Source organism: Amycolatopsis bartoniae (assembly GCF_014191255.1).
Taxonomy (GTDB): Bacteria; Actinomycetota; Actinomycetes; order Mycobacteriales; family Pseudonocardiaceae; genus Amycolatopsis_E; species Amycolatopsis_E bartoniae.
This window is the reverse complement of sequence record NZ_JACHWH010000002.1, coordinates 674217-1004614: the sequence shown is the minus strand read 5'-3', so window position 1 is coordinate 1004614 and position 330398 is coordinate 674217. Positions and strand designations below refer to the sequence as shown.

General features: G+C 70.8%; 313 protein-coding genes, 3 tRNA genes and 1 pseudogene (1 of these 317 only partly in view). 181 read left to right on the top strand and 136 right to left on the bottom strand.

The window, feature by feature from the left end:
- A partial coding sequence (locus tag FHX82_RS16675) for an ADP-dependent NAD(P)H-hydrate dehydratase (RefSeq protein WP_183176660.1) occupies positions 1–666 on the top strand: 666 nt, incomplete at its 5' end.
- A gap of 431 nt (positions 667–1097) precedes the next feature.
- Here FHX82_RS16675 and FHX82_RS16670 read toward each other — a convergent pair.
- The 13 genes from FHX82_RS16670 to FHX82_RS16610 all read right to left on the bottom strand — a co-directional run bounded on the left by FHX82_RS16670 (position 1098) and on the right by FHX82_RS16610 (position 13162).
- Positions 1098–1598, bottom strand: coding sequence for a universal stress protein (locus FHX82_RS16670; protein ID WP_229881377.1), 501 nt, complete (start codon positions 1596–1598; stop codon positions 1098–1100).
- 302 nt (positions 1599–1900) lie between these two features.
- Positions 1901–2860: a DUF6801 domain-containing protein gene (locus FHX82_RS16665; protein WP_183176659.1), complete on the bottom strand. Its 960-nt coding sequence runs from the start codon at positions 2858–2860 to the stop codon at positions 1901–1903.
- Positions 2861–3115: 255 nt separating this feature from the next.
- Positions 3116–3940 (bottom strand): SAM-dependent methyltransferase, encoded by an 825-nt coding sequence (locus FHX82_RS16660; protein ID WP_229881374.1) that lies wholly within the window; start codon positions 3938–3940, stop codon positions 3116–3118.
- A gap of 472 nt (positions 3941–4412) precedes the next feature.
- Positions 4413–4928: a YbaB/EbfC family nucleoid-associated protein gene (locus tag FHX82_RS16655; protein WP_145932625.1), complete on the bottom strand. Its 516-nt coding sequence runs from the start codon at positions 4926–4928 to the stop codon at positions 4413–4415.
- Positions 4925–5311, bottom strand: a complete 387-nt coding sequence (locus FHX82_RS16650; protein ID WP_145932626.1) for a type VII secretion target — start codon at positions 5309–5311, stop codon at positions 4925–4927. The genes FHX82_RS16655 and FHX82_RS16650 overlap by 4 nt, the downstream gene beginning before the upstream one ends.
- Before the next feature lie 10 nt (positions 5312–5321).
- Complete coding sequence (locus tag FHX82_RS16645; RefSeq protein ID WP_145932627.1) at positions 5322–7028, bottom strand: PPE domain-containing protein; 1707 nt, start codon at positions 7026–7028, stop codon at positions 5322–5324.
- 25 nt (positions 7029–7053) lie between these two features.
- Positions 7054–7461: a hypothetical protein gene (locus FHX82_RS16640; RefSeq protein WP_229881370.1), complete on the bottom strand. Its 408-nt coding sequence runs from the start codon at positions 7459–7461 to the stop codon at positions 7054–7056.
- Between the two features lie 17 nt (positions 7462–7478).
- Positions 7479–8318 (bottom strand): ESX secretion-associated protein EspG, encoded by an 840-nt coding sequence (locus FHX82_RS16635; protein WP_229881369.1) that lies wholly within the window; start codon positions 8316–8318, stop codon positions 7479–7481.
- 390 nt (positions 8319–8708) lie between these two features.
- A complete protein-coding gene (locus FHX82_RS16630; protein ID WP_145932713.1) occupies positions 8709–9482 on the bottom strand; it encodes an MHYT domain-containing protein in 774 nt (257 codons plus the stop codon).
- A gap of 24 nt (positions 9483–9506) precedes the next feature.
- The gene (locus tag FHX82_RS16625) at positions 9507–10088 is read right to left on the bottom strand and encodes a GTP-binding protein (protein WP_145932629.1); all 582 of its coding nucleotides are present in this window, start codon (positions 10086–10088) and stop codon (positions 9507–9509) included.
- Positions 10069–10443 carry a DUF742 domain-containing protein gene (locus FHX82_RS16620; RefSeq protein ID WP_145932630.1) on the bottom strand — a complete coding sequence of 125 codons (375 nt, stop codon included), beginning with the start codon at positions 10441–10443 and terminating at the stop codon, positions 10069–10071. The genes FHX82_RS16625 and FHX82_RS16620 overlap by 20 nt, the downstream gene beginning before the upstream one ends.
- A complete protein-coding gene (locus tag FHX82_RS16615; protein ID WP_145932631.1) occupies positions 10440–10844 on the bottom strand; it encodes a roadblock/LC7 domain-containing protein in 405 nt (134 codons plus the stop codon). Before FHX82_RS16615 ends, FHX82_RS16620 begins: the two co-directional genes overlap by 4 nt.
- On the bottom strand, positions 10841–13162 hold the full coding sequence (locus FHX82_RS16610; RefSeq protein ID WP_145932632.1) for a sensor histidine kinase: 2322 nt from the start codon (positions 13160–13162) through the stop codon (positions 10841–10843). The genes FHX82_RS16615 and FHX82_RS16610 overlap by 4 nt, the downstream gene beginning before the upstream one ends.
- 378 nt (positions 13163–13540) lie before the next feature.
- Between FHX82_RS16610 and FHX82_RS16605 the strand changes: the two genes are divergently transcribed.
- Complete coding sequence (locus tag FHX82_RS16605; protein ID WP_145932633.1) at positions 13541–14128, top strand: cysteine hydrolase family protein; 588 nt, start codon at positions 13541–13543, stop codon at positions 14126–14128.
- A gap of 326 nt (positions 14129–14454) precedes the next feature.
- Positions 14455–15246 carry an SDR family NAD(P)-dependent oxidoreductase gene (locus FHX82_RS16600; RefSeq protein WP_145932634.1) on the top strand — a complete coding sequence of 264 codons (792 nt, stop codon included), beginning with the start codon at positions 14455–14457 and terminating at the stop codon, positions 15244–15246.
- 1 nt (position 15247) lies between these two features.
- Here FHX82_RS16600 and FHX82_RS16595 read toward each other — a convergent pair whose 3' ends face one another.
- Positions 15248–16186: an SDR family NAD(P)-dependent oxidoreductase gene (locus FHX82_RS16595; RefSeq protein WP_145932635.1), complete on the bottom strand. Its 939-nt coding sequence runs from the start codon at positions 16184–16186 to the stop codon at positions 15248–15250.
- Between the two features lie 102 nt (positions 16187–16288).
- Here FHX82_RS16595 and FHX82_RS16590 point away from each other — a divergent pair, with 102 nt between their 5' ends.
- Entirely contained in the window at positions 16289–17134 is an 846-nt protein-coding gene (locus tag FHX82_RS16590; RefSeq protein ID WP_145932636.1) for a helix-turn-helix transcriptional regulator, read from the top strand.
- Positions 17135–17143: 9 nt separating this feature from the next.
- Here FHX82_RS16590 and FHX82_RS16585 read toward each other — a convergent pair whose 3' ends face one another.
- Positions 17144–18544: an MFS transporter gene (locus FHX82_RS16585; RefSeq protein ID WP_229881367.1), complete on the bottom strand. Its 1401-nt coding sequence runs from the start codon at positions 18542–18544 to the stop codon at positions 17144–17146.
- Positions 18545–18609: 65 nt separating this feature from the next.
- Between FHX82_RS16585 and FHX82_RS16580 the strand changes: the two genes are divergently transcribed.
- Positions 18610–19593 carry a CobW family GTP-binding protein gene (locus FHX82_RS16580; RefSeq protein ID WP_183176658.1) on the top strand — a complete coding sequence of 328 codons (984 nt, stop codon included), beginning with the start codon at positions 18610–18612 and terminating at the stop codon, positions 19591–19593.
- A 4-nt stretch (positions 19594–19597) separates the two neighbouring features.
- Here FHX82_RS16580 and FHX82_RS16575 read toward each other — a convergent pair whose 3' ends face one another.
- Positions 19598–20473: an RluA family pseudouridine synthase gene (locus tag FHX82_RS16575; RefSeq protein ID WP_221216124.1), complete on the bottom strand. Its 876-nt coding sequence runs from the start codon at positions 20471–20473 to the stop codon at positions 19598–19600.
- 176 nt (positions 20474–20649) lie between these two features.
- On the opposite strand from FHX82_RS16575, the gene FHX82_RS16570 reads away from it, so the two are divergent.
- From FHX82_RS16570 to FHX82_RS16550, 5 genes are all read left to right on the top strand, one after another.
- Positions 20650–22707: a DNA gyrase/topoisomerase IV subunit B gene (locus tag FHX82_RS16570; protein WP_145932639.1), complete on the top strand. Its 2058-nt coding sequence runs from the start codon at positions 20650–20652 to the stop codon at positions 22705–22707.
- 20 nt (positions 22708–22727) lie between these two features.
- Positions 22728–26033: a DNA gyrase subunit A gene (locus tag FHX82_RS37990; RefSeq protein WP_145932640.1), complete on the top strand. Its 3306-nt coding sequence runs from the start codon at positions 22728–22730 to the stop codon at positions 26031–26033.
- A 268-nt stretch (positions 26034–26301) separates the two neighbouring features.
- A complete protein-coding gene (locus FHX82_RS16560; protein WP_229881364.1) occupies positions 26302–27861 on the top strand; it encodes an ATP-binding SpoIIE family protein phosphatase in 1560 nt (519 codons plus the stop codon).
- A complete protein-coding gene (locus FHX82_RS16555) occupies positions 27858–28190 on the top strand; it encodes an STAS domain-containing protein (RefSeq protein ID WP_145932642.1) in 333 nt (110 codons plus the stop codon). The genes FHX82_RS16560 and FHX82_RS16555 overlap by 4 nt, the downstream gene beginning before the upstream one ends.
- Before the next feature lie 28 nt (positions 28191–28218).
- Positions 28219–29169 (top strand): TIGR03557 family F420-dependent LLM class oxidoreductase, encoded by a 951-nt coding sequence (locus tag FHX82_RS16550; protein ID WP_145932643.1) that lies wholly within the window; start codon positions 28219–28221, stop codon positions 29167–29169.
- A gap of 4 nt (positions 29170–29173) precedes the next feature.
- Here the strand turns inward: FHX82_RS16550 and FHX82_RS16545 are convergent, their stop codons facing one another.
- The gene (locus FHX82_RS16545; RefSeq protein ID WP_145932644.1) at positions 29174–30898 is read right to left on the bottom strand and encodes an IlvD/Edd family dehydratase; all 1725 of its coding nucleotides are present in this window, start codon (positions 30896–30898) and stop codon (positions 29174–29176) included.
- A 121-nt stretch (positions 30899–31019) separates the two neighbouring features.
- Between FHX82_RS16545 and FHX82_RS16540 the strand changes: the two genes are divergently transcribed.
- A complete protein-coding gene (locus tag FHX82_RS16540; protein ID WP_145932645.1) occupies positions 31020–32441 on the top strand; it encodes a DHA2 family efflux MFS transporter permease subunit in 1422 nt (473 codons plus the stop codon).
- Complete coding sequence (locus FHX82_RS16535; protein WP_229881363.1) at positions 32438–32938, top strand: MarR family winged helix-turn-helix transcriptional regulator; 501 nt, start codon at positions 32438–32440, stop codon at positions 32936–32938. The genes FHX82_RS16540 and FHX82_RS16535 overlap by 4 nt, the downstream gene beginning before the upstream one ends.
- Here FHX82_RS16535 and FHX82_RS16530 read toward each other — a convergent pair.
- On the bottom strand, positions 32866–33570 hold the full coding sequence (locus FHX82_RS16530) for a class I SAM-dependent methyltransferase (RefSeq protein ID WP_145932646.1): 705 nt from the start codon (positions 33568–33570) through the stop codon (positions 32866–32868). The genes FHX82_RS16535 and FHX82_RS16530 overlap by 73 nt on opposite strands.
- Positions 33571–33614: 44 nt before the next feature.
- Between FHX82_RS16530 and FHX82_RS16525 the strand changes: the two genes are divergently transcribed.
- From FHX82_RS16525 to FHX82_RS16510, 4 genes are all read left to right on the top strand, one after another.
- Complete coding sequence (locus FHX82_RS16525; RefSeq protein WP_145932647.1) at positions 33615–34283, top strand: hypothetical protein; 669 nt, start codon at positions 33615–33617, stop codon at positions 34281–34283.
- A gap of 274 nt (positions 34284–34557) precedes the next feature.
- The gene (locus tag FHX82_RS16520; protein WP_145932648.1) at positions 34558–35004 is read left to right on the top strand and encodes a carboxymuconolactone decarboxylase family protein; all 447 of its coding nucleotides are present in this window, start codon (positions 34558–34560) and stop codon (positions 35002–35004) included.
- Positions 35001–35903, top strand: a complete 903-nt coding sequence (locus FHX82_RS16515) for an NAD(P)-dependent oxidoreductase (protein WP_145932649.1) — start codon at positions 35001–35003, stop codon at positions 35901–35903. The genes FHX82_RS16520 and FHX82_RS16515 overlap by 4 nt, the downstream gene beginning before the upstream one ends.
- Positions 35904–35976: 73 nt before the next feature.
- Entirely contained in the window at positions 35977–36675 is a 699-nt protein-coding gene (locus FHX82_RS16510) for a GntR family transcriptional regulator (protein ID WP_229881361.1), read from the top strand.
- A 55-nt stretch (positions 36676–36730) separates the two neighbouring features.
- On the opposite strand, the gene FHX82_RS16505 is transcribed toward FHX82_RS16510, so the two are convergent.
- On the bottom strand, positions 36731–37531 hold the full coding sequence (locus FHX82_RS16505) for an alpha/beta fold hydrolase (protein WP_145932650.1): 801 nt from the start codon (positions 37529–37531) through the stop codon (positions 36731–36733).
- A gap of 31 nt (positions 37532–37562) precedes the next feature.
- Positions 37563–38621 (bottom strand): NADH:flavin oxidoreductase/NADH oxidase, encoded by a 1059-nt coding sequence (locus FHX82_RS16500; protein WP_145932717.1) that lies wholly within the window; start codon positions 38619–38621, stop codon positions 37563–37565.
- 208 nt (positions 38622–38829) lie between these two features.
- Here FHX82_RS16500 and FHX82_RS16495 point away from each other — a divergent pair, with 208 nt between their 5' ends.
- The gene (locus FHX82_RS16495) at positions 38830–40158 is read left to right on the top strand and encodes an MFS transporter (protein WP_145932651.1); all 1329 of its coding nucleotides are present in this window, start codon (positions 38830–38832) and stop codon (positions 40156–40158) included.
- A gap of 161 nt (positions 40159–40319) precedes the next feature.
- On the opposite strand, the gene FHX82_RS16490 is transcribed toward FHX82_RS16495, so the two are convergent.
- Positions 40320–41135: an IclR family transcriptional regulator gene (locus tag FHX82_RS16490; protein WP_145932652.1), complete on the bottom strand. Its 816-nt coding sequence runs from the start codon at positions 41133–41135 to the stop codon at positions 40320–40322.
- 115 nt (positions 41136–41250) lie between these two features.
- On the opposite strand from FHX82_RS16490, the gene FHX82_RS16485 reads away from it, so the two are divergent.
- The 4 genes from FHX82_RS16485 to FHX82_RS16470 all read left to right on the top strand — a co-directional run bounded on the left by FHX82_RS16485 (position 41251) and on the right by FHX82_RS16470 (position 43834).
- A complete protein-coding gene (locus tag FHX82_RS16485) occupies positions 41251–41493 on the top strand; it encodes a CapA family protein (protein WP_145932653.1) in 243 nt (80 codons plus the stop codon).
- A gap of 2 nt (positions 41494–41495) precedes the next feature.
- The gene (locus tag FHX82_RS16480) at positions 41496–41705 is read left to right on the top strand and encodes a CapA family protein (RefSeq protein ID WP_145932654.1); all 210 of its coding nucleotides are present in this window, start codon (positions 41496–41498) and stop codon (positions 41703–41705) included.
- 72 nt (positions 41706–41777) lie between these two features.
- The gene (locus FHX82_RS16475) at positions 41778–42677 is read left to right on the top strand and encodes a polysaccharide deacetylase family protein (RefSeq protein ID WP_145932655.1); all 900 of its coding nucleotides are present in this window, start codon (positions 41778–41780) and stop codon (positions 42675–42677) included.
- Positions 42674–43834: a M20 family metallopeptidase gene (locus tag FHX82_RS16470; RefSeq protein ID WP_145932656.1), complete on the top strand. Its 1161-nt coding sequence runs from the start codon at positions 42674–42676 to the stop codon at positions 43832–43834. The genes FHX82_RS16475 and FHX82_RS16470 overlap by 4 nt, the downstream gene beginning before the upstream one ends.
- A 242-nt stretch (positions 43835–44076) precedes the next feature.
- Here FHX82_RS16470 and FHX82_RS16465 read toward each other — a convergent pair whose 3' ends face one another.
- Together FHX82_RS16465 and FHX82_RS16460 are read right to left on the bottom strand one after the other, a co-directional pair.
- Complete coding sequence (locus tag FHX82_RS16465) at positions 44077–45282, bottom strand: cysteine desulfurase-like protein (RefSeq protein WP_183176657.1); 1206 nt, start codon at positions 45280–45282, stop codon at positions 44077–44079.
- A gap of 3 nt (positions 45283–45285) precedes the next feature.
- Positions 45286–46239: a GlxA family transcriptional regulator gene (locus FHX82_RS16460; protein ID WP_145932657.1), complete on the bottom strand. Its 954-nt coding sequence runs from the start codon at positions 46237–46239 to the stop codon at positions 45286–45288.
- 71 nt (positions 46240–46310) lie between these two features.
- On the opposite strand from FHX82_RS16460, the gene FHX82_RS16455 reads away from it, so the two are divergent.
- From FHX82_RS16455 to FHX82_RS16445, 3 genes are all read left to right on the top strand, one after another.
- Positions 46311–46538, top strand: coding sequence for a hypothetical protein (locus FHX82_RS16455; RefSeq protein ID WP_145932658.1), 228 nt, complete (start codon positions 46311–46313; stop codon positions 46536–46538).
- A 79-nt stretch (positions 46539–46617) separates the two neighbouring features.
- Entirely contained in the window at positions 46618–49581 is a 2964-nt protein-coding gene (locus FHX82_RS16450) for a GH92 family glycosyl hydrolase (RefSeq protein WP_229881356.1), read from the top strand.
- 74 nt (positions 49582–49655) lie between these two features.
- Entirely contained in the window at positions 49656–50993 is a 1338-nt protein-coding gene (locus tag FHX82_RS16445; protein WP_145932659.1) for a protein kinase domain-containing protein, read from the top strand.
- On the opposite strand, the gene FHX82_RS16440 is transcribed toward FHX82_RS16445, so the two are convergent.
- From FHX82_RS16440 to malQ, 10 genes are all read right to left on the bottom strand, one after another.
- Entirely contained in the window at positions 50990–51757 is a 768-nt protein-coding gene (locus FHX82_RS16440; RefSeq protein WP_145932660.1) for an SDR family oxidoreductase, read from the bottom strand. The genes FHX82_RS16445 and FHX82_RS16440 overlap by 4 nt on opposite strands.
- Positions 51758–51880: 123 nt before the next feature.
- The gene (gene glgB / locus FHX82_RS16435; protein WP_145932661.1) at positions 51881–54052 is read right to left on the bottom strand and encodes a 1,4-alpha-glucan branching protein GlgB; all 2172 of its coding nucleotides are present in this window, start codon (positions 54050–54052) and stop codon (positions 51881–51883) included.
- Positions 54049–55437: a maltokinase N-terminal cap-like domain-containing protein gene (locus FHX82_RS16430; protein WP_145932662.1), complete on the bottom strand. Its 1389-nt coding sequence runs from the start codon at positions 55435–55437 to the stop codon at positions 54049–54051. Before FHX82_RS16430 ends, glgB begins: the two co-directional genes overlap by 4 nt.
- A 2-nt stretch (positions 55438–55439) precedes the next feature.
- A complete protein-coding gene (gene treS / locus FHX82_RS16425) occupies positions 55440–57251 on the bottom strand; it encodes a maltose alpha-D-glucosyltransferase (protein ID WP_145932663.1) in 1812 nt (603 codons plus the stop codon).
- Between the two features lie 198 nt (positions 57252–57449).
- Entirely contained in the window at positions 57450–59429 is a 1980-nt protein-coding gene (locus FHX82_RS16420; RefSeq protein ID WP_145932664.1) for a maltotransferase domain-containing protein, read from the bottom strand.
- Positions 59430–59621: 192 nt separating this feature from the next.
- The gene (gene glgX / locus FHX82_RS16415) at positions 59622–61748 is read right to left on the bottom strand and encodes a glycogen debranching protein GlgX (RefSeq protein WP_145932665.1); all 2127 of its coding nucleotides are present in this window, start codon (positions 61746–61748) and stop codon (positions 59622–59624) included.
- Positions 61749–61816: 68 nt separating this feature from the next.
- The gene (gene treZ, locus FHX82_RS16410) at positions 61817–63532 is read right to left on the bottom strand and encodes a malto-oligosyltrehalose trehalohydrolase (RefSeq protein WP_145932666.1); all 1716 of its coding nucleotides are present in this window, start codon (positions 63530–63532) and stop codon (positions 61817–61819) included.
- Positions 63532–65787, bottom strand: coding sequence for a malto-oligosyltrehalose synthase (treY, locus tag FHX82_RS16405; RefSeq protein ID WP_145932667.1), 2256 nt, complete (start codon positions 65785–65787; stop codon positions 63532–63534). Before treY ends, treZ begins: the two co-directional genes overlap by 1 nt.
- Positions 65784–67913, bottom strand: coding sequence for a glycogen debranching protein GlgX (gene glgX / locus FHX82_RS16400; RefSeq protein WP_145932668.1), 2130 nt, complete (start codon positions 67911–67913; stop codon positions 65784–65786). The genes treY and glgX (FHX82_RS16400) overlap by 4 nt, the downstream gene beginning before the upstream one ends.
- A gap of 10 nt (positions 67914–67923) precedes the next feature.
- Positions 67924–69870, bottom strand: a complete 1947-nt coding sequence (gene malQ, locus FHX82_RS16395; protein ID WP_145932669.1) for a 4-alpha-glucanotransferase — start codon at positions 69868–69870, stop codon at positions 67924–67926.
- Positions 69871–69932: 62 nt separating this feature from the next.
- Here malQ and FHX82_RS16390 point away from each other — a divergent pair, with 62 nt between their 5' ends.
- Entirely contained in the window at positions 69933–71192 is a 1260-nt protein-coding gene (locus FHX82_RS16390; RefSeq protein ID WP_145932670.1) for an alpha-amylase family protein, read from the top strand.
- Here FHX82_RS16390 and FHX82_RS16385 read toward each other — a convergent pair.
- From FHX82_RS16385 to FHX82_RS16375, 3 genes are all read right to left on the bottom strand, one after another.
- Positions 71189–71794, bottom strand: coding sequence for a dihydrofolate reductase family protein (locus FHX82_RS16385; protein ID WP_145932671.1), 606 nt, complete (start codon positions 71792–71794; stop codon positions 71189–71191). The two genes, FHX82_RS16390 and FHX82_RS16385, sit on opposite strands and share 4 nt — an antisense overlap.
- 70 nt (positions 71795–71864) lie before the next feature.
- Positions 71865–72452, bottom strand: a complete 588-nt coding sequence (locus FHX82_RS16380; RefSeq protein ID WP_145932672.1) for an HdeD family acid-resistance protein — start codon at positions 72450–72452, stop codon at positions 71865–71867.
- A gap of 29 nt (positions 72453–72481) precedes the next feature.
- Positions 72482–73369, bottom strand: coding sequence for an NAD(+)/NADH kinase (locus tag FHX82_RS16375; protein ID WP_145932673.1), 888 nt, complete (start codon positions 73367–73369; stop codon positions 72482–72484).
- 63 nt (positions 73370–73432) lie between these two features.
- On the opposite strand from FHX82_RS16375, the gene FHX82_RS16370 reads away from it, so the two are divergent.
- Together FHX82_RS16370 and FHX82_RS16365 are read left to right on the top strand one after the other, a co-directional pair.
- Positions 73433–74650 carry an MFS transporter gene (locus tag FHX82_RS16370; protein ID WP_145932674.1) on the top strand — a complete coding sequence of 406 codons (1218 nt, stop codon included), beginning with the start codon at positions 73433–73435 and terminating at the stop codon, positions 74648–74650.
- A 51-nt stretch (positions 74651–74701) separates the two neighbouring features.
- A complete protein-coding gene (locus FHX82_RS16365) occupies positions 74702–76183 on the top strand; it encodes a phosphodiester glycosidase family protein (protein WP_145932675.1) in 1482 nt (493 codons plus the stop codon).
- 102 nt (positions 76184–76285) lie between these two features.
- Here the strand turns inward: FHX82_RS16365 and FHX82_RS16360 are convergent, their stop codons facing one another.
- Entirely contained in the window at positions 76286–76690 is a 405-nt protein-coding gene (locus tag FHX82_RS16360; RefSeq protein ID WP_145932676.1) for a hypothetical protein, read from the bottom strand.
- A gap of 812 nt (positions 76691–77502) precedes the next feature.
- Positions 77503–77575: transfer RNA gene (locus FHX82_RS16355), tRNA-Arg, on the bottom strand.
- A gap of 170 nt (positions 77576–77745) precedes the next feature.
- On the opposite strand from FHX82_RS16355, the gene FHX82_RS16350 reads away from it, so the two are divergent.
- Complete coding sequence (locus tag FHX82_RS16350; RefSeq protein ID WP_145932677.1) at positions 77746–78657, top strand: cation diffusion facilitator family transporter; 912 nt, start codon at positions 77746–77748, stop codon at positions 78655–78657.
- Position 78658: 1 nt separating this feature from the next.
- Here the strand turns inward: FHX82_RS16350 and FHX82_RS16345 are convergent, their stop codons facing one another.
- Together FHX82_RS16345 and FHX82_RS16340 are read right to left on the bottom strand one after the other, a co-directional pair.
- On the bottom strand, positions 78659–79357 hold the full coding sequence (locus FHX82_RS16345) for a DUF305 domain-containing protein (RefSeq protein WP_145932678.1): 699 nt from the start codon (positions 79355–79357) through the stop codon (positions 78659–78661).
- Positions 79357–80202: a thioredoxin-like domain-containing protein gene (locus tag FHX82_RS16340; RefSeq protein WP_145932719.1), complete on the bottom strand. Its 846-nt coding sequence runs from the start codon at positions 80200–80202 to the stop codon at positions 79357–79359. The genes FHX82_RS16345 and FHX82_RS16340 overlap by 1 nt, the downstream gene beginning before the upstream one ends.
- Before the next feature lie 94 nt (positions 80203–80296).
- Between FHX82_RS16340 and argS the strand changes: the two genes are divergently transcribed.
- The 21 genes from argS (at position 80297) to FHX82_RS16235 (ending at position 101669) form a co-directional block, all read left to right on the top strand.
- A complete protein-coding gene (gene argS, locus FHX82_RS16335; RefSeq protein WP_145932679.1) occupies positions 80297–81952 on the top strand; it encodes an arginine--tRNA ligase in 1656 nt (551 codons plus the stop codon).
- Between the two features lie 3 nt (positions 81953–81955).
- Positions 81956–83389, top strand: a complete 1434-nt coding sequence (gene lysA, locus FHX82_RS16330; protein ID WP_145932680.1) for a diaminopimelate decarboxylase — start codon at positions 81956–81958, stop codon at positions 83387–83389.
- A 2-nt stretch (positions 83390–83391) separates the two neighbouring features.
- On the top strand, positions 83392–84699 hold the full coding sequence (locus FHX82_RS16325) for a homoserine dehydrogenase (RefSeq protein WP_145932720.1): 1308 nt from the start codon (positions 83392–83394) through the stop codon (positions 84697–84699).
- 88 nt (positions 84700–84787) lie between these two features.
- Positions 84788–85852, top strand: coding sequence for a threonine synthase (gene thrC / locus FHX82_RS16320; protein WP_145932681.1), 1065 nt, complete (start codon positions 84788–84790; stop codon positions 85850–85852).
- The gene (gene thrB / locus FHX82_RS16315; protein ID WP_145932682.1) at positions 85849–86730 is read left to right on the top strand and encodes a homoserine kinase; all 882 of its coding nucleotides are present in this window, start codon (positions 85849–85851) and stop codon (positions 86728–86730) included. Before thrC ends, thrB begins: the two co-directional genes overlap by 4 nt.
- A gap of 391 nt (positions 86731–87121) precedes the next feature.
- Entirely contained in the window at positions 87122–89125 is a 2004-nt protein-coding gene (gene rho, locus FHX82_RS16310; RefSeq protein ID WP_183176656.1) for a transcription termination factor Rho, read from the top strand.
- A gap of 144 nt (positions 89126–89269) precedes the next feature.
- A complete protein-coding gene (gene rpmE / locus FHX82_RS16305; RefSeq protein ID WP_145932683.1) occupies positions 89270–89497 on the top strand; it encodes a 50S ribosomal protein L31 in 228 nt (75 codons plus the stop codon).
- A gap of 86 nt (positions 89498–89583) precedes the next feature.
- Complete coding sequence (gene prfA / locus FHX82_RS16300; RefSeq protein WP_145932684.1) at positions 89584–90654, top strand: peptide chain release factor 1; 1071 nt, start codon at positions 89584–89586, stop codon at positions 90652–90654.
- 25 nt (positions 90655–90679) lie between these two features.
- Positions 90680–91543: a peptide chain release factor N(5)-glutamine methyltransferase gene (gene prmC / locus FHX82_RS16295; protein ID WP_145932685.1), complete on the top strand. Its 864-nt coding sequence runs from the start codon at positions 90680–90682 to the stop codon at positions 91541–91543.
- A 43-nt stretch (positions 91544–91586) separates the two neighbouring features.
- Positions 91587–92237, top strand: a complete 651-nt coding sequence (locus tag FHX82_RS16290) for an L-threonylcarbamoyladenylate synthase (protein WP_145932686.1) — start codon at positions 91587–91589, stop codon at positions 92235–92237.
- Entirely contained in the window at positions 92237–93400 is a 1164-nt protein-coding gene (locus FHX82_RS16285) for a glycosyltransferase family 4 protein (protein ID WP_145932687.1), read from the top strand. Before FHX82_RS16290 ends, FHX82_RS16285 begins: the two co-directional genes overlap by 1 nt.
- A 5-nt stretch (positions 93401–93405) precedes the next feature.
- Positions 93406–93846 (top strand): Cg1360 family ATP-synthase-associated protein, encoded by a 441-nt coding sequence (locus FHX82_RS16280; RefSeq protein WP_145932688.1) that lies wholly within the window; start codon positions 93406–93408, stop codon positions 93844–93846.
- A gap of 312 nt (positions 93847–94158) precedes the next feature.
- Positions 94159–94944 (top strand): F0F1 ATP synthase subunit A, encoded by a 786-nt coding sequence (atpB, locus tag FHX82_RS16275; RefSeq protein ID WP_183176655.1) that lies wholly within the window; start codon positions 94159–94161, stop codon positions 94942–94944.
- 69 nt (positions 94945–95013) lie between these two features.
- Positions 95014–95271: an ATP synthase subunit C-like protein gene (locus FHX82_RS16270; protein ID WP_145932689.1), complete on the top strand. Its 258-nt coding sequence runs from the start codon at positions 95014–95016 to the stop codon at positions 95269–95271.
- Between the two features lie 29 nt (positions 95272–95300).
- Positions 95301–95846 (top strand): F0F1 ATP synthase subunit B, encoded by a 546-nt coding sequence (locus tag FHX82_RS16265; RefSeq protein ID WP_183176654.1) that lies wholly within the window; start codon positions 95301–95303, stop codon positions 95844–95846.
- 7 nt (positions 95847–95853) lie between these two features.
- On the top strand, positions 95854–96684 hold the full coding sequence (locus FHX82_RS16260; protein ID WP_145932690.1) for a F0F1 ATP synthase subunit delta: 831 nt from the start codon (positions 95854–95856) through the stop codon (positions 96682–96684).
- Positions 96685–96736: 52 nt separating this feature from the next.
- Entirely contained in the window at positions 96737–98380 is a 1644-nt protein-coding gene (gene atpA, locus FHX82_RS16255; RefSeq protein ID WP_145932691.1) for a F0F1 ATP synthase subunit alpha, read from the top strand.
- An 11-nt stretch (positions 98381–98391) separates the two neighbouring features.
- Positions 98392–99303, top strand: a complete 912-nt coding sequence (locus FHX82_RS16250) for a F0F1 ATP synthase subunit gamma (protein ID WP_145932692.1) — start codon at positions 98392–98394, stop codon at positions 99301–99303.
- A complete protein-coding gene (atpD, locus tag FHX82_RS16245) occupies positions 99304–100728 on the top strand; it encodes a F0F1 ATP synthase subunit beta (protein ID WP_145932693.1) in 1425 nt (474 codons plus the stop codon).
- Positions 100729–100843: 115 nt separating this feature from the next.
- Entirely contained in the window at positions 100844–101209 is a 366-nt protein-coding gene (locus FHX82_RS16240) for a F0F1 ATP synthase subunit epsilon (protein ID WP_145932694.1), read from the top strand.
- A gap of 25 nt (positions 101210–101234) precedes the next feature.
- Positions 101235–101669, top strand: a complete 435-nt coding sequence (locus tag FHX82_RS16235; protein WP_145932695.1) for a DUF2550 domain-containing protein — start codon at positions 101235–101237, stop codon at positions 101667–101669.
- Between the two features lie 44 nt (positions 101670–101713).
- Here FHX82_RS16235 and FHX82_RS16230 read toward each other — a convergent pair whose 3' ends face one another.
- Positions 101714–102286: a cob(I)yrinic acid a,c-diamide adenosyltransferase gene (locus tag FHX82_RS16230; RefSeq protein ID WP_145932696.1), complete on the bottom strand. Its 573-nt coding sequence runs from the start codon at positions 102284–102286 to the stop codon at positions 101714–101716.
- 9 nt (positions 102287–102295) lie between these two features.
- Positions 102296–103801: a M16 family metallopeptidase gene (locus FHX82_RS16225; protein WP_145932697.1), complete on the bottom strand. Its 1506-nt coding sequence runs from the start codon at positions 103799–103801 to the stop codon at positions 102296–102298.
- Between the two features lie 151 nt (positions 103802–103952).
- Here FHX82_RS16225 and murA point away from each other — a divergent pair, with 151 nt between their 5' ends.
- Positions 103953–105227 (top strand): UDP-N-acetylglucosamine 1-carboxyvinyltransferase, encoded by a 1275-nt coding sequence (murA, locus tag FHX82_RS16220; protein ID WP_145932698.1) that lies wholly within the window; start codon positions 103953–103955, stop codon positions 105225–105227.
- Positions 105228–105374: 147 nt separating this feature from the next.
- On the opposite strand, the gene FHX82_RS16215 is transcribed toward murA, so the two are convergent.
- Complete coding sequence (locus FHX82_RS16215; RefSeq protein WP_145932699.1) at positions 105375–105998, bottom strand: LysE family translocator; 624 nt, start codon at positions 105996–105998, stop codon at positions 105375–105377.
- Between the two features lie 115 nt (positions 105999–106113).
- On the opposite strand from FHX82_RS16215, the gene FHX82_RS16210 reads away from it, so the two are divergent.
- The 5 genes from FHX82_RS16210 (at position 106114) to ehuA (ending at position 111228) form a co-directional block, all read left to right on the top strand.
- Complete coding sequence (locus FHX82_RS16210) at positions 106114–108117, top strand: ethylmalonyl-CoA mutase (protein WP_261377071.1); 2004 nt, start codon at positions 106114–106116, stop codon at positions 108115–108117.
- 80 nt (positions 108118–108197) lie between these two features.
- Entirely contained in the window at positions 108198–109094 is an 897-nt protein-coding gene (gene ehuB, locus FHX82_RS16205; protein WP_145932701.1) for an ectoine/hydroxyectoine ABC transporter substrate-binding protein EhuB, read from the top strand.
- Positions 109095–109098: 4 nt separating this feature from the next.
- Entirely contained in the window at positions 109099–109806 is a 708-nt protein-coding gene (gene ehuC, locus FHX82_RS16200) for an ectoine/hydroxyectoine ABC transporter permease subunit EhuC (RefSeq protein WP_145932702.1), read from the top strand.
- Positions 109806–110462, top strand: coding sequence for an ectoine/hydroxyectoine ABC transporter permease subunit EhuD (gene ehuD / locus FHX82_RS16195; protein ID WP_145932703.1), 657 nt, complete (start codon positions 109806–109808; stop codon positions 110460–110462). The genes ehuC and ehuD overlap by 1 nt, the downstream gene beginning before the upstream one ends.
- 1 nt (position 110463) lies before the next feature.
- Complete coding sequence (gene ehuA / locus FHX82_RS16190; protein WP_145932724.1) at positions 110464–111228, top strand: ectoine/hydroxyectoine ABC transporter ATP-binding protein EhuA; 765 nt, start codon at positions 110464–110466, stop codon at positions 111226–111228.
- Positions 111229–111230: 2 nt separating this feature from the next.
- Here the strand turns inward: ehuA and FHX82_RS16185 are convergent, their stop codons facing one another.
- Positions 111231–111434 carry a hypothetical protein gene (locus FHX82_RS16185; RefSeq protein ID WP_145932704.1) on the bottom strand — a complete coding sequence of 68 codons (204 nt, stop codon included), beginning with the start codon at positions 111432–111434 and terminating at the stop codon, positions 111231–111233.
- 230 nt (positions 111435–111664) lie between these two features.
- Here FHX82_RS16185 and dctA point away from each other — a divergent pair, with 230 nt between their 5' ends.
- The 4 genes from dctA (at position 111665) to FHX82_RS16165 (ending at position 115391) form a co-directional block, all read left to right on the top strand.
- Entirely contained in the window at positions 111665–113023 is a 1359-nt protein-coding gene (gene dctA / locus FHX82_RS16180; RefSeq protein ID WP_145932705.1) for a C4-dicarboxylate transporter DctA, read from the top strand.
- A gap of 210 nt (positions 113024–113233) precedes the next feature.
- Positions 113234–113737 carry a carboxymuconolactone decarboxylase family protein gene (locus FHX82_RS37005; protein ID WP_145935651.1) on the top strand — a complete coding sequence of 168 codons (504 nt, stop codon included), beginning with the start codon at positions 113234–113236 and terminating at the stop codon, positions 113735–113737.
- Entirely contained in the window at positions 113734–114528 is a 795-nt protein-coding gene (locus FHX82_RS16170) for an SDR family NAD(P)-dependent oxidoreductase (RefSeq protein ID WP_145935652.1), read from the top strand. Before FHX82_RS37005 ends, FHX82_RS16170 begins: the two co-directional genes overlap by 4 nt.
- On the top strand, positions 114528–115391 hold the full coding sequence (locus FHX82_RS16165; RefSeq protein ID WP_145935653.1) for an amidohydrolase family protein: 864 nt from the start codon (positions 114528–114530) through the stop codon (positions 115389–115391). Before FHX82_RS16170 ends, FHX82_RS16165 begins: the two co-directional genes overlap by 1 nt.
- A gap of 401 nt (positions 115392–115792) precedes the next feature.
- Here the strand turns inward: FHX82_RS16165 and FHX82_RS16160 are convergent, their stop codons facing one another.
- Positions 115793–116563 carry an IclR family transcriptional regulator domain-containing protein gene (locus tag FHX82_RS16160; RefSeq protein ID WP_145935654.1) on the bottom strand — a complete coding sequence of 257 codons (771 nt, stop codon included), beginning with the start codon at positions 116561–116563 and terminating at the stop codon, positions 115793–115795.
- Between the two features lie 17 nt (positions 116564–116580).
- On the opposite strand from FHX82_RS16160, the gene FHX82_RS16155 reads away from it, so the two are divergent.
- The gene (locus FHX82_RS16155) at positions 116581–117219 is read left to right on the top strand and encodes a hypothetical protein (RefSeq protein WP_145935655.1); all 639 of its coding nucleotides are present in this window, start codon (positions 116581–116583) and stop codon (positions 117217–117219) included.
- 18 nt (positions 117220–117237) lie between these two features.
- Positions 117238–119292 carry an ATP-binding protein gene (locus FHX82_RS16150; RefSeq protein WP_145935656.1) on the top strand — a complete coding sequence of 685 codons (2055 nt, stop codon included), beginning with the start codon at positions 117238–117240 and terminating at the stop codon, positions 119290–119292.
- Here FHX82_RS16150 and FHX82_RS16145 read toward each other — a convergent pair.
- Positions 119223–119447 (bottom strand): hypothetical protein, encoded by a 225-nt coding sequence (locus FHX82_RS16145; RefSeq protein ID WP_145935657.1) that lies wholly within the window; start codon positions 119445–119447, stop codon positions 119223–119225. The two genes, FHX82_RS16150 and FHX82_RS16145, sit on opposite strands and share 70 nt — an antisense overlap.
- A complete protein-coding gene (locus FHX82_RS16140; RefSeq protein WP_145935658.1) occupies positions 119440–120621 on the bottom strand; it encodes a hypothetical protein in 1182 nt (393 codons plus the stop codon). Before FHX82_RS16140 ends, FHX82_RS16145 begins: the two co-directional genes overlap by 8 nt.
- Positions 120622–120795: 174 nt before the next feature.
- Between FHX82_RS16140 and FHX82_RS16135 the strand changes: the two genes are divergently transcribed.
- Both FHX82_RS16135 and FHX82_RS16130 read left to right on the top strand, forming a co-directional pair.
- Entirely contained in the window at positions 120796–123705 is a 2910-nt protein-coding gene (locus FHX82_RS16135; protein WP_183176653.1) for an AfsR/SARP family transcriptional regulator, read from the top strand.
- A 322-nt stretch (positions 123706–124027) separates the two neighbouring features.
- On the top strand, positions 124028–124798 hold the full coding sequence (locus FHX82_RS16130) for an enoyl-CoA hydratase-related protein (RefSeq protein ID WP_145935660.1): 771 nt from the start codon (positions 124028–124030) through the stop codon (positions 124796–124798).
- Here FHX82_RS16130 and FHX82_RS16125 read toward each other — a convergent pair.
- Entirely contained in the window at positions 124795–125337 is a 543-nt protein-coding gene (locus FHX82_RS16125) for an NUDIX domain-containing protein (protein ID WP_145935661.1), read from the bottom strand. The two genes, FHX82_RS16130 and FHX82_RS16125, sit on opposite strands and share 4 nt — an antisense overlap.
- Before the next feature lie 38 nt (positions 125338–125375).
- Between FHX82_RS16125 and nucS the strand changes: the two genes are divergently transcribed.
- The 7 genes from nucS (at position 125376) to dhaM (ending at position 131626) form a co-directional block, all read left to right on the top strand.
- A complete protein-coding gene (gene nucS, locus FHX82_RS16120) occupies positions 125376–126035 on the top strand; it encodes an endonuclease NucS (RefSeq protein WP_183176652.1) in 660 nt (219 codons plus the stop codon).
- A 214-nt stretch (positions 126036–126249) separates the two neighbouring features.
- A complete protein-coding gene (locus FHX82_RS16115) occupies positions 126250–127950 on the top strand; it encodes a sodium:solute symporter family protein (protein WP_145935662.1) in 1701 nt (566 codons plus the stop codon).
- A gap of 13 nt (positions 127951–127963) precedes the next feature.
- Positions 127964–128245: a hypothetical protein gene (locus tag FHX82_RS16110; protein ID WP_145935663.1), complete on the top strand. Its 282-nt coding sequence runs from the start codon at positions 127964–127966 to the stop codon at positions 128243–128245.
- A 45-nt stretch (positions 128246–128290) separates the two neighbouring features.
- Complete coding sequence (locus FHX82_RS16105; protein ID WP_145935664.1) at positions 128291–129268, top strand: DUF3558 domain-containing protein; 978 nt, start codon at positions 128291–128293, stop codon at positions 129266–129268.
- Between the two features lie 60 nt (positions 129269–129328).
- A complete protein-coding gene (gene dhaK / locus FHX82_RS16100; protein WP_145935665.1) occupies positions 129329–130330 on the top strand; it encodes a dihydroxyacetone kinase subunit DhaK in 1002 nt (333 codons plus the stop codon).
- 1 nt (position 130331) lies between these two features.
- Entirely contained in the window at positions 130332–130949 is a 618-nt protein-coding gene (gene dhaL / locus FHX82_RS16095) for a dihydroxyacetone kinase subunit DhaL (RefSeq protein ID WP_145935666.1), read from the top strand.
- Positions 130946–131626, top strand: a complete 681-nt coding sequence (gene dhaM, locus FHX82_RS16090) for a dihydroxyacetone kinase phosphoryl donor subunit DhaM (RefSeq protein ID WP_145935667.1) — start codon at positions 130946–130948, stop codon at positions 131624–131626. Before dhaL ends, dhaM begins: the two co-directional genes overlap by 4 nt.
- A 191-nt stretch (positions 131627–131817) precedes the next feature.
- On the opposite strand, the gene FHX82_RS16085 is transcribed toward dhaM, so the two are convergent.
- A complete protein-coding gene (locus FHX82_RS16085; protein WP_145935668.1) occupies positions 131818–132027 on the bottom strand; it encodes an FmdB family zinc ribbon protein in 210 nt (69 codons plus the stop codon).
- 57 nt (positions 132028–132084) lie between these two features.
- On the opposite strand from FHX82_RS16085, the gene FHX82_RS16080 reads away from it, so the two are divergent.
- On the top strand, positions 132085–133218 hold the full coding sequence (locus FHX82_RS16080) for an alkaline phosphatase family protein (protein WP_145935669.1): 1134 nt from the start codon (positions 132085–132087) through the stop codon (positions 133216–133218).
- Positions 133219–133244: 26 nt separating this feature from the next.
- Here the strand turns inward: FHX82_RS16080 and FHX82_RS16075 are convergent, their stop codons facing one another.
- A complete protein-coding gene (locus tag FHX82_RS16075; protein ID WP_308431618.1) occupies positions 133245–133811 on the bottom strand; it encodes a TetR/AcrR family transcriptional regulator in 567 nt (188 codons plus the stop codon).
- Positions 133812–133939: 128 nt separating this feature from the next.
- Here FHX82_RS16075 and FHX82_RS16070 point away from each other — a divergent pair, with 128 nt between their 5' ends.
- The gene (locus FHX82_RS16070; protein WP_229881399.1) at positions 133940–135370 is read left to right on the top strand and encodes an MFS transporter; all 1431 of its coding nucleotides are present in this window, start codon (positions 133940–133942) and stop codon (positions 135368–135370) included.
- Positions 135371–135661, top strand: a complete 291-nt coding sequence (locus FHX82_RS16065) for an Rv1322 family protein (RefSeq protein WP_145935671.1) — start codon at positions 135371–135373, stop codon at positions 135659–135661.
- 148 nt (positions 135662–135809) lie between these two features.
- Here the strand turns inward: FHX82_RS16065 and FHX82_RS16060 are convergent, their stop codons facing one another.
- A complete protein-coding gene (locus FHX82_RS16060; protein WP_308431619.1) occupies positions 135810–136307 on the bottom strand; it encodes a GNAT family N-acetyltransferase in 498 nt (165 codons plus the stop codon).
- A gap of 40 nt (positions 136308–136347) precedes the next feature.
- Between FHX82_RS16060 and FHX82_RS16055 the strand changes: the two genes are divergently transcribed.
- Positions 136348–137094 (top strand): alpha/beta fold hydrolase, encoded by a 747-nt coding sequence (locus tag FHX82_RS16055; RefSeq protein ID WP_145935673.1) that lies wholly within the window; start codon positions 136348–136350, stop codon positions 137092–137094.
- Here the strand turns inward: FHX82_RS16055 and FHX82_RS16050 are convergent.
- Positions 137091–137882 (bottom strand): phosphotransferase enzyme family protein, encoded by a 792-nt coding sequence (locus tag FHX82_RS16050; protein ID WP_229881402.1) that lies wholly within the window; start codon positions 137880–137882, stop codon positions 137091–137093. The two genes, FHX82_RS16055 and FHX82_RS16050, sit on opposite strands and share 4 nt — an antisense overlap.
- A gap of 109 nt (positions 137883–137991) precedes the next feature.
- Here FHX82_RS16050 and ctaD point away from each other — a divergent pair, with 109 nt between their 5' ends.
- The 4 genes from ctaD (at position 137992) to FHX82_RS16030 (ending at position 142335) form a co-directional block, all read left to right on the top strand.
- A complete protein-coding gene (gene ctaD, locus FHX82_RS16045; RefSeq protein ID WP_145935674.1) occupies positions 137992–139776 on the top strand; it encodes an aa3-type cytochrome oxidase subunit I in 1785 nt (594 codons plus the stop codon).
- A 96-nt stretch (positions 139777–139872) separates the two neighbouring features.
- Positions 139873–141102, top strand: a complete 1230-nt coding sequence (gene serB, locus FHX82_RS16040) for a phosphoserine phosphatase SerB (RefSeq protein WP_145935738.1) — start codon at positions 139873–139875, stop codon at positions 141100–141102.
- Entirely contained in the window at positions 141099–141854 is a 756-nt protein-coding gene (locus FHX82_RS16035; protein ID WP_145935675.1) for a peptidyl-tRNA hydrolase, read from the top strand. The genes serB and FHX82_RS16035 overlap by 4 nt, the downstream gene beginning before the upstream one ends.
- A 76-nt stretch (positions 141855–141930) precedes the next feature.
- The gene (locus FHX82_RS16030; protein ID WP_145935676.1) at positions 141931–142335 is read left to right on the top strand and encodes an OsmC family protein; all 405 of its coding nucleotides are present in this window, start codon (positions 141931–141933) and stop codon (positions 142333–142335) included.
- A gap of 485 nt (positions 142336–142820) precedes the next feature.
- Here FHX82_RS16030 and FHX82_RS16025 read toward each other — a convergent pair whose 3' ends face one another.
- The 3 genes from FHX82_RS16025 to FHX82_RS16015 all read right to left on the bottom strand — a co-directional run bounded on the left by FHX82_RS16025 (position 142821) and on the right by FHX82_RS16015 (position 146209).
- Entirely contained in the window at positions 142821–143330 is a 510-nt protein-coding gene (locus tag FHX82_RS16025) for a thioesterase family protein (protein ID WP_183176651.1), read from the bottom strand.
- Between the two features lie 446 nt (positions 143331–143776).
- Positions 143777–144112, bottom strand: a complete 336-nt coding sequence (locus FHX82_RS16020; RefSeq protein ID WP_145935678.1) for a hypothetical protein — start codon at positions 144110–144112, stop codon at positions 143777–143779.
- 51 nt (positions 144113–144163) lie between these two features.
- Complete coding sequence (locus FHX82_RS16015) at positions 144164–146209, bottom strand: ATP-dependent DNA helicase (protein ID WP_145935679.1); 2046 nt, start codon at positions 146207–146209, stop codon at positions 144164–144166.
- Positions 146210–146359: 150 nt separating this feature from the next.
- On the opposite strand from FHX82_RS16015, the gene FHX82_RS16010 reads away from it, so the two are divergent.
- Positions 146360–147004 carry a choice-of-anchor P domain-containing protein gene (locus FHX82_RS16010; RefSeq protein WP_145935680.1) on the top strand — a complete coding sequence of 215 codons (645 nt, stop codon included), beginning with the start codon at positions 146360–146362 and terminating at the stop codon, positions 147002–147004.
- 36 nt (positions 147005–147040) lie between these two features.
- Here FHX82_RS16010 and FHX82_RS16005 read toward each other — a convergent pair whose 3' ends face one another.
- Genes FHX82_RS16005 through FHX82_RS15995 form a run of 3 tightly spaced genes read right to left on the bottom strand, consistent with a single transcriptional unit; the run spans position 147041 to position 149573 of the window.
- Entirely contained in the window at positions 147041–147700 is a 660-nt protein-coding gene (locus tag FHX82_RS16005; RefSeq protein ID WP_145935681.1) for a bifunctional 4-hydroxy-2-oxoglutarate aldolase/2-dehydro-3-deoxy-phosphogluconate aldolase, read from the bottom strand.
- Positions 147700–148269: an isochorismatase family protein gene (locus FHX82_RS16000; protein ID WP_145935682.1), complete on the bottom strand. Its 570-nt coding sequence runs from the start codon at positions 148267–148269 to the stop codon at positions 147700–147702. Before FHX82_RS16000 ends, FHX82_RS16005 begins: the two co-directional genes overlap by 1 nt.
- A complete protein-coding gene (locus FHX82_RS15995) occupies positions 148266–149573 on the bottom strand; it encodes a nicotinate phosphoribosyltransferase (protein ID WP_145935683.1) in 1308 nt (435 codons plus the stop codon). The genes FHX82_RS16000 and FHX82_RS15995 overlap by 4 nt, the downstream gene beginning before the upstream one ends.
- 88 nt (positions 149574–149661) lie before the next feature.
- Here FHX82_RS15995 and clpS point away from each other — a divergent pair, with 88 nt between their 5' ends.
- From clpS to FHX82_RS15955, 8 genes are read left to right on the top strand one after another with little or no spacing between them, the layout of a single operon-like run.
- On the top strand, positions 149662–149958 hold the full coding sequence (clpS, locus tag FHX82_RS15990; protein ID WP_145935684.1) for an ATP-dependent Clp protease adapter ClpS: 297 nt from the start codon (positions 149662–149664) through the stop codon (positions 149956–149958).
- Positions 149955–150512 (top strand): DUF2017 domain-containing protein, encoded by a 558-nt coding sequence (locus FHX82_RS15985; RefSeq protein WP_145935685.1) that lies wholly within the window; start codon positions 149955–149957, stop codon positions 150510–150512. Before clpS ends, FHX82_RS15985 begins: the two co-directional genes overlap by 4 nt.
- Positions 150509–151495 (top strand): P1 family peptidase, encoded by a 987-nt coding sequence (locus FHX82_RS15980; protein ID WP_145935686.1) that lies wholly within the window; start codon positions 150509–150511, stop codon positions 151493–151495. The genes FHX82_RS15985 and FHX82_RS15980 overlap by 4 nt, the downstream gene beginning before the upstream one ends.
- A 31-nt stretch (positions 151496–151526) precedes the next feature.
- Positions 151527–151772 carry an ATP-dependent Clp protease adaptor ClpS gene (locus FHX82_RS15975; protein WP_145935687.1) on the top strand — a complete coding sequence of 82 codons (246 nt, stop codon included), beginning with the start codon at positions 151527–151529 and terminating at the stop codon, positions 151770–151772.
- Positions 151769–152245, top strand: a complete 477-nt coding sequence (locus FHX82_RS15970; protein ID WP_145935688.1) for a DUF2017 family protein — start codon at positions 151769–151771, stop codon at positions 152243–152245. The genes FHX82_RS15975 and FHX82_RS15970 overlap by 4 nt, the downstream gene beginning before the upstream one ends.
- Before the next feature lie 32 nt (positions 152246–152277).
- Complete coding sequence (locus FHX82_RS15965) at positions 152278–152685, top strand: M67 family metallopeptidase (RefSeq protein ID WP_145935689.1); 408 nt, start codon at positions 152278–152280, stop codon at positions 152683–152685.
- 53 nt (positions 152686–152738) lie between these two features.
- Complete coding sequence (locus tag FHX82_RS15960; RefSeq protein ID WP_145935690.1) at positions 152739–153017, top strand: MoaD/ThiS family protein; 279 nt, start codon at positions 152739–152741, stop codon at positions 153015–153017.
- A gap of 4 nt (positions 153018–153021) precedes the next feature.
- Positions 153022–153972: a PLP-dependent cysteine synthase family protein gene (locus FHX82_RS15955; RefSeq protein ID WP_145935691.1), complete on the top strand. Its 951-nt coding sequence runs from the start codon at positions 153022–153024 to the stop codon at positions 153970–153972.
- A 494-nt stretch (positions 153973–154466) separates the two neighbouring features.
- Here FHX82_RS15955 and FHX82_RS15950 read toward each other — a convergent pair whose 3' ends face one another.
- The gene (locus FHX82_RS15950; RefSeq protein ID WP_145935692.1) at positions 154467–154835 is read right to left on the bottom strand and encodes a group I truncated hemoglobin; all 369 of its coding nucleotides are present in this window, start codon (positions 154833–154835) and stop codon (positions 154467–154469) included.
- A gap of 143 nt (positions 154836–154978) precedes the next feature.
- Between FHX82_RS15950 and FHX82_RS15945 the strand changes: the two genes are divergently transcribed.
- From FHX82_RS15945 to rdgB, 5 genes are read left to right on the top strand one after another with little or no spacing between them, the layout of a single operon-like run.
- Positions 154979–155599, top strand: coding sequence for a rhomboid family intramembrane serine protease (locus FHX82_RS15945; protein WP_145935693.1), 621 nt, complete (start codon positions 154979–154981; stop codon positions 155597–155599).
- Between the two features lie 5 nt (positions 155600–155604).
- Entirely contained in the window at positions 155605–156405 is an 801-nt protein-coding gene (murI, locus tag FHX82_RS15940; protein ID WP_145935694.1) for a glutamate racemase, read from the top strand.
- A gap of 18 nt (positions 156406–156423) precedes the next feature.
- Entirely contained in the window at positions 156424–157191 is a 768-nt protein-coding gene (locus FHX82_RS15935; protein WP_145935695.1) for an MBL fold metallo-hydrolase, read from the top strand.
- Between the two features lie 18 nt (positions 157192–157209).
- Positions 157210–157989 carry a ribonuclease PH gene (rph, locus tag FHX82_RS15930; protein WP_145935696.1) on the top strand — a complete coding sequence of 260 codons (780 nt, stop codon included), beginning with the start codon at positions 157210–157212 and terminating at the stop codon, positions 157987–157989.
- Entirely contained in the window at positions 157986–158597 is a 612-nt protein-coding gene (rdgB, locus tag FHX82_RS15925) for an RdgB/HAM1 family non-canonical purine NTP pyrophosphatase (protein ID WP_145935697.1), read from the top strand. The genes rph and rdgB overlap by 4 nt, the downstream gene beginning before the upstream one ends.
- Here the strand turns inward: rdgB and FHX82_RS15920 are convergent.
- Entirely contained in the window at positions 158580–159218 is a 639-nt protein-coding gene (locus FHX82_RS15920; RefSeq protein WP_145935698.1) for a LamB/YcsF family protein, read from the bottom strand. The two genes, rdgB and FHX82_RS15920, sit on opposite strands and share 18 nt — an antisense overlap.
- Positions 159215–160519 (bottom strand): MFS transporter, encoded by a 1305-nt coding sequence (locus FHX82_RS15915; protein WP_145935699.1) that lies wholly within the window; start codon positions 160517–160519, stop codon positions 159215–159217. The genes FHX82_RS15920 and FHX82_RS15915 overlap by 4 nt, the downstream gene beginning before the upstream one ends.
- 154 nt (positions 160520–160673) lie before the next feature.
- Here FHX82_RS15915 and FHX82_RS15910 point away from each other — a divergent pair, with 154 nt between their 5' ends.
- Complete coding sequence (locus tag FHX82_RS15910) at positions 160674–161381, top strand: GntR family transcriptional regulator (protein WP_145935700.1); 708 nt, start codon at positions 160674–160676, stop codon at positions 161379–161381.
- 504 nt (positions 161382–161885) lie between these two features.
- Here FHX82_RS15910 and bcp read toward each other — a convergent pair.
- From bcp to FHX82_RS15895, 3 genes are all read right to left on the bottom strand, one after another.
- Positions 161886–162356, bottom strand: coding sequence for a thioredoxin-dependent thiol peroxidase (bcp, locus tag FHX82_RS15905; RefSeq protein WP_145935701.1), 471 nt, complete (start codon positions 162354–162356; stop codon positions 161886–161888).
- Positions 162357–162374: 18 nt separating this feature from the next.
- Positions 162375–162905 carry a hypothetical protein gene (locus tag FHX82_RS15900; protein WP_444541928.1) on the bottom strand — a complete coding sequence of 177 codons (531 nt, stop codon included), beginning with the start codon at positions 162903–162905 and terminating at the stop codon, positions 162375–162377.
- A gap of 198 nt (positions 162906–163103) precedes the next feature.
- Positions 163104–163286, bottom strand: a complete 183-nt coding sequence (locus tag FHX82_RS15895) for a hypothetical protein (RefSeq protein WP_145935702.1) — start codon at positions 163284–163286, stop codon at positions 163104–163106.
- 195 nt (positions 163287–163481) lie between these two features.
- Here FHX82_RS15895 and FHX82_RS15890 point away from each other — a divergent pair, with 195 nt between their 5' ends.
- Positions 163482–164219, top strand: a complete 738-nt coding sequence (locus FHX82_RS15890; RefSeq protein WP_229881406.1) for a hypothetical protein — start codon at positions 163482–163484, stop codon at positions 164217–164219.
- 1 nt (position 164220) lies between these two features.
- Here the strand turns inward: FHX82_RS15890 and dprE2 are convergent, their stop codons facing one another.
- The 5 genes from dprE2 to FHX82_RS15865 form a co-directional block, all read right to left on the bottom strand.
- Positions 164221–164961: a decaprenylphospho-beta-D-erythro-pentofuranosid-2-ulose 2-reductase gene (gene dprE2, locus FHX82_RS15885; protein ID WP_145935703.1), complete on the bottom strand. Its 741-nt coding sequence runs from the start codon at positions 164959–164961 to the stop codon at positions 164221–164223.
- A gap of 186 nt (positions 164962–165147) precedes the next feature.
- Positions 165148–165774 carry a DUF4383 domain-containing protein gene (locus FHX82_RS15880; protein WP_183176649.1) on the bottom strand — a complete coding sequence of 209 codons (627 nt, stop codon included), beginning with the start codon at positions 165772–165774 and terminating at the stop codon, positions 165148–165150.
- Positions 165775–165864: 90 nt separating this feature from the next.
- Complete coding sequence (locus tag FHX82_RS15875; RefSeq protein WP_145935704.1) at positions 165865–166686, bottom strand: ABC transporter permease; 822 nt, start codon at positions 166684–166686, stop codon at positions 165865–165867.
- Positions 166646–167443, bottom strand: a complete 798-nt coding sequence (locus FHX82_RS15870; protein ID WP_145935705.1) for an ABC transporter ATP-binding protein — start codon at positions 167441–167443, stop codon at positions 166646–166648. The genes FHX82_RS15875 and FHX82_RS15870 overlap by 41 nt, the downstream gene beginning before the upstream one ends.
- Positions 167440–167889, bottom strand: a complete 450-nt coding sequence (locus FHX82_RS15865; RefSeq protein WP_373308682.1) for a MarR family winged helix-turn-helix transcriptional regulator — start codon at positions 167887–167889, stop codon at positions 167440–167442. The genes FHX82_RS15870 and FHX82_RS15865 overlap by 4 nt, the downstream gene beginning before the upstream one ends.
- A 103-nt stretch (positions 167890–167992) precedes the next feature.
- Here FHX82_RS15865 and FHX82_RS15860 point away from each other — a divergent pair, with 103 nt between their 5' ends.
- The gene (locus tag FHX82_RS15860; RefSeq protein ID WP_145935706.1) at positions 167993–169453 is read left to right on the top strand and encodes an AMP-binding protein; all 1461 of its coding nucleotides are present in this window, start codon (positions 167993–167995) and stop codon (positions 169451–169453) included.
- Between the two features lies 1 nt (position 169454).
- Here FHX82_RS15860 and FHX82_RS15855 read toward each other — a convergent pair whose 3' ends face one another.
- The 3 genes from FHX82_RS15855 to FHX82_RS15845 form a co-directional block, all read right to left on the bottom strand.
- Positions 169455–169943 (bottom strand): pyridoxamine 5'-phosphate oxidase family protein, encoded by a 489-nt coding sequence (locus tag FHX82_RS15855; protein WP_145935707.1) that lies wholly within the window; start codon positions 169941–169943, stop codon positions 169455–169457.
- A 22-nt stretch (positions 169944–169965) separates the two neighbouring features.
- The gene (locus tag FHX82_RS15850; RefSeq protein ID WP_183176648.1) at positions 169966–170484 is read right to left on the bottom strand and encodes a GNAT family N-acetyltransferase; all 519 of its coding nucleotides are present in this window, start codon (positions 170482–170484) and stop codon (positions 169966–169968) included.
- Positions 170485–170575: 91 nt separating this feature from the next.
- On the bottom strand, positions 170576–171049 hold the full coding sequence (locus FHX82_RS15845; RefSeq protein ID WP_145935709.1) for a MarR family winged helix-turn-helix transcriptional regulator: 474 nt from the start codon (positions 171047–171049) through the stop codon (positions 170576–170578).
- A gap of 156 nt (positions 171050–171205) precedes the next feature.
- On the opposite strand from FHX82_RS15845, the gene FHX82_RS15840 reads away from it, so the two are divergent.
- Entirely contained in the window at positions 171206–172153 is a 948-nt protein-coding gene (locus FHX82_RS15840) for an alpha/beta hydrolase (RefSeq protein ID WP_145935710.1), read from the top strand.
- On the opposite strand, the gene FHX82_RS15835 is transcribed toward FHX82_RS15840, so the two are convergent.
- Complete coding sequence (locus FHX82_RS15835; protein WP_145935711.1) at positions 172131–173099, bottom strand: nucleoside hydrolase; 969 nt, start codon at positions 173097–173099, stop codon at positions 172131–172133. The genes FHX82_RS15840 and FHX82_RS15835 overlap by 23 nt on opposite strands.
- An 11-nt stretch (positions 173100–173110) precedes the next feature.
- On the opposite strand from FHX82_RS15835, the gene FHX82_RS15830 reads away from it, so the two are divergent.
- The gene (locus FHX82_RS15830; RefSeq protein WP_145935712.1) at positions 173111–173926 is read left to right on the top strand and encodes an acyltransferase; all 816 of its coding nucleotides are present in this window, start codon (positions 173111–173113) and stop codon (positions 173924–173926) included.
- Between the two features lie 130 nt (positions 173927–174056).
- On the opposite strand, the gene FHX82_RS15825 is transcribed toward FHX82_RS15830, so the two are convergent.
- A complete protein-coding gene (locus FHX82_RS15825) occupies positions 174057–175166 on the bottom strand; it encodes a glycosyltransferase (RefSeq protein WP_145935713.1) in 1110 nt (369 codons plus the stop codon).
- A gap of 60 nt (positions 175167–175226) precedes the next feature.
- Positions 175227–176651 carry a short-chain fatty acyl-CoA regulator family protein gene (locus FHX82_RS15820; protein WP_145935714.1) on the bottom strand — a complete coding sequence of 475 codons (1425 nt, stop codon included), beginning with the start codon at positions 176649–176651 and terminating at the stop codon, positions 175227–175229.
- Positions 176652–176876: 225 nt separating this feature from the next.
- On the opposite strand from FHX82_RS15820, the gene aceA reads away from it, so the two are divergent.
- The 8 genes from aceA (at position 176877) to FHX82_RS15780 (ending at position 186924) form a co-directional block, all read left to right on the top strand.
- Positions 176877–178157 carry an isocitrate lyase gene (gene aceA / locus FHX82_RS15815; RefSeq protein ID WP_145935715.1) on the top strand — a complete coding sequence of 427 codons (1281 nt, stop codon included), beginning with the start codon at positions 176877–176879 and terminating at the stop codon, positions 178155–178157.
- 84 nt (positions 178158–178241) lie between these two features.
- On the top strand, positions 178242–179846 hold the full coding sequence (aceB, locus tag FHX82_RS15810; protein ID WP_145935716.1) for a malate synthase A: 1605 nt from the start codon (positions 178242–178244) through the stop codon (positions 179844–179846).
- A 174-nt stretch (positions 179847–180020) separates the two neighbouring features.
- Positions 180021–180476, top strand: a complete 456-nt coding sequence (locus tag FHX82_RS15805; protein ID WP_145935717.1) for a nuclear transport factor 2 family protein — start codon at positions 180021–180023, stop codon at positions 180474–180476.
- A gap of 256 nt (positions 180477–180732) precedes the next feature.
- Positions 180733–182223: an aromatic amino acid ammonia-lyase gene (locus FHX82_RS15800; protein WP_145935718.1), complete on the top strand. Its 1491-nt coding sequence runs from the start codon at positions 180733–180735 to the stop codon at positions 182221–182223.
- Entirely contained in the window at positions 182223–183104 is an 882-nt protein-coding gene (locus tag FHX82_RS15795; protein ID WP_145935719.1) for a 3-methyl-L-tyrosine peroxygenase-related protein, read from the top strand. Before FHX82_RS15800 ends, FHX82_RS15795 begins: the two co-directional genes overlap by 1 nt.
- Positions 183040–183702, top strand: coding sequence for an O-methyltransferase (locus FHX82_RS15790; RefSeq protein WP_145935720.1), 663 nt, complete (start codon positions 183040–183042; stop codon positions 183700–183702). Before FHX82_RS15795 ends, FHX82_RS15790 begins: the two co-directional genes overlap by 65 nt.
- Positions 183703–183715: 13 nt before the next feature.
- Positions 183716–184741, top strand: coding sequence for a zinc-binding dehydrogenase (locus FHX82_RS15785; RefSeq protein WP_145935721.1), 1026 nt, complete (start codon positions 183716–183718; stop codon positions 184739–184741).
- 11 nt (positions 184742–184752) lie between these two features.
- A complete protein-coding gene (locus tag FHX82_RS15780) occupies positions 184753–186924 on the top strand; it encodes an SDR family NAD(P)-dependent oxidoreductase (protein WP_145935722.1) in 2172 nt (723 codons plus the stop codon).
- 35 nt (positions 186925–186959) lie between these two features.
- On the opposite strand, the gene FHX82_RS15775 is transcribed toward FHX82_RS15780, so the two are convergent.
- The 4 genes from FHX82_RS15775 to FHX82_RS15760 all read right to left on the bottom strand — a co-directional run bounded on the left by FHX82_RS15775 (position 186960) and on the right by FHX82_RS15760 (position 191491).
- Positions 186960–188210 carry a glycosyltransferase family 4 protein gene (locus FHX82_RS15775; protein ID WP_145935723.1) on the bottom strand — a complete coding sequence of 417 codons (1251 nt, stop codon included), beginning with the start codon at positions 188208–188210 and terminating at the stop codon, positions 186960–186962.
- A gap of 9 nt (positions 188211–188219) precedes the next feature.
- Positions 188220–189683, bottom strand: a complete 1464-nt coding sequence (locus tag FHX82_RS15770) for a glycoside hydrolase family 57 protein (protein WP_145935724.1) — start codon at positions 189681–189683, stop codon at positions 188220–188222.
- Positions 189680–190456 carry a class I SAM-dependent methyltransferase gene (locus FHX82_RS15765; RefSeq protein ID WP_145935725.1) on the bottom strand — a complete coding sequence of 259 codons (777 nt, stop codon included), beginning with the start codon at positions 190454–190456 and terminating at the stop codon, positions 189680–189682. The genes FHX82_RS15770 and FHX82_RS15765 overlap by 4 nt, the downstream gene beginning before the upstream one ends.
- 174 nt (positions 190457–190630) lie before the next feature.
- Positions 190631–191491, bottom strand: a complete 861-nt coding sequence (locus FHX82_RS15760) for a hypothetical protein (RefSeq protein ID WP_145935726.1) — start codon at positions 191489–191491, stop codon at positions 190631–190633.
- A gap of 206 nt (positions 191492–191697) precedes the next feature.
- Between FHX82_RS15760 and FHX82_RS15755 the strand changes: the two genes are divergently transcribed.
- Complete coding sequence (locus tag FHX82_RS15755) at positions 191698–192621, top strand: hypothetical protein (protein ID WP_145935727.1); 924 nt, start codon at positions 191698–191700, stop codon at positions 192619–192621.
- A 27-nt stretch (positions 192622–192648) separates the two neighbouring features.
- On the opposite strand, the gene FHX82_RS15750 is transcribed toward FHX82_RS15755, so the two are convergent.
- From FHX82_RS15750 to FHX82_RS15740, 3 genes are all read right to left on the bottom strand, one after another.
- On the bottom strand, positions 192649–193467 hold the full coding sequence (locus FHX82_RS15750) for an ATP-binding protein (protein ID WP_229881408.1): 819 nt from the start codon (positions 193465–193467) through the stop codon (positions 192649–192651).
- An 82-nt stretch (positions 193468–193549) separates the two neighbouring features.
- Positions 193550–193717, bottom strand: coding sequence for a hypothetical protein (locus FHX82_RS15745; RefSeq protein ID WP_183176647.1), 168 nt, complete (start codon positions 193715–193717; stop codon positions 193550–193552).
- 65 nt (positions 193718–193782) lie between these two features.
- Positions 193783–194625, bottom strand: a complete 843-nt coding sequence (locus tag FHX82_RS15740) for a DegV family protein (protein ID WP_145935728.1) — start codon at positions 194623–194625, stop codon at positions 193783–193785.
- A 214-nt stretch (positions 194626–194839) separates the two neighbouring features.
- On the opposite strand from FHX82_RS15740, the gene FHX82_RS15735 reads away from it, so the two are divergent.
- Both FHX82_RS15735 and FHX82_RS15730 read left to right on the top strand, forming a co-directional pair.
- Positions 194840–195625 carry an electron transfer flavoprotein subunit beta/FixA family protein gene (locus FHX82_RS15735; protein WP_145935729.1) on the top strand — a complete coding sequence of 262 codons (786 nt, stop codon included), beginning with the start codon at positions 194840–194842 and terminating at the stop codon, positions 195623–195625.
- A gap of 14 nt (positions 195626–195639) precedes the next feature.
- Positions 195640–196599 (top strand): electron transfer flavoprotein subunit alpha/FixB family protein, encoded by a 960-nt coding sequence (locus tag FHX82_RS15730; protein ID WP_145935730.1) that lies wholly within the window; start codon positions 195640–195642, stop codon positions 196597–196599.
- A 90-nt stretch (positions 196600–196689) separates the two neighbouring features.
- Here FHX82_RS15730 and FHX82_RS15725 read toward each other — a convergent pair whose 3' ends face one another.
- Positions 196690–197838, bottom strand: a complete 1149-nt coding sequence (locus tag FHX82_RS15725) for a mechanosensitive ion channel family protein (RefSeq protein ID WP_145935731.1) — start codon at positions 197836–197838, stop codon at positions 196690–196692.
- A gap of 188 nt (positions 197839–198026) precedes the next feature.
- On the opposite strand from FHX82_RS15725, the gene FHX82_RS15720 reads away from it, so the two are divergent.
- The 7 genes from FHX82_RS15720 to FHX82_RS15690 all read left to right on the top strand — a co-directional run bounded on the left by FHX82_RS15720 (position 198027) and on the right by FHX82_RS15690 (position 207063).
- Positions 198027–198797 carry a GNAT family N-acetyltransferase gene (locus FHX82_RS15720; protein WP_145935732.1) on the top strand — a complete coding sequence of 257 codons (771 nt, stop codon included), beginning with the start codon at positions 198027–198029 and terminating at the stop codon, positions 198795–198797.
- Positions 198794–199672: a lysophospholipid acyltransferase family protein gene (locus FHX82_RS15715; protein ID WP_145935733.1), complete on the top strand. Its 879-nt coding sequence runs from the start codon at positions 198794–198796 to the stop codon at positions 199670–199672. The genes FHX82_RS15720 and FHX82_RS15715 overlap by 4 nt, the downstream gene beginning before the upstream one ends.
- A gap of 501 nt (positions 199673–200173) precedes the next feature.
- Positions 200174–201589, top strand: a complete 1416-nt coding sequence (locus tag FHX82_RS15710; RefSeq protein WP_183176646.1) for an MFS transporter — start codon at positions 200174–200176, stop codon at positions 201587–201589.
- Positions 201590–201615: 26 nt separating this feature from the next.
- Positions 201616–202815: a cysteine desulfurase family protein gene (locus FHX82_RS15705; RefSeq protein WP_145938882.1), complete on the top strand. Its 1200-nt coding sequence runs from the start codon at positions 201616–201618 to the stop codon at positions 202813–202815.
- Positions 202815–203903, top strand: a complete 1089-nt coding sequence (gene mnmA, locus FHX82_RS15700) for a tRNA 2-thiouridine(34) synthase MnmA (RefSeq protein WP_145938883.1) — start codon at positions 202815–202817, stop codon at positions 203901–203903. The genes FHX82_RS15705 and mnmA overlap by 1 nt, the downstream gene beginning before the upstream one ends.
- Positions 203904–204073: 170 nt before the next feature.
- Entirely contained in the window at positions 204074–205117 is a 1044-nt protein-coding gene (locus FHX82_RS15695) for a chemotaxis protein CheB (RefSeq protein ID WP_145938884.1), read from the top strand.
- A 44-nt stretch (positions 205118–205161) separates the two neighbouring features.
- Positions 205162–207063 (top strand): CheR family methyltransferase, encoded by a 1902-nt coding sequence (locus FHX82_RS15690; RefSeq protein ID WP_145938885.1) that lies wholly within the window; start codon positions 205162–205164, stop codon positions 207061–207063.
- On the opposite strand, the gene FHX82_RS15685 is transcribed toward FHX82_RS15690, so the two are convergent.
- The 5 genes from FHX82_RS15685 to FHX82_RS15665 form a co-directional block, all read right to left on the bottom strand.
- The gene (locus FHX82_RS15685; RefSeq protein WP_145938886.1) at positions 206993–207793 is read right to left on the bottom strand and encodes an ATP-binding protein; all 801 of its coding nucleotides are present in this window, start codon (positions 207791–207793) and stop codon (positions 206993–206995) included. The two genes, FHX82_RS15690 and FHX82_RS15685, sit on opposite strands and share 71 nt — an antisense overlap.
- 98 nt (positions 207794–207891) lie before the next feature.
- Positions 207892–208335, bottom strand: a complete 444-nt coding sequence (locus FHX82_RS15680; RefSeq protein ID WP_229881412.1) for a GNAT family N-acetyltransferase — start codon at positions 208333–208335, stop codon at positions 207892–207894.
- Positions 208336–208419: 84 nt separating this feature from the next.
- Entirely contained in the window at positions 208420–209187 is a 768-nt protein-coding gene (locus tag FHX82_RS15675; RefSeq protein ID WP_145938888.1) for a S1 family peptidase, read from the bottom strand.
- Positions 209188–209297: 110 nt separating this feature from the next.
- Positions 209298–210338, bottom strand: a complete 1041-nt coding sequence (locus FHX82_RS15670) for an MBL fold metallo-hydrolase (RefSeq protein ID WP_145938889.1) — start codon at positions 210336–210338, stop codon at positions 209298–209300.
- Positions 210339–210425: 87 nt separating this feature from the next.
- Positions 210426–210956, bottom strand: coding sequence for an LURP-one-related/scramblase family protein (locus tag FHX82_RS15665; RefSeq protein ID WP_311733320.1), 531 nt, complete (start codon positions 210954–210956; stop codon positions 210426–210428).
- A gap of 210 nt (positions 210957–211166) precedes the next feature.
- On the opposite strand from FHX82_RS15665, the gene FHX82_RS15660 reads away from it, so the two are divergent.
- The 4 genes from FHX82_RS15660 to FHX82_RS15645 are packed head-to-tail and all read left to right on the top strand — an operon-like array spanning position 211167 to position 215544.
- Complete coding sequence (locus FHX82_RS15660; protein WP_145938891.1) at positions 211167–212192, top strand: methionine synthase; 1026 nt, start codon at positions 211167–211169, stop codon at positions 212190–212192.
- Between the two features lie 9 nt (positions 212193–212201).
- Complete coding sequence (locus tag FHX82_RS15655; protein WP_145938892.1) at positions 212202–212876, top strand: hypothetical protein; 675 nt, start codon at positions 212202–212204, stop codon at positions 212874–212876.
- 36 nt (positions 212877–212912) lie between these two features.
- Complete coding sequence (ligA, locus tag FHX82_RS15650) at positions 212913–215042, top strand: NAD-dependent DNA ligase LigA (protein ID WP_145938893.1); 2130 nt, start codon at positions 212913–212915, stop codon at positions 215040–215042.
- A gap of 7 nt (positions 215043–215049) precedes the next feature.
- Positions 215050–215544 (top strand): GNAT family N-acetyltransferase, encoded by a 495-nt coding sequence (locus tag FHX82_RS15645; RefSeq protein ID WP_145938894.1) that lies wholly within the window; start codon positions 215050–215052, stop codon positions 215542–215544.
- 414 nt (positions 215545–215958) lie between these two features.
- On the opposite strand, the gene FHX82_RS15640 is transcribed toward FHX82_RS15645, so the two are convergent.
- On the bottom strand, positions 215959–216612 hold the full coding sequence (locus tag FHX82_RS15640) for an ACT domain-containing protein (protein WP_145938895.1): 654 nt from the start codon (positions 216610–216612) through the stop codon (positions 215959–215961).
- A gap of 215 nt (positions 216613–216827) precedes the next feature.
- Here FHX82_RS15640 and gatC point away from each other — a divergent pair, with 215 nt between their 5' ends.
- The 5 genes from gatC to FHX82_RS15615 all read left to right on the top strand — a co-directional run bounded on the left by gatC (position 216828) and on the right by FHX82_RS15615 (position 222364).
- Positions 216828–217127: an Asp-tRNA(Asn)/Glu-tRNA(Gln) amidotransferase subunit GatC gene (gene gatC / locus FHX82_RS15635; protein WP_145938896.1), complete on the top strand. Its 300-nt coding sequence runs from the start codon at positions 216828–216830 to the stop codon at positions 217125–217127.
- Positions 217124–218617, top strand: a complete 1494-nt coding sequence (gatA, locus tag FHX82_RS15630) for an Asp-tRNA(Asn)/Glu-tRNA(Gln) amidotransferase subunit GatA (RefSeq protein WP_145938897.1) — start codon at positions 217124–217126, stop codon at positions 218615–218617. The genes gatC and gatA overlap by 4 nt, the downstream gene beginning before the upstream one ends.
- On the top strand, positions 218614–220119 hold the full coding sequence (gene gatB, locus FHX82_RS15625; protein WP_145938898.1) for an Asp-tRNA(Asn)/Glu-tRNA(Gln) amidotransferase subunit GatB: 1506 nt from the start codon (positions 218614–218616) through the stop codon (positions 220117–220119). Before gatA ends, gatB begins: the two co-directional genes overlap by 4 nt.
- Positions 220120–220400: 281 nt before the next feature.
- Positions 220401–220868 carry a hypothetical protein gene (locus FHX82_RS15620; RefSeq protein ID WP_145938899.1) on the top strand — a complete coding sequence of 156 codons (468 nt, stop codon included), beginning with the start codon at positions 220401–220403 and terminating at the stop codon, positions 220866–220868.
- A gap of 467 nt (positions 220869–221335) precedes the next feature.
- Entirely contained in the window at positions 221336–222364 is a 1029-nt protein-coding gene (locus FHX82_RS15615) for an IS110 family RNA-guided transposase (RefSeq protein WP_145939377.1), read from the top strand.
- Between the two features lie 181 nt (positions 222365–222545).
- Here the strand turns inward: FHX82_RS15615 and FHX82_RS15610 are convergent, their stop codons facing one another.
- Both FHX82_RS15610 and FHX82_RS15605 read right to left on the bottom strand, forming a co-directional pair.
- Positions 222546–223133, bottom strand: a complete 588-nt coding sequence (locus FHX82_RS15610; protein ID WP_145939265.1) for a DinB family protein — start codon at positions 223131–223133, stop codon at positions 222546–222548.
- A 33-nt stretch (positions 223134–223166) separates the two neighbouring features.
- The gene (locus FHX82_RS15605; protein WP_145939264.1) at positions 223167–224363 is read right to left on the bottom strand and encodes a PQQ-dependent sugar dehydrogenase; all 1197 of its coding nucleotides are present in this window, start codon (positions 224361–224363) and stop codon (positions 223167–223169) included.
- Positions 224364–224489: 126 nt separating this feature from the next.
- Between FHX82_RS15605 and FHX82_RS15600 the strand changes: the two genes are divergently transcribed.
- Complete coding sequence (locus FHX82_RS15600; protein WP_145939263.1) at positions 224490–225122, top strand: DoxX family protein; 633 nt, start codon at positions 224490–224492, stop codon at positions 225120–225122.
- On the opposite strand, the gene FHX82_RS15595 is transcribed toward FHX82_RS15600, so the two are convergent.
- Complete coding sequence (locus FHX82_RS15595; protein WP_145939262.1) at positions 225119–225730, bottom strand: NAD(P)-dependent oxidoreductase; 612 nt, start codon at positions 225728–225730, stop codon at positions 225119–225121. The two genes, FHX82_RS15600 and FHX82_RS15595, sit on opposite strands and share 4 nt — an antisense overlap.
- Positions 225731–225799: 69 nt before the next feature.
- Positions 225800–227644, bottom strand: coding sequence for a dihydroxy-acid dehydratase (ilvD, locus tag FHX82_RS15590; protein ID WP_145939261.1), 1845 nt, complete (start codon positions 227642–227644; stop codon positions 225800–225802).
- Between the two features lie 237 nt (positions 227645–227881).
- On the opposite strand from ilvD, the gene FHX82_RS15585 reads away from it, so the two are divergent.
- The 4 genes from FHX82_RS15585 (at position 227882) to FHX82_RS15570 (ending at position 232068) form a co-directional block, all read left to right on the top strand.
- Positions 227882–229516, top strand: a complete 1635-nt coding sequence (locus FHX82_RS15585) for a purine-cytosine permease family protein (protein ID WP_229880935.1) — start codon at positions 227882–227884, stop codon at positions 229514–229516.
- 154 nt (positions 229517–229670) lie between these two features.
- Entirely contained in the window at positions 229671–230405 is a 735-nt protein-coding gene (locus FHX82_RS15580) for a GntR family transcriptional regulator (RefSeq protein ID WP_229880934.1), read from the top strand.
- Entirely contained in the window at positions 230402–231820 is a 1419-nt protein-coding gene (locus tag FHX82_RS15575; protein WP_145939259.1) for an amidase, read from the top strand. Before FHX82_RS15580 ends, FHX82_RS15575 begins: the two co-directional genes overlap by 4 nt.
- 8 nt (positions 231821–231828) lie before the next feature.
- A complete protein-coding gene (locus FHX82_RS15570) occupies positions 231829–232068 on the top strand; it encodes a hypothetical protein (RefSeq protein WP_145939258.1) in 240 nt (79 codons plus the stop codon).
- Here FHX82_RS15570 and FHX82_RS15565 read toward each other — a convergent pair.
- On the bottom strand, positions 232016–232489 hold the full coding sequence (locus FHX82_RS15565) for a PH domain-containing protein (RefSeq protein WP_229880932.1): 474 nt from the start codon (positions 232487–232489) through the stop codon (positions 232016–232018). The genes FHX82_RS15570 and FHX82_RS15565 overlap by 53 nt on opposite strands.
- A 299-nt stretch (positions 232490–232788) precedes the next feature.
- On the opposite strand from FHX82_RS15565, the gene FHX82_RS15560 reads away from it, so the two are divergent.
- From FHX82_RS15560 to FHX82_RS15520, 9 genes are all read left to right on the top strand, one after another.
- A complete protein-coding gene (locus tag FHX82_RS15560) occupies positions 232789–234660 on the top strand; it encodes an acetolactate synthase large subunit (protein ID WP_183176645.1) in 1872 nt (623 codons plus the stop codon).
- Entirely contained in the window at positions 234657–235163 is a 507-nt protein-coding gene (gene ilvN / locus FHX82_RS15555) for an acetolactate synthase small subunit (RefSeq protein WP_145937224.1), read from the top strand. The genes FHX82_RS15560 and ilvN overlap by 4 nt, the downstream gene beginning before the upstream one ends.
- Before the next feature lie 27 nt (positions 235164–235190).
- Positions 235191–236204: a ketol-acid reductoisomerase gene (ilvC, locus tag FHX82_RS15550; protein WP_145937223.1), complete on the top strand. Its 1014-nt coding sequence runs from the start codon at positions 235191–235193 to the stop codon at positions 236202–236204.
- Between the two features lie 82 nt (positions 236205–236286).
- Positions 236287–236562, top strand: coding sequence for a DUF397 domain-containing protein (locus FHX82_RS15545; RefSeq protein ID WP_145937222.1), 276 nt, complete (start codon positions 236287–236289; stop codon positions 236560–236562).
- Positions 236563–236701: 139 nt separating this feature from the next.
- Positions 236702–238300: a phosphoglycerate dehydrogenase gene (gene serA / locus FHX82_RS15540; RefSeq protein ID WP_145937221.1), complete on the top strand. Its 1599-nt coding sequence runs from the start codon at positions 236702–236704 to the stop codon at positions 238298–238300.
- A gap of 102 nt (positions 238301–238402) precedes the next feature.
- The gene (locus FHX82_RS15535; RefSeq protein ID WP_145937220.1) at positions 238403–241690 is read left to right on the top strand and encodes a S8 family peptidase; all 3288 of its coding nucleotides are present in this window, start codon (positions 238403–238405) and stop codon (positions 241688–241690) included.
- A 206-nt stretch (positions 241691–241896) separates the two neighbouring features.
- Positions 241897–242940, top strand: coding sequence for a 3-isopropylmalate dehydrogenase (locus tag FHX82_RS15530; protein WP_145937219.1), 1044 nt, complete (start codon positions 241897–241899; stop codon positions 242938–242940).
- A 224-nt stretch (positions 242941–243164) separates the two neighbouring features.
- A complete protein-coding gene (gene cimA, locus FHX82_RS15525; protein WP_145937218.1) occupies positions 243165–244766 on the top strand; it encodes a citramalate synthase in 1602 nt (533 codons plus the stop codon).
- A gap of 16 nt (positions 244767–244782) precedes the next feature.
- On the top strand, positions 244783–245553 hold the full coding sequence (locus FHX82_RS15520) for a fumarylacetoacetate hydrolase family protein (RefSeq protein ID WP_145937217.1): 771 nt from the start codon (positions 244783–244785) through the stop codon (positions 245551–245553).
- 54 nt (positions 245554–245607) lie between these two features.
- On the opposite strand, the gene FHX82_RS15515 is transcribed toward FHX82_RS15520, so the two are convergent.
- Positions 245608–246828 (bottom strand): FAD-dependent oxidoreductase, encoded by a 1221-nt coding sequence (locus tag FHX82_RS15515; RefSeq protein ID WP_183176644.1) that lies wholly within the window; start codon positions 246826–246828, stop codon positions 245608–245610.
- Positions 246829–246916: 88 nt separating this feature from the next.
- On the opposite strand from FHX82_RS15515, the gene gltX reads away from it, so the two are divergent.
- The 4 genes from gltX (at position 246917) to FHX82_RS15495 (ending at position 249551) form a co-directional block, all read left to right on the top strand.
- Positions 246917–248395 carry a glutamate--tRNA ligase gene (gltX, locus tag FHX82_RS15510; RefSeq protein WP_145937215.1) on the top strand — a complete coding sequence of 493 codons (1479 nt, stop codon included), beginning with the start codon at positions 246917–246919 and terminating at the stop codon, positions 248393–248395.
- 173 nt (positions 248396–248568) lie between these two features.
- Positions 248569–249261: an HAD family hydrolase gene (locus FHX82_RS15505; protein WP_145937232.1), complete on the top strand. Its 693-nt coding sequence runs from the start codon at positions 248569–248571 to the stop codon at positions 249259–249261.
- Positions 249262–249354: 93 nt separating this feature from the next.
- Positions 249355–249426, top strand: a tRNA-Gln gene (locus tag FHX82_RS15500).
- Positions 249427–249478: 52 nt separating this feature from the next.
- Positions 249479–249551, top strand: a tRNA-Glu gene (locus FHX82_RS15495).
- A 79-nt stretch (positions 249552–249630) separates the two neighbouring features.
- Here FHX82_RS15495 and FHX82_RS15490 read toward each other — a convergent pair.
- The 3 genes from FHX82_RS15490 to FHX82_RS37000 all read right to left on the bottom strand — a co-directional run bounded on the left by FHX82_RS15490 (position 249631) and on the right by FHX82_RS37000 (position 250483).
- Entirely contained in the window at positions 249631–249906 is a 276-nt protein-coding gene (locus tag FHX82_RS15490; protein WP_145937214.1) for a hypothetical protein, read from the bottom strand.
- 89 nt (positions 249907–249995) lie between these two features.
- The gene (locus tag FHX82_RS15485) at positions 249996–250292 is read right to left on the bottom strand and encodes a hypothetical protein (RefSeq protein ID WP_145937213.1); all 297 of its coding nucleotides are present in this window, start codon (positions 250290–250292) and stop codon (positions 249996–249998) included.
- An 83-nt stretch (positions 250293–250375) separates the two neighbouring features.
- Positions 250376–250483 carry a hypothetical protein gene (locus tag FHX82_RS37000; RefSeq protein ID WP_229880930.1) on the bottom strand — a complete coding sequence of 36 codons (108 nt, stop codon included), beginning with the start codon at positions 250481–250483 and terminating at the stop codon, positions 250376–250378.
- Positions 250484–250526: 43 nt separating this feature from the next.
- On the opposite strand from FHX82_RS37000, the pseudogene FHX82_RS36995 reads away from it, so the two are divergent.
- The 4 genes and pseudogenes from FHX82_RS36995 to FHX82_RS15465 form a co-directional block, all read left to right on the top strand.
- Positions 250527–250789 (top strand): annotated as a pseudogene (locus FHX82_RS36995) (IS701 family transposase); the annotation flags it as partial.
- A gap of 682 nt (positions 250790–251471) precedes the next feature.
- Entirely contained in the window at positions 251472–252611 is a 1140-nt protein-coding gene (locus FHX82_RS15475; RefSeq protein WP_145937212.1) for a glycosyltransferase, read from the top strand.
- Positions 252612–252930: 319 nt separating this feature from the next.
- Positions 252931–256014: a S53 family peptidase gene (locus tag FHX82_RS15470; protein WP_145937211.1), complete on the top strand. Its 3084-nt coding sequence runs from the start codon at positions 252931–252933 to the stop codon at positions 256012–256014.
- 69 nt (positions 256015–256083) lie between these two features.
- The gene (locus FHX82_RS15465; RefSeq protein WP_145937210.1) at positions 256084–258006 is read left to right on the top strand and encodes a DUF6541 family protein; all 1923 of its coding nucleotides are present in this window, start codon (positions 256084–256086) and stop codon (positions 258004–258006) included.
- On the opposite strand, the gene FHX82_RS36990 is transcribed toward FHX82_RS15465, so the two are convergent.
- The 5 genes from FHX82_RS36990 to FHX82_RS15435 all read right to left on the bottom strand — a co-directional run bounded on the left by FHX82_RS36990 (position 257993) and on the right by FHX82_RS15435 (position 264039).
- Complete coding sequence (locus FHX82_RS36990; protein WP_229880927.1) at positions 257993–259501, bottom strand: glycosyltransferase; 1509 nt, start codon at positions 259499–259501, stop codon at positions 257993–257995. The two genes, FHX82_RS15465 and FHX82_RS36990, sit on opposite strands and share 14 nt — an antisense overlap.
- Positions 259488–259850, bottom strand: coding sequence for a DUF2304 domain-containing protein (locus FHX82_RS15450; RefSeq protein ID WP_145937209.1), 363 nt, complete (start codon positions 259848–259850; stop codon positions 259488–259490). The genes FHX82_RS36990 and FHX82_RS15450 overlap by 14 nt, the downstream gene beginning before the upstream one ends.
- The gene (locus tag FHX82_RS15445; RefSeq protein ID WP_145937208.1) at positions 259847–260605 is read right to left on the bottom strand and encodes a glycosyltransferase family 2 protein; all 759 of its coding nucleotides are present in this window, start codon (positions 260603–260605) and stop codon (positions 259847–259849) included. Before FHX82_RS15445 ends, FHX82_RS15450 begins: the two co-directional genes overlap by 4 nt.
- Positions 260606–260620: 15 nt before the next feature.
- On the bottom strand, positions 260621–261877 hold the full coding sequence (locus FHX82_RS15440; RefSeq protein ID WP_145937207.1) for a polysaccharide biosynthesis protein: 1257 nt from the start codon (positions 261875–261877) through the stop codon (positions 260621–260623).
- A 74-nt stretch (positions 261878–261951) separates the two neighbouring features.
- Positions 261952–264039 carry a tetratricopeptide repeat protein gene (locus FHX82_RS15435; protein ID WP_183176643.1) on the bottom strand — a complete coding sequence of 696 codons (2088 nt, stop codon included), beginning with the start codon at positions 264037–264039 and terminating at the stop codon, positions 261952–261954.
- 325 nt (positions 264040–264364) lie between these two features.
- Here FHX82_RS15435 and FHX82_RS15430 point away from each other — a divergent pair, with 325 nt between their 5' ends.
- Entirely contained in the window at positions 264365–264736 is a 372-nt protein-coding gene (locus FHX82_RS15430) for a winged helix-turn-helix transcriptional regulator (RefSeq protein WP_229880924.1), read from the top strand.
- Between the two features lie 57 nt (positions 264737–264793).
- Here the strand turns inward: FHX82_RS15430 and FHX82_RS15425 are convergent, their stop codons facing one another.
- Together FHX82_RS15425 and gabT are read right to left on the bottom strand one after the other, a co-directional pair.
- The gene (locus tag FHX82_RS15425; protein ID WP_145937204.1) at positions 264794–266161 is read right to left on the bottom strand and encodes an NAD-dependent succinate-semialdehyde dehydrogenase; all 1368 of its coding nucleotides are present in this window, start codon (positions 266159–266161) and stop codon (positions 264794–264796) included.
- Positions 266158–267465 (bottom strand): 4-aminobutyrate--2-oxoglutarate transaminase, encoded by a 1308-nt coding sequence (gabT, locus tag FHX82_RS15420; protein WP_145937229.1) that lies wholly within the window; start codon positions 267463–267465, stop codon positions 266158–266160. The genes FHX82_RS15425 and gabT overlap by 4 nt, the downstream gene beginning before the upstream one ends.
- Positions 267466–267547: 82 nt before the next feature.
- Here gabT and FHX82_RS15415 point away from each other — a divergent pair, with 82 nt between their 5' ends.
- Positions 267548–268432: a LysR family transcriptional regulator gene (locus tag FHX82_RS15415; protein WP_145937203.1), complete on the top strand. Its 885-nt coding sequence runs from the start codon at positions 267548–267550 to the stop codon at positions 268430–268432.
- On the opposite strand, the gene FHX82_RS37700 is transcribed toward FHX82_RS15415, so the two are convergent.
- From FHX82_RS37700 to FHX82_RS15400, 3 genes are read right to left on the bottom strand one after another with little or no spacing between them, the layout of a single operon-like run.
- A complete protein-coding gene (locus FHX82_RS37700) occupies positions 268402–269058 on the bottom strand; it encodes a helix-turn-helix transcriptional regulator (RefSeq protein WP_145937202.1) in 657 nt (218 codons plus the stop codon). The genes FHX82_RS15415 and FHX82_RS37700 overlap by 31 nt on opposite strands.
- Positions 269059–269067: 9 nt before the next feature.
- The gene (locus FHX82_RS15405) at positions 269068–269883 is read right to left on the bottom strand and encodes an SAM-dependent methyltransferase (protein WP_145937201.1); all 816 of its coding nucleotides are present in this window, start codon (positions 269881–269883) and stop codon (positions 269068–269070) included.
- A 3-nt stretch (positions 269884–269886) separates the two neighbouring features.
- The gene (locus tag FHX82_RS15400; protein ID WP_183176642.1) at positions 269887–270777 is read right to left on the bottom strand and encodes a helix-turn-helix domain-containing protein; all 891 of its coding nucleotides are present in this window, start codon (positions 270775–270777) and stop codon (positions 269887–269889) included.
- Between the two features lie 161 nt (positions 270778–270938).
- Between FHX82_RS15400 and FHX82_RS15395 the strand changes: the two genes are divergently transcribed.
- Entirely contained in the window at positions 270939–272306 is a 1368-nt protein-coding gene (locus FHX82_RS15395) for a CHASE3 domain-containing protein (protein WP_145937199.1), read from the top strand.
- Between the two features lie 62 nt (positions 272307–272368).
- Here the strand turns inward: FHX82_RS15395 and FHX82_RS15390 are convergent, their stop codons facing one another.
- Entirely contained in the window at positions 272369–272806 is a 438-nt protein-coding gene (locus tag FHX82_RS15390; RefSeq protein ID WP_229880922.1) for a DUF6292 family protein, read from the bottom strand.
- Between the two features lie 87 nt (positions 272807–272893).
- Between FHX82_RS15390 and FHX82_RS15385 the strand changes: the two genes are divergently transcribed.
- Both FHX82_RS15385 and FHX82_RS15380 read left to right on the top strand, forming a co-directional pair.
- Positions 272894–273730, top strand: a complete 837-nt coding sequence (locus FHX82_RS15385; RefSeq protein ID WP_145937198.1) for an MEDS domain-containing protein — start codon at positions 272894–272896, stop codon at positions 273728–273730.
- On the top strand, positions 273727–274668 hold the full coding sequence (locus tag FHX82_RS15380; protein ID WP_145937197.1) for an anti-sigma factor RsbA family regulatory protein: 942 nt from the start codon (positions 273727–273729) through the stop codon (positions 274666–274668). The genes FHX82_RS15385 and FHX82_RS15380 overlap by 4 nt, the downstream gene beginning before the upstream one ends.
- 13 nt (positions 274669–274681) lie before the next feature.
- Here FHX82_RS15380 and FHX82_RS15375 read toward each other — a convergent pair whose 3' ends face one another.
- From FHX82_RS15375 to FHX82_RS15360, 4 genes are all read right to left on the bottom strand, one after another.
- The gene (locus FHX82_RS15375) at positions 274682–275341 is read right to left on the bottom strand and encodes a hypothetical protein (RefSeq protein WP_145937196.1); all 660 of its coding nucleotides are present in this window, start codon (positions 275339–275341) and stop codon (positions 274682–274684) included.
- Positions 275342–275375: 34 nt separating this feature from the next.
- Entirely contained in the window at positions 275376–275879 is a 504-nt protein-coding gene (locus FHX82_RS15370; RefSeq protein ID WP_145937195.1) for a winged helix-turn-helix transcriptional regulator, read from the bottom strand.
- Positions 275880–275942: 63 nt separating this feature from the next.
- Entirely contained in the window at positions 275943–276797 is an 855-nt protein-coding gene (locus FHX82_RS15365; RefSeq protein ID WP_145937194.1) for an SAM-dependent methyltransferase, read from the bottom strand.
- 105 nt (positions 276798–276902) lie between these two features.
- Positions 276903–277574: a response regulator transcription factor gene (locus FHX82_RS15360; RefSeq protein ID WP_229880920.1), complete on the bottom strand. Its 672-nt coding sequence runs from the start codon at positions 277572–277574 to the stop codon at positions 276903–276905.
- A gap of 93 nt (positions 277575–277667) precedes the next feature.
- Here FHX82_RS15360 and FHX82_RS15355 point away from each other — a divergent pair, with 93 nt between their 5' ends.
- Positions 277668–280046 carry an ATP-binding protein gene (locus tag FHX82_RS15355; RefSeq protein ID WP_145937193.1) on the top strand — a complete coding sequence of 793 codons (2379 nt, stop codon included), beginning with the start codon at positions 277668–277670 and terminating at the stop codon, positions 280044–280046.
- A 551-nt stretch (positions 280047–280597) separates the two neighbouring features.
- Here FHX82_RS15355 and rraA read toward each other — a convergent pair.
- Together rraA and FHX82_RS15345 are read right to left on the bottom strand one after the other, a co-directional pair.
- Positions 280598–281080, bottom strand: coding sequence for a ribonuclease E activity regulator RraA (rraA, locus tag FHX82_RS15350; protein ID WP_229880918.1), 483 nt, complete (start codon positions 281078–281080; stop codon positions 280598–280600).
- 120 nt (positions 281081–281200) lie between these two features.
- Positions 281201–281494 carry a hypothetical protein gene (locus FHX82_RS15345; protein ID WP_183176641.1) on the bottom strand — a complete coding sequence of 98 codons (294 nt, stop codon included), beginning with the start codon at positions 281492–281494 and terminating at the stop codon, positions 281201–281203.
- A gap of 212 nt (positions 281495–281706) precedes the next feature.
- Between FHX82_RS15345 and FHX82_RS15340 the strand changes: the two genes are divergently transcribed.
- Both FHX82_RS15340 and FHX82_RS15335 read left to right on the top strand, forming a co-directional pair.
- The gene (locus tag FHX82_RS15340; protein WP_145937191.1) at positions 281707–282429 is read left to right on the top strand and encodes a GAF domain-containing protein; all 723 of its coding nucleotides are present in this window, start codon (positions 281707–281709) and stop codon (positions 282427–282429) included.
- On the top strand, positions 282426–283157 hold the full coding sequence (locus FHX82_RS15335) for a GAF and ANTAR domain-containing protein (protein ID WP_145937190.1): 732 nt from the start codon (positions 282426–282428) through the stop codon (positions 283155–283157). Before FHX82_RS15340 ends, FHX82_RS15335 begins: the two co-directional genes overlap by 4 nt.
- Positions 283158–283159: 2 nt before the next feature.
- On the opposite strand, the gene FHX82_RS15330 is transcribed toward FHX82_RS15335, so the two are convergent.
- From FHX82_RS15330 to FHX82_RS15315, 4 genes are all read right to left on the bottom strand, one after another.
- Entirely contained in the window at positions 283160–283684 is a 525-nt protein-coding gene (locus tag FHX82_RS15330; RefSeq protein WP_145937189.1) for a lytic polysaccharide monooxygenase auxiliary activity family 9 protein, read from the bottom strand.
- A 191-nt stretch (positions 283685–283875) separates the two neighbouring features.
- Positions 283876–284580 carry a 3,4-dihydroxyphthalate decarboxylase gene (phtC, locus tag FHX82_RS15325; protein WP_145937188.1) on the bottom strand — a complete coding sequence of 235 codons (705 nt, stop codon included), beginning with the start codon at positions 284578–284580 and terminating at the stop codon, positions 283876–283878.
- A gap of 7 nt (positions 284581–284587) precedes the next feature.
- Complete coding sequence (locus FHX82_RS15320) at positions 284588–285577, bottom strand: substrate-binding domain-containing protein (protein ID WP_145937187.1); 990 nt, start codon at positions 285575–285577, stop codon at positions 284588–284590.
- Positions 285574–286983 (bottom strand): MFS transporter, encoded by a 1410-nt coding sequence (locus tag FHX82_RS15315; RefSeq protein ID WP_145937186.1) that lies wholly within the window; start codon positions 286981–286983, stop codon positions 285574–285576. The genes FHX82_RS15320 and FHX82_RS15315 overlap by 4 nt, the downstream gene beginning before the upstream one ends.
- A 102-nt stretch (positions 286984–287085) precedes the next feature.
- On the opposite strand from FHX82_RS15315, the gene FHX82_RS15310 reads away from it, so the two are divergent.
- Positions 287086–287667, top strand: a complete 582-nt coding sequence (locus FHX82_RS15310) for a PadR family transcriptional regulator (protein ID WP_183176640.1) — start codon at positions 287086–287088, stop codon at positions 287665–287667.
- A 594-nt stretch (positions 287668–288261) separates the two neighbouring features.
- On the opposite strand, the gene FHX82_RS15305 is transcribed toward FHX82_RS15310, so the two are convergent.
- Complete coding sequence (locus FHX82_RS15305; protein WP_229880916.1) at positions 288262–289152, bottom strand: hypothetical protein; 891 nt, start codon at positions 289150–289152, stop codon at positions 288262–288264.
- Between the two features lie 365 nt (positions 289153–289517).
- Between FHX82_RS15305 and FHX82_RS15300 the strand changes: the two genes are divergently transcribed.
- Positions 289518–290126, top strand: a complete 609-nt coding sequence (locus FHX82_RS15300; protein ID WP_145938207.1) for an Rv1733c family protein — start codon at positions 289518–289520, stop codon at positions 290124–290126.
- 4 nt (positions 290127–290130) lie between these two features.
- Here FHX82_RS15300 and FHX82_RS15295 read toward each other — a convergent pair whose 3' ends face one another.
- Complete coding sequence (locus tag FHX82_RS15295) at positions 290131–290757, bottom strand: alpha-ketoglutarate-dependent dioxygenase AlkB (RefSeq protein WP_145938208.1); 627 nt, start codon at positions 290755–290757, stop codon at positions 290131–290133.
- A 33-nt stretch (positions 290758–290790) separates the two neighbouring features.
- The gene (locus tag FHX82_RS15290) at positions 290791–291672 is read right to left on the bottom strand and encodes an SDR family oxidoreductase (protein WP_145938209.1); all 882 of its coding nucleotides are present in this window, start codon (positions 291670–291672) and stop codon (positions 290791–290793) included.
- 86 nt (positions 291673–291758) lie between these two features.
- Between FHX82_RS15290 and FHX82_RS15285 the strand changes: the two genes are divergently transcribed.
- On the top strand, positions 291759–292331 hold the full coding sequence (locus FHX82_RS15285; protein ID WP_145938210.1) for a TetR/AcrR family transcriptional regulator: 573 nt from the start codon (positions 291759–291761) through the stop codon (positions 292329–292331).
- Positions 292332–292338: 7 nt separating this feature from the next.
- On the opposite strand, the gene FHX82_RS15280 is transcribed toward FHX82_RS15285, so the two are convergent.
- Positions 292339–293529 (bottom strand): RtcB family protein, encoded by a 1191-nt coding sequence (locus FHX82_RS15280; RefSeq protein WP_145938211.1) that lies wholly within the window; start codon positions 293527–293529, stop codon positions 292339–292341.
- Between the two features lie 133 nt (positions 293530–293662).
- Here FHX82_RS15280 and FHX82_RS15275 point away from each other — a divergent pair, with 133 nt between their 5' ends.
- The gene (locus FHX82_RS15275) at positions 293663–295090 is read left to right on the top strand and encodes an LCP family protein (RefSeq protein WP_145938212.1); all 1428 of its coding nucleotides are present in this window, start codon (positions 293663–293665) and stop codon (positions 295088–295090) included.
- A gap of 75 nt (positions 295091–295165) precedes the next feature.
- Here the strand turns inward: FHX82_RS15275 and FHX82_RS15270 are convergent, their stop codons facing one another.
- Positions 295166–295885, bottom strand: a complete 720-nt coding sequence (locus FHX82_RS15270; protein ID WP_183176639.1) for an IclR family transcriptional regulator — start codon at positions 295883–295885, stop codon at positions 295166–295168.
- Positions 295886–296022: 137 nt separating this feature from the next.
- Here FHX82_RS15270 and leuC point away from each other — a divergent pair, with 137 nt between their 5' ends.
- The 3 genes from leuC to FHX82_RS15255 all read left to right on the top strand — a co-directional run bounded on the left by leuC (position 296023) and on the right by FHX82_RS15255 (position 298920).
- Positions 296023–297435 carry a 3-isopropylmalate dehydratase large subunit gene (gene leuC, locus FHX82_RS15265; protein ID WP_145938213.1) on the top strand — a complete coding sequence of 471 codons (1413 nt, stop codon included), beginning with the start codon at positions 296023–296025 and terminating at the stop codon, positions 297433–297435.
- 20 nt (positions 297436–297455) lie between these two features.
- Entirely contained in the window at positions 297456–298055 is a 600-nt protein-coding gene (gene leuD / locus FHX82_RS15260) for a 3-isopropylmalate dehydratase small subunit (RefSeq protein ID WP_145938214.1), read from the top strand.
- 220 nt (positions 298056–298275) lie between these two features.
- On the top strand, positions 298276–298920 hold the full coding sequence (locus tag FHX82_RS15255) for an HU family DNA-binding protein (protein ID WP_145938215.1): 645 nt from the start codon (positions 298276–298278) through the stop codon (positions 298918–298920).
- 921 nt (positions 298921–299841) lie between these two features.
- Here FHX82_RS15255 and FHX82_RS15250 read toward each other — a convergent pair.
- The 3 genes from FHX82_RS15250 to cofC all read right to left on the bottom strand — a co-directional run bounded on the left by FHX82_RS15250 (position 299842) and on the right by cofC (position 303679).
- Positions 299842–300759: an NUDIX hydrolase gene (locus FHX82_RS15250; protein WP_229880953.1), complete on the bottom strand. Its 918-nt coding sequence runs from the start codon at positions 300757–300759 to the stop codon at positions 299842–299844.
- Positions 300759–302942: an RNA degradosome polyphosphate kinase gene (locus tag FHX82_RS15245; RefSeq protein WP_145938235.1), complete on the bottom strand. Its 2184-nt coding sequence runs from the start codon at positions 302940–302942 to the stop codon at positions 300759–300761. Before FHX82_RS15245 ends, FHX82_RS15250 begins: the two co-directional genes overlap by 1 nt.
- A gap of 116 nt (positions 302943–303058) precedes the next feature.
- Complete coding sequence (gene cofC, locus FHX82_RS15240; protein WP_145938237.1) at positions 303059–303679, bottom strand: 2-phospho-L-lactate guanylyltransferase; 621 nt, start codon at positions 303677–303679, stop codon at positions 303059–303061.
- Between the two features lie 73 nt (positions 303680–303752).
- On the opposite strand from cofC, the gene FHX82_RS15235 reads away from it, so the two are divergent.
- The 3 genes from FHX82_RS15235 (at position 303753) to FHX82_RS15225 (ending at position 306093) form a co-directional block, all read left to right on the top strand.
- Positions 303753–304460, top strand: coding sequence for a lysophospholipid acyltransferase family protein (locus tag FHX82_RS15235; RefSeq protein WP_145938216.1), 708 nt, complete (start codon positions 303753–303755; stop codon positions 304458–304460).
- Positions 304460–305470 carry an NAD(P)H-dependent glycerol-3-phosphate dehydrogenase gene (locus tag FHX82_RS15230; protein WP_145938217.1) on the top strand — a complete coding sequence of 337 codons (1011 nt, stop codon included), beginning with the start codon at positions 304460–304462 and terminating at the stop codon, positions 305468–305470. Before FHX82_RS15235 ends, FHX82_RS15230 begins: the two co-directional genes overlap by 1 nt.
- A gap of 143 nt (positions 305471–305613) precedes the next feature.
- Positions 305614–306093, top strand: coding sequence for a cysteine dioxygenase (locus tag FHX82_RS15225; protein WP_145938218.1), 480 nt, complete (start codon positions 305614–305616; stop codon positions 306091–306093).
- Here FHX82_RS15225 and FHX82_RS15220 read toward each other — a convergent pair.
- A complete protein-coding gene (locus FHX82_RS15220; RefSeq protein WP_145938219.1) occupies positions 306071–306727 on the bottom strand; it encodes a pyridoxamine 5'-phosphate oxidase family protein in 657 nt (218 codons plus the stop codon). The two genes, FHX82_RS15225 and FHX82_RS15220, sit on opposite strands and share 23 nt — an antisense overlap.
- 72 nt (positions 306728–306799) lie before the next feature.
- Here FHX82_RS15220 and pdxR point away from each other — a divergent pair, with 72 nt between their 5' ends.
- Positions 306800–308170 (top strand): MocR-like pyridoxine biosynthesis transcription factor PdxR, encoded by a 1371-nt coding sequence (gene pdxR / locus FHX82_RS15215; protein WP_145938220.1) that lies wholly within the window; start codon positions 306800–306802, stop codon positions 308168–308170.
- 25 nt (positions 308171–308195) lie between these two features.
- On the opposite strand, the gene FHX82_RS15210 is transcribed toward pdxR, so the two are convergent.
- Positions 308196–308735 (bottom strand): DUF3515 domain-containing protein, encoded by a 540-nt coding sequence (locus tag FHX82_RS15210; RefSeq protein ID WP_145938221.1) that lies wholly within the window; start codon positions 308733–308735, stop codon positions 308196–308198.
- Positions 308736–308738: 3 nt separating this feature from the next.
- Complete coding sequence (locus FHX82_RS15205) at positions 308739–308972, bottom strand: Lrp/AsnC ligand binding domain-containing protein (RefSeq protein WP_091516423.1); 234 nt, start codon at positions 308970–308972, stop codon at positions 308739–308741.
- A 116-nt stretch (positions 308973–309088) separates the two neighbouring features.
- On the opposite strand from FHX82_RS15205, the gene FHX82_RS15200 reads away from it, so the two are divergent.
- Entirely contained in the window at positions 309089–310057 is a 969-nt protein-coding gene (locus tag FHX82_RS15200) for a thiamine-phosphate kinase (protein ID WP_183176637.1), read from the top strand.
- Between the two features lie 17 nt (positions 310058–310074).
- Positions 310075–310578, top strand: a complete 504-nt coding sequence (locus FHX82_RS15195; protein WP_145938222.1) for a GNAT family N-acetyltransferase — start codon at positions 310075–310077, stop codon at positions 310576–310578.
- On the opposite strand, the gene FHX82_RS15190 is transcribed toward FHX82_RS15195, so the two are convergent.
- Positions 310542–310895: a ClpX C4-type zinc finger protein gene (locus FHX82_RS15190; RefSeq protein ID WP_145938223.1), complete on the bottom strand. Its 354-nt coding sequence runs from the start codon at positions 310893–310895 to the stop codon at positions 310542–310544. The genes FHX82_RS15195 and FHX82_RS15190 overlap by 37 nt on opposite strands.
- A 79-nt stretch (positions 310896–310974) precedes the next feature.
- Here FHX82_RS15190 and FHX82_RS15185 point away from each other — a divergent pair, with 79 nt between their 5' ends.
- Entirely contained in the window at positions 310975–311496 is a 522-nt protein-coding gene (locus FHX82_RS15185; protein WP_145938224.1) for a gamma carbonic anhydrase family protein, read from the top strand.
- On the opposite strand, the gene FHX82_RS15180 is transcribed toward FHX82_RS15185, so the two are convergent.
- On the bottom strand, positions 311493–312260 hold the full coding sequence (locus FHX82_RS15180; RefSeq protein ID WP_145938225.1) for a crotonase/enoyl-CoA hydratase family protein: 768 nt from the start codon (positions 312258–312260) through the stop codon (positions 311493–311495). The genes FHX82_RS15185 and FHX82_RS15180 overlap by 4 nt on opposite strands.
- Before the next feature lie 30 nt (positions 312261–312290).
- On the opposite strand from FHX82_RS15180, the gene FHX82_RS15175 reads away from it, so the two are divergent.
- On the top strand, positions 312291–312968 hold the full coding sequence (locus FHX82_RS15175; protein WP_145938226.1) for a uracil-DNA glycosylase: 678 nt from the start codon (positions 312291–312293) through the stop codon (positions 312966–312968).
- Between the two features lie 59 nt (positions 312969–313027).
- Here the strand turns inward: FHX82_RS15175 and rpmB are convergent, their stop codons facing one another.
- Positions 313028–313219 carry a 50S ribosomal protein L28 gene (gene rpmB / locus FHX82_RS15170; protein WP_145938227.1) on the bottom strand — a complete coding sequence of 64 codons (192 nt, stop codon included), beginning with the start codon at positions 313217–313219 and terminating at the stop codon, positions 313028–313030.
- A gap of 132 nt (positions 313220–313351) precedes the next feature.
- Between rpmB and FHX82_RS15165 the strand changes: the two genes are divergently transcribed.
- The 5 genes from FHX82_RS15165 (at position 313352) to FHX82_RS15145 (ending at position 322966) form a co-directional block, all read left to right on the top strand.
- Positions 313352–314929, top strand: coding sequence for a fatty acid kinase ATP-binding subunit FakA (locus tag FHX82_RS15165; RefSeq protein ID WP_145938228.1), 1578 nt, complete (start codon positions 313352–313354; stop codon positions 314927–314929).
- Positions 314930–314932: 3 nt separating this feature from the next.
- Positions 314933–317086, top strand: coding sequence for an ATP-dependent DNA helicase RecG (gene recG / locus FHX82_RS15160; protein ID WP_145938229.1), 2154 nt, complete (start codon positions 314933–314935; stop codon positions 317084–317086).
- A 57-nt stretch (positions 317087–317143) separates the two neighbouring features.
- Positions 317144–318082, top strand: coding sequence for a S8 family peptidase (locus FHX82_RS15155; protein WP_308431593.1), 939 nt, complete (start codon positions 317144–317146; stop codon positions 318080–318082).
- Between the two features lie 92 nt (positions 318083–318174).
- Positions 318175–321549, top strand: a complete 3375-nt coding sequence (locus FHX82_RS15150) for a pyruvate carboxylase (RefSeq protein ID WP_145938230.1) — start codon at positions 318175–318177, stop codon at positions 321547–321549.
- 118 nt (positions 321550–321667) lie between these two features.
- Positions 321668–322966, top strand: coding sequence for an SAM-dependent methyltransferase (locus FHX82_RS15145; protein ID WP_145938231.1), 1299 nt, complete (start codon positions 321668–321670; stop codon positions 322964–322966).
- A gap of 246 nt (positions 322967–323212) precedes the next feature.
- On the opposite strand, the gene FHX82_RS15140 is transcribed toward FHX82_RS15145, so the two are convergent.
- Positions 323213–324181 (bottom strand): LLM class flavin-dependent oxidoreductase, encoded by a 969-nt coding sequence (locus FHX82_RS15140; protein WP_183176636.1) that lies wholly within the window; start codon positions 324179–324181, stop codon positions 323213–323215.
- Positions 324172–326295 carry a HelD family protein gene (locus FHX82_RS15135; RefSeq protein ID WP_145938117.1) on the bottom strand — a complete coding sequence of 708 codons (2124 nt, stop codon included), beginning with the start codon at positions 326293–326295 and terminating at the stop codon, positions 324172–324174. Before FHX82_RS15135 ends, FHX82_RS15140 begins: the two co-directional genes overlap by 10 nt.
- 108 nt (positions 326296–326403) lie before the next feature.
- Here FHX82_RS15135 and rsmD point away from each other — a divergent pair, with 108 nt between their 5' ends.
- The 6 genes from rsmD (at position 326404) to rnc (ending at position 329932) form a co-directional block, all read left to right on the top strand.
- Positions 326404–326976 (top strand): 16S rRNA (guanine(966)-N(2))-methyltransferase RsmD, encoded by a 573-nt coding sequence (gene rsmD, locus FHX82_RS15130; RefSeq protein WP_145938118.1) that lies wholly within the window; start codon positions 326404–326406, stop codon positions 326974–326976.
- Positions 326977–326997: 21 nt separating this feature from the next.
- Positions 326998–327480, top strand: a complete 483-nt coding sequence (gene coaD, locus FHX82_RS15125) for a pantetheine-phosphate adenylyltransferase (RefSeq protein ID WP_145938119.1) — start codon at positions 326998–327000, stop codon at positions 327478–327480.
- An 86-nt stretch (positions 327481–327566) separates the two neighbouring features.
- Positions 327567–328286, top strand: a complete 720-nt coding sequence (locus FHX82_RS15120; protein WP_145938120.1) for a DivIVA domain-containing protein — start codon at positions 327567–327569, stop codon at positions 328284–328286.
- Between the two features lie 54 nt (positions 328287–328340).
- The gene (locus FHX82_RS15115; RefSeq protein ID WP_145938121.1) at positions 328341–328928 is read left to right on the top strand and encodes a YceD family protein; all 588 of its coding nucleotides are present in this window, start codon (positions 328341–328343) and stop codon (positions 328926–328928) included.
- 72 nt (positions 328929–329000) lie between these two features.
- Positions 329001–329183, top strand: a complete 183-nt coding sequence (gene rpmF / locus FHX82_RS15110) for a 50S ribosomal protein L32 (protein WP_091516752.1) — start codon at positions 329001–329003, stop codon at positions 329181–329183.
- A gap of 11 nt (positions 329184–329194) precedes the next feature.
- Entirely contained in the window at positions 329195–329932 is a 738-nt protein-coding gene (gene rnc, locus FHX82_RS15105; protein ID WP_145938122.1) for a ribonuclease III, read from the top strand.
- Positions 329933–329941: 9 nt separating this feature from the next.
- Here rnc and FHX82_RS15100 read toward each other — a convergent pair whose 3' ends face one another.
- A complete protein-coding gene (locus FHX82_RS15100; RefSeq protein WP_145938123.1) occupies positions 329942–330322 on the bottom strand; it encodes a winged helix-turn-helix transcriptional regulator in 381 nt (126 codons plus the stop codon).
- A gap of 72 nt (positions 330323–330394) precedes the next feature.
- Between FHX82_RS15100 and FHX82_RS15095 the strand changes: the two genes are divergently transcribed.
- Positions 330395–330398 carry the 5' portion of an NADP-dependent oxidoreductase gene (locus FHX82_RS15095; protein WP_145938124.1) on the top strand. The gene runs 923 nt beyond the window's last position, so only the first 4 of its 927 coding nucleotides appear in the window; the start codon lies at positions 330395–330397; its stop codon lies off the right edge, out of view.

The window sequence follows — 330398 nt, the reverse complement described above, 5'->3', positions numbered from 1 at the left end:
GCGACGCCCCTCGGGGTGGCCGTGCCGGAGGCTTCGGTGTTCGGGCTGCCGGAGACCGACGGGGGAGCGGTGTCCCGTGAGGCGGCCGAGGTGCTGCGGGACGTGCTGCCCGCGGCACGCGTGGTGGTGATCGGGCCGGGGCTGACGGACGTCGACGAGACGTTCGCGCTGCTGGAGCGGGTGCTGCCGCTGGTGGCGGAGGACGCGCGGCTGGTGCTGGACGCGTACGCGCTCGGGGCGTTGAGCCGGGAGCCGGAGCTGGTGAAGCCGTGGGCGGGGCGCGTCGTGATGTCGCCGAACCACACGGAGGCGGAGTACCTGCTCGGCGGCGAGGTCGAGGACTACGCCACCGCCGCGGCCGGCATCGCGGACCGCTACCAGGCGGTGGTCTCGCTCATGGGCGCGATCGCCAGCCCGTCGGGAGAACGCTGGTTCGACGGCGGCGGCCACATCCACCTGGCGACCTCCGGCAGCGGCGACGTGCTGGCAGGCCTGATCGGCGGCTTCCTGGCCCGCTCGGCGACCCCGGAACAGGCGGCTTGCTGGGCCACGCACGTGCACGCACTGGCGGGCCAGCGCCTGATCCCGAAGACCGGCGTGACGGGACTCCTGGCGCGCGACCTGGTGGCCGAGGTGGGCACGGTCATCTCGGAACTGACCCAGTAGGGGACAGGGCGCCGAGTCGCGACTGGCTCGGCGTGACGGCGCGCGACCAGGTGGCGGGCACGGTCGTCTTGGAGCTGACCCGGTAGGGGGCAATCGTTTGCGGGGACCGGCTGGGCAGGGCGGCGAGCCGGACTCGCTCGGCGTGACGGCGCGTGGCCTGGTGGCCGAGGTGGGCACGGTTGTCTTGGAGCTGGCCCAGTAGGGGCGATCGTTTGTGGGACCGGCTCACCGAGCGGGCCGCCCGGTGGGTCTGCTGGTGCGTGACTCGGAGCTGACCCGGTAGGCGGCAATCGCTTGCGGGGACCGGCTCACCGAGCGGCCCGCCCAGCGTGCCGTGGTGCCCGAGGCAGGCACGGTCGTCTCAAACCTGACCCAGTAGGCGGCAAACGCTCGCGCGAACCGGCCGTCCACCGAGCGGACCGCCGCCGCGATTACGGCACCACTGTCACCGGCCAGAGACCTGCCTTCACCAGGCGCGTCGCGACCGAGCCCACCAGGCGGTGACCGGCGCTTTCGGACGCCCCGACCACTACCAGGTCCGCCTGCCGTTCCGTCGCCACGCGGCGCAGCTCCGTGTACGCGTCCCCGCGGCGAATCTCCAGCGTCACCGGGATGTGCGCCTCCTGCGCGAGCCGCGCGATGGGCTCCCGCAGCTCCGTGATCAGCTCGTCGTGCGCCTGCTCCTGCGCGGCCGACAGCAGGCTCGCCGACATCCCCGTCCACACCGACGGCGACATCACGTACACCACCACCAGCCGGGACCGCTGCCGCCGCGCGAGGCCCGCCGCGTAGGCACCCGCCCGCAACGCCGTCGGCGACCCGTCCACCCCCACGAGGATCAGCTGCGGCCCGTCCGTGCCCCGCTCGAACCGCCCCGGCACCCACGCCGGTCCGAAGTCTTCGACCAGCGAAGGGGATCCACTGTCCGCCACACCCCCATTATCACCGCAACGCCCCGCTCCCGGGACCCCGCCCGCACCCCGGCAGTGTGACCGCGCTCTCGCAGTCCACATGGGACAGTTGCCGATCGAGCCGGAAACAGGAAACTCGTTGTCCCGCAACCACCGCCAGGGTGATTCTCGAAGCAGAACCCCCTCCCCGCAAGGAGAATCCCATGAAGATCCTCTGCCCCGTCTCCAGCCTTCTCCGCCTGGCCTGCTGGGTCGCCGCCCTCTGTCTCGTGGCCGGAGTCACCCTCGGTCACGAGACGAACGACACGCCCCAGCCGGTCACGTCATCGGTCGCTCGATGACCGGCGCCGGAACAGCAGCAGCGCACCGGCGGACACCAGCGCCAGCCCGGCCGCGATCGTGGCCAGCACGGGCACCCCGGTGTAAGCGAGCTCACGGCTGCCCGACGACGGCGTGTAGTTCGCCGGCACGACGCCACCCGCCGCGGACGAAGACGTCGTGGACCGCGTCGTGCTGGAGCCGCTCGTGGCCGAACTCGTGGACGAACGCGTGGTCGTGGTGGGGCTCGTCGTCGCCGACCCGCTCGTCGACCCGCTCGTGGTGGTGGGAGACGACGTGGTGGTGGTTGTCGTCGTCGTGCTGGTGGGCGTGGACGGCGTGGTCGAGCCGCCGCCCCCGCCGGTGATCTGGAACGTGGCGAGCACGTTGTTCTGCCCCGCGTTCTGCTTGCACTGCGAGGTGAACGTGCCCAGGCCGGTCTCCCCGCCGGACGCCGTGCGCGGAGTGAGCGTGAGCGCGATGTCGTTCACCCGGATGGTGCCCTGCCCGGCCTGCGAGAACGTCAGCGCGGGCGCGGTTCCGGTGGCCGTCACGTCGAACGAGCCCGACGCGGGCACGGGCGTCGACGGGATGGTCGCGGGCACGGTCACCGGCAGCGTGCCCTCGGGCACCTCGATCGTGGAACCGGCCTGCGCCGTGCCTTCGACCGTCGTCGCGCCGACGAGCGTGAGCCCCTGCGTGGCGGTTTCCGGCACGGTGGAGATGGCGGTGATCGAGAACTCGGGCGTCGGCTCGCCGACCGCGATCGTGGCGGGCACGTCCGACTTGATCACGACCTTGATCGCCTGGTCGCCGATAAGCGGGAACGGGCACGTGTAGTTCAGCGTCAGCTCGACCGGGGCCGCACTGCCGGTGCCGGTGCCGAGCACGAGACCGGTGACGGCCGCCGCGGCGCCGGCCACGGAGGCCAGTGCCAGAAAGCGCTTTCTGCTGGAGGAGTTCATCGCGTCCCGCTTTCGCCCGTCGGAAGTGCCCCGGAGCGGGAAGCTACCCACCCGCGCGGACCGCGGAAAGGCTCGCGGAGATATTCCGTACCAGCACGCCAATCACGCGCGCGATGACTAGCAGGGGCCCGACAAAACCGGTTCAGACCCGTGGCAGGGGATCGGCGAGCCCGGTGCCGACCGCGCCGATTCCGGCGCCCACGCCCCAGGCCGCGACGAGCCGCGCCGCCAGGCCCAGCGCACCCGCCGGCAACCTCACGGCTTGCGGCCCACGCCGACCCAGATCACCGACTCCTCGGGGGTCGTGAACTCCAGCTCCGGCGAGTTGGGGCTGCTCTCCTCGGGATGCCACAACGGGGTCCACGTCATGCCGGGCTCGACCAGCTCGAAGTCCCCCAGCAGGTCACGGATCTCGGACTGCTTGCGCCACACCACCGGGTTCGACGAGGCGTCGTACATCTGCTTCAGCTCGACCAGCTTGTCCGCCAGCTCGTCGGGCACACCCTCGTCGGTGACCTGCGAAACCACCAGGTACGAGCCGGAGTTCAGCAGCTCCCGGTAGCGCGCCACGCACTGCGGGCCGATGTCCTTGCCGTCGTGCCCTGGCTGCTCGATGTGCAGCACCGCCACGAGCAGCACGGCCACCGGCTGGTCGAAGTCGATCACCCCGGTCTCGGCGACGCTGTCCCACAACCCGTCCGGGTCACGCATGTCGGCCTGCACCACCGCGTGCCGCTTCGGGTCGCCGTGCTTCTCCAGCAGGTACCGCGAGTGCGCGACGGCGACCGGCTCGTGGTCGATGTACACGACCTTCGCGTCCGGGGCCACCTCGTCGGCGATCTGGTGCGTGTTGCCCATCGTCGGGATGCCCGAGCCGATGTCGATGAACTGCCGCACGCCCAGCCGCATCAGGTGCCGCACCGCGCGGTGCAGGAACAACCGGTTGGCGACGGCGACGGAACGCAGCACCGGGAAGCTCGTCAGCACCTTCTCGCCGAACGTCCGGTCGATCGCCCAGTTGGCCGTGCCACCCAGGAGGAAGTCGTAGACCCGCGCCACGCTCGGGTGTTCCAGGTCCACCCCTTCGGGTGGAAAGGGCTCAGGTCCCCGTTGGCTCACCGCAGTTCCTTTCGCAGCGCTTTCCGACATGGTAGCGCCTGCCGTGATCACGCGCCGTGACGGCTACCCTTCGGGGCGGAGTCCACTGTGGAGCGGCGATGGGCGGATGCCCCGGGAAGCAGGATCCGGGCTTCACCAGGGCAAACAGGTTGACGCGCAACGGGTTCGCGGGTCACCCGTCCAAGACGGCGGCGGAAAACACTCACTCCGGCAGGCGTCGGTGCCTCGCCCGAATCCGTGACAGTGCTCGACGATGTGTAACCACTGATTCCGCCGAACGGAGGTGAGTAGAACCCCCGGTCGGCAGGCAACTCTCCGGATGCAGCACTCGGATCGACAGATCCTCCGGTCCCCGCCGATCCACGTCCCCCGACGGACGAAGAGCCGGCCTTCCCCCGGGCGGAAGGCCGGCTCTTCCTCGTTCCGAGGGGGATCACCAGGGGTTGTTGTCCTCGTCGTCCTCGGACTCCTGCTCGGCGGGCCGCCGCGGCGGCCGGTCCTCGGCGGCGGGTGACTCGTCCGACTCCTCCTCCGGCACCTCGTCGTCCTCGTCCGGATCGGGGAAGCGGCTGCGCAGGTTGTCCACGAGCAGCGCCCGCGTCTGCGGGTCCTCCTCGCCGACCTCCTCGGTCATCACCTCGGCCACGCGCTCGGCGATCCCGGCCTGCGCGCGCCGCATGGTGGTGAGGATCTGCGCCGACAGCTCCTCCAGCGGCATGGTGCGCGCGCGGCCGGACAGGTCGAGGTCGGTGACGCTGCCGTCCGCGCGCACGGTCACCCGCACCGAGCCGTCGGTGTTGGCCGACGTCAGCCGGATCTCCTCCGTGCGCTCCTGCGCCGCGCGGTAGCGCTCGGCCTTGCGTGCGAAGCTTGCCGCCCACTCGTCGATCCGCTCGATCGCCTGGTCGGGGTCTCGCATCAGGTCGCCGAGCCCGTTTGCCGCGGTCATTCGCCCGCCCCCTCACGCGCGGACGCCTGCACCGGCTGGACGACCGTGCCGATGCGCGCCGACGCGACCGGCTCCTGCTCCCGCAGCTGCACCTCGAACGGCTGCGCGTTCGAGGTGTCCTGGTCGTCGTAGTTCGACGCCGCGGTGCGGACGTTGTCCGCCGTGGCGGTCATGCCCTCGACCGCGGCGTTCAGCGCCTCCGTCGCGTCGTCCTGCGTCGTCGCGTTGACGATGGGCGGCAGGAAGGCGCACAGCAGGCCGTACGCCGAGTCGCCCATCGCCACGGCGCGGGCCGCGTCCACGGCCGCGTTCAGCCGGTCGGTCAGGCCGTCCAGATGGCCGGCGTGCGTGCGCAGCTCATCCGCGACCACTTCGAAAGACATGTCGCCCCCGCTACTTCTTCTTGTCCGTCTTGTTCTTCTTCCAGTCCCCGATGACCGGCGGGGCGACGACCTGCTCGGCCTCGAAGAGGTCGGGCTCGCCTTCGACGTAGTCGGCGATCCGGTGCTCCTTGTCCTCTTCCCCCTTGCCCTTGCCGCCGTGGCCCCCCAGCCCGGCGCCAGACGTGCCGTTGCGGCCCGCCGCTCCGGCGGCACCGGCCCCGCTACGCGCGGCCGCGGCTTCCTCGGCCGCGGCGCCGGACCCGATCCCGCCCGCGAGCCGGTTTCCGGCGCCAGCGCCACCACCGCCGCCGATGCCCTTGACGCCACCGGAACCGCCGGAACCCCCGATGCCGCCGAGGCCCTTTCCGGCCGTGCCCGCGGTTTCCCCGATCCCGCCGACACCCTTGATGCCGCCCAGTGAGCTGCCGCCGATCCCGCCGGTGCCGCCGATGGAACCGATGCCTTCGAGCGGGTTGCCGGTGGGGACGGCCGTGCCGCCGAGGCGGCTGGCGATGCTGTCGCCGTTGATCCCGCCGGAGTAGCCGATCGTCGGCACGCGACCCGAGCCGGTTCCGGTGCCGGTGGTGGAGCTGAGGTCGGTGCCGGTGACCGACGCCGGCAGGGTGCTGTCGGGGATCTCCGGCACGGAGCCGCCGTACCCACCCGAACCGCCGTAGGACGTGGCGCCACCCGAGTAGCCGGACGCGCTCAACGGCAGCTCGCCGCCCGTCGTCCCCGAACTCCCGGAAAAGCGCGCAGCCTGGCCGTCCACATCGGATGGTGCTCCCGCGACAGTGCCCGGCTGGAGCTGCCGGTCGGCCGCGAGCCGCGGAGTCACGGCCGTCTCGCTCTGCGGCGTCGTGGAACTCCTCGGCAGCACCGCGCTCCTGGCGGTCAGCTGCGCCAGCTTCGGCGGCGCCGGGAAGACCGGGGTGGTGCTGGCCGAGGCGACCGTGTCGTCGTACTGCGACATGATCCGAGCCGCCTGCTGGCGCGCGGCCTGCTGCTGCCGCAGCGCCGCCAGGTCGAGCTGGGCCTGCTGCGCGTAGGCCACCGGATCGGTCAGGGCCTGCAGGCGCGCGTTCGCGCTCTGCGTGTCGAACTGCACCGGCGGGTTCACCGCCATCTGCTTCTGTGCCTCGTTCAGCGCCTGCGAGTGGATCTCCTGCTGGCGGCCGGTGAGCGTGGCGCCCTGTGCGGTGGTGCCGAGCCACTGACCGACGGAGGCCAGGTGCCGGCGGGCCGCGTCGCCGCCCGAGCCCTGCCAGTCGGAGAGGCTGTCGGCGATCGCGGAGGCGAGGTTCTGCTGGTGCTCGGTGAGGTCGTTGCCCAGCCGCACCCACTCCTCGGAGGTGACGGCCACCGTGGCGGGGTCGGCGTTCTCGGTGAGCGCCTCGACCATCTGCTCGTGGGTCGCGTTGTCCCACACCGTGCTGGGCGCGTTGCCGTTGTCGCGCAGCTCCAGCCCGTGGTCCAGACCCTGCCGGGACTGCGAAATCTGCTCCTCGTAACGGCGCTGGATCTCCTGGTCGCGCTGCAGCGGCGTGACCACGTCACCGAGCCAGCCGTGGGCGATCTCGTCGTCGACCTCGCGTGCCACCTCGGCGCGGATGTCGTCGCCCGAGGACACGGCGGACCCGATCGGCCCCACGTAGTAGGGCGAGTCGGGGTTTTCGGTGATGTCGTGGAAAAAGCCGCCGGGAGGGGTGATGGCCACGTTGGTTCTCCTCACTGCCCGCGCGTCAGCCCTGGGCGCTGATCCTGGTCAGCGCCGTCCCGCTCGCGCTGTCCTGTGACCGGTAGTTCGTCTTGGCGAGCTTGATTGCCTCGATGTACGTGGGCAGTTCTTCCTTCGCCTGCCGCAGCTGGGTGAGCAGGCCGTCGTCGTCGGTCGCCGTCTTGAGCATCACGTGCGACGCCCAGCGGGACGTGGCGGTGTTGCTCAGCGGCGGCGCCTGCTCGAACTGCTGCAGCGCGGCCCAGCGTGCCTCCAGCGTGTCGACGATGTCCTGCAGCGCCTGGATCATGCGGTCGCCGGTGCCCTCGTCGACCGCGAAACTCCCCGTCACGGCCAGCTGCTTCAGTTCGGTGCCGCTCAGCATCCGGTCGGCCGCCATCGTCGGCTGGGCGGCGTCCTGTCCGTCGCTCATGGCGCGGTTCCCCCTCCTCAGTAGACCGCGGAGATCATCGTGCGGACGGTTGCGGCGACGTCCGCGAAGCCCGCCGGCACGTAGTGCGCCGTGGTCGACGAGCGGTCCGTGGTGGTGTGGACCAGGTAGCGGCCGTCCTCGGTGTCGAGCCACGTGACGGGTTCCGCAGTGCGCTGCTCGCCGTGCCGTCCGCGGCCGCTCGCGGTGAAGTAGCCGCCGCCCAGCCGCGGCCCGGCGAGGATCTCGGTCAGGATTTCTTCGTCCTGCGTTCGCGTCCGGGTCCGGATGCCGCCACGCGGGCGCACCACGCTGTTCACCTGGAGGCTGCCGAACGCCTCGGTCTCCTCCCGGTCGAACTCCTCCTCGGCCTGCCGCCGGGCGGCGAACGCCGAGCGCGGCTGGTCGTCGCGGCGGGAGACCGCGAGCGGACGGGTCGGCGCCGGATCCGCCGCGGGCAGGGCACCGGCGAGGGTGCGCACCAGCTCCTCGTCGGGCAGCAGCGAGAACTCCAGCTTGTCCTCGCCGCCGGTCTGGGTGATCGTCAGCGCCTGCGCGCCGTCGGTGGCCGCGAACACGGCCAGGTCCCCGTGGCGGACGTCGGTGCCGCTCGCGGCGACCGAGACCCGGTGGTCGCGCAGCAGGTCGAAGGCCGCGCGGACCTGGCGGTTCAGTTCTCCGCGGACCGACAGCCGCCGGTCCTCGAGGTCGAAGTAGACCTGGCGGGCCAGGCGGGCGAACCGGACCGGGTCGACCGTCGTGTTGCTGATGCGCAACGGGAACACGCGGACGTCCGCCCCCACCGCGCGCCCGACGACCACGGCCTCCACGCTGCCGAGCGTGAAGTCGAACCGAGACACGGTCGTGTCACCTTTCCGGTAACGAAGAGCTGTGGACATGGCCGGCCGTTCCCCCAAGGTCAACCCGTCGGCAGTGGATGCTGCCTGTTCGCTGTTCAGTCTCCGCGTCACGGCGATCCATGTCGAGCGCCTGCCTCCCCGGAGTGGTGATCACAACTCCCACTGTCCCGCCCCCGACAATGAGACGAGAGAGCAGCCGTCGTGGTTCACATGCTTCAGTGACACGGCGCGCGGGGGAAAAATTCCGCGCGCGTTCGGGAAGAGAGCGGATCGTGACGGGATGGGGTGGAATGTCGGGATACGACGAGCGGGGGAAAGCGGCGGGTGCTGCACGTGACGCAGCCGCAGGCCCGGGGCGTGCCGGACCTGCGGCTGCGAGAACTGATCCCGTCAGGCGGGCTGCTTGGCCGGCACCTGCACCGGCGCGCGGCGGGAGCCCGGCGGCGGGGCCATCAGCACCGCGCAGATCGGCACCGCCAGCGCGACCGCCGCCAGGACGAACACCGGGAACAGGAACGAGAACACCTCGACGCCCGCCGGGTCCGGCGCGCCCATGTCCAGGTGCACCCGCATCGCCGCCATGCCCGTGTAGTGCATGCCCGTCACGGCGATCCCCGCGACCAGTCCCGCCGCGAGGCGGTGCAGCGGCTTGTCCACCGCGACCGTGAACCACAGCGCCGCGGTGGCCGCGACGACGGCGATCACGACCGACAGCACCACCAGGCCCGGCTGGTAGCCGATCGAGCCCTTGACCTCCAGGCCCCACATGCCGGTGTAGTGCATGAGGTTCACCGCCAGCCCGGTGATCACCCCGCCGGCGATCAGCCGCCACCACGCGAACCGCGTCCGCACGCCGAACACCAGCAGCCCCCCGAACACCGAGACCACCGCCAGCACCGCGGACAGCACCGTCCAGAAGACGTTGTAGCGCACCGGCATCCCCGGTGTGGAGAAACCGAGCATCGCCACGAAGTGCATCAGCCAGATCCCGACCCCGCCGATGGACAGCGCCGCCAGCGCGAGCCACGACAGCCGCGACCGCGCGCTCAGCGCGTACCGGGCCTGCAGCGTGCACGACAACCCGACCGTGCACCCCACCACCGACGTGAGGTACGCGAGCAGCAGCAGCCAGTCGCCCAGCGCGAAGTGCTGCACGTCGGTCATGTCCATCGGGGAGCCTCCGGGGAGTCAGTTCGCCGAGATCAACCGGGCCATGGCGTGCTCGGTGGCGGCGATGAGGGTCTGCTTCGTCGACTCCGCCGACCGCGCGTCGCACGTGAGCACCGGGACCCCCGGGCCCACCGCGAGCGCGTCGCGGACGTCGTCGATCGAGTGCCGCAGCACGGCGTCGAACTGGTTGATCGCTATCACGAACGGCAGCCGCCGCGACTCGAAGAAGTCGATGGCGGAGAAGCTGTCCGCCAGGCGCCGCGTGTCCACCAGCACGACGGCGCCGATCGCGCCGCGCACCAGGTCGTCCCACATGAACCAGAACCGGTGCTGGCCCGGGGTGCCGAACAGGTACAGCACGAGGTCGTCGGCGAGGGTGAGCCTGCCGAAGTCCATCGCGACGGTGGTGGTGACCTTGTCGGGCACGTCGGTCAGCTCGTCGATCCCTTCCGACGCCGCCGTCATCATCGCCTCCGTGCGCAGCGGAACGATTTCCGACAGCGCGCCGACGAAGGTGGTCTTGCCCGCACCGAACCCGCCGGCGACGATGATCTTCGCCGACGTGATGTGCTGCGAGCTGTCAGAGTGTGCGTAGTCCACTGAGGACCCTTTCCAGCAGGTCGTGACGCTCGTCCCAGGTTGCGTGATCGGAGAGAGTGTCTCGCACGATCACCCAGCCGGAGGCGAGCAGGTCGGCCACGAGCACCCGCACCACCTGCAGGGGTACGGACAGGTACGCCGCGATCTCCGCCATCGACCGCGGGTGCAGGCACAACTGCGTCACGGTCGACAGCGGGCTGGCGCGGTTGAACGGCACGGCCTGCCCTTCCGGTGTGGTCTGGACCAGAGCTTCTATGGCTAGCTCGACCGCCGGCCGGGTGCGGCCATCGGTCCAGGCGTACGGCCTGGCCAGCGAGGGTCCTGGCCGCCCGTCCGGCGGATTCGGGCCACTCACGGTCCCGCCTGCCGAAGCGGCGTGTCAACCATTTTGCCCACCCTGTCGACGAGCAGCGTCATCTCGTAGCCGATCAGCCCGATGTCGCAGCCGGGGCTCGCGAGCACGACCAGGTTGGAGCCGTCCCCGACGCTCATCAGCAGCAGGAAACCCTCCTCCATCTCGATCACCGACTGCACGACGCGGCCCGCGGTGAACAGCTCGGCGGTGCCCAGCGCGAGGCTCGACAGACCGGACGCGATCGCGGACAGCTGGTCGGCCCGGTCGCGCGGCAGCTTCTTCGACGCCGCCACCAGCAGCCCGTCGGCGGAGACGAGCGCGGCGTGGGCGACCCCGGCGACCTCCTCGCTGAACTCGGAGACGAGCCAGCTCGGCGAGGGCGCGGTGGATGAGTGGGTCACGATCTCTCCTCGTTCGCGGTGCGCTGCCGCGCCGCCCGCAATCCGTTGTAGTGCCTGGACAGGTTGTTCCGGACCGCTGCTGGATCACGGAAGTCTCGGGGGCCTTCGCCCTTGGTGCGGGGCAGCGCCGCGCCGGGTGCGAGCTGGGCGCCGGGCTTGCGCGTCGGCAGCCCGGCGGGGTTGAGCACGGCCGTCGCGGACTGCTCGACGGCGGCTTCGGCCTTGCGGCGGGCTTCGTCGGCCGGCGTGACCCAGTTCCGCGACGGTGGCGCCGTCTCGGAGCTCTCGTCCGCCGTGTGCTCGGTGAACCAGTTCGACACCACGCGGTCGAAGATCGGTGTCCGGGCGGGCAGCTGCGGCGGGATGGACGGCGCGGGCGCGGGGTGGGCGTGGCCGTTGACGGCGCCGTTGACGGCACTGGCCGCGGCGAGGGCCGGGGTGCGGGCGGACGTGCCGTCGGTGATGATCAGCTCGCCCGGCAGGTGCACGCTCGCGGTGACACCGGTGCGGCCCGCCCTGGTCATCGTGCCGCGCAGCCGGACGGTGACGCCGTGCCGGGCGGCGAGCCGCCCTACCACGAACAACCCCATGCGGCGGGCGGTTTCCGGGCTGACCGTGTCGCCCGAGGCGAGCCGCTGGTTGGCGGCGGCGAGGTCCTCGGTGGTCATGCCGAGCCCGTTGTCCACCACCTCGACGAGCAGGCCGCCGTCGCTGCCGCGGTCCGCCGTCAGGTACACCTTCTCCTCCGGCGGGGAGAAGCGGGTCGCGTTCTCCAGCAGCTCGGCGAGGATGTGCACGACGTCCGCGGCCGCTTCCGAACGCACCGCCCCGTTGGGCACGTTGACGAGCGAGACCCGCCGGTAGTCCTTGACCTCGGACGTGGCGCCGCGCAGCAGCTCGACCATCGACACCGGGCCGGTGTCGCGCCGCGCCGGGCTGCCGCCGGCGAGCACCTGCAGGTTCTCGCCGTTGCGGCGCAGGCGGGTGGCCAGGTGGTCGAGCCGGAACAGCTCGTCGAGCCGCTGCGGGTCCCGCTCGTTGGACTCGAGCCCCTCCAGCACCGTCAGCTGCAGTTCGACCATGGACTGGCTGCGCCGGGCCAGCGTCATGAACATCTCGCTGACCTGCTTGCGCAGCTCCGCCTGCTCGCCGGCGAGCCGGACCGCCTGCTGGTGCATCTCGTCGAAGGCGTGCGCGAGCTGGCCGATCTCCTCGCCGGTCGTGATGCCGACCGGTTCGACCGACTGCCACGACACCTCGTCGCCGCTGCGCACCCGTTCGATCGTCCTGGGCAGCTGCTCGTGCGCCGCGGACAGTGCCGCCGCGTGCAGCCGCCGCATCGGCGAGACCACCGAGCGCGCCATGAACAGCGCGATGGCGAGCGCGGCGAGCAGCGCGCCGATGACGAGCGAGGCGTCGCGCAACGCGGTCGAGCGCGCGTCGTCGGTCTGGTCGGAGATCGCCGTCGAAAGACCCGTGATCAGCTCGGTCAGCACGTCGCCCAGCCCGGCGCTCTCCGCCGCGATGGGCAGCAGCAGTGAGCTGAGCTCGGTGGTGCGGTCGGTGGCGAGCGCGGACTGCAGCGCGGCCTGGCGGTCGGCCGAGGACGCGGTCGCCGTGGCGAAGCGGGCCTGCTGGTCGCCGGTCAGCGACGCCTGCACCTGGTTGCGCAGCGCCGACTCCTCCGCGGCGGCTTGCGCGGCGGAGGTGATCACGGCCTGGTCGGTGCCCGGCCCGATCGAGCGCAGCAACCCCTCCTGCACGGCGAGCGACCCGCGCAGCTGCAGGAGGTTGCGGCCGGTGAAGGCCAGCCGGTCGAGCTCGCTGTCGGCGGTGGGGGTGGTGAACGCGGGCACGGTGTTGGCCAGTGCGAACACGATGTCGCGGTAGCCCGCCGTGGTGCCGACCGGGTCGCGGTTGCTGTTCACGTTGCGCAGCACGCCGAGCCTGCCGATGGCGGTGTTGAGCACGCGGCTGGTTTCCGGGGACAGGCTGCCGAAGTCGGCGTCGCGCTGGAGCTCCGCGGCCTTGGCGTCGACGGCGTCGATCTGCGCGGTGGGCAGCCCGGCGCGGCCCGCGGTCACCGTCGCGACGGATTCCTGGTTGACGAGGTCGGCGAGATCGGTGATGTCGCGCAGCACCGGCAGCTGGTCGCGCACGGTGCTGAAGTCGGTCGCCCGGGTCAGCTCGCTCTCGATGCGCGTGCCAGCCAGTGTCAGCGCGACGATCACGGGCAGCAGCAGGACGACGGAGATCTTGGTCCGGAGACTCCAGCCACTGGGTGGCCAGGCCGCCCGGCCCGGCTCGGTTCGTTCCATTTACGGGGCCGCCCGATTCTCACGCGTTGATCAGCAATTTCGAAAAAGTTCCCACCAGTGTGCAGCGAAGCGCGTAGGAGACAACCCCACCGGGCCGGGCCTTGTCAAGTGTTCAAGCTGATGTCCGATTAATCGGAACATGCCCTTGACCTGGTTCACTGCGGTGCGTGACGGGTGATCAACCAGCAGTGCCACCCGCCTCGGCCGGATCTACGGAAAGCGCTATCTCGGCCACCGGCCGTACTCGTCCGGAATTCGATTTCCGGGCCTCCCGACGGGTGTGTGCATTCCGGCGACCGGACCAGTGCGGCGGATTTTCCGGAAAGGGCCGGCAGTTGTTTTTTCTCCACCTCTCCGGGGAGGTGGGATGATCGCGACATGGCCGATGAACGGGGCAGGGCGGTGCTGGCGCTGCACTGGCAGGTGAACGTGATCTCGCCGCAGGGGTTCTTCGGCGGGCTGCTGGCCGGGCCGGTGGCGCGCAGCGGCGTGGTGGGCCGCGCGGCCCGGTTCCACCAGGCCGCGCGGGCGGCCGGGATGCCGGTGATCTGCACGCGCTTCACCATCCCGGAGGGCGAGGGCGAACTGGTGCGCAACACGGGTTTCATGCGTGCCGTGGGGGAGGCGCAGGAGGCGTTCCGGCCGGACGCGCCTGGTGCGCAGCTGATTCCGGAGGTGGCGGGGCTCGCGGACGCCGTGGTGGACAACCAGAAGCTGTCCGGGCTTGCCGGGAACGACCTGGCGGAGTGGCTGCGGGCCAACGATGTGGGCACCCTGCTGATCACCGGGGTGGCGACGAACCTGACGGTGGAGCAGACCGCGCGCCACGCGACGGACCTCGGCTTCACCGTGCACGTCGTGAGCGATTGCGTCGCCGCGGCCGACGAGACGACGCACGCCGCTTCGCTCGCGAACCTGGAGCTGACCACGGCGGGCTGCCTCGCGGCGCCGGACGCGCTCACCTGAGCATCCGAGTGTCCACAGAGGACTTCGCTGGGGTGGTCCCCGGCGGGGCAGGGGGAGCCCGCCAGGGACCACTCTGCGCCACAGCGCCCCGAGGGGGGAGGTTGGGCGCTGGGCGGGTCCAGCTGAGAAAGCGCTTTCACGCTCTGCTCCGGGACCAGTGTAGGGGCGTTTTCCCGGCGCGCACAGCGAATCCCCGCCACAACGGGCCGACCTGCGCTGATCGAACGGACGAACACGCAGCGTCAGACGGGGCTGGTGGGATCGTCACGCGCTGTAGACGGATCGGGTGCACGTTTGACCGCCACCCGCCGGGTATCCATCCCGGCATGACGGACACCACGAGCAAACCACTGGCGGTAGTGACCGGCGCGTCCACGGGGATCGGCCGGGAGCTGGCGAAGCAGTTCGCGCAACACGGGTACGACCTGCTCATCGCGGCGGAGAACCCGGAGCTCGACGAGGCACGGGAGGAGATCGCGCGGCTGGGCGCGCGGGTGGAGGCCGTGCGCGTCGACCTCGCCGAACCCGAGGGCGTCGAGGAGCTCGTGCGGCACCTCGGCGGGAAGCCGGTGGCGGCGCTGGCCCTCAACGCGGGCGTCGGCGTGGGCGGGTCCTTCACCGACGGCGGGGACCTGGCGGACCAGCTGCGGGTCGTCGACCTCAACGTCCGGTCCACCGTCCACCTGGCCAAGCGGGTGATCCCCGGGATGGCGGCCAGCGGCGGCGGCCGCGTGCTGTTCACGTCCTCGATCGCGGCGAGCATGCCCGGCCCGTACCAGTCGGTCTACCACGCGTCGAAGGCGTTCGTCGGCTCGTTCGCGCAGGCGCTGCGGGAGGAGCTGAAGGACAGCGGCGTCACGGTCACCGCGCTGATGCCCGGCCCGACCGACACCGAGTTCTTCACCCGCGCGGGAATGGAGGACACGAAGATCGGCAGCGGCCCGAAGGACGACGCGGCCGAGGTCGCCAAGGCGGGCTTCGAGGCACTGATGGCGGGCAAGGACCACGTGATCACCGGCGCCCGCAACAAGGTGCAGGCCAACGTGGCGCAGCACAGCCCGGACACCCTGAACACCAAGCTGGCGGCCAAGATGTCCGAGCCGGGCGGCGCGAAGTGAGCTAACGCGGCGCGCCCGCCCGGGCCAGCAGCTCGGCGGTCGCCTCCCACAGGCGCCGTTCCCGGGCGCGATCGTGGGCGACCGGCCGCACCGCGGTCGGCCTGGTCTTCACCACGAACGCGCCGTCGCGCAGGTGCGCCCACTTCTCGTCGAGGGCCAGCGCGGCCAGCAGCGGCCCCGAGCGCTGCGGTGTCGACACACCGGGGATCCGGGCCAGGGCCCGGCCCATCGCCTGGAACGCCGCGGGCGCGTCCCGGCTCAACGCGGTGCTGGGCATCCAGCCCGGCTCGAACACCGACACGGTGATCCCGTCACCGGCGTGGCGCTGCAGTTCGTGGGCGTAGTACAGGATCGCCAGCTTCGCGTTGGAGTAGGCGACGCCGGACGGGGTCATGCCCGGGGCCTGTTCGGCGGGAGCAGGGCGGGCCAGCTCGACGGGGTCGGCCCACTCGGCCGGGGGCACGTGCAGCAGCTTGCGCCAGAAGTTGGCGGCGTAGGTGTTCGAGCCGACCAGCACGATCCGCGCCGGGGCGGTGAACGAGCCGAGCAGATCGCCGATGAGCTGGGCGTGGGCGAGGTAGTTGACGGCGAAGGTCAGCTCGTAGCCGTCGGCCGAGGCCCGCCGGGTGTCGGGCGACATGGTGCCCGCGTTGGCGACCAGCGCGCGCAGCGGCCGGACGGCACCGGCGGTGAGCAGGTCCCGCACGGTGGCCGCGGCGGCACGCACGTCGGCCAGGCGTGAGAGGTCGCAGCCGATCTCGCGGACGTTGGCGCCGCGCGCCCTGGCCTCGTCGGCCACCGCGGTCAGGTCCCGTCCGGCGCGGCCGACCAGCAGCAGGTCGGGCCGTTGCCCCGGTGGGCGCTCGGCCAAGGCGAGGGTGGCGTGGCGGCCCAGGTTGCGGGTCGGGCCGGTGATCAGCACAGTTCCGGGTTCGGTCATGGCCCCAGGTTGCGCGCCCGGCCGGGCCGCAGGCAGTCGTCCGGTTTTCGTAGGACTGCCAGGGCCAGGACAACCCGGTGCGACCGGCGGAGACTGGGATTCGTGGAAGCGTGGGAGTTCGGCCGGACGGTGCGCCGCTGGCGTGACCGGGTGGCGCCCGAGGCCGTCGGCGTGCCGGCGGGCCGCCGGCGCCGGGCCAGCGGGTTGCGCCGCGAGGAGCTGGCCGGGCTCGCCGGCATCTCGGCCGACTACCTGACCCGCCTGGAGCAGGGGCGCGCGACCGCGCCGTCGGCGCAGGTGGTGGAGTCGCTGGCCCGGGCGCTGCGCCTGTCCGACACCGAACGCGACCTGCTCTTCCGGCTGGCCGGGCACGCCGCACCCGGCCCGGACGTCGTGCCGTCGCGGATTCCGCCGAGCGTGCAACGACTGCTCGACCGGCTGTCGAACACGCCGGTGGTGGTGTACGACGCGAGCTGGACGCTGGTGCTGGCCAACGCGCCCTACGACGCGCTGATGGGTGACACGACCGCCTGGCGTGGCCTGGCACGGAACGCCGTCTGGCGCAACGTGACCGGCCTGCCCTCGCGGGTGGTGCACACCGCGCAGGAGCAGGCCGAGCACGAGGCCCGCCTCGTGGCCGACCTGCGCCTGACGGCCTCGCGTTACCCGGCCGACCACGCCCTGCGGCGCCTGATCGCCGACCTGACCGCCGGCAGCCCGCGCTTCGCCGAGCTCTGGGACGCCGACACCCCGACGTCGCTGCCCGACCCGTCCCGGCGCAAGACCGTCGACCACCCGGCGGTCGGCCGGATCACCCTCGACTGCGACACGCTGCTCGTCGCACTGGACGACCTGCGCGTCTCCGTCTACACCGCCGAGCCCGGCACGGAGGACGCCGACCGCCTGGCGCTGGCCGTCGTACTGGGCACCCAGTCGCTGACCCTCTGACCGGTCCGCTCAGTGCTGGGCGTCGACGACCTCGCGGGCTTCCTGCCTGCTCTCCACGATCGGCGGCGACCCGGCGAGCGGCCGCTGTGCCGTCTCCCGCGTGAGCACGATGCTGATCGCCCCGATGACCCCGGCCGCCATGAGGTAGTAGGCGGGCCAGTTCAGGTCCCCGGTGCCCGCGACCAGCGCGCTCATCACCGTCGAGGTCGTGCCGCCGAACAGCGACACCGCGATGTTGAACGAGATGGACAGCCCGCCCGCGCGGATCCGCGTCGGGAACATCGCCGGGAGCGTGGACGGCAGCACCGCCGAGAAGCAGATCAGGGTCAGCCCCATGATCAGCAGCCCCAGCAGCGTCCGCACGTCACCGCCCGCGCGCAGCAGCAGCACCGACGGCAGCGACAGCACCACCAGCGCCACGCAGCCCGCGAGCACCACCTTCCGCCGCCCGATCCGGTCCGACAGCCTGCCGAGGAACGTGATGACGACCATCAGCACGACCAGCGTCACGATCTGCAGCACCTCGGACGCGGTCTGGCCGGTGCCGGTGTGGCCGTGGCCGGGCAGCGTCTCGGTGAGGTAGGTGGGGACGTAGCTGGTGAGCATGTAGTTCGTCACGTTCCAGGCCAGCACCAGCCCCGCGCACAGCAGCATCGCGCGCCAGTGGTCGACGAACACGCGGCGGAGCTCCGACTTCTCCGGCGGCTTGTTCGCGGCCTTCGACTGCTCCATCAGGTCCGCGAACGCCGGCGTCTCCTCCAGCTTCAGCCGCAGGTACAGCCCCACCGCGCCGAGCGGCAGCGCGAGCAGGAACGGCAGCCGCCAGCCCCAGCTCAGCAGCTGGTCGGGGGTGAGCACCGCGGTCAGCACGGTGGCGATGGTCGCGCCGAACGCGTACCCGGTCAGCGTGCCGAACTCGAGCCAGCTGCCCAGGAAGCCGCGCCGCCGGTCCGGGGCGTACTCGGCGATGAACGTCATCGCGTTGCCGTACTCGCCGCCGGTCGACACGCCCTGCAACAGGCGGGCGAGCAGCACCAGCAGCGGCGCGGCGATGCCGATCTGCGCGTAGCTGGGCACCACCCCGATCACGAAGGTGCCCGCGGCCATCAGGATGACGGTGAGCGACAGCACCTTCTTGCGCCCGATCCGGTCGCCCAGCGGGCCGAAGAACAGGCTGCCGAAGGGACGGATCAGGAACGACACGGCGAACAGTCCGAACGTGGCGATGGTGCCCATGGCGGGCGGCAGCCCCGAGAAGAAGACCTTGGTGATGGTCGTCGCGAGGTATCCGTAGACCCCGAAGTCGTACCACTCCGTGATGTTGCCGACAGCGGCGGCACCCACGGCTCTGCGGACCACGGAACGGTCCGCGATGGTCACGTCTTCGAGCTGCAGCTTTCCATTGTGCACGGTCCGCAGTATGCCCAGCGCCCGTCGACGTGAAACACCCCCTACTACCCGCTATGGTGCAGATTATGCAGCCGCGGATCCCCGTTCTCGTGCTCGCGGGTTTCCTGGGCGCGGGCAAGACGACGCTGCTCAACCACCTGCTACACAACGACCAGGGCGTGCGGATAGGCGTGCTGGTCAACGACTTCGGCGCGATCAACGTGGACGCGCTCACGGTCGCGGGTCAGGTCGACGCGTCGGTTTCGCTGGGCAACGGCTGCCTGTGCTGCGCGGTGGACGCGAGTGGTCTCGACCGCATGCTGGAGCGGCTCACGCAGGCGGAGCTGGACCTGATCGTCATCGAGGCGAGCGGGCTGGCGGAGCCGCGCGAGCTGGTGCAGCTCGTGTTGTCGGCCACACACGAGGAAATCGAGTACGGCGGTCTGGTCGAGGTGGTCGACGCCGCGGAGTTCGAGTCCACGTGCGACCGGCATCCCGAGCTGGAGCGGCATCTCGCGTTCGCGGATCTGGTGGTGCTCAACAAGATCGACCGCGTGTCCGCGGAGCAGGTGACGCGGATTCGTGAGCTGGCGGGGAAACTGAGCGGTGGACGGCCGGTGCTGCCGGTCGCGTACGGGCGGATCGACCTGCGCCTGCTGCTGGATCCCGTCGAGCGCCCGCGCCCGGCCGTCGAGCAGCTGTCGTTCGACGAGCTGCTCGATCACGACGGGCACCTGCACGCGGAGTACCAGACGGTGTCGTTCGAGACGCCGGAAGTGTTGCACCCGCGCAAGTTCCTGCGGTTGCTCGACGAACGCCCGGAGGGCCTGTACCGCGCGAAGGGCACTGTCCACTTCGGAGTGCGGGAGCGCTACACGCTGCACACCGTCGGCCGCTACCTGCGTTTCGAGCGGGGCGAGTGGCCGGGCGAGCCGCGGACGCAGCTGGTGCTCATCGGCACGGGCCTCGACGAGGAGGCGCTGCGGGCGGGCCTGGCCGCGTGCGTCGAACCGGACCCGGAGTCGATCGACGACAACGCGATGCTCCGCGTGCTGCACCACTCTTCCTGACCGGCTAGGCGGATTCCCAATCCGCGTAGGAACTCCACGCCTGCAACGCCCGGCGGCTCTCGAACCGCCGTTCTTCCCCCGTCAGCGGGTCGCGGAACTCCAGCGTCTTGGCCAGCAGCTGCAGCGGGCGGCGGAAGTCGTGCAGCGGCGTCTCCCGCACCACCGGGTAGAACCGGTCGCCGAGGATCGGCACGCCCAGCGAGTTCATGTGCACCCGCAGCTGGTGCGTGCGGCCCGTCGCGGGCACCAGCCGGTAACGGCCCAGCCCGCCCGAGTGCTCCAGCAGCTCGACGCGGGTCTCGGCGTTCGGCGGGCCCGGAACCTCTTCCGCCGTAATGGTTCCGCGCTCCTTCACGATCCGGCTGACCACTGTGCGCGGCAGTTCGAGCGCGGGGTCGTGGGGCGCGATCGCCTCGTACTCCTTGCGGACGCGGCGATCGCGGAACAACGTCTGGTACGCGCCGCGGTGCTCCCGCCGCCGCACGAACATCAGCAGCCCGGCGGTGACGCGGTCCAGCCGGTGGGCGGGGCTCAGCTCGGGCAGCTCCAGGTCGCGCCGCAACCGCACCAGCGCCGTCTCCAGCACGTGCTGCCCGCGCGGGATCGTGGCCAGGAAGTGCGGCTTGTCCACCACGACGAGGTGCTCGTCGGCGTGCACGACGTCGATCCGGAACGGAACCGGCGTCTCCTCCGGCAGGTCGCGGTGGAACCAGATGTACGCCCCCGCCTTGAACGGCGTTTCCCGCGTCACCGGCCCGTCGAGCCCGACGATCCGGCCCTCCGCGAGCATCTCGTCGAGGCGCCCCGGTGGCAGCCGCGGGATGCGTTCGACGAGGTGGTCCCGCACCGTCGCCCATGGGCCCTCGGCGGGCAGTTTCATCCGCGCCGGGTCCAGACCGTGCCGCTGAGGCAGCGGTGGTTCGGGCCGTTTTGTCACGTCCCGAGGGTACGGCACGCCTCGAGGAACGCGGTTTTGTCGGACCGGTCCGATACCCTGTCCTACCGTGGGTCGCCGGTTCGACGCCACATTCCGCCACGACCTGGGAGAAAGACCCTGTGACCGCCTCTGCTGAGCCCCTCTACGGGGCCGACGACCTGACGCACCTCGAGGGGCTGGAAGCTGTCCGCAAGCGGCCCGGCATGTACATCGGGTCCACCGACAGCCGCGGGATCAACCACCTGTTCACCGAGATCGTGGACAACTCGACCGACGAGGGTGTCGCCGGTCACGCCACCCGGGTCGTGGTCACCCTGCACGCGGACGGCAGCGTCCAGGTCGACGACGACGGCCGCGGCATCCCCACCGGGAAACACGCGAAATCCGGCCTTTCCGGCGTCGAACTGGTGCTCACGCGGCTGCACGCGGGCGGCAAGTTCGGCGGTTCCGGCTACAAGACCTCCGGCGGGCTGCACGGGGTGGGCGCGTCGGCGGTCAACGCGCTGTCACACCGCTTCGACGTCACCGTGAGGAACGACGGCAAGGTGCACGAGATGTCGTTCGCGCACGGCGTGCCCGGCGTGTTCGACGGGCCGGGCCCGAAGGCGAAGTTCACCCCGCAGCCGGGGCTGCGCGTGGTGGGGAAGATGAAGCGCGGCGAGCGCACCGGCACCTCGATCCGCTACTGGTACGACTCCCGCTACTTCGAGACGGGCGCGAAGCTCGACACCGAGGCGGTGCGCGCCAAGCTGCGCAACACCGCGTTCCTCGTGCCCGGGGTCACGTACGTGCTGCGGGACGCCACCGAGGGCTCGATCGGCGAGGAGACGTTCTCCTACCCCCACGGCCTGCGGGACATGGTGGAGTTCCTGACGCCCAGCGGCGACAAGCCGGTGTCGGGCATCATCATGATCACCGGCGAGGGCACGTACAAGGAGAACGCCGCCGACGAGAACGGCGTGATGAAGTCCAATGTGGAGCGTCGCGCCGAGATCGAGGTGGCGCTGCGGTGGAGCACCGGCTACGAGCGCACGGTCGAGTGCTTCACCAACACCATCCGCAACGTGCACGGCGGCACCCACCGCCGCGGGTTCGACCGCGGGGCGCTGAAAGCCTTGCAGGAGGCCATCTCCAAGACCCGCGGGCTGCTCAAGCCCAAGGAGGACCTGCCGACGGCCGAGGACGTGCTGGAGGGCATGACGGCCGTGATCCACGTGCGCATCCCCGAGCCGCAGTTCACCTCGCAGACCAAGGACGAGCTGTCCACGGCGGGCATCACGCGGGTGATCCAGGGCGTGGTCGAGAAGCAGCTCAAGGCGTGGACCGAGGACCGCAAGACCAAGTCCGAGGCCAAGATCGTGCTGCAGAAGGTGGTCGACGCGGCGCGCGTGCGGCTGACCCAGAAGCAGCAGAAGGACGCGGCGCGCCGCAAGACCGCGCTCGAAGGCGCGGCGATGCCGCCGAAGCTCGTCGACTGCCGCACCACGGGCATCTCGCGCAGCGAGCTGTTCCTCGTCGAGGGCGACAGCGCACTCGGCTCGGCGCGCATGGCCCGTGTGTCGGAGTACCAGGCGCTGCTGCCGTTGCGGGGCAAGATCCTCAACGTGCAGAAGGCGTCGCTCGGCGACACGCTGAAGAACGCCGAGATCGCGTCCATCGTGCAGGTGCTCGGCGCGGGCAGCGGGCGTACGTTCGACCTGTCGACGATGCGCTACGGCCGCGTGATCCTGATGGCCGACGCGGACGTCGACGGTTCGCACATCCGCACGCTGCTGATCACGTTGTTCGCGCGCTACATGCGCCCGGTGATCGAGGACGGGCGGCTGTACGCGGCGATGCCGCCGCTGCACAAGGTCATGACCAAGGGCCGCAACCCCGAGACGCACTTCACCTTCACCCAGCGCGAGATGGAGGCGAAGGTCGCGGAGCTGGAGAGGGCGGGCAAGACGGTCGTCACGCCGGTGCCGCGGTTCAAGGGCCTCGGCGAGATGGACGCCGACGAGCTGTGGGAGACCACGATGAACCCGGCGACCCGGTCGGTCCGCCGGATCACCCTCGACGACGCGGAAGCCGCGGAGGCCGCACTCGACCTGTTGATGGGCGAGAAGGTGGAGCCGCGGCGCAACTGGCTGATCGAGTCCTCCGGCCGGGTGGACCAGGCCGCCATCGACATCTGAGCACCAGGAGAAGCTGAGCCATGGCACGGCGCAAAACCCCCACCACCAGGGTCGACCCGGCGGCCTTCGACCAGGCCGGCGCGCAGGTCTTCGAGAACCCGGTCAAGACGGAGATCGAGGACTCGTACCTGGAGTACGCGTACTCGGTCATCCACTCCCGCGCGCTGCCCGACGCGCGGGACGGCCTGAAGCCGGTGCACCGCCGGATCCTGTTCGCGATGAACGAGGCGGGCTACCGGCCGAACCACGCGTACGTCAAGTCGTCCCGCGTCGTCGGTGACGTGATGGGCCGCTACCACCCGCACGGCGACACGGCGATCTACGACGCGATGGTCCGCCTGGCGCAGGACTTCTCGATGAACGCGCCGCTGATCGACGGGCACGGCAACTTCGGCAGCCCGGACGACGGCCCGGCGGCCTCGCGGTACTGCGTCGTCGGGGACACCCGGATCCGCCTCGCGGACGGGTCGAGCCCTCGCATCGCCGACGTGGTGAGCCTGCCCGCCGACAGCGAGGCCGACGCCGACTTCGAGGTCCTGGACAAGGACGGCAAGGCGGTCCGGGTCTCGAAGGTCTTCAACTCGGGCGTCCACCCGACGATCCGCATCGCCACCGAGTCGGGCTTTTCGTTGCGGGGCAGCGAGAACCACCTGGTCCTGTGCCTGGAAGCGCCGATGGGTGTGCCGCTGTTCCAGTGGCGGCGGCTCGACGAGCTGCGGCCCGGCGCGGTCGTCGCCATCGCGCGCAACGCCTGGCAGCAGGTGACTCCGACGGCTCGCGAGGCGGAGCTCGGGGCCCGCGCCGCCGCGGAAGCACACGGGTCGGTGCCGGAAGAGGTCTGGACCGGTGGCTGGGGCGTCAAGCGGGCGTTCGTGACGGCCCTGTCTGGAGGCGGCGCCACGATCTCCTGCGACAGCGAGCGCCTGGCCGCCGAGGTGCAGGAGCTGCTCGCCGAGCTGGGCGTCGTCGCGCGGCGTTCCGGTCGCCGTCTGGAAGTTTCCCAGGACCTCGGCGAGCAGGTCCCGTTCGTCGCGGAGTACCTCGGCTTCGAGCCGGGGGACCGGCAGGAGCTCCTCGACCGCGTCGAGGACACCGAGGTGCTGGCCACGGTCCTGCCGGTACTGGACTCCGGCTACCGGTTCGAGGAGATCACCGAGGTCGCCGTGGCCGAGCCGGCGGAGGTCTACTCGGTCCGGGTGGACTCCGAGGACCACTCGTTCCTCGCCGGTGGCTTCGTCAACCACAACACCGAGGCCCGTATGTCGCCCGAGGCGATGCTCCTCGTCGGTGAGCTGGGGGAGGAGACGGTCGACTTCCGGCCGAACTACGACGGCTCGCTGTCCGAGCCGACGGTGCTGCCGGCGGCCTACCCGAACCTGCTGGTCAACGGCACGTCGGGCATCGCGGTCGGCATGGCCACCAACATGATCCCGCACAACATGGGCGAGATCATCGCCGCCGCGCGGTGGCTCATCAACCACCCCAACGCGTCGCTCGACAAGCTCATGGAGTTCGTGCCCGGCCCGGACCTGCCCACCGGCGGGCTGCTGCTCGGGCTCGACGAGGTCCGCAAGGCGTACGAGACCGGCCGCGGCGTGGTGCGCATGCGCGCGAAGGTCGAGACCGGGCCGCTGGAGGGCAGCCGCGGGCGGCAGGCCATCACCGTCACCGAGCTGCCGTACGGCGTCGGGCCGGAGAAGGTGATCGAGAAGATCACCGACGAGGTCAACAAGTCCAAGCGGCTCACCGGCATCGCGGACGTGAAGGACCTGACCGACCGCGAGAACGGCACCCGGCTGGTCATCGAGTGCAAGGTGGGCGTCAACCCGCAGCCGCTGCTGGCCGACCTCTACCGGCTCACGCCGCTGGAGCAGTCGTTCGGCATCAACAACCTCGTGCTCGTCGACGGGCAGCCGCAGACGCTGGGGCTCAAGCAGCTGCTGGACGTGTTCCTGCAGCACCGCTACGACGTGGTCACCCGGCGCACCCGTTACCGCCGCCGTAAGCGCGAGGAACGACTGCACCTGGTCGAGGGCCTGCTGATCGCGCTGCTGGACATCGACAAGGTGATCCGGCTGATCCGCAACAGCGAGAACGCCGCCGAGGCCAAGGACGGCCTGATGAAGCGGTTCAAGCTCTCGGAGATCCAGGCGACGTACATCCTGGACACGCCGCTGCGGCGGCTCACCAAGTACGACAAGCTGGAACTGGAGGACGAGCAGGAGCGGCTGCGCGCGGAGATCGCGGAGCTCACCACGATCCTGGAGGACGAGCGCGAGCTGAAGAAGGTCGTCTCCAACGAGCTGGCCAAGATCGCCAAGGACTTCCGCACCGAGCGGCGCACCGCGCTGATCGACGGTGACCTCAAGGAGGTGCTCGCGGCGTCCCAGCCCGCGGGCCCGCGCGAGGTCGCGGACGACCCGTGCCAGGTGATCCTCTCCGCGACGGGCCTGGTCGCCCGCACCGCGGCGGAGTCCGAGGAGGCGCAGGAAGGCCGCCGCCGCAACGGGCGCGTGAAGCACGACGCGGTGGCGGCGCTGGTGCACTCGACGGCGCGGGGCCAGGTTCTGCTGGTCACCAGCCGGGGCCGCGCGTTCAAGACGGACGTGCTGCCGCTGCCGGTGCTGCCCGAAGGCGCGGGCACGGTGTCGTTGCGCGGCGGGATGGCCGCGCGGGAGCTGGTGCCGCTGGAGAAGGGCGAGCGGGTCATCGGCCTCGCGCCGCTCGGCGAGCAGGCCGCGGAGTCGCCGGGGCTCGCGCTCGGCACGCGGCACGGGATCGTCAAGGTGTGCGCGCCGGAGTGGCCCGTGCGGGCCGACGAGTTCGAGGTCATCTCCCTCAAGGACGGCGACGAGGTGGTCGGCGCCAGCTGGCTGACCAACCGGAACGAGACGCTCGCCTTCGTCGCGTCGGACGCGTCGCTGCTGCGGTTGTCGGTGTCGCTGGTGCGGCCGCAGGGCCTCAAGAGCGGTGGCATGGCGGGCATCAAGCTCGCCGACGACGCCCACGTGGTGTTCTTCGGCGCGGTGCGGACGGACGATCCGGAACGCGGCGTGCCGCTGGTGGTCACGGCGACCGGGCAGACGGTGAAGGTCACGCCGTTCACCGAGTACCCGGCCAAGGGCCGCGCGACGGGCGGGGTGCGTGCCCACCGGTTCCTCAAGGGCGAGGAGGAGCTGACCCTGGCGTGGGTCGGGCCGCGTCCCGCCGGTGTCTCCCGCAACGGAGACCCGGTGGAGCTGCCAGAACCGGTCGACCGCCGCGACGGCTCCGGCGCGGCGCACCCGGGCCCCGATCACGTGGGGCATCTGATCGAGCGCGGCTGAGGTGATGCCGGGGCCGGCCGGTGTCCGGCCCCGGCTGTACCGGACGCGAGGTGTTCCGCTCAGCGGCCCCCATCGCCGCCTCTACCTCCGGTTTCGCCGCTTTTGGTCACCGCAGTGGTACCCACCGTGACGAACCCGAGGCTCGGTGGCGGGCGGAACGAGCGGGGGTTACCGTGTCCGGAGTAAGTACCGTCGTTTTCTTCTCCCGAGGGCTGGTTAACTACCGATCATGGCAGCAGCGGCGAGCGCGGAAGACAGGCTCCGCCGGATGGGATCGGTCAGCGACCGCGCGCTCGCGCACATGGACAGCGACGACATCCTCACGGAGCTGCTCGAACGCATCTGCCAGGGGCTCAGCGCCGACACTGTCGCCGTCCTGCTCCTCGAACCCGGTGGCACCGAGCTGATAGCCACCGCCACGAAGGGCATCGAGACCGAGGTGCGCCAGGGCGTGCGGGTGCCGCTGGGCCAGGGCTTCGCCGGGAAGGTCGCCGCCGAGAAGCACCCGGTCATGCTCGACCGGGTCGACAGCACCACGGTCGTGAACCAGTTGCTGTGGGAGCGGGGCATCCAGACCCTCCTCGGCGTGCCGCTGCTGATCGGCGGACAGGTGATCGGCGTGCTGCACGTCGGTAGCCTCACGTCGCGCCGCTTCACCGACGACGACGTCGAGTTCCTGCAGGCGGCCGCCGACCGGGTGGCGCTGACCGTCGACGCGCAGCAGGCCCAGTCCGCGCGGGCCGCCGCGGCCAAGCTGCAGCGCAGCCTGCTGCCCGCCCAGCTGCCGCACGTGCTCTCGCTCGACTTCGCGGCCCGGTACGTGCCCGGCGGCCGCTCGATCGTCGCCGGCGACTGGTACGACGTGTTCACCCTGCCGAACGGCTGGATGGGCATCGTGATCGGCGACGTCGTCGGGCACGACCTGCCCGCCGCGGTGGTCATGGGCCGGCTGCGCAGCGCGTTGCGCGCCTACTCGCTGGAGACCACCGACCCGGCCGACGTGCTCACCCGCCTCGACCGCAAGGCGCAGCACTTCGAGCCCGGCATGATGGCGACCGTCCTCTACGGCACCCTCGAACCCAACTTCGACAAGCTGTACCTGTCGTCGGCGGGGCACCTCGCCCCGGTGCTGGCCCGCCCCGGCGCGCCCGCCGAGTTCGCGAAGCTGCCCACCGACCCACCGATCGGCGCCGTGCGGGAGGCCCGCAGGCAGACCACGGTGGTCGACCTGCCGCCGGGCACCATCACCTGCTTCTACACCGACGGCCTGGTGGAACGCCGGCACGCGCCGCTGGACCAGGGGCTGGAGGCGTTGCGCGCGGCGGTCGACATCGAGCCGTCCGACAAGGTGTGCGCGCACGTGATGGCGAAGCTCATCGGCGAGTACGTGCCGGAGGACGACGTCGCGCTGCTGGCGTTCCGGCGGCAGGGGCCGGACGAGGTCGGCCCGCTCGAAGTGACCGTGCCCGCGATCCCCGAGTCGCTCAAGGACATCCGCGCGGCGATGCGGCGCTGGCTGTCGGCGGTCGGCGTCGCCGGAGACGTCACCGGTGACCTGCTGCTCGCGGTCGGCGAGGCGTGCACGAACTCCGTGGAGCACGCGTACGGCCCCGCCGGGGGAGATGTCCACCTGCGGATCGAACTGCGTGACGACGAACTGGTCGTCACCGTGCGGGACGACGGCCGGTGGCGCGCCGCGCGGGGCAAGAACCGCGGACGAGGACTGACGCTGATGCAGAAGTGCGGCGACGACGTCCAGGTGAACAGGACCGAAGAAGGGACGACAGTCATGATCCGGCGACGTCTCGAGCCGGAGGCGAAGGCATGACTGCGGCTGAGATCACCAAGGAAGTCGACGGGGACGCGGTCCTCGTGCGGATAGTGGGCGAGATCGACCTCGCGAACGCGAGCGAGGTGCAGCAGCAGATCAACGACGCGGTCACCAACGACGTCACGACGGTCGTGCTCGACCTGGCGAAGCTGGAGTACCTCGACAGCGCCGGGCTGCGCATCCTGTTCACCCTCGCCGAACGGCTGCGGGTGCTGCAGATGAAGCTGGACCTGGTGGTGCCGCCGAGCTCCCCGGTGCGGCGCGTCGTGGAGATGTCCGGGCTGGAGCCCGTGGCGCGGGTCCTCACGGAGCGCGCGCGCGGTTGAGCGCGGTGGTGCGGGGTAGTCGCACCACATGGTGAGCATCGGCTATTTCCTTTCGTGCGAGGAGTTCGGTCCGCAGGAGCTCGTCGAGCAGGCGAAGCAGGCGGAGCAGGCCGGGTTCGAACGGCTGTGGATCTCCGACCACTTCCACCCGTGGCTGGACGAGCAGGGGCAGAGCCCGTTCGTGTGGTCGGTCATCGGTGCGCTGTCGCAGGTGACCTCGCTGCCGATCACCACGGCGGTGACGTGCCCGACGATCCGCATCCACCCGGCGATCGTCGCCCAGGCCGCGGCGACTGCGGCGGTGCAATGCCGCGGCGGGTTCACGCTTGGCGTGGGCAGTGGCGAGGCGCTGAACGAGCACGTGCTCGGCGACCACTGGCCGCCGCCGGACGAGCGGCTGGAGATGCTCGACGAGGCCATCGACGTGATCCGCGAGCTGCACACCGGCAAGCTCGTCAACCACCGCGGGAAGCACTACACGGTGGAGCAGGCACGGATCTACACGCTGCCCGAGGAGCCGGTGCCGATCTACGTGTCGGCGTTCGGCCCGAAGGCGATCAGCCACGCGGCGAAGACCGCGGACGGGCTGTGCACGGTGATGCCGGACGCGGAGCTCGTGAAGCGCTACCGCGACGAGGGCGGCCGGGGCCCGATCCAGGGCGGGTTCAAGGCGTGCTGGGCCGAGTCGGAGGAGCAGGGCCGCAAGACCGCGCACCGCAAGTGGCCGAACGACCTGCTGCCCGGCAACCTCCCGCGGAACCTGCCGATCCCGAGCGAGTTCGCCGCCGCCTCGACGCTGGTGACCGAGGAGGCGGTGGGGGAGTCGATCCCGTGTGGCCCGGACCCGGACAAGTACGTGCAGCAGGTGCGCAAGTTCGCCGACGCCGGGTTCGACGAGGTGTACGTCCAGCAGATCGGTTCGGACCACGACAAGTTCTTCGAGGCGTGGTCCAGCAAGGTCCTGCCCGAGTTCAGGTGAGCAGTCAGTGCGAGTCCCGGGGCACGGTGTGGCCCCGGCGGCCGCGGAGGAAGTCGAAGTCGGCTCCCGTGTCGGCCTGCCCGACGTGCTGCGTGTACAGCCAGGCGTATCCGCTCGTGATGGTGGACTCCGGCGGCTGCCACGCGGCGCGGCGGGCGGCGAGCTCCTCGTCGTCCACGTGCAGGGTCAGCGACCGGTTCGGCACGTCGAGCGTGATCCGGTCGCCGCTGCGCACGAGCGCGAGCGGGCCGCCCACGGCGGACTCCGGCGCGACGTGCAGCACGACCGTGCCGTACCCGGTGCCCGACATGCGCCCGTCGCAGATCCGCACCATGTCGGTGATCCCCGCCTTGAGCAGCTTCGCGGGCAGCGCCACGTTGGACACCTCAGGCATCCCCGGATAGCCCTTCGGCCCCGCCCCGCGGATCACCAGGATCGTGTCGGGGGTGACGTCGAGGTCGGGGTCGTCCGCGACGGCGTGGTAGTCCTCCACCGTGTCGAACGCGAGCGCCGGGCCGGTGTGGGTCAGCAGCTCCGGGGACGCGGCCGACTGCTTGAGCACCGCCCCGTTCGGCGCCAGGTTTCCGCGCAGCACAGCGGTTCCGGTGCCCGCGGGCTGGAACGGCTCGGCCACGCTGGTGATCACCTCGGGCCCGTAGTTCTCCGCCCCGCTCACCGTGTCCGCGACGCTCTTGCCCGTCACGGTCACGCACTCGCCGTGCAGCAGCCCGTGCTCCAGCAGCTCGCGCATCACCACCGGCAGGCCACCGGCGTAGCAGAAGTCCTCCATCAGGAACTTCCCGGACGGCATGAGGTTCACCAGCGTCGGTACCGCGCGGGCCAGCACGTCGAAGTCGTCGAGCGCGAGCGGCACCTCCGCGCGGCCGGCGATCGCCATCAGGTGCACCAGCGCGTTCGTCGACCCGCCGATGGCCGCGTTGACGCGGATCGCGTTCTCGAACGCCTGCCGGGTCAGGATCTGCGAGGGGCGCAGGTCCTCCTCGACCATTCCCACGATCCGCTGCCCCGCGGCCTGCCCGATCTCGAACCGGCGCGCGTCCACCGCGGGCCAGGCCGCCGAACCGGGCAGCTGCATGCCGAGCGCCTCGGCCAGGCACGCCATCGTGGAGGCGGTGCCCATGGTCATGCAGTGCCCGTTGGAGCGGGCCATGCAGCCCTCGGCGAAGAAGCACTCCTCCTGCGTCATCCGCCCGGCCTTGAGCTCCTCCTCGAACTTCCAGACATGCGTGCCGGACCCGACGTCCGTGCCCCGGTACTTGCCGTTGAGCATCGGCCCGCCGGTGACCATCACGGCGGGCAGGTCGACGCTCGCCGCGGCCATCAGCATCGCCGGGGTCGTCTTGTCGCAGCCCGAAAGCAGCACGACGCCGTCCAGCGGGTTGGCGCGGATGAGCTCCTCGACCTCCATCGCCATGAGGTTGCGGTAGAGCATCGCGGTGGGCCGCATGAGCGTCTCGCCGGTGGCCATCGTCGGGAACTCCAGCGGGAACCCGCCCGCCTGCCACACCCCGCGCTTGACCGCCTCGGCCACCCGGTGCAGGTGCGCGTTGCAGGGAGCCAGTTCCGACGCGCTCGTCGCGATGCCGATCACCGGCCGTCCGTCGAACACCTCCGGCCCGAAGCCCTGGTTGCGCATCCACGACCGGTAGATCATCCCGGCCCGGCCGGACGCCCCGAACCACGCCGCACTCCGCCGCTCACCCGTCACGACCAGTTCCTCTCCATCGAAGGCACCGACCACAAACGTTAAATCATTAGATGAATCCCGTCCAGAGCCAAAAGTTGTAGAGTGTTAACTGTTATAGATCTACAACTATCCTGGAGTGCTCTTGCCGGAGCTGACCTACCGCCGCCGCTGGCTCGTGCTGGCCATCTGCTGCCTGAGCCTGTTCGTCGTCTCGATGGACAACACGATCGTCAACCTCGCGCTGCCGTCGATCCAGCACGACTTCGCCACCGGCGTCTCGAGCCTGCAGTGGACCGTGGACGCGTACTCGCTCGTGCTCGCGAGCCTGCTGATGCTGTCCGGGTCGACCGCGGACCGGCTGGGCAGGCGCCGCACGTTCCAGACCGGGCTGGCGGTGTTCACGATCGGCTCGCTGCTGTGCAGCCTGGCGCCGAACGTCGGGCTGCTCGTCGTGTTCCGGATGGTGCAGGCCGTCGGCGGCTCGATGCTCAACCCGGTCGCGATGTCGATCGTCACCAACACCTTCACCGACCCGCGGGAGCGGGCGCGCGCGATCGGCGTCTGGGGCGGGGTGTTCGGGATCAGCATGGCGCTCGGGCCGGTGGTCGGCGGGGCGCTGGTGGACGCGGTCGGCTGGCGGTCGATCTTCTGGATCAACGTGCCGATCGGCGTCGTCGCGTTCGTGCTCGCCGCGCTGTTCGTGCCGGAGTCGCGCGCCGCGCGGGCCCGTCGCGTGGACCCGGTGGGGCAGCTGCTGGTGTTCGTGATCCTGGGCAGCCTGACCTACGGCATCATCGAGGCGCCGCACGCGGGCTGGGGTTCGGCGCAGACGATCGGCTGTTTCGTGCTCGCCGCGGCCGCCGTGCTGTGCCTGGTGCCGTACGAGAAGCGGCGCGCGGAACCGTTGATCGACCCGCGGTTCTTCACCAGCGCGCCGTTCTCCGGTGCGACGGTCATCGCGATCTCCGGCTTCGCGTGCATGGGCGGTTTTCTGTTCCTCAACGCGATCTACTTGCAGACTGTCCGCGGGTACTCTCCTCTGCACGCCGGATTGTTGACATTGCCCACCGCGGCGATGATCCTCGTGCTGGCCCCGGTGTCGGGCCGGATCGTGGGCAGCCGGGGCGCGCGGGTGCCGCTCGTGGCCGGCGGGGCGGGGATCTTCGTGTCGGGGCTGCTGCTCACCACGCTCACCGCGCATTCGCCGCTGCTCCTGCTGGTCGTGACGTACCTGGTGTTCGGGATCGGTTTCGGTATGGTCAATCCGCCCATCACGAACGCGGCGGTGTCGGGGATGCCGCGGGAGCAGGCGGGTGTCGCGGCGGCGGTCGCCTCGACGAGCCGGGTCGTCGGCGGTGCGCTGGGTGTCGCGGTGCTCGGCGCGGTGGTGACGTCGCGCGTGCGGGGGCCGATCGAGGCCGGGTTCGCGGCGGCGAGCGCACCGGCCTGGTGGATCATGGTCGGTTGCGGCGTCGTGGTGCTCGTGCTCGGTTTCGTCACCACGGGCACGTGGGCGCGCCGCACGGCGCAGCACTTCGTCGAGGAGGAGAGGGTCGCCGCGTGAGCGAGCTTGCGAGCGAACCATCGGGCACCACGCTGGCCGGGCGGGTGTGGGAGCGGATGCGGGAGCTGGTGGTCGACCGGTACGACCGCCGCAAGCAGGTCGTCGACGAGCTGGGGCTGAGCTTCGTCAAGGCCAAGGCCCTGCGGCGGCTCGCGGTGCGCCCGATGACGCTCGGGGAGCTGGCCGAGGAGCTGCTGATCGACCGGCCGTACGCCACGGTGCTGGTGGACGATCTGGAGCAGCGCGGGCTGGTGGAGCGCAGGGTGCGCCCGGAGGACCGGCGCTCGAAGCTCGTCGAGCCCACCCCGGCGGGGCACGCCGCGGCGGCCACGGCGTCGAGGATCCTGTCGGCGCCGCCGGCGGCGCTGCTGTCCCTGCCGCCGGAGGATCTCCTTGCCCTGGACGGAATTCTCGACCGGCTGCGTCAGCGGGAGGCGACGAACACGAACTCGCGGCCGGGCCGGTCGGGCGCGTCGCGGACGTCGTCGACCCCGTAGCCCGCGGCGAGGAGGTCGGCTTCGATCTCGTCCCGGGTGCGGAAGCGGAGCGTGGAGTCGGACGTGAGGGTTTCGCCGTCGGGGAAGACGTACGTCCAGCGGAACGTCACCAGCGGCAGGCTCACGTCGAGTAGCTCGACCCAGCTCTCCACGTCGCCGGTGACGTGGTGCGAAGCGGCGCGGTTCCAGCCCTCCCAGGCGCGGTAGGCGGGGTCGCGGCTCTCGAAGACCAGGTGGCCGCCAGGCCGCAACGCGTCGTGTACCCCGCGGAGCGTGCCCCGCCACGCCTCGGGCTCGACGATGGCCTGAGCGACGTTCGCGGTCATGGTCGCGAGATCGGCCCGCATCGGGGGCAGGGTGGTGGCGTCCCCGTGAATCCAGCGCACTTCCTCCGCACCAGGCTTGGCACGAGCAACGTCGAGCGACGCGGCGGCGGGTTCGACACCGGTGACGTCGAACCCGCGAGAGGCCAGCAGCAACGCGAAGGTCCCGGTCCCGCAACCGATGTCGAGGACGTGCTGCGCGCCGAGGTCCTCAGCCAAGGCCAGGTAGGGGCCGAGATCGTCGCGGTCGCCTTCGAGCAGGTCGTAGATCCCCGCGAGGCGGGGGTTGGCGAAGAGGTCGTCGGGCACGCCGCTGACGGTAACGGCAGCCCGCGCCCTGGCACAGTGAATTCATGACGGAACTGACGGCGGAGCTGGTCGTGGACGGGAAGACACCGCGCGAGGTGCGGCTCTCGCCACCTGCCCACTTCGGCGACCGGCACGTCGCGGAGGTGGTGCCGCGGCCCGTGCTCACCTGGACCGAGGACACGCTCGATCCCGGCGTGCAGGAGCCCGAGCTGCCCCTGCTGGACCCGGACGGCACCGTGCGCAACCTCGGCCCGGCGGTACGGGTCACCTGGCGGCAGACCGGCACCGGCTGGCGGCTGGTCTACCTGGCGAAGACCCCGCCGACGAGGGCGGGTCTGGCACAGTTGCCGGTTGTTTGCTGGGTTGCTGCCGTGTGTCGCGGTTTTCGATTGCTCTCGGAGATCAGAGGGCGTACCGGTGTGGGGTCGCGTGGCGTGATGTTCCGGCGGTGTTCGGTGCAGCGAGCACCATCACCCGCTCCACGGGGGGCTGGGGCGGATTACCCGCATCTGCGCAGCGAGCCGCCTGATTACGCGCTCGGGCGGCTCGCGGTGGCTGGAGCACGGAAGCGCGGCCCACGTGCGGGCCCAAAAGGGCGGCCGGAGCCCGATCGATCGCGGCAAACCCCGTCGGAAATCCACCACCGGCCCGCCAATCACGACCGGCATTTCCGCGGGCAACAACGAAGGAATCCAACCTCGTCTGTCGTGTGAAGGCATCGAATCCAAGGAACGTCCCGGCCGCTACCGATGGATCATCGATCGATGCCTGGCTGACCGGCTACCGCCACCTCGCCCTGCGCCACGAACGCCGGGCCGACACGACTCCAAGACGCCAGATGCTCGTCCCTCAGACAAATGGGTTCTCGTGCATTCCGACCCGGCGCGTGGGATCGAGCTGTCGATCCGGTTCTTGCCTCCGTGCGCCAGGCGGGTTGATCAGCCTATATTACTGTATTACAGTACTGCCTTGACGAAGGGAGTCATCATGGCGGCTGTGCGGGATCCGCAGCGCTACATCGACGACATGGCCCGCGAGCGGGGCTACGTCCTCGACTACCACAAGGTGATGGCCAAGCAGGATTTCGGCGTGCTGGAGGCGGCCAACGGTCTCGTCGGCGCGGCGTACCTCGACCAGCGGGCGCTCGACCGCAGGACGAAGGAGCTCATCTTCATCGTCAGCCTCACCGTGATGCGCGCTTCGAAGGGGCACATCCAGAGCCACATCAAGGTCGCGCTCGATCTCGGCCTCACCCCGCGGGAGATCCTCGAGGCGATCGAGATCAGCCTGCCCGAGGCCGGCATCGTGGCCTTCCAGGCCGGCTTCGATGCCTGGTGCGAGGTCGTGGGCGCAGACGGCCTGGAGCCGACCGTGGAGGTTTTCCACGCGGGTTCGGGCACCGCCACGCGTGACGGGAAGGCAGGACGGTCATGACTGACGCTGTCACCTTCATCGGCTTGGGCACCATGGGGCAGCCCATGGTTCGCAATCTCGCGCGATCCCTACCGGTAGCGGCCTTCGACGCCAACCCCGACGCGGCCGACGCCGCCGCCGGCAACCCCGGTGTCAGGGCGTTGACCCGTCTCGACGACGGCGCCGGCGCCGACGTAGTGATCCTCATGCTGCCCAGCAGCTCGGTCGTCGAGCAGGTGCTCGGCGATCCGGCAGACCCCGGGAGCTTCGCCGGCCGCTTGCGTCCGGGCGCGCTCGTCGTCGACATGGGCTCGTCGGTGCCCAGGACGACCCAGGAGCTGGCGAAGCGGCTCCGGGAGCGCGGCGTGGCGATGGTCGACGCGCCGGTCTCCGGTGGCCCGCGCAAGGCCGCGACCGCCGAACTGACGATCATGGCCGGCGGCGAGGCCGGGGACTACGAGCGGGCGCTTCCCTTGCTGCGCGCGATGGGCAGCTCGGTGACGCACGTCGGCCCCGCGGGCTCGGCGCACGCGCTGAAGGCGCTCAACAACCTGCTGTCCGCCATCGGCCTGGTCGGCGCGCTCGAGGTGCTCGTCGTGGGAACCAAGTTCGGTCTGGATCCCCGGACCATGCTCGACGTCATCAACTCCTCCACCGGCCGCAACCAGTCGACCGAGGTCAAGATCGGGCCGGAGGTGCTGGACGGGCGGTTTCAGGTCGGGTTCTCGCTTCCGTTGACCGTCAAGGACATCACCACCGCACTGGATTTGGCGACCTCACTGGGGTTGTCGCCCGAGGTGTCGCGAGCCTGTGTCCGGTTTTGCCAGGCCGCGCTCGCCGGCCTCGGCGAAGCGAACCCGGATCAGTCCGAGATCGCGCGTTACCTCGCGAAGGTGACCGGGGTCAACCTGACCCGGTGACGGCGCACGCCCTGTCGCCGCCCCGCGATGCCGGTATTACAGTGATAGCGTACTGGCGACGGAAGGAGGCCGCGTGGCAGGGCAACGGGTGCAGCGCGTCGCCGCGCCGCTGCGGTCCCAAGTACTCGAAGTGCTCCGTCAGGACATTCTGGCAGCGGAGTTCAAACCGGGGGAGCGGCTGGTCGAGGCGCGGCTGTGTGCGCGGTACGAGGTCTCCCGGACGGTGATCCGCGAGGTCTTGCGGCAGTTGGAGTCCGAAGGACTGGTGACCACGGTGCCCAACCGCGGGCCGGTCGTCACCGAGCTGACGGCCTTCGACGCCAAGGCGCTGTTCGAGGTGCGGGGCGCGCTGGAGGGCTTGGCCGGGGCGTTGTTCGCCGAACGGGCCACGGCCGGGCAGCGTGAGCAGCTGGGCAAGGTGGTGCGGCGGTTCGCCCGCACTTACCGCAAGGCCGACCTGGCCGAGCGGCTGGCGATGAAGGACGAGTTCTACGACGTTCTTATCGCCGGGGCGGTGAATCCGGTCATCGAATCGACCCTCCGCGGTATCCACGCCCGCGTCCAGATGTTGCGCGGGCTGTCCCTGCAGGCTGACGGGCGTGCGCCGGAGACGGTCCGCGAACTGGAAGCGATCCACGACGCCGCGGCTGTGCGCGCTGACGCTGACGCCGCTCGTGCGGCGTGTGAGCTCCACGTCCGCAACGCGGGGGCCGCCGCACTACGCGAACTCGCCGCGCGTCAGCGCGAGGACCAGGAGCCCGACGCCGGCTGAGCCCCGGCCCGCTCCGTCGGGTGAGGGCGGTGGCGGTCCGGGGTGCTTCACCGTCCTATTCGGACAAAGTGTCGACCAGCAGCTCGGCCGTGCCCTCGGGCGACTCGACGTGAAAGTGGTGCGTTCCGAGGTCCACGGGCACGATGTGGATGCGGTCGCCGTATCGTTCGATGGCTTCCTGGCTGAGGATCGAACGCACCGCGAACAGCGTGACCGGCCGCGTGACCTCGCGCAGCGCGGCGTCCATGTCCCAGTGCACGAGCCCTTCCAGCGAGCGCAGGCCCGCAGGCTGCCGCACCGTCACCATCTTCGCGAAGTAGGCGTCGTTCAGCGCCGGATCGGTGCCTTCCGGCGAACCCGCCTCGACCATGCCCCGCATCGCCGCGGCGAAGTCCTCCCGGAATGGCTGCAGCACCGCGTGGGCCTGCTGCTCGTCCTGTGCGGGAAACAGGGAGAGGTAGTGCAGGGCGTCGAGCGCGATCACGTGCGAGACGACCTCAGGCAGGATCCGGCCGGTCTCCACGGCCACCGCTCCGCCCAATGAGTGCCCGACCACCGCACAGCTGACCACTGCCTCGGCTGCCAGCACGGCCGCGACGTCACGGGCGAACTCCTCCATCGTCCAGACCTCGCGCGTGGACCGGGACTCGCCGTGTTCGGCGAGGTCGATCGCGAGGACGCGGTAGTGCGCGGGTAGGAAGCCGATCACAGCGTCGAAATCCCTGCGGTTGCAGCCCCATCCGTGGATGAAGGCCAGGGTCGGGCCCTCGGCCGGTCCGCTGATCGTGTACCGGATCGTCGTGTCGTGCGGCCGCTGGACCTCGCGGTTCGTGGTTGTCCTTTTGGGCACGGTCATGCGAGTTTCCTTTCCTCTTCCACGTCCGGTCTCACAACGCGCGGTGATACTGGCTCGGCCACGCCGTCTTGTCGCTGGGCCAGTTGCGCAGCGCGAGGTACGGGTCGCGAAGCAACGGGCGCCCGATCAGCACGGCGTCGGCCTGGCCACCGGCCACGACCTCGCCGGCCAGTGAGAGGTCGCCGATCTGCCCGACCGGGGCGACGGCGAGTCCCGATGCCTTCTTGAGCGCGCTCGCGAACTCGACGTTGACGCCGTCCCTGGCCGGTGGCCTGGCCTCCCGGTCCCGCACCAGCACCCCGGAGGTGACGTCGAGGAGGTCGATGCCCACGGCCGCAAGTTCCTTGGCGAACGTGGCCGCCTCCTCGACGGAGATGCCGCCCTCGACCCAGTCCGTGGCGGTAATGCGCACGAAGACGGGCTTTCCGGCGGGGAACGCTTCCCGGACGGCGCGGGCCACGCGCAGTGGGAGGCGCATCCGGTTCTGCAGGCTGCCGCCGTACTCGTCCGTCCGGTGGTTGGACAGCGGGGACAGGAACTGATGCAGGATGTACCCGTGCGCGGCGTGGAGCTCGGCGACCTCGTACCCCGCCAGGTGCGCCATCCTCGCCGCGTTGGCGAAGGCCGACACGACCTCGTCGAGGTCGGCGTGACCGGCTTCCCGGGGCACGGACAGGTCGCCGAACGGGATCGGTGACGGCGCGATCAGCTCCCAGCCGCCGTCGTCCATGCTCACCGGGCCGTTTTGCCCCTCGCCCACCCAGGGCACCTGGTGCGACCCCTTCCGGCCCGCGGCCAGCAGCTGGATCCCGGGAACCGTGCCCTGTCCAGACAGAAACGACGTCAGGCGGCGGTGTGCGGCGGCCTGGTCCTCGTTCCAGATCCCGAGATCCGCCGAGGTGGTGCGGTGCAGTGGTCCGACGGCCGCGGATTCGACCATGATCAGGCCGGCCCCGCCCACCGCTCGTGCACCGTAGTGCACGAGGTGCCAGTCGGTCGGCTTCCCGTCGGGGCCCGCCGAGTACTGGGCCATGGGAGACATCCACAAGCGGTTGGGCACCGTGACTTCGCGCAGTCGTAATGGGCTCATCACGGGGCCGCTGGATTCTGTGCTGGGCACAGCTGAACTCACTCCCTCACAACTTCGCATCCGGCGGTAGCGCCAGATCTTGACATACAAGATTAGCGTAATACGCTAATCCGATCTAAGCGAGGGTGTCCGTCGCTACACCCGCCGGGCGCCCTCGGCGAAGCACACCCTGCCCCCGTTTCTCCGCTGTGATCCCAAGGAAAAGCCCATGCCAGCAGAAGAAAACATCGTCGCCGCGGTCGACACCGTCGGCGGCGTCGTGCGCCCGACCAGGATCACCCGCAAAGGCCGGAAGGCGATCTTCGCCGGGGCGCTCGGGAACGCGATCGAGTTCCTGGACTGGGGGGTCTACTCCGCCCTGGCGCCGGTCTTCGCAGGCCAGTTCTTTCCGTCAGGCAATACCGTCACCGCGTTTCTGTCCACACTGGCGATCTTCGCGGTGGGATTCTTCGTGCGCCCGGTCGGCGCCGTCGTCCTGGGCGCCTACGCCGACCGGTACGGTCGCAAAAGGGCACTGGCGCTGACCGTGACCTTGATGTCGGCCGGTGGTTTCATCATCGCGGTGTGTCCGACCTACGAGCGCATCGGGGTGCTCGCACCCGTGGTGCTGCTGGTGGCCAGGCTCGTGCAGGGCTTCTCCGCCGGTGGCGAATGGCCCAGCGCGGTGTCGTACATAGTGGAGAGTGCGCCGCCGCGGAGGCGCGCGTTCGCGGGGTCTTTCCAGCAGGTGTCGACAGCGGCCGGCGTGCTGCTCGCCTCGTTGCTCGGGCTCGTCGTGACCTCGGCTCTGAACGAGGCGCAGATGCACGCGTTCGGCTGGCGGATAGCTTTCGCGGTCGTCGCCGCCCTTGGGCTGATCGTCCTGTGGTTGCGGTCCCGTACACAGGAGACCGAGCACTTCGGCAACGCAGAACTGTCCGGCAAACCGCACGGGCCGGTGAAGACGCTGTTCGCCGAACACAAGCTGGGCCTGCTCCGCGTCGTCGGGATCACGGTTCCCGGCACGATCCTCTACTACCTGTGGATCACCAACATGCCTGGCTACGCCAGCACTACGACCGGTCTCAGCCTGGACAAGGCACTTCTCGCGAACTCCCTCGCGGTCGTTGTCTTCATGCTGCTGCTCCCGCTCGGCGGACTGGTGTCGGACCGTCTGGGCCGGCGCTCCACCTTCATGTTCTTCCTGGTCGGTTTCGCGGTGTTCGCGTGGCCGGCCTACCACCTGCTCGACGGCGGCGGGTTCTGGACGCTGCTGCTGGTCGAGCTTGTCGGCGTGATCCTGCTCGTGGGCAATTCGGCGAACGTGGCCGCCATCTACGCCGAGCTGTTCCCGACCCCGGTGCGCACGAGCGGCACCGGAATCCCCTATGCGGCGGCGGTGGCCGTGTTCGGGGGCACCGCGCCCTACTTCACCACCTGGCTGGCCAGCATCGGACAGCAGGACAAAATCTGGATCTACGTCGTCGCCTCGGTGGCCGTCGGCGTGGTCACGATCATGACGATGCCCGACGGTGCGAAGAAGCGGGCACTCGACTGATCCATCCGGGGAAAGGTTCACCGGCATCCGGACTCCTTCGCGGTCCGCTGTCTGCGCAGATGCTGGACGCAACGGTTATGCTACAACTCAGCACGCCGGTTCGCCATGTGGCACGAAAGAGGACGGGTGATGGACCGGCACCGCGCCTGGTGGCGACGCGATCAGACGGACGAAAGCAGTCGGCCGATCTCGTCCGCCGCCGCGATCACCAATGGTGCCCAGACCTTCGCGTGCGCACGGTCGAAGCGCATCGCCGGCACGGACAGCGTCAGTCCCGCGATGGGCTGCCCGGCCGGGTCCGTGATAGCCACGCCGATCGAAGCCACCTGGGGCCGGTACCACGACGACGAGCCGTTGAGGGCGTACCCGCGTTCCCTGGTCCGCGCGATCTCCTCGCGGAGCTCGTCGGCGTCCGGCACCGGCGCCTGCTCGACCTCCCTGAGCTCACGCCGCAGCAGTTCGTTCACCTCGGCCTCGCCGAGGTGCGCCATGATCGCCCATCCTGCGGACGTCGCACGCAGCGGCACCCGCGAACCGACCTCCTGGACGACGCGGACGACCTGCGTGGTGTCCTCCCGGGCGACGATGACGTAGTCTTCGCCGTCGCGCACGCCGAGGAGCACCGTCTCATCGGTGTCGGCGGCGAGACGCTTGATGATGGGACCCGCCACTTCTCGGAGGTCTTGTTCGCCGGCGCTGCGCAGCCCGAGGGTCAGCGCCTTCATCGTCACGCCCCAGCGCGCGCGCTCGGGGTCCACGATCTTCAGCCATCCTGCCTGCTGGAGCGTCACCAGGCACCGTTGCACGGAACTCTTCGGGATCTCCGTAGTGCGGGCCAGTTCCGAAACGCCGATCGGCTGCCGCAGGGCGACCTCTTCGAACACGCGCAGCGTACTGAGCACGCTGTTCATCGACCGGACGCCGCTGCCCGGCTTGCCCTGTCCGGCGAGGTCATCGTCATCCTCTGGGTCCCGCATGAGGAGGGGAGCGTACCAACTTGCGCACCGCCATTTCTCATGACGGCACGCTTTACCGGGCTCATCTCTCGTATTACGATGTAGCACGCCATATCGCATTGCGGAACGGAGCGAGATGGATCTGACGATCATGGGAGACTTGGTGGTCTCGGGGCGGCCCCCGCGGCCGGTCGCGGAGCCCGGCGGCCCTGGCGATCCGGCGTTCGGGCTTCTCCAGGGCGGCGACCTGACAATCGGGGACCTGGAGGTTCCGCTCACCGAATCCGGGCAGCGCGCCGGGAAACTGGTCACGATGCGTGCGTGCGCCGGCCTCGGCGCGGGAGAGCTCGCGCATTCGGTTTCGACCTGGTGTCCCTGACCATGAACCACGCGCTGGACTACGGCGCCGAGGGCACGCGCGACACGGTACGGGCGCTGGACGCCGCCGGGGTACGGAACGCCGCGTTCGGTGAAACCTCGCCGAGGCGCCTCCCCCGCAAAGCCGCGTTGCCGGCGGAGCCCTGGCGCTGGAGCGCAGTGTTCCGCGTGTGGCCCGGGGAGGCCCGGCCCGCGGTGTTCACAAGAGCTTGATCCGTCCACCTCGGTCGAGGAGGACGGGCTTGTCCGGCGCACTTCGACGAACCATGACGTTCTGGAGGAAGCATGACCGAGCAGCAGCCGTGGCAGTGGGATGAGCGAACCTGGCGCGGGCACGTCGAGCGGGTGCGCGCCGGGCGTCCGCTGCGCCCGGAGTCCTGGCCTGGTGGGGCGAGAGTCGCTGTGGCGTTGTCGTTCGACTCCGACCACGAAACGCCCGCGCTACGGGACGGCGAAGTGCTGCCGGGCAAGTTGTCGCAGGGCGAGTACGGTGCCCGGGTCGGGGTGCCCCGGATCATGGAGCTACTGAGGCGCTTCGAGGCGCCGGCGACGTTCTTCATGCCCGCCGTGTCCGCGCTGCTCCACGACGGCGAGGCGAAGTCCTATGTGGACGAGGGGCACGAGGTGGCGTTGCACGGCTGGATCCACGAACGCAACACCCAGCTGTCGCCCGAAGCGGAACGCGACCTGGCGTTCCGGGCCGCGGACACGCTGGAGCGCCTCGTCGGAACGCGCCCGGTGGGCATCCGCACCCCGTCGTGGGACCTTTCCCCCCACTCGTTGCGGATCGTGCGCGAGCTGGGCTTGACGTACGACTCGTCACTGATGGCCGACGACGACTGCTACGAAGTCCTCGCCGACGGTGAGCCCACCGGCATTGTCGAACTGCCGGTCGAGTGGATCCGCGACGACATGCCGTACTTCATGATGGACCGGTTCACCTACCTGCGCCCCTACACCACCCCACGCGGGGTGCTGTCGATCTGGCGCGACGAGTTCGACGTCGCCTACGCCGAGCACGGGATCTTCCAGCTCACCCTGCACCCCCACTGCATCGGTCACCGTTCCCGCATCACCATCCTCACCGAGCTGCTCGAGCACATCGCCTCGCACGAGGGCGTCTGGTTCGCCACGCACGCCCAGATCGCCGACTACGTACTCACCGGAAAGGACTCGTCCCGATGACCGGCATCAAGGAGCGCATCGAGCGCGTGTTCGAGCAGAACCTGGACTCGGTCCTGGAGCTGTCGCACCGGATCAACGCCAATCCCGAACTGGCCTTCGAAGAGCACGAAACGTCGGCGGCGCTCATCGCGGTCCTCGGAGAGGGTGGGCGGTTCTCGGTGGAGAAGGGTGTGGCCGACCTGCCGACGGCATTCGTGGCCTCAACGGGATCCGGCGACCTGGTGATGGGTCTCTGCGCGGAAATGGACGCGCTCCCCGGCATCGGGCACGGTTGCGGCCACAACACGATCGCGGCCGCGGCGATGGGTGCCGCCCTGGCGCTGGCGCCCCACGCCGACGAGCTCGGGCTGACGGTACGGGTCTTCGGCACTCCCGCGGAGGAAAAGGGGACCGGCAAGGAGATCATGGTCAACCGCGGCGTGTTCGACGGCACCCACGCGGCCATGATGGTCCACCCGTCGCTCAAGGACGTCGTCATCCCGCAGTTGCGTGCTTCGCGGTCCTGGCAGGTGATGTACACGGGTCGTGGCGGGCACGCGTCGCGCCCCTGGAACGCGCTCAACGCCGCCGACGCGACCGTCGTCGCCCAGACCGCCATCGGTCTGCTGAGGCAGCAGTTGCGCGACGGCATCAGGGTGCACCACATCGTCAAGGAAGCCGGGTCGGCGGTCAACGTCATCGCCGATCGGGCGGTCGTCGACTGCATGATCCGCTGCGACACCATCGACGAAGTCGACCAGGTGTGGGAACGGGTCCGGCGCTGCTTCGACGCCGGCGCCGTCGCCACCGGCACCAGTGTGGAGTACACCTCGCTGCCCTCCATCTACCGCGAGTTCCGCCACGACCCCGACCTCGCTTCGGTGTTCGAGAAGAACGCCAAAGTCATCGGGCGGACGTTCCCCGACTACCCCGACAAGATGTTCGGCTCGACCGACATGGGCAACGTCTCGCTGCGCATCCCCGCGATCCACCCGATGCTCTCCTACGACCTCCCGCCCGAAGACGGCAACCACACCGCCGCCTTCGCCGCCGCCGCGGGTGGCCCCGAAGGCGACCGGTTCGTCCACGACGCCGGCCTGGCAATGGCACTCACCATCGCCGAAGTGGCTCAGTCCCAGTCCATCCGCGCGCGACTGCTCGCCAAGCGAAACCGGTGAGCAGAATCGCTTTCCCGGGCGTCCCCATGTGGCTGTCAAGCCGCGGCAGAACCGGGTGGGTGGTAGTGAGTGTGGTTGCGGAGCATGGCGTAGAGGACGTCGCAGCGGCGGTGAACCAGCCAGGTCAGCGCGCGTCGGGCATTCCGGTGGCGCGGAGTCGTCTACCCGCGGGAGAACCACGCCATCCTCGAACGCGGCCACCAGCTCGACCTGCTGCACCGGACCCGCGACTGGTTCGACCGCTACCTCAAGCCCTCGACCGCTGCCAACAGACGGTCCACATCGGACTCGTTCGTGTAGGGCGCGATTCCCGCCCGTACCGCGCCCGCGTCCCCCAGGCCGAGATGTCGGGAGCACTCGAGAGCGTAGAAGCTCCCCGCCGGTGCGTTCACGCCTCGATCGGCCAGACGGCGATAAACCTCGTCGGGTGGCACACCGTCCACTGTGAACAGTACCGTCGGCGTGCGGTGGCGGGTGGGGGAGCCGTAGCGGGTGACTTCGTCGATTCCGGCGAGGCCCTCGTCCAAGCGGAGCAGCAGCGCGTTCTCGTACTCCTCCAGCGCGCGCATCGACGCGAGCAGGCGTTCGCGCCGGGAGCCGGTGCCGGGGACGAGCCCGGCGAGGAAGTCGATCGCCGCCGTGGCGCCCGCGAGCAGCTCGTAGGGGAGGGTGCCCAGCTCGAAGCGCTCGGGCACCGCATCGGTGGAGGGCGCGAGCTTGTCCGGGTGCAGCGTCTCCAGCAGCTCCGGCGCCGCGGCCACGAAACCCAGGTGCGGGCCGAGGAACTTGTACGGCGAGCAGACGTAGAAGTCCGCGCCCAGCGACGCCAGATCAACGGGCGCGTGTGGCGTCAGGTGCACACCGTCCACATAGCACAGTGCGCCCACCTCGTGCACGCGCTCGGCGATCGCGGGCAGATCCGGCCGGGTGCCGAGCAGGTTCGACGCCCCCGTGACGGCGACCAGCTTCGTCCGCTCGGTCACCGGAATCGCGTCCGCCGGCAGCTCCCCGGTCGCCGGGTCGAAGTCGGCCCAGCGGACCGTCACCCCGCGCGCCTCGGCGGCCTGCACCCACGGGCGGATGTTGGCGTCGTGGTCGAGCCGGGTCACCACGACCTCGTCGCCGGGCTGCCACGTCTTCGCCAGCGCACGGGAGAAGTCGTAGGTCAGCTGCGTCATGCTGCGCCCGAACACGACGCCCTCCGCCCGCCCGCCCACGAGGTCCGCCGCGGCCTGGCGCGCGTCCCGCACCACCTGCTCCGCACGGCGCTCGGCGGCGGTCACGCTACCTCGGTTGGCGATCGCGGCGGTGAGCGTCGCCGCGACGGCCTCGCCGACGACGTCCGGCACCTGCGAGCCACCCGGCCCGTCGAAGTGCGCGGCGCCCTCACCGAGCGCGGGGAAGTGCCTGCGTACCGCGTCCACGTCATAAGCCACGGCAGCCAGCATGCCTCAAGCGTGCGCGAAAGTCCGCCGGTAGTCGTGCGGTGAGACCCCCACCACGCGGTGGAAGTGGTGGCGCAGCAGGGCGGCCGTGCCGAACCCGCACTCGCGCGCGATCTCCTCGATGCCCAGCCGCGTCTCCTCCAGCAGCGTGCGCGCGTGCAGAACCCGTTGCGCGGACAGCCATTTGTGCGGTGTCGTACCGGTCTCGGCGACGAACCGGCGGGCGAAGGTGCGCTCCGACATCTGCGCGCGGCGCGCGAGCGTGGCGACGGTGTGCTCCTCGGCGAGGTTCTCCTGCAGCCACAACAGGATCGGCTGCAGGCTGTCGGCCGTGCACTCGGGCACCGGGGTCTCCACGAACTGCCGCTGCCCGCCGTCCCGCTGCGGCGGCACGACCATCCGCCGCGCGATGACGGTGGCCACGGCCGACCCCAGCTCCCGGCGGACCAGGTGCAGGCACGCGTCGATGCCCGCGGCGGTGCCCGCGCTGGTGATGATGTCGCCCTCGTCGACGAACAGCACGTCCGGATCGACCTTCGCGTCGGGGAAGCGCTCCTGGAACTCGCCGATGTGGTGCCAGTGCGTGGTGCAGTGCCGGTCGTCGAGCAGCCCGGCGGCGCCGAGCAGGAACGCGCCGCTGCAGACGGACAGCAGCGTCGCGCCCCGGGCCGCCGCGGCCTGGACCGCGGCGACGACGGCGGACGGGTACTCGTCGCGGATCGCGACGGCGGGCACGGCGACGAGGTCCGCGTCTTCGAGGCCGTCCAGCCCGTACGCCGGGGTCAGGGCGACGCCGGGGATCGACGTGGGCACCGGCTCGCCGGGGCGTTCGCCGCACACGCGGAACTCGAACTTCGGCCCGCCGTCGTCGCTGCGGTCGATGCCGAACACCTCGCAGATCACCCCGAACTCGAACGGGGCCACGTCCTCGATCACCACCACGGCGACGGTTTTCAGCATGGCGGAATTTTAGCGCAGGTCGTCAGATCTGCCACTGTTGGCAGGATCTGGCTGCGCGGACAGTTGGTGCCATGACGAACCTGATCCTCTTCCTCGCGGTCCTGGTCCTGCTCGGCTACCTCATCGAGCGCAACCACCGGCGGCAGCGGCCGCCGCGGATGAACGGCAGCACACCACACGAAAACCGCGACGTGGAACGAATAGCGGCCGATCTCCGTGGCGGGTCGCCGTCCGCGCCCGCGGCAGCCGAACGGCGGGTACCCCTGCCCCGCGCGGAGTGGCATCCTGTCGCTCGATGAAAGCGAAGTTGACCTCGCCGACCCCTGGTCGTCCGCCGGAGTTCACGTTCCGGTCGAACCGGACGGCTGGGATCGGCGGGTGATTCGATCCCTGCTCGCGGTCGCCCTGGTGGGCGCGCTGCTCCCCGCCGTGCCGGCCGAAGCCGCGGCCGCCAAGGTCACCGATCCGGTCCGCTACGCCGATCCGCTCATCGGTTCTGCCAACGGCGGCAACACCTATCCCGGCGCGGTGCGGCCGTTCGGCATGATCTCGTGGAGCCCCACCAACACCGCGGGGGACCAGACCAACGCGGCGGGCGCCAACGGGTACTCCTACGCCACGCCCCGCACCCGCGGCTTCGCGCTGACGCACGTCAACGGCGCCGGCTGCCACCCGGGCGCCGCCGGTGACGTGCCGATCCTGCCGTTCGCCGGTGCGGTCACGTCGTCGCCGACCGCCGACACCACGGACGCGGTGTACGCGAGCAACTTCAGCCACGACAACGAAAACGCGCAGCCCGGCCGATACACGGTCACGCTGGACTCCGGGGTGAAGGCCGACCTGTCCGTCACCACGCGTGCGGGTGTCGGCGAGTTCACCTTCCCCGCGGGCTCCCCGGCGAACCTGCTCTTCCGCGTGTCCAACTCGCTCAATGGCAGCGAGGACGCCGAGATCACCATCGACCCGGCCACCCGCACGGTCACCGGTTCCGTTCTCACGGGCGCGTTCTGCGGCCGCCGCGCCAACGGCGGCGATAACAACCGCAAGACCTACTACCGGCTGTACTTCGTCGCATCGTTCGACAAGGCGTTCTCCGGCACGGGCACGTGGGTGAACGACCAGCTGCAGCCCGGTTCGACCACCGCGCACGGCGGCGAGGGTTACCTCACCGGCGCCGCCCGCGCGGGCAAGGGCTCCGGCGGTTACGTCAGCTTCGACGCCACCGACGTGCAAATGAAGGTCGGCATCTCCTACACGAGCCTCGACGCGGCCCGCGGCAACCTCGCCGCCGAGGTGAAGCCCAGAGACACCGTCGCCTCCGTCGCGGCCGACGCGCGGCAGGAGTGGAACCGGCAGCTGCGCTCGATCGAGGTCGCCGGCGGCAGCGCCGACCAGCTCACCACCTTCTACACCGCGCTGTACCACTCGTTCCTGGAGCCGAACGTCGCCAGCGACGTCGGCGGCACGTACCTCGGCAGCGACCAGCAGGTGCACCGGCTCGCGCCGGGACAGCGGGCGCAGTACGGCAACTTCTCCGGCTGGGACGAGTACCGCGCGCACACGCAGCTGCTCGCGCTGCTGGAACCCGGGATCGCCGGGGACTTCGCGCAGTCGCTGTACAACCTGGCGCAGCAGAACGGCGGCGTGTGGGACCGCTGGATCCACGTCAACGGGCCGACGCACGTCATGACGGGCGACCCGTCCGCGCCCACGCTGGCCGGGTTCTACGCGATGGGCGTGCGCAACTTCGACGTCCGCGGCGCCTTCGACTCCCTGTACCGACAGGCGACCGTGCCGAACCCGGCCGGGCTGTCCGACGCCGGCTGTCCCGGGCAGTGCGAAGGCCAGCGACCGAACCTCGCGGAGTACCTGAAGCTCGGCTACGCACCGCAGGACGTCTGCCACTGCTGGGGTGGCGCGGCCGAGACGCTGGAGGACTCCGCGGCGGACTTCGCGCTCGCCGACTGGGCGCAGCGCCTGGGCAACCGCAAGGTCTACCGCGAGATGCTGCCGCGGGCGAGCTGGTGGCGGAACACGTTCAACCCGTCTGCCGGGCCGGAGGGTGGCTACCAGCAGGCCCGCGACTCCGACGGCACGTGGGTGTGGCCGTTCTCCTCGACCTCCGACCTCGGGTTCGCGCAGGGCACGAGCGCGACCTACACCTGGATGGTCCAGCACGACGTGTCCGGTCTCGCCGCGGCCATGGGTGGGAAAGACGTTGCGGCACAACGACTTGACGCGTTCTTCCACCGCCCCGACGGTTCCTGGGCCACCGGCGGCGACGGCTTCCGCTACGACCCGACCAACGAGCCCGGCATCCACACGCCGTGGCTGTACAACGCGCTCGGGCAGCCGTGGAAGACGCAGGAGACGGTCCGCGCGATGGCGTCTCTGGTGTACAAGACCGGTCCCGGCGGGCTGCCCGGCAACGACGACCTGGGCACGATGTCCGCGTGGTACGTCTTCGCCGCGCTCGGCCTGTACCCGCAGACGCCGAGCCGCGCGGAAATGTTGTTGTCCAGCCCGATGTTCCCGAAGGCGTGGGTCAAGCGCGACGGCGGCGGCCCGACGATCACCATCAACGCCCCCGGCGCTTCCGCGTCGAACATCTACGTGCAGAACGTGCGGCTCGACGGGCGTGCCCACGCGGAGTCGTGGCTGCCGGAGTCGGTCGTGAACTCCGGCGGCGAGGTCACGTTCACGCTGGGCTCGACGCCGAGCACGTGGGGCACGCCGCCGGTGGATCACGTCCAGCCCGCACCCGCGGTGCCGAACCTGCCCGCCGCCTGCACCCCGGCGGGTGCCGACTGCCTGCAGAACCCGCAGTACGACATCGACGGCATCGCGACGGCGGACGCCAAGGCGCAGGGCAACCTCGACGGCAAGGGCTGGAGCTTCCCGGCCGAGCAGCTGCCCCCGTCGGGTGTGCAAACGCTTGCGTCGGTGCCGTACCTGGTTCCGCCGACCACGGGCACGGCGGGGAACTTCTCCAGCCTGCGTGGCCAACGCGACTACGTCACGCCGGGGAAGTACCGGTCCGTCGAGCTGCTGGCGACCGCGGTCAACGGCGACCAGCAGACCGACGTGACCTTCACCTACAGCGACGGCACCACGAGCACGGCGCACCTCGCGATCACCGACTGGGCGGCCACGGCCGCCCACTTCGGTGAGGAGACCGCCCTGACGGCTTCGACGCGTTACAACGTCAACGGCACCGCGGACGGCCGCACCGTGCGGATCTGGCACGTCAGCCTGCCGGCCGACCCCACCCGCACCCTCACGTCGTTCACCACCACCGCCGTACCGAACCTGAAGGTCTTCGCGCTCACGACGCGCGGCTGACGCGTTCGCGGTTCACAGCCGCCGCACCCGTGGTACCTAGAATGGCCGTCCAGGACCTCGGGACCGGAGGGAACGTGACCGCCGAAGGCGAGCTGATCGCAGGACGGTACCGGCTGGTGTCCCGGATCGGCCGCGGCTCGATGGGCGTGGTCTGGCAGGCGCGGGACGAGCGCCTGGGCCGGACCGTCGCCGTGAAGCAGCTCGTGCTCGACGAGACCGCGGGCGAGGAAGCGGCCCAGCAGGCGGTCCGGCGCGCGATCAGGGAAGGGCGCGTCGCCGCCAAACTGAAGCATCCGCACGCCATCACGGTGCACGACGTGGTCGAGCACGACGGCAAGCCGTGCCTGATCCTGGAGTTCCTGCCGTCGCAGAGCCTCGCCGCGCTCACGGCCGAGCGGGGACCGCTGCCGCCGGCGTACGTCGCGGGGATCGGCAGCCAGGTGGCGTCGGCGCTGGCCGCGGCGCACGTCGAGGGCATCGTGCACCGGGACGTGACGCCCGGCAACGTGCTCATCGCGGCCGACGGGACGGCGAAGCTCGCCGACTTCGGCATTTCCCGCGCGCTCGGCGAGGGAACCGTGACGGACGGCGGGGTGATCGCGGGAACGCCCGCGTTCCTGGCACCGGAGGTGGCGGGCGGGGAAGAAGCGTCCTTCGCGTCCGACGTCTTCTCGCTCGGCGCCACGTTGTACGCGGCGGTCGAAGGGGCGCCGCCGTTCGGGCGGGACGAGAACCCGTACGCGCTGTTGCAGCGGGTCGCGCGGGGTGAGGTCGTGCCGCCGCGTCAGGCGGGGCCGCTGACCGAGGTGCTGACGCGGATGCTGCGGCCGGAGCCGCTCGAACGGCCGCGGATGGCGGAGGTGCAGGAGGCGCTGGACGCGGTGGCGCAGGGCAGGCCGGTGCCGCCGCCACGGGAGCCGACGTTGCTGCTGCCCGCCCGCCGGAAACCGCCGCGCCGCCTGGTTTTCGCCGGAGTGGGGGCGGTGGCGTTGCTGGCGGTCGGGGTGCTCATCGGCAGCCTGGTGCACGGCGGCGCGGACACTCCGTCGACCGCCGCGCCGGTGTCCAGCCCTTCAGCGACGACCTCCAGCAGCGCCCCGGCCCCGGAACCGGAGTGCGTGGCGGACTACCGGATCGTCAACTCCTGGCCGAACGGCTACCAGGTCGAGGTCACCGTGCGCGACAACGAAGGACGGGGCCTGACTGGCTGGACCGTCCGCTGGCAGTTGCGCGCCGGAGACGCGATCAACGGCCTCTGGAACGGCACCCTCGCCCGGAACGGCGCCGCGGTGACGGTGACGAACGCGAGCTACAACGCCGTGATCGCCCCCGGCGGCACGACGTCGTTCGGCTTCACCGCGGCCACCACGGGAAGCGACCCGGTGCAGCCCGCGGTCACCTGCAGCCCTTAGGCCGCGTGGCCGCCGTCCACGGTGACGATCGTTCCGGTGGTGTAGGCGGAACGGTCCGAAGCGAGAAACGCGATCAGGTCCGCGATCTCCCGTGGCTTCGCGGGACGCCCGAGCGGGAACGCCGACATCAGCTCCCGGTAGCGGTTCTCGTCGCCGAACTCGGTGCGGGCCCTGGACTTCATGAGCTTGACGATGCGTTCGGTCTCCACCGGCCCGGGGTTCACGCCGACGACGCGGACGCCCTCGTGCAGGCTGCGGCCGCCGAGCGCGCGGGTGAAGGCCATCAACGCCGCGTTCCCGCTGCTGCCCGCGATGTAGCCGCCGTCGAACCGCTCACCGGCCGCACCGATGTTGTTGACGATCACGCCCTGCCCGCGTTCCTTCATGCGCGCGTAGACGAGCCGGGTGAGGTCGATGTAGCCGAACACCTTCAGTTCCCAGGCGTGGCGCCAGGTTCCCTCGTCGACGTCCGCCAGCCGCCCGCCGGGGATGTCACCCGCGTTGTTGACCAGGATGTCCGGCTCAGGCACGGCGTCGGCCAGGCCGTGCAGGTCGTCGGAGTCGCGCAGGTCCACCACGTGCACGTGGACCGCCACGCCGTGGGCCGCGCGCAGGCGCTCGGCCAACGCGTCCAATGTGGATCCACTGCGGGCGGCCAGATGCAGTGTGCACCCTTCCTCGGCGAGCACTTCGGCGGTCGCCGCGCCGATGCCCTGCGAGGCGCCGGTGACGAGCGCACGCTTGTCGCGGAGGTGGAGGTCCATGGGGAGTGCCCTTCGCCGGTGGAGATCGTTTGCGCCACCAGTCTCACCCGGGAACCGGCGGCTCGGCACGACGACCCCCGTCGTGCCGAGCCGGGACCGGAAATTCCGCCCGACGACGCCCGGTTACTCGGGCACCAGCCACAGCACCCCGGCCGGGGGCAGCTGGAGCACCGCGGACGCCGGCATCCCGTGCCAGGGCTCGGCCACCGCCTCCACCACGCCGAGGTTCCCCACGCCCGAACCGCCGTAGCCGGTCGCGTCCGTGTTGACCGCCTCGCGCCAGCGGCCCGCCACCGGCAGGCCGATCCGGTAGTTGTGATGCGGCCCGCCGGCGAAGTTGGCCACGCACGCCAGCCGCGAACCGTCCTCGCCGATGCGCAGGAAGCTCACCACGTTGTTGTTCGCGTCGTTCGCGTCGATCCACTGGAAACCCTCGGGCCGGGAATCCGCGCTGTACAACGCCGGAGACGCCTTGTACACCCGGTTCAGGTCCGCCATCAGCCGGCGCACGCCGGCGTGCAGCGGCTGCTCCAGCAGGTGCCAGTCCAGCGAACGCTCCTCCGACCACTCCTGCTCCTGCGCGAACTCCCCGCCCATGAACAGCAGCTGCTTGCCAGGGTGCGCCCACATGAACGCCAGCAACGACCGCACCCCGGCGGCCTTGTTCCAGTCGTCACCCGGCATCCGCGCCCACAGCGAACCCTTGCCGTGCACCACTTCGTCGTGCGACAGGGGCAGCACGAAGTTCTCGCTCCACGCGTACACCAGCGAGAACGTCATCTCGTTGTGGTGGTACATCCGGTGCACCGGGTCGTGCGCCAGGTAGTGCAGCGTGTCGTGCATCCAGCCCATGTTCCACTTGAAGCCGAAGCCCAGCCCGCCGAGGTGGGTCGGGCGGGAGACCCCGGGCCACGCCGTGGACTCCTCGGCCACCATCAGGACACCCGGGTGTCGCTTGTAGACGGTCGCGTTCAGCTCCTGCAGGAACCGCACCGCGTCGAGGTTCTCGCGGCCGCCGTACTCGTTGGGCACCCACTGGCCGTCGGGCCGCGAGTAGTCCAGGTACAGCATCGACGCCACCGCGTCCACGCGCAGCCCGTCCAGGTGGAACTCCTCCAGCCAGTACAGCGCGTTGGCCACCAGGAAGTTCCGCACCTCGTTGCGCCCGAAGTCGAACACGTACGTGCCCCAGTCCGGCTGCTCGCCGCGCCGCGGGTCCGCGTGCTCGTACAACGGCGTCCCGTCGAACCGGGCCAGCGCCCAGCTGTCCTTCGGGAAGTGCGCGGGCACCCAGTCCACCAGCACGCCGATGCCGCGCTCGTGCAGGCGGTCCACGAAGTACCGGAAGTCGTCCGGCGAACCGAACCGCGACGTCGGCGCGTAGTACGACGTCACCTGGTAGCCCCACGAACCGCCGAACGGGTGCTCGGCGACCGGCAGCAGCTCGACGTGCGTGAAGCCCGTCTCCTCCAGGTAGTCCGCCAGCTCGTCGGCCAGCTCCCGGTAGCCCAGCCCCGGCCGCCACGAGCCGAGGTGCACCTCGTAGATGCTCATCGGCGCATTGACCCAGTTGGTGGCGGCGCGCTGCGCGAGCCACGCGTCGTCGCCCCACTCGTACGACGACTCGGTGACCACCGACGCCGTCTTGGGTGGCCGTTCCGTCGCGAACGCCAGCGGGTCGGCCTTCTCGTGCCAGTGCCCGTCCGCGCCGAGGATCCGGTACTTGTAGACGGTCCCCGCGTCGAGCCCGGGAATGAAGATCTCCCACACGCCCGAGGAGCCGAGCGAGCGCATCATGTGCGACCGCCCGTCCCAGCCGTTGAAGTCGCCGATCACGCGCACGCCCCGCGCCGTCGGCGCCCAGACCGCGAACGACACGCCACGCACGACGCCGTGCGGCGTGTCGTACCGGCGCACGTGCGCGCCCAGCACGTCCCACAGCCGCTCGTGCCTGCCCTCGCCGATCAGGTGCCGGTCCAGCTCACCGACCGTCGGCAGCCACCGGTACGGGTCGTCGACCTCCACGACGTGCCCGTCGAAGTCCACTTCGAGCCGGTAGTCGCCGGGGTTCTCGGGCACCGTGCCGGAGAACAGGCCGTCCACCACGCGCGTCAGCTCGAACTTGTGGTCTGCGGCCACCACGGTGACAGACCGGGCGTGCGGCTGGAAGGCGCGGACCACCACCTGGTCGGAGACGGTGTGCACGCCGAGCACCGAGTGCGGATCGTGGTGCGACCCGTCCAGCAGCCGGTCGATGTCCGCTGGGGCCGGGGCGCCGTCGGGCAGTTCGGTCACGGGTTGCTCGCCTCCTCGGCGATCCGGGCGATCGACGCGAGCGGCACGCCGAGCCACTCCGGCCGGTTCGCGTGTTCGTAGGCGACCTCGTAGACCGCCTTGTCCAGTTCCAGTGCCCGCAGCAGGTGCACCTGCGAGCGGGGGTCTCCGATGGACTCCGGCGCGGCCTTGGCGTACCCGTCGCAGAACGCGTCCCGGTTGCGCCTCGACCACTCCAGTGCCCGTTCGGTGAGCTTCGGGTCTTCCGGCTGCCCGATCAGCATCTGGTGCGCCGCGTAGTCGAACGAGCGCAACATGCCCGCCACGTCTCGCAGCGGCGAGCGCAGCGCGGACCGCTCGGCGAGCGGCGCCGCCGGTTCGCCCTCGAAGTCCAGCAGCAGCCAGCCGGTGACCGTCCGCAGGACCTGCCCCAGGTGAAGGTCGCCGTGGATGTACTGCATGGGGACCGGACCGGAGAGCTCGCGCAGCTTCTCGAACGCCGCCCGCAGCGCGGGCGCGTACTCGGCGAGCTCCGGCACGACCTGCGCCACCGAGTCGAGCCGCGCCTGCATGATCTTCACGACCTCGTCGAGGTGCTCGGCCTCGGCCACCTGCTCGCCGAGCGCCCGCCGCAGGTCGTTGTGCACCTTCGCGACGGCCTGGCCGAGCCGCTGGGACTCGCCCGCGAAGTCGCCGCCCACCTGGTCCGGCGGCAGCTCCGGGTCGGCCATCAGATCGCGCACGCTCGTGGTGGCCATGGCCCAGCCGTCCACCGCGTCGGTGATGAACTGCTGCAGCATCCCGACCGTGGCCGGCTCGCCGTACAGGTCGCCGGTGATGCTGCCCAGCAGCGGCGCGATGTGCTCGCACCCCTGCTCCTGCAGCGCGCGGTGCAGCAGCAGGTCCGGGTTCTCACCCGGCGACAGCTTGCGGAACAGCTTGAGGATGTAGGAGTTGCCGTAGACGAGCGAGGTGTTGCTCTGCTCGGAGGTGATGGGACGGCCACGCAGGCCGCCCTTCACCTCGGCGCCCGGCTCGTGCCGGAACTTCAGCGAGCCGACGTCCGCGCCCTCCGCGATGAGGTCCAGCAGCCGGCCGGTGACGTCGGCGTCGCCGGTGGCCTCGTAACAGGGGCGGCCGCGCTCGGTGCCGATCCAGCTGGATCCCAGGTACTCCGGGAGCTGGTCCCGGCTGGCGACCACCAGCTGGTAGGGCGCCATGCGGTCGCCCTGGTACACCTCGACGATCATGTGCAGCAGCAGCGGGTCGCCCTCCTGCAGCACCGTCGTGCCCAGCGGCCGGACCGAGGTGATCGGCCGGTCCTTCCCACCGAACCACCGTTGGGTGGGCAGCCATTTCGGAAGTTCGCTCACCAGGGGGTCGATCAGTTCAGCCGGGTCGCTCACCGTCAGTCACCTCGCCTCGCCTTCGCGTCCTCGTCCAGCAGCTGGAACCAGTAGAACCCGTGGCCGGGCAGGGTGAGCAGGTACGGCAGCTCCCCGATGTCGGGGAACAGCACGCCTCCGGTGAGCTCCATCGGCGTGCAGCCCTCGTGCTCGGCCAGGTTCAGCTCCACCGGCTGCGGGAACCGGGACAGGTTGTTCACGCACAGGACCACGTCCTGCCGTCCGTCGGGCCTCGTCCACGTGCGCTTGTACGCCAGCACGCTCGGGTTGGACCCGCCGAGCTCGACGAACTCGCCCTCGGCGAACGCGTGGTGCTGCTTGCGCACCTCGATCATCCGCCGGGTCCAGTTGAGCAGCGAGGAAGCGCTGTCGCGTTGCGCCTCCACGTTGATGGCCTGGTAGCCGTAGATGGGGTCCATGATGACCGGCAGGTAGATCCGGCCCGGGTCGCACGAGGAGAAGCCCGCGTTCCGGTCCGGGGTCCACTGCATGGGTGTGCGCACCGCGTCGCGGTCACCCAGCCAGATGTTGTCGCCCATGCCGATCTCGTCACCGTAGTACAGGACGGGCGAGCCCGGGAGGGACAGCAGCATGGCCGTGAACAGTTCGAGCTGGTTCCGGTCGTTCTCCAGCAGCGGGGCCAGGCGCCGGCGGATGCCGATGTTGGCCTTCATCCGCGGGTCCTTGGCGTACTCCGAGTACATGTAGTCGCGCTCTTCGTCGCTGACCATTTCGAGCGTCAGCTCGTCGTGGTTGCGCAGGAAGATGCCCCACTGGCTGTTGTCGGGGATCTTCGGGGTCTGGGCGAGGATCTCGGAGATCGGGAAGCGGGACTCCCGGCGCACCGCCATGAAGATGCGTGGCATCAGCGGGAAGTGGAACGCCATGTGGCACTCGTCGCCGCCGGTGGCCGGGTCGCCGAAGTACTCCACGACGTCGGAGGGCCACTGGTTCGCCTCGGCCAGCAGCACGCGGCCCGGGTACTCGTCGTCGACCACCTTGCGGCAGCGTTTGAGGAACTCGTGCGTGCGCGGCAGGTTCTCGCAGTTGGTGCCCTCCTGCTCGAACAGGTACGGCACGGCGTCCAGGCGGAATCCGTCGATGCCCAGGTTCAGCCAGAACCGCAGGACGTCGATCATCGCCTCCTGCACGGCGGGGTTCTCGTAGTTGAGGTCGGGCTGGTGGCTGAAGAACCGGTGCCAGTAGAACTGGCCGCGCACCGGGTCGTAGGTCCAGTTGGAGGTCTCGGTGTCGACGAAGATGATGCGGGCGTCGGCGTAGCGGGAGTCGTCGTCGCTCCACACGTAGAAGTCGCCGTACGGCCCGTCGGGATCGGTGCGGGACTGCTGGAACCACGGGTGCATGTCCGAGGTGTGGTTGAGCACCAGGTCGGTGATCACCCTGATGCCCCGCTTGTGCGCCTCGTCCAGCAGGTAGACGAAGTCCTCCACGGTGCCGAACTCGGGCAGCACCGCGCGGAAGTCGGAGATGTCGTAGCCGCCGTCGCGCAGCGGCGAGGCGTAGAACGGGGGCAGCCACAGGCAGTCCACCCCGAGCCATTCGAGGTAGTCCAGCCGCCCGGCCAGGCCCCGCAGGTCGCCGGTGCCGTCACCGTTGGAGTCGGTGAAGGCGCGCACCAGCACCTCGTAGAAGACGGCGCCCTTGTACCACATGGGGTTGCTGGGAGCCTGTTTCGCCGACTGGAAGTCGTCGGCCTGGGGTTCGACCAGCATGCCTTCTTCGGTCATCGCCTCACCGGTATGAGGCACCCCGTCCAGCCCGAGTGCCGCGTCGGGCCGGGGTTCTTCAACCATCACTCCACCTCGTCCCGACTGTTGTTGCTGTGGTGCGTTGCTCGCCGGTGTGAGGGCTCGCTTCGATGCAGCCCGAGTGCCGCGTCGGGCCGGGGTTCTTCAACCATCACTCCACCTCGTCCCACCTGAAATCCGGGTACGTCCCCGCCACCCCCGTGCGCCTCGCCGGCACGGGGGTGCCCTCCTGCTCGTTCCGTGTCAGCCGGCCAGTCGTCGTTGCAGGCTCACCACGTGCGCGACCGCCCGCCAGGGTTCGAGCCGCACGTAGTTGGCCTGGCCCCAGTCCCAGGTCTCACCGGTGACCTCGTCGTGCGCGATCAGCCGGTCGTACCAGTCGAAACCGAGCGCGGGCAGGTCGAGCCACAACGTGCCCTCCTCGGCTCCGAAGGGGTTCAGCGTCGCCACGACGACGACCGTGTCGCCGGTGGCGGGGTCCTGCTTGGAGTAGGCGATCAGTCCGCCGTTGTCGATGTGGTGGAACTTCAGGGTGCGCATCTGCTGCAGCGCGGGGTGCGCGCGCCGGACGGCGTTGAGCTTGGTCAGCCACGGTTCGAGCGACCGGCCCTCGGCCAGCGCCTTGGCGAAGTCGCGCGGGCGCAGCTCGTACTTCTCGGAGTTGAGGTACTCCTCGCTGCCCTCGCGCACGGGCTGGCACTCGTACAGCTCGTAACCGGAGTACACGCCCCACGACGGGGACAGCGTCGCGGCGAGCGCGGCCCGCAGGGCGAACATGCCCGGCCCGCCCCGCTGCAGCGACTCGTGGAGGATGTCCGGGGTGTTGACGAACAGGTTGGGCCGCCCCTGGTCCCAGTGCTCGACCAGGTCCTCCCCGAACTCGACGAGCTCCTCCTTGCTGGTCCGCCAGGTGAAGTACGTGTAGCTCTGGGTGAAACCGAGCTTCGCCAGGCCCCACAGCCGCGCCGGGCGCGTGAACGCCTCCGACAGGAACAGCACGTCGGGGTGCGCGTCCTTGACGGTGGCGATCAGCCAGGCCCAGAAGTCCGGCGGCTTGGTGTGCGGGTTGTCGACCCGGAAGATCCGCACCCCGTGCCCGACCCAGTGGAGCACGACGCGCAGCACCTCGTTGTAGATGGCCTGCGGGTCGTTGTCGAAGTTGATCGGGTAGATGTCCTGGTACTTCTTCGGCGGGTTCTCCGCGTACGCGATGGTGCCGTCGGGGCGCGTGGTGAAGAACTCCGGGTGCTTGAGCACCCACGGGTGGTCGGGCGCGGCCTGCAGCGCCAGGTCGATCGCCACCTCCAGGCCCAGCTCCTCCGCGCGCGCCACGAACGCGTCGAAGTCCTCCAGCGTGCCCAGGTCGGGGTGGACCGCGTCGTGCCCGCCCTCGTCGGAGCCGATGGCCCAGGGCGAGCCGACGTCGTTCTCGTCCGCGACGACGGAGTTGTTGCGCCCCTTGCGGTTCACGCGGCCGATGGGGTGGATCGGCGGCAGGTAGACGACGTCGAAGCCCATCCGGGCGACGCGGTCGAGCTCCTTGGTGGCGGTGGCGAACGTGCCGTGCACCGGCTTGCCCTCGGCGTCCCAGCCGCCCGTGGAGCGCGGGAAGAACTCGTACCAGGACCCGTAGGCGGCGCGCTCCCGGTCGACCCAGATCTTGAACGGCTTGCCCTTGGTGACCAGCTCGCGCACCGGGTACTCGTGCATGACGCGCTCGACGTCGTTCGACAGCGCGGGCCCGATCCGCTCGGCGAGCAGCCGCACCGAATCACGCAGCGCGGCCGAAGCGCTGGCCAGCAACGCCCGTTCGCGGCGGCGGTCCGGACGGCGGGACACGCGGTCGAGCAGCTGCGCGCCGATCTCCAGGTCGTTGGCCAGCTCGTCGGCACCCTGCCCGGCGGCGACCTTCACCTTCACGTTGTGCCGCCACGTGGACCACGGGTCACTCCACGCGTCCACGCGGAACGTCCACATGCCTTCGCAGTCGGGCACGATCACGGCGCCGTAGCGGTCGAGTCCCGTGCCCTGCTCGGTCATCCGCGTCCGCCGCGCGACCCGGTCGTTCGGGCCTCGCCATGTGACTGTGGCGGCGAGGGCGTCGTGCCCCTCCCGCCAGACGGTCGCCGAAACCGGGACGTGCTCACCGACGACGGCCTTGGCCGGGTACTGGCCACAGCTCACCGCCGGGGTCACGTCGTCGATGCCGAGCCGGCCGGTCATCGGCAGCGCCCCTTCCCTTGATGTGCGTGTGTGATGCGCGGAAGCCGCAGCCTGTGGGTGAAGATTTTCAAGACCGGGAACAGGTCCTCGGCAGGTGGTACCCGGCTGCGGACAAGCGCAAACCTATCGGTTGCCACTTTGGGACGCCGGGCGACTCCTGTCCAGTGCCCGCGCCGACTGGTAACCCAGGCGTCACCGGCGCGGTGCGCGCAACAGCAGCAGGGACCGCGAGGTGAGGGTGAGGGTGTCGCCGGGCTTGAGCGGCTCGACGCGCGCCGGGTCGCCGTCGGGGCAGCTGGTGTCGAGCGTCGGCTTGAACGACGGCCCGTACTCCTCCGCGGGCAGCGTGATCTCCACCGGTTCGTCGCCGGAATGCAGCCACAGCAACCAGGAGTGGTCCGGGATCAGCTCGCCCGCCCGGGTGCGGGACTGGCTGTTGGAACCGTCGATCCACATGCCGAGCGTCCGGCGGTCGTCGTCGAACCAGTCCTTCTCGGTCATCTCCGTCCCGTCGGGACGCAGCCAGATCAGGTCCGGTTTGCCCGTGGGCGTCTTGCGGCCCTCGAAGAACTGCGGCTGGCGCAGCGCCGGGCTGTCCGCACGCAGGTGGATCACGCGGCGGGCGAACGCGAGCATCGCCTCGGCGTCCTCGCCGCCCGCCCAGTCGAGCCAGGACGTCTCGTCGTCGAGGCAGTAGGCGTTGTTGTTGCCGTGCTGGGTGCGCCACAGGTCGTCGCCCGCGACGATCATCGGGGTGCCGGTGGACAGCAGGAGCGTGGCGAGGATGTTGCGGGCCTGGCGGGCACGCAGCGCGGTGATGTCCGGGTCGTCCGTCGGGCCCTCGACGCCGTGGTTCCAGGAGCGGTTGTCGTTGCTGCCGTCCCGGTTGTCCTCGCCGTTGGCCTCGTTGTGCTTGCCGTTGTACGACACCAGGTCCCGCAGCGTGAAACCGTCGTGGGCGGTGACGAAGTTGATCGACTGCCACGGGCGGCGCAGGTTGTGGTCGTAGAGGTCGGACGAGCCGGACAGCCGGAACGCGAGGTCGTCGACCCGGACCGCGCCGCGCCAGAAGTCGCGCACGGTGTCGCGGTAGCGGCCGTTCCACTCGGCCCACTGCGCGCCGAAGTCGCCGACGCGGTAGCCCTCGCCCGTGACGTCCCACGGTTCGGCGATCAGCTTGCAGCGCGACAGGACCGGGTCGGTGGTGATGGCCGTGAGCATCGCCGAGTCGCGGTCGAACGCGCCGCCGTGCGGGCGGCCGAGCGTGCTGGCGAGGTCGAAGCGGAAGCCGTCGACACCCATCTCGGTGGCCCAGTAGCGCAGCGAGTCGGTGACCAGCCTGATCACGGTGGGGGAGCCGGCTTCGAGGGTGTTGCCGCAGCCGGTGAGGTCGAAGCCGCCGCCGCGGGGGCCGTGCAGGTAGTAGGCGGGCGCGTCGAGGCCGCGGAAACTCAGGGTGGGGCCTTCGAAGCCGCCTTCGCACGTGTGGTTGAAGACGACGTCCATGATCACCTCGATGTTCACCGCGTGCAGCGCGGCGACCATGGTGCGGAACTCCTCGACCTCGCGGCCCGGTTCGCTCGCGTACCCGGCGTGCGGGGCGAAGTAGCCGAGCGGGGAGTAGCCCCAGTAGTTGCGGCGGCCGGTGCGCACGAGGTACGGCTCCTCGGTGAACCAGTGCACGGGCAGCAGTTCGACGGCGGTGACGCCGAGGCGCACCAGGTGCTCGATCACCACCGGGTGCGCGATGCCGAGGTACGTGCCGCGCAGGTGCTCCGGGACGAACGGGTGCTGTTGCGTGTAGCCCTTGACGTGCAGCTCGTAGATCACCGACTCCTCGAACGGCACCTCCGGCTTGACGCCGGTGTCGGGCCCGCCGTGCGAGCCGACGACCGACAGCGGGACGCTGCCGAGCGAGTCCACTTTGGAGATTTTGCCGTGCATCGGGTCGCCGACGTACCCGAGCGCGGCGTCGAGGTCGGTGAGCGCGCCGGTGATGTGCGTGGCGTACGGGTCGACGAGGAGCTTCGCGGGGTTGCAGCGCAGCCCGCGCTGCGGCGCGTACGGGCCGTGGACGCGGTAGCCGTACTTCTGGCCGGAGGTGACGCCGGGGACCAGGCCGTGCCACACGCCGAAGGTGCGCTCGGTCAGCTCCACGCGGCGCTCGGAGCCGTCGTCGGAGATCAGGCACACCTCCACCGCCTCCGCGACGTTCGAGGTCACGGCGAAGCGGACGCCACCCCCTTCGGGGTGCGCGCCCAGCGGGAAGGGGCGGCCGGCGAGGACTGCGGTGTCGGCTGCTGACGGTGGGATGGCCATCTTCCGATCTTCCCAGCCTCCCCCGACATTTCGCACATCCGCAGCTCAGGAGTTATTTTTGGAGATGCTCAATCGAGCAGCTCCACCAGCGCGAAGGACTCCGGGGGCAGCGTCGCCGTCGCGCCCGTCGCCGTCGCCTCGCCCCACGACAGCAGTACCTGCGCGGCCTCGCCGTCCAACGGGATGGTCACCGGTTCCGGGCCGAGGTTGCACGCCAGCCGCAGGGAGCCGCGGTACAGCAGCAGCCACGAGCCCTCCGCGCGGACCTCCAGGCGGTCCAGGTGCGGGTCCGCCAGCGCCGGCCACTCCCGCCGCAGCCGGATCAGCGACCGGTACAGCTCCAGCACCTCCCGGTGCCCCGGCTCGGCCACCTCCACCCAGCGCAGCCGCGACCGCTCCACCGTCGCCGGGTCGATCGGGTCCGGCACCTCCGACTCGCCCCACCCGTGCCGCGAGAACTCCCGCCGCCGGCCCGTCCGCACCGCCTCCGCCAGCTCGGGATCGGGGAACGACGCGAAGAACTGCCACGGCGTGCTCGCCGCCCACTCCTCGCCCATGAAGATCATCGGCGTGTACGGCGAGCAGAACACGATCGCCGCCCCGCACGCGAGCAGGCCGGGGGACACCGTCGCCGACAGGCGGTCGCCCGTCGCGCGGTTGCCGATCTGGTCGTGGTTCTGCAGGTACGCCAGGAACCGGTGCCCCGGCACCGTCCGCGTGTCCACCGGCCGCCCGTGCGTGCGGCCGCGGAAGGACGACCACGTGCCGGCGTGGAAGAAGACCTCCTTGAGCGTCCGGGCCAGCGCGCCCGGCGCCGCGAAGTCCGCGTAGTACCCGCTCGTCTCGCCCGACAACGCCACGTGCAGCGCGTGGTGCAGGTCGTCCGACCACTGCGCGTGCAGCCCGTACCCGTGGGCCTCCCGCGACAGCACCAGCTTCGGGTCGTTGAGGTCCGACTCGGCGATCAGCGTCAGCGGACGGCACACGGCGGCGGAAAGCGCTTCCACCTCCCGTGCCAGCTCCTCCAGCAGGTGCGTGGCCCGGCGGTCGCTCAACGCGTGCACCGCGTCCAGCCGCAGCGCGTCGACGTGGAAGTCCCGCAGCCAGCCCAGCGCGTTGTCGATCACGTACCGGCGGACCTCGTCGGAGCCCTCGCCGTCCAGGTTGAGCCCCGGGCCCCAGTCGTTCTGCCCCGCGAAGTACGGCCCGAACCGGTCGAGGTACGCGCCCGACGGGCCCAGGTGGTTGTAGACCACGTCGAGCACCACGGCCAGCCCGCGCGCGTGGCAGGCGTCGACGAACCGCTTGAACCCGTCGGGCCCGCCGTACGGCTCGTGCACCGCGCCCCACAGCACCCCGTCGTAACCCCAGCCCGCGGTGCCGTCGAACGAGTTCACCGGCAGCACCTCGACGAACGTGATCCCGAGGTCGACGAGGTGGTCGAGGCGCTCGATCGCCGAGTCGAACGTGCCGCCCTCGGTGAACGTGCCGACGTGCAGCTCGTACAGCACCCCGCCCGGCAGGGCCCGGCCCGTCCACGACTGGTCGGTCCAGGAGAACGCGCCGTGGTCGTACACCCGCGAAGGCCCGTGCACGCCCTCGGGCTGCCACCGCGAACGCGGATCCGGCAACGGCTCCTCGTCCTCGCCCAGCAGGAACGCGTAGTCCGTGCCCGTCGCGTCGGAGTACCACCAGTCGCCGTCGCGCAGGGTCATGTCGTGGTCGGCGCCGTCGACCCGCACCCGGACACGGTCCTGCCCCGGCGCCCACACCGTGAAAGCCATCAATCTCCTCGCACCAGCAGTGCCACGGGATACCGCGACAGCAGACGGGACAACTCCCCGGCCGCGGAGGTACCCGTGAAGACGTCGGTCCACTCGCCCGGCGGCAACGGCAGCACGGTGTTCCGCCAGCCACCGCCGTTCGCGAGCCCGACCGGCAGCCGCGTCGCGACGACGACCAGCCCGTTGCGCTCGAACGCGAGCGCGTGCTCGGCCGCGGGACCTTCGGCGTGCAGCCGCTTGTAGCCGCGGAACAGCTCGGGGTGGTCACGACGCAGGGTCAGCGTCCGGTGCACGACGAGCAGCTTCGCCGCGCCCGTGTCGTCGACCTCCGGCAGCTCGCCCGCCTCGATCCGGTCGAGGATCTGCCGGCGCACGCCGTAGTCCACCGGCCGCCGGTTGTCCGGGTCGACCAGCGACAGGTCCCACAGCTCGGTGCCCTGGTACACGTCGGGCACCCCGGGCGCGGTGAGCTGGACCAGCTTCTGGCCCAGCGCGTTCGACCAGCCCGGCCCCTTGATCCGCTCGACGAACTCCTCGACGCCCAGCTCCGTAGCGCCGAGCACGCGGTCCGGCCACTCGGCGACCTCCTGCTCGAACGCCTCGTCGTGGTCGGTCCAGGTGGTGCGGATCTTGGCTTCCTTGGCGGCCTTGTCGAGGTAGCCGCGCAGCCGGTCGGCCGAAATCGGCCAAGCGCCGACGAGTGTCTGCCACGCCAGCAGGTTCAGCGACGGCTCGTCGATGCCGTGCGTCGCCGTCCACCGCTCCACCGCGTCGGCGAACTCGTCCGGTATTTCCGACAGCACGGCCAGGCGTGCCCGCACGTCCTCGGACCGCTTGGTGTCGTGGGTGGTCAGCGTGGTCATCGCCGTCGGCCAGCCCGCCTCACGGGCCGCGGCCGACTCGTGGAACTCCGCGACGCTCGTGCCGAAGTCCGCGGGCGAGCCGCCGACCTCGTTGAGCGCCGCGAAGCGGGTGTAGCGGTAGAACGTGGTGTCCTCGGTGCCCTTCGCGACGACCATGCCGGAGGTCTGCTGAATGCGCGTGGCCAGCTCCCCGTGCGGCTCGGCCCGCACGCGCCGGTCGATTTCGTCCACAGTGGACGCCAGTTCGGGCCGCTTTTCCTTGGCCCGCTGGACGGCCTGCGCCCAGTGCGGCTCGCCCTCGGGCAGGTACGACCGGTACACCGGGAACGCGATCATCAGCTCGGCCACGGCGGCGGGCGCGTCCGGCGCACCCACCAGCGCCCCGATCCGGCGCATCTCCGCGACCAGGATCGAGTCCGTGACCAGCCGGCGGGCCTCCTCCTCGACCGCCGCGTAGTCCGGCGAACCGGCCAGCAGCGAGAACCGCGGTGCGCCCGCCGGATCGACGAACAGGCCGGAGATCTCCCGCAATGCGTCGTAGCCGGTGGTGCCGTCGACAGGCCAGCTCTGCGGCAGGTCCTCGCCCGGATGCAGGATCTTCTCCACCACGAGCCACGCCCCGGGCGCGCCCTCGCGCAGCCGTCGCATGTACCCGCCCGGGTCGGCGAGGCCGTCCGGGTGGTCCACGCGCAGGCCGGTGACCTCGCCGTCGGCGACCCAGCGCAGCACCTCGCCGTGCGTGTCGGCGAACACCTCCGGCACCTCGACGCGCACCGCGGCGAGCGTGGTGATGTCGAAGAACCGGCGGTAGTTCAGCTCCGCGTTGCCGCGCCGCCAGCCGACCAGCTCGTAGTGCTGCCGCGCGTGCACCTCCTGCGGCGAGCCGCCCTCGGTACCGGGCGCGATCGGGAAGCGGTGGTCGTAGTAGACCAGCTCGTGGCCGTCGGGGGAGTCCTCGACCTTGAGCTCCGCGACGGCGTCGTCGTCGCCCAGCACCGGCAGCAGGATCCGGCCGCGGCTCCAGTCGATGTCGAAGTGCCCCGCGTACGCCGAATCCCGGCCGTGACGCAGCACGTCCCACCACCACGGGTTGGCCTTCGCGACCTCGACCGCCATGTGGTTGGGCACGATGTCGACGACGAACCCCAGCCCGGCCTCCCGCAGCTTGGCGGAAAGCGCTTTCCGGGCCTCCTCGCCGCCCAGTTCGGGCCGCGCCCGCGTCGGGTCGACCACGTCGTAGCCGTGCGTGGACCCGGGCGTCGCGTCCAGGACCGGCGAGGCGTACAGCGCGCCCACGCCGAGCCGGCGCAGGTAGTCGACCTGCGCTTCGGCGTCGGCGAAGGTGAACTCGGGGCGCAGCTGCAGGCGGTAGGTCGAGCTCGGCGGCGTCATTCCGCGGCCTGCTCGCAGCGCTGGAGCACCATCAGCGCCCTGGCGGGCAGGGTGATGCTGCCGCCCGCGGCCACGTGCGGCTCGGCCGTCTCCTCCGACACCTCACCCTTCGCGGTGTCGATCACGATCGCCCACTCCGACCCGTACTCGTCGTCCGGCAGGGTCCAGTCGATGTCCTCGTAGTGCGCGTTGAACGCCATGAGGAACGAGTCGTCCTCCACGCGCATGCCCCGCTGGTCCAGGTCCGGGATGCCCTTGCCGTTGAGGAACACGACGACCGACCTGCCGAAGCCGTCGTCCCAGTTCTGCTCCTTCATCTCCTGGCCCGCGGGGGTGAACCAGGCGATGTCGGCGACCTCGTCGCTCTTGCGGATCGGCCTGCCCTGGAAGAACCGCCGCCGCCGGAACACCGGGTGGTTGCGCCGGAACTCGGTCAGCTTGCCGACGAAGTGGACGAGGTCCGCGTTCTCCTCCAGCAGCCGCCAGTCCACCCACGAGAGGTCGTTGTCCTGGCAGTAGGCGTTGTTGTTGCCCTGCTGCGTGCGGCCCAGCTCGTCGCCGTGCAGCAGCATCGGCACGCCCTGCGACAGCAGCAGCGTGGCGAGGAAGTTGCGGCGCTGGCGCTCGCGCAGCGCGTTCACCTCCGCGTCCTCGGTCTCGCCCTCCACGCCGCAGTTCCACGACCGGTTGTCGTCGGCGCCGTCGTGGCCGTCCTCGCCGTTGGCCTCGTTGTGCTTGTCGTTGTAGGACACCAGGTCGTGCAGCGTGAAGCCGTCGTGCGCGGTGACGAAGTTGACCGACGCGAACGGGCGGCGCCCGTCGTCCTGGTACAGGTCGGACGAACCCGTGATGCGCGAGGCGAACTCGCCCAGCGTCGAGGGCTCACCGCGCCAGAAGTCCCGCACGGTGTCGCGGTACTTGCCGTTCCACTCCGTCCACAGTGGAGGGAAGTTGCCCACCTGGTAGCCGCCGGGCCCGACGTCCCACGGCTCGGCGATCAGCTTCACCCTGCTCACCGTCGGGTCCTGCTGCACGAGGTCGAAGAACGTGGACAGCCGGTCCACGTCGTAGAACTCGCGCGCCAGCGTGGCGGCCAGGTCGAAGCGGAACCCGTCGACGTGCATCTCGGTGACCCAGTACCGCAGCGAGTCCATGATCAGCTGCAGCGTGTGCGGGTGCCGGACGTTGAGCGAGTTCCCGGTGCCCGTGTAGTCCATGTAGTACTTCGGCTGGTCGTCGACGAGCCGGTAGTAGGCGTGGTTGTCGATACCGCGCATGGACAGCGTCGGGCCCAGGTGGTTGCCCTCGGCGGTGTGGTTGTAGACGACGTCGAGGATCACCTCGATGTTGGCCTCGTGCAGGGCGCGGACCATGCCCTTGAACTCCTGCACCTGGCCGGCCTGCTCGGGCAGCGCCGCATACGCCTCGTGCGGGGCGAAGAAGCCGATCGTGTTGTAGCCCCAGTAGTTGGCCAGCCCCTTCTCGACCAGGCCGTGGTCGGTGATGAACTGGTGCACCGGCATCAGCTCGATCGCCGTCACGCCCAGCTTCTGCAGGTGCTCGATGACCGCGGGGTGCGCGAGCCCGGCGTACGTGCCACGCAGCCGCGGCGGCACCTCGGGGTGGTTCATCGTCAGGCCGCGCACGTGGGCCTCGTAGATCACCGACTCGTTGTACGGCGTGCGCGGCGGCCGGTCGTCGGCCCAGTCGAAGAACGGGCTGACCACGGTGGCGAGCGGCACGTGCCCGGCGGAGTCGCCGTCGTTGCGCTCCCCCGGCGAGCCGAAGGGGTAGCCGAACAGGGACTCGTCCCAGTCCACCCCGCCCGAGATCGCCTTGGCGTACGGGTCGATCAGGAGCTTGTTCGGGTTGCAGCGCAACCCCTGCTCCGGGTCGTAGGGGCCGTGCACGCGGTAGCCGTAGCGCTGGCCGGGGCCGACGCCGAGCAGGTAACCGTGGTGGACGAACCCGTCCACCTCGGGCAGGGTGACGCGCTCCTCCTTGCCCTCCTCGCCGATGAGGCACAGTTCGACGCGGTCGGCGACTTCGGAGAACAGGGCGAAGTTGGTCCCGACCCCGTCGTAGGTGGCTCCGAGTGGGTAGGGCGTTCCGGGCCAGGGCGGCAACGTGGTCTCCTCAGCGGTTCAGCGGGCGCGCGGCCCGCAGGGTGGCGACCAGACGGCTCACGCCGGGGTCGGCGAAGAACTCGTCGACGGTGACGGGCAAGGGTAGCCGCCAGTTCGGGTACTGGTCGACCGTGCCCGGCAGGTTGGGCTGGCGGCGTTCGCCGACGACGTCGGCGGGTGCGGTCAGCAGCAGGCGGGACGCGGCGGAGGCGAGCAGCGTGTGCAGCGCCGCCACCATGTCTTCGTGCGGAATCCCTTGCTCTGCAAGGAAGTTAGTCAGTGCCTCCCGTTCCTCCGCGGCGCTTTCGTACTCCCGCTCGGCCGGTCCGTCGAGCAGGCCCAGCTCGGCGCGCACCCGCACGTGCTCCGAGGTGAGCCAGCCGGCCACCGTCGGGAGGTCGTGCGTGGTGATGCTCGCCATGGACTCAGAATCCCACTTTCCCGGCGGGACAAACGGATGTCCGGGTGTGTCGTAGTCGCGCTGGAACCACAGCACGGCCGAGGAGAGCATCCCGCGCTCGTGCATCGTCTCGGTCACTTCGGGCTCGACGGTGCCGAGGTCCTCGCCGACGACGACCGCGTTCGCGCGGTGCGCTTCCAGCGCGAGGATGCCCATCATCGCTTCGGCGTCGTAGTGCACGTACGTGCCGCGTGACGGCGGCTCGCCCGGCGGGATCCACCACAGCCGCCACAGTCCGGCGACGTGGTCGATGCGCACCCCGTCGGCATACTGGAGCACGCCGCGCAGCACGTCGCGGAACGGCGCGTAGCCGAGCTCGGCGAGCCGGTCCGGCCGCCACGGCGGAAGGTTCCAGTCCTGCCCCTGCTGGCTGAACGCGTCCGGCGGCGCGCCGACGGTCACCTTCGCGGCGAACGCGTCGCCGAGCGCCCACGTGTCGGCGCCGCCGGGGTGCACACCCACGGGCATGTCGTGCACGATCCCGACCGGCATCCCGGCGTCGTGCGCCGCCTGCCGCGCGGCGTCGAGCTGTTCGCGGCACAGGTGCTGCAGCCAGGCGTGGAACGAGATCCGGTCGGCCAGCTCCTCCCGCGCCGCGGCGACCTCGGCGCTGTCGCGGTCGCGCAGCGGCTCGGGCCACTCGCGCCAGTCCGGGCCGTGCCGCTCGGCGAGGGCGCTGAACGTCGCGAAGTCCCGCAGCGCCGGGTCCGGTTCCGCGATGTCCTGCGGCCACAACAGCTCCAGCGCGGCCAGCTTCGCGTCCCACACCGCGTCGTAGTCGATCAGCTCGGTGTCCGGGTCGGGCTTGAGCGCGAGGATCCGTCGGCGCGTGGCCTCGTCGGCGTCCGCAAACGCTTTCGTGGCCGTGACCCGCAGGTAGAGCGGGTTCGCGAAGCGGCGGCTCGCCGGGGAGTACGGCGAGCGCTCGATGGGGTGCGTCGGGCTGATCGCCTGCACGGGGTTGACCAGCAGCACGCCCGCGCCCAGCTCCTCGGCCGACCGCCGGGCCACCTCGGCGAGATCGCCGTAGTCGCCCGCGCCCCACGACTCGGCCGAGCGCAGCCCGTACAGCTGGAGCATCCAGCCCCACGCGGGCGGCACGTCGGGCAGCCGGTCCGGCACCACCGCCAGCACGACCTCCTGCTCGCCGGTCACCACGCGGTGCCAGCCCAGCGGCAGGTCGGCGGGAATGGTGCCGTCGATCTCGCGGCGCGTGCCGTCCTCCAGATGGAGCACGGCCGGGCCGCCCGCGTCGTGCCCGGTACCGGCCCGGAGCACGAGGGTCGGGGGGAGGGCGGTACGTTCTCGTGTCTCGCGGACGGCGGCGAGTTCGCGCCGGATGCTTGCGGGGCTCGACGCGTCGACCCCGAACTGGGCGAGCACGGCGACCACGACGTCATCGTCGACGACGACCTCGCGTTGTTCGGAGTTTTCGTAGCGGGTAGCCACGCCGTACGCGGCAGCGAGTGCCGAGAGGTCCGAGAGGTCCTGATCCACCCGTAAAGCATCGCGGTCGGCGGCGGCAGGCGCTACCGATAGGCATGAGACGAGGAGCACGGATGGTCCGCTGGGCGGAGCACGCGATCTTCTGGCACGTCTACCCCCTGGGGTTCACCGGGGCGCCGCGGGCCGCCGCGGAGAGCCCGGGCCAGCACCGGCTCCGCCGGCTCGCCGACTGGCTGGACTACGCCGTCGAGCTCGGCTGCTCGGGCCTGCTGCTCGGCCCGGTGTTCGCCTCCGAGACCCACGGCTACGACACGGTCGACCACTTCCGCATCGACCCGCGGCTCGGCGACGAGCAGGACTTCGACCGGCTGGTCGCCGCGGCGGGGGAGCGGGGCCTGCGAGTGGTGCTCGACGGGGTGTTCAACCACGTCAGCGCCAGGTTCGCGCAGGGACGGGACTGGTTCCGCCGCCGCCCGGACGGGGCGTACGACGTCTTCGAGGGGCACCACCATCTCGTCGCGCTCGACCACGCCAAGCCCGCCGTGGCCGAGTACGTGACACGCGTGCTCAACCACTGGCTCGACCGGGGAGTGTCGGGCTGGCGGCTCGACGCGGCGTACGCGGTGCCCCCGGAGTTCTGGCAGCGCGTCCTGCCCGCGGTGCGGGAACGGCATCCCGACGCGTGGCTCGTCGGCGAGGTCCTGCACGGCGACTACACGGCCTACGTCGAGCGCAGCGGGCTCGACTCGGTCACGCAGTACGAGCTGTGGAAGGCGATCTGGAGCTCGCTCAACGACGGGAACTTCTTCGAGCTGGCCTGGGCGCTGAAGCGGCACGTGGCGCTGCTCGACGTGTTCGTGCCGCAGACGTTCGTCGGCAACCACGACGTCACGCGCCTGGCCTCGCGGCTGACCGACGAACGCCACTTCGCGCACGCGCTCGTGCTGCTCACGACCCTCGCCGGGGTGCCGAGCATCTACTACGGCGACGAGCAGGCGTTCCGCGGCCTCAAGGAGGAACGCGAGGGCGGCGACGACGCGATCCGCCCCGCGTTCCCGCGTGAGCCCGGCGAGCTGGCGCCGTTCGGCTGGCCCACCTACCGCCTGCACCAGCGGCTGATCGGCATGCGCCGGCGGCACCCGTGGCTGGTGCGGGCGCACACGTCGGTCGAGCACCTCACCAACCGCGCGGTCGCGCTGCGGTCCCTCGCGGCCGAGGGCGAGGTGCTGACGCTGCTGAACATCGGGGATGAGCCCTACCGGTTCCCGTTGGACGTCACCGGTTTCTCGGTGATCGCCACCGCGTCACCCGGCGACCGCCCCGGCAGCACCGTGCCGGGGCACGGCTGGCTCGTGCTGGCCAAGTACGCCTAGCCGATGGTGCCGTAGGTCGGTGCGCCGGTGGGTTCGTAAGCCAGGTGGAGCATGCCGTTGGCGTAGGCCGTCGAGTCGACCAGCCGCAGCGCGGTGGGCGGCATCCCGTCGCCGAACACCTTCTTGCCGGTGCCGAGCACGAGCGGGTCGACCAGCAGGTCCAGCCGGTCGACGAGGCCGGCGCGCAGCAGCTGCTGCACCAGGTTGAGGCTGCCGATGACGTGCACCTCCTCGTGGCGCTCCTTCAGCGCGGCGACGCTCTCCTCGACGGGCTGGGCCAGCAGCGTCGTGCCCTGCCAGGACGGTTCGGTGAGCGTCCGGCTCGCGACGTACTTGGGCACGCCGTTGAGCAGGCCGGTGAACGGCATCTCCTCGGGAGCGGTCGGCCAGAAGCCGGCGAACACGTCGTAGGTCCGGCGGCCGAGCAGCAGGGCGTCCATCGACTGGGCTCTTTCGAACCCGGCCTTGCCCGCCTCGGGGTCCAGGAACGACGCGTGCCACCCGCCGTGGCGGAAGCCGCCGTCCCGGTCCTCGTCGGGCTGTCCCGGCGACTGCGCCACTCCGTCGAGGGTCATGAACTCGTCCACGATCAGCTTGCCCACGGTGGTTCCTCTCTCCGCTGTGTCTGTCGATCGGTGCAGACCCCGCGGAGGCTCGAAACTCACCGCCCGGCTAGACGGACCGGTGCGCCCTCCTGAGCAACAAGCCGAACGCGATCGCGCTGACGCCACGGACGACGAGTGTGATGCCGAGCCAGATGGCCAGCGTCAGGATCGTCAGCCCGGGCCAGGCGAGCGCGATGATCCCGATGACCAGCGTCAGCACGCCGAGCGTGAGCCACAGGCCCCACATCGGCAGGGCCCGGCGTGCCGCGATCGCACCGGCCGCTTCGATGACCCCGCCGACGACGAGACCGACACCGACGGTCGCGGCGAGCGCGAGCAGCGTGATCCCGGGCCAGGCCAGCGCGATCACGCCGACGACGACCCACACCACGCCGAGCGCGTAGGCGGGCCAGCGCCGGTGCTGCCGGTCGGCGGTGACGAGCTGGTTGACACCCTCCACGATGAGCGCGATCGCGACGAGTGTCGCCAGCACGCCGACCGCGGTGGCGAGGTTCGCGAGCAGCAGGACGCCCAGCACCGCGGTCGCGAGGCCCAGCAGCGTGACCAGCCACCAGCGCCCGGTCACGCGGCGGACCTGCTCGCCGAGGTCGGTGGGGAGCCCGAAGGGCCGGTACGTCTCGCGTGGGGTCGTCATGTCGCCTCTTTTCCCCGGCGGCGAGGGCCTCAACCCAGTCGCTTCCGGACGTGTTCGGGAACGAGGTCGAGCAGCTGGTCCGGTCGCAGCGGCAGGTCCAGCAGGCTCAGTTTGACGCGGCTGCGGCTCGCGTGGGTACCGGCGGACAGGCGCACCACCTTCGCGGCGTCCAGGAGCAGGCGGGCGGTGACCACCCCGTCCGGTGCCAGGTGCTCCGCCTCGGTGCCGTCGACCTCCAGCCCGACGGGCGCGCTGTCGGGCGCGAGGTGCAGGCGGATCTCGTCGCTGGGCCCGAGCACGACCGGGCGGCTGACCCCGGCCATCGGCGCGACGGGCGTGACCACGAGCGCGGGCGCGGACGGCGAGACGACCGGCCCGCCGGCGGCGTAGTTGTAGGCGGTCGAGCCGGTGGGCGTCGCGACCACCAGCGCATCGCAGCGGTAGTAGCCGAACTGCTGGCCGTTGACCGTCAGATCGACCGACACGGCGCCGCGGCCGAGCCGGGTGAGCACGAGGTCGTTGAACGCCGTGTGCTCCCCGGTGGTCAGGCAGCTGTGTGGTTCGACCGTGAAGTCCTCGCGCACCAGCTGCTCCAGCGCCATTTCGAGCTGGTGCGGCTGGACCTCGACGAGGAAGCCGAGGTTGCCGTGGTTGACGCCGAGCACGGGCACGGAGGTGCCGACGACGAGCCGCAGCGCGCCGAGCATCGTGCCGTCCCCGCCGAGGCTGAGGATGCCGTCCACCTGCCCGGCGAACTCCTCGTCGGGCACCGTTTCGGCCTCCGGCACCCGCGCGGCCTGGGACTTGCGCACGAGCACCCGGCACCGGTGGCCGGCGGCGAAGTCGAGGATCGTGCGCACGGACGAGTCGACGGGTTTGCTCGGGTGCACGACGAGCCCGATGTTTCCGATCCCCACGGGGCCGACTATAGGCAGGAAAACCGCTTCGCGTCGGCGCGCACGTGCTGGCAGGGTGACGCGGTGCTGTTGGACCTCACGCCGTTGCGCACTTCGCCCGCCTTCCGACGTTGGTGGACGGGCCGGACGTGCTCCGCGTTCGGCGGGCAGCTGACGCTCGTGGCGGTGCTGTTCCAGGTCTGGGGGGCCACGGGCAGCACGGTGTGGACGGGCGCGGCGGCGCTGGCGCAGGCGTTGCCGATCCTCGCGTTCGGACTGTTCGCCGGAGCGCTGGTGGACCGCGTGGAGCGGCGGAGGTTCTACCTGTGGACCATCACCGGCCAGGCGGTGTGCTCGATTGTCCTTGCGGTGCAAGGGTTCCTGGGCGGTTTGCCGATGCCCGTCCTGCTGGCGGTGCTGGCCGTGCAGTCCACTTTCGGCGCGGGAAGCGGGCCGGCGGCGCGCACGTTCGTCCCCCACCTGCTGCCCGCGGAGCAGCTCGCCGCGGGTCTCGCGCTGAACCGGATTTCCTTCCAGGGAGCCATGTTGCTCGGTCCCGCGCTGGCCGGGGTGGCGCTGGGCTGGCTCGGGCTCGGCGGCTGCTACGCGCTGGACGCAGCCACCTTCCTGCTGGCGTTCCACGGTGTTCTCGGGTTGCCGCGCGTGCGGGCGGAGGGTTCGCGGCCGGGCCTGCGCGGGGTGGCGGACGGGCTGGCGTTCCTCGTGCGGGAGCCGGGGGTGCGCGGCGCGTTGCTGACGGATCTCGCCTCGATGGTCCTGTCCATGCCGGTGAGCCTGTTCCCGCTGGTCAACGCGGAGCGCTTCGGCGACAACCCGCGCACGCTGGGCCTGTTCCTGAGCGCGATCGCCGTCGGGGGAGTGGTGGCTTCGGTGTTCTCGGGCACCTTCACGCGGCTGCCACGGCCCGGTCTGGTGATGGTCGTGGGATCAGTCGGCTGGGGCGTGTCGCTGACGCTGTTCGGGCTGGCGCCGAACCCGTGGCTCGGTCTCGGTTGTCTGGTCCTCGCGGGGGCCGCGGACACGGTGTCGGTGGTCTCGCGCAGCACGGTGATCCAGCTGCGCACCCCGGACGCGCTGATGGGACGCGCCGCGGCGGCGGAGCAGATGGTCGGGCAGGCGGGCCCGGACGTCGGCAACCTGCGCGCGGGCCTGGTGGCGAGCGCGACTTCCGGCACGGCGGCCCTGGTGAGCGGCGGGGTGCTGTGCGTGCTGGCGGTGGCGCTGGTCGCGTGGAGCACGCCACGGCTGTGGGAACCGGTGGTTGACGGGAAGTTCACGTGAGGGCCTCGCGGTGGCCACGTGCCGGTGGGTTGTGGTGACTGGACTTCCGGCGTGATCTCCCGTCTGCTCCCCGCACTCGCCCTCGCGCTGACCGTGCCGGCCGTCGCCCCTGTCGCGGCCGCCGCGGACGGCTCCGGCTGGCACTGGACCAGCCACGCCGTCGCGCCCGGCCTGGAGGTCAGGACAGGCGTCCTGAGCCGTCCCACCGCGCCGTATTGGACGGTGACCATCGGCGCGCCCACGACGAACGTCCTCACCGGCGCGGCGGCCGTCGCCGAGCTGGGCACGGCGGCGTGGGCCAGGGACACCGCGGCCCGGCTCTCCGCCGCCGGCTACCCGGCCCGGCAGGACACGATCGGCTGGCCGGCGTTCTCCGACACCCCGCACGGCCCGGAGGGCGTCCGGGTGCGGACCGGTTCGTACGGTTCGCAGGCCGAGGCGCAGGCCGCGGTGGCGGCGATCAAGGCGGCGGGCTTCCCGACGGCGGCCGCGGAGTGGACGGGCTACGACGCGGACCAGGCGCCGGACGCCGAGCAGGTCCACGTGGCGGTGATCGACCCGCGGCGGTACGACGTCGAGGCGACGCACGACGGCGCCGTCGCGCAGCGGAAGAAGACGTCGGAGGTGGCGGGGGCGCTGGTCGCGGTCAACGGCGGGTTCTTCGTGACCTCGGACGCGGACGGTTACCAAGGCGTGCCTTCGGGCCTGGCCGCGTACGACGGCCGGGTGGAGTCACTGTCGGCAGGTAACCGGGCGGCGCTGGTCCTCGGCCCGGGCGGTCCGCGCATCGTCGATGCGACGTCCCGCGTGACGGTGCGCAGTGGCCGTGACAGCCACGCGATCGAGGGCGTGAACCGGAAGCCGGGCGTGATCCGCGATTGCGGCCGCCCGGACGCCCAGCCGACGACAGCGCCGCGGCAGGACTTCACGTGCACGAGCACGGACGAGATCGTCGCGTTCACGCCGGAGTTCGGGGCCGCGTTGCCCACGGGCCCCGGTGTGCAGGTGACGCTCGACGCGCATGGGGCCACGGTCGGCCCGCGGGGTGGCTCGGTCCCGGCTGGTTCCGTTGTGCTGCAAGGAATCGGCGCCTCGGCGGGCTGGCTTGCTTCTCATGATCGTCTGTCAGTGGAGGGCCTGCGCCTGCCGGCGGGGGAGAGCATCGCGAGCGCCGCGCCGACCCTCCTGCGCCACGGCCACCTGTCGATCGACGCGGCGACGGAGGGCGTGGTGGACCCGCGTGACCTGTCGTTCGGCTACGCGTGGTCGGAGCAACGCCAGCCCCGCACCCTGGCGGGAATCGACGCGAGCGGCCACCTGCTGCTGGTCACGGTCGACGGCCGCCAGCCAGGGGTGAGCGAGGGTTTCACCCTGGAAGAGGCCGCCCGCTTCCTGCGATCCCTGGGCGCGACCGAGGCAATGAACCTGGACGGCGGCGGCTCAACAACCATGGCGGTGCGGGGTGTGTTGGTGAACCACCCGTCCGACGCAACAGGCGAACGCGCGGTGGGAGATTTCGTCACGGTGCGATGAGCGCCGGGGTCCTCACCGCCAGCAGTTGATGACGGTGAGGACCGGCCTTAGAAAACCGCGAGATCGGGGACGTGAGCGAGGCCCCGTGGCACATCGGTTCCGTCAGGACCTGATCTCCGCGATTTCGCCGAGTACCTCCGATTCGGCCCTCACAGGTTTTTCGCTGGAAGGTGTGGATGAGCGGTCGGGCGGCAGTTGCCGCGTCTTCGAGCCTCGCAGCAGCCAAAGAACTCCGGTCACCAACGGAACCGCCATCGCCACGGCGACCGACGGTGCCACCCAAGCCACGATGGCCAAAGGAACGACCAGGAGCGCGATCAGGCGCAGCGTGGACGGCCATCCGGCCCGGATGATGGCGGTGAGGCCGTCGTGGTCCAGGTCAGGACTCGCTCCCTGGTCGTCCACAACAGAGGGATGAACGGGCTTTCGGTATGCGTTCACGTTCTCGGTCGGGGTTCGGTCGGCGGATGAAGACCGGCCGAAATCACCCACCTCGGGTGGGGTCATATGGCTACGTCGCCAGCGTAAGCTGGGCATCGTTCTGTCTCTCCTCGCGCTAGGGGTGGAGCGGAACAACGGCGCGGGCCCTTCGGTGGAGCGAAGGGTCCGCGCTTCTCTTGCGCTGATCGCCACTACGGCGGTACTGCTCTCCTTCTGACTACTCACGGGTGTAATCCGGATCGGGTATCCCGACCTTACTCCCGTTCCGTTCGGAGTTCGGCGGCCCATCGGAGATCATTTCGGCACCACTCTCGAAATCCAGGCCAGCGGGCCTCATCACCAGCGCATATGGCGAGTTGCAGAAAGTGAAATGACCAGTTCAGGCGATTGATAGTATCTTTCGAAGAGTGTTAGCTCTGCGAAGGAAAATCGGAGATTAATCTAGTTGACCCTTGTTGCGCTACATTCAGTAGCTCTTTTTCGCCTCGTGTCAACAAAACGCGACCACCCAAAAGGCGTATCGCAAACAGTTGATCTTGCCACTCCGTGGGAAAATGTCGAAATCGATTGCGGTGTGCTGTGGCCACGGAGACTGTCGGTGAGGGAGTATTGCTCTAGGTGTGCCCGTCGCGCCTGAATGTGATCAGTGATCGATATTCCTTGCCGGGGAACGGGGCCCTTCTCGGGCCTCCGGTCCCATGCGGCTCTGCTGTGACCCGTGCTGCTTTCCGTTCGCGACATCGAAGTAACTCGGCGTCGTGCCGAAGCGAGGCTCGCCGTCTTGGCTGAGTGGGTGTGGGGTTGCCGCCGCTGTGTGCGCTGAGGCAAAAAAAGAAGCTCCCGTCGAAACGACGGGAGCTTCTGGGGCCTTCACTGGGTGCCCTCGGCAGGATTCGAACCTGCGACACCTGCCTCCGGAGGGCAGTGCTCTATCCCCTGAGCTACGAGGGCCACATCGCTGTGCGACGTGAGAACTCTAGCGCACCCCCCTCACTGCCCGGCATCCGGGACCCCGTGCGCGTGGCGCGCGAGAGCGGTACCTTCCGAGCAGGTAAGGCTACCCTGTATTGCACACATGCGCATATCGCTATATGTTGCCCACGACGAGAGGAGGCCGACCCATGGGCCACGGTCACGGCCACGGGCACGTCCCGAGCGCGTCCGGGCGGCACCTGCCCCGCCTCGTCGTGGCGCTCGTCATCGGCGTCGTGTTCCTGCTGCTCGAAGTGGTCGTCGGGGTGCTGACCTCGTCGCTGGCCCTCATCTCCGACGCCGCGCACATGCTCACCGACGTCTTCGGGCTCGGAATGGCCCTCACGGCGATCGTCCTGGCGCGGCGCAGCGGGCCGACCTACCGGCGCACCTTCGGGTTGTACCGGGCCGAGGTCCTCGCCGCCCTCGGTAACGCCGTCCTGCTCTTCGGCGTCGCCGCCTACGTGCTCGCCGAGGCGGTCGGGCGCATCAGCGACCCGCCCGCCGTTCCGGGGCTTCCCGTGCTGCTGACGGCTGTCGCGGGGCTCGTCGCCAACCTGGCCGCCTTCGCGCTACTCCGCTCCGGCGCCAAGGAGAGCCTCAACGTCCGCGGCGCGTACCTCGAGGTCCTCGCCGACCTCATCGGCTCCGTCGGCGTCCTCGTCAGCGGCGCGATCACGCTCACCACCGGCTGGCGCTACGCCGACCCCATCATCGGTGTCGCCATCGGGCTGTTCGTGCTGCCCCGCACCGTGGCGCTGGCCAAACGAGCCCTGCGCATCCTCTTCCAGCACGCCCCCGCCGAGGTCGACGTCGAGCGCATAGCCGCCGAACTCACCTCGCTCGCCGGGGTCCGCGACGTCCACGACCTGCACGTGTGGACCCTCACCTCGGGCATGGAGGTCGCCTCCGCGCACCTCGCCGTCGAGCAGCACGCCGTGCCCGCGCAGGTCCTCTCACAGGCGCAGAACCTGCTGGCCAACGGCTACGACATCAAGCACGCCACGCTGCAGATCGAGCCCTGCGAACAGGCCAAGCGCTGCGAGGAGATCACCTGGTGAACTACAGCGGCTGAGCGCCCCGCGCGGCGAGCTGCTGCTTCATCAGCGTCATCTCCGCCCCCTGCGACTGCAGGATGCTCTGCGCCAGCGTCTTCACCGCCGCCACGGAGGCGTGGTCGTACGCGTACTGCGCCATCCCCGTGCCGCCCTGGTGGTGGCGCAGCATGAGCTGCAGGAAGTACACGTCGAGGTCCTTGCCGGACAGCGAGCGCAGCTTCGCCAGCTCCGCGTTGGTCGCCATGCCGGGCATCGGGGCGTCGGCGGGCAACGCGCTCGACGACGCCATCGACATGCCCGCCATGTCGTGCCCGCCCGCCTGGGTCATCCACGTCATGTACCCGCCGGTCGGCTGCTCCGGCTGGCCCCACAGCATGAGCCAGCCCTTCATCCGCCCGACCTGCTCCAGCTGCGTGCTCTGGATGTCGAACGCGAGCTGCCGGATCTCCGGGTCGGTGCTGTGGTCCCGCGCCCAGTTGGCCATGGTGACGGCCTGCAGGTGATGCACCGACATGTCCTGCGCGAACCCGACCTCGACCGAGTTCGCGCCCGGGGTGGCCGAGTCGGACGAGCTCAGCGCGCGCTGCGTCAGGAACATCCCGAGCACCGCGCCCAGCAGCAGCACGGCGATCACCGACGCGCCGATCACCACCGGGCGCGACCACGAGGACTGCGGCGGGGCCGCTTCTTCTTCGACGGTCATCAGGGAGTGGCGCTCGCCGGCGCGCTCGACGCGGGCGCGCCGGTCGCGGGCGCGCTGGACGCGGCGCCGGCGCCCATGTCCTGCTGGGTGCCGCTGGAGCCCTGGTAGTTCATCGGCTTGGCGTCGGGCCCCGGCGGGGTCGGGTCGAACGGCGGCGGGTTGTCCGGGTCGAACGCGCCCGGGCCGAGCGCGTCACAGGAGGCGCCGACCTCGGGGTAGGTGTTCTGGTTGGTGCGCAGCGCCGTGATGAACTCGTCGATGCGCTGGTCGTCCGCGCTGTCGACCTTGAGCTGGTGCCCCCACGACTGCAGCGAGATCGGCTTGTCGAGGCCCGGGTACGGCGACATCATCGTGTACGGCTTGCCCTCGACCTTGGCCTTGAGCTTGTTCAGCGCGTCGCCGGTGACCTGGTCGGGGTTGTAGGCGATCCACACCGCGCCGTGCTCCAGCGAGTGGACCATGTTCTCCGTGCGCACCGCCTTCGGGTAGACGACGCCCGTGCAGGCGGCCCAGTACCCGTCGTGCGGCCCGCCGAACGGCGGCGAGTGGTCGTACGCGACGCGCTCGGTGGGCAGCACGTGCACACTGCCCTGGTAGTTCACGGTGACGATGCCGGCCAGCTTCAGCGACGGGTCCGGGTTGGACGCGCTGGGCACCCAGTCGGCCAGCGCGCGCTTGGGCGCCGACTGCACCAGGTAGTAGGTGATCACGACGGCGGCGAGCGCCACGACGCCGACGACGGCGATGACCGTGCCCCACGGGAAGCCCCGCCTGGTGACCACCGAGTTGCGCGCCGCTCTGACGGCCTTCTTCGAGGACGCCTTCTTCTTCGTGCCGCTGGCCATGGCTCCCGCATCCACTTGTGAACCGAATTTGACTCGGACTTGAGTCTAGGGACTGCGTGTCAGGCCCACGTCAACGGCCACATACACTCGCGGAGTGACTCCCGCCGTGCTCGCCGAACTCGTTCGCTCGTCCGCCGTGCAGGTCCTGACCGACCGTGGGCTCGACTCGTCGGTCCTGCCCGACCCGGTGACGATCGAGCGACCCCGCAATCCCGAACACGGAGACTACGCCACCAACCTGGCCCTGCAGGTAGCGAAGAAAGTAGGGCTCCAGCCGCGTGAGTTCGCGCAGGCGCTGGCCGACCGGGTGGCGGCGGACGAGGGTGTCGACAGCGCGGAGGTCGCGGGTCCCGGCTTCCTGAACTTCCGCCTCGCCGCCGGTGCGCAGGGCGAGCAGGTCCGTCAGGTGCTGGCCGCGGGCGAGCGCTACGGCTTCGGGGACGCGCTGGCGGGCCGCCGGATCAACCTGGAGTTCGTGTCGGCCAACCCCACCGGCCCGGTCCACCTCGGCGGTACGCGCTGGGCGGCGGTCGGCGACGCGCTGGGCCGCGTGCTGGCCGCGCAGGGCGCCGACGTCACGCGTGAGTACTACTTCAACGACGCGGGTGCGCAGATCGACCGGTTCGTCCGGTCGCTGATCGCCGCCGCGAAGGGCGAGCCCGCGCCGGAGGACGGCTACGCGGGCGCGTACATCTCCGACATCGCCGCCGAGGTGCTGCGCCAGGAGCCGAGCGCGCTGTCGCTGCCGGAGGCCGAGCGGCACGAGACCTTCCGCCGTATCGGCGTCGAGCTGATGTTCGCCGAGATCAAGCAGAGCCTGCACGAGTTCGGCACCGACTTCGACGTCTACTTCCACGAGGACTCGCTGCACCAGAGTGGCGCGGTCGCGCGGGCGGTCGAGGAGCTCAAGCGGTCGGGGAACCTCTACGAGGCCGACGGTGCCTGGTGGCTGCGCTCCACGGAGTTCGGCGACGACAAGGACCGCGTGGTCATCAAGAGCGACGGTAACCCGGCGTACATCGCGGGCGACATCGCCTACCTGCAGGACAAGATCGGCCGCGGCGCCGACCTGTGCATCTACATGCTGGGCGCCGACCACCACGGCTACATCGCGCGCCTGAAGGCCGCGGCGGCCGCGATGGGGCAGGACCCGGCGGTGGTCGAGGTGCTCATCGGGCAGCTGGTCAACCTCGTCAGCGACGGCAAGCCGGTCCGGATGAGCAAGCGCGCGGGCACGGTCATCACGATGGAGGACCTCGTCGAGGCCGTCGGCGTGGACGCCGCGCGCTACGAGCTGACGCGGTACTCCGTCGACTCCAGCATCGACGTGGACCTCGACCTGCTGCGCAAGCACAGCAACGAGAACCCGGTCTACTACGTGCAGTACGCGCACGCCCGGCTCGCTTCGCTGCAGCGCAACGCCGCCGACCTCGGCCTGAAGCTCGACGCGGAGGCCGACCTGAGCCTGCTGACGCTGCCGCAGGAGGGCGACCTCATCCGCACGATCGACGAGTTCCCGAAGGTCGTGCGCAAGGCCGCCGAGCTGCGCGAGCCGCACCGCGTCGCGCGCTACCTCGAAAGCCTGGCCAGCGAGTTCCACAAGTTCTACACCGTCGCCCCGGTCCTGCCGAAGGGCGACGAGGAGGCCACGCCGCTGACCTTCGCCCGGCTCGCGCTGTGCGACGCCGCGCGCCAGGTGTTCGCCAACGGTCTCCAGCTGCTCGGTGTCTCCGCCCCGGAACGGATGTAGTCGATGGCCCACCCCGCAGGACCGCGCCACGCCGACGTGCGCCCGCACGCCGACAACGCGGGCTTTCCCCCCACCACGGCCGAGGAGTTCGACCGGCTGTACCCGAAGGTGTGGCCCCGCAACACCTATCGCGCCCCGGACGGTGTCGTGCGCATCGCCGGTGTCGACGTGCGCGAGCTCGCCGAGACGTACGGCACGCCGCTGTTCGTGGTGGACGAGGCCGACTTCAAGGCGCGCTGCGCGGAGTACGCCGAGGCGTTCGACGACCCGTCGCTCGTGCACTACGCGGGCAAGGCGTTCCTGTGCACGGAGGTCGCCCGCTGGGTCGCCGCGCAGGGGCTGAGCCTCGACGTCGCCAGCGGCGGCGAGCTCGCCATCGCGCTGCACGCCGGGTTCCCCGCCGAGCGGATCACCTTCCACGGCAACAACAAGTCGATGGACGAGCTCGAAAGCGCGGTGGCCGCCGGGGTCGGCACGGTGGTGCTCGACTCGTTCTACGAGATCGCCCGGCTCGGCGACGTGGCGGCCCGCCACGAGGTCGTGCAGAACGTCCTCGTGCGCGTCACCGTCGGCGTCGAGGCGCACACGCACGAGTTCATCGCGACCGCCCACGAGGACCAGAAGTTCGGTTTCTCGCTGGCTTCCGGTGACGCCGCCGAGGCCGTGCGCCGGGTGCTCAACGCCCCGTCGCTGCGGCTGATCGGCCTGCACAGCCACATCGGCTCGCAGATCTTCGACTCCGACGGGTTCGAGGTCGCCGCGCGCCGCGTGGTCGGGCTGCTCGCCGAGCTGCGCAAGGAACACGGCGACGAGCTGATCCAGCAACTGTCCGTTGTGGACCTCGGTGGCGGTTTCGGCATCGCGTACACCGATCGGGACAACCCGCCGCCGCCCGCGCAGATGGTCACGCAGATCCGCGAGATCGTCCGCAAGGAGTGCGAGTTCGCCGGGCTGCCGGTGCCGCGCATCGCGGGCGAGCCGGGCCGCGCGATCGCCGGTCCCGGCACGATCACGCTGTACGAGGTGGGCACGATCAAGGACGTCTCGCTCGGCGACAACCTCAGTCGCCGGTACGTGAGCGTCGACGGCGGGATGAGCGACAACATCCGCACGGCGCTCTACGACGCGGTGTACGACTGCCGCCTGGTGTCGCGCTCGGCCGACGAGGGCGACGGCGAGGTGGGCGCCGCGCTGTCCCGCGTGGTGGGCAAGCACTGCGAGTCCGGCGACATCGTGGTGCGCGACTGCTGGCTGCCGGACTCGCTCGCCCCCGGTGACCTGCTCGCGCTGGCCGCCACGGGCGCGTACTGCTACTCGATGGCCAGCAACTACAACCGGCAGCCGCGCCCCGCGGTGGTCGCGGTCCGCAACGGCAGCGCGCGGCTGCTGCTGCGCCGCGAGACCGTCGAGGACATGCTGAACCTGGAGGTGTCGTGACACTGTCCACTTCGGACGGGCGGACCGTGCGCGTCGCCCTGCTCGGCTGCGGCACGGTGGGCAGTGAGGTCGCCAGGCTGCTCACCGAGCAGGCCGGCGAGCTGGCCGCGCGCGCGGGCGCGCCGGTGGAGCTGGCCGGTATCGCGGTCCGCCGCCCCGACAAGCACCCCGAGCTGCCGCAGCACCTGCTGACCGCCGACGCGGCCGCGCTCGTCGAGTCCGATGTGGACGTAGTGGTCGAGCTGATCGGCGGCATCGAGCCCGTCCGCACGTGGCTGCTCACCGCGCTGCGCAAGGGGAAGTCGGTCGTCACGGCCAACAAGGCGCTGCTGTCGGAGCACTCGGGCGAGCTGTCCGAGGCGGCCGACGCGGGCGGGGCTGACCTGTACTTCGAGGCGTCGGTGGCGGGCGCGATCCCGCTGCTGCGGCCGCTGCGCGAGTCGCTGGCGGGAGACCGCATCACGAAGGTGATGGGCATCGTCAACGGCACCACCAACTTCATCCTGTCCGCAATGGACTCCACGGGTGCCGGTTACGCCGAAACCCTCGACGAGGCAAGCCGCCTCGGCTACGCGGAGGCGGACCCGACGGCCGATGTGGACGGTTACGACGCCGCGTCCAAGGCCGCGATCCTCGCCTCGCTGGCCTTCCACACCCGCGTCACGGCGTCGGACGTGCACCGCGAGGGCATCTCGGGCGTCACGGCGTCGGACATCGCGGCAGCGAAGGCCCTGGGCCGCACCGTGAAGCTCCTCGCGATCTGCGAGCGGGTGACCGCGGACGACGGCACCGAGTCGGTCTCGGCACGCGTGCACCCGGTGATGCTCCCGCGCCCCCACCCGCTCGCGAGCGTCGGCGGCGCGTTCAACGCGGTGTTCGTCGAGGCGGACGCGGCGGGCGAGCTGATGTTCTACGGCCAGGGCGCGGGCGGCGCCCCGACGGCCAGTGCCGTGCTCGGCGACCTCGTGGCGGTGGCACGCAACCGTGTGCAGGGCGGCCACGGGCCGCGAGAGTCCGCGCACGCCAACCTGCCGGTGCGCCCGATGGGGCAGACGCCGACGCGCTACCACGTGAGCCTCGACGTGGCCGACAAGCCGGGTGTCCTGGCGCAGGTCGCGCAGGTGTTCGCCGACCACGGCGTGAGCATCGCGGCGGTGCGCCAGCGCGACAGGCTGTCCATGGCGAGCCTCGTGATCGTGACCCACCTCGCTCCCGACGCGGCCCTCGAAGCGACGGTCGAGGCGATCGGGAAGATGGACGTCGTCCGTGAGGTGGTCAGCGTGATGAGGGTGGAAGGCGAAGACACGTGAGCGAAGCTTGCGAGCGAACCATCGAGCACCATGCCGGCCGACGTGAAAATTTCTGCCGCGGCTTGCCGCGTCCGGTCGAGGAGGCCGCATGACAGCGAAGCCGGGTTGGCCCGGGATCATCGAGGCCTACGCGGACCGGGTGCCGATCCCGGCCGGGGCGAAGGTGGTCACCCTCGGTGAGGGCAACACGCCGCTGCTGCCCGCGCCGCACCTGTCCGGGCTGACCGGCGCCGAGGTGTACCTCAAGGTCGAGGGCGCGAACCCGACCGGCTCGTTCAAGGACCGCGGCATGACCGTGGCGATCACGCACGCGCTGGCCAGCGGGCTGAAAGCGGTCATCTGCGCCTCCACCGGCAACACCTCGGCCTCGGCCGCCGCGTACGCCGCGCGCGCCGGGCTCACCTGCGCGGTGCTCGTGCCGCAGGGCAAGATCGCGATGGGCAAGCTCGCCCAGGCCGTGCTGCACGGCGCGCGGATCCTGCAGGTGGACGGCAACTTCGACGACTGCCTCGAACTCGCCCGCAAGACCGCCGCGGACCACCCGGTGACGCTGGTCAACTCGGTCAACCCGGTGCGCCTCGTCGGGCAGCGCACGGCCGCGTACGAGGTGTGCGACGTGCTGGGCCGCGCCCCCGACATCCACTGCCTGCCCGTCGGCAACGCGGGCAACATCACCGCCTACTGGGCGGGTTATACCGGCTACGCGGCGGACAAGATCGTCGACAACACCCCGCGGATGTTCGGTTTCCAGGCCGCGGGCGCCGCGCCCCTGGTCGACGGTGAGCCGGTGAAGGAGCCGGAGACCATCGCCACCGCGATCCGCATCGGCAGCCCCGCGTCGTGGGAGGGCGCCGTGCAGGCGCGCAACGCGTCGGGCGGGCTGTTCGAGAAGGTCACCGACAAGCAGATCCTCGCCGCGTACCGGCTGCTGGCCAGCAAGGAGGGCGTGTTCGTCGAGCCCTCGTCGGCCACGAGCGTCGCCGGGCTGCTGCTCACGGCCGAGGACGGCCGCCTGCCGAAGGGCTCGACGGTGGTGTGCACCGTCACCGGGCACGGCCTCAAGGACCCGGCGACGGCGCTGGAGGGCAACGTCGAGGTCGAGCCGCTCGCGGTCGACCCGAACGCGGTAGCGGCGGCGCTGGACCTTCCGTGACCGCGTTCAAGGTGACCGTGCCCGCTTCGTCGGCCAACCTCGGCCCGGGCTTCGACGCGCTGGGGCTCGCGCTCGGGCTGCACGACGTGGTCGAGGTGCAGGTCATCGAGGCCGGGTTGAAGGTCGAGGTGTTCGACGCGGGCGCCGGCGGGGTCGAGGACGTGCCGACGGACGAGTCGCACCTCGTCGTGCGTGCGATCCGCCACACCTGCGAGCGGCTCGGAGTGCGCGCCCCGGGCCTGCACCTGCGCTGCTTCAACAAGATCCCGCACGCGCGCGGCCTCGGTTCGTCCGCGGCGGCGATCGTCTCCGGCGTCGCGGCGGGTTACGCCCTCGCGGACCGGGAGCTGGACGCGGACGCCGTGCAGCTGGCCGCCGAGTTCGAGGGGCACGCCGACAACGCGGCGGCGAGCCTGCTCGGCGGGCTGGTGGTCGCGTGGTGTGAGGAAGGCCGCTTCCGCGCCGAACGCCTGCGGGTGCACCCGTCGATCCGGCCGGTGCTCGCCGTGCCCGCCGTGAAGTCGTCCACCGCCACTACCCGCGGCCTGCTGCCCGCGCAGGTCCCGCACGCCGACGCGGCGTTTTCCGCCGGTCGCGCCGCGCTCGCCGTGCACGCCCTGACCTGCGATCCCGCTCTGCTGCTGGCGGCCACCGCCGACCGGCTGCACCAGCACTACCGCGCGCCCGCCTACCCGGAAACAGCGCGCCTGGTGGCGGAACTCCGCGATGCCGGAGTGGCGGCCGCCGTGTCCGGCGCGGGCCCCACCGTGCTGGCGCTGACCACGGACGGAATAATTCCCGGTTCGGTCGGTGTTGAGAAGTTCGTGGTCTCCGAACTGCCGGTGGATCCGGCCGGAGTCCAGGTCACGGCCCGATAGCGGCGGCGCCCCGATTTCGCGCCACGCCGGGGGTGGTTGTTGCACCTCGACTCCGCTCGGTCTACCCTCGGGGGCGTTCGATCACCGTGCGCAGTTCCGCACCCGGTGACGGTCCCGGGGGATCCTTCCCGGATCGCATCTTCAGTTTGAAGCCGATGATTCCGCACAGTTGATGCAGGGATGGACCTCAGGCGGGTTTCCGGTGGCCATGGTGACGAATTCCGCGTGCTCCCCAGGGGAGCAGGCATCCCGTGTGGCGGCTCCGCCGCTGTGACCTGCCGGTCTCGAGCTGGAGAAGCCGCACCGGGCAGTAGCGAACCGCTGCGCGATCAGACGCGGGCGGTAGTCCGCTGATCCACCTGGAGGCGTGGATCGGTCAGGAAGGACATGTGTGAGCAACACCGATCTTTTGAGCGGTGACCTGGACACCCAGGCCGCTCCGGTCGCGTCGGGATCAGCAGGGGAACAGACCAACGGCACCGCGCCCAAGCGGCGCACCGGCGGGCTTTCCGGCATGGTGATCGCCGACCTGCGGGAACTCGCGGCGGAACTGGGTGTCGGGGACACCAAGGGCATGCGCAAGGGCGACCTCATCGCCGCCATCCGCGAGCGTCAGGGCAAGGCGCCCCGCAAGCGCGCCGGGGCGGACGACACGCTGCCCTTCGACGGCGTCGCCGAGCAGCAGGCTGCCGCGGTGCCGGTCAAGAAGCAGGAGAAGCCCGCGGACAAGCCCGCCGAGCAGCCTGCCGAGCAGAAGGCGCCGCAGGTGGAGAAGACCGTCGAGGAAACCCCCCAGCAGGGGGAGGACGGCGCTCGCCGCGAGGGCGGCAACCGCCGTCGCCGCGGCTCGAACCGCCCCGCGGGCAGCCCCGACGGTGGCGGCCAGCGCGACGGTGGTCGTGACAGCGGTCAGCGCGACGGTGGTCGTGATGCTGGCCGTGATGGTGGCCAGCGCGACGGCGGCCAGCGTGACAGCGGCCGTGATGGCAAGGGCGACAACGCCCAGCAGCAGCGCGGTGACCAGCGCGAGCGCGGCGGTGACCAGCGCGAGCGCGGTGGCGATCAGCGCGACGACCGCCGCCAGCAGAACAACAACCAGTCCCAGAACAACCGCGGCCAGCAGGGCGGCGGCAACCAGGGCGGGGCGGACGACGACGAGGGCGGCCGCCGCGGCCGCCGGTTCCGCGACCGCCGCCGCCGTGGCAGCAGCCGGGGCGAAGGCGGCACGCCGGACACCGAGATCCGCGAAGACGACGTCCTGCTGCCGGTCGCCGGCATCCTCGACGTGCTCGACAACTACGCGTTCGTGCGCACCTCGGGCTACCTGCCGGGGCCGAACGACGTGTACGTCTCGCTGTCGCTGGTCCGCAAGTACGGTCTGCGCCGCGGTGACGCCATCACCGGTGTCGTCAAGCAGCCGCGCGAGGGTGAGCAGCAGCGGCAGAAGTTCAACCCGCTGGTGCGGGTGGACAGCGTCAACGGGCTGGAGCCGGACCAGGCCAAGAAGCGGCCGGAGTTCACCAAGCTCACCCCGCTCTACCCGAACGAGCGGCTGCGCCTGGAGACCGAGTCGCACAAGCTGACCACGCGCATCATCGACCTGGTGATGCCGGTCGGCAAGGGGCAGCGCGCACTGATCGTGTCCCCGCCCAAGGCGGGCAAGACGATGATCATGCAGGACATCGCCAACGCGATCACCACGAACAACCCCGAGTGCCACCTGATGGTCGTCCTCGTCGACGAGCGGCCGGAAGAGGTCACCGACATGCAGCGCTCGGTGAAGGGCGAGGTCATCGCCTCGACCTTCGACCGGCCGCCGTCAGACCACACCTCGGTCGCCGAGCTGTCCATCGAGCGGGCCAAGCGCCTGGTGGAGATGGGCATGGACGTGGTGGTCCTGCTCGACTCGATCACCCGCCTCGGCCGCGCCTACAACCTGGCGGCCCCGGCGTCCGGCCGGATCCTGTCCGGTGGTGTCGACTCGACGGCGCTGTTCCCGCCGAAGCGCTTCCTCGGCGCGGCGCGCAACATCGAGAACGGCGGCTCGCTGACGATCTTCGCCACCGCGCTGGTGGAGACCGGCTCCACCGGTGACACGGTGATCTTCGAGGAGTTCAAGGGCACCGGCAACGCCGAGCTGAAGCTGGACCGCAAGATCTCCGAGCGCCGGGTGTACCCGGCGGTGGACGTCAACCTGTCCAGCACCCGCAAGGAGGAGCTGCTGCTCTCGCCGGACGAGCTGGCCATCCACCACCGCCTGCACCGGGTGCTGACCGCGCTGGACTCCCAGCAGGCCATCGACCTGCTGCTGTCCCGCCTGCGCAAGACCAAGACCAACATCGAGTTCCTCATGCAGGTCTCGAAGACGGCTCTCGGCAGCGCCGACGAAGACTGATCGCCTCGCGCCCCCGTTCCCCGGAATAGCCGGGGGCGGGGGTGCGTTGTTCGAGACGTCAGCTGATCTGGCAAAATCAATCCGCTGAAGTCCGGCTCCGGTTCACCTCACGCGAGGACCCGGCGGCCACGATGAGAGGACCCCATGAAGAGCGGTATCCACCCCGAGTACGTCCCGACCACGGTGACGTGCGGCTGCGGTAACACCTTCACCACGCGGAGCACCAAGACCTCGGGCAACATCACGGTCGAAATCTGCTCCAGCTGCCACCCGTTCTACACCGGCAAGCAGAAGATTCTGGACACCGGTGGCCGGGTCGCGCGCTTCGAGGCGCGCTACGGCAAGCGTCAGAAGAAGACCGACGCCAAGTAGCTTGATCGACGGCGCCCGCACCCGGACCCCGGGGGCGGGCGCCGCTTTCATGTCCACGTCCTTCGCCGAAACAAGAGGTCTCTGAAGTGGAATCGTCCTCACTGCGCGGGCTGCTCGACGAGTACGCCGAGCTGGAGAAGCAGCTCGCGGACCCGGCCGTGCACGCCGACCAGTCGCGGGCGCGCAAGCTGGGGCGGCGGTACGCCGAGCTGGCACCGGTGGTCAAGGCGATCGGCGAGCTGGACGCGGCTCGTGAGGACCTGGCGGCCGCCCAGGAGCTGGCGCACGAGGACCCGACGTTCGCCGCCGAGTCGCAGGAGATCGCCGCGCGCATCCCGGCGCTGGAGTCCCGGCTCACCGAGCTGCTGCTGCCACGCGACCCGTACGACGGCTCGGACGTGGTCATGGAGATCAAGTCGGGTGAAGGCGGCGAGGAGTCCGCGTTGTTCGCGGGCGACCTGCTGCGCATGTACCTGCGGTACGCCGAGCGCCACGGCTGGAAGGCCGAGGTGCTCGACTCGGTCGACTCCGACCTCGGCGGCTACAAGGACGTCACGGTCTCGCTCAAGAGCAAGGGCGGCAACGCGGACGGCGTGTGGGCGCGGCTGAAGTTCGAGGGCGGTGTGCACCGCGTGCAGCGCGTGCCGGCGACGGAGTCGCAGGGCCGGATCCACACGTCCGCGGCCGGGGTGCTGATCTACCCCGAGCCCGAGGAGGTCGAGGTGGAGATCGATCCGAACGACCTGCGCATCGACGTCTTCCGCTCCTCCGGCCCCGGCGGGCAGAGCGTGAACACCACCGACTCCGCCGTGCGGGTGACGCACCTGCCGACCGGGATCGTGGTGTCGTGCCAGAACGAGAAGTCGCAGATCCAGAACCGGGCACGCGCCATCCAGGTGCTGCAGGCCCGGCTGCAGGCGCTGGCCGAGGAGGAGGCCGCGAGCAAGGCGGCCGACGCGCGGCGCTCGCAGGTCCGCACGGTCGACCGGTCCGAGCGGGTGCGCACCTACAACTTCCCCGAGAACCGCATTTCCGACCACCGGGTGAACTACAAGGCGTACAACCTCGACCAGGTGCTCGACGGCGAGCTGGACGCGGTGCTGGACGCGCTCGCGGCCGCCGACCGCGAGGAGCGGCTCGCCGCCGCCGGATCCTGACCGGTCCTGTGCGAAAGTTGGACATGTGAAGCGGCAACCTCTGCGCCTGGCCATCCTCGAGGCGACCAGGATCCTGGAGCAGGCCGGCGTCGCGTCCCCCCGGACGGACGCCGAGCTGCTCGCCGCTCACGTCCTGGGGGTCGAACGGGGACGGCTGCCGTTGATCCCGCTGGTCGACCCGCCTGTCATCGACGCCATCGGCCAGCTCGTGGCGCAACGCGCCAAACGGGTGCCGCTGCAGCACCTGACAGGCTGGGCCGCGCTCGGGAACATCACGGTGAGCGTCGGGCCGGGTGTGTTCATCCCCCGTCCGGAGACCGAGCTGCTCCTCGAATGGGGGCTGAACCTGCTCAAGGGCCGGGAGCTCCCCGTGGTCGTGGACCTGTGCACGGGGTCCGGCGCGCTGGCGCTGGCCGTCGCGCACGAGCGCCCGGACGCGATCGTCTACGCCGTCGACAACGACTCCACGGCGCTGGCGTGGGCCCGCCACAACGCCGACGCGCGCGCCGAGCTGGGGGACACTCCGATCCGGCTGTACTCCGGCGACGTCGGCGACAACACGATCTTCGCGGAGCTGGACGGGCTGGTGGACCTGGTCCTGTGCAACCCCCCGTACGTGCCGCCGGGCGGCGAGCTGCCGCCCGAGGTCATCGACTACGACCCGGCGCAGGCCGTGTTCGCGTCCGAGGGCGGGCTCGCCGTGCTCCGGCTGGCCGTCGCCACCGCCGCGCGGCTGCTCAAGCCCGGCGGCGGGCTGGCCATCGAGCACGACGACTCCCACGGCACGGCGGCCCCCGCCGTCGTGTCCGCGCGCAAGGTGCTGACGGACGTCCGCGACCACCAGGACCTGACCGGACGCCCCCGGTTCGTCACCGCTCGCCGGGCGTGACCCTCAACATGGGCCGCACACCTGAAGGAATAAGCTCCCCGGCATGAGCGCGGTGTACGACTGCAGCCGTCCGGAATCGCGGGCGGAGGGATTGGCCGAGGCCGCGAGCGCGGTGCGTTCCAGCCGACTGGTCGTTCTGCCCACCGACACGGTCTACGGCATCGGGGCGGACGCCTTCGACGCGGGTGCCGTGCGCGCGCTGCTGCGCGCGAAGCACCGCGGGCCGGACATGCCGGTGGGCGTGCTCGTCGGCTCGTGGTCCACTGTGGATGGTCTGGTGCTCGGGATGCCGCCCCACGCAAGGGCTCTCGTCGAGGCGTTCTGGCCGGGTGACCTGTCCATCGTGTTGCCGCACGCGCCGAGCCTGCAATGGGACCTCGGCACCACGCGCGGCACCGTGATGCTCCGGATGCCGCTGCACCCGGTCGCGCTGGAGCTGCTGCGCGACGTCGGTCCGATGGCCGTGTCGAGCGCGAACGTCTCCGGCCAGCCGCCTGCCGCCACCGCGCAGGAGGCGAAGGACCAGCTGGGCGACTCGGTCTCGGTGTACCTCGACGGCGGCCCGAGCGGTGAGCCCGTGCCGTCCACCATCGTGGACCTCACCGGCAGCGAGCCACTCCTGCTGCGCGAGGGCGCCGTGAGCGCCGCGGCCGTCTCCGAGGTGCTCGGCGTGCCGGTGGCCACCCGCTCCTGATGACTCCGATCGCGACCGCCGGACTCCCGATCCGGGAGTACATCCTCGTCGGCCTCATCTCGGCGACGCTGACCTTCCTGCTCACGGGTCTCGTCCGGCGGTTCGCCATCCGCGCGGGCGCCATCGCCAACCCGCGTGCCCGCGACGTGCACGTCATCCCCATCCCGCGGATGGGTGGTCTCGCGATGTACCTCGGCGTCGCCGGGGGCATGGCGATGGCCCACCAGCTGCCGGTGCTGCGGCGCGCGTTCGAGTACTCGCTCGACCCCGTCGGCGTGCTCATCGGCGGTGGCGTGATCGTGCTGATCGGCGCCGTCGACGACCGGTTCGAGATCGACGCGTGGACCAAGCTCGCCGGGCAGGTGCTGTGCGCGGGCATCCTGGTGATCTTCGGCGTGCAGTGGAACGTGTTCTGGGTGCCGTGGGGCGGCAACGGTGACGCGCTCGGCCAGGTGGTCATCCTCGACAGCAACCAGGGCAGCTTGCTCATGGTCATCCTGGTGGTGCTGCTGGTCAACGCGATGAACTTCGTCGACGGCCTCGACGGGCTGGCCGCCGGCCTGGGGTTCATCGCCGCCACCGCGACGTGCGCGTTCTCGCTCGGCCTGCTCCGCTCGGCGGGCGGCGACGTCGGCACGTACCCGCCCGCGCTGATCGCCGCCACGCTCGCGGGTGCCTGCCTGGGCTTCCTGCCGCACAACTTCCAGCCCGCGAAGATCTTCATGGGCGACTCGGGCTCGATGATGATCGGCCTGATGCTGGCCGGCGCCACCACGTCCGCCTCCGGGAAGATCAACTACACCCGGTTCGGCGGCTCGGACGCGCTCGCGCTGCTCTCGCCGCTGCTGGTCGTGGTCGCGGTGCTGTTCCTGCCGGTGCTCGACCTGCTGATGGCCGTCGTCCGGCGCACCCGCCGAGGTCAGAGCCCGTTCGCGGCGGACAAGATGCACCTGCACCACCGGCTGCTGGAGATCGGTCATTCGCAGCGCCGCGCGGTGCTGCTCATTTACCTGTGGGCCGGGCTGCTCGGTTTCGGTGCGGTTTCGCTGACGCTGTTCGATACGGCCGCGGTGCTGTGGATCGCGGGCGCGGGGCTGGTGCTCGCGGCGATCGTTTCGGTCATCCCTAGACTGAGGTCGAGGAACCAGCAGGGAGCGACGTGACAGTGATGACCGAGAAGACCGAGAACCCGCACGCCCAGTCCGTGCTCAAGCTCGCGGACGCGATGTACCGGGGTGCGCTGTGGCCGGGGATCGCCACCGTCGTCGTCGGCGCCGTGGTGTCGCTGCTGCTGGTCGGGCTGCACGGCCTGTTCGGCGCGCTCGCCGGCGGTGTCATCGCCTTCGCGTCGTCGCTGGTGACGCTGTGGATGATGCGCAAGACCGCCGCGATGGACCCGATGGCGCTGATGGCCGTGTCGCTGGGCGGGTACATCCTCAAGATCTTGGTGCTGCTCGGCGTGATGATGCTGCTGCGCCACGTCGGTTTCCTGCACGTGAAGGCGCTGGCCTTCACGATGCTCGCCGTCATTCTGGTGTGGGCCGCGGCCGAGTTCCTCGCGTTCCGGCGGACCAGGATTCCGACGATCATCCCCGCGAGCGACAGTTAAGGAGTACGGGCGTACGGCAGCCGTCTACCGGCTGGTATCGTCCGGAAATGTGGAGGCGGGAACGGCCGCGCTCCCCGAAGGCGGAACCCCGACCAGCACTGTCGCGATCGTGATGGAGCCTCGGGTATCGGTCCTCCCCGACCCCGTCCTCGGGAATCGTAGCGCCGGACTCCCCGGTGGCTGAGTGTTCACTACCAGTTCACCCACGGGAGCCGCTTCCAGGTACCCGAAACCTATCGGGTACGTTAAGTCCAGATCGTGACGATTCCCCCGGCGGAGTGACGCCGGCCGGGAGAACCGGAAGGAGCCCAGTTGGGCGCGCTGGTAGTGACCGAGGGCAGCACCTTCACGCCCCCCGGTGCCGGAGACTTCGACCTGCCGCCGATCTTCCTCGGCATCACGAAGCCGATGATCCTGATCGTGCTGTCGGTCGTCATCATCGCCGCGTTCTTCCTGATCAGCTCGCGGAAGCTGAAGGTCGTGCCGGGCAAGGGCCAGTTCCTGGCGGAGTACGTCTACGACTTCGCCCGCAACGGCATGGCCCGCGAGCAGATCGGTTCGAAGGACTTCCGGCCGTACATCCCGCTCGTGCTCACCCTGTTCAGCTTCGTGCTGGTCAACAACGTCTTCGGGCTGATCCCGTTCTTCCAGTTCCCGACGTTCGCGCACATCGGTTTCCCGCTCGCGTTGTCGCTGTTCGTGGTCTACCCGGTCTACCACTTCGTGGGCTTCAAGCGGCACGGTTTCGTCGGTTACCTCAAGCACCAGACCGTTCCGCCGGGCGCGCCCGCGGCGATCTACCTCCTGCTGACGCCGATCGAGTTCCTGCAGAAGTTCGTGCTCAACCCGATCACGCTCGCCATCCGTGTTTTCGCCGCGATGTTCGCCGGGCACCTCATCCTCCTGGTCTTCACGGTCGCGGGCGAGTTCCTGCTGGTCGAGGCCAGTGGCGCGATCGCGAAGCCGGTTTCGATCATCTCGTTCGCGTTCGCCATCCTGATGACCTTCGTGGAAGCGCTGATCCAGGTGATCCAGGCGTACGTGTTCGCGGTCCTCTCGGCGAACTACATCGGCGCGGCACTGGCCGAAGACCACTAACGAAGACCACCACAACCGCAAGCCCCCGATCCGCGGACTACGCGGACCGACTGGAAAGGGATATACCAAGTGAGCAACATCGTTCTCGCGCAGGCCGCCGAATCCGCGGTGAACCTCAACCCGGGTCTCGCCGCCATCGGGTACGGCCTCGGCGCGATCGGCCCCGGTATCGGTATCGGCCTGATCTGGGCCGCCGTCATCAACGGCACCGCCCGCCAGCCGGAGGCGCAGGGCAAGCTGATGGGTATCGCGTGGACCACGTTCGTGCTTACCGAGGTGCTGGCGCTGATCGGTCTGGTCGTCTACTTCATCGCCTCCGCCGCCTGAGTTGACCGCTCATCGCTGAAGGAGTCGTTGTGCTGAAGACCCAGATGGTGCTCGCGGCGGATTCGCCGAGCCCGGTGCTTCCGAACATCCCGGAAGTCATCGTCGGCCTGATCGCGTTCCTCCTCCTGCTCTGGCTGCTGGCGAAGTTCGCCGTCCCGCGCTTCGAGAAGCTCTACGAGGAGCGGGCCGCCAAGATCGAGGGTGGCATCGAGAAGGCCGAGCAGGCGCAGGCGGAGGCGGAGAAGGCGCGGGCCGAGTACAAGGCCCAGCTCGCCGACGCCTTCACCGAGGCGGCCAAGATCCGCGACGACGCGCGGCTCGAGGCCGAGCGGATCAAGGAAGAGCTGAAGGCCGAGGCCCAGGACGAGGCCGCGCGCATCATCGCGCAGGGCCACGCCGCACTGCAGGCCCAGAAGGCGCAGATCGTCGCCGAGCTGCGGGCCGAGCTGGGCCGCAACTCGGTCGAGCTGGCCAGCCGCATCGTGGGTGAGTCCCTGGAGGACGAGGCCCGCCGCCGCGGCACGGTCGACCGCTTCCTCGCCGAGCTCGGGACCGCCAACGGAGCAGGAAAGTAAGAGGCCCATGACTAGCCCGGCAACACTGCACGCCGCCAGCCGCGAAGCACTCGCCGCGGCCGAGCGCACCCTCGATGGGGTGCTCGGCCAGGCCGGTGTCGAGCCGGAGACCCTGGGGTCGGAGCTGTTCTCCGTGGTCGAGCTGCTGACCAGGGAGATCGGCCTGCGCCGGGCTCTGGGCGACGGCTCCTCCGACCCCGAGGCCCGCAAGCGGCTGGTCACCTCGCTGCTGGACGGCAAGGTGTCCGGGCCCGCGCTGCGCGTGCTCGAGGACGCGGTCGGCCAGCGGTGGTCCAGTCCGCGCGAGCTGCTGGACGGTCTGGAGTCGCTCGGCCGGTCCGCGCTGCTGACCAGCGCGGAAAAGGCCGGAAATCTGGACGCCGTCGAGGACGAGCTGTTCCGGATTGCCCGTATCCTGGTAGGTGAACCCGAACTCGACCAGGCGTTGTCGGACCAGGCCGCGCCCGTCGCGGCCAAGCGCCAGCTGGTCCGTGAGCTGTTCGGCGGCAAGGCCGGTGCCGTGACGCTGGCACTGGTCGAGCAGGTCGTGACCCGTCAGACCGGGCGCGGGGTCGGCTTCGGCCTCGACCGGCTGGTCCGGCTGGCCGCGGAGCGCCGGGAGCGTTCGGTCGCCTACGTCACCAGCGCCGCGCCGCTCACCGGCCAGCAGGAGCAGCAGCTGACCGAGAAGCTCACCGGCATCTACGGCAGGCAGATCACCCTGCTCGTGGAGGTCGACCCGAAGCTCGGCGGCGGACTGGTCGTCCGCGTCGGTGACGAGGTCATCGACGGCAGTGCGGCGGGTCGGATCGCGGCACTGCGCAGGCAGCTGGCATGAGCCCCACCAAGACTTTGAACACTGGCAAGAACGAAGCGAGAGCGGGACAGACATGGCGGAGCTGACGATCTCCTCGGACGAGATCCGTGGCGCGATCGAGAACTACGTCTCGAGTTACTCACCCGACGTGAGCCGGGAAGAGGTCGGCACCGTCATCGACACCGGTGACGGCGTCGCCCACGTCGAGGGCCTGCCCTCGACCATGGCCAACGAGCTGCTGGAGTTCCCCGGCGGCATCCTCGGCGTCGCGCAGAACCTGGAGCCGCGCCGGATCGGCGTCGTGATCCTGGGTAACTACGAGCAGATCGAAGAGGGCCAGGAGGTCAAGCGGACCGGGCAGATCCTGTCCATCCCGGTCGGCGAGGACTTCCTCGGCCGGGTCATCGACCCGCTGGGCAAGCCGATCGACGGACTCGGCGACATCGCGTCCGACGAGCGCCGGGCGCTGGAGCTGCAGGCCGCCTCGGTGGTCCAGCGGCAGCCGGTGTCCGAGCCGCTGCAGACCGGTATCACCGCGATCGACGCGATGACGCCGATCGGCCGCGGTCAGCGCCAGCTGATCATCGGTGACCGCAAGACCGGCAAGACCGCGGTCTGCGTCGACACGATCATCAACCAGAAGGCGAACTGGGAGAGCGGCGACCCGGCCAAGCAGGTCCGCTGCATCTACGTCGCGGTCGGCCAGAAGGGCTCGACCATCGCCGGGGTGCGCAAGTCCCTGGAGGACGCGGGCGCGCTGGAGTACACCACCATCGTCGCCGCCCCGGCTTCGGACTCGGCCGGCTTCAAGTGGCTCGCCCCCTACACCGGTTCGGCGCTGGGCCAGCACTGGATGTACCAGGGCAAGCACGTGCTGATCGTGTTCGACGACCTGTCCAAGCAGGCCGACGCCTACCGCGCGATCTCGCTGCTGCTGCGCCGCCCGCCGGGCCGCGAGGCGTTCCCCGGCGACGTCTTCTACTTGCACTCGCGGCTGCTGGAGCGGTGCGCGAAGCTGTCCGACGAGCTGGGCGGCGGTTCGCTGACCGGGCTGCCGATCATCGAGACCAAGGCCAACGACATCTCGGCCTACATCCCGACGAACGTCATCTCGATCACCGACGGCCAGTGCTTCTTCCAGTCGGACCTGTTCAACTCGGGTCAGCGCCCCGCGGTCGACGTCACCACGTCGGTCTCGCGAGTCGGCGGTGACGCGCAGATCAAGGCGATGAAGAAGGTCTCCGGCTCGCTGCGGATCGACCTGTCCCAGTACCAGGAGCTGCAGGCGTTCGCCGCCTTCGCCTCCGACCTGGACCCGACCTCTCGCGCCCAGCTGGACCGCGGTGTCCGCCTGTACGAGGTGCTCAAGCAACCGCAGTACTCGCCGGTGCCGGTCGAGCAGCAGGTCATCACCGTGTACCTCGGCACCAACGGGCACTTCGACGACGTGCCGGTCGAGGACGTGGCGCGGTTCAACCACGAGCTGCTGGAGAACCTGCGCCACAAGCACGACGACATCCTCGCCGAGATCCGCGACAAGGGTCAGTGGACCGACGAGCTCGCCGAGCGCGTCGTCAACGCGTCGAACGAGTTCAAGAAGGGCTTCCGCACCTCGGAGGGTCAGACGCTGACCAACGAGGCCGAGTCCGAGGCGATGGACTCCGACAAGGTCGGGCAGGAGACCGTCAAGGTCAACAAGCCGGCCCCGACGAAGTGAGCGGATAGCTCATGGCGCAACTTCGCGAGCTCCGGGCAAAGATCCGGGCGACCAAGTCGATCGGCAAGATCACCAAGGCGATGGAACTGATCGCCACCTCGCGCATCGGCCGTGCGCAGGCGCGGGTGGAGGCCTCCCGGCCCTACTCGACCGAGATCACCAAGGTGCTCTCGGCGCTCGCGAGCGCGGCGTCCAACCTGGACGACCCGTTCCTCGTCGAGCGGCCGAACCCGAAGCGGGCCGCGGTGCTGGTGGTGACCAGTGACAAGGGCCTGTGCGGTGCGTACAACCCCAATGTGCTGCGCACCACCGAGGAGCTGCTGTCGCTGCTGCGCTCGGAGGGCAAGGAGCCGTCGGTCTACGTGATCGGCGGCAAGGGCCTTGGCTACTACCGGTTCCGGGGCCGCGAGGTCGCCGACAGCTGGACCGGGTTCTCCGACCAGCCGCGGTACGAGAACGCGGCCGAGGCGGGCCGGGCGCTGACGGAGGCGTTCCTGGCCGAGGACGGCGTGGACGAGGTGCACATCGTGTACACCGAGTTCCGCTCGATGCTCAGCCAGGTACCGACCGCCAAGCGCATGGCGCCGCTGGAGATCGAGTACTCGGAGGAGGACGAGCAGCAGCAGGCCCAGCCGGGCGACCTGCTGCCGTCCTACGAGTTCGAGCCCAGCGCCGACCGGCTGCTGTCGGCCCTGCTGCCGAAGTACATCAACACGCGGATCTTCTCGGCACTGCTGGAGTCGGCCGCTTCCGAGCTGGCCGCGCGGCGCACCGCCATGAAGTCGGCCTCGGACAACGCCAACGACCTGGTGAACACCTACACCCGGCTGGCGAACCAGGCCCGGCAGGCCCAGATCACGCAGGAGATCAGCGAAATCGTCGGTGGGGCCGATGCGCTCGCCGCTGTAGGAAGTGATGAGTAGATGACCACCACTGAAACCCGGACCAAGGGACGGATCGTCTCCGTCGCCGGTCCCGTCGTCGACGTCGAGTTCCCGCGCGGCGCGGTGCCCGACCTCTACAACGCGCTCAAGGTCGACATCGAGTTCCCCGAACTGCGCAAGACCGTGACCCTGGAGGTCGCCCAGCACCTGGGTGACAACCTGGTCCGCACGATCTCCCTGGCCCCGCAGGACGGTCTCGTCCGCGGTGCCGAGGTCACCGACACCGGTGCGCCGATCTCGGTGCCGGTCGGCGACGCGGTCAAGGGCCACGTCTACAACGCGCTGGGCGACTGCCTCGACCAGCCGGGCTACGGCTCGGACCTGGAGCGCTGGAGCATCCACCGCAAGCCGCCGGCGTTCGACCAGCTCGAAGGCCGCACCCAGATGCTGGAGACCGGCCTCAAGGTCATCGACCTGCTCACCCCGTACGTGCAGGGTGGCAAGATCGGCCTGTTCGGTGGTGCCGGCGTCGGCAAGACGGTGCTCATCAAGGAGATGATCACCCGTGTCGCCAAGAACTTCGGTGGCACCTCGGTGTTCGCCGGTGTCGGCGAGCGCACCCGTGAGGGCACCGACCTGTTCCTGGAGATGAGCGAGGACGGCGTCATCAACGACACCGCGCTCGTGTTCGGCCAGATGGACGAGCCGCCGGGCACCCGTATGCGGGTCGCGCTGTCCGCGCTGACGATGGCGGAGTACTTCCGCGACGTGCAGAACCAGGACGTGCTGCTGTTCATCGACAACATCTTCCGGTTCACCCAGGCCGGTTCCGAGGTGTCGACCCTGCTGGGCCGCATGCCTTCGGCCGTGGGTTACCAGCCCACGCTGGCCGACGAGATGGGTGAGCTGCAGGAGCGGATCACCTCCACCAAGGGCCGTTCGATCACCTCGATGCAGGCGATCTACGTGCCGGCGGACGACTACACCGACCCGGCCCCGGCGACGACGTTCGCCCACCTGGACGCCACCACCGAGCTTTCGCGGTCGGTGTTCCAGAAGGGCATCTTCCCGGCGGTGGACCCGCTGGCGTCCACCTCGACGATCCTCGACCCGGCCATCGTCGGCGAGGACCACTACCGGGTGGCGTCCGAGGTCATCCGGATCCTGCAGAAGTACAAGGAGCTGCAGGACATCATCGCGATCCTCGGTATGGACGAGCTGTCCGAAGAGGACAAGCTGACGGTGCAGCGGGCGCGGCGCATCGAGCGCTTCCTGTCGCAGAACATGCTGGTCGCGGAGACGTTCACCGGGCAGCCCGGTTCGACCGTGCCGCGGTCGGAGACCGTCGAGGCGTTCGACAAGATCGCCAAGGGCGAGTTCGACCACTACCCGGAGCAGGCGTTCCTGGGCATCGGTGGTCTGGACGACCTCGAGAAGAAGTACCGAGAGATCACCAAGAAGTGACCTGACCGGAAGCGGCGGGGGCGAGTGTCCTTTAAGGACCCGGCCCCGCCGTTTTCGTCAGCCGATCCGGGCGTATTAGACTCTGGTAGCGACGCCCGAGGTGAAGGAGAGCTACGTGGCTGAGATTTCCGTCGAGCTTGTCGCCGTCGAGCGCCGCCTCTGGTCGGGCCAGGCCACGTTCGTGGTCGCGCAGACCACCGAGGGCGAGATCGGCATCATGCCGGGTCACGAGCCGGTGCTCGGGCAGCTCGTCGAGGGCGGGATCGTGAAGATCGAGACCACCGACGGCGAGACGGTCCACGCGGCCGTGCACGGTGGCTTCCTCTCCGTGACCAACGAGCGCGTCAGCGTGCTCGCCGAGTCCGCCGAGCTGGCCGAGGAGATCGACGTGGAGCAGGCCAGGGCCGCGCTCAACGCCGAGGACGAGGCGGAAAGGGCGAGGGCGAGCGCCCGCCTGCGAGCGGCCGGTCAGCCGGCCTGACGCGGGCGACGAGCGGGAGCCGGCCGTGGAGATCGCGGTGATTGTCCTGGTCCTCCTGCTCGGTCTTGTCGTCATTGCGGCCTGGTACGGGCTGCGCTGGGTGCGGATGCGCCGCGCCGGCGGCGTGAGCGTCGCGCTGAGGTGGAACCCGGACAACACGCGGGCGGGCTGGCATCTGGGCATCGCGCGGTACGAGGCGGAGATCTTCGCCTGGTACCGGGTGTGGAGCCTGCGGACGGGCCCGGACCGCGTGTTCGACCGCGAAACGCTGATGATCGCCGACCGTCGTGACCCGGCGGGCACGGAGGCGTACGCGGTCCCCGCCGACGCGACCGTCCTGAGATGCGAGTCGGAGGGCCACGAGCCGATCGAGATCGCGATGGGCCCGGGCGCGCTGACGGGCTTCCTGTCGTGGCTGGAGTCCGCCCCGCCAGGACGCCGGATCCCCCGGGCCAGCTGAGTTTCTGGAGAAGCGCCCCCGTGGTGGGGGCGCTTTTCTCGTGTCTAGCGCTCGCCGCCCGGTTGCCAGAGGACGTCGCCGTCCGGGTTGGCCAGGCGGGCGAGGATGAAGAGCAGGTCGGAGAGGCGGTTGAGGTACTTCACGGCGAGCGTGTTCGTGCGCTCGGCGTCCGCCTCGACGAGTGCCCAGCCGCTGCGCTCGGCGCGCCGCGCCACCGTGCGCGCCTGGTGGAGGAAGGCCGCGCCGGGGGTGCCGCCGGGCAGGATGAACGACGTCAGCTTCGGCAGGCGCTCGTTGAACTCGTCGCACCAGCCTTCGAGGCGCGTCACGTAGTCCTCGGTGATCCGCAAGGGCGGATAAGGCGGGTTTTCGACCACCGGCGCGCACAGGTCAGCGCCGACGTCGAACAGGTCGTTCTGCACCCGCCGCAGGACGCCGGTGATCTCGTCGCCCAGGCCGCCCATCGCGAGCGCCAGCCCGATGACGGAGTTGGCCTCGTCGACGTCGGCGTACGCGGCGAGCCGCGGATCCGTCTTCGGGACGCGGCTGCCGTCCCCGAGCGCGGTGGTGCCGTTGTCGCCGACCTTGGTGTAGACGCGGTTGATGCGTACGGGCATTGCCCCACTTTAGGACTGTTCGAAGAGCCGCATGGCGTCCGGCGCGTCGAAACACACCTCGGGGGAGAAGCGGCTCTGCAGCTCGCGGACCAGCGTGCGACCGCCGCGCCAGTCGCCGGGCCGGACGGTGATCATGCCGCCGTGCCTGCCGAACACGTGCAGGATCGGCAGCCGGCCGTCGGTGTGCTCGACGGCCACGCCGGCGAGGTCGTCGAACCGCACCACGGCCACCGGCACGGGGCTGGAGCCGTAGTACGAGGTCAGGCCCTCGTCGCCCACCACCAGACGGAAGCCGCGCGGGGCGGTCGAGCCGACCAGCGCGCGCTTGACCTCGCGGCCCGTCACCGGGGGGAGCGGGCTGCCGGGCAGGTCCGGCAGGTCGGCCGGCACCCGGCCGTCGGGCCCGCACAGCACGAGGTTCGCCGCGAGCTCCCGCGCGGCCTTCGTCACCGCCCCGGGGTCGACGCCCGCGAGCACCTCCTGCTGGTGCGCGGCGGCCGACGACCAGCCCGTCAGCTCGCTCATCGCCTCGTCGAAGGCGCGGTACTCGGCGAACTCCCGCTCGCCGAGCTGCTCCAGCAGGTTGTCGCGGTCCGCGGCCAGTTCCTCCGCGGTCGGCCCGGTCTCGCCCAACGCGGCCAACTCCGCGCGGATCGCTTCGAGGACGCGAGGCGCGTGCTTGTCGGGCACGTCCGTGCCGAACCCGAGCACCGCCTGTCGATCGTCGACAATCTGATGGTCGAAACCGATGTCGTAGACAAGCCCCTCGTCGTGTCGTAGACGATTCGTAAGTCGGGTTGTCAACACTCCGACAACACACCCCATCGCCGCCGTCCAGTCGACGAGCGCGCAGCCGACCACGCCGTTGGGCACGGTGGTGCGCGCGGGCGTCGGCAGGTCGAAGGGAGCCACGGCGGGTGGCCGCTGCCGCGGGCCGTCCGGCAGCGGCAGCCGCAGGCCCTCCGGCGGGGGCCCGGACAGCACGAGCGCCGCGTTGCCGCGGTGGAACCAGCGGGCACACCACTCGCGCACGTCCCGGCTGGTCGCGCGGACGGTGGCGACCTGGACGCTGCCCGCGAGGCCGTAGGAGTGGTTGCCGAACCAGATCGACGCGGGCAGCCACGCCGTGACGCCGGGGCCTTCGCTCGTGCGCTCCTCGGCGACCAGGATTCCGCGTTCGAGACTGAGCGGGCTGGTGTCGAGGTTGCTCAGCGACTCGCAGAGGCGCCGCAGGTGGTCGACGACCGTCGCCGGGTTGCTGGTGACGTCGAAACTGGTGTGCAGCATCTCGGTCGTCGCGTTGTTCTCGTAGCGGCTCGTGCGCAGCGGGCGCATCGCGAGGTGCTCGACGAGGTGCGTGATACCCGTTTCCAGGAACGTCTCGTGCGCGATGCCGACACCGAAGACCAGGCTCGCGTTCAGCCGACCGGGTTGGCTGTGCCAGAAGACGGGCACGCCGTCGATCTCGGTGCGGTGCACCGTCGGTAGACCGGGTGTCGTCGGGCGGGCCACCATCTCGCGTATCGCTCCCTCAGCCGGGTTACACGGCAGGCGTTTATCGCTCGGAAAGCGCGTAGTGTTTCACACTTTCGCCTGAAGCTTGTTGCGGTCTGTTATCGCCTGCCCTCCCGATCGGGTGGCATCCGGGGGAGGCATGATGACGCCCATGAGCGAGCACTTCGATGTGCATGGCGGGGCCCGTCTCGAGGGCGAGGTCGAGGTCGTCGGCGCGAAGAACAGCGTCCTCAAGCTGATGGCGGCGGCGCTGCTCGCCGAGGGCACCACGACGATCACCAACTGCCCGCAGATCCTCGACGTCCCCCTGATGGCGGACGTGCTGCGCAGTGTCGGTTGCGAGGTCGAGCTCGACGGCGACACGGCCAGGATCACCACGCCGTCCGAGCTGTCGCACCGCGCCGACTCGCCCGCGATGGGCAAGCTGCGGGCGTCGGTGTGCGTGCTCGGCCCGTTGGTCGGCAGGCTCAAGCGCGCCGTCGTGGCGCTGCCGGGCGGGGACGCGATCGGTTCGCGGCCGCTGGACATGCACCAGAACGGGCTGCGCGCGCTGGGCGCGACGAGCACGATCGAGCACGGCTGCGTCGTGGCGAAGGCCGACGAGCTGCAGGGCGCGCAGATCTGGCTGGACTTCCCGAGCGTCGGGGCGACCGAGAACATCCTGATGGCGGCGGTGCTGGCCGAGGGCACGACGGTGATCGACAACGCCGCGCGCGAGCCGGAGATCGCCGACATCTGCACGATGCTCATCGAGATGGGCGCGAAGATCGAGGGCGCGGGCACGTCGACGCTGACCGTGCACGGCGTGGAAGCGCTGCACCCGACCGAGCACCGCGTGATCGGCGACCGGATCGTCGGGGCGACGTGGGCGTTCGCGGCGGCGATGACGCGCGGCGACCTCACGGTGCGCGGGGTGAACCCGCACCACCTCGACCTGGTGCTGGACAAGCTGCGGCTGGCCGGCGCCGACGTGACGACGTACGACGACTCGGGTTTCCGGGTGCGCCAGGAGGAGCGGCCGAAGGCGGTCGACTTCGTGACGCTGCCGTACCCCGGGTTCGCGACGGACCTGCAGCCGTTCGCCGTGGCGCTGTCGGCGGTGTCGGAGGGCACGTCGATGATCACGGAGAACGTGTACGAGGCGCGGTTCCGGTTCATCGAGGAGATGCAGCGGCTGGGCGCGGACGCGCGGACGGACGGGCACCACGCGGTGGTGCGGGGGGTCGAGTCGCTGTCCAGCGCGCCGGTCTGGGCGTCGGACATCCGCGCCGGCGCGGGCCTCGTGCTGGCCGGCCTGTGCGCCGACGGGGTCACGGAGGTGTGGGACGTGTTCCACATCGACCGCGGCTACCCGCACTTCGTCGAAAACCTGAACCGGCTGGGCGCGCGGATCGAACGGGTGGCAGGCGAGCCGGAGCGCGCCTGACCGCGTCCGCGCGGTGAGTGCGCCCGGGGCGCGTGTCAACGTATCCCGGCGGAACGATCGCGAGTTCGGGGTTCGATGAGCGCACACGAAGACGATGGCCGTCACCGACCCTGTCGACGTCTCCATCGACCTGGCGGAGTTGCTCCGCTAACCCTCCGCCGCCAGGGCTATGCCGAAGCCGATCAGCGCGCCACCGGTCAGGGTGTCCAGGGAGCGGCGTACGCGGCGCTTCTGGAGCCACTCGCGGACGCGGTGCACGACCGCCATCAGGGCCACCAGGTACACCGCGCCCAGCACCACCACCGTGTAGGCCAGCACCAGCGCATCCCACGTCGTGGTGCGCTCCGGGTCCAGGAACTGCGGCAGCACGGACAGGTACAGCGCCAGCACCTTCGGGTTCGTGACGTTCGACAGGAACCCTTCGCGCCACCGCCGGAAACCGCTCACCCGCGCGCCCGCCGCGTCGAGCCCGCTGTAGTCGCCGCGCCGGGCGCTGCGCAGGGCCTGGATCCCCAGGAAACACAGGTACGCCGCGCCCGCCCAGCGCAGCGTGAGGAACACCGGCTCCGACCGGACGATGAGCGCGCCGAGACCGAGCGCCACCAGGGTGCCCTGCAGGAGGTTGCCCACCGCGATGCCGCAGACCGCGAGCAGCCCGCCGCGCGTCCCGCCGCCGAGCGCGTTCTTGAGCGTCACCATCGTGTCGGGCCCGGGCGCCAGCACCACGAGGACGACGAACACCAGGTAGGTGCCATAGGAACTCCACGTCACGAACGCCCACGTTAACCGCGGCCCACACCCGGGGCGGCGGAATTTCCGTGAGGTGCGCCACTGGGCGGGCATGTTACCGGAAAGTACGCTGGGCGAAACGCGATGGAGGTGCCCCGTGCCCTATCCCACCGACCGTGAGCGCGACCGCCCCTGGGTGATGCGCACCTACGCGGGGCATTCGTCGGCCACCGCGTCGAACGAGCTGTACCGCCGCAACCTCGCGAAGGGGCAGACGGGCCTGTCGGTGGCCTTCGACCTGCCGACGCAGACCGGCTACGACGCCGACCACCCGCTGGCCAAGGGCGAGGTCGGCAAGGTCGGCGTGCCGGTCGCGCACCTCGGCGACATGCGGCGCCTCTTCGACGGCATCCCGCTGGCCGAGGCCAACACCTCCATGACGATCAACGCCCCCGCGATGTGGCTGCTCGCGCTGTACGTGACCGTCGCGCAGGAGCAGTCCGGGCCCGGCGTACTCGGCGAACTCACGGGCACCACGCAGAACGACATCATCAAGGAGTACCTCTCCCGCGGCACGTACATCTTCCCGCCCGCGCCGAGCCTGCGGCTGATCACCGACGTGATCGCCTGGACCGTGCACCACGTGCCGAAGTGGAACCCGATCAACATCTGCAGCTACCACCTGCAGGAGGCCGGGGCCACGCCCACGCAGGAGGTCGCTTACGCGCTGTCGACCGCGATCGCCGTGCTCGACGCCATCCGCGACTCCGGCCAGATCGACGAGGCCGACATGGGCCGCGTCGTCGGGCGGATCTCGTTCTTCGTCAACGCCGGGGTGCGCTTCGTCGAGGAGATGTGCAAGATGCGCGCCTTCGCGAAGCTGTGGGACGAGCTGACCCGCGAACGGTACGGCGTAACGGATCCCAAGGCGCGACGGCTGCGCTACGGCGTCCAGGTCAACTCGCTCGGGCTCACCGAGGCGCAGCCGGAGAACAACGTGCAGCGCATCGTGCTGGAGATGCTCGCGGTGTCGCTCTCGCGTGACGCCCGCGCCCGCGCGATCCAGCTGCCGGCGTGGAACGAGGCGCTCGGCCTGCCCCGCCCGTGGGACCAGCAGTGGGCGTTGCGGATGCAGCAGGTGCTCGCGTACGAGACGGATCTGCTGGAGTACGAGGACATCTTCGCCGGATCGCACGTCATCGAGTCCAAAGTGGACGAGATTGCCGATGGGGCGCGCGCGGAGATCGACCGGGTGCAGGAGCTCGGTGGCGCGGTGGCGGCGGTGGAAAGCGGTTACCTCAAGTCCCAGCTGGTTTCCTCGCTCGTCGAGTACCGGCACGCGGTCGAGTCCGGCGAGCGGGTTCTGGTCGGGGTCAACAGGTTCGAGACCACCGAGCCGAGCCCGTTGCAGGCGGAGGGTGCCAAGGCGATCGAAACCGTGGACCCGGCGGTGGAGAAGCAGGCGGTCGCCGCGCTGGAGGAGTGGCGGCAGCAGCGCGACGACGCCGAAGTGACGCAGGCGCTCGACCGGTTGCGCGAAACCGCGAAGACCACCGAGAACCTGTTCGAAGCGACGCTGGCCTGCGCGCGGGCCGGGGTGACGACGGGGGAGTGGGCGGGTGCGTTGCGTGAGGTGTTCGGCGAGTACCGCGCTCCGACGGGCGTCTCGGCGGCCTCGGCGTCCGGGAACGCGGCGGATCTGTCGCGCGTGCGGGACCGGGTGCGGGCGACGGGCGAGCAGCTCGGCGAGCGCCTGCGGATCCTGGTGGGGAAGCCGGGACTCGACGGGCACTCCAACGGCGCCGAACAGGTGGCCGTCCGAGCCCGTGACGCCGGGTTCGAGGTCGTCTACCAGGGCATTCGCCTGACGCCACAGCAGATCGTGGCCGCCGCGGTGCAGGAGGGCGTGCACGTCGTGGGGCTCTCGGTGCTCTCCGGTTCGCATCTGGAGGTCGTGCCGGAGGTGGTCGACGGGCTGCGCGCGGCGGGGGCGGCGGACATCCCGGTGATCGTCGGCGGGATCATCCCGGCCGAGGACGCGAAACTGCTCGTGGAACGCGGAATCGCGCGGGTGTTCACCCCGAAGGACTACGAACTCACCGAGATCATGAACGAGATTGTCACAGTCATTCGCGAAACCCACGATTTGCCTGGAGAATGATCTCTTTCCGATAACGCACTTTGACCCGATCGGTGCAGGCGCCTACGTTCGGTAGCAACTCGATCGAACGGGGTGCTGCGATGGCGCAGGGAACGTGGACGAGACGAGATTTCCTCCGGCGCTCCGCCGTGGTGGGGGCGGCCGCGGTCGGCGGGCCGGCGTTGCTGGCCGCGTGCGAGAGCACCGGCAGCGGGGGTGACACGCTGACGTCGGCGCGCGACGCGAAGACGATCAAGATCGGGATCGCGAACGAGGCGCCCTACGGTTTCGCCGACTCCTCCGGCAACACCACCGGTGAGGCGCCCGAGGTGGCGCGCGCGGTGTTCAAGGCGCTGGGCATCGACAACGTGCAGGCCAGTGTGGTCCCGTTCGACCAGCTGATCCCGGCGCTGAACGCCAAGCAGTTCGACGTGGTGGCGGCGGGCATGAACATCACACCGACCCGCTGCAAGGCCGCGTTGTTCTCCGATCCGGACTACTCCGCGCTCACCGCTTTGCTGGTGCCCAAGGGAAATCCACAGGGGATCACGAACCTGCAGGACGCCGCGGCGAAGAAGGTCAAGATCGCCGTGCTGTCGGCCGCGGTCGAAAAGGGGTACGCCACCGGCGCCGGGGTCGCGGAGTCCGACATCGAGACGCTGGACAACCAGAACAACATGCTCCGCGCGGTCACCGCGGGCCGGGTGTACGCGGCGGCGCTGACCGACATCTCGTTGAAGTACCTGGCGAAGCAGAACCCGGACGCGGCCGTCGAGGTGACGCCGGGCTTCACCCCGACCGAGAACGGGCAGCCGGTGGTCTCCGCGGGCGGGTTCGTGTTCCGCCAGAGCGACGGTTCGCTGCGCGACGCGTTCAACCAGCAGCTGAAAACGTTGCACACCAACGGTCAGTGGCTGCAGATCGTGGCGCCTTTCGGGTTCGACCAGAGCAACGTGCCGAAGGCGGACCTGACGACCGACAAGCTGTGCGCCGCCTGAGTCCGTGTCCGACTCGACCTCCTACATCGTCTCGTCGATCCTGAGCGGGCTGAGCGCGACGGTCTCCGCCACGCTCGGCGGGATCGCGTTGGCGATCGTGCTGTCCTTGCTCGCCGGACTGGCGATGCTGTCGCGGTTGCGGCCGGTCCGGTTCGTCAGCCGGGTCTACGTCGAGGTGTTCCGCGGCACGTCCGAAGTGGTGCAGCTGTTCTGGCTGTACTTCGTGCTGCCGGCGCTGGTCGGGCTCAAGCTGGTCCCGTTGTTCGCGGGCATCCTCGTGCTCGGCCTCAACCACGGGGCGTACGGCGCGGAGATCGTGCGCGGTGCCGTGCAGTCGGTGCCGAAGGCGCAGCGGGAAGGCGCGGTCGCGCTGTCGCTTTCCCCGGCGCAGCGCATGTTGCGCGTGCTGCTGCCCCAGGCCGTGGTCGAGATGTACCCGCCCTTCAACAACCTGTTCATCCAGCTGCTGAAGAGCACCGCGCTGCTGACGTTCATCTCCGCCGGGGAGATCACGGAGAAGGGCGAGCTGCTGCGGCCGGTTTACGGCAGCCAGCTCGTGTTCATCTACGGCGTCGAGCTGTTGTGCTACCTCGTGCTCGCGGTGGTGATCACGCTCATCATGCGGGCGCTGGAACGGCTCGGTTCGCGGCGGCTCGGCAGGCGCCCGGTCGCGCGCAGCAGGCTGTTCGCCAGAACGGCGGGGGTGTCCTGATGAACTGGGACTGGGAGAACGCGTACGAGTCGCTTCCCTTGCTGCTCAAGGGTTTGCTGGTGACGGTGGAGCTGACGCTGCTGGGCTCGGCGGTGGCGTACGTGCTCGGGCTGGTGTTCGCGTTGGTGCGCCGCGCCCGGATTCCCGTGCTCAGCCAGGCGGTGTTCCTGTTCGTCGAGTTCGTCCGCAGCACACCGCTGCTGATCCAGGTCTTCGTCATCTTCTACCTGCTGTGGCCCGCGCTGGGCGTGCAGCCTTCGGCGTTCCTCACCGGTGTGATCGCACTCGGCATCCACTACGCCACCTACACGTCCGAGGTGTACCGTGCCGGGATCGAAGCGGTCCCGAAAGGACAGTGGGAGGCGGCGACGGCGTTGAGCCTGCCGCGTGGTCGCGTGTGGACGGGCATCATCCTGCCGCAGGCCGTGCCGCGCGTGCTGCCCGCGCTGGGCAACTACACGATCTCGATGTTCAAGGAGACCCCGCTGCTGTTGGCGATCGGGGTGCTCGACGTGCTCAACCGCGCCAAGGAGCAGGGCGCGGAGACGTTCCGGGTGATCGAGCCGTACACGCTCGCCGGGGTGCTGTTCCTGCTGGTCAGCCTTCCGGCCTCGGTCCTGGTGAGAAGGTTGGAACGCCGTGTCGGACAGCTCTAGCATGATCGTCTTCGAGAACGTGGAGAAGCGCTTCGGCGACCACGTCGTGTTGCGGGACCTGGACTTCACCGTCGCGCCGGGTGAGTTCGTCACACTGATCGGGCCCAGCGGGTCGGGCAAGACGACGATCCTGCGGCTGCTCATGACGCTGGAGCGCGTGAACGCCGGGCGCATCCACGTCGGCGGCGAATGCCTGACGCACATGCCCAAGGGCGACCGCGAGGTGCCGGCGAACGAGAAGCACCTGCGGCGCATGCGCAAGCGGATCGGGATGGTCTTCCAGCAGTTCAACCTGTTCCCGAACATGGACGTGCTGCAGAACGTCACCGAGGCACCGGTGCGCGCACTCGGGCTGTCCAAACAGGACGCGGAGGCGCGCGCGGTGGAGCTGCTGGAGCTCGTCGGGCTCGGCGACAAGGTCCGCGAGCACCCGAGCAGGCTGTCCGGCGGGCAGCAACAGCGGGTCGCGATCGCGCGGGCACTCGCGATGCGGCCCGAGGTGCTGCTGCTGGACGAGGTGACGTCCGCGCTCGACCCCGAGCTGGTGGCCGGGGTCCTCAAGGTGCTCAAGGACATCGCGACCACCACGGACATCACGTTCCTCTGCGTCACGCACGAGATGCAGTTCGCGCGGGACGTGTCGGACCGGGTGCTGATGTTCGACCGCGGTCAGGTCATCGAGGACGCGCCGCCGGAGAAGCTGTTCACCGACCCGGACCACGAGCGCACGCGCGAGTTCCTGCACGCGGTGCTGGACCGCCCCTGACGTCAGGGTTTGCCGAACAGCCGCCGTCCGAGCCGGACGCGCCGCCCGTTCCCGCCGCAGTGCGAACACGTGCGGAACGCCTTTCCGGACGGTGACCGGTGCTTGCCCGCCCCGCTGCAGCTGCGGCACGCGGCGAACGGCCAGATGAGGCACTGGATGGCGTAGATCCCGGCCAGGACGAGGCCGAGCACGATGAGCTGGGTCATCGGTTGTCCCTCCCCTCAGCCGCCGCGTCTTCGAGGCGGCCGGTTTCGCTGCCGGCCGCCACCGCGCTCGCGCCAGTGGAACGACCGTTTCTCTGGGATGCCCAAAGTCGAGCTGCTTTCACATCGGACGTCCACAGTGGCGTGCTTCTTGACGGGAACCACTCGAACAGCCCATCATGTTGTTCGTCAGACGAGCAAATGTGCGTCAGTCGAACACAACGGAGACGATGATGTCGGCCGGAAGAGTCCTGCGAAGCGCTTTCACCACGAAGCTGTACGTCACCGTCCTGGTGGCGATCGTCCTCGGCGCCGTACTCGGGTTCGTCGCACCCGGCGCGGGTGCGTCGCTGCAGCCCCTCGGGACCGGGTTCATCTCCCTCATCCAGATGCTCATCGCGCCGGTGGTGTTCTGCACGATCGTCACGGGCATCGCCTCGGCGGGGGAGCTGACCAGCGTCGGCCGCGTCGGCGTGAAAGCCCTCGTCTACTTCGAGGTGCTCACCACGGTCGCCCTGATCCTCGGGTTGGTCGTGATGGACCTGGTCCGCCCCGGCAGCGGGATCCATGCCGACCCGGGCTCGCTCAAGCTGTCCGGCTCGGCGCAGCAGTACGTGCAGACCGGCGAGTCGCAGCACTGGTACGACTTCCTGGTCAACGTCATCCCGAAGACCGTGGTCAGCGCGTTCACCGACGGCAACGTGCTGCAGGTGCTGCTCGTCGCGGTGCTGTTCGCGATCGCGGTCAAGGCGCTCGGCGAGCGCGGCGCCCCGCTGGTGCGCGGGATCGAGCGCGTGAGCGACGCGCTGTTCGGCATCGTCAAGCTCGTCATGTACCTGGCCCCGCTGGGCGCGTTCGGCGCGATGGCGTACACCACGGGCAAGTTCGGGGCGTCGACGCTCGCCAGCCTCGGCGGGATCGTCGTGTTGTTCTGGGCCACCGGCATCGTGTTCTGCCTCGTGGTGTTCGGCGTGGTCGCGCGGCTGTGCGGGATCCGGATCCTGAAGCTGTACCGGTACTTCAAGGACGAGCTGCTGATCACGCTGGGCACCGCGAACTACGAGGCCGTGATGCCGCAGCTGATGCGCAAGCTGGAGCACCTGGGCGCGCCGAAGCGGATCGTCGGGCTCGTCGTCCCGTCCGGGTACGCCTTCAACGGCGACGGCGTCTGCCTGTACCTGGGCTTCGCGTCGCTCTACATCGCGCAGGCGTTCGACGTGCAGCTGTCGCTGTGGCAGCAGATCGGGCTGCTCGCGGTCTTCATGGTCACGTCGAAGGGCAGCGCGGGCGTCGCGGGCGCGGGGTTCGTGATCCTCGCGGCGACGCTGTCCACGACGGGCGCCGTCCCCGTCGCCGGGATCATGCTCGTGCTGGGCATCGACCGGTTCCTGTCCACCATGCGCGGCCTCGTCAGCCTGTGCGGCCAGATGCTCGGCAGCATCGTCGTGAGCCGCTGGGAGGGCGTGTTCGACCTCGACCGGGCGCGGAAGGTGCTGTCCGGTCAAGATCCCGCGGGCGCACCGGAAACCGTGCCCGCGGCTAGAGACAGTTTTGGATCCGGCTTGGGTGCCGGTGCGGGTAGCGGAACCTGAGGCGGCCTCTCGCTGTGGGATCGCCTCCTCATGACCCCCCGCCCGCCAGCCCGACCACCACCCCTCATGGACGCTCCGCGACTGTGCCTCCCACCACGGAGGCGCTGTCCTCGCGAGAGGCCACCTCAGAACCCGCGGCGGTGCGAGCTGACGGCGCAGAAGCAAGCGGCTCCGCCGCTTTCAAAACGTGTTCCGATCGAAGGAGAGAAAGTGGCAAGGCTCGACTACGTGACCGGGGACGGCGAGGTCGCCGAGCGCATCCGCGCGCGACGCGGCGGCAGGCTGACCCCGCTCGACGGGATGCTGTTGCACAGCCCGCCTTTCGCGGACGGCTGGAACAGCCTGCTCGGCGCGATCCGGGGGCGCTCGACGCTGCCGGGGGACGTCCGGGAGCTGGCGATCCTGCGGGTGGCGGAGCTGAACGGCGCCGGGTACGAGTGGTCCGCGCACGAGCCCGTCGCGAAGGACGAGGGCCTGACCACGGAGCAGATCGCGGCCCTGCGCGCGGACGGCGACCCGGCGGTGCTCGACCCGCGGCAGCGGGCGGCGCTCGCCTACACCGATGCGATGACCCGTCAGGTGGCGGTCGGCGAGGAGCTGTTCCGCGCGCTCGGCGAGCACTTCGACGACCGGCAGGTCGTCGAGCTGACGGTGACCGTCGGTGCGTACAACATGGTGTCCCGGTTCCTGGTCGCGCTGGAGGTGGGGCGGTGACGGGCAGGCTCGAGGGCAAGGTCGCCGTGATCACCGGCGCCGGCAGCGTCGGCCCCGGCTGGGGCAACGGGCGCGCGGCGGCCGTGCTGTTCGCGCGCGAGGGCGCGAAGGTGTTCGCGGTGGACCTCGACCCGGACGCGCTGGCGGAGACTGTCCGATTGATCGAAAAGGGGATTGTTGACATTCATACGTGCGACGTCACGGACAATGCGGCTGTAGGACAAATGGTCGCGGCGTGTGTCGACACCTTCGGGCGGGTGGACGTCCTCGTCAACAACGTGGGCGGGTCACGGCCCGGCGGCCCGGTCGAGCTGAGCGAGCAGGACTGGCACGCGCAGCTGGACTACAACCTGACCAGCGTCTACCTGACCTGCAAGCACGTCATCCCGGTGATGAAGGCGAACGGTGGCGGCGCGATCGTCAACACCGCGTCCACCTCGGGCACGCGGTTCACCGGTTCGCCGCAGGTCGGTTACGCCGCGGCGAAGGCGGGCGTCATCCAGTTCTCCAAGGTCACCGCGGTGCAGCACGCCGCCGACGGCATCCGCGTGAACACCGTGGTGCCGGGTCAGCTGCACACGCCGCTGGTGGAGGCGCGGCTCGCGGGGCAGCGCGCCGGCGGGGACGTCGAAACGCTGCTGGCGCAACGCAAGGCCCGGATTCCGCTGGGGTTCATGGGAGACGGCCGGGACACCGCGTATGCCGCGCTGTACCTGGCCTCGGACGAGGCCCGGTTCGTCACGGGCACGGAGATCGTCGTCGACGGCGGCATGACCGCGAGGTGTGACTGATGAGCGACCCCGCCAACCCCGGCCCCGATCCCGATCCGAAGCCGCCGCTGTTCACGCTGCCACCGGGCAGCTGCGACTCGCACTGCCACATCTTCGGTCCCACGGCGAAGTTCCCGTACGCACCCGAGCGGACGTTCACGCCACCCGAGGCACCACTGGAAGATCTCCAGCGGCTGCACGGGTTCCTCGGTTTCGAGCGGGCGGTGATCGTGCAGTCCGCGTGCCACGGCACCGACCACTCGGCACTGCTGGATGCCCTGGGGCGCGGGGAGTACCGCGGAGTCGCGCTGGTGAAGCCGGAGACGCCGGACGTCGAGATCGCGCGCCTGCACGAGGCAGGGGTCCGCGGCGCGCGGCTGCACTTCACGCCCCACCTCGGGCCCGCACCGTCGGCCGAGACGATCCGGGCCATTGTGGACAAGATCCGGCCGTACGGCTGGCACCTCGCCCTGCACGTGGCGGGCGAGGGCATCGCCGACCACGAGGACCTCGTGCGGTCCCTGCCGCTGCGGGTGGTGATCGACCACCTCGCGCGGGTGGACCTGCGGCAGGGCCTGGGCAGCAGGGCGGTGACCGCGCTGCGGCGGCTGCTCGACACGGGCTCGGTGTGGGTCAAGCTCAGCGGCACCGACCGGATCGCCACGGCGCCGCCGGACCTCGGTGACGCGGCGGAGCTGGCGAAGCTGCTCGCGACGCACGCGCCCGAGCGGGTGGTGTGGGGCACCGACTTCCCGCACCCCAACACGCACGGGTTCGTCCCGAACGACGGCGATCTGGTGAACCTGCTCGCGGAAATCGCGCCGGACGAGGCCGCATTGCGGCGCCTGCTTGTTGACAATCCGACGATCTGTTTCGACTTCTAGTGGAGCGTCGGCATGTTCTCAAGTTTGATTGTTGACAATCCGACCTTCAGTGTGTCTTCGCGAGGGGCCGCGCATTGCGTGCGGGGAGGTTGGTTGAGGATCCGACCTGCCGGGCTGTCTTCGGGGGCATCCGTGCATTGCGGGCGGGGGAGTTTGTTGACGATCCGACCTGCTGTGTTGTCTCCAGGGGGTCCGCCCATTGGGCGCGGGAGGTTTGTTGACGCTCCGATCTTCTGTTTTGGCTTCTGATGGAGCCGTCAAATGTCCTCTAGCCTCCTTGTTGACAATCCGGTTGTCTGTTTCGACGCCGAGTGGAGCCGCGGAATGTCCTCGAAGCTGATTGTTGACAATCCGATGGGGAGAAGATCGACCCAGGTGGTTGTCGACGGCGACGGGCGGAACTAGTGGAGCCCCGCGATGTCCTTGGTGATGGCCTCGGCCGTCTCCAGCAGGCGCGGCACGAAGCGGGTGCGCAGCTCGGAAAGGGACACCCGGGCGGCGTTGGCGGAGACGTTCAGCGCCGCCAGCACCTGCCCTGCGGATCCGCGCACGGGCGCCGCCGCCGAGCGGACGCCCTCCTCGCGTTCCCCGTCCACCACCGCGTAGCCCTGCTCCCGCACGCGCTGCAGCTCGGCACGCAGCTCGGCGCGGTCGGTGATCGTGTGCGACGTCAGCCGCTCCAACTCCGTACGGTCCAAATAGGACTCCAGCTCGGCGTCGGGCAGTGCGGCGAGCAGCACGCGGCCCATCGACGTCGGGTACGCGGGCAGGCGCGAACCGACGTTGAGCGTGATGGTCATCGAGCGCGAAGCCGGTACCCGCACCACGTAGACGATCTCGCCACCGTCCAAAGTGGCCATCGAGCTGGCCTCCCTCAGCTCGTCGGAGAGCGCCCGCAGGTGCGGTTGCGCGTGCTCCCAGAACGGCAGCGCGGCGAGGTAGCCGTAGCCCAGCCGCAGCACCCCCGGCGTGAGGCGGAACTCGCGGCCGTCCGTCTCCGCGAAGCCCAGGCGCTCCAGCGTGAGCAGGATCCGCCGGGCGGTGGCGCGGGTGAGGCCCGTCGCGGCGGCGGCGCCGCTCACGGTCATCGCCGGGCGCTCGGCGGAGAAGCTCTGCAGCAACCGGAAGGCCTTCTCGACCGAGTCGATGACGTCGGGGTCTTCTCTCGACACCGGAAAGACGGTACCCGATGACCGAAGCACTCCTGTTCGTTCTCGCCGAGCCCGGCCGCGTGCCCGAGCCCGAGTTCCACGACTGGTACGACACCGAGCACGCCCCGAAGCGACTGGCCGTGCCGGGCATCCGCAGCGGGTACCGGTACCGCGCGCTCGACGGGGAGCGGCCGGGCTGGCTGGCGTGGTACGAGCTGGACACCAAGGCGCTCCACGGCGAGGCGTACCAGGCGGTCCGGAGGCGGAGCCCGCGCGAGCAGTCGGTGGTCGAGCGGCTCGACACCCTCGACCGGCGGGTGTACGAGCTGATCGACGACCAGGGCACGCCGGTCGCGGAAGCGCCCGTGGTGGTGTCGGTCGCCTTGTCGACCCCGGACGAGCGCGGGCTGGCCGACTGGTACCGCGAGGAGCACGTACCCCTGCTGCTCGCGATCCCCGGCTGGCACCGCGTCCGCCGGTACCGCCGGGTCGAGGGGACCGGCCCCGACCTGCTGGCCCTCCACGAGATCGACGACGTCGGCCTGTTCGGCCACCCGGACTACCGCACTGCGACGAGCACCCCGCGCCGCGCGGAGGTGATGGCGCGGGTGACCGCCCGCGAACGACGGGTCTTCGGCTTCCACAACACCGTTCGTCCTTGCCCGCCCCCGGAATGATGGGGTAGACCGGAAAGGGTGACGAACCGCCTCGACGGCACCGTCACCGGTCCCGTCGTCCAAGCCGGTTCGGTGCAGTCGCTGCACGTGTACACCCGGCGTGCGGTCGTGACCCCGGCACAGCTTCCCCCACCACCGCCGGTGGTCGCGGGCCGCGCGCGGGAGCTGGCCGGGCTGGACGCGTACCGGAGCTCGGCCGGGCGGCTGGTGATCCTGACCGGGCCCGCGGGCACGGGCAAGACGACGCTGGCCCTGCACTGGCTGCACCGCGTTCGCGACGAGTACCCCGACGGCCAGCTCCACGCCGACCTCGCGGCCTTCGACCCGGTGGGTCCGGCGACGCCGGACACCGTCCTGCACCAGTTCCTCACCGCATTGGGCGTCCCGGCCGACGAAGTGCCGGAGACGCGCGAAGAGCGCGAAGCGGCCTACAGGTCTCTCACGGCGGGACGCGACATCGCGGTCCTGCTGGACAACGCGGTATCGGCCGCGCAGGTCCGCCCGTTGCTGCCGGCGGCGGGCATCGTGGTGGTGACCAGCAGGTGGCGGCTGGCGGGGCTCGCGAACGAAGGGCAGTACGTCGAGCTGGGCCCGCTCGCGCCGGAGGACTCGACGGAGGTGCTGGCGCAACTAGTGGGCCGTGAGCGTGTCGAGGCCGAACCCGAGGCGGCGCGGTCGCTCGCCGGGATGTGCGGCGGGCTACCCCTCGCGCTGGCCGTGGTCGGCGCCCGCCTGCGCACCCGCCCGCGCCGCGGGTTGCAGCGCGAAGCCGCGTCGCTCGGGCGACGGTTCGCGCTGTTGCGGCTGTCGACGGAAGAGGTCTCACTCGACGGTGTGTTCGACGCGTCGGTCGTGCGCCTGTCCGAGCCCGCCCGGCACCTCTACCGCCTGGCCGGACTGCATCCCGGTGGCGGTTTCGACGCCGACGTGCTGACCGACGTGACCGAAGCGGAGCCCGAGGAGATCGACGACGCGCTCGAAGAGCTGCTCGACGCGAACCTGCTGAGCGAGGACGAGCACGGCCGGTTCCGGTGCCACGACCTGGTGCGCGCGCACGCCGCCGCCCGTGCGGAACAGGACCTGCCGCCCGAACGGTGCGAGGCTCTGCGGCGGGCCATCGTCGAGTGGTACCTCGCGATGACGGTCAAGGCCGACGCGGTCGTGCATCCGCACCGCTGGCGGCTGAGCCGGTACTACACCGAAGACCCGCTGCCCCGGCCCATCGAGGACGCCGGGGACTGGCTGGTCCGCGAACAGGCCGCGGTGCGCGGCGCGCTGCTGGAGGCGGCCCGGCGCGGCTGGCCGGACCTCGTGTGGCAGTTCTGCGAGGCGCTGTGGGGGCACTTCCTGCACCACCGGCACTACCAGGACTGGATCGAGCTGCAGCGGCTCGGCGTCGCGGCGGCGGAGCAGTGCGGCAACCGGCTCGCGGAGGCCCGGATCCGGTCGCAGCTCGGCTTCGCGTACGCGAAACTGGGCCGCTACCGCGAGGCGACCGCGGAGAACGAGCTGGCGTTGCGCCTCGGTCGCGTGGAGAAGCACGACCTGACGATGGCGACAGCGCTTTCCCAGCTCGGTCGCGCGGCCCGGGGCTCGGGCGACCTGCCGGCGGCACTCGACTACTTCCGCGACGCCGCCGGTGTCCAGGCGCGGATGGGGGTGCCGCGCGGTGTGGCGCTGTGCCGCCGGCGCGCGGGGGAGGTGCTGACGGACCTCGGCCGCCTGGACGAGGCGGCGGCGGAGCTGACCGCGGCGGCCCGTTCGATGGCGGAGCTGGACGATCCGATCCAGTACGCGCGGACGCTGACCGCACTCGGCGCGCTGCACGCCTGCCGAGGCCGCCCGGAGGAGGGACTGCCCCTGATGCGCGAAGCACTGGCGATGACCCGCGAGGTGGGCTCGCCGCACTACGTCGCCGAGGTCCTCTTCGCGTTCGGAGAGCTGGAAATCACCTGCGGACGCGGGGATTCCGCGCGGGAGCACCTGACCGAGGCCCGGGAGATCTACGAGTCGTCGGCCGATCCGCGGGCCGGGCAGGTGGCCGCGCGGCTGGCCGAGATCCACCAGGCGTAGCCGACGGCCGCCGCCACGACCGCGGCCTCGTCGTCGACCACCACGTCCGCGCAGGCGAGCCAGCGCGCGGATGTCTCGTGTCGCACCGCGACCAGGCAGTCGACCTCCTCGTTCCCGAAGCGCACCAGGACCCGGTACACGCCCGCCTCAGCCATGACGGGGCAGCGGAACGGCACCGGCGGCCGGTGCGTGGGAGGGCTCGGGGAGGCCGAGCAGCCGGTAGATCAGCGCGCGCAAGGCGGGCGCGGCGGCATCGGGCCGTGAGGTGATGGCCGGGAGGACGGCGTTCTGGAGGACGGCGGCGCGGTCGACGGCTTCGGCCCGTTGCCCGGCGAGCCCGCGGTTCCGCCGCAGCTGGGGTGCGTGCTCCCGGACGACCGCGGCGATGCTGCCTTCGCGGACATCGGGACACGTGGCCAAGGTGACGGGACGCCCGGTCGCGGCGGCGTAGGCGGTGGTGGAACCGTGGTCGCCGATCACCCAGTCGGCGGCGATCATCGTGGCCCGCCAGCCTTCGTCCGGCGGGATCAACCGGAGCCCGGGGCAGTCGGACAGCCAGGCGGCGATCTGCCGCCGGCCGTGCACCGTCCACACCTGTGGATGAAGGACGAGGGCGACGTGTGCGAACTCGTCGAGCAGTGCGCGGCACAGCCGTGGCAGCCGCCCGAAGAGCGAGTCGGGCGACCAGGTGGAACTGACGGTCACCAGCAGCTCGTCGTCGGGAACGCCGAGCGCCTGCCGGTACTGGTGCCGGAAGGGCAGGCTCGCGCGCATCCGGTCGAGGCAGATGTCCCCGGTGACCTCCGCGCGGTCGAGCGCTTCGGGGCAGAGCCTGCCGAGCAGGGACAGCTCGTCCTCGTGCGGCAGCGCGAGCGCCGCGGGCAGCGCGCGGCCGCGGTAGGTGAGCAGCTCACGGTCGAGGCCCGTAGTCGGCACCTGCGCCCCGCCGGCCTTCCGGCTGTAGCGGCGCGACATGGCGGCGCCCGCGCCGTGGGGCAGCAGGAGGATCGGCCCGTCGAGGTCGGGAAGGTGCCGGTGGCTGGCGGCGAGCACGAGGTCCCACCGGTGCCGGACGGCCTGCTGCCACGGGACGGCGAGCCCGCCCTGCGCCCGCACGAAGTCGCCGAGCCCGGGCCACACGTCGGTCGTGTGGGGCACGGTGAACAGCGCCTGGGCGCGGAAGTCCGCCTCGACCAGCGGAAGCACGTCGAGCAACCGCGTCCCGGCGGCCACGGTGGGAACGACGACGAGAACGTTCTTGCAGACGCGGGTGCGCCGAGCGGAGGCGTCCGGCCCGAGCGGCCCGCGGATCCAGAGGTTCGTGTCCATGCGGTGGAGCGTTTCCCGTGCACCTGACAACGCCCGGGCAGCTGGGTGGACAATGTCCTGACATCCCGGCGCGATTTCTGACAGGCGGATGTCAGGCCCGGGGAAATCGCTCTTTTCACCACGCATCACGGTTTACGGTGGCATTCTGGGATGGGGGCCGGGAGGTGGTGTCCGATGTCGGGAAAAATCATGTTCGGCATTCTGGGCGGCACGATCGTGCAGGTGCACGGTCAGCCGGGCGTGCACCTCGTCGGCTCCCGCAAGGTCCGCCAGATCCTGGCGGTGCTGCTCGCGCAGCCCGGCCGCCGAATTTCCTTCGAGCGTCTGGTGGAGTGGGTGTGGCCCGAGCGGCCGCCGAAAGACCTCAAAATCACGTTCCACACCTACTCTCACCGAATCCGGAAAGCACTGGAAAACCTCGGCCCGCAAGCTCGGCTGATCACCGCCGACGGCGGCCTGGTGCTCGAGGTCGAGAAGCGGCTGATCGATTACTGGCGATTCCGGGAACTGATCTTCCGCGCACGTTCCCATGCCGATCGCGGAGAGCACGAAGAAGCACTGGAGCACGCCGGTGCGGCGGTGGCGCTGTGGCGCGACCGCCCGCTCGCGGACCTGGACACCGAGCCGGCGCGGAACTGGCGGCGGCACGTCCTGCTGGACGAGTGGCTGCCGGCGAACCAGCTGCTGCTGGACGAGCAGATCGCGCTGGGCCGTTACGACCTTGCGCTGCTCCGGCTGCGCGAGCTGGAGCAACGGCACCGGCCCGAAACCGCCTTCGCCGAGCGGCGGCTCACCGTGTTGCACGCGCTCGGGCGGCACAGCGAAGCGACGGCGTACTACCTGAACGCGTACCGGCGACTGCAGGACGAGGGGCGTGACGAGGAAGCCAGGGAGCTGCGCGACCACCACGAGCGGCTGAGGCCGGTCGTCCACCGTGAACCGCCCGCGAAGCCGCCCCTGCCGAGGCGGCTCCCGCGCGAGGTCGTCGACTTCACGGGCCGTGCCGACCTGCTGGAAGCGCTGGACGAACTCAGCGGATCGGCCGTCGCGCTCTCGGGGCTGGGCGGGGTCGGCAAGACCGCCACGGCCGTGCGCTGGGCGCGGCACACCGGTCTCGGGGTGCTCTTCGCGGACCTCCGTGGCGTCTCGCGGACCAATCCGATGGAGGCGGACGAGGTCGTCGAGTCCTTCCTCGCCCAGTTGGGACAACCGGTGGAGCACGCCGCCGGTTCCGTGGCACGGGCGGAGAAGCTGCGGGTGCTGCTCGAAGCCCGGCCCATGGCCGTCATCCTCGACAACGCGCGGAACTCCGCGCACGTGCGCGGGTTGCTGCCGTTGTTCGGTTCCTGCCCGGTGGTGATCACCAGCCGTCATCGGCTGACCGAACTCGCGGTGCAGCAAGGGATTCCGGCGCTGACCGTCGGACCGCTCGCGCCCGCGGACGCGATGACCCTGCTGTCGGGCCGGATCCGCGGTCGCGCGCGGGAGGGCCTGCAGGAGCTCGCCGAGCTGTGCGGGGGCCTGCCGCTGGCGCTCAACCTGGTCGCCGAGCGAGCCGCGAGCCGCCCGGAGATCCCCTTGCGGGCGCTGGCGGACCAGTTGCGTGACCGGGAGCTGCTGCTGGGCATCGGTCACGACGGCGACGGTCCGGACGCGAGTCTCACCGCCGTCTTCACGCTGTCCTACGAGGCGCTGCCGGTCGGCACCGCGAGGCTGTTCCGGCTCCTAGGCGTGCATCCCGGCGCCGAGTTCGGGGTGCACGCCGCTGCCTCGCTCACCGGGGAACCGGTGCCGGAGACCCGGCGGCGGCTCGACGAACTGGTCGGCGCGCACCTGCTGGAGCAGCCGGGAGAGGTCGACCGGTACCGCATGCACGACCTGCTGCTCGCCTTCGCGGCCGGGCTCGCCGAGCGCGACCCGGAGAGCGACCAGGCGCGACGGCGGATGCTGGGTCACTACCTGCACAGCGCGTACCAGGCGCACCGGACGGTCTTCCCCCTGCTCGCCCGCCCGCCGTTGCCGGAGGACGGCGAACCCCGTGCGTTCGCGGACGAAGCGGACGCGATGCGCTGGTACCGGCTCGAACGCGCCAACCTCAGCGCGGTGATCCGCTGCGCGCTGCGGGCCGGGCTGCCCGGGTTCGCCTGGCCCGTGCCGCACCTGACGGCGCACGCCTTCGCGCGGATGGGGCATTACGCCGACATCATCAACGCGTACACCGCGGTGCTGGGCGCGGAGCTGGACGGGGGGACGCTCGCGACGACGTTGAACGACCTCGGGCACTACCTGACCATCACGGGCGACACCGCGGCCGCCGGGCGACACCTCCGCCGGGCGGCGGAGCTGGTGCGGCCGCTCGGAAACCCGACGGCGGAGCTGACCGTGCGGATCAACCTCGCACAGCTGGCCCGGCGCGAAGGCAGGAACCGGGCCGCGGCCGAGATGTTCCGGGAGTGCCTGAGGCTCGCGCGGGAGCTGGGAGACCGCGAGCGGGAGGCGAAGGCCGAGCACTGGCTCGGCGAGATCCTCGCGGAAAAGCGCTTGCTCGAACCGGCAACCGAGCACTTCACGCGGGCGCTGCGGTTGCGGGAACAGCTCGACGACACCGCGGGGCAGCTGGCGACCCTGACCGAACTGTGCGCGCTCGCCCGGTTCCGCGGCCGGCACCGGCATGCCGACGAGCTGGGTGTCAGCGCGGAAGCACTGTTCACCCAGGTGCAGGACGTCGCTGCCGGGCTGCGCCTGCACGTGGTGCTGACGGAGCTGGCGCTGGACCGGGATCGGGCGGCGGAGGCTGTTCGTACGGGGCGGCGGGCGCTCGAACTCGCCCTGGTGCTGGAGAACCAAGGCGCGGAAGCCGAAGCGCTCGACCTCCTCGGGCGGGCGTGGCTGCGGCTGGGGGAGCACGAGGAGGCCCGCGGCGCGTGGGAGCGGGCGGCCGTGCGGTACCGGCAGCATGGCGAGGAGTGGCGGGCGGAGGTCGTCGATCGCAGGGCTGCGGAGCTGGGCGCCACGCCGGTCATCCCGGTGGCCCGTGACACCGGGGCAGGGCATGCCTCAAAGCCGTATCACTCAAATAGGTGAGATCGACTTTTCACGCTTCGAAACTCAGTGCTCTACGCAGAGTTGCTCCTGACGGTGAAAGTCCTGATTGGATCACGTCTGGGTGCGGCTAAGCGCACGTTCAGTAGCTATAGCGCGGTACGACGCGCACGTTCGGAGTACACCGCGGACTGTTGCGGCCGGGTGATCATCGCGCCTACAGTCCAGCCGTCCATTCAGGACAAACACCCGATCGTGAGGAGCCCTAGTGCGTTTCGACTCGTCTGCAGCAGCCGACCCCACCGCGATGGCCGTGCCGCTGTGGTGGATCTGCACCATGCTGTGAGCGCGTACGGTCGACGTCATGGGCGAGTACCAGCATCTCCTCGTCAAGCGCGAGGACGCGACGATCACGATCACGATGAACCGGCCCGCGCGGCGGAACTCGCTGTCCGAGGAGCACCTGCGTGAGCTGCTGGCCGCGTTCCGCGAAGCCAGTACGGCCGACGCCACCGGCATCGTGCTCGCCGCGGCCGGGCCCGTGTTCTCCGCCGGGCACGACTTCGGTGACGTCGCCGCCCGTGACCTCGACGGGGTGCGTGCGCTGCTGCGGCTGTGCACCGATCTGATGCACACCATCCAATCCGTCCCGCAGGTCGTCGTCGCGCGCGTGCACGGGCTCGCGACGGCCGCCGGCTGCCAGCTCGTCGCGTCGTGCGACCTGGCCGTCGCGGCGGAGTCCGCGGGGTTCGCGCTGCCTGGGGGCAAGGGTGGCTGGTTCTGCCACACCCCGGCGGTGCCCGTGGCCCGCGCGGTCGGGCGGAAGCGCCTGATGGAACTGGCCCTCACCGGCGACCCGATCGACGCCGCGACCGCGCTCGACTGGGGGCTGGTGAACCGCGTGGTGCCCGACGAGCAGCTCGACGAAGCCGTCGCCGAACTGCTCGGCCGCGCGACGCGGGGGAGCCGCGCCAGCAAGGCGATGGGCAAGGCGACGCTGTACGCCCAGCTCGACCGCCCCGAGGCGGATGCCTACGCGATCGCACTGGAGGTCATGGCCGCCGCGTCGCAGACCCCGGACGCCCGCGAGGGCATGGCCGCCTTCCTGGAGAAGCGGAAACCGAACTGGGACTAGCGCCCTCGTTCGTGCAGCAGCAACAGACCGTACGCCGCGATCGACTGGGCGTCCGTGACCTCTCCGCGGGCGATGAGGCGTTCGAACTCCGTGCGCGGGAACCATCCGGTGCGCATGTCCTGTTCCTCGTGCTCCCGCTCGTGCGGGCCCTCCGTCAGGTCGGTGGCGAGGAAGACCCGGCCGCGCTGGCTCGCCATCCCCGGGGCGACGTCGAGCAGCCCGAGCTCCTCCAGCTTGCCCGCGACCAGCCCGGTCTCCTCGCGCAGCTCGCGGGCGGCCAGCTCCAGCGGCTCCACCTCGGCGAGATCGGGCGCCGTGCCCTGCGGGAACTCCCAGCGGCGCAGGCCGAGCGGGTAGCGGAACTGTTCGACCAGGTGCAGCCGGTCACCGTCGAGGGGGATGACGAGCGCGTAGTCGGGTTTGTCGACCACGCCGTAGATGCCGGGGGAGCCGTCCGGGCGGCGGATGCCGTCCTCGCGCACCGTCATCCAGTTGTTCCGGTACACCTCACGGGAGCTGACCTGTCGAATGGGATCCACCCGCACAGTGTGCCCAAGGCGTCTTCTACCCTCCTCGGGTGCGCCTCGTGATCGCTCGCTGCCAGGTCGACTACGCCGGCCGCCTGACCGCCCACCTGCCGATGGCCACCAGGCTGCTGCTCATCAAGGCCGACGGGTCCGTGTCCATCCACTCGGACGACCGGGCGTACAAGCCGCTGAACTGGATGAGCCCCCCGTGCTGGCTCATCGAGGACGGCGACATCTGGACGGTGCAGAACAAGGCCGGCGAGAAGCTCGTGATCAGCATCGAGGAGCGGATCGACGAGGTGACGCACGAGCTGGGCGCCGAGCCGGGCCTGCAGAAGGACGGGGTGGAGGCTCACCTGCAGGAGTTGCTGGCCGAGCACATCACCACCCTCGGCGAGGGCTACTCCCTCGTGCGCCGCGAATACCCGACCGCGATCGGCCCGGTGGACATCATGGCCCGCGACGCCGAGGGCCGGTCGGTGGCGGTGGAGATCAAGCGCCGCGGCGAGATCGACGGGGTGGAGCAGCTGACCCGGTACCTGGAACTGCTCAACCGGGACCCGCTGCTGGCGCCGGTGCAGGGCGTGTTCGCGGCGCAGCTCATCAAGCCGCAGGCGCGCACCCTCGCGGAGGACCGGGGAATCCGCTGTCTGACGCTCGACTACGACAAGCTGCGCGGCACGGAAAGCGACGAGTTCCGCCTGTTCTGAGGGCTTCCCGTCAAGCCCATCCGAGCTGCCCTTTTCCCCCTTCTTCGAGTTGCCGAACCCCGCCGGACGCGGTTGGCTGCTCACAGCCTCGGTCTCAACATGGACAAGGCGCACCGGCGAAGTTCACATGTCCGAACGCCAGGTAGTAATGTGCGCTCGTCAGCTTGATCCTGGTGTTTCTTGTTGAATGGTGTTGACTCGTGGAGGTGCACCGGTGCATGTCCTAGCCGCAGCGAACCTGCGACTTGATGCGAGCGCGATCGACTACGTGTTGCTCGCGTTCTACTTCGTGCTGGTGCTCGGCATCGGCTACCTGGCCCGGAGGCAGGTCTCGACCAGCCTCGACTTCTTCCTGTCCGGACGATCCCTGCCCGCCTGGGTGACCGGTCTGGCCTTCATCTCCGCGAACCTCGGCGCGATCGAGGTCATGGGCATGTCGGCGAACGGCGCGCAGTACGGCCTGCCGACCGCGCACTACTTCTGGATCGGCGCGATCCCGGCGATGCTGTTCCTCGGCGTCGTGATGATGCCGTTCTACTACGGCTCCAAGGTCCGCAGCGTGCCGGAGTTCATGCTCCGCCGCTTCGGCCCCACCGCCCACTGGGTGAACGGCGCCAGCTTCGCGCTCGCGCAGATCCTGATCGCGGGCGCGAACCTGTACCTGCTGGCCAACGTCGTGAACCTGCTGCTCGGCTGGAGCATCTGGGTCTCGATCATCGTCGCCGCGGCGATCGTGCTGGTCTACACCGCGCTGGGCGGGCTTTCGGCCGCCATCTACAACGAGGTGCTGCAGTTCTTCGTCATCCTCGCCGCGCTGATCCCGCTCACCATCGCCGGCCTGTACAAGGTCGGCGGCTGGCACGGCCTGGTCGACAAGGTGACCAACAGCCCCGGCGGCACGCCGCAGCTGCACTCGTGGCCGGGCAACCAGCTGACCGGCTTCGGCAGCAACTTCCTGTCCGTCCTCGGCCTGGTGTTCGGCCTCGGCTTCGTGCTCTCCTTCGGTTACTGGACCACGAACTTCGTCGAGGTCCAGCGCGCGATGGCGTCGAAGAGCATGTCCGCGGCCCGCCGCACGCCGATCATCGGCGCGTTCCCGAAGATGTTCATCCCGTTCATCGTGATCATCCCGGGCATGATCGCCGCGGTCAGCGTCACCGAGCTGATGGGCCAGAACAAGCAGGCGCTGCTGGACGGCAAGTCCGCGCCCAGCGGCGCGACGTTCAACGACGCGCTGCTGCTGCTCATGCGGGACGTGCTGCCGAACGGCATCCTCGGCGTCGCGATCGCCGGCCTGCTCGCCTCGTTCATGGCGGGCATGGCGGCGAACCTGAGCTCGTTCAACACGGTGTTCACCTACGACATCTTCCAGACCTACATCAAGAAGAACCGGCCCGACTCGTACTACCTGACGACGGGCCGCGTGGTCACCGTGGTCGCGACGCTGCTGGCGATCCTCACCGCGGCCATCGCTTCGACCTACTCGAACCTGATGGACTACCTGCAGACGCTGTTCTCCTTCTTCAACGCGCCGCTGTTCGCCACGTTCATCCTCGGCATGTTCTGGAAGCGGATGTCGAAGTCCGCGGGCTGGTCCGGTCTGGTGCTCGGCACGGCGGCGGCCGTCGTGATCTTCGTGCTGAGCAAGACGGGCGCGCTCAACCTGCCCGGCCAGGGCACGAGCTTCGTGGCGGCGATCGCGGCGTTCGTGGTCGACATCGTGGTCAGCGTCGTGGTCACCATGTTCACCCCGGCCAAGCCGGAGTCGGAGCTGGCGGGCCTGGTGTACTCGCTGACGCCGCGCGACACGCTCAAGCACGAGACCACCGGCGAGGACGCGGGCTGGTACCGCAAGCCCGTGCTGCTGGCGGGCATCGCCCTGGTCATCACCATCCTGCTGAACATCGCCTTCTAGGAGGACGACAGCCATGGCAACCCCAACCACCTCTCGGACGCGCAAGGCGGGCGCGTTCGACATCCGGCTGATCATCGCCCTGCTGACCGGCGTGTACGGCATCGTGCTGACGATCATGGGCGCGGCGGTCACCGACGACGCGGACATCGCGAAGGCGGGTGGCGTCAACATCAACCTGTGGGCCGGCGTCGGCCTGCTGATCTTCACCGCGCTGTTCGTGGTGTGGGCGCTCGTGCGGCCGATCCGCGTGCCGGAGGAACCCGCCGCGGAAGACAACACCCCCGCGGCCGAATAACAGGTTCGACGTACTGGGCGAGGCCGGTGCGGTTACGGTGCAGGCGTGCGTTTTCCTGCCCGTTCCGCCCGGCCTCGTCTCGTTGCGACGGTACTGCTGGCGGCGCTGCTCGCCACCGCGTGCGGCCCCGACCTGAGCAAGCAGAACTTCCCGCGCACCACGGTCACCGCCTCGGTCGCCCCGGACGGGCCGATCACCGACGCCGCCGTCTCGCTCGCGGCGCTGCGGACCGTCGACCCGTGCGCCCTGCTCGACGCCTCGGACCTCGCCGACCTCGGCAGTGTGGACACGAGCTCGCAGGACACCTCCTCGCTCGGCCAGTGCTCGGCCGACGTCACCGACGCGGGCGGCAAGAAGATCCACGTCAGCCTGCAGCTCGACGACATCGCGGTCAGCACCGGCGACACCTCCGGCACTGTCGAAGGTCTGCCGCTGCGCGTCTCCGGACCGGACGGGAACCTGTGCACGGCCACGGCCCTGACCTCGCGGAGCCCGGGGTACGGGATCTCCGTCGGCGTCACCTACGAGGGCGGCGACCCGTGCGGGGCGGGGCAGACCGCGCTGCGGAACGTGGTGCGGCGCCTGCACGGCAGCCCCACCAAGCTGTCGCGGCCCGCCGGTTCGCTCCTCGACCTGGACTTCTGCACGCTGGTCGACCAGACGACGATCACGAACGTGCTCGGCCGCGGCTCCGACCCCACCCCGTACGGCATGCACGGGTGCACCTGGGACGGTGGTGCCGCCACCGGTTACCTCGACTTCGACGAGAAGGTCCTGCCCTCCGCCGACGACGGTGAGACCCCGGTCGACCTCGGCGGCGGCGTCACCGGCTACCAGAAGCTCGACACCCATTCGGGCAAGGAGTGCACGGTGGAGTGGCTGCACCGGCCGACCTCGGACGGTCACGGCGAGGTGGTGTCGTTCGAGTACGACAACTTCCACGACGACGCCGGGAACGACGACGCGTGCGGCAAGGCGCTCACGGTGGTGCACGCGCTGCTGCCGAAGCTCCCGCACCCGTAGCGCGGCCAGGGAAACGAAGGTAGACAGAAGGCGGTAGATCGAAAGCCAACGGAGGCGCGCATGAAGAAGGTCATCAACGATCCGGCGGACGTGGTCACCGAATCCCTGCGTGGTTTCGCCGCAGCGCACGCGGACCGCGTGCGCGTCCAGTACGAACCGGACGTGGTGGTCCGCGCCGACGCCCCCGTGGCGGGCAAGGTCGCGATCATCTCCGGTGGCGGTTCCGGGCACGAGCCACTGCACGCCGGTTTCGTCGGCCCCGGCATGCTCGACGCGGCCGTCCCGGGCGCGGTGTTCACCTCCCCGACGCCCGACGCCGTGCAGGCCGCGGTCACCGCCACCACTTCCGACGCGGGCGCGCTGCTGATCGTCAAGAACTACACCGGCGACGTGCTCAACTTCGAGACGGCCGCCGAGCTGGCCGCCGCCGAGGGCCTGGACGTGCGCAGTGTCGTGATCGACGACGACGTGGCCGTGGCGGACTCGACGTTCACCGCGGGTCGCCGTGGCGTCGGCGGCACCGTGCTGCTGGAGAAGCTGACCGGCGCCGCGGCGGCGCGCGGCGACTCGCTGGACGCGGTGGAAGCGTTGGCGCGCAAGGTGATCGGGCAGGTCCGCTCGATCGGTGTCGCGCTCACCGCGCCGACCGTCCCGCACGTCGGTGAGCCCAGCTTCTCCCTCGCCGACGACGAGATCGAGTTCGGCATCGGCATCCACGGCGAGCCCGGGCGCGAGCGGATCAAGATCGAGCCGGCGAACGCACTCGTCGAGCGGATGCTGAACGCCGTCGTCGAGGACCTCCCGTTCGCCGAGGGCGACCGGGTCCTGCTGTTCACCAACTCGATGGGCGGCACCCCGCCGGTCGAGCTGTACCTGGCGCACGGCATCGCCGAACGGCTGCTGGCCGACCGCGGCATCGCGGTCGAGCGGCGGCTCGTCGGGCCGTACATCACGAGCCTGGAGATGCAGGGAATCAGCCTGACACTGCTCAAACTGGACGATGAGCTGACCGAGCTGTGGGATGCTCCCGTCGACACCGCCGCACTGCGCTGGAGGGCCTGACATGAGTTGCACCGCGAACGGGGTCGCGGCTGCGTTGCGTGCCGCCGCGAAGGTCGTCGCCGAACACCGCGCCGAGCTGGTCGAGCTGGACCGCGCGATCGGCGACGGTGACCACGGCGAGAACCTGAACAGGGGGTTCGCCGCGATCGTGGCGTCCCTCGACGCCGCGGTACCGGACACGCCGGGCGCGGTGCTGAAACTCGCCGCCACCACGTTGATCTCGAAGGTCGGCGGCGCGGCGGGTCCGTTGTACGGCACGGCTTTCCTGCGTGCGTCCACAGCGGTCGGCAACGCGTCCGAACTGGACGCCGCCGCCGTGGTCGCGGGCCTGCGGGCCGCGCTGGAAGGCGTGCAGGCGCGGGGCAAGGCGGTCGAGGGCGACAAGACGATGGTCGACGCGCTGCTGCCCGCGGTCGCGGCCGCGGAGAAGGGTACGGACGTCGCGTCGGTGCTGCAGGCGGCCGCGGAAGCCGCGGCGCGGGGTGCGGAGTCCACAGTGGACCTGGTGGCGCGCAAGGGCCGGGCGTCGTACCTGGGGGAGCGCAGCGCGGGTCACCTGGATCCGGGTGCGCGCTCCACGTCGTTGCTGCTGGGCGCGTTCGCGGAGGCGGCCCGGTGAACCGCGTCGGACTGGTGTTGGTGTCCCACAGCGCGAAGCTCGCCGAGGGGCTCGCGGAGGTCGCCGCGCAGATGGCGCCCGACGTGACGATCGAAGCCGCGGGCGGGCTCCCCGACGGCGGTATCGGCACGGACTACGACCGGGTCGTCGCGGCCGTGCAGCGGGCGGACGGCGGCGCCGGGGTCGTGTTGCTGTACGACCTGGGCAGCGCGCAGATGACGGCCGAGCTGGCGGTCGAGTCGCTGGCCGACCCGGAGGCGGCGGTGGTGGCCGACGCGCCGTTCGTCGAGGGCGCGGTGGCCGCCGCGGTCGCGGCGCAGGGTGGGGCGAGCCGGGCGGACGTGCTGTCCGCGGCGGCGGCCGCCGCGGCGCCGGACCTGGAGGCGCCGCAGGACACGGCAGGGGCGGACGCGCAGAGCGTCGAGCTGGAGCTGCGCAACGAGGTCGGCCTGCACGCCCGGCCGGCGGCGGTGCTGGCGCGCAGCCTGGCGGGCATCGAGGCCGACGTCAGCGTGGCACTGGGCGAGCAGGAGGCCGACGCGCACAGCGTGCTGGCGCTGATGTCACTCGGGGCCCGCAAGGGCGACCGGATCGAGGTCCGGGCCCGCGGCGCACAGGCAGCTCAGGCCCTCCGCACCGTCCAGGACCTCGTCGAGAGCAACTTCGGCGAGGAATAAAGAGGGTTTTCAAGGCTTGACGGCCGGTGCGGGTAGCGGAACCTGAGGAAGCTTCTCGCTCCGGGATCGCCGACTCATGACCTCCAGGTCACCACGTCGGCGCTGTCCTCGCGAGAAGCTCCCTCAGAACCCGCGGCGGTGCCGGTTGACGGCCCCACCTGAAGCGGCTGGCCGCCGTCCACTGTGGAGTGTCAGTTTCCGCAGCCGCAGGCGCCGCCGCAGCAGCCGCCGCCCGTGGGGGCCGGGGCGCCGGCCGAGCCGGTGAGGGCCACGGTGGTGAGCAGCTTGACGGTGTCCGCGTGCCCCTCCGGGCAGGTCGCGGGCGCGGCGGACTCGCTCATCGGGCGGTTCACCTCGAAGGTCTCCGTGCACTCGCGGCAGCGGTAGGCGTAGGTCGGCATGCCGCCATTATCCCGCTGGAAGTGCGCGGCGGGAGGGGTCCCTGCCAAGCTGGGACCGTGGAGCTGCCTACCGTCGGAAACCGCCCCCACCTGGCGCAGGTCGTGCCCTCCGTGCTCGCGGTGCTCGGGGTGCCCGGGTTCGCGAACACGCTGGACCTCCCGACGGTGTCGGCTGCCTGCGTGCTGCTCGTCGACGGGCTCGGCTGGGAGCTGCTGGAGCAGCACGCGGCCGACGCGCCGGTGCTGGCGGCGTTGAACCGCAGCCCGCTGCAGGTCGGCTATCCGTCCACGACGGCGGCGGGGCTGGCGGCGATCGGCACGGGCGTCGCGTCGGGCGAGCACGGCATGACGGGTTACACCTTCGAGGTGCCCGGGGCGGGCGTGCTGAACGCGCTGCGCTGGTCCGGGCACCCGGGCGGGCCGGACCTGCGTGACCGGCTGCCGCCGCAGGACGTCCAGCCGCTGCCGACGACGTTCGCGCGGGCCGCGGCGGCGGGGGTGCGGGCGACTGTCGTGTCGGAGGCCCAGTTCGCGAAGTCGGCGCTGACCGAGGCGGTGCAGCGCGGGGGCGAGTACGTGGGGGTGCACGCGCTCGGGGACCTCGCCGCGTCGGTGCTGCGGGTGCTGGAGACCGCGCCCGGGTTCTGCTACGCCTACCACAGCCAGCTCGACCAGCTCGGGCACCTGTACGGCCCGGGCTCACCCGCCTGGCGGATGCAGCTGCGCCAGGTCGACCGGCTCGTCGAGTCCATTGTGGACGGGCTGACGCCGGGGCGGGCGCTGGCGGTGGTGGCCGACCACGGAATGGTGGCGGTCGACCGGACGGCGGTGGACCTGGACGCGATGCCGCAGCTGCTCGACGGCGTGCGCACGATCGCGGGCGAGGTGCGGGCGCGGCACGTGTACGCGCGGGAAGGGGCGCTGGCGGACGTGCTCGCGGCGTGGCGCGCGGAGCTGGCCGGCTGCGCCTGGGTGGTGACGCGCGACGAGGCGATCGAGGCGGGGTGGTTCGGGCCGCGGGTGAGCGACCGGGTGCGGCCGAGGATCGGAGACGTCGTCGTGGCGGCCCGCGACCGCTTCGGCCTGCTCCGTCGCGAGGCGGAACCGATCGAGTCGTCGCTCATCGGCCAGCATGGCTCCCTCACGACCGCCGAACAGCTGGTCCCGCTGGCGCTGGCCCACCGCGAGTGAGCCCGGGCGGCGGCGTTACCCAGCCCTCACTGCGGCCGTAGACCGTCCAGCATCACCGTCAGCAGGCGTTCCGCCGCGTCGGGCGTCGCCTCCGTGGCCACGCCTATGCCGTGCGCCATCAGCTGCAGGTCGCGCGGCCGCACGTCCTGCCGGATCGCGCCCGCGTCCTGCGCCGCCTTCACCAGGGTCGCCGCAGCCTCGTTGAGCTTCGTCTTGCACAGGGCGAACCCCTCCGCGTCGCGGTCCATCGCGGCCTTGAGCTTCGCCGCGAGACCGCGCTTGTGCAGCGCGAAGCCCACCTGCACCCGCAGCCACTCGGTGAGCGCCTCACCGGGCTCCAGCCGCTCCGCGAGGTCGTACGCCTGGTCGGCCAGGGCCTCGAGGTCCGCCCGGTACACCGCCGCGATCAGCTCCTCCCGGTTCGGGAAGTGCCGGTACAGCGTGCCCGGCCCCACGCAGGCCCGCCGCGCCACGTCGTCCAGCGGCGCCTCGGGCCCGTGCTCTCGGAAGACCTCCCGCGCCACCTCGACGATCCGCTCGTAGTTGCGGCGGGCGTCGGCGCGCATCGGGCGTGGCGTCGGCGTTGATCCCACGGACCCTCCTCCTGGAAACGGACGGAATCTCCGAATAGGGTTGCACAACCGGAGACATCCTCCATATGATAGCTCCATGGAAGCGGAGAGTCCGTCCGCTTGATTTCGCGCATTCACTGGAGCACTTCTTGCCTGAAAGAACGCTGTCCGCGAACGCTGCGGCGCTCGCCCCGGACGTCCGGCCGCACCGGCCCGGCATCGTCCTGGCCACCCTGCTGGCCTGTCAGCTGATGATCATCCTCGACGCCACGGTGATGAACGTGGCGCTGCCGCGCATCCAGGCCGACCTGCACTTCAGCGCGACCTCGCTGTCCTGGGTGATCAACGCCTACACCCTCGTCTTCGGCGGCCTGCTGCTGCTCGGCGGCCGCGCGGGCGACCTGTTCGGCCGCCGCCGCGTCTTCATCGGCGGCCTGACGCTGTTCACGCTCGCCTCGTTCGCCGGCGGCTTCGCCGAGTCCTCGACGTGGCTGCTCATCGCCCGCATCGCGCAGGGGCTCGGCGCCGCGGCCGCCGGACCGAGCACGCTCGCCCTGCTCACCACCACGTTCACCGAACCCAAGGCGCGGCTGCGCGCCCTCGCCCTGTTCTCCGGCATGGCCAGCGCCGGTTTCGCGGTCGGCCTGATCCTCGGCGGCCTGCTCACCGAATGGCTGTCGTGGCGGTGGGTGCTGTTCATCAACGTGCCCTTCGGCGTCGCGGCGGTCGCGCTCGCCGCACGTCATCTCCGGGAGCCGGAACGCCACCCGAGCAGGCTCGACCTGCCCGGCGCCGTCACCGCGACGGGTGGCGTGGCCGCCGTGGTGTACGGCTTCATCCGTGCCGCCAGCGACGGTTGGGGCGATCGCACCACGCTGCTTTCGCTCGCCGCGGGCGTCGTCCTGCTCGTCGTGTTCTTCGTCGTCGAGCTGCGCACCGCCCAGCCGCTGCTGCCACTGCGCCTGTTCGCCGACCGCAACCGGGCATCGGCGTACGCGAACTTCTTCCTCGGGCCGATGGCGGGGATGTCGATGTTCTTCTTCCTCGCGCAGTACGTGCAGGAGGTGCGCGGCTACGGGGCACTCGCGACCGGGTTCGCGTTCCTGCCGATGGCGCTGCTGGTGTTCGGCACGAGCCGGCTGATCCCGCGCCTGCTGCCGCGCTTCGGGCCCAAGCCGGTCGCGCTCGTCGGCACCACGCTGATGGCCGCCGGGCTGGTGCTGCTGACGCGGCTTTCCGTGGACAGCGGGTACTTCCCGCTGCTGCTCGTGCCGATGCTGCTGATGGGGCTCGGCATGGGGCTGGCCTTCTCGCCGCTGAACGTGATCGTCATGGCGACCGTGCCGCCGCGGGACGCGGGCGCGGCGGGCGGGGTGCTGCAGACCATGCAGCAGACCGGCGCGACCCTCGGCCTGGCGATCCTGGTCACCGTCTTCGGCTCCGCGACCCGGCACGCCACCGGCTCACCGCGGGAGGTTCTGGTCACCGGCATGACGCACGCGTTCGTCGTCTCGGCCGTGATCGCCGGGCTCACGTTCCTCGTCGCGCTGACGTTCCGGCGCCCCAGTACTGTGCGGTAGGTGCCGCGCCGCAACAAACCACACCGTGGCCGTCCCGTCGAGCTCGGGGCGGCCACCGGCTGGGCCCGCACGGAGTCCGGTTCGGACGGCGAGTGGCTCGTGCGCACGGTGCCCGGCAGCCAGGCCACGAAGATCTACCGCTGCCCTGGCTGCGACCAGGAGATTCCCGCCGGCGTCGCGCACGTGGTGGCGTGGCCCGCGGACGAGACGGGCTCGGTGGCCGACCGCAGGCACTGGCACCGGGCCTGCTGGCAGGCACGCGAACGCCGCCGTCCCACTCGGAAGCGTTAACGAGCGGTCAGCGATCGCAACCGCTGCGTGGCCATGCGCAGGATGTCGCGCACGCTCACTTCGGCGGTCTCCCGCTGGTCGTGCCGGGCCTGGCGCGCGGCCCTGTGGCCGTAGGCCGGGATTTCCCTTGCGGCACACGGTCAAGTTCTCAGTCCCGGCGGAAGTGGCGCGTGATGGCGCCTTCGTGGAGCGTCTCGGCGAACGTCGCGAACCCCAGCCGCTTCGCGACGTTCAGCGACGGCTGGTTCGTCACGCTCACGCTGATCTGCACCGGGTACTCCGGTACCGCCTCCTCCGCCCACGCGATCACCGCCTCGGCCATCTCCGTCGCGTACCCGCGGCCCCACGCCTCGGGGAGGAACCGGTAGTAGAGGTTCAGCACCTCCTCCGCGCCGAACACCCGCAGCTGCAGCCCCCCGACGCCGAGCACCTGCCCGGACAACGCGCGCACCGGCAGGTAGCCGAACCCGTGCGTGGCCCAGTCGTCGAGCCACGAGTCGAACTTCGCGTCACTCTCCTCCTCGTCCGGCGGCCTGGGGTGGTGCACGTTGGTCCTCGGGTCGGTCTGGATGCGCACCACGTCCGCACGGTCGGCTTCGGTGAGCCGGCGCAGCAGGAGCCGCTCGGTGCGGATCTCGGAGAACACAGGCAGGACGCTAGCGCGCCCCTCCGACAGAATGGGCGTCATGGCCGACCTCCCGCTGCTCCTACTGCACGCCTTCCCCGTCGACGCCCGGATGTGGAACTCCGTGCGCGCGCCGCTGGCCGCCCACGGCCGGTTGATCACGCCGGACCAGCGGGGCCTCGGCCGCACGCCGCTGCCGGACACCGACCGCGCGCCCAGCCTGGAGGACGCCGCCAGAGACGTGGTCGCGCTGCTGGACCGGCTGGAGCTCGACCGGGTCGTGCTCGGTGGCTGCTCGATGGGCGGGTACGTGACCATGGCGGTGTTGCGGCTCGCGCCCGAGCGGGTCGGCGGGCTGGTGCTGGTCGACACGAAGGCCACCGCCGACGCGCCGGAGGCCGCCGAGAACCGTGAGCGCGTCGCGGCGCGGGCCGAGGCCGAAGGCGTGCGGGGCTGGCTCGCGGACTCGATGTTGCCGAACCTGCTGTCCGAGCGGACCCGGACCACCCGCCCGGACGTCGTGGAGACGGCGCGGGACCTCATCGAGTCGCAGCCGCCGTCCGGTGTGGCGTGGGCGGCACGCGCGATGGCCGCCCGGCCCGACTCCACCGACGTCCTCGCGGCGGCGGACGTTCCGGCGCTCGTCGTCGTGGGGGAGGAGGACGGCCTGACCCCGCCCGAGGCGGCGCGGGCCATGGCGGACGCGCTGCCGAAGGCGGAGCTGGCCGTGCTCGGCGGCGCCGGACACCTCACGCCGTTGGAGGCTCCGGAGGCGCTGGCCGAGGCGGTACTGGGGTGGTGGCGTTAGGCGAAGTACTCCGCCGCCGCGGCAAGCGCTTCGCCCCGCCGCTCCGGAAACCGCCGCGCTATCACGAAACGCCAGCAGACCCCGTACAGTCTCCGCAGCCGCCGGTACTCCGGCAGGCCCTCGACCTCGCCCGGATAGTCCGCCGCCGCACCGTCCGACGAGTTCGCCAGGCACGCCACGTCCCACGCGAGCGGGCCCCGCCAGCTGTCCTCGAAGTCCAGCCACTTCGGACCGTCGGCCGTGCCCATCAGGTTCCCGGTGTGCGCGTCGCCGTGCAGGGGCTGCACGGGCAGGTCCGGCAGCTCCGCCAGCACCCGCGCCACCTCGTCGCGCACGCGGCTGTCCTCGACGTACTCCAGCCACCGCGCCAGGTCCACCGCCGGGCCGCATTCCCCGTACTCGCCCGGAAACTCCGCCAGTACCGCGTGCAGCTCGGCGAGCAGCACGCCCACCCCACTCGGCACGGACGCGGTGCCGGGACGTGTGAAACGCCACAGCGTCACCGGAAGTCCCTGCGCGAAGTGCGGACCGGGGTTTTCGAAAGGCGGAATGACCGGTGCCTCCCGCTCCGCGAGGAACGTCGACAATGCCACGTCACGGGCCATCCAGTCGGCCACCGGGTCACGGGCCAGCAGGGTCGTCGCGGGCACCCTCGCCACCGCCGGACCCAGCCTGACCAGCACGTTCGACTTCCAGGCGAGCACCTCGGGGTCGTCCACGGGCAGCCCAAGCCGTCGCCCCACGGCGACCGCGGCGGCCAGTGCGCGGGCCACGTACGGGTCGTCCACTGTGTGATCCTCCCAGCCGGTGCGCAGCGTTGTCGGTACCGGGGGATACGATCCGATCGGCTGCCGAGGCGGCCGAGGACAGACAACGAGGCAAGTCTTGGAGGCAGGAGTGACAGCCGTAGCCCCGCAGCCGATCGCTACGCGGCCGTACCCGGCGCGCGAGGCGGCGAAGGGTTCGTTCCTGCTGCGGTTGTTCCGCACGACGGACCACAAGCAGATCGGCGTGATGTACCTGGTCACGTCCTTCGCTTTCTTCATGATCGGTGGCGCGATGGCGATGCTCATCCGCACCGAGCTGGCGCGTCCCGGGCAGCAGTTCCTCTCGAACGAGCAGTACAACCAGCTGTTCACCATGCACGGCACGATCATGCTGCTGATGTACGCGACGCCGATCCTGTTCGGGTTCGCGAACTTCGTCATGCCGCTGCAGATCGGCTCGCCGGACGTGGCGTTCCCGCGGCTCAACGCCTTCTCGTACTGGCTGTACCTGTTCGGCAGCACGATCGCGGTGTCGGGCTTCCTGACGCCGGGTGGCGCGGCCGACTTCGGCTGGTTCGCCTACACCCCGCTGTCGGACGCCATCCACTCGCCGGGCATGGGTGCCGACATGTGGATCGCCGGCCTCGCCGTCTCCGGTCTGGGCACCATCCTCGGCGCGGTCAACATGGTCACCACGATCGTGTGCCTGCGCGCGCCCGGCATGACGATGTACCGGATGCCGATCTTCACCTGGAACATCCTGGTCACGTCGCTGCTGGTGCTGATCGCGTTCCCGATCCTCACCGCCGCGCTGATGGGCCTGCTGGCCGACCGGCACATCGGGGCCCACGTGTTCGACCCGGCCACCGGCGGGGTGATCCTGTGGCAGCACCTGTTCTGGTTCTTCGGCCATCCCGAGGTGTACATCGTCGCGCTGCCGTTCTTCGGCATCGTGTCCGAGATCTTCCCGGTCTTCTCCCGCAAGCCGGTGTTCGGCTACAAGGGCCTGGTCTGGGCCACGCTGGGGATCGCGGCGCTGTCGGTCGCGGTGTGGGCGCACCACATGTACGCCACCGGCGCGGTGCTCCTGCCGTTCTTCTCCTTCATGACCTTCCTGATCGCGGTGCCGACCGGCGTGAAGTTCTTCAACTGGATCGGCACGATGTGGAAGGGGCACCTGACCTTCGAGACGCCGATGATCTTCTCGATCGGCTTCCTGGTCACGTTCCTCTTCGGTGGTCTGACCGGCATCCTGCTGGCCGCGCCCGCGATCGACTTCCAGGTGTCGGACAGCTACTTCGTGGTGGCGCACTTCCACTACGTGCTCTACGGCACGATCGTGTTCGCGACCTTCGCCGGGATCTACTTCTGGTTCCCGAAGATCACGGGCCGGATGATGGACGAGAAGCTGGGCAAGCTCCACTTCTGGACCACGTTCATCGGCTTCCACACCACGTTCCTGGTGCAGCACTGGCTCGGCGCCGAGGGCATGCCCCGCCGGTACGTCGACTACCTGGCCAGCGACGGCTTCACCACCCTGAACACGATCTCCACGATCGGCGCGTACATCCTCGGGGCGTCCACGCTGCCGTTCATCTACAACGTGTTCAAGAGCTACCGGTACGGCGAGATCGTCACGGTGGACGACCCGTGGGGCTACGGCAACTCGCTCGAATGGGCCACCAGCTGCCCGCCGCCGCGGCACAACTTCACCGAGCTGCCCCGGATCCGTTCGGAGCGGCCGGCGTTCGAGCTGCACTACCCGCACATGGTCGACCGGCTGCGCCACGAGGGTGAGATCACCTTCACCGGTAAGCCGAAGGAGCACGAGGGCGGCTACAAGGCCCCGTCGCAGCTGCTCACCGAGGCGGCCATCCCCGGTGACCACGACAAGGACAACGCGGCGGAGCAGTGACCCGGATCTGAAGGCGGCGGCCCGGTGCGTGTGGTTCACGCGCCGGGCCGCCCGTCTGTCCGGCACCGAAACGGAGGAAAGAGCACAGTGCACGAGCTGACCCCGGTCCTGATCACCACCACGGGCCCGGACAAGCCCGGCGTCACCTCCGTGCTGTTCGCGGCGCTCACCCGGCACGGGGTCGACCTGCTCGACGTCGAGCAGGTCGTGATCCGCGGCCAGCTGGTGCTCGGCGTGCTCGTCGGGGTCGGCGACGACCCCGAGGGCCTGCAGGAGGCGGTCGAGCAGGCCATGGCCACGGTCGGCATGACGGTCGACGTCCGCGTCGGCGAGGCCATCGGGGAGGACCCGTTCGCCCCGGCGCGGCAGGGCTCGACGCACGTCGCCGTCGTGCTGGGGAGGCCGTTGAGCGCCCGCGCGTTCACCGACGTGGCCCGCCGCCTCGCGGCCCTCGGCGCGAACATCGACGCGATCCGGCGGATCGCCGACTACCCGGTCACGGGGCTCGAAGTGCACCTGTCGGTGCCCCGCGACACCGACCAGTCCGATGTGGAGCTCCGCTCGGTGCTGGCGGACGTGGCTTCCAGCGGTGGTCTGGACATCGCGGTGGAGCGGGCCGGGCTGGCGCGCCGCGCGAAACGGCTCATCGTGTTCGATGTGGACTCCACGCTCGTGCAGGGCGAGGTCATCGAGATGCTCGCCGCGCACGCCGGGGTCGAGCCGGAGGTCCGCGAGATCACCGAGGCCGCGATGCGCGGGGAGCTGAACTTCACCGAGTCGCTCGAACGGCGGGTGCGGCTGCTCGAAGGGCTGCCCGAGTCGGTGCTCGACGAGGTCGCCGACGCGATCCTGCTCACGCCGGGCGCGCGCACCACGGTCCGCACGCTCAAGCGCCTCGGTTTCCGCTGCGGGGTGGTGTCGGGCGGGTTCACGCGCATCATCCAGCGCATCGTGGACGACCTGCAGCTCGACTTCGCGGCGGCGAACGAGCTGGAGGTCGTGGACGGCAAGCTCACCGGCCGGGTGGTCGGCGAGATCATCGACAGGGCGGGCAAAGCGACCGCGTTGCGCCGGTTCGCGGGTGAGTACGGCATTCCGCTGGCGCAGTGCGTGGCGGTCGGTGACGGCGCGAACGACATCGACATGCTGCGGGCGGCCGGGATGGGCGTGGCGTTCAACGCGAAGCCCGCGCTGCGGGAGGTCGCGGACACCGCGTTGTCCCACCCGTACCTCGACGCCGTGCTGTTCGTGCTCGGCGTGACCAGGGCGGAGGTCGAGGCCGCCGACGCGGCCGACGGGCTCGAACTCCTGCGGCCGACGTTGTGAGCGTCCTGGCGCCGTTGGCCGCCCGGTACGCCGAATGGCTCGGGTTGCCCGCGGAGGAGACGGCGCTGCCCGAGGCGTCGCCGGAGCAGGTGCAGGCGATGCCGGTGATCCTGCACATGGAGAAGTCGGCGCCGCCCGCGCGCACGCCGTTGCTGGAGGCGGCGGCCACCGCGGCGCTGGCGGTGTGCCTGGACGAGCGCGCCGAGCCGGGCGGGGAGTGGCACGAGGCCGTGCACGCCTGGGTTTCCGGGCACATCAGGAAGGTTTCGCGGCGCGCGCGGGGCCTGCACTGGCGGGTGGCGCAGGAGTTTCCGGGCGTCACGGTGACCGTCGGCGGCGCCGAGGCGCGGGCGCTGGTGCCGGGCCGGGTGGTGGACGTGCCGAAGGAGATCGCGCGGCTGCAGATCCAGGGCAGCGACCTGCCGCCGGACGAGCCGCCGCCCGCGCCGGACGACCTGCCGGTGCTGCTGCTCAACCCCGAGGTGGCGATGACGGTTGGCAAGGCGTCCGCGCAGGTCGGCCACGGCACGATGATCCTGGCGTCGCTGCTGTCCGAAGAGGAGCTGGCGTCGTGGCGCGAGCGCGGTTACGCCTGCGCCGTCCGCACGCCGAGCGTGGCGCTGTGGAAGCAGCTCCACCCGGGTGACGACCCGGAGGGCGCGTGGCGTTCCCGCCGGGTGGTGGCGGTCCGGGACGCGGGCTTCACGGAGGTCGAGCCGGGGACGGTCACGGTCCTGGCGCAGTTCCGCTAGCTGGACCTGCGCGCACTGCCGGGAACAAGGCGGTGCGGGTGGTGGTTCTCGCCGGTAGGAATCCGGAGGGAGCGAGATGGGTCTCGAAGTTGAGCGGGTCGGCGAGCACGAGTTCGTGGGGCGCAACGAGCGCGGTGCCGAGGTGCGGCTCGGCCGCAAGGGCGCCGAGGGGGCGTTCTCGCCCGCGGAGCTGCTGCAGGTCGCGGCGGCGGGCTGCTCGGCGGTCACCGCGGAGGAGCTGATCACGCGCCGCGTGGGGGAGGACTCGAAGTTCCGCGTGGAGGCGTCGGCCGACCGCCGCGAGGGCGCGTCGGAGCTGGACGCCGTGCACGTGAAGTTCGACTTGGACGTCTCGGCGCTTGCCGAGGCCGACCGGAAAGCGCTTGCGCTGGCCGTGGACCGCGCGATCGAGAAGCTGTGCACGGTGAGCCGGACGCTCAAGAAGGGCATCCCGGTGACGGAGGAGTTCCCCACCGCCTGATCGACCGCGCGCGGGAGGACGCAGGTCAAGGCGTATGCGGCGGCCAAGCCTGGTGGCGCGGTACGACAGCGGGCCGCTGGGGCCGGAGGTGGTGGACGTCCGCGTCACCCACTGCGGGGTCTGCCACACCGATGTCGACCTGATCGACAACCACCAACGGGATCAGCCGCTATCCCCTCGTGGCGGGGCACGAGGCGGTCGGGGAAGACGTCGGGCAGATCGAGGTGGGCGACCGGGTCGGCATCGGCGCAGGCCGCGCCGTTGCTGTGGGCCGGCACCGGGCACCTAACAGGACGCCTACGAGCTGGGCGCCACCGCGTTCGTCGCCTCCGGCGAGCCCGGCGCGGTCGAACAGGTGGCGAGGAGCTTCGACATCGTGCTGCCCGCCTTCGAAAAGGCGGCCGCGGGCGGCTAGGTACCGCCGGAAACCGATAGACACCTCGCCCGCCGGGTGCTGCCCGGCGGGCGAGGCGCGTCATCGGTGCTTACTGGCTGACTGGTTCCTGCCGGGGCTGAGTGGGAATCACCGCGGCGTGCTTCGGCGCGATCCGGCGGGCCTCGAAGTCGGCCTTGTGCACGACGGCGAAGGCCATCCAGCCGTCGCCCACCACCCCGTGGGAGTCCTCCACCACGACCTCCCACTTGCTGTAGGAACCCCGGGCCTCGGTGCAGCGGACCGTGAACGTGACCTCCGCGCCGATCACCACCGGCGCCCGGTGGTTCAGCAGCTGGCCACTGCCGACCGAGCAGTAGCCCTCCGGCATGTTCTCCAGCAGGGCCACCATGCAGTACTGCTCGCAGAGCTTGACCAGCACGTACGACGCCACCACGGGCGGTTTGTCGGACCACTCGCGGCCCGGCCCGCCCTGCTGCACGCAGTCGGCGGCCTGCGTGACGTACCGCGACTGCCGGACCGTTCCGACCTGGGCGAGCGCCGGCCGCCGGGGCGTCCGCCGGCTCAGCTTGAGCAGGTTCACGTTCGCCAGCAAAGGCATTTTCGCTCTCATTGCCTACGCGGCCGTCGGAATCGGTGCGAATTCGGCGAGGACCGCCGCTGGAAGGGCTTCGTCCGTGGGGAAGTAATAACGGACCACGGGTCGAGCATGTGGTGCGGACTCCGGTTCAACAGAAAGTACTGAGGCAAAAGGAAGGCTGAGGCGCACAAGGCGGCGAGAGCGACAATGCTCGGTGGACGGCCGGTGACAGGATTTCCGGCCGGAATGAAAAGGAAAGCGACAAGGCGTCGTAGCCGACGCCGGCTACATGATCAACGTTAGAAGTCGCCTCTTGTGCCGTCAAGCAGCTCGATCTGCCGGAAACGTTAAATGTCGATGACCACTGCCGAACGCCGGAACACCGGAAGAGGGGCAGCTCACAAGCCGGCGGAACCGTAAAGGAATGGTCTGCTTTTCGTATTGGCGAACTAGCTGCGCGCGGGCAGCTAGTTCGCCTTCCAGACCACGTAGGCCTCGTCGGCGTCGGTGGTCATCGCCTCGACGAACTTCTCGTTGTCGAAGCCCGGCAGGGTCTGCAGGCGCTCGATGAGCGCGTCCGCCGCCGGATCGCCGCTGGGGACCGCCGTGCCGTTGCCGTTCGCGCCGGCGAGCATCAGGAACACGTCCTCGTTCCACGGGCCCTCGGGAATCACCCTGACCACCACCGCGGACAGCTCCGCCCACGTGACCGACTCCTCGCGCCCGTCGGCGAGCTGACGGCGCACCCCGATGTCGTCGACACTGACCGAACGCGATCGCGCGCGAGGCGAGTCCTGGGACACGGTCCTCCTTAGTCCAAGTTCAGTCCACGGTAGCGCGCCCGGCCCGCGGCTTCAGGCCGGGGCGGCGGCGTCCAGCCTGCGCAGGGCGGCTCGCGCCACCTCCGGGTCCGTCGTGGGCCAGAACGGCGGCAGCGAAGCCTTCAGGAATCCCGCGTACCGGGCGGTGGCCAGCCGTGAGTCGAGCACCGCCACCACGCCGCGGTCGGCGACCGACCGGTGCAGCCTGCCGGTGCCCTGCGCTAGCAGCAGCGCGGCGTGCGTGGCCGCCACCGTGAGGAAACCGTTGCCGCCCCGGGCTTCCACCGCCCGCTGCCGCGCCGACTGCACCGGGTCGTCGGGGCGGGGGAACGGGATCCGGTCCACGATCACCAGCTGCAGCGACGGCCCGGGCACGTCCACGCCCTGCCACAGCGACAGCGTGCCGAACAGGCACGTGCGCGTGTCCTCGGCGAACTTGCGCACCAGCAGCGCCGTGGTGTCCTCGCCCTGGCACAGGATCGGATGCTTGACCCGGTCGCGCAGCTCCTCCGTCGCCTGCTTCGCCGCGCGCATCGACGAGAACAACCCGAGCGTGCGGCCGCCCGCGGCGTCGATCAGCTCCGCGATCTCGTCCAATGTGGACGGTGGTAGGCCGTCGCGGCCCGGTGCGGGCAGGTGTTTCGCCACGTACAGGATCCCGTTGCGACGGTGGTCGAACGGCGAGCCGACGTCGATGCCCGTCCACTTCAGATCCTCGCCGTCCGTGGGCGGCGCCTTGTCCGTGGCCGTGCCCTCGGCCTTTTCCACCTTCGCCTGCGGCGGCAGGCCCCACTGCCGCGCCAGCGTGTCGAACGCGCCGCCGAGCGTCAGCGTGGCCGACGTGAGCACCGTGGTGGTGGCGCCGAACAGCCGCTCCCGCAACAGGCCCGCCACCGACAGGGGCGCGACGTGCAGCGACGGCGGGCGGTTGCTCATCCCGTACCGGTCCGCGGACAACCACACCACGTCGCGCTGGTGCGCGGTGTCCTCGTCGAACGCCTCCAGCAGCCGGACCGCCGTGTCGTGGACCTCTTCCACCTGCGAGCGGGCGAGCTTGCGCGCCGTCGCCTCGTCGACGTCCTCCTTGCGGTCGGAACCCAGCGCCGACAGGCACGCGTGCGCCCCGTCGCGGACCGCCGCCACCGCGTTCCCCAGCGCCTTCGGCAGCGAGTCGATCCGGCCCGGCTGGAGGTCTTCGAGGATCATCGCCAGACCCTCGCCGGACTCCTCCAGCCGGTCGGCGATGTCGGCGTCGATGAGCTTTCCGCAGCGGCGCACGGCGATCGCGACCATCGAGGCCGTCAGCTCGCCGGTGGCCACGGACGTGACGCGGTCGACCAGCTCGTGGGCCTCGTCGACGATCACCAGGTCGTGCTCCGGCAGCACCTGGTAGCCCTGCAGCGCGTCGATCGCGAGCAGCGCGTGGTTGGTGACCACCACGTCGGCCCGCCCGGCCTCCCCGCGCGCCCGCTCGGCGAAGCAGTCGGTGCCCACCGGGCAGCGCGACACGCCGAGGCACTCGCGGGCGGTGACCGACACCTGCCGCCACGCCTGCTCCGACACGCCGGGCACCAGCTCGTCGCGGTCGCCCGTCTCGGTGTCGGACGACCACTCGCGCAGCCGCTGCACCTCCTTGCCGAGACGGGACACGGCGAACGGGTCGAACAGGCCCGGGTCCTCGGGCTCCTCGGGCGCCCCGCTGTCGAGCCGGTGCAGGCACAGGTAGTTCCGGCGGCCCTTGAGGATCGCGAAGGTGGGCTCGCGGCCCAGCGGCTTCTTCAGCGCCTTCGCGAGCCTCGGCAGGTCGCGGTCGACCAGCTGGCGCTGCAGCGCGATGGTGGCCGTCGACACGACGACCGTGGTGTCCTTGACGATGGCGTGCCGGATCGCGGGCACCAGGTACGCCAGCGACTTGCCGGTGCCCGTGCCGGCCTGCACCGCCAGGTGCTCGCCCGTGCGCAGCGCCCGCCCGACCGCCTCGGCCATCTCGACCTGCCCCGGGCGCTCCGCTCCGCCGAGCGCCTCCACGGCGTGCGTGAGGAGCTCGTTGACACCGGGGGGATCAGTGGGGGACGGCACGGGAAGCAACGGTACCGGCCCCCACCGACGGAACCGCGAAGGCCGGGCTGAGCCGGTTGTCCGCTGAACCACTCGTCCGTGTGTTGAGGTTCGCCTCCGGGGAGTCGATGTCGGAGGAGGACTACCAGGCGCGAGCGAGAGGAGTTGCTGATGGCGCGGGCGAAGGGGGTTCTGCTGGCGGCCCTGTGCCTGGCCGCCGTCCCGGTGACGGCACAGGCACAGGAGGTCACGGCGACCGGGTCCGGCTCGATCGGGGCGGCGGACGTCACGGTCGAGGGCGAGCAGAACCGCGCCGACCCGATCGCGCCGTGCGCGCTGGGCGCGACGGCGGAGAACCGCGCGGACCCGGTGTTCGTCGGGCCGACCACGAAGTTCGGGCTGGGGACGACGAAGTGCGTGCGCAACGCGGACGGCACCGCGTCCGTGCAGGTCGAAGGCTCGCGGTTCGAGACGAGCGCGCTGCGCCTGTACGGCGGGCCGAGGATCACCGTCCGCACCTACCAGGCGGGCTGCACCACGACGAAGAACGGCAGCTCGGGCTCGATGCAGCTGGGCGCGGTCAGCGGTATCACGGTGCCCGAGAACATCCCGGTGAACTACACGATTCCCGTTCCGGGCCGCGCCGAGGGCGACCCGCCGATGGCCGACATCGTGCTCAACGAGGTGATCGTGCCGCACCCCGCGGACGGCAGCCTCGTCACCCACGCGATGCACATCAAGCTGTTCCCGCAGGGCGGCCCGGCGTCGGGCGACATCTACGTCGGCACCGCGGCCTGCGACCCGTTCGGTAAGTGACACGTGCGGCGGGGCCCGCCGCGGGCCCCGCCGCCGTCAGACGAACTTCCCCGCCAGCGAGGCGAGGTACGAGGCGCGCTGCCCCAGCTCTTCGAGCCTGCCGCCGCACACGGCGTCGCCCAGCAGTGGCGCGCCGACCGCCACCGCGAACGCCCCCGCGCCCAGGTAGCCCTCCACCTCCGGCAGCGTGACGCCACCCGCCGGGACCAGCGGGATCTCCGGCAGCGGACCACGCACCTGCTGCAGGTACCGGACCCCGCCGGACGGGCCGATGGGGAACACCCGCACGACGGCGGCCCCGTGCCGCCACGCCGCGTCGACCTCCGTCGGCGTCAGCGCCCCGCACACCACCGGCAGCTCGTACTGCTGCGCCCGCGCCAGCACGTCCGGCGAGACGGTCGGCGTGGCGAGAAAGTCCACACCCGCGGCCGCGCAACTGTCCACATCGGACACGGTGCGCACGTTGCCCGCGCCCACCAGCGTGTCGCGGCCCAGCTCCACCTGCATCTGCCCGACCGCGTGGAGCGCGCCCGGCGTGGTGAGCGCCGTCTCGACCACGCGGAGGCCGGAGTCGTAGAGCACCTGCGCGACGTCGGGGAAGTACTCGGTGTCCTCCGCGCGCAGGACCGCGATCACCTTGCTCGCCGCGAGCCGCTCGCGGAAATGGATGTTGTGCCTCTTCAGCATCGGCCGCATCAGCCCACCTTCGGCGTGCCGGTCAGCGCGACCCCGGCCGCGCGCAGGTCCGCCAGCGCCTTGTCGGTCGTCTCGCGCGCTACGCCCGCGGTCAGGTCCAGCAGCACGCGCACGGAGAAACCGGCCCGCACGGCGTCGAGCGAGGTGGCGCGCACGCAGTGGTCGGTCGCGATGCCCACCACGTCGATCTCCGTCACGTCGTGGGCCTTCAGCCAGTCGCCAAGGCCCTCGCCGGCGCCGGTGTGTCCCTCGAAACCGGAGTAGCCGTCGCTGTACTGGCCCTTCGAGAACACCGTCGAGATCGGGCCGACGTCGAGCGCCGGGTGGAACGACGCGCCGGGCGTGCCGGCCTCGCAGTGCCGCGGCCACGTGCGCACGTAGTCCGGCTCGTCGCTGAAGTGCGCGCCCGGGTCGATGTGGTAGTCGCGGGTGGCCACGACGTGGTCGTAACCACCCCCGGCGAGGTGCTCGGTGATCTCCGCGGCGGTGGCCGCACCCCCGGCGACGGCGAGCGCGCCGCCCTCGCAGAAATCGTTCTGCACGTCCACCACGACCAGCGCGCGGCTCATTGGTCCTCCTCCACGAACACGGTGGGGATGGCGGGTTCGCCCTTGGACAGCTTCAGACCCTCCCACGGCAGGCTCACCAGGCAATGCCGCAGCCGCTCGCGGGCGTCGTCGAGGGTCGGCAGGTCGTGCACCGGGCGCCCCTCGCTGATCATCGGGATCTGCAGCGGCCGGTCGTACTGGCCCAGCTCGGGCTGCTTCTGGCCGTGGTACACGACCTCCTCCAGCGCCGTGCCGGTCGGCTTGTGCCGCCGCACCGCGATCTTCTGGCCGCCGCGCGACGCCTTGTTCTCGCTGCGCTTGGCCACCGGACGGCCGTCGACCTCGACGAGCTTGTAGACCATGCCCGCGGTCGGCGCACCCGAACCGGTGACGACGGAGGTGCCGACCCCGTAGGCGTCGACAGGCTCGGCACGCAGCGCCGCGATCGCGTGCTCGTCGAGGTCGCCGGAGACGACGATGCGGGTGTCCTTCGCGCCGAACGAGTCGAGCTGCTCGCGGGCCTTGCGGGCCAGCACCCCGACGTCACCGGAGTCGATCCGGATCGCGCCGAGCTCCGGCCCGGCGACACGGACCGCGGTCTCGATGCCCTGGGTGATGTCGTAGGTGTCCACCAGCAGCGTGGTGTCCGTGCCCATCTTCTCGATCTGGGCGCGGAACGCGTCCTCCTCGCTGTCGTGCAGCAGCATGAAGGCGTGCGCGACGGTGCCGCGGGTCGGGACGCCGTAGCGGCGGCCCGCCTCCAGGTTGGAGGTCGCGGCGAACCCGGCCAGGTACGCGGCGCGCGCGGCGGCGACGGCCGCGTACTCCTGCGTGCGGCGGCTGCCCATCTCGATGATCGGCCTGCCGTGCGCGGCGCCGGACATGCGCGCGGCGGCCGACGCGATCGCGCTGTCGTGGTTGAGGATCGACAGCACGAGGGTCTCCAGCACGACGGCCTCGTTGAAGGTGCCGCGCACGGTGAGGACCGGCGAGCCCGGGAAGTACAGCTCGCCCTCGGGGTAGCCCTCGATGTCGCCGGTGAACTCGTAGTCCGCGAGCCAGGCCAGTGTCTCGTCGTCGACCACGGCGGTCTGGGCGAGCTGGGTGATCTCGGCGTCGGTGAACCGGAAGTCGGTGATGGCGTCGAGCACCCGCCCGGTGCCGGCGACGACGCCGTAGCGGCGCCCGTCCGGCAGGCGGCGGGCGAACACCTCGAACACGCACGGCCGGTCGCCCGTGCCGTCGGCGAGCGCACTGCCCAGCATCGTCAGTTCGTAGTGGTCGGTGAGCAGTGCCGTGCTGCCCTGCGTCTCAGGCGAACCCATGGGGTAAGACTAATGAGGGAACGCGTGCTTCACCTGAACGGACCGACCGCTCGGCCACGCCGTACCGCATCCGTGACACCATGTGGGTATGACCACGCCTGTCGCAACCGAACAGACGCAGGTTGAGCCGGCCGGGGCCGAAGTGGGCGCCGAGGACAGTCCGTGGCAGACCGTCGTCTGGAACGACCCCGTCAACCTGATGTCGTACGTGACGTACGTGTTCCAGAAGCTCTTCGGGTACAGCCGGGACCACGCCACGAAGCTGATGCTGGACGTGCACCACAAGGGCCGGGCGACGGTGTCGTCGGGCTCCAGGGAGAAGGTTGAGGCCGACGTGACGAGACTCCACGCCGCCGGGCTGTGGGCCACCATGGAGAAGGCGTGAAAGGCTGGAAGCGCAAGGGCGGCCAGGTCGTCGCCGGGTTCGAGCAGCAGGAGGCCGCGGTGTTGCGCGGGCTGGTGAGCCAGCTCGAAGACATGCTGCAGGCCCGCGCCGAGGAGGCGCCGCAGGACCCGCTGGCGGAGCTGACGGGGATCAAGACGGGTCCCTCGGAGTCGCCCGACGACCCGGTGCTCTCGCGCCTGCTGCCCGACTACCACAAGCTCGACCCGGACAACCCCACCCAGGAGGACCTCGACTCGGCGGGCGCGCTGCGCTCGCTGCACGAGCCCGAGCTGGTCGACGCGAAGGTCGGCGTGGCGCAGGTGGTGATGGAGACGCTGCCGCGTGACGGCGGCAACGTCCGGTTGTCGGTGGAGCAGGCCGACGCGTGGCTCTCGGCGCTCAACGACGTCCGGCTCGCGCTGGGGACCGCGCTCGACGTCACCGAGGACATGCCCGACGACCTGCCCGAGGACGACCCGCGCTCACCGCACCTCGGCGTCTACCACTGGCTCACGTACGTGCAGGAGACGCTGGTCCAGGCGCTGACGGCATGATCACCGACGTGTCGGGGGTGCTCGTCGGGCACCACCAGCGGGTCGAACCCGGCTGGGCCACGGGCACCACCGTGGTGCTGGTGCCCGGCGGGGCGACGGGCGCGGTGGACCAGCGTGGCGGCGCGCCGGGCACGCGGGAGACGAACCTGCTGGAGCCGGAGAACCTGGTGCAGCGGGTGAACGCGATCTGCCTGTCGGGCGGGAGCGCGTACGGGCTCGCGGCGGCGGACGGTGTGATGCGCTGGCTGGGGGAGCGTGACCTGGGGTTTCCGGTGGGCGCGCAGCCACACGAAGTGGTGCCGATCGTGCCGGCGGCGGTGATCTTCGACCTGCCGCGCAGCGAGTGGGGCAACCGCCCGGACGCGGCTTTCGGCTACGCGGCCTGTGCGGCGGCTTCGGCCGGACCGGTGGAGCAGGGCACGGTCGGTGCCGGGGCGGGCGCGGTGGTCGGGTCGCTGAAGGGCGGCGTGGGCAGCGCGAGCGAGGTCGTGAACGGCTACACGGTCGGCGCGCTGGCCGTGGTCAACGCCTCGGGTGAGGCGGTGTCGCTCGCGACGGGCGTGCCGTTCGCGGCGGACCACGGTGACTTCGGGGTGACGTGGCCTTCGCGTCCCGGCTCGGTGCCGTCGGCGCGCACGGACCTGAACACGACGATCGGCGTGGTGGCGGTCGACGCGGCCCTGTCGAAGGCGGAGTGCAGGCGCCTGGCGGTGGCGGCCCAGGACGGGTTGGCAAGGGCGGTGCGCCCGGCGCACACGATGTTCGACGGGGACACGGTGTTCGCCCTGGCCACGGGCGATCGGGAGCTGCCGGTCGCGAAGGGCCCACTGGGAGAGGCCTCCCGCGCGGCGGCGCTGGACGCGCTGTGCTCGGCCGCGGCGCGGGTGTTCGCAAGGGCGATCGTGCACGGAGTGTTGTCGGCGACCGGGGCGGGTGGGGTGCCCGCCTACCGGGACGTGTGGCCGGAGACCTTCGAGGCGTAACGGCCGGTGGTCTCCGGAAGATCAGAAAGCCGTGGAAGCTGAGCGGCACTGGGCGGTTGTGGTGCACAACGACGACGCGAACACGCACGCCGGTGTGGCGTACGTCGTGGGGCGGGTGTTCGGCCTGCCGGTGGACCGCGGTTTCGAGTTCGCCGACGACGTGCACGAGAGTGGCAGCAGCGTGCTGACCTGGTGCAGCACCCAGGACACGGCGGAGGATCTCGTGGCGCGGCTGCAGGTCCACGGCCTGCACGCGACCGTCGGGATTCCGTCGTGAACGTCGACTTCGGTGCGCGCTCCGTTGGTGGCGGGCAGGTCGTCGTGCGAATCACGCCCGCCGGGGCCGAGTTCCTGGTGCGGCAGTTCACCCGGCTGCTCCAAGCCCTGGAGAAGGGGCTGCGTGACGAGCACCTGTTTCCGGACGCCTACGCCGCCCGTGTCACCAGCCGGGAATTCCGCGGGCGCCAGGGCGCGAGGATGCGCGAAGAGGTGACCGGTGCCGTGCGCCGGGTGCTGGCGCAATGCCGCCCCACGGAGCATCTGCTGCTCACCCCGTCGGAGGTCGCCGACTGGTTCGTCGCCGCCGGGCATGCCCAGACCACCTGCCTGACCCGCCGTCGCCGGTGGCAGCGGCCGCTGCGGCGGAACCACGCGATCGTGGTGCTGGCCGCGATCCAGCACCACCTCGCCCACGAGGCCATGCGCGCGCCCACCGGCGTTCTGCCACCCGTGCGCAGTCTCACTCTGTGAACACCACGTGTCCGGCCCGTAAGATGGCCAGCGTGCTTCGGATCCGCCGTGAACTCGTCGAGGAGATCGTCGCCCACGCTCGCCGGGACCACCCGGACGAGGCGTGTGGCGTGATCGCCGGGCCCGAGGGGTCCGACCGGCCTGTCCGGTTCATCCCGATGCTCAACGCGGCGCGCTCGCCGACGTTCTACGAGTTCGACTCGGCCGACCTGCTCAAGCTGTACCGCGAGCTGGACGCCAACGACGAGGTCCCCGTCGTCATCTACCACTCGCACACCGCCACCGAGGCCTACCCGTCGCGCACCGACGTGTCGTACGCCTCCGAGCCCGACGCGCACTACGTGCTGGTTTCCACGCGCGACCCGGAGCAGCACGAGTTCCGCTCGTACCGCATCGTCGACGGCGTGGTCACCGAGGAGCCCGTGGAGATCACGGAATAACGCGCCCGTCCCGAACGTCTGTCCCAGAGAAACCCAAGCGGAGGTAACTTCCCATGGCCGTGACCGTGTCCATCCCGACCATCCTGCGCACGCATACCGGCGGCGAGAAGTCCGTCGAGGCGTCCGGCAAGACGGTGCTCGAGGTGATCGACGACATCGAGTCGCGCCACAGCGGCATCAAGGGCCGCCTCGTGAAGGACGAGAAGCTGCACCGGTTCGTGAACGTGTACGTCAACGACGAGGACGTCCGCTTCGCCGGTGGCCTGGACGCCGAGGTCAAGGACGGCGACACCGTGACGATCCTGCCCGCCGTCGCGGGCGGCGCGCGCTGAGCTGATGGCTCGCTTCGACTCCCTGCTCGACGCACTGGGCGGCACCCCGCTGGTCGGTCTGCCCCGCCTGTCCCCGACCGACGAGGTGCGGTTGTGGGCCAAGCTGGAGGACCGCAACCCCACCGGCTCGATCAAGGACCGGCCCGCGCTGGCCATGATCGAGGCCGCCGAGCGCGAGGGCAGGCTGCGCCGGGGTTCGACCATCCTGGAACCGACCTCCGGCAACACCGGCATCTCGCTCGCGATGGCCGCGAAGCTCAAGGGCTACGGGCTCATCTGCGTGATGCCGGAGAACACGTCGACCGAGCGCAAGCAGCTGCTGCAGGCGTACGGCGCGCGCATCGTGTTCTCACCCGCCGCCGGTGGCTCGAACGAGGCGGTGCGGCGGGCCAAGGAGCTCGCCGAGCAGCACCCCGACTGGGTGATGCTGTACCAGTACGGCAACCCCGCCAACGCGGACGCGCACTACCGCACCACCGGCCCGGAGCTGCTGAAGGACCTGCCGACGATCACGCACTTCGTCGGCGGCCTCGGCACCACGGGCACACTGGTCGGCGTAGGCCGCTACCTGCACGAACAGAAGCCGGGCGTACAGATCATCGCGGCCGAGCCCCGGTACGGCGAGCTGGTGTACGGCCTGCGCAACCTCGACGAGGGTTTCGTGCCGGAGCTGTACGACCCGGACGTGCTCAACGGCCGCTACTCGGTGGGCGCGTACGACGCCCTCCGCAGAACCCGCGACCTGCTGGAACACGAGGGCATTTTCGCCGGGATTTCCACGGGCGCGGTCCTGCACGCGGCACTGGGCGCGGCGGAGAAGGCCGCGGCGAAGGGCGAGAAGGCGGATATCGCTTTTGTCGTGGCGGATGCGGGCTGGAAGTACTTGTCGACAGGTGCGTACAGCGGCACGTTGGATGAAGCGGCGGCAAGGCTGGACGGGGAACTTTGGGCGTGAGCAGGCATTAAAACCCAGAGTTGGGTGGTCATCCCGTCGCCTGAAACCAGCCGATCACTTTGAGCCAGACCCGCAACCTTTTTCGAGACCGCAGCCGGTCATGCCAAGCTTGCGGGTCTGGGTCAAAGTGATATGCACAAACCGCAGGCGACGGGATGACCACTCAACTCGACCACCTCGCCAAGGTGAGATCCCTTTGGGCCCGGCCATCCCGGAGCCTGCCCGCCGGCGAGGCATTCTTTTGATCTTTGAACTCGCGGGTATGTGCGTGAAAAGACCGCGCTGCGCGCGAAAAGCCGTGGTTGCGTTGGGCGCCCCGATTTTTGATTGTTTAACGGTTGACTCGCCGCGTCAAGGGCGCCTTCGGCGTCGCTTCGCGATCGCTGCGCGACCCTTGACACGGCGAGTCAACCGCTAATGACGGCTTTGTATCGGGGATGGGGGAGGACCGGGCGGTAGGGGGTGTTGGTTCCGGTTTTGTTGCCGGGTGCGGTTTAGGCCGCTGCTGTGCTTGAAACGATTTCCGGGGCTAAGGGTGCGATGGCGCCGATGATGGTGTCCACCGTTTCCTGGGGGACGCCTGCTCCTTGCAACGCCTCCGTCAGGTGCTTGGCGACCAGGTCGAAGTGGTGTTGTCCGATGCCTCGGCCTCGGTGGACCTCCTTCATCGAGCGGCCCTGGTACTCGTCCGGGCCGCCCAATGCCGCGGCGAAGAACTCGACCTGCATGCCCTTCAAGCGCGGCAGGTTGGTGCCCCGGAAGAACCCTGCCAGTTCCGGGTCCGCCAGCACGCGCTCGTAGAAGTCGTCGACGACGGTGATCAGTGCTTCCTGGCCGCCGATCTGTTCGTAGATGCTCGTCATGCCTGACAAGAGAAGCGGGTCGCTGTTTCCGGGGCGTAAGCACCGCATCAACGCGCCGCAACCGAATCCTCACCCGGCGTCGTCCCCGAATTCAGGGTTTTCACCCGAGGTCCGCGTTCTCGCAGGTCCGTACCGTGACGAGTATGAGCACAGCGACCGCACCCGTCGACCCCGCGAAGCGCATCCTGCCCGCGAAAGTCAAGCCCGCGGCCGTGGTGGTGCTCGCGTTCACCACGTTGCTGTACCTCGTGGAGCTGGTGGACGCCGGCCTGCACCACCGGCTCGACGACGAGGGCATCGTGCCGCGCACGCTGTCCGGGCTCGACGGCGTCGTGTGGGCGCCGCTCCTGCACGGTAGCTGGACGCACCTGTTCGCCAACACGATTCCCGTCCTGGTGTTCGGCTTCCTCGCGCTCGCGTCCGGGGTGGGGCGCTGGCTCGCGGTCACCGGCCTGATCTGGGTGGTCAGCGGGCTCGGCGTGTGGCTCACCGGTGTGGACCACACCTCGACCATCGGCGCGTCCGGCGTTGCCTTCGGGTGGCTCGCGTACCTGCTGGTCCGCGGCCTGTTCAACCGGGCGTTCGGGCAACTCGTCGTCGCCGGGGTGCTGCTGCTGGTCTGGGGCGGCACGCTGTGGGGACTGCTGCCCGGCAACCCCGGGATCTCCTGGCAGGCACACGTGTTCGGGGCGCTCGGCGGCATCCTCGCGGCGTGGTTCGCGGCGGCCGCGGACCGGGCGAAGGCACGCAAGCAGCTAGCCTGAACCGTGTGATCAGTCCCGAGGCTCCGATCGGCGTGTTCGACTCCGGTGTCGGCGGGTTGACCGTGGCGCGCGCGCTCCTCGAGCAGCTGCCGCACGAGCAGCTCCGCTACGTCGGCGACACCGCCCACAACCCGTACGGCCCACTCCCCATCGCCCGCGCCCGTGAGCTGGCGCTCGCGGCGCTCGACAACCTCGTCGAGGGCGGTGTCAAGGCGCTCGTGATCGCCTGCAACACCGCGTCCGCCGCGTGTCTGCGGGACGCCCGCGAGCGCTACGACGTGCCCGTCATCGAGGTCGTGCTCCCCGCCGTCCGGCGCGCGGTCTCCGCGACGCACAGCGGGCGCATCGGCGTGATCGGCACCGAGGGCACGGTCCGCTCGCGCGCCTACGACGACGCGTTCGCCGCCGCCCGGGACGTCACCGTCACCAGCGTCGCGTGCCCGCGTTTCGTGGACTTCGTGGAGCGTGGCATCACCTCCGGGCGGCAGGTCCTCGGCCTCGCCCAGGGCTACCTGGAGCCGTTGCTGCGCGCGCAGGTCGACACGCTCGTCCTCGGCTGCACGCACTACCCGCTGCTCAGCGGCGTGCTGCAGATCGTGATGGGGCCCGACGTGACGCTGGTGTCGAGCGCCGAGGAGACCGCGAAGGACGTGGTGCGCGTGCTGACCGAGCGCGACCTGCTCGCCGAGCGCGAAACCACGCCGCGGCACGAGTTCATCGCCACCGGTTCGCCGGAGCCGTTCGCCCGGCTCGCGCAGCGGTTCATGGGTTTCGCACCGGGCGTCCTTTCGCCCGCGACGCGCTGACGTGGGAGGGTGACGCTCGTGCGACTCACGATTCTGGGCTGCTCCGGCAGCATTCCGGGGCCCGGCAAGGCGGCGTCGGGTTACCTGCTGGAGGCCGAGGGCTTCCTGCTGGGCGTGGAGCTGGGCAACGGCACGCTCGCGGAGCTGCAGACCCGGCACGACCCGTTCGACCTCGGCGCGCTCGTGCTGTCGCACCTGCATCCCGACCACTGCGCCGACTTCGGCGCGCTCACCGTGCTGCGCCGCTACCACCCGGCGCCGCCGTTCGACGTGCTCGCGCGCCGCCTGCCGGTGCACGCGCCGGAGAACGCCCCGGCCCGGCTGGCGAAGGCGTACGCGCCGAACGACGTCGAGCTCGCCGAGACGGATCTGTCCGATGTGTACGACTTCCACGCCCTCGGTGCCGCGCCGGTCCGGATCGGGCCCTTCGAGTTGACCGCCGTCGCCGTGGACCACCCGACGGAGGCGTTCGGGCTGCGCATCAGCCACGGCGGCAGGACGCTGGCGTACACCGGCGACACCGGTCCCTGCCCGCAGCTCGACGAGCTGGCGCGCGGCGTGGACGTGCTGCTGTCCGAGGCGACGTGGACCGACGCGCCCGAGCGGCCGCCGGGCGTGCACCTGTCCGGCAGGCAGGCGGGGGAGCTGGCCTCCCGGGCGGGGGCCGGGCAGCTGCTGCTCACGCACGTGGCGCCGTGGAGCGACGCGGCCGCGATCCTCGCCGAGGCGAAGGCCGCCTTCCCCGGCGCCGTCCTCGTCGAGCAGGGCGCGACCTACGAACTGTGACGCTCTACCCTTCAGGGCGTGGCACGTAAAGACGGTAGGAACGACGACGAGCTCCGCGAGGTCAGGATCACGCGCGGGTTCCAGGACTGGCCCGCGGGCTCGGTGCTCATCGAGTACGGCAGGACCAGGGTGCTGTGCGCCGCGAGCGTCACCGAGGGGGTGCCGCGCTGGCGCGCCGGTTCCGGGCTGGGCTGGGTCACCGCCGAGTACGCGATGCTGCCCTCGGCCACCCACGACCGCGGCGACCGCGAGTCCGTGAAGGGCCGCGTCGGCGGGCGCACGCACGAGATCAGCCGCCTCATCGGGCGGTCGCTGCGGGCGTGCATCGACCTGTCCGCGCTGGGCGAGAACACGATCCACCTCGACTGCGACGTGATCCAGGCCGACGGCGGTACCCGCACCGCCGCGATCACCGGCGGGTACGTGGCGCTGCACGACGCCGTCACGTGGCTCGCGGCAGCCGGGCGGCTCGCCGACCCGAAGCCGTTGTCGGCCATGGTGTCCGCGGTCAGCGTCGGGGTGGTGGACGGCCGGGTGCGCCTCGACCTGCCGTACGAGGAGGACTCGCGCGCCGAGGTCGACCTGAACGTCGTCGCCACGGACGCGGGCACGCTCATCGAGGTGCAGGGCACCGGCGAGGGCGCCACGTTCACGCGGTCCACTTTGGACAAGATGCTCGACCTGGCGCTGGCGGGCTGCGAGGAGCTGACCCGCAAGCAGACCGCCGCGCTGGAGGAGGCGTACCCGGGCGAGCTGCCCGAGCCGCACACCGGCAAGAAGTCGAAGGGCTCGAAGTGACCCGGGTGCTGCTGGCCACGCGCAACGCGAAGAAGCTCGGCGAGCTGCGCCGGATCCTGGAGGCCGAGGGCGTTTCCGGCATCGAGGTGATCGGCCTGTCCGACGTGCCCGAGTTCCCCGAGGCGCCCGAGACGGGCGCGACGTTCGAGGAGAACGCGGTGGCGAAGGCCCGCGACGCCGCGGCGGCGACGGGCCTGCCCTCGGTCGCCGACGACTCGGGTATTTCGGTCGACGCGCTCAACGGGATGCCCGGCGTGCTGTCGGCACGCTGGTCCGGCAGGCACGGCGACGACCAGGCGAACCTGGAGCTGGTGCTGGCGCAGACCGGCGACACCCCGGACGACCGGATGGGCGCGGCGTTCGTGTGCGCCGCCGCGCTCGTCGTCCCGGGCGGCGAGGAGACGGTCGTGCGCGGCGAGTGGCGCGGGCGGCTCGTGCGGAAACCCCGTGGCACCAACGGTTTCGGCTACGACCCGATCTTCGTGCCGGAGGGGGAGACCCGTACGTCGGCGGAACTCGACCCGGCGGAGAAGGACGCGGTCTCCCACCGTGGGCGGGCTTTGCGGGCGTTGCTCCCGGCGCTGCGGGCGCTAGGCGAAACTGCGTAGCTCCACACCGGCGGCGTCGAGCAACGTCCGGACGGCGGCGGAGCTACTGCCGTGGACGTACAGCGAGTCCGCGCGCAGGGGAATCACCGTGCCGTCCACAGCGACGATCTCGCCCTGCGTGACGAGGCGGAGGCAGCGCCACGCGATCTCGTCCGGATCGGACAGTGCCGCGTCCGGCAGCGGGTGGCCGTCCGGGTGATAGTGCCGGGCGGGGAACGCCTCGGCCACCGTGACGAGCCCGTTCTCGGCCGCGTGCCGCAGCAGGGCCGAGCCCGGCTGCCCGAGCACGGGCAGCTGCGGGTCGTACTGCCACACCGCCTCGACGACCGCCGCCGCGTGCTCGTCGCGGACGCGGGCCTTGACGTAGCGGACCTCGCCGCCCGCCGAGCCCGCGATCGCGTCCAGCGCCCCCAGCTGGTACAGCACGTCGTCGACCAGCTCGCTGCCGTCCCCGTGCCGGTAGCCGACGAGCGCGCCGATCGCGACGCCGCGTTTGACGGCCGCCTCGCACACCTCGCGCATCGTGCGTGCCGCCCCGGCATGGCAGCCGCAGTGCACGTTCGCGGCCGTGACGACGTCGGGCAGGCGGCCGTCCGCGTCGCAGTTCAGGTCGATCCTCATGGCCGCGCCCCGGCGGGCTCGGCTTCCACCGCCCGTCCCGTGCGGCTCAGCAGCACCCCGCCGAGCGTCAGGATCCCGGTGAACGCCAGGTACAGCGCCACGACCACCCACGTGCCGAACCCGGCGAGCAGCGCCGTGAACACCAGCGGCGCGACCGCGCCACCGACGACCGCCGCGAGCGTGTACGCGAGCGAGCTGCCGGTGTAGCGCAGCCGCACGGAGAACTGCTCGGTGATCAGCGCGGCCTGCGGCCCGTAGAGCAGGGCGTGGATCGCGAGCGCCACGACGACCCCCACGATGATCAACACGACCGAGCGCGTGTTCGCCAGCGGGAAGAACAGGAACGGCCACACGACGGCGGCGATCGTGCCCACGAGGTACAGCGTGCGGCGGCTGACGCGGTCGGACAGCGCGCCGAACGCCGGCATCAGGAACAGCTGGCACGCCGAGCCGATCATCACCGCGATGGTGCCGTCGCTCTTGGGCAGGTGCAGCCGGTTGGTGAGGTACGTCAGCACGAAGACGGTGAACAGCGAGTACAGCACGTCCGGGCAGATGCGCACGAGAATTCCCGTGATGAGCGCGCGCGGCTCCTCCCGGAAGACCTCGCGCACGGGTGCCTTCGGCCGCTCGCCGCGCTCGGCGATCTTGCGGAACACCGGCGTTTCCTCCAGCCGCATCCGCAGCCACAGGCCGAACAGCACCAGCACGCCGGACAGCAGGAACGCGACCCGCCAGCCCCACGACTCGAACTGCGCGGTGGTCAGCAGCAGCGACAGCAGGGTCAGCACGCCGTTGGCCAGCAGCGTGCCCGCGGGCGGCCCGATCTGGGCGGCGGAGGCCCAGAAGCCCCGGCGCTTCGGGTCGCCGAACTCGCTGGAGAGCAGGACCGCGCCACCCCATTCGCCGCCGACGCCGACGCCCTGGGCGAAGCGCAGCAGCACCAGCAGCACGGCGGCCCCGCCACCGAACGCGGCGTGCGTGGGCAGGACGCCGATCAGGAACGTCGCGATGCCGGTCAGCAGCAGGGTGAACACCAGCACCTGCTTGCGCCCGAGGATGTCGCCGAGCCTGCCGAACAGGAACCCGCCGAACGGCCGGGAGACGTAGCCGACCGCGAACGTCGAGAACGCCAGCATGGTGCTCGCCAGCTCGTCCGACGACGGGAAGAACAGCTTGCCGAGGATGGTCGCCGAGGCCACCGAGTAGACAGCGAAGTCGTAGTACTCGAGGGTGGTCCCGGACAGGCTCGCCACGAACGCGCGCCGCAGGGACTTCCGGTCGGTGCTGGGTTCGGTCATCGCGGGTTCCGATCCGTGAGGGAACGCGGAAATGTCAAGGTAAGGATTGTTCAACGATCAGTCAATACCCTGATTGGTCGTGCGACACGTTGAATCAGGGGTGGATGTGCTGGTTAACTGGCCGTGACCCGCGTGTCGTAGCCCGGAGGCCCCCTTGCGCACCGATGCCCCAAGCTCGGATCCCATCGCCGGCCTGGAGGCGGACCGCTCGCTCCTCGGCCGCACCAGCACGGCGGAGCGGCTTGCGGACGTGCTCCGGACCCGCATCACGGAGGGCCACTTCGCACCCGGGAGCCGTCTCTCGGAAGAGGCGATCGGTGGCGCGCTCGGCGTCTCGCGAAACACGCTGCGTGAGGCGTTCCGCTTGCTGACCCACGAACGGCTGTTGGTGCACGAGCTGAATCGGGGCGTGTTCGTCCGGGTGCTGACGGTCGAGGACGTCGCTGATCTGTACCGGTTGCGGAAGATCGTGCAGTGCTCGATCGTGCGGGACGTGCAGAGTCCGCCAGGAGAGCGACTGGCCGCGGTGGAGGCCGCCGTGGAGGCGGGGGAGGACGCCGCTCGTCGGCAGGCGTGGCGTGAACTGGGGACGGCGGACATTCGTTTTCATCAGGGATTGTGCACGCTCGCCGAGAGTCCGCGGGTGGATGAACTGATGCGAGGGTTGCTGGCGGAGTTGCGGCTGGTATTTCATGTGATGGCGGATCCGCAGCCATTTCACGAGCCGTATTTGGCCCGGAATCGGGAGATCCTCACCGCGCTGCAGCAGGGGGATGGGGCCGAGGCGGAGCGGTTGCTGGCGAGGTATTTGGGGGATGCCGAGAGGCAACTGGTGGAGGCATACAGAACAAAGGCCCTGTAAGGGCGCTTTGAACACAAAGCCAGAGTTGGGTGGTCATCCCGTCGCCTGAAACCGGGCCATCACTTTGAGCCAGGCCCGCAACCCTCGTGCTCGCGTGAGCTGACATGCCAAGCTTGCGGGCCTGGGTCAAAGTGATATGCACAAACCGCAGGCGACGGGATGACCACACGACTCGACCACCTGCATGAGGTGAGATCCCTTTGGGCCCGGCCATCCCGGAGCCAGCCCGTCGGCGAGGCATTCTTTTGATCTTTGAACTCGCGGGTATGTGCGTGAAAAGACCAAAAGCCGCGCTGCGCGCGAAAACCGTGGTCACGTAGGGCGCCCCGATCGCCGATTGTTTAACGGTCGCCACGGTGCGTCAAGGGCGCCTTCGGCGTCGCTTCGCGATGAGGCTTCGCCTCACCCTTGACACACCGTGCCGACCGCTAATGACGGCTTTGTATCGGGGACGGGGGAGGTTTGGGCGTCCTTTGGTTGCGTTTTGTTGCTGCTGTCTTTTGGTTATTCCGAAATGGACAGGTCTCGCAGTAGTTTTGCTACGTGGCCGGTGGCTCGGACGTTGTACAGGGCCTTTTCGATGTTGCCCTCCGGGTCCACCACGAAGGTCGACCTGATGACGCCCTGGATTGTCCTGCCGTAGTTCTTCTTTTCCCCGAAGGCGCCCCATTCGTTGAGGACTTCCTTTTCCGGGTCGGACAGCAACGGGAAGGTCAACTGCTCCGCCTCGACGAATTTTGCCAGTTTCTCCGGCTTGTCAGGGGAGATGCCGAGCACCTGGTAACCGGCGTTGTTGAGTTGCGCGAGGCTGTCGCGGAAGTCGCACGCCTGCTTGGTGCAGCCGGGCGTCCCGGCCGCCGGGTAGAAGTACACCACTACCCGCTGCCCTCGATAATCCCTGAGCGAGACCTTGTTGCCTTCGCTGTCGGCAAGGGTGAAGTCGGGGGCGGGATCGCCGGGAGAAAGTCGCTGCATGGGCGCGAGCCTAGCCGCTCAGGCAGGCCCGCAGTACACGGCGACGACGGTGCTCGTGGTGTTCGGGCGCAGGGACAGCCGCATCTCCGCGGGCTGCTCCGGCACGGCGAACGCCAGCGTGAACCGGACGTCTCGACCGGTCGGGACGTCCTTGCCCGCGTCCACGATGCCGCTGTAACCCTGCGTGGGATCGACCACCTGCTTGGCCCCGCCCCCGGCGACCGTGGCCGACACGGACAACGCCGAGAGCCGGTAGGGCTGGTCGCCGTCGTTGCGGACGGCTATCTCGAACGCCGCCGCCCGATCACTGTGCGGGTACGCGCTTTCACTGGGGCGGAACGACTTCGGCGTCGACACCGAGATCGTCACACCGTCGTCGAAACGGTACTGGCCACCGAAGCCCAGAGTCTGCTGAGTGGGCGCAGCCGCCGCCTGGAGGGCCGGGCTGCCCGCCTCGTTCCTCGCCATCGGCTCGGTCTGCGCGGGCGCGCCGCACGCGGTCAGCCCGACCAGGGCGGCCGCGATCAGGACGTGCCTCGGGGTGCGCACAGCGGCAACTTCCTTCACTCGTCGAAGGTCACCTCCGGCTGCGCCGTTCGGGGTAGGCACTTCTGCCGGGGGGACTCGTTCACAATGGCGGGACTCGGCCCCGGCGGCGAGGCGTCGCGGGGGGTTGAGGCGCACCTGGTGTAGGGCTGTGGCCGATCCGTGATCGGAACGGTACCGCCGGTGAGCGCCACCACTCGCTCAGGTGGCGAGGGCGAAGAACAGGATGAAGCCGCCGACCGCGAGCACCCAGACGACGATGAGCCAGCCGAAGTCCCGCCACGGGTCGACGGTGTGGTTGTCCTCGCCCGGCACGTAGACCCCGCGCTGCTCGAACCAGTCCGCCCAGCGCAGCATCCAGCTGAACGGGTTCCGCTCCGGCATGGCTTGCACCTCCTCCCGCCCACGGTACGGCGTTGCCCGCGAGTGCACTTCCGCTACCTGTTCATCACAGAGCGTCGAAAATTGTCTCGAAGGGCTGTGACTGTCCCCACTATGTTGACAACGAACTGGTAACGACGGTTAAGTATGTTGCTGTTAGTGACGAACGAGGGGGCTGTGAACGTGCGGAGTGACGAGGTGAGTTCCCGACAGGGTGAGGGCGGCGAGCAGTTGACCGTCGCCGACCTGCTGCGCCGCGAGGGCATGACGCAGGAGTTGCCTGCCGTGAAGGACCCCCTCGCCGACGCCCCGACCGAACGCATCCCCGTGGCCGTGCTGCTGCGCCGCGAAGGCCGCTGGGACCGCCGCAAGGCCAGCCGCGTCGGTGCGCTGGCCGCGGGGGTCGCCGCGCTGGCCGGAGTCGCCGTGACGGCGCTGACCACGGGGCAGCTGCACGACTCGGCCATCTCCGCCGCGGGCGGTGGTGGTGGGCCCGTCATCGCGCCCGACGCGACCACGAGCGAGGTCACCAGCTCGCCGAACCTCGCCTCCAGCCAGTCGTCCACACAGGACAGCACCAGCGCCACGCCCGACGGCGCCGCCGAGACCCAGTCCGCGAGCACGCGCTCCGCGTCCAGCGGCGGGCAGGCCCGCACGGGCTCCATCGGGCAGGCGCCCGCCGGCTCGTCGAGCGACGCGACCACCGCGGACAGCACGTCGTCGACAACCACGACCACCAGCCGCACCGACCCGCCGCCGCAGGACACCACGAGCAGCAGCTCGCCCGCGCCGCACGCCCAGCCGCCGACCACCGCCACGCCGACCACCTCGACGTCTACGCCGAGCGAGGAGCCGCCGAAGGACAACAGCGGCCGGCTGGGCAGCGGCATCCTCGGCGGGCTGCTCGGCGGCCTCGGCGGAATCCTCGGCGGCTGAGTCAGCGCGGCAGACGCCGCCACACTGCACGCGGAAGCAGCCGCATCGCGAAGAAGACGGGACGGAGCACGGCGGGGACCCACACCTCGCCGCGCCCGCGCCGCAGCGCCGCGACGGTGGCTTCGGCGACCTGGCCGGGCGTGCTGGAGAACGGCGCGGGGCTCATGCCCTGGGTCATCCGGCCGACGACGAACCCGGGCCGCACGAGCAGTAGCCGCACGGGACCGCCGTGCAGCGCGTCGGCGAGGCCGCTGGCGAACCCGTCGAGCCCGGCCTTCGCCGACCCGTACACGTAGTTCGCCCGCCGCACCCGGATTCCGGCGACGGACGAGAACACCACGATCCGGCCGGATCCCTGTGCCTTCAACAGATTCACCAGCTCGGTCAGCAGGTGCACGTGGGCCAGGTAGTCCGTGTGCACGATCGCGGCGGCGTGCGTGGCGTCGGCCTCGGCGCGCTGCTGGTCGCCGAGGATCCCGAACGCCACCACCACGACGTCGAGCGGCCCGTGCTCGGCGAGAACGCCTTCGAGCACGGGCCGGTGGCTCGCGAGGTCGTCCGCGTCGAACTCGGCGCGGGCGACGTCCTTCGCGCCGGCCTCGCGCAGCGCGGCCTCCTGTGCGTCGAGGTCCGCGCTGCGCCGGGCGGCCAGCACGATCTTGTTGTCGGGCCCGACCAGCCTGCGTGCGACTTCCAGGCCGATCTCACTACGCCCACCCAGGACCAAAACCGTTCCACTCACGCGGAGCAGTCTGCCAGGACCTGTACCCGAAGCGGCTTGCGAGCCGGTGCGGGTAGCGGAACCTGAGGAAGCTTCTCGCTCCGGGATCGCCGACTCATGACCGCCAGGTGACCACGTCGGCGCTGTCCTCGCGAGAAGCTCCCTCAGAACCCGCAGCGGTGCCGGTTGACGGCCTCACCCAAGAACTCAGTGCGCCGCCGGCGTGTGGCTGCGCCGCAGCCAGGACGACCGGCGCCGGTGGCCCGGACGTTCCTCGGCCTTCGCCTGTTCCGGGACGTCCGCACGGGTGTCGCCACCGGTGGGGATCGGCTCGGTCACCGCCGTGGTGCTCGCCGCGGTGGTGGGAGCCGCCTCCGGCTCCACGACGTGGACGGTCTTGCGGGCCGGCATGACCGCGATGATCAGGCCCAGCACGGCGGTGCCGATGTGCAGCCAGTTGTCCGCGTTGTTGAGGTTCAGCGGGTTGCCCACGTTCGCAACGGGGTTGCGCGAGATCACGCCGGTGATCATCAGACCCCACACCGCGATCAGGCCGTACCCGAGGAACAGCACCCACCCGTAGGTCCGGGCGAGGCCGGAGTAGGTCGCGGTCAGCAGACCGAGCACGCCGACCACGACATGCACGAGGTTGTGCAACGGGTTGATCATGAACCCGAGCAGCATCTCGTGCTGGTTGCCGGTGAAGTTGCCGAGGCCGGTCCGCGCGAACCCGACGATGCCCGCCGCCAGGTACACCAGGCCGACCAGCCCGGCGAGCACCTGGACGGGCTGCAGCCCCTGCACCTTGATGTGCGCATCTTTCGAACGAGCCATGATCTCGTCCCCTTTGCCGGATGAGCGCCGCACTGCAGTAGTGCGGCTGGTGCGCGCAGGGGTACCCGAACGTGAATTCCGACAAACTCCTCAGCGCGCGAGCCGCCCCAGCAGCGCCGACGCGACACCGATCGCCGCGACCATGACGCCGATCAGCACCCCGAAGTCGAGCCCGAGCCGGGCGGGCGTGCCGATCAGCAGCCCGCGCAGGGCCTCGACCTCGTAGCTCAGCGGGTTGACGTGGTTGAGCACCTTGAGCCACGTCGGCATCAGGTCCACCGGGTAGAGCGCGTTGGAGCCGAAGAACAACGGCATGGTGATCGCCTGCCCGATGCCCATCAACCGGTCGCGCGAGAGCACCAGGCCCGCGATGACGATGGACAGGCAGCAGAAGAACGCCGAGCCGAAGACCAGCGCGAGCGCCATGGCGATGAGCTTCAGCGGGTTCGTCGTCAGCCCCACGCCGAGGATCGCGGCGAGGACCAGCACGATCAGCGCCTGCACGAGCGCACGCAACCCGGCGGCGAACGCCTTGCCCGTCACCAGCGCGGCCCGTGGCGTGGGCGTGACGAGCAGCTTCGACAGGACTCCCGCGTCGCGTTCCCAGATGATCTGGATGCCGTAGAAGATCGCGATGAACAACGCCGACTGGGCGAGGATGCCGGGCGCGAGGTAGTCGAGGTACGGCGTGTTCCCCGTGGGGATGGCACGCAGGCGCGTGAACGTCTCGCCGAAGATCAGCAACCACAGCGCGGGCTGGATCGCGCGGGTGACCAGCTCGGTGCGGTCCCGGCGGAGCTTCTGCAGCTCCATCAGGCACATCGTGCCCATCCGGGACAGCAGCAGCTGGACCTGCCGCAGCGGGCCGGGGCTAGCCCAGGCGGCGGGCGGTGCGACGAGCGGAGCGGACATCGCGGATTCCTCCTCCATCGAGCTGGTCGCCGGTCATGGCGCGGAACACGTCGTCCAATGTGGACCCCGCGCCGAGACCGGCTTCGAGTTCGGCCGGGGTGCCGAGCGCACGGATCCGGCCGCGGTGCATGAGCGCGATGCGTTCGCAGTACTGCTCGGCCTCGTCCATGTAGTGCGTGGTGACCAGCACCGTCATGCCGGTCTCGCGGCGGATCTGCTCGATGCGCTCCCACACGCTGGAGCGGGCGACCGGGTCGAGCCCGATCGTCGGTTCGTCGAGGATCAGCAGCCGCGGTGAGCTGATCAGCGCCTGCGCCAGTTCGAGGCGGCGGATCATGCCGCCGGAGTAGCCCGACGCCTGGCGGTCCGCGTCCTGGGTGAGGCCGACCGCGTCGAGCGCGCGTTCGACCTGCTCCTTGCGCTGCCGCCGCGGCACGTCGAACAGCCGCGCGAACAGGTTCACGTTCTCCCGGCCGGTGAGCGTCCCGTCGGCGGAAAGCTGTTGTGGCACATAGCCGATCAGCCGCCGCACGGCCATCCGCCGGTGCACGTCGATGCCGAACACGTCGATCTTGCCGTGCGTGACCGGCAGCAGCGTGGTGATCATCCGGATGGTGGTGGTCTTGCCCGCCCCGTTGGGGCCGAGCAGGCCGAACACCTCGCCCGCCGGAATCTCCAGGTCGAGCCCGTCGACCGCGGCCTTCTCGCCGAAGGAGTACCGCAGTCCCGTGCAGCGCACGGCGGGAACGTCCGTCATGTGTCCTCCTCCATGGCCGCGATCAGCCGGTTGAGGGCCGGCAGCGCCGCGGCGATGGCGTTCCGGTCCACTTCGGACAGAGTGGCGAGCCGGTCCGCCACGAACTCGTTCCTGGCGCGCCGCCACGTGCCGAGCCGGACGTGCGCGGCGGGCGTCAGCTCCAACCGGGCGGCCCGCCGGTCGGCCGGATCCACCGTGCGGTCGAGCATCCCGAGCTCGACGAGCTGGTTGACCAGCGTGCTCACCGAGTTGCCCGCCAGGTGCAGCTTGCGGGCCGCCGCGGCGACGCCGATGCCGGGCTCCGTCTCGACCGCCCGCAACAGCTCGACCTGCGCGCCCCGCAGGCTCGGCTGCAGTTGCGGGATCCGAGCGCGGACCTGGCGCCGGACGAGCCGGCGCAGCCCGGTCACGGTCAGCATCAGGTTTTCCGCGAGTGGTGTGCTCACAGCTCCGAATATAGCTCTTAGTGAGAGTTATTAGCAACGCTCATCTTCCGCGGAACGAGAAGGGGCTTGCCCTGCCACTCGCCGGAAGGCGAAGCTCGGGAGCGTGGACGGGAACCTCGCGACGGTCCTGGAACGCCTCGCCGACGAGCTGGGAGACCGGGACGCGGTCGTCTGCGGGAAGGCCCGGCTTTCCTGGCGTGAGCTGGACGAACGGGCCGCGCGCCGCGCCGCGTTGCTCGCCGGGCACGGGATCGGCCGCGGTTCGCGCGTCGGCATCGCGCTGTTCAACGGGCCCGGCTACCTGGAGACCGTGTTCGCGGTGCTGAAGCTGCGCGCGCTGCCGGTGAACGTGAACTACCGCTACCGCGAACGCGAGCTGGCCGAGCTGCTGGGCGGCGCGGACGCGCGGGCGCTGGTGTACGACCCGGAGCTGGAGCCGCGCGTGCGGGCCGCCGGGTTACCGGGATGCGCGCTGGTGCCGTTCGGGGACGTCGATCTGCCGCCGCTGCCGCGGATTCCGCGCTCACCGGACGACGAGTGGCTGATGTTCACCGGAGGTACGACCGGCAGGCCGAAGGGCGTGCTCGCGAGCCAGCGGTGGCTGGGCGAGGTGGTCGGCGCGAACGCGGCCAAGATCCAGGGCCGGACGACGCTCGTGGCGCCGCCGCTGATGCACGGAACGGGGCTGTACCTGAGTCTCGGCTGCCTGGTGAGCGGCGGGACCGTCGCGTACCTGCCGTCCCGGTCCTTCGACCCGGACGAGCTGGCGCGGGAGATCGAACGGCTGCGCGTGGCGGTGCTGGTGGTGGTCGGCGACGTGTTCGCGGCGCCGCTGAACGACGCGCTCGACCGCGGGCACTACGACGTGAGCAGCCTCCAGCGGGTGGTCAGCGCCGGCGTGACGTGGAGCAGTGCGGTGAAGGAAGGTCTGCTGCGGCACTGTGACGCGGAGCTGGAGGACATGCTGGCCGCGTCGGAGGGCGGGCCGTTCGCGCGGTCTGTCACGTCCCGGAAGCGGCGCGAGCGGTTCGAGCTGCTGCCGGGGTGTCGCGTGCTCGGTCCCGACGACCGCGACGTCGAGCCCGGTTCCGGCGTGGTGGGGCGGATCGCGGCGCCGACACAGCCGGAGACGCGCTACCTCGACGACCCTTCGGCGAGCGCGGCCACGTTCCGCGTCGTCGACGGCACGCGGTACGTGTTTTCGGGGGACTTCGGGACGATCGCGGAGGACGGCTCGCTCGTACTGCTCGGGCGGGGTAGCCGGGTGATCAACACGGGTGGGGAGAAGGTGTTCGCCGAGGAGGTCGAGCAGGTGCTCGCCACGCACCCAGCGGTCCAGGACGTGATCGTGGTCGGCGCGCCGGACCCGCGGTGGGGGCAGCGGGTGGTGGCTGTGGTCGTCGCGCGGGGCGAGCTGACGGCCGACGAAGTGAGCGACCACGTGGGCGCGGAGCTGGCGGGCTACAAGCGGCCGCGGGACGTGGTGTTCGTGCCGGAGATCCGCCGCAGCCCGGCGGGCAAGGCGGATCTGGCGTGGGTGCGGGAGGTCGTCTCGGCGTCTTGAGTCACTGCCCCCGCTGGGCGAAGTCCTCGGCCGTGCCGCCGCCGGGGAAGCGGGTCACGAAGTCGAAGGTGCCGACCCAGGTGGGGCGCACGACGATGCGCGCCATGCGGGCTCCGGTGGCTTCCAGCTCGTCGACCGCCTTCAAGGCTTCCGGGCCGTTGTAGCGTTCCTGTGCCCAGCGGTACTCCGGCGCGAGGCCGTCGACCTCGATCACCTCCGCGCGGCCACGCAGGAGGAGCACCTCGGGCGGCGGGCCTGCCCGGTCGATGGTGACCGCGACGTCCGGACGCGCGGTCAGCGCCTTGAGTTTCGCCGTGCCCGTGAACGTGGCGAAGACGATCTCCTCGCCGTTCCAGTGGAACAGCATCGGGAACACGCGTGGCGTGCCGTCGTGCGCCACGTATGCCAGCCGGGCCAGTTCGGTCGAGCCGAGCAGCTTCTGGGCGAGGTCGGTGTCCAGGAGGCCGAGGTCGCCCTGCGGAAGTGTCATGCCCTCAACCTAGGAGTGGACGCTACTGAGTTTCCCGTGGCAGGTCGAGGCGGTAGCCCAGCATCCGGTGGTTCCCGACGCGTGGCGAGTCCGGGGCCTCGCGCCCGTCCCGGTACCAGCCTTTCGCGAGGTAGAACGCGTGGGCGCGGGTGTTGAAGTCCCACGCCCACAGCCGTGCCGCGAGCACGTCCGCCGCGCGCCAGATCGACACCGCCTCCGCGTGCAGGGCCGAGCCGATGCCGTGGCGGAACCAGTCCGGGTGCACGTGGATCTGGTACAGCTGCGAAGTCACCGCCGGATCGGGTTCTGGGTGGTAGCACGGGCCGATCATGAGGAAGCCGACCAGCTCGTCGCCGAGGCGCGCGACCCGCACGGTCCGGCTGGGGTCGCGGATGATGCTCGCGTACAGCTCCGGGTCCCGCGTGTTCTGCTTCGCGAGCACCTCCTCGTCCAGGAAGCCGTGGTAGTACGCGGTGCGGGCCGCGACGTGCACGGCGAGGAGGTCAGCAGCATCGGCCACGCTCGCCGGTTCGACTCGCATCTCAGCCATGTTCCCAGGACGCCCCGTGATCACACCGGTTGCTTTCCGGCGCGGCCTCCCGGGAAGCGCTTTCCGGTTCCGGAACTCCTGGTTACCGAAGCGAACCTGGACTGTCCACAGTGGGCACCACGCGGTAGTTCGTAACCGACTCGGTGAGCGCCCGCAACGTCGTGCGCAGCTCGGCCAGCCCCGCGTCGTCCAGTCCCATCGCCTCGCCGATCGTCGTCGGCAGCGGGATGGCCTTCTCCTTCAGCGCCGCGCCTTCGTCGGTCAGCGTGATGCACACGGAGCGCTCGTCGTCGCTGCGCCGCTCCCGGCGCACGAGCCCGAGCTTCTCCAGGCGCTTGAGCAGTGGTGACAGCGTGCCGGAGTCGAGGCTGAGCGCGCGGCCCAGCTCCTTGACCTGGCTGCTGCCGTGCTCCCACAGCACCAGCATCACCAGGTACTGCGGATATGTCAGGTTCAGTTCCTCCAGCAGCGGCCGGTAGAGGCTCGTCACCGCCCGCGAGGCGGCGTAGAGCGCGAAGCAGACCTGGTCGTCGAGCTTCGGTGCTTCTTCGGACATCCGGTCACCTCCTTCCGGTTCATAGTCCTCTCCTACGGGGAAGTGGGCAATTCAAGTGGCCTGCATCTCATTGAGCCCAACTTAGTTGTGTACAACTTGATTGCGAGCTACCTTCTAGTCATCCGGTTCGACACCGGGAACCGCAAGGAGAAGGACATGAGCGCGAACCCCCGGAACCTGGCGCTGGAGCCCGCCGCGCAGGCGTTCACCGAGGCCACCGCGAACCCGCCGTACCTCTACGACCTCGGTCCCGTCGACGGGCACAAGGCCGTGGACGAGGTGCAGTCGGGCGAGATCGCGAAGCCCGAGGTCGACCTCGAAGACACCACGCTCGCCGACGTGCCGGTGCGCATCCTGCGGCCGAAGGGCGCGACCGGCCCGCTGCCGGTGATCGTCTACATCCACGGCGCCGGCTGGGTGTTCGGCAACGAGCACACCCACGACCGCCTGGTCCGCGAGCTCGCCGTCGGCGCGAACGCCGCCGTGGTCTTCCCGAAGTACAGCCTCTCGCCCGAAGCCCGCTACCCGGTCGCGATCGAGCAGAACTACCGCGTGGCGCAGTGGGTCGCCGAGAACGGCGCCGAGCAGGACCTCGACCCCAGCCGCATTGCGATCGCGGGTGACTCGGTCGGCGGGAACATGACCGCCGCCGTGACGCTGATGGCCAAGGAGCGCGGGGGCCCGTCGTTCAAGCAGCAGGTGCTCTTCTACCCGGTCACCGACGCGAACTTCGACACCGCCTCGTACGAGGAGTTCGCCGACGGCTACTTCCTCTCCCGCACCGGCATGAAGTGGTTCTGGGACCAGTACACGACCAGCGAGAAGCAGCGCGCCGAGATCACCGCGTCGCCGCTGCGGGCGAGCGTGGAGCAGCTCGCGGGCCTGCCGCCGGCACTGGTCATCACCGGCGAGGCCGACGTGCTGCGCGACGAGGGCGAGGCCTACGCGGCCAAGCTGCGCCAGGCCGGCGTGCCCGTCACCGCGGTGCGGTACCAGGGCGTGATCCACGACTTCGTGATGCTGAACGCCCTGCGCGAGACGCACGCCGCGGACGCCGCGATCGCCCAGGCGATCACGTTCCTCAAGCGGGCACTGACCGCCTGAGCCTGCCCAGCACGAACTCCCCGAGGCCGGCCACGTCCGTGTCCACCGCGACCTGGACGGTCTTCGGGGCCACGGCTCCGTCACCCTCGCCGCGCATGCCGGGCAACCGGCGGTCGACGAGGGTGGTGCCGCGTCCGGGGCCGAAGGTGCAGTCCACTTCGATCGGATACGGCTCGGTCCGCAGGATGCCCGGGTTGATCGCCTCGGCCACCGCGACGGCGTCGTGCAGCACGATCCCGTCCCAGCCGAGCGAGCGGCGGTAGGACGCGAGGTAGTCCGGGGTCAGCGCGGTGAGCGCGGCGCCGATCGGGCTCTGCGCGAGCTCGTTCAGCCAAGCCGTGGAGACCGCGCACCGGTGGGTCAGGTCCAGCGGCACCATGACGCAGGGCACGTCCTCGTCGACGAGCACGCGCCGCGCCGCCTCCGGGTCGCTCCAGATGTTGAACTCCGCGGTGGCCGTGCTGTTGCCGCGCGCGACGCCGCCGCCCATCAGCACGATGCGGCCGATCTTCGGCTTCACGTGCGGGTGCGCGGCCAGCAACAGCGCGATGTTCGTGAGCGGCCCGATGGGCGCGATCGTGACGGGCTCGTCGGCCGCTTCGAGCAGGGACACGAGGAGCCGCACGGCGCCGCCGGGCTCGGGTTCCCGTTGCGGCGCGGGCAGGGAGGCGGAGCGACCGGATAGTCCGTCCGCTCCGTGCACGTGCCCGGCGCGGGCGAGCTGCGGGTGGACCAGCGGCCGCGCGGCCCCGGCGGCGACCGGGACGTCCGGGCGGCCACAGAGCTGCAGGACGCGCAGGGCGTTGGCGGTGGTGTTCTCCAGCGGGACGTTGCCGAACACCGTCGTGACACCGAGGAGCCGGACATCCTCGCTGAGCGCGGCGAGCGCGATCGCGAAGGCGTCGTCCACGCCAGGGTCAGTGTCGATGATCAGTTTCATGCCCATACCCTCAAGGTATGACATCGATGTGGGGATCACCGGTGCTCTCCCGGCTCGGCGCGTGGCGGCGCGCCCGGCGTGACCCGCGGCAGGCGAAGTTCCTGACCGCCGACTCGCTGCGCTGGGTCCTGCGCAACCACGCCTACACGCCCTGGTACCTGGTCCGGTACTGGCGGCTGCTGAAGTTCCGGCTGGCGAACCCGCACATCATCCTGCGCGGCATGGTGTTCCTCGGCAAGAACGTGGAGATCCACTGCCGCCCCGGCTACGGCAGGCTGGAGATCGGCCGCTGGGTCCACATCGGCGACGGCAACGCCATCCGCTGCCACGAGGGCTCGCTGCGCATCGGCGACAAGGCGGTGTTCGGGCGGCAGAACGTGGTCAACGGCTACCTCGACATCGAGCTGGGCGCCGCCACGCTCGTCGCGGACTGGGTGTACATCTGCGACTTCGACCACATCACGAGCGACATCACCCTGCCGATCAAGGACCAGGGCATCGTGAAGTCGCCGGTGCGCATCGGGCCGGACACGTGGATCGGCACAAAGGTCTCGGTGCTGCGCGGAACCCGCGTCGGCCGCGGCTGCGTCCTCGGGGCGCACGCGGTGGTGCGCGGGGACATCCCGGACTACAAGATCGCGGTCGGCTCCCCGGCCCGCGTGGTCCGCGACCGCCGCGCGGACTACGAGGCGGACGCGGAACGCCGGGAGGCCGTGAAGGACATGGCCCGCAAGGCGGACAAGGCGCTGCGGAAGACCCTGGAGAACGAGAACCCGAGCGAAGCCGGAGCTAAAGCAACCCCGCCTCGACGCGATCCTTCAACGCCGCGTTGAAGGCGGCGAACCGCGCGCCCCTCGATGGACCAGATGTACGTCGCCCAGTCCGGATAGGCGGCAAAGTCCGTGAGCACGTCCCGGACCTGCTGCGGACTCGCCGCGATGTCGGTGACGGCTTCGACCGGTTTCATCGTTCCTGCGCCAACCGCCGGTGCAGCTCGGCCCACGCGGCTTCCGGGGCGGGCAGCTCGGCGATCCGGGCGGCCACTTCGCGGGCCGCCGACCGGGGTGCCGGATCGTCGAGGACGGTGCGGAGTGCGCTCGCGAGCCGGTCCTCCGCTTCCGACGGGTCGAGGACGAGGGCGGCACCCGCTGACGCCGCCCGCTCCGCGAGGACCGGCTGGTCGGCGATCGTGGGCAGGGCGACCATCGGGATGCCGTGGCTCAGCGAAGCGATCACCGTGCCCGCTCCACCGGCCGTGACCACCGCGTCGGTTCCTTCCAGCAGATCGGCCAGCGGGGTGAACCCGACGAAGCGAACGTCCTCCGGGGCGTCCGGAACGGCGGCGCCGGTGACGACGACCTCGACGTCCAGAGCGGACAGCGAGGCGAGCAGCTTGCCGGTGATGATCGACATGTCGGCCGTGGTACCCAGCGTGATCAGCACTCGCGGCCGCTCGCCCCGGGGCAGCGGTGCCGGTGCGCTGCCCGGCGGCCGGTAGGGCAGGGGGCGCAGTGCGATCCCGTCGTCGGGCAGGCGGTAGCCGTCGTGCTGCAGGAATGAAGGCCACAGCTCCAGCAACGCGGCCCGGGACGGCACCCGCAGGCCGCGGGCCTCGGCCTGGCGAGTCATCCCGTCGAAGAAGCTCTGCACCATCGGCGGGGGGAACTCGACGGTGATGCCGTGGACCACCCACGGAATCCCGAGCGCCGCGGCCACGAGCGGGGCGACCAGGTCGACGACGTCCGAGACGATCACCTCGGCCTGGAACCCCTTCGCGGCGGCCAGCGCCGCGTCGAAGCCGAGGTCGATGCGCGTGTCGGAGAACAGCCCGGTCACTCCCGCCAGGTCCGTCGCGTCGGTGGGGTCACCGGCGCCCGGCCGCCGTGCCTGCTCGGCGAACAACTCCGGTATCTCCGGCCCGGCGGGCAGGAACGGCAGGTCCCCGACCGTCGCCCCCATCGATGCTCCGGTGGAGACGGCGACCTCGTCGCCCGCGGCCCTGGCGGCCACCGCGGTAGGCAGCAGCGGCAGGAGGTGCCCGTACGCGGGCACGCTGGTGAACAGAACGCGCATACCAGCGAAGATAGAGAGCCGCCCGCACGGGCACCCCCGGCCGCACGGGATGATGTCCGTTCAGCCCTTCGGCACCGCCGGATAGGGCACGAACGTGCTCGTGTTCTCGTCCACCGTCAGCTGCTTGCCGATCGTCGGGAAGGCGCGCTGCGGGCAGGCCGGGCGGTCGCACACCTTGCAGCCCATGCCGATCGGCGTCGCGGCCGCGCGGTCGTCCAGGTCCAGGCCCGTCGAGTACACCAGCCGCCGGGCGTGGCGCAGCTCGCAGCCCAGCCCGACGCTGAACATCTTGCCCGGGCTGCCGTAGCCGCCGATGTTGCGCTGGATCGTCCGCGCGATCCAGAAGTAGCTCTTGCCGTCCGGCAGCGTCGCGATCTGCGTGATGATCTTGCCGGGCGCGGTGAACGCCTCGTAGATGTTCCACAGTGGACACGCGCCGCCGACGCGGGAGAAGTGGAAGCCCGCCGCGGACTGGCGCTTCGACATGTTCCCCGCCCGGTCCACGCGCACGAACGAGAACGGCACCCCGCGCATCTTCGGCCGCTGCATCGTCGACAGCCGGTGGCACACCGTCTCGAAGCCGACGCCGAACTGGTCGCACAGCCGCTCGATGTCGTACCGGACGCGTTCGGCCTGCGACAGGAACGGCCCGTACGGCAGGATCAGCGCGCCCGCGAAGTAGTTCGCCAGCCCGACCCGCGCCAGCGAGCGCGCAGCCGGTCCGGAGAACGCCCACGAGTCGGCCAGCTCCGTGATCAGGTCGTCGTACTCCAGCAGTGCGATCTGCGACGCCATCCGGAACGAGCGCTGCCCGATGCGCAGGCTCGGCGCCAGCCGCAGCACCCGCGCGTCCGGCTCGTACCGGTGCTGCTGGCCGCGGGCCTCGTCGATGCCCTCGGTGGTCACCTGGACGCCGTAGCGGTCGGTGAGCTGGTCCTGCAGGGTGCGGTGCACGCTGCCCGGCCGCAGGTCCATCGCCGCCGCCATCTTCTCCGCGCGCTCGTCCAGCTCGGCGACGTAGTTCTCCCGCTCGTAGAAGAAGTCCCGGACCTCCTCGTGCGGCAGGGGAGCGGCGGCACTGCCGTGCAGGCCCATCCCGTTCTCGGTGACCAGCGCGGCCGTGGTCTCGACGGCGTTGCGGTAGCTGCGGTGCAGCTTCACCAGCGCCTGCGCGACGCCCGGGAGGTTGGTGGCCAGGTCGTTCAGCTCGCTGGTGGTCGCTTCGAGGCCCACGGCCTCGTCGAGGAGGGCTTCACGGACGTCCGCGACGAGCCGCGCGGTGTCGTTGTTGGCGAAGAACTCGGTGTCGACACCGAACGCCTCGGTGATGCGAAGGAGCACTGGAACGGTCAAGGGACGGGCGTTGTGCTCGATCTGGTTGAGGTAGCTGGGGCTGATTTCCAGCAGCCGGGCCGCGTCGGCCTGGCTCATCGAGCGGCTCTCGCGAAGGTGACGCAGCTTCGCGCCGGCGAAAGTCTTGTCCATTTCCCGCCTCCGAATCGGAGATCTTCCGTCCCTGACCGATCAAGACACCGGTTCAGTCACGAAACTTTCTGTGAGCTGCGAACGGGTCGTTCGCAACCTTCACAACATGCTACGAAAAATTTACAGAAATTGGCAAGTTGGAGCGCTGGCTTTGTTTTAGCTGGTCATGTCATCGTCGAAGACATCAGCGAGTCATCGCAAGATTTGCAAAGGTGGAGACATCTCATGAGCGAGAACCTCGAGCAGGCGGCCGCAGAGCTGGCCAAGCAGTGGGAGACCGACCCCCGGTGGAAGGGCGTCAAGCGGTCCTACAGCGCGGCTGACGTGATCAAGCTGCGTGGCAGCGTGGTCGAGGAGCACACGCTGGCCCGCCGCGGCGCCGAGAAGCTGTGGCAGCTGCTGCAGAGCGAGGACTACGTCCACGCCCTCGGCGCCCTCACCGGCAACCAGGCCGTGCAGCAGGTCCGCGCGGGCCTCAAGGCGATCTACCTGTCCGGCTGGCAGGTCGCGGCCGACGCCAACCTGGCCGGCCAGACCTACCCGGACCAGAGCCTCTACCCGGCCAACTCGGTGCCGGCCGTCGTCCGCCGCATCAACAACGCGCTGGGCCGTGCCGACCAGATCAACTGGGCCGAGGGCAACACCGACATCGACTGGTACGCGCCGATCGTCGCCGACGCCGAGGCCGGCTTCGGTGGCCCGCTCAACGCGTTCGAGCTGATGAAGGGCATGATCGCCGCCGGCGCCGCGGGCGTGCACTGGGAGGACCAGCTCGCGTCCGAGAAGAAGTGCGGTCACCTCGGCGGCAAGGTCCTGATCCCGACCAAGCAGCACGAGCGCACCCTCAACGCCGCCCGCCTCGCCGCGGACGTGCTGAACGTGCCGACGCTGGTCGTCGCCCGCACCGACGCGCAGGCCGCGACGCTGATCACCAGCGATGTCGACGAGCGCGACCAGAAGTACATCACCGGCGAGCGCACGTCGGAGGGCTTCTACAAGGTCACCAACGGCATCGACCCGTGCATCGACCGCGGGCTGGCCTACGCCGAGTACGCCGACCTGCTGTGGATGGAAACGTCCACTCCGGACCTGGAGGTCGCCCGCAAGTACGCGGAGGCCATCAAGGCGAAGTACCCGGACCAGATGCTGGCCTACAACTGCTCGCCGTCGTTCAACTGGCGCAAGCACCTGGACGACGCGACGATCGCGAAGTTCCAGCGCGAACTGGGCCACATGGGCTACAAGTTCCAGTTCATCACGTTGGCCGGCTTCCACGCCCTGAACTACTCGATGTTCGACCTGGCGCACGGCTACGCCCGCGAGGGCATGACCGCCTACGTCGACCTGCAGGAGCGCGAGTTCGCGGCCGAGGAGCGGGGCTACACCGCCACCAAGCACCAGCGCGAGGTCGGCACCGGCTGGTTCGACCTGGTGTCCACCGCCCTGAACCCGGAGAGCTCGACCACCGCGCTCACCGGTTCCACCGAGGAAGCCCAGTTCCACTGACCGCGTGAGGACCGGGCTGCCCCGACTCCACCCCGGGGCAGCCCGGTCCTCCGACCCCAGAGTTCGCGCCGAAGAGAGGTCATCATGTCCACAAGGTTCACGTCCCGGATCGACATCGCCGGTCCCCGCGGGGAACGCTTCGACGAGATCCTCACCCCGGCCGCGGTGGACTTCATCGCGAAGCTGGACAACGCCTTCGCCGGCCGCCGGCGCGAACTGCTCGACGCGCGCCGCCGGCGCTGCGAGGAGCTCGCCTCGGGTGAGCGCTCGCTGGAGTTCCTGCCGGAGACGCGCTGGATCCGCAACGACTCCTCGTGGCAGGTCGCGCAGCCCGCGCCCGGGCTGGAGGACCGCCGCGTCGAGATCACCGGGCCGACCGACAAGAAGATGACCGTCAACGCGCTGAACTCCGGTGCGAAGGTGTGGCTCGCGGACTTCGAGGACGCGCTCTCCCCGACCTGGGCCAACGTCATCGGCGGCCAGCTGAACCTCTACGACGCGATCCGCCGCAACATCGACTTCGAGTCGAACGGCAAGCAGTACCGCGTGGGCGACAACCCGGCCACGATCGTCGCGCGCCCGCGCGGCTGGCACCTGGTGGAGAAGCACATCCGCATCGACGGCCGCCCGGTTTCGGCGAGCCTCGTGGACTTCGGGCTGTACTTCTTCCACAACGCGCGCCAGCTGATCGCGCGGGGCAGCGGCCCGTACTTCTACCTGCCGAAGCTGGAGAGCCACCTCGAAGCGCGGCTGTGGAACGACGTGTTCCTCCTGGCGCAGGACGAGCTCGGCATCCCGCGGGGCACCATCCGCGCGACCGTGCTGATCGAGACGATCACCGCCGCGTTCGAGATGGAGGAGATCCTCTACGAGCTGCGCGAGCACGCGGCCGGGCTGAACGCGGGCCGCTGGGACTACATCTTCTCGATGATCAAGACGTTCGCCGACTCCGGCGCGGACTTCGTGCTCCCGGACCGCGCGCAGGTCACCATGACCGTGCCGTTCATGCGGGCCTACACCGAGCTGCTGGTGAGCACCTGCCACAAGCGTGGCGCCTACGCGATCGGCGGTATGGCGGCGTTCATCCCGAGCAAGGACCCGGAGGTGAACGCGACGGCGCTGGAGAAGGTCCGCCAGGACAAGGAGCGCGAGGCGAACGACGGCTTCGACGGTTCGTGGGTCGCGCACCCCGGCCTGGTGCCGGTGTGCGACGAGGTCTTCAGCGAGGCGCTCGGCGGCTGGCCGAACCAGCTGGGCCGGCTGCGGGACGACGTGTCCGTGACGGGCGAGGACCTGCTGAACGTCGCCAGCGCGGGCGGCGAGGTCACCGAGCGGGGTGTCCGCGCCAACATCAACGTGGCGCTGCGGTACGTCGACTCGTGGCTGCGCGGCACGGGCGCGGCGGCGATCTTCAACCTGATGGAGGACGCCGCGACCGCCGAGATCGCGCGGTGCCAGGTGTGGCAGTGGGTCCGCAACGGCACGAAGCTCGACGACGGCACCGCGGTCACGCCGGAGCTGGTGCGGCAGTGGCTGGACGAGGAGGCGGCGAACGTCCGCGCGGACCTCGGCGAGGGCAACCGCCTGGACGACGCCCGCGAGATCTTCGAGGAGACCGCGCTGGGCGAGAAGCTCCCGAGCTTCTTCACCACGTGTGCGTACGCCCGCTACCTGACGGACGTGCGATGAGTTTCCCTCCCGAGGGCCTGGTGAGCTGGTCGCCCTCCTTTCCTCCTGACAGGGAGGGCGACGCGCGCTGATTCTCTGGCCGGACGGCGCGCGGGAAGGCCCGGCAGGAACACCCGTTCCTGCCGGGCTCTTTTCGCACTGGCGCGGAGAACGTGCGTTCTCTACGCTGGCGGCATGAGCCGTCCGCCTTTTCCGCCCTTCGACGAGACCACCGCCGCGCAGAAGGTCCAGGCCGCCGAGGACGCGTGGAACACGCGCGACCCGGAGAAGGTGGCGCTGGCGTACACGCCGGATTCGGTGTGGCGCAACCGTGACCAGCACGTCGTGGGCCGCGCCGAGATCGTCCGTTTCCTCACCGCGAAGTGGGAGCGGGAGCTGGACTACGCGCTGCGCAAGGAACTGTGGGGCTTCCGCGGCAACCGGATCGCGGTGCGGTTCCAGTACGAGAGCCACGACGCGGAGGGGCAGTGGTACCGCAGCTACGGCAACGAGCTGTGGGAGTTCTCCGACGACGGCCTGATGCGCCGCCGCGAGGCGAGCATCAACGACGTGCCGATCGCCGAGGCGCAGCGGCGGATCTTCGGCCCCCGCCCCGAGTCCGAGCACGGCGTGCCGCTGCCGGTGTTCTGAGGTCCGTTCACCGCGGTGTAACACCGACTCTCCGAATTGGACATTCGGGCGCAACATTTCCGCAGGTCGTGGCACTGTGGACACGTGAGGCCCGGTCTCGTCGAGACCAGTGGTGAGTACGGGCCCGGAATCCTGCCCGAATCGACAAGATCACTTCCGGCGCATGTGACAGCGGGACAAGCTGGTGTCGCACCCCGGGCGCGCTGGAGCGGCCCGGCAGGCACTCCCCGCATCCCCGTTGCCCGAGAGGGATCGCATGTCGCTGTCTCCTGCCACCTCGCTGCCGACGAGGCTGGACGCCGCGTTGCTCGAACGCGCGGCCCGGCCGCTGGACCTCGAACTGCCCGCCGCGACCCGCGCCGAGGTCGACCGTGGACGGACCTTTGTGGACCGTTGCCTGTCCGGCGACCACGCGATCTACGGCTCCACCACGGGTTTCGGCCCGCTCGTCGCCTTCGCCGGCCGGGACACCGCGGCGGACCAGTGCGACAACGTGTTGCAGCACCTGACCGCGGGCCAGGGCCCGGACCTGCCGCCGGAGCTCGTCCGCGCGACGGTGCTGGCCCGGCTGTGGTCGCTGGCCCGGGGCCGGTCCGGGGTCTCCGGCACCGTGCTCGACGCGCTGTGCGCCATGCTGCGCACCACCTTCGCACCGGCGGTACCCACGCTGGGTTCCGTCGGCGCCAGCGGTGACCTGGTGCCGCTGGCCCACATCGCGCAGGCCCTGCGCGGCCACGGGTACGCCTACCTGGACGGCAGGCGGCTGCCCGCTGAGGAGGCGCTGCGCGAGGCCGGGCTGGCGCACCTGCCGCTCGACGGCCGCGACGCGCTGGGTTTCGTCAACGGCACCTCGCTGACCACCGCGGCCGCCGCGCTGGCGTGGACGTCGATCTCCCGTTCCCTCAAGGCCGCGGCCGCGCTGACCGCACTGCTCGCCGACCTGCTCGGCTGCGCCCCGGCCTTCCTCGCGCCTCAGCTGCTCAAGGCGTACGGGCATCCCGCCGTGATCGCGACCGGTGAGCGCATGGCCGCGCTGCTGGCGGGTGTCCGGCCCGAGCCGGACCGGCCGCTGCAGGAGCCCTACAGCATCCGCTGCTCACCGCAGCTGCTCGGCGCCGCGGCCTCGGCCGTGGAGTACGCGGGTTCGGTTGTCGACAACGACCTCAACGGCGTGAGCGACAACCCGTTGTTCTTCGAGGAGGACGACCTGATCGCGCACGGCGGCAACTTCTTCGGCCAGCCGTGCGCGTTCGCCGCCGACCTGCTCGCGATGGTCGCCACCCAGACCGGCAACCTCGCCGAGCGGCAGCTGGACCTGCTCGTCGACCCGCACCGCAACGGTGGTCTGCCGCCGATGCTCTCGCCCGAGCCGGGCCGTCAGCACGGGCTCCAGGGCGTGCAGGTGGTCACCACCGCCGTGGTGGTGGACATGCGAAGGCGTGCGACCCCCGCGAGTTTCCAGAGCGTGCCGACGAACCTGCACAACCAGGACGTCGTGCCGTTCGGCACGCAGGCGGCGCTCAACGCCCTCTCTCTCGCCGGCTCCCTGCGGCTGCTGCACGGTTCGCTCGCGCTGGGCCTGCGCCAGGCGGTGTTCGTCGGCGCCCGCCGGCCCACCGCGCCCGCCTGCGTCCGGCTGTTCGACGAGCTGGCGGCGGTACTCGAACCCGTCGAACGCGACCGGCCGCTGGACACCGCGGTCCGCGCCGCGGCCGACCTGCTCGACGCGCACCTGGCGGACGCGTGATGGACATCCCGGTCCGGGCCCGGCTGGAGGTCCTGCCGATGCCGATGCCCGCCCAGCGGCTGACCGCGGGCGACGGCGAGGATGTGCGCGGCTACCTGGCACTGGCCGTAGCGCCGCGCCCGGAGGTGTTCGCCTCGCCCGACGACCCCGCGGAACGCGCGTTCTACCGCTGGGTGCTGGGACACCACCTCGCCTTCGGCACCTGGCGGCTGCTCGGGGACCTGCTGGAGGACCTGCTCCGCGACGGCGTCACCGACGCGGGCATGGCCGAGGCAGCCCTGTGGTACGACCGGTACTCGGCCCTGCAGCTCTACGCGGGCAGCTGCACCGCGGACACCTACGCGCAGGTCATCCGCGCCCGCATGATGGCGCGCAACCCGGCGTTCAGCGGCGTGTGGGCGCGGGACTACGAACGGGTGCTCGCCCTGCTCGGGCGATACGACCTGCCCGCCGACGGTGTGCTCAAGCAGGCGCTCAAACGGCACCGGCTCATCCACATGACACTGGCGAAGATCCTTGTCCCGCAAGGGGAATCGCTGCTCAAACAGGCGGGCAGGCGACCCGGCGAGGGAGCGACCGACGACGAGCGCGACACCCTCGACGAGTTCTTCCTGGTGCACCGCAGGCCGACGTCGGACGCGGAGTTCCGCGCGCACCTGCTGCGCCGCGTCGCCGCGCTGCAGTGCGACCTGGCCGCCCGCCCGCTCGACCTGCCCACGCACACCGGCGTCGCGGACCTGCTGCCCGCCGGCCTGTCTTCGATGATGCGCGACCTCGCCACGACCCTCGCCGCCCGGCCACTCCTGGAGGAGCACGATGGACCTCGACAAACGGATCGGACTGAGCCCGCAGCTGACGAGCTACGTCGTCGCGCAAGCTGAGCCGCCGACCCCGGCCCAGCAGCGCCTCGTCGAAGCCACGCTCGCGCTCGGCGGCGTCGCCGAGATGCAGGTCCCGCACGAGCAGGCGGTCTTCCTCACGTTGCTCACGCAGGCGATCGGCGCGAAGACCGTCGTCGAGATCGGCACGTTCACCGGGTACTCGACGCTCGCGTTCGCCCGCGGTGTCGGTGCGGACGGCGTGGTGCACACCTTCGACGTGTCGCAGGACTGGACCGCCGTCGCCCGGCAGGCGTGGCAGGAGGCCGGGGTCGCCGACCGCGTGCGGCAGCACCTCGGGCCGGCCGCGGAGACGCTCAAGTCACTGCCCGGGGACCTGGTGATCGACCTGGCGTTCATCGACGCGGACAAGGTCGGCTACCTGGGGTACTGGGAGGCGCTGGTGCCCAGGATCCGGCCCGGCGGGCTGATCCTCGCCGACAACGTGCTCTACGCGGGCGAGGTCGTCGACGAGCACCCGAGCCGCAACGGCCAGGCCATCAGGGAATTCAACGCCCACGTCCGCGCCGACGACCGTGTGGAGTCGGTGCTGCTGACCCTCGCCGACGGGCTGACGATCGCCCGCCGCCTGAGCAACTGAAAGGAACCAGAGCATGAAAGCGGCGCTGCTGCGTGGTCCGGGCGAGCTGGTCGTCGAGGACGTGCCCGATCCGCGGATCGAGGAGCCCACCGACGCGGTCGTGCGGGTGCTCGCCGCCGGGATCTGCGGCACGGACCTGCGTGGCTACGCGGGCCTGCCCGGCCCCGTGACCGGACCCCGGTGCGGGCACGAGTTCGTCGGCGTCGTCGAGGACGTGGGTGCCGACGTGACCTTGCGCCCGGGCACGACGGTGGTGGCGCCGTTCGTGTTCGCCGACGGCACGTGCCTGGAGTGCGAGCACGGCGTGCCCAGCTCGTGCCGCGCCGGAGGGATGTTCGGCGTGGCCGGTGACGGCGGTCAGGCCGAGGCGGTGCGCGTGCCGTTCGCCGACGCCACGCTGGTTCCCGCGGCGGTGGACGAGAACGACGAGCGGCTGTCCGCGCTGCTGGCGCTGTGCGACGTGATGGCCACCGGGCGGCACGCGGCGCGGATGACGCGGATCGCGCCCGGGGCGTCGGTCGCGGTGATCGGCGACGGTGCGGTGGGGCTGTGCTCGGTCCTCGCCGCGCGGCAGGCCGGTGCGGAACAGGTTCTCCTGCTGGGCAGGCACGAGGACCGCGTCCGGATCGGCCGCGGTTTCGGTGCCACGGAAGTGGTTTCGGCACGGGGAGCGGAGGCCGTCGAGGCGGTCCGCGCGGCCACCGATGGCGCGGGCGTCGACGTGGTGGTGGACTGCGTGGGCGAGGCCGGTTCGCTGACGACGGCGATCGGGATCGTCCGCGACGGCGGCGCGCTCAGCCCCGTCGGCGGGCTGCACGCCGGGCTCGACCTGATGGCCTGCTTCCTGCGCAACCTCACGGTCGCCGGTGGCCTCGCCCCGGCCAGGACGTACCTGCCCGGCCTGGTCGAGGACGTGCTGGCGGGCCGGCTCGACCCGTCGCCGGTGTTCGACCTGTCCGTGCCGCTGGGGGACATCGCGAAGGGTTACGAGGCCATGCGCGACCGCACCGCGACCAAGACCCTCGTCCGGATCCGCTGAGGAGAACGCGCATGACCAGCCTGATCGAGGCCATCTGGGGCCCGGACCTCGCCGCCGTCACCGACGAACGGCTCGCGGTCGTCGACCTGACCGGCGGCACCGAGCGCCGGTGGACCCGGCGTGAGCTGGCGGCGGCCGCGGCGGGCGTCGCCTCGCGAGTGCGTGGCGCCGAGGTCGTCGGTCTCGTGCTGGAGAACAGTGCGGAGTTCATCGCCGGCTTCCACGGCGCGCTCGCCGCCGGTGCGGTGGTGCTGCCGCTGGACCCGCGGGCGAAGCCGGACGAGTGGGCTGCTTTGTTGCGGGCCAACGAGGTCAGTGTGGTGATCTCCGACGGGCGGCCAGGGCTTCCGGTCGGTGTGTCCACTGTGGAGGTTGGTGACTCGGGTTCGTCTTGCCCTGCGCCCGAAGGTGGATCGAAGACCGCCGTGCTGGCGGCGTCGAGTGGTACGCAGGGCAAGCCGAAGCAGGTGATCATCACCCACGACAACCTGGTGGCCAACCTGCACCAGATCGCGGGGGTGCACCGACTGTCCGAAGAGGACGTCGTGCTGGCGGTCACGCCGTTGCGGCACATCTACGGCATGCAGATGGCGATGAACAACTGCCTGCTGACCGGGGCGCCGCTCGTGCTCGCACCGACCCCGCTCGGCACGCCCGCCGAACTGGTAGAGCTGGCGGGAAAGCACGGCGTGACGGTGGCCTACCTCGTGCCCAGCGTGGTGGCGCAACTGGATTCCGTGAGTCCTGTGCCGGGCGGGCGGCTGCGGCTGGTGGTCTCCGGCGGCGCGCCGTTGGCGGCGTCGGCGGCCGAGAAGTGCTCCGCGGCGCTCGGCGTGCCGGTGGTGCAGGGGCTCGGAATGACGGAGGCGGGCTGCATCTGCTTCACCCCGGACGGCGCGCCCGGGCCGGTCGAGTCCGTCGGAGTTCCGGTGCCGGGCACCGAAGTCCGGTTCGTGGACCCGGAAACCGGCGCCGACGCGATGCCGGGGGAGCTGTGGATCCGCGGGCCGCAGGTGACGCCGGGTTACCTCGGCGACCCGGCCGCCACGGCGGCGCTGATCGACGACGACGGCTGGCTGCACACGGGTGATCTGGCCCGGCGCGACGAAGGCGGGTACGTCACGCTGGTCGGCAGGCTCAAGTCGCTGATCAAGTACAAGGGGCACCAGGTCGCGCCCGCCGAGCTGGAAGACCTGCTGATGACCCATCCGGCGGTCGCGGACGTCGCCGTGCTGGGGGAGCCGGACCCGGTGGCCGGGGAGGTGCCGAAGGCGTACGTGGTGCTGACCGAACCCGTGCCGCCGGCGGAAATCATGGCGTACGTCGCCGCCCGCGTCGCGCCGCACAAGCGGGTGCGGCTCGTCGAGCGGGTGGCCGCGATTCCCCGCTCCACCACGGGAAAGGTGGTGCGGGCGGAGCTGGAGGGCGGGCCGCTGCGCGGGCTTTCGGTGGTGGTGACCGGCGGTGGCCGCGGGCTGGGCCGGGTGTTCGCCGCGGCGCTGGCCCGGGCGCGGGCGAACGTGCTGATCACCGGCCGCGACGAGGATGCCCTGCGCACGACCGCGGCCGAGCTGACCGCCGAGGGCGCGCAGGTGTCGTGGGCGGTTGCGGATGTCCTGGATCCGACGGCCACGCGCCGGGCGGTCGCCGGTTTCGGCGACGTGGACGTCCTGGTGAACAACGCCGCCCTGCCCGGTCCGCTCGGCCCCGTGTGGGATGTCGACGCGGACGACTGGTGGCGGGCGGTGGAGGTGAACGTGCGCGGCACGCTGCTGGCGACCCGGGCGCTGCTGCCGGACATGGTCGCCAGGGGGCGCGGGCGGGTGATCACGATCGTCAGCGAGGCCGGCCGGAAGCGCTGGCCGCACGCGAGTGCCTACTCGGTGTCGAAGGCCGCGCAGATCAAGCTGGTGGAGAACCTGGCGGGCGAGCTGAAGGGCACGGGCGTCGCGGCGCTGGCCTTCGACCCGGGCCTCGTGGAGGAGGGCATGACCCGGGCGCACTTCGAACGCGGCCGAACGGGCGACCCCTGGGCCGACGGAGTCCTGGCCTTCGCCGAGGAAGCCAAGCGCGCGGGCAAGCTCGGCAGCGCCGAGGCCGCGGCGGCGCAGCTGATCCGCCTGGTGGCAGGCGAGGCGGACGCCCGCTCGGGCCGGTATCTGACGGTGGAGGATCTGGCTTAGGGCTGGTGGCGCGCTCTGGCCGCGGCCGGAGCCGGTCAGGCGAAGGCGTTCCCCGTGGGGATCTTCGGCCTTGGCAGTTCCTCGTGTTCCCGCACCTTCGCCCGGCGGTAGACCTCCGCCGTCGCCTCGGCGATGCGGGCCCAGTCGAAGTCCTCCGCCAGGCGGGCGCGTGCCGTGCGGGCTCGGCGGCGCGCCGCTTTCCGGTCGCTGAGCACGGAGTGCACCGCGGCGCGGATCGCCGCGCTGTCGCCCGGGGCGAAGGCCAGGCCGGTGAGCCCGTCGATCACCACCTCGCCGAGGCCGCCCGCCGTCGACGCGATCAGCGGGGCCTCGGCCGCCGCCGCCTCCAGGGCCACTATCCCGAACGGCTCGTACTTGCTCGGCAGCACCACGGCGTCCGCCGCCGCGAGCGCTGCCCGCAGCTCGCGGTCCGGCAGGTGTCCCGCGAAGTGCACCGCCCGGCGCACGCGTAGTTTCCGGGCCTGCGCGACCAGCTCGTCCAGATGCCGCCCACGCCCCGCCACCACCAGCCGCGTGCCCGGATGGTCACGGCGGATCGCGGGCAGGGCGGCGATCAGGTCCTGCACGCCCTTCTCCCACTCCAGCCGTCCGAAGTAGAGCAACAGCGGCGCGCCGTCGGGCGCGTACACCGACCGCGCCTTCGCCACCGCCGCCGGCGGGACACGCCAGCCCCGTTCCTCGATGCCGTTGTGGATGACGCTGATGTCGTCCGCCGCCACCTCGAACAGGCCCGCCACCTCGGCCCGCATCGCCCGCGAGCACGTGATCAGCGCGTCGGCCCGGTTCGCCAGCCACCACTCCGCCGAGTGCACCTGCTGGTTCAGTGGGTACGACAACCACCCCGAGTGCCGCCCGGCCTCCGTCGCGTGGATGGTGCCCACCAGCGCCTTCCCGGCCGTCTCCGCGAGCGTGATCGCCGGGTGCGCGACGAGCCAGTCGTGGGCGTGCACCACGTCCGGCTGCCACGTGCGCAGCAGCTCCAGCCCGTGCCGCACCATCGCGTGCCCCATCGCGAGCGTCCACGCGACGAGGTCCTGCTCGAACGTCACGTGCATCGGGTCCTCGGCCACGCGGATCACCCGCACGCCGTCGACGACCCGGTCGGTGGTCGGATGGGTCTGCGCATCCGTCCCCGCCACGTGCCGGCACAACACCACGACCTCGTGCCCGTCCCGCGCCAGGTGCCGCGCCAGCGCGTGCACGTGGCGGGCGAGCCCGCCGACCACGACCGGCGGGTATTCCCAGGACAGCATCAGCACGCGCATGGGCCGAGGTTACTCGCGGGTCAACAACCGGGCGTCGAGGTGCCCGAAGACGCGGTCTTCCAGCGGCAACGGGCGTTTTCCTGCCAGGACGGCGTCGAAGCGCTCGGTGTGGACCGCCGCGCGGCGGCGCGCGTAGTCGGCCGCCGAGTCCTTCGTGACCATGAACGCCCAGTCGCTCGACAGGGCCAGCATCGCCTCGCCGACGGCCAGGTCCAGCGCCGGATCCCGCAGCGTGCCCGGCTTCACCGCCAGCAGCCGCTCCTGCAGCGCCGCGTTGGCCGCCACCATGTCCGCGACCTGCTCGCCGTCCCACACTCGCCAGTCCTTGCCCGAACCCCACGACGACGCGGGCAGGTCCACCGGCCCGCCGAGGTGCCCGGCCTCCAGCGCGCCGCCCAGCGTCGTCACGCGCACCCCCGCCTCCGGCAGCGCGCGCAGCACGCCCTCCAGCCACGCCGGGCCTTCGTACCACCAGTGCCCGAACAGCTCCGTGTCGTAGGCCGCGACGACCAGCGCCTCCCGGCCGTCGCGTTCCCGCAGCCGCCGCAGCCGCGTCACGACCGTGTCCACGAAGTCCTTGACGTGCACGGCCACCGTGTCCGCGGCCAGTGCCGGGTCGTACGGCGCCTTGTCCTGCGGTGCGACCTGCTGCCCGGTGACGCGCGACGGCTTCACGCCGACCTCGTGCGCCCACGTGTGGAAGTCCCGGTAGTGCGCGTGCCCGGGATAACCCGCCTTCGGCGACCACACCCGGTACGTCACTTCGAGATCGCGCCCGAAGCACACGACGTCCGACGAACCGACGGTGCGCGCCGCCGACGTGTCGCCGTGCAGCGAGGGACCATCCACGAGGAACCGCCGCACGCCCGCCGCCGCGTAGCCGTCCTCCATGCCCGGCGCGTATCCGCACTCCGGCGCCCAGATGCCCGCGGGGCGGTGCCCGATCCGCAGCTCGGTGTCGTCGAGCCCGGAACGCAGCGCGAACGACCGGATGCGCGGGTCGAGCAGCGGCTGGAACGGGTGCGTCAACGGGCCGCCGAGCAGCTCGATCACGTCACTGTCCACAAGCGACCGCAGGATCGGCGAGAACCCGTGCCGCCACCGGGTTTCCAGCTCCTCGCTGGCGTGCAGGGCCGCGCGGTGCTCCGTCGCGGCGAGCTCGCGCAGCAGCGGGTCCTCGCGCCACAACGTGCTCGCCTGCAACGCCCGCAGCTGCCAGTGGCCCAGCCACTCGTGGAACGTGCGCAGGCAGTACGGGTCGTCGAGCTGCGCCGCGAGGACCGGGGTGACGCCGAGGGTGAGCACGTCGCGCCTGCCCTCGTCGGCGAAGCGGCGCAGCAGGTCGACCACCGGCAGGTAGGAGTGCGCCCACGCCTGGTAGAGCCACTCCTCGCCGACCGGCCAAGAGCCGTGGTGCGGAAGCCACGGCAGGTGGCTGTGCAGGACCAGGCAGAACGTTCCCTCGGTGGTCACGGTCGCACCGCCACGGCGATCAGGTCGAGGCTCTCGTCCAGTCGTCCGCCGGTGATCTCGAACCCGTCCGCGCGGATCGCGGCGACGTCCGCGAGCAGCGCGTCCGGCCACCGCGCCTGCCCGGGCAGCTCTCCCAGCACGACGTCCAGCTGCGCCTCGATGATCGACCCGCCGTAGCGCTCGTCGAGCGCGCGCACGGCCGCGCCGTGGTGCAGCCCGTGCAGCGCCTCGACCTCGAAACCGGCCTCGCACAGCAGGGTGTCCAATTCGGACGGTGCGAGTTCCCGCGTGTGGTACGGGTTCAGGGGAGTGTCGCTGTCCGGGGTGAAGGTCAGCCTGTTCGGGGTGGTCACGAGCAGCTTCCCGCCCGGCCGCAGCACCCGGCGGCACTCGGCGAGGAACCCCGCCTGGTCCCACAGGTGCTCGATCACCTGGAAGTTCGCCACGACGTCCACAGTGGAATCCCGCAGCGGCAGGTACGCGAGGTTTCCCCGCACTGTCCCCACCTGTGGATAACGCCGGGCGACGTGCGTGACGGTGGGCTGGTCGTAGTCGAGCGCGAGCACCCGCGCCGCGTGCTCGGCGATCAGCGCCGCGCCGTAGCCCTCACCGCAGCCGGCCTCCAGCACCGTGGCACCCGCGCAGTGCGGCAGCAGTGCGAGGTAGGCGGCCTCGTGCCGGCGGAACCAGTAGTTCTCCTCCGGAATCCCGGGCACGGTCCGTTCCCCGGTCAGGTGCAGCGCAAGGCTTCTACCTGCGGTTTTCGTCTCCATGCGTTGCCTCCGGATCTCGAACCAGCTCTGGCGCGGTGTCAACTGCGCTGGAACTGGGATGTGCCCGTACCGGATCATCATCACGCAGGAGCCAGCGGGGTCGACCTCACCCCCTCCGAATGGCGGTCGGCAGAGTTGGGGCCTGCGGCGACACTGGGCCGCGTGACGGCCGCCTCAGCCGGTGGCAGTTATACGTCTGCGCTTCCTGTCCGACTTCTTGGGTCTGCGCTCGATCTCGAAAATGGCGTAAACCCGGTCGAGAGCGTGTTCGCTCAGCGATACCACGACGAACAATGCCGTCCCCAGCGCCCAAGCGGCGATCATCGAAACCAGACGCACTTCGTGGAAGGCTGTCGACCAGGCGATCGTGCCCGCGAACAGGGAAGTTCCAATGCAGCACATCATCAGCCGCCACAGAACGGTGCGCACTTCTCTGAACGCCTCTCTGCCATCGCTGCTGAACAGTTCTGGTTCCAGTCTGGTTATCGTATTGAAAAATGCTGCCGCGCCAACGAGGACGAAGATCGATGTACTGGTCCACCAGGTGGTACCGCCTCGTAGGAAGAACTGTGGCACGATTTCGGATACGCCGAGTACGAGTGGTACCAGTGTGTCTCGAAAAGTGGGTGTCCAACGGACGACGGTCAGGAACCAGAGGTACTCGTAGGAGACGACGAGAATACCCATGAAGAGGAAGGTGGCCTGACCGAGCAACAGTGCTGCTTCCGATGAGATCGCATCTGATGGCCACGCATGAACGGTGTTGAGAATGAGGCCGCCAAGGGCAACACCCTGGATGACGCTGATGTTGTTGAGGTAACCGGAAGGGAACGTCTCAACCGAGCGTCGTATCAGTACCTCCTTTGTCAGTGGTTCGAGGGTGCGGGTGGGATCCTCGCCTGCGGTCGCTCCGATCCGGCGAGGAGTTTCGTCGGTCTCCGCCCATGCTCTCTTCGTGGCCATAACTATTACGAGAAAAGAAAGCAGAGCACCGGCGATGCGCGTGCTGCGTCTTCGAATCATGGATTCGTCCACTTCTGGGAGGGCGTGCAGTGGGTTCGGCTCTTTTCGTCGCGCGAAGCCCAAGATCGTTACAAGTGCGGATTCGGCGGGTCGGTGAACTCGATCATCCCGTGGGAATATTTGTAACGTCTGAAGGGGTGTGCCCGACTGCACTGGAGTCAAGGGGGCCAGGCACGGGTCAGACGTGTATTCGCATGGTTTGGGATGGAGTGATATCTGTGTTTGTCACACAACCGCCCTTCTGTGGTGAAGACGGAACGCTGAAATTCAACGTGGCCGGTGTCGCCGGGTTCTACTCGCAGCTTGCCGGTGTTCTTGCGGGACTTGCCTTCGCGGCCCTGATCTTCCTCGTATCAGCCAGGTTGGACGCAGGTCGCGCCCGTGGCGGAGCAGATGCGGCTCCGGACAAGGCCGCCGCACCCCTGGGGTCGGCTTATCGGATGCTGCTGTCGTCCTTCCTGGCACTGACGTGTGCCAGCTTGGGCTACGCGGTTCAAGGCGGGGCGACAGTGTCGAGCGGTCGCGCGGCCACGGAAGAAGTCGTTCTCGCCGTGGCGTTTTCTCTCGCGGGTATGATGCTGTTCTACGCCGTAGTGCTCACGCTGGATGCGACGGAAAATCTGTCAGCCGACGGCCCGGGAGTGGGTCTGCAGGTGTCGTCTTTTGTGCGCGGAGTTCTCATCGGGATCGTGGCGCCGATAATCATCATCTACACGAGCCTCGGGCTCACGGATTATTCGGATATCCGCTACGGAAAGGACAGGGGACTTTCCTTGCTGGAGGTTGTTGCGATCGTCGCGGTCGTGATTCAGGTTCTTGTCAGTTGGGTACTCTACCCCATCCTGCGCAAGCGAGGTTTCGGGCGAGAGCGGCTACCGATCGAACTGTCTGGTGCTGTGGCGCGGATTGGTTGGGCTTATCTGATCATCGTACTGCTGGCGGTCGTCACGTTCGGGGTCATCGACGCGGGTGCGAGCACCGATCCCTGCCGGACGCTCAGCCCGGTGATCCCCCTTGTGGCCTTCGTTACCACAGCCGCCTCTGTTGTCTTCATGACAGGGCATGTCATCTGGTATGGAACCGAGCCCCGTACTCGAACCTCGGAAACAACACCTCCGCCGAGTCGGGATGCGGAGAGTTAAGCATTCCGCTGATTCAGAAGCCTTCGCTCACGGCCATTTGCGGAGAACGACACACCACGACGCGTCGTCCACGCGGAACTCGGGCACCGGGCTGCCCACGCGTGCCATCGAGGCGCGGATGCGCGAGATCCCGCGGCCGAAGCGGTTCACGTAGCCCAGCGCCTTCATCGCCCTGGCCACGCCCGGGTTGCGGTAGTCCTGCACGCGGTCGAAGTTGTCGGCGCGGACCTGCCCGTACGGGCCGCCCGGGTTGGTGATCTCGATCCGGTCCTCGAACCACGCGATGCGCACCGGCGCGTGCGAGTGCTCGTAGTCGCGGTGCATCAGCGCGTTCATGCACGCCTCGCGCAGCGACTCGGGCGGGTAGTCGGGCAGGGCGTCCTCACGGAACAGGCCCTCGCCCTCGGCGAGCTTGGTGCGCAGGTTCGCCGCGACGAGCGCGCTCAGCCGCGTGGCGGTGGTGACGAGATCGGCGCGGATCTCGTGCTGGTCGACGACCGGCGCGTCGAGATCCACGCCCTGGTAGCGGATGAACTGCACGTACGCGCCGGGCACGTGCGTGCTGGGGTCGGTGCCCACGGCGAGCACGCCGAGGTTCGTCGGCGCGCCGCCGGGGGTGATCAGCCGCAGCCGGGCGAGGTCGGGCTCCACCGGACGCTGCGGATCGTCGGTCGCCTCGCCGGGCAGGAACGCCGGCAGGTACGTGGTGCGGAACAGGCGCAGGTCCAGATCGGACGGAGTGGCCGTCGGCGCGGGGCGGGCGTCGAAGGGGGCGGCGGCGAACCGTCTGATCTCCGCGATCAGCCGCTGCTCGTCGCCGCCCGCCTCACGCGTTGTCGTCAGCACCCGCAGCTCCCTCCGGTCCGAGCTGGGGTGACCCTATCGGGTGAGGGCAGGAGATCGTTACGTGTGCACGGGAAGTTATCGATCAGTGTCCGCGGCGGCGGTTCGCCAGCTGGCGGCGCACCTTGTCCACGGCGTCCTTCGCCTGCTGGCGGCGGCGCGGGTCGTTGGCGAACTCCTTCGCCTGCTGGATCACGCGACGCCCCTGCGGACTGTTGGCGAGACGGCTGAGCCGGTTGAGCAGCGAGGCCACGGTTACTCCCTTATGTCGGTTTCCGCTACCGCTTCAACGGCAGGGATAACCGAGGGGTTCCGAGGTCAAACCGGAGAAACGGTCACGCTCATCGCGCCGGGGCCGACGTGCGAGCCGACCACGACGCTCGCCTCGACGATGGAGAGGTCCCGGATGTTCGGGATCCGGTTGCGCAGCTCGCCGACCATCGCCAGCTCCCGGTCGGTGGGCCGGAAGCACGACACCGCGACCTCGCTCGGGTGCGAGCCCGCACGTTCGGCGGCGATGTCCACCAGCTTGCTCAGCGCCCGCTTCGCGCCCGCCACCCGGGCGAGTGGCGCGACCTCTCCCCGCTTCACTGTCAGCAACGGCTTGATGTTCAGCGCGGTGCCGAGCATCGCCGACGCGGCCCCGATCCGGCCGCCGCGCCGGAGGTACTCCAGCGTGTCGACGTAGATCAGCTCCGATGTGCTCGTGAACCGCCGCTCCGCCGCTTCGATCACGCGGTTCACCTGGGCGCCTGCCGCCGCCGCGCGCGCCGCGGACAACACGGCCATGCCCAGGCTCATGCCGACCGTCCCGCTGTCGAGCGTGTAGACGGGGACGCGCACCTGGTCCGCGGCCTGCCGGGCCGCGTGCACGGTCGCGGACATCCGGCCCGAGATGTGGATGCTGACGATCGCCGCGGCCCCCGCTGCCGCCGCGTCCTGGTACGCCCAGAAGAAGGCGCCCGGATCGGGTGGGGCCGTCGCGACGTGCCTGCCCGCGCGCAGGGACTCCACGAGCTCGCCGCGGTCGAACCGGCGCTCGTCGTCGATCCGGTTCTCCACCTGGAGCTGGAGCTGGATCACCTTGATCCCCCACTGCTGGGCGACCTGCTCCGGCAGGGAGGCCGTCGAATCGGTCACTACTGCCACGTGAGTAGACACGGGGTGTGAGGTTAGCCCGAAAGGTCTACGAGTTGTAGCCCGTCCGCCTCGGAGGCCACTCGGAGTAGCGCGATAGGGTGGAAGCAAGAAGTGGGACGATGGTCCTAGTAGTCTGCGATTCTCGGTGAATGGCGTCACCTCGGCGCGCCAGTGCCGGGAAATCTCCCTACTCTACCGATCAGTAGGGTCGATTCCGGGAGGTCGAAGGGGACCCATGACGAAGATTGTCGTTCTGGTCAAGCAGGTGCCGGACACCTATTCGGAGCGCAAGCTCTCCGACTCTGACCACACGCTGGACCGCGAGTCCGCCGACGCGGTGCTCGACGAGATCAACGAGAAGGCCGTCGAAGAGGCCCTGAAGATCAAGGAGGCCGGCGAGGGCGAGGTCACCGTGATCTCGGTGGGCCCCGACCGCGCCACCGACGCGATCCGCAAGGCGCTGTCGATGGGTGCCGACAAGGCCATCCACGTCTCCGACGAGGCGCTGCACGGCTCCGACGTCATCGCCACCGCCAAGGTGCTGGCCGCCGCCATCGGCAAGGTCGAGGGCTACGACCTGATCATCGCCGGCAACGAGGCGTCCGACGGCCGCGCGGGCGCGGTGCCCGCGATCCTCGCCGAGCTGCTGGGCCTGCCGCAGCTGACCTACGTGCGCGAGCTGACCGTCGACGGCAGCACCGTGAAGGCCGACCGCGAGACCGAGGACGGGCTGACCCACCTCGAAGCGAGCCTGCCCGCTCTGGTGAGCGTGAGCGAGAAGATCAACGAGCCGCGCTACCCGTCCTTCAAGGGCATCATGGCCGCGAAGAAGAAGCCGGTCGACACCCTGACGATCGCCGACCTCGGCATCGACGCGGGCGAGGTCGGCCTCGGCAACGCCTGGTCGCAGGTCGCCGAAGCCGCGCCGAAGCCGCCGCGCACGGCCGGTCAGCGGGTCGAGGACGAGGGTGACGGCGGCTCGAAGGTCGCCGAGTACCTGGTCGGCCAGAAGCTCATCTGAGAGGAGACGACACAATGGCTGAGGTTCTGGTTCTCGTCGACCACATCAACGGCGAACTCAAGAAGCTGACCTTCGAGCTGCTCACCGCCGCGCGCGAGCTGGGCGAGCCGTCCGCCGTCGTCGTCGGTTCCCCGGGCACCGCCGGCAAGTTCAAGGAGCAGCTGGCGCGCTACGGCGCGGCGAAGGTGTACGTCGCCGAGTCCGACGACGCCGACAAGTACCTGGTGACGCCGAAGGTGGACGTGCTGGCCAAGCTGGCCGAGCAGGTCTCCCCGGCCGCCGTGGTCGCCGCGGCGACCGGCGAGGGCAAGGAGGTCACCGGCCGGCTCGCGGTACGCCTGGGCGGCGCGCTGCTCTACGACGTGGTCGCGGTCAACTCCGACGGCACCACCGAGCAGTCGATCTTCGGTGGCGCGTACACGGTGAAGGCGAAGGCGGCCCACGGCATCCCGGTCATCTCGGTCCGCCCGGGTGCGGTCGAGGCGAGCGAGGCCGAGGGCGCGGCGGCGGAGGAGACCGTCGAGGTCCCCGCCACGGACGCGGCGAAGTCCGCGAAGATCACCGGTGTGGAGCCGGTGGTGGGCGGCGACCGGCCGGAGCTGACCGAGGCGTCCATCGTCGTGTCCGGTGGCCGTGGCGTCGGTTCGGCCGAGAAGTTCGAGGTCGTGGAGAAGCTGGCGGACGCGCTGGGCGCGGCTGTCGGTGCCTCGCGTGCCGCGGTCGACTCGGGCTACTACCCGGCGCAGTTCCAGGTGGGCCAGACCGGTAAGACGGTCTCGCCGCAGCTGTACGTGGCGCTGGGCATCTCGGGTGCCATCCAGCACCGCGCGGGCATGCAGACCTCGAAGACGATCGTCGCGGTGAACAAGGACCCGGAGGCGCCGATCTTCGAGATCGCCGACTTCGGTGTGGTGGGCGACCTGTTCAACGTCGCCCCGCAGCTCACCGAAGAGGTGGCGAAGCGCAAGGGCTGAGCGCCGGATGTTTCTCGCGGGGCCATCGCCGGACTTCCGGCGGTGGCCCCGCGGCTTTACGGTGCCACCCACGCGGCTGTGGCACCGGCGTCAGGGGTTTTCCGGGCCGTTGAAGGTGTGCACCCGCTCCCGGCCGTCGGCGCTGTCGCCGAACAGGCGGGCGTCGTGGCCGGGCGCCTCCTCCGGCTGGTGCGACGCGGGGATCGTCGGCACGCGTTCGGCGCGCAGGCGCGGCACCGCGTACGGGTGCTTGCCCCGCACCCACTGCACCAGCTGCTCCCGCACCAGGCAGCGCAGGTCGAACAGCGTCGGCGCGTCCACCGCGCTCACCAGCGCCCGCACGCGCACCAGCGTGTTCGTCGCGTCGGTCACCTGCAGCACGGACACCCGCCCGTCCCACAGCCGCGTCGACTCCAGGATCCGCCGCAGCTCCTCGCGCATCTCCTCGACCGGCATGGTCCAGTCCACGTCCAGCTCGACCGTGCCGAGCAGCGCCGCGTCTCGCCGGGTCCAGTTCTCGAACGGCTGCGACATGAACTGCGCCGTCGGGATCACCAGGCGCCGGTCGTCCCACAGGTGCACGACGAGGTAGGTCAGCGTGATGTCCTCGACGCGGCCCCACTCGCCCTCCACGATCACCACGTCGTCGAGCCGGATCGCATCGCTGAACGCGATCTGCAGGCCCGCGAACACGTTGCCCAGCAACGACTGCGCGGCCAGCGCGGCGATCGCGCCGATCACCCCGGCCGACGCCAGCAGGCTCGTGCCCGCCGTGCGCAGCCCGGGGAACGTCATGAGCATCGCGCCCAGCGCGAGCACGGCGACCGCCGCGACGACCACCCGCCGCACCAGCCGGATCTGGGTCTGCATGCGCCGCGCGTGCCGGTTGTCGGCCACGTCCGTGCGCCAGCGCGCCAGCATTGTCTGCTCGACCGCCCCGAGCACCCCGGCGAGCAGCCAGGCGCCGGTCCCGATGAGCGCGAGCGTCAGCACGTGCGAGGAGGCGTCGCGCCACGAACCCGGGGGCAGGGCGACGAACACCGTGATCCGCAGCACGACCATCGCGCCGAACCACCGCAGCGGCCGGTGGACGTGCTGCGCCAGCTCGCCCAGCAGTGCCGCGCGCCTGCCGAGCCGCCGCAGCACCCCGCGCAGGGCGTACTCGAAGGCCAGGAACAGGCCGAACACCACGGCGGCGCCGGCGAAGGCCACCACGATCCGCATCCAGCTGCCGGACATCACACTCCACTCCGGTCGGCGTCACGTCTCCCCGGAGCGATACCCGGCCCGCGCCGGCGCCATGACGCGAGATCGATCACTCGGGATACCTGAGAGCAGCCTGAGAACCGGCGGTTCACCGAACGTGCACGAGGTGGTCACGCGAGGAACCCTCTGGTGGTTTCCTTCCCGCCGGTAGACCTATCGACATGACGCGGTCACAGCTTCTCGTCAGCACCGACGCGCAGCAGGGCGGAGCACCCCGCTACTCACTGCTCGTCGCTTCCGACAGCGAGGAAGTCGTTGCCGCGCAACGACTTCGCCACGACGTCTTCGCCGGCGAGCTGGGCGCGCAGCTGCACTCGCCGACCCCGGGGCTCGACGTCGACCGGTTCGACGAGTTCTGCGACCACCTGGTGGTGCGCGACGACGACACCGGCCAGATCGTCGGCACCTACCGGATGCTGCCGCCGGACCGCGCCATCGCGGCGGGCGGGCTGTACTCCGAGACCGAGTTCGACCTGCGCAACCTGGCGCCCCTGCGCGGTTCGCTGGTCGAGACCGGGCGTTCCTGCGTGCACCCCGACCACCGCACCGGCGCCGTGGTGAGCCTGGTGTGGGCCGGGATCGGGCGGTACATGCTGCTGTCCGGGCACCGCTACCTCGGCGGCTGCGCGTCGGTGCAGCTCGCCGACGGCGGCAGCTACGCCGCGGGCGTGTGGGATCTCATCCAGGCCAAGCACTACGCCCGCGAGGAGCTGCGGGTCGCGCCGCTGAACCCGTGGGACAGCGACGGCATCGAGCGGCCGGCGCGTTCGGTGCTGCCGCCGCTGATCAAGGGCTACACGCGGCTGGGCGCGAAGGTGTGCGGCGCGCCCGCGCACGACCCGGACTTCGGCGTCGCGGACTTCTTCACCCTGCTCGACCTGCACGCCCTCGACGAGCGGTACCTGAAGTTCTTCCTCGGAGGCGGGGCATGAGCCACGCCTGGATGCCGGTTTCCCCGTGTGGGGACGGGTGTCTGACGTCCGGCGCGCCCACCGTGGCGTTCCCGCGGCGGGTGTTGCGGATCGCCGGGGCGGTCGGCGTGGTGCTGACGGCGCTGGCGGCGAGCCCGCTGCTGATGGTCGCGCGGGTGCGGGAACCGTTGGTGCGCTGGATCTTCCGGTCGGTGCTGCGGGCGTTCGGAGTGCGGCTGCTGGTGCACGGCGGTGACGAGTTCCGACACGACGAGGCGGGGCGTGGCGCACTCGTGGTGAACAACCACATCTCGTGGCTGGACATCGTGGCCGTGAACGCGCTGCGGCCGATGCGGGCGCTGGCGAAGAAGGAGATCGCGAGCTGGCCGGTGCTCGGCGGCCTGGTCGCGCGGGGCGGCAGCATCTTCCTGGACCGCGAACGGCTGTCCACATTGCCGGGCACGGTGGCCGAACTGGCGGCAGCCCTGCGCGGCGGTTCGCTGGTGAGCGTGACGCCGGAGGGCACGACGTGGTGCGGCCTGGCGACGGGCAGGTTCGCGCCGGCTGCGTTCCAGGCCGCGATCGACGGCGGTGTGCCGGTGCGCCCGCTTGCCTTGAGGTACCGCCTCGCGGACGGCCGCGAGACCACCCAGCCGGCGTTCATCGGCCCGGAGTCGCTGATCGACTCGCTCCGGCGGGTCGCCCGCCTGCGGGGTCTGGTGCTGGAAGTCTTCGTGTGCGAGGAAATCGCGCCCGGCCGCGCCGCGGACCGCAAGGAGCTGGCGGCGCTGGCGGAGTCCGCGGTGCACTCGGCACTGGGGACGGTCCACGCGCCACGCCACACCCGCGTGGTGCCGGTGGCGCAGCCGGAACCCCGCCCCGCGCCGGCGGTCTGACGTCCGGCAGCCCGGGCGTGGTGCCGGGCTGCCTTGGCGCACCTGCCTCCACGCGATGCCGATCCGCGCCCTGCCCCGGCGCTGCACCATGTCGGGTGTCGGGCTGCGGTGGCTTGGAATCCGGTGGCTGCGGGGTGGCTGGATCCTGCTGGCCCGGCGCGGCTGCCGTGCCGGGGTGTCCGGCCGCGGTTGCTTGGAATCCGGCGGCTTCGGGGTCAGCCGGATCCGGTGCGTCTGTGTCGCTGTCGTGTCGGGTGTTCGGCTGCGGCTGCTTGGAATCCGGTGCTGGGTGGGCTGGATCCGGTGGCCCGTGTGTCGCTGTCGTGTCGGATGTCCAGTCGCGGCTGCTTGGAATCCGGCGGCTTCGGTGTGGCGGCCCCAGCACCGCCGCGCAACCCCCGGCTCCGGTCCGGGTGTCCGAAACCCTGTCACCGCTGGAAATCCCGCCGCCTCAGCGGAAGCCGTTGACCTCCACCGCGGTGGAGGTTGCACTATCGCGGGATGATCGCTGTCGCCGTGGGGCGTCGCGTGTTGTGGCAGCCGGCGCATCGGGGGACCACCGTCGCCAGTCTGCTGGTCGTCACGTTGATCGCGTTCGAGAACATGGGCGTCGCCACCGCGATGCCGACCCTCGTGCCCGCACTGGCCGGCCAGGCGCTCTACTCCTGGCCGTTCACCGCGTTCCTCGTCGCGAGCGTCGTCGCGACCGTGCTCGCCGGGCGGCTGTGCGACCGACGCGGGCCCTCGCTCGCGCTCGTCGCCGGGCCGGGCGTCTTCCTCGCCGGGCTCGTGCTGTGCGGGGCCGCCACGAACATGGCGCTCCTGCTCGCCGGCCGCGTCCTGCAGGGCCTGGGTTCCGGCACCGTCCTCGTCGCCGTCTCACTGCTGATCGCGCTGGTCTACACCGACCGCGAACGCCCCGTCATGTACGCGGCGAACGCGGCCGCCTGGGTCCTGCCCGCCGTCGTCGGGCCGTCCGTCGCCGGGCTGGTGACCGAGCACCTCGGCTGGCGCTGGGTGTTCCTGGGCCTCGTCCCGCTCGCCGCGCTCGGCCTGGCCCTGCTCGTCCCCGTCGCACGCCGCCTTGGCCCTCCCGCCGCCTCGCAGCCACGCCGCGCCGAACCACCCGCCGCCGACTCACGCCGCACCGCCCCACCCCAAGCCCCACCACAACGCCGCGCCGGGATTCCCGCCGCGCTCGGCGCCGCCTTCGGGGTTGCCGCGCTGACGTGGGCTGCGCAGCACCCGTCACCGGTCGCGATCGGGTACGGCGCCGCCGGGCTCGTCGCTCTCGGTTTCGCCCTGCGCAGGCTGCTGCCACCCGGCACGGTGACCGCGCGGGCCGGCCTGCCCACGGTCGTCGCCGCGCGTGCGTTGCTCGGCGGGGCTTTCGCCGGAATGGAGGCATATCTCCCCCTGACGATGACCGAGGTGCACGGCTACTCACCCGCGCTCGCCGGGCTGCCGCTGACGGTCAGCGCGCTCGGCTGGTCCGCCGCGTCGGCGCTGCAGGGCCGCTACCCCGACTGGTCCCGGGAAACCGCGCTGCGCCTGGGTTTCGCCCTCGTGACGGGCTCGCTCGTGCTGTTCGCCTTCGTCGCGCGGCCGGAGGTGCCCGGCTGGCTCGCGTTCGTGGCGTGCGTGGCCGGCGGGGCGGGCATGGGCACCGGCTATCCCGCGATCACCCTGCTGCTGTACCGGTTCTCGCCCGTCGCCGAGCGCGGCTACCACACCTCCGCCATGCAGCTGGGCGACTGGGTCGGCTCCGCGCTCACGGTCGGTTTCGGCGGTGTGCTGCTGGGCCTGCTGGCCTCCGAGGGGGCGCCCTCGAACGCCGTCGTGGTGCTGGCCACAGTGCTCGCCGCGCTCGCCCTGCTCGGCGTCCTCATCACCCGCCGGTGGCCCACACAAGGGTGAACAAGACGGTCTACCCTGGGAGGGCGATGACCTACCTCGACCACGCGGCGACCACCCCCATGTTGCCGGAAGCCATAGCGGCGATGAGCGAGGCGCTGTCCACGGTGGGCAACGCCTCCTCCCTGCACTCCTCGGGGCGGCGGGCGCGGCGGATGGTCGAGGAGGCCCGCGAGGCGATCGCCGAGGCCATGGGCGCCCGGCCGTCCGAGGTGATCTTCACCGCGGGCGGCACCGAGAGCGACAACCTCGCCGTCAAGGGCACTTTCTGGGCCCGCCAGGCCGCCGACCCGAAGCGCCGCCGCGTGATCACCAGCGTCGTCGAGCACCACGCGGTGCTGGACACCGCGCAGTGGCTCGCCGACCACGCCGGCGCCGAGGTGACGTGGCTGGAGGTCGACGAGCACGGCCGCGTGCGGCCCGAGGTGCTGCGCAAGGCGATCGAGCAGGACCCGTCCGACGTCGCGCTGGTCTCCGTGATGTGGGCGAACAACGAGGTCGGCACCGTCAACCCGCTGCCCGAGCTCGCGGCGGTCTGCGCCGAGCACGACATCCCGCTGCACACCGACGCCGTGCAGGCGGTCGGCGGCGTGCCCATCGACTTCGCGGCCAGCGGCGTCAGCGCGCTCACGCTCACCGGCCACAAGATCGGCGGCCCGTACGGCGTCGGCGCGCTGCTGCTCGCCCGCGACGCCGAATGCGTGCCGCTGCTGCACGGCGGCGGGCAGGAGCGCGACGTCCGCTCGGGCACGCTCGACGTGCCCGCGATCCACGCGTTCGCCACGGCCGTGCGCACCACGGTCGGCCAGCAGCAGGAGCGGGCGGCCGAGATCGGGCGCCTTCGCGACGCGCTGATCGACGCGATCCGCCGCGAGGTGCCCGACGCGGTGCTCAACGGTGCGCCGCCCGGGGAGGGCAGGCTGCCCGGCAACGCGCACTTCACCTTCTCGGGCTGTGCGGGTGACAGCCTGCTGATGCTGCTGGACGCCAAGGGCATCGAGTGCTCGACGGGCTCGGCCTGCACGGCCGGGGTCGCGCAGCCCAGCCACGTGCTGCTCGCGATGGGCGCGGACCCGACGGACGCGCGTTGCTCGCTGCGCTTCTCCCTCGGCCACACCACCACCCAGGAGGACGTGGACGCGGTCGCGCGTGAGATCGGCGCGGTGGTGGCCCGGGCACGCCAGGCGGGGTTGACCGGAATGCGCAAGCAGGCGAAGCAGGAGGTGTGATGCGGGTACTGGCCGCGATGAGCGGGGGAGTGGACTCGGCGGTGGCCGCCGCCCGCGCCGTCGACGCCGGGCACGACGTCGTCGGGGTGCACCTGGCGCTGTCGGCGAAGCCGGGCACGCTGCGCACCGGCGCGCGGGGTTGCTGCACGCTGGAGGACTCGAACGACGCCCGCCGGGCCGCCGACATCCTCGGCATCCCGTTCTACGTGTGGGACTTCGCGGAGCGCTTCACCGAAGAGGTGATCGAGAGCTTCGTGGGCGAGTACGCCGCCGGGCGCACGCCGAACCCGTGCGTGACGTGCAACGAGAAGATCAAGTTCGAGGCGCTGCTGGAGAAGGCGATGGCGCTCGGCTTCGACGCCGTCGCCACCGGCCACTACGCCCGGCTGTCCCTTGTGGACGGTGTGCCGGAGCTGCGCCGCAGCGCCGACGAGGGCAAGGACCAGTCGTACGTGCTGGCGTCGCTGACGCCCGAGCAGCTGCGGCACTCGCTGTTCCCGCTCGGCGACTCGCACAAGTCCGACGTGCGGGACGAGGCGGAGCGCCGCGGGCTCGCCGTCGCGCGCAAGCCCGACAGCCACGACATCTGCTTCATCCCCGACGGCGACACGAAGAAGTTCCTCGAACGCAGGCTCGGCGAGCGCCCCGGCGATCTGGTGGACGCCGAGACGGGTGCGGTGCTGGGGCGGCACACGGGCGTGCACGGCTTCACGATCGGCCAGCGCAAGGGCCTGGGCGTGGAGCACCCCGCGGCCGACGGCAGGCCGCGTTACGTGCTTTCGCTCGAACCGGTGTCGGGCACGGTCACGGTGGGCGCGGCCGAGCGGCTGGCGGTCCGCGGGATCCGCGCCGACCGGGCGGTGTGGCCAGGCGGACCGCTCGACGGGCCCACCGAGTGCGTGATCCAGGTGCGGGCGCACGGCGGCACCGCGGACGCGGTGGCCGAGGTCGTCGACGGCGAGGTGCGCGTCCAGTTGCGCGAACCGTTGCGCGGCGTTGCGCCCGGGCAGGTCGTGGTGCTGTACCGGCCTGACCCGCGGGGGGACCTCGTGCTGGGCAGCGCCAAAATTTCCGGTACCACTTCCTGACGTTCGGGGTGCGGAGCGCCGCCTACGACGGCGTAGGCTCACGTGGTGTGATGGTCGGCACTACCAACCGCCGCGAGGAGCGAAGCCCTCGACCGGTCGCATGCCGGTTGTGAACTCCTCCGGCTGGCAGCGCGACTGTCGCGACAAGGCAAGCGAAGGAGGCGCCCGGCGTGAGTGAGCAGCCGAGGGACCTGGTGGTCGTCGGTGCGTCTGCCGGGGGCGTCGAGGCGTTGCGTGACCTGGTGAGCGGGCTCCCGGCGGACTTCGCCGCGGCTGTGGTGGTCGTGCTGCACCTGCCGCCCGCCGGGGTGAGCTCGCTCCCGGCGATCCTCGGCAGGGCGGGGCCGCTTCCCGCCGAAAGCGCGCGCCACGGCGGAACGCTGCGGCCGGGGCGCATCTACACCGCCCCGCCCGACCACCACCTGCTCGTCGAGGACGGGCGCGTCCGGCTGTCGCGGGGGCCGACGGAGAACGGGCACCGCCCGGCCATCGACGCCACGTTCCGTTCGGCGGCGCAGGCGCGCGGGCCGGGCGTGATCGGGGTCGTCCTCTCGGGCTCGCTCGACGACGGCACCACCGGCCTGTCGGTGATCAAGTCCCGGGGCGGGCTCGCCTACGTGCAGGACCCCAAGGAGGCGATCTACCGGGGGATGCCGGAGAGCGCCTTGATGCGGGTGAAGATGGACGGCGTCCTGCCGGCGCGGGAGATGGGCGCGGAGCTGGCGCAGCGGGTGCGGGAGACCGTCGACGGCTGCGGCGTGCCGCCGCTCTCCCTGATCGACGAGGTGGAAGCCAAGGCCGCGCGCGCCGGGGAGCGGGTGGCCGCGAGCCTGCCGGAGGTGGTCGACGTGACGAATCCGTCCAAGTTCGCCTGCCCGGACTGCCAGGGCGTGCTGTTCTCGCTGGACGAGCGGGGCATGCGGTACCGGTGCCGGGTCGGGCACGCCTGGACCGCGCAGGCGCTGTTCCAGCAGCAGTCGCAGGAGATCGAGCAGGCGCTGTGGGCCGGGTTGCGCGCGCTGGAGGAGAAACGCGATCTGGCCGGCAGCATGTGCGAGGACGCCCAGGCGCGGGGCTTTCCGCTCGTGGCCACCCGCTACCAGTGGCACGCCGAGGAGACCTCGCGAGCGGTGGAGGTGCTCCGCCAGTTCCTCCTGAACGGGCTTCCGGCACCTGACGGGCCGGCGGACGAGTTGTCCGATGAGTCGGCGTGAGGTGAATTCGTCGATGGCGGCAGACAGTGGGTAGGGTCCGCGAGGTGAGCGAGCAGACCGGAATTGAGCGGGACGAGGGGTTCGAGGCGATCCTCGAACACCTGAAGGAAACGCGCGGTTTCGATTTCACCGGGTACAAGCGCAGCAGCCTGATGCGCCGCGTCTCCCGGCGCATGGCGCAGGTGGGCGCCGACGGCTATCCCGACTACCTCGACCACCTGCAGGCCAACAGCGACGAGTTCGCCGCGTTGTTCAACACGATCCTGATCAACGTCACCGGTTTCTTCCGCGACCCCGACGCGTGGGACTACCTGCAGGCCGAGGTCGTGCCGATGCTGCTCGCCGAGCGCGGGCCCGACGACCAGGTGCGGATCTGGAGCGCGGGCTGCTCGTCGGGGGAGGAGGCGTACAGCCTCGCCATCGTGCTCGCCGAGGCGATGGGCCTCGAAGAGTTCCGCCAGCGCGTGAAGATCTACGCGACCGACGTGGACGAGGAAGCGCTCGCCCAGGCCCGCCAGGCGACCTACGGCGAGAAGGAGATCGAGTCGCTGCCCGAGGAGTACGTGCGGAAGTACTTCGAGAGGCTCGCCGGCCGCTACGCCTTCCACAAGGACCTGCGCCGGTCGGTGATCTTCGGCCGCAACGACCTCGTGCAGGACGCGCCGATCTCCCGCATCGACCTGCTGCTCTGCCGCAACACGCTGATGTACTTCACCGCCGAGACGCAGGCGAACATCCTGCGGAAGCTGCACTTCGCGTTGCAGCCCCGCGGGGTGCTGTTCATGGGCAAGGCGGAGATGCTGCTGTCCCACAGCCGCCTGTTCGACCCGCTCGACCTCAGGCACCGCGTCTTCCGGAAGGTGGCGTTCACGCCCGCGGGCGCCTCGGTGTTCGGCATGTCCTTCGCCCAGGACCAGCCGACCGCGGTCACGGAGGCCGACGAGCTGCGCGCCCTGGCCTTCTCCGCGAGTCCCGTCGCCCAGGTGGTGGTCAACTCCGAGGACGTCGTCGCGCTGGCGAACAGCCAGGCGCAGCAGCTGTTCGGCCTGTCGGAGCGCGACATCGGCCGTCCCCTGCCCGACCTGGAGCTGTCCTACCGCCCGGTCGAGCTGCGCGGGTACGTCGCGCAGGCACGCGAGGAACGGCGGGCGATGCGGGTCAAGGATGTCGAGTGGCAGCGCGGTCCCGGCGAGGTGCTCGTGCTGGAGCTGCACGTCAGCCCGCTGCTCTCGCTCAGCGACGAGGTGATCGGGGTGTCCGTGGTGTTCCACGACGTCACCACGAGCCACCGCCTGCTCTCCGAGCTGGCGAACGCCAACCGGGCGCGGGAGAACGCCTACGAGGAGCTCCAGTCGACCACCGAGGAACTGGAGACCACCAACGAGGAACTGCAGTCCACGGTCGAGGAACTGGAGACCACCAACGAGGAGCTCCAGTCGACGAACGAGGAGCTGGAAACCACCAACGAGGAGCTCCACTCCACGAACGACGAGCTGCAGACCATCAACAACGCGCTGCGCGACCGCACGAGCGAGCTGGACGACGTCAACGAGTTCCTGGAGTCGATCCTCACGTCGCTGCGGGCCGGGGTCGTGGTGGTGGACCACCAGATGCGCGTCGTGGCGTGGAACTCGGGCGCGGAGGAGCTGTGGGGGCTGCGCAACGACGAGGCCGCGGGCGAGCACCTGCTCAACCTCGACATCGGCCTGCCGGTGGCGGAGCTGCGCCCGGTGGTGCGGCCCGCGCTGGCCGACCCGGCCTACTCGGAGGAAATCGTGCTGAAGGCGGTGAACCGGCGCGGCCGGGCCGTCACGGTGCGCGTCGCGTGCGGGGCGCTGCGGAACCGGCGCGGGGAGTCGACCGGGGCGATCCTCGTCATGGAGACCATGGACGGCCTCGCGGAACCTGCCACGCGGGGTACCTCTCGAACCAGCGAGGACCGGTAGTCAGCGTCGCCCAGGTGATCTTGCCGCCCTCCAGGTCCGGGGAGCAGCCCCACGCCTTGGCGATGTCGGAGACGATCTGCAGGCCGTAGCCCACGGGCTGGCCCTGCTTGCCTTGCCGCAGTACGGCGGGCTTCGGGCTGCCGTCGCGCACGGCCACGGTGAGCACGCCGCTGCGCAGCTCCAGTCGCAGCTCCAGATCGGTGCCGGCGTGCTCGATCGCGTTCTCCACCAGCTCGGAGGCGATGCACAGCGCGTCGGAGGTCCAGGCTTCGATCCGCCAGTCGCGGCAGGTCTCCCGGACGAAGTTGCGCGCCGCCCCCGAGCACATCAGCACCGGCGGGTACAGGGCTCGCCGTCGGCGCCGCGGCGGCGGGGCCTCCGCGGCGCGGACCGCGTCCTCGACCGTCGCGAAGACGGGAACGAACTTGCTGACGGCGCTGCCGACGATCGAACCGCGCTGGTCGGCGTCGCTCGACACGAGGAAGACCGGCACGTCCGGCCACTGGCTCACGCGCATCCAGACCGCCGAGAACACGGTGAGCAGCGGCTGGCTGTCGACCCGGAGCTCGTCCAGTCGCGCCACGACCGCGCGCGGCTGCTCCAGCGCGAGCTTGATCAGGGCGTCACGGAGGTAGGGGTAGCTGCGGGAGTCGAGAATGCCGTTGATCGTGGCGAGGAGGCACCCGTCCCGCTCTTCGTGCGAGACCTCGATCTGGTCGGCTTCGTTCATCGCGGCCACTCTCGGAGAGCAATCGGGAATTTCGCTGATACCCACATCATGGTCAGTTCACACGTTCGGGAAAGAACATTTCGCGCGAATGCAACGGTTCACAGCGCCAGCTTGAACCCGAGATGGCTCTGTTCGAAGCCCAACCGCAGGTAGAAGCGGTGCGCGGCGGTCCGCGAGGCGTCGGAGGTGAGCTGCACCAGAACGCAGTCGCGTCGCCTCGCCGCATCGATCGCCCACTTCACGAGGGTGCCGCCGAGGCCGTCGCCGCGGCGGTCCGCGCGCACGCGGACCGCTTCGATCAGCGCGCGGGTGGCACCCTGGCGTGACAGTCCGGGGATGAACGTCAACTGCAAGGTGCCGACGACCTCGCCGTCGTCGTCCGCGACGGCGAGGAGCTGGTCCGGATCGGCGTCGACGCGGGCGAACGCCCGCTCGTAGGGGGTGAGGTCGTCCGGCGACTCGCGGCTCCTGCCGAGGGGGTCGTCGGCCAGCATGGCGACGATCGGCCCGACATCGGCGGCCGTGGCGCGCCGGATGTTGATCTCACTCACCACCCGAGTATGGCACCTACCCCGGGGGTGAACCCTCATGATCACTCACGAGAGCGGCACGCTTGCGCAGAGGCGTTACTGGCCGATCTCCTGCTGGATCCAGTCGGCGATGACATCGACGCGCAAGGTGGTCTCGTCGTCGGTGTGCGGGCAGTCCGGTCCGGTGCTTTCCACGGACACCAGCGTGGTTCCGCTGAAGTAGGGCGCGCCCGAGTCGTAGGTGCAGGCGCTGGTGTCCGCCTCGGGCCACACGCCGTGCGCGAGGACGGTGGTACGGGTGACGCTGCTGACCTCGACCCGCCCGTAGCGCAGCTGCGTCGACGGCGTCGGGTTGGTGCTTTCGGTGGCACCCCAGCCGGCGAGCGTCAGCTCGTCGCCGACGGCGGGCGCTTGCTGCGGGAGCTGCAGCGTCTCGACGCCCTCGACGGGCGAGGCCAGCTTCGCCAGCGCGATGTCGTTCGCCGGTGACTGGCGCACGTCGACGATGTCGACGGTGACGGCGTTGGGGTCGCTGAGCTCGGCCACCCCGATCGTCGCCGTGGCGTGGTACAGCGGCGGACCGCTCACCGGGTTGCGGTTCACGTCGTGGAAGCAGTGCCCGGCCGTGACTATCCACTGAGGACTGATCAGACCCGCGGAGCACGCGCTGTCGTAGGTCGAGCCGTCGGGCTTCGGGATGTCGGTCGCGGTGATCTCGACCGCGAAGGGGAACTGGCCCGGCGCCGCGTCGTGCCCGTCGGCCACGGCACCGGCGGGTCCGGAACCGGTCCACAGCGCGGCCGCCGCTCCGGCCGAACCGGCGAGTACGGCAGCGACCATCCCGGTCACCGTGATCCTGCGCATGTCGTGCCTCCGCGTTGGTGGGGAATTTTCGGGCCACGAACGCTAGCAGGCAGAAGGTGTCGGCGTCGCCGGATTCGGAGGCACCGTTGGTGGCCCCATCGGGCAAGGGCTCAGCCGCGCGTGTAGTGCCGCACACCGTCCACTTCGGACATCTTCAGTTTCCCCTGGTGCGCCAGCAGGTCCAGGTGTGCCTTGGTCTCGGTCACCGCCAGCATCTGGTTGAACGGGTCGAGCTCGTCGAGCTTGCGCTGCCTGCGCGTCCAGCCCAGTTTCCGCGCCGACTCGTACGCCGTCGACGCGCCTTCGGAAAGCGTTTTCGCCACCTTGTCCAGCCGGTCTTCGTGGTGGGCCAGCAGCTCGTCGACCCGCGCGTGGACGCTGGGGGACACCGGGCCGTGCGCCGGGAGCATCCGGCGGTCGGGCATGCCGCGGACCAGCCGCAGCGAGTCGAGGAAGTCGCGCAGGGGCAGTTCCGCCGACGCCGGGTGGAACCCGATCGACGGCGTGATGTGCGGCAGGACGTGGTCGCCGGTGAACATCAGGCCCGCGGCGCCGTCGTCGAACACCACGTGGCCCGCGGTGTGTCCCGGCGTGTGCACGACGTCCAGCGCGCGGCCTTCCAGCACCGTGCGCCTGCCCGTCGTCAGCCACTCGTCGGGCATCTCCCAGATGTCCGCCTCGGTGTTGCGTGCGCCGCCGAAGAACTTCCGCAGTTCCGCCACCACCGGATCGGCGCCTGCCTGGTGCAGCTGCTCGATCTGCGCGTTGATCGGCGACCCGTCGGGCATGGCCGCGATTTCCAGCGACGTCCGCTCGTGCTCGCCCAGCGCGATCCGGTTGCCGAACTCGCGCCGCAGCACCACGGCCTGCGTGTAGTGGTCGCGGTGGACGTGGGTGACCAGGAAGCGGCTGACGTCACCGAGCCCGGCGCCGATGGCCTTGAGCGAGACCTCCAGCTGGTCCCGCGCCTCCTGCAGCGCCCAGCCCGAGTCGATCATCACCAGCTCGCTGCCGTCGGTGATCGCGTAGACGTTGACCGCGCGGAGCCCGTCGTTCGGCAGCGGCAGCGGGATCCGGTAGACGCCGGAGGCCACCTCGTAGATACCCGGCTCGGCCCACGGCCGTGTTGCGTCCTCGGCGACTGGTTCCACGCGACCTCAACGTCCCTTCCATCCCGGAAACATCCACTCTGAAACGCCCGGGGACGGATTGTCCACACAAAGGTGTTGAGACTCAGCTCACGTGTCGTGTCCGGCCTGTTTGAGGGCCGTGTCGACCGTCAGCGCGGCGGCCACGACCATGCTCGCCAGCGGGTCCGACAGGTGGTCGTGCACCTCGACCACGTAGTTGTCCGCCGTCGGAGCTCCATGGGCGACCTCCAGGCCGTCGGCGTCGGTGATCGAGAAGTCCCTCTCCGCGTGCAACTGGCCGACGGGGCGCCCGCGCGCGGTGAACGCGAACCGGATCCGGCCCGGCGTGCTCTCCCGGCTGATCTCGCCGATCGGAGTGCCGTCGGCCCGGGTGACGAGAAACCGGGAAGGCACCATTTTCGCGGGGCGCGTCACTTTCAGCACCACACTGCCCCCGGCATCGCGGACTTCGAACCGGGAGGTCAGAAACTGGTCGCAATTCGGAAACAGGTGCAAGGCTTTCCGCAGCAGGCCCCGGCCGATCTCCACGACGGCCCCCAGCCGGTCGCCGTGCTGGTCGAACACACCGAACTCGCGGCCGCTTCCGGCCGGTGTCGCCTTCCGGTCGACCACCAGCACCGGTTCGGTGAACAGCGTGCCGCCCCCGGTTCGCCGCGAATCCCTCGTCATGCATCCGAAGCGTAGCCAGGGAAAACGCCGTGCGGGAGCGGCGCGGCGAATTGCGGAGGAATGTCGGGATCTCCCCGGGTGGCGTTTTTCCCGATAAGCCTCGGAGGCAGGCCCCTGCCGCCTTCACCCCCTTCCCACGGCGGCGGCACAATGGCGGGCGTGACCGAACGAGCCTGGCCCGCCGGTGCCGCGACCGGTATCGGTTCCCTGCCGGGGACCGACGCGGAGGAAGCCGCCGCCGTCGTGTTCGGCGAGCTGCCCGAGTTCCCGCACCTGCCCGAGCTGCCCGCCCGCGGCGTCGGCGCGGACATCCTGGGCCGCACCGCCGCGTTCCTCGTCGACCTCGCGATCGAGGAGGTGCCCAGCGGCTACCGCGTCGCCGCGCACCCCGGCCGCGACCATCGCCACGCGGTCGACCTGCTGCGGTGGGACCTCGACGCCGTGCAGGAGGCCGCGGCGGGCGCGAAGGTGATCAAGACGCAGCTCGCCGGGCCGTGGACCTTCGCGGCCGGCGTCGAGCTGCCGCGCGGGCACCGCGTGCTCAGCGATCCCGGGGCGGTGCGGGACTTCACCGAGTCGCTGCTCGAAGGTCTCGCCGCGCACGTCGCCGAGCTGAAGGCCCGCACCGGCGCGGAGGTGGTGGTCCAGTTCGACGAACCCACCCTGCCGGATGTCCTCGCCGGAACGCTGTCCACTCCCTCGGGTTACGGCACCGTCGCCGCGGTGGGGGAACCGGAGGCGCGGGAGCTGTTGCAGCACACGATCGAGCGAGCCGAGAAGGTTACCGGTCACCCGGTCGTCGTGCACTGCTGTGCGCCGCGGCCGCCGTTCGGGTTGTTGCGCTCGGCCGGTGCCGGCGCGCTCTCGTTCGACGCGACGTCGCTCGGCGGCTCGCCCGCGAAGCTGCTCGACGAGCTCGGCGAGGCGTGGGACAGCGGGGTGGAGTTGTTCCTCGGCCTGGTGCCCGCGCTCGACCCGGGCCGTCCGGTGACGCTGCGCGAGGTCGCCGAGCCCGCGCTGCGGCTCGCCGACCGGCTGGGCTTCAACCGGTCCGTCCTCGCCGAACGCGCCGTGCCGACGCCGGCATGCGGCCTGGCGGGCAGCACCGCGAGCTGGCTGCGCCGGGCGCTGGCGCTCACGCGCGATGTCGGCAAAGCGTTCGTGGAGCCCCCGGAAGGCTGGTAGACATCCCGGATGCGATGGTTCCGCCGGTCCCGACGGGAAGACGACGTGCCCGACCCGCGCACGCCCTGGCCGGAGCAGGAGGTGCCCGCTGACGCGGACGCCGCCGCCGTCGCGTTCTGGCAGCGCTGGTTCGAGCTGCTGCCGGAGGTCAACGCGGCGCTCGGTGACCGCGAGCCCCAGCGCGTCGAGAACGAGCTGGCCTCCGCCGTCGCGCGGCTGCACCCGGAGCTGCACTTCTCACTCGAACGAGGGCAGCGGGCGATCTACGCGCTCGTGGTCAGCGGACAGGAGGACCCGGCGTTGCGGCCTTACACCGACGCGTGGCGCCGCGCCGCCCCGGAGGAGGACGCGATCTGGGAGTACCACGACTCGGTGCCACCGGTGCCGGACCCCACCGAGGTGACGGTGAACCTCGGCGGCCACCGCATCACGCTGGGCGACTTCCGCGTCGCGGCACGGGTCGAGGACGGCGCGGTGGACGTCGAGCTGTACCACCCGGAGCTGGCGGAGCTGGACGAGGCGGCGCGCTCGGCGCTGACCTTCCTGCCGCTGGACGCCACGCTGGGCGAGCGCCTCGCGGGCGAACGGTTACGCAGAGTGGAGGCCGTCGACTCCGAGCCCGCCGGTTCGATGTCGCTGCTGGAGCTTCGTGACCTGGTCCGGGGGCTGGACGGGGCGAACTGAGATTTTTGTCGGTGGTGCCCACTAGGCTTACCGGCTGTGAGTGAAGTTCCAGCAGAAGCCCAGGACGTGACCGAGGTGCCCGCCGACGTGCGGGAGCGGCACGGCGCGCTCGCGGACGAGGTCCGCGGTCACCAGTTCCGGTACTACGTGCTGGACTCGCCCACGATCTCCGACGGCCAGTTCGACGAGCTGCTGCGGCGGCTGCAGGAGCTGGAGGAGCAGTACCCGGGCCTGGCCACGCCCGACTCGCCGACGCAGAACGTGGGCGGCACGTTCTCCACCGAGTTCGCGGCGTACGACCACCTCGAACGCATGCTCAGCCTCGACAACGTGTTCGACCGCGACGAGATGTGCGCGTGGATGGAGCGCGTGGAGCGCGAGGTCGGCTCCACGCAGTACCTGGCCGAGCTGAAGATCGACGGGCTGGCCATCAACCTGCTGTACGAGCGGGGCAGGCTCACGCGCGCGCTCACCCGGGGGGACGGGCGCACGGGCGAGGACGTCACGCTGAACGTCCGCACGCTCGACCAGGTGCCGGACGAGCTGACGGGCACCGACGAGTTCCCGGTGCCCGCGGTCGTCGAGGTGCGCGGCGAGGTGTTCTTCCGGGTCGAGGACTTCCTGGAGCTCAACGCGAAGCTCGTCGAGGCGGGCAAGCCGCCGTTCGCCAACCCGCGCAACACGGCGGCGGGTTCGTTGCGGCAGAAGGATCCCCGCGTCACGCGCAGCCGCAGGCTCCGGCTCATCTGCCACGGGCTGGGCAAGCGGGAGGGCTTCGAGCCGCGGCGGCAGTCGGAGGCGTACGACGCGCTGACGGCGTGGGGCCTGCCGGTTTCCCCGCACACCAAGGTGTTCACCAGCTCGAAGGAGGTGCTCGACCACATCGACTACTGGGGTGAGCACCGGCACGACGCCGAGCACGAGATCGACGGCATCGTGATCAAGGTCGACCAGGTGTCGCTGCAGCGGCGGCTGGGCACCACGTCGCGCGCGCCGCGGTGGGCCATCGCGTACAAGTACCCGCCGGAGGAGGCGATCACGAAGCTGCTGGACATCCAGGTCAACGTGGGCCGCACCGGGCGCGTCACGCCGTTCGCGGTGATGGAGCCGGTGAAGGTGGCCGGGTCCACGGTCGGGATGGCCACGCTGCACAACGCCTCGGAGGTCAAGCGCAAGGGCGTCCTGATCGGTGACCGGGTGGTGATCCGCAAGGCGGGTGACGTGATCCCGGAGGTGCTCGGCCCGGTCGCCGACGCCCGCACGGGTGACGAGCGGGAGTTCGTCATGCCCACGCGCTGCCCGGAGTGCGGCACGCCGCTGGCGCACCAGAAGGAGGGTGACGTCGACATCCGCTGCCCGAACGCGCGGTCGTGCCCGGCGCAGCTGCGGGAGCGGTTGTTCCACCTGGCGGGGCGGGGTGCGTTCGACATCGAGGTGCTGGGCTACGAGGCGGCCACGGCGCTGCTGGAGTCCGGGGTGGTGGTCGACGAGGGCGACATCTTCGACCTCGACGAGGAGAAGCTGGAGCAGGTGGAGCTGTTCCGCACCAAGGCGGGCGGGTTGTCGGCCAACGCGCGGAAGCTGCTGGCCAACCTGGACACGGCGAAGGACCGTCCACTGTGGAAGGTGCTGGTGGCGTTGTCGATCCGGCACGTGGGCCCCACGGCGGCGCAGGCGCTGGCGCGGGAGTTCGGTTCGCTGGAGGCCATCGAGGAGGCGACGGAGGAGCAGCTGGCCGATGTCGACGGCGTGGGCCCCACCATCGCGGCGGCGGTGAAGGAGTGGTTCGCGGTCGACTGGCACCGCGAGGTGGTGGAGAAGTGGCGCCGCGCCGGGGTGCGGATGGCGGAGGAGCGGGACGAGTCGATCCCGCGGAACCTGGAGGGTCTGTCCATTGTGGTGACGGGCTCGCTGACGCGGTTCTCCCGGGACGAGGCCAAGGAGTCGATCATGTCGCGCGGCGGCAAGGCGGCGGGCTCGGTGTCGAAGAAGACGGCCTTCGTGGTGGTCGGCGACGCCCCCGGCTCGAAGTACGACAAGGCGGTGCAGCTGAAGGTCCCGGTCCTCGACGAGGACGGTTTCGAGGTGCTGCTCACGCAGGGCCCGGAAGCCGCGGCGGAGGTGGCCTTACCGGCAGGAGAGGAAGAAGCCGAGGCTGGTGAGTGAGGCATGGGTGAGTGAGATCGTCGTCCGCCCGGTGCGGCCGGAGGAACACGAAGCGGTCGGTGCGATGACGGTAGCCGCGTACCAGGCCGACGGTCTGCTGGTCGCGGATCCGGAGTACGTGCACGAACTGGCCGACGCCGCCCGCCGCGCCGAGCAGGGCGAACTACTGGTGGCGGTGAGCGACGAGGGCGAGTTGCTGGGTTCGGTCACGATCGTCCGCCCGGGCACCCCGTACTCCGAGATCTCCAGGGAGGGTGAGCTGGAGTTCCGGATGCTGTCCACCGCGCCGACGGCCCGAGGCCGCGGCGTCGGCGAGGCTTTGACCCGCGCGGTGCTGAACCGGGCGAGGGAGCTGGGTGCCTGCCGAGTGGTGCTGTCCAGCCTGGAAAGCATGACGACGGCCCACCGCCTGTACGACCGCCTGGGCTTCGAGCGCCTCCCCGAACGCGACTGGCAACCGGTCCCGAACGTCTGGCTGAGGGCCTACGCGGCAGAGCTCTGAACGACTGGAACGTAAGGCTCCCGTGCCGTCGAACCGTCCGCTGCACAAGACGGCGCATTGTTACTTGCTGCTCCGCGAGTCGCCCTCGCCCCCAGGCGCTCCAATGCCTGACACATCCCGCGCAGCCGTGCGCCGAGCGGTTCGACGGCGCCGCCCCGGCCTCGCCTGCTATTCCGCCGTCCCCAAGGCTCCGATGACCGACGTTGTCCTCGCGCACGATCCGCTCCGCCCGGTCGAGCGCCTCCCGCCCGCGCAGCCGTGCGCCGTCGCGGGGTTTTCGGCGGGATGGCCCGCAACATCACGGGCGCGGTCGCGAGGCGGTGAGCCAGCCATCGAGTGCTCTCGGTGCGCGTCGCCGATCACGCCGGTTAGGCCCGCGCGCCAGCACCGCGGCCTCGATCCCGTCAGGACGCCTCAGCCGTCGAGTACGACGGCGACAATGCCCGCGAAGTGGGCCAGCCGCGCGACCTCCGCGGCGCGGAACATCGGGCCGCCCGGTCGTCCGACCAGCAGCGCCCTGCCCGGTTTGCCCAGCGGGGTCGCCGCCAGCTCGGTGCCCAGCTCCTGCCAGGTCTCCGGCACCCAGTCGTCCTCGCCGTCGAGCACAGTGGCGCGCTCCAGCGGCAGCCACGGCAGGTGCGTGATCGGCACCTCGGGCGCCGCGCTGGACGACGCCAGCCGCTGCACGCCCTCCTCGGATCCGGTCACCACGATCGACCAGCCGGCGCGGATGATCCGCGGCACGCCCTCGACCAGGGTCTCCAGGCCCGACGCGGGCTGGGCCGCGATCTCCTCCACCAGCTCCAGCTCGCGGTGGGTGTCGAGCACGCCCGCGTAGGGGCGGACCGCATCGACCTCCACGCCGGGGATGCTCTCGGCGGCGGTGATGAGCGCGTCCGGCAGGCGGCCGGACGGCAGCTCGATGACCAGGTCGTCGATGGCGATGCCGCCGGTGCGCTCCACCACGTCCACGCTGAGGATGTCCGCCCCGATGGTGCCCAGCGCCGTGGCGACCGCCCCCAGGGTCCCGGGCGAGTCCGGGAGCTGCACCCGGATCAGGAAGGACAACGCGAACCCCTTTCGGGACTGGCGCCCCCGCCTTGCCCGGAAGCGCACACCGGCCGCTGATTGTGACAGACCCAGTGTCCTCCCGGGAGTTGCTGTCCGCGTACCGAGACCGTTCCGCATGCGAGCTGGCACAACCCAGTCGAAGCGCCCGGGGCGGCCGCCATAGACTTGCGGGTGCCGAAACCCCTACCCAGCACACTCCGGGAGTAGCCCGCGTGCCCAATATTTCCCGTGCCGAGGTCGCGCATCTCGCCAAGCTCGCACACCTGGCGGTCACCGACGACGAGCTCGACGTCTTCGCAGGTCAGCTCGACCAGATCCTGGACTCGGTCGCCAAGGTGCAGGAGGTCGCGGGTGGCGACATCCCGCCCACCTCGCACGCCGTGCCGCTGACCAACGTCTTCCGCGACGACGTCGTGCGCCCCGGGCTGACGCAGCAGCAGGCGCTGCAGGGCGCGCCGGCCGCCGAAGAGGGCCGCTTCCGGGTGCCGCGGATCCTGGGGGAGGAACAGTGACCGATCTGACAAAGTTCACCGCCGCCGAGCTGGCCGAGAAGATCGCCGCCCGCGAGGTCTCGTCCGTCGAGGTGACGCAGGCGCACCTGGACCGCATCGGCCAGGTCGACGACTTCGTGCACGCGTTCCTGCACGTCGACGCCGAGGGCGCGCTCGCCGCCGCGAAGGCCGTCGACGAGGCGCCGGAGCGGGCGTCCGCGCTCGCCGGCGTGCCGCTCGCGCTCAAGGACGTGCTCACCACCAAGGACATGCCCACCACCGTCGGGTCGAAGACCCTGGAGGGCTGGATCCCGCCGTACGACGCCACCGTCACGCGGCGGCTGCGCGAGGCCGGCGTGCCGATCCTCGGCAAGACCAACATGGACGAGTTCGCGATGGGCTCGTCCACCGAGAACTCCGCGTACGGCCCCACCCACAACCCGTGGGACCACGCGCGCATCCCCGGTGGCTCGGGCGGTGGCTCGGCGGCTTCGCTGGCCGCGTTCGAGGCGCCGCTCGCGATCGGCACCGACACCGGTGGCTCGATCCGCCAGCCCGGCGCCGTCACCGGCACGGTCGGCGTGAAGCCCACGTACGGCGGGGTCTCCCGCTACGGGCTGGTCGCCTTCTCGTCCTCGCTCGACCAGGCCGGCCCGTGCGCCCGCACGGTGCTGGACGCGGCGCTGCTGCACGAGGTCATCGCCGGGTACGACCCGCTCGACTCCACCTCGATCGACGCGCCGGTGCCGCCGGTGGTGGCCGCCGCCCGCGAGGGCCTGCACGGCGACCTCAAGGGCGTCAAGGTCGGCGTGGTGCGGGAGTTCAGCGGCGACGGCTACCAGGCCGGGGTGCAGCGCTCCTTCGAGGCCGCCGTCGACCAGCTGCGCGCGCTCGGCGCGGAGGTCGTCGAGGTCTCCTGCCCGCACTTCGTGTACGCGCTGCCCGCGTACTACCTGATCGCGCCGAGCGAGTGCTCGTCGAACCTCGCCCGGTTCGACGCGATGCGCTACGGCCTGCGCGTCGCCGACGACGGCACGCACAGCGCCGAAGAGGTCATGTCGCTCACCCGCGAGGCCGGGTTCGGCCCCGAGGTCAAGCGCCGCATCATGCTCGGCACGTACGCGCTGTCCTCGGGCTACTACGACGCCTACTACGGCTCGGCCCAGAAGGTGCGCACGCTCATCACGCGCGACTTCGACGCCGCGTTCGAGCGGGTCGACGTGCTGGTCTCGCCGACGACGCCCACCACGGCGTTCAAGATCGGGGAGCGGGTCGACGACCCGATGGCCATGTACCTCGCCGACCTGTGCACGATTCCCGCCAACCTCGCGGGCAACGCCGCGATGAGCGTCCCCAGTGGACTGTCCGATGAGGACGGACTGCCGGTGGGCCTGCAGATCATGGCGCCCGCGCTCGCCGACGACCGGTTGTACCGGGTCGGCGCGGCCTACGAGGTCGCGCGCGGCGATTTCCTCGACCGGCTTCCGGAGCTGAAGGGGGTTTCGGCGTGACTGCTGTCGCCGACCTGATGGACTACGCCGAGGTCGTGGAGCGCTACGACCCGGTGCTGGGGCTCGAGGTGCACGTCGAGCTCAACACCAACACGAAGATGTTCTGCGGCTGCGCCAACGAGTTCGGCGGCGAGCCCAACACCCACGTCTGCCCGACGTGCCTCGGCCTGCCCGGCGCGCTGCCCGTGCTCAACGGCAAGGGCGTCGAGTCGGCCATCCGGATCGGCCTCGCGCTCAACTGCGAGATCGCGGAGTGGTGCCGGTTCGCGCGGAAGAACTACTTCTACCCGGACATGCCGAAGAACTTCCAGACGTCGCAGTACGACGAGCCGATCGCGTTCAACGGCTACCTCGACGTGACCCTCGACGACGGCGAGGTCGTGCGCGTCGAGATCGAGCGCGCGCACATGGAGGAGGACACCGGCAAGTCGCTGCACGTCGGTGGCGCGACCGGTCGGATCCACGGCGCGGACTACTCGCTGCTGGACTACAACCGCGCCGGTGTGCCGCTGATCGAGATCGTCACTAAGCCGATCACCGGCACGGGTTCGCGTGCCCCGGAGGTGGCGCGGGCGTACGTCAGCACGCTGCGGGACCTGCTGCGCGCGCTGGACGTGTCGGACGTGCGGATGGACCAGGGCTCGCTGCGGTGCGACGCGAACGTGTCGCTCATGCCTCGCGGTGCCACGGAATTCGGCACGCGGACGGAGACGAAGAACGTCAACTCGCTGCGCAGCGTCGAGCGCGCGGTGCGGTACGAGATGACGCGCCAGGCGGCGGTGCTCGCCGACGGCGGCAAGATCAAGCAGGAGACGCGGCACTTCCAGGAGGCCGACGGCACCACGTCGTCCGGGCGCACCAAGGAGACCGCGGAGGACTACCGGTACTTCCCGGAGCCCGACCTGGTGCCGATCGCGCCGTCGCGCGAATGGGTGGAGCAGCTGCGCGCGACGCTGCCGGAGTTGCCGTCCGAGCGGCGCAAGCGGATCCAGGCCGAGTGGTCGCTGTCCGACGAGGCGCTGCGTGACCTGCTGAACGTCGGTGCGGTCGACCTCGTCGCGGCGACCGTCGAGGCCGGTGCGTCGCCGAACGAGGCGCGTGGTTGGTGGGTCAGCACGCTGGCGCAGGAGGCGAACAGCCGCGGGGTCGAGCTGGCCGACCTGCCGATCACGCCGAAGCAGGTGGCCGAGGTCATCGCGCTGGTGTCGTCCGGTGAGCTGACGAACAAGCTGGCCAAGGAGGTCGTCCAGGGCGTGCTCGCCGGCGAGGGTGAGCCGCGTGAGGTCGTGGAGAAGCGGGGCCTGAAGGTCGTCTCGGACGACTCGGCCCTGCTGGCGGCGGTCGACGAGGCACTGGCGGCGCAGCCGGACATCGCGGACAAGATCCGGGGCGGCAAGGTCCAGGCGGCGGGCGCGATCGTCGGCGCGGTCATGAAGGCGACGAAGGGCCAGGCCGACGCCAAACGCGTGCGAGAGCTGATCATCGAGCGGGTCGGCGCCTGACGGTGGCTCGCGGTACGAAGCCCGGCGGAGCCTCACGCGGCGTTTTCCGGCGCCGCGGCGAGGCTCCGGCGGGTGGCGGGGCTTCGGGCGGTGCGTCCGGGCGTCGTGGCGAGGCTTCGGCGGGTGACGGCGGGGCTTCGCGGAGTGCGTCCGGGCGCCGCGGCGAGGCTTCGGCGGGTGGTGGCGGGGCTTCGCGCGGTGCGTCCGGGCGTCTTGGCGGGGTTTCGGGCGCTGCATCCGGGCGCCGCGGCGAGGTTTCGGCGAGTTTTGCGTTCTCCCGGGTGTCGTGGCGGGAGTGGGTGGCGCTCGCGGCGGGACTCGTCGCGATCGGTGCGCTGTTCCTGCCGTGGACGAACCTGTCCGCGACGCAGCAGGACGTCGAGGACGCGCTGAACGACCTGCCGTCGGGCGAGGTCGCGCGGAACGCCTTCACCACCGGGTTCCTCGCGTGGTCCGGCCCGGTGCTGCTCGCACTGGCCGGGGTGGTCGTCGTGGTGCTGGGGCAGCGGCCGAAGGTGCGGATCAGCGGGCTGCCGCACCTGTGGCTGATCGGCGCGGCGGTGGCGCTGGTGCTGATGGTGCTGGCGTGGCTGGGCATCGGCTGGCAGTTCGACGAGGACGCCAGGGAACTGCTGGAGGCCGGTGGCGTCGGATTCTACGGCGGCGTGGGGCGGTACCTGGGGATGGTCTGCGGGGTTGTGTCGGTGGTCGCGGCGGGGTTGGACGTGCGGGCCTTGCGGCGGAGGTAGCCGCTTTGAACACACCCGACTTGCCCACCGGCTAGGCATCTCTTGATCTTTGGAGCCGCGCTGGCGCGCGTGAAAAGACGCGCTGCGCGCGTGGGTGGTGGTTGCGTCGGGTGGGGACTTGACCGGGCGTGGCCGCCCTCGTGGGGTGGCCCTCTCCGCCCCGATCGCCGATCGTTTAACGGTTGACTCGCCGCGTCAAGGGCGCCTCAGTGGTGGGGTGTTGGTGCCGTCGTGTGGCGGTTAGGGTCTGGTCCTCGGTTGCGTGGTGACTCTCAAGGGCGCTGTCACCTGCGTGTTGGTGGTTGGCTTGGCGAAGAATTGTCCAGCGTGGCCGGGGTCCCGGGCCGGCTGGGCGTGACTTGATAGAAGCGTGGACGAGACGCCATCCATCAACTCGACTGAGGTGTGTCCGTCCAGCCTGGCCCGGGGTGCATGCCTGCCCTGGAGTGGAAGGACACGCGAGAACCATGGTGGTCATTGGGATTGATCCGCACAAGCACACCCATACCGCGGTCGCGGTGGACGAGGTGGGTCGCAAGCTCGGTCAGGTGACGGTGGCGGCTGACGAGGCCGGGGTGTTGCGGTTGTGGGTGTGGGCCGGGCGGTTCGGGCAGCGGCGGTGGGCGGTGGAAGACGGGCGTGCGGTGGCGGGTCGTCTGGTGCGCACGCTGATCGGGATGGGGTCGGCGGTGGTGTGGGTACCGCCCAAGCTGATGGTCGCGTGCCGGGCCAGTGCCCGCACCCGGGGCAAGTCCGACCCGATCGACGCGCTCGCGATCGCCCGGGCCGCGCTGCGTGAACCGCGTTTGCCTGCGGCGAGGTTGGATCAGGTCGCGTTGGACCTGCGGTTGCTGATCGACCGGCGGGAGACGGTGGTGGCGGCCCGCACCGCCGCGATCTGCCGGCTGCGCTGGCACCTGCATGACCTGGCACCCGGGCTGGACGAGGGGACGCGGACACTGACCGGGCGCCGCCGCCAGCACGCCCTCACCGGGATGGTTGCGGCCCTGCCCGCCAGTGTCCGCCGCGACATCGCCTTGGACCTGCTGGCCGACATCACCCGGCTGACCGAGCAGATCCTGATACTCGAGCGACGCCTGAGCGAGCTGGTCACCCCGATCGCACCCACCCTGATGGCGATCGTGGGAATCAACGTCCTCGCCGCGGCCAAACTGATCGGGGAAGTCGCCGACATCACCCGTTTCCGCAGCCCCGCCGCGTTCGCCATGCACACCGGCACCGCACCCATCCCGGTCTGGTCCTCCAACACACCCCAATACCGGCTCAACCGCGGCGGGAACCGGCAACTCAACACCTGCCTGCACCGCATCGCCCTCATCCAGCTCATCCACCACCCACCCGCCCAGCAATTCCGAGACCGCTGGACCCAGCAACACCCCCACGCCACCAAAAAAGCCGCCATCCGCGCCCTCAAACGCCACCTCACCAACGTCATCTACCACGCACTACAAACCGACCACCACCACTTGACATAGAAGCTTCTTCGGCGTCGCTTCGCGATCGCTGCGCGACCCTTGACACGGCGAGCCAACCGCTAATGACGGCTTTGTATCGGGGACGGGGGAGGACCGGGCGGAGGGATTGCCCGGTTCCGTTTTCGTTGCGGGGTGGCGGGTTTGTTCGTGGAGTGCTCACCTTCGGCCTCGCTCATAGCCCCTAACCTCGCGCCTCCGCCTCCCTTGCCGCCTGCTCCAGCCGGTCCCGATAGCCCTCCCACCACTGACGGTCGCCTTCTGGGAGGTTGTCGCGGTCTGGCCTCAAACCCGCTGCGCCGTCGATCAACTCGCGCACTATGTCGGCGTGGCCGGCGTGTCTGTGGGTCTCCGTCGCCACGTGGACCAGGAGCCGGTGCAGGCTCGGCTCCCTGCGCTCCGGCGGCCACCACGGGACCAGGCCCTTCGCGTCCAACGCCAACATCTCAATGGTCTCGTCGGCGTGTGTCCACACGCGCCGGTACAAGTCGATCAGTTCTGAGCGGGACTCGTCCGGCCTTGCCCACATGTCGGAGTTCGGTTCGGCGTCCTCGGCCATCCAGGGGATGGGCTCACCGAACGGGCGCCCGAAGACGTCTCCGAAGTATCCCGCCTCGACGCCCGCCAGGTGCTTCACCAAACCCAGCAGGTTGGTGCCCGTGGGCGTCATCGGGCGGCGCGCGTCGTACTCGGACAGGCCGTCCAGCTTCCACAACACGGCGTCACGCCCGGACTGCAGGTAGCCGCGCAGTTCGGCCTTCGCATCAGACATACCGAAATGCTCCCACCCACCACCGACAAAAACTCAGTCCTTGCCGCTGCCGCCGCTGGGATTCGGCTGCAACTGGATGATCACGACCCGATCGTCGCTGGACACCGGCCGGCCGCCGTCCTTGTTGACCGTGCCCACGAACGCGTACTGGGTGCTCAGCGGGTCCATTCCGCCGTAGCGCCCGTACCCGCTCCCGTCCGTCCCGTCCATGATCGCCTTCGGCTGGCCGCCCACCGAACCGTCCAGTGTGATCGGCACCTGCTGGACGTTGCCCGCCACCGAGGTGCCGATCATCAGCGACTCACCGGCGTCCGCGCAGCCCGCCAGGCCCGGCTTGTCCGGCCACGTCCACGCCGGAGCCGCCAGCGAAGTACCCGCCGTCACCCGATAGACGACGTCCGCCGCGTCGCCGTGGTCGGTCACCCACAGCCTGCTGCCGTCCGCCGCCTTGCACAGGCCGCCGGGGGAGCGCAGCCCGCTCGCGTACACCCGCGAGCCCGGCGTGGGATTGCCCGGCGCCGCGTTGCCGGACGTGTCGATGCGCAGGATCTTGCCCGCCAGCGAACCGGGATCCGCCGCCGCGGACGGGTTGCCCGCGTCACCCGTCGCGACGAGCAGCGCGCCCTTGCCGTCCGTGGTCAGGGCGCCGCGGTTGCCGGTCGCGCCCTTCGGGATGCCCGTCAGGATGGGCTTCGCCTGCTGGCCCTTCGTGAACCGGACCACCCGGTTGTCCGTCGCCGTCGTGATGTACGCGAAGACGAGCTGGTCCTCGGAGTACGTCGGCGACAGCGCGAGACCCGTCAGCCCGCCGTCCCCGGCCGCGACCACGTCCAGCTTGATCAGCTCGGCCGCCGGCGCGCCACTCGCGACCTGCAGCACCCGGCCGCTCTTGCGCTCCCCGGCCAGCGCGGCGGGCGCGGAGTCGGTACCGGGCAGGGCCGCGACCGCGGACACCGTGTCCAGGCACGTCGCGATCACGGCCTTGTCGAAGTCGGTGCAGCCCTGCGGCGGCGGGACCGACGTGCGCGGCGCGCTCGGCTGCGTGGTGCCGTCGCTCCCGGAACTGCCGTCCATCTCCGGCAGTTGCGGCTGCGGCCCGGCCGGCGCGCTCAGCTCCGGGGCCGGTTCGAACGTCTGGCCCGCGGCGCGGTCGTCGAAGCTCGCACAGCCCGCGAGCACGACGCCGCAGGCCGCGACCAGCCACGGAGCCCGTCCCCACCGAATGCGCATAGACCTCAAGCCTAGGTGGATCTCCGTGAGCCACCGGTAAGCGGCCCGGTGAGTTCGGGTGCCGGGGCGGAAAACGAGCACGGAAAGTATTCACTCGATCGGGGGTAGTGCTCTACTCTGCGCGGCGTGACGAGCTCCAAGGATGACTACGGCCGCCGGAACTACTTCGAGGACTCCGGCTACTTCGAGGCCGCGGACGACGACACGAAGTTGTCCGAGCCCGAGGACCGCCTCGGTGCCGAGGACGGCCGGTCGCCCCAGTGGCACAGCGGGCTGAGCTTCGGGCTGCTGATCCTGCGGCTGGTGCTGGGCGGCACGCTGGGCGTCCACGGCCTGCAGAAGGTGTTCGGCCTGTTCGACGGGCCCGGGATCGGTGACTTCTCGCAGATCCTGGGTGACCAGGGGTACACGAGCCAGACGACGCTGCTGTCGTGGCTGGGCGGGGTCACGGAGATCGCCGGCGGCGCGCTGCTGGTGCTGGGCCTGTTCACGCCGGCCGCGGCGGCCGCGCTGCTCGCCGTGACGGCGAACGCCGTGTACCTCAAGCACCGCGCGGGCTTCTTCCTCGGCGACGGCAACGGGTTCGAGTACCACCTGGTACTCGCCGGGCTGGCGCTCGCGCTGCTGTTCACCGGGCCCGGCGGGATCTCGGTGGACACGAACACGCCGTGGCGCCGCAGGCCGTTGCCGTTCGGGATCGTCGGGCTGGTGCTCGCCGCCGGGGCCGTCGTCGCGGTGACGCTGCTGTTCCGGCGTTAACGGGCGAGCGTCGGCGCGCTCCGCACCCAGCGCGGCTCGTCGAGGGCGCCCAGGATGAACCGCGCGAGGTCGGCGCGGGGAATCTCCCGCCCACCCGCGGGCGTGGCACCGTCCCCGACGCGGTAGTCGCCGGTGGGCTCGTCGTCGGTGATCCGGGCCGGGCGGACGGACGTCCAGTCCAGCGTGCTTTCCCGCAGGATCGACTCCATCTCCCGCATGTCGCCGTACAGCTCGTTCAGCAGGGTGCGCGCGACCACGCGGTACCACAGCGCGAACGCCGGGTCGTCGTGCCGGACACCGGCGGACGACAGCACGACCAGGCGGGACACCCCGGCTTCCGGCAGTGCGGCGGTGAAGGTCCGCGCCGCCCCGGAGTACAGCCCGGCCGCCTTGCGCCCGGCCGGGCCGATCGCCGACACGACCGCGTCGTGCCCCTTCGCCGCCGCGCGAACGCTCTCCACGTCGAGGACATCGGCCCGCACCACCTCGCACGGCAGGTCCCGGGGCCGCCGCACCGCCGCGGTCACCTCGTGCCCGGCGCGAAGCGCTTCCTCGACGACGACCTGTCCCGTGCGCCCCGCGGCGCCGAAGACCAGAATCCGGCTCATCCCGCCACTGTAGACAAAAAAGCTCCCCGCCCTTCCGGGGAAGAGCGGGGAGCTTTCGTGCGGGAAACGTCAGCGGTTCACGTCGCGCACCGCGCCGGTGTCGGCGGAGGTCGCCATGCGGGCGTAGGCACGCAGGGCCGCCGTGACCGGGCGCTGCCTGTCCTTCGGCTGCCACGGGCGCTCGCTCGCGTCCATCTTCGCGCGGCGCTCGGCCAGCACCTCGTCGTCCACGAGCAGCTCCAGCTTCCGCTCGTGCACGTCGATCAGGATCTGGTCGCCGTTCTCCACCAAACCGATCACGCCGCCCGACGCGGCTTCCGGCGAGATGTGCCCCACCGAGATGCCCGACGAGCCACCGGAGAACCGGCCGTCGGTGATCAGCGCGCACTTCTTGCCGAGACCCGAGCCCTTGAGGAACGCCGTCGGGTGCAGCATCTCCTGCATCCCCGGGCCGCCCGCGGGACCCTCGTAGCGGATCACGAGCACCTCACCGGGCTGGATCTTCTTGCCCAGGATCGCCGAGACGGCTTCCTCCTGGCTCTCCAGCACGTGCGCGGGACCCTGGAACCGCCACAGCGACTCCTCGATGCCCGCGGCCTTGATCACCGCGCCGTTCTCGGCCAGGTTGCCGCGCAGGATCGCCAGCCCGCCGTCCTTCGTGTACGCGTGCGCGAGGTCCCGGATGCACCCGCCCTCGGCGTCGGTGTCCAAAGAGGACCACCGGTTCTCCGTCGAGAACGCCTCGGTGGTGCGGACTCCGCCCGGCGCGGCGTGGAACAGCTCGATCGCCTCCGGCGCGGGCGACTCGGCGCGGATGTCCCACTTCGACAGCCACTCGTCCAGCGAGGGTGAGTGGACCGCGGTGACATTCTCGTTCAGCAGCCCGCCGCGGTACAGCTCGCCGAGGATCGCGGGGATGCCACCGGCCCGGTGCACGTCCTCCATGTGGTAGTCGGAGTTCGGCGCCACCTTCGACAGGCACGGCACGCGACGGCCGATCGCGTCGATGTCCGCGATCGTGAAGTCGACTTCGCCCTCCTGCGCGGCGGCGAGGATGTGCAGCACGGTGTTGGTGGAGCCGCCCATGGCCATGTCGAGCGCCATCGCGTTCTCGAACGCGGCCTTGGTCGCGATGTTCCGCGGCAGCACGCTCTCGTCGTCCTGCTCGTACCAGCGTTTCGCCAGCTCGACGACGGTGCGCCCGGCGCCGGAGAACAGCGCGCGGCGCGCGGCGTGCGTGGCCAGCGTGGACCCGTTGCCCGGCAGGGACAGGCCCAGCGCCTCGGTGAGGCAGTTCATCGAGTTCGCGGTGAACATGCCCGAGCAGGAGCCGCACGTGGGGCACGCGGAGCGCTCCACAATGGACAGCCCGTCCTCGTCGACCTCCGGGCTGGCCGAGGCCGAGATCGCGGTGATCAGGTCGGTGGGCGCCTGCGCGACCCCGCCGACGACGACGGCCTTGCCGGCCTCCATCGGCCCGCCGGACACGAACACCGTCGGGATGTTGAGCCGCATCGCGGCGTTGAGCATGCCCGGCGTGATCTTGTCGCAGTTGGAGATGCACACCAGCGCGTCGGCCTGGTGCGCGTTCACCATGTACTCCACGGAGTCCGCGATGATCTCGCGCGAGGGCAGCGAGTAGAGCATGCCGCTGTGCCCCATCGCGATCCCGTCGTCCACCGCGATCGTGTGGAACTCGCGGGCCACGCCACCGGCCTCGGCCACGGCCTCGGCGACGATCTCGCCGAGGTTCTTGAGGTGTACGTGGCCCGGCACGAACTGGGTGTAGGAGTTGGCGATCGCCACGATCGGCTTACCGAAGTCGCTGTCGGTCATGCCGGTGGCCCGCCACAGGGAACGGGCGCCCGCGGCGTTGCGGCCGTGGGTGGTGGTTCGGGAGCGCAGAGCAGGCATGGCACCGAGGTTACGCCCGTCCGGATCACTCCCCGCACGCGGCGGCTCAAGGACGGCGAATTCCGGCGCAGTGGTGACCGGAATGTGGGAAACCGCAGATCACCAGCCCTTCTCCAGTGCCGGTAATCGGCGTAACCCGGCGCAACACGAGCCGATACGCAGCGGAAATACGGCCTTGGCAGCTTTCGCTCAACTCGAGCGAAGGGATCGGAAATGGGCCTCGCTGACAATCCGCAGATGGAGGACTACTCCCTGCGGTACACCCCGGCGGCGTTCCGCAAGTGGTCGCCCTGGATGGTGTTCCTCTCCTGCCTCGTGGGCATTTCCGCGATGGCGGGCTACGCGCTCGACGCCGCGTTCGTCGACGCCTTCGGCTTCGCGAACGCGCTCGTCGGCTTCCTCGTCGCGGCCGCGGTGACATTGCCGCTCACACTGGTGATCGCGTTCGCCATCGCCCGCAAGCACGTCGACATCGACCTGCTCACCCGCGGCTCCGGCTTCGGCTACCTCGGTTCGACGCTGACGTCGCTGGTGTACGCGACCTACACGCTGATCTTCCTGGCGTACGAGGGCGCGATCATGGCGCAGGCGGTCACCGCGCTGACGCGGCTGGACATCCACCTGTCCTACGTCGTGGTGTCCGCGGTGATGATCCCGCTGACGCTGTACGGGATGTCGTTCAGCGCGAAGTTCCAGGCGTGGACCTGGCCGATCTGGATCGCGCTGATCGGACTGGCGCTGGGCACCGCGGCGACGGCGCCGGACGCCGGGCACAACATGGTGCACCCGACGACCGTCTCGCCCACCGGCCTGGCCGGGCTCACCGTGCTCGCCGTGTTCACCATCGCCGCCGCGCAACTGTCACTCGCCACCCAGGTGGGGGAGCAGGGCGACTACCTGCGGCTGATGCCCGACCCGTCGACGGGGAACCGGCACCGCTGGCGGCTCGCGGTGATCATGGGCGGGCCCGGCTTCGCGCTGTTCGCCGTGGGCATCTTCTTCGCCTCGACGCTGCTGGTCGGTTACGCCTCGACGAAGGTCGACGCCGCGCACGTCGGGATCCCGGTGGACCTGTTCACCGCGGTGTACGAGCGGCTGACCGGCAACCACACGGTCGCGCTGGTCCTCGCCGGACTCCTGGTGCTGCTGTCCCAGGTCAAGATCAACATCATGAACACCTACTCGGGCTCGCTGTCGTGGTCGAACTTCTTCTCGCGGCTGCTGCACCGCCACCCCGGCCGTGCCGCGTGGGTGTTCCTGCAGGTCGGGCTGTCGCTGGTGCTCATGGAGATCGGCATCTTCGACCACATCGTCGAGGTGCTCGCCTGGTACTCCAACGTCGGCGTCGCCTGGATCGGCGCGATGGTGGCGGACCTGGTGATCAACAAGAAGTGGCTCGGGCTCGCGCCGCCGGACCTCGTGTTCCACCGGGCGCACCTCTACAACGTCAACCCGGTCGGCTTCGGCTCGATGATCGTCGCCGGCGCGGTCTCGATGGTCGCCTACTACGGGGCCTTCGGTGCCACGGCCGCCGCACTGTCGCCGTTCATCGCGTTGGCGGTGGCGATTGTCCTCCCGCCGATCATCGCATTGTCGACAAGAGGACGTTGGTACATCGCGCGGTTGTCCGAGCTGCCGGAGAACGACGGTGAGCTGCCGTGCTCGGTCTGCGGCGGCGACTACGACGTGATCGACATGGCCACCTGCCCGCACCACGGCGGCACGATCTGCTCGCTCTGCTGCTCCACCGAGGGTGCGTGCCACGACGCCTGCAAGCCCAACGCCTGGCGGCCGCCCAGTGGCGCCACGCCGCTCGGCATGCCGAAGTTCGCTCCCCCTCAGGAAGAAGCACCCGCACTGGAGGTCGCGTGATGCAGGCCATGATCGTCGTCGAGGTGATGCGGGACTGCGGTTTCGCCACCGCTGCCGAGTTCGCCGGAACGCCGGTGGCCGCATGATCACGTGTAACAGCGAGGTCATCCACCGGAGACCGCCGGGCAATGCCCGCTCCTTAGCGTCCCGGAGGATGAAACCCGTATCGCAGCAGCGGGTACACGACGTGCGCCGGCTGCGGGACATGTTGCGCGCGGCGGTCCAGGGCGGTCACTACCCGGACGGCCACCTGCCCAGCGAGGCCGAGCTGATGGCGTCGCACCAGGCGTCGCGCGCGACGGTCCGCCAGGCGCTCACGCTGTTGCGGGCCGAAGGGCTCATCGAGCGCACGCAGGGCATCGGCACGCACACGGCCGTCAAGCCGGTGAAGACGTCACTGCCGGAGGCACACGGGGTGATCAAGCCGTCGCGGGACAGCCTGCTGAACCAGCGGATGCGGCCCCGCGAGCTGGACCGCTCGGTCGTGCCCGCGCCGCCGACGGCAGCCGAGCGGCTCGGGGTCGCTCCCGGCACGCCGTGCCTGCGGCTGGAGTACGTGGCGCTGCACGACGAGGAACCGATCGCCGTGGCCACGAACTACGTGCTGTTCCCGGAAGCCGGGCAACTGCTGGGCACCCCGTTCGTCTCCGACTGGTACCGGTTGCTCGACGACGCCAGGGTCGAGCTGTCGGACTCCGAGTTCATCTTCGACTGCGAGCTGGCCGACGCACTGCTGGCGTCGGTGCTCGGGATCCGCGAGGGCGCGCCGCTGATCCTCATGGAGCAGCTGATCTACGCCCCCGACGGCCGCCCCTTCGACCTGGCCTTCATCCACACGCGCGGCGAGCGCTTCCGCTTCGTCTCCCGCGGCACCAAGGAGCTGTCATGACCGAGTTCCCCCAGACCCTCACCGACGCCGCGAAGGCGCTGCGCGACGGCACTGTCACCTCGGTGGCGCTGACCGAAGCCGCGATCGCCACGGCCGACGCGCACGACGACGCTCTCGGCACGTACCTCGCCCGCTTCGACGAGTACGCGCTGGAGCGCGCCGCAGCCGCGGACGCCGAGCTGGCGAGCGGCGTCGACCGTGGTCCGCTGCACGGAATTCCCTTTGGCGTCAAGGACATCCTGGCGATGGCCGAGGGTCCGACGACCGCGCAGAGCCTGGTCCTCGACCGCAGCTGGGGCGCGGACAAGGACGCGCCGGCGGTCGCGCGGGTGAAGGCCGCGGGCGCGGTGATCACCGGCAAGACCACGACGATGGAGTTCGCGTGCGGCATGCCCGACGCGACGAAGCCGTTCCCGGTCCCGCGCAACCCGTGGGACCCCGAGACCTGGCCCGGCGGCTCCAGCTCCGGCACCGGCAGCGGGGTCGCGGCGGGGATGTTCCTCGCCGGGCTGGGCACCGACACGGCGGGCAGCATCCGCATCCCGGCGGCGTTCTGCGGGGTGAGCGGGCTGATGCCCACGTTCGGCCGGGTGCCGAAGTCCGGGTGCGTCCCGCTCGGCTACAGCCTCGACCACATCGGCCCGCTGGCCCGCAGCGCGAAGGACTGCGCGGCGGTGCTCGAAGTGCTGGCGGGCCTGGACCCGAGCGACCCGGACTGCGTGGACGCGCCGTTCGCCGCGCCCGAGTTCACCGGCGACCTCACCGGGATGCGGATCGGCGTCGTGCGTGAGCACCACTTCCCGGCCGACAGCGATCCGGCGCTGGAAAGCACCTTCGATGCCGCGATCGCGGTGCTCGCCGAGCAGGGCGCGACGCTCGTGGAGGTCACGCTGCCGTACTGGCACGAGATGGTCACCGCGGACATGATCACGATGGGTTGCGAGGCGCTGGCCTACCACCGCACCGACCTCGCGAGCCGCTGGGAGGACTACTTCGTCGCCACCCGGGCGATGATGGCGGTCGGCGCGATGGTCTCCGGCGCGGACTACGTGCAGGCGCAACGGGTCCGGCGCGTGGCGCAGGACGCGATCGGGCGGCTGTTCGAGACCGTCGACGTGATCGTGTGCCCGACGACTTCGGTGGGGGCGCCGAAGTTCGGGGAGATCACGGGGCCGGGCGGGCAGACCGACGTCGACCGGCTGTTCTCGATGATCCACACGCCGTACTGGGACACCGTCGGCAACCCCGTGCTCGCCGTGCCGATGGGCTTCACCGCCGCCGGGCTGCCGCTTTCGCTGCAGCTGGCCGGTCCCGCGTTCGGCGAGGCCGCGATCCTGCGGGCCGGGGACGCCTTCCAGCAGAGCACCGACTGGCACCTGCGGGTGCCCCAGCCCGCCGTCCGCACCGCCGCCTGAGGAGAGACATGACCGAGGTACTGAAGAACCTGCTCGCCGCCGCCCGGCTGCCGGCCTCCGAAGCGGAGACCGCGGCTTACGTGACCGCCTACGAGGCGCACCGGACCGCCGTGGACGCGCTCTACGCCGTTCCGGCCGCGCGCTACGCCGACCCGGCGCTGCGTTTCCGCGCGGCCGGGCGGATCGAGGACTGGGCTACTCCGCCGACGAACCCGGCGATTCCGGAGGCTCCGGCTCCGCGGGCGTGACGATCTCCTCGACGAGGCCCGTCGGGTCCTTGAGCCTGCCGTTGGACACCAGCGCCAGCACCGGCAGGTGGCGCGTGCGCACCGACGGCAGCGGGATCTTGCTGTCGTCGGCGAGCACCGCGCTCACCTTGGCCTTCTTGGAGATCGACAGCCCTTTCAGCGCGTCCCAGGGCAGCTCGCGGTGCCCGAACATCGTCCACACCGCGAGCCCCTGCGGCGTGGCGACCGTCCTGGTGCGCACGACGTACACGATCAGCGCCAGCGGAACGACGTACAGCGCCCACAATCCGGGAACGTCCGCGAACGCCGTGGGCGCCAGGCACACCATCAGGCCGAAGATCGCGAGCAGTGCGATCAGCGGGACGCGGAACGTCGCCTTCCGGCGCTTGACCGGCTGCGGCGGGTCGGCTGTTTCGGGCACCCCGAAATGGTGCACCGCCCGGGAAGGGCTTCGGAAGGCAGGGCCTCCAACGGTAGGAGTGCCCAGTATCCGGGATCACGATCTCGCAGAGTTGACACTTCTCGCAACGACCCGTTAACGTCGGAGGCGTGATCCCGCAGACCGGTCTTGTACTTTCCAAGCGCGTCGACGCTTAGGAACCACCCGCTGCGTCGACGCGCGACCCTCGTACGACCTCCCTGGTCGGCGGGGGTTTTTTGTTGCCCAGCCGCCAGTACCCGAACGAGTGACGACACCACGAGACCCACGAGGCAGAACTGATGACTAGCGCCACCTCGCGACCGGAAGCGAAAGCCGGCCCCGCCCCGGCCTCGCCCGCCCAGCTCGGGGCCCGCCCCAAGCCCACCCCGCCCGCCGGCACCCCGGTACGGGTCACGGGTGCGCAGTCGCTCGTCCGCTCGCTCGAGGCCGTGGGCGCGGAGGTCGTGTTCGGCATTCCCGGTGGCACCATCCTGCCCGCCTACGACCCGCTGCTGGACTCCACGAAGGTGCGGCACGTCCTCGTCCGGCACGAGCAGGGCGCGGGCCACGCGGCGACGGGCTACGCGCAGGCCACCGGCAAGGTCGGCGTCTGCATGGCCACCTCCGGCCCCGGCGCCACCAACCTGGTCACCCCGCTGGCCGACGCGAACATGGACTCCGTGCCGGTCGTCGCGATCACCGGGCAGCAGACCCGCCAGCTGATCGGCACCGACGCCTTCCAGGAAGCCGACATCTGCGGCATCACGATGCCGATCACCAAGCACAACTTCCTCGTCAAGGACCCGGCGGACATCCCGCGGACCATCGCCGAGGCGTTCCACCTGGCCTCCACCGGCCGCCCCGGCCCGGTGCTCGTCGACATCCCGAAGGACGTGCTGCAGGAGCAGACGTCGTTCTCGTGGCCGCCGGAGATGCGCCTGCCCGGCTACCGGCCGACGCTGCGCCCGCACGGCAAGCAGGTCCGCGAGGCCGCGCGGCTCATCGCGCAGGCCCGCCGCCCGGTGCTCTACGTCGGCGGCGGCGTGATCAAGGCCGCCGCCTCGGCCCAGCTCAAGCAGCTCGCCGAGCAGACCGGCATCCCCGTCGTCACCACGCTGATGGCGCGCGGCGCGTTCCCCGACTCGCACCCGCAGCACCTGGGCATGCCCGGTATGCACGGCTCGGTCGCGGCGGTCGCGGCGATGCAGCGCGCGGACCTGCTGGTGGCGCTGGGCGCCCGGTTCGACGACCGGGTCACCGGCAGGCTCGACTCGTTCGCGCCGGACGCCACCGTGGTGCACGCCGACATCGACCCGGCCGAGATCTCCAAGAACCGCAAGGCGGACGTGCCGATCGTCGGGGACTGCGCGGAGATCATCACGGAGCTGATCGACGCGGTGAAGGCCGAGACCGACCGCACCGGCGAGCCGGACCTGGCCCCGTGGTGGACGCAGATCGACGCGTGGCGCGACACGTTCCCGGCGGGCTACGAGTGGCCCGCCGACGGCACGCTCTCGCCGCAGTACGTGATCGAGCGCATCGGCGCGATCGTCGGCCCGGACGCGGTGTACGCGGCGGGCGTCGGCCAGCACCAGATGTGGGCCGCGCAGTTCGTCAAGTACGAGAACCCGCGCACGTGGATCAACTCCGGCGGCCTCGGCACGATGGGCTTCGCCGTCCCGGCCGCGATGGGCGCCAAGTTCGGCGTGCCGGACAAGCAGGTCTGGGCGATCGACGGCGACGGCTGCTTCCAGATGACCAACCAGGAACTGGCCACCTGCGCCATCGAGGGCGCGCCCATCAAGGTCGCCGTGATCAACAACGGCAACCTCGGCATGGTCCGCCAGTGGCAGAACCTGTTCTACGCCGAGCGGTACTCCAACACCGACCTCGGTACGCACAAGCACCGCATCCCCGACTTCACGCTGCTGGCCGAGGCGCTCGGCTGCGCCGGCCTCCGCTGCGAGACGAAGGAGGAGGTCGACCAGGTCATCCGCCGCGCGATGGAGATCAACGACCGCCCCGTCGTGATCGACTTCGTGGTCGGGAAGGATGCACAGGTGTGGCCGATGGTCGGCCCGGGCGCCGGCAACGACGAGGTCATGGCGGCGCGGGGCATCAGGCCGCTGTTCGACGACGACGAGGTGAGTGACGAGGTGACGCCGAAGTGAGCACTCATACGCTCAGCGTGCTGGTGGAGAATGTGCCCGGTGCGCTCGCCAGGGTGGCCGGGCTGTTCTCGCGCCGGGGCTTCAACATCGAGTCCCTCGCCGTCGGACCCACGGAGAACCCCGAGGTGTCCCGCATGACGATCGTGGTCGCTGTTGAGGAGCTACCGCTCGAACAGGTGACCAAGCAGCTCAACAAGCTCGTGAACGTCATCAAGATCGTCGAGCTCGAACCCGCCGCGTCCGTGCAGCGCGAACTGCTGCTGGTCAAGGTCAGGGCCGACGCCACCGTCCGCAGCCAGGTGCTGGAGACCGTGCAGCTGTTCCGCGCCAAGGTCGTCGACGTCTCACCCGAGGCGCTGACCATCGAGGCGACGGGCACCGGGGACAAACTGGGTGCCCTCCTGCGCATGCTCGAGCCCTACGGCGTCCGGGAGATCGTGCAGTCCGGCATGGTCGCCGTGGGACGGGGCGCCCGGTCGATCACGGCAACTTCGCCTCGCTGAACAACCGAAAGGAAAGTAGTTCCCCTCATGTCAGTCGAAATCTTCTACGACGACGACGCCGATCTGAGCATCATCCAGGGTCGCAAGGTCGCCGTGATCGGGTACGGCAGCCAGGGCCACGCGCACGCGCTGAGCCTGCGCGACTCCGGGGTCGATGTGCGCATCGGTCTGCCGGAGGGGTCGAAGTCGCGCGCCAAGGCCGAGGAGGAGGGCCTGCGGGTGCTCACCCCGGCGGAGGCCTCCAAGGAGGCCGACGTGATCATGATCCTCGCGCCGGACACCAAGCAGCGCTTCATCTACGCCGAGGACATCGAGCCGAACCTCAAGGACGGCGACGCGATCTTCTTCGGGCACGGGTTCAACATCCACTTCGACCTGATCAAGCCGCCGGCCAATGTGGACGTCGCCATGGTCGCGCCGAAGGGCCCCGGCCACCTGGTGCGCCGCCAGTTCGTCGACGGCAAGGGCGTGCCGTGCCTCATCGCGGTGGCGCAGGACCCGACGGGCGGCGCGCAGGCGCTGGCCCTGTCCTACGCGGCCGCGATCGGCGGTGCGCGCGCGGGTGTCATCAAGACCTCCTTCAAGGAGGAGACCGAGACCGACCTGTTCGGTGAGCAGGTCGTGCTCTGCGGTGGCACCACGGCGCTGGTGCAGAACGGCTTCGAGGTGCTGACCGAGGCGGGCTACGCCCCCGAGATGGCGTACTTCGAGGTGCTGCACGAGCTCAAGCTCATCGTCGACCTCATGTACGAGGGCGGCATCGCCCGCATGCGGTACTCGATCTCCGACACCGCCGAGTACGGCGACCTCACCCGCGGCCCGCGTGTCATCACGCCCGCGGTCAAGGAGGAGATGCGCAAGATCCTGGGCGAGATCCAGGACGGTACCTTCGCCCGTGAGTGGGTCGCCGAGGACGAGGCGGGCCGGCCGAACTTCCAGAAGCTGCAGGAAGCCGGCGAGAAGCACCCCCTCGAGGAGACGGGCAGCAAGCTGCGTGGCCTGATGTCCTGGGTGGACCGTCCCATCACCGAAACCGCCTGATCAGTCCCACCTCCGGTGCCACCTTCACGGCGTTCACCCCGTGAAGGTGGCACCGCCGCTCATCCGAGCTACCGTGTGCGCCATGAGTGATCAACGCACCTCTCCCGTCGACGACAAAGCCGGCGTGCGGCATGTGCTCGATCTGGAAACCGCGCAGTGGCAACGGGCCGAGCCCGCGGGCGAGACCATCCCGGACGCGATCGAGTACGCGTTCGTGCCCCACACCGACGGCCTGACCTACACCGCGCTGCGCTCGTCGTCCGAACCGGACGGCACGGTGCTGGTGTTCACACCGTCCGAATGGGACGCCTTCGTGGCGGGCGTCCGCGACGGGGAATTCGACCTGCCGGAGAACTGATCGTTTCCCGCATTCTGGGACGCATTTCGGCCGAGGGTCATGTTTTCGTCAGGTTGCGCGCCCGTTAACGGAACCCCGACCGCACGCGACTAGACTTCGAGCCATCCGCCGAGCTGCGTCTTTCTTTGGGAGTCGAATCGTGACCAACCCCAGCAAGCCCGTCGTCCTCATCGCCGAAAAGCTCGCGCCCTCCGTGCTGAGCGTGTTCGGCGACGAGGTTGAGGTCCAGCACGTGGACGGCACCGACCGTCCCGCACTCCTCGAAGCGGTGAAGGGCGCCGACGCGCTGCTCGTCCGGTCCGCGACCCAGGTCGACGCCGAGGTGCTGAACGCGACCAGCAGGCTCAAGGTCGTCGCCCGCGCCGGGGTCGGCCTCGACAACGTCGAGGTACCCGCCGCCACCGCCCGCGGTGTCCTGGTCGTCAACGCGCCCACGTCGAACATCGTCTCCGCCGCCGAGCACGCCGTCGCGCTGCTGCTCGCCGTCGCGCGCCGGGTCCCCGCCGCCGACCAGAGCCTGCGGGGCGGGGAGTGGAAGCGCAGCGCCTTCACCGGCGTGGAGCTGAACGGCAAGACCGTCGGCGTCGTCGGCCTCGGCAAGATCGGGCAGCTGGTCTCGCAGCGCCTCGCCGCCTTCGGCACCACGATCATCGCGTACGACCCGTACGTGTCGGCCGCGCGCGCCGCGCAGCTGGGCATCGAGCTGGTGAGCCTGGACGAGCTGCTGTCGCGGGCCGACGCGATCTCGATCCACCTGCCCAAGACGCCCGAGACCAAGGGCCTCATCGACGCCGAGGCGCTCAAGAAGACCAAGCAGGGCGTCATCATCGTCAACGCCGCACGCGGTGGCCTCGTCGTCGAGGAGGCCCTCGCCGACGCCATCCGCAGCGGGCACGTCGGCGGCGCGGGCATCGACGTGTTCGCCACCGAGCCCACCACCTCCAGCCCGCTGTTCGAGCTGCCCAACGTCGTGGTCACCCCGCACCTGGGCGCCTCCACCGCCGAGGCGCAGGACCGCGCGGGCACGGACGTCGCGCACTCGGTGCTGCTGGCCCTGCGTGGTGACTTCGTGCCGGACGCGGTGAACGTCTCCGGCGGCGGCGCGGTCGGCGAGGAGGTGCGGCCGTACCTGTCGCTCACCCAGAAGCTCGGCACGGTCGTGTCGGCGTTGAGCCAGAAGGCCCCGGCGTCGGTCACCGTCACCGTCAGCGGCGAGCTGTCGAACGAGGACGTGAGCGTGCTGCAGCTGGCCGCGCTGCGCGGGGTGTTCTCCGGCGTGGTCGAGGACCAGGTGACGTTCGTGAACGCGCCGCGGCTGGCCGAGGAGCTGGGGGTGCGCGTCGAGCTGACCAAGCAGACCGAGAGCCCGAACTGGCGCAGCCTGGTCACCGTGCGCGCGGTGCGCGAGGACGGCAGCACGGTGTCGGTGTCGGGTTCGGTCACCGGCAAGGGTGAGGTCGAGAAGCTGGTCGAGGTCAACGGCAGGCACTTCGACATCCGCGCCGAGGGCAACATGCTGCTGCTGGAGTACCCGGACCGCCCCGGCATCATGGGCCGCGTCGGCACGCTGCTCGGCGAGGCCTCGGTCAACATCGAGGCGGCGCAGATCAGCCAGACCACGGACGGCACGGACGCGGTGATGCTGCTGCGCGTCGACCGCGAGGTGGACAGCCACCTGCTGGAGCCGATCGCGGCGACGGTGGGTGCGCGCACGATTCGTGCCGTGACGTTCGCTTGACCCGATAGACCGACGAAAGTCGGATTCCTCCGTTTCGCCCTAGGAAGCCGCCGGGTTCCGGGATAGGTTCTCAGCCACCCTTTTGATCTGGAGTGGACTTCGATGAGAACTTGGGCCCGGCGGCTTCCGGCCGCCGTCTTCGCCGTCGCGCTGGCGGCCACGGTCGCGGGCACGGCGGACGCCGCGGAGGACACGCCCGCGGCCGGGGTGCCCGCCGTGAAGGTGGACACCTCCGGCCTGCGCGGCAAGCTGTCCGAGCGGCTCACCGCGGCGCGGGGCAGGACCACCGCCTTCATCGAGCTGGCGCAGCAGCCCGCTGTCGACGCGTTCAACGCGGCCCGCAGCGGTGGCACCGAGAAGGCGAAGCAGGCCGCCAACGCGGCCAGGGCCGGGGTCACCGGCGCGGCCGACTCGGTGCTCGGCCAGCTGCGCTCGCTCGACGCCGGCACGAAGAAGCTGTTCCAGACGTCGAACGCGGTTCCCGGCGTCGTCGTCACGGCGGACGCGGCGAAGCTGCGGGAGATCGCGCAGCGCCAGGACGTCGTGTCGGTCCGGACGGTGGTGCCGAAGACGCGTGAGAACGCCAGCGCCGTCCAGCTGACCAACACGCTCACGGCGTGGCAGCAGACCGGCCGCTACGGCGACGGCATCCGCGTCGGCGTGATCGACGACGGCATCGACTACACGCACGCCGACTTCGGCGGTCCCGGCACCAAGGAGGCGTACGCCTCGGTCGACCGGTCGAAGCCGACGCCGCTGTTCCCGACGGCGAAGGTCGTCGGCGGCACCGACCTGGTGGGCGACGAGTACGACTCGAACGGCACCAGTGGCTCCCCCGAACCGGCGCCGGACCCCAACCCGCTCGCGTGCGGCGAGCACGGCACGCACGTCTCGGGCACCATCGGCGGCTTCGGCGTCAACGCCGACGGCAGCACCTTCACCGGCGACTACTCGAAGCTCACGCCGGAGGCGCTGAACGCGATGAAGATCGGCCCGGGCACCGCGCCGAAGGCCCTGCTGTACGCCATCAAGGTGTTCGGCTGCGGCGGGTCCACCGACGTCACGTCGCAGGCGCTCGACTGGGCACTGGACCCGAACGGCGACGGCGACTTCGACGACCACCTCGACGTCGTCAACCTGTCGCTGGGCAGCGACTACGGCGCGCCGGACGACCCGGACTCGCTGTTCGTACGCAAGCTCGCGCACAACGGTGTCGTGCCGGTGATCTCCGCGGGCAACGGCGGTGACCTGTTCGACGTCGGTGGCGCGCCGGGCAACACCCCGGAGGCGCTGACCGTGGCGAGCAGCCGCGACGCGTCCGTGCTGCGCGACGCCGCCGAAGTGACCGCGCCCGCCACGGTCGCGGGCCGCAAGGGCGGGCAGTACAGCCAGGATTACGCGAACTACGACACGCTCGACGTGACCAACAGCGTCGTGAAGCTGTCCGACGCCGACGGCTGCGCGCCCTACAGCGCGGCCGACAAGGCCGCCGCCGCGGGCAGGTTCGTCTGGCTGGAGTGGGACGACAACGACTCCACCCGGGCCTGCGGCTCGGCGGCCCGCGCCAACAACGCGCAGGCGGCCGGGGCGACCGGCGTGCTGCTGTCGTCCTCGGTGGAGCACTTCGGGGCCGGGATCGCGGGCAACGCGACGGTGCCGATGTTCCAGTTCACCGCCTCGGCCACCGCGTCCGTGCGGCCCGCGCTCGACGCCGGCACGCTGACCGTCCGCCTCTTCGGCGCGGGCCGGACCAGCCTGCAGACCTCCGATCCGTCCATTGTGGACAGCCCGAGCTCGTTCACCTCGCGTGGCGTGCGCGGGCCCGCGGTGAAGCCGGACGTCTCGGCGCCGGGCGACACGATCACGTCGGCGTTTCGCGGCAGCGGCAACGACCGCACGGTCCTGTCGGGCACCTCGATGGCGGCGCCACACACCTCGGGCGTGACGGCGCTCGTCCGCCAGGCGCACCCGGACTGGTCGGTGGAGGAGGTCAAGGCCGCGATCATGGACACCGCGGTCCACGACATCACCGCCGGCGGCGAAACCTACGCTCCGCAACGAGTGGGGGCCGGGCGGATCGACGCGAAGGCGGCGCTGGACACGTCCGTGCTGGCCTACGTGGCGGACGACCCCGGCACGGTGAGCGTCGGCTTCGGCACCGTCGAGGCGGGCCGCCCGCTGTCGCTCACCAAGACGATCAAGGTCGTCAACAAGGGCACCCGCCTGGCGACCTACCGGGTGGACTACGAGGCGGTGAACGAGCTGCCGGGCGTGCGCTACCAGGTGTCCACGCCGGTGGTCGTCGTCCCGCCGCAGGGCCAGGCGTCGGTGCGGGTCACCCTGCGGATCACCGATCCCACGGCGCTGCGGAAGGTTCTCGACCCGACGATGGCGACCGAGCAGGCGGGCCTCGCGCGGCAGTTCCTCGCCGACGCCTCCGGCCGCGTGGCATTCACCTCCGTCACCCGGTCGTCGGTCCCGCTGCGCGTGCCGGTGTACGCCGCGCCGAAGCCGGTCTCGGCGATCACCGTGCCGAACTCGCTGAACCTGCGTGGCGACCAGGCCACGCTGCCGCTCGGCGGGCGCGGGCTCGACCAGGGCACGGGCAGCGAGCGGTACCGGTCGCTGATCAGCGTGTTGGAGCTGCAGGCCACCTCGCCGAAGCTGCCGCCGTGCCGCGGAAAGGTCACCGAGGGCTGCACGGTCAACGACACCGCGAAGGGCGGTGACCTGCAGTACGTCGGCGCCGCGTCGACCGCGCCGGCCGCGCGCCAGGCCGGCACCCCGCAGGACGCGCTGCTCGCGTTCGGCCTGTCCACGTGGGGCGACTGGGCGAACCTCGGCAGCAACACGATCCCGTTCGTGGACATCGACACCACCGGGGACGGCAAGCCGGACTTCGAGGCGTACGTGACCAAGGCGACGGGCACCGACGTGCTGCTGGTGAACACCGTCGACCTCAACACCGCCGGTGAGCCGTCGGTGGACGTGCAGGCGGTGAACGGGCAGCTCGGCGACGTGGACACGAACGTGTTCGACACGAACGTGGTGGTGCTGCCGGTCAGCATCGCGGCCCTGGGCCTCGACCCGGCAGCCGCGAGCCACCGCATCACCTACACCGCCGGGGTGGCGGGCTACTACCCGGCGCCCGGCAGCCCGAACGCGGTCATCGACTCGGTGGGCACCCCGCTGTCGTTCGACCCGCTCGCGCCCGAGTACTCCGTCCAGGGGACGGGCGGCCCCGCGGTGCTCTACGCGGCGCAGCCGGGCACCCGGCTGACGGTCACCCGGAACGCCGCCTCGGCCGCCGCCGATACGGGTGAGGGTCTACTGGCGCTGGTACACCACAACGGCGCTGGTGCACGCGCTCAGGTGATCAAGATCCGCTGATCAGGGCCGCCGGGAAGCCCTTTCCGGGGCCTCCCGGCGGCTTCAGTGCGACTACCCGTTCGGGTGTCTCGCGACGTGAGAAATTACGGCATAAGGGTGGTGCCGCTTCGGCTCGGTGACAACGGCCGGTAACCTGCCGTGGCTGGAGTTTTCGTGCGGAAGCGGCCCGGCTGGGCCTCACCGCACTGGTTGACGGAGGTGTCTGGATGCGGCTCGCGGTGATCCCAGGAGATGGGATCGGACCCGAAGTGATCACCGAGGCGCTCAAGGTACTCGCCGAAGTCGTTCCCGGCGTCGAAACCACCAGCTACGACCTCGGCGCGGCCCGCTGGCACTCCACGGGCGAGCTGCTGCCCGAGTCCGTGCTCGGCGAGCTGCGCGAGCAGGACGCCATCCTGCTGGGTGCGGTCGGCGACCCGAGCGTGCCCAGCGGCATCCTCGAACGCGGCCTGCTGCTGCGCCTGCGGTTCGAGCTCGACCACCACGTCAACCTGCGTCCCGCCCGGCTCTACCCCGGCGTGCGCGGCCCGCTGGCCGACACCTCGTCCGAGATCGACATGATCGTCGTGCGCGAAGGCACCGAAGGCCCGTACGCGGGCAACGGCGGCCTGCTGCGCAAGGACACCGACCACGAGATCGCCACCGAGGTCAGCGTCAACACCGCGTTCGGCATCCGGCGCGTGGTGGCCGACGCGTTCAAGCGCGCCGAGGATCGCCCGCGCAAGCACCTGACGCTGGTGCACAAGACGAACGTGCTCCTGCACGCGGGCTCGCTGTGGTCGCGGATCGTCGAAGAGGTCTCGCTGGAGCACCCCGACGTCACGGTGGCCTACTCCCACGTCGACGCCGCGATGATCCACCTCGTCACCGACCCGTCGCGGTTCGACGTGATCGTCACCGACAACCTGTTCGGCGACATCCTCACCGACCTCGCGGCCGCCGTCACCGGTGGCATCGGGCTCGCCGCCAGCGGCAACCTCGACATCACCCGCCGCAACCCGAGCATGTTCGAGCCGGTGCACGGCAGCGCCCCGGACATCGCGGGCCAGGGCCTCGCCGACCCGACCGCCGCCGTGCTGTCGGTCTCGCTGCTGCTGGACCACCTCGGCCAGCGCGAGGCGGCCCGCCGCATCGAGGCGTCGGTGGCGTTCGACCTCGCGACGCGCGACCAGAAGAACCCGGGCTCGACGCACGCGATCGGCGACCGGCTCGCCGCGCTGGTTTCGTCGAACACGCGTCCCGTGGCCTGAACCCGTTCCCGCGAATGCCCTTCCCGGTTTCCGCCGGGGAGGGCATTTGCCTTTTCGGAACCGTGTGGCATAGTGAAGTGGTGACTTTCTCCGCCGTGATCATTATCGGCAGGCGCGCCGGCTAGCGTCCACCTCGGACACCCGGCGCGCAGACCTCTCGCACCCGTTGCGGGAGGTTTTTTCTTTGCCCGAACGACCTTCCGCCCCACCACAAGGAGAGCACGATGAGAACGGCGCCGGCCGGAACACCGCTCGGGGACGACTTCCACCTGTACGACACGACTTTGCGGGACGGCGCGCAGCGTGAGGGAATTTCCTACTCCGTGCCGGACAAGCTCGCGGTGGCGCGGCTGCTCGACGAGCTGGGCGTCGGTTTCATCGAAGGCGGGTGGCCGGGCGCGCTGCCGAAGGACACCGAGTTCTTCGCGCGGGCGGCGAAGGGGGAGCTGGAGCTGAGGCACGCGGTGCTCGTGGCGTTCGGCTCGACGCGCAAGGCGGGCACCACCGCGGCGAAGGACCCGCAGGTCCGCGCGCTGCTCGACGCCGAAGCGCCCGTGGTCACGCTCGTCGCGAAGTCCGACCGCCGCCACATCGAGCGGGCGCTGCGCGTGGACGTGCCCGAGGCGTGCGCGATGGTGTCCGACACGGTGTCGTTCCTGGTGGGGGAGGGGCGGCGCGTGTTCCTCGACGCGGAGCACTTCTTCGACGGCTACGCCCACGATCCGGACACGGCGCTGCGCGTGCTCGACGCGGCCGCGAACGCCGGTGCGGACGTGGTGGTGCTGTGCGACACCAACGGCGGCCAGCTGCCGCTCGGGCTCGCCGAAACGGTGCGGGACGTCAAGGCGCGCACCGGTTTCCGGCTCGGCATCCACTGCCAGGACGACACGTCCTGCGCCGTGGCCAACAGCGTCGCGGCGGTGCAGGCCGGCGCGACGCACGTGCAGTGCACCGCGAACGGTTACGGGGAACGGGCGGGCAACGCCGACCTGTTCGCCGTGACGGGAAACCTCGTGGCCAAGCTCGGCATGGACGTCCTCCCGACCGGGGGAGCGGCCGAGCTGACCCGCGTCTCCCATGCCCTTGCCGAAATCGCGAACATCGCCCCCGACACCCACCAGGCCTACGTCGGGGCCTCGGCCTTCGCCCACAAGGCGGGGCTGCACGCGAGCGCGATCAAGGTGGATCCGTTGCTGTACAACCACATCGATCCTCCTTCCGTCGGCAACGACATGCGGGTCCTGGTCACCGAGATGGCCGGCAGGGCGAGCCTGGAGCTCAAGGGACGTGAGCTCGGGGTCGACCTCGCCGGCCTGCCCGACGCGCTCACCAGCGCGGTGGCGAAGGTCAAGCGGCTGGAGGCCGAGGGCTGGTCGTTCGAGGCGGCGGACGCTTCGCTGGAACTGTTGCTGCGCAAGGAAGCCGGTGAGGACTTCGCGTCGCCGCCGTTCACCCTGGAGTCCTACCGGGTGGTGCTCGACCACCGCTCCGACGGCGAGATCGTCTCCGAGGCGACGGTGAAGGTGCACGTCTCGGGCGAGCGCGTGATCGCTACCGCGGAGGGCAACGGGCCGGTGCACGCGCTGGACGCCGCGCTGCGCAAGGCACTGCTGCCGTACCTGTCCTGGTTGGACAGTGTCGAGCTGGCGGACTACAAGGTGCGCATCCTGCCCGGCCACCCCGGTACGGACGCCACCACGCGCGTGCTGCTGGAGTCCAGCGACGGCGACCACGAGTGGACGACGGTCGGCGTGCACCCGAACATCGTCGAGGCGAGCTGGCTCGCGATGTGCGACGCGCTGGTCCACAAGAGCAGGCGGGGGTGACGTAGACTTCCGCACCGTGCGGTTAGCTCGGATTGCTCATGCTGGTGGTGTCGCGTTCGCGTCGATCGAGGGGGAGGGCGACGGGGCCGAGGTGCTCGAAATCGCCGAGCACCCCTTCGGCACGCCCAACTACACCGGGAAGCGCTGGCCGCTGGCCGACGTCCGGTTGCTCGCGCCGATCCTGCCCAGCAAGGTCATCGCGGTGGGCCGCAACTACGCGGCGCACGCGGCCGAGTTCGGCAACGAGGTGCCCACCTCGCCGATGACGTTCCTCAAGCCGTCCACCAGCGTGATCGGCCCCAACGCGGCGATCCGGCTGCCGGCGGAGTCGGAGCGGGTGGACTTCGAGGGCGAACTGGCGGTCGTGATCGGCCAGCCGGTGAAGAACGTGCCCGCCTCCCGCGCGGCGAGCGTCATCCTGGGCTACACGATCGCCAACGACGTCAGCGCACGGGACCTGCAGAAGGCCGACGGCCAGTGGGGCCGGGCGAAGGGCTACGACACGTTCTGCCCGCTGGGGCCGTGGATCGAGACGTCGCTGGACCCGGCGGACCTGGCCATCCGGACGGAGCTGGACGGCCAGGTGAAGCAGGACTCGCGGACGTCGCTGCTGATCCACAAGATCCCCGAGCTGGTCGAGTTCGTGTCGGGCGTGATGACGCTGCTGCCGGGCGACGTGATCCTCACCGGCACCCCGGAGGGCGTCGGCCCGATGACCGACGGGCAGTCGGTGTCGATCACGATCGAGGGCATCGGCACCCTGACCAACACGGCGCAGAAGGTCTGAATCGCCGGTTCGCCCGGCCGTGGCGTCACTGACCCGCACGGTGCCAGGCCCCCCTCAGCGTTTCGCTGATGCCGGGGCGTGCTCCGGCAGCAGGCCGATCCCGATGAGGTACGCCGGTACCCGCCGGGCGCCCGGCACGAGGTTCAGCAGCCTGGTCACCGCCGGTGGCGGGCCGCTGCGCCTGCCTTCGATCACCGGCCGGATCACGCCGCGGTGCATGGCGCGCTGGAGGCCCTGCACGAGCACCGTCGGCAGCCACCGCCGCCGGTGCACGCGCGCCAGGTCCGCGCCACGCACCCGCCCCCGCCGCAGCGGCTCCGCCAGCAACCGTGCCGTCGCCACCGCGTCCTGCACCGCCAGGTTGATGCCGACCCCACCGATGGGTGACATCGCGTGCGCCGCGTCGCCGATGCACAGCACCCCGTCGGCGTGCCAGCGGCGCAGCAGGTTGAGCCGCACGTCCAGCTGCTTCACGTCGTCCAGCGACTCCAGCTTGCCCACCCGGTCGGCGAGCTGCGGCGCCACCTGCGCGATCCGCTCCCGGAACGCGTCCAGCCCCTCCGCCCGCAGCTGCGCGTCCAGCCCCTTGCGCGCCACGTACGCGATCTGGAAGTAGCCCTCCCGCGGGATCAGGATCGCGAACTGGCCGCGCCGCATCGCCGGCATCAGCGTCGCCCGCTCGCCGCCCTCCCGCGGCAGCCGGAACCACCACACGTCGATCGGCACCGGGAACTCGTGCGGCCGCAGCCCGGCCAGCTCGCGCACGCGCGACCACCGCCCGTCGCAGCCCACGGTCAGGTCCGCCTCGATCTCCCCGGTCCGCCCGTCCGCGGTCCGGTACCGCACGCCCGCGACGCGGCGGCCGTCCCGCAGCAGGTCCACCACCTCGGTGTCCATCCGCAGGTGGAAGTTCGGCTCGGCGCGGCCCGCCTCGGCGAGCAGGTCCAGCAGGTCCCACTGCGGCACCATCGCGATGTACGGGTGCGCCGTCCGCAGCCGCCGGAAGTCGGCCACCACCAGGTCGGGCCCGTCGTCCCCGGGGATCCGCACCTCGTCGACGTGGCTCTGCGGCAGCGCCGCGAACCGCTCGCCCAGTCCCAGCTCGTCCAGCAGCACCTGCGTGGAGGGGTGCACGGTGTCGCCACGGAAGTCCCGCAGGAAGTCGCCATGCTTCTCCAGCACCGTGACGTCCACCCCGGCCCTGGCCAGCAGGAGCCCCAGCACCATCCCCGCAGGTCCGCCGCCCGCCACGAGGCACGTCGTCCGCTCGGTCATCGCCGCCACCCCTTTTTCATCGCCCGTTGAATAAAACCAGGATGGCCTCGGGGAAGGCGTTCGTCAAGCGGGATACGCTGGTCGCGCTATGACTGAGACCGCGGTACGCGCCCGCTTCTGCCCCTCGCCCACCGGCACCCCGCACGTCGGGCTGATCCGCACGGCGCTGTTCAACTGGGCCTTCGCCCGCCACCACGGCGGCACACTGGTGTTCCGCATCGAGGACACCGACGCCGCCCGCGACAGCGAGGAGTCCTACCAGCAGTTGCTGGAGGCGTTGCGCTGGCTGGGCATCGACTGGGACGAGGGCCCGGACGCCGGCGGCGAGTACGGCCCTTACCGGCAGAGCGAGCGCCGCGACATCTACGCCGACATCGCGCGGCGGCTGCTCGAAGCGGGCGAGCTGTACGAGGCGTACTCGACCAACGAGGAGGTCGAGGCCCGGCGCAAGGCCGCGGGCCAGGACCCCAAGCTGGGCTACGACAACTTCGACCGCGACCTCACCGAGGCCCGTCGCGAGGCGTTCCGCGCCGAGGGCCGCAAGCCCGTGCTGCGGCTGCGGATGCCGGCGGAGGACCTGAGCTGGGACGACCTCGTCCGCGGGCCCATCACGTTCCCGGGCGGCAGCGTGCCGGACCCGGTTCTGGTGCGCGCCAACGGGGATCCGCTGTACACGCTGACCAACCCGGTCGACGACGCGCTCATGCGGATCACCCACGTGCTGCGCGGCGAGGACCTGCTGCCCTCCACGCCGCGCCAGCTCGCCCTGTACGCCGCGCTGCGGCGCATCGGCGTCACCGACTTCACGCCCGAGTTCGGCCACCTGCCGTACGTGATGGGCGAGGGCAACAAGAAACTGTCCAAACGCGACCCGCAGTCGAACCTGTTCAACTACCGCGACCGCGGGTTCATCCCGGAGGGACTGCTCAACTACCTCGCGTTGCTGGGCTGGTCCATCGCGGACGACCGCGACGTGTTCAGCGTGCAGGAGCTCGTGGACGCCTTCGAGATCAGCAAGGTCAGCGCCAACCCTGCCCGGTTCGACGCGAAGAAGGCGGAGGCGATCAACGGCACGCACGTGCGGGCGTTGTCCGCCGAGGACTTCGTGCGGCGGGTGATTCCCTACCTGGTCTCCGCCGGTGTCCTGCCGGAACAGCCGAGCGACGAGCAGCTGGACCGGCTGCGTGCCATCGCGCCGCTGGTGCAGGAGCGCGTGACGGTGCTCGGCGACGCCGCCGGGCTGGTGCGCTTCCTGTTCGTGCCGGAGGAGGAGTTCGCGCCCGAAGAGGACGCGGCCACCAAGGCGCTCGGGCCGGACGCGGAGCCGGTGCTGCGCGCGGCGATCGAGGCGCTCGAACCGCTGTCCGAGTGGCAGGCGCCCGCGATCGAGCAGGCGCTCAAGGACGCACTGGTGGAGAAGCTGGGTCTCAAGCCCCGCAAGGCTTTCGCGCCCGTGCGGGTGGCTGTGACCGGGCGCACGGTGTCACCGCCGCTGTACGAGTCGATGGAGCTGCTCGGGCGCTCAACATCACTCGCTCGGCTGATGCGCGCAGTGCCGGGCAACTGACAGTAGAGGGTCACGATCGCGAATCGACGAAAGTAATCACCTTGTCGGTCGAATCGCGAACGCGCTGAGTCCCCTAGCCTCGCTGGGTGGATTTCGCGCGCCCCCGTTCCGTCGCCCCCGTCACCACCCTCGGCGCTCCGGCCGATCCGTGGACGCCACCCCGCCTCCGCCTGGTGTGCCTGGACATCGACGACACGCTCGTCGACTTCAGCGCCGCCGGCCGCCGCGCGCTCGCGGCGGTGCTCGGACGAGCGGACCTGTGGCCGCTGTGGGACCAGATCACGGACCGGCACGTGGCGCTCGTGGTGGCGGGCGAGCTCGACTACGCCTCGATGCACCGCAGACGCACGCGGTGTTTCCTGGGGGAGCTGGGCGTGGTCGCGGACGACGAGGAGATCGCGCGGTTCGAAGCGGAGCGCAAGGACCTGCTGCGGCGGTCGATGTGCCTGTTCGACGACGTCCTGCCGTGCCTGGACTGGCTGCGGGCGGCGGGCGTGCAGCTGGCCGCCGTGACGAACGCCTCAGGGGCGCACCAGCGGGCGAAACTGGCCGGTCTCGGCCTCGCCCGGTTCTTCGACCACGTCGCCATCGCGGGCGAAATCGGTGTCGCCAAGCCCGATCCCGTGATGTTCCACTCAGTCTGCGCCCGGTTGGGCTGCGATCCGGCCGAAGCCGCTCATGTGGGCGACAAGCTCCAGACCGACGCCGTGGGGGCGCGGGACGCGGGGCTCGCGGGCGTGTGGCTGGACCGCCACGACAGCGGCGCGGAGGTCCCGGAGGGCGTGCACGTCATCAGCGGCCTCGACGACCTCCCGCAGCTGCTGGTCAGCGAGTTCGCGCGCATCGGGGTCCCCGCCCAGCGCTGATTGCGGCCCCCGGTGCGGGGCGGTCGCGGGGCGTGGTCTAGTATTTCTTCCCGGCGGAGCTGATCCGGATCGCGACCGGAACGGCAAAACCGTTGGGGTATGGTGTAATCGGCAGCACGACTGATTCTGGTTCAGTTAGTCTAGGTTCGAGTCCTGGTACCCCAGCTGCGAAGCGGAAATGAGCGTCTGGTAAGTTTCCTCTCGCAACAAAGAGCAAGCCCCCGTCGTCTAGCGGCCTAGGACGCCGGCCTCTCACGCCGGTAGCGTGGGTTCGAATCCCATCGGGGGTACAACGCAGGAGCCGCTTCCACCAGGGAGCGGCTCCTGTGTTTTGTCTGCGACGAGGCTTGCAGTGCCTGGGTCACGGCCTCAACGGTGAGTACGAGCTCGATCCGGCAATATCCGCAGTCGAGCGGTGTCGGTGTCGTCGACGGTGATTGTCAGCTCCGCGGGCTTCAGCACGACGGGGTCGGGTCCGCTGGCCGGCAGGTGCCCGACGAGCGCACCGTCGAGGTGTTTGGAACGCGGCGGGAGAGGCGTACTTCTCGACGAGCGTAAGTCGAAGCGGATCGGAGTCCGGCTCCACGTACAGGGCACGTACTCGAGCGGGTTGCCGTGCAGCTTCTGCTGCTCGAACAAGTCCATGGTTCCCTGATCTTCGCGTCGCGGTCATCGCGGCGCCGACCATCGCCTGCGCTTCCTTCTGGCGTCGCAGCCGGCCCCGGAGGCCGGTGTCAGCCGGCGGCGGGCCGGGGCCACCATCGGCGCACGGCTTCCACGGTGGGTGTCCGGTCGATCACGATGATGTCGTAGTGCTTCCGGCGGACGGCGGCGCGGAACTCCTCCTCCGCCGACGTACTTCGATCGAGTAGGCAGGTCTCGAAACCGAGGCCCATGCGGGCGAGTTCGGCCGCGGCCCGGTCCAGGCCGGCCTTGACCTCGGCCGCGTCGACCGTCGGGAAGGCTTCGCTGGGCGCCGTGGGGTCGCCGACGACCCGTGGATCGAGCCCGACGTTCAGTACTGTGCTCATTCGAGATTCCTTTCGGACGATCAGGACGGCGGTGGTGCGGCGGCTGGCAGTGAACGTGCGCGAAGGCCGTCACTTCGATTCGATCATCTGGGTCGTGACGCAGTGCGCCCGTCGCGGCGGCCGGATCGGCTCAGACCTTCCGCCGCCTCCGTGGCGGCGGGCAAATCGAGGACGAGCAGCGTGATCGCCACGGCCAGCACGCCGTCGCTGAAAGCCTCCAACCTGCTCGTGCGGCTGCTGATCCGACGTAACCGCGCACGAAAGAGTTGGCGTTCTACCGCTGCTACGCGCCCATCCCCGTGGCGCTGCCCGTTCTGGTCCGGGTGGCCGGAACCCGGTGGCGCGTCGCGGAATCCTTCCAAACCGGCAAAGGACTGGCCGGCCTCGATCAGCACCAGGTCCGACGCTGGGTCTCCTGGCACCGCTGGACCATCCTGGCGATGCTCGCATACGCGTTCCTCACCGTCGTCGCCGCAACCGAGCGTGCCCGAGAACCATGACAATCACGATCTACGGCTGGAGTACCAAGCAAAGCCGAATCACAGCAGCTGTTCGACCCCTACGCCATCCCCGGTCCCGGCCGCCCCGTCTTCGAGCTCACCGGCGCCACGAAGGACCCCAGTCCGGCCGCGGTCGGCTATCCGCAGGTCAGAGTCGGTCTGCCGATAACGGTCTGGCGCTGAAGGGCGGTGCGACCTGGTCAACCGAGATAGAACGTTCGGTATTGACCCATTCGAGGGAGTCCGCTAGGGTAAGCCGTGTACAGAGCGCTCTAGACACCCAAGCATGCTCCGGGTTCGTCTCGTGCCCATCGAATCGCATCCGCCTCAAGGAGATTTCGTGAGTGCCGCCACGAGTGCCCTCGCGCCGTCGCTGCGGCGGTTGTCCTTGATGCGGTTCGCCTTCGCGCTTGTGTGGGCCGGGTGGTTGATCGCGATCGGGTCGAGTGCCGGCCGTTCGCCGCTACGTTGGCCGCGGCGGGAGTGACCGTCGCCGGGACGTCGTTCATCCCGTGGGCCGCCGACCTGGGCGCCGAAACTGTCTGCGTCTGGGGAGACATTTCTGTAGCTCGCCGCACTTGAGTGCGTACCGCACTGCGTTTTCGGCTTTCGGACCGCATTTTCCGCGTCTTTCCGTTGCAACTCCAGGTAACACCAAATCCAACGGAGGAGTTCTTCCATGCGTATCCTGTTCTCGCCCATGCCCGCGTTCGGCCACCTGTATCCCTTGCTGCCCTTGGTTCGTGCCTTTCGCGGCCACGGCGACGACGTGGCGTTCGTTGGGCCGCCGTCACTCGGCCAGATGGTCGCCAGTGAGGACGCCGAGGTGCTTTCTGCCGGCGCGGAGATTCCCGAGCTGCTCGGCGAGGTCATCCGCCGTACCGGCATTGACCCCGTGGCCGGCGGTACGCCGGACACCGACACCGAGGCGGAACTGTTCGTCGGAGTCCGTCCCGATCTGTCCTTCGACGACGCGCTCCCCTTGGTCCGGGAATGGCGCCCAGACCTCATCGTCGGCGACAGCTACGACTACCTTGGCCCGCTGCTCGCGGCCAGGCTCGACGTGCCGTTCGGTACCGTCACCCTCGGTCCGGAATTCAGGCCGGACCAGACCGTCGCGCTGCAGTCCAAAGTCGACCTGCGCGCGGAGCGAGGCCTCGGCTTGCGTAAGCCTGTCTTCGTCGCGGACATCTGCCCGCCGGTCATGCAGGTCGACCACTGGCAGAGGCCCGAGCACTGGTTGCCGCTGCGGCCGGAGAGTCATCGTGCGCCGAACGGTCCGGAACCGAAGTCGTCTTCACCCGTCGATGGTGAGCGGCCGCGAGTGTTGATCACCTTCGGCACGCTCTTCGGTAGCCCCAAGGTGCTCAACCCGTTGATCAACGAAGTCGCCGCACTCGACGCCGACCTGCGCGTGACGCTTGGTCCTGCCGCGACCCCCGAGGAGTTCGACGTCGACCGCGAGCGTGTCCAGTTCGAGCCGTTCCGTCCGATGGCGGAACTGCTGTCCGATTGCGACGTCGTCGTTTGTCACGGCGGTGCGGGAACGACGTTGGGCGCCCTCTCCCTGGGAATCCCGCTGGTGGTACTTCCCTATGCTGCCGATCAGTTCGCCGTGGCCGACCGGGTCGTCGTGTCTGGTGCCGGGCTGCGCCTGCTGCCGGAAGAGGCCGCGGTCGAATCTCGCATCCGGCAGGCCGTCACGGAGCTGTTGACCGATTCGGCATTCCGAGACCGGGCGGCGAAGGTTGCCGCGCAAATCGCCGGCATGCCCACGGCGGCCGAGGTCGTCGAGTCGATAGCTGAAATTCTGGGCTGACCGCGTGCAGCCCTGGCGCTGATGATCTCCGCGCCAGGGCTTGCGGAGCATCCCCTCCGGGCGCCCGCGTGGTACTCGCCGGTAGCGCCGGCGTCTCCGCCGAAGCTGTAACGGATGAGACGCCGTTCGCGATCTTCCGATGACCACTGCTCTTTCTCCGCCCCACAACGGAAAACCGTTATACAAAAGGGGCAGACAGCCTTCCCCGCACCTGTTAGCTTTCCTCTGCCCGTCACACTTCTGGGGGACAAGGTGTGCTGTTCTTGTCGTGCCCGCTCGGGGGTTGTGTGACTTCGTTGCACCCTTCGAGGAGGAATGAGTGGCGAACTCTGTCGCCAGTGCACCATCCAGACACCTGCGCCGCGGGCTGACGCTCGCGGCGGCCATCGCGGTCGGCGTCTCGATCGCGCAGTCGCCCGCCGCCGTCGCGGCGGGCACGCAGGAGCTGCGGCCCGTGGGAGCGGCCCCGCAGGTGCCGAACAACGCCGTCCGCCTGGCGGATCCCGACGCGAACCAGCCGGTCGAGCTGACCGTCGAGCTCTCGCCGCGCGACCCGGCCGCACTGCAGGCCTTCGTGACCGCGGTGTCGACGCCCGGCTCGCCGCAGTACAAGCAGTACCTGGCCAAGGGCCAGTTCGCCTCGGCGTTCGGGCCGACGAAGGCCACCGTCGACACCGTGACGGCCGCGCTGAAGGCCCAGGGCCTCCAGCCTGGCTCGGTCAGCGCGGACGGACTCTCGATCCCCGTGCGGACGACGGTCGGCGAAGCCGCTCGCGCCCTGCACGTCGGCTTCGCGGGCTACCGGATGTCCGACGGCCGCACGACGTACACGAACACGGACTCGCCGGAGCTGCCCGCCAACGCGGCCGCCGAGGTCACCGGCATCGTGGGGCTGAACAACCTCGTCAAGCCCGTTCCGCACCACACCACGACGGGCAAGACCGTCGCCGTGCCCGAAGGTGCGGGCTCGCCCGTGCACTCGAACGTCGCCACTCCGACCTTCTGCGCCGACGTCAAGCAGCTGGCCGCCAACAGCGGCCTGCAGGACACCCAGAACTACTGGGAGCCCGCGACGCTGGCGGCCAACTACGCCTACGGCACCGGCGCGCTGCTCAACCAGTACGGCAACACCGGTGCCGGGGTCACCGTCGGCCTGCTCGAACTGGAGAACTACGACCCGCAGGACATCAAGGCCTTCAACGACTGCTTCGGTCTGCGCAACGCCGTGTCGACCGTGAAGGTCGCGGGCGGCCCGACCCTGCCGCCGACCTACACCACCGGGGTCGGCCTGGAGTCGGCGCTCGACATCGAGGTGGTCGCCGGCATCGCGCCCGGTGCGGCCATCAAGGTGTACCAGGGCCCCGACAACGCCTCCAGCACCGACTACCTCGCCACCTACCGGCAGATGGTCACCGACGACGCCGTCCAGGTCATCTCGACCTCGTGGGGCATCTGCGAAACCGACATGCAGGCGTGGGACCCGGGGATGCGCAGCGCCGAGGCCAACGTGTTCGCCATGGCCGCGGCGCAGGGGCAGACCGTCGTCGCCGCTTCCGGTGACTCCGGTTCCACCGGCTGCTACCAGAACCCGTCCAGCCCGGATGTCAGCAACCTCGTCACGGACGATCCGGCGTCGCAGCCGAACGTGCTCGGCGTGGGCGGTACGCGGATGACGCTGCCCAGCGGTGCTTCCACCGCTTCGCAGAGCACCTGGAACACCCCCGGCACCTACCCGGGTGCCAGCGGCGGCGGTGTCTCGCGCTACCAGGTGCTGTCCGGCGCCGCGAACTACCAGAGCACGGTCCAGGGCAGCGGCTACAGCAACCTGTGCGGCGCGGCCAGCGGCTCGACCTGCCGCCAGGTGCCGGACGTCTCGGCACTCGCCGACGGCGACACCGGGTACCTGATCGCCAACGGTCACGACGGGACGCCGGGGCAGGCCAACTTCGTGCAGTACTGGACGACCGTCGGCGGGACCAGTGGCGCCGCACCGCTGTGGGCGGCGATCCTCGCGCTCACCGACGCCAGCCAGTCCTGCGCGGCGAACGGGGCCGTCGGCTTCGTGAACCCGACGCTGTACCAGCACGGCACCCTGCTGACCGACATCACGGTGGGCAACAACAAGCTCGACGGCTCCGGCTACACGGGCTCGCTGTACCCGGCGACCACCGGGTACGACCTGGCGACCGGCCTCGGCACCCCGAAGGCGCCCGCGCTCGTCGAGACGCTCTGCGCGGCGAAGCCCGCTTCGGTGGGCAGCGCGTTCTCCGCGGTCACGCCGGCTCGCATCCTGGACACCCGGTCGTCGATCGGGCAGCCGGGCACTGCGCCGCTGGGTGCGGGAGCCACGCTGAAGCTGCCGGTGACCAACGCGAACGGCGTGCCGGGCGGTGCGACCGCGGTCGTACTGAACGTGACGGCGACGGAGCCCACCGACGGTGGGTTCCTGACGCTGTGGCCGGACGGTTCGCCGCGGCCGGCGTCGTCGAACCTGAACTTCTCCGCGGGACAGACGATTCCGAACCTCGTGACCGTCCCGGTGGGACCGAACGGGACTGTGGACATCTACAACCGCTTCGGCACCGTCCACGTCATCGCCGACATCTTCGGCTACTACTCGACCGGTGCCAGCAGCCGGTTCAACCCGCTGACGCCGACGCGGGTGCTCGACACCCGGTCGGCCACCGGCGTGCCGGGCACGGCACCGCTGGGTGCGGGGGCGACCCTGCAACTGCCGGTGACGGGCCGCAGCGGGGTGCCGGCGTCCGGGGTCACCGCGGTGGTGCTGAACGTGACGGCGACGGAGCCCACCGACGGTGGGTTCCTGACGCTGTGGCCGGACGGCTCGTCGAGGCCGGCGTCGTCGAACCTGAACTTCTCGGCGGGACAGACGATTCCGAACCTCGTGACCGTCCCGGTGGGACCGAACGGGACTGTGGACATCTACAACCGCTTCGGCACCGTCCACGTCATCGCCGACCTGTTCGGCTACTTCACCAACGACGGCAGCGGGTACCTGTTCCACACGTCCACTCCGCAGCGGCTGCTCGACACCCGCAGCGGCCAGGGCGTGGCCGCGGGCCAGCAGGTTCCGGTCGGCCCGGGCGGAGTGCTGGCGCTTCCGCTGCAGGACTCGGCCGGTGCGGGCAACTACGGCCCGCTGGCGACGGCCAAGGCGCTCATGCTGAACGTGACGGTGACCGAGCCCACCGACGGCGGGTTCCTCACCGTGTACCCGTCCGGGGTGGCGCGGCCGGCGTCGTCGAACCTGAACTTCACTGCCGGGCAGACCATTCCGAACGCGGTGGTCACGCCTGTCAACGGTTCGGCGATCGACTTCTACAACCGGTTCGGCACCGTCCAGGTCATCGCGGACCTGTTCGGTTACTACGCGTCGAACTGATCACGTAGCCTGCTCTGGCCCCCCGCGACGGGGGGCCAGAGCAGGTGTGCGCAGGGGGTAGGAACAGCGGTGAGCTGGTTCGGATCGGTGCCCGTCGGGCTCGTGTGCGTCGGATGGCTGCTGGTACCCGGACTGCTCGTGACCTACCTCGCGGGCCTGCGGGGCCTGGCGGCCTGGGCGACGGCCCCGATCGTGACGGTCGCGGAGGCGGCGGCGCTCGCCGTGGTGGCGGGCAAGCTCGGCGTCGCGTGGTCCCCGCTCCTGGTCGCCGTCGTGTGCCTCGTGGTCGCGGTGGTGACCGGTGTCGTGGCGTTCCTCGTGCGGCGCCGCTTTCCGCCGCGGCAGCCGGACCGCCGGTCGGCCACGACCGCGGCCGTGCTCGGGCTGGTGCCCGCCGCGGTTCTCGGGGCGGTGGCGCTGGCCCGCGGCTTCGGCGAACCGGACTCGCTGTCGGAGACCTTCGACGCGGTGTTCCACTACAACGCCGTCGCGTACATCCTCGACTCGCACAACGCGTCCTCCCTCACGCTGACCAACCTCGGCGCGCCCGGCGCGCCGGACGCCTTCTACCCGGGCGCGTGGCACGACCTGGTGTCGCTCGTCGTGTCCACCACCGGCGGCAGCATTCCCGTCGCCACCAACCTGTTCGCCGCCGCGGTCGCGCTGCTCGCCTGGCCGCTGTCGTGCGTTTTCCTCGTCCGTCAGATCTTCGGTCCCTCGCGAGCGGCGTTGGCCGTCACCGGCGTGGTCAGCCTCGGCTTCAACGCCTACCCGTGGGGGCTGCTCAGCTTCGGTGTCCTGTGGCCGAACCTGCTCGGCATGGCGCTGGCCCCGGCGTCGCTGGGCGTCGTGCTTTCGGTGTGCGGGCTGGCGAAGGAGGACGCCCTCGGCCGCGGCCGGGCGTGGCTGCTCCTGCCGGTGGTCGTGGTCGGACTGGCGCTCGCGCACCCCAACGTCCTGTTCAGCCTCATCGCTTTGTCGATCTTCCCGGTCGGTACCGCGTTGATCCGTCGCGCGCTACGGCGTCCGGGCCGGGGACTGGCCGAGATCGCGGTCGCCGTCGCGGTGTTCCTGCTGGGCTGGTGGTGGGCGGCGACCACGCCGGCACTGGCGACCGTCCGCACGATGCCGTGGCCGCCGTTCACCACGCCCCGGCACGCGGTCAGCGAGCTGCTGCGCAACGCCACCAACACGTACGACTCGCTCTGGGTGCTGTCCGCGTTGGTGCTGGTGGGGTTCGGCTACTGCCTGTGGCGCTCCGGACTGCGGTGGCTGGTGGGCGGGCAGCTGCTGTCGTGCGTGCTCTACGTCCTGAGCGCCGGGGTGAACACGGCGGCGACGCAGAAGTTCACCGGCTACTGGTACAACGACTCGCACCGGCTCGCGGCGATGGTGCCGATCACCGCCGTGCCGCTCGCGGTCGCCGCGATCCTGTTGCTCACGCACGCGATCCGCCGCGGCGTGCCGAAGGCGGCACCCGTGCTCGTCGCGTCGGTGCTGGGCGTGGTCCTCCTCGCGGTGACCGGCGGGCTGTACGTGCACAGCCACACCACCGTCCTCGCCGGGCACTACACCGAGGCCGCCGCCAAACCCGGCAGCCGCCTGGTCGACGACCGGGAGCGCGCCTTCTTCGCGCGCATCAAGAACGAGATCCCCGCGGACGCCCGCGTCGCCGGAAACCCGTGGGACGGCAGCATCCTGTTGTGGGCACTGGCCGACCGCCAGGTGCTGGTGCCGCAGTTCGGGGTGCCCGAGACCCCGGACCGGACCTCCGTGGCGCAGCACCTGATCGACGCCGCCACGGACCCGGCGGTGTGCGCGGCCGCGGACCGGCTGGACGTCCGCTACCTCCTCATCGGCGAGGAGTACTTCTGGCCCGACTCGCCGGGCCCGAAGGAGTATCCGGGCCTCGCCGACCCCGGCGCGCGACCGGGTTTCCAGCTCGTCGACTCCGACGGGCCGTTGAAGCTCTACCGGCTCACGGCTTGCTAGCGACGAGCACGAACTCGTTGTAGGGAAAGAACTTTCCGGCGAACCGGGGGAACGGGAACGACCTGCGCTCCTCGACCGTCAGGCCCAGCTGCCGCGCCACGTCCGCCAGCCCGTCGAAGTCGGTGAACTCCACGTGCGTGCTGTCGGTGGCGTAACCGCGCTCCTGCGGGCAGATGAACACGACCCTCGCGCCCGGCGCCAGGTAGTCGACGTAGCCGGCCAGGACCTTGACCGCGTCGGCACGCGGCAGGTGCTCGATCAGGTGCGCGGCGAGCAGCCCGCCGAAGCGCCCCGGCGTCGCGTATTCGGTCTCGCCGAACTCTTCGGTGGTGAAAGCGGTAAGCCCGCGCTGACGGCACACCTCGACGGAGTGCTCGTTGTGGTCGACCCCGACACCCCGCGGCGCGAGGTGGGCGAGGTTGCGGCCGAGCCCGCAGCCGACGTCGAGGACCTCGCGCGTGCCGAACAGCCGCCGGACGTTGCGCCGGTACGGGGCCTGGACGTCGAGCAAACGCTTCCACAGCGGCTGTTCCAGCCGGACGAGCCGATCGGTGTAGTCGGCACCGTCGGTGGATCTCGGGGCGGTCATTCCGGGGACTGTACCGGCACGACGGCCGAAAGCGTGCCGGGCCAACGTTGCCACTCCGGCGCGGTCGGGCCCGCGGAGGGCGCCCGGCAACACGGTCAGTGCGAAGAGCCGGGAGGACAGGTGCAGCCGTGCCGCGCGGGCAGCACGGGTCCAGCCGTGCTCGCGCAGGCTTTCCGCGGTCTCCAGGAAGAAGTTCTCGGCCTCGGCGAACCGGGAGCCCGCCTGCGCGGTGGCCGAGGACTCGCTTTCCGCGTGCCTGCGGTACTCGAAGCACACCGTGTCGTCGACGAGCAGGCTTTCCCCGCGCTGCACCAGTTCCAGCAGCAGCGCCAGGTCCTGGATCACCCGCAGGTCCTCGCGGAACCGCACCGACCGCAGGCTGTCCGTGCGCCAGCACAGCGACGGGAAGTACAGCCAGTCCCCGCGCACGAGGCTCAGCGCGAGCGGTTCGCCCCGCAGCACCAGCCGGCCGCGGACCTTCGGTGCGTAGATCCGGCGTTTCGCTTCGTCGACGAGCGTCCGGGTGGGGCGCCCTTCGCCGTCGATGAGGCGCACGCCGGGCTGGATGATCGCGGCCTGCGGCACCGCTTCGTGCGCGGCGATGACCGTGCCCACGTAGTTCGGGAGCATCCGGTCGTCCGAGCCCATCAGCACGGTCAGCTCGTGCTCGGCCAGCCCGAGGCACTTGTTGAAGTTGCCCGTCACGCCGAGGTTGCGTTCGTTGCGCAGGTAGCGCACCCGCTCGTCGCCGAGGCCCGCGAACCACTCCGGCACGCCCGGCACGGTCCCGTCGTCGACGACCGTGAGCCGCCAGCGCGGATCGTCCTGCGCGAGCACGCTGCGCACCGCGGTGCGCATCAGCTCGTCGTCGCCGTAGTACGGCATCAGGATGTCAACCGTGGTCATGCCGCTGCTGCCTCCGGTGCTCGTCCAGTTCCAGCCGCAGGATCGCCAGGTCCTCGGCCAGCTTGCGGGTTTCGTTCTCCACCCGCGACAGCTCCCACGACAGGTGCAGCGTCACGCAGACCAGGAAGATGATCGCCACGAAGAACAGCAGGTTCACCGGCAGCACGACACCGGTGGCCCTGGCCAGCGCGGTCAGCAGGCCGGGGAAGATCGTCAGCACCAGCACGACCACCCCGACGACCAGCCACAGCACGGCGTACTTCTCGCTGAGCTGGCGCCGCCGCAGCAGCTCGAAGATCCCGGCCAGGACGAGCAGGCTGCCGACCAGGCCGACGACGTAGGAACTCATCGCGCCTCCGGGGAAAGCGTGGCCCGGTCCGCGACGACGTCCCAGCGGCGGACGAGCGCCAGCAGCAGCGCGAACCCCGCGCGGAACAGGTAGACGCTCGCCTTGAGCGGGCGGTGACTCGGCCGGCCGTCACTGCGCGGCCGCATGCGGGCGGGCACCTGCGCGACCCGGCAGCCGGCGCGCAGCGCGATCACCAGTGACTCGATGGTGTCACCGAGGTACTCGACCGGGTAGTGCTGCGCGAAAATCGGCAACGCACGGGGACCGGTGGCCTTGAAACCGGACGTGGTGTCGGTCAGCGGGGTCTTCGCCAGCCGCGACAACACCTTCGCGAGCACGACCATCGCCCACCTCCGCGGCCCGCGGACGCGGTACTCGTCGTCCTCGCCGTGGAAACGCGCGCCGATCACCACATCGGCGTCGGTGAGCCCGGCCAGCAGCCGCGGCACCTCACGCGGATCGTGCTGCCCGTCGGCGTCCACCTGCACCGCGGTGTCGTAGCCGTGGCGCAGCGCGTACCGGAACCCGGCGCGCATCGCCCCGCCGACGCCGAGGTTGTAGGGCAGTTCGAGGACTTTCGCGCCCGCTTCGCGCGCGGTCTCGACAGTGCGGTCGGTCGACCCGTCGTCGACGACCAGCACGTCGGTGCCGGGCAACGCCGTCCTGATCTCGCGAACCGTCCCGCCCACGCAACGCTCTTCGTTCCAGGCGGGGACGATGATCAGGACCCGCTCACCCGGCGGTTGTCTTCCCACGCGGGGAAGTCTAGGTCACTTCGATTTGCGCAATGCGCCCGCGAGTGCCCAGACCATCCCGCCGACGACGAGGACCGATCCGGCGATCTGGGCGAGCACGGCGGCGTCGAGCGGATCGCCCGGCAGGAAGAGCAGTCCGGTCAGCACGGCGGAACCGAGCAGCCACGACAGCGTCGCCGCGCGGTGCAGTCCCAGCGCCACCAGCGCGGGCTGCAGCACCTGGGCGACCAGCAGCACGCAGGTGCCGAGCCCCAGCACGCCCAGCACGCTCGACGGCAACGTCACGTGCGCGCCGAAGAGGACCCGCACCGCCCACGGCCCGAGCACGAACGACAGCAGCGTGCCGAGCAGCCCGACGACCGCCACGGCGGTGAGGATCAGCCGCAGGGCGCGCCGCACGGTGCCGAGGTCCCCGCGGGTGGCGGCGGAGGTGAGGGTGGGCAGGAGCATCGCCTGCACCGGGGCGAACATCAGCAGCGGGACCCGGACGAGCACGAACGCCGACGCGAACGCGGCGGCCGTCGCGGTGTCGGTGGTCAGCCTGCCCGACACGACGACCGGTGCGAGGTTGGCGACCAGCTGGGACAGCACGGTCGAGCCGACGAGGACGGCGATCGGCCGCACCATGGCAGGCGCGGGGACGGGGTCGCCGTCGGCGGGATTTCCGCGCAGCGCGGGCAGTCCGGCGAGGACCCCGAACGCGGACCCGGCGGCGAACAGCAGGCCGAAGGCCCCGGCGCCGGGAGTACCGGCCAGTGCCAGCACGACGCAGGGGAGCAACCGGGCGAAGCCTTCGACCGCGAGCGTGGCGGCGTACCCGCCGAAGCGGCGGCGCCCGCCGAGCAGCCCGCGCACGAGGTAGACGGCGGCGGCGGTCGCGGACCCGAGTACCAGCGCGCCGAACAGCGCCCACCGCCCGCCGAACGCCTTGGCCACGAGCACCGGCGAAGCCGCGAGCAACACCAGCACGACCACGGCGAGCAGCCCGGCGCCGGCGAGCAGCGCCCGCCGCCGCACCGGAGCGACGCTCGCGCCCACCGCGAGCCCGGCACTGACGGCCCGGCTGGTCTCCTGCTCCAGCGCGGTGAAGACCCCGGGCCCGATGATGTTGACGAGCAGGTAGAGCGACGCCACCGCGGCGGCGTCCCCGGTGCCGAGCGTGTGCCCCGAGAGGGCGAGAAAGGCGTACCCGGCCACACCGACGACCGCGAGCCCAGCGCCCATCAGGGCGGCGGGCCCAAGACGCCGGTGCACCCGAGCGGTTGCCGTCACGGAAGAAACCGTAGCCGGGGCGACGGCGTGCTTCCCGCGTCGGGTCTCGGGCGACGAGACCGAGGCCGGTGACCTCAGGAAGGCTGGTCCGGCTTGGCGCGGGCCTCCAGCTTCGTCAGCGTCGCCTGGGCGACGAGTGCGCGGGGGTCGTGCAGGGCCCGGAAGAGCTCCAGTGACGCGGTCAGTGCTTCCGACGCCTCGTCGATCCTGTCCACCGCGATGTAGGTCTCCGCGAGGCTCAGCAGCGTGTTGGCCTCGCCCCAGCGTTCGCCCGTTCTACGCCACAGGCGGACCGCCTGGCTGAAGTGCTCGATGGCCAGCAGCGGGTCGCCGTGCAGGTGGTGGAGCAGGCCCAGCTGGTGCTGCGAGCGGCTCTGCAGCGGGCAGATGCCCACCCGGTTGGAGATCGACAGCGCTTCCTCCGCGGCGGCGAACGCACGCTGCGCGTCCTGCTCGTCCAGCGCGAACGCCATGCTCGCCAGCACGATCGCCTTGCCGAACAACCACTCCGGCGCCCGGAAGTGCGCCAGTGCCAGCTCGAAGTACCGCAGCGCGTCCACCAGGTGACCGGTCGCCGTGAGGCTTTCGCCGAGCGCGTAAGCCGTCCACGCCTTGCCACGGTCGTCCTTCAGGCGGCGGTGCAGGTCCATGGCTTCCCGCAGGCAGAGCAGCGCCTCGTCGTCCTGGCGCAGCTCGTGCAGGACCCAGCCCAGCGAGTGCAGGCAGCGGGCGAGGCCGAGGTCATCCCCGGCGGCACGGGCGATCCTGACCCCCAGCCGCGCGAACTCCAGGCAGTCGCTCCACGGCCTCGACAGGAACAGGTGGGGCAGGTACAGAACGGGCGCCTTCCAGGCCGTGCTTTCCCGGTGCCCAATGGTCTTGACCAATGCGAGCACGGCCTCGCGCTCGGTGTGGAACCAGGTAAGCGCTTTCTGGTACTCCTGCTTGGAGAACACCAGCGGGTCGATGTCGTCCGCTCCCGCGGTCAACGCGGGGCCCGCCCACCCGGGTGCCACCGCGTTTCCCGCGTGCCACGCGGTCGCGACGTACCAGCGCAACAGCCTGCGCAGCCCTTCCTCGGTTTCTTCGGCACCGGCCCGGCCCGCGGCGAAGTCCCGGAGCATGTTCTGCAACGCGATCCGGCCGTCCCGGGTGCGTCCGACCAGCTTGAAGCGCCGCAGGACGGCCACGGCGTCCCGTGCGGCGGCCAGGTCCTGTCCGGTGAGCGCGGCGATCGCGGACAGGTGCAGGGCCGGGCACGGCTGCGCGCCCAGCAGCCGGTAGGTCCTGGCGACGGCCGGAGGCAGCTTGCGGTAGGTCGCGTCCAGCACGGTGGGAAAGGTGATTCCCGTGTCGAGCGACACGACCATCGTCGTGACCCGCTCCTCGCGTTCGAGCTCTTCGGCGAGCTCCGCCATGCTCAGCTCGGGCCGGGCGGCCAGCTGCTCGGCCGCCAGGCACAGGGCCAGCGGCAGGCGGTGGCACCGTTCGATCACCGCGGCGGTGGCCACCGGGTCGTCGTCGACGCGCGCCGCCCCGCCGATCTGCCGCAGCACGTCCTTCGACTCCGGGATGCCGAGCTTGCTCAGCGGGATCCTGGTCGCGCCCCGGGTGCGGGCGAGGTCCGCGAGAGGCTTGCGGCTCGTCACCACCACGGCGAACTCGCCCGCGGGCAGCAGGGCGGCGACCTGGGCGGCCAGTGCGGCGTTGTCCAGCACGACGAGGAGCCGCTTGCCGGCGGTGACCGAGCGGAACAACGCGGGAAGCTCCTCCGGCCGCTCGGCCGCGCTGGGGGAGACGCCGAGCTCCTCCAGGAACCCGGTCAGCACCGCCTCGGTCTGGCTTTCCGAGACCACCCCGTTGAGGTCGGCGAAGAGGCAGCCGTCGGGGAACTGCCCGCACACCCGGTTCGCCCACCACAGCATCAGGTGCGTCTTGCCGATCCCGGCCTCGCCTTCGAGCACCACGATCCCGGAGCGGGTGAGGAGCTCGTCGAGCACCCGCAGGGGTTCGCCACGCCCGATCAGCGGACCCTGGGCTTCGGGGAGGCGGACGGGCCAGCCCTCCTGCAACTCGAAGTCCGTCGAACCGGAGGTACGCCGCTGCTCCCGCTCGCGGCCGAGAAGGCGCAGGAAACCGGTGACGAGGCGCTGAACCCACATGGCTGTCCCTGGAATGGTCTCCGGCGCCGCCGCTGCGGGCCTGCGCCTCTCACTGTTCGTGACCAGGCCGACACTCGTCCGGCCGCCGTTGCTGGGCCTGTCCGGTAGGGGAATCTCACTCAATGAAACCATAGATCGCGGTTTACCGCTGCAGGGTGCGGCAGTCGAGTGGGCGCCTCCCAGCTCGGGCTTCGGAATGGGGAGGCCGAGCGTCCCCCTGCGCCGGGGCGGGAGTCAACTCATGTCGCTCTGCGGGGCCGCGGGCGCCGACGTATCCTCGGAAAACGTTGCAACACTTGTGCAACGGTTGACCGCCGGAGGGAACGTGAGCGACCTCGAAACGCGCCGCCCCGAGGAGGGGCTCGCGCTCGTCCGCAGTGTGCTCGACCGGGTCGGCGACAAGTGGGCCGTGATCGTCGTCTGTGCGCTCGCGGGGCGGACGCGGCGGTTCAACGAGCTGCGCCGCGCCTGCCTGCCCATCAACCAGCGCATGCTCAGCACCACGCTGCGTGCCCTCGAACGGGACGGGCTCGTGACCCGCACCCTGCACCCCACCGTGCCGCCCCGCGTGGAGTACGCGCTCACGCCCCGCGGGCTGAGCTTCCTCGCTGTCGCGCGGGAGCTGGCCGGGTGGGCGGAGCAGAACCACGTCGGCATCGAGCGTTCCCGCGCCGACTACGACGCGCGCGACGCCTGAGGCGATGTCGGCCGCGACCTCCTCAGCCGGGCCCGGTGAACACCGCGAACCGCCCGCTCAGACCTCCGGCCAGTCGACGCTCAGGTACTGGATCTCGGTGAACTCGTGCAGGCCCTCGCGGGCGCCTTCGCGGCCGAGGCCGCTCTGCTTCATCCCGCCGAACGGGGCCGCCGGGTCCGACACCAGCCCGCGGTTGATGCCGACCATGCCCGCGTCGATCGCCTCGCCCAGCCGGAGCGCGTGCTGCAGCTCCCCGGCGTAGACGTAGGCCGCAAGGCCCAGCTCGGAGGCGTTCACCAGCTCCAGCATCTCCTCCTCCGCACGCCACACCACGATCGGCGCCACCGGGCCGAAGATCTCCTGCCGCACGATCTCCGCGTCCGCGGGCACGTCGGCCAGCACGGTCGGCGGGAAGAAGTAACCCTTGCCGTCACCGGGAATCTCCGCGCGGGCGACCACGCGCGCCCCGGCCGCGAGCGCGGACTCGACCAGCTTCGTCACGCCTTCCACGGCCTTCGCACTGATCAACGGGCCCAGCTCGCCGGGCTCCAGCGCCTCGACGCGGCGGGCCAGGCGCGCCGTGAACTCCTCGGCGACGTCGGCGTGCACGTAGAACCGGTTCGCCGCCGTGCACGCCTGGCCGCCGTTGCGGAACTTCGCGATCATCGCGCCCTCGACCGCCGCGTCCAGATCGGCGTCGGCGGTCACCACGAAAGGCGCGTTGCCGCCCAGTTCCATCGAGGCGTTCACCACCCGGTCGGCGGCCTGGCGCAACAACAACTGCCCCACGCGCGTCGAGCCGGTGAAGGAGATCTTGCGGACGCGCGGGTCTTCGAGCCACGTCGTCACGACCGCCGCGGCGTCCGTGGTGGTCACGACGTTCACCACGCCGTCGGGCAGCCCGGCCTCGGTGAGCAGGCGTGCGATCGCGAGCGCGGTCAACGGCGTCTCGGCCGCCGGCTTGAGCACCACGGTGCAGCCCGCCGCCAACGCCGGGCCGATCTTGCGGGTGGCCATCGCGGCCGGGAAGTTCCACGGCGTGACGAGCGCGGCGACGCCCACCGGCTTGCGTGTCACCAGCGTGCGCGTGCCACCCGCGGGGGAGGGGCCGTAGCTGCCGTCGGTGCGCACGGCTTCCTCGCCGTACCAACGGAAGAACTCCGCCGCGTAGGTCACCTCGCCGCGCGCGTCGGCGAGCGACTTGCCGTTCTCCGACACGATGAGCGCGGCCAGTTCCTCGCGGTCGCGCAGCATCAGCTCGAAAGTCCGGTGCAGCACCTCCGACCGCGTGCGGGCGGGTGTGCGGGCCCAGCCACGCGCGGCGGCTGAGGCGGCGTCGACCGCGGCGGTCGCTTCGGCGGGACCATTGTCGACAACTGTCGCGATGGGTTGTCCGGTTGCTGGATTGTCAACAATGAACTTCACAGACACTCCGAAAGTACGTCGAGCGCATCGTCGAGCAACGCGTCCGAAATGGACAGTGGGGGCAGGAATCGCAGCACGTTGCCGTAGGTGCCGCAGGTGAGCACGATCACGCCGCGGGCGTGCGCGGCGGCGGCCACCGCGCGGGCCAGTTCCGGATCGGGCTCGGTGGTGCCGGGGCGCACCAGCTCCACGGCGATCATCGCGCCGCGGCCCCGGATGTCGCCGATCCGGTCGTCGCGGAGCCGGGACAGCCGGTCCTTCATCAGCCGTTCGATCTCGCGGGCGCGCTCGACGAGGTGCTCGGCCTCGATCGTCTCGATGGTCGCCAGCGCGGCGGCGCACGCGATCGGGTTGCCGCCGTAAGTACCGCCGAGACCGCCCGCGTGCGCGGCGTCCATGATCTCCGCGCGCCCGGTCACGGCCGACAGCGGCAGCCCGCCGGCGATGCCCTTCGCGCTGACGAGCAGGTCCGGCACGATCCCCTCGTGCTCGCTGGCGAACAGCGCGCCGGTGCGGGCGAAACCGGTCTGGACCTCGTCGGCGACGAACACGACGTCGTTGTCCCGGCACCACTGCGCGATGGCGGGCAGGAATCCGGGCGCGGGCACGATGAAACCGCCTTCGCCCTGGATGGGTTCGATCACCACCGCGGCCGGCTTGCCGACCTGCTTGTCGATCGTGTCGAGCGCGCGCCGGGCGGCGGCCGGGCCGTCGAGCCCGTCGCGGAACGGGTACGACAGCGGGGCGCGGTGGATCTCGGGCGCGAACGGGCCGAAACCCTGCTTGTACGGCATGTTCTTCGCGGTGAGCGCCATCGTGAGGTTGGTGCGGCCGTGGTAGGCGTGGTCGAACGCGACGACCGCCTGCCTGCCCGTGTAGGCACGGGCGATCTTGACCGCGTTCTCGACGGCCTCCGCGCCGGAGTTGAACAGCACCGACCGCTTCTCGTGCGTGCCGGGCGTCAGGCGGTTCAGCTGCTCGGCCACCGCGACGTAACCCTCGTACGGCGTGACCATGAAGCACGTGTGCGTGAACGCCTCGGCCTGCTCGCGCACCGCCGTCACCACACGTGGCGCGCTCACGCCGACGGTCGTCACGGCGATGCCGGAGCCGAGGTCGATCAGCACGTTGCCGTCCACGTCCTCGACGACTCCGCCGCCCGCGCGCACCGCGAACACCGGCATCGTCATGCCCACCCCGCGGGCGACGGCACTTTCCTTGCGGGACAACAGTTCCCGCGAGCGTGGGCCGGGGATCTCGGTGGCGAGGTGGCGGGCCTGCGGCAGCCCCGTGGTGAGCGTCATGCCGCCATCCTCGAAGCTCGTGGCCATGCCGTCCACTGCTTGTTTTCTCATCTCGTTATGCCTGTGAGGCATACTGGAAGCCGTGGAGCTACGGACCCTCCGGTACTTCGTCGCGGTCGCCGAACACGGTTCGGTGAGTGCCGCGGCGCAGGCCGTGCACGTGACCCAGCCGGCGCTGTCGCGGCAGGTCCGGCAGCTGGAGCGCGAGCTGCGGCTGGAGCTGTTCGAACGGCACGGCAACCGGCTCGCGCTCACGGCGGCGGGCACGCAGTTCCTGCCTGTGGCGCGGGACGTCCTGCGGCGGGCGGACGACGCGTTGTCCGCCGCGGAGTCGTTCGCCGCCGGACGCCTGGTGCGCCTGACGATCGGCGCGCCGACCACCACGCTCACCGACCTGATCGCCCCGTTCCTGGCGACCTTCGGCCCCGCCGACCCGCTGCCCACGGTGGTCGGGACCAGTGGCACGACGGCCCTGCGGCGCGGCGCCGACCTGGCGATCGTGACCCAGCCGCCGCACCGGTCGTGGGGCGGCCTGCCGCTCGCGCGGATGCCGTTGTTCGCCTACGTGCCGTCCGGGCACCGCTGGGCGGGCCGGTCCGGCGTCGGCCTGGCGGAGCTGGCGGGGGAACGGCTCGTCGTGCTGGACCCGTCGTTCCGGCCGCGGCAGATCCTGCAGGAGGCGCTCACCGCCGCCGGTCTCGCGACGCCCGAACTCGTCGAATGCGGCAATGCCCAAGTGGCGCAAGCGCTTGCGGCGGCGGGCCGGGGCGTGGCGGTGGTGTCGGACGACCCGCGGTTCGGGTTGCACCCCTTGCGCATCAACGGCCGAGACGGCCCGCTGCGGCTGTCGTTGTTCGCGGCGTGGGACCGGGGCCACCACGCGGCCGCCGCGCTGGCGGACCTCGCACAGCGGCTGCGGACGTTCGCGTCGGAGCGCTACGGGGCGGACGTGCTGCCGGAGGACTGACGGCGGCACTCCGCGAGGTCGGTGTACAGCGACGCGCGCGAGATGCCCAGCCGCGAGGCGATGCGGGGCGCCGCGCCGCGGACGGCGAACACGCCGCGCTCGTCCAGCGCCTTGAGCAGCCGGAGCCGTTCCCGCCGGCTCAGGCTGTCCACCGGCTTCGCCAGGGCCAGCTCCTCCGCGCGCACCACCGAGTCGACCACCTCGTCGAAGTCGTCGGTGAACGTCGTGGCCGGCACGGCCGCCGGGGCGAGCCCGGCCAGGTCGGACAGCAGATCGCCGACCTGGCGCAGCGCCGTCACGTCCAGGTTCACGCACAGCGCGCCGAACACGTGTCCCTCGTCGTCCTTCAGCGGCAGCGTCGACGACTTCACGATGCGGCCCGACTCCGTCCGCGTGACGTAGTTGAGCTCCGGCTCCGCGCCGTCGCCCCGCGCCAGCATCCGCAGGCCGATCTCGCTCGTCGCACCGCCCACGTGCCGCCCGGTCACCTCGCCCGCGACGGCGACCACCGACCGGTCGCCGAGCCGGTAGTCGTGCAGCACCACCTCGCACGAGCGGCCGAACGTCGCGGCCAGCCCGGGCACCAGCTCCTTGAGCGCGTCGAGGATCGCGTCCGCCGTTCCCACCCGGTCAGTCTAGAGATCGGACGAAACGTCCAGGCGCGTCCGGCCCACCCCGCCAACGCCCACCTGGCGCGGCACGTCGTCCTCGTCCGGCACGTAGTCCGGGTCGTCGGGGCGCCAGTCCGGCAGGGGTACGAGCCCGGGCTCGACCAGTTCGAGCCCGGTGAAGAACGACGCCACCTGCTCGACGTCGCGGATCGCGAGGCTCTCCGCGACGGTGTTGTTGTAGACGTGGCTCGTCTCCCGCTGCAGCGTGCCCGCGCGGCCACCGGCCCACGTGAGGTGGCTGAGCGCCAAGTAGCTGCCGGGCACGAGCCGCCCCACGTACTTCCGAACGACGTCGCGCGCCTGCTCGTCGTCGGTGATGAAGTGCAGCACCGAGATCATCAGCACGGCCACCGGCTCGCCGAAGTCCAGCAGCCCGGCGCGCGACAGCACGTCCTCGGGCTCCCGCAGGTCCGCCCGGATGGCCGTCGCGTTCGGGTTGCCACCGAGGATGCGCTGCCCGAGCTCCACGGCTTCGCGCTCGTAGTCGACGTACACCACGCGCGCGGCCGGATCCTCCGCCTGCGCGATCTCGTGCACGTTGCCCGCCGTCGGGATGCCGGAGCCGAGGTCGAGGAACTGCCGGATGCCCGCCCCGGTCAGGAAGCGCACCACCCGGCCGAGGAACTCCCGGTTGTAGCGGGCTCCGACGGCGGCGAGCGGGAACGACCGCGCGGTCTGCGCGGCGGCCGCCCGGTCCACGGCGTAGTTGTGGGTGCCGCCCAGCATGTAGTCGTACACCCGGGCCGCCGCGGCGACCGTGGGCTCGGCCGGTTCGGACATCGCTCACTCCTTGCTCTCGCGGAGTTCGCCACGCACGTCGCGAAGGAACCGCCGGGTCGCTTCGGGGCTCAGTGCCGCGCGCGTCGCCATGAGCCACAACCGTTCGTACGGCTGGACGTTGTCGTCGGGCACGAGCCGCCCGCCCATCGTCGTGTACGCGAAGTCCAGGTGCTGCCGGAACTTCCCGATCACGCCGGGCGCGGGCAGGCGCAGCAGCGCGAACCGTTCCAGCGCCATGTCCACCGCGAGCCCGGGCCGGGGCGCGAACGGCAGGAGCTGCAGCGTGATGTTCGGCTGCTGCGACAGCGTTAGCAACCGGTCCAGCTGCTCGGCCATCACCGCGGAATTCCCGCGGATTCTGCGCACACAGGATTCGCTGAGCAACGCGTAGACTTCCGGCGGTTCCGGACGGGACAGCACTCGCTGCCGGTCCAGAATGGCGGTCACCGATTCCGGCGTGGGCCGGTCGGCGCGCACGTACGATTCGCTCTGCAATAACGGCGGAATCCGCTCGATGGCGACCATCCGAATGAGATCGGCGTCTTCCTCGAGGTCGATGTACTGCCGGAAGTACTCCGGGTGCACCGCCCGCGCGCCGCGCCACCGGCCGCGCTGCGAGGTGCCGTTGTTCAGGTGCAACGCCAGGTCGAGCGTGACGTCGGCGGTGGCGCCGTAGGCCTTGAGCAGTTGCAGTAGATCGTTTTCGCTGATGCCGCCGTCGCCGTTCTCCAGCCGCGTGATCTTGTTCTGCACGCTGCGCGCGCTCGTTCCCGGCCAGATCATCGCGCCGACCTCCTCCTGCGTGAGCCCGCACTGCTCACGCAGGTGCCGCAGCAGCGCGGCGAGCTGGAACCGGCGCCCGGTCGGGGTCCGGGCCACGGCGGGAACTGTCACGCGGGTTCTTTCGATCAGGGGCGGCGGGGAATCGAATTGTAGGCAGTTGTCACCGTGCCAATCCATCGGCCATTCGAGTTGGCCGAACTCGCCCCCGATGCGGATTCGGCCACCGCCGCGGCATTGAACCGCCGGCCGCCATTCAGGCGGTACCATCAACCGTGCTCACCCGGGCCTGGCCGCAGACACTGCGCTGGCGGGTGTACGCACTCGTCGGTGGTCTTCTGTTCCTCCTCCTCGTCACCGCTGCCGCCACCACCGCGTCCCGGCTCTACGACACCTCCGTCGGCAACCACGTCCGCGGCACGCTGCGCCCCGCGCAGCAGGCGGCGGCCGCGTTGAGCAAGGACTACGTCGACATGGAGACCGGGGTGCGGGGTTTCCTGCTCACCGGCGACGACCAGTTCCTCGCGCCGTTCGAGTCCGGGCAGGCCGACGTGTCCCGGCGCGAGGCGAACCTGCGGCAACTACTCGCGTTCGACGCGCCGTCCCTGCGCCTGCTGCTCGCGGTCGACGCCGCGCGCGGCGACTGGCTCGACGCGTCGATCACGCCGAGCATCGCCGCCGTCCGCTCCGGGACGTCGATGCCGAACGCGTTGCAGGGCAAGCAGGCGTTCGACGTAGTGCGGGCGCGGCTGGCGGACCTGCAGGCCCACATCGACGAGCTGACCGCCGCCGGGCTGCAGCAGAGCACGAGCGCCCAGCGGACGGCGAACTCGGTGACCATCGGCTGTGCCGTGTTCGCGCTCCTGATCGGGCTCGTCACCGTGCTGCTGCTGCGCCGCTCGCTGGACGCGCCGCTGCGGCGGCTGCTCACCCAGGTGCGGTGGGTCGCCGACGGCGACCTCGAACGGCGGGTCGACGCGGACGGGCCGCAGGAGGTCGCCGAGGTGGGGCGCGCGGTGGAGAGCATGCGGGTGCGCATCATCGGGGAGGTGGGCCGGGCCTCGGAGGCGGCGGACCAGGTCGTGCGGCTGGAGGAGACCGACCGGATCGCGCGCGAGCTGGGCGACACGGTGATCAAGAACCTGTTCGGGATCGGCCTGACCCTCCAGTCGGCGATCGCCCGGTATCCGGCGGCGCAACCGGTGTTCCGGCGCGCCATCGCCGACCTCGACCAGGCCGTCAACCAGCTGCGCTCGGCGCTGTACGGGCACCTGCCCGCCCCGGCGCGGCAGTCACTGGGGCTCGCGGTGCAGACGCTGGTCAGCGAGCTGGAGGCCGAGGTCGGGGTGGTGCCGGAGCTCGTGCTGACCGGGGACCTGGACCACGAGCTGCCCGACGAGTTGGTCGCCGAGGTGCTCGGGGTGCTGGAAGAGGCGACGGGCGCGCTGCTGGGGCCCGGGAGCGCCGGGCCGGTGGGGATCGAGCTGGCGCGGACGGAAGGTTGCGTGCGCCTGTGGATCACCGGACCCGAGCCGGGGGAGCCGGAGGCGTTGCGGGCGCTGGAGGAGCGGGCGCGCGGTAGCGGCGGACGCGTCCACCACGAGGGCGACCGGGTCGTCATCGACTGGGAGGTGCCGGTGTAGGACCCCGCACACGACAAGGCCCGCCCCCCGAAGTGCGTGGAGGACGGGCCCGGGTGCGGGGGCTACGACGGCGAGCCGCTGACCATCGACCGTGACGGGCCGCGGTGGCCGTGGCGCGCGAGGCGCTCGACGAGGTCCGGGCAGCGGTCGAAGTTCGGCGGTTCGAGCTGGCCCGGATGCCTGTCGGCGAGCAGGTCGCGCAGGAAGGCCACCACCTCCCGCGCCGGCGGCACGACCTCGCCGCCGAGGTAGGCGACCACGATGACGTCCTCACCGCTGTGCGTCTCGATCGCGGCGGCCCAGCCCTGGGTGTCCTCCCAGAGCAGGGCGAGATCGCGGTCGGGGAAGTTCGGCAGGCGCTCCTCGAGCGCGATGTAGGCGCTGGCGGGCCGGCCGGTCATGGCACAGGTGGATTCCGGCGGCACTCCGAGCGCTTCCGCCACCGCGGAGACGTAGCCCTGCAGGGCCGATTCGGCAGCGTCCCAACCGTAGATGTCCACGATTCCCTCGCTTCCTTTGGTTCCCACTGATGGGGTACCCCCGATTCGGCGATCGAATCGCTCTTTCGAGCAGATACGATGTCGACCATGCGGACTTCCGGAGTCTCGACCTCGGGGCGGGGGTTCGGCGTCCACGACCACGTCTGCTGGTCCTACGACGACCACGCCGACTTCCTGGCACGCGCCGTCGAGTTCCTCACCGAAGGGCTCCACCTGGGGTTGCGGACGGCGTTCGTCGCCCCGGGAGCGGCGGACGAGCTGCGGGCGCAGCTGAGCCGGGCCGAGCCGCTGGCGCGGGCACTGGCCGACGGCGCACTGACGGTCGAATCACTCGACGGCGTGTACGGCCCCGACGAAGTGGTGGATCCGGAGACGCAGGTCGCGGCCTACGCGGCGGCCACCGAGGCCGCGCTCGCGCAGGGGTTCCGCGGTTACCGGGTGGCGGCCGAGGCGACCGCGCTGGTGCGCACGCCGCGGCAGCTGGAGCAGTTCACCCGGTACGAGCACCGCGTGGACCGCTACATGGTCACCCACCCGTTCTCGGCGTTGTGCGCGTACCGGCGGGACGAGCTCGACCCGTCGGCGGTGGCGCAGCTGGCCGGCCTGCACCCGGCGGCGAGTCCGGACGCCACGCCGTTCCGGCTGCACGCCGGGTCCGACGGCACCCTGACCCTCGCCGGCGAGCTTGACTTCAGCAGCGCCGAGACGTTCCCGCTGGTCCTCGAACGGGCCGGGCTGCCCGGTGGGCGGGTGGTGATCGACGGGCACGACCTGGAGTTCGTCGACCACCGCAGCCTCTGGGCGCTGGCGGACGCGGCGGCCCGCCGGGACGCGACCGTGGTCCTGCGCACCGGCCACCCGGGTGTCGAGCGGCTGCTCGGGCTGCTCGACGTGCCGCGGGTGACGGTGGAGCGCACCGCATGAGGACCGGTGCCGCGGAGGGACACGAAGGGTACTTCCACGAGGCCGCGTTCTACGCCTCCGACCAGGAGCTGCTCGACGTCGTCGTGCCGTTCCTGGAGGAGGGCGTGGCCGCCGGGGAGCCGGTGCTGGTGGCGTTCGGCCCCGTGAACGAGCGGCTGCTGGGCACGGCCTTCGACCTGGCGAAGGTGACCGTGATCCCGGGCGACGAGCAGTACCTGCGGCCCGCCGTCGCGATCCGCCGGTACCGCGAGCTGTTCGCGCGGTGCGTCGCGGACGGGGCGGCGCAGGTGCGGGTGGTGGGGGACGTGCCGCACCCCGGGGCCGGGCAGCCGTGGGACTGGTGGGCGCGGTACGAGTCGGTGGTCAACCGCGTCTTCGACGACTTCCCGTTGTGGGGGCTGTGCCCGTACGACACGAGGATCACGCCGGAGCACGTGCTGGACGACGTGGTGCGGACGCACCCGCGGCTGGCGACCGTCGACGGTCGGCACGTGCACAACGACGGGTACGAGGTCCCGGCGCGGTTCCTGTCGCCGTGGCGGGAGGCGCCGCGGCCGCTGCCCGAGGCCGAGCCGCCGGTAACGGACCTGAGGGACCCGACGGCGGCCGAGGCGCGCCGCGAGCTGCGGGCGGCGCTGGGGCCGTCGGGGATCGGGCGGGACCGGACCGAGGACTTCGTGATGGCGGTGAGCGAGGCCGTGACGAACGCGTTCGTGCACGGCAGGCCACCGCTGCGGGTGCGGATCTGGAGCGGCCCGGGCCGCGCGGTGGTGACGGTGACCGATGGCGGCGCCGGACCGGTGGACCCGTTCACCGGTCTGGTGGCGGCGAAGGAAACCCGGTCCGCCGGGGTGGGGCTGTGGATGGCCCACCAGATCTGCCGCCACGTCTGCATGTACGCCGACGAGGAGGGTTTCGTCGTGCGGCTGGAGTGCTGAAGGGCTTCGGGCGTCACTTCTGCGGCACCGGCGCCGGTGCACCCCATTCCGGTTTCCAGGTCGCCGTCGCGCAGCGGATTCCGGTCGGTTTCGAGTAGCCGGCATCGGTCCGGAAAGCGGTGTAGAAGCAGTACTGTTGCTGCGGCCACAATGCGCCGACGCGAAGCCGTACCGTCTTCGGCTGCGCATCGTCGCGAGGTCCGAAGTGGTACCAGTTCCAGCACTCGCCCGACGCCGCCGCGGGCTGTTCGTGATCGATGAAATTGTCCGCGGGGTCGGCCTGGCCGTAGACACCTTGAACCGCGACGGCACTCTGCGCGACGGGTACCTCGTTGATCCAGGTCAGCGTGAGGTCGACCCTGCCGGGGACGTCCTGGCTGGGAGTGAAGGCGAAGCCCGCCAGGGGTGGCGGGTCTAGTCCGGACTGCTTTCCCAGCAGATCATGTGCCTCGTCGAACAAGCGCGGGCACGAAACAAGTGCGATGTCGTGTCCCTCGTCGTTCGGCGTGTCTTTCAGTACCGTCAACACCAGGACGACAGCGACGGCGATGCACACCAACATGATCAGGATCTTGTTGCCCAGTTTCGCCGGCCGCACCAGCCAGTTGATCAGGCCGCCTGCGACGAAGCTCGCGAGCACGATCCCGAGGTCGAGCCAGCCGGTGCGCGTCACCGGGGCAGTATGCCGGAAACGGGCGTGCTCGGGCTCACCCCAGCAGCAGCGGTTCCAGCAGCCGGTGGGCCGGTCGTAGTGCCTGATCCACCGGGTCCGCCGGGTCGGGTGGCTGGCCGGGGCCCGGCCGGTACTCGACCTCCGTCACCGCCGGGATCCGCCCGCAGCCGGCGCAGAAACCGCCGCTGACCAGGACACTTCCGCAGTCCACGTGCAGGAACAGCGCGCGCGGGCCGTGCGGCGCGAGGTGCGTGTTGCCCCAGTCGTTGAGCGCGTGCAGCGCGGGCCAGAGGTCCAGACCTTTCGCGGTGAGCCGGTACTGGGACTCCGTCCGCGCGAGCACCCCCGCGGCGACGAGGCGTTCCAGGCGGACGGTCAGTACCGCCTTGGGGATGGCCAGGTGCCGGTACAGGTCGGTGAACCGCCGCAGGCCGAAGAACAGGTCCCGCAGGATCAGGAACGTCCACCGCTCGCCGACGACCTCCAGCGTGCGTGCGATGGAGCACTCCTGTCCGGTGTAGTCGGACTTCAGCGCCATGCGAACCAGCCTATGGTCCCCGGTGAGCACCGCCCCCGGCAGAACGCCGGGGGCGGTGGGGGATCACGGCTTGCGGGCCACGATCCCCGCGATGCAGCGGGCCGCCTTGCTCAGCGGCGTCAGGCGGGGGCCGTCGGGCCACCACTCGTCGCACGCGACCAGGTCCGGGCCCGTCGTCGCGTTGGGCTTGACGATCTCCAGTCCCGGCAGCATCGCCAGGATCTCGTCCTTGGTGCGGAACCGGCCGGCACCCATCGGCCCGTGCACGAGAATCTCCTCGATCCGCTTGGCCAGCGCGGTCAGCTCCGGCACCTGTGGGTCGTAGAAGTGCGAGAACACGACGTACGAACCCGGCGCGAGCGCGTCGATGTACTCCCGCATCACGTCGGGGCCGCCGTCGCCCTCGAAGTGGTGCAGGGTGCCGACGTGCAGCAGCACCAGGGGCTGCGAGAAGTCGATGTGCCGCCGGACGGTCTCGTTGGTCAGCACCGCGGACGGCGTGAAGATGTCCGCTTCGACCATGTGGACGTTCTCGTTCTCTTCCAGCAGCGCGCGCCCATGGGCGAGCACCACCGGGTCGTTGTCCACGTAGACCACGCGTGCGTCGGGGTTGCTCCGCTGCACGATTTGGTGCGTGTTCTCGGCCGTCGGCAGCCCCGAGCCGCAGTCGAGGTACTGCTCGATCGACGATTGGCCGGCGAGGAACCGGCACGCGCGGTTGAGGAACCCCCGGTTGCCCTTGGCGATGTCCACCGCCTCCGGCACCGCCTCGTTGATCTTGTGCATCACCGCCCGGTCGACCTCGTAGTGGTCCTTCCCCCCGAGGAACCCGTCGTAGATGCGGGCGATGCTGGGCCTGTTCGGGTCCACTCCGACGGGGACCTGGCTCGGTGAGGTGGTGGGCGGTGCACCGGTCATGACTGCCTCGCTGGGACGGTTGGTGACGGCTGAACGCACCGAGAGTAGTGCGCCACGTCACGGTCCTCCAAGGGGCCGCCCCTCGTACCCTCTTTCAGCCCAGCGCTAGATCAATCCGTGGCGTAGTGCGTAGGACACGGCGTGTGTCCGGTTGCGCAGCCCGAGCCTGGTGGTGAGCTTGTGGAGGATGTTCTTCACGGTCCGTTCCGAATAGGCCATCTCCGCGGCGATCTCCGCGGTGTCCTGTCCCTCGGCGAGCAGCCGCAGCACCGTGGTCTCCCGTGTGGACAGTCCGGTGGGCGTCAGGTCGTGGGGCACGAGGACCTCGCGGTGCAGCCGCGCCATGCCCTGCAGCACCTGGCCCAGCTGCTCGGGCGGGAGGTGCCCGAACCCGCGCGCGGCCGCGGCGACCGCCTTGCGCAGCCGTTCCGGGCTGGCGTCCTCGCGCGGCACCAGCACGACGAGCCCGCTCTCGATCGCCGTCCACAGCTCCGCCGGGCGCGGCGGGTCGGCGACGAGGACGAGCCGCGTGTGGGCCGAGGTCTCGCCGACCAGGTACGGCAGGGTCCGCAGGTCGTCGGTGACGGCCACGAGGACCCCCGCCTGGCGCGGCTCGTGCTCGACGACCTCGAACCCGGGATGGGCGCGCAGCACGCCGGCGAGACCGGCCCGCAGCAGCGGATCGGTCGCGAGCACGCCGACGGTGATCGCCGGGCCCTGGCCGAGCCGGGTCAGTGGAGAGCCCGTGTCCTCCATACGGGCGATACTGATTGACATGGCGCCAGGAAACCGCGAAAACAGCAACCGGGGCCAGGAAGAACGACCAGCAGTTTTTCACCTCGGCTACTTCTGCCGGTTTAATGGTCGGCGGTGAACGAGACTTCCGCTGCCGACGAGCCGGGCTTCGGCGAGCTGCTCCTGCGGCTGCGCCGGGCCGCCGGGCTGACTCAGGCCGACCTTGCCGAAGCCTCCGGGGTGAGCGTCCGCGCCCTCTCCGACCTGGAACGCGGCCGTGCCAGAGCCGCGCAACGGCGTTCGACCGAGGCGCTGGCCGATGCGCTCGGCCTGGCCGGTGTCGAGCGCTTCCGCTTCCTGGAGCTGGCCCGCCAGGGTCGCCAGCGCGGTACCCGCCCGGCCCCGCTGACCGGCGTCGTCGCGCCGCTGCCCAGCGCGGTGCCGGACCTGGTGGGCCGCGCCGACGAGCTGGCCCGGCTGCGCGCCGCCGCGCGCGAGGCCGCCGAGGCGCCGGGCGGGGTGGTGGTGTCGGTGGTCGGGCACCCCGGCGTCGGCAAGACGGCGCTGGCCGCGACGGCCGCGTACGAGCTGCGAGACGAGTTCCCCGACGGCTGCTTCTCCGTCGACCTGCGCGGGATGGACGACCAGCCCGTCACGCCCCGCGTAGCGCTCGACATCCTGCTGCGCGCGCTGGGCGTCCCGGCCGAGCAGATCCCGCTCACCGTCGAGGAGCAGACCACGCTGTTCCGGTCGTTGCTGGCCGGTCGGCGCACCATGATCCTGCTCGACAACGCCGCCGACGAGACCCAGCTGCGCCCGCTGCTGGCCCGCACCACCGGCTGCCTCATGGTGATCACGTGCCGCCGCGCGCTGGTGGGGCTGGAGTCCGGCCGCTGGATCTGGCTCGGCGCGCTCAGCCGGGAGGACGCCGCGGCGCTCGTCGGCACGATCATCGGGCCGGATCGGGTGCGGGCGGAGCCGGAGGCGGTCGCGGAGCTGGCCGAGCTGTGCGGCAACCTCCCGCTGGCCGTCCGCATCGCGGGAAACCGCCTGGCCAGCCGCCCGCACTGGTCGATCGAGCACCTGGTGCGGCTGTTGCGTGACGAGGGCACACGGCTGGCCGCGTTGTCGGCGGGCGACCTGCGGGTGCGTTCGGCGTTCGCGATGTCACACCGGCGGCTGACGGGGGCGGCGCGGCTGGTGTTCCAGCGGCTGGCGTTGATCCCGGGGCCGGCGTTCGGCGTGGAGCTGGCCGCCGTCGCGACCGGGCTGCCCGAGGCCGAGGTGCGGCCGTACATCGACGAGCTGGTGGACGCCAACCTGCTGCAGGCGTCCGCGCGGGACGGCCGCTACTCCTACCACGACCTGATCCGGTTGTTCGCCCGCGAGCGGCTGGAGGCCGAGGAGGACCCGGACGACGTCGCGAAGGTGCGCGCCGCCGTGGTCAGCCACCTGCTGGACACCGCCGTCCTCGCGGCCGCGTGGTTCCACCCGGAGGCGGTGACGGGCGGCCCGCGGTTCGGCTCCCGGGAGGCGGCGGCGCGGTGGCTGGACTACGAGTCCGCGAACTGGCTCGCCGCCCAGCGCATCGCCGCACGCGACGGGGACCACCGGCGCGTGGTGGGGCTCGCGGAGGCCATGCACTGGTACTCCGACGTCCGGCAGCAGCACTACCCGTGGGACCAGGTGTTCGAGCTGGGCCTCGCCGCCGCGCGCGAGCTGGGGGAGCGGCACTCGGAGGCGAAGCTGCTGAACTTCGTCGGCTGGGCGCGGTACCTGTGCCGGCAGGACGACGAGGGCGGGTTCGAGGCGCACCGGGAGGCGCTGGCGCTGGCGCGGGAAATCGGCGACACCGGCGAGGAGATGTGGGCGCGGACGTACCTGGCCGCGGTGCTGATGCGGCTCGGCCAGGCCGACGAGGCGCTGGAGCAGATCCGCGTCGCGGCGGTCGCGAACAGCCTGAGCTTCTGGGCGGGGCAGGCGCCGCTGCGGAACGTGCTGGGGCAGGTCCTGTCGGCGGTCGGCAGGCCGGAGGAGGCGCTCGCGGTGCACCGCGCGGTGCTCGCCGACTGCGAGCTGCAGCGCGCCGAGGCGAACCCGCAGACCTACCAGCTCATGCGCTCGCTCGTCTTCCGCTTCATGGGCAGCGCGCTGGCGAAGATGGGCGACTGGCCGGAAGCCGCGCGGGCCTACCGGACGGAACGCTCGCTGTTCGACGAGGTCGACAACCCGCTAGAGGCCGCGGACGCCGCCCTGCGCGAGGGCCAGGCGTGGCGGGAGGCAGGGGAGTACGAGCGGGCGGTGGACTGCCTGCGGGCGGCGCTGGCGGAGTTCACCGAGCCGTTCACCCGCTGGCAGCGCGCGCAGGCGCTCGCCGAGCTGGCTTCGGTGCTGGCGCTGACCGGAGACACCGAGTCGGCGCGGAATCACCGGCGGGAGGCCATTGTCCTCTGTGGACAGGTAGGGACTCCGGCCGCGGACCGGCTGGCGGACGAGCTGGCCCGGGCTCGGTAGGCGGTCGGTTGGTCGTTGGCTGGCGTCGGCTGCTTCTGGCGGCTGCTTCTGGCGGCTGCTTCTGTCGGCTGGTGTGGGCTGCTGTCGGCTGCCTGCGTCGTCGGGTTGTCGACAATGCTCGTGTAGGCGCCTCTGCTTGTAGCCGGGTCGGATTGTCAACAAGCGGCACTTCCGTTGTGCCGATTGTGAACACTCGGCGGGCGAACTAGCCCACGCCTGGGAGGTGTTTGGGCAGCTCCCGCGCCGGTTGAGTCAGTACGGCTGTTTCCGCAGGAGGTTGTTGACAATCCGTGTGTAGGCGCATCCACCTGTAGCCGAGCCGGATTGTCAACAAGCGACGGTTTGTTCGAGACGATTGTGGACAGGTCGGCCAGGGACCCGGCCCCGGCGGGGTAGGCGTTGGGGTGGCACCCGCGTCCGGTTGGCTCGGCACGCCCGTCCTGCCGCCGGAGGGTCGACAATGCCCCTGTAGCCCTGTCCGCTTGTAGGACCGCAGGATTGTCAACAAGCCTCAAACACATCAAGCCGACAATCCGACGAGCCGATTGTCCTCACGAACCAGCAGGCAGGAGCACCACGCCGTCGTCGTCGGCGTAGAGCAGATCGCCGGGGTGGAAGGTGATCCCGCCGAAGCCGACCGGCACGTCCACCGCTCCGGCGCCCGCCTTGCTGCTCTTGCGTGGGTTCGTGCCGAGGGCCTTGATGCCGATGGGCAGGTCCGCGAGCACGGCGCTGTCGCGGACCGCACCGTTGATCACCAACCCGGCCCAGCCGTTGTCCACCGCGGACTTCGCGATGAGGTCGCCGGTCAGTGCGCTGTGCAGCGAGCCGCGACCGTCGACGACGAGGACGGCGCCCTCGCCGGGAGTGCGGAGCAGCTCGCGCACGAGCCCGTTGTCGTGGTAGCAGGTGATCGTGCGCACCGGGCCGCTGAACACCCGGTGCGCGCCGAACTGGCGGAACTGCGTGTCGCACACCTGGAGCTTCTCGCCGTGCTCGTCCACCAGGTCCGCGGTGCTGGGAAGAGTGCTCACGCCGGTCATGATGCCCGATCGGGACGCCGGTCGATCGTGATGTTCACCGCAGCGTCAACATTCGCGCAGCTGCGGCACGACCGTCCACTAGGGACGGAAGAGCGTCCCGGGACCGGTGTGTCAGCGGAAGAACAGGCGGGCGATGAGGCCGGTGACGACGACCCAGAAGATCGCGGCGAGTCCGTAGTTCACCAGCACGGCGAGCTGGGCGTTGTCGATCGGGAACAGGCCCGGGAAGAACAGTGCCAACGGCTCGGCGATCGAGCGGATGAAGCGCGTGAACGCGTTCCCCGCGTTGGCGCCCAGCAGGATCAGCAGGATGTAGACGACTTCGATGAGGGCGAACAGAGCCCCGACGCCGGTGACGATCCTGGCGGCGGAGGCGCGGCCGGAGTAAGTTCGTGTCCTGGTCATACCGGAGAAATTCCTCCCCCACCGGAGCGGAAAACCCGATCGGGTGACAAATACTCCTTTCGTCCGGTTGCGCTGCGCCGATTGCCGTATTCGCGCCGGACAAGGGTCGAAGGACCCTGCCGCGGCGGCCGCTCCTGTGCGCAGACTCGGCGGTGAACCCTGGGTATTGTTCAGCCACCCCTGGCGGAGGACACCGAGGCGGTTTGCGCGAGATGAACGAGGACAGGGCGGCCAGGGTGTGGTCGTCCATCGCCGAGTGCGCGCGCCGTGAATCCGCTCCCGTCTCCGTGCGCCACGCGTGCCAGAGCTGTGCGGAGGCTGTTTCGGCCGATGCCGCCGTGCTCCTGCTGACCAGTAGTCTGCAGGCCGGGCACCTGGTGTACGCCACCGCACCACTCGGCGAGGAGCTGGTAGAGCTGCAGACCACATCGGGAGAAGGCCCTGCGCTGGCAGCCGCCGCGGGACTCGGGCCGGTGCTCGTGCCGGACCTCGCCGCCCGGCGCGACCGCTGGCCGGCCTACGTGCCGGACGCGTTGCGGACGGGCGCGCGGGCGCAGTTCTCGGTCCCGCTGCGCCTCGGTGCGGTGCGGGTGGGCGCGCTGGACCTCCACCGCAGGCGCACCGGGGCGCTCGGACCGGATGAACTGGCGGACGTGATGGTGTACGCGGATGCCGCGCTGGCGATCGTCCTCGACGACCGGGCCGGTGCGAACGGTGACGGCGGTGGCGGAGGCTTCTTCAACTACGGGGCCGAGTTGCACCAGGCCGCGGGCATGGTGTCGGTGCAGTTGGACGTGCCGGTGGGAGAGGCCATGGTGCGACTGCGCGCACACGCATACGCTCGCGGTGAGCGACTGGGGGAGGTGGCGAAGGCAGTGGTGCAGCGCCGGCTCCGGTTCGCCCCCAGCGACGAGTCCGGAGGGGAGCACCGATGAGTGTGCCCGACACGCGGGTGACGCGGGCGTTCGTCGAGCTCGCGGACACCCTGGTAGCCGACTTCGACCTGATCGACTTCCTGCACGGGCTGGCCTTGCGCTGCGTCGAGCTGCTCGGGGTCGACGCCGCCGGGCTGCTGCTGGCGAACACGCACGGCGTGCTCAACGTGGTGGGTGCCTCCGGGGAGCAGGCGCGGTTGCTGGAGCTGCTGCAGCTGCAGAACCAGGAGGGCGCGGCGATCGACTGCTACCGGCAGGGGCGGCCGATCCAGTGCCCCGACCTGCGTTCGGCGGCGCAGTGGCCGGTGTTCGCGCCGGCCGCGCGGGAGGCGGGGTTCGCCGCGGTGGCGGCGGTGCCGATGCGGCTGCGGGAGAACATCGTGGGCGCGGTGAACCTGTTCGCCGAGGCGGCGGGCGAGTTCGGTGAGGACCGGCTGGGTGTCGGCCAGGCCCTGGCGGACATCGCGACGATCGGGATCCTGCACGAGCGGACGCTGCGGCAGCACGAGGTGCTGGTCGAGCAGCTGCAGACCGCGCTGACCAGCCGGATCACCATCGAACAGGCCAAGGGTGTGCTGGCGGAGCGGCTGGGCATCGGGGTGGAGCAGGCGTTCGTCGTGCTGCGGCTGTACGCCCGCAGCCACCGCCGCCGCCTGGTGGACGTGGCGACGACGGTGGTGGAGCGGCAGCCGGAGGGTGACGACGTGGTGGCGTCGTACCGGGGCTGACGTCAGTTGATCTGCAGGTCCACGCAGGAGTAGAAGGCGTTGGCGGTGTCGGCGATGTTCCACACGGCGAGGAGCTTCTGCCTGCCCGTGAAGTTGCCGAGGGTGATGGAGTGCGACACGGTCGACGGCGGCTGGGCGTTCCCGCCGTCCTTCTGGTCGACCAGCGTGTTGCCGATGTAGTACTGCCAGTTGCTGGTGCGGTGCGCAGCCGTCATCGTCCAGGTGATGGTGACCGTGCGGCCGACGGAGGTGACCCGCCAGCCCTTGGTGTCGTCGTCCAGTTCGGCGAAGCGGGTGTTGCCGCCGCTGCAGCTGTACAGCCCCTTGGGCCCTTCCACGCTCTGCGGCTCGTACTTGATGTCCCCGCACGCGACGATGCCCTGGGCGCACTGGGCCTGGCGGCTGGGCGGGGAGTTGATGTAACCGTGCGCGCTGGCCACTCCGGCGGGTAGGGCGAGCGCGACGACCGGGGCGAGAACGGCCCCCGCGGCGACGGACTTGAGGTGGGTGCGGCGTTTTCCGTTCATGGTCGAGTCTCCTCTTCCACTGGCTGTGGGACGGAGTTGTCTGAACCTTGTGGTCTGGACCATAACGCGGAGTAAAGTGCCGGTCAAGGATTGTGGGGGTGCTGGGTTCGGCGGAAACTTGTTGACAATCCGCTAATCCGGCGATCGACATTCGGCCGATCCGGCAATCCGACACGTGGACAAGGCGCGTGTCAACGTTCCGGCAGGTCGGCCAGCAGTGCGCGCCACTGGGCCCCCGTGTTGAACCCCGCCCCGAGGTCGGGCAGCTCCGCGAGGTCGGCGTCGCTCACGGGCGGCACGTCCTCCGCGCCCACGCGGTGCAGCTCCAGCGTCACGCGGGCCAGCGTCTCCAGCGCGATCGTCCGCACCACGGCCTCCTCGACGCTCGCGCCCGTCACCGTCACGCCGTGCCCGCGCAGCAGGCACACCGGCCGGTCACCCATCGCCGCCAGCATCTCCTGCGCCAGGTCCCGCCGCCGGATCAGCACCGACCTCGGGTACACCGGCACACCCTCGGCCGCGAGCCGCATCCCCGGGATGTCGAACGCCCCGTACACCGGGCGCAGCGACAGCTCCGCCAGTCCACAAAGGAGCAACGCGGGCGGGTGCGCGTGCACGACGGCGCCCACGTCCGGCCTGGCCCGCAGCACCTCCGTGTGGATCGGCAGCTCGTTCGGCACCCGCCAGTCACCGAGCTCGCCCTCGCCTTCGAGGTCGACCTGGCGAACGTCGTCCGGCACCGTGTGGCGCAAACCCTGTTCGTACGGCCCCCGCGTCCGCACGAGCAGGTGCTCGGCATCCACCCGGACGCTGACGTGCCCGAGGATCCCGTCGACCACACCTCGTTCGGCCAGGACCCGGCACGCGTCCGACACCGTCTGCTTCAGACTGTCCACAAGAGCTTCAGAGTTTGAACGAGTCCGAAGCGGACGCCAGCACGATCTCCTCCGCGGTCCGCACCCGCGCCGCCAGCCCCTGCTTGTGCGAGTAGCGGGCGAACGTCTCCAGCACGTGCCGGTTGCGTTCGAGCCCGTAGTCCCAGTAGCCCGGCCCCAGCGCGTCCACAGTCTCCTCCAGGTGCTGCTGCAACCACGGCAGCATCACCTTGAAAGCGTTGCGGTGCTTGAGATCCTCGTACGCCACCGCCAACGACTCGGTGAACGCCTTGGTGAGCGAGCGCGCGATCCACGGGTGCCGTTCGTGCAGCTCGCGCCGCAGCACGACGGTGTGCATGATCGGGAAGATCCGCGTCCGCCGGTAGTAGTCCTTCTCCGCCGCCACGAAGTCCTCGAACAGGTGCCGCACGTGCGGCACACGCCCGAAGCACGACGGCTGCGAGGCGCTGTAGATCGCGTCGAGCTCGCCTTCGGCCAGCATCGCCGACAGCGTCTGGTCCGGACCGATCGGCGTGACGCTGATGGAGTCCGGCAGGTTCAACCGGATCTTCTCGTGCCGCCCGGGTTCCTCGATGCCGCCGGTGAAGTACTGCACCGAGTCCACCGGCACGCCGTGCTCCTCGGCGAGGATGCCGCGCTGCCACACCCCGGCCGTCAGCTGGTACTCCGGCGTGCCGACGCGCTTGCCGACGAGGTCCTTCGGCTCCGTGATCCCGCTGCGGGTGCTGACGTAGATCGACTGGTGCCGGAACACCCGCGACGGGAACACCGGCAGCGCAACGAAAGGCGGGTCCTCGCGGTCGAGCGTCAGCAGGTACGACGACAGGCTCATCTCGCTGACGTCGAACTCCTGGTGCCGCAGCTGCCGGTAGAACGTCTCCTCGACCGGTAGCGAGAGGAAGTTCAGGTCGATGCCCTCCGGTCGCACGCGCCCGTCCTGCAGCGCACGCATCCGGTCGTAGTCCCAGCAGGCGAAGGACAGCGAAAGGCGGGTCATGCGGGAACTCCTTCGAGGTTGGCGGTGGTGGTCCTGGACCGGTGCCGGGCCAGCGGCACGCACAGCAGCAGCGCGACCACCGCGCACAGCCCGCACGCGGCGAACCCGGCGAGGTACGAGCTCAGCGCCGGAGTGCCGGCGGGCGTGGTGAGGCTCGCGAACAGCACCCCGGCGACCGCGCTACCGACCGAGTTGCCCACCGCGTACATCACCACCGAAAGCCCGAGCGCGATTCCGGACTCGGCGGCGGGAACGGCACGCAGCACGAGCAGTTGCGTCGCGGCGAGCGCGACCGCGAGGCCCATCGAGTCGAAGCCGAGCGAGATCAGCTCGACGAGCGGCACGGCGTGGCCGAGCGCGAACCCGGCGAAGCCGATCGTGATCGAGACGAACGCGATCGCGGACGTCAGCACGAGGCCGCGAGGCCGCATCGCGCGCAGCACGACGATGCCGAGCACGCTGCCCACCGCCTGCGGCACCGCGAACCAGCCCGCGCCGAGGCTGCTCCAGCCGTAGCCGAAACCGGACGAGACCGGCGTCTGCGCGAGCCGCGTCACCGCGGACAGCGAGCCGTAGATGCCGAACGCGATCAGGAAGGTCATCGCGTAGGGGAGGGCGACCTGCGGCCGCAGCAGGTAGGAGACGTCGATCAGCGGGTGGCGCGCGGCGCGTTCCCGCCACCACCACAGGCCGCCGAGCGCGACGCCGCCGATCAGCAGCCCGAGCACCTGGCCGGAGCCCCACCCCCAGGAGGGGCCCTGGCTCAGGCCGAGCAGCAGCGCGACGAGCGCGAGGGTGAGCAGGACGGCGCCGGGCACGTCGAGCCCGCCGTGGGCGCGTTCCGGTGAGTCGCGCACGAACACCGTCGTCGCGGCGAGCCCGAGCAGGCTCGCGACCGCGCCGCACACGAAGAACAGGTGCCAGTTCTGCGGGTGGATGCCGACGACCGCGCCGAGCAGCAGGCCCGCGGCGATGCCGAGCCCGGTGCCGACGTGAATCGCGCTGATCGCGGTGTGCGCGCGTTTCGGCGGCAGGGTGTCGCTCGCGATCGCCTCGGGCAGCGCGAGCATCGGCAGCTGGGCGCCGATCAGCACGCGGCCGGCGAGAACGAGCGGAAGGTTCGTGGCGAAGCTGTCGATCAGGCAGCCCGCCAGCACCAGGCCCATCGCGAGGAGGATCACCGGCTTCTTGCCGATCAGGTCCGCGAGGCGGGTGAGCACGGCGAGGAAGACCGCACCGGACAGCAGGCCCGACGTGAGGATCCACGCCGTGCCCGCGGCGGACGTGTGCAGCGCCTTGCCGATCGCGGGCAGCAGGGGCAGCAGGCCGACCTGCACGAGCTGGAGGGCGAAGCCGAGGTAGGTCAGCGTGACGACGGCCGCACGGCCGTTGCCGGGTGTGCTCATGGGAGGAACTCCGATCGTCGATGATCGAGCTGGGCGTACGCTAACCGCGCGTGCCAAAGTATGTCAACGTTTACGTATGTAGTTACATATTGGGAGGCTCGGATGTCCCTGCGCCACGCGCTGCTCGCCCTGCTCGAAGCCGGGCCGATGACGGGGTACGAGCTGGCCAAGCAGTTCGACCAGTCCGCCGACCGGGTCTGGCACGCGCCGCATCCGCAGATCTACACGGAGCTGCGGAAGCTGGAGGGCGAGGAGCTGGTGGCGGCGGACGAGCAGCCGCGGGGCACGAAGGCGGTCAAGCGCGCGTACCGGCTGACGCCGGCGGGGGAGGGGGAGCTGCGCCGCTGGGTGTCGGAAGTCGAGGCGCCTGCTGCGGTTCGCGATGCGGTGTACCTGAAGGCGACCTATTTCGAGTACGCGGAACCGGACGTGGTGCGGCGGCAGTTCGAGCTGCACCGGGCGCACCACCAGGAGCAGCTGCAGCGGTGGGAACGGCACGTGGCGCAGCTGCGGGCACACGAGACGGAGCTGCTCCAGCGGCGCCTGGCCCACGCCCCGGAGGCCGACCACGAGGCGATCGTGGCGTACAAGGTGCACGTCTACCAGGGAATGGCGGAGCGCGCCCGGACGGAGATCGCCTGGGCCGAGCGGGGGCTGGAGCTGGTGAAGAAGCTTTCGGGGTGATGGTGGGGGTTGGGGTTGGAGCGGCGGTGGTGACTTCGGCGGGGTTGGGCGTGGGCGGCGGCGGGTTGGCTTCGGCCGCCCAGGTGGTTGGGGGCTGGGTTCGTGGGGCGCCTTCCGCGGCGGGCTGTGGGCGGGGGTTGGGTCTGAGCGACTGGGGTGGGGTTTGGCGTGGCTGCACGTGGTCGGCGGTGGGGTTGGCTTTGGCCGCCAGGTGGGTTGGGGGCGGTGGCTGGGTTCGGCGCCGCCTTCCGCGGCGGGCTGCGGGCCGGGGTTGGGTGGTGGCTGAGCGACTGGGGTGGGGTTGGGGGGGCTGCACGTGGCCGGTGGCGGGGTGGCTCGGCCATCAGGTGACTGGGGCGTGAACCGGGTTCGTGGGGCACCTTCCCGGCGGGCTGCGGGCCGGGGTTGGGGGCGGCGCTCACACGGCTGGGGGCTTGGCGATTCGGGTTCGCCAGGCGTTTCCGCGAGGTCGGCGGCGGTGTGGCAGGTTGGTTGCGGCTACTGGACGGTGGGAGTTCTGGCCTGAGTCCGGTTCCGCCTGGTGCTTGCCCGCGCGTCGGGTGCGGTTCGCGGGCGGCGGGCCGGGCACTGGCCTCAGTCCAGGTCGGCTAAGCGCTTCTCCGCGGCGTCCGCAGCGCGCTTCGCTGCTGTGAGGGCCTTCTTCGCCGCCGTGACTTCGGCTTTCCGTTCGCGCTCGGTCTTTGTCGCTTCCTCCAGGCGGGCGCGTAGTTCCGCCACCGTGTCGGCGGCTTCGGCGGCGCGGTGTTCGGCGTCGGAGAGCGCTTGTGCTGCCTCGTCCCGCGCCTCGATGGCCGCGGCGACCTCCTCGCGGGCCGCCCGCTCGCGGTCTCGGCGCTTTCGCTCCGCCTCGCGTTCCGTCTTGCGGTCCGGCGCCTTCCGGTCCGGCTGCTTCCGCGTCGGGGGCTTCCGTTCCGGTGCGGTCTTCCGCGGCTGCGCCTTCCGGTCCGGAGCCCGCGCCGGAACCACCGCCGCCGTGAGCCACTGTTCCGGGGAGCCCGGCGCGAGCGCCGCGCTCAGGCGGGCGGCCCGCACCGCCTCCAGGGCCTGCTCGTCGGACACCGCGGCCTCGAACGTGTCGTCCACCTGCCTGCTCGTGGCGTCGCTGAACGCGTAACCCGCCTTGCGGGCCAGCCACTGTGCCCGCTTGTTCAGCAACCCGAGCACCTCGTGCCGCTCCCGCGACAACGCCCGCAGGTCCGCGCCCGCCAACTGCTCGTGCGCCCTCCGCAGGGAAACGCCCAACTCGGCGAGCCGGTCGACCTCCTCCGGGCAGTTACGGCTCACCTGGTTGACCAGCCACGCCGCGACCGTCGGCTTGCGCAGGCCGGCGATCCGGTCCGCCAGCGCGCGGTCCGGCCGCGCCTGCTTCACCCGCTCGTCCCGCAGCGCGGTGAAGTCCTCCCGCTTCGCGGCGAACAGCTCGTCCGACACCACCTCGAAGTCCATCGCGACCCAGTCAAGCACGATCCGCCCGCCTACGCGCCGCAGCGGATTGGCCCAGACCACGACTCTTTCGGGTGATCACCCCAAAAGCCCGCGGAAACCCCGCCGGAGTGGTGCTCGGTCCGTTTGTCGAGGTCGAAGGGGTCACCTGTCCCGAATGGACAAATGAATTCCTATTCGAACAGAATGCGATGCGGTCACTTTCGGTTACTGGTGGAGGGAGCACCGCAGTGAGCTTTCCCGTGCGGGGGCGGCAAAACCTCCGGTTGTGACCGGCCGCTCAAAGCGGTGTTGGTCTCGTTTCCGAGCCTTTGGCGTACCGGTGCGGCAAAGTGGGTATTGCCACAGTTGTTCATCACGTTGCTGGGAAAGGGGGACTGGGGACCGTGAACGGACCATTCGGGCGTACAGCCCGATTCTGGCGCCGTATCCACCTTGGTCGCAATCCACTGGCCAGACGCTCCGACCGCGTCGAGGCCGCGCTGCTGCTCGTCGTCGTACTGGGGTTGCTCGTCGCACTTCCGCTCGCCGTGCTCGTCGGCTCCACCACCTACCGGGGGCAGCTCGCCGTTTCGGCCGAGCAGCAGGCTTCGCGTCACCTCGCCACCGCCACCCTCATCGAAGACGCCCCGACGCCCGTGCCCGCCACGGACGGCGCCTACCTCAGCGCCGACGGCGGCTCGACCGGGGTGCACGCCCGCTGGACCGTCGCGGGCGGCGCCGAGCGGATCGGCACCATCGCCGCCGATCCCGGCACCACCGCGGGCAGCGAGGTGCCCGTCTGGCTGTCGAACGCCGGTGACCCGGTGCCCGCGCCGATGACGTCCTCGGACGCCGTGACGACGAGCGTCCTCGCCGGGATCTTCTCGTGGCTGGTGGTCGCGCTGGGGCTGACCGCGGTGTACTGGAGCGTCCGGCTGGTGCTGGACCGCCGCCGCGCCGTGCGCTGGGACCGTGAATGGCTGCACGCCGGGGAACGCTGGGCCCGCTCCTGAGGCTTCACCGGACGCCGCGGGGCCGGAACTGGATGCTGATGCGTGGCCCGACCGGCTTGCCGGTCTTGGGAATCGCGTGCTCCCACGTGCGCTGGCACGAACCGCCCATCACGATGAGGTCGCCCGGCCCCAGCGCCTGGCGCACCGTCTGCCCGCCGCCGCGCGGCCGCAGCAGCAGGCTGCGCGGCGCGCCCACGGACAGGATCGCCACCATGGTGTCCTCGCGCGAGCCGCGGCCGATCGTGTCCCCGTGCCACGCCACACTGTCGCGGCCGTCCCGGTAGAGGCAGAGCCCCGCCGTGCGGAACGGCTCGCCGAGCTCCTGCGCGTAGTGCGCGCTCAGCGCCGAGCGGGCCTCGTCGAGCACCGGGTGCGGCAGTTCGTCGCTCTCGCCGTAGAAGCAGAGCAGCCGCGGCACGTCGACGACGCGGTCGTACATCCGGCGTCGTTCGGCGTGCCACGGCACGTGCTCCACCAGCCGTTCGAAGAGCCTGTCGGCCCCGCCGAGCCAGTACGGCAGGACGTCGATCCAGGCGCCGTCGCCCAGCGTCGTGCGCCGGGCGGCCGACAGCGGCCGGAGCGCGACCTCGTCGGTCTGCCCGAACAGCGAGCCCTGTAGTCCCACGGTCATGCCCGCAGTCTACCCGCTCTTCGAACACTTGTTCTAGTTGAAGTAGTGGCCTTCTTCGAGGTCGGCGATCAGACCGGGGTGAACCGGTTCCCAGCCCAGCAGTTCACGGGTCTGCGAGGCGAGCGGCGGCAGGCCGAGTGTCATGAAGGCGCCGAATGCCCCGAAGTGCTCCGCGGCCCGCTCGGGCGCGACGCTCTCGACCGGAATCCCCAGTTGGCGGCCGATCACCTCGGCGATTTCCCGCACGGCGATGCCGTCTTCGGCCGCGGCGGGCAGGCGTGCCCCGGACGGCGCCTTTTCCAGCGCCAGCCGGTAAAGGTGGGCCAGGTCGAGCGTGTGCACGGCGGGCCAGCGGTTGCCCCCGTCGCCGATGTAACCGGACACGCCCTTGGCGCGGGCGATCCCGATCATCATGGGGATGAAACCGTGCTTGTCGTACGTGCTGTGCACGACCGGCGGGATGCCGACGAGCAGGGCACGGATGCCGCGGTCGGTGAAGCCGGCGACCTCGTTCGCCACGGCGGACCGGGGGTTGGCGTTGACGGCCTTGTCAATCTCCTCGTCGCCGCTGTTGCCGAGGCCGATACCGATGAAGGTCTTGCCGGTGCCGTCGAGCGCGTCGGCGAACGCCCGCACGACGGCCAGGTCAACGTTGGCGGCGGCGACGAAACCCTGCGGGTCCAGGGCGCCGTGGTCGAAGGCGAGGTGGATCACCGCGTCCGCGTCGGACGCGGCTTCGCGAAGGCCGTCGAGGTCGCCCAGCTCGCCGCGGCGCACCTCGGCGCCCAGGGACTTGACGGTGGTGGCGGACGTTTCCGAGCGGGCGAGGCCGACGACGTCGTGCCCGGCCTGGACGAGCTCGGTGACGACAGCCGAGCCGATGTGGCCGCTGGCGCCGGTGACGAAGACGCGCATGAACTCTCCTGACGAGGTGATGTGACTGAGTACCGTCACTGTAGCAGGAGTGACGGTACTCAGTCACATCACCTAAGCTGGGGCTCATGGGTCGATGGGAGCCGAACGCGCGGGAGCGGCTGGTGCACGCCGCGGTCGACCTGTTCGCGGAGCAGGGGTACGACAACACGACGGTCAGCGAGATCGCGCAGCGGGCCGGGCTGACGAAGACCACGTTCTTCCGGCATTTCCCCGACAAACGGGAGGTGCTGTTCGCCGGTCAGGAAATGCATTCGCGGTTGCTCGCGGACGGAATCGCGGAGTGCGCGGAATCGGCCACTCCGCTGGAGGCGGTCGCCGCCGGACTGGACGCCGTCGCCGCCAGCTTCACACCCGTCCAGCGCGAGTTCGGCCCCCGGCTGATAGCGGTCGTGACGGCGCACAGCGAGCTGCGGGAGCGGTCGGCGTTCAAGCACGCTGGCCTCGCCGCGGCGATGACGGAGGCGCTCGAAAAGCGCGGCGTGCCGGATCCGGCGGCAAGCCTCGCCGCCGAACTCGGCGCGCACGCGTTTTCGCGAGCCTTCGCGCGCTGGATCGAGCCGGAGAACGAGGAGTCGTTCCCGGCGCTGGCGCGGCAGGCGCTGGAGGAACTGCGCGCAGCGGTGGAGTTGCTGGGCTGAGTGCTGCTCAGCCCTTCACGCACACCACCTGCTTCAGGTGCGCCACCACCTCCACCAGATCCGTCTGCGCCGCGATCACCGAGTCGATGTCCTTGTACGCCGCGGGGATTTCGTCCACCACACCGTCGTCCTTGCGGCATTCCACGCCGCTCGTCTGAGCGGCCAGGTCCGCCGCCGTGAAGGTCTTGCGTGCCTTCGTCCTCGACATCCGCCGGCCGGCGCCGTGGGACGCCGACAGGAACGACGACTCGTTCCCCAGTCCCCGCACGATGTACGAGCCGGTGCCCATGCTGCCCGGGATGATGCCCAGATCTCCCGACCCCGCCCGGATCGCGCCCTTCCGCGTCACCAGCACGTCCACGCCGTCGTAGGTCTCCTCCGCGACGTAGTTGTGGTGGCACGAAATCGGCTCGTCGAACCGTACGCCCGGCACCTCGTCCGCCAGCGCGCGCTGCACGAGCGCGACCATCGTGGCCCGGTTGCGGGCCGCGTAGTCCTGCGCCCAGAACAGGTCCCGCCGGTACGCGGCCATCTCCGGCGTGCCCGCGACGAACACCGCCAGGTCACGGTCCGGCAGATCGGCGTTGTGCGGCAGCGAACGCGCGACGTCGATGTGCCGCTTCGCCAGTTCGTTCCCGATCCCCCGCGAACCCGAGTGCAACATCAGCCACACGCGTCCCTCGTCGGCGCCGCCCTGTTCCAGGCACACCTCGATGAAGTGGTTGCCCCCGCCGAGGCTGCCGACCTGCGCCCGCGCGCGGTCCCGCAGGTTCTGCACACCCGGGTGCAGCGCACCGAACGCCGACCAGAACCGGTCCCAGCCACCGGAACCGGGCACGCGTGCCGGGTCCACCGGTGTCTTGTGCATCGAAAACCCGACCGGCACGGCGGATTCGATGCGCCGCCGCAGCCTGCCGAGGTCGTCGGGCAGGTCGCTCGCCGTCAGTGACGTGCGGACCGCGCTCATCCCGCACCCGATGTCCACGCCGACCGCTGCCGGCGACACCGCGTCGCGCATCGCGATGACGCTGCCGACCGTCGCGCCCTTGCCGTAGTGCACGTCCGGCATCACCGCGAGACCGTGCACCCACGGCAGGTTCGCCACGTTGCGCAGCTGGCGCATCGCGGCCTCCTCGACCGACGCCGGGTCGGCCCATATCCGGATCGGTACCCGCGCCCCCTCCAGTGCGGCGTGCATGTCGTCCTTCCTCTCTCGTTCGGCTCGGGACGAGAATTCCCCGGGTACCCCCGATCCGGCAACCGCATTACCGCATCGTCCACAGCGGAGTTCTTCACGCTGTCCGCATACGCGGGGTGATTTGCTCCCCGGAATGAGCGAGTCCCGTTCGGCGAGGCTCACGGGCCGGACCGTGGTCGCGCTGGTGTCCCTGCTGGTGTTCGGCATCACGGGGCTGGGCTGGTCCCAGGTCCACCGGCTGACCACCGGACTGTCCACAGCCGACGTCCTCGACCCCGGTGCCGCGAGCACGGGGGAGCAGAACATCCTGCTCGTCGGCCTGGACACCCGCACCGACGCGCAGGGGAACCCGCTGCCCGCGGACCTGCTCGACCAGCTGCACGCCGGTGATTCGAGTGATGGCGGCGACAACACCGACACGATGATCCTCATCCACATCCCGGCGGGCGGCGGGAACGCCGTCGCCTTCTCGATCCCGCGCGACTCCTACGTCCAGATCGCGGGCGGCTACGGCAAGCACAAGATCAACTCGGCGTACACCTACGCACAGGTGGCCGCCGAGAACTCGTTGCGTGCTCAGGGAGTGAGCGGAGCGCAGCTGAACGTGCAGGCCGCGCAGGCGGGGGCGAAGAACGCGATCCAGACCGTGGAGCAGCTGACCGGCCTGACGGTGAACCACTTCGCGTCGGTGAACCTGGTCGGCTTCTACGACGTGAGCGAGGCCGTCGGCGGCGTTCCGGTGTGCCTCAACACGGCCGTGCACGACTCCTACTCCGGGGCGAACTTCCCCGCGGGGGAGCAGACGATCTCGGGCGCGCAGGCGCTCGCGTTCGTGCGGCAGCGGCACGGGCTGCCGAACGGGGACCTGGACCGGATCCGGCGGCAGCAGGCGTTCATGGCGAGCATGGCGCACACGGTGTTGTCCGCGGGCACGTTGACCGATCCGGCGAAGCTGGGGAACCTGATCGGCGCGGTGCAGAAGACGGTCACCATCGACCAGGGCTGGGACGTGTTCTCATTCGCGCAGCAGCTGCAGGGTCTCGCCGGGGGGAAGATCCGGTTCGAGACCATCCCCGTCGGGAACGTCGACCTGAAGACGTCGGACGGGGACTCCGTGCAGGTCGACCCCGCGCAGGTCAAGGCGTTCATCCAGCAGGCCATCGGTGGTTCGCAGTCCACTGTGGTCCCGACCGTGCCCAGTGCCACCGCAACCGGTGAGGCGGTGGTGGACGTGGAGAACGCGAGCGGCGTCGACAACCTCGCCGCGCGGGTTTCGCAGGACCTGTCCGGGCTCGGGTATGCGGTGGGGGCGGTGTCGAGCGTGTCGTCGCGGCACACCACGGTGGTCGACTACGCGGCGGGGGAGCAGACGGAGGCGGAGCAGGTGGCGCAGTTCCTCGGCGGGGTGCGGATCGTCGCGGACCCGGCGCTGCACGCCGGGCACGTGCGCGTGTACCTCGGCACGGACTACAGCGGCCCGGGCGCTGCCCCGACGACCCCCGCGACACCGACCCCGGCGGCGGCGCCCATCACGGCGGGTGGAGTGAACTGCGTGAACTGACAACCGTTCCGCTCGGTCACCGAGGCATGAAAAACGGGCGCGACAGCCATCCCCGGCCGTCGCGCCCGTCTGAACTCAAAGCCGTTCCTGCAGTGCCTCCGCCGCCGCGAGGAGGTCCGCCGCCCAGCGGGCGCCCGGTTTGCGGCCGATCCGTTCCACCGGGCCGGACACCGAGACCGCCGCGATGACCGTGCCCGAGGAGTCCCGCACCGGCGCCGAAACGCTCGCTACGCCCGGCTCGCGTTCGGCGACGCTTTGTGCCCAGCCGCGGCGGCGCACCTCCAACAGCGTCCGCTCGCCGAACACCGCGTCCGCCAGGATCGCCCGCTGTGTGTGCGGATCCGCCCACGCCGCGAGGACTTTCGCGCCCGAACCGGCCGTCATCGGCAGCCTCGAACCAATGGGCACCGTGTCGCGCAGCCCGCTCGCCGGCTCGGAAGTCGAGACGCACACCCGCTGCACGCCGTCACGGCGGTAGAGCTGCACGCTCTCGCCCGTGATGTCGCGCAGCTTCGGCAGGACGGTGCCCGCCGCGTCGAGCAGCGGATCCGTGGTGCCACCGGCGAGTTCCGCCAGCGCGGTGCCCGGGCGCCAGCGCCCGTCGGGGCCGCGCCGCAGGAGCCGGTGGACTTCGAGGCCGACGGCGAGGCGATGCGCGGTGGCGCGCGGCAGGCCCGTTCTGCCGCAGAGTTCCGCGAGCCCGCACGGTTCTTCGGCGACGGCCTGCAGTACGGCCACCGCCTTGTCGAGCACACCGATACCGCTCTGCTGGTTTGAAGGGCTATGCTGTCCCACGAAGCGATACTAACTTCCCGGATCATGGGAAGTCCACAATCTGGGAAACATCGGACTCGAGCTGCTGCCCGGCGCGCGGCTCGGCGGCCGGAGATCGAGTTCCTTTGCTCCCAACCAACCTCTTGGGAGGAGCGCAGATGACCGACACACGGCCCCGCACGCTGGCCGAGAAGGTCTGGGATGCGCACGTCGTGCGCAAGGGCGAAGGCGCGGAGCCCGACCTGCTCTACATCGACCTGCACCTGGTGCACGAGGTCACCAGCCCGCAGGCGTTCGACGGCCTGCGGCTGGCCGGGCGCCCGGTGCGCAGGCCCGACCTCACCATCGCGACCGAGGACCACAACGTCCCCACGGTCGACATCGAGCTGCCGATCGCCGACCCGGTGTCCCGCACCCAGGTCGACACCCTTCGCCGCAACTGCAAGGAGTTCGGCATCCGGCTGCACCCGATGGGCGACGCCGAGCAGGGCATCGTGCACGTCATCGGCCCGCAGCTCGGCCTGACGCAGCCCGGCATGACCGTGGTGTGCGGCGACAGCCACACCTCCACGCACGGCGCGTTCGGCGCGATGGCGTTCGGCATCGGCACCTCCGAGGTGGAGCACGTGCTCGCCACGCAGACCCTGCCGCTGAAGCCCTTCAAGACCATGGCCATCAACGTGGATGGGGAGCTGCGGCCCGGCGTCACGGCGAAGGACATCATCCTCGCCGTCATCGCGAAGATCGGCACCGGCGGCGGACAGGGCTACGTGCTGGAGTACCGCGGCAGCGCGATCCGCTCGCTGTCGATGGAAGCCCGCATGACCATCTGCAACATGTCCATCGAGGCGGGCGCCCGCGCCGGGATGATCGCGCCCGACGAGACCACCTACGCCTACCTCAAGGACCGGCCGCACGCCCCCAAGGGCGCGGACTGGGACGCCGCGGTGGCGAACTGGAACGAGCTGCGCACCGACGAGGGCGCGGAGTTCGACGCCGAGGTGCACCTCGACGCCGACAGCCTGACCCCGTTCGTCACGTGGGGCACCAACCCGGGCCAGGGTCTTCCGCTGGGTGAAAGCGTTCCCGACCCGGAGGCCATCGCGGACGAGAACGAGCGCTCCGCGGCCGAGAAGGCCCTGTCCTATATGGACCTGAAGCCGGGCACCCCGCTGCGTGAGATCAGCGTCGACACGGTCTTCCTCGGTTCGTGCACCAACGGCCGGATCGAGGACCTGCGGGCCGCGGCGGGCGTGCTGCAGGGCCGCAAGGTGGCCGAGGGCGTGCGGATGCTCGTCGTGCCGGGCTCGATGCGCGTGCGGCAGGCGGCCGAGGCCGAAGGGCTGGACAAGGTGTTCGTCGACGCCGGTGCCGAGTGGCGCCAGGCGGGCTGCTCGATGTGCCTGGGCATGAACCCGGACCAGCTGAAGCCGGGTGAGCGCAGCGCCTCCACCTCCAACCGCAACTTCGAGGGCAGGCAGGGCAAGGGGGGCCGCACCCACCTCGTCTCGCCGCTCGTCGCGGCCGCCACGGCCGTCCGCGGCACCCTGTCCAGCCCCGAGGACCTCTGACCCCGAAGGAGACCGCCACCATGGAGCCGTTCAAGATTCACACCGGTGTCGGGGTGCCCCTGCGCCGGTCCAACGTGGACACTGACCAGATCATCCCGGCCGTCTACCTGAAGCGGGTGACCCGCACCGGCTTCGAGGACGGGCTGTTCGCGGCCTGGCGCGCCGACGAGACGTTCATCCTCAACCAGGAGCCGTTCAAGTCCGGCAGCGTGCTGGTCGCCGGACCGGACTTCGGCACCGGCTCTTCGCGCGAACACGCTGTCTGGGCATTGCAGGACTACGGGTTCCGGGTCGTCATCTCCGCCCGGTTCGCGGACATCTTCCGTGGCAACGCCGGCAAGGGCGGTCTGGTGGCCGCCCAGTGCGAGCAGCAGGACGTCGAGCAGCTGTGGAAGATCCTCGAGAACGACCCCGGCACGGAGGTCACGGTGGACCTCGAGGAGAAGACCGTGCGGGCCAAGGACTTCGTCGCGACCTTCGCGATCGACGACTACACCCGCTGGCGGCTGCTGGAGGGGCTCGATGACATCGCTCTCACCCTCCGCCACGCCGACGAGATCGACGAGTTCGAGTCGCAGCGTCCCAACTGGAAGCCGGTGACCCTCCCGCAGGGGGCCTGACCGGCACAGATTCCCTGCTCAGCAAGGGAATCGAGGACCGCTGACACCACGCCGAACGGCGCGCGGAAGGCCCCTGGAGGGTCGCTCGGAGGACGGAAAGCAGGCTCCGAGCCGGAAAAAATTCCGCGCGCCGTTTGGAATTTCCGGCCGATTGGTAATACCGTGTGCGCAAGTCGGCCGAAGTGGCCGTGTGACAAGTAGTTCTTCATGGAGGACTGGAATGGCCAACAAGGCCCAGCTGATCGAGGCGCTCTCCGAGCGTTTGGGCGACAAGAAGGTTGCGTCCGAGGCCGTCGACGGTCTCGTCGACATCATCATCCGGACGGTCAACAAGGGCGAGAAGGTCAACATCACCGGCTTCGGGGTGTTCGAGAAGCGCGCCCGCGCCGCCCGCACCGCTCGCAACCCGCGCACCGGTGAGACCGTGAAGGTGAAGAAGACCAACGTGCCGGCCTTCCGCGCCGGAACCACGTTCAAGGACGTCATCAGCGGCGCGAAGAAGCTGCCGAAGGCCACCGCCGTCAAGCGCGCCACCGGCACCACCGCCACGCGCAGCACCGGCACCACGGGCACGCGCGCCGCCGCCGGCACGCGTTCCACCACCGGCACCCGCGCCACCACGAGCCGCAGCACCACGGCGACCCGGCCCACCGCCACGCGCAGCACCACCACGCGCGGCACGCGGACCGCCGCCGCTGCCACGAAGACCGCTGCGGCGCCGAAGGCGACGGCGGCCAAGTCCACGACGACGGCGAAGAAGGCCTCCACCGCCAAGGCGGCGCCGAAGGCCGCGGCGAAGACCACCGCGAGCAAGACCTCGGCGGCGGCGAAGAAGGCCACCACTTCGCGCGCGAAGAAGAAGTAGTAGTAGCCCGTTCACTCGAACGGCGTCCCGGCAGGGCCCTCGCGATCGGATCGCGGGGGCCCTGCGGCGTTTCCGGAGTGCGGCGGCGACAACCGGTCAGTGGAAGGGTTCGGCCGTTCCGGGACTGTCCCGGCCGTACTCGCGATGGGATGGGACGGCTGGTGGGCTGTTCTCGCAACGGTTCCCGGCCATGCTCGCCCCCCCTGGTGAAGCCGCTGGCCCCCACGAACGGCGGCCCTGCGGCGTTTCCGGGGAGAAGCGGCCGCTCAGCGGAAGTGGCCAGTCGGCGAGGCCGCCACGCCGCGCTGTCCCAGCCGCACTCACGACGGGATGGGACGGCGGGCGGGGGATTCCTCCCGGAACGGCACCACGGCGGCCATCCCGCGCTGGCGAAGGTTCGTGTGCGAGCCCCAGGCCGGCGCTCCGGCGGCTTTCTCCAGCGCTTCGCGGTAGTTCCGGTTGTCGGGGGGCGAGGGTCCCTGGACCCGGCTCCGGCGGCTTCTCCGGTCCGTGGCGATGGTTCCGGTCGTCCGGCGCGAGGATTCCCAGCCCGCGCCACAGCGGCGTTCTCCGCCGCCTGCCGGTGGTTCCCGGTCGTCGGACGCGAGATCCCCGGGCTGGCCCCACGGCGGCCTTCTGCGGCACCCGGTGATGGTTCCCGATACCGAAGTGAAGCCCCGGCTTGGCTTCCCAGCGGCCTTCTCCAGCCCGCGAGCGGACTTCCGGACCCGGACGGACACCCCAGCCGCTTCCGGTCCCCTGCACGGCATCTCAGCCCCAACACGAGCCCCAACCGCCCCACGCGAGACGGCAGAAGCCCCACCCAGTGCGCCCGCGAAGTCACGATTCCCTGCCCGAACGGGCCCCGGACCCCGTTCGAAAGGCGTCAAAGAATTGTGAGCCTCCGCAACAATACGGGAATCAGAACCGCGCCGGGGTGGGGTGCGGGAGTGCGGTCGGATAGTAGTCCGCCGCCGCGAGGTGGGGGGTTCCGTCGGACTCCGGCGGGCGGAAGGACAGCACCCACACCGAACCCTTCTTACTCGGCACTCCGTCGCCCGCGGACACGTCCAGACCCGCCCGCTCCGCCAGCGCCGCCACGACGTCCGGGATCACCCCGCCCTGGCTGCACACCGCGGGAGTCCCGCCACCGGCGGCGATCGCGAGCAACCGGCCGAGCCCGCGCGCCGGGTCGCTCCAGTACTCCTCCTCCGACAGCAACGGCTCCTGCACGACCTCCACCCCCAGGTCCTCCGCCACGCCGTGCACCGTCTGCACACACCGCAGCCGCGGCGCGGAGAACAACCGGTCCACTCCGAACAACGGCAACAACCGCCGCAGGGCGTCCGCCTGCCGCTGCCCCGCCGGGGACAGCGGCCGCAGGTCGTCGTCGCCCGTCCACTCGCTGCGCTTGCCCGCCTTGGCGTGGCGCACCAGCAACAACGTGGTCAACGCCGGCGGCAACGCGGTGAACGCCGACAGCACCTCCACGTCCATCCGGTACGTCAACGCGCCGGGGGCCTCCGCCACCGGAACCCACCGCAGGGCGTCGACCTCGTCGTCCGGCGAGAACTCCCCCGCACCGGCCCGCGCGCTCCAGTACTCGACGACCTTCTCCTCGCCCCGCACCGGATATCGGACCGTCCGCAGCCGCCGCCCCAGCACGGCGCGGAACCCCGTCTCCTCCGCGAGCTCCCGCACCGCCGCGTCCGGGAACGTCTCCCCGGGATCGAGTTTCCCCTTGGGCAGCGACCAGTCGTCGTACCGCGGCCGGTGCACGACCGCCACCTCGGTGCCCCGGCCCGAATCCCGCCAGAGCACCGCCCCCGCGGCCTGGATCACCCCTGTGCCTTGTGCCGGGCGAGCAGCTCCACCTGGTGGTCCCGCACCTTCGAGCCCTCGGCGGGCGACGGTGACCACTCGCCGGTGGCCGTCAGCACCCAGCACCGCGTCGTCGGGTCGAGCGCCGAGTCGAGGACGTCCTCCAGCTGCGCCGTCAGCTTCGGGTCCTGCACGCACACCAGCGCCTCGATCCGGCGGTCGAGGTTGCGGTGCATCATGTCCGCGCTGCCGATCCAGTGCGTGCCGCCCGCCCGGAAGTGGAAGATCCGGGAGTGCTCCAGGAACCGGCCGAGGATCGAGCGCACGCGGATGTTGTCGCTCAGCCCCGGCACCCCCGGCTTCAGCGCGCAGATCCCGCGCACCACGATGTCCACCGGCACGCCCTGCTGCGAAGCGCGGTACAGCGCGTCGATGACCTGCTCGTCGACGAGCGAGTTGCACTTGATGCGGATACCGGCCTGCTTGCCGGCGTGCGCGTGCTCGATCTCCTCGCCGATGAGCCGGATGATGCCGCGGCGGATCCCGTTGGGGGAGGTGAGGATGTTGCGGTACGTCTCCTGCCGCGAGTACCCGGTGAGGACGTTGAACAGGTCCGTCAGGTCCGCGCCGATCGCCGGGTCGGCCGTCAGCAACCCCAGGTCCTCGTACAGCCGGGCGGTCTTCGGGTTGTAGTTGCCCGTGCCGATGTGGCAGTAGCGGCGCAGCGTCGCGCCCTCCTGCCGCACCACCATCGAGACCTTGCAGTGCGTCTTGAGCCCCACGAGCCCGTAGACCACGTGCACGCCCGCCCGCTCCAGCGTCCGGGCCCACGAGATGTTGGCCTCCTCGTCGAAGCGCGCCTTGATCTCCACGAGCGCGACGACCTGCTTGCCCGCCTCCGCCGCGTCGATCAGCGCGTTGACGATGGGGGAGTCGCCGGAGGTGCGGTACAGCGTCTGCTTGATCGCCAGCACCTTGTCGTCCGCCGCGGCCTGCTCGATGAACCGCTGCACGCTCGTGGAGAACGAGTCGTACGGGTGGTGCACCAGCACGTCACCCTCGCGCAGGGTGGCGAAGACGCTCTTCGGCGTCTCCCGCTCCGCGAACGCCGGGTGCGTGGCCGGCACGAAAGGGCGGTCCTTGAGCTCCTTGCGATCCAAACCGGACAGCTGCGTCAGGCAGGTGAGGTCGAGCAGGCCCGGCACCTCGACGACGTCGTGCGGGTCCACCTCCAGCTCCCGCAGCAGCAGTTCGAGCATGTGCTCGCTCATGTCCTGCGCGACCTCCAGGCGCACCGGCGGCCCGAACCGCCGCTGCGCGAGCTCGCGCTCCAGCGCCTGCAGCAGGTCCTCGTCGCGGTCCTCCTCGACCTCGAAGTCCGCGTTGCGGGTCACGCGGAACACGTGGTGCTCGGTGACCTCCATGCCGGTGAACAGCTCGCCGAGGTGCGCGGCGATGAGCTCCTCCAACGGCAGGAACGTGGCGACGCGGCTCTCCCGGCTCGGCTCGACCCTGATCAGCCGCGGCACGTTGTTGGGCACCTTCACGCGCGCGAACCGCTCGGTGCCCTCCTCCGGGTCGCGCACCGTCACGGCGAGGTTGAGCGACAGCCCCGAGATGTAGGGGAACGGGTGCGCGGGGTCGACGGCCAGCGGGGTGAGCACGGGGAAGATCTGCTCGCTGAAGTAGTTCGACAGCCGCAGCTGGTCGCCCGCATCCAGGTCGGCCCAGCCGACGATGGAGATGTCGTGCTCGGCCAGCTCGGGCCGGACGTGCTCCTCGAACGCGAGCGTGTGCCGCTCCACGAGGTCCTGGTTGCGCTTGGCGATGTAGGCCAACTGCTCGCGCGGGGTCAGCCCGTCGGCGCTGCGCACCGGCAGGCCCGTCTCGTCACGGCGCTTCAGCCCCGCCACCCGCACCATGTAGAACTCGTCCAAATTGGACGCGAAGATGGCCAGGAACTTGGCCCGCTCCAGCAGGGGCTGGGACGCGTCCTCGGCCAGCGCCAGCACCCGGGCGTTGAAGTCCTGCCAGGACAGTTCGCGGTTGAAGTAGCGGTCGTCCGGCAGTGACTCACCGGCGGCCGCGACGGGCGCGGTCACGGCGGGCGGCGCTGAGGGCACGGCGCGGAACTGCACGGCCCTGCTGTCGTCGGTAGCGGGTGCGGTCGTGTCCGGGGAGGTGCTCTCGTCGCTGCTCACACCCGCATTGTTCCTCACTTCGGCCGCGTTCGCCGCTACGCCGATCGCCGCATTCAGCACCGTCCCCGTGAACCGGAGCGTGATCTTCAGCAGTTGCCCCAGTGGACGCGCGATGTTCACGCGGCGCTCCCTTCGCACAGGAGCCGCCCGGTGTGCGGACCGAGACCGAGCTCACCCGCCTGCGCGAGGTCCGCAGCGGTGTCCACGTCCCGGCGCAGCCCCGGCGCGGGCAGCGCGAGCGCGACGGCGCCGGTGCCCGCATGGGCGGCGGCGGACCCGGCGCCGAAGCGCGGTTCGAGCGCCGCGCCCGGCGCGGACAGCAGGAGTGTGGTGCCGGTGCCCGCCCAGTCCGCGGTGAACGCGCGCCGTCCCGCGGCTTCGGCGAGCGCGGCCGCCAGCTCGTCCGGGCGCAGCGCTGGCAGGTCCGCCTGCAGCGCGCCGACGACGGAGTGCGGATCGTCCGCGCGCACCAGTGCCTCGCCCCGGCGCAGCGCGGCGTTGAGGTCGCCCGCGCCCTGCTCGGAGACGATCTCGGCCCCGCAGTCCCGCAGCGGCGCGACGGCGGCGGGATCGGTGGCGACCACGAGCACCCGGCGCACGACGCTCGCCGCGGCGGTGACCGTGTCCGCGGCCAGTGCCAGCACCAACGACGGGTGCCGGGCGTCGGTGACAGCGCCGCGCAGCCGGGACTTGCCCAGGCGCGGCGGCTTGAGCGGCACGATCAGATCGACGGGCACAGGCACAGCCCCCATCTTTCCCGAACCCGCCCCCTAGGATCAGCCGGTAGCAGCAGACACCACAGGAGGAGCCTTGTCCGGACGCGAGAAGGGCGGTTTCTGGGTCGGAGCCGCCGCCGCCCTGTTCTATCCCGTCACGTACCTGGCACGGCGTGTGTACGAAGGGGGCGAGCGCGTTCCCCGCGAAGGCGGGGCCCTGCTGGTGATGAACCACGTCTCCCACATGGACCCGGCGGTCGACGCGGTGTTCGTGCACCGGCAGAAGCGGGTGCCGCGGTTCCTCGGCAAGAGCAGCCTCGTGGACACGCCGATCTTCGGCCGGATCTTCGTCGGCGCCGGCAGCATCCCCGTCTACCGCGGCTCCAGCAGCGCGGGTGACAGCCTGCGCGCGGCGCACCAGGCGCTGCGCGACGGCAAGGTCGTGGTGATCTACCCCGAGGGCACCATCACCAAGGACCCCAACGGCTGGCCCAAGCGCTCCTACACCGGTGTGGCGCGCCTCGCGCTCGGCAGCGACGTGCCGGTGATCCCGATCGCCCGCTGGGGCACCAACGAGATCCTGGACTTCTACCACAAGAAGCTCCGCCTCATCCCGCGCAAGACGATCACCCACCGCGTCGGCGAGCCCGTCGACCTGTCCGCCTACCGGGGACAGGAGCCCACCGCGGCGGTGTTGCGCGAGGTGACGGAACTGCTGATGGACCGCGTCACCGACCTGCTGGCCGAAATCCGGGGCGAGCAGCCACCGGCGAAGAAGCCGGAGCCGGCGGACGGCGAGTGATGGACGTCCAGCGCATCACGGTGCTCGGGGCGGGTTCGTGGGGCACGGCGTTCGCGAAGGTGCTCGCCGACGCGGGCCGCGACGTGACGATGTGGGCGCGCCGTCCCGAAGTCGCCGCGCAGATCCGCGACGAGCACGTCAACGCCGGTTACCTCCCGGAGATCCGGTTGCCCGCCAACCTGACCGCGACCGCCGACGCGGCGGAGGCGCTGGACGGCGCCGAAGCCGTGGTGCTGGCGGTGCCGAGCCAGAGCCTGCGGGCGAACCTGACGGGCTGGCGCGAGCTGCTGCCCGCCGGGGCGATCCTCGTGAGCCTCGCGAAGGGCGTGGAACTGGGCACGCTCAAGCGGATGAGCGAGGTGATCGCGGAGATCTCGGGCGCGCCGGAGAACGACATCGTCGTGGTGTCGGGCCCGAACCTGGCCCGCGAGATCGCGCAGGAACAGCCCGCGGCGGCGGTGCTGGCGTGCACCGACCACGAGCGCGCGGTCGCGATCCAGCGCGCCTGTTCCGGCACGTACTTCCGCCCGTACACCAACACCGACGTCATCGGCTGCGAGCTGGGCGGCGCGTGCAAGAACGTCATCGCGCTCAGCTGCGGCATGGCGGCGGGCATGGGCTACGGCGCCAACACGGTGGCCACGCTCATCACGCGCGGACTGGCCGAAACCGCCCGGCTGGGCGCGAAACTCGGCGCCGACCCGCTGACGTTCGCGGGGCTCGCGGGGGTCGGCGACCTGGTGGCGACGTGTTCGTCCCCGCTGTCGCGCAACCGGACGTTCGGCGAACGCCTCGGCCGCGGCGAGACGCTCGAACAGGCGCAGCGCGCGGCGGGCGGCCAGGTGGCCGAGGGCGTCATGTCGTGCTCGTCGATCCGCGAACTGGCCCAGACCAGTGGGGTCGACATGCCGATCACCGACGCGATGCACCGCGTGTGCCACGAGGGGCTCGACCCCCGCCGCGCCGGGGCGGAGCTGCTGGGCAGGCAGAACAAGCACGAGTGGTCCTGATTCCACTTCGTGGGATTCGGTTGCCGGGCGGGGCCGGCACTGGTTTCCTGTACGGCATGTTCGCGCTGTGTCCTTGTCGCTGTCGCTGACCCATCCCAGCGGCCGACCCTTCCCATCCCTCTTTTCCAAGGACACCAGCAGCCATGTTCGCCGTTCCGGACAACACTGTCGCGCTCGACGAGAAGTCTTCCCTGCGCCACCCCGTGCGCGTCGCCCTGGAGTACGCCGCCGAGCGGGACCGCTGGCGCGACCTGCTCCGCTACGACCCCGACCAGCGCTTCTCCACCCGCATCGCCGCCGACGAGCGGGAAGAGGTCTGGCTGATGGGCTGGCTGCCCGGTCAGCACACCGACCTGCACGACCACGCGAGCTCCACCGGCGCGTTCACCGTGGTGAGCGGGCAGCTGTCGGAGCTCGTCGCACGCCGGGCGCCGGACGGGCGGGCGGTGACCGAGCTGCACCACCTGTCCGCCGGGCAGTCCCGCGTGTTCGCCCCCGGCTACGTGCACCAGGTGCGCAACGAGGGACCGGACCCGGCGATCAGCATCCACGTCTACCGGGCGGGCGGCCGCGCGATGCGGCCGTACCACCTCGACCCGGTCACCGGGCCCGTGCGCGATTGACGTGCGGCGGCACCCGCATGTCCGACGGGACGTAGTCCGCGGGCACGGGTGCACCGAAAGTGGTCTGGACCGGTACCACGCCCGCCCAGATGTCGGTGCGATCCTCGTCCTCCGGCTCCTCGCCGGGCCCGCCCGCGCGGATCTTCACCGACGCCTCCTCCAGTCCGAGGGCGAGCACGGCCACCGACGCGAACTCCTTGGGGTTGACGGCTCGCGCGTGATCCCACGAGCCGGGCGTCAGGTGCTCGGTCACGACGTGCAGCCCGTGCATCTTCTCCTCGGCGTCCTGCACGAGCCGTGCCCGGCCGTGCACCACCGCGCTGCGGTAGTTCATCGAGTGGTTGTTGAGCGAGCGCGCGTAGACCAGCCCGTCGAGCAGGGTCACGGTGACGCAGACGTCGATGCCCTTCGCGGCGGCGCGGAGGTTGCCCGCGCCGGTCGATCCGTGCAGGTACAGCGTGTCGCCGTCGCGCCCGTACCCGGTGGGCAGCACGACCGGGGACCCGTCGAGCACCAGGCCGAGGTGGCAGATCAGGGCCTCGTCGAGCACGTCGTAGAGGGCCTGGCGGTCGGTGGCGCCCCGGTCCTTCTTGCGGGTCAGCGTGCTGCGGGGAGTCGGCGAAAGCGTGGTCATGCTCCTCAGCGTGCCGGAGCAAGTGGCATCGTAGAATAGCCACTATTGGCACGTTTGAAAGGTCCACTTCTCGTGACGCACTCCGGCACCGCCCTGCCCGTGACGCTCGACCGGGAGTCCCCGGTGCCCCTGGCGGTGCAGCTGGCCGACGCGCTGCGCGAGTCCGCGTCGAACGGCCACCTGCGTGGCGGCGACCGGCTGCCGTCCACGCGTGCGCTGGCCGAGCGGCTCGGCGTGAGCCGGACCGTGACGTCCGCGGCGTACGAGCAGCTGCACGCCGAGGGCTGGATCGCCGGGCGGCACGGCTCGGGCACCTACGTCACGACGTCCCCGCCCAGCGACCGGCCCGTCCACCGCACCGTACCCGGTGAGCTGCAGGAACCGGACTCGTTCCTCGACCTCACCCCGGGCACGCCGTGGGCGGCGGGCCTTGACCGGGCCGCGTGGCGCCGCGCCTGGCGGGCCGCCGCGGACGCGCCGCCGTTGTCGCGGGCCCATCGTGCCGGCCTGCCGGACTACCGGGCGGCGATCGCGGAACACCTGCTGCGCCACCGCGGGCTCGCCGTCGGCACGGACTTCGTGCTCGCGACCGGCGGCACGACGGGGGCGGTCGTCGAGCTCGCCGGGGCGGTGTTCTCGGCGGGCGACGTGATCGCGGTCGAGGAGCCGGGCTACCAGCGCGCGGTGCACGCGCTGCGGGCCGCGGGGCTGACCGTGGTGGGCGTTCCGGTGGACGAGGAGGGACTGCGCCCGGACGCGATCCCCGCCGGCGTCCGCGCGGTCTACTGCTCGCCCGCGCACCAGTACCCGATGGGCAGCCGGATGAGCGCGGGCCGCCGCGTGGACCTCGTGGAGCGCGCCCGCCGGGAGAACATGCTGGTCATCGAGGACGACTACGACGGCGAGCTGCGTTTCGACGTCGCGCCGCTGCCGCTGCTGGCCGCGCTCGCCCCGGACGTCGTCGCGCACCTGGGCACCACGAGCAAGATCCTCACGCCGACGCTGGGCGCGGGCTGGATGGTCGCGCCGCCCGCGGTGACCTCGGCCGTGCTGGCCTACCGCGACCGCACCGGCACGCGCCCGTCGCCCGCGGGGCAGCGGGTGCTGATCGAGCTGGCGCGGCACGGCGACCTGGGGCGCCACCTGCGGAAACTGCGGCGGGAGCTGTCCGAGCGGCGGATGCTGCTGGTGGCCGCCCTGCGGGCGGGGGGCGTGCCGGTGGTCGGCGACGAGGCGGGCGCGCACCTGGTGGTGCCGTTCGCCTCGGCGGAGGAGGAACACGACCGGCTGCGGGCGGCCGAACGCCGGAACATCCGGCTGGACGGCCTGGCCCGGCACTTCGCCGGCACTCCCACCGCGTTCGGTGCGGCGATCGGCTACGCGGGCTGTTCGCGTGAGGCGTTGCGGGACGCGCTGCACCTACTGGTGGACCTGTTGCATTGAATGTCCACAGTGGACGCTTGCTGGGTCAGAACCTCAGCGGTACCGCGGGCAGCTTCGCGGCGACGACGTCCGAGATCGTCTGCAGCGGGCCGGTGCCCGCGGAGTCCGGCACGGTGAGCCCGACGTAGACGTTGCGGTCGACGACGTACCACGTCGACGTGCCGTCGCCCTCCACCGGCAGCCACTGCACGCCCGACACCACGCGCAGCTGCGCCGTCGGCGTCAGCTCCGCGGGGCGGTCGATCCCGCACCGCAGCACGATCGCGTCCGGCGCGCCCCACGCGACGGTGGCGGGCGGCGCGGGCTCGGCGATCTCCCGGTGGTCCAGCGTCTTGCCGTTGGACGTCAGCTGCGCGGGCAGCGCGGGGACCAGCGTCGCGCACTCCGGGGAGTCCGCCTGCGGCGCCGGCACCGTGACGAGCGCGAGCGGGCCGTTGTCCGGCTGGTCCTGCGCGGAGCGGTTGACGAGGCTGAGCACGGCGACCGCGGCCGCCAGCGCGACGGCGAGCACCGCCGCGAGGACGATCATCCGCCGCGGCGGGGCGCCGGTCTGTTCTTCGGGCACGGTCTAGAGGTGTACCACCGGGCACGTGAGGGTGCGGGTGATGCCCTCGACACCCTGCACCTTCGCGACCACCAGCTGTCCCAGCTGGTCCACGGTGTCGGCCTCGGCGCGGACGATCACGTCGTAGGGACCCGTCACGTCCTCCGACGTCGTGACTCCGGGAATGCCCGAGATCTCCGCCGCCACCGCCGCGGCCTTGCCGACTTCGGTCTGGATGAGGATGTATGCGTGAACCACGGCGCGCCCCTTCGTCTTCTGCGTCCGACTCACGGTAGGAACGTGAGAAGAACCTACCCCAACCGAGAGACCATAGGTCATCCGACTTTCCGACTTAAGAGGGACGGAGTGAGGAAGTGTCGTCACACGACGTGTCTGCTGGCGGCACCGTCGCCGAACTGGGTGAGTTCGGTCTCATCCGGGTGGTGACGGCGGGCCGAACACAGCCCGAGAGCACTCTGCTGGGTCCCGGTGACGACGCGGCCGTGGTCGCGCAGCCCGACGGGCGGGTGGTGGCGAGCACCGACGTGCTGGTGCAGGGCGTGCACTTCCGGCTCGACTGGTCCACACCGGAACAGGTGGGGCGCAAGGCGGTGGCGGTGAACCTCGCCGACATCGCGGCGATGGGCGCGGTGCCGACGTCGGTCCTCGTCGGGCTCGCGTGCCCCGCCGACACGCCGGCCGAGGTGGTGAAGGGGCTCACCGACGGCATGTGGGCCGAGGCGTCCGGCGCGGGCGCGGGGGTCGTCGGCGGGGACATGGTGCAGGCAGGCCAGCTCGTGGTGAGCATCACGGCGCTGGGTGACCTGGGCGGGCGAACGCCGGTCACCCGTTCCGGTGCGCGACCCGGTGACGTCGTCGCGGTGTGCGGGCGTCTCGGCTGGGCAGCCGCCGGACTGGCGGTGCTGCACCGCGGGTTCCGCTCGCCGGTGACGGTCGCGAACGCACAGCGGTATCCGGAACCGGTGTACGCCGCCGGTCCGGCCGCGGCCGACGCCGGTGCCACGGCGATGATCGACGTCTCCGACGGGCTGCTGGCCGATCTCGGGCACGTCGCGGAGGCTTCGGACGTCGGGATCGACGTGCGCACCGGGCTGCTGGAGGTGCACCCCCGCCTGGTCGAGGTCGGTACCGCGCTGGGCAACGACCCGCTGCGGTGGGTGCTGACCGGCGGCGAGGACCACGCGCTGGCGGCGACCTTCCCGCCGTCGGTGAGGCTGCCCGAGGGGTGGCGGGGGATCGGCATGGTCACGAAGACGGGCTCGGGCGTCACGGTGGACGGCGAGGTCTACGCCGAGGAAAGCGGTTGGGAGCACTGGCGCTGACACCATAATGTGGTGGTGTGGACCTTCGCGTGCTCCCTTTCGACGACCCGGACGCCGTCAAGCTGACCGAGGAGGTCCAGGAGGAGTACGTCGTGCGCTACGGCGACCGCGACCTCTCTTCGATCGACGCGACGGAGTTCACGCCGCCGCAGGGCCTGTTCCTCGTCGGGTATTCGGAAGGCACACCGGTCGCGTGCGGTGGCTGGCGTTCGCACCCCGTGCCGCCGCCGGGGCTGCGGGCGGGAGACGCCGAGATCAAGCGGATGTACGTGGTGGAATCCGCGCGGGGCAACGGTTTCGCCCGGACGGTGCTCGCGGAGCTGGAACGCACGGCGGCCGCGGCGGGCCACCGGCGGATGGTCCTGGAGACGGGCCTGAAACAGCCGGAGGCGATCGCGTTGTACCGCTCGTCGGGGTATGTGGAGATCCCCAAGTTCGGCTACTACCGCGACCACGAGACGAGCCGGTGTTTCGCCAAGGAGCTTCAGTCCTCCCCGGAGAACCGCTCCCACGCCGACTGACGCGTCATCCCGAGCGCTTCGCCGATCTGCGTCCAGGTGCCGCCGAGTGCGCGTGCTTTGCCCACCCAGAGCCGGAGGTTGCGCTCGGCCTGCGCCCCCGCGGCGGCGACGGTGGTGAGGTTCGCCAGCACGGCGTCGAGCGGTAGGTCCAGATCCCATGGCAGGACAGGGGAATCCGGTCCGGGGTCGCCCGTAACCACCTCCGCCGCGAGCGTGACGCAGCCGTCGCAGATGAAGACTCCGGGCCCTGCCACCAGTTTGCGGACCTCGGTGCTGGGCTTCCGGCAGAAAGAGCAGTGCGCGATCGCAGTGGTCATGGCGTTCTCCTTGGTGTCAGGACGGACCTTACAGTTGTCAGGATATTCCTGACAAGCACCGCGTGGTGCAATGGGGCGCATGGCGATCTACGCGCTCGGCGACCTCGTGCCCTCCATCCACCCGGACGCCTACGTCCACCCCGACGCCACGGTGATCGGCGACGTGCGGATCGCGGCGGGCGCGTCGGTCTGGCCGCAGACCGTGCTGCGGGGTGACCACGGGTACATCGAGGTGGGGGAGCGGTCGAACATCCAGGACGGTTGTGTCGTCCACTGCACGGCGGCGGAGCCGACGATCCTCGGCCCGTCGTCGGCGATCGGGCACGCCGTGCACGTCGAAGGCGCCCGCATCGGGAGCGGTTGCCTGATCGCGTCGGGTTCGGTGGTGCTCAACGGAAGCGTCGTCGAGGACGGCGCCATGGTCGGCGCCGGCGCGGTGCTGTCGTACCGCTCGCACGTGCCGTCGGGCCACATCGCGCTCGGCGTACCGGCCAAGACGCGCCCGAACACGTCCTTCGGCCCGGAACAGATCAAGCGCGTGGTGGACGGCTACGTCGAGCGGGCGAAGGCGTTCCGCGCCAACCTCAGGCGGCTGGACTAGTCGAAGGCCCCGTGCCGCCCGGCGCCGGAGGTGAAGCGGGCGGCTCCGGCGGCACCTTCGCGTGCCACGATCGGGTTGCCTGCCGCGCCCTCGGCGCGCAGCGCCTCCGCGAGTGGCAGGTCCAGCCCGGCGTAGGCCGAGGCGCGGTCGGTCAGCACGCAGTCGAACGGAAATCCCGCGATCTCCGCCGCCAGCGCCTGGGCCGTGGCGACCGCCTGCCCGGGTTCGCACACGCGGTTCGCCAGCCCCATCGCCAGTGCCTCCTCGGCCGCCACCGGACGTCCGGTGAGGATCAGGTCCAGCGCCCGCCCCAGCCCGACGATCCTGGGCAGCCGCACGGTTCCGCCGTCGATCAGCGGCACTCCCCAGCGGCGGCAGAACACCCCGAGCACCGCGTCGCGCTCCACGATCCGCAGGTCAGCGAGCAGGGCCAGTTCCAGCCCGCCCGCCACCGCGTGCCCCGCGATCGCCGCGACGAGCGGTTTGCCCAACGCCATCCTGGTCGGACCCATGGGGCCCGCGCCGTCCGCGTCGAGTTCGTTGCGGCGCAAGGGATCGTTCACCGCGGTCAGGTCGGCGCCGGCGCAGAAAGTCCCACCGGACCCGGCCAGCACCGCGACCCGCTGCCCCGGATCGGCCTCGAAATCCTCGAACGCGGCGCGGAGTTCGGCCGCCATCCCCCGGTCGACGGCGTTGCGCCGGTCCGGGCGGTCCAGCCAGATCGTCGTGGTGGTGCCCTCGACCTCGACCCGCACGTCAGCCATCAGTCCGTTATAGCGCTAGAGTCGCGGGCCGTGGCTGCAAAACCGTTGGCAGAGATCGTGGAAGCGGGCTGGGCCGAGGCCCTCGCCCCGGTCGCCGACCGCATCGCGGCGATGGGGGACTTCCTGCGTGCCGAGATCGCGGCGGGACGGCGTTACCTGCCGTCGGGGGAGAACGTGCTGCGGGCGTTCCAGCAGCCCTTCGCGGACGTGCGGGTGCTCATCGTCGGGCAGGACCCGTACCCGACGCCGGGTCACCCGATCGGCCTGTGCTTCGCGGTGGCGCCCGACGTGCGGCCGCTGCCCAAGAGCCTGGTCAACATCTACCAGGAGTACTGCGACGACCTCGGTCATCCGCTGCCGTCCAACGGGGACCTGACGCCGTGGACCGAGCAGGGCGTGCTGCTGCTCAACAGGGCGCTGACCGTGCGCCCGGGTTCGCCGAACTCCCACAAGGGCAAGGGCTGGGAGGAGATCACCGAGCAGGCGATCCGCGCGCTGGCCGCCCGGGGTGGCCCGCTGGTCGCGATCCTGTGGGGTTCGCAGGCGCGGAGCCTGAAACCGCTGCTCAAGGGAGTGCCGTGCATCGAGTCGGTGCATCCGAGCCCGCTCTCGGCGCACAACGGCTTCTTCGGCTCGCGCCCCTTCAGCAGGGTCAACGAACTGCTCGTCCAGCAGGGCGGCGAACCCATCGACTGGAAGCTGCCGTAACCCGGGCACGGCAAAAGGCCCGGGGGACCGCAGTCCGCCCGGGCCCGGAAGCCAGGGGATCAGCCCCGCACGACCTTGCCGGCCTTGAGGCACGAGGTGCACACGTTCAGGCGCTTGCGCTGGGACACACCGACCTTGGCATGGACGGTCTGGATGTTCGGGTTCCAGCGGCGGTTGGTACGCCGGTGGGAGTGCGAGACGGACTTGCCGAAGCCCGGTCCCTTGCCACAGACGTCGCACACGGCAGCCACGTCGAACTCCTTTGACGATCAGGGAAGACAAACCACGCCCAGCGGGGCCGGGCAACTCGACCATAGTAACTAGTGCGTTGATGCCTTCCGCGCCCGGGTCGATACGCTGCCGGGAACGGGAGGGAGGCGGACGTGCGGGCGTTGGACGGGGCTGCGGTGGTGGCCTGGGCGTCGGCGTGTGTGCACAGCCTCGACGTGCTGCGCCCGGCCATCAACGGCATCAACGTCTACCCGGTGGCCGACTCCGACACCGGCTCCAACCTCCTCCACACGATGACCGGCGCCCGCAACGCGCTGACCCCCGCACCCGAGAGCGCGTCCGAGGCACTGGCCCAGCTCGCCCGCGGCGCGGTGCGCAGCGCCCGCGGCAACTCCGGCGTCATCCTCTCGCAGGTCCTGCGCGGCCTGGCCGAAGCCGCCGGCGGCAAGCCCGAGCTGGACGGCCCCGCGCTCGCCGACGCACTGGTGCACGCCGACCGCGTCGCCACCGATGCGGTCGCCCGGCCGGTCGCGGGCACGATGCTCACCGTCCTGCACGCCGTGGCCACCACCGTCGAGAGCACCGACCTCCACGACGTCGTCACGACAGCCGCGAAGGCCGCCTCGGCCGCTCTCGAACAGACTCCGCAGCAGCTGCCCGTTCTCGCCTCCGCCGGTGTCGTCGACGCGGGCGCGCGCGGGCTCGTCGCCGTTCTCGACGCGCTCGCCGGGGTCGTCCTGGGGACGGCCACCGAGCCGGTCCACTCGTGCGAAGCGCACTCGGAGTCCGAGGACGCCGAGCCCGCGCCGTACGCGTGGGAGGTCATGTACCTGCTCGAAGACGCCGCGGAAGCCGACCTGCCCGGGTTGCGGCACACGTTGAGCGGCCTCGGTGACAGCGTCACCGTCGCGGGAGACGGCTCGGGCGCGTACGCCGTCCACGTGCACTGCGCCGACATCGGCGCCGCCATCGAAGCGGGCCTCGCCCTCGGCCGTCCCCGGCGGATCCGCGTCGAGCCGCTGATCACGCCCGTCCCGATCGAGGCCCCGGCGGGGCCGGACCGCGCTGTCGTCGCCGTCGTGCGCGGCGACGAGCTGGCCGAACTGCTGCGCGAAGAGGGCGTCGCGGTCCTCGCGGCCCCTCAGGACGCGAAGCCCAGCGTCGAGGAGATGCTGGGCCTCGTCACCGAGCGCGCGGTCGGGCACGTCACGATCCTCCCCGGCGGCATGGACCTCACCGAAGCCGCCGACGCGACGGCCGGGCACGCCATGATCGGCGACCGCGAGGTGGTCGTGATCCCGTGTGCTTCCCCGGTGCAGGTGCTGGCCGCGCTCGCCGTGCACGACCCGGCGCGCCGGGTGAACGACGACGTGGTGGCGATGGCCGAGGCGGCCGCGGCGACGCGGCGTGGCGAGCTCGTGGTCGCGCAGGAGGAGTCGTTAACCTGGGTGGGGCCGGCGCACCCCGGCGACCTCATCGGCTTCGTCGACGGCGAGGTCGTGCTGGTGGAGCCGTCGACGGAGGAGAACCTGGTCACCGCGGCGATGACCGTGCTGCGGCGGATGCTCGCGGTCGGCGGCGAGCTGGTCACCGTGCTGACCGGTGCCGCGGCGCCCGAAGGGGTGGCGGGGGAGCTGGCGGACCTGCTGTGCGAGGAACGGCCGGAGGTCGAGTTCGTGAGCTATCCCGGCGGCCAGACCGAAGCGGTGCTGCTGATCGGCGTGGAGTAGGAAATGACAGTCCTTGGCGACAAGCTGACCTCGTTGCTGGGCAAGAAGACGGCGACGGCGCTGGACGAGGCGCTGGGCATCGTGACCGTCGCCGACCTGCTGCGCCACTACCCGCGCCGCTACGCCGAGCGCGGCGAGCTGACGAACATCGCGGGCCTGGAGATCGGCGAGCACGCCACCGTCATGGCGCGCATCGAGAAGGTCAACAAGCGCCGGATGCGCAACAAGCCCGGCTGGATCCTCGAAATGACCATCACCGACGGGCAGCGCAGGCTGGAGTGCGCGTTCTTCGGCAATGCCCACCAGCGCGAGCGGGAGCTGCAGCTGGGCAAGACGGGCCTGTTCGCGGGCAAGGTCACCGCGTTCCGCAACAAGCTGCAGCTCGCGAACCCCGAGTACCAGATGCTCGACGAGAACAACGAGAGCGCCATGGACGACTTCGTCGGCGCGATCATCCCCGTCTACCCGGCGGCGTCGGGCGTGCCGTCGTGGTCCATCGCGCGGTGCGTCCGGCAGGTGCTGGACACGCTGGAGCGCGAGGAGGACCCGATGCCGCAGGCGCTGCGCAAGCGCTACGGCTTCCTCGAACTGTTCGACGCGCTGCACGCCATCCACCGCCCGCAGGACCAGCGCGCCCTCGACGCCGCGCGCGAGCGGCTCAAGTGGGACGAGGCGATGGCGATCCAGCTGATCTTCGCGCAGCGCCGGTTCTCCACGGTGTCGCGGCCCGCGCCCGCGTGCCCGCCGAAGCCGGGCGGTCTCCTCGAAGCGTTCGACCAGCGGTTGCCGTTCGAGCTGACCAGCGGGCAGCGCGAGGTGGGCGACCACATCGCGGCGGATCTGGAGCGCGAGCACCCGATGAACCGGCTGCTGCAGGGCGAGGTCGGCAGCGGCAAGACCGTCGTCGCGCTGCGGGCGATGCTCCAGGTCGTCGACTCCGGGCGCCAGGCCGCGATGCTCGCGCCCACCGAGGTCCTCGCCGCGCAGCACGCGCGCTCGCTGCGGGAGATGCTGGGCGAGCTCGGCCAGGCGGGCGAGCTGGGCGCGGCGGAGCAGGCCACGAAGATCACCCTGCTCACCGGTTCGATGCCCGCGAAGGAGCGCAAGCAGGCGCTGCTGGACGCGGCGAGCGGCGCGGCGGGCATCGTGGTCGGCACGCACGCGCTGATCCAGGACACGGTGTCCTTCGCCGACCTCGGGTTCGTGGTGGTCGACGAGCAGCACCGCTTCGGCGTCGAGCAGCGGGACGCGCTGCGTACGCGGGGTGCGAACGACACGAGCCCGCACGTGCTGGTGATGACCGCGACGCCGATTCCCCGCACGGTCGCGATGACCGTGTACGGCGACCTGGAGACGTCGGCGCTGCGCGTGATGCCGGTCGGCCGCTCGCCGATCTCCACCACCGTCGTGCCCGTCGCCGAGAAGCCCGCGTGGCTGGACAGGGTGTGGCAGCGGGTGCGCGAGGAGGTCGCGAAGGGGCACCAGGCGTACGTGGTGTGCCCGCGGATCGGTGACGAGCCGCCGTCGGACAAGAGCGACAAGCGCCCGCCGCTCGCGGTGCTCGACGTGGCGGCCGAGCTGGAGGCCGGGCCGCTCGCGGGGCTGCGGATCGGGATCCTGCACGGCCGGCTCGCCGCCGACGAGAAGGACGCGGTGATGCGCGCCTTCGCCGCCGGGAAGCTCGACGTGCTGGTGGCCACCACGGTGATCGAGGTCGGTGTCAACGTGCCCAACGCGACCGCGATGGTGATCATGGACGCGGACCGGTTCGGCGTGAGCCAGCTGCACCAGCTGCGCGGCCGCGTCGGGCGGGGCAGCGTGGCCGGGCTGTGCCTGCTGGTCACCGAGGCGCTCGACGGCACGTTCACTCGGGAGCGGCTGAACGCGGTCGAGTCCACCACCGACGGCTTCGAGCTTTCGCGCCTGGACCTGGAACTGCGCCGGGAAGGCGACATCCTCGGCGCCGCCCAGTCGGGCAAGCGGTCGAGCCTCAAGCTGCTGTCGCTGCTGCGGGACGAGGAGACGATCGCCGAGGCGCGCCTGCGGGCGCAGGAGATCGTGGCGGAGGACCCGGCGCTGACGGACCACCCCGGGCTGGCGGACCTGGTGGCGGCGGTGGTCGACGGCGAGCGGGCGGAGTACCTGGAGAAGTCCTGACCGCCCGATAGTGGGACAGCGTTTGTGCCTTGTGGGTGAGCGGGTCACCCTGCGGATGTGAACAGGTTTCCGGCGCGTACCGCGATCTCGTTGCTCCTGACCGTCGCCGCCACGCTGACGGCGGCCGCTCCCGCACTGGCCGAATCCGGCAGGCAGGACAACCCGCCGAGCTGGGGCCTGGATCGCATCGACCAGCGCGACGGGGCCACCGACCACCTCTACCGCTACGACACGACGGCCGACCAGGTGACGGTGTACGTCATCGACACGGGTGTCGACGGGACGCAGGCGGAGTTCGGCGCCCGGGTCGAAGCGGGGCAGAACTTCGTCGACGGCAACACCGACACCACCGACGGCAACGGCGACGGCACGCGGCTGGCGAGCATCCTCGGCGGGCAGACGTACGGCGTCGCGAAGGGCGTGCGCATCGTTCCGGTGAAGGTGCTCGACAACAGCGGGAACGGCAACCTGCTGAACATCATCTCGGGAATCGGGTGGGTCGCGCAGAACGCGAAGCAGCCCGCGGTGGCCGTGCTCGGCATCGGCGGCCCCGCGAACGACCAGCTCGACAAGGCGGTGCAGACACTGGCCGCGGCGATGCCGGTGGTGGTGCCCGCGGGCTGGAACGCCGCGGACGTCTCGACGACGTCGCCCGGCCGCGTGCCGGACGTGCTGACGGTGGGCGCGATGGACTCCAGCGGCGCGGTGTCGCCGAAGTCGAACTTCGGCGCGGGCCTCGACCTGTACGCGCCCGGGGTGGACATCCCGTCGAGCTCGCCGTCCGGCCCGGTGAACACGTCGGGCACCTCGATGGCGGCGGCGTTCGTCGCGGGCGCGGCAGCCCTCTACCGCGCCGAGCACCCGTCCGCAACCCCAGCGGAGGTCACCGCGGCGCTCGTCAGGAACGCCACGGCGAACGTCCTGACGGGCGTCCCGCAGGGCACCCCGAACCGGCTTCTCTGCACCGTTTCCGAGAACGTTTCCGAAGCTCAATGACGTCCATCACCCGGGACTGAACTCCCGCGTGACGGGATCGGCAAGGTAACGTCAGCCCTCCACCGATCCGTACGCCAGAGGAAGGACCGGGCATGTTCCGGAAGGTACTCGTCGCCAACCGTGGTGAGATCGCCATCCGTGCCTTCCGCGCCGGCTATGAGCTGGGCGCGGGCACGGTGGCGGTGTTCCCGTACGAGGATCGCAACTCACTGCACCGGCTGAAGGCCGACGAAGCCTACGAAATCGGCGTCGAGGGCCACCCGGTGCGTGCCTACCTGTCGGTCGACGAGATCGTCGGCGCGGCGAGGAAGGCCGGGGCCGACGCCATCTACCCCGGTTACGGTTTCCTGTCCGAGAACCCCGATCTCGCGCTGGCCTGTGAACAGGCCGGGATCACCTTCATCGGCCCCAGCGCGCAGATCCTCGAACTGACCGGCAACAAGGCCCGCGCCGTGGCCGCCGCCCGCGACGCCGGCGTGCCCGTGCTCGGCTCGTCCCAGCCGTCGACCGATGTGGACGCCCTCGTGGCCGCCGCCGACGAGATCGGCTTCCCGGTCTTCGTCAAGGCCGTCGCCGGTGGCGGTGGCCGCGGGATGCGGCGCGTCGACGACCCGGCGAACCTGCGCGAGTCGATCGAAGCCGCCGCGCGCGAGGCCGAGTCCGCGTTCGGCGACCCGACGGTGTTCCTGGAGAAGGCCGTCGTCGACCCGCGGCACATCGAGGTGCAGATCCTCGCGGATGGCGAGGGCAACGTCATTCACCTCTTCGAGCGCGACTGCTCCGTGCAGCGGCGCCACCAGAAGGTCATCGAGCTGGCCCCGGCGCCGAACCTCGACCCGGAGCTGCGCGAACGGATCTGCAACGACGCCGTCGCGTTCGCCCGCAAGATCGGCTACCGCAACGCGGGCACCGTGGAGTTCCTGCTCGACAAGCAGGGGCAGCACCACTTCATCGAGATGAACCCGCGCATCCAGGTCGAGCACACGGTCACCGAGGAGGTCACCGACGTCGACCTCGTGCAGTCGCAGATGCGCATCGCGTCCGGCGAGACGCTGGCGGACCTCGGCCTGTCGCAGGACAAGGTCTACCTGCGTGGCGCGGCGATGCAGTGCCGCATCACCACCGAGGACCCGGCGAACGGGTTCCGCCCGGACACCGGGATGATCAGCGCCTACCGCTCGCCCGGTGGTTCCGGCATCCGGCTCGACGGCGGTACCGCCTTCGCGGGCACGGAGATCAGCGCCCACTTCGACTCGATGCTCGTCAAGCTCACCTGCCGCGGGCGGGACTTCAAGACCGCGGCGAACCGCGCCCGCCGGGCGCTGGCGGAGTTCCGCATCCGCGGGGTCGCCACGAACATCCCGTTCCTGCAGGCGGTGCTGGACGACGAGGACTTCCGCAACGGCCGTGTCACCACGTCGTTCATCGAGGAGCGCCCGCACCTGCTCACCGCGCGGCACTCCGCCGACCGCGGCACGCGCCTGCTGACGTACCTCGCGGACGTCACGGTCAACAAGCCGCACGGCGACCGCCCGCGGCTCGTCGACCCGGCGAGCAAGCTGCCGGAGGTGCCGAACGGCGAGCCCGCCGCCGGGTCGAAGCAGAAGCTCACCGAGCTGGGCCCGGAGGGCTTCGCACGCTGGATGCGGGAGTCCCCGACGGTCGGCGTCACCGACACGACGTTCCGCGACGCGCACCAGTCCCTGCTCGCCACGCGCGTGCGCACGAAGGATCTGCTCGCCGTGGCCCCGGCCGTCGCGCACACCCTGCCGCAGCTGCTGTCGCTGGAGTGCTGGGGCGGCGCGACCTACGACGTCGCGCTGCGGTTCCTCGCCGAGGACCCGTGGGAGCGGCTCGCGCGGCTGCGTGAGGCCGTGCCGAACATCTGCCTGCAGATGCTGCTGCGCGGGCGTAACACCGTCGGCTACACGCCGTACCCGACGGAGGTGACCAACGCCTTCGTCGAAGAGGCCACCAACACCGGCATCGACATCTTCCGCATCTTCGACGCCCTCAACGACGTCGAGCAGATGCGGCCCGCCATCGAGGCGGTGCGCGAGACCGGCAAGGCCGTCGCCGAGGTCGCCCTCTGCTACACCTCGGACCTCTCGGACCCGGCCGAGAAGCTGTACACATTGGACTACTACCTGAAGCTCGCCGAGCAGATCGTCGGCGCCGGGGCGCACGTGCTCGCCATCAAGGACATGGCGGGCCTGCTGCGCGCACCCGCCGCGGCGAAGCTGGTTTCCGCGCTGCGCAAGGAGTTCGACCTGCCGGTGCACATCCACACCCACGACACCGCAGGCGGCCAGCTGGGCACGTACCTCGCGGCGATCGGCGCGGGTGCGGACGCGGTGGACGGTGCGGTGGCGTCGATGGCGGGCACCACGTCGCAGCCGTCGCTGTCGGCGATCGTCGCGGCGACCGACCACTCCGAGCGGCCGACGGGCCTGAGCCTGCGGGCAGTCGGGAACCTGGAGCCGTACTGGGAGATCGTGCGCAAGATCTACGCGCCGTTCGAGGCGGGGCTCGCCTCGCCGACCGGCCGCGTGTACGACCACGAGATCCCCGGCGGGCAGCTGTCCAACCTGCGCACGCAGGCCCGCGCGCTCGGCCTCGGCGACCGGTTCGAGGACATCGAGGCGATGTACGCAGCCGCCGACCGGATCCTCGGCCACCTGGTGAAGGTCACGCCTTCGTCCAAGGTGGTCGGTGACCTCGCGCTGCACCTCGTCGGCGCCGGGGTGTCGCCGGAGAAGTTCGAGGCGGAGCCGAACAAGTACGACATTCCGGACTCGGTGATCGGCTTCCTGCGCGGCGAGCTGGGCGACCCGCCCGGCGGCTGGCCGGAGCCGTTCCGCACCAAGGCGCTCGAAGGCCGCGCCGAGCCGAAGCCGGAGACCGAGCTGTCCGCCGAGGACCGCGAAGGGCTGGCGAACGACCGGCGCCGGACGCTCAACCGGCTGCTGTTCCCGGCGCCGACGAAGGAGTTCGAGGCGCACCGCGAGGCGTACGGCGACACGAGCGTGCTGCCGAGCAAGGACTTCTTCTACGGGCTGCGCCCGGGGGAGGAGTACCAGGTGGACCTCGAACCGGGCGTACGGCTGCTCATCGAGCTGGAGGCCATCGGCGAGGCCGACGAGCGCGGCATGCGCACGGTGATGTCCAGCCTCAACGGACAGCTGCGGCCGATCCAGGTGCGCGACCGCTCGGTGGCGTCGGACCTGCCGGCGGCGGAGAAGGCCGACAAGGGCAACCCGAAGCACGTCGCCGCGCCGTTCGCCGGGGTCGTCACGCTGTCCGTGCGGGAGGGTGACGAGGTGGCCGCGGGCGCCACGGTGGCCACGATCGAGGCGATGAAGATGGAGGCGTCGATCACCGCCGCGACGGGCGGCAAGGTGGGCAGGCTCGCCATCAACTCGGTCCAGCAGGTCGAGGGCGGCGACCTCCTCCTGGTGCTGGAGTAGCAGAACGGCCGTGTACTTTCCCGCGGATTTCCTGTGGGAAAGTACACGGCCTCCGATTCCGGCAGTTCGGGCGAATCAGCCTCGCGGGTATGGGCGTGAAGTCCCGGTAAGTGCTTGAATGAGGTACGTGGTCACCTCGCGCAACGCTGCCGCTGAATCCGTCTACGGTCTGATCCGTGCGGTGCTGGGCAGCGCAATCCCGCTCCGTATCCGCTGCTGGGACGGGAGCGAGGCCGGTCCGCCGGACGCTCCGGTGCGGCTGGTGCTGAGGCGCCGCCGGGCGTTGCGCAGGCTGCTGTGGGCGCCGAACGAGCTCGGTATCGCCCGGTGTTTCGTGTCGGGGGATCTCGACGTCGAGTCCGATTTCTTCGAAAGCCTTTCCCACCTCGAACGCGTCGTCGGCGCGCAGTCCGGCACGCTGGCCGTGGACGGCGCGGTCAAGCGCGACGTCATCAAGACCGGGCTGCGGCTGCGGGCGTTCGGCCTGCCGCCCAAGCCCCCGGCCGAGGAGATCAGGCTGGCCGGGCGGCTGCACTCGAAGCGCCGTGACGCGGAGGCGATCAGCCACCACTACGACGTCGGCAACGACTTCTACGCGCTCGTGCTGGGCCCGTCGATGACCTACTCGTGCGCGGTCTGGGACGACAACGCGAAGACGCTGGAAGACGCCCAGACGGCGAAGGTCGACCTCGTGGCCCGCAAGCTCGGGCTGCACCAGGGCATGCGGGTCCTCGACGTCGGCTGCGGCTGGGGCACGTTCGTCATCCACGCCGCGCGGGAGTACGGCGCCCACGCGGTCGGTATCACGCTGTCGCAGGCGCAGGCCGACTTCGCCCGCAAGCGCGTGGCGGAGGAGGGCCTGTCGGACCTGGTGGAGATCCGGGTCCAGGACTACCGGGACGTGCACGACGGCCCGTTCGACGCGATCTCCAGCATCGGCATGGCGGAGCACGTGGGCCAGTCGATGCTGCCGACGTACGCGAAGACGCTGTACGACCTGCTCAAGCCGCAGGGCAGGCTGCTCAACCACGCCATCTCCCGCAAGGCGGGCGTGCCGGGCCACACGAACGACAAGACGTCGTTCATCAACCGCTACGTCTTCCCGGACGGCGAGCTGGAGCCGGTGAGCGTCATGGTGAGCGCCATCGAGGAGGCGGGCTTCGAGATCCGCGACGTCGAGGCGCTGCGCGAGCACTACGCCCTGACCCTGCGCGCATGGGTCGCGAACCTGGAGGCGCGCTGGTCCGACGCGGTACGGCTGACCAGCGAGGGCCGCGCCCGGGTGTGGCGCCTGTACATGGCCGCGTCGGCGCTGACCTTCGAGAGGGGCTCGATCGGCGTGAACCAGGTACTGGCGGTGAAGGAACAGGACGGAAAGTCGGGGATGCCGAGGACGCGGAAGGCGTTGTTGTCCTGAGCAGGAGCCGCGCTGCGCGCGTGAAGCCGCGCTGCGCGCGTGAACTGTGGTTGCGTGGGCGCCCCGATTTTTGAGTGTTTAACGGTCGGCACGCCGCGTCAAGGGCGCCTTCGGCGTCGCTTCGCGATGAGGCTTCGCCTCACCCTTGACACGGCGCGTCGACCGCTAATGACGGCTTTGTATCGGGGACGGGGGAGGTCTGGGCGGGTGCCGGGCTGGGTTTCGTTGCCGGGTGTCCGGTTTTGTTTATGTGGCCAGTAGTTCGTACGAGCGCACTCGGTCTTTGTGGTTGTGCGTCATTGTGGTGAGCATCAGTTCGTTCGCGCCCGTGTCCTGGGCCAGGGCGTTCAGGCCTTTGTGCACCGTTTCCGGGGTGCCGATCAGGTGGCTGCCGAACTTTCGCTGCAGCACTTGCCGATCCTCATCGGTGTAGTCGTAGGACGCTGCGGTCTCCGGGGTCGGGAGCTTGATCGGGTGGCCGTGGTGTCTGCTCAGGAAACGGAGCTCCGCCGGGCCCGCCAGCCAGTCGGCTCGCTCCTGCGTTTCCGCGCAGACCACGGCCACGCTCAGCATCAGGTACGGCTCCCGCAGCGCCTCGGACGGGCGGAACGACTCCCGGTACACCCGCACCGCTGGCAGGGTGTTCCTCGCGCTGATGTGGTGGGCGAACGCGAACGGCAGTCCCAGCTCTCCCGCCAGCTTCGCGCTGAAGCCGCTCGAACCCAGCAGCCACACCGGGGGTTTGTGGCCGATCGCGGGGATGGCGTGCACCGTGCGCGTCTCGTCCGGCTCGAAGTACGTCAGCAGCTCAGCCAGCTGCTGCGGGAAGTCCGCCACGTTCCGCGCGCCCCGCAGCGCCGCGGCCGTTGTGCCGTCCGTGCCTGGCGCTCGGCCTATCCCCAGATCGATCCGGCCGGGATGCAGGGCCTCCAGCGTGCCGAACTGCTCGGCCACCACGAGCGGCGCGTGGTTCGGCAGCATGATCCCGCCCGAACCCACCCGCAGGCCGGTCGTCACCTGCGCGAGGTGCGCCACCAGTACGGCCGTCGCGGCGCTGGCCACGCCCGGCATGTTGTGGTGCTCCGCCACCCAGTACCGGTGGTACCCCAGCTGCTCGACCCGCCGGGCCAGATCCAGGCTGTTCCGCAACGCCGTGCCAGCGTCACCACCGTCCGGGATCGGTGCCAGGTCCAGCACTGACAGCGTCACAGCCATTCCCGGTCGGTGGCCACCACCGTCAGCTGCTGCGTGGCACGGGTGAGCGCGACGTACAGCACCCGCCGTCCCGTGGTCGACTCCGTGATCAGCTCCGTGGGCTCCACGAGCACCACCGCGTCGTACTCCAGTCCCTTCGAGTCCAGACTGCCGACGACCTTCAACCGCTCGTCCGCCTGCCCCTGCAACCAGCCTCGCACCTGCGGCACCCGGTCCATCGCGCAGATGACACCGACCGTGCCCTCGACCGCGTCCAGCAGCTCCTTCGCCGCGGCCTCCGTCGCACTCTCGACACCCGCCTGCTCGACGATCCGCACGTCCGGCTCCAGGCCCGTCGTGCGCACCGCCTCCGGCAGCTCACCCGCCTCGGCGTGCCCGGCCACGACCTTCGCGGCCAGGTCGAAGATCTCCTTCGAGTTCCGGTAGTTCGTCCGCAGCGTGTACCGGCGCCGCGCGGTACGCAGGCCGAACGCCTGGTCCCGTGCCTGCGCGGCCTCCTCCGGATCGGGCCACGAGCTCTGCACCGGGTCGCCGACGACCGTCCAGCTCGCGTACTTCCCGCGCCGCCCGATCATCCGCCACTGCATGGGCGACAGGTCCTGCGACTCGTCCACCACGATGTGCGAGTACTCGTCGTAGTGCTCGGGCCGGTGCGGGCCCTGACCCTCGCTGCCGCGCGCGGCCGGCGCCGCGTCCAGCTCCACCGACTGCACCCGGCGGCGCCGCTTCGGCGGCTGGCCCACCAGTACCCGCAGCTCGTCCAGCAACGCCACGTCCGCGACCGACCACTCCCGCTCGCGGTCGGCGAACGACGCCGCCAGCAGGTCGACCTCGTCGCGGCTGAGCACGCCCTTGCCCGCCCGCGTGAGCCGCGCCGGATCGCCCAGCCAGCGCAGGATCTCGCCCGGGTACAGCACCGGCCACCACACGACGAGGAACCGGTGGAAGTCGATCCGCTCACCCAGCTCGGTGATCAGCTCCGCCCGTTCGACGCTGCGTCCGTCGGCCTTCGCGTTCTCCTCGGCCTTGTCCGCCAGCGCCTCCAGCAGCGTCTCCGCCGCCCGCACGCGGGACCGGTTCGGCGGCCCGCCGTGGCCGTGCACCTTGCGGCGCACCTTCTCCAGCTCCTTGCCCCGCAACCGGAGCACCTCGCCGCGGTAGACGATCCGCAGCTCGTCCGGCACGTCCGGCGGCGTGTCCCGCATCGCCCTCGTCAGCACCTTGCGCATCCGCAGCGAACCCTTGATCGCCGCGAGCGGCGCGGAGTCCTGGCGCGTCGCGACCACGCCGTCGAGCACCTCGCCCAGCGCCCGCAGCTCCACGTTCGTCTCGCCCATCGACGGCAGCACGCGCGAGATGTAGTTGGTGAACACACCGGACGGACCCAGCACGAACACGCCCGCACCACCCAGCTGGCGGCGGTGGCGGTACAGCAGGTACGCGGCGCGGTGCAGCGCGACGGCCGTCTTGCCGGTGCCCGGCCCGCCGGTGATCTCGGTGACGCCACGCCACGGCGCGCGGATGACCTCGTCCTGCTCGCGCTGGATCGTGGCGACGATGTCGCGCATCTTCTCCCCGCGCGACCGCCCCAGGGCGGCCATCAGCGCGCCCTCGCCCACCACCTGCATGTCCTCGGGCACGGCGTCCGGGATCAGCACGTCGTCGTCCACGTCCAGCACGTTCTGCCCGGAGCAGCGGATGACGCGGCGGCGCACCACGTCCATCGGCTCCTCGGCGGTGGCCTGGTAGAACGCGGCAGCGGCGGGCGCGCGCCAGTCGGTGACGAGGTTGTCGAACTCGGCGTCGCGGATGCCCAGGCGGCCGACGTAGATCTTCTCGCGGCTGGTCTGGTCCAGCCGGCCGAACACGAGACCCTCGTACTCGGCGTCGAGCGTCTGCAGGGTCTGGTTGGCGTGGAACACCATCATGTCCCGCTCGAACAGCATCGACGCCTGCTCGAACACCGCCTCGCGCTGCGCGCCGTGCCCGATCTCGTAGCCCTTGGCGCGCATGGCCTCCGCCTGGGCCCGCAGCTCGGCGAGTCGGCGGTAAACGCGATCGACGTGCTCTTGCTCGATGGCGATCTCGGCCCGTCTGACCCGAGGTTCCGACACGCAGCGCTCCTACGACTCACTCCCGCAACAGGAAGAACGACTCTACGCGTGCCGCCCGAACCCTTCACCAAGTCCCGGCGACAAAATCACGGCTGCGAAGATGGGCCGGTGACCAGGATCGTCGCCGGACGGGCGGGAGGCAGGCGGCTCAAGGTGCCGCCCCAGGGCACGCGGCCGACCTCGGAACGGGTCCGGGAATCCCTGTTCAACGCGCTGCAGGCGGCCGGTGAGCTCGACGGCGCGCGGGTGCTGGACCTCTACGCCGGATCCGGTGCGCTGGGGCTGGAGGCGCTCTCGCGCGGCGCCGCCGACGCGGTGTTCGTCGAGTCCGACCGGCGGGCGGTGCAGGTGCTGCGGGGGAATGTGGCGGAACTCGCGCTGGGCGGCGTGGTGCGGGCCGGGCAGGTGGAGGCCGTGCTGGCCCAGCCCGCCGAGAAGCCGTTCGACCTGGTGCTGGCCGATCCGCCGTACGCGGTCGACGCGGCCCGGCTCGCTGTGATGTTGACCGCGCTCGCGGCGGGCGGCTGGCTCGCCGAAGACGGTTTGGTGGTCGTCGAGCGGGCGCAGCGCGACGGCGAACCGGACTGGCCCGCGGGATTCGCGCCGGTCCGGGCGATGCGGCACGGCGACACGGCGCTGTACTGGGCGGAGTACGTCACTTCGCCGCGCCACGAGCCGTGATCACCGGGTAACGTCCGCGCCATGGTGCGTGCGGTCTGCCCCGGTTCCTACGACCCCGTGACGAACGGGCATCTGGACGTCATCGAACGGGCTAGCAAGCTCTTCGACGAGGTCGTGGTGGCCGTGATGATCAACAAGAACAAGAAGGGCCTGTTCTCGATCGACGAACGGCTCGCGATGATCACCGAGATCACCGACGCACTGCCCAACGTGCGCGTGGACTCGTGGCACGGCCTGCTCGTGGACTACTGCAGGCAGCACGGCATCGCCGCGATCGCCAAGGGCCTGCGCTCGGTCAGCGACTTCGACTACGAGCTGCAGATGGCGCAGATGAACCGTGAGCTGTCCGGTGTCGAGACCCTGCTGATGTCGAACAACCCGCGGTACGGCTTCGTGTCCAGCTCGCTGGTCAAGGAGGTCGCGACGTACGGCGGGGACGTGAAGAACCTCGTGCCGGGCGTGGTGTTCGAGCGGCTGACGGCGAAGCTGGCCGAACGCTCTTGACACGCGGGGCCCAACCTCCCCGGCCTTTCCGTCCCGACCCGGCAAACTGGAACGAGCCAGCGCGAAGGGCCAGCCAAGGAGTTGCCGTGTACCGGGTGTTCGAGGCTCTCGACGAGCTCGTCACGATCGTGGAAGAGGCACGCGGGGTGCCGATGACGTCGAGCTGCGTGGTGCCGCGCGGGGACGTGCTGGAGCTCCTCGACGACGTGCGCGACGCCCTCCCGCAGGAGGTCGACGACGCGCAGGACGTGCTCGACAAGCGGGACGAGCTGATCGACAAGGCCCGCGCCGAGTCCGACGCCATGGTCAACGGCGCCCGCGCCGAGGCCGACACCACGCTGACCGAGGCCACCGAAGAGGCCCAGCGGATGCTGGAGGACGCCAGGGCGCGTGCCGAGCAGATCATGGCCGACGCACACGCCGAGGCCGAGCGCATGATCGCCGCGGGCCAGGCCGAGTACCAGAACCTCGTGGAGCGCTCGCGCGCCGAGTCGGAGCGGATGATCGAGGCCGGGCGCGCCGGTTACGAGCGCGCGATCGAGGACGGCCGCCACGAGCAGGCACGGCTGGTCTCGCAAACCGAGGTCGTGCAGGCCGCACACGCCGAGTCCGCCCGCATCGTGGACGAGGCGCACGCCGAGGCCGACCGCCAGCGCGCGGACTGCGACGCGTATGTGGACGGCAAGCTCGCCGAGTTCTCCGAGCTGCTGTCCACCACCCTGCGCACGGTCGACTCGGGCCGCAACCACCTGCGGACGCCGCCGGGCATGAGCTCACGCACCCCGCTGTACGACTTCCAGCCCTGAGGGCCGGTACCCTGGTGGGGTTGCCCACCTCACCGATGATCCGAGTGCACTCACATGTCTGACGACAAGACTTTCCTCGACACGCGCAACCCCTGGGTGGTCGACACCCGGGAGCTGGGGCGCCGTGCCGGGCTGAGCCGTACCCTCCGGCGGACCGTCCCGGTGAGCACCGTGCTGGGCGTGCCCGACGTCATCGTCGTGCCGGAGGGTTCCGAGATCGACCTCGACCTGCTGCTGGAGTCCGTCGTGGAGGGTGTGCTGGTCACCGGCACCGCCACGGCGCGGACCACCGGCGAGTGCTCGCGCTGCCTCGACCCCATCGAGGACGAGGTCGAGATCGAGCTCACCGAGCTGTTCGCCTACCCAGGGTCCACCACCGACGTCACCACCGACGAGGACGAGGTCAGCAGGCTGGTCGACGACCGGCTCGACCTTGAACCGATCGTGCGGGACGCGCTCGTGCTGGCCCTGCCGCAGGTGCCGCTGTGCAGCGAGGACTGCCCGGGGCTGTGCCAGGAGTGCGGCAGGAAGTGGGCCGATCTCGAGCCCGGACACGGGCATGAGACGATAGACCCTCGGTGGGCCGCGCTGGTCGAGCGTCTTGGTGATTCTCCGGCGGGTGGCCCCGACCAGGAAGCTTGACGAGCACCAGCTCGTGGGCAGTGGAAAGCAGGCTCGCGTCAGCGAGCGAACCTTGAACGAGGAGATGTAGTCGTGGCCGTCCCGAAGCGGAAGATGTCGCGAGCCAACACGCGCACCCGCCGGTCGTCGTGGAAAGCGGCCCCGGTGCAGCTGGTGCCCTGCCAGAACCGCGCCTGCCGGCAGCCGAAGCCGCAGCACGTGGCCTGCCCGACCTGCGGCCAGTACGACGGTCGGCAGGTCGTCGAGCCCGCCTGAGGCTGACGCTGATGGGGGGTAAGTCGAAGCCGGGAGGACCGGCTGCCGACCCAGCATCACTGCTCGAAGCGCTCGGCGTCGACCTCGACGCCGAGCTGCTTCATCTTGCGCTGACCCACCGTTCTTACGCCTACGAGAACGGTGGGCTGCCGCCCAACGAGCGGTTGGAGTTCCTGGGTGACGCCGTGCTCGGGCTCGTCGTCACCGACCACCTGTACCGCACGCACCCCGACCTGCCCGAGGGGCAGCTCGCGAAGCTGCGGGCCAGCGTGGTGAACATGCACGCACTGGCGGGGGTCGCGCGCGGCCTCGGCGAGGGCGGGCTGGGCGCGCACCTGCTGCTGGGCAAGGGCGAGGAGCTCACCGGCGGCAGGGACAAGGCGAGCATCCTGGCGGACGGCCTCGAAGCGATCATCGGTGCGGTGTACCTGGCGCACGGGATCGACGCGGGGCGCACCCTGGTCCACCGCCTGTTCGACCCGCTGCTGGCGGAGGCGCCGCTGCGTGGGGCCGGGCTGGACTGGAAGACGAGCCTGCAGGAGCTGACCGCGTCGGCGGGGCTGGGTGTGCCGGAGTACAAGGTGGAGGACACCGGCCCGGACCACCGCAAGGAGTTCAGCGCCACGGTGCTGATCGCCGGCCGCGACCTCGGCCACGGCGAGGGCACCACGAAGAAGGAAGCGGAGCAGAAGGCCGCCGAAACCGCGTGGCGCGCGCTGAACGAAGAGCTCAAGCCCCAGCAGGACTAGCGCGCGGGCTCAGCCGTGCTGGGCGAGTGGCTCGGAATTGGCGTCGAGCGCGGCGAGGACAGCGTCGCCGTTCGCCTTCGCCCACTCGGTCAGTGTGTGGATCGGATCGGTCAGCGTCGCCCCGAGCGGGGTGAGCTCGTACTCGACGCGGGGCGGCACCTCGGCGTACGCGTGGCGGCGGACAAGTCCGTGTGCCTCCAGCCGGCGGAGCGTCTGGGTGAGCACCTTGCGGGAGATGCCGCCGATCAGCTCGACCAGTTCGCCGTGGCGCACCGGGCCCTTGCTGAGTCCGGCGAGCACGACCACCGTCCACTTGTCGGCGATCAGCTCGACCGCCAGCCGTGCCGGGCAGTCGGCGAGGAAGAACTCACCGGGACCGAAACCGCTCATGGCGCCAAAGGTACCTGCCGGTTCCCATCGGAAACCTAGCGTGGGGTTTGTTCCCCCAGAGCTAGGAGAGTCATGC

Bases quoted from the DNA above. Each gene is read 5' to 3' on its own strand.
- FHX82_RS16665 (WP_183176659.1), bottom strand. From the start codon at position 2,860: ATGAACTCCTCCAGCAGAAAGCGCTTTCTGGCACTGGCCTCCGTGGCC.
- FHX82_RS16655 (WP_145932625.1), bottom strand. From the start codon at position 4,928: ATGACCGCGGCAAACGGGCTCGGCGACCTGATGCGAGACCCCGACCAG.
- FHX82_RS16650 (WP_145932626.1), bottom strand. From the start codon at position 5,311: ATGTCTTTCGAAGTGGTCGCGGATGAGCTGCGCACGCACGCCGGCCAT.
- FHX82_RS16640 (WP_229881370.1), bottom strand. From the start codon at position 7,461: ATGAGCGACGGACAGGACGCCGCCCAGCCGACGATGGCGGCCGACCGG.
- FHX82_RS16630 (WP_145932713.1), bottom strand. From the start codon at position 9,482: ATGACCGACGTGCAGCACTTCGCGCTGGGCGACTGGCTGCTGCTGCTC.
- FHX82_RS16610 (WP_145932632.1), bottom strand. From the start codon at position 13,162: ATGGAACGAACCGAGCCGGGCCGGGCGGCCTGGCCACCCAGTGGCTGG.
- FHX82_RS16605 (WP_145932633.1), top strand. From the start codon at position 13,541: ATGGCCGATGAACGGGGCAGGGCGGTGCTGGCGCTGCACTGGCAGGTG.
- FHX82_RS16600 (WP_145932634.1), top strand. From the start codon at position 14,455: ATGACGGACACCACGAGCAAACCACTGGCGGTAGTGACCGGCGCGTCC.
- FHX82_RS16595 (WP_145932635.1), bottom strand. From the start codon at position 16,186: ATGACCGAACCCGGAACTGTGCTGATCACCGGCCCGACCCGCAACCTG.
- FHX82_RS16580 (WP_183176658.1), top strand. From the start codon at position 18,610: ATGCAGCCGCGGATCCCCGTTCTCGTGCTCGCGGGTTTCCTGGGCGCG.
- FHX82_RS16575 (WP_221216124.1), bottom strand. From the start codon at position 20,473: ATGAAACTGCCCGCCGAGGGCCCATGGGCGACGGTGCGGGACCACCTC.
- FHX82_RS37990 (WP_145932640.1), top strand. From the start codon at position 22,728: ATGGCACGGCGCAAAACCCCCACCACCAGGGTCGACCCGGCGGCCTTC.
- FHX82_RS16560 (WP_229881364.1), top strand. From the start codon at position 26,302: ATGGGATCGGTCAGCGACCGCGCGCTCGCGCACATGGACAGCGACGAC.
- FHX82_RS16555 (WP_145932642.1), top strand. From the start codon at position 27,858: ATGACTGCGGCTGAGATCACCAAGGAAGTCGACGGGGACGCGGTCCTC.
- FHX82_RS16550 (WP_145932643.1), top strand. From the start codon at position 28,219: ATGGTGAGCATCGGCTATTTCCTTTCGTGCGAGGAGTTCGGTCCGCAG.
- FHX82_RS16525 (WP_145932647.1), top strand. From the start codon at position 33,615: ATGACGGAACTGACGGCGGAGCTGGTCGTGGACGGGAAGACACCGCGC.
- FHX82_RS16520 (WP_145932648.1), top strand. From the start codon at position 34,558: ATGGCGGCTGTGCGGGATCCGCAGCGCTACATCGACGACATGGCCCGC.
- FHX82_RS16515 (WP_145932649.1), top strand. From the start codon at position 35,001: ATGACTGACGCTGTCACCTTCATCGGCTTGGGCACCATGGGGCAGCCC.
- FHX82_RS16505 (WP_145932650.1), bottom strand. From the start codon at position 37,531: ATGACCGTGCCCAAAAGGACAACCACGAACCGCGAGGTCCAGCGGCCG.
- FHX82_RS16500 (WP_145932717.1), bottom strand. From the start codon at position 38,621: ATGAGCCCATTACGACTGCGCGAAGTCACGGTGCCCAACCGCTTGTGG.
- FHX82_RS16495 (WP_145932651.1), top strand. From the start codon at position 38,830: ATGCCAGCAGAAGAAAACATCGTCGCCGCGGTCGACACCGTCGGCGGC.
- FHX82_RS16490 (WP_145932652.1), bottom strand. From the start codon at position 41,135: ATGCGGGACCCAGAGGATGACGATGACCTCGCCGGACAGGGCAAGCCG.
- FHX82_RS16485 (WP_145932653.1), top strand. From the start codon at position 41,251: ATGGATCTGACGATCATGGGAGACTTGGTGGTCTCGGGGCGGCCCCCG.
- FHX82_RS16480 (WP_145932654.1), top strand. From the start codon at position 41,496: ATGAACCACGCGCTGGACTACGGCGCCGAGGGCACGCGCGACACGGTA.
- FHX82_RS16475 (WP_145932655.1), top strand. From the start codon at position 41,778: ATGACCGAGCAGCAGCCGTGGCAGTGGGATGAGCGAACCTGGCGCGGG.
- FHX82_RS16470 (WP_145932656.1), top strand. From the start codon at position 42,674: ATGACCGGCATCAAGGAGCGCATCGAGCGCGTGTTCGAGCAGAACCTG.
- FHX82_RS16465 (WP_183176657.1), bottom strand. From the start codon at position 45,282: ATGCTGGCTGCCGTGGCTTATGACGTGGACGCGGTACGCAGGCACTTC.
- FHX82_RS16460 (WP_145932657.1), bottom strand. From the start codon at position 46,239: ATGCTGAAAACCGTCGCCGTGGTGGTGATCGAGGACGTGGCCCCGTTC.
- FHX82_RS16455 (WP_145932658.1), top strand. From the start codon at position 46,311: ATGACGAACCTGATCCTCTTCCTCGCGGTCCTGGTCCTGCTCGGCTAC.
- FHX82_RS16440 (WP_145932660.1), bottom strand. From the start codon at position 51,757: ATGGACCTCCACCTCCGCGACAAGCGTGCGCTCGTCACCGGCGCCTCG.
- treS (WP_145932663.1), bottom strand. From the start codon at position 57,251: ATGGTTGAAGAACCCCGGCCCGACGCGGCACTCGGGCTGGACGGGGTG.
- FHX82_RS16420 (WP_145932664.1), bottom strand. From the start codon at position 59,429: ATGACCGGCCGGCTCGGCATCGACGACGTGACCCCGGCGGTGAGCTGT.
- glgX (WP_145932665.1), bottom strand. From the start codon at position 61,748: ATGGCCATCCCACCGTCAGCAGCCGACACCGCAGTCCTCGCCGGCCGC.
- treZ (WP_145932666.1), bottom strand. From the start codon at position 63,532: ATGGCTTTCACGGTGTGGGCGCCGGGGCAGGACCGTGTCCGGGTGCGG.
- treY (WP_145932667.1), bottom strand. From the start codon at position 65,787: ATGACGCCGCCGAGCTCGACCTACCGCCTGCAGCTGCGCCCCGAGTTC.
- FHX82_RS16390 (WP_145932670.1), top strand. From the start codon at position 69,933: ATGGTCCGCTGGGCGGAGCACGCGATCTTCTGGCACGTCTACCCCCTG.
- FHX82_RS16380 (WP_145932672.1), bottom strand. From the start codon at position 72,452: ATGACGACCCCACGCGAGACGTACCGGCCCTTCGGGCTCCCCACCGAC.
- FHX82_RS16360 (WP_145932676.1), bottom strand. From the start codon at position 76,690: ATGACCCCACCCGAGGTGGGTGATTTCGGCCGGTCTTCATCCGCCGAC.
- FHX82_RS16350 (WP_145932677.1), top strand. From the start codon at position 77,746: ATGGGCCACGGTCACGGCCACGGGCACGTCCCGAGCGCGTCCGGGCGG.
- FHX82_RS16345 (WP_145932678.1), bottom strand. From the start codon at position 79,357: ATGACCGTCGAAGAAGAAGCGGCCCCGCCGCAGTCCTCGTGGTCGCGC.
- FHX82_RS16340 (WP_145932719.1), bottom strand. From the start codon at position 80,202: ATGGCCAGCGGCACGAAGAAGAAGGCGTCCTCGAAGAAGGCCGTCAGA.
- lysA (WP_145932680.1), top strand. From the start codon at position 81,956: ATGGCCCACCCCGCAGGACCGCGCCACGCCGACGTGCGCCCGCACGCC.
- thrC (WP_145932681.1), top strand. From the start codon at position 84,788: ATGACAGCGAAGCCGGGTTGGCCCGGGATCATCGAGGCCTACGCGGAC.
- rpmE (WP_145932683.1), top strand. From the start codon at position 89,270: ATGAAGAGCGGTATCCACCCCGAGTACGTCCCGACCACGGTGACGTGC.
- FHX82_RS16290 (WP_145932686.1), top strand. From the start codon at position 91,587: ATGAGCGCGGTGTACGACTGCAGCCGTCCGGAATCGCGGGCGGAGGGA.
- FHX82_RS16285 (WP_145932687.1), top strand. From the start codon at position 92,237: ATGACTCCGATCGCGACCGCCGGACTCCCGATCCGGGAGTACATCCTC.
- FHX82_RS16280 (WP_145932688.1), top strand. From the start codon at position 93,406: ATGACCGAGAAGACCGAGAACCCGCACGCCCAGTCCGTGCTCAAGCTC.
- FHX82_RS16260 (WP_145932690.1), top strand. From the start codon at position 95,854: ATGACTAGCCCGGCAACACTGCACGCCGCCAGCCGCGAAGCACTCGCC.
- atpA (WP_145932691.1), top strand. From the start codon at position 96,737: ATGGCGGAGCTGACGATCTCCTCGGACGAGATCCGTGGCGCGATCGAG.
- FHX82_RS16250 (WP_145932692.1), top strand. From the start codon at position 98,392: ATGGCGCAACTTCGCGAGCTCCGGGCAAAGATCCGGGCGACCAAGTCG.
- atpD (WP_145932693.1), top strand. From the start codon at position 99,304: ATGACCACCACTGAAACCCGGACCAAGGGACGGATCGTCTCCGTCGCC.
- FHX82_RS16230 (WP_145932696.1), bottom strand. From the start codon at position 102,286: ATGCCCGTACGCATCAACCGCGTCTACACCAAGGTCGGCGACAACGGC.
- FHX82_RS16225 (WP_145932697.1), bottom strand. From the start codon at position 103,801: ATGGTGGCCCGCCCGACGACACCCGGTCTACCGACGGTGCACCGCACC.
- murA (WP_145932698.1), top strand. From the start codon at position 103,953: ATGAGCGAGCACTTCGATGTGCATGGCGGGGCCCGTCTCGAGGGCGAG.
- ehuB (WP_145932701.1), top strand. From the start codon at position 108,198: ATGGCGCAGGGAACGTGGACGAGACGAGATTTCCTCCGGCGCTCCGCC.
- ehuD (WP_145932703.1), top strand. From the start codon at position 109,806: ATGAACTGGGACTGGGAGAACGCGTACGAGTCGCTTCCCTTGCTGCTC.
- ehuA (WP_145932724.1), top strand. From the start codon at position 110,464: ATGATCGTCTTCGAGAACGTGGAGAAGCGCTTCGGCGACCACGTCGTG.
- FHX82_RS16185 (WP_145932704.1), bottom strand. From the start codon at position 111,434: ATGACCCAGCTCATCGTGCTCGGCCTCGTCCTGGCCGGGATCTACGCC.
- dctA (WP_145932705.1), top strand. From the start codon at position 111,665: ATGTCGGCCGGAAGAGTCCTGCGAAGCGCTTTCACCACGAAGCTGTAC.
- FHX82_RS16165 (WP_145935653.1), top strand. From the start codon at position 114,528: ATGAGCGACCCCGCCAACCCCGGCCCCGATCCCGATCCGAAGCCGCCG.
- FHX82_RS16155 (WP_145935655.1), top strand. From the start codon at position 116,581: ATGACCGAAGCACTCCTGTTCGTTCTCGCCGAGCCCGGCCGCGTGCCC.
- FHX82_RS16145 (WP_145935657.1), bottom strand. From the start codon at position 119,447: ATGGCTGAGGCGGGCGTGTACCGGGTCCTGGTGCGCTTCGGGAACGAG.
- FHX82_RS16140 (WP_145935658.1), bottom strand. From the start codon at position 120,621: ATGGACACGAACCTCTGGATCCGCGGGCCGCTCGGGCCGGACGCCTCC.
- FHX82_RS16135 (WP_183176653.1), top strand. From the start codon at position 120,796: ATGTCGGGAAAAATCATGTTCGGCATTCTGGGCGGCACGATCGTGCAG.
- FHX82_RS16130 (WP_145935660.1), top strand. From the start codon at position 124,028: ATGGGCGAGTACCAGCATCTCCTCGTCAAGCGCGAGGACGCGACGATC.
- FHX82_RS16110 (WP_145935663.1), top strand. From the start codon at position 127,964: ATGGCAACCCCAACCACCTCTCGGACGCGCAAGGCGGGCGCGTTCGAC.
- dhaK (WP_145935665.1), top strand. From the start codon at position 129,329: ATGAAGAAGGTCATCAACGATCCGGCGGACGTGGTCACCGAATCCCTG.
- dhaL (WP_145935666.1), top strand. From the start codon at position 130,332: ATGAGTTGCACCGCGAACGGGGTCGCGGCTGCGTTGCGTGCCGCCGCG.
- FHX82_RS16085 (WP_145935668.1), bottom strand. From the start codon at position 132,027: ATGCCGACCTACGCCTACCGCTGCCGCGAGTGCACGGAGACCTTCGAG.
- FHX82_RS16055 (WP_145935673.1), top strand. From the start codon at position 136,348: ATGGCCGACCTCCCGCTGCTCCTACTGCACGCCTTCCCCGTCGACGCC.
- FHX82_RS16030 (WP_145935676.1), top strand. From the start codon at position 141,931: ATGGGTCTCGAAGTTGAGCGGGTCGGCGAGCACGAGTTCGTGGGGCGC.
- FHX82_RS16025 (WP_183176651.1), bottom strand. From the start codon at position 143,330: ATGCCTTTGCTGGCGAACGTGAACCTGCTCAAGCTGAGCCGGCGGACG.
- FHX82_RS16010 (WP_145935680.1), top strand. From the start codon at position 146,360: ATGGCGCGGGCGAAGGGGGTTCTGCTGGCGGCCCTGTGCCTGGCCGCC.
- FHX82_RS16005 (WP_145935681.1), bottom strand. From the start codon at position 147,700: ATGCGGCCGATGCTGAAGAGGCACAACATCCATTTCCGCGAGCGGCTC.
- FHX82_RS16000 (WP_145935682.1), bottom strand. From the start codon at position 148,269: ATGAGCCGCGCGCTGGTCGTGGTGGACGTGCAGAACGATTTCTGCGAG.
- FHX82_RS15995 (WP_145935683.1), bottom strand. From the start codon at position 149,573: ATGGGTTCGCCTGAGACGCAGGGCAGCACGGCACTGCTCACCGACCAC.
- clpS (WP_145935684.1), top strand. From the start codon at position 149,662: ATGACCACGCCTGTCGCAACCGAACAGACGCAGGTTGAGCCGGCCGGG.
- FHX82_RS15980 (WP_145935686.1), top strand. From the start codon at position 150,509: ATGATCACCGACGTGTCGGGGGTGCTCGTCGGGCACCACCAGCGGGTC.
- FHX82_RS15960 (WP_145935690.1), top strand. From the start codon at position 152,739: ATGGCCGTGACCGTGTCCATCCCGACCATCCTGCGCACGCATACCGGC.
- FHX82_RS15955 (WP_145935691.1), top strand. From the start codon at position 153,022: ATGGCTCGCTTCGACTCCCTGCTCGACGCACTGGGCGGCACCCCGCTG.
- FHX82_RS15950 (WP_145935692.1), bottom strand. From the start codon at position 154,835: ATGACGAGCATCTACGAACAGATCGGCGGCCAGGAAGCACTGATCACC.
- FHX82_RS15945 (WP_145935693.1), top strand. From the start codon at position 154,979: ATGAGCACAGCGACCGCACCCGTCGACCCCGCGAAGCGCATCCTGCCC.
- FHX82_RS15920 (WP_145935698.1), bottom strand. From the start codon at position 159,218: ATGAGGATCGACCTGAACTGCGACGCGGACGGCCGCCTGCCCGACGTC.
- FHX82_RS15915 (WP_145935699.1), bottom strand. From the start codon at position 160,519: ATGACCGAACCCAGCACCGACCGGAAGTCCCTGCGGCGCGCGTTCGTG.
- bcp (WP_145935701.1), bottom strand. From the start codon at position 162,356: ATGCAGCGACTTTCTCCCGGCGATCCCGCCCCCGACTTCACCCTTGCC.
- FHX82_RS15895 (WP_145935702.1), bottom strand. From the start codon at position 163,286: ATGCCGGAGCGGAACCCGTTCAGCTGGATGCTGCGCTGGGCGGACTGG.
- FHX82_RS15880 (WP_183176649.1), bottom strand. From the start codon at position 165,774: ATGGCTCGTTCGAAAGATGCGCACATCAAGGTGCAGGGGCTGCAGCCC.
- FHX82_RS15875 (WP_145935704.1), bottom strand. From the start codon at position 166,686: ATGTCCGCTCCGCTCGTCGCACCGCCCGCCGCCTGGGCTAGCCCCGGC.
- FHX82_RS15870 (WP_145935705.1), bottom strand. From the start codon at position 167,443: ATGACGGACGTTCCCGCCGTGCGCTGCACGGGACTGCGGTACTCCTTC.
- FHX82_RS15855 (WP_145935707.1), bottom strand. From the start codon at position 169,943: ATGACACTTCCGCAGGGCGACCTCGGCCTCCTGGACACCGACCTCGCC.
- FHX82_RS15850 (WP_183176648.1), bottom strand. From the start codon at position 170,484: ATGCGAGTCGAACCGGCGAGCGTGGCCGATGCTGCTGACCTCCTCGCC.
- FHX82_RS15845 (WP_145935709.1), bottom strand. From the start codon at position 171,049: ATGTCCGAAGAAGCACCGAAGCTCGACGACCAGGTCTGCTTCGCGCTC.
- FHX82_RS15840 (WP_145935710.1), top strand. From the start codon at position 171,206: ATGAGCGCGAACCCCCGGAACCTGGCGCTGGAGCCCGCCGCGCAGGCG.
- FHX82_RS15835 (WP_145935711.1), bottom strand. From the start codon at position 173,099: ATGGGCATGAAACTGATCATCGACACTGACCCTGGCGTGGACGACGCC.
- FHX82_RS15830 (WP_145935712.1), top strand. From the start codon at position 173,111: ATGACATCGATGTGGGGATCACCGGTGCTCTCCCGGCTCGGCGCGTGG.
- FHX82_RS15825 (WP_145935713.1), bottom strand. From the start codon at position 175,166: ATGCGCGTTCTGTTCACCAGCGTGCCCGCGTACGGGCACCTCCTGCCG.
- FHX82_RS15820 (WP_145935714.1), bottom strand. From the start codon at position 176,651: ATGGACAAGACTTTCGCCGGCGCGAAGCTGCGTCACCTTCGCGAGAGC.
- aceA (WP_145935715.1), top strand. From the start codon at position 176,877: ATGAGCGAGAACCTCGAGCAGGCGGCCGCAGAGCTGGCCAAGCAGTGG.
- aceB (WP_145935716.1), top strand. From the start codon at position 178,242: ATGTCCACAAGGTTCACGTCCCGGATCGACATCGCCGGTCCCCGCGGG.
- FHX82_RS15805 (WP_145935717.1), top strand. From the start codon at position 180,021: ATGAGCCGTCCGCCTTTTCCGCCCTTCGACGAGACCACCGCCGCGCAG.
- FHX82_RS15800 (WP_145935718.1), top strand. From the start codon at position 180,733: ATGTCGCTGTCTCCTGCCACCTCGCTGCCGACGAGGCTGGACGCCGCG.
- FHX82_RS15795 (WP_145935719.1), top strand. From the start codon at position 182,223: ATGGACATCCCGGTCCGGGCCCGGCTGGAGGTCCTGCCGATGCCGATG.
- FHX82_RS15790 (WP_145935720.1), top strand. From the start codon at position 183,040: ATGGACCTCGACAAACGGATCGGACTGAGCCCGCAGCTGACGAGCTAC.
- FHX82_RS15785 (WP_145935721.1), top strand. From the start codon at position 183,716: ATGAAAGCGGCGCTGCTGCGTGGTCCGGGCGAGCTGGTCGTCGAGGAC.
- FHX82_RS15780 (WP_145935722.1), top strand. From the start codon at position 184,753: ATGACCAGCCTGATCGAGGCCATCTGGGGCCCGGACCTCGCCGCCGTC.
- FHX82_RS15775 (WP_145935723.1), bottom strand. From the start codon at position 188,210: ATGCGCGTGCTGATGCTGTCCTGGGAATACCCGCCGGTCGTGGTCGGC.
- FHX82_RS15765 (WP_145935725.1), bottom strand. From the start codon at position 190,456: ATGGAGACGAAAACCGCAGGTAGAAGCCTTGCGCTGCACCTGACCGGG.
- FHX82_RS15735 (WP_145935729.1), top strand. From the start codon at position 194,840: ATGACGAAGATTGTCGTTCTGGTCAAGCAGGTGCCGGACACCTATTCG.
- FHX82_RS15730 (WP_145935730.1), top strand. From the start codon at position 195,640: ATGGCTGAGGTTCTGGTTCTCGTCGACCACATCAACGGCGAACTCAAG.
- FHX82_RS15725 (WP_145935731.1), bottom strand. From the start codon at position 197,838: ATGTCCGGCAGCTGGATGCGGATCGTGGTGGCCTTCGCCGGCGCCGCC.
- FHX82_RS15720 (WP_145935732.1), top strand. From the start codon at position 198,027: ATGACGCGGTCACAGCTTCTCGTCAGCACCGACGCGCAGCAGGGCGGA.
- FHX82_RS15715 (WP_145935733.1), top strand. From the start codon at position 198,794: ATGAGCCACGCCTGGATGCCGGTTTCCCCGTGTGGGGACGGGTGTCTG.
- FHX82_RS15710 (WP_183176646.1), top strand. From the start codon at position 200,174: ATGATCGCTGTCGCCGTGGGGCGTCGCGTGTTGTGGCAGCCGGCGCAT.
- FHX82_RS15705 (WP_145938882.1), top strand. From the start codon at position 201,616: ATGACCTACCTCGACCACGCGGCGACCACCCCCATGTTGCCGGAAGCC.
- mnmA (WP_145938883.1), top strand. From the start codon at position 202,815: ATGCGGGTACTGGCCGCGATGAGCGGGGGAGTGGACTCGGCGGTGGCC.
- FHX82_RS15685 (WP_145938886.1), bottom strand. From the start codon at position 207,793: ATGAACGAAGCCGACCAGATCGAGGTCTCGCACGAAGAGCGGGACGGG.
- FHX82_RS15675 (WP_145938888.1), bottom strand. From the start codon at position 209,187: ATGCGCAGGATCACGGTGACCGGGATGGTCGCTGCCGTACTCGCCGGT.
- FHX82_RS15655 (WP_145938892.1), top strand. From the start codon at position 212,202: ATGCGATGGTTCCGCCGGTCCCGACGGGAAGACGACGTGCCCGACCCG.
- FHX82_RS15615 (WP_145939377.1), top strand. From the start codon at position 221,336: ATGGTGGTCATTGGGATTGATCCGCACAAGCACACCCATACCGCGGTC.
- FHX82_RS15610 (WP_145939265.1), bottom strand. From the start codon at position 223,133: ATGTCTGATGCGAAGGCCGAACTGCGCGGCTACCTGCAGTCCGGGCGT.
- FHX82_RS15605 (WP_145939264.1), bottom strand. From the start codon at position 224,363: ATGCGCATTCGGTGGGGACGGGCTCCGTGGCTGGTCGCGGCCTGCGGC.
- FHX82_RS15595 (WP_145939262.1), bottom strand. From the start codon at position 225,730: ATGAGCCGGATTCTGGTCTTCGGCGCCGCGGGGCGCACGGGACAGGTC.
- ilvD (WP_145939261.1), bottom strand. From the start codon at position 227,644: ATGCCTGCTCTGCGCTCCCGAACCACCACCCACGGCCGCAACGCCGCG.
- FHX82_RS15585 (WP_229880935.1), top strand. From the start codon at position 227,882: ATGGAGGACTACTCCCTGCGGTACACCCCGGCGGCGTTCCGCAAGTGG.
- FHX82_RS15580 (WP_229880934.1), top strand. From the start codon at position 229,671: ATGAAACCCGTATCGCAGCAGCGGGTACACGACGTGCGCCGGCTGCGG.
- FHX82_RS15575 (WP_145939259.1), top strand. From the start codon at position 230,402: ATGACCGAGTTCCCCCAGACCCTCACCGACGCCGCGAAGGCGCTGCGC.
- FHX82_RS15570 (WP_145939258.1), top strand. From the start codon at position 231,829: ATGACCGAGGTACTGAAGAACCTGCTCGCCGCCGCCCGGCTGCCGGCC.
- FHX82_RS15560 (WP_183176645.1), top strand. From the start codon at position 232,789: ATGACTAGCGCCACCTCGCGACCGGAAGCGAAAGCCGGCCCCGCCCCG.
- ilvC (WP_145937223.1), top strand. From the start codon at position 235,191: ATGTCAGTCGAAATCTTCTACGACGACGACGCCGATCTGAGCATCATC.
- FHX82_RS15545 (WP_145937222.1), top strand. From the start codon at position 236,287: ATGAGTGATCAACGCACCTCTCCCGTCGACGACAAAGCCGGCGTGCGG.
- FHX82_RS15535 (WP_145937220.1), top strand. From the start codon at position 238,403: ATGAGAACTTGGGCCCGGCGGCTTCCGGCCGCCGTCTTCGCCGTCGCG.
- FHX82_RS15530 (WP_145937219.1), top strand. From the start codon at position 241,897: ATGCGGCTCGCGGTGATCCCAGGAGATGGGATCGGACCCGAAGTGATC.
- cimA (WP_145937218.1), top strand. From the start codon at position 243,165: ATGAGAACGGCGCCGGCCGGAACACCGCTCGGGGACGACTTCCACCTG.
- FHX82_RS15515 (WP_183176644.1), bottom strand. From the start codon at position 246,828: ATGACCGAGCGGACGACGTGCCTCGTGGCGGGCGGCGGACCTGCGGGG.
- gltX (WP_145937215.1), top strand. From the start codon at position 246,917: ATGACTGAGACCGCGGTACGCGCCCGCTTCTGCCCCTCGCCCACCGGC.
- FHX82_RS15490 (WP_145937214.1), bottom strand. From the start codon at position 249,906: ATGGACTTGTTCGAGCAGCAGAAGCTGCACGGCAACCCGCTCGAGTAC.
- FHX82_RS15485 (WP_145937213.1), bottom strand. From the start codon at position 250,292: ATGAGCACAGTACTGAACGTCGGGCTCGATCCACGGGTCGTCGGCGAC.
- FHX82_RS15475 (WP_145937212.1), top strand. From the start codon at position 251,472: ATGCGTATCCTGTTCTCGCCCATGCCCGCGTTCGGCCACCTGTATCCC.
- FHX82_RS36990 (WP_229880927.1), bottom strand. From the start codon at position 259,501: ATGACCACGGTTGACATCCTGATGCCGTACTACGGCGACGACGAGCTG.
- FHX82_RS15450 (WP_145937209.1), bottom strand. From the start codon at position 259,850: ATGAGTTCCTACGTCGTCGGCCTGGTCGGCAGCCTGCTCGTCCTGGCC.
- FHX82_RS15435 (WP_183176643.1), bottom strand. From the start codon at position 264,039: ATGTGGGTTCAGCGCCTCGTCACCGGTTTCCTGCGCCTTCTCGGCCGC.
- gabT (WP_145937229.1), bottom strand. From the start codon at position 267,465: ATGACGCTCACCACGGGGCTGCCGCAGGCCCGCCACCTCGCCACCGAG.
- FHX82_RS15405 (WP_145937201.1), bottom strand. From the start codon at position 269,883: ATGTCCGAACCGGCCGAGCCCACGGTCGCCGCGGCGGCCCGGGTGTAC.
- FHX82_RS15385 (WP_145937198.1), top strand. From the start codon at position 272,894: ATGCGGACTTCCGGAGTCTCGACCTCGGGGCGGGGGTTCGGCGTCCAC.
- FHX82_RS15380 (WP_145937197.1), top strand. From the start codon at position 273,727: ATGAGGACCGGTGCCGCGGAGGGACACGAAGGGTACTTCCACGAGGCC.
- FHX82_RS15370 (WP_145937195.1), bottom strand. From the start codon at position 275,879: ATGGCGCTGAAGTCCGACTACACCGGACAGGAGTGCTCCATCGCACGC.
- FHX82_RS15365 (WP_145937194.1), bottom strand. From the start codon at position 276,797: ATGACCGGTGCACCGCCCACCACCTCACCGAGCCAGGTCCCCGTCGGA.
- FHX82_RS15360 (WP_229880920.1), bottom strand. From the start codon at position 277,574: ATGTCAATCAGTATCGCCCGTATGGAGGACACGGGCTCTCCACTGACC.
- FHX82_RS15345 (WP_183176641.1), bottom strand. From the start codon at position 281,494: ATGACCAGGACACGAACTTACTCCGGCCGCGCCTCCGCCGCCAGGATC.
- FHX82_RS15340 (WP_145937191.1), top strand. From the start codon at position 281,707: ATGAACGAGGACAGGGCGGCCAGGGTGTGGTCGTCCATCGCCGAGTGC.
- FHX82_RS15335 (WP_145937190.1), top strand. From the start codon at position 282,426: ATGAGTGTGCCCGACACGCGGGTGACGCGGGCGTTCGTCGAGCTCGCG.
- FHX82_RS15330 (WP_145937189.1), bottom strand. From the start codon at position 283,684: ATGAACGGAAAACGCCGCACCCACCTCAAGTCCGTCGCCGCGGGGGCC.
- FHX82_RS15320 (WP_145937187.1), bottom strand. From the start codon at position 285,577: ATGACCCGCCTTTCGCTGTCCTTCGCCTGCTGGGACTACGACCGGATG.
- FHX82_RS15315 (WP_145937186.1), bottom strand. From the start codon at position 286,983: ATGAGCACACCCGGCAACGGCCGTGCGGCCGTCGTCACGCTGACCTAC.
- FHX82_RS15310 (WP_183176640.1), top strand. From the start codon at position 287,086: ATGTCCCTGCGCCACGCGCTGCTCGCCCTGCTCGAAGCCGGGCCGATG.
- FHX82_RS15295 (WP_145938208.1), bottom strand. From the start codon at position 290,757: ATGACCGTGGGACTACAGGGCTCGCTGTTCGGGCAGACCGACGAGGTC.
- FHX82_RS15290 (WP_145938209.1), bottom strand. From the start codon at position 291,672: ATGCGCGTCTTCGTCACCGGCGCCAGCGGCCACATCGGCTCGGCTGTC.
- FHX82_RS15285 (WP_145938210.1), top strand. From the start codon at position 291,759: ATGGGTCGATGGGAGCCGAACGCGCGGGAGCGGCTGGTGCACGCCGCG.
- FHX82_RS15280 (WP_145938211.1), bottom strand. From the start codon at position 293,529: ATGCACGCCGCACTGGAGGGGGCGCGGGTACCGATCCGGATATGGGCC.
- FHX82_RS15275 (WP_145938212.1), top strand. From the start codon at position 293,663: ATGAGCGAGTCCCGTTCGGCGAGGCTCACGGGCCGGACCGTGGTCGCG.
- leuC (WP_145938213.1), top strand. From the start codon at position 296,023: ATGACCGACACACGGCCCCGCACGCTGGCCGAGAAGGTCTGGGATGCG.
- leuD (WP_145938214.1), top strand. From the start codon at position 297,456: ATGGAGCCGTTCAAGATTCACACCGGTGTCGGGGTGCCCCTGCGCCGG.
- FHX82_RS15255 (WP_145938215.1), top strand. From the start codon at position 298,276: ATGGCCAACAAGGCCCAGCTGATCGAGGCGCTCTCCGAGCGTTTGGGC.
- FHX82_RS15230 (WP_145938217.1), top strand. From the start codon at position 304,460: ATGGACGTCCAGCGCATCACGGTGCTCGGGGCGGGTTCGTGGGGCACG.
- FHX82_RS15225 (WP_145938218.1), top strand. From the start codon at position 305,614: ATGTTCGCCGTTCCGGACAACACTGTCGCGCTCGACGAGAAGTCTTCC.
- FHX82_RS15220 (WP_145938219.1), bottom strand. From the start codon at position 306,727: ATGACCACGCTTTCGCCGACTCCCCGCAGCACGCTGACCCGCAAGAAG.
- FHX82_RS15190 (WP_145938223.1), bottom strand. From the start codon at position 310,895: ATGACCACTGCGATCGCGCACTGCTCTTTCTGCCGGAAGCCCAGCACC.
- FHX82_RS15185 (WP_145938224.1), top strand. From the start codon at position 310,975: ATGGCGATCTACGCGCTCGGCGACCTCGTGCCCTCCATCCACCCGGAC.
- FHX82_RS15180 (WP_145938225.1), bottom strand. From the start codon at position 312,260: ATGGCTGACGTGCGGGTCGAGGTCGAGGGCACCACCACGACGATCTGG.
- recG (WP_145938229.1), top strand. From the start codon at position 314,933: ATGACAGTCCTTGGCGACAAGCTGACCTCGTTGCTGGGCAAGAAGACG.
- FHX82_RS15150 (WP_145938230.1), top strand. From the start codon at position 318,175: ATGTTCCGGAAGGTACTCGTCGCCAACCGTGGTGAGATCGCCATCCGT.
- FHX82_RS15145 (WP_145938231.1), top strand. From the start codon at position 321,668: ATGAGGTACGTGGTCACCTCGCGCAACGCTGCCGCTGAATCCGTCTAC.
- FHX82_RS15140 (WP_183176636.1), bottom strand. From the start codon at position 324,181: ATGGCTGTGACGCTGTCAGTGCTGGACCTGGCACCGATCCCGGACGGT.
- coaD (WP_145938119.1), top strand. From the start codon at position 326,998: ATGGTGCGTGCGGTCTGCCCCGGTTCCTACGACCCCGTGACGAACGGG.
- FHX82_RS15115 (WP_145938121.1), top strand. From the start codon at position 328,341: ATGTCTGACGACAAGACTTTCCTCGACACGCGCAACCCCTGGGTGGTC.
- rnc (WP_145938122.1), top strand. From the start codon at position 329,195: ATGGGGGGTAAGTCGAAGCCGGGAGGACCGGCTGCCGACCCAGCATCA.
- FHX82_RS15100 (WP_145938123.1), bottom strand. From the start codon at position 330,322: ATGAGCGGTTTCGGTCCCGGTGAGTTCTTCCTCGCCGACTGCCCGGCA.